This window comes from Bacillus sp. FSL R12-0074 (genome assembly GCF_038005725.1).
In the GTDB taxonomy this organism is placed as follows: Bacteria; Bacillota; Bacilli; order Bacillales; family Bacillaceae_G; genus Bacillus_A; species Bacillus_A mycoides.
On record NZ_JBBOTR010000001.1, the window covers coordinates 292501 to 753873 of the forward strand.

Here is a 461373-nt window from a genome sequence, read left to right on the forward strand (position 1 = left end):
TCCGTAGTCAAGAGGGAAACAGCCCAGATCGCCAGCTAAGGTCCCAAAGTGTGTATTAAGTGGAAAAGGATGTGGAGTTGCTTAGACAACTAGGATGTTGGCTCAGAAGCAGCCACCATTTAAAGAGTGCGTAATAGCTCACTAGTCGAGTGACTCTGCGCCGAAAATGTACCGGGGCTAAATACACCACCGAAGCTGCGAATTGATACCAATGGTATCAGTGGTAGGGGAGCGTTCTAAGTGCAGTGAAGTCAGACCGGAAGGACTGGTGGAGCGCTTAGAAGTGAGAATGCCGGTATGAGTAGCGAAAGACGGGTGAGAATCCCGTCCACCGAATGCCTAAGGTTTCCTGAGGAAGGCTCGTCCGCTCAGGGTTAGTCAGGACCTAAGCCGAGGCCGACAGGCGTAGGCGATGGACAACAGGTTGATATTCCTGTACCACCTCTTTATCGTTTGAGCAATGGAGGGACGCAGAAGGATAGAAGAAGCGTGCGATTGGTTGTGCACGTCCAAGCAGTTAGGCTGATAAGTAGGCAAATCCGCTTATCGTGAAGGCTGAGCTGTGATGGGGAAGCTCCTTATGGAGCGAAGTCTTTGATTCCCCGCTGCCAAGAAAAGCTTCTAGCGAGATAAAAGGTGCCTGTACCGCAAACCGACACAGGTAGGCGAGGAGAGAATCCTAAGGTGTGCGAGAGAACTCTGGTTAAGGAACTCGGCAAAATGACCCCGTAACTTCGGGAGAAGGGGTGCTTTCTTAACGGAAAGCCGCAGTGAATAGGCCCAAGCGACTGTTTAGCAAAAACACAGGTCTCTGCGAAGCCGTAAGGCGAAGTATAGGGGCTGACACCTGCCCGGTGCTGGAAGGTTAAGGAGAGGGGTTAGCGTAAGCGAAGCTCTGAACTGAAGCCCCAGTAAACGGCGGCCGTAACTATAACGGTCCTAAGGTAGCGAAATTCCTTGTCGGGTAAGTTCCGACCCGCACGAAAGGTGTAACGATTTGGGCACTGTCTCAACCAGAGACTCGGTGAAATTATAGTACCTGTGAAGATGCAGGTTACCCGCGACAGGACGGAAAGACCCCGTGGAGCTTTACTGTAGCCTGATATTGAATTTTGGTACAGTTTGTACAGGATAGGCGGGAGCCATTGAAACCGGAGCGCTAGCTTCGGTGGAGGCGCTGGTGGGATACCGCCCTGACTGTATTGAAATTCTAACCTACGGGTCTCATCGACCCGGGAGACAGTGTCAGGTGGGCAGTTTGACTGGGGCGGTCGCCTCCTAAAGTGTAACGGAGGCGCCCAAAGGTTCCCTCAGAATGGTTGGAAATCATTCGTAGAGTGCAAAGGCATAAGGGAGCTTGACTGCGAGACCTACAAGTCGAGCAGGGACGAAAGTCGGGCTTAGTGATCCGGTGGTTCCGCATGGAAGGGCCATCGCTCAACGGATAAAAGCTACCCCGGGGATAACAGGCTTATCTCCCCCAAGAGTCCACATCGACGGGGAGGTTTGGCACCTCGATGTCGGCTCATCGCATCCTGGGGCTGTAGTCGGTCCCAAGGGTTGGGCTGTTCGCCCATTAAAGCGGTACGCGAGCTGGGTTCAGAACGTCGTGAGACAGTTCGGTCCCTATCCGTCGTGGGCGCAGGAAATTTGAGAGGAGCTGTCCTTAGTACGAGAGGACCGGGATGGACGCACCGCTGGTGTACCAGTTGTTCTGCCAAGGGCATAGCTGGGTAGCTATGTGCGGAAGGGATAAGTGCTGAAAGCATCTAAGCATGAAGCCCCCCTCAAGATGAGATTTCCCATAGCGTAAGCTAGTAAGATCCCTGAAAGATGATCAGGTTGATAGGTTCGAGGTGGAAGCATGGTGACATGTGGAGCTGACGAATACTAATAGATCGAGGACTTAACCATATAATATGAAGCAAATGTTATCTAGTTTTGAAGGAATATACCTTCATAGTTTGGTGATGATGGCAGAGAGGTCACACCCGTTCCCATACCGAACACGGAAGTTAAGCTCTCTAGCGCCGATGGTAGTTGGGACCTTGTCCCTGTGAGAGTAGGACGTCGCCAAGCAAAAACCTAAGTCGTTTCGACTTAGGTTTTTTTGTGTTTATTTTTATTTACCGAAGGTTAAAATCCATAAATTTAATAACCCTAAAGACGAAAAAATAATGAAATAGAGGCAGTTTAAAATAATGGTAATGATTTTTTGTGCTCCGGATTTTTCGAACGCTCTTAAAATAATCCCTAAGAATAGGAAAGATTATTTCTATCATAATAATGAGAGTAGAAAAAATGGGATGATATAAATAACCATTCAATAATTACAGCAATTACTGCGATAGAGAAAAATAAATAGGATAATAGCACAGTTATTTTTTTTCATGGTTATTCCTCCTTAGAAATTAAATCGTTATAATATAAGTTCTATTGATGTATAGAATACAAGAGAGTATATATATTGATTAAAACATACTGAAGTATTATATAAATAGTTATACGTAAAATAGATCTCTAGAAATATATATTCTAATTCCCTTTCCTTCTTGCATATAGTTGCAATTCTTCTTTTGAATATAACTAAAACACGAACGTTATCGATGACTAATAAAAAAACATTCGATTATTTATTGACATTGTTTATGAAATATTGTTAATATAGCCATAGAAACAATAATATATAAGACCTCATATAATCGCGGGGATATGGCCTGCAAGTCTCTACCTAACGACCGTTATTCGTTAGACTATGAGGGAAAGTCACTCGGTATTTTTCTATTCACAAGGGATACGTATGCCTGAGTAGAGCACTTTCTCTCATAGTAAAAGAGAAACTGTTCTATTTCAGGCTTTTTTTATTTGAATCGGGGGGATTCTAATATGAAATCACTAGTTGGAGTCATAATGGGAAGCACGTCAGACTGGGAAACAATGAAATATGCTTGTGACATTTTAGATGAATTAAATATACCGTATGAGAAAAAAGTTGTATCCGCTCATCGGACTCCGGATTATATGTTTGAATATGCAGAAACAGCTCGTGAACGTGGAGTAAAAATTATTATTGCTGGAGCTGGTGGAGCAGCGCATTTACCAGGAATGGTTGCAGCCAAGACAAATCTTCCTGTAATCGGTGTCCCAGTTCAATCAAAAGCGTTAAACGGCCTAGATTCATTATTATCCATTGTCCAAATGCCAGGAGGGGTTCCAGTCGCAACTGTTGCAATTGGTAAGGCTGGTTCAACAAATGCTGGATTGCTTGCTGCACAAATACTTGGATCATTTCATGATGATATACATGATGCATTAGAGTTGAGACGAGAAGCTATTGAGAAAACTGTGCGTGAAGGTAGTGAGCTAGTATGACGAGAATCATTTTACCTGGAAAAACAATCGGCATTATTGGAGGCGGCCAGCTTGGAAGAATGATGGCGTTGGCAGCTAAGGAAATGGGTTATAAAATTGCTGTTTTAGATCCTACAAAGCATTCACCATGTGCACAAGTTGCTGATGTTGAAGTCGTTGCACAATATGACGATTTAAAAGCAATTCAGCATTTAGCAGAGATAAGCGACGTTGTCACATATGAATTTGAGAATATTGATTATAGATGTTTACAATGGCTTGAAAAACATGCTTACTTACCACAAGGTAGTCAGTTGTTAAATAAAACGCAAAATCGTTTTACAGAAAAGAATGCAATTGAAAAAGCTGGGTTACCAGTAGCATCGTATAGATTGGTTCAAAATCAAGATCAACTTACAGAAGCAATTAAAGAGTTATCTTTCCCTTCTGTCTTAAAAACAACGACAGGTGGATACGATGGTAAAGGGCAAGTGGTTTTAAAGAGTGAAGCTGATGTTGTGAGAGCAAAAGAACTTACTAATAAAGCAGAGTGCATTCTAGAAAAATGGGTGCCTTTTGAAAAAGAAGTATCAGTTATTGTAATTCGTAGTGTAAGTGGTGAAACGAAAGTATTTCCGGTAGCGGAAAATATTCATGTAAATAACATTTTGCATGAATCTATCGTTCCAGCCCGCATTACAGAAGAACTTTCTCAAAAAGCAATTGCTTACGCAAAGGTACTTGCGGATGAACTAGAACTTGTGGGAACACTAGCGGTAGAGATGTTTGCTACAGCTGACGGTGAGATTTACATTAATGAATTAGCACCAAGACCTCACAATTCAGGACACTATACACAGGATGCATGTGAAACGAGTCAATTTGGTCAACATATTCGAGCAATCTGTAATTTACCTCTTGGAGAAACAAATTTGTTAAAACCAGTTGTCATGGTTAACATTTTAGGCGAACATATAGAAGGGGTCCTAGGACAAGTGAATAGACTAACCGGGTGCTATTTACACTTGTATGGAAAAGAAGAAGCAAAAGCACAGCGAAAAATGGGGCATGTTAATATTTTAAATGATAATATTGAAGTCGCTCTAGAAAAAGCGAAGAGTTTGCATATTTGGGACCATCAAGAACAACTGTTGGAGGGAAAAAGATGATTAATCGTTATACACGCCCTGAAATGGGTGCGATTTGGACGGAAGAGAACAAATTTAAAGCGTGGTTAGAAGTTGAGATTTTAGCGTGTGAAGCATGGGCTGAGCTTGGCGATATTCCAAAAGAAGATGTGAAAAAAATTCGTGAACATGCATCATTTGATATTGATCGTATTTATGAAATTGAAAAAGAAACACGTCATGACGTAGTTGCTTTCACTCGTGCTGTATCAGAAACACCAACATTAGGCGAGGAACGTAAATGGGTTCATTACGGTTTAACATCTACAGACGTAGTAGATACAGCGTTATCTTATATCTTAAAACAAGCAAATGAAATCTTGTTAAAAGACTTAGAAAACTTTGTTAGTATTTTAGCTAATAAAGCGAAAGAGCATAAATACACGATCATGATGGGAAGAACACACGGTGTACATGCAGAGCCAACAACATTTGGTTTAAAACTTGGTCTTTGGTATGAAGAAATGAAACGTAACGTAGAGCGTTTCAAACAAGCTGCTGATACAGTTCGCGTTGGTAAATTATCTGGTGCGGTTGGTACATATGCAAATATTGATCCATTCGTAGAAAAGTATGTTTGTGAAAACTTAGGATTAGAAGCAGCACCAATTTCAACACAAACATTGCAACGTGATCGTCATGCACATTACATGTCAACACTTGCACTAATCGCAACATCTGTTGAAAAGATGGCAGTTGAGATTCGTGGTTTACAAAAGAGTGAAACACGTGAAGTTGAAGAGGCTTTCGCAAAAGGTCAAAAAGGTTCTTCTGCAATGCCGCATAAACGTAATCCAATTGGATCTGAAAATATGACTGGTTTAGCTCGTGTTATCCGCGGTTATATGATGACAGCTTACGAGAATGTTCCGTTATGGCATGAGCGTGATATCTCTCACTCTTCTGCAGAACGCGTAATTTTACCAGATGCTACAATCGCGTTAAATTACATGTTAAATCGCTTTGGTAATATCGTTAAAAACTTAACTGTATTCCCAGAGAATATGAAACGCAATATGACAAGAACATACGGCTTAATTTACTCTCAGCGCGTAATGCTTACACTAATTGACAAAGGTCTGGTACGTGAAGAAGCTTATGATATCGTACAGCCTAAAGCAATGGAAGCTTGGGAAACACAAGTACAATTTAAAGAGCTTGTAGAATCTGATGAGCGTATTACAAGTAAGTTAACGCAAGAAGAAATTAACGAATGTTTCAATTATGAACATCATATGCAACACGTTGATACAATCTTTGAACGCCTTGGATTAAACGAAGCGTAAAATTTCATATGGCACAGAATAGAGTCATTCTGTGCCATTCTTTATAAAAATATTATTCACATTTTTCAAACTACAGGGGGCTTGCGAAATGCAAAAGCTAGAATTGCTGTATGAAGGTAAGGCAAAAAGAATTTATCGTACAGAAGCAGCAGATATGGTTTGGGTAGAGTACAAAGATAGTGCGACTGCTTTCAATGGGGAGAAAAAAGCGACAATTACAGGAAAAGGTCGTTTGAACAATGAGATTACAACTTTATTGTTCAGAAAGTTACAAGAAGTTGGAATTAAAACACACTTTGTGGAGAAGTTATCTGATACAGAACAACTTGTCAAAAAGGTGAGTATTATTCCATTAGAAGTTGTCACAAGAAACGTAATTGCAGGTAGTCTTTCAAAAAGACTAGGAATGGAAGAAGGAACTGCTCTTACAACACCAATCGTAGAATTTTACTACAAAGATGATGATTTAGGAGATCCACTTGTAACGGAAGATCATATTCGTTTGTTAAATGTTGCAACACCAGAGCAAGTAAGCGTATTACGAGATGCAGCTCTACAAATCAATCAAGTGATGATTGAGCATTTCGCAAGCTGTCGTGTAAGATTAGTAGATTTTAAATTAGAGTTTGGCGTAACAGAAGAAGGGGAAATCATATTAGCAGATGAAATTTCACCAGATACTTGCCGTTTATGGGATGAAACGAGCAATGAAAAATTTGATAAAGATGTATTCCGTCGTGATCTTGGGAATTTAACAGAAGCATATGAAGAAATTTTAAAACGTTTAGGGGGAGCTTCACATGTATAAAGTTAAGGTATATGTAACGTTAAGAGAAAGTGTATTAGATCCACAAGGAACTGCGGTAAAGGGAGCGCTTCATAGTCTTTCATTTACAGAAGTACAAGACGTTCGAATCGGAAAATATATGGAATTAACAATTGATAAATCAGTATCTGATCTGGATAGCAAGGTAAAAGAAATGTGTGAAAAATTATTAGCAAACGTTGTAATGGAAGACTTCCGTTATGAAGTTGAGGAGGTTGTCGCACAGTGAAATTTGCAGTCATAGTATTCCCAGGTTCGAACTGTGATGTCGATATGTTCCATGCAATTAAAGATGAGCTTGGTGAAGAAGTAGATTACGTTTGGCACGATAGAGAGAATTTAGATGAATATGATGCAATTTTACTACCAGGTGGATTCTCTTACGGTGACTATTTACGTTGTGGTGCTATTTCTCGCTTTGCTAACGCAATGAAAGCAGTGCAAAAAGCTGCTGAGCAAGGAAAGCCAATTTTAGGAGTGTGTAATGGATTCCAGATTCTTGTTGAATCAGGATTACTACCAGGAGCATTAATGAGAAACGAAAACTTAAAGTTTATGTGCCGTACGGTTCAGTTACGTGTTGAAAATAATGAAACTATGTTTACATCACAATATGAAAAAAATGAAGTAATCAATATTCCAATTGCACATGGTGAGGGGAATTACTATTGTGATGAAGCAACTCTTAAACAATTAGAAGAGAATAATCAAATCGCATTCCGTTACGTAGAAAATCCGAATGGAAGCGTTTCAGATATTGCAGGTATTGTAAATGAAAAAGGAAATGTTCTTGGTATGATGCCACACCCAGAGCGTGCTGTAGATGAATTACTTGGCGGTGCTGAAGGGTTAAAAGTCTTTCAATCTATCTTAAAACAGTGGAGGGAAACATATGTCGTTAATGCTTGAGCCAAATCCAACACAAATTAAAGAAGAGCGTATATACGCGGAAATGGGGCTAACAGACGAAGAGTTTGCCATGGTTGAAAAGATTTTAGGCCGTTTGCCGAATTATACAGAAACGGGACTATTTTCTGTTATGTGGTCTGAACATTGTAGTTATAAAAATTCAAAGCCAGTTCTTCGTAAGTTTCCAACGACAGGTGAGCGTGTCTTACAAGGACCTGGAGAAGGCGCTGGAATTGTAGATATCGGTGATAATCAAGCGGTTGTATTTAAAATGGAAAGTCATAACCATCCTTCTGCAATTGAGCCATATCAAGGGGCAGCGACAGGTGTCGGTGGTATTATTCGCGATGTATTCTCTATGGGAGCACGCCCGGTAGCTCTATTAAACTCACTTCGCTTCGGTGAATTACAATCACCACGCGTGAAATATTTATTTGAAGAAGTAGTAGCAGGAATCGCAGGATACGGTAACTGCATTGGTATTCCTACTGTTGGCGGCGAAGTACAGTTTGATCCATGTTATGAAGGAAATCCACTTGTAAATGCAATGTGTGTAGGCCTAATTAATCATGAAGATATTAAAAAAGGGCAAGCACATGGTGCTGGTAATACAGTAATGTACGTAGGAGCATCAACTGGTCGTGATGGTATTCACGGTGCAACATTCGCATCTGAAGAGTTATCTGAAAGCTCAGAAGCGAAGCGTCCGGCAGTTCAAGTAGGGGATCCATTTATGGAGAAACTTCTTATTGAAGCATGTTTAGAACTTATTCAGTCTGATGCACTTGTTGGAATTCAAGATATGGGAGCTGCTGGTTTAACATCATCTTCTGCAGAAATGGCAAGTAAAGCAGGTATGGGTATTGAAATGTACTTAGATGATGTACCGCAGCGTGAAACAGGAATGACTCCATATGAAATGATGTTATCTGAATCACAAGAGCGTATGTTAATCGTTGTGAAAAAAGGTAGAGAGCAAGAAATAGTAGATTTATTTGAGAAGTATGGTCTTGCAGCAGTTACGATGGGGAAAGTAACTGAAGATAAAATGCTTCGCCTATTCCATAAAGACGAAATGGTAGCTGAAGTACCGGCGGATGCTCTTGCAGAAGAAGCACCAATTTATCATAAACCGTCAAAAGAAGCAGCATACTTTGCTGAGTTCCAGCAGATGAAAATGGAAACACCAAAAGTAGAAGATTATAAAGAAACGTTATTATCTTTATTACAACAACCAACGATTGCAAGTAAAGAGTGGGTATATGATCAATATGATTATCAAGTGCGCACTAGCACAATCGTTACACCAGGTTCAGATGCAGCGGTTATACGTGTACGCGGCACAGAAAAAGGATTAGCAATGACGACAGATTGTAACTCTCGCTACATTTATTTAGATCCAGAAGTGGGCGGTAAAATTGCAGTAGCAGAGGCAGCACGTAATATCGTATGTTCTGGCGGGGAGCCACTTGCAATTACAGATTGCTTAAACTTCGGTAACCCAGAAAAACCAGAGATCTTCTGGCAAATTGAGAAATCAGTAGACGGTATGAGTGAAGCTTGCCGCAAGTTACAAACGCCAGTTATCGGCGGGAATGTATCAATGTATAACGAGCGTAGTGGTGAAGCTGTATATCCAACACCAACTGTTGGGATGGTTGGACTTGTACACGATTTAAAACACGTAACAACACAAGAATTTAAACAAGCTGGCGATTTAGTTTATGTAATTGGAGAGACGAAAGCTGAGTTTGGTGGAAGTGAATTACAGAAAATGATCTACGGAAAAATTTTCGGTCAATCACCAAGCATCGATCTAGATGTAGAATTAAAACGCCAAAAGCAAGTACTAGCAGCAATTCAAGCTGGCCTTGTTCAATCTGCACATGATGTTGCAGAAGGTGGTTTAGCAGTTGCAATTACTGAAAGTGCAATTGGTGCTAACGGTTTAGGTGCTACTGTGAAATTAGACGGAGAAGCAACAGCAGTATTATTTGCAGAATCACAATCTCGCTTCGTTATAACTGTAAAACGTGAAAATAAAGAAGCATTTGAGAAAGCGGTTGAAGCAATTCAAGTTGGAGAAGTGACAAATACAAATGAAGTAACAATTCATAATGAAGAAAATGAAGTATTACTTACAGCAAATGTAGATGAAATGAGAAAGGCTTGGAAAGGGGCAATCCCATGCTTGCTGAAATAAAGGGGTTAAATGAAGAATGTGGCGTTTTTGGAATTTGGGGGCATGAAAATGCAGCACAAGTTTCGTACTACGGATTGCACAGTTTGCAGCACCGTGGGCAAGAGGGCGCAGGCATTGTTGTAAATAATGGGGAAAAAATCATCGGTCACAAGGGGTTAGGTTTAATATCAGAAGTGTTTTCAAGAGGTGAGCTAGAGGGATTAAACGGGAAATCAGCAATTGGACACGTACGATATGCAACAGCTGGTGGAAGTGAAGTTGCTAACGTTCAACCATTATTATTCCGTTTTTCCGATCATAGCATGGCGTTAGCTCATAACGGAAATTTAATTAATGCAAAAATGCTTCGTCGTGAATTAGAGGCAGAGGGAAGTATTTTTCAAACAAGTTCAGATACAGAAGTACTTTTACACCTCATTAAGCGTAGTACAAAAGATTCTTTAATTGATAGTGTAAAAGAGGCTCTAAATAAAGTGAAAGGTGCGTTTGCATATCTTTTACTAACTGGAAATGAAATGATCGTTGCGCTAGATCCAAATGGATTCCGTCCTCTTTCAATTGGAAAGATGGGGGATGCTTACGTTGTAGCATCGGAAACATGTGCTTTCGATGTAGTTGGTGCAACTTACATTCGTGATGTAGAACCTGGTGAATTGCTTATTATCAATGATGAAGGAATTCACGTAGATCGTTTTACAAATGAAGTAGACCATGCGATTTGCAGTATGGAATACATTTACTTTGCACGTCCAGATTCTAATATCGCTGGTATTAATGTTCATGCAGCACGTAAAAACATGGGGAAACGTTTAGCGGCGGAAGCTCCTATTGAAGCTGATGTTGTTACTGGTGTACCAGACTCTAGTATTTCAGCAGCAATTGGTTATGCGGAGGCGACAGGAATTCCGTATGAGTTAGGGTTAATTAAAAATCGTTACGTTGGACGTACGTTTATTCAACCTTCTCAAGAACTGCGTGAGCAAGGGGTTAAGATGAAGCTTTCAGCAGTAAGAGGCGTAGTTGAAGGAAAACGAGTTGTTATGATTGACGATTCTATCGTAAGAGGAACGACAAGTAAACGAATTGTTCGTATGCTTCGCGAGGCTGGAGCGACAGAAGTCCATGTAAGAATTGCTTCACCACCTCTTAAGTATCCATGCTTCTATGGCATTGATATTCAAACGAGAAAAGAATTAATCGCAGCAAATAATTCAATAGAAGAAATCCGTCAAATCATCGGAGCAGATTCACTAACATTTTTAAGTGAAGATGGATTAGTAGATGCAATTGGACGCCCATATGAAGGGAAATACGGTGGTCTATGTATGGCTTACTTCAATGGAGACTATCCAACAGCTCTTTATGATTATGAGCAAGAGCTTTTAGAAAGTATGAAATAAGAAGAAAAAAGCTTCTACTTCTTTTGATGTAGAAGCTAGCTTCTTTCTTAAAACGGCCGCCCTGGATGGGGAGAAATTAAAAGACGAGGTGTAAATAACGATGGCGAATGCATATAAGCAAGCAGGAGTAGATATTGAAGCTGGATATGAAGCGGTATCTCGCATGAAAAAACACGTACAAACAACAATGAGAAAAGAAGTGCTAGGCGGTTTAGGCGGTTTTGGAGGTATGTTTGATCTATCAAAATTTGCATTAGAAGAACCTGTATTAGTATCTGGAACAGATGGCGTGGGAACGAAATTGATGCTCGCTTTTATGGCAGATAAACATGACACAATTGGTATTGATGCAGTAGCAATGTGTGTAAATGATATTGTTGTCCAAGGAGCAGAGCCGCTTTTCTTCCTTGATTATATTGCTTGTGGTAAAGCTGAACCTAGTAAAATTGAAAACATCGTCAAAGGTATATCAGAGGGCTGTCGCCAAGCTGGTTGTGCATTAATTGGTGGAGAAACAGCTGAAATGCCAGGAATGTATTCTACGGAAGAATACGATTTAGCTGGTTTTACAGTTGGAATTGTTGATAAAAAGAAAATTGTAACAGGTGAAAAAATTGAAGCTGGTCACGTATTAATTGGCTTAGCATCTAGCGGTATTCATAGTAACGGTTATTCTTTAGTAAGAAAAGTGCTACTAGAAGATGGAGAACTATCTTTAAATCGTATTTACGGACGCTTAGAACTACCTCTTGGTGAAGAATTATTAAAACCAACGAAAATTTATGTCAAACCTATTTTAGAACTATTGAAGAAACATGAAGTATACGGTATGGCACATATTACAGGTGGTGGATTCATTGAAAATATTCCACGTATGTTGCCAGAAGGAATCGGTGCGGAAATTGAATTAGGATCTTGGCAAGTTCAACCGATTTTTAGTTTACTTCAAGAGGTTGGAAAACTAGAAGAGAAAGAAATGTTCAATATTTTTAACATGGGTATTGGTATGGTAGTAGCGGTGAAGGAAGAAGATGCAAAAGATGTTGTTCGTCTTCTTGAAGAGCAAGGAGAAACAGCGCGTATTATTGGACGTACTGTACAAGGTGCTGGCGTTACTTTCAATGGGGGCACAGCACTATGAGTAGATTAGCAGTTTTTGCTTCTGGAAGTGGATCTAACTTTCAATCTCTCGTTAATGCGGTAGAAGAAAAAAGATTGGATGCAGATATTAGTTTATTAGTATGTGATAAACCAGAGGCACGCGCTATTGGACGGGCACATTATCACCATATTCCGTGTTTTTCCTTTTCAGCGAAAGCATATGAGTCAAAAGAAGCATTTGAAAAAGAGATATTAAAAAAGCTAGAAGAGTATGAAATTGATTATGTTATTTTAGCTGGATATATGCGTTTAATTGGGCCGACTTTACTAGGAGCGTACGGTGGGAAGATTATTAATATTCATCCATCACTATTACCGAGTTTTCCGGGTAAAGATGCTGTCGGTCAAGCGTTAGAAGCAGGTGTGAAAGTAACCGGAGTAACGATTCACTATGTAGATGCAGGTATGGATACAGGTCCAATTATTGCACAAGAAGCAGTAGTTGTTTCTGAAGGGGATACGAGAGAAAGCTTACAAAAGAAAATTCAACAAGTTGAACATAAATTATACGTAAATACAGTGAATCAAATTGTTCAGTCTGTGAAAAAACCAACTGTTAACTAACATACAACCAGGGGTGAAGGATAAATGAAAAAGCGTGCATTAGTAAGTGTTTCAGATAAAACAGGAGTAGTAGAATTTGTTAAAGGTTTACTTGAACAAGGGATTGAAGTTATTTCAACAGGTGGTACGAAAAAATTATTAGAAGAAAACGGCTTGCAAGTAATTGGTATTTCTGAAGTAACTGGTTTCCCAGAAATTATGGATGGTCGTGTAAAAACATTACATCCAAATATTCATGGTGGTCTATTAGCAGTTCGTGATAATGAAATGCATGTAGCGCAAATGAATGAATTAGGTATTCAACCAATTGACTTTGTTGTTGTTAACTTATACCCATTTAAAGAAACAATCGCTAAGCCTGATGTAACATTTGCTGATGCAATTGAAAATATTGATATCGGTGGCCCAACAATGATTCGCTCTGCTGCGAAAAATCATAAATTTGTATCGGTAGTTGTAGATCCAGTAGATTATGATGTTGTATTAGCAGAACTGAAAGAGAACGGTGAAGTAACAGAGGAAACGAAACGTAAATTAGCAGCGAAAGTATTCCGTCATACAGCGGCATATGATGCGTTAATTTCTAACTACTTAACAAAGCAAATGGGCGAAGAAAGCCCAGAAACGTTAACGGTGACATTTGAGAAAAAACAAGATTTACGCTATGGCGAAAATCCGCATCAAAAAGCGACATTCTATAAAGCACCATTTGCTGCAACTTCTTCTGTTGCATATGCAGAACAATTACACGGTAAAGAATTATCTTATAACAATATTAACGATGCAGATGCAGCGCTTAGTATCGTAAAAGAATTTACAGAACCAGCAGTAGTAGCGGTAAAACATATGAATCCATGTGGTGTTGGAGTGGGTACGGATATTCATGAAGCATACACACGCGCTTATGAAGCAGATCCAGTATCAATCTTCGGAGGCATTATTGCAGCGAATCGTGAAATTGATAAAGCTACAGCAGAAAAGTTACACGAAATTTTCTTAGAAATTGTTATCGCACCTTCTTTCTCACAAGAAGCTTTAGAAGTATTGCAAAGTAAGAAAAATTTACGTTTACTAACTGTAAATATTGAAAAAGCAACAAGCGCAAGTAAAAAGCTAACTTCTGTACAAGGTGGACTTCTTGTTCAAGAGGAAGATACGTTATCATTAGATGAAAGTACAATTTCAATTCCAACGAAACGTGAACCATCAGAGCAAGAGTGGAAAGATTTAAAACTAGCTTGGAAAGTTGTAAAACATGTGAAATCAAATGCAATTGTTTTAGCGAATGATAACATGACAGTTGGTGTAGGTGCGGGACAGATGAACCGTGTAGGTTCTGCAAAAATCGCAATTACACAAGCTGGCGAAAAAGCACAAGGTAGCGCACTTGCATCTGATGCTTTCTTCCCAATGCCAGATACAGTAGAAGAAGCAGCAAAAGCTGGTATTACAGCAATTATCCAACCAGGTGGATCAATTCGTGATGAGGATTCTATTAAAGTGGCAGATATGTATGGGATTACGATGGTGTTCACTGGCGTACGTCATTTCAAACACTAATAGAGTAATTGTAGAAAAACCAAACTAGGAGCATAGCTTCTAGTTTGTACTTATTTAATTATTGGGGGATGAAATATGAATGTTTTAGTAATTGGCCGCGGTGGGCGTGAGCATGCTTTAGCTTGGAAATTTGCACAATCTGAAAAGGTAGAAAAAGTATATGTAGCGCCAGGTAATGAAGGTATGCGAGATGTTGCAACACCAGTTGATATTGATGAGAATGATTTCGATGCATTAGTCTTATTTGCAAAAGAGAAGAATGTTGAATTAACTTTCGTTGGACCAGAGATTCCACTTATGAACGGAATCGTGGATCGTTTTAAGGAAGAGGGCCTTCGTGTATTTGGTCCTAATAAAGCAGCTGCTGTTATTGAAGGTAGTAAAGCTTTTACAAAAGAGCTTATGGAAAAGTATGATATTCCAACTGCGGCATATGAAACTTTTACAGACTATGAAGAAGCAGTAAAGTATATTCAAAAAGTTGGTGCACCGATTGTAATTAAGGCAGATGGTTTAGCTGCTGGTAAAGGTGTAACAGTAGCAATGACGCTTGAAGATGCATTACAAGCTGTGAAAGAAATGCTGCAAGATGTGAAATTCGGTGAAGCAAGCAAGAAGGTCGTTATTGAGGAGTTTCTAGATGGACAAGAATTTTCATTAATGGCATTCGTAAATGGAACAACCGTACATCCGATGGTAATTGCTCAAGATCATAAACGCGCTTTTGATGGGGATAAAGGTCCAAATACAGGTGGAATGGGTGCATATTCTCCAGTACCACAAATTCCAGAATCAGCAGTTCAAGAAGCGATTCAAACAGTATTATACCCAACTGCCAAGGCGATGATTGCAGAAAACCGTTCGTTTACAGGTATTTTATACGCAGGTCTTATTTTAACGAATGATGGTCCAAAGGTAATTGAATTTAATGCACGCTTTGGTGATCCTGAAACAGAAGTTGTATTACCTCGCTTAGAAAATGATTTAGTTGATGTATGCAACTCTGTGTTAGATGAAAGTGAACTAACTTTACAATGGTCAGAAGATGCTGTTATCGGTGTTGTACTTGCTTCTAAAGGATATCCAGAAGCGTATAAAAAAGGTGAAATTATTAACGGATTAGATGCACTGCAAGATGTGATTGTTTTCCATGCGGGGACAGTAATGAAACACGGTGATTTTGTAACAAACGGTGGCCGTGTATTATTTGTTGCTTGCAAGGCGAATAGTTTACAAGAAGCGAAAGATAAAGTATATAAAGAAATCGGTAAAATTGAGAGTGATGGTCTATTTTACCGAAGTGATATAGGATATCGTGCAATTGGGCATGAGATGATGAAAAGCTAATGTATAAAAAATCCCGCTGATTTCTCAGCGGGATTTTTATGCATCTTTATCTTTTTTTAATTTCCCTTTTTGCTTTGCCATTTCTCGAAGTAAATACTCGATGTGTGCATTGACGCTACGAAACTCATCATTCGCCCATTTTTCGATGACTGCGTGTAATTCAGGATCAATACGTAATGGAAAGCTTTTCTTTTTGGCCATAATCACTTACAACCTTTAGTATAGGCTTCCTGTATTAATAACTGGTTGCGCACCTTTATCTGAAACGATGGCAACTAATAAATTGTTCACCATATTTGCTTTACGCTCGTCATCGAGTTCCAGTACGCCTTCTTCATCTAACATATGGATTGAATCTTTCGCCATCTTCACAGCACCTTCAACAATCTCTTTTCTAGCAGCTAATACTGCTTTTGCTTGTTGACGCTGGAGCATTGCATGGGCAATTTCTGTTGCGTAAGCTAAATGTGTTAAACGAGTTTCTAATACTTCTACGCCAGCGATTTCAAGTCGTGCTTCTAACTCACGCTTTAATTCTTCAGAGATCTCTTCAGTATTTCCTCGTAACGTGATGCAAGATTCATCTTGGAAATTATCATAAGGATATTTTGTAGCAACGTGGCGGATTGCTGTTTCACTTTGAATTTCTACGAATCGATCGTAATGCTCAACACCAAACATTGCTTTTGCGGAATCAACAACTTTATATACGATAACGGCTGCAATTTCAATTGGATTGCCCTCAACATCGTTTACTTTTAATTTCTTACTGTTAAAGTTTTCAACACGTAAAGATACAGTTTGACGAAAAGCGAATGGAATTGTTAAAAATAAACCATTTTGACGAATTGTTCCTAAATAACTACCGAAGAACGTAATAACTTTCGCTTGATTCGGTTGAACGATACCGATACCTGTAGCTAAAACAGATGCTAATATGAGAGCTAAAATAGCTATTACAAACATTTCTTGTACAAGGCAAAATACACCGATAGCGGCTAAAACTAAAATTCCAATAACGCCGAGAAATCCATTAACATAAAATACTTGTTTTTCTTTCATATGATCGCCTCCTTGATATAAAAATGATATCATTTTTATATCATTACATGCAAGAGGGTTACACCTAATTTTCTGAATTTTATTGTTTGATATCTTTTATGTACGTTTTAAGGGTGAAAAACGAGAATGTACGTTCTGTTTCGTGGTAAAATAAAGAAGACTTAGCTGCCCACTGCAGCAGCTAAGTCCCTTTGAGAGCATCTTGCATCGTGACAAATGATTCAAAGCGGTTTTGCCAGGATTAATTCTTCAATCGCTGACTCAATCTCTTTGTCAGAAGTGTCATAACTTCCATCTGACTTTGGCTTGTCATGACTGGAAGCTGAATTAACTTCTTCTTTATTATGTCCTTTTTCAGTGAAATTCATGCTAGGCATTTTAAATGCGCTCATATTCATATATTTTCCAAACTTACAGGCTTCAACAATAGGGCAGAAACGAACGATTCCCTCCGCAATTTTCATGGCACCAATCCATAGCAAAACTTTAGACCAAGTGCACCAAGGTTTACGTACGAGTTTAGCTGTACTACAACCGAAGAGGATGAGTCCGAGTGTAATTCGAATTAGAGCACTAATTGTGCCGATGTTTTGCTTCATTAGAAAAACACTCCTTTTTAATTAACTTCGAAATAGAAAATACTATTTCATTTGTTAGTATTCCGTATAAGTTTTTTGATATGTAATCCAACATTTGACGTTGAAAAAGATGTTGGATTGGGCGTGTGTGTAGGTAGTTTTTTTTGTTATAATGAAAGAATGCGTAAAAGGAAGTTCAAAAAGTCCGGTAAAGATAGCTGTCGCATTTCATCGTTGCATACGCCAGTCCGGTAAAGATATAGCAAGGAATGTAAAAAATCTTGATAAAAATTAACTGTTATTTTGAACAGAAATTATATAACTAGAGAAAAGAAAGGGTGTTTTCATGTACGATATTTCCAAATGGAAACATGTATTTAAGCTTGATCCAAATAAGGAGTTAAGTGACGAACATTTAGAAATGATTTGTGAATCTGGAACGGATGCTGTTATTGTAGGCGGAAGTGATGGAGTGACAATTGATAACGTATTACACATGCTAGTTAGCATTCGTAGATATGCAGTGCCTTGTGTGTTAGAGGTTTCTGATGTGGAGGCAATTACACCAGGATTTGATTTTTATTACATCCCAAGTGTTTTAAATAGCCGAAAAGTAGAATGGGTAACAGGTGTTCATCATGAGGCATTGAAAGAATTTGGGGATATTATGGACTGGGACGAAATTTACATGGAAGGGTATTGTGTTTTAAACCCAGAAGCGAAAGTAGCCCAGCTTACAGATGCAAAATGTGATTTAACAGAAGATGATGTTATTGCATATGCGCGTTTAGCAGACAAGCTATTACATTTACCGATATTCTATTTAGAATATAGCGGGACGTATGGAGACATTGAGCTTGTTAAAAATGTAAAAGCAGAATTGAAACAAGCTAAGCTATATTATGGCGGTGGTATTTCTAATGCAGAACAAGCGAAAGAAATGGCACAGTATGCTGATACAGTAGTTGTTGGAAATATTATTTATGATGATATAAAATCGGCATTAAAAACAGTTAAAGCAGTAAAAGGAGAGTAGGTGCAGGCACATATGAGTACGACAGATAAGTTATTAAATGGTTTAAATCCGCAGCAACAAAAAGCAGTACAAACAACAAATGGAGCACTTCTATTAATGGCAGGCGCAGGTAGTGGGAAAACACGTGTGTTAACACACCGTATTGCATATTTACTTGGTGAAAAAGGTGTGGCGCCATGGAATGTACTAGCAATTACCTTTACAAATAAAGCTGCTCGTGAAATGCGTGAGCGTATTGATAAACTTGTTGGACCAGAAGCAGAAGATATTTGGATTTCTACGTTCCACTCTATGTGCGTACGTATTTTACGACGTGATATTGACCGCATTGGTATTAATCGTAACTTTACAATCTTAGATTCAGGTGATCAGTTAACTGTAGTAAAAAAAATTATGAAGGAGCGCAATATTGACCCGAAGAAGTTTGAGCCGCGCTCTATTTTAGCGGGTATTAGCAATGCGAAAAATGAACTGTTATCTGCAGATAAATATGCAAAAAAAATTACAACCGCTGATCCATATGAAAAATTAACGAGCGATGTATATACAGAATATCAAAAACGTCTTTTGAAAAATAACTCATTAGACTTTGATGATTTAATTATGACGACGATTCAGCTATTTGAACGTGTTCCAGAAGTACTAGAGTTTTATCAGCGTAAATTCCAATATATTCACGTTGATGAGTATCAAGATACGAACAAAGCTCAGTACCTTCTTGTTAAACATTTGGCATCACGTTTTAAAAACCTTTGTGTTGTTGGTGATTCGGATCAGTCTATTTACCGCTGGCGCGGGGCTGACATTTCTAACATTTTGTCATTCGAAAAAGACTATGAGAATGCACAAGTTATTCTGTTAGAACAAAACTATCGTTCATCACAAAATATTTTAAATGCAGCTAATGCTGTAATTGAAAAAAATTCAAACCGTAAACCGAAGAAATTATGGACAGAAAATCAAATTGGAAGCAAAATCTCGTATTATCGTGCTGCAACCGAAAAGGACGAAGCGTATTTTGTTGCGAAAAAAATTCGTGACGATATTCAAATGGGGAACCGAAAATATACTGATTTTGCAGTGTTATATCGTACAAATGCCCAGTCTCGTATGATTGAGGAGATTTTCCTAAAATCTAATATCCCTTACAAAATTGTCGGCGGTACTAAGTTCTATGATCGTAAAGAGATTAAAGACATTTTGGCGTACTTACGTTTAATTGGGAATCCAGATGATGAGATTAGTTTTGCACGTATTATTAACATGCCAAAGCGCGGGATTGGTGCGACTTCTATCGATAAAATTATTAATTATGGTGTGCAAAACGGAATCTCATTAACTGCTGTATTTGATGAGATTGAGCATGTTGGTGTAAGTGCAAAAATAACAAAAGCAGTAAAAGAATTCGCAAGTTTATTACACAACTGGGTAAATATGCAAGAGTATTTATCTGTTACAGAATTAGTAGAAGAAGTTATTGAAAAGACAGGCTATCGCGATATGCTGAAAAATGAGCGATCTTTAGAAGCAGAAGGTCGTTTAGAAAACTTAGACGAGTTTTTATCTGTTACACAAACATTTGAATCCCAAAGCGAAGATAAGAGCCTTGTTGCATTCTTAACAGACTTAGCTCTTGTTGCTGATATTGATCGTGTAGATGAAGATCCAACTGCTGGTGAAGAAGTTATTTTAATGACGATGCACTCAGCAAAAGGATTAGAGTTCCCAGTTGTCTTTATTGTTGGCTTAGAGGAAGGGATATTCCCGCATACTCGTTCTCTTATGGAAGAGGATGAAATGCAAGAAGAGCGTCGTCTTGCCTATGTAGGTATTACTCGTGCAGAAGAAGAGCTATACTTATCCAATGCTCAAATGCGTACTTTATTTGGTAGAACAAGTATGAATGCAGCATCTCGATTTATTACAGAAATTCCGGCAGAATTAGTAGAACCATTAAACGAAACAGCACCGAAGCGTGAAACTTCGTTTGGTGCAAAGGGAAGAACGACAAGCGCAACTACAACACGTTCTCGTTCAGCTTTCGCGCGTCCGGCTGTTAAGACGACAGGTGGCGAGCAAATTGGCTGGGGAATAGGCGATAAAGCAGCTCACCAGAAGTGGGGAGTCGGTACAGTTGTAAGTGTAAAGGGTGAAGGTGATTCAAAAGAATTAGATATTGCATTCCCAAGCCCAATTGGTATTAAACGTTTATTAGCAAAATTTGCACCTGTGACGAAACAATAGGAAAGGACTGAGGATATGTCAAAAGAGATAGCCAAAAAACGTATAGAAGAACTGCGTGATTTGTTAAATACATTTAACTATCAATATCACGTATTAGACAATCCTTCTGTTTCTGATGCGGAATATGACCGTGATATGCAGGAGCTTATAAAATTAGAAGCAGAGAACCCAGAGTTTATGAGTGAAGACTCTCCCTCCATTCGCGTTGGGGGGACTGTTCTTGATATATTTGAAAAGGTAACGCATAAATCACCAATGTTAAGTTTAGGAAACGCGTTTAATGAAGGAGATTTGCGTGATTTTGATCGAAGAGTACATCAGGGAATTGATGATGCGAATGTAAGATATATATGCGAATTAAAAATTGACGGACTTGCTGTTTCACTTCATTATGAAAAAGGGCGCTTCATTCAAGGAGCAACACGTGGTGATGGTATAACGGGTGAAGATATTACCCAAAACTTAAAAACGATTAAAGCTATCCCGCTGCGTTTAAATGAAGAAGTAACGTTAGAAGCACGAGGCGAGGCTTATATGCCGAAGCGTTCATTCGTTAAATTAAATGAAGAAAAAGAGCAAAATGGTGAAGATGTATTTGCGAATCCACGTAATGCGGCAGCAGGATCGATACGCCAACTTGATCCGAAAATTGCAGCGAAGCGTAACTTATCTATGTTTGTGTATGGTCTTGCTAATGTAGAAGAAAAAACAATTCCATCCCACAGTGAATCACTGGATTTCTTAGGTGAGCTTGGATTTAAGACGAATCCAAATCGTCGTACATGTGAAACAATTGAAGACGTAATAGCCTATGTAGAAGAGTGGCAAGAAAAACGCCCGCATCTTGATTATGAGATTGACGGAATCGTTATAAAAGTAGACGATGTTGCTATTCAAGAAAGCTTAGGAACTACAGCAAAGAGTCCAAGATGGGCAATAGCTTATAAATTCCCAGCTGAAGAAGTTGTGACGAGATTAACAGGGATTGAATTAAGTGTCGGCCGCACAGGAGTTGTAACACCAACTGCAGAGCTCGAGCCAGTTAGAGTGGCTGGTACTATCGTTCGTCGTGCTTCTTTACATAACGAAGATTTAATTCGTGAAAAGGATATTCGAATTGGTGACTACGTTGTTGTGAAAAAGGCTGGAGATATTATTCCTGAAGTTGTGAACGTTATTTTTGATAAGCGTACTGGTGAGGAAGAAGAATATCATATGCCAACGCATTGTCCAGCATGTGAGAGTGAACTTGTTCGTTTAGAAGAAGAAGTAGCACTTCGATGTATAAATCCGACTTGCCCAGCTCAAATTCGTGAAGGATTAATCCATTTCGTTTCAAGAAATGCAATGAATATTGATGGACTTGGAGAACGTGTAATTACACAACTCTTTGATGCGGATTATATTCGTACGTTTGCTGATTTATATTCATTGACGAAAGAGCAATTATTAGAACTAGAACGTTTCGGTGAAAAATCAGCAACAAATTTAGTCCAAGCAATTGAGAATTCTAAGGAAAACTCATTAGAGCGATTATTATTCGGTCTTGGTATTCGTCATGTCGGTGCGAAAGCGGCACGTACATTTGCTGAGCATTTCGAAACGATGGATGAGCTTGTGAAAGCGACGGAAGAAGAATTAAAAACAATTAATGAGATTGGTGAAAAAATGGCTCAATCCGTTGTAACGTATTTCGATAATGAAGACGTATTAGAGCTATTACAACAATTTAAAGAGTATGGCGTGAACATGGCATACAAAGGTATAAAAATTGCTGATTTACAAAATGTTGAATCGTACTTCGCAGGAAAAACTGTCGTCTTAACAGGGAAATTAGAAGTTATGGGCCGCAGTGAAGCGAAGAAGAAAATTGAGGCATTAGGTGGAAAAGTAACAGGAAGTGTTAGTAAAAGTACGGATTTACTTGTTGCTGGTGAAGCTGCAGGCTCGAAATTAGCGCAAGCAGAGAAGCACAATGTTGAAGTTTGGAATGAAGAGAGGTTCTTACAAGAGCTGAATAAGTAAGAGGTGCAAACTTACGATGAAAAAAATAGCGTTAGCGGTATTAAGTCTTAGCCTACTTGTAAGTGGGTGTAGTATGGGTTCCAATAAAGATGAAAAAGCAGTTGAGAAATCGGGGAAAGCGAAAGAACAGGCAGTTATCCCGAAATACTCCATTTCGGATGAATATTATAAGACAACGGTTCAATTTGATCCAGGTAAGGCACGTGGTTTAGTTGTACAAGGTTTAAATAGTCGTCTAGATGTAGATGAATTTGAAACAGGATTAATGCGCATTGCCAAAGAATCGTTTAGTACGAAAGATTATTTCTTTAAAGGCGGAAAGTTTCTAGAGGCTCAAGATATACAAATGCTTGTAAAAAGAAAGCGTACAGATGCTGAACAAAAAGAGCTAGAGGATAAGTTGAAAAAAGATGCAGTTAAATTTCCGAATGTAGGGTTGAATCCAGCCTTAAGTGAAGGATCAGAATCGCTAGAAGTAAAGAATAAAAAAAGTCCAATGTATATCTCAAATATTTTAGAACATGACTACTACGTACAAAAAGGTGGGAACGATGCTGAACCTGATGGCATTGTAATTGGATTAGCGATGAATTCTGTTCAATATTATGAGGAAGAGCATGGTTATCCGCGTGAGGCTAAAATCGAGCAAGAAAAAATGTTAGCTGAAGGGAAAAAAATGGCCCAAGAAATCTTGAAAGTAATACAGCAAAAAAAGCCTGAAATAAAAAATATTCCGGTTACATTTGCGATTTATCGTCAAGGTCCAAAGTCTTCGCTTGTACCAGGGAATTTTGTTTCTTATGCTAAGGTAGAAAAAGGTAGTGAAACGGTTGAGGATTGGAAACCAATCAATGAGAAATATTATTTGTTCCCGTCTGAACAAGCAAAAGCGGATAATAAACGTGAAGACCTTGCAAGGGTGTCAAACTTTAAAGCGAAGTTAAGTGAGTATTTCCAAGGCGATTATACAGCTGTTATCGGTACTGGAATGTATAGAGATGATGAATTAAAAGAAATGAAGCTCGATATTCCTGTCCAATTCAATGGGAAAGCTGAAGTGATTGGTTTTACACAATATGTAGCTGGACTTGTTATGGAATACTTCCCGAACTATATGAAAGTACAAGTAACAATTAAATCTGTAGAACGTCCAGAAGCAATTATTATACGTGAAGCGAAGCAAGATGAACCATTTGTGAAAATTTTAGATTAAAGATGAGAGCTGTTCCATAAAGGAACAGCTTTTTTTCTTGAAAAATTTTGTTATAATTTTAAATGTTACAAATAAAGGGGTAAGGGGCAAAGTCATGGAAGAACTAAGCTTTCAAGTCATTATTTTATTAATTGCATTCGGGTTTTTAGCTGCTTTTATTGATTCGGTTGTTGGAGGAGGAGGGTTAATTTCGCTTCCTGCACTTATGTTTGTTGGTTTATCACCAGCTTCGGCAATCGCAACGAATAAATTAGCTGCAACGATGGGGACGCTTACGAGTACAATTTATTTTATTCGATCAGGCAAGGTGGATTTTCGGATTGTAGGAAAGTTAATCCCGTTAACTATTATTGGAGCAGTCGCAGGGGCTTTAGTAGTAAAGTTTATTCCGCCTGATATTTTGCGTCCACTAGTGCTCGTAATGTTGGTTTTTATTGCCATTTATATTATTGCGAAAAAAGATTGGGGAAGTGCATCTACCTATAAAAAGATGACAAAAGGAAAAACATTAATGTTTTTCTTTGTTATTTTAATGATAGGATTTTATGATGGATTTTTTGGACCAGGGACAGGATCCTTTTTAATTTTTGCATTTTTATTAATTGGTTTGGATTTTATTCAAGCGGCAGCATCTGGAAAACTTTTGAACTTCGTTAGTAATATCGTATCTTTAATTACTTTTTTATTTTTAGATGTGATTCATTTTGAATACGGTATAATTATGGGCTTATCAATGATTTTAGGTGCTTATTTTGGATCGAAGTTTGCGGTTCAAAAAGGTGTTGGATATGTAAGGACTTTATTTTTATTAGTTACTATTTTATTAATCGGGAAAAATGTTTTGGAATATACTCATATTTTGTAGATTCATACGTATGTATGAATCTCTTTTTTTTATTATATTTTAAAAATTTATTAATTTTTAAAATATAAGTCTAGGAATATTTGAATAAATCTAAATTATCGTGTAGAATAATGTTGTAAAATGTAAACGTTTTTCTAAGGGGAGGCTAAAAAGATGGTAGTAGCATACAAACATGAGCCATTTACAGATTTTTCAGTAGAGGCTAACAAATTAGCGTTTGAAGAGGGTTTAAAGAAAGTAGAATCTTATCTTGGACAAGACTATCCATTAATTATCGGGGGAGAAAAAATCACTACAGAAGACAAAATTGTTTCTGTAAACCCTGCAAATAAAGAGGAACTTGTTGGTCGTGTTTCAAAAGCAAGCCGTGAATTAGCTGAAAAAGCAATGCAAGTAGCGGATGCAACATTCCAAACTTGGAGAAAGTCAAAACCAGAAATGCGTGCAGATATTTTATTCCGTGCTGCAGCAATCGTTCGTCGTAGAAAACATGAGTTCTCTGCTATTCTTGTAAAAGAAGCAGGTAAACCATGGAATGAGGCAGATGCTGATACAGCAGAAGCAATCGATTTTATGGAATATTATGCTCGTCAAATGTTGAAATTAAAAGACGGTATTCCAGTAGAAAGCCGTCCAATTGAATATAATCGTTTCTCTTACATTCCATTAGGAGTAGGTGTTATCATTTCTCCTTGGAATTTCCCATTCGCAATTATGGCAGGTATGACAACAGCTGCTGTAGTTTCTGGTAACACAGTATTACTAAAACCAGCTAGTACAACTCCTGTAGTAGCAGCGAAATTTATGGAAGTATTAGAAGAAGCTGGTTTACCAGCTGGCGTAGTAAACTTCGTTCCAGGTAATGGTTCTGAAGTTGGTGACTATTTAGTAGATCACCCTCGTACACGTTTCGTTAGCTTCACTGGATCTCGCGATGTAGGTATTCGTATTTACGAACGTGCAGCAAAAGTAAACCCGGGACAAATTTGGTTAAAACGTGTTATCGCTGAAATGGGCGGTAAAGATACAATCGTTGTTGATAAAGAGGCAGATCTTGAATTAGCAGCTAAATCTATCGTTGCATCAGCATTCGGATTCTCAGGACAAAAATGTTCTGCATGTTCTCGTGCAGTAATCCATGAAGATGTATACGATCATGTATTAAATCGTGCTGTTGAATTAACAAAAGAATTAACAGTAGGTAACCCAGATGCAAAAGATATTAACATGGGACCTGTTAATGACCAAGCTGCATTCGATAAAGTAATGAGCTATGTTGCAATTGGTAAGGAAGAAGGTAAAATCGTATCAGGTGGCGAAGGAGACGATTCTAAAGGCTGGTTCATCCAACCAACAATCGTTGCTGACGTTGCAGAAGATGCTCGCTTAATGAAAGAAGAAATCTTCGGACCAGTAGTAGCATTCTGTAAAGCAAAAGACTTTGATCATGCACTTGCAATTGCAAACAATACAGAATACGGTTTAACAGGAGCAGTTCTTTCTAACAACCGTGACCATATTGAAAAAGCACGCGAAGACTTCCACGTTGGTAATTTATACTTCAACCGTGGATGTACTGGTGCAATCGTAGGTTACCAACCATTCGGTGGCTTTAACATGTCTGGTACAGACTCTAAAGCTGGTGGCCCTGACTACTTAGCACTTCACATGCAAGCAAAAACTACTTCTGAAACTTTATAAGAAATAGTAGAAAAGATCTTCACAGACTGTGAAGATCTTTTCTTTTTGAGAAATTCTCTATAATAGAAGCTAGTTAATTTCAATCAAGAAAAGATTTCCAAATATTACTATTTGTTCTTTTGGATTAGTTAAACCCTATTAATATCGGGATAAACATGAAAATAGAAACAAAACAGCGAGAAAAATTGACTTATTAGTCATATTTTTTAGTATTCATTTTGAAGATTTCCTGTATAATACAATTTGAAAGAAAATCTATGGTTAGACAAGAGAACACTCCTTTCGGCTTTGCTAACTGAAAGGAGTGTTTTTTTAGGTCGCTAAAAACTCTTCTGTACTCATTATATTTGCGTATACTCCATTTAAACTCGCCAAAATTGTATTATGAATATAAACAGCTGGTATAGTAGCATTCTTAAATGAAAGATCTTTTGTAGCACAAGCATCGTGTATTACGGTACAGTGAAGGCCAAAATCAAAAGCAGCTCTTACTGTAGCATCAATACACATATGGGTCATCATCCCGCATATTACGACGTGCTCAATTCCTGAACGTTGTAATTGTTCTAGAAGATCAGTTTCTCGGAAGCTATTTGGATAATGTTTAAGGATAACGGTTTCCTCTCTAAGTGGACGGACATTTTCGTGAATATGGACACCTTCTGTATTGGGTAGGAAAAAAGTAGCGCTATCTTTTATAGCTACATGTTGGATATGAAAAATAGGTTCGTTTCTTATTCTAAAATGTTGTAGTAGCTGACTAGCATATTCACTTGCTGCTACTGGATTACGTAATTCCATCATTCCGCTTGGAAAATAATCATTTTGAATGTCGACGAGCAAAAGAGCTGTTTTCATATATCTATCTTCCTCCGATTTCATATTCAAATAATGTTATTCAATGAGTAGAGAAGATTCTCCTTTTTAAAAGTATGAGTGAGAAGGATTTTACATAACTTTAAAAATCACTATTGTATTGTTACTTCTTATTTTAAAATTCAAATAGAGAAATAATTAATATTTTTCCGAAAAATGTATTGACTCTCATTATTCTGAGTTCTATAATAAGACTTAATTAAACGACAATTAAATCGATACACTCTTATCCAGAGAGGTGGAGGGACTGGCCCTACGATACCTCAGCAACGGGTTTTTTAATACCGTGCTAACTCCAGCAAGCCTATAAAGGCTTGGAAGATGAGAAGATGTGAATGAGTACATATAAAAGTGCTCTCCTTCTTATCTTTTATTACTGATAAGGAGGAGAGCACTTTTTATTTTACCTCGAAAGCTCTACTTCAAGTTTTTACAGCATATAGGAGGGAAGAAAATGATTTCTTTTAACAATGTAAGTAAAGTATATGAATCAGGTGGGCAATCTGTTCATGCGGTTGAGGATGTAACGCTGTCAGTTGAAAAGGGCGAAATTTTTGGCATTATCGGATTTAGTGGTGCTGGAAAGAGTACGCTATTACGTTTAGTAAATATGTTAGAAAGACCAACTGCAGGAACAATTTCAATAGATGATAAAGATATTACATCATTATCGGCGAAAGAATTACGGACACTAAGACAAAGGATTGGGATGATTTTCCAAAGTTTCAATCTATTTAATTCAAGAACGGTGTTTGGGAACATTGCTTATCCATTAAGGTTAGCGAAATTGCCGAAGAATGAGATAAAAGAAAGAGTGAATGAACTACTAAAATTTGTTGGTTTAGAAGATAAAGCGAACTATTATCCAGAACAGTTATCAGGTGGGCAAAAGCAGCGTGTTGGGATTGCAAGAGCACTTGCGACATCACCCGATATTCTCATATGTGATGAGGCAACATCAGCTTTAGATCCGGAAACAACAACAGAAATCTTAAATTTATTAAAGAAAGTAAATAGAGAGTACAATTTAACGATTCTACTTATTACACATGAAATGCACGTTGTGAAAGAAATTTGTCACCGTGTAGCCGTTATGGAAAAAGGAAAAGTAATTGAAGAAGGAAAACTGTTTGACGTTTTCACACAACCAAAAACAAAGACAACTCAAAATTTTGTACGCTCTGTTATTAATGATCACTTACCAGAAAGTGTTCTAGCGAAAATTCAAAACGGAGGTCAGATTTATCGCCTGACTTTTACTGGGGAAGAGACAGGGCAGCCTGTACTATCATATATTGCGAAAAACTATAACGTCGATGTAAATGTTCTTTATGGAAATATTATTGAACTCCAAAATGTGCTATTTGGAAATCTTCTTGTAGAACTACAAGGTGAACAGAAAGAAATTCAAAAAGCATTACAACATCTAAGACTGCAAGTGCAGCTGAAGGAGGTAGAAGCTCATGCGAGTTGATTGGAGTATATTTTGGCCTCGCATATTAGATGCGACGGGGGATACCCTCTTAATGGTAATTGTAACCCTTATATTCGCTACAATTCTCGGTATACCTCTAGGTTTACTGTTGTATGTAACGAGAAAAGGAAATTTTTTAGAAAATAAATGGGTCTTTTCTATTCTTAATATCATAATTAATACAATTCGTCCGGTTCCATTCATTATCTTTTTAGTAGCTTTAAGCCCACTAACAAGAAGTGTTATTGGAACGACGATTGGAACGGCTGCAGCAATCTTCCCAATGACGTTAGTTGCATCAATTGGTATTGCTAGAATGGTTGAAACCAATCTTGTTTCTGTTCCGAAAGGAGTAATTGAAGCAGCACAAGCAATGGGCGCTTCACCACTTAGAATTGTTTTTGAAATCCTCGTACCAGAAGCTTTAGCACCATTGATCCTAGGTGTCACGTTTATGACGGTCGGTTTAATTGAATTTTCTGCAGTCGCAGGACTTGTCGGTGGTGGCGGTCTTGGTGACTTAGCAATGACATATGGTTATCAACGCTTTGATACGTCAGTTATGTTTGTAACGGTCGTTTTACTTATTATTCTTGTACAGGTGGCTCAAAATTTAGGGAACTACTTTGCGAAAGTCTTTTTACGCAGATCATAAAAAGGAAGAGGGGAAAAGAAAATGAAGAAAATTTTAGCATTTGCATTATCAGCGATCGTAGGAATTACAGCATTAAGCGGCTGCTCAGGTGGAGACACAGGTGCAGGAGCGAAAGAGAAAGTAGTTCGCGTCGGTGTAACTGGAACAGATGGAGACGTTTGGGAAATTTTAAAGAAAAAAGCTGAAAAAGAAGGGATTAAAATTAAACTGGTTGAGTTCTCTGATTACACAACACCCAACAAAGCGTTAGCTGATGGAGATATTGAACTAAACTCATTCCAGCACATTGCTTTCTTAGAGCAATTTAAAAAGGAGCATAAGTTAGATATTACAGCTGTTGGTACAACGCAAATTGCACCGATGGGCTTATACTCTGAAAAATATAAGAAAGCAAATGAAATCCCAGATGGTTCGGAAATTGCTATTCCGAATGATCCAACGAACCAAGCACGTGCATTAAAACTTCTTGATGCAGCTGGATTATTAAAGCTTAAGAAAGATTTTGGTCTATTTGGGGATCCAAGCGGTATCGCTGAAAATCCAAAGAAGCTAAAAGTTACACCGGTTATCGCACAGCAAACACCTCGTGTGTTAAAAGATGTAGCGGCTTCAGTTATTAATAACGGTGTTGCTGGTCAAGCTGGATTAGACCCAGCGAAGGATCCAATTTTCTTAGAAGATCCAAATAATGAAAATGCAAAGGCCTATATTAATATTTTCGCAGCTCGTACGAAAGATAAAAATGATCCAACACTGAAAAAAGTAATTGAGTTATACCATTCAAAAGAAGTAACAGATGCAATTAAGAAAGAAACAAATGATGGTTCAATTTCAGTAGATCTTTCACTTGATGAGCTTGAAAAAATCGTAAAGTAATTATTGAGTTTAACGACTAACAGTAGGAACCCCTCCGCTGTTAGCTCGTTCAACATATAATCTACTTAACAAACAAAACCCTAATTCTGTACCTTCTAATTTTGTATAACATAGAATCCAATGTTTGTTAAGTAGAGTGATGGACCAGGAGTTTTCCTGGTCTTTTTTTAATTAAAGCAGCTGGCTAATAATAAGGAAATCCAAATTATGATTGGGTAAGAGATTAAACTAAAAATGAGTGTACTTGCTAATTTCTTTTTAGGGATTAATAGTTTCTTTGATGAAAATAAGAAAAGAGAAAATAGGATAATGATAGATGCTGAGATTACTCCTGGATTATAAGAACGATAAATGAAATACAAGATAATATGCTGAACGGCGTTAAAGAAGATACAGCCCTGTATAAAAATGATCAAATAAATAGAAGATATGATGCTTAATTGATATAGAATGACTATGAGTAAGACGAGGGTTGTTAATATGGAAATTGCAATGAAAAATTGTTTGTTAGTTATAAAATGGATCGAAAATCGATTAGCGATATATTGTGGCATTTGGAAAGCTTCTTCAAGGTTATGAAAAAAGAATAGAAGGGGGATTAGCCAGATTGTATTAGTGGTGAAATGTCTTGTTGAAGGTGTTTTAATCAACTTATATCAGCTCCAATAAAGGGATAGAAAGCCTATAAGAAAAGGCTTTCTACAAGGGTATGGTTATTCAATTATGATGCTTTTTAAATTACTCTCAGGTTGCGGTTGTTCTTCAGCATAAGAGGAGAGCTCCTCTTGCAAAATATTTAGTGCGTGCTTAGCTGATTGCTGAATCGGATTCGGTAGCTCTTCTAATATACGCATACCGATTTTTATTTTTGTACGAATTACCTTTCTTAGTAATTCATCATGCATGTACTACACCTCCAAACCGAATGTTTAGTACATCATCTTCAAACTTAGCTCCTTGAATAGAAAGGTGTGTTAATGTTTTTGGTAAGGTGATATTTCGCTTCATAGAGCCGGCTCGAATAATAAGTTCATCACCTTTTTGATTTAATGAAAGTTCACTTTTGTTTGAGAAGGGAATGGACAGAACGAAAATATACTCATCGCCATCTTTTTTTACATATTGTGTGCGGCCATTAAATTTCACTTCAGTAGGGGAAGGGTCTGATTTAAATAAAGCATTTCCTACACGCTCTAACATAGGTAAACCAACAACTTCTTGTTCAAACATGGGAGCATCGTAAATAGGAAGTGGCTGAAAACTATCTTTAATTAACGCCTTATATTTCTTTTGTGTATCTTTCCATGCCTGAAAGTAAGGGTCGGTAACAGTGTTAGGGATGACGCGGTTAATCATAATGGCATCTACGTTATAATCGTATAAGTTTAAATAAGTAAAACTACGCTGAGCTTCTTTAATGACCATTTTTTCAGGATTTACAACAACGCGAATACTCGTTACTTCTCGGTTTGATAAAATATCTCTCATTTCTCCAAGTTGTTCAAGCGTATTCGTTAATTCGTCCATAATATCATCAGTTGGAAGGGGGACACCAAGAAGTGGTTGAGCTACAGGACGAACAACTTTTAAAATCTTCCTTTTAATAGGAAAGAGTTTTTCCATCCACCAGCCGAGCATGTCTGGAAAGCTAAGCATTGCTAAAGTTTCTCCAGTCGGTGCGCAATCAATAATGATGACGTCGTAAGTGTTGTGTTTATAGTAATCGAGTACTCGAAGTAAGCTAATTAAATCTTCCATACCAGGGAACATCGTTAATTCTTCTGTTGTAATATCATCAGCTGCTTTGGAAGTGAAGAGTAGTGTAATATATTTCTGCAATTTCCCCCAGCCTTTTTCCATTTCATAAATAGTGTTAATTTCTTGTGCCCACAAGTTTTCGCGAATTTCTAGTGGCTCAGAAGATAGTTTTATGCCAAATGAATCCCCTAAACTATGAGCAGGATCTGTACTCATTACTAATGTTTTTAATCCTTGTTTTGCACTTTGGATTGCTGTTGCTGCTGAAATGCTAGTTTTTCCAACGCCGCCTTTACCTGTATACAGAATAATTCTCATCATTAATATCCCCTTTGTTTCGAATGTCGAATATTACGAGTGTCGAAATATTTAATTGAATAAAAACCCAACTAGGGTCTTATTCAATCGGAATGTTTTTCATTTTAGGTGTAGAAACCTTTTCTTCTGTTTTTTGCTGTGACGTAGCAATGTGATTCATGATCTTTTGGAATATTTGTAGTAAGAATGCTTTTTCTTCTTCTGACAATGCATCTGTCACTAGGCTAAAGTAATGGGCCGCATTTTGTTTTACTTCTTGAACGAGCATTACGCCGTTTTCTGTTAAACGAATTAATACAATGCGTCGATCGCTTTCATTCCGGTAGCGTTCAATATATCCCTTTTTTACAAGGCGATTTACAACGCCCGTTGTTGTACTCATCGGTATATCAAGAAGATCAGCGATTTTTGTCATTGTAATATCCGTATTTCGCTCCATCCAAAGTAAACAAAATACTTCTGTCTTGGAAAGTGTTAAATCAAGGCTTACCCATTCTTCAGGATAGAAAAGTTTCTTGGCGTTATCTAGCAGTAAGTCTAAAAAATGTTCATATTGCAACAATTATTTCCACTCCCGTATATTTCGAGGTTCGTAATATTTGTTTTTATTTTATGTGGAATTGAAATAAATGTCAATGTTTTTAACTGTTTTTTCAGATTAGAAAGAAAATTATCTTCAAAATAGAAATTTTTTGTGATAGATTAATAAATAGAAAAATGATTTTACATAAAAACCCATTGTGATAAATATATTTATCTATAATAGGTGTACAGCTAACGAGGGGGAGAACGATGAGAAGACGAAATACGCAAGCGTTCACGTTTTTAGCATGGACTTCATTTGTTTGTGCGCTTTCAGGAATGCTAATTGGGATTTACACGTTAGATGAAACGCTTAGTGTAAAAGGGTACTATTTAATCGGAACATTATTTTTAACGATGTCTTGTTTTGTATTACAAAAAACAATTCGTGATAATGAGGAAGATAATGAAAGATTTCCGAAAAATAAATCGTTAGATAAAGAGTAAATTGTAAAGAAAGGCACTTGCCTTTCTTTTTTTATGTAAAAATGCCGTAAGTGCCGTGTGTTGACTTGCTTGAAGTACTGAAAATTTGGTATCATCAATAGTATTGTAGATTGAACGATATATTATGGAGGTGGCCTAGCCGTGTCAAGAATTTCCGTTGAGAATGTAAAGCACGTAGCACATTTAGCACGTCTTGCAATTACTGATCAAGAAGCAGAAAAATTTCAAAAACAACTAGATGCAATTGTTACATTTGCAGAACAGTTAAATGAATTAGATACAACTGATGTAAAACCAACAACTCATGTATTAACTATGAAAAATGTTATGCGTGAAGATGTGCCAGAAAAAGGTTTACCAGTAGAAGAAGTATTAAAAAATGCACCGGATCACAAAGATAATCAAATCCGTGTTCCAGCAGTATTAGAATAGAGGAGGGAATTTCGATGTCATTATTTGATCATTCTGTATCAGAGTTACATAAGAAGTTAAACAACAAAGAAATTTCCGTTACGGATTTAGTAGAAGAATCTTACAAACGTATTTCGGATGTTGAAGATAACGTAAAAGCTTTTCTTACATTAGATGAAGAAAATGCACGCGCGAAAGCGAAAGAATTAGATGCAAAGATTGGTGCTGAGGATAATGGTTTATTATTCGGTATGCCAATTGGTGTAAAAGATAACATTGTAACTAACGGTCTTCGTACAACTTGTGCGAGCAAAATATTAGCAAACTTCGATCCAATTTACGATGCGACAGTTGTACAAAAGCTAAAAGCTGCTGACACAGTTACAATCGGTAAATTAAATATGGACGAGTTCGCAATGGGTTCTTCAAATGAAAACTCAGGCTTCTACGCTACAAAAAATCCATGGAACTTAGATTACGTTCCAGGCGGATCTAGTGGTGGTTCTGCAGCAGCAGTAGCAGCAGGAGAAGTATTATTCTCTCTAGGTTCTGATACGGGTGGTTCTATCCGTCAGCCAGCTGCATATTGTGGCGTTGTAGGTTTAAAACCAACTTACGGACGCGTATCTCGTTACGGATTAGTAGCATTCGCATCTTCACTTGACCAAATCGGACCGATTACACGTACAGTAGAAGACAATGCATACTTATTACAAGCTATTTCAGGTATTGACCGTATGGATGCAACTTCTGCAAACGTTGAAGTAGGAAACTACTTAGCTGGTTTAACAGGTGATGTTAAAGGTTTACGTATTGCTGTACCAAAAGAATACTTAGGCGAAGGTGTTGGCGAAGAAGCTCGTGAGTCAGTACTAGCTGCTTTAAAAGTATTAGAAGGTATGGGCGCAACTTGGGAGGAAGTATCTCTTCCGCACTCTAAATACGCTCTAGCAACGTATTACTTATTATCTTCTTCTGAAGCATCTGCGAACCTTTCACGCTTTGATGGCGTACGTTACGGTGTTCGTTCTGATAATGTAAATAACTTATTAGATCTTTACAAAAACACACGTAGCGAAGGTTTCGGTGATGAAGTAAAACGTCGTATTATGCTTGGTACATTTGCTCTTAGCTCTGGTTACTATGATGCATATTACAAAAAAGCACAACAAGTACGTACATTAATTAAAAATGACTTTGAAAATGTATTTGCTAACTACGATGTTATTATTGGACCAACAACGCCAACTCCAGCATTTAAAGTGGGCGAAAAAGTGGACGATCCAATGACAATGTATGCAAATGACATTTTAACAATTCCAGTAAACTTAGCGGGTGTTCCAGCGATTTCTGTTCCATGTGGATTCGGTGCTAACAACATGCCACTTGGTCTACAAATCATTGGTAAACACTTCGATGAAACGACGATTTACCGCGTTGCACATGCGTTTGAGCAAGCAACAGACTATCATACAAAAAAAGCAAGTCTGTAAGGAGGCGAGCATAGATGAATTTAGAAACAATTATTGGTTTAGAGGTTCACGTTGAGTTAAAAACAAATTCGAAAATTTTCTCTGCGAGTCCAACAGAATTCGGAGCGGAGCCAAATACACAAACAAGTGTAATTGACTTAGGATACCCAGGGGTACTTCCTACTTTAAATAAGGAAGCAGTTAACTTTGCAATGAAAGCCGCAATGGCATTAAACTGTGAAATCGCAACGGAAACGAAGTTCGACCGTAAAAACTATTTCTACCCAGATAATCCGAAAGCTTACCAAATCTCTCAATTTGATAAGCCAATTGGTGAAAATGGTTGGATTGAAATCGAAGTAGACGGTAAAAAGAAACGTATCGGTATTACACGTCTTCATTTAGAAGAAGATGCTGGTAAATCAACGCATGCAGCTGACGGTTCATTAGTAGACTACAACCGTCAAGGTATGCCTTTAATCGAGATCGTATCTGAGCCAGATATGCGTACTCCAGAAGAAGCATATGCGTACTTAGAGAAGTTAAAATCAATCATTCAATATACAGGTGTATCTGATTGTAAGATGGAAGAAGGTTCTCTTCGTTGTGATGCGAATATTTCACTTCGTCCAGTTGGACAAGAGAAGTTCGGTACAAAAGCAGAACTGAAAAACTTAAACTCTTTCACTTACGTGCAAAAAGGTCTTGAGCATGAGCAAGTGCGCCAAGAAAAAGAATTATTATCTGGTGGTATCATCCAACAAGAAACACGTCGTTATGATGAAGCAACGAAGAAAACAATCTTAATGCGTATAAAAGAAGGATCTGACGATTACCGTTACTTCCCAGAGCCAGACTTAGTTGAACTTTACATCGACGATGAGTGGAAAGAAGAAATTCGTGCTTCTATTCCAGAACTTCCAGATGCACGTAAAGCTCGCTATGTTGAAGAAGTTGGCTTACCAGCTTATGATGCGCATGTATTGACATTAACGAAAGAGATGTCTGATTTCTTTGAAGCAACAGTTGCAGACGGTGCTGATGCGAAATTAACATCAAACTGGTTAATGGGTGAAGTACTTGCATACTTAAACAAACAACAAAAAGAATTAAAAGACGTTGCATTAACGCCAGCTGGCTTAGCTAAAATGGTTCAATTAATTGAAAAAGGTACAATTTCTTCTAAAATCGCGAAGAAAGTATTTAATGAATTAATTGAAAAAGGTGGAGACCCAGAAGAAATCGTTAAAGCGAAAGGTCTGGTTCAAATTTCTGACGAAGGAACACTTCGTAAGGTTGTAACAGAAATTCTTGATAATAATGAGCAATCTATTGAAGACTTTAAAAACGGTAAAGACCGTGCAATTGGCTTCTTAGTTGGTCAAATTATGAAAGCTACAAAAGGACAAGCAAATCCACCGCTTGTTAATAAAATCTTACTTGAAGAGATTAATAAGCGCTAAAAAAAGAGAAGAATTCTTATTTTTGAACGCTAAAATAGTATAGATTCTTAAAGATTAAACAGAAAAAACACCCGTATTTGGGTGTTTTTTCTGAGTTAATCAAACGTTTGTTTAAATGGTGAAAAATAATTTAAACAAACGTTTGATTAACTGTCAAAAGTGAAAAAATGTTTGTATAGCAACTATGGTATGATAGTTGCAAAAAGGTGGGAATAATGATAAATCTAGACATAGAGAGTTTTTTCATCTCATGAAATAATAGATAATTATTATTCATTATATGTAAATTGATGTGAGAGAATGGATAGACATAAAGTGAAACTTTAATCAGTGGGAGTTTTACTGCCTGTTAATGCGGGATAAATTTCTTGGTTAAATAAAGCAAAACTATCAGGAGTGAATAGTTACTTTTGATGGGCTACACGAATCGGGTTCTTACTGCCTGTTTGAGCGGAATTAAAGAAGGATAGGAAGATGAGAGGAGGTAAGCATAGGGATACTGAATAAGGGTTCGGTGTATTCGTTTTTCAATGAATAAGGAATTTCCTGTGCTAATAAATGATGAAGCGAGCAAGAATTATTTATAATCCTACTTCTGGGCGCGAGCTATTTAAGAAGAGCTTACCAGAAGTATTACAAAAATTAGAACAAGCTGGATATGAAGCGTCTTGTCATGCGACAACTGGTCCTGGAGATGCGACTGTGGCAGCGAGGCAAGCTGCGGATCGTAAGTTTGATGTTGTTATCGCAGCTGGTGGTGATGGTACATTAAATGAAGTAGTGAACGGTTTAGTAGGACATGAGCATCGTCCAAAGTTTGGAATTATTCCAGTTGGAACGACAAATGATTTTGCGCGTGCGATCGGTGTACCTCGTGTTATTGAAGAGGCTGCGGATATTATTTGTGAAGGAACAACGGTACCGTTAGATCTTGGTAGAGCGAATGATACATATTTCATTAATATCGCAGGTGGCGGCCGTATTACAGAATTAACATATGAAGTACCAAGCAAGCTAAAAACGGTATTAGGCCAACTTGCTTACTATTTAAAAGGAATCGAAATGTTACCATCATTACATCCAACATATGTTGAAATTGAGTATGATGGGAAGTTGCTACAAGAAGAAATTACGATGTTTTTAATTACGAATACTCGTTCAGTTGGTGGATTCGAAAAAGTAGCACCATATGCATCGATTAATGATGGCTTATTTGATTTATTAGTACTGAAAAAAGGTTCTATCGCTGACTTAATTAAAGCAGCAACACAAGCGCAGCGTGGGGAACATATTAACAATCCGAAAGTACTATATACACAAGCGAATCGTATTAAAGTGCATTCACCTGATAAATTAATGATCAACTTAGATGGTGAATATGGCGGAGATGCACCGATGGAATTCGAAAATATATATCATTGTCTGGAACTATTTGTTCCTGAACATCAAGAGGATGCCCTGTAAAGGCATCCTTTTTATTATATAGAGGAATTGTAAATTGGAAGTTAGTTTGATTTTTATGGTATTTTTACAATTCGTTTATGTTATATCCATACTTTATTGATACACTGGAGGAGATAAGAAACGAGAGGTAGGGTAACTAACTGTTACGATTTATTTAACCAATTATAACTAAAGTTAATTAAATATATCAGTAAGCCCTGCTAGTCAAGTGATTGGCTAGTAGTGAGGGTTAACTGCGGGCAATCCCTAAAGCTGATTGAACTACAACGTGGCTAGAAATGGTGAGCGTGAATGTTGCGAAAGCAGAAAAAATCAATCAGATCGTGCAAGGTTAAAACCTAAACACTAGAACAATGGGTCTTCCGCCTCGAATCATCTAAGTCAAAATTGATAAGATGAACGTTCAACGACTATCTCGTATAACTGACGAGAGTACACCACAAGCCTATGGTGGTGGAAAAATCCTCTATCTCTAAGTAGATAAACATATAGTCTGCGCTCATGTGAAAACATGAGAAGTTCATAAGAGAACTGGCTAAGGAATTGCGCCCTTAGTTGAACGAGATAAATTTAATTAAATCTATCAAGTCTCATTGAATCTACCGAATCTATGCATTATGGTAAATGCAATGAGGTGAGAATAATAATGAAATTTTTACGAGTTAGTCAAGTATCGGAATTAACAGGTTTGTATCCTAGTAGTCTTAGGAGAATGCTGATGGAACACGCTACTATTCAGAAGAACAAATCTTTCATTATCTGAAAGGTGAGTGCCGAATAATCGCACAGTAAAGGAGTTAAATTCTGATGATATTGGCGAAGAAAGTCAGACTGATTCCAACGCCTGAACAAGAAAAAGTGCTTAGAAACCATGCTGGTGCTTCAAGATTTGCTTATAACTATTGTAAAAGAATGAGTGATAGATACTATAAGCTATTTGGAAAATCTGTTTCACAGTTAGCTTTACAGAAACGATTTACAAAGATCAAGAAGCGAAAGCGATATGAGTGGTTAAATGACATCAACGCACAAGTTCCCAAACAGGCTTCAAAAGATTTTGATACGGCGAGGAAACATTCGTTCAAAAAGTACAAAAATGGTTATCACACTTCTTATAAATCTAAAAAAGATTTAATCCAAGGATTTTATGCCAATTATGAAAGACTGATTATAGGAAAGAAAGTAGTTGATATTCAGTCCATTGGAGAAGTAAAAACAAGCCAACAACTACCAAGAAACAAAAAACCATCCAATCCAAGAGTTACATTTGATGGTCGTCACTGGTGGATTAGTGTAGGGTTCCAAGAAGACTTTGAATCACAAGAACTAACAAATGAGTCGATTGGTGTGGATGTTGGTTTAAAAGAGCTGTTTGTAGCTTCTAATGGTACGAAAGAACGAAATATAAACAAAGATGCCAAGGTGAAAAAACTTTTGAAAAGGAAAAAGTCAGCGCAAAGAGATATGTCTAGGAGATTTAAAAAAGGTGTAAAAATTCAATCCGCAGGATATGAAAAAGCAAAAACCGAACACCTTCGGTTATCTAGGAAAATTATGAATATCCGAAATAACCATATCCATCAAGCAACAGCTAAATTGGTGAAAACCAAACCAATGAGGATTGTTGTGGAAGACTTACTTATCTCAAACCTGTTAAAAAACAAAAACTATCGAAAGCATTTTCATTTCAAAAATTAAACTTCTTCTTTCAATGTTTATCATACAAGTGCGAGAAGTATGGCATTGAGTATGTAAAAGCTGATAAATGGTTCGCCTCAAGCAAGATTTGCTCATGTTGCGGAGTAAAATACGACCATTCAGTTCAACCAGAAGGACAGTGGAGTTTAAAGATTCGTGAATGGTGTTGTGTTGGGTGCAATAGCCATCACGATAGGGATGTAAATGCTTCGATAAATTTATCAAGATGGGTAAAATAAAAGCTTGATAATATGAGGTAACGATACTGCCTCGTGTGGAGTGTTATACCCCTCGTCCCTTCGGGGTTGCGAGAACACGATGAAGCACTAACTTGTGTAAATTTGATTGAATTGTATAGATTTAGTTAAGTTTATCGTATCGGTGCTATGGAGAAGGTAAAAGCAATACTATTTGATAAAGATGGGACATTAATGGATTTTCATTCAATTTGGATAAAAGTAGCTGAAGAGCTTGTTGCAGAATGTATAAATTTATATCAATTACCAGAATCAATGCAGCAGACTTTATTAAAAGAGATTGGCGTAGATGGAGCATTTGTTCATCCGCGTAGTGCGCTCGCTGCTGGAACGAGTCTTGATGTGGCCAAGGGGCTTTGTAAGCATATTGCATCATCTAGAGAAGAAGAGATGCATCAATGGGTGAGTGAAAAGTTGTTTGCTCTTATGTACGAGCATCGTTCACATATGAGAATGACGGCAGATTTACCGAAAGTTTTACAAGCGTTAAAGGATAGAGGGTTTATTCTAGGTGTCGTTACAGCTGATGATTTCGCGCCGACAGAATTATTTTTAAAGCAATATCAATTGGAAGCTTTTTTTGATTGTGTTATAGCTTCAGATACATTTCCAGCACAGAAGCCAGATAAAAAAATTGTAGAATCATTTTGTGAGAGATTTAATTTAGAGACATGTGAAGTAGCAGTCATTGGGGATACACCGACGGATTTACATTTAGCGAAAAATGGTGGCGACTGTTATGCGATTGGCGTACTATCTGGTACGGGTGATCGTCAAACGTTAGAACCACTTGCAGATTTAGTATTACAATCTGTTGAAGATTTAATTTCTCATTCAGGTGAGTTTATTTGGGAACAAGGAAAGTCTAATGTATAAATGAATAAGTCTATAAGGACTCTATATGAGTCTTTATAGACTTATTTTTTTATGCCGAGATAGTAAGAGAATGGGATGAATACTAGAAAGAAGAAGTTGGCATACATCTTGCAATATAAAGAGAAAACATTGTATAGAAAAGGATGGGGTACACGATGAACACAAAAAAATTTGCTAAAGTAAATGAACAAATTCCAGGACCGAAAGCAGCGTCTTTATTAGAACGCCGCCAAAATATAGTACCAAAAGGAGTAAGTAATGGTATTCCAACATTTGTACAGTCTGCAAATGGTGCACTCGTAACAGATGTGGATGGAAATCAGTACATTGATTTCGCAGGAGCAATTGGGACAATTAATGTAGGACACTGTCATCCAGCTGTTAAAGAAGCGCTTCATAAACAAGTAGATCAATATATTCATACTGGATTTAATGTGATGATGTATGAGCCATATATTGAATTGGCAGAAAAGCTGGCCGCATTAGCGCCAGGTAATTTCGATAAACATGTGCTGTTTTTAAATAGTGGGGCAGAAGCGGTTGAAAATGCAGTGAAGATTGCTCGTAAATATACGAAGAGACCTGGAATTATCGCATTTTCTAAAGGATTTCATGGGCGTACATTAATGACAATGACGATGACAAGTAAAGTAAAACCATATAAATTTGGATTTGGCCCATTTGCTCCAGAAGTATATAAAGCGCCATTCCCATATGAATACCGTCGCCCAGAAGGTTTAACAGAAGAGCAGTATGATGACTTTATCATTGAAGAGTTCAAGAACTTCTTCATATCAGAAGTAGCACCAGAAACAATTGCAGCAGTTGTAATGGAACCTGTTCAAGGGGAAGGCGGATTTATCGTTCCAAGTAAGAAATTCGTTCAAGAAGTACGCAGCATTTGTTCAGAGCACGGTATTTTATTTGTAGCTGATGAAATTCAAACAGGCTTTAGTCGTACTGGAAAATACTTTGCAATTGATCATTATGATGTCGTTCCAGACTTAATTACGGTATCTAAATCATTAGGTGCTGGTGTACCGATAAGCGGCGTGATTGGGCGTAAAGAAATTATGAATGAGTCTGCACCGGGAGAACTGGGCGGAACATATGCAGGAAGCCCACTAGGATGTGCGGCTGCATTAGCTGTGCTTGATATAATAGAAAAAGAGAAATTAAATGATAGAGCGATAGAAGTAGGGAAAGTCGTAATGAACCGATTCCAAGAGATGAAAAATAAATATAATTGCATCGGTGATGTGCGCGGCTTAGGGGCAATGTGTGCATTCGAGCTCGTTCAAGATCGCAAGACGAAAGCGCCTGATAAAACATTAGCGTCTAATTTATGTGCAGAGGCAAATAAGCATGGATTACTTCTACTATCAGCAGGAACATATGGAAATGTTATTCGTGTTTTAATGCCATTAGTGATTACAGATGAGCAACTTGAGGAAGGTTTAACAATAATTGAAGAATCATTGCAAGCTTGTTATGAGCAAGCAAATATCGCTCGTGTATAAAGAATTGGGATAACTTAAAAAAGGGCATAAAGCTTTTCTTTTTAGGCGAAAGAGAGCATCTGGCCATGCATAGAATCGGTCAGCCCCTTTTCCTGCCCCATGCCAAGCTAAAACAAAGTGAGGGTGTGGTTGCGATGGCATTCTGTATTTTTCAATGCAGCGAATTATGTGTTGAAAAATATAAATAGATTTGTATAAATAACAAATTGAAAACATTCTAGCTTACTCTATATAAAATGCAGAAAATTCACTTTATAATAAAGGTAGTGAAGTGAATCGATGGATTTAAAGTAAGGGGTGGCTAGGATGGTTGCAGAAAAGGAACGAATGTTGATGGATTTACAAGATGTATTTGAATATGCATTTGACGAAATTTTTGTTACGGATGATAAAGGAATCGTTGTACGTGTAAATAGCATGTGTGAAAGGCATTACCAGCTCTCTGCTAAGGAATTAGTAGGAAAGCATGTAAAAGAACTACAAAAAGAAGGGATTTTTTATCCGTCTGCAACGTTAGAAGTAATTGAAAAGAAAAGGCCAGTTGAACTTGTTCAAACAACGAAATCAGGAGAGTATTTGCATGTTCGTACAAGGCCTGTTTTTGATGATGAGGGAAATTTAAGAAGAGTGATTAGTTATTCTCGTGATCTTACAGAACTCTATCAATTACGTCAAAAGGTAGAGGAAATGGATAATCAGTTAAAAACATATAAAAAAGAATTAAGAGAAACATATGAACACGAAGGACTTATTTTTAAAAGTATCGCTATGCAAAGAATAATCGAAACAATAAAAAAAATATCTGTAGTAGATAGTACTGTTCTCGTATTAGGTGAGACTGGAGTGGGGAAAAGCCGATTAGTACGCCATTTGCATGAAGTGAGTCACCGAAAGAATGAAAGTTTCTATGAAATTAATTGTGCGGCATTGCCGACGAATTTAATCGAATCTGAGCTTTTTGGATATTCAGGTGGGTCTTTTACAGGTGCAAATCGTGAAGGGAAAAAGGGGCTATTAGAATCAGCGCATAAAGGAACTCTTTTCTTAGATGAAATTGGTGAAATGCCGCTTGAAATTCAAGCGAAGCTTTTGCAAGTATTGCAAGAAAAAACGTTTCGTCCTATAGGCGGAAGAGAATTAAAAAAGGTGGACGTTAGAATTGTAGCGGCAACAAATAGAGATTTAAGTACGATGGTGAAACAAGGAACATTCCGGAAAGATTTATACTATCGTCTGAATGTCATTCCAATTTCAATTCCGCCACTTCGGGAGAGAACAGAAGATATATTGCCGCTCATCTATCATTATTTACAGCATTTTAATAAAAAGTACGGACGTGATGTAAAGTTAGCTCCTAGTACGTTACAAATGTTTGTAGGGTACCCTTGGGAAGGAAATAATAGAGAGATTGAAAATGTAATTGAACGAATTGTTATCACTGCAGATGATTTTGTAACGGTAGAAGATTTGCCACTATCTATGCAAGAGGCCACAGTTGAACAATCCGGACAAAGTCTTTATAGAATGCTGGAAGAGGTAGAGAGAAATATTATTCTTAAAGCGTATAAAACGTATAGATCAAGTTATAAAGTGGCTGAGTTTTTGCAAATAAGTCAATCTGCTGCTACTAGGAAAATTAAGAAGTTTATAGAGGAGGAAGAAAACATTGGATAAAAAAGCGACGTTCGTAAACTTAGAGAAAAAAGCGATGTATATAAATGGTGAGTGGATTACACTGCAAGAACAAATCGAAGTGAATAATCCAGCGACAAAGGAAGTATTTGCAACTGTACCAAAGGGCGGGATTACAGAGGCAAAGCAAGCAGTTGATGCTGCACATGAGGCTTTTAAATTATGGTCAAAATTAACGGCAGCGGATCGCGCAGTAAAGTTAAAAAAATGGTTCACGCTCATTGATGAAAATAAAGAAGAAATTGCAGCAATCATGACGAGAGAGCAAGGGAAGCCGTTTGCAGAAGCACTTGGTGAAGTGAATTATGCAAATAGTTTTGTTGAATGGTACGCAGAAGAAGGAAAGAGAATATACGGTGAAATGATTCCTGCTTCTCATCCGAATAAGCGTATTTTAGTTATGAAGCAACCAGTTGGGGTTATGGCAGCTATTACGCCTTGGAATTTCCCGGCTGCTATGATTACGAGAAAGGTAGCTCCAGCACTTGCAGCAGGCTGTACGGCAGTTGTGAAACCAGCGAGTCAAACGCCATTAACTGCATTGAAGTTAGTTGAATTAGCACATGAAGCAGATATTCCAAAAGGTGTAATAAATATTGTAACAGGTAGTGCAAAAGCAATTGCTGATACGTGGATGGAAGATGAGCGCGTTCGAAAAGTTTCCTTTACAGGATCAACTGAAATTGGAAAAGAATTAATGGCTAGCGCTGCGCAAACGATGAAAAAGGTTTCGCTTGAATTAGGTGGTCACGCTCCATTTATTGTTATGAATGATGCTGATTTAGATAAGGCGGTAGAAGCGGTAATTGGTTCGAAATTCCGTAACGCAGGACAAACGTGTATATGTACAAACCGCATCTTTGTTCAAGAAGAAGTGTATGAAGAATTTGCAGGGAAGTTCACAACAGCTGTAGAGCAGCTGAAAGTCGGAGATGGATTTGGCGAAGGAACAACTGTAGGTCCACTTATTGATGCGAATGCAGTTTCGAAAGTACAAGAACATATTGAAGATGCAATTCAAAAGGGCGGAGAAGTTTTATACGGTGGCCATAAATTTGTAGAGTTAGATGGTTATTTCATTCAGCCAACAGTAATTGGATTGGCAAATGACACGATGCTTTGTATGAATGAAGAAACATTTGGACCGGTTGCACCAGTTGCTAAATTTAAAACAGTTGAAGAAGTAATCGAACGAGCAAATAATACACCATATGGCTTGGCTGCTTATATTTTCACAAAAGATATTAGTCAAGCATTCCAAATTAGTGAAGCGTTAGAGTACGGAATTATCGGCTTAAACGATGGCCTTCCATCAGTTGCACAAGCACCATTTGGAGGCTTTAAAGAAAGTGGTATCGGCCGTGAAGGAGGCCATTTCGGTATCGAGGAATATTTAGAAATTAAATATATTTCGTTAGGACTATAAGTAGTATACTAGAATCTCTATAAGGTAACAGAGAAGGAGATTCTAGTATGGTATATTGGCTATTATTACTCGTAACAATTATTTTTGAAGTAGCTGGAACGATTGCGATGAAGTTATCGAACGGTTTAACAAAGCTTGTTCCAAGTGTACTTATTTTCGTATTCTATGGAATTTGTTTCAGCGTGTTTGCTATCGTTGTTAAAAAGATTCATTTAAGCATTGCTTATGCAATTTGGTCTGGTGTGGGAACGCTACTTATTACAATCATTAGTGTGTACTTTTTTAAAGAGCATATTAATTTATTCCAAGCATTTTGTATTCTCTTTATTGTTTTAGGAGTAATTGGACTGAAAGTGTCATCAGCATCATAAAAGGCTATCTTCCAGCGTGGAAGATAGCCTTTTATTTTTATTAAAACGCCCAGTTACCTTTACGGAAGATCGGCTCATGTCTTCCATCAGCTGTAATGCCGTCGATATCAAGCTCAGCTGATCCAATCATGAAGTCTTCGTGTGTAATACTAGCGTTTGCGCCATTTTCAGCAAGTTCTTCTTTAGACATTGTTTTTCCGCCAACTAAGTTAAATGCATAAGCATTTCCGATTGCAAGGTGGCAAGATGCATTTTCATCAAATAGCGTATTGTAGAATAAAATATTTGTGTTTGAAATTGGTGAATCATGAGGTACTAAAGCTACTTCGCCTAAGAAGTGAGAACCTTCATCTGTTTCTACTAAATGTTTTAAAGCCTCTTCACCAGATTCAGCTTTATAGTCTACGATACGTCCGTTTTCGAATGTTAATGTAAAGTTATCGATAATATTACCTGCAAATGCTAACGGTTTTGTGCTAGATACTTGGCCGTTCACACCTGTTTTAAGAGGCATTGTAAATACCTCTTCAGTTGGAATGTTAGCCATAAATGCTACGTTCTTTTCATTTAAGCTACCAGCACCAGCCCATACATGTTTCTCTGGAAGTTCGATTGTTAAGTCTGTTCCAGGGCCTGTATAGTGAAGAGCTTTATAATGTTTTTCGTTTAAGTAATCTACTTTTGTATGTAGTGTTTCATCATGTTCTTTCCATGCTTCCACAGGATTTTCTAAATCAGCACGAGTAGCTTTGAAGATAGCATCCCATAGTTTTGTTTCTTGTTCTTCTGGCGCTACGTCAGGGAATACTTTTGCAGCCCATTCTTTCGTAGGAACAGAAATTACGCACCAGCTTACTTTATCTGCTTGTACATAATCACGGTATACTTTCATCGCTTCTCCAGCTACTTTATGAGCTGTTGCAATTTTCTTTGGTTCTACACCTTTTAATAGATCAGGATTCTCTGCATAGATGGACATAAATGCAGCGCCTTCTTTTGCTAATTCTTCACGAGCATTTGCTTTCCAAGAAGGGAATTCAGAGAAAGCTTCTTCAGGAGCTAGATCGAACTTTAAGCGTGTTAACGTCTCATCATTCCAATCAACATATACGTGTTTTGCACCAGATTTATATGCTTTTTCTGTAACTAGGCGTACAAACTGTACAGCCTCAAGAGGTGCACTGATTGATAAAGTTTGTCCGGGTTGAATATTAACACCAACATTGACTGCAAGGGCAGCATATTTCTCTAACGTTTGTTCAAATGACATATGTATAATCTCCTTTAGTTTGAAAGATTTCTTACTATATATAATACAAGAAAATTCTAAAAATATATATAAATATAACGTAAAAAGAGAGCTCAAAATGTATTGAGCTCTAATAGTTATTTAATCGAAGAAGCAAATTGTTCTACAGTCGTTGTATGGTGTATGCGAACACGCTTCATTTTTAACAACTCATCAGGTTCACCCTTCGTAATGAATTGTCCTGGCTTCGTTGTTGTTGCAAATTGATAGTGTTTCTTTGTTTCTGCGACAACTTTATCATCTACATGACCGAAAGGATAAGCAATTGCGATAACAGGCTTACCTGTTATTTTCTCTAGCTTTTCTTTTGATCCTTTTAACTCTTCATCATAGTTTGTAATTTTCGGCAAGTCTGCGTGTGTTGCTGTGTGAGATTGTACAGAAAAAATACCTGAATCAACCATTTCTTTTATTTCAGATGTAGAAAGAGCTCCTTCTACATCAACGTTATCAACAATCATATATTCTGTTGCCGCTGGTTTAAATGTATCGTCTTTTAGTTTTTGTAAAACATGAAATGCATTCATATTATTTTTCATACCGTCATCAAATGTAACGAAAATCGGCTTGTTTACTTTATTTATATCGCCCCAGCGTTCAAACGTTAACAAAGTATAACCATTTTCTTTTAAATACTTCATTTGTGCTTCAAAGTTAGCAGGCGATACGAATAAATCTTTAATACCTTGTCCATGATAATCATCAATTGCGTGGTACATAAGAACAGGAACTTTTTGCTCGAAAGTAATAGTAGATTTCGTAAGTGGAATAGTTTTTCCGCCCTCTGTTGTTCCTGTAGCTTCAATTTGATATTCACCGCGTTTTCCTTCAAATTCTTTTATATCAAAGGGAAGTGTAAATTGTTGATTTTTCTCTTTAGAAGAAAAGGATTTAGCACTTTCCTTTCCATCAGCAGTGCGCCAAATTTTATATTGTACTTCGGTTAAAGAATCTTTTATGTCTGTAATATGAATATTTGCGTTTGTAGATTCGTGCGTAATTGGATTATAAGAAATTTTACCTTGTTCCGGCACCGTCTCTTCTTTTTTCTTAACCTCTTGAACCTTTTTTTCTTTTTTAGGCTCTACATTGCTAGTATTACATCCTGCTAGAATGGCAGATGTACATAAAGCAATCGCTGCGTATTTTCTCATAAAATCACCTTCTATTGTGTATTATGTTGCATGCTTACATTAAAATCCCCACCGCTATAAGAGAGGTGGGGATATACCCTTGTTTATCATATCATTTTTAGGTGAATGGTAGGTTAGTGACTTTGAATAGAGGTATTCTTGCGTTTCTTATTTGATTTGATAATGATATAACCTACTACAAAAATAAGAGGGATAATGAATACATAGATTGGCATTCCCCATACATAATAGCTTTTCATGCTTAAAACTAGTAAGTGTAAGAAGTCGAAAAGGGCGTGAGCTTTCATAATATCCTCCAATATATTTTTTACAAATTATAACATTGTTCATTTGTAATTTGTATATTTTGGTAAATGATTTAAGTTAATTTTAAAGTAAGAGAAAGGTTTATTAATATGCAATTTTGCATATGTAGAGTAGTTTCTATTAAAATATCAGGATCTTGGACTATAATAAGAACCGCTATAAATGTAAGTAAGAATGATGTACGGAGTGGAGAACAGAAATGAAATATAAAAAACTAGTATATATCCTTTTCATATCGCTATTCATAGTCGGTTGTCAAAGTGAAGTGAGTAAAGCGAATAGTGTGGAGGAGTATATTCCATCACGCCTTATGAATGCGGAAGTTACGGCGGATATTATGACGCTAGAATTTCCTTATGGGATAAAAGAGAAATTAGATAAAATTGGAAATAAGATGAGCGCTAGCATTACAAATAATTTAGATTGGTATTTGAAGTATGCAGAAGAAGAAATTATCCCGAAAAAAACTTTTCCTTATCATCAAAACTTGGGTATTACAAAAGAAGAATATGATTTTATGATAGATGAAATGAATAATGCAGAATATATAAATACAAAAGACGGAAAACTCTTTTTTAAAAAGAAAGACCATGAAATTCAAATTCTCTCTGATGAGAATTTGAAACTAATTAAAAATATTCGAATTGATACAGAGAAGAATACAATTAAAACTCCTTTTGGAGAGTGTGAATATGAAGGTGAAATAAAGGCATCGGATGAACAAAAAGCTACTGGGCCATGGAGTGGGAAGATGTGGACCTTAAAAAGCGATGGATTACTTTATCATTTTTCATTAGGAAAGTTAAAAAACATAAACAAATCTATCATTTATATTTCAATAAAAGGTATATATAAAGATAGGATTATCAATACAGAAGAAGCGGTCGAATTTCACTCGGTTTCATAAAGAATCAAAAAATCACCTTACTTAAACAAGTAAGGTGATTTTTTTATTAAATAAACAATCCAGCGATTGTTGCAGATAAAATAGAAGCAAGTGTTGATGCAAATAGCATTTTCCAACCGAATTTTGATACGATGCTTCCTTGTTTTTCAGAAAGGGCACGGATTGTACCAACAATCGCACCAATTTGGCTAATACTTGCGAAGCTAATTAAGAATACTGTAACGATTCCAACTGTACGTGGAGCTAATGTTGCAGTAGCGCCTTTTAAATCAAGGATTGCTACAAACTCGTTTAATACAATCTTCGTACCCATAATACCACCAGCTGGGATAATATCTTGAGTTGGAATACCCATTAAGAATGCGAATGGAGAAAGTATATAACCGAAGATTTGTTGTAAAGTAACAGCATATCCCATTGCACCTGAAGCAGCGCTAATTACGTAGTTTACAACTTCCATAACACCAATGAAGGCAATCATTAACGCAGCAACGATACCAGCTACTTTTAAACCATCAAGCGCACCGTTAATCATAGCGCCGATAAGGCTATCTCCGAATAGGTTTCTATCAAATTTTTGAACCACTTCGTCTTCTTTTTTCGTATCAACTGGTGTTAATAATGAACAAACGATTAAGCTTGAGAATAAGTTTAGCGGAAGAGCCGCTAATACATATTTCGCATCTAACATCATAATGTATGATGCTGTTACAGAGGCAGAAACTGAGCTCATTGCAGAACAACAAATGATAAACATACGGTTTTTATTAAAATGTTGTAAATCATTTTTAATAACGATTAACGCTTCACTTGAACCAAAGAATACAGAATTTACTGCGTGGAATGATTCAACGCGTGGTAAACCAGTAATTTTTGAAAGTGCACCGCCGACAATACGAACGATGAATGGTAAAACACCTAAATAACTAAAGATAGAAAGTAGTGCTGAGAAAAATACGATAATTAGTAATACGTTTAAGAAAAAGACAAAATCTCTTTGAATTCCATTAAAGAGAAAATCGACACCTGTCGTACCAAGTTTAATTAGTTTGTTGAAAACTTTACTAATGAAGATGATAATTTGCTGTCCGATCTTTGTGCCAAACATAAACCAACCGATTAAAATTTGGAAACTAATCATAATAGCAATTGCACGGAAGTTGATTTTACTTCTATTGTTTGACAAAGCAAAGCATAAACCTAAAACGACAAGAATACCGATAATGCTCATTACATATTGCATGTAGTTGCCCCTTTCAGAAGTTCGTATAAAGTTTTTACATAAAACGCTCGTTATATTACTAAAAATAAAGTAATGGAAGTTTCATGTCATACGTAAGATGTCTGACCTTTTTGAAAAATAAAAAAAAGACTCCTATGGATTCACTTTCATCTATGAGAGAAAGCTAATCAATAGGAGTCTTTTTTATACATAGGCTAATATTCATTAGTTTTCCCCATAGTCCAGCAATTTAAGGTTGCCGGGTAGAAACTCTCGATCCATATTATCGACTATATATGAGGTAACATCGTCCGTATTAAATTAGTAGTAGCGTAACATTACTAGAGAACTATCGTCAATAGCTTTTTTTCTTCCAATAGAAATAGACCATATAAGTATGATAAAATGTAACGCAGTGTTATGAAAAAGAGAGGTCGGAAAATGAGTATAAAAATGACGCCACCAGTTGAAAAAAACGAGTTTATAGATGTAGTGTTTGAAGATTTAACACATGATGGTGCCGGTGTTGCGAAAGTGAAGGGATATCCTATTTTCGTAAAAAACGGATTACCAGGTGAGGAAGCGCAAATTAAAATTATTAAAGTGAAGAAAAACTTCGCGTTTGGTCGTTTAATGAAGCTTCATCAAGAAAGTCCATATCGCAAAGATGCAGAATGCCCCGTGTACAACGAGTGCGGAGGTTGTCAACTTCAGCACTTAACATATGAAGGACAATTAAAAGCGAAAGAAAAACAAGTACGTGACGTTATGCAGCGCATCGGTGGATTAAGTGATGTTCCTGTTCATCCTGTACTTGGCATGAAAAAACCGTGGGTATACCGCAATAAAGCACAAGTGCCAATTGGAGAACGTGAAGGTGGACTTGTAGCTGGTTTCTACCGTCAAGGAACGCATGACATCATTAATATGGAATCATGCTTAATTCAGGCGGAAGAAAACGATACATTAATTCAAGAAGTAAAACGTATTTGTGAAAAGCACGGTATTTCGGCTTACAATGAAGAACGTAACAAAGGAACACTTCGCCACGTAATGGCTCGCTACGGACAAGTAACAGGGGAAATTATGCTTGTCTTCATTACACGTACAGCTGAATTGCCAAATAAAGAAGCAATCATTGAAGAAATCGCAGCGAAATTCCCAGAAGTAAAATCAATCGTTCAAAACGTAAACACGAAACGTACAAACGTTATTTTCGGAGACAAAACGACAGTACTGTACGGATCAGAATATATTTATGACTTTATCGGTGACATTAAATTTGCGATTTCAGCACGTTCATTCTATCAAGTAAACCCAGAACAGACGAAAGTGCTATACGATAAAACGTTAGAATACGCAAAATTAAATGGTAACGAAACAGTAATTGATGCCTATTGCGGAATTGGATCAATCTCCTTATTCCTAGCACAAAAAGCGAAAAAAGTGTACGGTGTTGAAATCGTCCCAGAAGCAATCGAAGACGCAAACCGAAACGCAGCACTAAACAACATGACAAACGCTGAATTTGGCGTAGGAGAAGCAGAAGTAGTCATTCCAAAATGGTACAAAGAAGGCGTAATCGCCGACACAATGGTCGTAGACCCACCGCGTAAAGGCTGTGATGAAGCATTACTAAACACAATCATCGACATGAAGCCAAAGCGCGTCGTATACGTATCGTGTAACCCAGCAACATTAGCACGCGACTTAAAAGTACTAGAAGAAGGCGGATATAAAACACAGGAAGTACAACCTGTTGATATGTTCCCGCATACGACTCATGTGGAGTGTGTGGCTTGGCTTAAGTTGGTATAATAAAAAAGCAGTTGATATAGAAAAATCTATACCATCTGCTTTTTGGTTTATAAAAATACCATTCAGCAACGATTTTAGTTAAAATGAATATTGCTGATTTTCACAAAATATAAATGTCCAAATGTACTTTTGCTATTTGGCTTTATATTTTTAAATTGAGAGTTTGAAATTGTATTCATATTGAGAGGATTTGAATTTGAAATGATAGATAATTTTTGGAATGATTTACCACGACCATTTTTCGTACTTGCACCAATGGAAGATGTGACAGATGTTGTTTTTCGTCACGTAGTAAGTGAAGCTGGTTGCCCAGATGTATTTTTCACAGAGTTTACAAACTCGGATAGCTATTGTCATCCAGAAGGTATGAAAAGTGTACGTGGCCGTTTAATTTTTACAGAAGATGAACAGCCGATAGTCGCGCATATTTGGGGAGATACTCCTGAATATTTCCGCCAAATGAGTATTGGTATGGCAGAGCTAGGATTTAAAGGTATCGATATTAATATGGGCTGCCCTGTACCGAATGTAGCATCAAGAGGAAAAGGTAGTGGTCTTATTCTACGTCCAGACGTTGCGGCAGAACTTATTCAAGCAGCAAAAGCGGGCGGACTACCTGTCAGCGTAAAAACACGACTTGGCTTTAAAGAGTTAAGCGAATGGGAAGATTGGTTAACGCACATTTTTAAACAAGATATTGCGAACCTTTCTATTCACTTACGTACAAGAGAAGAAATGAGCCAAGTAGATGCGCACTGGGAACTAATTCCGGAAATTAAAAAATTACGTGACCGTATCGCACCAAATACGCTAATAACAATCAATGGAGACATTCCTGACCGTCAAACTGGAATGGAACTTGCTGAAAAATACGGTATTGATGGCGTTATGATCGGACGAGGTATCTTTAAAAATCCATTTGCCTTTGAAAAAGAACCGAGAGAGCATAGCAGTCAAGAACACCTTGACCTTTTAAGACTGCAGCTTGACCTTCAAGATCAATATGCAGAAGTACTACCACGTTCAATCACAGGGCTTCATCGCTTCTTCAAAATTTATGTAAAAGGATTCCCTGGAGCTGCTGAACTAAGAAATCAATTGATGAACACGAAATCAACTGATGAAGTGCGTGCGTTGCTTGATAAGTTTGAGGCGAGTGTTGATAAGGATGGAGATAGTGAAACAGTGTAACTTTTGAAAGTTAGAGGGGATAGGGTGTAGCGATTTTATGAGTGTTTGTTTCATTTTAATTAAGGTGAACCATATCATAAGTAAGTGAGATATTCTATGTAAAACAAGGGTAAGAAAAGAATACAGGAGAAAATTGAAAATGGCAGGTTGGTCTTGATTTTCACTGATATTATCATGTTTATTTTATTATGCCTATAACTTGGAGGCTATGTGAATGGTAAGTGATCAGACGAGATATTCTAGGCTCGCGAATATAACAAAAATAATAAATACAAAATTAGAACTACGTGAAGTATTACAGCGTGTAACAATGGCGATATCAGAGGAGATTGTTAGGTGCAACGCTGTTGGAATTTATTTACCCCAGGAAGATGGAACATTTAGAGGGTTTGCAGGGAAACCAGAGACCATAAATGGCGTAACGCTCGATACTCAGGTAGTTGATCCTGAAATAGACTTACTGGCAAAAGAAGTTATTGAAACCAAAAAAACCATCTATATCCCTGATACCTCAAAGGATCATCGGCCGGATCCGAGACCAGTTGATGCGTTCAAAATTAAGTCCTTATTAGCCCTGCCTATCTCATTTGGGCAAGAGTTATTTGGTCTGGTTTTTTTATTTGATTATGGAGCTCCAATGAACTTAACAGATTCAGAAATTCAAAGTGTTGAAGCTTATGTAAATATGGCTGCGGTCGCAATTCAAAACGCAAATAATTTAACACAAAAGGAAAACCTTATTGCCGAGAAGCAGCTGTTACTAGATGTTACCCGTGATTTATCAATGTGTTCCTCGATACAGGAGAGTTTTGATAAATGTTTTTTTTACTTAGGACAGATTTTAGAGAGTAAAAACATGGCTGCCCACCTTTTAGACCCGATAGACAAAACAACGATTAAAACAACGAAGTTAAGCAAGGACTGTGATTGGACAGAAGCGGATTGGATGGAGAAAAGCTATGAAGCCAAGATCCAGGAGGTTATTCAAGCAAAAAATATAGATAGTAAGGGTCTACTGATGATTCCATTGGTTTCAATGGGAGAAGTATTAGGGGTAATCGTCGTGGGCAAAGAGGGAAAAGCCCACAATTACGATAATTCCCAAATTCAACTGGCAAAATCTATCGTTGATGCCACAGCTCCTACGTTTTCAAACTTGTTATATACGGATCAACTTGAAAGCATGGTGGAAGAGCGAACGAGAGAACTAGCTGCTGCTAATGAAAAAGTTACAAGTGTGATTGAAATTATTACGGATGGATTCTTTACTTTGAATAATAAATGGGAATTCACGTACGTAAATAAGCATCAATATTTTCCACAAAGAAAAACAGCAAAAGATGTATTAGGTAAGAATATATGGGAGGTCTTCCCGAGTAGCGTCGACGCAGTTATGTATAAGGAATTTCATCGTGCAATGTCAGAGCGAATTACAGTTCATTTCGAATTTTTTTCTATCTCTGATGAATATTGGCACGAAGTTATTGCATATCCGTATGATGATGGTATTTGTTGTATTTTTAAAAACATAACGGAAAAAAAGCAATATGAGCAGGAATTGAAAAGGTTATCCAACATAGATTTAATAGGGCAAATGGCAGCAGGTATCAGCCATGAGATTAGAAATCCAATGACAACAGTAAGAGGATTTTTGCAGTTATTAAAAGAAGAGCGCACCTATGAGAAACATAATAAGTACTTTAATTTAATGATTGAAGAACTTGATCGTGCCAATTCTATTATTACTGAATTTCTCTCAATCGGTAATACAAGGAAATCGGATTTGCAGATGTTAGATTTAAATTCAATTATCCACGATATTATTCCTTTAATAAAGATTGATACGTATAATCAAAATAAATCTATTCAAGTCGATACAAATGACATTCCAGAATTATTTTTAAATCGTAATGAGATACGACAATTATTAATAAACCTATACCGTAATGGCTTAGAAGCGATGAGCACAGGGAAAGTTCTAACCATTAGCACCTACAAGGAATGTCAAAATTGTGTGGTGCTTGCAGTGCGGGATCAAGGAAAAGGTATCAGGCCTGAAGTATTAGAGAAACTGGGTACTCCATTTTACACGACCAAAGATAATGGAACTGGATTGGGATTAGGCATATGTTATGCCATTGCTGCCCGGCATAATGCGAAAATAGAAATTCAAACAGGCTCGGAAGGCACTACCTTTTTTGTTAAATTTAATTATGAAAATAATGAACAATAACCTCATTTAGATTAGTTACGGTGAACCGTACCACAAATAAAAAGGAAAACCTAAGTAAACACAATCAATATATTTCACCTGAATTTTGCGTAACATTCATGTTTGAGTTGCCCACTAAATTAGAGTTGCATAAAAAGAAATGGACTAACCTATATCAGGTTAGTCCATTTTTAAGTGTGTTCATTAATAGTAAATCCCCATCCGTAATTTTGCGCGATTATCTCATCCTTTTTTGCTGTTTTAAAATCATCCCCAAAAGCATTAATCCACCTAAGACTACAAAACCTACCTCTAAAATGTTAAAGTAGTAACTTAACGACATTAATTTACACATGCTAAAAGCATTACTATAATCAACATTTCAGGAGGAAATACAATGGCAATGAGCAACAACGATATATTAAAAAGAGTAAGGTACGCTTTAGATATAAGAGATATAGATATGGTAGAAATCTTTGAACTTGGCGGGATGGAAGTAACGAAAGAGGACGTACTTGATATGCTTACAAAAGTAAAGAGAAGTCCACAACATGAAGCTGAAAATGATGATGTAATCGAAGATGAGTACGTATTAACATGCGACATGATGATGCTAGAGGCATTTTTAAATGGATTTATTACTTTAAAAAGAGGGAAGCAAGATCCGAAACCAGGGCAACCGGCACCTGTACAGAGCAAGGAGAGTGCTAATAACCTTCTTTTAAAGAAAATGAAAATAGCACTATCTTTAACGAGTGAAGATGTGCTTGATATATTAGACAGCGTAGGAGTTATCGTAACAAAAGGAGAGTTAGGCGCTTTATTAAGAAAGAAAGGCCATAAGCATTACAAAGAGTGCGGCGATAGATACGCAAGGAATTTCATTAAGGGATTAGGTGTAAAGTACAGAGGATAATAAGTTCGGTGAAACAGTAAATGATATAATAGATAGAGTAGGGCGTTTGTGTCCTATTCTTTTTTATTTGTAAAATAATACACTAGGTGATGAAATGGTACATACATATTTAGGTGAGACAATTAATTTTCATATAACTTATAAGAAGAAAAAGTCGGTGCGTCTTTTTGTAGATTCGTACGGAAATGTGGAAGTGCAAGCTCCAAAAGGAACGCCTGTTGAATACTTAGTCCAATTGTTAGAGGAGAAATGGGATTGGATTCAGAAAACACGTAAGGAAATGCAGGAGCGAGCGCTTGGACCACAGGAAAAGGGTTATGATCAAGGCGAGGGCTTTCTGTATTTAGGGAATACGTATCCGATACAGATTTCTCAAGATGCAAGTATTGAACAAGATAATGCAGTATTTGAAGGGAATAAGCTAAATATTTACGTGAATGAGCTTAAGGATGAGAAAATCCAGCAGGCTTTAAAACGATTTTACTATAAGCAGTGTAAGTCATTAGTAGAGAAGAGTATTAAAGTGCATCAAAGTAATTTTAAAACAAAACCACGTTCTATTCGTATTACAGATAGTAGTCGTACGTGGGGAACTTGTGATTCAAATCTACAGTTAACGTTTAATTGGAAGCTAGCAATGGCACCTCAGAGGGTAATTGATTATGTAGTTGTTCATGAAATGTGTCATATGGTTCATTTAAATCATGATCGATCTTTTTGGCGTCTTGTCGGGAAGATAATGCCTGATTATAAGGAAATGGAAAACTGGTTAGCGTTATCTAGTTGGAAGATGACGGTTTAGTTATTACTTTAGATTGTGGAATGAAATAAAGTAGAACCCTAATGAATTAGGGTTCTCTTTGTACATAGATTATCGTCCAAACTTCACAGTGAAAGTATCGTCTATTCTCTCCATCGCATACCCACGATACCCCTCCGAAAGCAACACCTGCTGTCCACCAGCATCACTCATCGGAACGCTCTTAACATCGGACCAATCTCTTTCCTTATCCCCACGCAACTCCTTCACAAAAACATACCGCAGACTCCCACCATACTTCTCCTTCAGCGCAGCAATTTCCATACCTTGCGCGAACTTATCCTTTAAACTAGGAATGTTGAAAGGTGCAACGGTGCAGCAAACGTAATCGTACTGGCTGTCTTCTTTTTGTAATTCATCCATGATGACTGTGGCTAATATTTTTTGCATGCCATTTCCTCGGCAGTTTGGATGAACGTTTGAGATTTCTTGATAGATGACGCGGTGTAGCTGACTTTCTGGTAGACCAATATCAAGCCCTAAATGTTCATCGTCGATAGGAGGGACTAGTAGGGCACGAAATGCGATGAGCTCGTTTTGTATAAACGCACCGATCATCATGCCATTTCCTTCTAGAATGTATTGAAATTCTTCTAGCGAGAGTGGTTGTAAACGACCTTTATCTTCTAGCGCTTCAACTATAACGTTTTGTAATGATAAAATTTGTTCGATGTGCTCTAGTGATAGTAATGTAACGTGAAATGAATCGTTGTTTTGTTTTAATTTTCCTTCGTAAAGAATCGTCATGCGTTAGTCCTCCTTTAGCGTACAACGTCTTGAAAGACGGTTAGTTCTTGTAATATATTTTCGTTTATTTCAATGCCAAGTCCCGGCTTTTCGTTTAAGCGAATAAATGGTACGTCGTAATGTAAGTTTCCGATGTCTTTCGTGAATTTTAATGGTCCTGTTAGCTCGACGCTAGTAATGATTTTTTTTGAGAAAGCGACATGGAATCCTGCGGAAGAGGCAACAGATGATTCGACCATGGATCCAACTTGGCATTCAATGCCTGCCATTTCAGCTTGATGAGCGAGTTTTACAGCTGGATATATGCCGCCGCATTTCATTAGTTTTATATTCACTTTATCAGCTGCGTCTAATTTAATAATTTGGCGCATTTCACGAGAGCCTTTTAGTCCTTCATCAATCATAAGCGGAAGATCTGTTTTCGAACGAATATGAGCCATTGCATCAATATCATCCGCTACAACAGGTTGTTCAATCCAGTCGATGTTTAAATGACCTAATGAACGAAGTGCTGTTAATGTGTTTGCGCTATTTTTCCATCCTTGGTTTACATCAACACGAATCGCGATATCATTTCCTACACGTTCACGTACAGCTTCAATTCGTTTTACATCTTCTTTTACATTTGTACCGACTTTCATTTTGAAAGATTGGTAACCTTTTAGAATCATAGAGGCAGCTTCTTCAGCCATGTCTTCTGGATCTGCAATACTTAAGACGTGAGTGACAGGAAACTCTTCATGATAGCGTCCGCCAATTAATTGATATACAGGTTGATTTAATTTTTTGCCCATTATATCAAAACAAGCGATATCAATCGCAGCTTTCGCTGTAGGAACACTGTAAATCGTATTGTCCATCATATCGTGTATTTTCTCGATATTCATTGGATTTTTCCCAATTAGAGCAGGAGCTAGTGTATGTTTTAAAACATGGAAAGTACTTTCCCATGATTCACCTGTAACGTGATCATCAGCAACGCCTTCACCGTAACCGGTAATGCCTTCATCTGTTTCCATTTTGACGATAATAGAAGGCATATCAGAATAAGAACCATAACTAATAACAAACGGATCGCGAAGTGGTAAACGAATTGCGTAAAGATGAATAGCTGTAATTTTCATTGAATAAAGACCCCTTCCTGTTTACAATGGTTTTGTACATTTGATATAGTTGACGTTAAATAGTCGTTAATTAATGATAAGGAGTTAGAGAAAATGATGATAAAAATTGCAGTTGTCGGTTCAAAAGAGTTTATGGAGAATCTTTTACCTATTGCTCATAAACTAGAAGAAATAGAGATTGATCCATATATTTACCTTCATCCGGCAGAATCTTCTGAACTATTAAAGCGTTTAAAACCTTGTGATGCTATCTTTTTCTCGGGTGCCCTACCTTATTATATGGCAAAAGAAATAAGAGAACAATTACCAATTCCAAGTGTATATTTGCAGCAAGACGAGACAACTGTCGCATCTTCACTCCTTTCTATAATATACCATCAAAGTATACAACCTCATAAAATTTCAATTGATTTAGTAGATCGTTCGTTTATTACAAATGTGTTCCATGACATCGGTCTAAAAGAAACGCCGCAAGTGATGGATTATGAAAATATGTTATGGAGTAATGATGAAATTAAGAGAATCATTGATTTTCATTTAGCTAAATATCAATCTGGAGAGGTTGATTTAGCTTTAACTAGTATTCACGCTGTCTACGATGAACTTCAAAAAATAGGGATTCCTTCAGAGCGTATGATAGATCCAACGCAATCAATTATACATGGGTTAAAAGATGCAAAAATAAAAGCTGAGTTAGCAAAAAGCCATTCAGCTACTGTTGGTGCTTGTATTATATCCTTTATAGAGTTACAAGAAAGCTCGCTTGAACAATTAAATGTAATTTCAAAAGAATTACGTGGTTCATTTAAACAAGTTGATGAAATGACTTTTATTTTGTATACAACTCGTGGTGATATTGAATTGAGTATAAAAACAAATACGATAGATCGTTTATTTATGAATATAGAAGGCGCAGTATCTATTGGATTTGGTTACGGAAAAACAGTAAATGAAGCGGAACAAAATGCAAAAATCGCTCGAGGTTTCGCAAAGAATAATCCGATAGAAAGCTGCTTTTATATACTAACAAGTGATAAAGAATTATTTGGTCCGTTCCCGAAAGAACAGAGAGTACAAAGTTTAAAAAACGATAATCCTGAATTAATGAAAATAGCGAAGGAAACGAAGCTTAGTCCTGCAAACTTGTCAAAAATCATTCAATTTAGTCAATCGCATCCATCATTGAAATTTACAGCGGCGGATCTTTCTGAGTACTTACAAGTGACTCGGCGATCGACGGAAAGGCTGTTAAAGAAATTAGTTGATTACAGGTATGCAAATATTTGCGGCGAGGAAATGCCCTATCAACAAGGGCGCCCTCGTGCAATATATGAGCTAAATTTACCGTTGTATTCGTTTCAAAAATTTTAAGCTTCTAGTTGTGCTTTTTGTTTTTTCAGTAGGTCTGCTTTTTCAATATCAGATAGCTTCGTAATTGTGAAGCCAGTTATACCATAAATGATTGAGATAATAGGTACGATGAAATTCAATATAGCATAAGGAGCATATTCGAATGCACCGACTCCAAGTGTTGCGAGTATAAATACACCACATGTATTCCAAGGTACGAAAACAGAAGTTAATGTTCCACCATCTTCTAATGCTCTGGATAAATTTTTAGAATGTAGTCCTTTTTCTGTGTACGCATTTGCATACATTCTTGAAGGAACAACAATCGAAATATATTGTTCAGAGCAAGTAAGATTCGTTGCAAAGCAAGATGCGATGGTAGAAGCGATAAGTCCTTTTGATGATGTCGCTAATTTTAAAATTTGATTTACAATTGAGCGAAGAATGCCAGTATGTTCTAGTACTCCGCCGAAAGTCATAGCGACAATTGTCATAGAAACTGTATTCATCATAGAGCTTAAGCCACCACGGTTAAATAGTTCATCTACTAGCTTGTTTCCAGTGTCTATGACAAATCCACTTTGGAGTGCACCGACAGCTGATGAGACAGAGCCACCTTGAATAAAGACTTGTGATAAGAATCCTAAAATAACACCTACGAGAATAGCTGGTATAGCAGGGACTTTTTTAGCGACCAATACCATAACGACTACGGGTATAATTAATAGGAAAGGCGAAATAACAAAGTTTTGTTGCAATACTTGTAACGTTTGATCGATGCTTTTTGCATCGATATTGTTATCGCCGAAGCTTCTTCCTAAGAAAGCATAGACGATAAGAGTAATAATTAAACCTGGAATTGTAGTAAATAACATATGACGAATATGTGTGAATAAATCTGTATTTGTTAATCCCGCTGCTAAGTTTGTCGTGTCTGAAAGCGGTGACATTTTATCGCCAAAATAAGAACCGGAAATTATAGCGCCAGCAACCATTGGAGCTGGGATTCCCATACTTAGGCCAATTCCCATTCCAGCAACACCGATTGTTCCCATTGTAGACCAAGAGCTACCGATTGCTAATGCAACGATAGAACAAATAATTGTAATTGAAACTAAAAATAGTGATGGAGTTAAAAGTTTTAAGCCGTAATAAATCATAGTAGCGACGATTCCGCCGCCAATCCAAGCACCGATCGTTAAACCTACAAGAATAATGATAACGATAGCGGGTAATGCAAGGCGAATTCCTTTATACATCGATTCTTCAATGTCATTCCATTTGTAACCGTATCGCCAAGCGACGATCGAAGCAACGGTTGTACCGATAATAAGTGGGACGTGAGGGCTTTGTTCTAATACAACAATTGTAACCATCATAACTGCAACTGTAATGATAATAGGGATTATTGCTATGCCAAAAGGTATTTCTCTTTTCATAAACTGCCTCCTCATTATGTATGTTTGTATTTTTAGAATTGTCGCAAAATAGACGTTATTAAGTTATAATAACTAAAGATAGATGTAAGCGTCAATATAAAAACAGAAAATATCGAATCTTCTATTTGTATGGATATCTTTATAAGATGAGTTGAAATCGGGTATTAACGGTATTAAAAAATAAACAATTGACTTTTTTCTTAAAATTCAATATGTTCATAAAAACATCTGTTTTTCATAAGTATAATTAATCTGAATGGTTTGTAATTAGGGGAAGGAGAATGAAGCTTTGAAAACATTAGAACTACAAGAGCGTTTAACTGAAATTTTTCAGCATTTACATGAAAACCCTGAAGTAAGCTGGAAGGAATATGAAACGACAGCTTATATTACTAACTTTCTAAAAGAAGAAGGAATTTCATATAAAATATTTGATGATTGCCCTGGCGTGATTGCTGAAATCGGAAGAGGGAATCCAGTTATCGCGATTCGTGCTGATATGGATGCACTATGGCAAGAAGTAGACGGAGAATTTAAAGCGAATCACTCGTGCGGCCACGATGCTCATATGACAATTGTGATGGGCCTTATTTTACAATTGAAAAATATGAGATGGGATAGTGGTACTGTTAGATTTATTTTTCAGCCGGCAGAGGAAAAAGGAAATGGTTCCTTAAAGATGGTAGAGAAGGGCGCCGTGGATGATGCTGATTTCTTATTTGGTGTTCATTTAAGGCCGATTGAAGAACTGCCTTTGAAACAAGCAGCCCCATCTATTCGTCACGGAGCTGCAGCATTTTTAGAAGGTATGATTCACGGAGATGATGCACACGGGGCACGCCCACATCAAGGTATAAATGCAATTGATGTCATTTCGATGATCAATATTGGATTGAAAAATATATGGTTACCGCCGCAGACGTCTTATTCTGTTAAGATGACGAGATGCCAAGCTGGTGGTGATAATCTAAATATTATTCCAGGTAACGGGCACTTTAGTTTAGATGTAAGAGCAGAAAATAACATATTACTAGATGAATTGAAGCGAAAAATAGAGCAAGTAATTCAGTCAGCTGAATCAATGGGATCTAAACTTTCTTATGAGTGGATTGATCTCGCACCAGGAGCTGAAGTGTCAGAAGAAGCTGAGCGTTTCATGCGGAAAGGCATTCTTGAAGTGTACGGGGAAGAGGGATGTACTGGACCACTGTATACGACAGGAAGCGATGATTTCCATTACTATACAGTGAAAAGACCCCATTTAAAAGCTGTCATGCTTGGACTAGGGGCGAACTTACAACCTGGATTACACCATCCGTATATGAAGTTTGATCATAGCTGTATAATGGATGGAGTAGAAATATTGAAACAAACTGTATTGAAAGTATTAGAAGACAGGGGCTAGAAAGCTCCTGTTTTTTTGGTAGGAATTTGTTGTTAAGTCGATATATTCGATTTCGCGATAATATAATTTCACGTACCAATTAATTTGATAAAAATGAGCATTCAGTACGTGGTGTATAATAATAGTAATATTTCTTAATAGGAGCAAACGAATGAACGAACAATATTACGATGCTGTATTAAATATAAAAACTGTCGGTGAGCAAAAAGGATTTAATAAGTCTATGCATTATCACCGTTATGAACCGACGCCATATAGCGGATTAGATGAGTTATTAAATCAATATGAAATAACAAGTAGCGATCGAATTGTAGACTTTGGGTGCGGAAAAGGGAGATTGAATTTTTACATGCACCATAAGTGTGGTGCTTCGGCCGTTGGGATTGAAATGAATGAAGAGTTTTATAAAGAAGCAATGGATAATCGTGATCGTTATGCGCGAAAAGTGAGAAACAGTAAAGATAAAATTCGGTTTGAATGTTGTTTAGCGCAGGAATATGAGATTGATTCGCGTGATAACCGGTTTTATTTCTTCAATCCATTTTCTGTCCAAGTGTTTATGAATGTAGTAAATAACATTTTGCTTTCAGTAGAAGCGGTGGAGAGAGAAATTGATATTATTTTATACTACCCTTCTGAAGATTATATTTTCTTCTTGGAGAATCAGACTGCATTTGAATTGAAGAAGGAAATAAGATTACCGGGTGCTTATGAGAAGAATGGGAATGAGAGGTTTTTAGTGTATAGATTGGAGCGTTAATGTATGGGGGCTTGGGGAGTAGCGATATTGTCAGATGATATTGCTAAAGATATTCAGTTAATTTATAAGGATTTGTTAGGAAATGAATATTCAAATGAAGAAGCAAGTAGGATTGTAATTGAGGAATACCAGACTGAACTAGATGATGAAGAGATTATTGTTTTTTGGCTAGCATTTGCTTGCATACAATGGAAGTTAGGAAGACTTCAAGAGAATGTTAAACTTGAGGCATTGCAAATAATAGAGAGTGGTGCAGATTTATCCCGCTGGGAGGATGAACCTAAATTACAGAGAAAGCGTGAAGTAGTGTTAAATAAACTTAGAGAACAGTTACATTCTCCGCAGCCACAAGCTAAAAAAGTACCGAAGAGATTTATAGCGAATACTTCTTTAAAAGCAGGCGATGCTGTTAGTTACGAATTAGTATCGGGGAATTATATTATTCTTAAAGTCATTGAGATTATTGAGGAATGGTACGGGGATCGATATCCTCTATTTGAAATGTGTGATTGGGAAGGGAAAGAGATTCCTTCAAAAGAACAAATTGACCAATTAGACTTAAAGAAAAGGATTTATGAAGATGGAAAGCAGGAAATAATTAAGCTTGCTATTTATTCTTCAGGAAAAAGAGATACCCCGGCCAAAAGAATACAAGTAGTAGCAGAAGATATAAATGTAGTATTAGATATAGAACCACCGTATGATTTAATATGTTGGAAGGCATTTGACGACCATTTACATACAATGTAATAAAAAAGACGCGTTACCAATAGGTAGCGCGTCTTTTACTCACGTCTATATAATTAGTTACGGATTAAGTAATCAAATGCACCTAAAGCTGCATTCGCACCTGAACCCATAGAGATGATGATTTGTTTGTACGGATTATTTGTACAGTCACCTGCACCAAACACTCCTGGTACGTTTGTAGCGCCGTGCTTGTCTGTTACGATTTCACCGCGAACGCGTTCAACTGTTTCGCCTAACCAGTCTGTGTTTGGCACAAGACCGATTTGAACGAATACACCTTGTAATTCAACATGGTGTACTTCTTCAGTTTCACGATTGATGTAAGAAATACCGTTTACTTTATCAGTACCAGTGATTTCTTTCGTTTGAACGTTTTTCAGAACAGTTACGTTTGGTAAGCTGTTAAGACGTTCTTGTAATACAGCATCAGCTTTTAATTCTGGCATGAATTCAAGAACAGTTACGTGCTTAACAATACCTGCTAAGTCGATAGCTGCTTCAATACCAGAGTTACCACCGCCGATAACCGCTACATCTTTTCCGATGAATAATGGACCGTCACAGTGTGGGCAGTATGCTACACCTTTGTTTTTGAACTCAGCTTCACCCGGTACGCCAACATTACGCCAGCGAGCACCTGTTGAAACGATTACGCTCTTACTTTTCAGAATAGCGCCGTTTTCAAGTTCCACTTCAATAAGTTCTTTTTTCTCTAAACGTTTCGCACGTTGTAGATTCATTACATCGATGTCGTATTCTTTTACGTGCTCTTCAAGGCTTGCTACTAGCTTAGGACCTTCAGTGCGTTTTACGCTGATGAAGTTCTCAATACCCATAGTATCCATTACTTGACCACCGAAGCGCTCAGCAACGATACCAGTGCGGATGCCTTTACGTGCTGCATAAATTGCTGCACTTGCACCAGCTGGGCCGCCACCAACAACAAGAACATCGTATGGATCTTTATCAGAAAGCTCTGATGCATCTGGACCGTTACCCATTTTAGCTAAAATTTCTTCAAGTGTCATACGACCGCTTCCGAAAGATTCGCCGTTTAGGTAAACAGTTGGTACTGCCATGATGTCTTTACTTTCTACTTCCTCTTTAAATGCAGCGCCATCAATCATAGTATGTGTAATACTAGAGTTTAGAACGCTCATCACGTTAAGAGCTTGTACAACATCAGGACAGTTATGACAACTTAGGCTGATATAAGATTCAAAATGATATTCGCCTTGAATGTTTTTGATTTGATCGATTAATTTTTGTTCAACTTTTGGAGCACGTCCACTCACTTGTAGTAAAGCTAACACTAATGAAGTAAATTCGTGTCCTAATGGAATACCAGCGAATACGACACCAGTGTCTTCACCAGGGCGATTTACGCTAAAGCTTGGTGTTCTCTCTAGTTCAACTTTTTCTACTGTAATCTTAGATGACATAGTAGCTAATTCATCTACTAGAGATAACATATCTTTAGATACGTTATCGTCTCCTGCGCTTACTTTAAGTAAAATATCGTTCTCCATTAACTGAAGGTATTGGGATAGTTGTGTCTTTATATCTGCATCTAGTATCATTTTGATCGAACTCCTTAGATTTTGCCTACAAGGTCAAGGCTTGGTTTAAGTGTTGCAGAACCCTCTTGCCATTTAGCTGGGCAAACTTCACCTGGGTTGTTACGTACGTATTGAGCTGCTTTAATTTTGTTAACAAGAATGCTTGCGTCACGGCCGATACCGTCAGCATTGATTTCCATAGATTGGATAACGCCGTCTGGATCGATGATGAATGTACCACGAGCAGCAAGACCTTCTTCTTCCATTAAAACGTTGAAGTTTGTAGTGATTGTGCGAGTTGGGTCACCAATCATAATGTATTCGATTTTGCCGATAGTTTCTGAGCTATCATGCCATGCTTTGTGAGTGAAGTGAGTGTCTGTAGATACAGAGTATACTTCAACGCCTAAGTCTTTTAGAGTTGCGTATTGGTTTTGTAAGTCTTCAAGTTCAGTTGGACAAACGAATGTGAAGTCTGCTGGGTAGAAACAAACTACGCTCCATTTTCCTTTTAAACTTTCGTCAGTAACTTGGATAAATTCTCCATTATGGTAAGCGTTAGCTTTAAACGGTTTTACTTCTGTGCCGATTAATAACATATTAAAATTCCTCCTAAAGGTTGGTTTTGAGCATCAAAAAATAGTTTGCTCATAAAATATATTTTTTAATTAACTATAATAATTCTAATTCGATATTAATTATCATATAGAAGTGGTTATTTTGTCAAGAGAATAAACCAACTTTATACCAATTTAATTAATATTTATTCTCAATTAAGGCTGCTAGGGAATTAAAAGGTAATTTTCAAGTCATAAATTTTCAATGAGTGTTTGAAAGAGTAGTGAGTATGTTAGAGACATGGTGTAAGTATAAATTCTTAGGAAGGGAATATTTCTTAGAAGTTGTAGATTTGAAAAGGAACTGCTTACTTCTATTTTACAAAGAATTGTGCAATAAATAAAACAAAATGTATCGGAATCTTTGTGAACAATTATTGTCATCATAAATATATATAATAAGAAGTATATTGCAATGAGAAATAGAAACATTGACGCTCATTTCTAACAAGATATAATAAAAGCGAGATATGTATTGCAATAGAGAAGATATAGTATAGATTGAAAAAATTTCAGTCTATTATTTTTTACGGCTTTTAGAAAACGTTTACATTTAGTGTGGAGGGGAAACCATGTCTAAGTTCACGAAGTATTTTTTAATGGAAGCTAAAGATGTGATTGCATATGTGCAAGAGAAATTACCTAAGTTCGAGCATGCAAAGGGGCTAAAGTGTAAAGAAATAGGTGATGGTAATTTAAATTATGTGTTCCGCGTTTGGGATGAACAGAAGAACCTTTCTGTCATTGTAAAGCAAGCTGGGGATACAGCGCGTATTTCAGATGAGTTTAAGTTGTCGACGAATCGAATCCGTATAGAATCAGATGTTTTGCGATTAGAAGGAGAGTTAGCATCTGGACTCGTGCCAAATGTATATTTGTTTGATAGTGTGATGAATTGTTGCGTGATGGAAGATTTATCAAATCACACAATATTGCGTACAGCACTCATAAATCATCAAATGTTTCCGAGGCTTGCTGATGATTTAACTACTTTTATGGTAAATACTCTTCTATTAACATCAGATGTTGTAATGAATCATAAAGAGAAGAAGGAACTCGTGAAGAATTATATAAATCCTGAGTTATGTGAGATTACAGAGGACCTCGTATATTCAGAGCCATTCACAAACCATAATAAACGCAACGAATTGTTTCAATTAAATGAAGGATGGATTAGGGAGCATATTTATAGTGATAAAGAGCTTCGTATGGAAGTAGCAAAACTTAAGTTTTCGTTTATGACGAATGCACAAGCGCTACTTCACGGTGATTTACATACTGGTTCTGTTTTTGTAAAAAGTGATTCTACAAAGGTTATTGATCCTGAATTTGCTTTTTATGGACCTATGGGATATGACGTTGGGAATATAATGGCGAATTTAATGTTTGCTTGGGTGAATGCAGATGCAGTGATGCAATCTGGTATTGAGAAAGATACATATATGAACTGGATAGAATCTACCATGATAGATGTAATTGATTTATTTAAGAAGAAGTTTTTAGATGCTTGGGATATTCATGTGACAGAGATTATGGCGAAGGAAGAAGGCTTTAACCGAGTTTATTTACAATCTGTATTAGAGGATACATCTGCAGTGACGGGTCTTGAGCTAATTCGTCGTATTGTTGGTCTAGCGAAGGTACAGGATATTACTTGTATTGAGAATGATGCAGCGCGTGCTAGAGCGGAGCGAATTTGTCTTCAGGCAGCGAAGAAGTTTATTTTACAAGCGAATCAATATGAAACAGGTAGTAGCTTTGTAGAAACGTTAAAAAAACAGTCAATGCATAGTGCGAAATAAGGGGAGAAGATGATGGCAGAGCAATTAATACCAATTCAGTGGAAAGATTATGCTTTAGTGTTATTGGATCAAACGGTATTACCGAACGAAGTAGTCTATGAATCTTTTAAAACGGCTGAGGGTGTGTGGGATGCGATTCAAGTAATGAAAGTACGAGGAGCGCCGGCAATAGGTGTTTCAGCAGCCTACGGTGTGTATTTAGGAGTAAAGGAAGTTGCGGAAAGTTCGGCGGAAGAATTCATAGCGGAAGTAAAAAAGGTATGTGCATACTTAGCGACATCAAGACCGACGGCAGTAAATTTATTTTGGGCGCTTGAAAGAATGGAAAGTGTCGCGAAAGAGAATGCTCACTTATCAATTGCGCAGTTGAAAGATAGATTATTAGAAGAAGCAAAAGAGATTCATAGAGAAGATGAAGAAATTAACCGTCAAATTGGAGAACATGCATTAACATTATTCCATGATGGCATGGGGGTATTAACGCATTGTAATGCAGGTGCGTTAGCAACGACTAAGTATGGCACTGCGACAGCTCCAATGTACTTAGCGAAAGAAAAAGGATGGGACTTAAAAATCTATTCCGATGAAACACGCCCTAGATTACAAGGTTCAACGTTAACGGCATTAGAACTGCAGCGAGCGGGAATTGATGTAACGGTCATTACAGATAATATGGCGGCAATGGTCATGTCACAAGGGAAAATCGATGCAGTAATCGTTGGATGTGATCGTGTAGCTGCAAACGGGGATGTAGCAAATAAAATTGGAACATTAGGTGTTTCGATTTTGGCTAAATATTATAACATTCCGTTTTATGTAGCAGCACCAACGCCGACAATTGATTTGAAAACACCGACAGGAAAAGAAATTCCAATTGAAGAAAGAGATGCTTCTGAAGTGATCAATCGTTTTGGACAATATTCTGCTCCGAAAGAAAGTAAAGTATATAATCCGGCATTTGATGTTACGCCATATGAAAATATAACAGCGATTATTACGGAAAAAGGGATTGTGAGAGCACCGTTTATGGAGAATTTAAAAAAGCTATTTCAATAAGTAGATAGTTTTTAGAAAAATAGTCATCATAAGTTTCTTACTAGGGGGATGTATATGTTACTGCAAAAAGAAAGAGAAGAAGTTGTAGCGTACGGAAAGAAAATGATTTCTAGTGGTTTAACAAAGGGGACTGGCGGTAATATTAGTATTTTCAATCGTGAACAAGGTCTTGTTGCAATTAGCCCAAGTGGCCTAGATTATTATGAAACGACGCCTGAAGATGTAGTTATATTGAATTTAGATGGTGAAGTGATAGAAGGAGAGAGAAAACCATCAAGCGAATTAGATATGCACCTTATCTATTATAGAAATCGTGAAGATATAAATGCGCTTGTACATACACATTCTCCTTATGCGAAGACAATCGCATCATTAGGATGGGAACTTCCTGCTGTATCATATTTAATTGCTTTTGCAGGTCCGAATGTTCGCTGTGCACCATATGAAACATTTGGTACGAAGCAATTAGCAGAGGCTGCCTTTGAAGGAATGATTGATCGTCGTGCAGTTTTACTTGCGAATCATGGTTTAATGGCTGGTGCAAATAATATAAAAATGGCGTTTACTATTGCAGAAGAAATAGAGTTTTGTGCTCAAATTTATTATCAAACGAAAAGTGTCGGAGAACCGAAATTACTGCCAGAAGACGAGATGGAGAATTTGTCGAAGAAGTTTGAAGGGTATGGACAGCAGTAGAATGAAATGAAAACACCCTCAAGAAAAAATCTTGAGGGTGTTTCTTACACTTTCTTAAGCAACAAATACATAAAGTAAGGTGCACCAATTAAAGCAACGACAATACCGGCTGGAATACCGCTAGGTTCGACGATATTTCGTCCAATTGTATCCGCTAGTAGTAATAACCATCCGCCGATTAAAACGGCGATAGGGATGAATATTTGATGCCTTGGACCTACTAAAGATTTGGCGATGTGAGGAGCCATAAGTCCGATAAAGCTAATGCCTCCTGTTACGGAAACAGCAGCGGCAGCAAGTGCAACGGCTGCGATTAATAAGTATCTTCGTTCTTTTTCAATTTCAATTCCAACACCGATTGCTACTGGCTCGTTTAATGCTAGTATATTTAATCGATTTGCTTTATAGAAGACAAATGGGATTAATACGATTAGCCATGGAAGCATTGCTAAAACAAATGTCCAGTCATCTCCCCAAATGTTTCCGGCAATCCATTTGGCAATAAAGTCCACTTTCATACGATCAGCGGATGAGATAAGGACAATCATTATTCCAGATAGTGCAAATGAAAAACCGATGCCGGTTAATGTTAATCGTATTGGCTGAAGTCCTGTTGATTTACTATATGAAAATACGTAAATTAGAACAGCTGTTAGAAACGCACCGATAAATCCAACGACCGGTAGTAGGTAAAGGAATGAACCTACGTCTATTGGGAAGTATAGAAAGAAAAAAGCAACTGCAACACCAGCACCAGAGTTAATCCCGAGAATACCAGGTTCAGCTAAATCGTTTCGGGTAATACCTTGTAATACAGCACCTGATAAAGCGAGTGCCATACCAGCTAATAATGTAATGACGATTCTAGGTAGCCTTAAAGAATATAAAACGAATTCTTCTTTAAATGTACCTTGTCCCATAAGTGTTGGGATTAATCTGTCATAGGAGAGAGCGGCAGAACCGAGTCCCATTCCAATTACAATTGTTGTGATGGTAAGTATGAGTAATGCAAGTATGATAAGGCGTTGTTTCTTTAGAATAGATTGCATCATGAGAAAGTTCTTCCTCCTTTACGTACAATAAATAGGAAGAATGGTAATCCTACAATTGCGACGATTGCAGCAACTGGTGTTTCATACGGAGCGTTAATTGTACGTCCGATTGTATCTGCGAGCAGCATAAAGGAAGCACCAGCGATCGCTGACATCGGTATAACAAAACGGTAATCTGGTCCAACGATTGGACGAACCATATGAGGTATCATTAAGCCGATAAATGCCATGTTTCCGACAAGCGCTACAGAAGCACCTGCAAGCAAGATAATAATGATAAATAAAATCGTTTTAATGACGATAATTTTTTGACCGAGTCCAACGGCAACTTCTTCACTGAAACTAAGAACTGTTAATTTCTTTGCAAGTAAGATAGCGATAAATATACTTATTGAAATAACCGGAATAATAATTTTTAATTGGCTCCAACTCGTTCCAATTACGCCCCCAGCCGTCCACATTGATACATCTTGTGAAATTTTAAAGTAAATGCCAACACCTTCTGAGATTGCAAGTAGAAATGCTGAAACAGCAGCACCAGCTAATACAATTCGAAGAGGGGAAAGTCCGCCCTTTTTCACCATGCCAATTCCAAATACCATAATAGCGCCAATTGCAGCACCGATAAAGCAAGCTAGTGTTAAGTAAAGGTAGCTTATAGAAGGATTGAAGGCAAGTGTTAGTGCAAGTGCAGCATTTGCGCCACCAGTTAGGCCAAGTAATCCAGGATCGGCAAGTGGGTTTCGCGTTAATCCTTGCATAATTGCACCAGAAACAGCGAGTCCAGCTCCTACAAAAATAGCAGCAACTTCACGTGGTAAACGTATTTCACGAAGGATGGATAGCTTATCTCCTTTAGCAGAGGAAGTAAGTGCTAACCATACGTCTTTTATAGAAGTATCTGCAGCGCCTAACACCATTGCAAACATAAAAATAAGAAAAAATGCAATGATACTCAAAATTAATTTGTATGTAAAAGCGTTGGAATGTAGGTTGTCTTGCTCTTTTTTCATTCGTTTCACATCTTTTCTTTTCATAGAATAAAGGAAGAGGAATTCTTAAATTAAGAATTCCTCATGTTTGTATTATTGACCAAGAAAGCTCTTCTTGAAGAAGTCTAGTTGGAAATCTAATGTAAGTGGATCATTGAAATAGAATTCCATCATGTTTGCTTCATATACACGATTATTTTTTACTGCTGGAATGTTTTTATATGATTCTGTCTCTTGGAATGAGTTATCAGTATCTTTGTTTTTACTTACGATTAAGTAATCACCAGCAAACTCAGGTAATACCTCAGTAGATAATGCGTAGTATCCTTCTTTTAAAGCTTTTTCTTTTACTTTTTCAGGCATTTTTAATTTCATTTCTTGGTAAAGAATTTCTGTTCCACGGCCCCAGTTTTCGCCGTATACGTAAAGCTGTTTGTTGAAGTTTTCAACAACAGAAACTGTTGCATCTTCACCAATCTTCGCTTTAATGTCTTTTCCAGCTGTTTGTGCGCGTTTCTTGAAATCATCAACCCAAGTTTTTGCTTCTTTTTCTTTATTTAATAATTTACCGATTTCTAAGTGTTGTGTTAAGTAATCAACTTTTCCGTAAGTGTATGTTACAGTAGGAGCGATTTTCTTTAACTTATCAACATTTTTAATATTTGATAAACCAATGATTAAATCTGGATTTAATTCTGCAATCTTTTCAACATTTTCATCTGATACTTCAGCGACATTTTTCAGTTTGCTATCGAAACGTGGGTTTTGTTTAGACCATGAATCTACCCCAACAAGATTTACACCTAATGACATTACGTTACCAGCGAATGATGATAGGACAACAACACGTTGTGGATTTGCTGGAACTTCTACTTTACCATTTTCAGATTGGTATGTAATTGTTTCTGATTTCTTACCTTTTGCGTCGTTCTTCTTGTCTGTTGAACCGTTGCTACAAGCACTCATAACAAGGACGAACAGAACTGTTAGTGAAATAAATAATTTTTTCATCGTCTTTCTCCTTTTGATAGATGATATGTGATATACAATAAATTGTTTAGCTTTGATCTTTTGAAAAGTTAGTGGTAATACAAAAGTCTTATTAACAATCTTGAACTTGAGATTTTACCATGTAGTATTCACCATAGTAATAGAAGAAGATGTAATCTCGCAGTTGCTAATAATTAACAAATTGATAATGATTATCACTATTGATTCTTTAAATACTATAATTTTATATAGGTGTATTGTCAATAGTGATTTTGATTGTAAAATTTATAAAAACAAGTTATATTTTATTGAGAATGATAATCAATTATTGGTAGCTGAGGAGTGACACGAATGAATCAAGAAGAATTGTTTGATGTAACTGTGATAGGCGGAGGACCTGCAGGGCTTTATTCAGCTTTTTATAGTGGACTAAGAGAGATGAAAACGAAAATAATAGAATTTCAACCACAGTTAGGTGGAAAAATACATGTTTATCCGGAAAAAATGATTTGGGATATTGGCGGATTATTACCGGTTACTGGTGAGAAATTAATTGAGCAACTTGTACAACAAGGATTAACATTTCAGCCTGAAGTTGTATTGAATACAAAAATAGAATCAATTATTCGTAATGAAGAGGGTATTTTTACGTTGAAAACAAGCTCTGGGGAAGAACATTTTTCAAAAACAGTGATCGTCGCAACTGGGAGTGGTATATTGAATCCACAAAAGTTATCAATTGAAGGTGCTGAGAGATTCGAAGTCTCAAATTTAAATTATACAGTTAAATCGTTAAAACGTTTCAAAGATAAAACGGTAATTATTTCAGGCGGAGGGAACTCTGCAATTGATTGGGCAAATGAATTAGAACCGATTGCGAAAAAAGTTTATTTAACATATAGAAAAGAAGAATTATCTGGTCATGAAGCACAAGTAAAACAACTTATGAACAGTTCGGCAGAATGTTTCTTTAATACATCGATTACAAAATTAATTGCTGGTGATAACCATGAAGCGATTGAATATGTAGAATTAACAAATCATGAAACAGGAGAGATTTCTCATTTATCTATCGATGAAGTTATTATTAATCATGGATATGAACGTGATATTACATTATTGGAAAATAGTGAGTTAGATGTTGCAATTATAGATAATTTTTATATTGCAGGTAATGCAAATAGTGAGTCGTCTGTAGATGGATTATATGCTGCTGGAGATATTTTAAAGCATGACGGGAAATTACATTTAATTGCAGGGGCATTCCAAGATGCTGGAAACGCTGTGAATAAAGCGAAACAATTTATTCAACCTGATGCAAGTGAGTACGGAATGGTTTCTTCTCATAATGAAGTATTTAAGAAGAGAAATCGAGAATTGATTAAGCAGATGATGAAATAATAAAGTGAAACTTTAATCAGTGGGGGGGTCCATCCCCCCACTGATTATTAGCCTTCACCAATCGGGCTTTTACGGGCAGGTGATCTCCCACCTAACTCCCTCGCACTCGCTGAATTTTGAGGTGGGGGTCTTACTGCCCACAAATAGCGGGATAAAGGAACAAGTATACCCCCATTTACTTCTCTATTCGTATGGATGAGAGAGGTAAATGGGGGTTTTCCTGTTTATTATATCTTCAATCATTATCATGACACCGGTTTCATTAGTTCTTGTCATATGAATGTATTTCTTTAACAAGGGAATACAAAGACTTGAACGTTTTATTTGTAAATCTGTCTAGAAAATAATGAATCTACATTTGGTTCGCGCTGTCCATTATAAAATTATGCGGTCCCTTTTGCCTGTTCATTAGGAAATGGCATATTTAGTATAGACGTAATGTATTGTTTTCCGTGTTTTCGAGCTAATGATTCTAATATTTGGCGAACGCGTTTTGTAAGATGACCTTGTTTTTTTATAGCCTCACAATATGCGTCATAGAAAACGTATTTAGCCCAAAGGAAATCATCTTGTTGGAATAAGAAATGATTTTTGTACCATTCGCCAATTGTATGATAGCAATTGTTTTCATGTACTGCTGCACTTTGTGAAAGAATACGATCGGATAAAGAATTAGATAGATGAGAAATTGTGTTTTCTGTTTCAACTTGTAATGTTTTTTCTAACATTGTAATGATGTGACGAGTAGCCATATGTTAACTCTCCTTTGTGTAATACCATTCTATATTTAAAAAAATACTTACTATACTATTATACAATATATGGAATGCATCTACCTGCTTTTTAATTTGTATTTACAAAATCTTTTTTATTTGTTTACAAAAATAAAGTAAGATACATTATATATATGAAAAAATAATAAAGGAATGAACACATTGTATATAACGATAGAAGAGGCTGCGGAGTATTTGAAATTACCAAAATCGTATGTTGAAGACTTAATTCAGCAAAAGAAAATTCGTGCACTGTTTGATGGAGAGCAATATTTAATAAACAAGGAACAGTTTAATACACATTTAGAACAAATGGAGAAATATAAGCAGTTAGTGGAAGAAATATTAAACGAACCAATTCCAGAAGATATGGATGTTAAAGACGAAGATTAAATTTATAAAAATCCCCCGTATTAAGATATGCAGAAATGTATCTTAATACGGGGGATTTTTATATTAAGGGATGAAAAAGTCATCCGAAATCCTAGAGTTACTTTAAGGGAAAGAAGATTTTATAGGGATTAGTACTATTAGTTAAAAGCATATTTTTTCATAGCGGGGACAAACATAGCGAACATAACCTGTACAGATACATATACTATCAGTGCAAAAGCTTATAAATTAATGGAAGGGGTTTTCTCGTGAGTTTATTTCATTGGGATTTTTTGAAAGAATTAATTGGATCTTATGTAAGAGTAAACAGAGGTGGACCGGAATCTCAAAAAGGAATAATAGTGTCAGTATGTACGGACTACGTCGTATTACAGAATGAAAAAGGAGAGTACCATTACTACCAGCTTCGCCATCTGAAAAGCATTACAAAAAATACGAAAGATGGTGGGATAGGTGATTCTGTATGGTCGGAAGAAGACAGTGCAGAAGACTTTGAAACGCTACTTCAAGGCTTCAAATACCGCTGGGTGAAAATTAATCGTGGTGGTCCAGAGAAAGTTGAAGGTATTTTACAAGACGTTTCTTGCGATTATGTAACGTTAATTATAAAAGAAGAAGTGGTATTAATTGCACTATCTCATATTAAGAGTGTTAATTATAATGCACCAGTAAGTGGAGAGAATAGTGATGAGAGTAGCGATGAGAAAAGTAATGAAAATAGTAATAATTCAAGTCGCGCTCGTGCACAAAGACAATCAAGTAGAGGAAGATAATAAGAAAGGAGGGTACAAAATTGGAGAGTGTATTATGCTGTGATCAAATTAAAGGTTTAGTCGGTGAAAATGTAAAAGTAAATCTTCGCGGACCAGAAAGTAGAGTAGGTGTACTCGTATCATTAGGAAAAGATTACCTTACACTACAATTGCCTCTTGGAGAATTAGTATATTACCAGTTGAAACATGTGAAGAGTCTAGTTAGGAAAGTGAAAGAAGCACCGGGAGAATATGGTTCATATTTCTATGCTGATGAAGATACTTTTTTAGATGTATTAAATGACTTGAAGTATAAATGGATAAAGATTAATCGTGGTGGACCAGAGTGTGTGGAAGGTTTATTAAGTGATATACATGATGGAAGTATTACACTAGTAAACGGTGATGAGGTCATTTATATAATTAATTCTCATATTAAGAGTGTGAGTCAAATAGTTAAAAACAAAAAGAATGAAGAAGAATAATGTTTAATAAATAAAAGGGGCATTATGATTGAAAGTGAAGAACGATTTCATATTTTGCTGCAATAATTTCGCGGTATATGAAAAAGAATTCTTACTATTAAAAGACAGAACATTGCCCCTGATTATTTTTTTGAAATGGAAGACAGAAAAGCGCAATTTCATAGAAAGGAGGATATAGATGAATGAGTTAAACAAGAACATTGGGGAAAATATATACGTTAAATTAATCGGTGAAAGAAGGTTTAGAGGTATATTAATTGATGTAGGGAATGATATTGTTGTTCTTTACAATGGACAAGACTATGTATATATATCTTTATACCATATCCAGTATTATAAATTTTTAAGAGAGCATGAAGAAGAAATATTAAAGCCTGGTGTGGACTCTGTAATTAAGAGGGAATCACCTTCAATTTCTTTGAGAAAAGTATTAATCACATCTAAAGGGATTTTTACAGAAATTTATGTGGCAGGAAATGTTCCGATACACGGTTATGTTACAAGTGTAATGAACGATTATATTGTTTTTTATAGTCCAGTTTATAAAACAGTATATATATCTTTAAAGCATTTGAAATGGCTAATTCCTTATAAAGAGAACCAAGTCCCTTATTCCCTCAATAAAAATGAACTCCCCGTAAATCCATTAAATATTACTTTAGCGAGAACGTTCGAAGAACAGCTTATTAAAATGTCTGGGAAAATTATGGTGTTTGATTTAGGTGAAGAATCTAATAAAATCGGAAAGATGGCGAAAATTGATGAAGGGCATATTGAAATATTAAAAGCACGTGATGCAAAAATGTATGTAAATATTCAACATGTAAAATCTGTCCATTGTCCGTAGACTAGTTGAAAGGGCTGGCTTTTTCTTTTATATATAGGGAAGAAAAGGTCGAGCCTATTTGTTTAATTCGATTTGGATATGAGGGGGAAATGAATTGAATATCATATAGGTATGTTAGTGTGATCTTTGAAGGGGCAATCTTGTACTAAAGGTGTACGAGCTACCTTTTTGTGTATTCAACTCACTTTTGAGGAAGTGCTGCTCAACTACTTTATTAAAGGGGTTTTGTTTGTGGAGCAGTTTCCAGATTCGTTTTCGATTACATTACTTGGCAGTGCTGGTGGAGCAGCAAAAGCAGTGTTAGCAATTTTGAATCAAGCGGTAGTAAATGAAAAAGATCCAATTTATGAAGTGATAAAGAATGTGAACTTCCATTTAGTGGATATAAAACAAAAAGATAAAAGTTATTATGATGAGTTGTTTCCAAATTTGAAAGAGCAATTTTTTTTATATGAAATAAACCTTCAAGATGTAGTCAAATTTAAACATCATTTAAAGGAAAAAAGAACGAAGGTTGTTATTGATGTTTCAGGTGCAGATACAATTAGGGTACTGAGTTGTTGTAATGACCTTGGCATTTGTTATATTAATTCGGCTTTGGAAAATGAGGCAGTAGATCAAGACGATAGTTTACTTGGTTTTCAGCTTACGGAAAGGTATACGAGGTTTGAGAAGGAGAAAGAAACATTTACAAATACAAGAGCGATTATAGGCTCAGGTATGAATCCTGGTGTTGTTCAATGGATGGTTGTTGAGCTTATGAAAGAACGTCCAAATGAAAAGCCGCGAGCATGCTATATTGTAGAACATGATAATTCATTTTTGAATGATAAAGAGCTTATAAAACCTCATACACTTTATGCATCATGGGCAGTTGAGCGTTTTCTTGATGAAGCGATATGGAGTTATCCTATGTATATGAGTCATCATCGTCCACTTTACTTTTATGAGGATGTATATGCTTCAGAGTATAAAGTAAAGTTAGGTGAAAAAGAATTTTATGGTTGCTTAATGCCACATGAAGAAGTTTTAATTTTAGGGAAATCTTTTAATATGGAAGTGGGTTTTCTTTATCGGATCAATGAGTATACAACAAACTTAATTAGACAGAACTTAGATAAAGTGGAAGATTTATGGAATTGGAATCGTAAAGTATTTAATCCAGCAGAAGATGATATTATAGGAGAAGATTTAGTCGGTGTGTTACTCGTTTATGAACATAATGAGACATACATGTATAATGTAATGAATAGTAGCCAAGTTTTTCAAAAATATAAAACAAATGCGACGTACTTCCAAGTAGGGTGTGGAATTTATGCTGGCTTATGTAGTTTACTGTTAGATACTTTTGGACAAGGGGCTTATTATGTAGAAGAATTATTATTAAATACTGAAAGTAAGTATGGGGAATATTTAAATTTATATATGAAGGATTTTGTAGTAGGACATAATAATTTTACAGATGGATTGCTAAATGATAGGGTAAGATGGATATAAATTGTAACTGAAAAGGAAGGAGCTGTATCTCCTTCCTTTTAGTATTAGAAGGTTACATGTTGCCCTGAAAGCAATTTCATAATTATAATTTAAAGAGATAACACTTGAAATGTTTTTTTGTATTGATCAAGAGGAGTTTTTATATGAACAAATACAAGAGCTTGATTTATGAAGAAAGAGAAGCTTTAAAAGTATTTATATTATTATTCTATATTATATTCTTTTTATATGACGTTATCTATTATTTTGTTTATCCCGCTATGAATATTAATGAAGCAAGGGTAGGGTGGCCAGAAGGTGGTATGGGAATAGGTGTATATATATTAGTAATATCTTTATTTCCTATTTCAATATATCTTCAAAAACAAGGTTATGTATATTTTGTGAAATACTTATTTTTAATTGGGTACATGCTTATTGATCTTATTAATAACTTAATGATTTATTTACACAGTGATCGTGTTTTTGAAAATGGAAATATGGTTGAAATATTTTTAATTCTATTTGCACCGATTTTCGTGAACAGAAAATATTTTTATTTCGTTTCCTGTAGTGTAATTGGAAAATATGTATTTTTTACTTTGATATTACAAGATGTAAAAGTTGTGATTCCGCTTGTATTATGTATATTCTTTTTCATCATTTCGCATTCTTTATTAAAGAGATTTCAATCTTATGTAAGGACAGTTGTTGAGATGATGAACAGTATGAAAGAGACAGAAAATTTAGCGGTTATTGGGACTATGTCTACAACAATCGCTCATGAAATTCGAAATCCATTAACAGCTTTAAAAGGATTTACACAAATTCAAAAAGAAAGAAATCCTGAAGATACGATGAGCTATGAGATTATGCTGCAAGAAATTGAGAGAATTAATGGGTTTGTTAGTGAATTGATGTTATTAGGAAAACCGAAACCAACAAATTATGAATGGTGTAATATAGGGGAAATCCTTTTATATGTTGTACAGTTAATGGAAAGCTATGCGACTCAATATAAAGTGAAATTTAATTTGCAAGTAGATGGAAATTTACCCGTTATAAATGGTGATGATAAGCAATTAAAACAAGTGTTGTTAAACATCATCAAAAATGGAATTGAATCGATGCCAGGAGGCGGGGATATTCGGATTCTGGCATATGAAAAAGCTGGAGAGAACTTGTGTATTTCTGTTGAAGATCAAGGTCTTGGGATAGAAAATGAGAAAATAGAAAAGATCGGAAAAGCTTTTTATACAACAAAAGAGAATGGTACAGGTCTTGGATTAATGATTACATATAAAATTATTGAAGAACATCAAGGGAGTATCGCGATTGAAAGTAGTATGGGGATAGGAACGAAAGTGGAAATTTATTTACCAACAGTGTAGTGCATGAGGCGAAATTACTTTTCAGAAAAGTGTTCTTGTTGTGTAAATATAAACATTTTATAAAATGTTTCAAGAAGGGTTTTTTTTATAAAAAACTTCGTTTATAATGGAGGAAAATATCGACATAGGGCTTTTAGCTCATGTAACGGTTCAGTAGTGTTATGAAAAGAAAAGAAGGGGTGCACGCGCATCCTTTTTTCTATGCAGATATGATGAAAGGGGTGGTATGATGGAATTAACATTAAATTCGACTGTATGTTTACACACGATTCAATTTCGAAAAGAGCAAAAGAACTATATTGTAAAAGATACGATTACAGGAGAGACATATGAAATGCCGCCACTTTGGATTGATGCACTAGCAATGATGCGTGACGGTTTTTTATTGGGAGAAATTGAGGAGAAATTAAAAGAAGAATATCCAGCAGAAGAAGTAAATATGGTAGCATTTACGAGGCAACTGTTAGAGCTAGAACTTGTCGAAATGGTAGATGGAGAAGAGATAGCTTGTACAAAGAAGAAAGATAAAGATTATTTAGCTTGGATACGCCCAAGGGTGGAGCAATTCTTTTTTAACTTAAATAAAAAATATAAAAGCAAAGGTCAAAAGTGATCTTTGCTTTTTTTGTAGACCATGTTTAAAAAATAACAGCGAATGCCCTTGCGAAAGCACCGTCACTATTTTTAATTTTTAAAGGTGCTGCTGAGAAAAAGAATCGTTTCGCTTTAATGGCATCTAAGTTTGTTAAGTTTTCAATTAAGTAAATATTATTTCCTAACAGTATGTGATGAATCGGTGATGTTTCTGTCGTTACCTCATCAGGAGAAATAAAATCTAAACCGACAGATTTTACTTTTAATTGAACTAGTTCTTCAGCTAATTCTTCGGAAAGATAAAACGCTTCTTTCTCATAAGCTTCGGTATTCCATTTATTAGATAGATTGGAATGGAAAATGACAATATCGCCTTCTTTTATGTCGACAGTATGTAATACTTCCTTAGTTAATTTTCGCTCTTGAACATGAGTCACATCGATAAGAACAGCTTCGCCTACAAATTGATTTAGGGGTAATTGATCAATAGTGGTTGCGCCTGAAATGAAATGAGCAGGCGCATCACAATGCGTACCAACATGAACGACAGAATGAAAATTCGTAACTTGATAACCTGTTTCTTCAACGCTTGTAATGGCTTCTAGTTGGATTTTTGGTGTTCCAGGAAATTGAGACATATTATTTTCAAACGTTTGTGATAGATCAATTACTTTCATTTTACATACCTCCAATATATTTTTTCAAATAATAAAAAGCCCATCCTTCATAATCAAGAAAGATGAGCTTTACATACTAGTTGAGTTTTATCTTCCAAAATGCAATGCATTTTGCAGGAATTAGCACCTATTCAGTTTGCATAAACTGAGGTTGCTGGGCTTCAAAGGACCGGTCCCTCTGCCTCTCTTGATAAAGGTTTATTCGGTTTTAAATTCGGAATATTTTTGATATTTAAATTGTAATTCATTTCCTTTTTTCGTGCAATACAAATTAGGTGTTCACCCAAATAAAGTTGCTCGCATATTGTAGCTTATGTAAGTAGACTGTTGCGAAGGAGTGAGTGCAGTGACAGGGAATGTATTAAATTATTATGCCGGTGGAAATACAGCTAGAGGATTTCACAGCTTATACGAAGAGAATTTGAAGGGGCTAGACAGGTTGTTTATTTTAAAGGGAGGCCCAGGAACGGGAAAATCTTCTTTAATAAAGGCAATAGGGCGTGAATGGGTTGAAAAAGGATATGATATTGAACTTTTGCATTGTTCTTCTGATAATAAGTCAGTTGATGGGGTGATTATTCCGAAATTAAAAGTAGGAATTGTTGATGGAACATCACCGCATGTTATTGAGCCGAAAATGCCAGGAGTTATTGAAGAGTATATAAATTTAGGAGTTGCTTGGGACTCAGATAAATTAAGAAAGCAGAAGTTAGAAATTGAACGGTTTGTATCAGAAGCGGGAAAGGCTTTCAAATCTGCTTACGGATGTTTTAAAGAGGCATTAGTTATACATGATGAGTGGGAGAAAATATATATTAATAACATTGATTTTAATAAAGCAAATGAACTAACAGATCGGCTAATTCAGAAATTATTTGCAGATAAAAAGGGAAAACAATCGATTGTGAAACATCGTTTTTTAGGAGCTGCTACACCGAAAGGAGCAGTTGATTTTGTTCCTAATTTAACAGAAGGATTACCACATCGTTATTTTATAAAAGGACGCCCGGGTTCTGGAAAATCAACAATGCTTAAAAAGTTATCGAAGGCAGCAGAAGAAAAAGGTTTTGACGTTGAAGTATATCATTGCGGATTTGACCCGAATAGTCTTGATATGGTTATCGTAAGAGAATTAGGATTTGCAATTTTTGATAGTACCGCACCACATGAATATTTTCCAAGTCGCGAAGGTGATGAGATTATAGATATGTATGCTCTTATTGTTAAACCAGGGACGGATGAGAAGTATGCTACAGAAATTCGTGACGTTTCCATCCAATATAAAGCAAAAATGAATGAGGCAATGTCTTTCTTAGCAAAAGCAAAATCAGTTCGTGATAAATTAGAACGAATTTATATTGCTGCTATGGATTTTTCAAAAGTGGATGCATATAAAGAGGAGATTCAAAATGAGTTTGAACGCATTGCGGCTACTGTAATGGAAAAGAAAAAATAGGTGCTTTATTGAGCTGTCAGAAATTTTCTGACAGCTGTTTTGGTATATAGTAAAATTAGTCGTATATTTGTCGAATTACCAGGGAAATAATCAAAAAATGGAGATGGTATGAAATGAGAGAGAAAATTGAATTAGAACTAGAACGAATTGAAAAAGAGAATGATGTGAAAATTTTATTTGCAGTGGAATCAGGGAGTCGTGCTTGGGGATTCCCATCGAAAGATAGCGATTATGATGTTAGGTTTGTTTATATACATCCAGTAGAATGGTATTTATCAATTCATGATAAGCGTGATGTAATCGAATATCCAATTAGTGATGATTTAGACATAAGTGGTTGGGATATTAAAAAGGCATTGCAACTGTTTGCAAAGTCAAATCCAGCGTTACTCGAATGGATTCGATCGCCGATTTTTTATTCGAAAAACCCGAACCTTCCAGAACAGCTTCAGCAAATGAGTGAAAAGGATTTTAATCCGAAATCAACGATATATCATTACTTACATATGGCTTCAAAAAACTATCGTGAATTTTTACAAGGTGAAAATGTAAAGTTGAAAAAGTACTTTTACGTATTACGTCCTATTTTAGCTTGTAAATGGTTAGAAGAGAAAGGGACATTGCCCCCAGTAGAATTTGACCGGTTAATTATGGAACTATCAGTAGAGCCTAGTGTATTAGATGAAATTGAAAAGTTGTTAATAAAGAAAAAAGCAGGTACGGAATTAGATGTTGGATTGAAAATTGAGGTGTTAAATCAATTTTTAGAAGAACAAATTGATTATTATGAGCAATACGTGAAAGGGATTGAAAAGGGATTAGGGATTGATATTGAGAGTTTGAATACATTATTTCGAAATATGTTGTTTGAAGTATATGAAAAAGAGCACAAGTGAGTTTGTGCTCTTTTTTGTGTTTCAGGAATAAAGAAAACGGTGCTAGTTACGATTAGTCTTACAAAAGGGAGTAAATGAAAATTCACGCTGAATCTGTAATTATTCGTTATCAACTCGCTTTAATGGCTGATCTGCTGGACCTTCCATAACATCCCCATCAATTGAAAAACGGGAACCGTGACAAGGGCAATCCCAAGTACAATCACCGTTATTCCATTCAACTTCACAGCCGAGGTGTGTGCAAGTTGTATCGACGATATGTAATTTTCCTTCTTTATCTTTATAAGCACCTGCTCGTTTACCGTTGACATGTACAACAGATCCTTCGCCAACTTCAAGATCTTCTGGCTTACGTAATTCGGTTTCAATTTTTCCTTCAATTAAGTGTTTAGCAACATCAATGTTCTGAGAGAGGAAAGTTTTTATATCCGGATTTGCATGAAAGCGTGATGGTGCAAACAGTTCTTTATATGGACTGTGGACTTTTAGAATGGAGTCCTTCAGTAAATGAGCTGCTGCAGTTCCAGTCGTCATTCCCCATTTACGATATCCAGTTGCCACAAATATATTTGGATTCCTTTCGTTAATATGTCCGATATAAGGAAGCTTATCTAGCGTGATTAAATCTTGTGCTGACCATCTATAGGGAACTTCATTTACTCCAAAAGTTGCTTCAGCAAAAGAATAGAGTGCTTCGTAATGAAGCATCGTATTTATTCCTTGTCCTGTTTTATGACTCTCTCCGCCAATCAATATCAACTTTTCTCCATTGCTTGTCGTATAACGTATGGAGCGTTTTGGATCATCGATACTTAAATACATGCCCCCTGGATAATCCGTTTTTGCTTTTATTGCGAGGGCATAGGAGCGTTCTGCGTACATTCGCGTAAAGAAAAAGCTATTAGCATCATAAAAAGGAAAATGTGAACAAGAGACAATATATTTACAAGTGATGCGATGGTCACCCTTTGTAATAACTTGTGGATAATCTCCTTTTTCCACATCAATAGCTGTTGTTTGCTCATAAACTTTTCCACCCATTTCCACAAACTTTTCTAAAAGTGTTTTTAAATAAAGGAGGGGATGGAATTGCGCTTGATTTTTCATCACAAGTGCAGATTGTACGGGAATAGGAATCGACAGGGATTGAACATAGTCACAAGGAATATTTAATTTTTGATAGGCTTCATATTCTTTCGTTAAATTTCGCAGGCCATTATTGGTAGTTGTATATAAATACGAATCTTCATTTGTGAAATTACAGTCGATTTTATATGTTTGTACAGTCTCGTTTATGAATTGTAGAGCTTTACTATTTGATTCGTAGTAAAGCCTGGCTTTTTCAACACCAAAATTGTTTATTAATTCATCATAAATAAGATCATGTTGAGCTGTTACTTTTGCGGTTGTATGCCCAGTTGTTCCATTTAAAACAGAACCAGAATCAATTAAAACGACTTTCATTCCTTCTTTAGCGAGTAAATAGGCGGTGGTAATGCCTGTAATACCAGCTCCGATAACAGCAACTTCTGTCTTTATATTTTCGGATAAATGAGGAAAAGTAGGAAATTGAGTAGATTCAATCCAATAGGATGATGGTAACTGCGGAAATGTGTCATCTGTCATTTTGAAAACCTCCAAATTAGAACAATTTTCCTTTTAATATTTCCATATTATATGGAATTCATGTATGTTGTTTTCGTAGCGTTCTATTCTTACTAAACGAAAGAAAAAATATTTTAATATAATTATTTTATTGGGGCAGTATGAAGAAGTAGGATTTATATAAAGCTAAATTCAAGTGATTCCATTTGTTGATTACATAGAGAGTTCTTGAATAAGATAGAGTCTATGTTGTTTAAGTGGATATGTATATATACCTGATAAAGCCTTATGAAATCTATGCTTTTTCTTTAGTGAAATAAAGTATAATTATAAAAATATAACCAACTTTTATTACTAGGTCATAAAAGTTGTTGACAATATAGAAATTCTATTGTTATGATTCATCATGTGGAAAGGTTGATAGAGAGTAAAAAGAGAAATGTTTTTCATTGATAATAAAAGCGAAAATTAAGTGACGATAGAGTGAGTATATTTTCCTTATGATAAATGCTTTTTGGATCACGTAGTAAAATCAATCTGGAAGCAAGAATTGATATATGCAAGTTGCGCGGGGCGCGGCATAAGAAAGGGGCAAAAGGATGAAGGAGCTTCATACGTTTGGGTGGTATGCAGCACGTGTAGCACCACATTTGCCGAAAAAAGCATTTAAACCAGTTCCTAATCGATTATTTGGTGGACTGGCTTATTTACTTGTGGCATTGGCTGGTTTAATAACGATCGGTGTATTTGAATTGAATGTGTGGGAAAATCTAGGAATTGCAATTGTTCTTGGATTATGTTTTGCTTCACTTGGATTTTTAGGACATGAAATTTTACATGGAACAGTTGTAAGAAAGGCATGGCTTCGTGATTTTTTAGGTGCGATAGCATTTATGCCATTATCAACTGGCCCAAAACTTTGGAGAAAGTGGCATAATGCAACGCATCATGTTCACACACAGCATGAAGAGAATGATCCAGATGCATGGCCGACATTTGAGAAACTGAAAAAGAGTAAGTTTTTGAGTTGGGTATATCGCATGCCTCTTCATGTACGTTCATTCTTTAGTTTCCTGTCACTAACAATTCAATTTACGTTACATTCGACTCGAATGTTCTTTCATTTTATAAAAGAATTTAAGTCATCCAATCAAAAATCTGTATGGCTTCAACTTCTTTTGCCCTGGACAGTTTGGATTAGTTTATTGTTTATTATGGGACCTACAAAGTGGTTCTTTGCATACGTGATTCCGTTGTTAATTGCTAACTTTATTGTAATGGCGTATATCGCAACAAATCACCGCTTAAATCCTATTGTTCCAGTAAATGATCCTTTAGCAAACTGTTTATCAGTAACAGTACCGCGCTGGGTAGACGTTTTACATTTCAATTTCTCATACCATACAGAACATCATCTGTTTCCTGCTATGAGTTCTAAATACTATCCATTAGTAAAAGATAAAATTAAAGAAATGTGGCCGGAACGCTATCACGAAATGCCGATGACAAAAGCTTTGGCAGCACTTTGGAATACACCACGTGTGTATTATCACGGAAGTGAATTAGTTGATCCGCATAGGGAGCATTTCTATGGTTCTTTAGGAAATGGATTGGATCCTCATAATATTTCATATCGTGAGGAACATATAGAGGAAAAAGAGACTATAAAAAAAGTAAATCAATAATAGATATATCTTACGATGAAAAAGCAAGCTCTCTTAGAGCTTGCTTTTTGTTATAAAGAGACTTCTTTCTTGTTCTTCGTCTTGACCTGGACAGAGTTATTTTCTTTTCGTTGTAGTCGTTTTTCTAGAAGACTAACAAGATAAGTAAATAGAAGAACTAGTGCGAGATAGTATACACCAACAATGATATATGTATCTAATTGCTGGAAGTTACCTGCGGCAATTGATAAACCGGATCCCCATAATTCGGACATTCCTACATAAGCGACAAGTGAAGAATCTTTTAATCCAATAATAAATTGGTTCCCTAGAGGGGGAAGAGATAGACGAAATGCTTGTGGTAATATAATCCGGCGCATCGCTAAAGGGTAAGGCATCCCTAAAGAGCGAGCAGCTTCCAATTGTCCACGGTCAACGGACTGAATGGATCCGCGGAAAATTTCAGTAATATATGCACCGTTATGGATTGCTAAAGCAATTGCTCCTGCCCAAAAAGGAGTGAAGACAATAATCGATGTAATACCGAAATAGAGAATGGCAATTTGAACAATTAAAGGTGTACCACGAATAATGGCGATGTATACATGAGCAATACTATTTAAAACCTTATTGTTAGAGATTCGAAAGAAAGCGACTAGTAATCCAATTAGTGAACCGAGTAATAGGGATGTTAATGTTAATTGTAATGTGACAATAGTAGCCTTTAAGAGTGTGGGATAGGTAGAGATAAAAATTTCAAACATATGTGTCACCTCATATTGTATGGATTTTAGTAGTGAATGAAGTGCCCCACATACAAAGTGGGGCATGATTTATGAAATCTCTAAATGGCTAACTTACTTTGTTTTTGCCTCGTCTCCAAGAATATTACGCCCAAACCATTTTTTACTGATCTTTTCATACGTACCATCTTTAATGATTTCATCTAAAGCTTTATTTACTTTCTCAACCATTTCTTTATCATCTTTACGAATAGCAATTCCCATTTCATCAAGATTTAATGGTTTTCCAGCTTCTTTTATATTTGATTTACCTTCTTTGATCATACGTAAACCGACCATTTGATCAGTGATTACTGCATCAATACGTCCAGGCTCTAAGTCCATAAGTGCAGTAATATCGCTATCATATTCTGTGATTTGATCTGTATGTTTTGCAACAAGGTCTTTAAAGGTACTAGCTTTTACAACACCAATTTTCTTACCTTTCAAATCTTCTGGAGAAGAGATAGATGTATTCTTTTTAGCCACAAAAATTTGGGCACCAGAGCGATAATAAGGATTGGAGAAACTAACAGCTTTTAAGCGTTCTTCTGTAATTGCCATACTGCCCAATATAGCATCATATTTTTTCGATTGTAGACCTTGAATTAGCGTTTCCCATGGATTTGTAATAGGAGTGGGTTTCATATTCATTTTTTTCGCAAGTGCCTCACCAATTTCCACATCAAAACCGGCAAGCTTTCCGTCATTTTCTTTATAGTTAAAAGGTTTATATAAGCCACTCATCGCATAACGAAATTCTTTTTCACCATTTGAAGAAGTAGTAGCACTTTCCTTACTACAGGCTCCTAGTATGAAGGATGTACATAATGTAATACTCGCAACAATGGTTAATAGTTTTCTTTTCATAAAACCCCTCCTATATATTGATCATACGGATGGTTTTAAGTATGTTACTGAGATATTTTATTTGGACAATTAGTTGTGCACCGTATGGATGTATTTCTTTTCATTTGAAACAGAAGTTACATTATAAAACGTTGCGTAAAAATTGTTTTGCTCGTTCATGTGATGGAGCTGAAAAGAATTGTGCTGGCGGAGCGTCCTCTACAATCTTTCCGTCATCCATAAATATGACGCGATCAGCTACATCTCTTGCGAAATTCATTTCATGAGTAACAATAATCATGGTCATTCCTTCTTCAGCAAGTTCTTTCATAACTTGCAATACTTCTCCAACAAGTTCAGGATCTAAGGCTGAGGTAGGTTCATCAAATAGCATAATTTTAGGATTCATAGCAAGAGCTCGTGCAATCGCAATTCGTTGTTTTTGACCACCGGAAAGGAGGTGGGGAGTTACATCTGCTTTATCTTGTAGGCCGACTTTTTGTAGGAGTTGATTTCCAATCTCCTTTGCATTTGCTGTCTCCAATTTTTTTACGTGAATAGGTGCTTCTATGATGTTTTCTAGTGAGGTCATATGAGGAAAGAGGTTAAAGTGCTGAAAAACCATACCAACATTTTCACGGACTTTGTTTAAATTTGAATGCTTTGGATCAATTCGCTCACCTTGTAAGTGAATTTCACCTTCATCGTACATTTCTAAAAAGTTAAGACAGCGAAGTAATGTACTTTTGCCGGAACCACTGGCGCCGATTAAAACAACAACTTCTTTTTCTTTTACTTCTAAATCAATTCCTTTTAAAACATCAAGTGATCCGAATGATTTTACTAGATTTCGAACTTGAATCATACAAAACCCCCAGTCAAAAATATATTTACAAATATTGCCCCGTATTTCTGTTATTAGTCATAAATTGTCAGAATCCTTTATTTTTTTCGTATAATTTGATATTCAAAGAAATAATGGTTTTTAAAATCCCTATATCTTTCTATAACGAAAATATGGATAATAATATATAGGTAGTACTTATATTGCTTATAAGAAGGGGGAAAGAAGAGATGGGAAAAGAAAGAAAAACATTTTCTTTTGGCTTACGTACACAACTTATGCTATTCACTACAGTTTTAGCTTTAATTACATATTCAACAAGTTTAATTTTCATTTACGTTATATATGATTATTTTCAAAGTTATGTAAGTCAAACTGTTTATAATATTATCGTTATGTTATTAGGTATAGTATGGTCTGGAATTTTAGCGTATGGGGCAGCGATATTTTTAATTAAACCACTTCGAAAGTTGGAAGAAGCAGCAAGGAAAGCGGCTGAAGGTGATATTCGTGAAGATGTCCCATTGCCAAAGACCGATGATGAGATTAAATCTTTAAGTGTTGCATTTAATATGATGCTAGGGAACTTAAGGGGCATGGTAAAAAATATCGATACTACATTTTCGTATACAAATAATCAAGTTCAGCAAATTAGAAGACAAACATGGGAAGCGACAAAGCAAGCACGCGGTGTGTCTGAAACTCTTGCAGAGATTTCTTCTGGCGCCGAGCAATCAGCAGCTTCCATTCAGGCGATTGTTTCAACTGTCGATACAACAACCTCTATTGCGAGTGAAGTAGAAGAAAAAGCAAAACAGTCCGACGAGTTGTCTTTAGAAATGGTTCAAGCTTTAGGACAAAGTACACGTGTCTTTACTTCTTTAATTCAAGGCATTCAAACATTGGCAAAAGAGAATGAAGATTCGATGCAAAATGTACAGAAGTTAGAAGAACGAATGAAACAAGTAGAACATATTGTTTCTGTTGTGAGTGAGATTGCTAGCCAAACAAATTTATTAGCACTCAACGCTTCTATTGAGGCAGCTCGTGCAGGAGAGCATGGAAGGGGCTTTGCGGTTGTAGCAGAAGAAGTACGTAAACTTGCTGATGAAAGTGATCATTCCGCAAGAAACATATCGCAGTTATTACGTAATATGCAAGATGAAGTACAGCAAGTCGCATTGAAAATGACAGAGCAGGTGAAGACAGCTAAAGAAGAGGCGAAACGCGGAGAAGCTACAGAATTAATTTTAAAAGAAATGTCATCAAGTGTTATGGAAGTAGCCGATACAACTAAGCAAATTAGTAGTTATATGAATGAACAAGTGAGTCATATTCATCAAACAGGAGCACAAACAAAGGCTGTAGCAGCAATTGCGGAAGAAACGTCAGCTGGTTCACAAGAAGTGGCACGTGTGACATTGCAACAGTCTAAAAATATGATAGCAATCGATCAATTATTAAAAGACTTAGAGAAGCAATCAGCGGATTTGAAACAAACGATTGAACGATTTTCAATGTAAAAGAGAAGAACAGAATGCTGTTCTTCTCTTTTTTTAGCTAGATTTAATATCTACAGTTAAAAAGTATAAACTATGAACGTTTCCGCAACATTCTTTTCTGTCCCTTTCGGATGAAAATTATAGCGAGCTATAATATTAAAAGGGGTGTCTTTTATGAAAAAAGAAAAAAGACAACGATTAATTAAACAATTTGTAAAGGAGTATGAAATAGAGAAGCAAGAAAGATTAGTAGAATTGTTAGCAAAAAAAGATGTATTAGTAACACAAGCTACAGTTTCTCGAGATATTCGTGAGTTAAACTTAACGAAGGTACCTTCTCAAGAAGGATTAATGATATATAAATTTTTCTCAGAAGAGCATTTACAAACTGATATAAAGTTAAAGAAAAAATTACGAGAGGTTGTTGTAAAAATTGATTGTGTAGATCAATTAATGGTTATTAAAACATTACCCGGTAATGCACATGTTATTGGTGCTTTGTTTGATGAGTTAGATTGGAAAGAAAAAATAGGATGTATATGTGGAAATGATACATGCCTTATAATTTCTCAGTCGAAATCAGATAGGGAGATTTTAGAAGAAAGGTTAAATTTAATTATTTAGATGCAAAATCCTGTTTTTAATAAAAATTAAAAACAGGATTTTTTTAAAAATACGGAAGTTAAATATTCAGCATATATGCGTAATATATGTATTTTTTTATTGAAAAAGCGGGATGGAATGTTATAAAAATACAAATTTATATGATTTTAAAAAAATAACTTGTTTAATATTTCACAATGATAATGTGGATGTTTTCACAAAGATGAAAGCGCGTAGCATTTATTATGTACTTGTAAGACATCAAACATATTTAAAAGGAGGTACAACAAATGAAGCATCCGATACATGTTACTTCAGAAATTGGGGAATTACAAACAGTTTTATTAAAACGACCTGGTAAAGAAGTGGAAAACTTAACGCCAGATTATTTGCAACAATTATTATTTGACGATATTCCATACTTACCAATTATTCAAAAAGAGCATGATTATTTTGCACAAACATTACGCAATCGGGGTGTTGAAGTTCTTTATTTAGAAAAACTAGCTGCTGAGGCATTAGTAGATAAAAAACTTCGAGAAGAATTTGTTGATCGTATTTTAGAAGAAGGACAGGCTGACGTAAATGTTGCACATCAAACTTTAAAAGAATATTTACTTTCCTTTTCAAATGAAGAATTAGTTCAAAAAATTATGGGTGGTGTACGGAAAAACGAAATTGAAACAAGTAAGAAGACACATTTATACGAATTAATGGAAGATCATTATCCGTTTTACTTAGACCCAATGCCTAATTTATATTTTACTCGTGATCCAGCAGCTAGCGTGGGTGATGGTTTAACGATAAATAAGATGAGAGAACCGGCGCGTAGACGTGAATCATTATTCATGGAGTACATCATTAAATATCATCCAAGATTTGCAAATCACAATGTGCCAATTTGGCTAGATCGTGATTATAAGTTTCCGATTGAAGGTGGCGATGAGCTAATTTTAAATGAAGAAACAATTGCAATTGGAGTATCTGCCCGTACGTCAGCTAAAGCAATTGAACGTTTAGCTAAAAATCTTTTTAGCCGACAAAATAAAATTAAGAAAGTGTTAGCAATAGAAATTCCAAAATGCCGAGCATTTATGCATTTAGATACAGTGTTTACAATGGTTGATTATGACAAGTTTACAATTCACCCAGCCATTCAAGGGCCAAAAGGAAATATGAATATTTATATTTTAGAAAAAGGTCCAGATGCGGAAAATCTTAAAATTACACATCGTACTTCTTTAATGGAAGCATTAAAAGGGGTATTAGGTTTAAGTGAATTAGTTCTTATTCCTTGTGGAGGAGGAGATGCAATTGCTTCCGCCCGTGAACAATGGAATGACGGTTCTAATACATTAGCAATTGCGCCAGGTGTAGTTGTTACATATGATCGCAACTATGTATCCAATACTTTATTAAGGGAGCATGGTATAGAAGTCATTGAGGTGCTAAGTTCGGAATTATCTCGTGGTCGTGGGGGTCCACGTTGCATGAGTATGCCAATTGTTCGTAAAGATATTTAGTATAAATAACGGAGAAAGTAGGGATGAAGTATGTTAATGACTAGACCAAATTTAAAAGGAAGAAGTTTTCTAGCTGAAAAAGATTTTACACAAGAAGAATTATTATATTTTCTAGATTTAGCAGCAGAATTAAAAGAGAAAAAGAAAAACGGTGTCCCACATCATTATTTAGAAGGTAAAAATGTAGCGCTATTATTTGAAAAAACCTCTACTCGTACGCGATGTGCATTTACAGTAGCGTGTACGGATTTGGGGGCGAACCCTGAATATTTAGGGAAAGGTGATATTCAGCTTGGGAAAAAAGAATCCGTAGAGGATACAGCAAAAGTGTTAGGACGCATGTTTGACGGAATTGAGTTTCGTGGATTTAATCATGAAACTGTAGAATCTTTAGCACAAAATTCTGGTGTGCCGGTTTGGAATGGATTAACAGATATGTGGCATCCAACACAAACACTTGCAGATTTATTAACAATTAGAGAACATGTAGGGAAATTAGAAAATGTGAAGCTCGTTTACGTTGGAGATGGACGAAATAATGTTGCTAATAGCTTACTAGTTGGTGGAGCGATCGTTGGAATGGATGTACGTATTTGTACACCGGAATCTTTATGGCCAGAGCAAGAAGTAATTGATTTAGCAAAAAAATATAATGAACAGGTAATGATAACAAGTAATGTGGAAGAAGCTGTTGCGAATGCAGATGTAATTTATACAGATGTATGGGTGTCTATGGGTGAGGAAGAAAAATTTGCTGAACGTGTCGAGTTATTGAAACCTTATCAAGTAAGTATGAAAATGATTAAAGAAACAGGAAATGAAAATGTGATTTTCTTACATTGTTTACCCGCATTCCATGATGTTGAAACGATGTATGGTGAGGAAGTTTATGAGAAATATGGGTTGAGGGAAATGGAGGTAACTGACGAAGTATTCCGCAGTAAACATTCAAAAGTATTTGATCAGGCTGAAAATAGAATGCATACAATTAAAGCGGTTATGGCAGCTACTTTAGGAAATATGGAGTAAAGAAGAAAGGGAGTCTTCCTTTCTTCTTTCTCCTCCTTTAGACACTATCATTCACTATGGCTTTCGTATTGTTATTGCAATTAAAGAGAGGTGAGTGGAATGGATGAAGATAAGAAATTAGGGTTGTTTACATTAACGGCGCTTGTAGTGGGGTCTATGATTGGCGGTGGAGCATTTAATTTAGCAAGTGATATGGCAAAAGGTGCTGGTGCTGGAGCCATTATTATTGGTTGGGTTATAACAGGAATTGGGATGATTGCGCTTGGATTATCTTTTCAAAATCTAACTGTAAAACGGCCAGATTTAGATGGCGGTATTTTTAGCTATGCAAAAGCAGGATTTGGTAATTTCATGGGATTTAATAGTGCGTGGGGATATTGGCTATCTGCCTGGCTTGGTAATGTAGCTTACGGTACATTATTGTTTTCTTCATTAGGGTATTTCTTCCCAATCTTTGAAGGCGGTCAAAATGTAGCATCCATTATTGGTGCAAGCGTATTATTATGGTGTGTTCACATGTTAATTTTACGTGGAGTTCAATCAGCAGCACTTGTGAATTTAGTAACTACAATCGCAAAATTAGTACCTGTATTTGTATTTATTGTTATAGGAATCTTCGCGTTTCATATTGATACGTTTCTAGATGGATTTTGGGGACAAACTGGTTCTTTTTCATGGGGAGCGGTTGGCAGCCAAGTTAAAAGTACAATGCTTGTAACTTTATGGGTGTTTATTGGGGTAGAAGGGGCTGTTGTTTTATCTAGTCGAGCAAAAAATAGAAGTGATGTAGGGAAAGCAACGGTTATTGGCTTAATTGGTACACTCATCATTTACATTTTAATTACATTACTGTCTCTTGGACTTATGCAGCAAGCAGATATTGCTAATTTGAAAAATCCGTCTATGGCTTATTTATTTGAAAGTGTTGTTGGAAAATGGGGGGCTATCTTTATTAATTTAGGTTTAGTCATCTCTGTATTAGGTGCTTGGTTAGGCTGGACTTTACTCGCATCTGAAATTCCATATTTGGCGGCTAAAGACGGAGTATTTCCAAAATGGTTTGCAAAAGAAAATAAAAATAAGGCTCCAATAAATTCATTATGGATAACAAATGGCTTAATTCAAATGTTCTTATTAACATTCGTCGTTTCCGATCAGGCGTATAACTTTGCATTCTCTTTAGCATCTTCAGCTATTTTAATCCCATATGCTTTTTCAGCATTTTATCAACTGAAGCATAGCTTAAAGTCTGAAGAAGTGGATCGAAATAAAAATATAATAATTGGTTTGATAGCAAGTATTTATGGTGTGTGGTTAGTTTATGCAGCTGGTTTAGAGTATTTATTATTAACAATGACCTTATATGCGCCAGGTATTTTTATTTTTTACAATGTTCAAAAGCAAAAGAGTTCGAAGCAAATATTTACTCGAGTGGAATTAGCATCATCGGTAGCAATTGGTGCTTTAGCATTCTTTGCGATTTATGGATTAATTACAGGCAGTATTACTTTATAAAGCGCTGTGAAAGCGAAATTAACTGGAGGGCTGAAATATGGCACGAAGAAAAATTGTAGTTGCACTAGGGGGAAATGCGATACAGTCTGGAAAAGCTACTGCAGGGGCACAGCAAGAAGCATTAGAAAAAACAGCGGAACAACTTGTGAAAATAATGGAAAATGATGTAGATATAGTAATTGCGCACGGAAATGGCCCGCAAGTGGGGAATATTTTATTACAGCAAAAAGCTGCAGAAACGGAAAAGACACCTGCAATGCCATTAGATACTTGTGGTGCAATGAGCCAAGGGATGATTGGATATTGGATGGAAAATGCGATTGAAAAGGCATTGAAAAAACGGAATATAAAAAAAGACGTAGCAACGGTTATAACACGCGTTGTCGTGGATGAAAAAGATGAGGCATTTAAAAATCCAACTAAACCAATTGGTCCTTTTTATACGGAAGAAGAAGCAAGAAGATTAATGGAAGAAACAAAAGCAGTGTTTAAAGAGGATGCTGGCAGAGGGTGGAGACGTGTTGTTCCATCACCGAAGCCTGTAAGTATTCATGAGCATAAAGTAATTAATTCTTTAGTTGAGGATGGAAATATAGTGATAGCTGTTGGTGGTGGTGGAATTCCAGTAATTGATTCCGAAGAAGGGTTAAAAGGAACTGAAGCGGTTATCGATAAAGATTTCGCTGCGCAGAAATTAGCTGAATTAGTAGATGCTGATACGCTCGTAATTTTAACTGCAGTTGATCATGTGTATGTAAATTATAATCAACTGAATCAAAAGAAATTAGAGCATGTCACAGTGAATCAATTAGAAGAATACATTGAGGAAAAACAATTTGCTGCGGGAAGTATGCTTCCAAAAATTGAAGCTGCTATTAATTTTGTTAATACAAATCCAAAAAGAAAAACAATTATTACGTCTTTAGAAAAAGTATATGAAGCACTAGAAGAAAAAGCTGGTACTATTATTTCTAAACAGAATGTATGCATGTATGTTTAAATAATTGTGTGCGCTATTTATTAGTAAAAAAAGAATGAAGTTAGTAACTTCATTCTTTTTATTTATTAATATTTTTTGTACTCATTGTTCATAAAGTTTTCATGATGAAATCTTAACATATAAGTTAATTATGATAAAATTTAATTTGAATACGCTTTCTTGATTTTTCGCTCCAACATACAGCAAGAGAGAGGGAATTTTATGAATAGACGGAACGTAGTTAAAGACTTAAAACAATTTGAATTATTTGCTCATTTAACAGAAAAGAAATTGAAAGGTTTGGCGGAGTTTGTCTATTGGCGAACTTATAAAAAGGGTCAATTTTTATTTTTAGAAGGGGATTCAAGAGAAAGAATTTACTTCATGTTAGATGGTTTTGTAAAGTTAGAGCGGGTAAATCAAAGTGGAAATTTATTATATGATGACTATGTAAAGAGGTATTCTATTTTTCCTTATGGTGGTATGTTTACAGACAGAGGATATAACTATACGGCAGAAGCGATGACAGATGTAGAGGTATATTATATTCCGACAGTAATTTTCGAAGATATGGTGAAATCTAGTAGGACGCAATTAATGTACGTTGTTCAGCAATTATCATCAATATTAAAACTAAACGAAAATCGAGTGCAAAATATTACAATTCCTAATGCACAAGATCGAGTCATTCAAACATTAAATTATTTAATGCAAGATTTAGGAGAACAGAGTGGCGAAACGATTGTAATTTCATGCCCACTTACAACAATTGAAATATCAAAAATATCTGGGACGTCCCGAGAGACGGTTAGCGGCGTATTAAAACAATTAAAAAACGATAGTATTGTTACAATTCTGGATAAAAAAATTACAATACATAATCCAACATATTTTGAGGAGATCTCTATGTGAAAATTGCATATTGATTTTCTAATTCATATTGTATATTAATAAGGTTCTTTATATATTTATAAGGAACTTTTTTACGTTATCCTCTATAAAATGATTGTATATTATGGTAATAATAGCTAAAATCGATAATAAAAAAGCAAAAGGAAGGGGAGAAGGAATGGTTCGAATTGAGTATGATCGATTAGTAGCTATTTGTTACAGTATAGGGGTTTTGTTATTATTAAAAATTCCAAACGATAATGAATTAATTGGGGAAAAACTATTCAATTTCTATAAGGTTCCGGTATATACATATATTTATATGGGTTATAAAGTTTCAAATATATTAATTGTTTCTTTCGTACTACATATAATCGCATTTATATTATTTGTAAAATGGCTAGTAAAAAAGAAATCTAGTACATTTAGAACAATGAATAAGATAAAAGTAGTAGGCATTAGTATTTTGATTTTAATGATGCCGTTTATTTTAAATAACATTCTCCATACATTGAATAAAACATGGTACTACGCAGGAAAAACAGGGGTAGAGGCGATAGAATATAAAAAAGAAGATAGCCAGTGTAGAATGGAGAAAAATGGAGAGGGTATCGAACAAAAATGCATTGTGACTTTAAAAAATTATCGTAATCATTCACAGGCATTAAAAGTTGTTTTATATGATAATGCAAACGAGAATTCAAAAGGTTATCCAGTACCGAAACCAGTCTATTTACAAAAACATGAGACAAAACAATTCGAATTTCAAATTCCTGTTGCTTATAATAGCGGTATTGAAAAAGATAAAGTACCAAATATTAAATTACATTCATTGCATAAAAATGATGAGAAATACAATTAATCCGTAATTGAAAGTTTATGAGTAGGAGCAATAATTTGAAAAGATATAGAAAATCAACTTGAATCATCCAACATGCTGTGAGGTAACGGCATATTGGATGGTTTTTTATTTTATCCCCTTTTTTACGTATGAAAGGGTGGGATACTTTGTTGAAAACGAAAAACATTACAAGGGTCATACGCTGTCTTCACTTTATGCAACCTTTGAAAATTAGAGCCATAATAACTAGTTTGCCAATTTTTTATGTCGATATCGGGCCAATTGACATAGTCTCCTAGTGTGTAAGAATCTAAGCTTTCTCTTAAATCTTTAACCCAGCGTATATTTCGATTTTCTTCATCGTTGCATTTCCAAGAAGTAATATATTCTTGAGCAATAATTGCCTTGCGGTGGAAATAAGCTGTTTCATTAGGCGAAATGTTTTCTACAGCACCTACGAGTGATTGGTGCCAAATACTCGCATCTTTATTTGGTGCATGAGAAAGAAAATATTGTAAGATTTGAATACCTTTAAGAGGGATAGGTTTATATACGTAGGAACCAGAACGTTTGAATTTTTCAGGAATATTGCCGCTATTAAAGAATTGAACAGCCTTTATATACGGGACTTCATCTATAAAGAGAGAAGGATTACCAGTTTCAAGAAGAGGAGATAATAGAGGATAGAGTTCAGAAGGAGAGCCGACAAATTCACCTTTCACCTCGATTTTATTTCGTTGTTTAGAGAATAATTCAATTGATGAAGTGAGATGTTCATCTATATAAGGTGCCCAGTTTTGCCAAGCTTGAAATGCAGCAATAAAGTCTTTCCATTCCCATGTAAGTGAGAAAATTGATACGTTTTTAATAGGGTGGACTCGAAAGGTTAAGGAAGTAATAATCCCGAAATTTCCACCGCCACCGCCACGGCATGCCCAAAATAGGTTAGGGTTTTCTTGTTCATTTGCACGAATGATTTTTGCACCAAATTTCCCGCACGCTTGTACCATTTCGACTTCTACTAATTGATCACATGTTAGTCCAAATAAGCGTGAAAGCATGCCAATGCCACCGCCGAGTGTTAACCCCACAATTCCGACACTTGCACTTGTGCCAGCTGGTATTGTAACACCATATTTCCAAAGTTCTTTATACACAGCGCCAAGATTTGCACCCGCTTCAATTGTTGCTGTTAATTTTCCTGTACTAACCGTAATTTGCTTCATTTCACTCACATCAATAATAAGCCCGCCATTTAAAAGAGAGAAATTTTCGTAGCTATGTCGTCCACTTCTTAAGCGAAATGGTATATGACGCTCACGTGCCCATTTTAAGGCGTTACACACATCATTTTTATTTCGACAAAAAACAATAATACAAGGAAATTTTGGAATGCTTAAATTTAAATTTATTCGGGCTATGTCATACCCAGGATCCGAGGGAACGACGATACGACCAGTTAATTTTGTTTGTTTCAATTTATATCTCCTTTCTGAAATAATATGAGCTTGTATTAGTATATGAAGAGTGTATTTAACACGCATGGACGAGAAGAAGAGAAGGGTTAGATTTATCCCGTTATTTGCGAGCAGTAAGACAATCCGGCTGAAACAAAGAAGATAGGGCTGCTCGTAAAAGCTCGATTGGTAAGGGCTAATAATCAGCGGGGAATGGACATCTCCTTAACGATTAAAGTTTCACTTTATCTTTGTGAGAAATAAATAAGGCATAAGAATAAGGAAACTACATAGAGTTCAATGAAAACAGTTGCAAACTATTCATATTTTGTTATGATAGTGTTACGAAAACGTTTGCATAAAAAATCCGATGGGATGCAAAAGGAGAGAATTAGTATGAATAAGACATGGTGGAAAGAAGCTGTCGCTTATCAAATTTATCCACGTAGCTTTATGGATTCAAATGGTGATGGTATTGGAGATTTACAGGGGATTATTGCAAAGCTGGATTATTTAAAAGATTTAGGTATAGATGTAATTTGGATTTGTCCAATGTATAAATCACCTAATGACGATAATGGTTATGATATTAGTGACTATCAAGATATTATGGATGAATTTGGTACGATGGAAGATTTTGATATGCTACTAGATGAAGTTCATAAGCGTGACATGAAGCTTATTATTGATTTAGTTATTAATCATACAAGTGATGAACATCCATGGTTTATTGAATCAAGTTCTTCTAAAGACAATCCGAAGCGTGATTGGTATATTTGGCAGGATGGTAAAGACGGCGCGGAACCAAACAATTGGGAAAGTATCTTTAATGGTTCTGCATGGGAATATGATGACGTGACAGAGCAATATTATTTACATTTATTCTCGCGTAAACAACCAGATTTGAACTGGGAGAATAAAGAAGTTCGTGAAGTTTTATATGATACTGTTAATTGGTGGCTTGATAAAGGTATTGATGGTTTCCGCGTCGATGCGATTAGTCATATAAAAAAAGAAGATGGCCTGAAGGATATGCCAAACCCAAAAGGGTTAAAGTATGTGCCTTCTTTTGACAAACATATGAATGTAAATGGTATTCAGCCATTACTAGAAGAATTAAAAGAAAACACATTTGCTAAATACGATATTATGACTGTTGGAGAAGCAAATGGTGTGAAAGTTGAAGATGCTGATCTTTGGGTTGGAGAAGAGAATGGTAAATTCAATATGGTATTCCAATTTGAGCATTTAAGCTTATGGGATGCAGAAAAGAAGAAAGATCTTGATGTTGTTGAGTTGAAAAAAGTATTAACAAAGTGGCAAAAAGGTTTAGAAAATAAGGGATGGAATGCTTTATATATTGAAAATCATGATAAGCCACGTATTGTGTCTACTTGGGGAAATGATAAAGAATATTGGCGTGAAAGTGCAACGGCTTTAGGAGCGATGTATTTCTTTATGCACGGCACACCGTTTATTTATCAAGGACAAGAAATTGGTATGACAAATGTTCAGTTCCCAAATATTGAAGATTACGATGATGTAGCAATTAAAAATTTATATCGTGAGAAAATTGCAGAGGGCGTATCACATCAAGATATGATGGAAATTATATGGGCTTCTTGCCGCGATAATTCACGTACACCTATGCAGTGGAATGATGAAATGAATGCTGGCTTCACAACAAGTACACCTTGGTTTAGCATGAATCCAAATTACAAAGAAATTAATGTTGAAAAGCAAAAAAATGAAGAAAAGTCTATTTTCAATTTCTATAAGAAAATGATTGCCTTGAAAAAAGAGCACGATGTACTGAACTACGGTACGTACGATTTACTTTTAGAAGACGATCCACAAATTTATGCATATACACGTACGCTACAGGATGAAAAAGTCATTGTAATTAGTAATATCTCAAAAGAGGAAGCTGTGTATAATGAGAGTTTATTCGCATTAGAACGCAAACGTTTGCTTTTAAATAACTATGAAGTTGCGGAACATGAACAAATAATTACAATCACGTTGAAACCTTATGAAACAAGGGTTTATCGCATTTCATAATGAAAAAGGATGCTCCTTGAGCATCTTTTTTTATGAAAAAAAATAAATTTCTATTGCAATGTGAAAACGCTTTTATTAAAATAGATTTATGAAAACGGTTGCGTAAAGGAGAAAAAGAAACATAAGGAATCGTTTTCATAAGAGAAACAGAAATTATAATTTAAATCATTATGTTGTTATAAATAAAGGGGAGGAAAAACAGATGAAAATTACGTCTTTTGATTTTTGGCAAAAGTTCGGGAAAGCGTTACTAGTTGTTGTAGCTGTAATGCCAGCAGCTGGTTTAATGATTTCCATCGGTAAGTTAATTGGGATGTCTGCTGGGGATGTTAACGCAGTTCATACCATTGCTCGAGTAATGGAAGACATCGGTTGGGCAATTATTACAAATCTACACATCTTATTCGCAGTAGCAATTGGGGGATCTTGGGCGAAGGATCGAGCAGGTGGTGCATTTGCAGCACTATTAGCATTCGTCTTAACAAACAGAATTACAGGAGCTATATTTGGTGTAAACGCTCAAATGTTAACGGATTCAAAAGCGACAGTTTCTTCGTTTTTAGCAGGAGATTTACTTGTAAAAGATTACTTTACTTCTGTACTTGGTGCACCAGCATTAAACATGGGAGTTTTCGTAGGGATTATCACAGGTTTCTTAGGAGCTACTTTATATAACAAATACTACAATTATAATAAACTGCCACAGGCATTAGCATTCTTTAATGGAAAACGATTCGTACCATTCGTTGTAATTGTTTGGTCTACAGTCACTGCGATTGTATTATCACTTGTATGGCCATTTATCCAAAGTGGATTAAATGAATTTGGTCGCTGGATTGCAGCATCTAAAGATAGTGCACCAGTTATTGCACCGTTTGTATATGGAACGTTAGAACGTTTATTATTACCATTTGGATTACATCATATGTTAACGATTCCGATGAACTACACAGAGCTAGGCGGAACATATACGATGTTAACAGGCTCAAAGGTTGGACAAATTGTAGCGGGACAAGATCCGTTATGGCTTGCATGGATTACAGATTTAAATAACTTATTAGCAAATGGAGATACGAAAGCATATAACGATTTATTAAATAACGTTGTACCAGCTCGTTTCAAAGCTGGACAAGTTATCGGCTCAACGGCAGCGTTAATGGGGATTGCGTTTGCGATGTTCCGTAATGTTGATAAAGAAAAACGTGCAAAATATAAACCAATGTTCTTATCAGCTGCATTAGCAGTATTCTTAACAGGTGTAACAGAACCAATTGAATTCATGTTCATGTTTATTGCACCGGTATTATATGTTGTGTATGCAATTACAACAGGACTTGCATTCGCATTAGCGGATTTAATTAATTTACGTGTTCATGCATTTGGATTTATTGAGTTAATTACACGTACACCAATGATGATCAATGCAGGTTTAACGAGAGATTTAATCAACTTTGTCATTGTTTCATTAGTGTTCTTCGGCCTTAACTTTACGTTATTCAACTTCTTAATTAAAAAATTCAATTTACCAACGCCAGGGCGTGCAGGTAACTATATTGATAATGAAGATGAGTCAACAGAAGGAACAGGAAATGTACAAGATGGTTCATTAGCAACAAAAGTTATTGATTTATTGGGCGGAAAAGATAATATTGCTGACGTAGATGCTTGTATGACACGTTTACGTGTAACAGTAAAAGATTTAGATGCCGTTGCACCAGAAGTACAATGGAAACAAAATGGTGCTTTAGGACTTATTGTAAAAGATAAAGGTGTACAAGCAGTATATGGCCCGAAAGCTGACGTATTAAAGTCAGATATTCAAGATATGTTAGGTGCGTAATAATATGAAATTGCTAACTTTAAATTGTCACTCTTGGCAAGAAGAGAATCAAATTGAAAAAATAAAGTATCTTGCTAAAGCAATTCAAGAAGAAGATTATGATGTGATCGCATTGCAAGAAGTAAGTCAGTCTATACAAGCTGAAAATGTATGCGGTAACAAGAAAAAAGATAATTTTGGACTTTTACTGCTAGAAGAGTTAAGAGCATTAAATGTAAAAGAATACAATATTATTTGGGATTTCTCTCATATTGGATATGATGTGTACGAAGAAGGATTAGCAATTATAACAAAGCACAACATTGTAAAGGAAGATACGTTCTTTGTCTCAGAAAATAAGGATACAACGTATTGGAAAACACGCAAAATTGTAAGTGCAACAATTGCTTATAATGATAAGAATATAACGTTTTATTCTTGCCATCTCGGTTGGTGGAATGATGAAGAAGAATCATTCAAAGACCAAGTTGATCGTTTAATGGAGCGTGTAAATAGCAATGAACTTTCCTTCTTAATGGGTGATTTTAATAACAATGCTCGTTTGGAAGGAGAGGGTTATGAGTATATGATGCAAAAAGGTTTATATGACACATATGAACTAGCGATAGAGAAGGATGAAGGAACAACTGTCCAAGGAGAGATTGCTGGTTGGGATGAAAATAAACAAAACTTACGAATCGACCTAATATTAAGCAATCAAAGTAAAACAGTTAATTCTTCAAAAGTCATTTTTAATGGAGCAAATCGAAATGTAATTTCTGACCATTTCGGTGTAGAAGTACAATTAGATATATAATAGAAGAAATCCTCACAGATAATGAAAAGCTGTGAGGTTTTTTTGATAAATACAAGTATTCCCAAGAGAAAATACTTGTATTTTTTATGACATTTCCTATATATTTGTTATTATTGAATGTAAAACTAATTTGGTCATTTTGTATGCATACTTTTTTTACTTCGTTATATAATGAAGTAAGTGAAATATTTAATGGGAAAAATAGTATGTTTTCGTTTAATCCACGATGTAGAAAGTGATATAATTACAAAATGTATGTATCATTTTCTAAAGAAGGAAAAATATATAATTAGGTGATAACTTTTATGAAACAAATTTGGCGTATTTATAAGACAGATTTACGGAATGTAGCCAAACATTGGGCTGCAATTGTTATTGTTTTAGGGTTAATGATTTTACCATCGTTATATGCATGGTTTAACATTAAAGCTTCTTGGGATCCTTACGGAAATACGAAAGGAATCCAAATTGCAGTTTCTAACCAAGATGTTGGATCAAATTTAAGAGGGAAAGATATTAACATCGGGGAAGAAATTGTAGATTCACTTAAGAAGGACAAAAATTTCGGGTGGAAGTTTGTTGATGAAAAGCAAGCAATTTATGGAGTAGAGCGTGGAGATTATTCCGCAAGTATTACTATTCCAAAAGATTTTTCTGAAAAGATTGCAACGGTCTTGAATGAAAATCCACAGAAACCAGAACTTGATTACTATGTAAATGAAAAAGTAAATGCGATTGCACCGAAAATTACAGCTAAAGGTGCATCGGGTCTTACAGAAGAGGTTAGTAAAAACTTTGTTAAAACAGCAAACGGTGAGATTTTTAAAATCTTCAATGACCTTGGAATCGATTTAGAAACTAACTTACCGAGCATCGAAAAAGTAAAAGATCTTGTATTTAAATTAGAAGCGCAGTTCCCAGAAATGAATACACTTATGGATAAGGCGTTAGATGATGCGACTCGAGCGGAAGATATCGTGAAAGTAGCACAAAAAGATCTACCTGTTGTAGAGAGTGTAATAAATGATGGGCAAGAAGCGTTGGCAAATTTAGATAAGTTCTTTGCAAGACAAGATCAAACATTAAAGAATGCTCCAGGAGCGATAAGAAATGATTTAGTAGCAGCCAAAGGTGTTATGGATAGCGCAGCTGCATTTACTGACTTTTTAATGAATCCGGGTGTAGATTTAAATATCCCTGATTTTTCTGGAATGAATGGATTACCTGAATTCCCGGCGAGACCGGATCTTTCTAAGTTGAACAATGATGGTTACAAAAGTATAGCGCAAAATATTAATCAAACAGTAAATAATGTTTTAAGTTCATCCCGTGCAGGAACGGCTTATGGGAAAAGTGTTGTAAATGGATTGCAAAATGGAAAATTTGATCCGGAACAAGCAAAGAAAGATTTAAATGCGGTATCAGATCAATTACAATCTCGTACAGAGGGTATTTCGTATCTTATTAATGTATTTACCGAACTTCAGAAATCAGTAACGACTGATTTTGGTAAAAGCTTTTTCCAAGGACGAGTGGATCGCCTGACGAAGCTTAAAGGCGGTATGGAAAATGCAAATAACGGTATTAAAGATATTGTAAATGCTATTGGTACAGGACAAGAAGTAAAGAAAGATGTAACAGATGTAGCTAATCAAAAATTAGATGCAGCAAATGCGTTAATTGATCAAGCTGAAAAAGATTATAATGAAACATTTGTAGCAGATTATAAAAAAGCAGTTAGCACAGTAGATCAAGCTAAAGCTGATGCAAATGCAGCATATGATAATGCAAAATCAGATTACGATAAAGTAAAAAATGGCATTGAAGGTGCAAAAGCTGATTTGCAAAAGGCGAAAGAAGATGTAAAAAATAGAGGTATTAACGATTTAGATTCAACGAAAGTAGCTTTAAATAGTTTAAATGGTCAATTCCAATCTGGAATCGGTTTAATTGATGATATGATTCCAGTTCTAGAAAGCACAAATAAGGTTTTAGCAGATGTAAATAGTGATAAAAACCTTAATAATGGAATTGCAAAATTAAATAAAGCGAAAAGCAGTTTGCAAAAAGGTGTAGAGGCAACGAATAAGGGGATTACACTTCTTAACAATGGCCAGAAACCTACAAAAGATGTAATTGAAAGTATTAACAATGCAGCAAAAGGTGGAGCAGCTCAATTAGCAGATGTATTGTCCACGTATGATTCAGAAATTGTCCCGAACTTTAATACAGCAATTGCTCGTACAAAAGAGATGTCGAAAAATACAACTCAAATTTTAAATGATGCAGACAAAAAGCTTCCAGATGTTAAAAAATTACTAGAAGATTCATCCAAAGGCTTAGTAGACGGTAGAAAGAAATTAGCAGACATTAAAGCTGAAATGCCGGAGACTGAGAAAAAGATTAAAGAATTAGCAGATAAAATTCGTGATTTTGAATCTGAAGAGGATATAAAAGACATCATACGCTTATTAAAGAATGATGTTGAAAAGCAAAGTGACTACTTTGCAAATCCAGTAAATTTAAAAGAGAATAAATTATTTGCAATGCCGAACTACGGTTCAGCAATGTCACCATTCTATACAGTGCTTGCATTATGGGTAGGCGCATTATTAATGGTTTCATTATTAACGGTAGAAGTACACGAAGAGGGCGCGAATTATAAGAGCCATGAAGTTTACTTCGGACGTTTATTAACATTCTTAACGATAGGTCTTTCACAAGCGTTTATCGTATCAATGGGAGATATATTCTTACTCGGTACGTACGTAGTCGATAAGTTCTGGTTTGTGTTATTTAGTTTATTTATTGGGGGAGTATTTGTTTGTATCGTGTACTCACTCGTTTCTATTTTCGGAAACGTTGGGAAATCGATGGCGATTATTTTACTTGTACTACAAGTAGCAGGATCGGGCGGTACGTTCCCAATTCAAATGACACCACCATTCTTCCAAGCGATTTATCCGTTCTTGCCATTCACATATGCTATTAGTGCAATTCGTGAAACAGTAGGTGGAATGCTTTGGGATATAGTAACTAGAGATTTACTTGTGTTAAGTGCTTTCGTAGTAATCATGGTTGTGGCTGCATTATTACTGAAAACACCAATTAACAAATCAAGTGAAAAGTTTGTTGAGAACGCAAAAGGAAGTAAAATTATTCATTAAAAATAAAAGGTTCCTACCGATAGTGGTAGGAACCTTTTTGTTTAATCAAATTTTAATTTCTTTAATGCTTCTGCGAATGGATTGTTTAATGGTTCTTCTTCTTTGTTCTGCTGTTTCATATATTTTTGAACGTCGCGTTTATCAGCTTTGCTGCCGGATTCTTTTTTACGTCTCTCTTGGAATGTAGAAAGTTTCTCACGATAGCCACATTTACATGCGAAAATTTGGCCTGCTCCTTCACCACGAAGTTCTAGTTTCTTTTTACACTGAGGACAGCGTGCATTTGTAGTGCGGGATACATTTTTACGGTGACCACATTCGCGATCTTGGCATACAAGCATTTTACCTTTTTTACCGTTTACTTCTAACATTGGTTTACCACAGTCTGGACAAGACTTCGTTGAAATGTTGTCGTGTTTATATTTCTTATCACTCGATTTAATTTCAGCAACAATTTCTTTCGTATAGTTCTTCATTTCTGAAATGAATACTTCTTTCTTTAATTTTCCTTTAGCGATAGCTTCTAACTTTTGCTCCCATTCACCAGTTAGTGTAGGAGATTTCAGTTCTTCTGGCACTAAATCAAGTAACTGACGGCCTTTTGAAGTAATGTGAATATCTTTACCACGTTTTTCAAGCAAGAACGAATTGAATAACTTGTCGATAATATCAGCTCGTGTAGCTACAGTACCTAATCCACCAGTTGACTTTAACGTGTCAGCAAGTTGTTTGTTTTGCGTATCCATGTATTTTGTTGGGTTTTCCATCGCTGAAAGTAATGTTGCTTCATTAAAACGTGCAGGTGCTTTCGTTTGACCTGATGTTTGGACAATTAGTTTTATGTTTAATGTAGCGCCTTTTTCGATGCGAGGTAAGATTTGTTCTTTTACATCATCGCTTGCATCATCATCTTCAAATCGATTTTCATAAACCTCTTTCCAACCAGCATGTAAAATCGTTTTTCCGCGTGCGATGAACGTTTCGTCACCAATTTTCGTGCGCAATGTTAGTTGTTCATATTCAAAGGCCGGGAATAAAACAGCTAAGAAACGTTTTACAACTAAGTCATAAATTTTACGTTCTTTATCTGTGAAAGCTGAGAAGTTTACATAGCTCTCTGTTGGAATAATGGCGTGATGATCACTTACTTTACTATCATCAACAAATGATTTATTAGATTTTACAGGTTTCTGCAATACTTTATGTGCTAAAGGACGGTATTCTCCAACTCCGCAAGCCTTCAGACGCTCTGGAAGTGTTCCGACAATATCAGATGAAATATAGCGTGAATCTGTACGAGGGTACGTTAAAACTTTATGCTGTTCATATAATTTTTGCATAATGTTTAATGTTTCTTTCGCAGAGTAACCAAATATTTTATTCGCATCACGTTGTAGCTCAGTTAAATCGTAAAGACCAGGAGCGAACGATTTCTTTTGTTTTTTATCAATGTCTACAACAGTAGCATTTTGTTTACTAATTTTGTTCACGATTGCATCAGTTTTTTCTTTATTAAAGCTACGGCTATTTCCTTTTGTATCTTGCCAAGTTAGCTTTAATCTCTCAGCTGTTTGAGCTTCGATACCATAGTAAGTTTGAGCTTTGAAATGTTTGATTTCATCTTCACGGCTTGCAATCATGGCTACAGTAGGTGTTTGAACACGACCACAATTTAGTTGGGCATTAAAGCGAGTAGTTAATGCTCGAGTCGCATTAAGTCCGATATACCAGTCAGCCTCTGAACGTGCGACAGCTGAAGCGTATAGATTGTCATATGCTTTTCCTGGTTTTAAATTTGCGAAGCCATCTTTAATTGCTTTATCGGTAACAGATGAAATCCATAGACGTTTAATCGGTTTCTGCATTTTAACTTTATCGATAATCCAGCGTGCGACCAACTCGCCCTCACGACCGGCGTCAGTAGCTATAATGATTTCATTTACATCTTTTCTAAGAAGCTGACTTTTTACAGCGTTAAACTGTTTCCCTGTTTGTTTAATAACGGTTAGTTTTAAACGCTCCGGTAGCATTGGTAAATCTTCTAAATTCCACTGTTTATATTTCACATCATAGCTTTCTGGATCAGCTAATGTAACGAGATGACCTAAAGCCCAAGTAACAATATATTTACTACCTTCAAGATAGCCGTTCCCTTTTTTATCACATTTCAGTACACGTGCGATATCACGTGCAACAGAAGGTTTTTCAGCAATTACAATACTTTTTGCCATATTTAAAAACATCCTTTCAAATTTCCATACGTTAAATATAGCATACATCTTTGTTCTATTCAGTCTTGCTGACGGTTTGAGTTATTTGTGGTGAAATATACGTGTGAGAGTTTTACTTATATAAAGGCGAAGAATGGTTGAACCAGGAGAGTTCTGATCTCTATCATTCTATAAAAGTAAAGAACTTGTTATTTTACTAGAATAAGAGTAGACTTTGAAGTAGATGAATAATAAACACATGGGAGTTTGTGGATGCAAACTGAGAGTATGACTAGTCCGTCATTGACCATTTGAACCTGTTGGATAATGCCAGCGTAGGGAGAGTGTAAAAGCACATGTTCAGGCACTTTGCGTACGCGCAAAGTGCCTTTTTGTGTATCTCCCATTACTATAGTTAGGAGATGAAAAGGATGAATATGAAAGAAATTAGTAAAGTAGTGGATTTGGTGAGAGAGTCTAATCCACTCGTGCATAATATTACAAATGTTGTTGTAACAAATTTTACAGCAAACGGTTTGTTAGCATTAGGAGCATCACCTGTAATGGCGTATGCAAAAGAAGAAGTAGCAGAAATGGCTAGCATTGCGGGGGCCCTTGTTTTAAATATGGGTACACTTCGTCCTGAAGAGGTAGAAGCGATGTTACTTGCTGGTAAATCAGCAAATAAGAATGATGTACCAGTATTGTTTGATCCAGTTGGGGCAGGAGCAACTTCTTATCGAACAGAAGTTGCGAGATATATTCCAGCTGAAATCGATTTAGCTGTTATCCGCGGAAATGCGGCTGAAATAGCTAACGTTATTAATGAGAAATGGGAAATTAAAGGTGTAGATGCTGGTACTGGAAACGGTAATGTTGTAAATATTGCAAAACAGGCAGCGGATGAATTAAATACAGTTGCGATAATTACTGGACAAGAAGATGTTGTTACAGATGGAGAGCGAACTATTCTTATTCGAAATGGCCATCCTATTTTAACGAAAGTTACTGGAACAGGTTGTTTACTAACTTCTGTAATAGGAGCATTTGTAGCGGTAGAAAAGGATTATGTAAAGGCAGCAGTAGCCGCATTAACATTCTATGGAGTAGCAGCAGAAGTAGCGGCTTCGAAAACAGTAGAGAATGGACCAGGAAGCTTTCAAATTGAATTTTTAAATCAGTTAGCGAATACAACTTCAGATGATATTGAGAAGTATGGAAAGATTGAGGTTATACAGTAGGGAGAGGAACTAGATGTCGCGCATTACAATGGATGAAATGTCTAGGTTATTACCAGTATATTTTATTATGGGAAGTAACAATTGTACGAAGGAGCCACTACAAGTATTGAGAGATGCACTAGAAGGTGGTATAACAATTTTTCAACTTCGTGAAAAGGGAGAAGGGGCTTTAACGGGAGAGAAACGTATTGATTTTGCGAAAGAACTACAAGCGCTTTGCAAGGAGTACGGTGTACCATTCATTGTAAATGATGATGTGGAACTAGCCCTCGAGTTAGATGCAGATGGCGTGCATGTTGGACAAGATGATGAAGGAATTACATCTGTTCGTGAAAAGATGGGAGATAAAATTATCGGTGTATCTGCCCATACAATTGAAGAAGCACGCTTTGCAATTGAAAACGGGGCTGATTATTTAGGAGTTGGCCCTATTTTCCCAACGAGTACAAAAAAAGATACGAAAGCTGTGCAAGGAACGAAAGGTTTAGCCCACTTTAGAGAACAAGGAATTACAATGCCGATTGTTGGTATTGGTGGGATTACAATTGAAAATACTGCTTCCGTTATAGAAGCGGGTGCGGACGGTGTTTCAGTTATTTCAGCAATTAGTTTAGCGGAATCTGCTTATGAAAGTACGAGGGAATTAGCTGAAGAAGTAAATAAAAGTTTGTAGAAAAAGGCCATGTAATATTTTAAATGCTATATGGAGGAATAGACTGCCAAAAAGTTTAAACAAACGTTTGATTAAAAAAGCACAAACCTTTTTAAATAAAGGTTTGTGCTTTTTCTTTAAAACATAATGGAAATTAAGAGCATCCCAATTCCGATAGAAGTGAATGTTGCAATCAGGCCCGGAATCATAAAGCTATGATTTAAAACATATTTACCAATTCCTGTTGTACCAGTACGGTCAAAGTTAATTGCAGCAACGATTGTCCCGTAGTTTGGAATGAAGAAATATCCATTTACTGCAGGGAACATCGCAATAAGTAATGCTGGCGGAATACCAAGTGATAGTCCGAGTGGCACTAAAGCACGAACTGTTGCTGCTTGGCTATACAGTAAAATAGATAGAATGAATAGTGCAATAGCAAATAGCCATGGTGCACTTGTCACTAAGTGTTGAATTGATCCTTGAATTATATTTAAGTTTCCGTTGAAGAAAGTATCTCCCATCCAAGCGATACCAAAAATAGCAACAACTGCTGTTGCGCCTGCTTTAAAGACGTTACCAGTTACAATGCTTTCCACATTTGGTTTACAGAAAATAATAATAAGAGCAGCAATGGTTAACATGACCATTTCAATTGTGTTTGGCATGGAAAGACGAGCTAACTTCCCGTCAACCATCCATCCCGGACGAAGGGCTTCAAATGAACCAAGAAGTACGACAAGGAAAGTTCCTACTAGGAAAAGAATAACTGATAATTTAGCGCCTTTTACACCCGCAAATTCTTTTTTCTCTTCAAGTTTAGGGATCATTCCCTCTTTTAATCGCTTCAAGTATTCAGGGTCTTCATTTAATTCTTTTCCCATTTTACTAGCAACGAATGCAGCTACCATACAAGCAATGAAAGTAGAAGGGATACTGACTTTTAAAATATCTAACAAGGTGATTTTATAGTCGGCTAACATTGCTAAAAGTGCAACTGTTGCAGCCGATATTGGACTAGCTGTAATTGCCTGCTGGGAAGCGATAACGGCAATTGACATTGGTCGTTCAGGTCTAATTCCTGATTCGCGAGATACTTCGGCGATAACGGGAAGTACAGAATAAGCGACATGACCAGTTCCCGCGCATAGCGTGAATAAATAAGTAACAATAGGAGCAAAAAATGTAATACGCTTTGGATTTTTTCGTAATGCTTTCTCAGCAAGGTAGACAAGGTAATCCATTCCTCCAGCAGCTTGCAAAGCACCGGCAGCTGTAATTACTGCTAAAATCATAAGCATTACATCAATAGGAGGGGCTGTAGGTTGTAAGTGGAAGACGAAAACAAGTATTGCCATACCAACGCCACCCATTACTCCTAGACCAACTCCGCCTAGGCGTGCGCCAATAAAAATGCAGAGTAGTAACGTAATAAATTGTAGCCAAAACATGATAAACTACCTCCGAAATTCGTAAGTTAAGATATATTCGAATAATTTAATTTGAATGAAAATTAAATAAACATCCGTAATAATCCTTATTTTATATACATTTTTTATTATATAACACAAGAAATGTAACATTCACGTACTTTGTTAAATTATTTCGAAAAAATAATACATTAAAACTTTATATTTGCATCTTTAAATGGATGGACATTTTAATTTTTATGTTGTAATATTTGGAAGAGAATATTTTAATTCTCATAGAACTCCCATATCGTTCAACTCGTTCAGCGAGAAAGGCAAACTTATGGAAACATGAGGACGCAAAACTACAGGGGCTAAGGTCGAAGGGCTAAGCTAGCCAGTTGCCGGACGGATAGGGTTGGTTTTGGCCAATGCTTTTTCATTGGTCTTTTTTTTTTGGTTTTTATTTGAGAATTGTTATCAATTAAAGTTGTGTTTTGAAATTATTATTTTGTATTAACTGAATTAAGGAAGGTAATGTGCATGAAAACATATTGGCATAAGCTATCGTTTCTTCAAAAGAATGTATTGTTAACTGTATTAGTTATTTTGACGCTTGTTGGTACTATGGGAGCGTTAAGTTTTAACATGTTTCAAAATAGTATGATGTCTATATTCGAAAGGCATTCTTTTGAAACTGGAGATACGGTATTACATAAATTAGACGCAGAAATATTGAGGGATGTTGCAAAAGACCCAACGGCAGAAAGAGAAAAGAGAGAGAAGTTAACAGAGAAATTAGATGAATCAACGAAAGAATTGAACAGTGTTGGACAAACGTATATTGTTGGAGCGAAAAAAAATGAAAAAGGTGAGTTACAAATCGTCGATTTGTCTACAGGTTTAGCAAATGTTGTTGAAGTAAAGCCGGGAGACTATTACAAACAACCAGATCGTTGGATGAAAGCATATGATAAAGTAATGAGCACGAAAAAAGCAAACATAACAGAAGTATATGAAGACGCATTAGGATCATGGGTAACGATATTAGAGCCAATTAAAGATGGAGAAGATAATATTGTGGCAATTGTTGCAGCCGATCTAGATGCCTCTATTGTTCCTATTACAAAGGAAAACTTCATTATACAAGGTTTAATGTTTATTTGTATTTCGGTTTTAATTGCAACTGTTATTCAATTCTTAATTGTGCGTAACGCACTTGCTCCATTGCGAGATTTACGTGAAGGATTGCGCAAAGTCGGTGAAGGTGATTTAAGTATTAAATTAGAGGAAAGACCAGATGATATTGGTATTATTAATGCGTATTTTAATAATACCATCGAGAAGTTTAAAGGAATTATAGATAAAGTGAAGCAGACAGCAGAACAGGTTTCCTCATCTTCACAAGAATTGTCAGTGAGTACGAAAGAGAATAGCATGGCAGTTCAAGAAATCGTAAGTTCTATGGTTGGGTTAAGAGCTGGCGCTCAATCACAAGAAACTTCAGTACCACAGTATTTAGGCATTGTATATGAAATGGAAGATAAGATGGAAGAGATAAAGAATGCTGCAGAACAAATGTCGAAAGAGTCTGAAGGTATGGAGCGTCATTCAGTAAAAGGAAATGGTGTTATTGAACAGGCGATTAATCAAATGAACATAATACAAAATGCAGTACAAGATTTATCTTCTATCATTTATTCTTTGGAAACAAGATCAAAAGAAATTAGTGATATTGTAAATGTAATTACAGGCATTTCAAATCAAACTAATTCGCTAGTTTTAAATGCTTCTATTGAAGCTTCGCGTGCTGAGGCAACCGGAAAGGGGTTTGCCGTTGTTGCTGATGAAGTGCGTAAATTAGCAGAGCAGACGGAAGCATCAGCAAAGGATATAGCAAAATTAATAGGGGAAACACAAGCTGAAACGGAAGAAGCTGTTGTTTCAATGCAAAAAGCTTCAAAAGAAGTAGAATCTGGAATTAAACTTGTTGAAAGTAGTGGTGCTTTCTTTGAAAAAATTTCAAAATCAGCACAATCTGTTACAAATCAAGTTAGAGCTGTTTCTAGCAATTCAAGTGATATTTTGCAAAATAGCCAAAATATTGTTCGTGTTGTAAATGAACTATCACATATCGCAAATATGTATGCGAATAGTAGTAGTAATATTGAAGAGAGTATGAAAGAACAGGAAATGTCTGTACAAGATATTGCTGAATTAGCTAGTTCTTTAAGTTGGCTTTCACAGGAGTTACAAGAGTTAATTGGGGAATTTAAAAGTTAAATGAAATGATTATACATGCTTTTGTTTGTTCAATAAAATAAATCATGCTACAATGAAAACGAATTAAGAACCGGGGAGCCAATTGGCTGAGAGGATGTAAGTATACATCGACCCTCAACCTGATCTGGATAATGCCAGCGTAGGGAGTTACTTTAAAGTGATGTAGCATAAGTTATTATAGAATAACTTGTATACAAGGCTTTCCTACATGGTAGGAAAGCCTTTTCTTTTTTTGAAACCATATTTTGTAAGGGGGATTTTATTATGTCACAACAAGTTACAATTTCATTTTCAGTAGTACCACAAGCGAAGAACAAAGATGTGTATTCCGTTGTTGATAAAGCAATTGAAGTTGTACAACAGTCGGGAGTTCGTTATGAAGTAGGGGCAATGGAAACAACGTTGGAAGGAGAATTAGATGTACTTCTTGACGTCATTAAACGCGCGCAACAAGCTTGCGTCGATGCTGGAGCAGAAGAAGTAATCACTTCTATTAAAATTCACTATCGTCCAAGTACAGGCGTAACGATTGACGAAAAAGTTTGGAAGTACCGTGATGAATATGCAAAACCAGAAGCGATCTAAAATAATCACAACAATTTGGCTTATCCTTCTCATTGCTATATGGGAAGGATCTGTTTCATTATTTAAAATTGAGCCGTGGATTTTACCGAAGCCGTCTGCAATTGTGCAAGAGTTAATTGGAATGAAAGATTTACTATTACCGAATACAGTGCAAACGTTACAGGAAGTAATAATTGGGTTGTTTTTTGCAATTTTACTTGGGACGAGTATTGCTATCATTATGGATGTCATCCCTTTATTTCGGATTTTAATGAATCCATTGCTCGTTATTTCGCAAACAATTCCAATCGTTGTGCTCGCACCATTATTTATTATTTGGTTTGGATACGGAATGTTGCCAAAAGTAATGGTTGTTATTCTTGTTTGTTTCTTCCCAATTGCGCTTAGCATTTTAGAAGGTTTCCAAACGGTAGATAAAAATATGCTGAAACTGTTACAAACAATGAAGGCAACGAAATGGCAAGTTTACCAGAAAGTAAAGTTTCCAGCAGTACTCCCATACTTTTTCTCAGGTTTAAAAATTGCTGTTACATATAGTGTGATGGGGGCGATTATTGGGGAATGGCTTGGTGCCAGCGAAGGATTAGGAGTTATGCTTACAAGAGCAACAAAATCCTTTTTAACGGCTCGAGTATTTGGTGTTGCAGCGATTATCGTCATGGTGACATTATGTCTGTACTTTATTGTTGAATTTATGGCAAGAATAACAGCACCATGGATATACAGAAAGGGCGGCAGAAAATGAAAAAAGGTTTAAAAATTATGTTAGCTGCATTATTAGCAGTAACTGTTGCTGGATGTAATCCGGCGAAGAAAGAAGAAAGTTCAAGTAAAGATAAAAAAGTAAAAGTCGTTTTAGATTGGTTTCCAAATACGAATCATACTGGCTTATATGTAGCGCAAACGAAAGATTATTACAAAAAGCAAGGGCTTGATGTAGAAATTATCCAGCCTGGTGATAATGTAACGGCAGAGCAGATGATTGCTTCTGGGAAAGCAGACTTTGCGATAAGCGCACAAGAAAATGTAACATTAGCTCGTGTTGAAGGAATCCCAGTTGTTTCTGTTGGTGCAATTATTCAGCATAATACCTCTGCTTTTGCATCTCTAAAAAAAGATAATATGACGTCACCGAAAGATTTTGAAGGTAAACGTTATGGCGGCTGGGGGGGACCAGCAGAAGAAGCGACGTTAAAGACGATTATGGAGAAACATCAAGCTGATTTTAATAAAGTTGAAAAAATTATTCTTGGACAAACAGATTTCTTTAAATCAATCGGTCGTGATGCAGACTTTGAATGGATTTATTATGGATGGGATGGAATTGAAGCGAAGCGTCAAGGAAAAGAGTTAAATACAATTATGGTAAAAGACTTAGATCCAGCGCTTGATTTCTATAGTCCTGTTATTATTACAAGTGAAAAACATACGAAGCAAGATAAAGATTTTGTGAAAAAATTTATGACGGCAACGACAGAAGGTTATGATTTTGCAATTAAAGAACCGAAAGAAGCTGCGGATATTTTAATTAAAGCTGTTCCAGATGTGAATAAAGAATTAGTACAAGAAAGCCAAAAGTGGTTAAGTACAAAGTATCAAGATGATGCAAAAGCGTGGGGAGTACAGAAGGAAGAGATTTGGACAAATTACATGAATTTCTTATATGACAACAAAGTTATTAAAAAGAAAATCGATGTAAAAGATGCCTTTACAAATGAATTCCTTCCAAGTGAAAAATGAGTGGATTACAAATAAAAGATGTTGTAAAAGCTTTCGATGGAAAGAATGTATTAGCAAATATTAGTGCTTCTATACAAGAGGGAGAGTTTGTCTCTTTTGTAGGTCCGAGTGGTTGTGGAAAAAGTACATTATTAAATATGATTGCAAGTGTTGAAGAGCCAACGAGCGGAGAAGTGTTTTATAACGAGGAGTATGTAAAAAAACAAGATGTTGTTAGTTATATGCCGCAACAAGATTTATTACTACCGTGGCGATCGGCTTTGCAAAATATCGTTCTTCCATTGGAAATCGAAGGGAAGCCTAAAAAACAAAGGCTGACAGAAGGAATGGAAGCATTAAAGCAATTTGAGCTAGATGAATACGCAGATCATTATCCAGATGAGTTATCAGGTGGAATGCGTCAAAGAATTAGTTTCCTTCGTACGTATTTATGTGAAAAGCCAATTATGCTGCTGGATGAGCCTTTTGGAAAATTAGATGCATTTACAAAAATGGAAGTACACAGTTGGCTTTTAAATTCTTGGCATCAAGAAAAGCAAACAATTGTTATGGTTACACATGACTTAGATGAGGCAATTTTACTTTCTGATCGCATATTTATTTTATCTCAAAGACCAGCATCAATAGTTGGCGAGGTCCAAGTGGAATTACCTAGGCCGCGAACGATGGATATGTTAACATCTCTTGAGTTAAAGAAGGATAAGGAAGAAATTTTAAGAGTATTGGCTCCTTACATGAAAAAATAGAAAAAAGTCTTTTAACAGTTTTTTGTATAATTGCTGTTAAGAGGCTTTTTTCTATTGAAGGAGAAAGATGAAATCTATAGGGGAAATAGTGGGTTCATTAACATCGGATAAATTGGAAGAAGGAACAAAAGAAAAAGTAGAGAATAGAATATAACAGAGTGGTTTATACTCTTAATATAACAAACGTTAAAGGAGTGAAAGGATAAAATGACTTTATCAACTGTTCTTCAAATGGTTTTAGCTTGATACGGGAGAAGTCTGCCCATTTTTAAAGATGAAGCTAAATTGAAGACAGCAGGTAAAGAACCTTAATCCTTTTTTACGATAATATGTAATGGGTAAGGTGTATTCACCTTACCCATTTTTATATGTATAACTAAATAAGGCTTTATACTGTTGTTCTCTCTATTTAGCTTATGGATCATAAGAAAAGGAGAGAGAAAAGATGAGTATATTAACAGTAGAAAATGTAAGTCATTCATATGGTGAGAAAACCATTTTATATAATACGTGCTTTCGATTATTAAAGGGCGAACATGTTGGGCTAGTAGGGAAAAATGGAATTGGAAAATCAACATTATTACGCTTGTTAACGGGAGAACTTATACATGATGATGGAAAAATTGAATGGTTTCCACATGTGAAGATTGGCTTTTTACAACAGCGTATAGATTTACAAGAAGGCATAACAATTGAAGAATACTTGCAAAGTGCGTTTTCTAACCTGTATGAGTTGGAACGTGACATGTTAAAACTTACAGAAGAGATGGCTGGAGCAGGAGAAGTAGCGAAATTGTTAGTAAGGTATGGAGAGTTACAAACTATATTGGAGAATTCTAATTTTTATCAAATTCATACAGAAATTGAGGAAGTAGCAACAGGCTTAGGCTTGTTTGAAATAGGATTGGAAAAGGATGTTTCAAAGTTAAGTGGTGGTCAGCGGACAAAGTTGTTACTTGGGAAACTCCTTTTAGAAAAAGCGGATGTTTTATTATTAGATGAGCCAACTAACTATTTAGATACAGCACATATAGAATGGTTGCAATCATATTTACAAATGTATGAAAAAGCTTATATTATCATTTCGCATGATGAAATATTTTTGAACAATATTACGAATGTTATTTATCATCTAGAAGAACGAAAGGTTAAGCGCTATGCGGGAGATTATGAAACCTTTTTGCAAAGTTATCAATTACAAAGGAAACAATTACAAGCGGCGTATGCGAAACAACAAAAAGAAATTGCACATTTAGAGGGTTTTATTCAAAAAAATAAAATTCGTAAAGCGAAACAAGCGAAAAGTCGTGAAAAAGTATTAGAGAAAATGAAAAAGGTTGAAAAGGTTAACGATGTACCTCGCGTCCGTTTTGATTTTAATGTTTATACTGAGCCAGTGAGTCGTATATTACAGGTAGAGAAACTGAAAATTGGTTATGGTGAACCGTTATTTCGGGAATTGGATTTTCAAGTGAAAAAAGGGGAAAAGATTGCGATTATTGGTCAAAATGGGATTGGAAAAACAACAATGTTAAAAACATTACTAGGACAAATAAAACCGTTAGGCGGCTCAGTTTCTGTTGGGGAACGAGTAAAACCCGCTTATTTTGCACAAGAGGAATTTTCCTCAGAAATAACTGCACTAGAAAGAGTATGGGCAGGGAGACCAGATATGACAAGAAAAGAAATCCGACAAGCATTAGCAAAGTGCGGATTGAAAGAAGAACATGTATTAAAACCTATCCAGTTATTAAGTGGAGGAGAACAAACAAAAGTACGATTATGCGAACTTATCGTAACTAAAAGCAATGTTTTAATTTTAGATGAACCAACTAACCATTTGGATACAGAGACTAAGACGGATTTACAGGAAGCGTTAAAACAATATAAAGGTACAGTTTTAATTGTTTCACATGAGCCCTCTTTCTATGAAGCATGGATAACGAAAATATGGAATATCGAAAAATGGAACGTTTAACAATAATCACAAAGAAAAGGCATTAGCTTTTATGAGCTAATGCCTTTTCTTTGTGATTAACATGATTTTCAAGAACTCTCAAATGAGAATTGTATGAAAAAGAACTCTTATGGTGCGCTTATAAGCGCACCATAAGAGTTCTTTTTCTTTGGTTATATTTATAATAATACTAGATGCCTTTCCCTAATAGGCTACTATCTTTTTTTATATATATAGATAGTTTGAAATAGAATGGAAATGATTCCTATATGTAAAGGATAATGTGATTAGTATGGGAAGACAATAGAACTTAAAGGAAATTCATGTAAAATTCAGATGAACTTCACGCGAACTTCATAATGGAAACTAAATATAACTATAATAGGTTATTATAATATAAAATGTGATTTTTCATAAAATTAAAAGTTTGAATTTAGGATAGAGCACTCAAACCTAAATTCAAACTTTAGTGAAATAATTAATGGAGGTTACGTTTAGTTTTCGTTAATGGATGCATTTACAAGTTCGGCGGGATTGCCTGTTCCTGCCCCTCCGATTGTAACTGATCCACCAGGAGGAATTTCACCATTCCATCCTGCATTCGTAATTACGTAATGATTATTTATTTTACTACTAATTTTAGAATCCCAAACTTGTGTTAAATTGCCGTTATAATCAAATTCTAATTTCCAGTTTTTAATAGGGGTCGTTCCGCTATTTTTAATTATAATTGAGAAGTTGTAACCACTTCCCCAATTTGAAGTGACTGAAAAGGTAGCATTGCCATTTCCACCAGGAGGTGTTGTGTTAGCATCATCTGTTTTTATAAGAATAGAAGTAGGTTGTGATTTGTTACCAGCAGCATCTTTTGCTAATATTGAAAATGTGTATTCTGTATTAGGTTTCAAGTTTTTAATTGTAATGCTACTTGTTGTTGTACTCCATTTCTCTTCTCCGGCAGTAATTTCATATTCAGTAACGCCTACGTTATCAGTAGATGCAGTCCAGTTTAATTGAACTGAGTTTGAATTTTTATTTGTAACAGCAATATTTTTTACGTTTGTTGGTGGTTCAGTATCTTTTTGAGTAATAAGTCCACCAAGTAATTCTTTTACTAGCGTATCAAGTAATTTTGGTCCACTGCAACTATATTTTGGACTTGTACGGCAATCCCCGCTTAGTTCCCAAAACATTGCGCCACTTAAACCCTTTGTCTTTATATAGTCTGTTTTATATTTCATAGATTCATTGTCATCATAGCTAATAAAGGTTCCTGTAGTCGCATTATATAAATAAGGTACTTTCGCTACATCGTTCCATCCGCGAACAAAACCATTTTTATTCACATAATTAGATGCTAAATCACCATAATCGTACACACCTGTGTCACCGGTAGAATAATCATCCCAAGTACCTTTAGAAGCGAGCTTTCCGTCACTACCTGGTTTACAAGGTTGGTATTGCCCATTATTTTCTTTTCCGCAACTTTTCCATCCACGTCCGTAAAAAGGTACACCTAATACGAGTTTATCCGCTGGAACCCCTTCATTTGTATAAATGTCTATCGCACCATCTACGTAAAATTTCGTATCCGCTGCGGGGTCATTTGGATCTTTGTATAGTGCAGCATTATGGTTAGAAGTAGCTTCCCATCCACCGTGGAAATCGTATGTCATAATATTAATCCAATCCAGTATTTGAGAAATCTTCTTTAGCTCTGTATGATCCGCATAACGTTGGCTTGCACCTGACGCGATTGTTAGTAAATATTGTTTACCATCTTCTGCACCAGCTTTCGTTAATGCATTTCGAACATCTTGAAGCAGAAGGGTGAAGTTTTGTTTATCTTCAGGACGATAACTACCACCAGGAATCGTTTCAACACCCGGGTATTCCCAGTCTAAATCAACGCCATCAAATCCATATTCGCGAAGAAAAGCTACTGTAGATTCAGCGAATACTTTTCTTGTTTTTTCATCAGCGGCCATATCAGAAAAGCGGTTAGACCAAGTCCAGCCACCAACTGAAATAATTGTTTTTAAGTGAGGATACTTAGCTTTTAATCGTTTCAGTTCTCCGAGATTTCCACAGCGGGCATATTTATCACAATCTTCCCAAGTTGTACCCGATCCCGGATAAGATTTTGTGACATCAGCCCATGGTTCACCGAGTACGAGAGTGCCATTAGGGACCTCTTTATTTTGCAGTGGTACACCAAATTCTTTACAGTTCCACGTTTGTTTATTTGGATTATCGGGGTGAGTAGAAGGGTTTCCATGTTTTCCATTCCAGCAAATATCAGCGAAAGCATAGTTTAAATGAGTTAGCTTTGATGCATCAATGTCTGCAACTTGATAATTACGTCCGTAAACGCCCCATGAAGGAAAATACCCAACAATTTTTTGACCTTGCTTTGGTGAATCTGCTAATGCGAAATTTGGAGTAATAAAGTTTGTGAGAAAAAGAGGTAAGAAAAGTAGTAGGGATAGTAATAGCAGCGTGAATTTTTTTGATCTCATAGTCATTTCTCCTTTCAAAATAAAAGATATATTTAAAGGCATGCGCCAATAAACCAAAGTGAATCTAGACGTATGAAACGTCTAGAGAAAAATGATCAGACATCACGAGGTCTATACAAGGGAGCTGGGGGTGATTAAATCGTAGCAAATACAAGATTTGGTGTAAACGCTTTATTTGATTCGCAAAGATTTTCTCAATATTAAATGGCTCTAATACAGACTACACATGAAAATAAAATATTGATTAGGGAGGAAAAGGCTCCTTGTAATTAAATTTGAGAAAAAATTGTATAAAGTCAATTTGTAATAGCGTAGCAAGATGAGAAAATATCATGTAAAATAATAGTAAAAATATGTAAAGGAGCGAATGGTGTGGATGTCTTTTTGAGCATTGCTGAAGAAAAAATTCGACAAGCAATACGGAATGGTGATCTCGATCATATTCCGGGGAAAGGAAAACCACTACAATTAGAAGACCTTTCAATGGTACCTCCAGAACTTAGAATGAGTTATAAAATCTTGAAAAATGCAGGTATGATTCCACCAGAAATGGAACTACAAAAAGATATATTAAAAATAGAAGACTTAATTGCGTGCTGTTATGATGAAGTAGAGAGAAAAGAATTACAAGAAGAGTTAACAGCAAAAACGCTGCGTTTTCAGCAGGTAATGGAAAAGAGAAAGATTAAAGAGAGTTCAGCTTTTCGTATGTATCAGGGTAAAGTATTTCGTAAATTACGCTAAGAGGGATAAGATGAATACATTTGAAACGATAGAAGAATTAGCGACATATATTGAAGGACAACAATTAGTACTGCTGTTTATTAAAACGGAAAATTGTGGTGTTTGTGATGTTATGTTAAGAAAAGTAAATTGCGTATTAGAGAATTATGATTACGTAGAGAAAGTAGAAATATTACTACAAGACATGCAAGAGATTGCGGGGCGATATGCAGTATTTACAGGGCCAACAGTTTTATTATTTTATAATGGAAAAGAGATCCTTCGTGAATCGCGCTTCATTTCACTTGAAAATTTAGAGAGAACCATTCAATTATTCGAAGATTAAGGGAGGCTTTTATATGGAATTTATTATTGTCATACTATTATTTGTTGTAGTTGGAACGATCGTAACAGCAGTTCGATCAAACAAAAAGAAGGTAAATCTTACAAAACAAAATAACATTCATAATTCATCCAACAGCTCATCACCATTATTTTTCTTTGCTGGATCGGATAATGATAGCTCGCACGATGGCGGTTCACATGATTGCGGAGGTTCTTTTGGTGGAGATAGTGGAGGTAGCTGCGGTGGTGGAGGCGGCGGTGATTGATGAGAATACGCCTTATAGGGGGGCGTATTTCTTTTTAAACAAACGTTTGATTAGTTGGCTTACATATGCATAAAAACAGTTAAACAAACGTTTGATTAAATATTTTTAACATGCTAGGAGAAATGAAAAGGGAACCGTATTTCTTACTAAATGAGGATTTAAATTTGGAATAATACATATGATTCGAATGTGGTTTGAAAGTACGTTTTCTTAAATAAGGAGTATAGCCTCTTGCGATAGAGGTTTTTTATTTGTTATTATTAGACTGAACGGTCGGTTTAAAGAGGTGTGAATATGAGAAGAAGCGCAGAAGAGATAAAGAAAGAAATTGCCTATAAAGCAGAAAGTCTGTTTTCACAGAAGGGCTATGCAGCTACATCTATGGAAGAGATTTGTGAAATTACAGAGAGAAGTAAAGGAAGCATTTATTATCACTTTAAAAGTAAAGAAGAATTATTTTTATTTGTAGTGAAACAGCATACGTATGATTGGCTTGAAAAATGGAATGAAAAAGAGAAGTTGTATAGTACTAGTACTGAAAAACTATATGGTCTCGCGGAATATTATGTAGAGGACATACAGCAACCCATTTCAAATGCAATAGAGGAATTCTCTATGAGCCAAGTTGTAAGTAAAGAAATTCTGGATGAACTGTTAGCTTTAACTAGAGAATCATATGTTATGGTTGAGAAATTAATTGAAGCAGGTATACAGTCTGGAGAGTTTCAAGAAGATGATACGCGTGATCTTATGTATATTGTGAATGGATTATTATCGGGGCTTGGAGTACTTTACTACGAGTTAGATTATAAAGAGCTGAAACGTATTTATAAAAAGGCAATAGATGTATTGTTAAAAGGAATGGCAGCTGAATAATAGGTCAGTTGCTTTTCTTACAAAATAAATTAGACCGAACGGTCGGTTTATGAAAGGGGAATGAAAATGAACGCTTTATTTAAAAACCGAGCATTTATGCTCGTTATGGCATCTGATATTTTACAACAATTTGCAATTTGAATCAGAAATATGGCTCTTTTGTATTTCATAATGGAGCGAACGAATAATGATCCAGTTTCAGTTTCTTTGTTATCGGTTATGGAATATGCACCTATTTTTATTTTCTCGTTTATCGGTGGGGCGCTAGCTGATCGCTGGAATCCGAAAAGAACGATGGTTGCTGGGGATGTATTAAGCGTACTATCTATTATAGGAATTGTCTTGTTGCTAAAGCTGGATTATTGGCAGGCTATATTTTTTGCAACACTCATTTCCGCGATTGTAGGTCAGTTTTCTCAGCCATCATCTTCGCGTATATTTAAACGCTATGTAAAAGAAGAACAGGTAGCAAATGCGATTGCATTTAATCAAACATTACAGTCGCTATTTATGATTTTTGGACCAGTGGTAGGATCGCTTGTGTACACACAACTTGGTTTATTTACGTCACTATATAGCTTAATTATTTTATTTTTGTTATCTGCTATCGCTCTTTCATTTTTACCAAAATGGGTGGAACAAGAGCAAGTGGCGAGAGGTTCATTAAAAAATGATATAAAAGAAGGTTGGAAATACGTTCTTTATACGAAAAATTTACGTATGATTACGATCACTTTCACCATTATGGGGTTAGCTGTTGGACTAACGAATCCATTAGAAGTGTTTCTTGTAATAGAACGGCTTGGAATGGAAAAAGAAGCCGTTCAATATTTAGCTGCAGCTGATGGAATCGGTATGTTAATTGGTGGTATTGTTGCTGCAGTTTTCGCTTCAAAAGTGAATCCGAAAAAGATGTTTGTATTCGGTATGAGCATATTAGCGATGTCATTTTTAGTAGAAGGGTTATCTACATCATTTTGGATTACTAGTTTCATGAGATTGGGAACAGGTATTTGTTTAGCCTGTGTCAATATCGTTGTCGGTACGCTTATGATTCAACTTGTACCAGAAAATATGATTGGAAGGGTAAATGGGACAATTTTACCACTGTTTATGGGTGCAATGCTAATTGGAACCTCACTAGCTGGAGGATTGAAGGAAATGACGTCACTAGTTATTGTGTTTTGTATAGCGATGTCACTTATTTTATTAGCAATAGGTCCGGTTTTACGTATGCAAATAAAGAAAGAAGATGTTGTTAATCGAGAGGAAATGACGAATTCATTGGTTTCGAAATAGCTATTGTAAGGGGGCAGAACTGTCCCCTTTTTCTGTGGCAATCTTTTGACAATGAAATGTACCAACTATATACTGATGTTGTAAAAATAATTTTACAGGTTAGGAGAAACGGTGTGAAAAATCAAATCTATGAATTGCGCACTGCAAATAATATTTCACAAGGTGCATTAGCGGATAAGTGTAACGTATCAAGACAGACGATAAATGCAATTGAGAATAATAAATATGATCCAAGCTTAGCACTAGCATTCCGGTTAGCAGAAGTATTAGGAACAACTGTCGATAAACTATTTTTGTACAAGCTTTAGAGTTTTTAATTGTGGGGCGTTATCGTTAAAAATATAAGAAAAAGATCCCCTTCTTGTGTGAAGGGGATCTTTTTCTTATATTGTTTTAGTTTTCGGATTAGGTGGTGTAACGGACGTATCATTTTCGGGTACTCTAGTTAATAAGAATCCACCGATAATAAATAAGACAATAATACTAAGGACACCAGCGTTTGTTTTTCCTGTTAATTGTGTTGTGACACCAACTAATACCGGACCCATAATTGCCGCGAATTTACCAAAGATATTATAAAATCCGAAGAATTCATTTGCAGATTCTTTCGGTACTAGTTTTGCGAAATAAGAACGGCTAAGTGCTTGAATCCCGCCCTGAGAAGTAGCAACTAACATTGCTAAAATCCAGAAATCAAACGTCGTTTTTAAGAAATAAGCATATGTGCAAATAATGATATAAATGATAATGCCGACATATAGCATTTTTTTACCGGTAAATGTTTCCGATAGTTTTCCATATAATAAAGCAAATGGACAAGCGACAATTTGTGTTACAAATAAGATGATTAATAGATTGGTTGCACTAATACCGAGATCTGTTCCGTAAGCAGTAGACATAGTGATAATTGTATCTACCCCATCAATGTAGAAAAAGTAAGCTATTAGGAACATAAATACAGTTTTATATTCTTTAATATTTTTAAACGTATTAGCAAGGCGCTTGAAGCTCATTGCAATTGGTCTTGGATGACGTTCAATATAGTGTGTTTGCTCTACATTTTTTAGCATTGGTATCGTAAATAGTCCCCACCAAAGAGCTGTTATTGCAAAGGAAATTTGACTAGCAATTCCGACTGATAAGGGGATAGTTCCTTTTTGAGCAAGAATAATAAGAGCAATACAACCGATAAAAGGAATTGTGCTCCCAATGTAACCTAATGCAAAACCTCGCGTAGAAATTCGGTCCATTCTATCTCCAGAGGTAACATCTACTAGAAATGCATCATAAAAAATATTTGCTCCAGCAAAGCCAACTAATGCGAGCATATAGCATCCTAGTAATAAGTACCACTGAGATGTTGGAACAATTGCTAGCATACTTGTAAATACGATACCGAGTCCAAAGAAGAATGTGAAAAATCGTTTTTTAAATCCCTTATAATCAGCAACTGTGCCGAGAATAGGAGCGAGTATAGAAATTAAAAGTGTAGCGAACGAGTTTGCATATCCCCAATTGGCTGTTGAAGTTGCGCCAGATAGTCCAGCTTCTTTTGCAGCTGCTTTAAAGTAAATTGGAAATAATGCAGTTGTAATGACGAGCGAATATACCGAGTTCGCCCAATCGTACAATATCCAGCTTTTTTCTTGTCTGGACATTTTTTTCATATAATGTTCCCCCTTAAATTTGTTCTACTAACAGTGTACAAAAATAAAAATTATAAAAAGAGAAACAGTGATGATTTTTACATAACTTTTACATATATACACAGTTCTTTACAATTGAAGTAAATCCTCTACAATTGCGCCGTCTGTTTCACCTAAGTGCAAACCGAGTAACCTAGCGATAGTCGGACCTTCATCAATCAGTCTCATATACGGAATTGTAACGCCGCTTTGAATGCCTTTCCCAGCAGCCATAAAAATTGTTTCATAGTTAGGTTTTGTTGGAGAGTATCCATGCGTACCAAATGTATATTTTTTACTAGGCGTAACATCTTTTTCAGTAATTTCTTTTATAAAATCTCCTGTATAGTTTTCAGTGAAATAATATCCCTCTTGTGCTTCTAACATAAATAAACAGTTACCATCTGCACCGCAGTCTTTTGCAGCTTCATCATGAAGTATAAATTCAATTCCGTTTTGTTTATTTTGAAGTAGTTCTTCAAGTAGTAGTTGTATTTTTCGAATTGTATCCGTATCATTCTTGTCCTTCACATATACATAGGCAGAGCCGTCGCAACTTTGGCAATAGACCTTCCAATCTACTAATTTTCCTTTTGAATTTATAGATATAAGCCCTTTTTGATGAAATAGTACATTTAATTGAATGGCTTTGTTTTCACTTAAAGCGCTATGGTCGCCAAGTGCAATAATTGTACTTTCTTCGTATATCCCGCTTTCTTTTAATGCGTGAATAATTTTTCCAAGGCGTTCGTCGTGTCTATGGATTGCAGCTACTGTTTCCTCGGACTCGAAGCCATGGTAATGTCTTTGAGTATCTAAATCAGTAAAATGTACAAACATAACATTAGGCTTTTTCGTATGGATTGTATGTACGGCAGAAGCAAGGACGAAATCATCAAGCTCAGGCTGTGACAATCCATTTCGTATATGGCCGAAACGACGATTTAAATCTAATTGATATAGCGGGCTACCGCTAAACAATGAAACTAAAATTTGATTTTGCCACGGTCTATTTGGAAAAATTTCTGGTAAATTGTAATCGATATTTGCTCTTCCAGTAACAGGCCATAGAAGGGCTGCTGTCGTTAAATTTGCTTTGCGTGCTTCATCATATAAAGTTGTCCCGTTAATGGACTTTCGGTACCAATGCCAATCTGGTGACTCACGTCCTGGTTGAAGTAATGTATTGCTGACAACGCCATGCTTATTAGGATAATTACCGGTTACGATTGTTGAGTGGCTTGGATATGTTACAGAAGGATAAATTGGCTCCACTTTTTTCGCAATCGCGCCCCTTTTTATTAAAGTTTGGAAATTAGGTAGTTTTTGTAATATAGGAAAATCTAAAGCTGATAAGCAGTCAAAAGATAAAATAATGACGCGATTTGTTAATGCTTTATCCATAAAGTTTCCCTCCTGATTATATAAAACCTATTCTTATATATTACTATTAATACCTGGTAATAAAAATATATTTTTGAATAAAATTTTGTTATTTATTTTCAGAAAAATTAAACATATAATAAGTATAAGGGAATGAATGGAAGGAGGGAATACTATGGATTGGCTAGATGGATTTGGTATCTTTTACATCATTGGTGGAGTCACCGTTCTCCTTGTATTTTTTATGTCATATTTACTAAAGAAACGTTTTCCAGACAAACAGTTTGATATTATATTTGCACTTAGTTTAGTACTTCTTTGTTTAGCTTTCTTTCCTGTAACAATGATCGCTATTGGTGGTTGGGAAGGAATGGGATACGGATTTATTTGTTTCTTCGTTTTAATTGGTACACTAATTGGTATGGTTGCTCATCAACTTGTAAAAATAGTTCGGAAAAGTTACGTATAAAACAGTGATAATTGAAAATAATGTATAAAAATAAGAAAATTGGCTCTTGTTTTGAAATAAAATTTATATTATGATATTCAACAAATTTATTTTGTTATAACGATGAAAAAGGAATAGTACATGTCTTACCTTTTTGCAGAGAGAGAATCCTTTTGGCTGGAAGATTCTTAAAAGGCGATATGGAACCTACCTTTGAGTTCTGCATATGCAGCGGGAAATTCCCGTTATCAAAAAGAGAGCATACTCAATTTTTTTGTGTATGAATCAGGGTGGTAACGCCGACAAAGCTCGGTCCCTATTTGGGGACGCGGGCTTTTTCTATTTTCTAAAGGAGGAAGAATGAATATGGTAAAAGAACAAGTACAAGCCATTACGAAGATGGAAGAAGACTTTGCTCAGTGGTATACCGATATTGTAAAAAAAGCGGAGCTTGTTGATTATTCAAGTGTGAAAGGTTGTATGATTTTACGTCCATACGGTTATGCATTATGGGAAAATATGCAGAAAGTGATGGATGAAAAATTAAAAGAATCTGGTCATGAAAATGTGTACATGCCAATGTTTATTCCAGAGAGTTTATTACAAAAAGAGAAAGATCATGTTGAAGGATTTGCTCCTGAAGTAGCATGGGTTACTCATGGCGGAGATGAGAAATTGGCGGAAAGGCTTTGTATACGCCCTACATCTGAAACTCTATTCTGTGAGCATTTTTCAAAAATTGTTCACTCATATAATGATTTACCAAAGTTATATAACCAGTGGTGTTCAGTAGTTCGTTGGGAAAAAACGACGAGACCATTCCTTCGTACAACTGAATTTTTATGGCAAGAAGGTCATACGATTCATGAAACGGCAGAAGAATCTCAAATTGAAACATTAAATATTTTAAATTTATATGCTGCTTTTTGTGAAGAGTATTTAGCGATTCCGGTTATTAAAGGGCAAAAAACAGAAAAAGAAAAGTTTGCAGGAGCGAAGGCGACTTATACGATTGAAAGTTTAATGCATGACGGAAAAGCGCTTCAAACAGGAACATCTCATAATTTTGGAACGAATTTCTCTGAAGCATTTGATATTAAGTTTTTAGACCGTAACGGTAAATGGCAATACGTACATCAAACATCTTGGGGTGTATCAACAAGAATGATAGGTGGACTTATTATGGTTCATAGCGATAATAATGGACTTGTAATGCCACCGAAAGTCGCTCCAGTACAAGTTGTTATCGTTCCTATTGCTCAGCACAAAGAAGGTGTGTTAGAAAAAGCAACAGAGTTGCAAGGACGTATTCAGAAGGTTGCACGTGTAAAAATAGATGCTAGCAATAAAACACCTGGCTGGAAATTTAATGAGTATGAAATGAAGGGGATTCCAATACGATTGGAAGTTGGTCCAAAGGATATTGAAAAGAATCAAGTCGTACTTGTAAGAAGAGATACGAAAGAAAAAGAGTTTATAACAATGGATCAATTAGAAGAACGCATTCCAGCACTACTTGAGGAGATTCATCATTCTTTATTTAATAAAGCAAAAGTATTTAGAGATGAGAGTACTTATAATGTGACGAATTTCGAAGAGATGAAAAAAGCGGCTGATGAAAAGCAAGGTTTTATTAAAGCGATGTGGTGCGGAGAACTAGCTTGTGAAGAAAAACTAAAAGAAGCAGTTGGAGTATCTTCACGTTGTATTCCGTTCGAACAAGAAAGTTTAGCTGACGAATGTATTTGCTGTAGTAAAAAAGCGAAGCAGATGGTGTATTGGGGAAAAGCGTATTAATACTCTTTCTGCTAGATGACAAAAAGGACCTTTGATTGCATAATAAAATGCAATCCAAGGTCCTTTTTAGTTTTATCCCGCTATTTGCGGTCAGTAAAACTCCCACCCAAAAATTCGGCTGGAGCAAAGAAGTTAGGTGGGAGCCCTGCTGCCCGTAAAAGCCCGATTGGTGAAGGCTAATAATCAGTGGGGGATGAACAAAACCTCCACTGATTAAAGTTTCACTTTATAATTTGTTTCATGTATTTTTTAGATGGAAGGATGATGTTTTTATTTTGCGTTTTTACGACGAATAAATAGTAACACACCGATTAGGAATGTTGAAAGCCCAATTAAAATAGATGCAGGATAATGCGTTGCAGTATTAGGCAATTTATTGCCTTGTTTTGTTGCATTATCTTTTGCGTTACCGCTTTGAGAGCCGCTATCGCCTTTAACACGGTTGCCGCCCTGAGAGCCATTACCACCTTGAGAACTGCTGTCGCCTTTAACACGGTTGCCGCCCTGAGAGCCACTGCCACCAGAACCATTGCCACCAGAACCATTGCCACCAGAACCATTGCCACCAGAACCATTGCCACCAGAACCGTTGCCACCAGAACCATTGCCACCGGAGCCACTGCCACCAGAACCATTGCCACCAGAACCATTGCCACCAGAACCGTTGCCACCAGAGCCATTGCCACCAGAACCATTGCCACCAGAACCGCTGCCACCAGAGCCATTGTCACCAGAACCATTGCCACCAGAACCATTGCCACCGGAGCCACTGCCACCAGAACCATTGCCGCCAGAACCATTGCCACCAGAACCGTTGCCACCAGAGCCATTGCCACCAGAACCATTGCCGCCAGAACCATTGCCACCAGAACCGTTGCCACCAGAGCCATTGTCACCAGAACCACTGCCACCAGAACCGTTGCCACCAGAGCCGTTACCGCCAGAACCACTGCCACCAGAACCGTTGCCACCAGAGCCACTGCCACCAGAACCATTGCCACCAGAGCCACTGCCACCAGAACCATTGCCGTCAGAACCACTGCCGCCAGAACCACTGCCGCCAGAACCACTGCCACCAGAACCGTTGCCGTCAGAACCACTGCCACCAGAACCATTGCCGCCAGAGCCACTGCCACCAGAACCATTGCCGCCAGAACCACTGCCGCCAGAACCATTGCCGCCAGAACCGTTGCCACCAGAACCGTTGCCGTCAGAACCACTATCGTCCTGAGAACCATTGTTTCCTGGAGGTTTATTATTATCTTTTGAATTACCTTCTGCTAAAGTATCGTTATTTTGTACAATAGCGTTTGTTATTGGATGGAAGTTTTCAGTTGCAGCATTACCAATATTTAAGCCGCTAAAAAAGGATAAAGAAAGTGTTGATGCTAAAATGAAGATTTTTGTCATTGTTTTCCTCCTGAAGAAAAAATTATTGTTCCATCTAAAATACACCCCTTTGTAATATTTCATAGGAAAAAGAGTTTTATGCAAAAAAAACTATATATAGAAAAAGGTGGTATATTTCTAAAGGGAGAAAAGAGTTAATGTAAATTCCTTGCAAATAGTAGAGTGATGGAGAATTTACACTCATAACAGTAGAGGAAGTGGCAACGGATGAAAGAATATATTGCATTTGATATTGGTGGTACGCAAATTAAATATGGAATTGTTTCAGAAATAGGGGTAGTACTAATACATAAAAAGGTCCCAACAGAAATTCACTTGGGCGGGGAACAAATTGTTCAAAAACTTATATGTTTATCAAAAAAGTTAATGACTGAACATACTATTTCCGGAATTGGTATTAGTACAGCGGGAATTGTTGATATTGATAAAGGAGTTATAACGGGAGGTGTGGATCATATTCCGCGTTATGCTAATATTTCTATTGTTGAGAGATTACAAGAAGTATTAAAAGTTCCTGTATCTATTGAAAATGATGTTAATTGTGCAGCCTTAGGCGAGAAATGGAAAGGTACAGGGAGGGGAGAAAGCGATTTTATTATGCTTACGCTTGGAACGGGCATTGGTGGAGCAATTGTTATAAATGGAGAGTTATACCGTGGACATTCGTTTGGCGCTGGGGAATGGGGGAACATGTTAATAGAAGGGAAAACTTTTGAGGAGGTTGCCTCAATTTCTGGATTAATTCATCTTGTACGAAGATATAAAGGTAAAAAGGAGTGGGATGGTAAAATAATTTTCGAATTATATGATAAGGGTGATAGCGGTGTTACTCAAGCCGTGAAGATTTTCTTTAAATATTTGGCGATTGGTATTAGCAATCTTGCTTATATTTTTAATCCGAAAATGATTATTATTGGTGGGGGAATTACTGAAAGAGGAGATGATTTCTTAAATGAAGTGAAGGAAGAGATAGGAACATACTTAAATCAAGAGATTTATAGTAATTGTGAGATTAAACTTGCGCAAAGCGGTAATTGTGCAGGAATGATTGGCTCTATTTACCACTTATTACATCAGTATAAATAAATATAGTATCTGTTTTCATATAATTGAGAATTTATCCTTTTTCTCATTAGATAAATAATGCTACAATATAAGAGAAGAATACAATGTTTTCCGAGTTGGAAAATGCTTTGTAGAAAGGAAGAAACTTCATGCCTATTATTTTAGAAAAAGGACAAAAGATTGATTTAACGAAAGGACAACCGAGAGTAGCGAAACTACAGGTTGGCTTAGGCTGGGATCCAATTGGGCAATCAGGTGGGTTTCTGTCTTCTTTATTTGGAAGTAAACCAAGTGTAGATTGTGATGCATCTGTCGTTATGTTAGAAGGGGATCGTTTTTTAAACAAAAATGATCTAGTTTACTTCGGCAACAAACTTTCTACTTGTGGTAGTATTATTCATTCAGGAGATAATTTAACAGGTGAAGGCGCTGGTGACGACGAAACAATTTTCGTAGAATTACATAAAGTTCCGAGCCGTATTAATCGTTTAGTATTCGTTGTAAATATTTATGACTGTGTAAATCGTCGTCAAGACTTTGGGATGATTCGCAATGCATATATTCGTATTCAAAACCCACAAACAGGTGAAGAATTAGCGCGTTATAACTTGTCAGATAATTATGCTGGCAAAATGACTTTAATTGCAGGTGAAATGTACCGACACGGAAACGAATGGAAGTTTTCAGCAGTGGGAGAAGGAACACAAGATAAAAACTTAAGTGAGATTGTATCACGTTACCAATAAAATAAACCAAGGAGGAATAGTATAATATGGCATCTATTTCATTGAAAAAAGGACAAAAGGTAGACTTAACAAAAACAAATCCAGGTCTTTCGAAAGTTCTTGTAGGACTTGGTTGGGATACGAATCGTTATGACGGACAAAATGATTTCGATTTAGATGTTAGTATCTTCTTAGTAGGTGCTAACGGTAAAGTTTCAGGTGCAGAGGATTTCGTCTTCTATAATAATCCAAAAGGTGCGAATGGTGCTGTAGAGCATTTAGGAGATAACCGTACAGGTGAAGGTGAAGGCGACGATGAAACAATTAAAATAGACTTAAAAAATGTTCCTGCTAACATTGAGCGTATTTGTTTCACAATTACAATTTATGATGGAGAAGGCCGCAGCCAAAACTTCGGACAAGTTTCTAATTCTTTCGTACGTATTATGGATGAAGAAAAGAATGCAGAATTAATTCGTTACGATTTAGGAGAAGATTTCTCTATTGAAACAGCTGTAGTAGTAAGCGAATTATACCGTCACGCAGGTGAATGGAAATTCAATGCAATCGGAAGTGGATTCCAAGGTGGATTAGGTTCTCTATGTAATAACTTTGGTTTAGATGTAGAGTAATAGATTTATATATCCATCAGTGAAACGCGTATTTACTGATGGATATATTTTTAAAAATTAAAATATAGAGGTGAATATATATGGTTATTCAATTGCAAAAAGGACAGAAAATTGATTTAGCTAAAACAAGCCCAGGTTTATCAAGAGCAGTAATTGGTCTTGGATGGGATATTAAATCTTATGATGGTGGATCTGATTTCGATTTAGATGCATCTGCCTTTTTATTAGATGCGAACGGGAAATGTACGAAGGAAACTGATTTTATTTTCTATAATAATTTACAGTCCCCTTGTGAATCAGTTTTACATACAGGAGATAACCGTACAGGTGAAGGTGACGGTGATGATGAGCAACTTGTTGTCGATTTGAAAAAGGTTCCAGCAGATGTTCATAAAATTGCTATTACAGTTACAATTTATGATGGTGAAGGCCGTAATCAAAACTTTGGACAGGTTGCAAATGCATTCGTTCGTTTAGCAAATGAAGAAACAAACGAAGAAGTTCTTCGTTTTGATTTAGGGGAAGATTTCTCCATTGAAACAGCAGTTGTCTTTTGTGAATTATATCGTCATAATGGACAGTGGAAGTTTAGTGCAGTAGGAAGCGGATTCCAAGGTGGATTAGGTGCGCTTGTAAAAGCGTATGGCTTGGATGCATAAGAAGGGAAACGGTATTCGTTTCCTTTTTTTGACCTTTCTATAAATCTAGCAAAGAATAGGGGATAAAGGTAAGATGAGTATTTTGCAAGGAATCCTTGATACGTATGCTCAGTTTTTCGACTTGGACATGTGGATTAAAGTGTTACAAGATCCAGTATCTTGGGGGTTAATAGGTACACTTGTTGTACTTGAAGGGTTATTATCTGCTGACAATGCACTTGTGTTAGCGGTAATGGTAAAACATCTTCCAGAAGAAAAACGAAAAAAAGCATTATTCTATGGACTTATTGGAGCTTATGTATTCCGTTTTATTGCAATTGGAATCGGAATGTTCTTAATTAAATTGGCATGGGTAAAAGTGTTAGGTGCGCTTTACTTAGCTTGGCTGTCAATTAAATATTTCATTGATAAAAGAAAAGGCACTTCAGAAGAAGAAGAAGCCCATGGTATGAACCAAAATAGTATTATCTTCAGAATGTTCGGTGTTTTCTGGGGGACGGTTGCGATGGTTGAATTAATGGATATCGCATTCTCTGTAGATAGTGTACTTGCTGCATTTGGTGTATCGAATGAAGTTTGGATTTTACTATTAGGTGGAATGCTCGGTATTTTAATGATGCGCGGTATTGCTGGCGTATTCTTAAAATTGTTAGAGCGTATTCCAGAACTTGAAACGACAGCATATATTTTAATCTTAATTATTGCAGCAAAAATGCTACTGTCTGTCATTCATATTGAAGTAAGTCATACGCTGTTCTTTATTATTTTAGTTATAGCGTTTGGAGCAACATTTATACTTCACTACATGAAGAATTCTGGACAAGCTAAAGAAGAAGTTGCAGCTACTAAAAATGAACATAAATAATTGAAATGGGTTTGCTCGTTATGCGAGCGCCCATTTTTTATAACTAAAAATAGTTTATAATAGAAGAGAGACTTTATAAAAAACGTAAATGTTTTTGGAGGTGAACTGTTGTGTTTTCACGTTTTACACTTCAACCATGTGCATTAAAAGATGAATCAGATTTAAAGCAATTTGAAGCGCTTTTAGAAAAACGCCCACAATATGAACTGACAGAGAATGAGATGAAATTTAGTTATATAGCAAGTCGCATTCTTGGTGTTCCGAATGATGTAGATGAATATTTCAATGAACTATTTGATTATAGTGAAGCAAAAGGGATCGAGGTTTTGCATGAACAAAATTTAAATAAGGTGATTGATCCCGAAAAACTGCGCCATATTCAAGAAGTTTTTGCATTACATCAAGAAGCGCCGAATGGACTTACAGTAAATAGGCTTGTAGCACATTTGTCTGGAAAACAACTATTACCGCAAGTAGACAATCCTGATTTACAGCATTATATACATACGACGTTTATTTCTGTATTGAAATTGTATGAGAAACAACATAATCAATCTTTAAAAACAGAAGGATTCCGGCGTTTCTTAATCGATATGATTAAATTAAGTGAAAATTACGTAGCGAAGTGGTTCTCTACGATTAATTATAAGAAACAAATGCCACGTATCGTTTGGTACGGTGATGCGACGGAGAGTCGTATATATTTCTTATACTTTCTTATTATGCTCGGCTGTGATGTGCTTTATTATCACCCAGAAGGAAAAGATGGATTTGAGAGTGTAGATGAGGAAGGAAAGACCTTTGTCGTATCTCATTCAGGCCGTATTTCATTGGAACCATTTCCTGATCGGCGTCGTGAACGCGTCGCAACAGTAGCTTATCAAGCTTCAAAAGAAATCGAGCAAGTACTTCACCACGATAATTCATTATTATACAAACCGTGGCAATTCCGTTCGTATACACCTGTAGCCCGTACGCTCAAAACAACGTACGATGAACTCTTTTTAATTACGAAAGAAAAGGCATTTGTACGCCCAACATTCTTTGTTGAAAATAAGCATATTTATATTCCTTCTTTATTTGCAAAAATATCAGGTGTTTCAAAGAATGATAAAGAATATTTTCAGCGACTAAAGGCTGTTACATCATTTGATAACAGTTTATTAATTAATACATTCCCGTTTACGAAAGAACAAAAAGCGAATTTCCAATATCATTATCGAGATGCATTGGACCGCGGGGGAAAGTTACATCCGGATTTAATTATGAACAGCCATTGGTGGCCGCATAAGCGTTTACCAGAAGGGTTACAACATGGTATTGCAGAAGCAATCATCCATACGTGCGAAAGTGAAATGTGTAAACCAATTGCGAAAGAGACAAAACAAGATGTAGCACTGTATGTTTTCGCACAACTCTCTCAAATACCACCGAACATTTTAGAGCAGCTTGAGAAATTTGATTATTCGCAAGAAGTACCGAAAATTGTTATATTTAATAATGAGAAGAGCGGAGAATTAAGTCGTTCTGATGCTGTGTTATTACTATTTTTAAATCAAATTGGAGTAGATGTATTCCACTTTAATCCAACGGGGAGAAACGATATTGAACCGTATATTCAATCAGGAGCATTTGATTCACATTGGCTTGAAGAAGTTAATTTCGATCTTGAATTTCATGGTTCATCAGCCTATAAAAATTTATCACAAACAATAAAAGGACTATTTCGTCCATTTTTATAAGGAAAGGGAGAATACCATATGAATAACCCAGTCGTACTAGATTCGAAAACAGAATTGAATGAGCAAACCGCACAAGATGTTCGCTTGCAACTTAGACAAGATGCAGAAGTGCAACGTATTTATAACGCAGTAGACATTAAAGATCAATTAGAATTAATTGAACTCGGAAAAGAACCTTCTATGGAAATTTCACGTTTCGCTGATCAAATTTTACATACAATGTCTTTATCGAAAGTAGAAGACTCTGGTGAATTATTAAAACAGCTTGGTAAAATTATGGACAGATTTGATAGTAAAGACTTTGCGGAAGAGAAAAGTGGTTTCTTCTCACGTATGTTCAAAAAAGCAGATAAAATGATTGAACAAATCTTTAGTAAGTATCAGACGATGGGTCGCGAAATGGATAAAGTATACGTAGAAATTACGAAGTATCAAGATGAAATGAAAAAATCAATTGGTACGTTAGATGGTTTATATGAGCAAAACTTAAAGTATTATTTAGACTTAGAAAAATACGTAGTAGCAGGGGAAATGTTATTAGAGCGTTTAAATACAGAGTTAGTTCCGATGTACGAAGAGCGCATACGTAATAATGATCAGTTAGCGGGTATTGAATTAGAATCGCTTAAAAACTCTGTTGAAATTTTAGAACAGCGTATTGATGATTTAGAAAAAGCACGTATGGTTGCTCTATTAACAGCACCACAAATTCGTATGATTCAACGCGGTAACAATAAATTAATCGGTAAAATCAATACGGCATTTATTACAACGATTCCTATCTTTAAAAATGGTATCATTCAAGCGGTAAATGCGAAACGTCAAAAGCTTGTTGCGGACTCTATGGCTGAACTTGATCGCCGTACAAATGAATTACTTAAGAAAAATGCACAAAATATCGCAACTCAAAGTGTGGAAGTAGCGAGATTATCAGGTTCTTCTAGTATTAAGATGGAAACACTTGAGGAAACTTGGAACATTATTTCAAGAGGTATGCAAGAAACACAACAAATTGAAGAGCAAAATAAACGTGAGCGTGAAGAAAGTCGTAAGCGTATGGCTACATTAACAGAGAATATCAAAAAAGAATTACAAGGATAAAGTGAAACTTTAATCAGTGGGAGATGTTCATCTCCCGCCTAACTTCTTTGCTCTAGCCGAATTTTGAGGTGGGAGTCTTACTGCACGGCAAATAGCGGGATAAACAAAAAGGCAATGAGGAATATTCCTCATTGCCTTTTATTTTCTCTTAAATAATTTAATGATTTCATTCACAACAAGCGGAATGATACTTAACAAGAGAACAAATCCCCAATCTCGCATTGTTAATGCGTGCACACCAAATATATTGGCAAGAGGTGGGATGGAGATGATACACACTTGCATAAGAACACCGATTAGAAGTGAGAAGACTAAATATTTATTTGTAAATATCCCAATTGAAAAAATTGATTTCGTTCTTGAACGTAAGTTAAATGAATGAACGAGTTGAGAAAAACTAAGAACGACAAATGCCATCGTTTGAGCGTGTAATAGAGCGTCTTCATCAATTTGATCTGGGAAGAGAGGAAATAAATTTGTATCTCCTGTATAGAGCTTTGCCCCAACGATAAAGGCTGTTAAAGTAAGAAGTCCAATTACAACCCCATTGAAAATAAGAAAAGGAACGCTGCCGCTAAATAAGCTTTCTTTCGCATGTCGTGGTTTTTCCTTCATCACATCTGGATCTTCAGGATCAACACCGAGTGATAATGCAGGTAGTGTATCTGTAATTAAATTTACCCATAAAATGTGAATAGGGCGTAGTGGTGTTGCCCAGCCGAGTAAAATAGCTAAAAAGAGAGCTATAATTTCGCCGAAGTTACAAGAGAGTAGGAAGAGAATAGACTTTTTAATATTACGATAAATATTTCTTCCTTCTTCAACAGCTTTCACAATAGATGAGAAGTTATCATCTGTTAAAACTACATCTGCTGCGCCTTTTGCGACATCTGTTCCTGTAATTCCCATTGCTACTCCAACATCTGCTTGTTTTAAAGATGGAGCATCATTTACACCGTCACCAGTCATGGAAACGATATTTCCTTTAGCACGTAATGCTTTTATAATCTTCACTTTATGTTCTGGAGAGACCCTAGCGAATACATTTAAGTGATTAATTTTACTTGCTAGTTCTGTATCTGAAATGGTATCTAATTCAGTTCCAATCATAATTTCAGATATTTCTTCAGCAATGCCAAGTTCTTTGGCAATTGCAAAGGCGGTATCCTTATGATCACCCGTAATCATAACTGTGCGAATACCAGCCTTTTTACATTCTATAATTGAATCTTTTACTTCTGTACGTGGTGGATCAATCATACCGACAAGACCGATAAAGATGAGATTTTCTTCGAGATGATTTATATCCATATCGTTTAAATCGTATCGTTTATATGCGAATGAGAGTACTCTTAAGGCTTCTTGCGATATTGATCCGGCAGCTTCTAATATTTGATTTTTATCAGAATCTTTTAGGACCTCAAGTTTATTATTTATAAAGATATGGGTACAGTGAGGTAAAAGTTTATCAATAGCACCTTTCGTCATGCTATAGTAGCCTTCATCGTACGTATGTACAGTTGACATCATTTTACGATCAGAATCGAAAGGCAATTCGTTAACACGTTCATGTTTATTTTCTAAATGATCTTTTTGAATGTTAAAAGAGCTTCCGGCAACAAGAAGGGCAATTTCTGTAGGATCCCCTGTTTGTGAGTCGGCACCGTAAGAGGCATCGTTGCATAAAACCATATTTTCTAATAATAGACGGTGTGCATCATTATTTACATTCAAATTTTCTAGCTGGTCGTATGTGCGATCACTATAAAAATGAGTAACGGTCATTTTATTTTGAGTTAATGTACCTGTTTTATCTGAACAAATAATTGTGACAGAACCGAGAGCTTCAACAGCTGGTAGTTTACGAATGATAACGTTTTGTTTAATCATACGCTGAACACCAATTGCAAGAACGATGGAAACGATAGCTGGTAAGCCTTCTGGAATGGCTGCAACAGCTAAACTAATTGCGGTCATAAACATTTCTAACGTATCCCGGCCCTGTAAAAAACCGATGAGAAACATAGTAGTGCAAATAGCTACAGCGACAAATCCTAAATATTTTCCTACTTGTGCTAAGCTTTTTTGAAGTGGTGTCGTATCATCGTCTGCTTCATGTAAAAGGGTAGCGATCTTGCCAATTTGTGAATGCATCCCAGTTTCAACAGCAACACCGATGCCACGTCCGTATGTTACTAACGTCGACATAAAGGCCATGTTTTTTTGATCACCTAATGGTACTTGCTCATCATTTTGCATGGAAGGGTGGTAGACTGCATCTTTATCGACAGGGACAGATTCACCAGTTAGAGCAGATTCTTCAATTTTTAAATTCGCAGTTTCGATAAGTCGTAAATCGCAGGGGATATACCGCCCGGCATCAAGCATGACGATATCACCTGGAACGACGTGCTCAGATGGAATCTCTTTTAGTTCACCATCTCGCTTTACGATAGCTTTAGGTGTTGCCATCTTTTTCAATGCTTCTAAAGCCTGTTCCGCTTTCGATTCTTGGATTACACCGATAACAGCATTTAAAACTACAACGAGCGCGATAATACTTGCATCGGCCCATTCACCTACAAAGGCGGAAATAAGGGACGCGATAATAAGGACATATACGAGGACATCATTAATTTGGGCGAAAACGCGCTGCCATAAAGTACGTTTTTGTTTGGTAGCTAATTCATTATAACCATATTGCTTTAAACGTTCATTTACGATTTTATCTGTTAAACCGTGTTGTTCATTTGTTTCTAGGTCGATTAATGTTTGATTTTTCGTCTTACTGTACCAATTGCTCATAAGTAAGCACCTCCAGTAAAAACAGTTAGCAATGGTAGTGTGGCAATTTTTTGAGAGTAGTATGTATGGAGAAAAAATCTAAGGTGAGGTTCTACTTTCATTGTACAGTAATTTAGAATGTGAGGAGGAAAAGAGAAGAGTTGTCATGAATTTGTTGAAATTAAAAGAGCCTCGAATACGTGAGGCTCTTTGTCATTTTTTAATTAATGTACCTAATTCCTCAGTAATAGCTTGCATTTCACTAATACTGAATGTTTCACGTTTCATAACGTGCTCATAAATGTCACGTAAGTCCTCGTACATTTCTTCGTTAAAACTAGCAGCTCTCATTGCTCCAGCATTAACCATGCGTAATTTTTCTTTAATAGCTTCTACCATATATTCAACGTTTGCTTCTGATTTTACGGATAAATCCACCGAAGTGTCCCCCTTTAAAATAACATAAGGTTATCTTAACATTTTTTTATCATTTTCGTTAATGAAACTTTTCAATCCTATTAAATTAGTAGGGATTTCCTTTATAATTAATAATTGGTTGTTTATACTATATAAGTATATAGTAAGAAATGCACCAAGAAGGGAAGATACAAAAATATGGTCCGAGTATTGTTTGTTTGTCTTGGGAACATTTGTCGTTCTCCAATGGCAGAAGCAATTTTTCGGGATCTTGTCGTAAAAGAGGGACTCGAAGAGAAAATTGTCATTGATTCTGCAGGAACTGGAGATTGGCATATTGGTCATCCACCACATAAAGGAACAAAAAAAATTTTAAAAGAAAATGAAGTCTCTTTTGAAGGAATTAAAGCACGCCAAGTAGAAAAAGAAGACTTAACAAAGTTTGATTATATTATTGCCATGGACAACAAGAATATAGCGGATTTAAAAAGTTTTGGTAAAACTGAAGGCTATATTGGTAGACTGTCCGATTTTGTTCCAGACGGTGGCTGGACAGACGTTCCTGACCCTTACTTTACAGGGAACTTCCAAGAAGTGTATGACCTTGTAACAGAAGGGTGTGCAAAGCTAGTAGCTTTCATTCGAAATGAACAAGGAATATGAGGAAGCTTAGAAAGTAATACTTTCTAATATAAGAAATGAAAGGGTGAAGGAATATGGCAAAGAAAAATAATATTGCTCGAAACATTGCGATTGGTGTAGCTGCAGGTGTAGCTGTATCTATGTTAAAGAAAGAAAACCGTGAAAAAGTAAAAAACACGGCAGAAAAAGCAAAAACAAAGATGATTGAAATTGGTGAAAATTCGAAGATAAAAGAAAAAGTGCAAACTGTTACAGATAAAGGACGCGAACTTGCTGATTTCAATGTAGTAAAAGCGAAAGTAGCAGAAATCAAAAAATTGACGCCGTCTGTTGTAGAAACGTTAAAAGAGACGAAAGAAATTTTTAGTAAGAGAAAAGTTGTGCCAGTAGAAAAGCCGGAAACGATTGAAATTCAAGCTGTATCTCCAAAGGTAGATGAGCTTAAAGCAGAAGAAGAGCCAGTAGTAGCTGAAGATGGTGGTATGAAAGAAGCGCGTGAATTATTTATGAAGGACTCAAATGCAGAGGAAAAAAAAACTGAAGCATACATTGAGCTAAAGCAAAATAAAGAAGAGAAGAAAAGCGTCTAAAAAATATGAGGAAATTTCTAGAAAAAGCAAAAAGAAATCGCACTTTTTCGTTTGGGAAAGATTTATATGACCGGACGATGCGCGATGATGTAGCGGGCTTAGCAGCACAGCTCGCTTATTTCTTCTTGCTTGCGATTTTCCCTGGGCTTGTTTTCTTAATTACGCTTCTTGGCTTTATTGACCTTCAAACAGAAAGTGTGCTCAATTTATTAGAACCGTACGTACCAGAAGATGCGATGAACTTAATTGAAGTAAACGTAGATAAAGTTGTAAACGAACAAAATGGTGGTTTATTATCATTCGGTTTACTATCGATGCTATGGTTTGCTTCAAACGGGGTGAATGCGGTTATGAACGCTTTTAACCGTGCTTATGATGTAGCAGAAACCCGTTCCTTTATTAAAACAAGAGCTTTATCTATCGTGTTTACGTTAGCAATAATTTTTATGATTGTGTTTGCACTAATCGTTCCGGTATTTGGACAAGTGATTGGGGCAGCTGTGTTTAAAGCAATTGGTTTATCGGATAGTTTTTCTTACGTTTGGAGTATTACGCGTTTAGTAGCGAGTTTCTTCGTTTTGTTCGCTTTATTTAGCTTTTTATATACGTTTGCGCCTGATCGGAAATTAAAGCGAAGAGAAGTCATATCGGGGGCTTTATTTGCTACTGTAGGATGGATTGTGGTATCGTACTCATTTGCCTATTATGTAGATAAATTTGCAAATTACGCTAATACATATGGTGGTCTCGGTGGTATCATTATTTTAATGTTATGGTTTTACTTAACTGGGTGGGTAATTTTACTTGGCGGTGAAATTAATGGTTTACTCCATCATTATAGAACGGGTGACAATAATTCCCGTAATGAAAAATGAGCTCTTGTTCCATAATAAAAGGGAACAGGGGGGATATTTCATGAGTAATAATAAAAAGAACCACAATAATAAAAGTAACAATAAACAAAAGAGCAGTTCGCATCCAAAGCATAAAACGAGCAGCAGTGCGAACGGTCATAATAGCTACCATTAAAAAAAGCGGGTCCTTTATCAGGGACCCGTTACTTATTTCCTTTTAATAATCGTAAGCCATTCAAGATTACAAGAATGGTACTTCCTTCATGTCCAATAACACCGAATGGAAGAGCTAAAAACTGCAAGAAATTAGAACAAATCAGCATTGCAATTACAGCTAGCGAAAAGATTACATTTTGCTTTACAATACGGTTCATTCGTTTTGATAAACGGATTGCTTGAGAGAGACGAGATAATTCGTTCTTCATGAGAACAACGTCTGCAGTCTCTAATGCTACATCTGTTCCTTCACCCATTGCCACACCAATACTAGAAGTAGCGAGCGCAGGTGCATCATTTATACCGTCTCCGACCATTGCTACTGTACCGTACTTTTCTTTTAACTGCTTTATCGTTTCAACTTTTGTTTCCGGTAAACATGATGCGTAATATTCTTTTATATTACTTTCATTGGCAATTGCTTTTGCTGTTTCTTCATTATCACCAGTAATCATGATTGCTTCGACACCAATGCTTTGCAAATCACGAATAGCCGCTATCGTTTCTTGGCGAAGGGTATCTTTTAAAGCGATCAGTCCAAGAATACCATCCTCATCACTAATATAAACGACAGTTTTCCCCTCTTTTTCAAGTGAAGCAGAAATGCCATTATGAAATGTCTTTGTTTCTTCTCCAATAAAATCAGCTTTACCAATTTTATAAGATTTGTTTTCTAATATTCCTTTTAATCCAAAACCAGTTACATCTTCAACGTTTTCTGGTTTTTTTATCGTAATGTCGTAAGCATGTTTTGCATATTTAACAATCGCTTCTGCTAAAGGATGTGTAGAGTGACTTTCAATCGCTGCTGTAATAGAAAGTACTTCACTTTCTGTTATGCCTTCTCGAACATATACATCTGTTACAGTAGGTTTTCCTTGTGTTAATGTTCCTGTTTTATCAAAGGCAATCGCCTTTACTGAAGCTAGACGTTCTAAATGAATACCACCTTTAAAGAGAATACCGTTTCTCGCTCCGTTTGAAATTGCTGATAAAGTTGCCGGTGTAATGGCTGCAACTAGCGCACAAGGAGAAGCGACTACAAGTAAGATCATCGCGCGATAAAACGTTTCATTCCAACTCCAATCAAGTAAGAAATGAGGAACAAACATCATAAGCGCAACAACAAGTAGTACACCTTTTACGTATGTTCCTTCAAATTTTTCGATGAATAGTTGTGATGGGGATTTTTCGCTTTGTGCACTTTGAACGAGACGAATAATCTTTTGGAATAATGTTTGATCGCTCGGCTTCGTAATTTTAACTTCAATAGCACCACGTAAATTTACAGTGCCGGCAAATACTTCATCGCCGAATTTTTTCTCATTCGGAATGGGTTCTCCTGTAATAGCAGCTTCATCAATATTTGTTTCACCAGTATGAATTGTGCCATCAGCAGGAACACGCTCACCTGGCTTAATTAAAATAATATCGTTAATTTGTAATTGTTCAACTGGAACACGTTCCTCAATTCCGTTTGAAATACGTAATGCTTCTTCAGGTTGTAGATTAAGAAGCGCTGAAATTTCTTTTTGGCTTTTACTTAATGTATAAGATTCCATTGCTCCGCTTAATGCAAAGATGAAGATTAAAATAGCACCCTCTGCCCAGTAACCAATAACTGCGGCACCGATAGCTGCAAAAATCATGAGCATTTCAACATTTAGCTCTTTCTCTTCAATTGTGTCTTCAATACCTTCTTTCGCTTTTGCAAATCCTCCAATTACATAAGCAAGGATATATAAAGTAATACCTGCACTTATTGCATTATTTTTTGTGAATAACCAACCAGCTAAAATAAAAATACCAGATGCGATTGCAAATATAAGTTCATAATGTTTCTTTAATGTATCCCATAAAGAGGGATTAGAAATATCTTTTTGTGCTTGTAATGTTTTTACTTCTGCGTTCATTAATACTCGCTCCTTCCGAATTCTTATTGAGAAAAAGAATCAAAATCGAAACCCCTATAAAACGACGAAAGCTGCCATCCATAATGGATAGCAGCATTTCTGTTGAATCTGATTTTAATAGTTATTATGTTGTAATTATTCTATAGTATAGCATATGTTTTTCTTAGATGATATGTTTTTGTTTTAGTATAAAGTGAAACTTTAATTAGTGGGGGTTTTGTTCATCCCACGCTGATTATTAGCCCTCGCCAATCGGGCTTTTACTGCCCGGCGAATAGCGGGATAAACTGAAAACTTGTGTTTTCGCATTTCCTTTGGTATATATGAATATTGTTCATAAAAAGGTCGGAAAGGAAGACATCAAGTTGAAGACAGAGAAATTTTTTACCCATCCGATTGGCGTGTTTATTGCTGCAATAGTAGCAACATTTTTATGGGGAAGCGCATTTCCCTTTATTAAATTAAGCTATGCTGAACTTGGAATTCAGCCACAAGAAGTCGGGGAACAAATATTATTTGCTGGCTATCGCTTTTTCTTATCTGGTGTAATGCTCTTATTATTTTTTAAAGCGTTAGGAAAAGATATGAAGTTCAAAAAAGGAACAGGAAAGCAGTTAGTTCAAATTGGCTTGTTTCAAACTTTTCTTCAATATATATGTTTTTATATTGGAATGAGTTACAGCTCAGGAATTGAAGGAGCGATTATTTCAGGAACATCATCATTCTTTCAAATTTTACTCGCACACTTTTTATATAAAGATGATGCTCTAAATAGGCGAAAAGTAATTGGAGTAGCTATCGGTTTTTGCGGTGTGATTTTAGTGAATGTACCGAGTGATGGAAGTTTATCATTTCATTTTGGAATAGGTAGCTTATTACTTCTTGGGGCAGCCATGATGTATTCGTATGGAAACATATTAGCGAAAGAAGGTAGTAAAACATTAGATATTGGGTATATGACAGCATATCAGATGATTTTCGGATCAATTGGGTTGCTATGTATAGGTGCATTTCAAGTTGGAATGATGCCATTCACATTTAATCTACATGCGATACTTATGCTCATATATTTATCGTTCTTATCAGCAGCCGGATTCTGTATATGGAATACAATTATGAAGTATAACAAAGTAGGGAAAGTCTCGATGTATATGTTCTTTATACCAGTGTTTGGTGTGCTACTATCAAGTCTAATTTTAGGGGAAGCAATCCATTCCTTTGTACTATTTGGTTTAGCATGTGTCGCAGCGGGAATTATTGTAGTAAATCGTAACCCGGTTAAAAAGAAAGTTGAGCAAGAAAAACAAGTAGCATAGAGAACAGAAAAACGATTAAAATGGAAGAACAGTATTGTTCTTCTTTTTTTACATAGAAAAAGGAGAACGTGATATATGTAACGAAAAAAGATAGAATAAAGCATTTATTGAGGAGAACATATTATGAATGTACTTTACATTGTGTTAGTCGGGCAAATTATTCTTTTTTTAATGGGAGCAATTTATGCAATAGGACAGACGAAGAGAACGAGAAATAATATGCCGTTACCTTTAGCAGTTCGTCTTATTCTTAGTTTTTCTTTAACAGGAAGTGCAATTTGGATATGGTTACAAGATCCATCGGCTGAGTACAGTACGTGGGTTGCACTCGGTATGACTTTATCAACTGTAGGGGATTTATTTATGGCAGGATTAATTCCAATTGGTCATCGATTAATTGGAGGAATGGTTACTTTCGCTCTTGCACATTGTTTCTATGTGAAAGCATTTTTACAAACAGGTATTTCATGGAATGGTTTTTGGATCGGTTTATTCGTATACGGACTCTTTCTAATTATAGGGTGGTTTTTCTTTATTCGAAATGAAAAACAAGACAAACTTTTTACAATAGGCGCTCTAATTTACGGTTTGTGGGTTGGAGGAATGGCATGTTTTGCATTCGCCTTATATTACGAGAATATAGGAATATGGTGGATACCAGCACTTGGTGGTTTACTGTTTGTGATTTCTGATTTTATTATCGGCGTGACAGATATCGGAGGGCGCAAACTGAAGTATGAACCGCTTTGGATTTGGTTTACATATGTCGCAGCGCAGATGTGTATTGTATATGTAGGATTATAAAAAGATACTCTCAAAAATAGTTGATAGACTATTTTGAGAGTATCTTTTTTATTGCTATGCTATTATATTTGTTTGTTTAATTTGTGCAGTATCTTATACTTTCTAAGCATAAATTTCATAGGAAAAGTCCTGTTTGATAGATGGAAAACATAGTATATAAAAATAGTGAATTTATAGGGATTATTATTTTTATATTTGTAATATTCTAATGTTATAATTCAGAATTTTGTGGAAATTAACCAGCCGGAGTACTTATAATAAAAATAAAAAGATGATGAGATGGTGGAATGATGCAAAAGAAAAAATGTTTGCGTGAATTCTTTGGAATAATTGCAATTGCATGTTTATTAGTGTTTTTGGCAAAAATCTTTTTGTTTTTCCCTACGACTGTAAAAGGAGCATCGATGAGGCCGACGTTACAAGATGGAGATAAAGTAATTATTAATAAACTTGCAAAGAGATTTGAAAGTTATGAGAGAGAGGATATTATTGTCGTGAAGACAGATAATTTCTATGTGAAGAGAGTTATTGGATTACCAGGAGATGTAATTGAGATGAAGAATGATCAATTATATGTTAATCATCAAGTGAAAAATGAAGAGTATTTAAAGAATAATAAAAAACAGGCAGAAAAATTACTTATCAATTTAACTGAAGATTTTGGACCGATTACAATTCCTAAAAATAAAATTTTTGTGATGGGAGATAATCGTTTAGTTAGTAGGGATAGTAGGAACGGCTTAGGGCTCATTGATAGAACAGAAGTATTAGGAAAGTTCATGGCGATATATTATCCATTTGAACATGTGAAAATTGTAGATTAAAAATAAGAAAAACCAAGCGAATTAGTTGCTTGGTTTTTCTTATTTAAACAGTTGGTGTTTTATTTATTGTTTCTTGTGAAGTAATATGTTCATTATTTTGGTCGATATTTAACATGAATTTTCGTTGTAACAATTGCAATTTAAAGAGTGTTAAAGGATCATGATAAGTTTCTGGGTTTGTTCTTAGCTTTGTTAATGTTTGCTCATCTTCTTGTATTTCAAGTTGGGCCGCTTCTACGGTTTGTTTCAATATGCTAAGAGGGTCTTTAAAGAACATCATGATATCCCGTTCTAGCGCACCTTCAAATACTTCAAATTGAAGGAAGAATTGTTTTGAAATCATCTGAGCAACTTCTGTATAATCTTCTGTTTCAATATATTGTTTATATTTATTTGATAGCATAGATTGATTTTTTTGCATATTACCGAATAATTTCCCTGCACTCTTTAAGAAAAATTGTGTCGGTGTAAAGCGTAATAAAATATTGATGTTAGCTACTGTAATTCTATTCGTCATTCTTGCAACATCTCTATCCCAGTCATCTAGTAATTTGAAATCACAAGGAAGTTTAATACGCTCTTCCTCATAGAGCTTATTAAAGGTATCGCTCATTTCATCTAAATAAGCTTGAGCTTGAATGAATTCATTATGAGCAGTTTCAATCCATTCTTGAATAGACCCAGTAAATTTAGGAAGAAGCACTTGCTGTACATGTTTTTGAATTCTTTCATTCATTGCTACATTGAGTTCTTCATGGACCAGTTTGAAATCACTATCTTCTTGAACGAGGTCAGAGCAACTCTGCAACAATTCAGGAATTTGAGAATGTATATCCTGCGTAATCTCTTCTTTCGTTAAGAGATAAGATTCTGTAATAGAACGAATTTTATCTTTTTGAATGGCAGTAAGATTATTAATAAAACCATCAAGTTTTACTAAAATATGTTTATTCCAGCGAACGGATTTCACTAACGTATTTTCTAATTCCACACGTTCATTTACAAGGTATGCAATTGTTTTTTGGATAAACCATAATAATTTTTCAATGCGTTCTTTTTCCACGTTACGCTTAGTAAGGTTAGAAAGAATAGAGTCTGTTACGTTACCTAGCTGTTCACTACTCTCTTGTGAAGGAGAGTAAGGGAAAAAGTGTGCTTCTGGGAAATGTACGAGTATTTTCTTTTTAATGCTGTTCGTGATATTTTCACTAGTATTCGTATCAATTGTTTGTAAGACGAATTTAATTTGTAAATTTGGTACTTGCTCACGAATATATAATAATGTATCGAGCTCTTCATCATGTAATGGTGAAGCTGAATTTAGGACATAGATGAGACTATCTGCTGCCTGTAAGTATTCAAAGTAAGAGCTGTTTTTGTCAAGTTGTCCATGCACAGTAGGTGTGACAAGGAATGAAAACTTATTTTTTCGTAAAAATCTACTTGGTAATTTAACTTCAATACATTTTCTTTCTAGTTTTGACTGAGAAGGTACCGCTAGTATGTTATGAAGTTCGTCAAAGTTTGGTATATTTCGTATATCTAGTTCTGTAAGCTCAGTTATTTTAGTTTGACTATCATCTTTAAATGTAATTGAAGTTGTTATAGCCTCATTTAATATATTTTCTCCTAGTATAGAGTTAATAAAGGCTGATTTATCATAATCGCTAGCTCCTGCTACTAGAAGTTGTGTAACAGTTAAATCGTATAACTCACGAACAAGTAGTGTGAATTGATGACCTAAATCTACATCATTCTTCTCAGCCCATACAGCAATCGTTTCAAATAATGCTGATACGTCTGCCATATCAACATTTGCATGAGCTGATGCATTTGAAAGTAAGGCACCTGCGCTTTTTACGAGTAATGATTCTAGAGTTGTCGGTGAAACTTCATTCCATGCTAATACTGCTGCGGATACAAGTAAAGAATCTTCCGCTCTCATTAAACTAAACCAATTTGTTAATAAATCTGGTACAAGTCCTTGTAATTCGTGCATGAAATGTTGTCCAGTAATCAATTCGAAGTACGTCTCTTGATAGCGAGTAGAAATTTCATTCCAATCGTCATGAGCATCTACTTCAACATGTAAGAATAGGTGATTTATTGTTTGAATCCAAGGGAGATGGAATGATTCATTTTCATAGCTGTTCCAAAGTGAGATAACAAGCTCTTTAAATTGAACTTGATCAATTGTATATAAGGCTTTTAAAGATTCATAGAAATACTCAGGTTTAATTTTTTTAGTAAAGCCTCTGTTCACATAATTGATTAAAGTATCGAACCAGTGTAATGATTTTGTTCGAATTCCTTCTTGAACAGCGAGTTCAATAGCATTATTCCAATCTTCTTGTTTTTCATAGAACGATCGAGCGATTGCAGTAATATTTGGATAGTCTGGTTGAAATGCAACAGCCTCGCTAATCGTCTTAAATGCTAGTCCTAAACGATTTTGCTCTATATAAAGGGAAAGAAGTTGTAGGGAAACTTCCATTGTAAGAGTTGTATCTTCTGTTTGGATAGATGTATAAATTTCTTCTGCTTTTGGCAAGAAATCTAATTCGAAATAAGCATCTGCAATATTCTTCATAGCCCAGAGAGCAAGTTCATTATTTACTTTCTCCCATTTGAATATAGCGGCTTCAAAGTCGTTAGTTTGAAAATAAACTTCACCTTGTGCAAAGCGAATATTAGATATATTGGAGAATTCATTTTTTGATTCATTTATATATGCTTCACCGAGTACTTCCGCTACCGGAATGGAAGAGTCTTCTGTTAAAAATGTTTTATAGTAAATCTTTTGGATAAATTGTTTTTCAATGGTCATGTTCGTTCCCCCTGTATAATTTAGAAAAATGATGTTGTATGTAAAAGGGTGCATGTTACTCTAATAGGTAGAAGTTGCATTATATAGACCAAACTATGTTTTTGCTAGATATATCATTTTTCTTGAGAGTTAAACCGTTGCAAAAAGTAACTTCCCTTTATTGTAACAAAAAAATAAGCCTATGAATTTTTATTTTTTTATCTCGCTATTTATAGGCAGTAGGACTCCTACTCCAAAATTGAGCGAATGCAAGGAAGTTAAGTGGGAGACCTGCTGCCCGTAAAATCCCGATTGGTTCAGGCCAATAATCAGTAGGGATGGATAAAAAACCACCGATTAAATCTCTATTTAAGGAATGGAATAGAAGTAGAGTTCATTATAAAAACAATGTATAGTGAATATGTATACCATGTTTGTCTTAAAGATAGAATGGGCACAATATGGGATAACGATCGTGTATAGGATGTGTCTTCCGAATGGAACAACATATTGGCGAGTTAATCGCACATTATGGATATTTTGGAATTATTATAGCTTTAGCTGGCGGGATTGTTGGATTACCTATACCGGATGAGTTTTTATTGACTTTTATTGGATATAACATTTCAAAAGGAGTTATGTCAGGAACAGCTGCTTTTTTAAGTGGAATGGCAGGTGCAATGCTTGGCATTACATTAAGTTACATATTAGGTTTAAAACTTGGACTCCCTGTTTTAAAAAAATATGGTCCGAAAGTTAGAATTAAGGAACATCATATTGAAAAAACACATATTTTATTTGAAAAATACGGTCCATTTCTTTTAATGATTGGCTACTTTATACCGGGAGTACGTCATTTAACAGCATATTTTGCTGGAGTTTCAAATTTAACATTGTGGCGATTTTGTTTGTATGCTTACGGTGGTGCACTAATTTGGATAAGTGTTTTTATTGGCTTAGGTTGGAAACTGGGAGAGAAGTGGCGCTTTGTTGAATATAGTTTACATCATTATGGAATATGGATTTTATTAGTTTCGGCAATTGTAATATTGATTGTGTGGATTTACATAAGGAAAAGAAAAAACCGCTAATAATAGCGGTTTTTTTAGCTGAAAGCAATAAATAATACACCAGCTGTAATAAAGACTACACCAATACCGGTCATAAAGTTTAACTTTTCACCTAATATAATCATCGCGAGAATAATGGAAAATACTACACTTAATTTATCGATAGGTGCTACTTGTGAAACTTTTCCTGTTTTTAACGCAAGAAAATAAAATAGCCATGACGAAGCACCAGCGATTCCACTTAATGTGATAAATAGCAGTGCTTTTTTATTTAGGAGGACATCACCGATATTTTGAAATTTACCTTGTATAATAATAACTCCTACCATAAATAATGCCATAATAATAGAGCGAACCGTTGTTGCGACGTTGGCATCGATTCCATCTAAGCCAATCTTTCCGAAAATAGATACGAGGGCAGCAGCAATTGCTGATAATAGTGCGAATAATAGCCATGAACTCATAGTGAAACTCCTCCAATCTTACATTATTATACATGAAAATCATTCTCATGTATAAAAACGAAATAAACCCCCGCCCTATATTTTTAATAAGGTGGGGGTTTATTATACTACTCTGCTATTTCTTCATATAAAAAGTACGTTACATTATAAATATGCTCTACTTCATCATCCGTCATAAATAATAATTCGTCACGTTCAATCCCTTTTTTCTTTTCAATAAACTCAATCATGTTTTTTCGTTCTTCTCTTTTCATCAATTTTAATTTCTCCCCTCAATCTGTTTTAATACAGTTTATTTAAGTTACTGCTATTATATAACAGAATCTTTAGAAAGTTCCACCTATTTTATTGTTTTTTCAGAAGAACCTTTCGACAAAACAAGCCCACCTAAGGGGGGCTTGTTTTTATTTTATAGTCGTAAAAACTCGGGCTCGGTCGTACCAGCACTATCGATGTAATAAATTGTATCGGGATTGATTTTTATTAGTACGTAATTAGGGTCTTCCGCACCGAGTAACCAGCGTTTTAAGCTATTAGTCCAAAATTTGTTTTTTAATGTTTGATCTTCTTCGATGGAAGCTATACCTTCAACTTCAATGTAATCCTCATCTAATTTCTTTCCTTCACGTCCAAGTAGTACATGTACATTGGGATTTTTTTCAATATCTGTTATCTTTTTTGAATTTCGATCTGTTGCAACATATAGTACAAAATCTTCGTGGAAAAACATCATAAAGGCGCTATGTGGCTTATCGTTACGTACAGTAGATAATACACCAGTGCGTTGACCTTGAATAATAGTTGCGATTTTTTCTTTTAAGTGCATATTTTTAGCCTCTTTTCATAATTCATAATTTTTTCTGTCTGGACAAGATAATTTAAATATCTTTCATACTGTTTTCTTCAATCCGATTTTTTAAACGTAATTGTGATGAAATCGGACAAGTTAGGAGATGAATAATAATAATATCGAGGAGAAATACATACGATGGAAGGATGAAAAGCATGTTTAATAAAATATTTCTCATAGTAGCGCTTATAGGTGTACCACTTTCTGTAATCGGAAAAACACTTCATTGGCCACAAACTATTATGTTTGCTGTATACTGCATTACTATTATTGCATTAGCTGGTTTTATGGGGAGGGCGACAGAAAGTTTAGCAATTGTTTCTGGGCCTCGGATAGGTGGTTTATTAAATGCAACTTTCGGTAATGCCGTGGAACTTATCATTTCAATTTTTGCACTCCAGGCAGGATTAACAGAAGTTGTTTTAGCTTCCTTAACTGGTTCTGTACTTGGAAACTTATTACTGGTAGGAGGGTTATCCTTCTTTATAGGTGGCCTTAAGTATAAAAGACAAAGTTTCAATGTTTATGATGCAAGACATAATTCAGCTTTATTAATATTTGCTGTTGTCGTAGCCTTTGTTATTCCAGAGATTTTTTCAATGAAGATGGATGCTGGAAAGACGTATCAATTAAGTATTGGTGTTTCTATTATCATGATCATTATGTACCTTGCTGCATTGCTATTTAAGTTAGTTACGCACCGCGGTGTATATCAACATAAGAGCGATGAAGAAGTACATGAGGAGGAGCCTGAGTGGTCGAAAGGTAAAGCGCTACTCGTTTTAGCGATAGCAACAATTGCGGTAGCTTATGTTTCAGAGGCACTCGTACATACTTTTGAAACGGTTGCAAAGTCATTTGGCTGGTCAGAGTTATTTATAGGGGTTATCATCGTTGCGATTGTTGGTAATGCAGCAGAACATGCATCTGCGATTATTATGGCATATAAAAATAAAGTAAATATCGCAGTAGAAATTGCAGTAGGTTCTACATTACAAATCGCCATGTTTGTTGCTCCTGTGTTAGTACTTCTTTCGATGCTTTTTGCACAAAAGATGCCTCTAGTATTTACAATACCAGAACTTGTTTCTATGATTACAGCTGTTTTCTTAACTATCGCCATTTCAAATGATGGGGATACAAACTGGTTTGAAGGAGGCACTTTATTAGCTGCGTATGTCATTATGGGAATTGGTTTTTATTTATTATGAAAAATAGGGATAACAATGCTTCAGAGGGAAAACACTAAATACAGTAATTTATATACCTTTACGTAGGAAGGAGCCAGACAGGTGAAACGAGTATACAGCATATGTCTTTCAACCATGGTCTCGTTTATTTTATTATTTCCTAACAGTAGTTTTGCAAAGACAACGGTAGAAGTAAAAATGCCTTCATCTGTTTTAAATATTTCAAAGGATAATACATTTCCAAATGACGCACAAGATTTACCGCGTTTACAGCCAAGTAAGTTTGCGCAAGAACTATTGAAAACAGCAAATATTAAAATTGAAAACCCAGATTTAATTCGAATGTTTAATGAAACGACAATTTCGAATGCACCGCTTGCAGTAGGGTACCGAGCGAAAATTTATTTAGGACAATGGGCATTAAATTATGAGTCAATAGACACATCGATTAATTGGGAATATAAGCAAGTAAATCGAAATGTATATGATAATCGCGGAGGGGATCGCTTATACCCACTTCGCTATAAGCAAGAAACCCAAAAGACAATCGAAGGTGATTTAACAGCAGATATGAAAGATACTACAGATGTGAAAAAAATGATGCTTCTAAAAGCGCTTGAAAAAGTACAATTGCCACTTTCATTTAAAACAACCATTGGTTATGGTACCGGACATGAGCGTGTTTATAATATTAGTCCAAGTCAACTTGGATATTTATATGCGTATACACCAGCAGTAAATGAAAAAGGAAAAGTAACATTTGGAGAAGTCTACCTTGTGTTAAAAGGGAATCAAAAAAAGCTTGTCGTGAAAAATATTACATCTCAAGGAATCGGAGCCGCTATTCCAATTCATGATCATTTATTTTTTAAATTTGTTTCTTCATCGCATGCACAATGAAATAAAAAACGTCAGCCTATAAGCTGACGTTTTTTATTTATCCCGCTATTTGCGGGCAGTAAAACTCCCACCTCAAAATTCGGCTGGAGCAAAGAAGTTAGGTGGGAGGCCCTGCTGCCCGTAAACTCCCGATTGGTGTGGGCTAATAATCAGTGGGGGATGAACAAAACAACCACTGATTAAAGTTTCACTTTATAACATAATGTTTGATGTTTTTGATAAGAAATCTTCTTTTGGATAGTAGCTATTTTTTACAAGAACGTTTGGTCCAAGGCATTTCACGGCAGGACAATGGCAACTTAATGATTTTGCTGTTTTTGAGTCACACCATTTGTCGTAAGCTTCTTGTAGTGTATTTGTTTGTACATTACCTAGAAGCGGGACATCACCGAAGTCGGTCACGATAATATTTCCATCGAAAATATTTACGTTCAAACGAGAACGACCATCTGGATCATTGCGGACAGTTACATTTTTACTTTCATGTAATTTCTTTAGTGTAGCTAAATCGTGTTCATTATCACTACATGCATAGAAAGGTAATGTTCCGAATAACATCCACACATTTTCATCACGGATCTCTAATAAATGTTCAACTGCATTTCGAATTTCTTCTTTTGTTAAAATTTCAAGTGTGCTAGCGAAGTCACTCGGATACATCGGGTGAACTTCATGACGTTTACAGCCCATTTCTTCAACGATTTGACGGTGAATATGTTCAATATGTGGTAGAGTTCGTTTGTTTAACATAGTTTCGGCTGATACGAGTACACCTGCCTCTGATAGAGCTTTACTATTTGTAATCATTCTTTCAAATAATTTAGCGCGCTGTTCATAAGTAGGCTTACGCTCCATCATTGCAAATCCGCCTTCAACGAAGTCATCGATTGTTCCCCAGTTATGTGAAATGTGCAATACATCTAAGTAGGGAATAATTTGTTCGTAACGTGCTAAATCTATAGTTAAGTTTGAGTTAATTTGAGTGCGAACGCCTCGTTCATGGGCGTATTTTAAGAGTGGTGTTACATAGTTGTCGACGGATTTTTTTGAAAGCATAGGTTCTCCGCCTGTAATACTTAAAGAACGTAAATGAGGAATCTCATCTAATCGTTTTAATAAAAGCTCCATCGGAAGCGGGTTTGGATCTTTCGGCTGTAATGTGTAACCAACAGCGCAATGCTCGCAACGCATATTGCATAACGTCGTCGTTGTAAACTCAACGTTTGTTAATAGTAGTTTGCCGTACTCTTCAAGGTCCATATACGCTTCCCATGGATCGTAAGAAGGAGTAATCGGCTTCATTATTTGTGATATCGTCATATGAAATACTCCTTTGACTATTGAAATAACAATTTGTCCATTCTCTATAATAGAAGAATATGAGCTTTTTATAAAGTGAAACTTTTTTGTGAAAAAAGAGAGAGGGCTTACATTATAATGAATTACTGTGACGAAATTGATGAAATTACATGCCCATAGCAATCATTTTTGCGGTATAATAAAAGCAACTCGAATTAAAAGGAGAGTGCCTTCATGGGAAAAGCAATTCAAGGTAAAGATTCACAACTAGTATATTTGAAAGAACGTTTAAATATGTTCATTGAAGTAATTGATACGATTGAACCAGAAGAGGTAGAATTAGAAGATGTAGATCGTCTTCTTGCAATGTTAGATGAATTAGAACTGAAATGTGAGCAATTTAAAAAAGACGAATAATATATTAAAAAGGCTGCCACTACAAAATTGGCAGCCTTTTTCTGTACGGATAATAGAAGGAATATAGAAAAAAAGGTATAATCAAGTTGTGAAAAATTTCATTTAACCTTTAATGGCGTGAAATAAATAAACAGCTGAAGAGTATAACAATGGAATTTTCATTTCATAACGTTTTGGTAGCGTTCACAATTGAGGGGGAAGTAACAATGGAAAAGCTTCAAGAAAGCATGTATCAACTAATTGTTGAAACGTCAACGAACTTACCGAAAGATGTTCGTCGCGCAATTCAACAAGCGAAAGAACGAGAAAATGCAGGAACTCGTTCGGCGATGGCACTTGGCACAATTACGAATAACATTAAAATGGCAGATGATAATATCTCGCCAATTTGCCAAGATACAGGGATGCCAACGTTTAAAATTTATACACCAGTTGGTGTGAATCAATTAAAACTGAAGGAAGCTATCTATAGTGCGCTTGAGCGGGCGACAAAAGATGGTAAACTTCGTCCAAACTCTGTTGATTCTCTTTTTGGAGACAATAGCGGAAACAATTTAGGACCAGGTACACCTGTTATTAAGTTTGAACAATGGGAAAAAGATTACATTGATGCACGTTTAATTTTAAAGGGCGGCGGTTGTGAGAATAAAAATATTCAATATAGCCTGCCTTGTGAAATAGAAGGACTTGGACGAGCTGGGCGTGATTTAGAAGGAATTCGTAAATGCCTTCTTCATGCAGTATATCAAGCGCAAGGTCAAGGGTGTAGCGCAGGAGTAATCGGCGTCGGTATCGGGGGAGACCGCACATCAGGTTACGAATTAGCAAAAAATCAATTATTCCGTACATTAGATGATGTAAATCCAGTTCCAGAATTACACAAGCTTGAAGAGTATGTATTAGAGAATGCGAATAAGCTTGGCATTGGTACGATGGGATTTGGCGGAGAAACAACTTTATTAGGTTGCAAAATTGGAGTATATAATCGTTTGCCAGCGAGCTTCTACGTATCTGTTGCGTATAATTGTTGGGCATATCGTCGTCTTGGCGTAACAATTCATCCTGAAACAGGTGAAATTATGGATTGGTTATACCAAGAAGGTGAAGATACACTTCAACAAGACGCTGCGCAAGAACAAACAGAGCAGCGTGAAATCGTATTACAAGCTCCAATTACAGAAGAGCAAATTCGTGAACTTCGTGTTGGTGACGTTGTTACAATTAACGGCATGATGTATACAGGACGTGATGCGATTCATAAACATTTAATGGATAACGATTGTCCAGTAGATTTAAAGGGACAAATTATTTATCACTGTGGTCCAGTTGTAGTGAAAGATGAAAATGACAATTGGCAAATTAAAGCGGCAGGCCCAACGACAAGCATTCGTGAAGAGCCATATCAAGGCGATATTATGAAAAAGTTCGGTATTCGTGCTGTAATTGGTAAAGGCGGTATGGGTGCTAAAACATTAGCAGCTTTAGAAGAACACGGTGGTGTGTACTTAAATGCAATTGGTGGTGCAGCGCAATATTATGCTGAATGTATTAAAGAAGTGAAAGATGTTGATTTCTTACAATTCGGTATCCCAGAGGCAATGTGGCATTTACGTATCGATGGTTTTAAAGCAGTTGTAACGATGGATTCTCATGGTAAAAGTCTACATGCTGATGTTGATAAAACATCACTTGAAAAATTGGCGAGCTTTAAAGAACCTGTATTTAAGTAAAGAGAAGTGCATCTCGAATTATTCGAGGTGCATTTTTTTGGTATATATAGAAAAACATGTTCAGCATGAAAGAAAGCAGGGAAACAGAAACTACAGGTACGATTATATATGGAAAGGAGACTATTTATGAAATATAAATGGTTATATATAGGTCTCATTTTTTCAATTATGATGGCACTTGTTCCAGTTTCAGCATTTGCTTATACGAATACACCACATAACTGGGGAATCCCACGTCCTAAAAATGAAACGGTGCCAGATGCAGGGAAACTATATACAGAATTACTACAAAAAAATGGTGGGTTTTATTTAGGAGATACGAAGAAAAAAGATATTTATTTAACATTTGATAATGGATACGAAAATGGATATACAGGAAAGATTTTAGATGTACTGAAGGAGAAAAAAGTACCAGCAACTTTCTTTGTGACGGGACATTATATAAAAACACAAAAAGATTTATTATTAAGAATGAAAAATGAAGGACATATTATTGGTAATCATTCTTGGAGTCATCCAGATTTTACAACAGTAAATGATGCAAAACTTCGTGAAGAATTAACGAGCGTAACGGAAGAGATTAAAAAAGTTACTGGGCAAAAAGAAGTGAAATATGTACGCCCTCCGCGAGGCGTGTTTAGTGAAAGAACGCTAGCGCTTACGAAAGACATGGGATATTATAACGTGTTTTGGTCGCTTGCATTTCTTGATTGGAAAGTAGATCAGCAAAGAGGATGGCAATACGCTCATAATAATGTAATGACTATGATTCATCCAGGATCTGTTTTGTTACTTCATGCAATATCAAAAGATAATGCAGAAGCACTTGCGAAAATCATTGATGATTTGCGCGAGAAAGGGTATCATTTTAAAAGCCTAGATGATTTAGTAAAAAGCAATCAACCGTAAGCATGTATGCTTGCGGTTTTCTCATGCTATAATGATGTGTAAAAAGGATGGGGAAACGTATGTGGAGCGAACATGTTACGTTAGAATATCCGTACCATTTTGAGGAAGTACTAAAGCGTTTATCTTTCGACCCGTTAAACGTTATTCAATTAGACGAGAAAGTAATTTATGTCCCGCTTTTTATAGACGAAGAACAGATTGTTGTTCGTTTGCAAGGGATTGGTACTGTTCAAAATCCACAGTTTTGGATCTCTAGTCAGGCAGGAGATCAAGAGAAAGTAATGAAACGAATGAGATCCATTTTTCACTGGAATGAACCGTTTCAAAATATACAAAATCATTTTTTAAACACATCATTACGTCCACTATTTGAAACATATGCTTATACTCCAATTATTTTAGAATTTGATTATTTCGCTTGTCTTCTTCGCTGTATTATTCATCAACAAATAAATTTGAAATTTGCTACTGTGCTAACAGATCAATTTGTAAAACGATATGGGACAGAGAAGAACGGCGTTTTCTTTTTCCCAACACCAGAAAGAGTAGCAAACATTTCAATAGAAGAATTGAGAGAGCAGAAGTTTAGTCAGCGAAAAGCCGAATATATAGTAGGATTAGCAAAACATATTGTAGGCGGTAAATTAGATTTAGCAAGGATACAAAACGAAACAGAAGAAGAAGTATCGGCACAATTGTTACCAATAAGGGGTATTGGAGCATGGACAGTGCAAAACTTTTTAATGTTTGGGCTTGGTCGGAAAAATATGTTTCCAAAAGCAGACATTGGAATTCAGCGCGCAGTGCAAGGTGTATTTCAATTAGATAATAAGCCTGATGATGCATTTTTAGAAAAAGTGAAACAAGAGTGTGAACCATATTGCAGTTATGCAGCGTTATATTTATGGAAAAGTATAGAGTAGAGGTGTAATAATGATACAAAAGCAACAAGAGAGTAAGTTGGAAGTTGGTCAAACGTTTCCTGTGACAATTAAACGTCTTGGGATTAACGGAGAAGGCGTTGGTTATTTTAAGAGACAAGTTGTTTTCATTCCAGGGGCATTACCAGGAGAAGAAGTTGTTGCTGAAGCAACGAAAATTCAGCGTGGCTTCGCTGAAGCGAAAGTGAAAAAAGTTCGTAAATCCTCACCACATCGTGTGAAAGCACCATGTTCAGTATATGAGGAGTGTGGTGGCTGTCAATTGCAGCATTTGGATTATAAAGAACAATTAAATCAAAAGCGTGATATCGTTGTACAAGCATTTGAGAAGTACATGAATAACAGTCTGGAAGAGAAAATTCGTCCGACGCTTGGTATGGAAAATCCATGGCATTATCGTAATAAAAGTCAATTGCAAGTGGGGCGTAAAGACGAAAAGGTTATTACAGGGTTATATAAGCAAAACTCACATCAGTTAATTGATATTTCTCATTGCATGATTCAACATAAAGCAACGAATGAAGCGACAAAAGTTGTAAGACGTATATTAGAAAAATTAAATGTTTCTATTTACAATGAGAAAAAACAAAAAGGTTTAGTACGCACAATTGTGACACGTACTGCAGTTCAAACAGGGGAAGTGCAAGTCACACTTATTACAACAAAAGAAGAATTACCAAATAAAGATCAATTTATCGCAGAAGTGCAAAAACAAATGCCAAGTGTTAAATCAATTATGCAAAACGTAAACTGGCGTAAAACATCTGTTATTTTCGGTGATAAAACATTTAAATTAGCTGGAAAAGAAGTAATTCAAGAAACACTAGGTGATTTATCATTTGAATTATCAGCACGCGCATTCTTCCAATTAAATCCAGAACAAACAGTTGTTTTATACGATGAAGCAAAAAAAGCAGCTGCTTTAACAGGAAACGAGAAGATTGTGGATGCGTATTGTGGTGTCGGTACGATTGGACTTTGGCTTGCGAATGATGCAGCGGAAGTACGTGGTATGGATGTAATTCCAGAAGCGATTGAAGATGCAAAGAAAAATGCAAAACGCCACGGATTCACAAATGCAAAGTATGAAGCTGGTAAAGCGGAACAATGGTTACCAAAGTGGGTAAAAGAAGGCTGGCGTCCAGATGTCATTGTTGTCGACCCACCGCGTACAGGTTGTGATGATAAATTACTTGAAACGATTTTAAAAGTGAAACCGAAACAAGTTGTTTACGTGTCTTGTAATCCTTCCTCATTAGCACGTGATGTGGAAACATTAATGGAGAGCTATGAAGTGGAGTATGTACAACCAGTTGATATGTTCCCGCATACAGCTCATGTAGAAAATGTGGTGAAACTTGTTAGAAAGTAACATTCAATAAGGATATGTCCCTCACAAAGCAAGAGCTATGTGAGGGTATATTTTATTTAGCGAATGGAAGTAAGGAGAATATAATGAACAATTATAAATTGACGATTCAATATGATGGTGCGCGTTATAAAGGGTGGCAACGTCTTGGTAATAATGACAATACGATTCAGGGGAAAATCGAAAGTATAATATCTGAAATGGTCGGAAAAGAAATTGAAATTATCGGCTGTAGTAGAACGGATGCTGGTGTACACGCTTTGAATCAAGTAGCTAACTTTCAAAGTGATGAGAAGTTAGTAGAACATAAAGTGAAAAAGTATTTAAATCAATATTTACCAAATGATATTAGTATTACGAGTGTAGAAGAAGTACCAGATCGTTTCCATGCTCGTTACAATTCTAAAGCAAAAACATATCTTTATAAAATTTGGAATGAAGAGCATACGAACCCATTTATGCGTAAATACAGCATGCACGTGAATAAACAATTAAATGTGAAAAGCATGAAAGAAGCTGCGAAACATTTAGTTGGTTCACATGACTTCACTGCCTTTTCAAATGCAAAGTCTAAGAAAAAATCTATGGTTCGAGAAGTGTATACACTTGATGTTTCCGAAGAATCAGGATTTGTACAAATTAGAGTAAGTGGTAACGGATTCCTTCATAACATGGTGCGGAAAATTGTTGGAGCATTAATTGAAGTTGGATTAGGGCAATTAGAGGCGGACGCAATTCCAAACATTTTAGAGGAAAAACAACGTAATCAAATTAATTGTCTTGCTGAGGCGAGTGGATTGTATTTGGAGAATGTTGAATTTTAATAATAAGTAAAAAAATCGAGCTGATAAGGCTCGATTTTTTTGCACTCTGAAATTAAGAAGATTTCTCTTTCTTCATACGTAGCTTCAAATTCCAAAAAGCAGCAAGCATAATAGCTGCAAAGGAGCCGCTAATTGTGCCTAAGAGCTTTGCATGAGGAAAGCTGCTCATATCAATGAATAGCATTATACATAGAATGGTAGGGAAAAGACCTAAGTAGTGTAATAAATTCAACTTTTTATCATTACTCATATACATTGCCCCTTTCTAGCATATTATACGTTTATTATAACATATTTTACCAGTTTTTTTACACTTGGAGAAAGATTCATTTCATATGTGTAAGTGCAATTTTTTAATTCGATATTGTAAGTTTTGTCTACTCAATCCTAAAAATTTTGCGGCTTGTGAGATATTACCTTTATTTTCTTTAAGAATTTGATGGATATATTTCTTTTCCATTTCTTCGATTATACGTTTTAAAGTTTGTGGCGTATCAGTATTGTGACTAGTTAGCGGAGTCTGCATATTCAGTTCCTTTTTTGCTAGTTCGCGAAAGTGCGTTGGCATATGGAACGCTGTAATGATATCTTCATCTTCTATTAAGTTCATGGAGCCTTCAATTATATGTTCTAGTTCTCTCACATTACCAGGCCAATCGTATTTATAGAAGAAGTTATTTACGTTTAAATCTACATCTTTTACGCTAAGATCAAATTGGATATTGTATTTTTCAATAAAGTGTTGAACAAGATATGCAATATCTTCTTTTCGTTCCCGTAAAGGTGGAAGACATAAAGTAACAACGCTTAATCGGTAATATAAGTCTTGTCTTAATCGATTGTGTGCTATGGCTTCAAGAGGATCTTCATTAATAGTTGCTATAATACGAACATCAATTTCTTTTTCTTGCGCCCCCCCAATTCTTCGTATTGTTTTCTCTTGTATAGCACGCAATAATTTAGCTTGAAGTGCTGGGCTTAATGAGTTGATTTCATCTAATAACAAAGTTCCCCCATTTGCCTCTTCAAATAAACCAGGTTTATCTATTGCTCCTGTAAAAGCACCTCGATTTGTACCAAATAGTAAACTTTCCATTAAGGTTTCTGGTATAGCGGCACAGTTTTGCGAAATAAATGGTTTTGTTGAACGCTTGCTTTCATTATGGATGCTTTGCGCAAATAGCTCTTTACCGGTCCCTGTTTCCCCGATGATAAGTATGGAGGATGGCGTACGTATTACTCTCTTTGCTTCTGTAATGACCGATTGAATAGCTCTAGAATCACCAATTATGTGATCAAAGGTAAACTTAGTATTTTGTTTTCGAGAAAGGTTCGTTTTCATTGTTTGCTTTAAATGACTAATCTCTTTTGAAATTTCAATAGCGCCTTTAATTTTTCCATTTTCTATTATAGGAAAAGTATCGTTAATCGTCGTAATCTCTTGTCCTTTATTGTTAAAATACGTTTGTTTTATATTTTTGTTTGTTTTTCCAAGTTTTAAAGCCTCTATAAGAGTACTATTTTTATTTTCTTCAAATGCAAATACTTCTAAAGGATTTTTATCTAGCACATCTAAGCGATCCATTGATTCAATTTCCATCATTTTACGGTTATAGATAATCGTTTTACTTTCCTCATTAATAATATGGATCCCAATATCTAGTTCATTGAGTAAAGTTTCGTATAGCACATTCATTTCAATAATCTTTTTAAAATTGATTTCTTCTGTATGCATGTATTATCTTCTCCTCGTTATACCCTATGAAGACTGACTTTTTATAATTTTATTAAAATTCTTATAAAATCGCAAAATTTTTTTGCTATTTTCTCTTAAAAATTTTCAAATGATAGAAAATTTTTGCGGTTATGCAGATTTTTTTCGTAAGAAATCCTAATTTTACATAGGTATTGAGGTTGGTACGTATTTTGCATGAATAGTAGTTAAGATCTCTAAATTTAAAGAGTAGGGGGATTATGAATCTTCATAGTGTATGCAACGTTTCAGTTTCAATTAATAAGAGGGAGGAATTTATAAAGTGAAGACGGTTATAGAAGGCGTGTATAGTCCTTGTTACGGGAAAGTAGAGAAATTATTTGTTACTGAAAGTTCTTACGTATATGAGTGGGAAAAATTAGCGTTAATTGAAACAATAGATAAGCAGCAGGTGGAAATTAAAGTGGGAATCAGTGGTTATATCGAATCATTAGAAGTGGTAGAAGGACAAGCTATCGCTGATCAAAAACTATTAATAACATTGAGGGATGACCTTTTAATAACAGGTAGTGATTAATATAAGTAGTATGTATTTTTGCTCTTTTAAATAATTATTTTTACTATGAAGAATTTTAAAAACGCTTACATTAAATGGGTTTGCAAAGTGAAAAGGGGGGATTTATATGATGGATCAAAACCAGGGATTAAAAAGAGAATTGAAAAGTCGGCACATATTTATGATTGCACTCGGAGGGGTTATTGGTACTGGGCTTTTTTTAGGATCCAGTTATACAATTCATGAAGCTGGACCTGGAGGAGCGATTGTAGCGTATCTTGTCGGTGGATTTGTTATGTATTTAACGATGCTCTGTCTTGGAGAGTTAGCGGTTGCGATGCCTGATGCAGGGTCGTATCAAACATATGCTACAAAACATATTTCACCTGCAGCGGGTTATGTAGTGGGATGGATGTCGTGGCTAAACTGGACGGCTACGATAGGCATTGAATTAATTGCAGTTAGTATATTAATGAAACGTTGGTTTCCAGATGTATCATCATGGATTTGGTGCGTAGTGTTTGCCGTATTGCTCTTTGCTATTAATGCGTTATCTTCAAGAAGTTTTGCGGAAGTTGAATTCTGGTTTGCAAGTATTAAAGTAATTACAATCATTGCATTTATTATTTTGGGCGGGGCAGCAATGTTTGGTTTTCTAGATATGAAAGGAAATGAACCAGCGCCGATGTTTTCTAGCTTTACTGATTATGGTGGATTGTTCCCAAATGGATTATCAGCCATTTTAGTTACGATGATTGCAGTTAATTTTTCCTTCCAAGGAACAGAACTAGTTGGTATTGCAGCTGGTGAGAGTGAAAATCCAGAGAAAACTATCCCGAAGGCAATTAATAATACAGTTTGGCGCATACTTATTTTCTTTGTACTATCTATTTTTATTCTTGCGGGACTATTTCCTTGGCAGCAAGCAGGCGTGATAGAAAGTCCATTCGTAGTTGTATTTGATAAAATTGGTATCCCTTATGCGGCTGATATTATAAATTTCGTTATTATTACAGCTGTACTATCAGTTGCGAATTCAGGATTATATGCAACTTCCCGTATGCTATGGTCGATGTCTAATCAAGGAATGATTAGCCCGATTTTTGGTAAATTATCTAAAAACGGTGTTCCTATTTATGCATTGATTGTAAGTACGTTTGTAGGGTGTCTCTCATTACTATCAGGTATTTATGCGGAAGATACAGTTTATTTATGGCTTCTTTCTATTGCTGGGTTTGGAGCGATATTAGTTTGGGCATCTATTGCTTTATCTAACCTATTAGCTAGAAGGACATACGTGAAGCAAGGGGGAGATATTAAGGATTTGAAATTTAAAACACCACTGTATCCATTTGTTCCAATTCTTGCTTTAGTATTAAATTTAACAGTAATTGTAGCTATGGCTTTTATTCCAGAACAAAGAATGGCATTATATTGTGGTATTCCATTTATGATCGTTTGTTTACTGTTTTACCGTGCTACAAGAAGTAAGAAAAGTAAAATAGAACATATCGAAAAGATGAATACAACAGAATTAGAAAGTTTATAGTTGAAATTGAATTTATAATAACAAGGAATTTAGAGACTGTAGAATTGTAAACAGTCTCTTTTTTTGTAAAAATAAAGCTGGAAACATACTACGTATGCAAAGGGGAATTAGCAATGAATCAAGAAGTTTCACAGCTATTAGAACAGATTGATTTACGAAAAGAGGAGCTACTAGAACTTACAAAAACTTTAATTCGTTTTGAAACACCAGCACCACCAGCAAGAAATACAAATGAGGCGCAAGAATTTGTTGCAGAGTTTCTAAAAAAACGAAATTTTAGTATTGATAAGTGGGATGTATATCCGAATGATCCGAATGTTGTTGGAGTGAAAAAAGGGACAGCAAGTGAGTCACATAAAAGTCTCATTATTAATGGACATATAGATGTTGCAGAAGTATCAAAGGACGAACCGTGGGAAACAAATCCGTTTGAGCCGTTTATAAAAGATGGTTGGTTAGTTGGGAGAGGTGCGGCAGATATGAAAGGTGGACTAGCTGGAGCCTTATTTGCTATTCAACTTTTAGAAGAAGCGGGGATTGAATTACCTGGGGATTTAATTTTTCAATCGGTAATTGGCGAAGAAGTAGGAGAAGCAGGGACACTTCAATGCTGTAAACGTGGTTACGATGCTGATTTTGCAGTAGTAGTTGATACAAGTAATTTACATATGCAAGGGCAGGGCGGCGTAATTACTGGATGGATTACAGTGAAAAGCCCACAAACGTTTCATGATGCAACACGTAGACAAATGATCCATGCTGGAGGACGTCTATTTGGAGCGAGTGCGATTGAGAAAATGATGAAGATTGTCCAAAGCTTACAAGAATTAGAGCGTCATTGGGCAGTCATGAAAACATATGAAGGCTATCCATCTGGAACAACAACAATTAATCCAGCTGTTATTGAAGGAGGACGTCATGCGGCATTTATTGCGGATGAGTGCCGATTGTGGATAACCGTACATTTTTATCCAAATGAAACGCATGAACAAATAATAGAAGAAATAGAAGAGTATTTAGGAAAAGTGGCAGCAGCAGATCCATGGTTAAGAGAGAACCCACCACAATTTAAGTGGGGCGGAGAATCAATGATTGTGGATCGTGGCGAAATTTTTCCATCTTTAGAAGTAGATAGCGAACATGTTGCTGTAAAAACGCTAAGTTCAGTACATGAATCTATTTTATCTAAAAATGCAATTTTAAATATGTCAGCAACGGTAACTGATGGCGGATGGTTTAGTGAGTTTAACATTCCAGCTGTTATTTACGGACCAGGTACATTAGAAGAAGCTCATTCAATAAATGAGAAAGTTGAAGTTGAGCAGTTAATTGAATTTACAAAAGTAATAACAGCGTTCATATATGAATGGTGTCATACAAAAAAATAGATTAGTATATTGAAATTGTACAGGTATGTACTTGTACGCTTTTTTAGTGAACTATTTCAGAGTTGAACATAAACAACTGAAATAGTTCTTTATTTTTCTATGTTTTTCGTTTTATTTCAATTAATTTCTCTTTAGCTAATTCAACGGCAATCGCATCATCTAAATAGCCGATTGGAAAAAGATAATCGGGGATAATGTCTGTTGATAAAATGAAATATAGTAAGGCACCCCCAATAATTGCACGCTCTTCGGTTGAAATGGTTTCTGTACAAAATTGTTGGTACATATTTGTTAATTGCTCAATGAAAGGACCAGCACTATCAATTTGTTCTATTTTACTTTTGAAACTCTCGTGAATACGCTTTTCGCCTTCAGTAGTTTGAGCATAGCGCTCGTAATTTTCAAGTTCTTGTTTTACACGAGTTGTTGTGTATTCGAAGTCGAATAGGTTAGAGGATTGTAATGTTTGTTGAATTGTATCGAGAGATGTGTACATATCTGCTTTTTCCTTATTTATGTGTGGAGAGTCAGGGTACATTTCATCAAGTAATAATTGCGGTGGAACTTGTAGACAGTTTGCGAATTTTTGTAAATGGTTTTGCTTCGGTTGTTGTTTGCCATTAATTATTCTTGAAATTGTTGCAGGATCAATATTTGTAAGTGTTCCTAGTTGGCGCATAGATAGAGCACGCTCCTTTAACAGTTTCTTTATTAATTTACCGAGCCGCTCATTTGGATTTTCATTGGGCATAATGTAGGCACTCCTTTTCTATTGTCTATCGTTGAAAAAATGTTGAGCATTTATTACAAGTATATGAAACAGACAGGCACAGTTGCTCAACATTTTCATAATATGCAATGAAAAGTGAGAAAAGGGGTGACTGTACGATGAGTACGGCAGGTTTATTTTCAATTTTTTTAATCGGGATTGCGTCTAATTTAGATAATGCAGGTGTTGGGATTGCATATGGCATTCGTAAAATTCGAATTTCGTGGCTTAACAATTTTATCATCGCATTTTTTGGATTTTTATTTACTTTACTAGCTGGATTCTTTGGGAATTGGATCGCATTATTTATTTCAGAGTTCACAGCAAACATTATTGGAGCAATCGTTTTAGGAATAATCGGGGTGTTTATTTTATGTCAGCCTTTCTTGAGTCAAAAAGATACCGTAGAATCTAAAGATAGTAGTGTACTTATGGGGGTTTTACGTAATCCAGAAAAAGCAGATTTTGATGGTTCTAAAACAATTAGTTTTTCTGAAGCAATTGTTTTAGGAGTTGCATTGTCCATAAACAATATTGCAGGTGGATTTGATGCTGGAGTAACAAATTTAAATCTTTGGCTTACGGCATGTATTTCTGGAGTTTTTAGTTTTATTTGTATTAGTGGTTTTACGTATGTTGGTAAAAGATTTTTAGCTGAATACTTAGGGAAATGGGCAACTATAATTGCAGGTGTGTTATTAATTCTTATTGGAATTGATCAATTGTTGTAAGAAGAATAGAATACAATGTTCGAGTATTTCCTTGGAAATTTGGTAAGGGATTGCATATATCGACATACTTTTCTTCATACTAATACTGATTTCTTTTAAAGAAAGGGGGATCCGTATGGGACGTGGGAAAGCATTTGATCATAAGAAAAAAGGGCATGATCATCAACCGCCTAAAGGTGCTCATATTCATAAAGATGTAAATGAGCATACATTAGAAGAGGAAGAATTACCTGTTAATATTGAAACGTATAAAAATAGTTTAAAAAAACATTAAAAGCACCTACATAGGTGCTTTTTTAACGTATATCTTCAATTAATTGTTCCGATTCTTCATGCATACTGTACTCACTTAATACTTGGATACAAAGCCACTTTAATTCTTCGATAGTATGCTCAAGTTCTTCAGGAAGCACATGATGAATGTCTTCAAGTCCCATTCCGAAATGAATAAGCTCTAGTACTTGATCATCGATGTTCCGATCCATTAATAATTCAAGCACCTCTAAATTGAATATGTATCGGTGAGCTTCATCGAGTGAAACAACTTTTAACTTCAAGCTTTCTACAATACTCAATATAAAAAGAAGAATTGTTTTTTCAAGAACAGGTTGTTTTTCCATTTGAAATATCAGTTTCATCTTTTACACCTCCACATATAGCGTTAGGTTGTACTATATTATTCAGGAGGGGGGAGCAAATATGCATAATAAAGAGAACTTTTATTACTGTTTTTTTGAATTGTGTTGATGCCTAGTAGAACGGATTTTTTGTGAAATAAAAAATCCTGCCAATATAGCAGGATAACTTCTAAATTAAAACATACTCCAACCTTCTTGGGCAGAAAGTAATTCAAGAATTTTAAAACCAGCGATACTATTTCCGTTTGCATCTAAAGCTGGTCCGAAAATACCGATTCCCATTTCGCCTTTTACGCAGCCGAAAATGCCGCCCGCTACACCACTTTTTGCAGGGATTCCAACACGAATTGCAAATTCACCAGATTCATTATACATCCCGCAAGTAACCATAAATGTTTTACAAATTTTCGTAATATGTTTAGGGATGATCTGTTTCTTTTTATAAGGATCATATCCATCCATTGCAAAGATTAAACCAATACGTGCTAGGTCGATACAGTTAACCTCAATTGCACATTGACGCGTATATAAATCCATAAGTTCTTCAATATCGTTATCGATGATGCCATTTTGTTTCATATAGTAACAAAGTGAACGGTTTAAGTAAGCTGTTTCTAATTCAGAAGTGGCAACTTTAGAAGAATAACTAATAGTAGGATTGTCTGTTATATCACGCACAAATTGAAGAATGCGTTCCATCTTCTCCTCGTTATCATTACCAGCTAGCATACTTGTAATAGCTAATGCACCCGCATTAATCATTGGATTAAGAGGCTTGGAAGAACTTGTCGTTTCAAGCTTAATAATAGAATTAAATGGGTCACCAGTTGGTTCCATTCCAACCTTAGAAAATACATATTCTTCACCACGGTCTAAAAGGGAAAGAGCAAGTGTAATTACTTTAGAAATACTTTGAAGAGTAAATAGTGTTTGTGAGTTACCAGCATGGATATATTCTGTTTCTTTATGGAAAATGGCAATCCCTAGATCATTTGGATTTGCATTTCCTAGTTCGGGGATATAAGTAGCAAGTTTTCCTTTTTTCGTATATGGTTTTACTTGTTCTAACAACTGCTGTAAGTTGTTTGTTTCAATGCACTGCATAGTACCAACGCTCCTATTTCGAATTAACTAAGTTTACTTTTCCCGATATGCTCGGAAATAAATAATAACATGAAAAAGTGGAATGATAAAACGAAAGTTGAATGTCCTATAGTGAGTCTTCAGTTTCGATTATTCCATGTTATAAAAGGAAAATTTTCCTTTTATATAACAGTTTGGAAATAGGAGATTTATCCATAAAAAGTTCGGAAATAAAAACTACACATCTATACAACTATATGTTATTATGGTTATGTAAATAGAAAGCGTTTTCTAAGGCGTACTTATAATGATAACGATTTCATAAATTTGATAGGGGGAATTAAAATGTTGCAGTTTTTACAACGTATTGGTAAAGCGTTAATGCTTCCAATCGCAGTGCTACCAGCAGCAGGATTATTGCTTCGTTTAGGGCAACCAGATGTATTTGATATTCCTGTTATGGCACAGGCCGGTGCAGCTGTTTTTGATAATTTAGCACTTATTTTTGCAATCGGTATTGCAATCGGTCTTTCAGTTGATGGTAGTGGTGCCGCAGGTCTTGCAGGTGCAATTGGTTATCTGGTTATGAAAAACAGTATTGATGCACTTAGTAAGGGATATTCTGCTGCAGAATTACAAGATAAATTAGGTAAAGTTCAAGATTTAATAGGTAATAGCGCAAATGTAGATCCATCTAAGCTTGCAGATACAATGACACAAGTATCTAAAGCAGCCGAATTATCGACTAAAGTGGATATGAAAGTTTTAGGTGGTATTATTGTCGGTGTTATAGCAGGATTCCTTTATAATAAATTCCATAAAATTAAACTTCCAGAATGGTTAGGTTTCTTTGCTGGAAAACGTTTCGTTCCGATTGTTACATCGGTTGTAATGCTAATATTAGGAATTCTATTCGCACAAATTTGGCCAGCAATTCAAAATGGTATCGATGCATTAGCTCATGGAATTGTTAATTTAGGTGCAGTTGGTTCAGGTCTATTCGGTCTATTAAACCGTCTATTAATCCCAATTGGTTTACACCACGTAATGAACACATACTTCTGGTTCGTATTTGGTGACTTTACAAATGCAGCAGGTAATGTTGTAAATGGTGATATCGCTCGTTTCCTTGCAGGGGACAAAACAGCAGGTATGTTTATGACTGGTTTCTTCCCAGTTATGATGTTCGGTTTACCAGCAGCATGTTTCGCAATGATTGCAGCTGCTAAACCAGAAAAACGTAAAATGGTTACAGGTATGTTAGGTGGCCTAGCATTAACTTCATTCTTAACTGGTATTACAGAACCTATTGAATTCTCATTCATGTTCTTATCACCATTATTATATGGTATTCATGCCGTGTTAACAGGTATATCTTTATTCGTAACAACATCACTTGGCATTCACGATGGTTTCACATTTAGTGCCGGTGCAATTGATTACTTCTTAAACTTTGGTATTGCAACAAAACCAGTGTTACTAGCAGGAATCGGTTTAATTTACGCAGCAATTTACTTCGTAGTATTCTACTTCTTAATTAAGAAGTTCGACTTGAAAACTCCTGGTCGTGAAGATGAAGATGAAGATGAGTTAGCTGAAGAGGGTGATGCACCAGTTGCAGGTTCAATTGGTGAAACTTACGTAGCAGCTTTAGGCGGAAAAGAAAACTTAACAGTTATTGATAACTGTGCAACGCGTTTACGCTTACAAGTGAAAGATGCAGGTTTAGTAAATGAACCAGCATTAAAACGCGCAGGTGCAAAAGGCGTTATGAAATTAAGTAACACAAGTGTACAAGTTATCGTAGGTACAAATGTTGAATCTGTTGCCGATGATATGAAAAAACACGTGTAAATAGTTAGATAAGAGGATATCCAAAAAGATTGATAACAACAGTCTTTTACAGGATATCCTCTTTTTTTGTTAATTTTTTAAAGGGAATCTTACTTTTATAAATTTTCTTTTTCTTTTTTGAACATATAGGTTGGTAATATGTTCGGTGCGTGATACAGTAGTGATGACATAAAATGGAGTGTCCATAATCTGCGGAAATGATTTGAAATAAGTCTTGTGTAGATGAATTAAATTATCGGTAAATAAGGGGAAAAAGGTAATCATGGATCAGGAAAAAAATACTGTTAATGGGAAAGCAAATCGGTCGATTGTATACATAAAAAGAACAATCATTCTAGCCCTACTACTGTCACTTGTATATTTCATGTATACAAAAATTGTTGCGCATAATAAAAAAGAGGAAACTTTAAAAGCAGCAGCAGAAATGAAGAAGCAAGAAGAGATAAAAAAGATAGAAGAAGTGAAAAGGCAAGAAGCTGAGAAACAAAGAAAACAAAAAGAACAGGAAGAACAGATAAAACAGGCGCAAGTTATAGAGAAACCTGCTGAGGGACCGCCTCAAGAAATTAATGAAAACGCTCAATTGGATCAATATTTACAGAGCATGGGATTTAGTGGGACAGCTGTTATTGTGAAGAATGGGAAAGTTCTTGTGAATAAAGGATACGGCATGGCTAATAAAGAGAAGCAAGTGCCGAATAATTCAGAGACGACCTTTTATATTGGTTCTATTTCAAAAGCATTTGTGGCGACTGCTATTATGCAACTCAAAGATCAAAATAAGTTACAAGTAGAGGATACAGTTGCAAAGTATATTCCAGACTTTCCTCAAGGTAATAGCATTCAGTTAAAACATCTATTAACACATACATCAGGCATTCCGGAATATGAGCAGGGAAAAGAGGATATTTCTCGTGAAGAACTGATAAAGCGGATAGGAAATCAAAAGCGTATCGGGATTCCAGGAGAGAAATGGAAGTATTCCGATTCGAACTACTCTATACTTGCTTACATTGCTGAGAAGGTAAGTGGACAGTCGCTCGAAGAATATATAAAACAACATATTTTTGCGACTGCGGGTATGAAACAATCTGGTTTCGGTACAGCGTTGGAACAAACAAGATTCCCATCAACGGGTTATAAAATAGTGAATAACAATATGACAACACCTAATATTCCGAGCATGTCACAACTATATGGTTGTGGTGATATATATACGAGCGCGCATGATTTATATTTATTTAATGAAGCACTCTTTTCTGGAAAATTAATTTCAAAAGAGAGTTATAATCAAATGTTTACAGCCGTGAAAAAGGATTATGGATTTGGCTGGTATGTAGATCCAGGAAGCTATTCAAATCACGGTGTAATGCCAGGTTGGAATTGCTTAAATGGTTTTAGTAAAAATGGTAGTGTATATGTGGTTTTATTATCTAACATTCAAAATAACATTAAATCATTTGGTAAAGTGAATAACGACATTTATACGATGTTGCGGAATATTGAAGTGTAAGAGGCTATCCTTTTGGATAGTCTTTTTTCATGCTCAGGAAATATATCTACAATTATTACTTAATATAATACAAAAATAATGAATATGTTCTATAAAATGTATGTCTTACCTATCACAAAAAAAGCCGTTTTGTATACATTAAGATGTATGGATGTAAATTTTTATACTTTAAAAATAATAGGAGGAGAAGCATATGTGTCTGTTCAGAAAATATTGGCATAAATTATCCAGACTGTTTAATAGACAATTAGGCTATTTTTTAGATGACAAGTTACTGCCTGCTGTGGAACGACTTTTATTTTCACAAAACTTTGCGAGATTTATTCAAAGAAATTCTAAGCAAGCTACGGAAGAGTTTATAGAATCAAGTCAATTTCAATCTATTATTTGTAACATTTTAAAAGAATGCAATACATCACCTTTTAAGGAAATTGCAAAGCAATATTTAGGTAAAAACGTAGAAATTACTGTGACAGTTGGACAGTTAATAGGTGTTATTGTAGCAGTTGGTGACGATTTTTTAACGCTGCAAGAAGGAATAGGAACTGAAGTTTTATTACCATTTACAAGTATTATATCAATGAAAGAAGTGTAAGAAAGGAGACTTATATATGTTATTTACTGATGAATTGCGTAACCATGTTGGTGAATTAGTGCAAGTTGTGACAGCTGTTGAAATTGTTGCAGGTATTCTTTTATCTGTTACGGACGGGGCAGTAAGTGTTCGTACATCTCCTTCTTATGGACCACCTGAAGATGTACTTGTGCGTATTCCTATTATTGCTTATGTTCGCTTGGAAGGGTAAGAGTGATACAAGTATGAGAATATCAGTTGTTATTCCAGCGCATAATGAAGCAAGTACTTTATCACAAGTTTTAGTAGAAGTGGAGAAGCTGAAGCCGTATGAAATTATTGTAGTAGATAATGGATCGACAGATGGAACGAATGAAGTCGCATTACAGCATAGTTGCCATGTAATTTATTATAAACATTCTCTTGGTAATGATGTAGGAAGGGCAATTGGAGCTAGAGAAGCAAAAGGTGAAATTGTATTGTTTTTAGATGGTGACATCGTTATTGAGAGTAAAGAGCTACAACGTTTCGTGAAAGGAGTTCAGCAAGGGCATCAAATTGTTGTGAATAATTTAACATGGTCTGTTTATTTAAAGATGAGACCTCACTATACGACAGTTGGAAAATTCATGTTGAATCGTTATTTGAATAAAAAAGAGCTTGTTGTTGGTTCTTTAATCGCAATTCCACATGCGATGAATCGGGATGTTATTGAGAATCTTGGGTGGTGGAATTTAGCAGATCCAGCACTATTTCAAGCGATGGCGATGTCTAGAGGAGTAGATATTGCCGATATGGCTTCGGTCGATGTAATTCACACGAATAAGGTTCGTCCTGTGCATATGGGTACATCACCTGGTTCTCCTTATCCGAAGGCGACTAGTCGTATTATGGGTGATCATTTGTGTGCTTTGCAATACGTAATCGAAACATATGGTAAACGTGGCGGTTTTTCGGAGGGAAACAGGGATAGAGAGTTTATAGGGAAGTATAAACCAGTTTTATTACAAAAGGAAAAAGCGAAATACAGTGCTATTATACCCGTATCAGAAGAAAAAATGACTATAAGATCTGTCATACAGGAAGTGAAAAAGGCAGGTGTAGATGAAATTATAGTTGTTGCGAATGGAGCAGATGCCGAGACAATTAAACAAGCAAAGCTAGAGAATGTTATTGTAGTTGAATTCGAGAAGGCACTTGGACATAATGTAGCACGAGCGATAGGGGCTATGCATGCTACGGCAGATATTTGTTTATTTGTTGATGGTGATTTTGCTATTCCGGCAAAAAAGCTAATTCCATTTTTGCATGCTATTGAAGACGGAAATGATGTGGCGTTAAATGATTTGCAATGTTTGTTAGATATGTTTCACCCGGCAGATCCAATTAGTATGGGGAAATATTTCGTGAATTTGGTAGCGAAACGACCAGATTTATGGAACAACTCATTAACGGCAGTGCCACATGCTATGCATAAAAAGGTAATAGAGAAAATTGGATATGATTCCCTTATCATTCCGCCATTAGCTCAAATGAAAGCTATTTTAGAAGAATGCTCTATTACAGCAGTGGAATTTGTAGATGTTATAAAAACAAATCGAGTACGTCCAGAGCAACATGGGTTTGTAAATGGAAGAATTCCTGCATTTGATCGTATTTTCGGTGATCAGCTTGAGGCGATTGCTTATTTATTACAACATACGAATGGGCGCGGGAGTTTTACAGACGGAGAAAGGGATAGAGATATAATACTAAAATTGAGAAGGGAAGAAGAGAATATAGATGAATGCTAGTAGTAAAGTAACCATTATTGGATTAGGATATGTTGGCCTTCCTTTAGCGGTCCTTTTTGCAGAAAGAGGACATGCTGTACTTGGATTAGATAAAGATACTAGGAAGATAGAATCAATAATTAAAGGAGAAAGTTATATTCCTGATGTTTCTTCTAACGTATTACAAAATTTATTGAACGAGAGAAAATTAATAGTAAATACACCAGATAAAGGTGTTGCGGAGTTCCAAAATAGTGAGTATGTTATTGTGACTGTGCCAACGCCAATTAATGAGAATAAAGAACCCGATTTAAGTGCACTCGTTTCAGCCTCCCATTATATACAACAACACCTTCAAGAAGGACAAACCTTCATTTTTGAAAGCTCCACATATCCAGGTACACTGGAGGAAGTTATCATTCCGATTATTTCTCAAACAGGCAAAAAGGTAGGAGAAGATTATTATATTGGGTATTCTCCAGAGCGAATTGATCCAGCGAATAGCCAGTATTCAGTTGAAACAATTCCAAAAGTTATTAGTGGACAAACCGAGCAGTGTAAACAAAAAGTACAGGATTTGTATAGCACTATATTTGATGTAGTCGTTCCAGTTAGCTCTCCGAAAGTGGCCGAGATGTGTAAGCTATTTGAAAATATTCAGCGCTTAGTTAATATTTCATTAGTAAATGAGTTAAATATACTTTGTGAAAGTTTGAATATTAATTTTTATGAGGTGCTTGAAGCGGCATCTACAAAACCGTTTGGATTTACTCCGTATTGGCCAGGACCAGGAATAGGAGGACACTGTATTCCGGTAGATCCTTTATATTTTCAATGGAGAATAAGAAAGGCTGGAGCAATTAGTCAATTAATTGAGGCAGCACATGTAATTAATGAAGAAATGCCAGCGAAAATAATCGGGAAAGTAAAAGGTGTGGTGCAATCACCCGCAACGGTTTTAATAGTAGGGATTGCATATAAGAAAGATGTAAATGATTTGAGAGAATCACCGGCGTTGCCAATTATTCAATTATTAATAAAAGAAGGATACAAGATAGAATATCATGATCCGTATATTTCTACAGCGAAAATTGGAGATACACTATATCAATCTGTTCCATTAGATGAACAAAGAATTAAACAAGCAGATTGTATTTTAATTGTAACGGATCACTCTAGCATCGATTGGAATCTTTTTAAAGGGATTGAGCGATTAATAGATACACGTGGAATCGTAAAGAAGGTGAGTGTATGAGTGAAAAATGTTTAATTACAGGTGGAGCAGGATTTATTGGTTCGCATTTAGCTGAAGAGTTGGTGAAAAGAGGTTATGAAGTTACTATTGTGGATAACTTCTATAAAGGAAAAAATAAATATCATAATGAGTTAATGAAAGAGCTCCGGGTTATTCCAATAAGCGTTTTAGATAAAAATTCAATTTATGAATTAGTGAATCAACATGATGTGGTGTTTCATTTAGCTGCAATTTTGGGAGTCAAAACTACAATGGAAAAAAGTGTAGAGCTTATTGAAACAAATTTCGATGGAACGAGAAATATTTTACAAGCAGCGTTAAAAGGGAAGAAGAAAGTAGTATTTGCATCTACTTCTGAAGTATATGGAAAGGGAGAGCCGCCATTCTCTGAAGAAGGAGATCGTTTATACGGTGCAACTTCCAAAATACGTTGGAGTTATGCAATTTGTAAAACGTTAGAGGAAACATTATGTTTAGGGTACGCATTAGAAGGTTTACCTGTAACGATTGTTCGTTATTTTAATATTTATGGTCCAAGAGCGAAAGATGGTCCGTACGCAGGAGTAATTCCACGATTTATTCGTGCGGCTTTGCAAGGTGACGATATTCTCGTGTATGGAGATGGAAAGCAGACACGCTGCTTTACGTATGTAAGTGATGCGGTCGAGGCAACAATTCGTGCAATGGATGAGAAGGTAAATGGTGAAATTATTAATATAGGTTCTGAGAATGAAAAAAATATAAGGGTAGTAGCGGAAGATATAAAAAAATTAACGAAGTCTATTTCCAAAATTGTGCACGTTCCATTTGAGGAAGTATATCCACATGGATTTGAAGAGATTCCAAATAGAAGACCAGACGTAACGAAATTAAGAGAACTCGTTCAGTTTCAAGCGAAAGTAACGTGGGAACAAGGATTGAAAGAAACTATTAAATGGTTTCGTGAAGAAAACAATGGCTAAGTCGTTATCAGTTATTATTCCCGTATGTAATGAAGTGGATACGATTTCAGATGTGGTTCAATCGGTAAAACCATTGAATCCAGTAGAGATTATTGTAGTAGCAAATGGTTGTAATGATGGTACAGAAGCGACTGCTGAGAGCTTAGGATGTACAGTAATCCAGCATAAAGAGTCACTTGGTAACGACGTTGGACGCGCAGTTGGTGCAAAACATGCGATAGGTGATGTATTACTGTTTGTAGATGGAGATTTTGCTATTCAAACTTCAAAATTACAATTATTCCTTAATCCGATTTTACATGATCAGGCGGACATCGTTTTAAATAATTTGGACGCATTATTTTTAAAGAAACAAAAACCGCACTCCGTGACAGTATGGCGCCAAATATTAAATGCAATGTTAGAGCGTGAAGAATTAAAAATTGATTCTTTATTATCTGTACCTCATGCGCTGACGAAGGAAGTTGTGCAAAGTATTGGAGACGAATGTTTTGTTAATCCTATTGTGGCTCATCTACGCCTAGCACAAAGTAAATGGAGAATTAGTCGTCATTGTGCAATTGACGTTATTACGCCAAATAAATTTCGTCCATTCGAGCATGCTGCATATGGCACGGATCTTTCTCAATCTGAAAAACGAATGATAGGTGATCATATAGAAGCTGTAGCAGAGCGGATATTAGGCAGCGATGGGCGCGGAGGATATTATGATGGAAATAGGAAAAGAGAGTGTGTCTATCATACTCTAAATTTTGAAGATTTTTATCAAGGATGGGGCGTTACATCTAATTTGTATAAAGGAGAGCAATTATCGGTAATTATTCCTGTGCAAAATGAAGAGAAAACAATTGGAAACGTTATAGAAGAGCTTCGCAAAATTGAACCTTTTGAAATCATCGTTGTTGTAAATGGTTCGTCCGATAAAACGGCAACAATTGCAAAAGACAAGGGAGCAACAACAATTGTGTATAAAGAAGCACTTGGAAACGATGTGGGGCGTTCGCTTGGAACTTATTTTGCAAAAGGAGAAATTGTTTTATTTATAGACGGTGATTTTGTTATTCCAGCTAGTGAGCTATATCCTTTTGCAAAAGCTATTGCAGATGGAACGGATGTCGCATTAAATGATTTAAATCATTATTTAGATTTGAGAGTACCACTTCATCTTGTAACAGCATTTAAATATGCATTAAATTTAGCTTGTGATAGAAAAGATTTAGGAGTAGGCTCTCTTATTGCTGTACCTAATGCGTTTAGTCGTACTTGTTTGAAGGAAATAGGGTATAAATCATTATTGTCACCTTGTGTAGCACAAGTGAAAGCTGTACTTTCAGGTTTTGAAATCGCTTGTGTAAGTCGTATCGATGTTGATAAGATGAACCGTATTCGTCCCAGTGAACATTTCGCAAAAATAGGTCATCCTCCAGCTGTCCTTCGAATTATTGGTGATCATATAGAAGGATTAGAGCAATTAATTGCATTAACAAACAGTCGTGGTGGATTTTACGATGGAAATAGAAAAAGGGATGTTTTATAGTGGTAACAAAAAAAGTGTACAACGTATGTACACTTTTTTGCTCTGTTATAAAAACTATAACAGATTAGGAGATAAGAGTATTACAGCTCTACAATGGGTATCGTTCTTATATTACAAAATAGGACTCGTATATAAGAATACCAAAAAAATACAATTAAAGAAAGGGTTAATTATAAAGAGTTTTATATGAGGTTAACACTATGTATGTAGTAGTTTGCTCAATATTTCACAAACATGTCACAACTATTTCATCCACTTCCGAAAAAAAGTAGTATTCTAAGTGTGTAAGCTGTTATATAAAAAATCGTAGTCCTGTACTAATCAAAAATGGAGGAGATTAGGATGACTCAAGTATTAGAAAATGTAAAAAGCGCGTGGGAAAACTTTAAAGGTGAAAAATGGAAAGCAGAGATTGATGTTCGCGATTTCATTTTAAATAATGTAAACGTTTACGAGGGAGAAGACTCTTTCTTAGCGGAAGCAACTGAAGCAACGAAACAACTTTGGGATCAAGTAATGGATTTAACAACAAAGGAACGTGAAAACGGTGGCGTTCTTGATATGGATACAAAAATTGTTTCTTCTATTACATCACATGAACCAGGATATTTAAATAAAGATATTGAAAAAGTGGTCGGTTTCCAAACTGATAAACCATTTAAACGTTCTTTACAACCATATGGTGGTATTCGTATGGCAGAACAAGCTTGTGAAGCGTATGGATATGAAATGGATAAAGAACTTAGCAAGATTTTCAGAGACTGGCGTAAAACTCATAATCAAGGTGTATTTGATGCATACACACCAGAAATGAAAGCGGCTCGTAAATCAGGTGTTATTACTGGTCTTCCAGATGCATATGGACGTGGACGTATTATCGGTGACTATCGCCGCGTAGCGCTATATGGTATAGATCATTTAATTGAAGCGAAAAAAGCTGATTATAATTTAACTGGCGGTGTAATGAGCGAAGATACAATGCGTTTACGTGAAGAATTATCTGAGCAAATGCGTGCACTTCAAGAGTTAAAACAGATGGCTGCTTCTCATGGATTCGATATTTCTAAGCCAGCTACAAATGCACAAGAGGCCTTCCAATGGTTATACTTTGCTTATCTTGCAGCAATTAAAGAGCAAAACGGGGCAGCAATGAGCCTTGGACGTACCTCTACATTCTTAGATGTTTACATTGAAAGAGATTTAGCAAATGGTACTTTAACAGAAGAAAAAGCACAAGAAATTGTTGACCATTTCATTATGAAATTACGTCTTGTGAAATTTGCAAGAACACCTGATTATAATGAACTATTCTCTGGAGATCCAACTTGGGTAACTGAATCTATCGGTGGTATGGCGTTAGACGGTCGTCCGTTAGTAACAAAAAACTCATTCCGTTTCTTGCATACATTAGATAATTTAGGACCAGCACCAGAACCAAACTTAACAGTTCTTTGGTCTAAACAATTACCAGAGAACTTTAAAAACTACTGTGCAAAAATGTCTATTAAAACATCAGCAATTCAATACGAAAATGATGACATTATGCGTGCTGACTACGGTGATGACTACGGTATTGCTTGTTGTGTATCAGCAATGAGAATCGGTAAACAAATGCAGTTCTTCGGAGCACGTGCAAACTTAGCGAAAGCATTACTATATGCGGTTAACGGTGGTAAAGATGAAAAGTCAAAAGCACAAGTTGGTCCTGAATACGCACCAATTACTTCTGAAGTATTAGATTATGAAGAAGTTATGCGTAAATTCGATATGACAATGGAATGGTTAGCTGGTCTATACTTAAATACATTAAATGTAATTCACTATATGCACGATAAATATAGCTATGAACGTATTGAAATGGCACTTCATGATACAAATGTTCTTCGTACAATGGCAACAGGTATCGCTGGATTATCTGTAGTAGCAGATTCTTTAAGTGCAATTAAATATGCACAAGTAAAACCAATTCGTGATGAAAATGGTATTGCAGTTGATTTCGAAATTGAGGGAGATTTCCCTAAATACGGTAACAATGATGATCGTGTAGATGAAATTGCAGTAAATCTTGTGAAAACATTTATGAACAAGCTTCGCAAACATAAAACATACCGTAATTCTGTTCATACAATGTCAATCTTAACAATCACATCTAACGTTGTATACGGTAAGAAAACTGGTAACACTCCAGATGGACGTCGTACTGGAGAACCATTTGCACCGGGCGCAAACCCAATGCATGGCCGTGATACAAAAGGTGCATTAGCATCATTATTATCTGTAGCTAAATTACCATATGAAGATGCACAAGATGGTATTTCAAATACATTCTCTATTATTCCAAAAGCACTTGGTAAAGAAGATGATGTACAAGTACGCAACTTAGTATCTATGCTTGATGGATATGCAATAAAAGAAGGACACCACTTAAATATTAACGTATTTAACCGTGAAACATTAATGGATGCAATGGAGCATCCTGAAAAATATCCACAATTAACAATTCGTGTATCTGGTTACGCTGTTAACTTTATTAAATTAACTCGTGAACAACAAATTGATGTAATAAACCGTACAATGCATGAAAGCATGTAAGTGAAAAAAGTATCCCTCCGCTTTTAATATATAGCGGAGGGAGGCTGTTTCAATAAAGGAGGAAGTAACATGGTAAAAGGAAGAATACATTCTGTAGAGTCTTGTGGTACTGTTGATGGCCCAGGGATTCGTTATGTCATATTTACACAAGGGTGTTTATTACGTTGTCAATATTGTCATAATGCTGATACATGGGAAATCGGTAAAGGTAAAGAAATAACAGTTGAAGAAGTGATGCAGGATGTGACATGTTACCTTCCATTTATTGAAGCTTCTGGAGGCGGTATAACAGTTAGCGGTGGAGAGCCACTATTACAGCTAGACTTCTTAACCCAGTTGTTTAAAAAGTGCAAAGAAGCTGGTATCCATACAACAATCGATTCTTCTGGCGGTTGTTATTCTGAAGAACCAGAATTCCAAAATAAGCTAGATATTTTAATGGAGTATACAGATTTAGTTTTATTGGATTTGAAGCATATTGATTCAAAGAAACATCGTAAATTAACAGGGAAACCAAATGAACACATTTTACAATTTGCTCGTTATTTATCGGATAGAAAGAAACCAATTTGGGTAAGACATGTATTGGTTCCCGGTGTTACCGATGGTGAAGAGGATTTGCAAAAATTATCAAACTTTATTCAAAGTCTATCTAATGTTAAGAAAGTGGAAGTGCTGCCATATCATAAGCTCGGTGTTTATAAATGGGAGGCACTTGGACATAAGTATCCACTTGCGGATGTGAATCCACCGACAGAAGAAAATGTTGAACATGCAAAACATATTTTACAAGCAGTCTAACCTAAACATTTGGTTAGGCTTTTTGTTTCTTCATAATAAAATCTAGAGTATATATTTAGAAAAGAGTATACTGAAAAGGGAATATCCATATTTTTGTAAAGAATAAGCGGAGAAATTTACATAATTGTAAAGGGAAATCAAAATAGTAAAAAGAATTAAGAAGTAAAAGAGTGAGTATTATGGAATATAGAACATTTGTAAGTTATTGCGAAAGCTCTTATAGGAAAGTATAATGTAAAGATATGAGCACAGATAGGATTAAGGGGTCAATCTTATATGCTTTGCATATCCACGACAGATACATAGCTAACAGGAAAGTATTAGAATCCGAGTATGTAGTTTTTAAGGAAAATGTTTTTCCTATTGTCGTATATGCAATATGGAGAAACAAAAAGCTAGGAGTGGATTTGTTTGATAAAAAACCCCAAGGTTTTAATATTAACTGCACATTACGGTAACGGTCATGTGCAAGTGGCAAAAACATTAGAACAAACATTTCGCCAAAAAGGAATCGAAGATGTAATTGTATGCGACTTGTTTGGAGAATCACATCCAGTTATAACCGATATTACAAAATATTTATATTTAAAAAGCTATACGGTAGGAAAAGAATTATATCGTTTGTTTTATTATGGTGTAGAGAAAATTTATGATAAAAAAATAGCATCTTGGTATGCGAATTTTGGGAGAAAGCGTTTGAAGACGCTATTACAGGTGGAGAAACCGGATATTGTTATTAATACCTTTCCAATCATCGCTGTACCAGAATTGAAAAAGCAAATAGGTATTTCTATTCCTGTTTATAACGTATTAACGGATTTTTGCGTGCATAAAATATGGATCCATCGAGAAGTAGATCGTTATTTTGTAGCAACCGATCATGTGAAAAAAGTGATGGTTGATATCGGTGTACCTGCAGAACAAATTGTTGAAACAGGGATTCCGATTCGTAGCAGTTTTGAGCTAAAGATAAATCCAGCAATTATATATAATAAATATCAGTTATGTAAGGATAAAAAGATGTTACTAATTGTAGCAGGTGCTCATGGTGTGCTAGGGAGTGTAAAAGAGCTATGCCAGTCATTTATGTCAGTACCAAACTTACAAGTAGTTGTCGTTTGTGGGAAAAACGAAGCTTTAAAGCAGGATTTAATGGAACTACAGGAACAAAGTTCTGATGCTTTAAAAGTATTTGGTTATGTTGAAAACATTGATGAATTGTTCCGTGTTACTTCTTGTATGATTACGAAGCCAGGTGGTATTACATTAAGCGAAGCAGCAGCATTACAAGTACCTGTCATTTTATATAAACCTGTCCCAGGACAAGAGAATGAAAATGCGTTGTATTTTGAAAAAAAAGGGGCTGCAGTTGTAATTCGTGATGATAGTGAAGTTTTTGCAAAAACAGAGGCGTTATTACAAGATGATATGAAGCTTCTTCAGATGAAAGAAGCAATGAAAAGTATTTATCGTCCTGAGCCAGCTGGTCATATTGTGGATACAATTTTGGCAGAAAATCATGCAGAGCCGAATCATATACCTATTAAATCACCAGTTCTTGCCGAATCTTTTACTTAATATGAAACCCTCTTTTAAGCATTTAAAGAGGGTTTTTTTTATTGTTGTAAAAAAATAAACGTGAATTATTAACTTATCCCGCAAAAGCCCGATTGGTGAGGGCTAATAATCAGTGGGGATAAACAAAACTCCCACTGATTAAAGTTTCACTTTATCCACAAGGGATTACGCTTTCATTAGACAGTAAAATCGGAATATTAACAGCTATATCCACATAATCCACAATTTTTAGAAAATTATCCACAATTCTCACGTTTAGAATTCATTTAAATAAATGAATTCGTAAAATACTTTTGTAATTTATGCACAATTCTACGGTTTTTGTGGATAAGGTTGTCCACAAAAAAGGTTCCTTATAAATAAGGAACCTTTTTTGCTAATTCATTGGAAAATCTTATGTAATGAAACTGAATAATTAGGGGGGAAACCTTCTAATTATTCAGTTTCACTTTAAATACTTTTTGAGCGATAGCCCGCTGCACGATCTGCTTTTCGAAATTCTCGCTGATAGAGAACTTCTTGTGTACTAGATAATGTGTTTTTTGCTTTATCACGTTTCTTTTTATCCATTACAAATCACCTCGTGTCCTAAAGTCACTATCTATCGTTTCCAAAGACATAGGGTGATATACATATATGTCAAACTAGTAATGATTAATTATCATTTCTGAATTTTTAGATTACGCTTCTTTTAATTGGTGTGCTTCTTGGAATGTTGTATCTCGCATTGTTGCAAGTGTATACTGATCTTTTGGAATTTCATATAAATTATATACTTCTTCATGCGCGTTAATTTCATCATAAACGGCTTTTCTTGTTTCGTTTGCTAGATTTACATATTGTAGTTTTTCGGCAGCTTTAATAGACCGAATATTTATTTTACGAATACGCATAAAAATCGTTTCAATATCTAATTCATAGAAAAGTTCGCTAAAAAATGAATCTTTCGCCAATTTATTATATCCTTTACCATGATATGGTTTGCCAAGCCAAGTTCCGAGGAATCCAGCTTTTTCTTGCACATCAAATAAAGTAATTGTGCCGATGGGGTTACCCCATTCATCTAAAATTGTGCGTGAGATTAATTCTCCACGTTCTTCGGCTTCGATTGTTTGTTTCGTTAAAAATAAATATTCTTCATAAGAATAGGCCTTTTGACGCACAAAAGGGAAGACAGCAGGATCCACCATTAATTCGTATAGAACGTGGCTGTCGTGTAAGTCGCGTTTTTTCAACACACTAACTCCTCCTCACACGAGGGTAGCATGACGAAAAAGCACCCACCCTCGAAATTTTTATATCAATCTTTAAAAAATTTCGGGGTGGGAATCGAACCCACTAGAACCAGTTTCTAACGCTGGTGGCGCACCATTTGCCTTCCCCATTCATCAATTTGAAAATGATAATCACGACACAAATTGATTATGGTTTCATTCAGTTTATAATCGTATAATACTGTATCTAGTCAAAAAAATAAACTAGTTTTTTTTATTTTTTTTGTAAATTATTTTTCCGTCAATCATAGTGAGTACAGGCTTGGCTAAATAATGGAAAGGATGATGTGTCCATAACACGAGGTCAGCATCTTTTCCAACATCAATGCTTCCAATTCTATCCTCCAAACGTAAATTTCGAGCTGGGAAAATAGTGATTCCTTCCAACGCTGTTTTCTCATCTAATCCTTCTCTTACTGCAATGGCAGCGCAAACATTTAAATATTGAATTGGTGTATAAGGGTGGTCGGTTGTAATAGAAACTTCTACTCCATTTTTCGATAAAATATGATAAGTATCCCACGTTTTGTTTTTTAATTCAATTTTTGAACGTCGCGTAAGAGTAGGTCCAACTGAAACTTTTAAATTGTGTTTCGAAAGCTCTTCAACAATAAAGTGTCCTTCTGTACAATGTTCAATACGTAAATCAAGATTGAATTCTGTCGCAAAGCGTAAAGCTGAAGTGATATCATCTGCGCGGTGAGCGTGGATACGTACCGGTATTTCTCGGCGGAGTGCTTTTAAAATAGGTAGCATTCGAAAATCAGCTTCATGCCCGTAGTGTTGTGCGTCATAGAATGATTCACGAAGTAACCCCATAATTCCCATACGTGTTATTGATTCTTTTGTGCCGTTGCTATGGAACTTTTTAGGGTTTTCTCCAAAGGCAATTTTTAAACCAGCAGGTTCCTGAATAATCATATGATCAATACAAGTTCCAGCAGTTTTTATTACGCAAGTAGTACCGCCGATAATGTTTTGGCTTCCGGGCATCACGTGAACAGTCGTAACACCATTTTGTACAGCGTCTTGAAATGCAATATCAAAAGGATGAATCCCGTCTAAAGAACGGATATGTGGTGTTGAAACTTCGGATGTTTCATTTGCATCATTACCAGCCCAACCAGTACCTTCATCGTAGAGGCCAAGGTGAGTATGAACATCAATAAATCCAGGCAAGAGATGAAGAGCTCGTGCATCTATAACGGTCATATCCTGAGTAGTATCAATATGAGGTTTGACCGCGGCAATGCGTTCTCCTATAACGAGTACATCTCCTTGAAACTTTTGGGATGTAATAGGATATACAATGGCTTGTTTGAGCAATATTTTCATAGAGACCTCATTTCCGTCACCTTGTAATGTGTAGAATAGGTTTAGACAAAGTAACTGAAAGGTTTTTCGTGTAGTAATGCTCCGGTGTTTAAAAAGTAAGAAGTCTTGGAGGAGATAGACTACCCGTAAAACTGTATTTTAAAAGTACTACATTGTATGCAAGAGGATATTTTGTAATGCATGGTTAACTGTTGGAAATGTGTATTGATATCCATGTTTAATAGCTTTATTGGGTAATACATGTTGCCCTTCTAATACAAGTATACTCATCTCACCGAGTAAAGCGCGAAGTACAAATGAAGGAACAGGTAGCCAATGAGGTCGCCCAGTTATAGTGGCAATAATTTCACCGAACTCTTTCATCCGTATTGGCGTTGGCGCTGTAATATTAAAAGGTCCGTCAATTTCTTTTTTGTGAATGATGAAATCAATCATGCGAACGACATCGTCTATATGAATCCATGATAACCATTGGTTTCCAGATCCAAGTGTACCGCCGATATATAATTGATAGGGAAGTAGCATTTTTGGAAGAGCTCCTCCATCTGCGCCCAATACGACTCCAAATCTTGTGTAGACAGTTCTTATTCCAATGGAGCGGGCTTTAGATGCTTCTTGCTCCCACAAATATACTGTGTTTGCTAAAAAGTCATCTCCTGGAGTCTCTTGCTGTTCTGTAAAAGATTCGGTTTCAGATGTCCCATAGTATCCAATGGCACTTGCATTAATAAATGTGTGTGGCTTTGTTTCAAGGGTTTGTAATTGTTTAATGAGTCCTTTTGTTGTTTGAATTCTACTGTTTAAAATTGATTCTTTTTGTTTTTTTGTCCATCTACTATTAATAGATTCTCCAGCTAGATTAATAACTACATCGATAGAGGAGAGAGGGAAGGTCTGTAAATCCGGTGTCCACTGTACGTATTGAAGGTTAGTTTGTGAAGTTTCAGCAATTTTTTTTCGAGTAAGAATGTAAACAGTAAATCCCTTTTGAATAAAAAAACTAGAAAGGGATTTGCCTATAAAGCCAGAGCCACCAGAAATTGCGATTTTCACAATTATTTCCTCCTCATTATATATATTCTTGAAAAGCAAAAACGTTCCTTGACTATGTTAAAATAATAGAGAGGTGAGAGTATGACTGTCATTACAAAAATAGAAGTGCAAAAACGATCGAAAGAACGATTTAATATTTATATTGATAAAGGTCAAGGTGAAGAGTACGGGTTTAGTGTGAATCAATCAATCTTAATGAAACATGGGTTACAAAAAGGCTTAGAAATTGATGAAGTAGCGTTAGGGAATATTTTGTACAATGAAGAGGTACAAAAAGCATATTTACAAGCGATTTCCTATTTATCCTATCAAATGAGAACAAAACAAGAAATAGAAGATTTCTTACGAAAAAAAGAAGTGGGACAGGCCATCATCTCTGAAGTCGTTTCGAAATTATTACATGATCGATACATTAATGATAAAGAGTACGCTATTTCATACGTGCGAACGCAAAGTAATGTGAATCAAAAAGGTCCAACTGTTATTAGGAGAGGGCTATTAAGTAAAGGTGTTCAGGATTTAATCATTACACATAGTTTACAAGAGTATCCAAAGGAGAAGCAAATGGAGAATGCTTTGTTTCTTATAGAAAAGAAGAAAAAATCTTATCAAAAGCATTCATTTTTACAAATGAAGCTAAAGTTAGATGAAATGCTTGTTCGTAAAGGATATTCTAGAGATGTGATTCAAATTTGCTTGGAAGAATTGAAAGACGAAAAAGATGACGAACAGCAAGAAGAAGCGTTACACTATCATGGGAATAAATATTATGAGAAATATAAGAAGTATGATGGTTGGACATTCGAAAATAAGGTGAAGCAAGCGTTATATCGAAAAGGATTCTCTATTGATGAGATAGATATATTTTTACAAATGAAACGTGAAGAGGGATGAGGAAATAAGATGGGTACGCCAAAACGCTACAGTGAAATGACGCCACATGAGCTAAGGGAAGAAATTGGGGTTTTGAAGGAGCAAGCAGTAAAGGCTGAGCAACTTGGAATTGTAAATGAATTCGATGTATTAATGAGAAAAATGGCTATGGCTCGTGCTTATATGATAGATATAAATAAATTCCATATTGGTGAGACATATGAATTAGTAGAAGAACCTGGTGTGGTATTTAAAATTACGTATTTCAATGGGGTATTTGCTTGGGGATATAAGCAACATGATAATGAAGAGATTGGAATACCAATTTCCTTGCTACAAGAAAAATAAAAACCAGAGAGCGAATCTCTCTGGTTTTCATCTTTGGTAGGCGTTAAAGGAGATAGGAGATTCTAAAATTGGCGTTTTTTACATTCGTTTGCCAGTATAATGAGAGACTGGGTTTGTTGCGTCTGTCCGTTAACTTGCGCTTTCGCATGTTTTGGGCGAGTCCACGTATGGTTAAATAATTCAGAACGACGATCTAAATGGTCACGGTAGCTCATCTTTATCACCTCGTGTAGGAATTTAATTTGTACTACTCTTCCTGCTGATTTGCAGCACGCATACGCTCTTGTGGGTGCGTGTTAATTGTGCCGTTAGGTCGTTTCGAAGCGAAGCGTGATTTCGCTTTCGGTTGACCGTCGATTTTGCTGTTGTTTTTTGACTCAGACCAAAATTCGGCTTGTCTACCCATTAAGAACGCCCCCTCATTATCAGTCGATACCCCTTTAAGAAGTATCACTTATAGAATGTGCAAAATAGAAGAAACTATCCTTTAGAAATTAAGGGAATAAATAGGTAAAAGGAGAATAGAACATGAATGATATTTATGAAACATTAACGAAAGAATTATTAGATAAAAATGACAACCTTTCTTACGCACAAGCTCGTGCATGGGTTGAATTACTGTGGGAAGACTTCCGAACAACTTATGCTAAATCAGGTCGTTACCAAGGTGAGGAAATGACTGAACAAGTGGTACGAACATGGGTTAATAATCATGGAGGGCGCCTTCATGAAATGCGTACAAATAATCCGAAGTATAGTCATTTAATCAATCAAGAAGATCATTTGAAACATTAAAAAAAGCGACGTAGGTCGCTTTTTTTAATGTGGAAGCAATTCCAGTTTCTTTCGAAGTTTCTCTTCGCTGAAAATCCATCCTGTATATGAACTAATAATATTTAAATTTTGATCGAGCTGAACGATTGCGACGAATGGATAATAATCTTTACTTCGATACCGCAAATCAATAAATCGAACTTCATAATAGTTATCATAATCGAAAATATCCCAGCGATATACAGGCGAGAAAGATAAGAAAGCAGATATATTTTCATCTCGCACAGCGGCTTGCATAATGGCGGTATTCGGGAACGGTACGCGATTAAATTTATCGTATACAAGGATGTTACCGCGGTGCCATCTTGCTACGTAGTAATGTTCAGTTGTAACGACGGCTAAATGATAATGATAAAATTTGTAAGAAGGAGAAATAATTACTTTCTCTACATTTTTGAAACGTTTGTATACTACACTTTTAATATTTCGATGCATCATAATGCGGCCGATATAGTAAACAAACATTAATATATACGCTGCTAAAGCAGTATAGCCTTTATGTGCTCCGACAAGCATACAGGCGATAGCAAGTATATGGATAAAGAAAATGACAGTATCAAACGTATTAATTATGCCGAGCGCTACCCATTTTTTTGTGAAGGGCCTTAATGCCTGTGTACCATAGGCATTGAAAATATCCACAAAGACATGAAGAAAGACGGCAATAAATGACCAAAGTAGTAGATGCAGATAGGGAGCGTCTGAAAAGAAGGCGAAAGAGATGCCACTTATAAGGAGTGACCAAAGGATCACTGCAGGGATGGAATGAGTAATCCCGCGATGATTTCTTATATATTTAGCGTTATTACGCAATTTTAAAACTGTATCGATGTCAGGAATATTGGAACCGGCAATTGTTGCAAGCATCACTGCTTGTGGCCCAATATCACTTTGTGCTATAGCTGGATCTAATGTTGCCAAACTGCCTAGAGTAACGCCCATAACAAGGTGAGTGGCTGTGTCCATAGAAATCCACCTCCGTTTTTTATTAATGTAACTCTTTTTATTCGATACCTCAAGTCCTTTGCCTTCTATTTCCTATGTCATCTTACTTAAATTTTTTCCTAAAATCTTTATAATAGTACGTATATGCAAAAAAATGAGGGGGATCAAGTTTGACACTTGAAATATTAAATGAGTTTAACATAGAACAGTTTCAAAATGATTTAATTGGTTGGTTTGAAAAAGAACAACGTGATTTACCGTGGCGAAAAAATAAAGATCCATACCGTGTTTGGGTTTCAGAAATTATGTTACAGCAAACAAGGGTAGAGGCTGTAAAACCATATTACGCAAATTTTATGGGGAAGTTTCCTACGCTTGAAGCGCTAGCAACTGCCGATGATGAAGAAGTATTAAAAGCATGGGAAGGCTTAGGTTATTATTCTAGAGCACGAAATTTACATGCTGCAGTAAAAGAGGTAAAAGAAGTATACGGCGGGACAGTACCGAGCGATGTAAAGAAAATTGAAAAATTAAAAGGAGTGGGACCATATACAAAAGGTGCCATTTTAAGTATTGCATATGGCATACCAGAGCCAGCGGTTGATGGAAATGTTATGCGCGTATTATCTCGTATTTTATCAGTGTGGGATGATATTGCAAAACCGAAAACGAGAAAAGTTTTTGAAGAGATTGTGCGTGAAATTATTTCTATAGAAAATCCATCTTATTTTAACCAAGGTTTGATGGAATTAGGGGCATTAATTTGTATACCGAAAAATCCATCTTGTTTACTTTGTCCTGTACGTGAACATTGCAGAGGGTATGCTGAAGGTGTTCAAAAAGAACTACCAGTGAAGAGTAAAGCGAAAGCACCTACAATGGTACCGCTCGTTGCGGGAGTACTTCAAACTGAAGATGGCCGTTACGTAATTAATAAACGCCCAAGTACGGGATTACTGGCTAATATGTGGGAGTTCCCGAATATTGAACTAAGTGAAGGTATTCGTAATCAAAAACAACAGCTTACGGATTATATGAAGGAGAGCTTTGATCTCTCTGTTTCTATTGATGAATACGCGATGAATGTACAACATACTTTTACACATCGTACTTGGGATATCTTCATATTCTACGGAAAAGTAACAGGTAATATTGTCGAAACGGATACATTAAAGTTTGTATCGAAAGAAGCGTTTGAACAGTTACCTTTCTCGAAATCACATCGTACAATTTACGAAAAGTGTGTTGAGAAAATTACAATGCAGTAAAGTGAAACTTTAATCAGTGGGGGTTTTCTTCATCCCCCACTGATTATTAGCCCTCACCAATCGGGCTTTTATGGGCAGCCCGACCCCAACCTAACTTCTTTGCTTTCGCTGCATTTTGAGGTGGGGTCTTACTGCCCGGCAAATAGCGGGATAAATAATAAAAACGTGTTCCAGAACTTTGGAACACGTTTTTTTATATTGAAAATAAATTTGTATTTTGAGGTTGAAAATCCACGCGTTTATAATCCGCCCCGTGACTCGATTTCTTTAACAACTTCTTTATAAATCGTTTGTCCCTCTACATTTAGATAAGGCATAATTTGCTGAAATGAATGATGAAAATAAGCTAATTCATCCTCTTTCCATTCATTTTTGGAAATCATAGTTAGCTCAGTCATATCACGTCCAGTATACATATTCCCACCTCCATCATATGTAGTTTGAATGAGTAATAAGAGATATATACGTGAATTTTTAAAAAGAAAATTAGGGATAACTTCTAAGTGAATTGGTTACATTATTGATTGTGGAGGTGAGAAAGATGAGTAAAAAACAACAAGGTTATAATAAGGCAACTTCTGGTGCTAGCATTCAAAGTACAAATGCTAGCTATGGTACAGAGTTTGCAACTGAAACGAATGTACAAGCAGTAAAACAAGCGAACGCACAATCAGAGGCACAGAAAGCACAAGCTTCTGCTGCTCAAAGTGCAAATGCTAGTTATGGTACAGAGTTTGCAACTGAAACAGATGTGCATGCAGTGAAAAAACAAAATGCACAATCAGCTGCAAAACAATCACAATCTTCTAGTTCAAACGAGTAATGAAAGAAAAACACTTCTCCAATTCGAGAGAAGTGTTTTCTTTGTGTGCGTGTCACTGTAATGAAAATAAAGGGAACGACATAACTTCTAATAAGTCAACAAATATAGTCAAAGGAGAAAGAAGTTCACGATTAGAAAATATGTAATAGGAATTATAAATGGCGAATGAATTAAAAAGGGGGTAAGTGATGAACGATTTTGATAAGTTGGTAGGAGAGCAGTTGGAAACGATGGATGAGCTTTTAAAGTTACAATCACATTTAGAGAAGTATCAGCAAATTGAAATGAGTGGAAGGGATACGTGCGATAAAAAAGAATTGCATTTTATCCGTCAAGAAATATACAGAACAGAAATAGCATTAAAACTTTTGCATGAAAAATTTGAACAGCAAACGAATAATGTGATTCAATCTTTTGAAACCGAAAAAATAATTTCAAATTAAGGGTGAGATATGTTGTTGATTTTAGGTGAAAAGTCCTTTCTTAAACAGAGGTGAGGGGGCTTTTCTTTTTGTTATATCTTCGTTTAATCTTCTAAAATACGTATTGCTAATTCATAGGAAATGTTCCTTCGTTAAAAGGGTTAGTGATGGGGTATTCAATAATACAAACTTCATTATATTCCTCATGAAAACAAGTGTCCTATCGCTTTAGTTTTAAAATTTTGACAAAAAAGTTATAATAGAAAAAAAGTGAATGCAGTTCAAGGGGTAGTTAAGACAACTTAAGAAAAGCATTTGCGGTTGAAAGAAGGGAGCATATATGGGATTTCCCAAAGAAGGAGAAAAGGTACAAATACATAGTTATAAACATAATGGCTCCATTCATAGAATGTGGGAAGAGACAACAATTTTAAAAGGGACGCAGAGCCTTGTGATCGGAGCAAATGATCGTACAGTAGTTACGGAATCAGATGGTCGAACATGGGTTACTCGCGAACCTGCGATTTGTTACTTCCATGCTAATTATTGGTTTAATGTAATTGGAATGCTGAGAGAAGAAGGAGTATATTATTATTGTAATTTAAGTTCTCCTTTTGCATATGACTCTGAAGCATTAAAGTATATTGATTACGACTTAGACATTAAAGTGTACCCAGATATGACATATACACTTTTGGATGAAGATGAGTATGAAAAGCATAGTCAAATCATGCAGTATCCACCTGTTATTGATACAATTTTAAAACGAAATGTAGCACATTTAACACAGTGGATTCATCAAAGAAAAGGTCCATTCGCACCGGATTTCGTAGATATGTGGTACGAAAGATATTTAATGTACAGAAATTAAAACAAACCTGCAGGGAATTTCCCGGCAGGTTTGTCCTATTAGAGGGGGGATTATGTGCAAGGTATAAAAAGATATTTACAATTTGTTAAACCATATCGATGGCTTATTGCTATTACAATTATTATTGGTCTTGTGAAGTTTGGTATCCCGCTTATTATGCCATGGTTATTAAAGTATATTATTGATGATGTTATTCAAGGCACGGGATCGCTTCAAGAAAAAACGTCTCAATTAATAACCGCAATTGGGATTGCTTTTTTTATTTTTGCAGTAGTAAGACCGCCGATAGAATATTATCGTCAATATTTCGCGCAGCGCATTGCCAATACAATACTATACGATTTACGAAAATACATTTTTGGGCACTTGCAAAAATTGAGCTTACGTTATTATTCGAACACAAAAACAGGGGAGCTTATTTCACGTGTAATCCATGATGTAGAACAAACGAAGGACTTTGTAATTACTGGTCTTATGAATGTCTGGTTAGATACTGCAACAATTGTTATTGCCATTATCGTTATGTTTTCTATGAATATAAAATTAACCTTTGTTGCTTTATTAATCTTACCTATTTATGTAGTTGCAGTGAAATATTTTTTCGGGCGCCTTCGAAAATTGACGAAAGAGCGCTCGCAAGCGTTAGCAACTATGCAAGGGTATTTACATGAACGTATTCAAGGGATGCAAGTGACACGTAGTTTTGCATTAGAAGAGTATGAAAGAGGACAGTTTGAAAAGAGAAATAATGAATTTTTAACGAAAGCACTAACTCATACGAGTTGGACGGCGAGAACGTTTTCGGTAGTGAATACGTTAACGGATTTAGGGCCGTTACTTGTTATTGGTTTTGCGGCATATGAGGTAATTCAAGGGTCGTTAACACTGGGTACGATGGTTGCTTTTGTTGGATATATGGATAGTTTATATAGTCCGCTTCGTCGCCTTGTTAATTCATCTACAACATTAACACAGTCTTTCGCCTCGATGGATCGAGTGTTTGAATTGTTGGATGAAAAATACGATATTGTTAATGTGCCAAATGCGGTGCAAACGAAAAGGCTAGATGGGGAAGTTATATTTGATAATGTTTCTTTTCGTTATAATGCGGATGAAAAAGAAATATTGCATAATCTGTCATTAACTATGCGCCCGGGAGAGAAGGTTGCGCTTGTAGGGGCAAGCGGAGGAGGAAAGTCATCTCTTGCTAGTTTAATTCCGCGTTTTTACGATGTTTCTGAAGGTGCAGTTTATATAGACGGGATAGATGTAAGAAAGTATAATATGAGAAATTTACGTAGTCATATTGGAATTGTGCTACAAGATAATTTATTATTTAGCGATACAATCGGGGCTAATATTTTATATGGCAATCCGAAAGCTACAGAGGCGGAAGTGATTTCAGCTGCCAAAGCTGCACAAATTCATAATTTTATTACAGAGTTGCCAGAGGGCTATGATACTGTCGTTGGGGAACGTGGTGTGAAATTATCTGGTGGACAAAGACAGCGTGTAGCAATCGCACGGGTTTTTCTAAAGAATCCGTCTTTACTTATATTAGATGAAGCAACTTCCGCTTTAGATTTAGAAAATGAACGATATATTCAAGAGGCACTGCAAACGTTAGCTGCAGATCGGACAACAATTATTATTGCACATCGATTAGCGACGATTACGCATGTTGATACAATTATTTATGTTGAAGATGGTGAAATAAAAGAAAAGGGTTCTCATGAAGAGTTAATGAAAAAGAGGGGGTTTTATTACAATCTATATCAACTTCAGCATATAACAGAAACAGCTCCTTTAGCGTAAAAGGAGCTGTTTTTTTATTCGTCTTCTTTTTTATCTTCGATTTGGAGTTCGCTTTCTGGTTTATGGTATGTGTAGAAGCTATCCACAAGTAAATCTAAATGCTCTACTTCCTCACTGTAGTTAATAATTGAAGAAATAAGAGGGAAGAGGTGTAACCATATTTTATATGCTTCCTCATCGTCTTTATTTTGATAATCCATAAAGATATCAATCAATTCTTGTTTACCGGTTTCAACTTCATCAAGCATCTCAACGGATTGTTGTTTCTTTGCTTTACCAATAAATTTTAATAACACTTGTTCGTGATAATGCGTTAATGAATCAAGTTCGTTTTGAATAGATTCCTGAAACTCTTCTGGCATATAGCGCAGTTCATTTTCGGTGCGATGTAATGATTTTAACGTGCTTAAAGCGCGGCTTGTTGTCGCTAACATTTGTCTGAATAAAACGAGCTTACGAATTTTCGCGAATTGTATTTTTTTCGTATAGCTTCTTTCTTCTTTATACAGCAAATAGTAATGATTTAGTTTAATCATTTTTTCTTTCATGCGATCGATATCGGTTTTTAGCGTTGTAAAATCAGAAGCTTGCCTACTGTTCATACGAATCCATTTAACAATTTCCTCTGTATTATCAACGATGCGATGGTAAAGTTTTGTTTCATATTTTGGCGGCATAAATACTAAATTTACAAGCGAAGCCGCAATAATTCCAATCATAATCGTCGCGAATCGAAGTAAGGCAAAATTAAAGAAATCTTCGCCTTGATACTCCATAATGGCGATAACTGTTACTAAAGCGAGTGATATTGTTTTTTCTAAGCGTAATTGTAAAGTAAGAGCAATTACTAATATACACGTTAATCCAATAATAAAAGGATTATGTCCAAAAGCAGTAGCAAATACGATAGCGAATACAGCACCAATTACGTTTGCTTGAATTTGCTCAAGAGCAGTTAAATACGAGCGGTATACAGACGGTTGAACAGCAAAGATAGCTGAGATTCCCGCAAATACAGGACTCGGTAATTGAAGTAAAATACAAGCAAATAAAGCTAATGTAATGGCAATACCCGTTTTTAAAATGCGAGCACCAAGTTTCATACCCTTATTGATATCCTTTCTCTTGTCATAATGAATGTACAACATGATACTATACATTCATTACAATATGTTAGCAAGTGATATTTTAGTGACGTTAAAAAGTTTAATAAATAAATTACAATCAATTTATAATTTCTCCAAATTCTCTTTAAACATCTATTCTTTAATAAAAAAACCTGCTGAATTTCAGCAGGTTTCAAATTGTTATTCTAGATTACTATGCGATGCTCGCTTCGTCAATTTTTTTATGAAAATAAATATTGTACATGTCATTCGGTTGAAATAGATGGATCCGCCTGTTCTTTTTTCGGGATAATTTCATAGAAGTGAAGCTGGATATCATCTAATAATGGTGTTAACAAAGCGACTTCTTCATATTGTTCGTGCTCATTTAATACACGAATGTAGTCTAATAATAATTCATTCACATCTTGCAAACCATTTTTACTAATTGGCTGCAATGTTACATTTGCACCTTTAGCAATTCTTCTTTTTAAAGCGTGTTCTGTTAAACCTAAGTTTGGCTCATGATGTAAATAAACAACACCACCAGTCATGCCGGCACAAATCCATGGACCAGGATCTCCTAAAACAAGAGCGCGACCATTTGTCATATATTCAAAAGCAAATCCTTTTATATTAGAATATACTCCGATATTTCCTTGTTCTTTTTCGCGGAGTGGTTTTGTAATTCTGCCTCCAATTATCATATCTGCTCCAGAAAGGCGAATGCCAGCACGAGCATCAGCGTTACCTTGCACGTATAATGCACCTTTTTGAGCACCGTATCCAAATCCTTTTCCGACAGAACCGTTATAATATGTTCCATCTGTTCCTTTTGCTTTCGTTATATAAATGCCACCGCCAAATGAAGTTTTTCCAATTCCATCTTGCGCGCCACCATTTACGTGTATAAATAAGTTCTCGCTATTGTACGCGCCTAATCCGTTTCCAGGAACAGATCCGTTTGTATACTTTAATGTAAGTGGTTCAAGATGAGTGTTTTCATATAATTTGCTACGAATACGATAACAGGATTCTAGACCGCCCATTACGCGTTGCTCTACGCCGACGCTTACTAATTCTTTTGACTGGAGAGAATTTGTTGTTTCAAATTGTTTTTCTTGTACAGATGCCGTTATTTTCACAGATGAATCTTCTATCGTTTGTATTAAATTACGTAAGTCTAATAAGTCCTTGCCTCGAGTTTGTTCTAATAAATCCGATCGTCCGATAATATCTTGTAAGTTTGTGTAACCGAGCTGCCCTGTTAAACGTTTCAATTCTGTACCGAAAGTAGTGAATAGGCTTAATAGCCCTGTAACTGCGCTTTCTAATTCACGTGGAACGAAACGGCGCAGTCCATGTTCTTTCGCTTGAGCTTCAGATTCAATTTGTGTTGCAATTCCGACGTGGCACGTATCAAGATGACAACCACGGCAAGTTGTACAGCCAATTGCAATCATTGATAATGTGCCAAATCCGATCCGGTTTGCTCCGAGGAGCATGATTTTTAAGGCGTCATTTACACTTCGAATACCGCCATCTGCCCAAATCTCTACTTTATGTCTCATATTTGCTTCTAGTAACGCATTGTGAGCAGCTTTAACACCAATCTCTACAGGAAGACCAACATGTTGCAATGCGTGAATACGCGCAGCACCTGTTCCGCCATCAAATCCGCTAATGTTAATAAAGTCAGCGCCAGCTTTTGCGATACCGACAGCAATTGTTCCGATGTTAGGAACGACAGGAACTTTTACAGCTACTTTTGCAAGATGATTAGCCGTTTTAATTTCTGTAATCATTTGAGCCAAGTCTTCAATTGAATAAATATCATGGTTGTTAGAAGGTGAAATTAAATCCGAACCAATTGTAGCATTACGTGCTTCCGCAATTTTGGCAGTCACTTTTGAACCAGGCAAATGTCCACCTTCACCAGGCTTTGCTCCTTGACCTATTTTAATTTCAATTAAATTTGATGAATTTAGTAGTTCAGCGTTTACTCCAAATCGGCCAGATGCAACTTGTTGTCCGCGTGTATGTGGGTACTTACCAATCATATCTTTAATTTCGCCGCCTTCACCGTTCAAACTAATCATATTTAGCTGATCGGCAGCTTCTGCATACGCGCGAAAGGCAATTTCATTTTGAGAACCAAATGACATAGAACTAATAATAAATGGTAAATCATGATTGTGAATGCCGATGGACACTTCTTCAGTCGGAACTACATGCTGTGCTTGTTTTGTTTGAACAAGGTGCCTGATTGCGATGGGAGTGTTTTCTTCTAATTCACTTAACTTGTCGCGATAATCATCATAAGAGTTTCCTTTTGCAACATCACCAATTGCTTTCCAAATCCGCGGGAATATATGAAATGATTTTCGCATTCTAACTTTTGGATTGTTAAAATCCTCAGCTCGAATTTTTGCATCTTCAGCAAGTGATTCAAGTGAAAAAGCTAAATTATTTGAACCGCAGAAGTTTGTAATTTGTAATATATTTGCGATTTCCTCATGTAATCCAATAGAGGAGAAGAGGCGACCGTAACCGCGTAATTCATGAATTCCAATCGTTGAAATTACTTTCTCTAGTCCTTTATTAAGTGCGGTATACAAATTAGTAATTGGTACTTTTGTTTCATCATTTACCGTTGCGAACAATAAATATGGATTAATACCATCTGCCCCTAATCCGTATAGCGTGACGATATCGTGTAAGGAGCGAAGGGCACCGGAACGTATAACGAGAGAGCATTTCCGGCGTAATTTATTTTCAGTTAATGCTTGATGTACTTTAGCAGTAACTAGATGTGGGTCAATCCATAACAGTTCATTTTGATGAGATTTAGCGTCATCTAATAATAGTAGGGAAGCACCATTTTTAACGGCTGCTATCGCTTCGGAACTAATTCGATTTAATGCGATTTGTAGAGTTTCTGATGGACTAAATGTAACAGAAATTGTAGAGACAGAGCTATGAGTAATGAATAGCTGTATAAGTTGTTCGTACGTAATCGTGTGTAAGTCTGCCGCGATAGATTGAGCTAAATTCCCTTCTAAAATAATGGGTGAAAGCATCTCGATTACAAATGGTTGTTTAGAGTTATCTAATAAACCCGGACGCTCTCCGAGTACAGTACGTGTGGAGAAGTGTTCAACTTCTCGATCGCGATCGATTGCTGGATTTGTAACAACGGCTACACTTTCCTTAATGAAATCAGCAATATTTCGTCTATCTGTATCAAGTGCGGCAAGTGGTGAGTCATGCCCAAGTGACCGAATTGGTTCGACGCCTTTTGTCGCCATTTGTTCAAGGAGCTGAATATGTTCTCGATCCCAGCCAAAAGCGACGTATTGATTCGTTTCAACTTGAACCGAAGCACATAATCCCTCAGTTTCTTTCGTTTCAGGGATAGATAAGTTTACATGATAATTGGTAACATCGATTCGTTTCTTAAAACGGTTATATACTTCAATTTGATAATTGTCGTATTCATAGAGAACGAGCTCATCTTGTTGATTCCATTTTAATCCAACTTTTTCTCCAGGAGCGAGTGGTTTCGGCTCTGCTACATATTCAGTTGGTGATACAACTCCAGGTTCAGAAGAGAAAATATAGGAGCTCTCTGTCTCTACTTTCCAAACTGGGCGTAATCCAAGGGAATCGACACTGAAAACAGCTTCATCTTTATAACGTGAAATAATACCAGCTGGACCTTGTGCGAAATGCCCCCAAGCCTCACGTATATAAGTGTATAAGTTTTGTAAGTTTGTTTCGTAAAGTTTTATTTCATTAATAATTGGTGGAAATAATATATCCATTGCTTCAAATAAACTGTAGTTATACTGAACGAGAAGGGTTTCTAAGGTGCGGTTTAAATCTTGGGAATCACTGCCCCCGGCAGTAAGTGGTACATTAATCATTTCAGCTTGATCGCGTAATTTTGCAATCGTGTTAATTTCGCCATTATGCCCGAGAATGCTAAATGGTTGTACACGAAAAAAATTAGATAACGTATTAGTAGAATAGCGATTATGTCCTAGTGTCATAGTTGAAGCGATAAGTGGGTGTTGTAAATCATTGTAATAAGCAACGAGTGTATCGCCAGCACCGAGAACTTTATATACAACATGTTCATGACTTAATGAGGCAACATGAATTGCTTCATTTTCTTCGATTTTTATTGTTACAGAAAATAATGTTTGTTCAATATTTTTAACTTCACTTTCGGCGATAAGGGCAATTTGCCAAAATAAAGGTTCTTCTTGTTTACCAAGAGGACCGAGTGCATCTGAGTTTATTACATCATCATTTTCGAGAACAATTGTAAAGCTTTCATTGTTTAGTTGCGTACGAATGTAACCTTTTAACTCAGCAATGTTTTCTTTTTTGTTTAGAAAAAAATGTCCAACGATAAAGTGGGGATGATCCACAAGCGTTGGATTATATCCGCTACTTTTCAGTTTTTCATTCCAAAGTGCTTTTGGCATGTCGATATGAATTCCGATACCATCTCCTTCGCCATTAATGAAACCAGCTCTATGATTCATTTTGACTAGCGATTGTATACAAAGATCGATGTTTTCTTTTGTAGGAATTCTTCGTTTTTCCATAACGGAAACGATTCCACACGCATCGTGTTCTGCATTTTTATAATTCCGAAATAAAGACGGTGTCCATTTATTTTTTTTGTTGAGCATCCGTCAAGCCCCCCTCTGGAAAATGAATTTTGAATAATCTTACTATTTAAGGCGTGAACTGCCTTGTATACATGGATAGTAAGGATATAAAAGAATATAAAACAGATAATTATGAATAATTATACTATTAATGAGGGATTTATGAAATAGAAAAAAGGAAAAAAGAAAGATGGGCTTTCTTTTTTCCTTTTGTAATGAAGAGATTATTTATTGTTCGCTAGGGTAGAAAATGCTCTGCCAACAGCTTCAATTGTATATTCAATATCTTCTTTTGTATGTTCTGTCGTTAAGAACCATGCTTCATATTTAGAAGGTGCTAAATTAATACCTTCTTGAAGCATCAGCTTGAAGAATCTACCGAACATTTCACCATCTGTATTTTTGGCTGCATCGTAATCTTCAATTGTATTTGTTGTGAAGTATACAGTTAATGCACCCTTTAGACGGTTTACTGTAATATCGATGTTATGTTTTGTAGCTTGATCTAAAATTCCTTTTTCAAGCATTGCGCCAAGTGCATCTAATTTCTCGTATACGCCTTCTTGTTGAAGTACTTCTAGGCAGGCAATCCCTGATGCCATAGAAGCAGGGTTCCCAGCCATTGTACCAGCTTGGTATGCAGGGCCGAGCGGTGCAACTTGTTCCATAATTTCTTTCTTACCACCGTAAGCACCAATTGGAAGTCCACCGCCGATAACTTTACCAAGTGCTGTTAAATCTGGGGTTACGCCAAGTAAGTCTTGAGCGCCGCCATACATAAAGCGGAAAGCAGTAATAACTTCATCATAAATTACTAGTGCACCAGCTTCGTGAACAAGTTCATTAACTTTTTCAAGGAAGCCAGGTTTTGGCTCAACAATACCGAAGTTTCCAACGATTGGCTCTACAAGGATAGCTGCTACTTCATGTCCCCATTTATCTAACGCTTCTTTTAAAGTTTCTACATTATTAAATGGAACAGTAATAACTTCTTGAGCGATACTTTGTGGCACACCCGCTGAATCAGGAATTCCAAGAGTAGAAGGACCCGAGCCAGCTGCTACAAGTACTAAATCGGAATGACCGTGGTAACAACCAGCGAATTTCATAATTTTTGTGCGGCCAGTGTAAGCACGAGCAACACGAATGGTTGTCATAACGGATTCTGTACCAGAGTTCACGAAGCGGACTTTATCTAAAGCGGGCATTGCTTCTTTTAACATTTTTGCGAATTTTACTTCTAATGCTGTTGGAGTACCGTATAGTACGCCGTTTTCAGCCGCTGTTTTAATTGCTTCTGTTACGTGTGGGTGAGCATGTCCAGTAATAATAGGGCCATACGCTGCTAAATAATCGATATATTTATTTCCATCTACATCCCAGAAATAAGCACCTTTTCCACGTTCCATTGCAACAGGAGAACCGCCTCCAACTGCTTTAAAAGAACGGGAAGGACTATTAACACCACCAACGATATGTTCTAAAGCTTCTTTATGTAACGCTTCTGATTTTGTGAAATTCACTACAATTCATCTCCTTACAAAAATCTATGTATTATTCTAACATGTTTTTTGAAAAGACGTATTGTTTGTGATAGAAGGAGCAGTTGGGTAAACTATTCGTTGTGACATTTAGGAAGGGGGTCCGATTATGAAATCGGTAATTGAGGTACAAGGGTTACGTAAAGAGTTTACAGCTTATTCAAGTCGTCCGGGATTAAAGGGTGCATTTCGCGATTTATTAAATCGTAATTATAAAATAGTACCAGCAGTAAATGATGTTTCTTTTACTGTAAAGCAAGGTGAAATGGTTGGTTATATTGGTGAGAATGGTGCTGGTAAATCAACGACGATTAAAATGCTTACAGGGATTTTGACTCCGACATCAGGACAAATTACAGTGAATGGAATGAATCCACACAAACAGAGAGAAGAATTTGTAAGAACAATCGGCGTTGTGTTTGGTCAGCGTTCCCAGCTTTGGTGGGATATTGCTGTACAAGAATCATTTCGTTTATTGAAGAAAGTGTACGGTGTATCAGACGCTCAGTATAAGGAACATATGGAACATGTTATTGAAACGTTAGATATCGGTCCTTTGTTAGATAAACCGGTACGGAAATTATCTCTTGGTCAAAGAATGCGTTGTGAATTGGCAGCGGCGTTAATTCATAATCCGCCGTTATTATTTTTAGATGAGCCAACAATTGGACTAGATGTTCTTGTGAAATTGAAAATACGAGAATTCTTAAAAGAGATGAATGAACGTTATAAAACAACAATTTTATTAACGACACATGATATTACTGATATTGAAGCTTTATGTGAACGCGTCATCATGCTTGATGAAGGGAATATTATGTATGACGGATCTTTAGATAATCTTCGTACGCAGTGGGGAGTAGAGAAGGAAATACATTTTCAGTTTGTTGCCCCAGTTTCATACCAGGAGTTATCAATGGTTATGCCAGATAGCCATGTTGTTTGGTTAAAAGCGAAAGAAGAAAACGCATGGGTTGCAAAAATACCGAATGAAGAAGTTATCATTTCTATGTTGATTTCTAAAGTAGTACAAGCCTTTCAAATTAAAGATTTGAAAATTAACGAAGTGTCTACAGAGGAAATTATTCGTAACATTTATGAAGAAGGTATTATGCATGGGTAAGTATATTGAAATGATTCGGATTCGCTTTTTAATGATGCTTGCTTATCGTACAAATTATTACAGCGGGATTTTAATTTATACGATTAACATTGGTGCGTATTATTTTTTATGGCAAGCAATTTATAGCGGGAAAGAGAATATTGAAAGTTTATCTATTTCACAAATGACTACGTATATTGCGATCGCATGGATGGCACGCGCTTTTTATTTCAATAATATAGATAGAGAAATTGCGATGGAAATTCAAGAAGGACGTGTGGCGGTAGAGCTAATTCGTCCGTACAACTATTTAGGTATGAAAGTTATGCAAGGGCTTGGAGAAGGGATATTTCGTTTTGCTTTCTTTTCGATTCCGGGCATGGTTATTGTTACGTTATTATTTTCATTACAAATTACAACGAATTTTCAAACGTGGTTATATTTCTTCTTATCTTTAATATTTAGTTTTATCATTAATACACAAATAAATTTAATGACAGGAATGCTTACATTCTTCTTATTTAATAATAGTGGAATTATGTATGCGAAACGTGTTGTTATCGATTTATTTTCTGGTTTATTATTACCGATTAGTTTTTATCCGTTATGGGCCCAAAAAGCAATGGTGTTTTTACCGTTTCAAGCAATTAGTTATATTCCAAGTATGATTTTCTCTGAAGGTATACAAGGAAGTAAGTTATATGAAGCTTTATTATTTCAAGTGATTTGGGCAATTATACTTATTATTCCAATTGTACTGATGTGGAAAACGGCGAGAAAACGTCTAATCGTACAAGGGGGATGATGAGATGATATATATAAAATTATTTTTGCAATATGCAAGTCAATATATAAAAACAAAATTGGAGTATCGTGGCGATTTTATCGTCGGATTACTTTCAGATTTATCACTACAAGCTGTTAATTTAATCTTCATTCTCGTTGTGTTTGGGCATACCCAAGCACTAAAAGGGTGGAGCCGAGAAGAAGTAATCTTTATTTATGGGTTCTTTTTAGTACCGTTTGCCATTTTTTCAGCTTTCTTTAATATATGGGACTTTAATGATCGTTACATTATTAAAGGAGAAATGGACCGTATATTAACGAGACCGATTCATAGTTTATTTCAAATTATATTAGAAAGAATGGAACTTGAATCTTTAATTGGAGCTATTACGGGGATTATTGTGATGGGTTATGCAGCAATGGAGCTGCAATTATCTTTTTACTGGTATGATTTCTTCTTATTCCTACTCATGGTAGGGGGAGGGGCACTTGTGTACGGCGGGATATTTGTTACGCTTGCAAGTTTTGGCTTTTGGTCGGATGCGAAAAGTTCCATTATGCCGCTTATGTATAACATAGGGAATTATGGACGCTACCCTGTTGATATTTATAACCGTGTTATTCGCTTTGTTTTAACGTTTGTTTTACCGTTTGCATTTGTTGGGGTATATCCAGCAGCATACTTTTTAAGAAAAACAGAGTGGAATAGCTATGCTTTCGCAACTCCAATTGTTGGTGTTATCTGTTTTACTATTGCAATTACCCTCTGGAATCAAGGGGTTAAACGATATCGTGGTGCAGGAAATTAATTATAGAAGCTTGTTCGTTTCTAAGGGATAAATCAGCTACAGTCCTCATACATATAAAACGAGGTGGAGGACATGTTATGGGGATTTATTCTATTAATTGCAGCAATCGCTATTTTGAGAAGTGTCCAATTATTATGGAGTTCATATTCAAATTCCAATCGTTTCTTTTCGCTGTACAATTTAGCTACGTTGTTTTTGATTTATACAACGGTACTGATTGCGTTTGGATTAAGTTATGTTGTGCTAGAGGAAATGGGTTTTGCAGTTTTAAAAGAAGATGGGGATAGGTTAAGTGCTCATTCCTTTCAGCTCGTTGAAATATGTTTATATTTTAGCGCGGTTACTTTATTGTCCGTTGGATATGGTGATATAGCTCCGATTGGAATCGGAAGATGGATTGCAATTGGAGAAGCGCTAATTGGATATACATTACCGTTTGCCTTTGTGATGAGATCTGTAATAGACAATGAAAAATAAGGTCGCATTTGATATAGTAAAAGAAAAGAGAAGGAGTGATAACAATGATTACAGTAGGAGAAATGGCACCAGAATTTACATTAGAAGGAAGTAACGGAGAACAAATTCGCTTAGCTGACTTTCGCGGTAAAAATGTAGTCCTATATTTTTATCCGAAAGATATGACTCCGGGATGTACAACTGAAGCATGTGATTTTCGTGATGCATATGGATTATTTCAAGAGAAGGATACGGTTATACTTGGTGTAAGTCCAGATTCAGCAAATAGACATATGAAATTCATTGAGAAGCATGAGCTTCCATTTGTACTTTTAGTAGACGAAGATCATAAAGTAGCAGAATTGTACGATGTTTGGAAGTTGAAAAAGAACTTCGGAAAAGAGTACATGGGAATTGAGCGTTCTACATTCCTTATTAATAAAGACGGTGAGCTTGTAAATGAGTGGCGTAAAGTGAAAGTGAAAGGGCATATTGAGGATGTTCTTTCTTATATAAAATAAATCTATATTAATGAGGAGAAAAAATACATATGTAAGGCATGCGTCTATACATATTTTCTTGCGATACATAAAGTGAAAGTGTAGGGCATACCTCCTCAGATGATAGTATTCCAAGTGCGATTATGTCGCACTTTTTTCTATGTAAATGTATAGGGAATGGGGGAAGATACATAAGAATAAGGCTATATACGAAAATAAACCACATACTTATAGTAGAAATATTGACGATTTATAAGAAAAAGAGTACACTCTTTATAAGAATTATAAAATAATAATCCGTATAGAATCGGGGTGCATGACGGTGGTCAAAGAAGAATTAAAAGAAGCGCTAGAAATGCTGAAAAATACGGGTGTACGCATTACTCCACAGCGTCATGCTATTTTAGAGTACCTTGTGGAATCTATGACGCACCCAACAGCGGATGACATTTATAAAGCATTAGAAGGTAAGTTTCCAAATATGAGTGTTGCAACTGTCTATAATAACTTACGTGTGTTTAAAGAAGTTGGACTTGTAAAGGAATTAACTTATGGGGATGCTTCAAGTAGATTTGATTATGTTACAAGTCAACATTATCATGTGATTTGCGAAAAATGTGGTAAGATTGTTGATTTTCCTTATGGAGGATTGGAACAGCTTGAAGAGGAAGCTGCAAAAACGACAGGCTTCGTTATTAATAGTCATCGCTTAGAAATTTATGGCGTTTGTCCAGAGTGTCATAAGGCGTAATATATAATAAAGAAAGAGGCTGACGGCTATACGTCGACCTCTTTCTTTATTATATATGGGAATCGTGTTAGACTCATGAGGATTTAAAATGTTAAGTGAAGAATCAAATTTAATAAGAACAAATACAAGAGGTGATTTCTTAGTTAAGAAATCACCTTTTTAATGAGATGAAACTTCTTTAGTTTTGTAAGCTCCATATACCTATGATTTATAACTCTTCTTATTATATTTCTCATCAAATTCTTTTCCTTCTAGATTTCGATCAAGTGTTAAAGGTTGATTGCAATGCATACATGCGTCGACACGACCGAGCATTTTTGTTGGTTTATCGCAGCTTGGACAAATAATTTGTATCGTTTTTGTAGATAACATACCAATCCAAAAGTAAACAACAGTGCTAGCGATGACAGCTAAAAAACCAACCATCATAAAGGTTGTCATAATAATGATGTTTTCGCGAAAAAAGACACCTAAGTATGCAATGAAGAGGCCGATAAATACTAAACTTAATGCAAAGGTCCGAATTTTATTGATTTTGTTCGAATATTTAATGCTCATTCTTAGCACCTCCTATAATAATAATATAACATAAAATTTAGAATTTTCACTCGTTCAGAAACGTGATAAAGCGATAAGATATGAAATGTGGAGTATGATGAAGAATGAAGGGAGGCTATAATGATTTTTGAAACGAGTTTTTTAACATTTAACGGGATGTGAAATTTTTTTATAAAAAGTATTGACCCTATATATACTGCGTGATATATTAATAAACGTCGCTGATGCGGAAACGCAGTAAACGACAAAAAAGAAATTTGAAAAACTTAGTTGACATCGAAAAACGAAGATGTTAACATAAGGAAGTCGCAATTGAGCGGCGAAGTAGTTCTTTGAAAACTGAACGAAACAAACAACGTGAACGTCAATTTTTATTTTTAGATGCTAGACAAACTAACTTTATTGGAGAGTTTGATCCTGGCTCAGGATGAACGCTGGCGGCGTGCCTAATACATGCAAGTCGAGCGAATGGATTAAGAGCTTGCTCTTATGAAGTTAGCGGCGGACGGGTGAGTAACACGTGGGTAACCTACCCATAAGACTGGGATAACTCCGGGAAACCGGGGCTAATACCGGATAATATTTTGAACTGCATAGTTCGAAATTGAAAGGCGGCTTCGGCTGTCACTTATGGATGGACCCGCGTCGCATTAGCTAGTTGGTGAGGTAACGGCTCACCAAGGCGACGATGCGTAGCCGACCTGAGAGGGTGATCGGCCACACTGGGACTGAGACACGGCCCAGACTCCTACGGGAGGCAGCAGTAGGGAATCTTCCGCAATGGACGAAAGTCTGACGGAGCAACGCCGCGTGAGTGATGAAGGCTTTCGGGTCGTAAAACTCTGTTGTTAGGGAAGAACAAGTGCTAGTTGAATAAGCTGGCACCTTGACGGTACCTAACCAGAAAGCCACGGCTAACTACGTGCCAGCAGCCGCGGTAATACGTAGGTGGCAAGCGTTATCCGGAATTATTGGGCGTAAAGCGCGCGCAGGTGGTTTCTTAAGTCTGATGTGAAAGCCCACGGCTCAACCGTGGAGGGTCATTGGAAACTGGGAGACTTGAGTGCAGAAGAGGAAAGTGGAATTCCATGTGTAGCGGTGAAATGCGTAGAGATATGGAGGAACACCAGTGGCGAAGGCGACTTTCTGGTCTGTAACTGACACTGAGGCGCGAAAGCGTGGGGAGCAAACAGGATTAGATACCCTGGTAGTCCACGCCGTAAACGATGAGTGCTAAGTGTTAGAGGGTTTCCGCCCTTTAGTGCTGAAGTTAACGCATTAAGCACTCCGCCTGGGGAGTACGGCCGCAAGGCTGAAACTCAAAGGAATTGACGGGGGCCCGCACAAGCGGTGGAGCATGTGGTTTAATTCGAAGCAACGCGAAGAACCTTACCAGGTCTTGACATCCTCTGAAAACTCTAGAGATAGAGCTTCTCCTTCGGGAGCAGAGTGACAGGTGGTGCATGGTTGTCGTCAGCTCGTGTCGTGAGATGTTGGGTTAAGTCCCGCAACGAGCGCAACCCTTGATCTTAGTTGCCATCATTAAGTTGGGCACTCTAAGGTGACTGCCGGTGACAAACCGGAGGAAGGTGGGGATGACGTCAAATCATCATGCCCCTTATGACCTGGGCTACACACGTGCTACAATGGACGGTACAAAGAGCTGCAAGACCGCGAGGTGGAGCTAATCTCATAAAACCGTTCTCAGTTCGGATTGTAGGCTGCAACTCGCCTACATGAAGCTGGAATCGCTAGTAATCGCGGATCAGCATGCCGCGGTGAATACGTTCCCGGGCCTTGTACACACCGCCCGTCACACCACGAGAGTTTGTAACACCCGAAGTCGGTGGGGTAACCTTTATGGAGCCAGCCGCCTAAGGTGGGACAGATGATTGGGGTGAAGTCGTAACAAGGTAGCCGTATCGGAAGGTGCGGCTGGATCACCTCCTTTCTATGGAGAATTGATGAACGCAGTTCATCAATAAACGTTGACTTGTTTTGTTTCGTTCAGTTTTGAGAGAACTATCTCTCAAGTTTAAATGTATGTTCTTTGAAAACTAGATAACAGTGTAGCTCATATTTTTTTAATTTTAGTTTGGTTAAGTTAGAAAGGGCGCACGGTGGATGCCTTGACACTAGGAGTCGATGAAGGACGGGACTAACGCCGATATGCTTCGGGGAGCTGTAAGTAAGCTTTGATCCGAAGATTTCCGAATGGGGAAACCCACTATACGTAATGGTATGGTATCCTTACCTGAATACATAGGGTATGGAAGACAGACCCAGGGAACTGAAACATCTAAGTACCTGGAGGAAGAGAAAGCAAATGCGATTTCCTGAGTAGCGGCGAGCGAAACGGAATCTAGCCCAAACCAAGAGGCTTGCCTCTTGGGGTTGTAGGACATTCTATACGGAGTTACAAAGGAACGAGGTAGACGAAGCGACCTGGAAAGGTCCGTCACAGAGGGTAATAACCCCGTAGTCGAAACTTCGTTCTCTCTTGAATGTATCCTGAGTACGGCGGAACACGTGAAATTCCGTCGGAATCTGGGAGGACCATCTCCCAAGGCTAAATACTCCCTAGTGATCGATAGTGAACCAGTACCGTGAGGGAAAGGTGAAAAGCACCCCGGAAGGGGAGTGAAAGAGATCCTGAAACCGTGTGCCTACAAATAGTCAGAGCCCGTTAATGGGTGATGGCGTGCCTTTTGTAGAATGAACCGGCGAGTTACGATCCCGTGCAAGGTTAAGCTGAAGAGGCGGAGCCGCAGCGAAAGCGAGTCTGAATAGGGCGTTTAGTACGTGGTCGTAGACCCGAAACCAGGTGATCTACCCATGTCCAGGGTGAAGTTCAGGTAACACTGAATGGAGGCCCGAACCCACGCACGTTGAAAAGTGCGGGGATGAGGTGTGGGTAGCGGAGAAATTCCAATCGAACCTGGAGATAGCTGGTTCTCCCCGAAATAGCTTTAGGGCTAGCCTTAAGTGTAAGAGTCTTGGAGGTAGAGCACTGATTGAACTAGGGGTCCTCATCGGATTACCGAATTCAGTCAAACTCCGAATGCCAATGACTTATCCTTAGGAGTCAGACTGCGAGTGATAAGATCCGTAGTCAAGAGGGAAACAGCCCAGATCGCCAGCTAAGGTCCCAAAGTGTGTATTAAGTGGAAAAGGATGTGGAGTTGCTTAGACAACTAGGATGTTGGCTCAGAAGCAGCCACCATTTAAAGAGTGCGTAATAGCTCACTAGTCGAGTGACTCTGCGCCGAAAATGTACCGGGGCTAAATACACCACCGAAGCTGCGAATTGATACCAATGGTATCAGTGGTAGGGGAGCGTTCTAAGTGCAGTGAAGTCAGACCGGAAGGACTGGTGGAGCGCTTAGAAGTGAGAATGCCGGTATGAGTAGCGAAAGACGGGTGAGAATCCCGTCCACCGAATGCCTAAGGTTTCCTGAGGAAGGCTCGTCCGCTCAGGGTTAGTCAGGACCTAAGCCGAGGCCGACAGGCGTAGGCGATGGACAACAGGTTGATATTCCTGTACCACCTCTTTATCGTTTGAGCAATGGAGGGACGCAGAAGGATAGAAGAAGCGTGCGATTGGTTGTGCACGTCCAAGCAGTTAGGCTGATAAGTAGGCAAATCCGCTTATCGTGAAGGCTGAGCTGTGATGGGGAAGCTCCTTATGGAGCGAAGTCTTTGATTCCCCGCTGCCAAGAAAAGCTTCTAGCGAGATAAAAGGTGCCTGTACCGCAAACCGACACAGGTAGGCGAGGAGAGAATCCTAAGGTGTGCGAGAGAACTCTGGTTAAGGAACTCGGCAAAATGACCCCGTAACTTCGGGAGAAGGGGTGCTTTCTTAACGGAAAGCCGCAGTGAATAGGCCCAAGCGACTGTTTAGCAAAAACACAGGTCTCTGCGAAGCCGTAAGGCGAAGTATAGGGGCTGACACCTGCCCGGTGCTGGAAGGTTAAGGAGAGGGGTTAGCGTAAGCGAAGCTCTGAACTGAAGCCCCAGTAAACGGCGGCCGTAACTATAACGGTCCTAAGGTAGCGAAATTCCTTGTCGGGTAAGTTCCGACCCGCACGAAAGGTGTAACGATTTGGGCACTGTCTCAACCAGAGACTCGGTGAAATTATAGTACCTGTGAAGATGCAGGTTACCCGCGACAGGACGGAAAGACCCCGTGGAGCTTTACTGTAGCCTGATATTGAATTTTGGTACAGTTTGTACAGGATAGGCGGGAGCCATTGAAACCGGAGCGCTAGCTTCGGTGGAGGCGCTGGTGGGATACCGCCCTGACTGTATTGAAATTCTAACCTACGGGTCTTATCGACCCGGGAGACAGTGTCAGGTGGGCAGTTTGACTGGGGCGGTCGCCTCCTAAAGTGTAACGGAGGCGCCCAAAGGTTCCCTCAGAATGGTTGGAAATCATTCGTAGAGTGCAAAGGCATAAGGGAGCTTGACTGCGAGACCTACAAGTCGAGCAGGGACGAAAGTCGGGCTTAGTGATCCGGTGGTTCCGCATGGAAGGGCCATCGCTCAACGGATAAAAGCTACCCCGGGGATAACAGGCTTATCTCCCCCAAGAGTCCACATCGACGGGGAGGTTTGGCACCTCGATGTCGGCTCATCGCATCCTGGGGCTGTAGTCGGTCCCAAGGGTTGGGCTGTTCGCCCATTAAAGCGGTACGCGAGCTGGGTTCAGAACGTCGTGAGACAGTTCGGTCCCTATCCGTCGTGGGCGCAGGAAATTTGAGAGGAGCTGTCCTTAGTACGAGAGGACCGGGATGGACGCACCGCTGGTGTACCAGTTGTTCTGCCAAGGGCATAGCTGGGTAGCTATGTGCGGAAGGGATAAGTGCTGAAAGCATCTAAGCATGAAGCCCCCCTCAAGATGAGATTTCCCATAGCGTAAGCTAGTAAGATCCCTGAAAGATGATCAGGTTGATAGGTTCGAGGTGGAAGCATGGTGACATGTGGAGCTGACGAATACTAATAGATCGAGGACTTAACCATATAATATGAAGCAACGTTATCTAGTTTTGAGAGAATATAAAAAACTTATTGACTTTCAGGGTGAATAAGTTATAATAATGATTGTCTCAAAAGAATAATGTCTGGTAATGATGGCAGAGAGGTCACACCCGTTCCCATACCGAACACGGAAGTTAAGCTCTCTAGCGCCGATGGTAGTTGGGACCTTGTCCCTGTGAGAGTAGGACGTTGCCAGGCAATATTATTCCGCAGTAGCTCAGCGGTAGAGCTATCGGCTGTTAACCGATCGGTCGTAGGTTCGATTCCTACCTGCGGAGCCATTGGAGAGCTGTCCGAGTTGGCCGAAGGAGCACGATTGGAAATCGTGTATACGTCACAAGCGTATCAAGGGTTCGAATCCCTTGCTCTCCGCCATAAGGAATTTATAATATTTGGCCCGTTGGTCAAGTGGTTAAGACACCGCCCTTTCACGGCGGTAACACGGGTTCGAATCCCGTACGGGTCACCACTTTTGGAGGATTAGCTCAGCTGGGAGAGCACCTGCCTTACAAGCAGGGGGTCGGCGGTTCGATCCCGTCATCCTCCACCATATAAATTATATGAATAATATTGTCGCGGGGTGGAGCAGTACGGTAGCTCGTCGGGCTCATAACCCGAAGGTCGCAGGTTCAAATCCTGTCCCCGCAACCAAACATTCTCGTAATGTGGTTGCTAATACTTATCATATAATTATTTAAATAATATTATCGCGGGGTGGAGCAGTACGGTAGCTCGTCGGGCTCATAACCCGAAGGTCGCAGGTTCAAATCCTGTCCCCGCAACCAAATGGTCCCGTGGTGTAGTGGTTAACATGCCTGCCTGTCACGCAGGAGATCGCCGGTTCGACCCCGGTCGGGACCGCCATTTTAATAAGGCTCGGTAGCTCAGTCGGTAGAGCAGAGGACTGAAAATCCTCGTGTCGGCGGTTCGATTCCGTCCCGAGCCACCATTTTAATAAAATATGCCGGCTTAGCTCAATTGGTAGAGCAACTGACTTGTAATCAGTAGGTTGGGGGTTCAAGTCCTCTAGCCGGCACCATGTAAGTTTCGGAGGGGTAGCGAAGTGGCTAAACGCGGCGGACTGTAAATCCGCTCCTTCGGGTTCGGCAGTTCGAATCTGCCCCCCTCCACCATTTTACATAGGGGCATAGTTTAAAGGTAGAACTGAGGTCTCCAAAACCTCCAGTGTGGGTTCAATTCCTACTGCCCCTGCCAAATATATAAACACAACATGGCGGTTGTGGCGAAGTGGTTAACGCACCGGATTGTGGCTCCGGCATTCGTGGGTTCAATTCCCATCAGTCGCCCCATTTTTATTTTTTAAAAATTACAAATAAATTAATGGATACTTACATATAATTAAGTAAAACTTCGGTGGGCTATAGCCAAGCGGTAAGGCAACGGACTTTGACTCCGTCATGCGCTGGTTCGAATCCAGCTAGCCCAGCCATTTTTGCGGAAGTAGTTCAGTGGTAGAATACAACCTTGCCAAGGTTGGGGTCGCGGGTTCGAATCCCGTCTTCCGCTCCATTTTAACTTCATATGGCGGCATAGCCAAGTGGTAAGGCAGAGGTCTGCAAAACCTTTACCACCGGTTCAAATCCGGTTGCCGCCTTTCTTTTATGCCGATGTGGCGGAATTGGCAGACGCGCACGACTCAAAATCGTGTTCCTTCGGGAGTGTCGGTTCGACCCCGACCATCGGTATCACGAACGGCGTAACATCAAGGCTCTACACTAATTGTGTAGAGTTTTTTTGTATTTTCTTCACACTACAAAATAAGCACTAATAGTGCGTTGGGGTAGTGTGCGGTGAGTAAGTGACGAACTTTAGATACAGTTGGAAGAAACTATGAAGTATTAAAAGGATAAAATTTCAGTAGAATATTACATATACAAGAATTTTTTCGAGCACTCTAGAGAGAATCTCTCCACCCTGGTGACATGAAGTTAAATCCGATACCACCAGTTGAAATTACCACATTATCAGCTGGTAATTTCGTAATTTCGAAAAACTTCTTTTCAAACTCTTCTCTGTTGTACTTGTACATAGTTGAGTGACACGACGATATTTGCGTTGAAGTACTCAACCAGTCCCCTAATTCCTTTAATTTAGGGAACGACTCAAATTGAATTGGACCATCCAATTTCATGAATCTCACTTGATAGATAGTTGGGTTTAACTTCTCTCCTATTCCTTTAAAACCATGTGATTTTTTTTCATTTGAATGTGTCATAATTCTCTCCCATCTTTTCTTCAAATTTTTCCCTATTTTAATTATACAGCAATAGAAAGTAATTAAGGAAATATTATGGGATTAGTAGAGGAATGAAAAGGAATAACTTTAGTTTGATAATGAATAGTTCATAACATACTACATAACAAATCTTTAAAAGGACATGGCAGCTTTGCCCTGTTTCTTATTGTTTAGCGAGAAATAATAAAATAAATTATCACAGTAATAAATGAAATATGATAAATTTAATCAAGGGAGAGAAATGAAAGTAAAAGGTGTCAGTTATTTAATATGATTCCATTTTGGCTCCGTTTCATTTTAATTTATCATGTTTAAAGAAGCTCAAAATTTTTAAAATGCTTTAAAATAAAGGATTTTAAGGGTAGCACTCTATATAAATGTCACCTAAAAAGACCCTAACAGAAATGTTAGGGTTTTTATTGTTAAATTATGCTATGTGATTTTAAAATTCGTAATAAACTTAGGAATTCATGTATAATATAACTTGTCGAAAGAACAAAATGATAGTGATTTATATTATGTCTGTAATATGAATCAAAAATGAACTTTTTATATTTCTTTTAAAAATGTGTTGAATACACATTATATTTCATATTAATATTTTTATGTAGATTTAAAATGGGAAAGAGAGTGGAAAGTATGGGCCGTAAATGGAACAATATTAAAGAAAAAAAAGCATCAAAAGATGCAAATACAAGCCGTATATACGCGAAATTTGGACGTGAAATTTATGTGGCAGCAAAACAAGGCGAGCCAGATCCAGAATCAAACCAAACGTTAAGAGTTGTATTAGAACGTGCGAAAACATACAACGTGCCAAGAACAATTATTGACCGTGCGATTGAAAAGGCAAAAGGCGGTTCAGAAGAAAACTATGACGAGCTTCGTTATGAAGGCTTTGGACCAAACGGATCTATGGTAATTGTAGATACACTGACAAATAACGTAAACCGTACTGCAGCAGATGTACGAGCTGCATTTAGCAAAAACAGTGGTAACATGGGTGTAAACGGTTCTGTCGCTTACATGTTTGATGCGACAGCTGTTATCGGTCTTGAAGGTAAAACATCAGATGAAGTTCTTGAAATCTTAATGGAAGCAGATGTAGATGCACGTGACATTCTAGAAGAAGAAGATTCTGTTATCGTTTATGCTGAACCTGATCAGTTCCATTCAGTACAATCTGCACTTAAAGGTGCTGGTGTTGAAGAATTTACAGTTGCAGAATTAACAATGCTTGCACAAAGTGATGTAGAACTTCCTGAAGATGCTCAAGTACAATTTGAAAAAATGGTTGATGCATTAGAAGATTTAGAAGATGTACAGCAAGTTTACCACAACGTAGACTTAGGGGAATAATATAAGACAGAAGACCCTTTCCTTTAACGGATAGGGTCTTTTTTTATGGAGTTAATTAAGGTGGTAAAGTATTAAAGGTATTTTGTAGCTGCTAGGGAATATGGTTATAGGTTTGTATTTTAAATAATCATATTTCTAGGAGGTATTTCTGTGGAGCATAAAATACCAAAGCATATTGTTGCCGTAGCAGGTTATTTAACAAATGAAAAGAATGAGGTGCTTTTAACGAAAGTGCACTGGCGAGCAGATACGTGGGAAATGCCTGGAGGACAGGTAGAAGAAGGGGAAGCGCTCGATCAAGCTGTTTGCAGAGAAATAATGGAGGAAACAGGATTAACTGTGAAGCCTATCGGAGTTACAGGGATTTATTATAATGCTTCTATGCATATTGTAGCTGTTGTTTTTAAAGTAGCATATGTTAGTGGTGAAATAAAAATTCAATCTGAAGAAATACAAGAGGCTAAATTTGTTGCTTTAAACGAAGAGAACATTGATGAGTATATAACGCGTCCTCATATGAAATCAAGGACACTTGATGCGATGAAAGCAATGCATTTTATTCCATACGAAACATGGGAAGTTCAGCCATATAATCTTATAGGAAGGTTGTAAAGAAAAGGTTAGTTATTTGAGGACAGCTCAAATTGCTAACCTTTTCTTTATGTATACTGTTTCAGAAAAAGGTCACAATAATAAAGTGTAGGCTAATAATTGGTGGAGGAAGCAGGACTACCACCTAATTTCCTAGCTTTAGCCAAGTTTTGAGGGAGAATTCTTACTGCACACAAATAGCGAGATAATCCGAAAGCTGGTATTGATTTATAGAACGTTCGTTCTGTATAATGGTGATATATCGTATATAATTAGATTGCTAGATGTTTAAAAGTATAAATGTATAAACTGATATAATAAAAGAATAAAGTGAAATTAAGGAGAGTCCTACTTCCTATAAATAGTGTGATAAATAAATGTATATTCAACATTTCATATGAATAGTAGATAAAAAGGGACTGTGATACAATACATTTTTACACCTTACAATGTTGTAAGGTAGGTGTAAGAGAAATCGATGGGATATTCTTTTATAACAAGGTATTCTTAAATTAAGAGTTATATGCTGTGTGGAAAAGAGGTGTTCGAGATGAAAGAACGAGTATTATCTAGAGTGAATTATCATCAAAAAGTTGCATTAAATCCATTAACTAAATTTCTTTATAAAGCCATTATATTATTATTATTGTTAAGTTTTGCATTATTATTCGTTGGAAATGTAATGATTGAGCGAAGTGATATTAGTAAATTACATGTACCCGCTAAGTTAGAGGTGCCAGAATCATTAACACACGCATTTATTGCGACGGAAGATAAAAGGTTTTATCATCATAACGGTTTAGACTATATAGCGATTATCAGGGCGTCTATTGAAAATATAAAAGCTGGTGGTGTTGTGCAAGGAGGAAGCACGATTACACAGCAGTTATCTAAAAATGCTTTCTTATCTAATGAACGTACATTTTCCCGTAAGTGGAAAGAAATTTTTTATACGAAAAAGATTGAACGTACATTCACAAAGGATGAGATATTAAAATTGTATGTAAGTAATATTTACTACGGAGAAGGCGCATGGGGGATTGAAAAAGCAGCAAACCTTTACTTCGGTAAAAAAGTGGATCAATTAACACTGGCTGAAAGTGCAATGATGGCTGCTATAGTAAAAGCACCGGCTTATTACTCACCTGCACAAAATTATGATAAAGCAGTTGAGAGACGGAATGTAGTTTTAAGGCTAATGGAGAAAGAAGGGTATATAAATCATGATGAATATGTGCAAGCAGTTAGTGAGAAATTAGTAATTCGCCATGATATAAAAACAGAGCAATCCATGTTAAAAAATGCCCGTGAAAAAGCAGTAAGTTAAAAGAAGTTCCTACATAGGAGCTTCTTTTTTTAATAATTTGTGACAAAAGGCGACACAATATTGTCACAAACGTTGTATTTTTGTAATTTATGTGAGCGTGTTCATTGCGTGACCTATGTAAGTATTGATATTATGTGTATTGTGTACAATGATGTATACAGAATATGAAATTAAAGAGGAATGTATATGAAATCATCAAACAAACTCATGGCTCTTGGTATAGTTTTTTCTATCGCAGTATTGATTGTAATCGGGACGATTGTGTATAGCATCATAAATGACAAGAAAGATAAAGGGAATGAGATGTTTGCTTATTCTACGCAACAATCTTTAGGGAAAGATGATGCTCCAGTTAAGGTAGTTGAATTTGGAGACTTTAAATGTCCAGCTTGTCGTACTTGGGATGTAACAGTATTACCACGATTAAAAGAAGAGTATATTGATAAAGGTAAAGTGCAGTTATATTTTATTAACTTCCCGTTTATCGGAAAAGACTCTGATTTAGGTGCAGCTGCCGGTGAAGCAATTTATAAACAAGATCAAGATTCATTCTGGATTTTCTATGATGAGATTTATCAAAATCAAAAGAAAGATACGGAAGAATGGATTACAGAAGAATTACTTCTTAATATTGTGAAAGAAAAGCTTCCGAAAATTAATGTAGAACAGTTTAAAAAAGATTTACACAGTAAAGAAATGAAAGATAAAGTACGTAAAGATTCAGATCGTGCTCAAAAATTAAAAGTTCAAGGTGCTCCTTCAGTATATATAAATGGGAATCTTGCAAACCCTGATTTCGATAGTATGAAGAAGGCGATTGATAAAGAATTGAAAAAGTGATGAGGTATCTCATCACTTTTTCGACTTTTTTCGATAAATTTCTTGCTTCGATTTTTTTTACATGCTATACTACTTTACATAAGTTATTTCAATATCTTATATTTTTTTCATATTTGCGGGTGTAGTTTAGTGGTAAAACAAGAGCCTTCCAAGCTCTGGTCGAGAGTTCGATTCTCTTCACCCGCTCCAAATTTTATTTAATGTTTTTCTAATAAATTGTGATCAACGCAGTGTTTCGTTTCTAAGATAAACGAAGCATTGCGTTTTTTAATGTTTGAAAATCATAATTGTATGCGAAAATAGAAGTGAAGAATATTATTCCAAAAGTGAATTGATAACCAGTATAGTCGTTACATAAGGGATGGATTCATCGGTGGAGGCGATTGAAAATGGACTTTGAACAATTAAAGCAAGATGTAATTGCGTATAGTAAAACGATTGGTATAGATAAAATAGGTTTTGCCAGTGCTTCACCATTTGAGGAATTAAAGCAGCGCCTAATCCAGCAACAACAATTGAATTATCAGTCTGGATTCGAAGAGCCTGATATAGAGAAGAGAACGAATCCACAGCTATTGTTACCTGGTGCGAAATCAATTATTGCGATTGCTTTAGCATACCCTTCAAAATTAAAAAATGCACCATTAAGTAAACGAGGGGAACGACGTGGGATTTTTTGCCGTGCTTCTTGGGGCCAAGATTATCACCTTGTTCTACGAGATCGTTTGCAAAAGTTAGAGGCATATTTAATCGAAAAGCTGCCGGATATAGAAGTGAAATCAATGGTTGATACAGGGGAGCTAAGTGATCGAGCTGTTTCAGAGCGTGCCGGTATTGGATGGAGTGGTAAGAACTGCGCTATTATTACGCCGGAATTTGGTTCGTATGTATACTTAGGAGAAATGATTACGAATGTTCCATTCCCTCCTGATCGGCCAATAGAAGATCAATGTGGAAGTTGTACGAAATGTATTGATATTTGTCCTACAGGTGCTTTAGTACAAGGCGGGCAGTTGGACTCGAAGAAATGTATTGCATTTTTAACACAGACAAAAGGGTTTCTGCCTGAAGAATATCGCGATAAAATAGGAAACCGTATATATGGATGTGATACGTGTCAGACTGTTTGTCCGAAAAATAAAGGAATGGATTTTCATAACCATCCTGAAATGGAGCCTGACCCTGAGTTAGTTAAACCGTTATTAACACCACTTTTAACAATTAGTAATCGTGATTTTAAAGAGAAGTATGGAATTATGTCTGGTTCATGGAGAGGTAAAAAACCATTGCAACGAAATGCTATTTTAGCACTTGCGCATTTTAAAGAAACAGCAGCAATTCCTGATTTAATCGGTGTTATGAAAGATGATCCAAGACCAGTCCTTCGTGGAACAGCAGCATGGGCACTTGGGAAAATTGGTGGAGATGGAGTAGGAGAAGCGATTGAAAAAGCGATGGAACGTGAGAAAGATGAAGAGGTTCTTCATGAAATGAATCGTGGACTTGAATTGTTAGCACAGAAAAAAGAGTAGATAATATCTCCCTTTTTCATATTGTAATATGGGAGGGAGACGAAATGGTTGTAAAAGCGAATATTGAAAAGCAAGTGCAACAGTTTTTAGCATATATAACAGAGAAACGAACAGATGTAGACGGTATTGCAGTAGATTTGTTACAAATGGTACAGAGAAAGAAACAATTGTTTCAAAAGCGTAGTGCACATATAGTGAAAGCAACTGCAGATATTTCTTTCGTTAGACAATTAAATAGTAATGAGCATCAAGAAATTGATTATCAAATACACTTGAAATATTTAATTAAGCATAAAGAATTATTTTATATCGAAGAGGAACAATTAAAACGACGAGTTTGTTTAAAAAATAGTTGTATAATAGATGATTATGCTCTTGAAGTGTCAGAAGAAATAGGAATAGGTGAAACGTTAGAACGGGAAGTCACGAAAGAAAAATACGGTTCATATCAATATAATCGTTTAGAGGCAGTGAAATATGCAGAGCGTTGGTGGGATGATCGCAATTCTGCATACCGTAATTTTCCGGATAATTGTACAAATTTTATTTCACAATGTCTGCACACTGGAGAAGTACCGATGAATGGACATCCTAACATTCGTAAAGGGTGGTGGCAAAGGGGAAACCAGTGGAGTTGGAGCTGGGCTGTAGCACACTCTTTTTATTGGTATTTGTCAGGTGCTACAACAGGGCTTCGAGCAGAAGCAGTAGAAAGGCCAGAAGACCTTATTCTTGGCGATGTAATTGCGTATGATTTTGAGGATGATGGTAGGTGGAATCATACGACAATTGTAGTAGCAAAAGACGCAGATGGTATGCCGCTTGTAAATGCACATTCAGCGAATAGCCGCAGGCGTTATTGGAACTATGAAGATTCTAGTAAATATACACCACAAATGAAATATAAATTCTTTCATATTATTAATGGGTAGAGATTTTTCGTTCAAGTGGTATAATACGTAGTAGATAAAAAATAGAGGTGAATATCGCGTGGGAGTACATGTTGTTTTATATCAACCAGAAATTCCAGCAAATACAGGAAATATTGCACGTACTTGTGCAGCAACTGGAACAGAATTACATTTGATTAGACCGCTTGGATTTTCAACGGATGACAAAATGTTAAAGCGTGCAGGATTAGATTATTGGCAGCACGTAAAAGTTACGTATTATGATTCAATCGAAGAATTTTATGAAAAAAATAAAGATGGTGAATTCTTTTATTTAACAAAGTATGGCGAGAAAGCTCATACAGCATTTGATTATAGCAAACGTGAGAAGGATTACTATTTCGTATTTGGAAGAGAAACAAATGGATTACCAGCTAATGTAATTGAAGAAAACTTCGATCATTGTTTACGTATTCCAATGACGGATAAAGTACGTTCATTAAATTTATCTAATACAGCAGCAATTTTAATTTATGAAGCGTTCCGTCAACAAAATTATCCAGGATTAGATTTAGAAATCGTGTATTAAAAGTCGCCATTTGGCGGCTTTTTTATTTTTTAAAAAAATATGTAATCATACATTTTAAAAAAGGTACATATTCATATAGAATGAGATATATGAATAAAAATAGATAAGACGGGTTGAGATAAATATGAAGGAACAATATAATAATCAAAATACCTTTTTAAGTATGATAGATATGGATTTAGTAAGACAGGGATTGTTACATGCTATTCAAGATTTAGTTTTTATTGTGAAAGTTATTGATGATGAAACTTTTAAATATATTTATGTGAATAAAATAGGAATGAATCACGCCAGGATAGGGAAAGAATGTTATGGGAAAACTTTCGCAGAAGTATTACCAGAAGATACGGCAAGGTTATTGCAAGGACACTATGCAAAAGTAATGAGAGAAGCGAGAGCAATTACATTTTGTGATGTAATTAGTTTGCCAACTGGTGATATACATTATGAATCTTCACTTAATCCAGTATGCGATGTAAATGGAACATGTCAGTTTATTATTTGTATTACTAGAGATATTACAGCACAGGTTAAGAAAAAAGTGGAAATAGAAGAAAAACAAATGTTATTTAAGTCATTACTAGAATATAATAATGATTCCATTATATCTGTAGATTCTATTGGAAGAATTACATATGCAAATCCAGCGACTTATGAAATTTTTGGGTATCGATATGAAGAGTTAAAGGACCAATTTATTTGTCAGTTTATAAATAAAGAATATGAAAAAACTTTTCAAATTATATTTAAAAATGCTTTACAGGGAAGAGCAAAACAAATTGTTGCAAAGAAATATATTCATAAAGAAGGATATGAACTTTATATTTCCGTGAGGACAATCCCCATTATTGTGAATAGTGAAATCGTCGGGGTGTACATTGTTACGAGGGATGTTACGAGGCAAGTATTAAATGAGATGAAAACAGAATATTTAGCTTACTTTGATCAGTTAACGGGGTTAATGAATAGAATATCATGTACAAATAAGCTAAATGAATTTTTAGCTGAGAATAAAGAATTCGCATTGGTTTTTATAGATTTGGATGAATTTCACCTTATTAATGATACATTTGGTCATAAAGAAGGGGATCAAGTCTTAAAAAAAGTTACTGAATGCTTACGAGACCTAAAAATAGAAGATATGCATTTATTTAGAGAACATGATGATCAATTTGTTATGTTAATAGAAAATATAACGAGAGAATACGTAGAGGAAGTTGCACAAACAATATTAAAAAAAATTAGTGGGCATTTTGTAATAGAAGAAGAGGATGTTTATTTGAGTGCATCAATTGGGATTGTAATGGCCCCAGAAGATGGAATGGATGAAAAAATGCTTTTCCAAAGAGTCGACGCAGCTTTGGAAAAAGCAAAGGAAAAAGGAAAAGGGTATTATCATTTTTATTGTAGTGGATTAGATTGTGAACGTGAACAAAGGTTTATAATAGAAAATCAGTTACATCGTGCTATAGAGAAAAACGAATTTTCCCTCTATTATCAACCTCAAATTAATATTGAAACGGAAAAGATAGCCAGTATGGAAGCCTTAATAAGGTGGGAGAATAAGGAGCTAGATTTTGTCTCGCCCAATCAATTTATCCCACTTGCTGAAAGAACAGGGTTTATTATTAAACTTGATGAATGGGTAGTACATCAAGTTTGTGAACAGATACGTGAATGGTTAAATAAAGGATATGAGGTTGTACCAATCGCAGTTAATATTTCAGCTAGACATTTTCGTTCTATTACATTAATAGAGATGATTACACGTGCTTTAAATAAGTACAACGTTCCCCCTCATTTATTAGCAATAGAAGTTACAGAAGGGGCTCTTATACATAAAGATGTATCAAAAAGAGTGTTACTGCAGTTAAAAGAACAAAATTTAAAGATTCATTTAGATGACTTTGGAACGGGATATTCATCTTTAAGTTATTTAAAAACATATCCGATTGATACGTTAAAAATTGATCGTTCTTTTATGGAAGGTATATATATAGATGAAAGAGATACGAATATTACGGCTGCAATTATTCATTTAGCACATACTCTAGGGTTAAATGTAATTGCAGAAGGAGTAGAAAAGGCGGAACAAATACAGTTCTTAAAGGAAAAGAATGTGAAAATCGTACAAGGTTATTTTTATAATCGCCCTTTATCGATATACGATGTGGAAAATATTTATTTTAAATAGTGTATAAAAAACAAGAAAAAAAGTGATGTGCTGAAAAGCACATCACTTTTTTTGTGTACCTGGTTTATCGTTATAACCAGATGTAAAAATAGCTGTAAGAAATGTGATTGATACACCTAAAATTAATAATAACTTCATACTAATTTCCCCCTTACTTTTTCGGTTTACGAATCCTATTTGTGAATCGAAATGTATGTAAGGTTCCCAGAAGAAAAGAATTTATTTACAATGAATAGCAGCGTGAAAACTTTAATACCTTTATTATACAGAATTTTCTTTGAATTTTGGAGAGAATTTTATAGCGCTATTATATATTTCGTTTTGATTTAAAGAATGTTTAAGGACATCCTAGCATACCTTTTATAATAATCCGATTGAACAAGGAGATGGGGGAGGAGCTATAATGGATATTCTAAAGAAAATTGAACAATATCGGGAAGCAGAAGAACGTTTACAATGGGAAGGTACGTTTGCGGAGTATTTGGAGCTTGTGAAAGAAAGACCATGGGTGGCTCAAACAGCACACTCTCGCATTTACAATATGATAAAAGATGCTGGAATTGAAGAAGTTGATGGTAGAAGAAAATATAACTTCTTTAGTAATCAGCTATTTGGATTAGAGGATGCTTTAGAACGCCTTGTGGAAGAATATTTTCATCCATCTGCAAAACGATTAGATGTTAGGAAACGTATTTTGTTATTAATGGGTCCTGTTAGTGGGGGGAAATCAACATTAGTTACGATGTTGAAACGAGGATTAGAAACATATTCACGAACAGATCGTGGAGCGATTTTTGCAATAAAAGGATGCCCAATGCATGAAGATCCACTTCATTTAATTCCGCAACATTTACGGAATGATTTCTTTGATGAATATGGAGTAAGGATTGAAGGGAATTTATCACCATTAAATGTTATGCGTCTAGAGCAAGAATATGGGGCAAGAATTGAGGATGTAGTTGTAGAGCGTATTTTCTTCTCTGAAGATCGCCGTACAGGAATTGGTACATTTAGTCCTTCTGATCCAAAATCACAAGATATTGCCGATTTAACAGGTAGTCTAGACTTTTCTACAATTGCAGAATACGGTTCGGAATCAGATCCTCGTGCATATCGATTTGATGGAGAATTAAATAAGGCGAACCGCGGCATGATGGAATTCCAAGAGATGTTAAAATGTGATGAGAAATTTTTATGGCATTTACTATCGCTTACACAAGAAGGGAATTTTAAAGCAGGAAGATTTGCGCTTATTTCAGCAGATGAATTAATTGTAGCGCATACAAATGAAACAGAGTATCGTTCCTTCATAGCAAATAAGAAAAATGAAGCATTGCATTCACGAATTATTGTAATGCCAGTTCCATATAATTTACGGGTTAGTGAAGAAGAACATATTTATGAAAAAATGATTCGTGAAAGTGATGTGTCCAATGTTCATATTGCACCGCATACACTTCGCGTTGCAGCAATGTTCACTATTTTAACTCGTTTAAAAGACCCGAAGCGTCCAGATATTGATTTAATTAAAAAGATGCGTTTATATGATGGAGAAACGGTAGAAGGATATAATACGATTGATGTAGAGGAACTGCAACGCGAATATCAAGATGAAGGTATGAAGGGGATTGACCCTCGTTATGTCATTAACCGAATTTCTTCTACAATTATTCGAAAAGAGGTACCATCTATTAATGCACTAGATGTACTGAGATCGTTAAAAGACGGATTGGATCAGCACCCATCAATTAGTAGTGAGGACCGAGAGCGCTATATGAATTTCATCTCATTAGCGAGAAAAGAATACGATGAAATTGCTAAGAAAGAAGTACAAAAAGCATTTGTTTATTCATACGAAGAATCAGCTAAGACACTTATGGATAATTACTTAGATAACGTCGAAGCATACTGCAATAAATCAAAATTACGTGATCCGTTAACTGGTGAAGAAATGAGCCCAGATGAAAAACTTATGCGTTCGATTGAAGAGCAAATTGGAATTTCAGAAAATGCTAAAAAGGCATTCCGTGAAGAAATTTTAATTCGCATTTCTGCTTACGCACGTAAAGGGAAACGCTTTGATTATAATTCACACGAACGTCTTCGTGAAGCGATTCAGAAAAAATTATTTGCCGATTTAAAAGATATAGTGAAAATTACAACATCAACGAAAACACCAGACGAAAATCAGCTTAAGAAAATCAATGATGTTGTTGCACGCTTAATTGATGAGCATGGCTATAATTCTTCATCTGCGAATGAATTGTTACGATATGTAGGTAGTTTGTTAAATCGATAGTTTGATAACAAAACGCTGTCTCTTATTCTTGGGGCGGCGTTTTGTTATCTATTGATATTTGTAAAAAATGTCATAGCTTGTCCGAATATAATAAATTAAGATGCGATTTTATGAATTTCTTGTCAATTATTTTTACAATATGCATATGATAGAGTAACCAACCATTCATACAAAAAAGCCAACACAATACAATATGTTGCAAAACGAAAATGTGTGCAACAATGCATTGTGTTTCTTTCTTATCAACGGCTGAATGTTTCTTTCTTATTATGTGAGTGGCAAAATTTTGTTTAGGATGCTCGGAGTATTGTATGAAAAACGCTATATATGTTTATGGGATGATTTTCGATGAACAGTTATTTTTCAAATATTCTAGTTACGCACACTAGAAAACAAAATTATAGATTGCTGTTCATAGGGGAAGACAATTACAGTAAGGAGGGAAAGGAATGAGCGAAGAAAACCAACCAAATTACACGATTTCACAGGAAAACTGGTCCCTCCATCGCAAAGGATATGACGACCAACAACGCCATCAAGAAAAAGTGCAGGAGGCAATCAAAAATAATTTACCAGACCTTGTAACAGAAGAAAGTATAGTTATGTCTAATGGCAAGGATGTTGTGAAAATACCGATTCGTTCTTTAGATGAATATAAGATTAGATACAATTATGATAAAAACAAACACGTTGGGCAAGGAAACGGTGACAGCAAAGTTGGTGATGTTGTTGCAAGAGATGGATCAGGTGGTCAAAAGCAGAAGGGACCAGGAAAAGGGCAAGGGGCAGGAGATGCAGCTGGAGAAGATTATTATGAAGCAGAAGTCTCAATTTTAGAATTGGAGCAAGCGTTTTTCAAAGAGTTAGAGCTGCCTAATTTAAAGAGAAAAGAAATGGATGAAAACCGGATTGAACATATTGAATTTAATGATATTAGAAAAACAGGATTATGGGGAAATATTGATAAGAAACGGACGATGATATCTGCATATAAACGAAATGCAATGCGTGGTAAAGCATCTTTCCATCCAATTCACCAAGAAGATTTAAAGTTCCGTACTTGGAATGAAGTGTTAAAGCCAGATTCAAAAGCTGTTGTATTAGCGATGATGGATACGAGTGGATCGATGGGGATATGGGAGAAGTATATGGCACGTAGCTTCTTTTTCTGGATGACAAGATTTTTACGCACAAAGTATGAAACCGTAGACATTGAGTTTATTGCTCACCATACGGAAGCGAAGGTCGTCACAGAAGAAGAGTTTTTCTCAAAAGGGGAAAGTGGCGGAACGATCTGTTCTTCCGTATACAAAAAAGCACTTGAGTTAATCGATAATAAATATTCACCAGACCGTTATAATATTTATCCATTCCATTTTTCAGACGGTGATAATTTAACTTCGGATAATGCTAGATGCGTAAAGCTTGTGGAAGAGTTGATGAAGAAGTGTAATATGTTTGGGTATGGGGAAGTGAATCAGTATAATCGTTCATCATCTACCCTTTTTTCTGCTTATAAAAACATTGAAGATGAGAAGTTTAAGTATTATATATTGCAAAATAAGAAGGATGTTTTTAAGTGCCTTAAAAAGTTCCTTAAGAAATAAATTTAGACATAAATATTACTAACTATATTGGATGGAGGTCTTGCCGCATACCAAATAACCCCTAATAGACTTTATTTTTAAAAATTAAGCTATACGGATTATGAGATATTTAATAATTGTATATGACGCCCAAGATATCAAAAACGCTATTCTTTCTGTGCATTTTCACAAAAGAATAGCGCTTTTTTCATAAATTAAAAGGTTATTTAAGTGTCTTTTTTACAAACAAAATAAAAAGTAACAAACTTATAAACCCAGAGACCGCACAAACAATAAATAACATTTGATATCCCATGAGTTGTGAAACAAATCCTAGAAGAATAGATCCTAAACCAATCCCTAAATCAAAAGCAGTAAAAAATGTAGCGTTCGCTACTCCTCTTTTCTCTGGTGGAGCTAATCGTATAGTTGCTACTTGGAGAGCAGGTTGTGCCGATCCAAATCCAATTCCGTATAAAATAGCAGTAATAACGAGTCCAACAAGCCCTTTTGTCATTGCTAGAACGAATAGTGCAATTATCATTATAAAAAGCGCAGGAACAATAATGATCCCTTCTCCACGCTTATCGGATATTTTCCCTGCAATCGGTCTAATTACTATAAGTGTGGCAGCATAAACTAAGAAAAAAGTACCAGCATTAGCTTGAATTTGTGCTGCAAACAGTGGTAAAAATGTTGTAATGCCGCCAAAAGTAAGGGATAGGAAAAATGTCACAATAGCGATTGGTAAAACCGTTTTTTCAAAAAATGATATTGGTTGTTTTGATGCACTTTGAACTGCTGGTATTTTTGTACCAAGCGCAAGTATGAATGCTATAATTGCTAACGCTGTGCATAGAAGGAATAGATAATGAAATGAAAATGATTTTGCGACCCAAAGACCTAATATTGGTCCTAAAGCCATGCCCAAAGTCATTGCAAGTCCATACCATCCCATTCCTTCTCCGCGACGAGATGGTGGAATCACATCAGTCACAGCCGTTCCGATCGAAGTTGTAGCAATCGCCCAGCCGATTCCATGGAGGATACGTAATACCACTAAAAATATAATTCCTGTTACCCAATCATAAAAATACATTGTAATTGCAAAAAATAGTAGTCCGCTTATTATAAATACGCGCCTGCCATATCGATCCATTAATCCGCCAACAATAGGACGTAAAATGACTGCCGATATTGTAAACACTCCAATAATAAATCCAACTTGAGATTCACTCCCACCTAATTGTTTAATAAAGATCGGTAGTGTTGGCATGAGTAAATAAAAACCACTAAATAGTAATAATGCTGTAATTGTCAGCATTATATAGTTTTTTGTCCATAAACGTTCCATTGTAATGTAAATCCTTCTTTCTATCGTTTAATAAGTTGAGAATGAAAAGCTCGCATCAATTAGGTTCTTACTGCTCCAAAGTAGAGGATAAGCGAATAAAAAAGCAGTACCACCGCTATAGAAGTGTTGGTACTGCCATGCCATAATGAGTGACAAGTATTTTGTTAATTAGAACGTACTTGCTACTTTAATCGCTTTTTCAAGCCCTGCAGCAATAATTTCTTCTGCTTTATCTGGGAATTGGTTGTGACCTTCAATTACTATTTTTTCTATATCTTTTGCACCGAAGAAGCCCATCATACTTGCTACATATTTAACAGCCATTTCCATTTCAGCTTTTGGTCCTTTAGAATATACACCGCCACTTGCGTTTAATAATGCAATTTTCTTATTTCCAATAAGACCTACTGGACCTTCTGGCATATACTTAAATGTTTTGCCCGCGCGGTTTAAGTAATCAATATATGTGTGTAGTACAGCTGGGATTGTTAAATTCCATAACGGGAAACCAAATACAACTTTATCAGCTGCAAGGAATTGATCTAAATATTTATCAGCAACAGCTACTGCCTTTGCTTCTTCTGCTGTTAAATCAAATCCTCTACCAGACTTAAATGTACCGTTAATCATATCTACTCCTACATATGGCAATTCCTCATTGTATAAGTCAAGCTCTACCACTGTATCATCTGGATGTGATTCTTTATAACTTGCTAAAAAAGCATAATATAATTTCACACTAACTGATTCAGCTGCTGGACGATTGTTTGCCTTTACAAATAAAACTGTTGTCATTCTCTTTTCCTCCTGTTACTCACTTTTACGTTGTTCTATATTTACCCATTAAAAATGGGTATTTCTTTTATAATAAAAACAGTGTAGTCAATTTAGTTGACTATTTTTGAATTTTATATATGAATTATCAAGTATTTATAGCATTAACATTAACATTAACAATCTCCGTATACATTACATTGCAGTCCATCTAACTCATTCTCTTTACCCTTTTCTAATTCTTGATCAATCACCTTTGCTAATCTTTCTTTGCTAGCAAATCCTTGAATGACTTCGTCACCAATAATGAACGTTGGAACAGCCATAATTTGTACTTCTTGATGGGCATGTCTTATAGCTCTTTGATGCATTTCTCGGTACTTTCGTGATATTAATGCTTCTTTAAATACATCTTGAGAAAGTCCCACTTCCTCCGCCAATTTTGTTAACACTTCAATGTCTTCAATATTTTGTTCCTCTTGGAAATGTGCAATAAACACTCTATGGTGAAACTCATTTCCTTTTCCATGTTCCTTTGCAAATTGATAACCTTCAAACGCAAGGTGCGTATATGAACGAAAATGTGGTAACTTTATTTCTAATCCTAATTTTTCAGCAGTAGGATAAATAAATGAATTCCAAGCTTCCATTACACGAGGTTGTGTACGTGGATCAATTTTCGGAGATGGACTAGGACGCAATTCAAATGGCATCCATTCTACTTCTACATCTTTTTCCTTTATAACCTCATCCAAAGGGCCTGTTGCCAAAAAACAAAATGCGCATACAAAATCAGAATACACTTTAATTTTTACAGTCATATATACGTTTCCTCACTTTTCTTTTTATCGCACCATTTGTAACTATATAAGTTATAAGTAGCGTAAAAAAATATACACTTTATACGAAGAATTTATTTTATTTACTAATAATATAACGAGTTGTTCCATTGCCATATTCTCTAATACTTGATCCATCGCTTCTTGTGTAGGGGCTAAAATAAACCTAAAATAATTTGTATATTTGCTCCCGTAGGATAAGTGAAATTTAGTTTTTTATCGAAATAAAACAACTTTTCCTGTTCTTTTATTAACTGAACCATCTAGTGTTGTGACTTTTTCTGTTGTTATACCCGTATTTGCATATGAGAAAATTTCTTTTTTATAAAAATCTACAACTACTTTCTGTTCAACTCTTGAACGCATAGTGTTTACAATATAAGGGGTAAATTCACTTGAATCACCTTCGAATTGAATTGTATTATCCGTTTGAGTATCCTTCATGGGTTCAGTCCAAGAACTTGCTTTAATTTCAGAAACAGCATAGTCAGTTTGATTGACTATATTGTTTATAGTACAATGAGATTTAAATAAAGTCAACTAAATTGACTTTATTCGAGGAGGTTTTATGTATGAATCATCAAGTGTTTAGTGAATTAGATCTTACATCACTTTTGTCATTATCCTTTAGTACATCGATTAATGAACTACATGACAGATTGAGTGAATTGGGATTCGGAGATATTAGACCTGTACATGGTTTTATGTTTAAATACATCACTACTAATGGAGCAACAGGTATAGAACTGGCTGAATATTTAGGGATTACAAAGCAAGCTGTAAGTAAAATGGTGGATTTTCTTGAGAAAAGTGGTTATGTAATGCGTAAAACTCATCCCACTGATAAGAGAGGGAAAATTATTGTTTTGACTGAACGAGGTTGGTTAGTAGTGCAAGCAAAAGAGAAGATACTAACTGAGATTGAGCAACGTTGGATTGAAAACATAGGTGCTGAACGAATGCAAATGCTCAAGGAAGATTTAACAAAATTAGTTTATGAAGCAAATGAAGGTAATTTACCATTGAAGTTTAGACCTGTCTGGTAAATATAGATTGCCTCAAGATCTTAACTTGATGCATGCCCATCAAGTTAAGATCTTATAATACCCCTATAACAAAAAAATTGTGCAGTTTGCTTGTTTTATTGTTTGGGGGTAACTCGTTCTTTTTAGCCTAATGGCAATGGTGCAGGATTCCAAAATGAAAATTCTATCTCTCCACAGGTGTCTATGAAAATTTAATTCATTTTTTGGTTGAAGGAACAATGATGAATAGGTAATAAAAACGAGGTCAATATAAATCGAGAAAAGAAGATAACTGTATGTAATAGGTAGTTATCTTCTTTCTCTATTAATGGGCATTTTGGATGGATACTGTTATATAGAGGTGATTTTTATGCTTATATTCTAGTATATAATTCCACTACAAATTCATCTTTTCTTTGCCAGCTTTTTTTTCTCAAATATGTTGTCTTTTCAAGCACTGACTTAAGAAGGCGGTTTTTCTTTTCTATATCTTCAGTCGCATGGTATGCTTCTAATACATTTTTAATTTTGGGAACAAACTCATGTATATGTTTTTCTCTTTCTAATACATGCTTAAATTCATGCTCGAGTTGTTCAATTTCTTCCTGGGTAGTTTTTAAACGTATTACAATAGATTTTTGTCGTTCTAAAAAAGTCTCAATATCGTATACACCCTTTTCCAATAAATCATGGAGTCTATTTTTTTGCTTTTGTAAATCGTTAACTTGTTGTTCTTTCTTTTCCAAAGCTTTTTGCTGCAACTGAATATTATTTTCTTTTTTCTTTTTTTGTACCATATTTTCTTGTATCTCAAAGCTTTCAATGATTTGTTTTAATCCATCAAGGATACGCTGTTCAACAAGTGTTAAAGAGGCACCTTTTTGAACTCCTTTACACGATGGTTGTACGCAACGTACTTGAGGATTAGGACGATCTTTTCGAGGTTGATAAAGCATGGAATGACCACATAGTTCGCATAATAAGATGCCCGCCAATGGATTGGAAAGTTTTTTTGTTTTGATTGTGGGAGGTCTCCACCGTTTACTGTGGGCCATATTGCCCTTTTGAAATAACTCTTCTGATACAAGTGGAGGATGAGCATTATCGTGTCGTTGCCATCTTTCTTTCGGTACTTTTTTTCGAATATATTTCCCATTTTGTTTGGTATAACGTATTTTCCCCCAAATAATATGACCAAGATATACTTCATTTTTTGTAATGGATGAGATAGTTGAAGGATTCCAATACTCACCTTCAGGGGGAGAAATTCCTAGTCTATCTAATTCTTGGGCGATTGCCTGTCTTCCCATTCCATTTGCCATTAATTCGAAAATTTTTGGTATCACCCAACTCTTTTCAGGATCAGGATAAAGTTTTAAGTTATTATCTCGTAAGTATCCATAGGCTGGAACTCGAGAGATGGATTTTCCTTCTTTTGCAGATGCTCTTCTACCACGTTGCATACGTTTAACAATTGTTTTTAATTCTTCTCGGGCAATTAAAGATTTGATACTGAAGGTTAATTCTTGATTTTCATCATTTGGATCAATAATTTCTGTGGGTGTAATAATGAATGTTTCTGAGTAGCGAAACACACGATAAATAGTTCCCTGATCTACCATATCCCCACGGCCAAGACGGTCTAAATCCATTACTAATACAGCATCAGCGATACCTGATTCTACTTCGCGAAGAAGTTTTTGCATCATAGGTCTTTCAGATATATATTCACCAGAAACAACTTCTTCAAAAATATCAATGATATTATGATGCTCTTTGTGAGCGAGTTCTAATAACTGGGTACGATGACGTTCAAGTGTATCATAATGTTGTCCATGTTCTATCGCCTTTTTTTCTTCTTCAAGGTCTTTTCGACTTTTACGTAAATAGATGAATACATCAAGTTCTTGTGGACGGTACATTCGTTTCACCTACCAGCTTGTCTATTATTATTGTTGTTGTTATGAATATGTATGACTAGCTTGTCCTATGAAAATGATAGTTCGTCTTTTTTCTTGTCCTGCATACATATAGTGCAAGGGGGGATATGATGAAAGAATTTCAATTTGGTAATACAAAGGTCATTATCCATTCACCACTTGCATCAATGGAAAAAGAAGAACAAAAAGAATGGTTCCAAAAAGAATGGGAAAAGAAAAATCCGATTTTAAAGTCTATAGTTGAAGCAGCGGTGAGTTGCCAGGAAGACGAAAAATAAAAAGAGCATCCTCTTTCCTTAAGAGGTATGCTCTTCTTTTTTTGATTAAATTATTCACTAACATAAATAATTGTTTTTTATTGTGAATAGTCTTTTTAGTTTTGTAAATAATAATTCCAATCATTGTTATCGGAAGGAGGCGATACCTGAGATAGATTAATACCCTTTTCTAAGGTTTCTAATAAGTAGTATCCAAATGCTTCATTCTGTTGTATCAAGCTATGTAAGAGAGTGCTTGCCCGAGCAATTCTATATTTTGTTTCATCTTGTATTAATGAAAAGTTATCTATTGTAATGAGGTGAAGTTCGTCTTGTAGTTTTTGTAGTAGTGAAAGTTGAATGGTATCTGTCTTTCCTGTTTCAAGATTACTTAAGTAAGCTGGTGACACACCAAGCTGTTTTGCAAAGGTGTTCAATCCAATACCTTTTTGATTACGAAGTGTACGAATGTGTTTACCAAGTTCATTTAACATAAAACTAACCTCCGACAATTTATTGAAAGGGACAAAAATAATGAAAAAGCAAAAAGAAATTACAATTAAAGCAGTTAGTTATATTCACGATCCAGAGTCAGCTCAAAAATGGTTTGAAGCTTATATAGAAATTGTTAAGAAAGAATTAACAAAAGCAGTTGAAAAGGACTAGCAAACATTTTTTATACATACAGTGTAAATAGAACACCATGAGAGGAGGTCCTGAATTGAAGACCGTTGCATATTACCGAAGTTCAATTGATTTACAAGAAAATTCTATTGAAATGCAACAAAATTCAGTTCTTACTTGCTCCATCGATAGGGCATTGATTATTGATGAAGAGTATATTGACGAAGCGATATCAGCTCGAAAAGTGAACTTGAAAAAAAGACCAGCTTTACAAAAATTATTGCAAGATATCAAGAATAAAAAGGTGGGAACTTTATTTTTATTTAAACGAGATCGATTAGCTCGAAATGTAATGGAGTATTATGAAATTTATCAAATACTAAGAGATAACAATATAAATGTTGTTTTAACTGCACCAAATGAACCACCGATGTACTATACACCGATTGGTGAATATATCGAGTTAATTATGGCGGGCATGGCTCAACGTGAAGGTGAACAAATTATTGAACGTTTAAAACAAACATTAAAAACAAATTTTCAAAGTGGGAAAAATCCTGGACGTCTTCCATATGGTTACAAATGGAATAAAGAAACAAAAGAAATTGAACTAGTAGATGAACAAATACAAATAGTAAAAATGATTTTTCAAGAACTTATAGCAGAAAAGTATGAATCTCTAAAAGAACTTTGTAATGTGTTGGGTTTAAAGGAAAATGGAAAGACTTGGACCTCTATGGATATTAGGAAAATTGTATTGAATCCAACATATGTTGGATTACGCACAATGACTATTTTTGGTGAAAATGTCACTAGTAAATATGAAAAACTGTCTATTATCGATCAAGATACATGGGAGAAAGCATGTAATATCGTTTCTATTTTATCTCCTCCAAAAGTTACTCAAGATTATGTATTTGAACAAGTGTTTTTTCCGTTACAAGGATTGTTAATTTGTTCGGAATGTAATGGATTCTTACAAAAAGTTAAGGCTAGAAAAAAAGAAAACTTAAAATACAAATGCTTAAATCATTCTGCTGTTTATGTTCTGAGAAGTGTAATTGAACCGCTAGTTTTTGAACGGTGTAAGAAATATTTTCATAGCCTACTTACTTCCCATTTTCATGAGCTATTTGAGCAATATGAACAGAATACTAAGGAGCAAGTGAATCGAAAAATACAAACTGTTGAAAAGAAAATCCAGTTTATTAATGAAAAATTGATTGCTAAAGTAGATACGTGGTATCACGAAGTAGAAATACAATGTAAGGAACAGAGTGAAATTGAAATTATGGCGTTGTATGACGAACTTGCAAAACACAAGCAACAAAAAGAACAGATCATTCAGGAATTAAGTGATTTAGAACAATTACGTGAAAAGATAAGCAAGTATCAATGCTCTATGTCATTATCTTATGACGAGATAATGGATAATCAGCAATTAGGCTTCTTTTTTCAAGATTTAATACAACAAGTAAATATTGATGGGAAACAATGTGAAATTGTTTTTAAACACCCATTTTTACGAACTCAAGAGGTGCTGGCACCATGAAGCTATCTCATATATTACAACCAAATATGAAAGCTGCTTTTTACGGGCGACATTCTACTGATAAACAAGACATGGATATGCAATTGAATTCTGTTATGGAAGTTATTCGGAAATATGATTGCATTCATACTCATTCCTTTCTTGATAAGGCGGTTTCAGCTCGTAAAAATAAACTCACTAGTAGAAAAGAACTTGAAAACATGTTTGAAGCGGCGAAACGACAAGAGTTTGATTTTGTGATTGTTTATAAAAGCGATCGTCTTGCTAGAGATCCTCTTGAACATCAAACTATTCGTATTGTCATGAAGACACTTGGTATTCCGATTATTATTAGTTCGACTGAAAGTGAGTACAATACTGATAATGATTTGATTGTGCAACTCATGGAGGATGGTTTTACTAAATATGAAGTAGACACCATCATTGCAAGAACACGATCGGGACTGGAAAACAAAGCAAAACAGGGAAAATGGCTTGGTGGAAAACCGCCATTTGGTTACACATATGATAAGAATAGTGGGCATTTTATCGAATACCCCGAAGAGCTTGGTTATGTAAAAGAAACTTTCAACTTATATTTAAAAGGTCACGGTTTTCAGTACATTGCTAATACATTTCCTAAGGGTTCCCGCCGTGGAAAAGATTGGGATAAAGAAAATATAAAGGCGATTGTGCTAAATCCATTTTATTGTGGTTTGATATCATGGCGAAGACAAACAGATGGAAAACTAAATGCGCGAGATATTTGGATTGAAGCACCTAATCATTATGTAAAACCAATCATTCCACGAAATACATGGGAAGCATGTTGGCGTATATATTCAGAGAAACGCAATGGAAATACGGTACCTAAACATTACAAAACGAGTTTTTTACTTCAGGGATTGCTGTCTTGTGAAAAATGTCATGTATTAATGAGAACAAAGAATCAACAGACAGTGAGTTCTACAAATAAAAAATATGGAGGGAAAATTTATTTCTGTTCTAACTGTAAAGTAAGAGTAGATGCAGACCTCCTTCATGATAAAGTAGTAAATCAAACCCTTACTGATGTGAAAGTAAGTGGTTTTCATAATGTGTATCGTGCTATAGAAAAGAAAATTCAGCATGAAATAAAGGAATTAAACCACAACATTCAAAAGCATCAACAACTGTATGAAAACTACACCATCAAACTTCAAAATATTACAGAAGAACTGAAACAACGTATGAAAAATAATGATGATAAACGTTTCTTAAAGTCTTTGGCTATTTATCGCTTAAATGTACAACGAAAATTAGATGAAATAATACAACAAATAAATGAGTTTAAGAAGCAAATTACTCTCAAAGAAAAAGTTGAGAAAAGCAAAGAAACATGGCTGCATACTTTGAATGAAGTATTTCAAGATGATGTAAAACTTCAAGAAATAAGCGATATGGACAAAAGAAGATTTTTACTACCTTTAGTTCAATCTGTATCCGTTAAAGAAAATAAAAAGCGTGATGAATATGATATTTCATTACAATTACGAACAGATTTTTCGAAACGTGATGTAAAGAATCAAATCAGCTTGATTTTGTAAGGCAGCTATCGACATTGGTAGCTGTTTTTTGTTATTAGAGATATCGGTATTTAGGTTGAACTGTAGATTGAAATTCTTCTTTTACTCGGTGATTGGGGGGCTGTGGTATACCACTCCCTCCTAATCACCGAGTTTGATACCATTGAGAAAGCGTCTATATCTTAAGGATAAAGGGTTTGTCTTTGTTTATTATTATGGACAGTAATTTGGAGAAATAAACGTACTCGGTGATTAGGGGATAAGAAACTATTTAAAACATTTGAGACTTCGGTAATTGAGTAAATAAAAAATACGTTGTTATTCTCGTTGTAAGGAGAGAGGAGAATTTAGTGATTATTGGGATCCCACCCCATGCCCATCAACCCAATATTTTGGAGTACCTCCAAAAAAATTCACCTCAGATACAACAAAAGAGCCTTACCTCTGTAGGTAAGGCTTCACTAGTATAGTTGTATATATTTACATAACAAATAAGAAACATAAAACATATAATACCAAGTAGAAGAACCCTAATATTCCGCCTATAGCTAGTACCTGTTTAACCCAGCTCTTGAATTTCAGATTACTGTCAATAATCGCTTGCACTCTTTCCATATCCGTTTCCTCCTATTAAGGAGAACCCTTAAAGACTCTCACCTCGCTATGGTACCATTAAAGAATGACTAATAGATGTCTAATTTTTGTCTAAATGTATAATATTGCCCTATATGCAATATTGCATATAAGAATGTATTGATAAAAATGTAAGCGCTTACTATAATGAAAGCATAAAGATAAATCACATCTTAGCATCAACAACAGAGGAGGAAATAATATGACAATCGCAATGGCAGTTTTAAAATTTGTAGGTGGAATCATTCCATTTGTACAAGAACTTTTAAAAGCAGTAATGTAAATTCATTATTCCGCAATTATTTATAAAAATTATCATACCTTAATACGAAAAAAAGGAGGAAATAATATGGCAATCGCAATGGCAGTTTTATCATTCTTAGGTGGAATCATCCCATTAGTAGGAGAACTTTTAAAAGCAGTAATGTAAGTTCATTATTCCGCAATTATTTATAAAAATTATCATATCTTAATACGAAAAAAGAGGAGGAAATAATATGGCAATCGCAACGGCAGTTTTAGCATTCTTAGGTGGAGTACTTCCATTAGTAACAACACTTATAAAAGCATTCATGTAATATAATTCTCTGCACTTATTTTTTAAAATTATCATACAAATGATCTGTATATCAAAGATGAATTGATGTGCAGATCATTTGTGTGAGCAAAGTCCCTTTAACATTATGAAGGGGCTTTTTTAAATTTCTACATACTGAGGTTCCGTCACATCAACATCAAGTTAAAGCACTTTTAAAACATTAAAAAGTGCTTTTTATTTATTATAAATACGAATGTAAACTTTTACATATTAGTTTACATTCAAACCTTTGGTTTTATTAACTTCATTACAACTTACTCATTTTTCCCAAAACCACTGGCAAAAGTATACATTCAAAACACGATAAAACAAGGAATAAATAACCAACTAATAAATATATTTTTTCTGAAAACTTATGCTATAATTAATCTGTACAAAGGTTGGTATCCTTTTACTTCTAATATTGTATTGATTTATATGTAGTACCCTACTACTTAAATATGGATCTACAAACAAAAAGAACTAGTATGATACTAGTTCTTTTTGTTTGTTTAGAATAAATAAAATTTAAAAAACACATAAATATCCATGTTACCATATATTATGACACTCAATTTTGTTTACACCATACAACAAAATTAAACTAATCCCTTATCTATTATAGATAAGGGATTAGTTTGTATAAATAATTTTTATTTAACAATTTTAATCCTGTCCAAAGATTAAAAACCATATTAAAAGTTTACATAACCCCACTTATCAGCAGTCACTGTATCTAAAAACCTAGAAAAAGTCCCTTCGAATCTTCTAAAGGGACTTTTCGTTCACATAATCAATTGTTATTGGAATTTCTTTATTTATAAGTTAAACTCATGGAAATCTGCCGATCTACAAAACCAAATTCTTTATATAGTTCTCTTGCAAAGTTCATTGCATGAACATTTAATCGTATTTCTTTATGTCCTTTTAAAGACAACTCATCTAATCCTGCTTTCATCAATTTCTTTGAAAGCTTTTGACCACGATACTCTGGTAAAACGTATAATTCGTAAATGAATCCTACACTCTCTTGTGAAAAATAATCTTTACCACTGCCAATTAGAATCCATCCCTTTAAGTCATCATTTAGATTGTCATCGTCTTTGAGTACTAAGTAGTATGCTCCTTGTTCTAATGTTGTTTGTATAATTTCTTTTACTCGTTTTTGTGTAGGTTTAAAAGTCTTGACTGTTCCTTCGTATAGAGCATTATCTGATTTTGCTAGAATTTCATTCAGATCATTTTCACTAGCTTGTTTAATCATATTTTTCCCCTTTGTTTACATAATTTTCGTTATTGGCACTCGACAAATGTTACTTTAATACAATTAAAGCTATTTAGAGTTTAGTTTTTTTCGAGAAGATATATAGAAAGCTGTTCCTCCTATGAATAGCCCTGTACAAAGCCACAATGCAAATCCATTCCACTCCCCATTAAACAAGGTAATATTTATCAATGTGACCAATTGCATCAAACAAATAATTACATACAATCCCGCAATATTTTTCAACTTGGATACCCCCTTTTTCTAACTAGCTCATACGGAAATAAATCCAAATCACCTTATATAACATTATTCTCTTTTTAATTCATAAAGTCCTTTTCTTATTGAACTATCTTATTTTCGGGTGAATATTGTATACATATGTAGTTAATATAACGTCTCATTATTAGCAATCGTATATTCGTTAAAGCTTTTTGGGATAGTTATGATCCTATTGGGAACATTAATTTTTATGGAGGTGATTGTAATGAATAATAACAAACAACCAAACAAAACTTCTGCAGGAACAAACGCTGCATCTGCATCTAACAAATTTGGAACGGAATTTGCTAGTGAAACAGATGTACAAGCAGTAAAACAACAAAACGCTCAAGCGGAAGCTAAAAAGAACCAACAATCTAGCCAACAATAAAGAGTTAACAAACAAAGAATATTTTCTATAATTGTGGAAAATACCCTTTGAGCAAAAACTATTCAAGATGCGATAAAGCATCATTTATGGAACCCAATTACGTAATAGAAAAAGACTACTTCTTTTAACTGGGAAAAGGTAGTCTTTTTCTGTTTTTAAGATGTATATTCTATTCATGTGAGGTTAACATAACGTCCCATTATCGGTAGCAAGGACAAGGAGGAATCTTACCCTTACAAGGGAACCTCCTTTCTTTGTTCTATCGACCTATGCATTTTTTATACATTCCTATCCTGGCATGGTTTTAGGGTTCTTCTTTGTTATTGGATTAGCCGAAAAACTGTATAAAATCTTGCATGCTCTTATCGTAGTTTTTTTCCGAAATGTTAGCGGTATCCCTAATAACATTTACTATCCGTCAATCCGAAGAACAAAAAGAACTTGTAGGAATCCTACAAGTTCTTTTTAGTTTCAGGTGAATATACGGGACAAACAAACTATCATCATAGAAACTACAGGGGTAATGCTATGATAAGTTTATTATATAACAAATATTAACATCCAGAGATTTTATTTTTGAAAATTATGCGAATTAAGAAAACAGAGTGGTATATCGTTTTCTCTTCCTAAAAAATGCACTTAGTTATTTTGTATAAATAACTTTAAATTAACATCTACATCATAATAAATTAAACAAAATATAAATATAGGTAAATAGAGAAGAATATAGTATTCTTATAGAAAGACATATATTTATATTTAGGATTAATTAACTATAAGAAAATGAATTTCATGTTATTAAGAACTATAATTCTTGGATATACGTAAAGAACTGACGTACAAAAGAAGACCCCTTACTGTTGCTTTGAAATAAAGTTTGATTAAAATGCATGGGTTGATTTTTTTGAGCTATTTATTTTTGTTATTAAGTTTGATAATTTTGATAAGCAAATAGTGGAGATTAGCTCCCTGTTCAGTATTATCTACATTTACTACATAAAATTTCGTTTGCTATCTTAGCTAATACTTTATCTAATTGTCCAACAGGCATATTTTTTTCTTTGGATAATACTAAAGAAACTGCAAATCGTTCACCACGTTCGATTGTTTTACCACATTGTGAACATACTAAATTTACATCTTTAAAATGATTTATTAATGTATCTAACATATTATTTATTCCTCCCGCTTAATTGTTTAATATAAAAATATATAAATATCATTATTTTCATTATACAAAATTAAAAAGAAAAGATGGAGTGAAATTCCAATTCACACCATCTTTAACAAGGGATCCCGCCAACAAAATGACATAAAACTCACGTTAAGGAATTTCGGTTCTTATGTTTCATAGTATATTTACAGCATCATTTTTCAAAAAAATAGAAAGACCTCATTCAAGGATACTTATCATGAATGAGGTCTTTCTATTTTAAAAGTTGTTTAATTTCCCCCTTAAAAATGCTGTACATTCATTGGCTTTAAACAATTAGATCAAATTAACTCTGTTGCATTAAAATCGCATTTATACCTTTTTAACAAATTCAGATTTTAATTTCATGGCTCCAAAATCATCAATTTTGCAATCAATATCATGATCTCCATCAACTAAACGGATACTTTTTACTTTTGTACCTATTTTTACGACTGATGAAGTTCCTTTTACTTTGAGGTCTTTAATTACTGTTACAGAATCACCATCGTTTAAAACATTTCCATTTGCATCTTTGATTACCTTTGTATCTTCACTATTTTCAGTTTCTGATTCTAAAGTCCACTCATGAGCACATTCTGGACAAACAAAAAGATTCCCATCCTCGTAAGTGTATTCTGAATTACATTTTGGGCAATTTGGTAAATTAGACATATTTTTATTTCCTCCACTCGTTATCATTCATTCTAATATATAAGCATTATTTTCAATTTCCTTTTTACAACTTCGTAAGAAAAACAATTACTAAGTTGTAATTGTTTTTCTTATTTGTTTCTCAAACATCTATTTTATTGCATATCTTTCAATTTTTTAATAATCATGTTTGGTGTCGCCCATTCATCACGATCGAAATCAGAAATAGAGACTTCAATGTCTAAACGTTCTTGAAATTCTACTAATAAGGATACTGTACCAAAAGAATCTAGAATCCCTTCTTCAAATAATTGCACATCTGGGTTATCTTTTACGATATCATTTTCACATACTTCTTCTAAAATATTTAATACTTGATCTTTAAATTCAGACATTGTTCATTCTCCTTTATATTCATGATTTATAATGAATTTCTTCTTAGAAATCAAACAAACTTTGTATGTTGAGTAAATTTTTTAAAAATCTAATGCGTTTGCTTTATTATTTATTGTATTCCCTTCCTGGGATTGCTGAGAAAGCCCGGTACATTCATGAAAAGCGAAATGCTTACACCCTATACATTTTTTTGTATTCAAATGTTCTAAAGCACAGTTAATTGCTTCCCCGGTATGGTCAAAAAAGTTTTCTTCCCCAATCTCAGCGTACAATCCATTCTTATCTAGAGTTGCTTTTAGCTCTGATTGAATTCCTGAAATGAGAAGTACGCCACCTTGTTTTTTAAAATGCTGAACAATATTCCTAAAGTAAGACTCTCCTGTTGTATCGATAAAAGGAACTTTTCCCATACGTAAAATTAAAACTCTGGGTTTATAATGAATGGTTGCTAAAATATTTTGTTCAAATGTTTGGGCAGCCCCAAAGAATAATGGACCTTCTATTGTGTAAATACTAATTTGTGGGCAATCATGAGCTTTATTTACCACATGTGGTAGCAATTTTTCATTCTTTTTTGTATGATCAGGAAGCACTTTAGATATGACAAGCATATTACTCATACGTTTTGTAAATAAAATAATAGCTAAAATAAGACCGATTTCCACAGCTGTTGTCAAACTAGTAAATACAGTGAGCAAAAATGTTACCAGTAATACAAGAGAGTCTCCTGTCTTCATTTTAAGTATGTGAACAAAATGTTTTTGCTCACTCATGTTCCAAGCTACTACCATTAAAATAGGAGCCATGCTAGCAAGCGGAATATGTGAAGCATATGGAGCTAATAGTAGAAGTGTAAATAACACAAATCCTCCATGAATAACACCCGATATCGGAGATACAGCTCCACTCTTAATATTTGTTGCAGTGCGGGCAATCGCTCCAGTTGCCGGAATTCCTCCAAATAACGGGGTAACAATATTGGCAATTCCCTGACCAATCAGCTCTTTATTACTGTTGTGTTTACTATTTGTCATACCATCTGCTACGACAGCGGATAAAAGAGATTCAATACCACCCAACATGGCAATAACAAATGCAGGGCCAATTAACTGTTTTATACGCTCTAATGTGATTTCTGGTATACCAAACTGAGGAAGTGTATTTGGAATCGTACCATATGCTGTACCAATAGTAGGCACATGACCTGAGAAAAATAAAGTTGCAATTAAAGTTGAAATAACAACACCTACTAATGAACCTGGTACTTTGGGAAAAATTTTTGGTGTTATGAGTATAACAAAAAAGCAAATCAAAGCAATTATGACACTGTAAGAATTGGTAGTACCGATATGAGTAAAAATTTCCTTCAGATTCGCTATAAATTCCTCATGCTTTTTTATACCTGTTAAACCTAAAAAACTAGCAATTTGTCCCGTAAAGATACTGACGGCAATACCTGACGTAAAGCCAATTGTTACAGGACGTGGAATAAATTTAATTAAAGATCCTAGTTTAAAAATTCCCATAAGGCATAAGATAATTCCAGCTAATAAACCAGCAAGTAGTAAATTTTCATATCCATAGGTAATTACAATCCCTAAAAGAATAGGAACAAAAGCACCTGTAGGCCCTCCAATTTGGTACTTTGAACCACCAAATAGCGAAATAAGTATCCCGGCAATACATGTTGTATAAATCCCATACTCTGGCTTAACACCAGAGGCTATAGCAAAAGACATAGCAAGCGGAATCGCAACAACTCCAACAATCATTCCTGAAAGAAGATCTTTTTGAAAATGTCCCAATGAATATCCTTCAAATCTTCCCGTAAATAACCCTTTCATTACAAAACCTTCTTTTCTATTTTTAATAAATCTTACTTCTTCTGAAAGAATATTTTCTTTTGATAAATTTGAGTTACAAATGCATTTCTCATACTCTTATACAGACGCTTTTTATCTCTTTATAAGAGAGCATCAATCTAATATTAGTTATACGTTTTGCTTAAATGACGTTCTAATTTACCTATATCTCCTCCTTCTTGTATGTAGGAATTTAACCTTTCTACTAGAAGTAATCCACCTCGACTATCTAGCTTTTTCATATCTATAAACGATTTAATTCTTACGTTATCTGGGGTACTATCTCTACGAAACATTTGTCCTGGAATTTCACTCCAGAAACTATTCCATTCGTCCAGTACCCCTATTTGATCAAATAAAAAACTTTGAATTCCACATAACCAAGCTGTACAAGCTGTATTTCTCTTTTGACATCCAACTCCATCCTGTAAATGCTCGCATGAAAAACAACAAGAATTTCCACTTTTAATACAAACATTACAAACGTGATGAGCTCCTATTGAGCGAAATATTTCCATTCCATGTTGAATGATATCTTTTTTCTTAACTTCAATGCTCAACTTAACCCTCCTTAACTGTCGTTTCACGTTCTGTTTCATCTAGTTCTTCTAACATTGAAATCGTGTCGATTAAATGGTTGTTAAAAATTTTCCGTGCAACTACCAGTAAATCCACAATCATAGGGTCTCGTAGAGAATATAAAACTCGTTTTCCATCTTTAGTACCAACAACAATGTTTTTTGAACGTAGTACACTTAATTGTTGAGAAACAGCTGAACCTTCCTTGTTAAGGATGGTTTGAATTTCATTTACACTTCTTTCACCCTCTGACAATAGTTCTAGAATACCTATTCGCAGAGGATGTGATAGGGCTTTAAAAAAATCAGCTTTAAATTGTTGCATTTCATTTCCCATTAAAACACCTCTAGTACTTATTTTTAATTTAAAACCCAAAATCATCATATACATCTTCAAATGTTTGAATATGTATATGATACTTCTATAACTTACTATTTTCAATACAAATTTTGAAACGTTGAAAAAGAACCAGAAACGACCGTTTTTGGTCATTGAGAGGTACATCCCCTATAATTTGTCACTTTAGGAGTTATTTTGTGTTGATTTTAAAAGATAAAATGCATATTATGTATTTACTATGATATAAGAAGCTACGAATATAAATTTAATAATTTATCGGTTCTGTTGCAAAGTTTCTTAAGAGATAAAAAGATGAAGTTGAGTATATCTGAATCTTATGCAATTGTGAGTAATTGCTGTAATTCATTGTAGGGGTACGACAACGATTCGTTCTTTTCCGGGCCACTCGTAAAAAACTTTAAAATGTATGATAAAACGATGATTTTAAGGCAATTAGATTTGAAGTCTTCAAGAACATTTTCTTTAAATATGTTCCGTAAACTTATTTTCATCAATGTTTACAGGTGTTCTGTAAACAAATCTTGTCAAATTCATCTCAAAAAGTTAACGGAATTCTAGTTCTGTTAACTTAAAATGGCGAGTGGCCCCAAAAAGCAGTAATCGTTGCCGTGCCCCTGAAGAGATTCCTAACGGAATCCGCTTTTATACTGGAATACCGAATAGTTGATGAATGAGGTTCACTTGATTTTGGACAGACTTCCCTCCTTGAGAGGTTTGTCCTTTTTTCATCATATGTATGGCTTCAACACCTCTCAATATAGAAGTTGCCGTTTTAAATGACTTGAATCCCAACATAGAACGCACGCGTTTCTTAATAAAACGATGATCTTGTTCCACTATATTATTGAGATATCTAACTTGCCTTAGTTGTATGCCTTCTTTTAACTCTTGAATCGCTACAGGGTAGGCAGGGTTCTTATCTACTGTTATCACACGGGGTTTAGACACGTACGAAAAAGCCAAGGCTTTCTTGAAAAAGCGCTTGGCTGCTTGTTTATCTCTTGATTTACTTAGATAAAAATCAATGGTGTTCCCTTCGGAATCTACAGCACGATATAAATACATCCATTGACCTTTTACTTTGATATAGGTTTCATCAACTCTCCATGAGTCATTTGTTGATTTAAGATGATATCGTACTTTCTCTTCTAATTGGGGCCCATATTGATGAACCCAACGCATAATGGTTGTGTGAGCGATTGATACTCCTCGTTCTTCCATCATTTCCACCAGGTTACGAAAGCTCAAATTGTACCGCAGGTACCATCTTACTGTTAATAAGATCAGTTCAGGCTGATAATGTTTCCACTTGAATAGATTTTGCTTTTCCATACCAATCGCATCCTTTTTTAAAGTACTAGTATCAGTATGTCCAAGTTTGATAGACCTTTTTCATATACTTCAAAGTTTTTGCACCAGAACCCAAATTTTGTTGCATGAGCAAAGAAATTGAGTTAGATATATAAAAATGAGATACTCCCATTTTTTTCGGTTTGGGGGTATCTCATTTTAGTTAGCTTGATGGCGATGTGGTACGGCAACATCGCCATCAAGCTAATATTTTAGATTATCCCCGAAACGAAAGTTTTATCTCTTCATATTTGTCCATGAAAATTCAGTTCATTTTTTTTATTTAGGGGAACAATTAATTTCTTATAAGTTGATGGGCATGTATGGTGACCCCATATAGATGATTTCGTTCTGTACAGTTCTGACAACTTAGTGCAGGCTATAAATCTTTACATGCTTGAAGATATGTACATATTCATTATTGAATTTCTTAATATTAAAATGTATTATAAAATAGCGCAACTTCTAATGCATGTAAATAGGACTATGAATTTTGAATAAATAAAATATTTTGAAGTAATATAGTTGCCGAAAAATGAGGTGGAATTAATCGAAACAGTACATATTAAATGGTATGGATCGTATAGTTTTAATGATTTTTATAATAGAGAAGAAGCTTTTAAGAAAGGAATATTTGCAATCTTTAGAGTATGTGCTGGAAAAGAAACATTTCTCTATATAGGAAAAGCCCAAGGACACTTTATACAAAAGATAAGGGAACTTCATAAGGAGTGGCTGTTTGATGCAAGCGAAATAAAGATTAGATTAGGAATAATAGAATTCCCTAATGGTGAAAGTTATTCTGAAAAGAAGATAGAAGAGGTTAAATCCCTTTTGATTTTACGGCATACCCCATCAGAAAATACCAAACCTTCAGTATACTATAGAGGACGGTTTAATTTAAAAATTATAAATAAGGGAAGAAGGGGCTTAATTGTTAAAAAGCTTTCCCCAGAAGATCTAGTATGGATATAAGTTGAATGGTTCTGGTGCAAATACTTAGGAAAGATATAAAGAGGCGAAAAGTTTCCTAGTGGAATCTAGCCTTAAGCAGCAATTCCAAATAGTTGATGGATGAACTTCACTTGATTTTGGACAGACTTGTCCAGTAAAACAAGTTGCTCTTTTTTTACCATATGCATAGCTTCTATTCCAGAAATAATGGATGTAGCTGTGCCAAAAGACTTGAATCCTAACATAGAACGCACACGTTTCTTAATAAAACGATGATCTTGTTCCACTATGTTATTGAGATATCTAACTTGTCTTAGCTCTATGCCTTCAGGCATATGCTTTTCTTCTTTCAACGCTCGAATTGCTACAGGATAAGCGGGGTTCTTATCTAATGTTATCACACGAGGTTTAGAAACATACGAAAAAGCGCTTGGCTGCTTGTTTATCTCTTGATTTACTAAGAAAAAAATCAATGGTGTTCCCTTCGGAATCTACAGCACGATATAAATACATCCATTGACCTTTTACTTTGATATAGGTTTCATCAACTCTCCATGAGTCATTTGTTGATTTAAGATGATATCGTACTTTCTCTTCTGATTGAGGCCCATATTGATGAACCCAACGCATAATGGTTGTGTGAGCGATTGATACTCCTCGTTCTTCCATCATTTCCACCAGGTTACGAAAGCTTAAATTGTACCGCAGGTACCATCTTACTATTAATAAGATGAGTTCAGGCTGATAGTGTTTCCACTTGAATAAGTTTTGCTTTTCCATACTAATCACGTCCTTTTTTAAAGTACTAGTATCAGTATGTCCAAGTTTCGAAGATTCGTCACATGAGCCTTATAGTTTTTGCACCAGAACCGTTATAAACTTATAGGCAAAGTCGAAATCATAGCTACAAGTTTATAAAAATAGATTATACTTTATTTAATTTTTTATAAATGAAAAGGAGTGATATTTATGCAATTAAAAAATGTAACACCTATGGGATTAAATGATGAAGTGTTCAAAACAATTATTAATAAAACTGAAAATACATTTCCAACATTTTTTTTTATTAACCCATCAGGTAGTGTTGTCATACCAAAACAGTTGAACAAGGATATATGTATGTATGCAGTTTTTGGTGAAATAATGGCTATAATTGATAATGAAATCGAGATATTAAGGAATCAACAAATATTGTATCTCAATGCTAATGTATACATTGAATTGAGAAATAATACAACTGACAATGTAATTGTATACATTGATTGTGTAAATAAGTAATTGTTGATTAGAATTATTGTATTCTTTGTGAAATGTTTCACAAAGAATACACAAAAAAAATTAGTTATTTCATGTATAGTAAGAGTAGTTAAAAACTTCACATTATTATTTGTGAAATACTTCACATTCTTTAAGCTTTTACTTAATATGCAAGAGGAAAATAATAAGTTCCAACATTTTAAATCTATTTTTATAGTGATCTGGAGGCTTTAATATGACAAACAAGACAGATGAAAAAGAAGTACAGGAAATTGTTAATACTTTAGTTGGAAATGGAAAAGAAGCACTAAAAGCGCTGGAATCTTATACTCAAGAGCACGTAGATCATATTGTTCATGAAATGGCACTATCTGGATTAGATCAACATATGCCATTGGCAAAAATGGCGGTTGAGGAAACTGGCCGAGGTGTGTATGAGGATAAATGTACAAAAAATATATTTGCGACTGAATATATTTGGCATAGCATAAAAAAAGATAAGACTGTAGGGATTATCCATGAAGATCCACATGAAGAAGTTATTGAAATTGCCGAACCAGTGGGTGTAGTTGCTGGTGTGACACCAGTAACTAATCCTACCTCAACTACTATGTTTAAAGCAATAATTGCAATGAAAACAAGAAACCCAATCATTTTTGCTTTCCATCCATCTGCGCAGCAATGCTCTGTTGCAGCGGCTAAAGTTTTACGTGATGCAGCAATTAAGGCAGGGGCACCAGAAAATTGCATTCAATGGATCGAAAAACCTTCTGTTGAGGCAACAAAAAGATTAATGAACCATGAGGGGGTTGCACTTGTTCTTGCAACCGGAGGTGCTGGAATGGTGAAATCAGCATATTCTACTGGGAAACCGGCTTTAGGAGTAGGGCCTGGGAATGTACCTTGTTATTTAGAGAAATCGGCACATGTAAAACGCGCTGTAAATGATTTAATCTTATCAAAAACATTTGATAATGGTATGATTTGTGCTTCTGAGCAAGCGATTATTGTAGATAAAGAAATCTATAATGGTGTAAAGAAAGAAATGCAAGACAACAATTGTTATTTTGTTACAGAAGAAGAGAGAAAAAAATTAGAGAAGCTTGTCATTAATGAAGATACTTGTGCAGTAAATAGTGATATCGTTGGGAAATCAGCACATTATATTGCATCATTAGTAGGCATTAAGGTACCAGAAGATACAAAAATACTTGTAGCTGAAATTAAGGGAGTGGGTGCAGAATATCCACTATCGCGTGAAAAATTAAGCCCAGTATTAGCTTGTATCAAATCAAATTCACGAGAAGAAGGATTTAAATACTGTGAGGAAATGTTAAATATGGGTGGCTTAGGGCATTCAGCGGTTATCCATTCCACAAATAAAGAAGTACAGAAACAATTTGGTTTACGAATGAAAGCTTGTCGTCTTATTGTAAATTCACCGTCATCACAAGGTGGAATTGGTGATATATATAACGCATTTATTCCATCTTTAACATTAGGGTGTGGATCATACGGTAAGAATTCTGTTTCACAAAACGTAACAGCTACACATTTAATAAATGTAAAGCGTTTGGCGAATAGAAAAAATAATATGCAATGGTTCAAATTACCGCCTAAGGTTTTTTTTGAAAAACATGCGACACAATATTTAGCTAAGATGCCAAACATTTCACGAGCATTCATTGTAACGGATCCAGGAATGGTAGAACTAGGATATGTAGATACAGTTACACATTACTTACAACAACATTTAAATGATGTAAAAGTAGGTGTTTTCTCAGAGGTAGAACCAGACCCATCAGATGAAACAGTTTTCAAGGGCGCTGAGATGATGAGAAGTTTCAAACCTGATGTAATTATTGCATTGGGCGGAGGTTCAGCGATGGATGCAGCAAAAGGAATGTGGCTATTCTATGAATATCCAGAAACAAAATTCTTTGGAATAAAACAAAAGTTTTTAGATATTAGAAAACGTACATGTAAATTTCCAACACTAGGGCAAAAAGCACAATTTGTTGCGATTCCAACAACGTCGGGAACAGGGTCAGAAGTGACACCATTTGCAGTTATTACAGATAAAAAAAATAATATAAAATATCCACTTGCTGATTATGAATTAACACCAGATGTAGCGATTATCGATCCACAGTTTGTCATGACAGTGCCACCTCATGTAACAGCGGACACTGGAATGGATGTGCTAACACATGCGATTGAAGCATACGTGTCTATTTTGGCAAATGACTATACAGATGGGTTGGCTTTAAAAGCAATTGATCTCGTATTTAAATATTTACCGAGAGCATATAAAGTTGGAAATGATGAAAAGGCACGTGAGAAAATGCATAATGCTTCTGCAATTGCAGGTATGGCGTTTGCAAATGCATTTCTTGGTATTAATCATAGTTTGGCACATAAACTTGGACCAGAATTTCACATTCCGCATGGACGCGCTAACGCGATCTTAATGCCGCATGTAATTCGATATAATGCTATTAAACCGAGAAAACATGCATTGTTCCCAAAATATGAGCACTTTGTAGCAGATGAACGTTATGCAGATATTGCAAGAGCACTGGGATTGCCAGCGAGTACCGTAGAAGAGGGCGTGGAATCACTTGTACAAGCAATTATCAGTCTTGGGAAAGAATTAAATATTAATATGAGCATTGCAGGACAAGGGGTAAAACAAGAAGCATTTGAAAATGTTGTGGATGTTTTATCAGAAAGAGCATTTGAAGATCAATGTACACCAGCAAATCCAAAACTGCCATTGATTTCAGAATTAAGAGAAGTATATAAACAAGCATATCAAGGTGTGTAATAAATTCAGTGTGTATATCTTTTTTAGTTCATAGATTTTGTATTTGATGTGTGAAGAAATTCCGCCTTGATGACCTTTATTTAAGTAATATGGGAGTGTATAAAAAATATGTCTAATTGTAAGAAGTTAGATCAGGTGATTGAAAAAAAAAAGAATTGATATCGCTTGTTAAACAGTATGGATTCACTCATGAAAAGGTACTTTTTTTTAGTAGGGAATTAGATTCTTTACTAAATGATTTGATAAAATCTAATAAACAAACAAAATAAATCAGATTTATATAAAAAAGAAATAAAATATAAATAATTAAGATATATAATAAATCAAAAAATACTCTCCTAAAAGTAGGAGAGTATTTTTTGATTTTAACGGATTACCCGAAAGAATTCTCCTTCCTCAAGCGTGCGCAGGACGTAGCCCAACGATAGGTGGGAGATGAATTTCGGTTTGGCGTAGCCAAAAAGCACGTAACTGTGCTTTTTATTTTGGGTGTTTTTGCCCAAATCCCCGAAAAGGGGGAATTAGCTAAATTTATACACTATGTCAAAAAGTACACTTTATGACATAGCTAAAAAACCAGAATTTTCCGTTTCAAAAATACAACTTAATAACATTTGAAACACGTTAATGCAATTGTATACATTTTGAAATATATATTTTTTAAAAGTAACCCAAAACCCTTATTTATACGGATTTTTCACGATATGTTTTTGCCCATCCCCTCTTCGAGGGGATGGGCAAAAACACCCAATGTACTTCTGATTTTACTCAAATGTTCTCGACGAGTTGCATCACGCCCACGTGCATAGTTCTGTATAGCTGAAGGTAGAATCCTTAATTGTTTAGCGATTGTATGTACAATAAAATCTGGAACTTTTTCATTCGCAGATAAAGGCCGTCCAGGAAAGCGTAAGTAAGCGATTTGTATGGCAAAACCTAATCGATTGGCAGCACCGCGTTGTTTATTTATAATTTGCAATTCTTCATCAGATATAGTGTAATAGCGCAGAATTTCTCTCTCGTCCATATGATCAGGAACTTCATAAAAGTATTCCCTTTGTTCTGCAGTAAGAAGCTCTCTCGTTTTCAACTTCCCATTTCCCTTCGTATAGTATTTATTATAGAATGCAACGATTTCCTTATAATTTAAATTTTTAAAAATTTCACTTACTTCTATAATAATAATCAAATTTAGCAATTAATACAAAAAATACAAAATCGTTTACAAAGGTATACCTTTACAAACAGTTTATTTCTTTGAGTAAAAGCAAGCATGTATCGAAAGGTATTAATATTTTAAGGACGTTCCTAAAATGGATTTTTGATGTTTTGGAATGCTATGTTTGCATTCCTTTGCGTAATAACAAAAAGTGTACTTTTCGGCACATTTTTTTAAAGGGATTTTTTTAGAATTTTAAATAAACTTAAAATTCTGTTTTATATTTATAAATTTCTTAATATTTACATAATTAGGTAAATACTGTATTGTTTTAGATAATTGAAAAATATTAAAGATATTGAAAGGGGAAAATTCACATGTTAAGTAAAAAAGTTTCTTGTTTAAGTCTAGCTACTGTAGTTCTTATGAGTGGAACAGCTAATGTAGCATCTGCAATGGAGCAAAGTTCAACTCTCAATTACCCTATTTCTTCTATTGAATCTACAAAAAAAACAGATACATTTTCAGATAAACTAATAGATTTTAAAGACAAAGAAAAAGAAGCAAAAAATTATGGGAAAAACCTTCCTAATCACAGAAATAAAATTGTAGTAACACCGAAAGCGAAAGAAGCTTTTGATAACTATGAGATGAATGGAACAAGAATGAATCAAGCATTAAGAGAAGGGAAAGTAGATGGATATCCTAAAAAGTATGTAGAAATATCAAAAGAATACGCTAATGAAATGGATAAAGTATTTAAGCAAAATACTGCTAGTGTACCAGATACAATTATGGTGTATAGATATACAGATGAAAAACAGTTTGGAATTAAACCGGGTACATTTTTTCCAAAAGATCCAAAAAATCCAAAAGAAACAATAGTTAATAAAGAATCAATTGAAAAATTCAAGAAAAAATATGAAGGAAAAGCTGTTAAAGACAAAGGTTTTACAAGTACTTCACTAGCTATTCTTGATAAATACCTAGGAGGACAGCCAAAAACAATTCGTATGGACATTGAAGTTCCAAAAGGAACACATGCTGTATATATGGGAAATGAATATGCAGAATTAATATTACCAAGAAATGCTTCTTTAAAAATAAAAAAAGTTTCAGGAATTGTTGAAAAAGGAAAATTGATTGTAAAAGTTGACGCGAGTGTGGTAAATAAATAGTTTAATAAAGCTTGGAGATAAAGAATTAAGAAAAAAATCAACTAGGATGTTTGCGCTCTCACATTAATTGCTCCTAGTCCGTATATGTGATAATTTCAATAAAATAAGAAAAAATACCTTCCAACGGATAACAAAAATAACCAAACGTTTTTATAAAATTTGTATATACTTAGCAAGCGAAGAATCTATTTTAATCAATCTATTTTCAAAATGGATTCTTGTTATTTGTTGTTAAATAAGGATTAGATATGCATTTAAAAAAATTTAAAAGGAGCCGAAATAATGAGCCGAAAAAGAAAGATATTTACTGTTATATGCGCATTTGGAATAGGGTTAGCAAGTTATACTAATTGTACTGCTGCCGAGGTTTTAGATAACACTTCATTAAGAAATACTGGAGACATAATAAATTCTTCTACTACACCAAACAATTCTCAAGTAGCAGCTGTTGCTAAAGAGATGAAGCCCTTTCCACAGCAAGTCAACTACTCTGGTATTATCAAACCGAATCATGTTTCACAAGAAAATTTGAATGCTTCAGTTAAAAATTATTATAATAATTGGAAAAATAAATATCTAAAGAATGATCTTTCTTCACTTCCTGGTGGCTACTACGTCAAAGGAGAAATCACAGGAAATGCAGATGGATTTAAACCGTTAGGAACTTCAGAAGGACAAGGTTATGGTATGATTATCACGGTCTTAATGGCAGGTTATGATGCAAACGCCCAAACTATTTATAATGGCTTATTTAAGACAGCGAGAGCTTTTAAAAGTTCCGAAAATCCTAATTTAATGGGTTGGGTTGTAGCCGATAGTAAGAAAGCGCAGGGGCATTTTGATTCTGCGACAGATGGGGATTTAGACATTGCTTACTCACTTCTTCTTGCTCATAAGCAATGGGGATCAAATGGTACAATCAACTATTTGAAAGAGGCTCAAAATATGATTACAAAAGGTATTAAGACTAGTAATGTGACCAAAAATAATAGTTTGAATTTGGGTGATTGGGGCTCAAAAAGTACATTTGATACTAGACCTTCCGATTGGATGATGTCTCATTTAAGAGCGTTCCACGAATTTACTGGGGATAAAACTTGGCTTAATGTTATTGACAATCTCTACAATACTTATACACAGTTTACAAATAAATACTCGCCAACTACAGGATTGATTTCTGATTTTGTTGTAAAAAATCCCCCACAGCCTGCACCTAAAAACTTTTTAGACGAATCAAAACATACCGATGCATATTACTATAATGCGAGTCGTGTACCACTCCGAATTGTTATGGACTATGCAATGTATGGAGAAAAGAGAAGTAAGGTGATTTCTGATAAGGTTACTAAGTGGATAAAAAATAAAACTAATGGTAATCCATCTAAAATTGTAGACGGTTATAAACTAGATGGATCAAATATTGGTGATTATCCAACAGCCGTATTCGTTTCACCCTTTATTGCCGCTGGTACAACCAACAGTAATAATCAAGATTGGGTAAATAGTGGATGGGATTGGATGAAGAATAAGAATGAAAGTTATTTCAGTGATAGTTATAATCTATTGACCATGTTATTCTTAACTGGGAACTGGTGGAAACCGATTCCTGATGAAAAAAATATACAAAGCCCAATACATTCAGAAGTTCAGTCTGAATTTAAGGAATAGAATTCAGATTTCTATGAATATCAAAGTTGAAATTTCTCATCTCTCAAAAAATATAGAGATAGGCGTTTGATGGCAACGCTTATAGTAAAAAACGTAGGAATACATATTCCTACGTTTTTTGTTCACACATTTTATTGTTTATATGAGGGGTAGTACTATATCACCATCAACTAAGAAGTTGGTTGTTCCCCAAACGGAAAAATGAGCTGAATTCTCATAAATAACTGTAAAATAATAAAATTTTTGTTTTGGGGACAATTCAAAATACTATCTTGATGACGATGGGATGAACCCTAGCTGTTTTTATTTTCAAATTTCACAACTGGATGTTTCTCCTTATAGAGTGATGAAAGGAATTTCTTGTCCACATCAAGGGTTTCAAGAACTAGCTGTGGAGGTGTAAGTGCCAGCCACTGGTTTAATGAAATATCAGCATAATTATCACTTTTAAATATTTCAAGAAAGAATAATGATTCATCACCAATATTTTCTACATAATGTCCCATTGCAAATGGAACATAGCCAACCCACCACTGTTTGATTGTGGGGACCGATGAATTTTTATAAGCACCCCTTATAGGGGTACGACAACGATTCTTTCTTTTTCGGGCCACTTGTAAAAAACTTTGAAATGTATGATAAAACGATGATTTCTAGGTAATTAGATTTGAAGTCTTCGAGAACGTTTTCTTGAAATATGTTCCGTAAACTTATTTTCATCACTGTTTACAGGTGTTCTGTAAACAAACCTTGTCAAGTTCATCTAAAAAAGTTAACGGAATTCTAGTTCTGTTAACTTAAAATGGCGAGTGGCCCCAAAAAGCAGTAATCGTTGCCGTGCCCCAATAACATCTAAAATACCCAAATTACTCTTCGTTTATTTCACTTTCATTAAGATATTAATAATTGGATGTATCTGTTCATGACATACCTGATATGTTTTAAATGTCCCTTGGTTAATACTTCTCACAATACGAGCTCTTTTCAATTTTGCAAGGTGTTGAGAAGTAGTAGATTGAGGGATTTTTAATATATGACATAGTTCGGTCACATTACAACCACCTCTTCGTATCAGTTCCTGAAGTAATTGAAGTCGGACAGGGTGTGCAATATGTCTAAGTACATCCGCTTGTTCTTCATATATATGAAAATCATTCATTTTGGTTTATCCTCCATATATTTTCTCTTTCCTCTATTATACCTAATATATTTATATAGGAGCATTGGATGTATGAATTTTCAGAAATAAAAACTGTTATCAATCAAACGTTTGTTTAAAATATTTTGGTATGATACGTGTGAATCGGGAAGATCATACATACGTTCAGCTAACTTCCAAATTTGATATACTAAAAGAAAAAATAGGATGATAAGGCTATGTTAACAAAGGAATTCCAAGACACAGTACAGCATTTTTCTTTATTCTTACTAGATAAAGGAAGAAAACCATCTACAATTAAACGATATGTTTATGATATTGAAGATTTTGGCCAGTGGTTGCAAAAATCTAAAAAACTCCCTACATGCAATATATGGACGACACTTGATACAAAGGATTATGAAGCGTATTTTTACAATTTAAAGAGCCAACGACAGTACTCTGACAAAACAATGCATCGTGTTTATATTGTCTTAAATAGACTGTATCAATATTTAAAACTGCCAAATCCGTTAGAAAGCATGCAACTTAGCATTCAACCTAATCGCGCGTTACGTGATGAAGATTTTATTTCAAAAGAGGAAGAGAAAAGATTAAAGTACATTTTAACTTCATTAGAAGGATTAACAGAAAAACAACGTTCCGTTCGTCCAGTACTTATGGATCGTAACATTTCTATTGTGCATTTGCTCATTTATAATGGATTATCCTTACAAGAACTTGTAGGTTTACAGATGAAGCACGTCCATTTTGAAAACAATACGATCTCAGTACCAGGAATAGTGGGTATAGAAAGAACGATTCTTTTAGCTGAAGACGATAAAAAGCACTTATTTAACTATTACAAAACCATTCCTGAACCTGTTCGTCCAAGGTACCATAGCAATGATCCATTGTTCGTAGCCTTTGATTTTACTCGGAAAACTTATCATTGGTCATATGAAAATGATGCGCCCAAATCTCTAACAGAAATTGCCGTTCAAAAGATGATTCGACTAGAAGTTTCAAGGGCAAATTTACGAAAAGGAATTTCAGCACAACATTTGCGGAATACCTTCATTTTAAGGCTAATAAAACATCAAATTTCAGAGGATGAAATAATAAAACGGGTAGGATTTAAATCTAAACTTTCGCTAAAAAGATATTATGATTATTCTAATCAAAGAAGATAAGATGAAGGTTTTTCATTTATCCTGGAGAATGTTACAAGGTTAGAATAAACATAACTAAAGATATTGGCGATTATAAAATAAAGAAATGATTAAGGAGAGGATCAAGATGAAAAAGGGAAAAGAGTTATTTGTACTTCTATTTTCACTCGCTTTATTATGTTCCTGTCAGAGCGATAAAGAAGAAGCCAAAAGTGAAGAAGCAAAAGTTATGGACACTATTATGGAAACGGTAGATGAAAAGGACTTCCTTAGTGCCTCGATGAGCGATACACCAAGAACCGTAGACTTAGAGATAGCTGATACTGTAAATACAAGTAAGTTAAAAAAAGTGATTAACTTTCAACTGAAAAATCAAGATATTAAACCCTACACAATTAATGTGAGTGAGAGAAATATGGACATTGTAAAGAAAGAGAGGCAATGGAGCAAAGTTTACAGTTCTATTTTTAATGAAGTGTTTACCAAAAATGGATACAAAGGTTTTGGAATTCAGCCAGTTAATTTCGAATCGAATCAACCATTTCCTCTTGCTATACATACTACAATAAACAATTCAGATCCAGGAGCCAAAGACCTTGGAAAGAAAATAGAAAAAGAGGTTGATGATTTACTAAAAACAACGAAAGTAAACAAATGGATTGAAAATGATTCATATACTGTTGAAATTTATACCACTCTACCCTAATCACCGAGTCTGGTGCTCTTGAGAAAGAGCACGTATCTTTAGGATAAAGGGTTTGTCTTTGTTTATTATTATGGACAGTGATTTGGAGAAATAAACATGCTCGGTGATTGGGGAGGACTTACAAAAAGAATAGTATAAAATCTCGGCTTTTAAGAGGGAGTAATATGACAATTAATCAGGCCGCTTGTTTAACAACAGCGAGCCTTTTTACGTATGTAAACTTTAGTTGGTTAGTTTATGTTAGCTTCTGTTTTCGAATCTTATGTCATCAACGCTTATGATAAAATAACTAAATGGAGTCACCATATCAAAAAAGAAAATTGTACGTTCAGACACATTTTAGATGCATTTTACTTTCTGTAAGTTAAGGAATTAGTTTATATTAATTGAGAGATGTGAACAGCTACTGAGAAATTGATCACAGATTAAACAAAAGACGAAATAAAAAAAGAATCCAAAATTATATGGATTCTTTTTTTACCAAATTCAAATTTAAAAACTTTTCAGATGAGGCGAGTTATTCTTTGAATCGCTGATTTACGCCAAATAGGCTATAAATGATACCTTTGGGAACGCATTTGAAATGCTTTTTCTCCACCCTCCATGATAGCACAGATATCATTTTTCACTTCATTATTTTCAACCGTACCTTCCCTTAATACTTTAATTAACTTTGATTCAGAATTCATTACAATAATATATTCTGAATCACCATTAACAGGGATATTAGCGTTATGCGTTGCTATTATAATTTGTCGTTTGTTCTTTGTATCAGAAAGTTTCTTTACTATCAACTCATAGATAACATAGTTATCCATATCGTCTTCAGGTTGATCTAAAATTAAGGGAACTGAACCATGGGATAGTATAAAAGCCAAAATAGCTGAAGTTTTTTGACCAGCTGAAGCATTAGATAATGGTTTCCATTGTGTGGAATTATTTTGTTTGTAAGAAACTTTTATTTCATCCTCTGGCATTAAAATTTCTAATCTATCTATCTGATCATCGCTTAATTTACGAACCATATTCCGAAATCTTAAGCCATAGTTTCCATCCTCTATAGAATGATTAATATCGTGAATCTCTTTTATTATCTGGGGTAATTGGACTTCCACTTTACCGTTGTGAAAAATCTTTTCAAGTATCATTTCAATCTCATTTACAAAGTTATCATCTCTATTTATAATATTCCTAAATTCTAATTCATAATGTTGTGAATCTCTAAATGGTACAACCTCAATTTTCACAAAATCAACATCAATAACGTTGTGTAAAAATCCCCTTCTTTTTTGAGTTATTTCTTTTCGAAGGTTTAAAAATTCTTTTTTAAAATTATCTTTTTTTATTTTTAACTCTTCTAACATGTTTTCCTGATCAGTAATTTTCTTTAATTCTTTTAGTATTTCCTCTCTTTTTCGGGTCAATTTTTCGATATTTTCTAAATCCAGAATACCCATTACTTTCAATTCATTCTTCTTTTCTTCAAACTCCATATTAACTGCTCTAAAATCCTTAGTCCAAGCTGATGCTCCAAACTTATCCCTACTATCTTTATGTAGATTAGTCATCCTGGTTTTAGTTCTTTCCAAATCATCCTTTATATCAACTAACTCTGAATATATATGTGATATGGTATTGTTGATTTCTTCTTGATATAAATCATCAAGTTCCTCTGTATGATATTGATTTATTAGAAATTCGCTGGTAACTTTCTGTAATAATTCTTCTTTTTCTTTAAGACTTTCTGTAACAACTTTGAATACATTTTCTATATCTGAATTGAATTTTTCCTTTCTTTTTATTAACTCAGTTACACCACTTTTTTGATATGATGATATTTGTTCAACAATGTCTTCTAAGGAAATTTCAAATTTCCCTTTTTCTTTTATTAAGGTCTGTAGTCGGCGAATAGTCGCGGAAGCTTCACAATATTTTGAGCATGCTTCTTCACATTTCTTTTTCAATTTATCTAAGCCAGTTATAGCTCCATCTATCATATCCCTTAGAGCATTGGGTGTTTGAGCTACTTCAAAAATTTGCCGTTGAGAAAATATATCAAAATCAAGAAAACCAATAAAATCTTCTGCATTTGGCATTCTTAGATATTTTTTTGTCTCTTCATCCCATTTTTCAACATTGAAATTATGTCGTTTAGTCAGGATCACATTTTTAGTATCCTCATTAAATTCTGATGCAATCACTTTATAACGAATTCCATTACGAATAAATACTGCCTCAATTTTAGTGTCAGCTTTCAAAATACCACTTTTATTTCTATTATTTTTCAATTGAAAAAAGTCATAATGCTCTGTTAGCAAAGAATTAAATTGTTTTAAATCATTATCTTTTCCGAAGATTCCTCGTAATAATTTTATAACATTTGATTTTCCAGTACCTCGTCCCCCTATAATAGTCGTCATCTGGGGGCTAAAATTGTATTGTACTTTTTCTTTACCAGTAATTTCTGAATTGTAAATCGAAACACTTTCTAACCAAATTTCCGGAAAATTATAGGGAGCGCTAGGAGAAATAAAATCGGTTTTAACTCTTAAATCTTGTAAGAGTAAAGCTTGTCTCAAACTTTCTAGATTAGGTCTTTGTTCCATTTTAATCCATGTATACCTGGAACCTATCCCAAAAATTCCATGTTTTGAATCACCAGGAGCATGGGGATTATCAGAAAAGGTTAAGATGGCTTTTCCACTTTTTAAAGCTTGCTGTACAGTACTTGAATATTTTTTTATATCTGCTTCACTTATATCCGTCCCATAATATAACATTAATTTATCTTTTAAGGCTTGCTTTTCTTCAGCAGATGGAGAAGGATTTAAAAATTCAGGATGGACTACTTGCACCGCATTAATATCGTTGGTATTAAATATATTTTCTCTAATTTGGTAGTGTGCATTTGAAATACCATTAAATTCATCAATATGAGCTGGAATAACAAGTGCCCCACATGACTTAGCTAAATTAGTTATGTCAGACAAATTTTTTGAAGTATGGGCAGTTTCCTTCCCAAAGTCATTGCGTGGTATACCAGACTGGATTAAGAAATCTTCAATATCTGTAGATTTCTTATTAGTATCAAAGAGAATTAACATATGTATTTTAGCGTCACTACAAGTAATTTCTACACCTGGAAAAACGGTCAAACTTGTTCCGTTAGAAGCTGCAATAATTTTATTGATCCATTCACCACTATTATGATCGGTAACTGCAACACAACTTAATCCTTCATCAATTGCTTTTTGAACCCATTCTTGGGCAGAGATATTTTTATCCGTGAAACACCTACTAGCAGGTGTATGTAGATGTAAATCACATTTATGCCATATAGTTCCATTAATGATATCCACGTTTTGTCCCCCTATAATTGAATATATAATATTATTATAGAGGTCGTTTCACACATCCAGCAACTTTAGCTATATTTTTATACAAAATGAGCATTAATAATTGATTGTTTATCATGCTCATTTTAAGTTTGACTTGGTTTCTCTAAGGATATGTTAGTGTATCTAGCCATATCGCATATTTTTAGTTCAGAAAAAGCAAATTATTGATTTTAAAAGATTTAAAGATTATCAAACAGGGTTACGGAAACAATTAACAGAAATTATACAAAAAAGAAGAAGCTAACATGGATCTGTTTTTTCTTTTCTGTTCATGGTTTGAATGTATATTTTTGTTAGTGTTTTTGAAGAAAAGGAGATAATTATAATGCATTCAATAAAATTAAGGAAATGAAAGTAAACTAATATTCAAAGGTTTACTTTAGAATTTGATAAAATAACTAATTATATAAATATTCTTGGGGAGAGGTAATAAAAAGAATAAAATTTAAAAATGGAGAATTATAAAGAAGTTTACTATAATATGGATTTTAATTTAAGTATAATAACTTTATCATTACATATTGAAAGAGGGGATAATTGTGAATGATTTGATTGAACGTTTTAGATCGGCATTAGAAGATGATTCTTTAAATGAAAATGATATACAAAGGTTTCTTGAAGAAAATTCTGAACTTATTTCTACCCCATTTTTACTTAATCACCATCTACACTTTAATGTTTTAATATCAAAATTCAAAATAAGTGATGGTCTCATCTCAGATTTTGCATATCTTACTAAGTCTTCTGATTTTTGGGATTTAGTCCTAGTTGAGATAGAAGATCCTAAAAAAAGAATATTCACATCCAACAGCGAACAAGTGAATTTTCATTCTAACTTTAATCATGCAATGGACCAAATATTTGAATGGAAAGGATATATTGAACAAAACTCGGAGGAAATAAAAAGAAGAATAGATCCTCTTAAAATTCCTTTAAAGGATAGACCGATTAGGTTTAAATATGTGTTAATTTATGGAAGGAACGCTGAAAAAGAAAATAATCTTAGAAAAACTAGAATGTTTGGACAAAAGACGATTGGTGACGTAAGAGTTTTGACCTTTGATTCGTTAATTTCAGAATTCATGTGTTCAAAATACAAGTATGGAAAAATGATATTATCCCATTGGCGGGAAGGATATAAAGTTAAATCGGTTCCTTCTAATATAGAAACGAGTATATTTGCATATCTAAACAGCTCGATGCTGAAATTAGACGCAGAGCAAAAAAGGATGTTAATTCAACAAGGTTACGATATAGAAAAATGGGAAGATGGTCATTCCTTAAGTTATAATAGCAAATATGCATCTCTTACAGATTTTATGGAATCAGGGACATTTCTTTGATATTTAAACCTTCAAAAATTATTGTTTTGGAGGTATTTCTTTTCACCAGCTTGATGGGCATGCGGCAGGCCCACAATTGGAGCTGTTTATTTTGTGTTAATTATTATAAAAAGCTTTTAAATAAGTATTAAAGGGTACATCCCAGCTAACTAAACCAGTACAACCGCCACAGTACGCTTATGTCAGCATATAAAAATATTAAAGACGAGAATTTCAGATATTATATTTTAAAGCAAAAAGCAGATGTATTTCATGCGATGAAGAGCTTTTTTAAAGAAGAATCAGGAGAAAAAATGGCATAATCCCTTTTAAAGGGATTATTTTTTTGTAAACTTTTTATTTTTTTAGTTGACAATGATAATGAAAATCATTATCATTTATTCGAGAAATGATTACATTTTGATTTATATATTTTGGAGGAGATGTAAAGTTGGAAAGAAATAAAAGAAAACATATAAATGCGATGATTATCGCTGCGGCGTTATCGCTTCCATTTGCTACGTATTCAACGCCTGCTTTAGCAGCTGTAGCAATTGAGGCGAACAAAACTGGACATGCTTTAGAAGATGGTACATATGATGCTGTTATTAAAGCGTATAAAGATAAAATGAATGAAGAGTCTATGGCAGCTGTTTATATAAAAGATCCTAAATTAAACATTGAGAATGGGAAGAAAATTGTAACGGCAACGTTAAGTGATAGTGATTTCTTCGAATACTTGAAAACAGAGGATATTGATACTTCTGGTGTATTCCATGATGTAAAAGTCATATCAGAGGATAAAAAGAAAAATGGGACGAAGGTTATTCAATTTGAAGTTGGAGAATTAGGAAAAAGATATAATATGCAAATGCATATTTATATTCCGACAATGGCCTATGATAATAAGTACCAGGTGCAGTTTGAAGTAAATGCGTTAAATCTAGAAAACAATGTTCCAAAAGATCAAAAGGAAAATAAAGAGGATAAAGTGGATTAACAAGATGGAAATGTAATAGTAGATAAGCAATTGCAAATGCATATTAATAAATATAACTTGAATAGAGAGAATCTAAATACGCCAATAACTAAGGAAGATTTATTAAAAGTTAAATCTTTAATAGTTGTTGAGGCAAAAAGTAAAGGAATAAAAGACGTAAGCGGTCTAGAATATATGACAAACTTAGAAAACTTAACGTTGGAAGAAGTTAAGTTAGAAAATATACAGTTTATCTCGAAGTTGAGACAATTAAAATCATTAAGTATAACTTATGGTGAACTCGAAGATATTGGACCTTTGGCTGAGTTAGAGCATGTTGAGATTTTAAGTTTGAGAAACAATAAAATTTCAGATTTAAGCCCATTGAGTCAAATGAAGAAGATTAAAATGTTAGATTTAAATAGCAATTATATAAAAGATATTAAACCATTATTTACAGTAACGACTTTAAGGACTTTGACTGTAGCAAATAATCAAATTAGTAATGCTAATCTTGCTGGGATTGAGCAATTGAAAAATGTGAAAAATTTATCTTTAAGTAATAATGGACTTACTAATATCGAGCATATTACCTCAATGAAAAAGTTAGTGGAGTTAGACCTTTCTAAAAATGAATTAAAAAACATCGAACCTTTATTAAGATTATCTACTGTACAATCACTTAATTTAGAGGAAAACTATATTTCAGATATAACACCACTTAGTCAATTAACAGGTTTATATGATTTAAAGCTGGGTTCAAATGAAATTCGTGATGTTAGACCTGTCCAAGAATTAGGAAAAAGAATGTATATCGATATTCAAAGACAAAAAATCTTTTTAAATGATTCACAAGTAAACGATGAAGTTAAAATACCTGTATACGATTTAAAGGGGGAAACTATCGAGACTGTTAGAATGAAGAGTGAGGGTGGAACAGTTAGTAACGGTACAATAAAATGGAGTACGCCAGGTGAGAAAATGTCTGAGTTTATGCTAGACATAAACTCAGATGAAAACCGTATAAAATTTAATGGGACAGTAATCCAAAATATAGTTAAAAAAACAGAAGAAGTTAAAGAACAAGATGAAAGCAAAAATGTGATTCTTGATAAGAGTTTACAACAACATATTAACAAATATAATTTAGGCAGAGAGAATCCCGATGCCGCTATAACAAAAGAAGATTTATTGCAGATTAAAACATTAAAGGTACTTGAAGGAAAGGGTAAAGGGATAAAAGATGTAACTGGTTTAGAGTACATGACGAATTTAGAAAGCTTAACTTTAGAAGGAGTTGGCTTAAAAAATATAGAATTTATCTCGGAATTGAAACAATTGAAAGCTATGAATTTATCTCATAATCAAATTGAAGCTATTGGACCAATTTCTAATTTGAAACAGATTGAGAAGTTGGATTTAACCGATAATAATATAAAAAATATTAAGCCATTATTTACAGTATCCTCATTAAAAAATTTAGCATTATCAAATAATCAAATTAGTAATGTTGATCTTCAAGGGATAAATCAACTAAATCATTTGGAGGCACTATTCGTAAATAATAATACAATTAGTAATCTAGAAGCGATTAGTGAGATAAGTAATTTGAATGAACTTGAAATTGCGGGTAATGAATTAACTGATATAACGCCATTATCAAAACTAGTAAACTTACAGTGGTTAAACATGTCAGATAATCGTATTTCTGATATATCAGTTCTTAGTCCAATGACAGGGTTATTTAGTTTAAAACTTGCGGGGAATGAGATTCGTGATGTAAGACCAGTACAACAGTTAGGACAATGGATGACTATTGATATTAAGAGACAGAAGATAGTTTTAAATGATGCAAAAGTTGATGAAGAAACTCAAGTCCCTATATACGACTTAGAGGGAGAAATTCTTGAGAATATTAAACTGACAAGTGATGGTGGAACGCTTAGTAACGGAGTAATAAAATGGAGTACCCCAGGTGAAAAGGTGTATGAATTTGATTTAGATACCGATGAAAATGGTATAAGATTTAGCGGAACAGTTATCCAGAATATAGTTGAAAAAGTAGAAGAGAAAGAGCCGATAAAAGAAATTGAAGAGCCGAAAGAAGAAGTAAAAGAACCAATGAAAGCAGTCGTTGAAGAGCCGAAAGAAGAAATAAAAGAGCCAACGAAAGAAGTCGTTGAAGAGCCGAAAGAAGAAATAAAAGAGCCAACAAAAGAAGTCGTTGAAGAGCCGAAAGAAGAAGTAAAAGAACCAATGAAAGCAGTCGTTGAAGAGCCGAAAGAAGAAATAAAAGAGCCAACGAAAGAAGTCGTTGAAGAGCCGAAAGAAGAAATAAAAGAGCCAACAAAAGAAGTCGTTGAAGAGCCGAAAGAAGAAATAAAAGAGCCAACAAAAGAAGTCGTTGAAGAGCCGAAAGAAGAAATAAAAGAGCCAACAAAAGAAGTCGTTGAAGAGCCGAAAGAAGAAATAAAAGAGCCAGCAAAAGAAGTGGAAGAACCAAAAGAAGAAATAAAAGAATCAGCAAAAGAAGTGGAAGAACCAAAAGAAGAAATAAAAGAATCAGCAAAAGAAGTGGAAGAACCAAAAGAAGAAATAAAAGAATCAGCAAAAGAAGTGGAAGAACCAAAAGAAGAAATAAAAGAATCAGCAAAAGAAGTGGAAGAACCAAAAGAAGAAATAAAAGAACCAGTAAAAGAAGTGGAAGAACCAAAAGAAGAAATAAAAGAACCAGTAAAAGAAGTGGAAGAATTAGAAAAAGTAACAAAACCAGTTGAAGCAACAAAAGAGGACTTAGTAGGGAATCGAAGTGTAAAGGAAAACACGGTGGAAAACCAAAATGAGAATAAACAAGAAGTGAATAAGAAGTCTTTAGCTGCAACAGGTGGCAAACAAAATACATTATATATGCTTTCTGGACTAGCATTCGTTCTGCCATCATTAAGTATGTTTGTATTTAGAAAGAAATTGTTTAAGAAATGATTATAAATTATAGTAGAGATTTTCTTCGATAAGGCATTATCATAGCAATTTCACTTCGAAATACGCTTACGATAATGTCTTTTTTGAATGAAAGAGAGTCAGAAAAGACATTATGTAAGAAGGATATTGATAGAGGTAATGTAAATGCATTAGGGAGGAGGACTGAACTATGTTTGAGTACGAATAATGAGAATGCCATGAGATTATATAAAAAATTAGGGTTTCACGAAAAGGCTTGTTTGCAGTGCTATACAGTAGATTAAATAATAGCAAAGCACCTCTTTAATTAAGAAGAGGTGCTAATTATTACATAACTTTTTTGATTTTTTGTGGTACTTGTTTCGTTTGGATAATGATATCTTCTTTACGTAATTCTTTAAAGAGCGACGTGACCATAAGAACGACTACAATAGAGAATGGTAAAGCTGCTATGATCGCTGCGATTTGCAGTGCATTTAACCCACCAGCTTGCAAGAGAATAGCTGCAATAGCTGCTATCGTTAATCCCCAAATAAGCTTTAAGCTGTTTTTCGGCGATAAATTACCATTACTCGTTTGCATAGCAACAACAAATGTTGCAGAATCAGCAGAAGTAACGAAAAATGTCGCAGCTAAAATTAAGCCGATAATGGTTAAAAAAGTTGAGAATGGTAAGTGTGAAATGACAGCGAATAGCCCAATTTCAGTACCATTTTTCGCGATTTCATCAGCGATTCCAAGTGATTGGAACATTTCCATATGAATAGCTGTACCGCCAAAGACAGCGAACCAAAATGTACAAATGAATGTTGGGATTAATACCACGCCGATAATAAATTCACGAATTGTACGTCCGCGAGACACACGAGCAATGAAAGTACCGACGAATGGAGACCAAGAGATCCACCAACCCCAGTAGAAAATAGTCCAATTTTCAATCCAAGAAGAAGATTCTTTACTAAAAGCACCTAAATTTAATCCCATGCTTGGTAGTGCTCCAATATAAGAACCTAGTGTAGAAGTAAAATACTTCATGATAAAGACAGTTGGTCCTAAAATTAAAAAGGAAACGAGTAATATTCCGGCGAGGGAGAAGTTTAAGTTACTCAAATATTTAATCCCACGATCTAAGCCAGTTTGTGCACTTGTTAAATAGAGTACAGTGAAAATGGCAATAAGTACGAGTTGTGTACCAATTGTATTATTGATAGAAGGGAATAAATAGCTTAATCCTCCAGCGATTTGTTGTGCACCGATTCCGACAGAAGGTACAATCCCAAATACAGTTGCTAAAACAGCTAAAATATCGACTGTTTTTCCGATAGGAGAATTTTTCGATCGATTAAATAATGGAGTAACTGTAGCACCAATTGTACTACCTTTTTGTTTTCGGAATGTAAAATATGCAATTGTTAGAGCGACCATTGCATAAAGTGACCAAGGGAAGAGACCCCAGTGAAAAAATGAGTATTGCATAGCAAGTTTAGCACTTTCCTCAGTTCCAGGTTCGCCAGTAAGCGGTGCCCCAAAGTGTGAAATGGGTTCAGTAATTCCATAAAAGAGAAGTCCGATTCCCATTCCTGCTCCAAATAACATGGAAAGCCAAGAGAGGTAACTATATTTCGGTTTTTCATCATCTTTACCAAGACGAATGGATCCATATTTTGAAAATGCTAAATAACCAGCTAAAAAAATCATTGTGGTCATAAGTAGAGAGTAAAACCAACCAAACTTATTGAGGATAAATGAGTTTAAGGAAGAAGTAACGCTTTGTAAATCATAGCCTTGTATCCAACTTGCTGGGGTAATTCCCCATATGATGAATAATGTTGTTAGCAAGATGGAGATATAGAATACACTGTTCTCTTTTTTTATCATAGAATCCCACCTTTATTTAATAAAGTTAACAATTATATTAATCATAACAATTAAAGGTTTAATTGTCAAAAAATTCGTTTTTTTATCGTGTGTAAAAGGACAGTTTAATCGCTATAGATTCATAATCATTGGAGGTTAGATAAAGGCAAGGGTGTTCACGATATGTACAAAATGTAGGAAGAAATAATATGAAATATTGCATTTTATATCTCTGTATCTAGATTTTATGTTAAATTCTTGGATGGAATATTTAAATAGGGGGACAAGGATATGAACAAGAAATCAAAGATTAATAAAGTTATGCTTAGTATTAGTACAATGGCTCTATCGTTAGGGGCACTTCAAACTCATGCATCAGCGGAAGAAAAAGTACCGTATAATGTGTTGAAAACGAAGCCGGTTGGAATTGAAAAACCAGTAGATGAAGTTGGGCATATTTCGAAAGTTGATGAAACATTATCGTTTCAAGAACGTTTAAAAGTAGGAGATTTTTCACAGCGACCAGCATCTATTACGAAGAACTCGGCAGTAAAGCAAGCTAAAGAAAGCTATTCAATGGCTGATTTAAACAAAATGAATGATCAAGAATTAATTGAAACGTTAGGCAGTATTAAGTGGCACCAAATTACAGACTTATTCCAGTTCAATGAAGATGCAAAGGCTTTTTATAAAGACAAAGGGAAAATGCAAGTAATTATAGACGAATTAGCTCATAGAGGTAGTACATTTACGAAAGATGATTCAAAAGGAATTCAAACGTTTACTGAAGTGTTACGTTCAGCTTTTTATCTTGCATTTTATAATAATGAATTAAGTGAATTAAATGGAAGGAGCTTCCAGGACGAATGTTTACCAGCGTTAAAAGCTATTGCGAAAAATCCCAACTTTAAGCTTGGAACAAATGAGCAAGATACAGTCGTATCTGCATACGGAAAATTAATTAGTAATGCATCAAGTGATGTTGAAACGGTGCAATACGCATCGAATATTTTAAAACAATATAATGATAATTTTAATGCATATGTAGACGATCGTATGAAAGGACAAGCTGTATACGATATGATGCAAGGCATTGATTATGATATACAGTCTTACTTAAATGAGGCTCGTAAAGAAGCGAATGAAACGATGTGGTATGGAAAAGTAGATGGGTTTATTAATGAAATAAATCGTATTGCTCTTTTAAATCAAGTAACACCAGAAAATAAGTGGCTCGTTAATAATGGAATTTATTTTGCTAGTCGTTTAGGTAAGTTTCATAGTAATCCAAATAAAGGATTAGAGGTTGTTACACAAGCAATGCATATGTACCCGCGTTTAAGTGAGCCGTATTTTGTTGCAGTAGAACAAATTACAACAAACTATAACGGGAAAGATTATAGCGGGAATACGGTAGATTTAGAAAAGATACGTAAAGAAGGAAAAGAGCAATACTTACCAAAAACGTATACATTCGATGGTGGATCTATTGTATTTAAAACTGGGGATAAAGTGTCAGAAGAAAAAATTAAGAGATTATATTGGGCTGCGAAGGAAGTAAAAGCACAATATCATCGTGTGATCGGAAATGACAAAGCTTTAGAACAAGGTAATGCAGACGACGTATTAACGATAGTAATCTATAATACTCCAGACGAATACCAGTTAAATAGACAATTGTATGGATATGAAACAAACAACGGTGGAATTTATATTGAAGAGACAGGGACATTCTTTACATATGAGCGTACGCCAGAGCAAAGTATTTATAGTTTAGAAGAGTTATTCCGTCATGAGTTTACTCATTATCTTCAAGGGAGATATGAAGTTCCCGGTTTATTTGGAAGAGGAGATATGTATCAAAATGAAAGATTAACTTGGTTCCAAGAAGGGAATGCAGAATTTTTCGCAGGATCTACTCGTACAAATAACGTTGTACCAAGAAAGAGCATAATTAGTGGATTATCATCTGATCCTGCAAACCGTTATACAGCAGAGCGTACACTATTTGCTAAATATGGTTCTTGGGATTTCTATAACTACTCGTTCGCATTGCAGTCTTACTTATATACTCATCAATTTGAAACGTTTGATAAAATTCAAGATTTAATTCGTGCGAATGATGTGGGAAATTATGATACGTATCGTGAGACTTTAAGTAAAGATTCTAAGTTAAATAAAGAGTATCAAGAGTATATGCAGCAGCTAATTGATAATCAAGATAAGTACAATGTGCCGGAAGTAGCAGATGATTATTTAGCTGAACATGCACCAAAAGCACTAACAGAAGTGAAGAAAGAAATTAGTGAAACGTTGTCTATGAAAGATACAAAAATGACAAAGCATACATCTCAATTCTTTAATACATTTACATTAGAAGGCACGTTTACAGGTAGTGTAACAAAAGGTGAGTCAGAAGACTGGAAAGCAATGAGTAAAAGAGTAAATGAGGCTTTAGAACAATTGACGCAAAAAGAATGGAGTGGCTACAAAACGGTTACAGCATACTTCGTTAATTATCGTGTGAATAGTTCAAATGAATTTGAATATGATGTAGTCTTCCATGGTATCGCAAAAGATGACGGAGAAAATAAAGCTCCGACGGTTAATGTAAACGGACCTTATAATGGGTTTGTAAAAGAAGGAATTCAATTCAAAAGTGATGGATCAAAAGACGAAGATGGAAAAATCGTTTCTTATTTATGGGATTTTGGAGACGGCAGAACAAGTAAAGAAGTTAATCCAGTACATGCATATGAAAGAGAAGGAACTTATAAAGTAGCGTTAAGAGTAAAAGATGATAAAGGAAAAGAGAGTAGAAGCGAAACAACTGTTACGATTAAAGATGGAAGTTTAACAGAATCTGAACCAAATAATCGTCCAGAGGAAGCGAATCATATCGGGCTAAACACTACTATAAAAGGTAGCCTTATCGGCGGGGATTACACCGATGCTTATACATTTAATGTAGCATCAGCGAAAGATATCGATATTTCTGTTTTAAATGAGTATGGAATCGGGATGACATGGGTGCTTCACCATGAATCAGATATGCAAAATTACGCAGCTTACGGTCAAGCTAATGGAAATCATATAGAAGCAAAATTTAATGCAAAACCAGGTAAGTATTACTTGTATGTATATAAATATGATAATGGCGATGGAGCGTACGCATTATCAGTAAAATAAGTGCTTTTCCAATGTATGTTTAACTTTACTTTTTGTGGAAAATAGTATATTATATAGATATACAATATATCGGTTATTTACTAGGAGGAGCCTGTCACAATAGGTTTCTCCTGTTCTTTTTTAGAGGCCTGTCTTACAGGCTTTTCTTTAAAGGATAAATAACTGAAAATTAAGAACGGAAATCTTTGAAAGAGGTGGGGCATACATATAACAAAAAAAGGGATTGTTTAAGAAAGGGGGATAAGAAATGGTCTTGTTTGGTTATCCACTTGAAACAATTTATTTATATGGATTTATTATTGCAACTATACTTACTGTCATTTATATCTTCTTTGGAGATATATTTGAATCAATATTTAGTTTTGGGGGCGGATCTGTATCCGTTGTTACTTTACTACTTAGTTTCTTCGCCATGTTATGTGGACTTAGTTATATAGGAGAATATTTATTTTCCTATAATAGTACTATTATTTTTGCTGGTTCATTTGCTATATCTTTTATCGGTGTTTTCATAATGAAAATATTAATTTTAAAACCGATTGCAGAAGCGGAACAAAATACTGTGCAACGTATGGATGAATTCATTGGTTGCAAGGGGGAAGTCATTACGACAATTCCTACAGAAGGATTTGGTGAAGTATTAATCTCATCCCAATTTGGAAGTAATGCAATACCAGCGAAAACAATTGGAAAAAAAGATATTTCACAAGGAACCGAGGTCATTATTGAGGGCGTTCAAGATGGTGTTTTGCTTGTACAAAATATCGCTTATTCTTTAAAAAAACCAAAATTATAAGGGGGAATTTACATGACGATTCCATTAATTATCGGTGGAGTTTTACTCGCAATTTTACTTCTACTCATTTTAGTATTTATTACGAAGTATCGTACAGTTGGCCCAGACGAAGCATTAATTGTAACAGGGAACTGGCTTGGTGGTGGAAAGAATGTCGTTACCACTGATGATGGAAAGAAGATTAAGATTATCCGCGGTGGTGGTACTTTCGTTGTGCCAATTATGCAACGAGCAGAACTTCTTAGCTTATTAAACTACAAATTAGAAGTTGGAACACGTGATACGTATACGAAACAAGGTGTACCGATTACAGTAAACGGTGTTTCTATTATTAAAGTAGGATCGACAATTGAAGAAGTTTCTACAGCAGCTGAACAATATTTAGGAAAAGAAACGGAAGAGTTAAAAGTGGAAGCAAAAGAAGTTTTAGAAGGGCATCTACGTGCTATTTTATCTTCTATGACAGTAGAAGATGCTTATAGTAATAGAGAGCAATTCGCACAAAAGGTGCATGAAGTGGCTTCTACTGATTTGAAGAAGATGGGACTTCGCATCGTTTCCTTTACAATTAAAGAAATAATGGATAAAAACGGTTACTTAGATGCACTTGGTCAGCCGCAAATTGCAATGGTTAAGCGTGATGCAACAGTTGCAAATGCAGAGCGTGAAAAAGAAGCGCGAATTGAAAAAGCTCGTGCTGAGAAAGAAGCAAAAGAAGCAGAATATCAACGTGATGCACAAATTGCTGAAGCTGAAAAGCATAAGGAATTAAAAGTACAATCTTATAAGAGAGACCAAGAACAAGCTCGCGCAGATGCAGATCTTTCTTATGAATTACAACAAGCGAAAGCGCAACAAGGTGTTACAGAAGAGCAAATGCGAGTTAAAATCATTGAGCGTGAAAAGCAAATTGAGTTAGAAGAAAAAGAGATTGCGCGTCGTGAAAAGCAATACGATGCAGAAGTAAAGAAAAAGGCAGATGCAGATCGCTATGCTGTTGAACAATCAGCTGAAGCGGAAAAAGTAAAACAAATGAAAAAAGCAGATGCGGATCAATATAAAATTGAAGCAGAAGCAAGAGCACGTGCAGAAGAAGTTCGTGTAGAAGGTTTAGCAAAAGCAGAAATTGAAAAAGCACAAGGTCAGGCAAAGGCAGAAGTACAAAAAGCACAAGGTACAGCAGAAGCAGATGTTATTAGATTAAAAGGTTTAGCAGAAGCGGAAGCGAAACAAAAAATTGCAGAAGCATTTGAATTATATGGGCAAGCGGCAATTATGGATATGGTTCTAAAAATGCTTCCGAGTTATGCGAAAGAAATTGCAAGTCCACTTAGCAATATTGATAAAATTACAGTTGTCGATACAGGCGGCGGTGGTAAAAATAGCGGCGCCGGAAAAGTTGCAGGTTATGCGACTGATTTAATGGCAACGATGCAAGAAACGTTAAAAGCTTCTTCTGGTATTGATTTAAAAGAATTACTAGAAGGATTCGCTGGAAAAGGTGCCGTGCAACAACTATCAAATGATAAACCTGTAGTATCAGTAGTAGAAGATGAGAAGAAAGAAATAAACAAAGATAAAGAATAGCAAGATGAAAAGAACCTCTAGTAAATGGGATACTAGAGGTTCTTTCGTGAAATGTAATATTTCAAATAATGTACATTTTTATATATTGTTTTAATTATTTAAATTCTATAGAATGAAAAAGGTATGTAACAATACTTTAAATGTAGAGAAAGATGAGGGAAAAGAGAAAGAGGGTCTCATCAATACATTTAAATCGTATGATTTGTATAAAAAGATTAAGTGTAAAACAATTGCATTTAAAACGGTATGGAGGGGTAGGAATATGTTTCAAGGAAAATTAAGGAGTAGAAGCTTAAAAACAAAGTTACTTGTATCATTTATTATTATTTTAATTCTTCCAAGTATTGTAATTGGTTGGACGTCTTATCAGCAGGCGAAGACAAATTTTAATGAAACAATTTTGCATTCAGCAAAAGATAACGTGAAGGTTTTAAATAATGTAATTAATAAAGAGTTAGATAGTAAGAAAGTAGACGCAGCATATTTTACAAAATTATTCACTGGAGCGAGCTATCAAGCAGATCAGCTTCAAAACGTGCAAAATAAATTAGAAGAATATAATAAATTACATCCAGAAATGGAAGCAATCTATACTGGATCTAGTAATGGACAATTTATTCAATCACCGGTACTTCAAATGCCAGAAGGGTATAATCCTACAGAAAGAGATTGGTATAAAGAGGCAGTGAAAAAAAGTGGTGAAGTAATTATCACAGCTCCATATAAATCAAAAACGACAGGAAATATTGTTGTTACAATAGCAAAACAAAATGAAGATAAAAGTGGCGTTCTCGGTATTGATTTAATTATTAATGATATTGTAAATACTTCAAAAATGGTTAATATCGGTAAAGAAGGGTATGTTGCAATTTTTGATCAAGATAAAAATGTAGTAGCACATCCAGCGTTAAAGCCGGGGGAGAAGGTAGAAGAGAAACTTGAAAAAGAGCTGTACAAGCAGGAAATAGGTGATTTTAAATTCTCATTAGATGGTGAGGATCGTAATATTACCTTTAAAACAAATAAGCAAACTGGATGGAAAATAGCAGGAATTATGCCTTCAAAAGAAATAATTGAAGCGGCTGAACCTATTTTCTATAAAACATTAACTGTTATTGGTATCTCGTTAATAATTGGTGGAATTATAATTTACTTCATAATCGCTTCTATTATTAAACCGTTAAAGCAACTTGTTATATCAGCGAGGAAAATTAGCGAAGGTGACTTAACGGAATCAATTGCTGTTCGTTCGAGGGATGAAATTGGACAGTTAGGTGAAAGTTTTAATGAGATGGCGGCATCATTACATGATGTAATTTCAAATATTAATACTTCAGCTGGTCATGTAGCAGCTTCTTCGGAAGAATTAACGGCTAGTATGAAGCAAGTGAAGCAACAGAACAAATTACAAGGGCGATGGAACAAGTATCGAGTGGGGCAGAAATACAAACGCGGGAAGTTGAAGAAGGAGCGACTCTGTTAGAAGAAGTTACAGAAGGAATTCAGCGTGTTGCGGATAGCTCTTCATTAGTATCCACAGCCTCTATGTATACGAAGCAAAAAGCTGAAGATGGTGGAAAGTTAGTTGAACAAACTGTGAATCAAATGCAATTAATTCATGAGTCTGTGTCACAGTCAGACGAAGTCATTTCTTTATTAGATGATAAGTCGAAGCAAATTGGAGCTATTCTAGAAGTGATTCAACATATTGCACAGCAGACAAACTTATTAGCATTAAATGCTGCAATTGAGGCTGCAAGAGCTGGAGAGCAAGGAAGAGGTTTTGCAATTGTAGCAGATGAAGTACGTAAACTAGCGGAACAATCGGGACAGTCTTCTACGGAAATTGGAAAGTTAGTGAAAGAGATACAATTTGATATAAAAGAAACTGTAAGTTCTATGAATCAAGTTGGTACAGAGGTACAATCAGGGCTTGTAGTTGCAAATGAGGCGAAGCAAAGCTTTGTAGAAATATTGAAATCTACAAATGATACAGTTGTACAAATTGATAGTATGGTAGATGTAGCGAAGCGAATGACGATAGATACAAAACAAGTAAGTGCATCTATTAATGAAATTGCAGCAACGATTGAAGAAAATGCAGCAAGCGTTCAAAATATTGCTGGCTCCTCTGAAGAACAAGTAGCTTCAGTAGAAGAAATAAATTCAGCAGCAGTTCACTTATCGCGAATGGCTGAAGAATTACAAGAGATGATTGGTAAATTTAAAGTGTAATAACAAGCATTAAGAAACGAGGTAGTAATTTTACTTCGTTTCTTTTTTTATCCCGCTATTTGTGGGCAGTAAAACTCCCACCTCATAATTCGGCTGGAGCAAAGAAGTTAGGTGGGAGTCGGGCGGCCCGTAGATGCCCGATTGGTGAAGGCTAATAATCAGTGGGGGATGAACAAAACCCCCACTGATTAAAGTTTCACTTTATGAAGATAAAGATAAAGAAATATATAGTAACCGTGTTATGATAAAAGGTGATAATTAAAAAAACTGTATTTTCTTTAAATTCTATCTTCAGTAATGTTAGGGGAATGATTTTGAAATTGAAGAAATTGAAACTGCAACCGAGAATTACATTAACTATTAGTACACTTATTCTTGTTGTACTGCTGTTAACGAGTTATTTATTTTACTACATATTATCTGAAACAGTAGAAGACCAAATCGGAAAAAGAGCGCTGTATGTTGCGAAAACAGTTGCTGCTATACCGGAAATCGGGGAAGCTTTTCAAAAAGAAAATCCAGCTTCTATTATTCAGCCAATTGCAGAAAAAATTCGAATCGAAACAGATGCTGATTTTATTGTAGTTGGAAATAAAGATGGTATTCGTTATGCGCATCCTAAGCGAGATAAAATAGGAGAGAGAATGGTTGGCGGAGATAATGAAGGGGTTCTATTAGAAGGGGAATCTTACGTTTCGAAAGCAACGGGATCATTAGGGCCTTCACTACGCGGAAAAGTCCCGATTCGTAATCAGGATAATGAAATTATTGGTGTAGTATCTGTTGGTTTTTCAATGGATGATATTCATGGAGCGATAGAAGTGTATGGAAAGCGTGTGTTTTGGGTTACAATAACAGGTCTGTTAATTGGGATAATAGGCTCTGTATATTTAGCAAAAAGTATTAAGCGGATGATGTTTGGAATGGAGCCAGAAGAAATTTCATCTTTATACGAGGAGCATAGTACAGTTATTCAATCTGTACGTGAAGGGATTGTAGTAATCGATAAAAATGGAATGGTTAGTTTAGTAAATCAAGCGGCATACGATATCCTTTCTTTAGATAAACAACAAAATATAATGGGAGAATTTATTTTAGATGTTATTCCTAATTCATCGATACTGGATGTACTTCAAACCGGAGAAGAACAATTTGATCGCCAATTAAATATAAAGGGACAGGATGTTATTGCCAATCGCCTACCTATTAAAGTTAATCATAAAGTAACTGGTGTAGTATCCAGCTTGCGCTTGAAATCTGAGATGGATCAATTAACAGCGGAATTATCTCAAACACGGCAGTATACAGAGGCATTGCGGGCGCAAACGCACGAATATAACAACTTATTGTATACGCTTTCAGGTCTTATTCAATTAGAGTCTTATGAAGATGCTTTAGAGCTTATTCATAAGGAAACGGCAGTATATCAAGAGTTCGTTCAATTTATTATGAAACGAATTCAAAATCCATGGTTAGGTGGGATTTTAATTGGATTTTATAATAGGGCGCGAGAGTTGAAGATTGATTTTATGTTAGATCGGGAAAGTAGTTTAGAAGAGTTAAGTCCGCATATTGAGAGTAATTACGTTGTTTCTATTTTAGGGAATTTGATCACGAATGCATTTGAAGCAATTGAAAGAAATCAAGATCATGATAAGAAAGTAAGAATGTTTGTAACAGATATTGGGGAAGAAATATTAATTGAAGTAGAAGATTCAGGACAAGGTGTTCATGATGAAATAATTACAAGTATATTCTATAAAGGTTTTTCGACGAAAGTGGGCGAAAAACGTGGATATGGATTAGCGAAAGTGAAAGAGTTAGTGGAAGATTTAAATGGAAGTATTGCGATTGAAAAAGGGGATTTAGGTGGTGCTTTATTTATCATTGCATTACCGAAAGAGAGAGGCGAATTGTAATGAATGAGGGGATTGAAGTATTGATTGTAGAAGATGATATTCGGATTGCGGAAATTCATCGTCGTTTTACTGAAAAAATTGAGGGGTTTAAAGTAATTGGAACAGCAACGACTGGGGAACAGGCGAAAGAATGGTTAGAGTTTGTAAAGCCACAACTCGTTTTATTAGATGTATATTTACCTGACATGCAAGGGACTGAACTCGTCACATATATTAGGCATAATTTGCATGATACAGATATTATTATGATTACAGCCGCATCAGAGACGGATGTAGTGCGACATGCTTTAAGAGGCGGAGTAACAGATTATATTGTAAAGCCACTTACATTTGATCGGTTTAAAACAAGTTTAGAAAGTTATCAAAAGAAGATTACGAAGTTAAAGAAAAATGCTCAATTATCTTCAGAACAGATTGAACATCTATGGTCCCAAAGAGGGGTGCAGGCAAATCCAATAGAATATGCGCCAAAAGGAATCGATCCTTTAACGTTAGCAAAAATAAAAAAGCATATGCTAACTATTAATGAAGAGGGAATTACTGCAGAGATACTAAGTTCAATGGTAGGTGTAAGCCGATCAACTGCTAGGCGCTATTTAGAGTATTTGATCGCTGGAAAGAAAGTGCATGCGGAGCTCATATATGGAAGTGTGGGAAGGCCAGAAAGAAGGTATTTCCGCGTTTCTTCATAGGGGATTTTTACAACAATAAAAACAGTAGAGAATTATTACATTTCCTCTACTGTTTTTTCTAGTTTCATCTTATATTGGAATAATTCCAATTACAATTCCAGTAATCAACATAACCATTGTCGTTCCAACAGCCCAAAGTAAAGTGAATCGTTGGTGTTCACCAAAATCAACCTTGGCCATTCCGACTAATAAATAAGTGGAAGCCACGAGGGGACTCAGTAAGTGAACAGGTTGACCGAGTAACGAAGCACGTCCCATTTCTGCTGCACTAATTCCGTAAGCGGCAGCAGCTTTCGTTAAAATAGGTAATACACCGAAGTAAAAGGCATCATTAGACATGAAAAATGTGAACGGCATACTTAGTAAAGCTGTAATAATTGGAAGTTGGGGGCCAAGTGCATCTGGTATAAGAGTAACAACACTTTGAGCCATTGCATCTACCATTTTTGTTCCAGATAGAATACCTGTGAAAATTCCAGCAGCAAAGACGAGAGAAACAACCGCTAATACGTTTCCAGCGTGAGACGCAATACGCTCTTTTTGCTGTTCTAAGTTAGGATAGTTAATCATAACAGCAATAGCAAAAGCGACTGTAAATAGAACAGGTAGCGGCATAACTTCTAGTATGAGACAGACAAGTAATGTAGCGGTCAATAAAAAGTTAATCCATAGAAGTTTAGGGCGTTTATGCACGGTAGCTTCAACTGTCGCAGCTTGCTCATCCATTGTTTGCATTTGTTTTAAATATTGTACATCCATAATTCCTAAACGTTTTCTTTCTTTTTTTCCAAGATAATAGGCAACGAAAACTACCCAAATTGCACCAGCAATCATTCCTGGTATAAGTGGTGTGAAGAGCTCTGATGCATCAAGTCCAAGAGCACTCATAACCCGAGCAGTTGGTCCACCCCAAGGTGTAAGATTTGTAACACCTGCTCCTAACATAACAACCCCAGCTAATATAAGTGGATTCATTCCAAGACGTTTATATAGTGGATACATTGCGGAAACTGTAATCATATATGTTGTTGTTCCGTCCCCATCTAATGAAACGATAATAGTAAGAATAGCTGTACCAACAACAATTTTTAAAGGATCACCTTTTACAAATTTTAAAATTTTACTAATAACAGGATCAAATAAACCGCTATCAATCATAATTCCGAAATATAAAATGGCGAACATAAGCATAATACCAGTAGGTGCTAGCTTTTGAATTCCTTCTAACATCATCGGGCCCATATTGGCATAAAAGCCACCAATTAATGCGAAAATAATTGGAACTAATATTAATGCTACTAGTGCAGACATACGTTTCGTCATAATCAAAAACATAAAGACAAATACCATTGTAAATCCGAGTAATGCTACCATGTAATCTCCCCCTCAAAAAATGATTACGCTTTCAAAATAAAATAAAAATTCAGATAAAAGGTTTTTTGTTTATAATAAAAGGTTCAATTGGAATGGTAAATAATTTGAAAAATAACATCATTAGAAGCATAATCTTTATTTTGATCATTTTGTTCACAGGGTAATTTTGAATTTTTAAAAAGATAAATGCCTTCGTACAAGAATGATAGAATAAGATGGAAATAGCGAAGCGTGAAGTAGGGAGTAGGTTTTGAATGGAAACAAGAATAGAAGAAATTTATAGTTCGTGTAAAGGAAAAGTAGAGGAGATTTTTATTAATGAATCCTCTTACGTATATGAATGGGAAAAGTTAATGATGATCCGAAAGTACGATGGTGAGCTTGAGAAAATCGGGGTAGGGATCAGTGGAAATATAAGATTAGTAAATGTAGAAGTTGGACAGGAAATTGATACGGATACATTATTAGTTAAGTTAGAAGATGATTTATTAATTACTGGTTGTGAATGATGAGAGATGTGTAGAAGTAACTGCACATCTCTTTTTTGTTCCATATATTACAAAAAGAACATTGTTTTTTCACAAATCTCACACAACCTTTTGGTATTCTTTTCGTGGAGTATACGGTTTCTAGGGAGGAATATTGATGAAAGTAAAATATGTCGTACTTGCTATATGTTTATGTTTCATATTTACGATAGTAGGATGTGGGAAAAAAGAACTAACAGCTGTTGCGATTAATGAGAAAAATGATAAGTGTGACATTTGCCAAATTGGGGTAATCGATAATCAATTCGCAACCGAAATTATTTTAGAAAATGGAAAAGCATTAAAGTTTGATGATATTGGTTGCATGTATAAATGGATGGAGATCAATTCAGGTGAAAAGACGAAAGAAAAATTTGTTCGAGATTATGATTCGAAAGATTGGGTTTCGTTGGAAGATGCTACTTACGTATATGATAAAACAATAACGACACCGATGGCTTATAATGTCATTTCATTTAAAAATAAAAAAGATGCAGAGAGTTTTGTATCTAACTATAAGGGGAAAGTTCTTTCGTATAAAGAGCTATCAGAGCATAAATGGGAAATGAATAAAGAGACGATGGGAAAATCGAAAACAGGGAATCACGGTGGGCATCATTAATAATAGAAAAAGACAACTATATAGTTGTCTTTTTCTATTATTACTCAGGTGCAAATATAGAAAAGGTGTAAAAATTTTAGAAGAACGGTTACAATGGAATATAGTAACCTAAAGCAATCATTTATGTACTTTTTAGAAATGTATACAAATGCGGTAAAAACGTGCTAAACTAATTGCTTCATAATGTTAATGATGAGGCCATCAGGCGTATCATTCCAATAGGTTGAGAAACATAGTATAAGTTTAAGATAATCCGATTAAAGAAGGAATCTAAAGGGCTTATGGATAAATGTACTCAAGAAGAGTTATTGTATGTGATGGAGGAATGGTTAAGAAAACATTATCTTTCATAGGAGCTGTAGTTGTGAGAAAACAAAAAATTTTATTATGTATGTTATTAGGACTTTTAATGACGGTAGTGGCTTGCGATAAGCAAGAGGAGCCAGAATCAAAACCGGTTCATGTGAAAAACGAAAAGAAAAAAGAAAAGCATAAAGAACAGGAAGAATCTAAAGAAGAAAAAAGTATAAATTTAATGGACAAACAGTTGCTACTTTCTGCGACGCTTGGAGACACAGAAACAGCTATGAAGCTGATCCAAGATGGAGCGAATATCAATGTAGAAGGTGACAACGGAGAAACGCCTGTCCTTGCAGCGACGTATCAAAATCATGTAGAGACAGTTAAAGCATTAATTGATGCGGGTGCTGATATTGAAATTCAAGACGAAAAGCAAAGCAATCCATTTCTTTATGCAAGTAGAGAAGGATATACGGATATTGTAAAAGTATTAATTAATGCAGGAGTTAATACGAAGGAAACGACTAAGTCAGGTGGAACAGCACTTATTTCTGCATCTGAGCGTGGCCATGTAGAGGTTGTTAAAGAATTATTAGAGCATACAGATATTGATGTGAATTATAAGAATGAACGTGGTGGAACAGCTTTATTAGAAGCAATTGTATTAGGAAATGGTAGTGAAAGTCATAAGAAAGTAATTCAAATGCTTATTGACCACGGGGCAGATGTAAATATGGCCAATAAGGAAAATATTACGCCGCTGCAATATGCTGAAAAAAGAGGTTTTAAAGATATTGCGAATATGTTGAGGATAGCTGGAGCGAATGAAGTAGTACAGCCGCAACCACAACTGGCGGAATAACAAGCTGAAGAAATAAAAAGCACGAAATAATCCCATTTAGATAGACAGAATGAAGAAGTCATTTTAGTATGATGGATTCAGTAATGTGTATTTAAATGGGATTTTTGTTTTGAAAAAATGGATGGATGCTATATCGAGAAGGCTACAAATAGTAATTAAGGAGGGTATAAATGCGATTTTCAGAACTTGAGTTAATAGCAATTCAGGCAGAAGTTTTATTTGTTCATAATCAAGTAGGAAGAATAAAGTGTTTAAATGAAAATGGAAATCTGAAAGCACCACGTTTTTTTCTTAGCAGAACTCGTGAAGGGAATATAACGAGGTATCATTATAAACTGAATGGTGAAATGATAAGTAAGATTGAGAAATTAATTCGAGAATGCTCAAATCACATTGAGATAGCAAAGATCATTAAAGTATTAAATGAAGAGAGAACGGTGGAGAATATTTGGGTGGGTCCTGCTTTCATGTTCCCTAATAATTTACATAAGCCAACTAGAACAATACAAATAACAGAGAAGAATAAAGAGCTTTTGCGAGAAAATTTTTCTAATCTAATAGAACAGATGGAATGGAGGCGACCTTATTTTGCAATTGTAAATAATGAAAAGGTAGTTTCTATATGTTGCAGTGCCAGAAGTACGCCCGTAGCTGCTGAGGCAAGTGTGGAAACTTTAGTGGAGTTTCAAGGGAATGGATATGGTGCTGATGTCGTTACAGCCTGGGCACTATCAATACAAGAGGAAAAGCGCATTCCGCTTTATAGTACTTCTTGGGATAACTTTGCTTCGCAAGCAGTGGCAAGAAAACTAGAATTGATTAATTATGGAATGAATTTGCATATCACTTAAATTTTAAACACAGTTGTTTGCTGTTGGAGTTTATTCGTATATCTAGATTATTGTAAAAGTGATATGGTGAATATTAACATTCGATTAACATCTAATTAACAATTTATCAAAACTGACTTAATAAATGCGTAATATAGTAAAGGTAACAAAATAACTAGGGTAGAGAACATTTGAGAACACCCGCTTACATATAACGTGCCGCTTTCTTAAGTGTGCTCTATTCCCTAGAGTTCAAATAAGGAGAAAGGTGTTCTATGTAAGTAGGTGTTTTTAGTTTGGATAAAAATAGAAAAGCTAGGTGGAATAAATGTTTAAAGAACCTTATATTGCGATGATAAAGGATTGGAAAGGGTACAAAACATACAAAAAATTACCGAAAACAGTTTTTCTTATGACTGGTTCAATGCTGGAGTTACCAGAGCGTGTATATGAACTACAGAGACATGGACACGATGTATTTCTTCATTGTGATTTTATACAAGGCTTAAATACGAACACAGAGGAAGCACTTTTATATATTCAAGATGTTATCGGAGCACAAGGTATTATTTCGACAAAGGGATCGACAATTCGAAATGCCAATAAAATTGGATTGAAAACGATTCAACGCATTTTTATTGTTGATACTTTATCTCTTACAAAATCAATTGAAAATTGTAAAACGACTAAACCGAATGCAGTAGAGATTATGCCTGGCATTATGCCTTCTATTATTAAACAGCTAGCGGAGGAAATAAAATTCCCTATTATTGCAGGTGGGCTGATTCAAACGCGAGAGGATGCAGAAATCGCAATTCGTGCAGGAGCAAGTGCAATTTCAACGAGTCATTATGAAGTGTGGATACAAGAAGAAAAAAGGAGTGCAACCTTGTGATTGAATTGGAAAATGTTTCAAAGGTATATAAAAATGCGGAAGAGACAGCAGTTAAAGACGTATCAGTTCATATTAAAAGAGGAGAATTTTTTGTTTTAGTTGGACCTTCTGGATGTGGAAAAAGTACATTATTACGAATGCTGGCTGGTTTAGAAGAAATTTCTTCGGGAGATTTAATTATTAATGAACATGTTGCAAATGATTTAGAGCCAAAAGATCGTAATCTATCAATGGTATTTCAAAATTATGCGCTATACCCACATTTATCTGTAGAAGAAAATATTTTATTTGGACTTAAGGTAAGAAAAGTACAGAAAGAAGAACGACAAAAACGATTGATGGAAGCTGTTGAGATGGTAGGGTTGAAGGAATATGTCAAAATGAAGCCTGGGCAACTATCAGGTGGACAAAGACAGCGTGTTGCACTTGCTAGGGCCATCGTCAGTCAAGCACCGATTTGTTTAATGGATGAACCACTTTCGAATTTAGATGCGAAATTACGTGCCCAGATGAGGATTGAAATTAGAGAAATTCAGCAACGATTAGGAATTACGATGATTTACGTTACTCACGATCAAATAGAAGCAATGACTATGGGAGATCGTATTATGGTTTTAAATAAAGGAAGTATACAACAAGTGGGAACACCGCTTGATATATATAACGAACCAGCAAACGAATTTGTTGCAAGTTTTATAGGTTCTCCTTCTATGAATATAAATGATGGGGAAGTGGATAAAGAAAAAGGCATATTACATATAGGGCAATTGCAAATTCCATTATCTATTGGACAGTTAAAGCAATTACCAGAAGGAATAATTCGAATCGGCATGCGTCCTGAGCATATTGCATTGTCTGCGGAAGGACAAGAAGTTACGCTGCAATCTGTAGAAGTATTAGGGAATGAATCTATATTAAACTTTGCGGTAAATGGAGCAACTTGGAGTGCGAAAGTCATCGGACAGTTACTCCTGAACAAAGGTGACAAAGTAAAATTATTATTCTCGCAAGAAAAACTATGCTTCTTTCACCAAAATACGAATGAACGATTAAAAGTGGTGGCTGAAGAAGAGTTGAAAGTGGTGGCGAAATAATGATTGAAGTAGGTAAGTTACCAGTTCAAACAACAGTGTCAAAAAAGAAGAGTTTATGGGGCAGAACGAAAGATTTAAGAATAGGATTATTGTTTTTGGCGCCATCTATTTTGTTATTTTCAATTTTTCTTTTCTATCCATTGTTTAGGACGATCTACTATAGCTTTTATTTAACAGATATACACGGAGAAGCTAATCTTTTCGTGGGCTTAGAAAATTATCAATATTTATTTTCGGATCCTGCTTTCTATAAAAGTATAAAGTCAACTTTATTATTTGTTTTATATACAGTGCCTACTAGTATTGTATTCGCCTTATTTCTTGCATTACTTGCAAATGAAAAAGTAAGAGGGATCGGATTATTCCGAGTTCTCTTTTCTTCAACGATGGGAATATCAGTAGCTGCTAGTGCAGTGATTTGGCTATTTTTATTTCATCCAAGTGTAGGGTTATTTAATAATATATTAGCCTCTATGAATCTTCCTGCAATCGCATGGTTAACGAGTCCAGAATGGGCACTGTTTTCTGTATCGGTTACAACGGTTTGGGTGAATACAGGATTTGCATTTTTAGTTATATTAGGTGGTTTACAAAATATTGATACGTCTTTATATGAGAGTGCATCTATAGATGGTGCCAGTTATTTGTATAAGCTTCGCCGCGTTACATTACCGATGCTGTCACCAACTTTATTTTTTATCGTGACAGTAACGTTAATTAGTGCGTTCCAAAGCTTTGGACAAATTGATATTTTAACGCACGGTGGACCAAATGATGCAACGAATTTAATTGTGTACTCGATTTATAAAGAAGCATTTGTGAATCATCAATTTGGAACAGCAAGTGCACAAGCAATGGTATTATTCGTTTTCATTTTTATTGCTACATTGATTCAATTCAAGTTTGCTGAGAGAAAGGTGCATTATAAATGATCGTTAAACAGTGGAAACAAAATTTCCTATTATACATGCTGCTCATTATTAGTGCAGTAATGGTGTTTTTTCCTGTACTCTATGCGTTTTTAATAAGCTTTATGACACCAGATGATATTCAAATGAGAAGGTTATTTCCAACTCAATTTACTTTCGATAATTTTATTAATATCTTTCAAAAAGTACCGCTTTTTACATACTTGTATAACAGTTTAATTGTATCGACGATTGTTATGGTTGGACAACTTATCGTATCCAGTTTAGCAGCTTATGCTTTTGTTTTTCTTCAATTTAAAGGGAGAAACGTAATTTTCTTCCTGTTTATTTCAACGATGCTTATTCCGTGGGAAGCAACGATGGTACCGAATTTTTTAACGATTCAAAACTTTGGTTGGATCAATAGCTTTGCTGGGATGACAGTGCCATTCTTTGCAACAGCTTTCGGTATTTTCTTACTACGTCAACATTTTATGACACTTCCGAATGAACTGAAAGAAGCTGCTTTTATTGAAGGGATTGGAAATGTAAGGTTTTTATTCAGTGTTGTAATTCCGTATTGTAAAACGAGTTTTATTACGCTTGGAGTATATAGCTTTTTAACAACGTGGAATATGTATTTGTGGCCGCTCTTAGTAACCACTGATGAAAAAGTAAGAACGGTTCAAATTGGTGTAAAGCAGCTTCAATCTCAAGAAGTTGCAACTGATTGGGGCAGTGTAATGGCCGGTGTTACGGTTATCGTCATTCCAACGTTGATTTTACTATTTTTAGGGCAAAAGCAATTACAAAAAGGATTAACAAAAGGTGCAATTAAATAAGCATACATAGGAAAAGGTGGGATTGAGATGAGTTTATTGAAAAAAAGTGCTGCTCTTTTAATGGCAGCCACAATGGCATTAACCGGCGCAGCTTGTTCAAATAGTAAAACAGAGGGGAAACCTGAAGCACAGGCAAAAGTAGCTCCAGTTGAAAAGAATGGTGATAAAACTGTAATTCGTTTCTGGCATGCAATGGGTGGAAAAACACAAGGTGTACTAGATGGGCTTGTTGCAGACTATAATAAGTCGCAGAATAAATACGAGATAAAGGCAGAGTTCCAAGGAACATACGAAGAGTCTTTAACGAAATTTAAAACGATGTCTGCAACGAAAGAAGCGCCAGCTCTTGTTCAATCGAGTGAAATTACAACGAAGTATATGATTGATAGCAAAAAGATTACGCCTATCGATAGCTGGATTAAAAAAGATAAGTACGATACATCAAAATTAGAAAAAGCAATTACGAACTATTATTCAGTTGATGAAAAAATGTATTCTATGCCGTTTAATTCATCTACACCAGTATTAATTTATAATAAGGATGCTTTCGCGAAGGCTGGATTAGATCCAGAGAAAGCTCCGCAAACATATGATGAGTTAAAAGAAGCGGCGAAAAAGTTAACGATTAAAGAAGGCGGAAATGTAAAGCAGTATGGATTTTCAATGCTGAATTATGGTTGGTTCTTTGAAGAGTTGTTAGCGACACAAGGTGCTTTATATGTAGACAACGAAAACGGACGTAAAGATGCTGCAAAGAAAGCGGTATTTAACGGAAAAGAAGGTCAAAAAGTATTTGGGATGTTAGATGAATTAAATAAAGCTGGTGCACTTGGAAAGTATGGAGCAAGTTGGGATGATATTCGTGCTGCGTTCCAGTCTGGACAAGTTGCTATGTATTTAGATTCTTCAGCTGGTGTTCGTGATTTAATTGATGCATCTAAGTTTAATGTAGGCGTTTCGTATATTCCGTATCCAGAAGATTCGAAACAAAATGGTGTTGTTATTGGCGGTGCATCATTATGGATGACGAATATGGTTTCAGAAGAAACGCAGCAAGGTGCTTGGGACTTTATGAAATATTTAACGAAGCCAGATGTACAAGCAAAATGGCATACTGCAACAGGATATTTCTCAATTAATCCAGATGCATATAATGAGCCGTTAGTAAAAGAGCAGTATGAAAAGTATCCGCAGTTAAAAGTAACGGTAGAGCAATTACAAGCAACGAAGCAATCTCCAGCAACTCAAGGTGCATTAATTAGTGTATTCCCAGAATCAAGAGATGCAGTCGTAAAAGCATTAGAAGCAATGTATGACGGGAAAAATAGTAAAGAAGCGTTGGATGAAGCTGCAAAAGCAACAGATAGAGCAATTAGTATTTCAGCTCGTACGAATCAAAAATAAGAGAAAGCCGTATCCTTATGAGGGATACGGCTTTCTTTATAAGGAGATAAGGGATCAAAGAAATGATGAATTCTTATCTATTTTATATGAGTAAAGGGTCCAGGAAGAGTATTGTTCTTTTCATTATTTGTTTAACTCCATTGCAACTTGTTTACCATTTACGAAAACCTCTGCCACTGCTACTACAACTTCCATCACTTTTTTCATATCTCATCTCTCCTTGTTTTTTGTTTCATTTCTTACTTTTAGTATAAAGAAATATAGTAATTGCAACTATCGAATTGGATGACAAGAGACTTACAGTGTTGTAAGGATAATAGTTTTATTTGTAATAAATGCTATTTTGGATTATGATTCAGAAATTTCTGTCGTTTTAATCTATAATTAGAAAGAGAATGGTTTAGAAAGAAGGGGAAGAAATGAAGAGAATACTTGTTATTAGTGATATTCATGGAGAAATAGAAAAGTTCGAACAGTTATTGGAAGAAGCTCAATACGATGCAAGACAGGATCAATTGATTTTATTAGGGGATTATGTAGATCGTGGTCCAAATGCGTGTGCAGTAATTGAAAAGGTAAAAGAGTTAAAAGAAGCGGGAGCCCTCGTTCTAAAGGGCAATCATGAAGATATGATGATTAAGGCGTTAACGACAGATGAGGAACGTTCATGGAACCATTGGGTAAAAAGGAATGGTGGGGATAAAACGTTATATAGCTATGGATTTGTAGAAGAAGACATTGCGGTTAATGAGGAAAACTTCCAAAAACCGATTTTACAATCTCATATATTAGAGGAACATGTAACGTTTATTCAAGAATTAGATCATTACATTGAAACAGAAGAGTATATCTTTGTACATGCTGGTGTTGAGCCGATGAACCGAGTTTCTGAATCTGAACCATATACATTAATGTGGATCCGTAATGAATTTCATAATGGATATAGCGGCGAAAAGGTTGTTGTATTTGGTCATACGGAAACAAAAACGCTTCATGGTAGTGAGAATTGCGGAGTGTATTTTGGTAGTAATCGTATTATTGGAATTGATGGCGGGGCTGTGTATGGTGGTCAGTTAAATTGTTTGGAGTTGCCAAGTAAAAAGGTATATGTAGTAAAAAATTGAAAGAGATAAGAGGAATCTTATTTCTTTCAATTTTTTATTAAGCAAAATTTAAGAAAGAGCCTTTATAATAAAGGTTCAAAATTTTATATCGAGCAAAACTTTAGAAGGAAATAGTTGAAAATGAAATTACATAATATGATTACATTATTTCGTTATGAAGAGAAGAGATGCAATAATAAAGAGAGTTGAAATAGATTGTGGAAGGTGAAAATATGCGCTTACTTGTAGTAGAAGATAATGCCTCGTTATTAGAGTCTATCGTACAAATTTTACGTGATGAATTTGAAGTGGATACGGCAATGAATGGGGAAGACGGCTTGTTTTTAGCGCTGCAAAACATTTATGATGCAATTTTGCTTGATGTGATGATGCCAGAAATGGACGGATTTGAAGTGATTCAAAAAATACGTGATGAAAAGATTGAAACGCCAGTCCTGTTTTTGACAGCGAGGGATTCTTTAGAAGATCGAGTGAAAGGATTGGACTTTGGTGGAGATGACTATATTGTTAAGCCGTTTCAGGCCCCTGAATTAAAAGCGAGAATGCGTGCATTACTACGCAGAAGTGGTAGTTTAACAACACAGCAGACCATTCGCTATAAAGGAATTGAATTGTTCGGAAAAGATAAAGACATTCAAGTAGATGGACAAGGTATTAAGCTGACATTAAAACAATACGAGCTACTAGAGTATCTCATTCAAAATAGCGGGAAGATTTTAATGCGTGAACAAATTTTTGATCGTGTTTGGGGATTTGATTCAGATACGACAGTAGCAATTGTAGAAGTGTATGTACATCATTTACGTAAAAAATTAGAACCATTCGGTTATCAGAAAGATATTCAAACAGTTCGAGGTATTGGATATATATTAAAAGAACAATGAGAAAGGGAAGCATGTTTCAAAAGACACGTATTCGTTTGACTATAGTAAATTCATTAGTTTTCATCGTATTAATTGGGGTATTAGGCAGTATAATTTATTTATACACATATAATCGAATTTATGGTGCAGTAGATAAATCATTTGAAAAAATAATTGAATATAAAGATGGGGTTAAATCTAAGAATCCTCCAAAGGGAGGCATGAAAAATATTCAAATTGGGGATCCAAGAGTCATGAAGTTGTTCTGGAAGGGAAATACAATCTCAATGGATGAGAAAAACCCTAGATTTTTCTCTATTTTTACAGAGAATATTCCAGCTTTTGCGCCAAAGAAATTAGGAGTTCTTCAGGATATAGAAGTAAAGGGGCATTATTTCAGAACATTAGCGTTTCAGGATGACGGACAAATTGTGCAAATCGTACGCGATACAACAGCCGAAAAAGAAATGATAAATACTTTATTTTTAATTCTCGTTATAGGTTGCAGCATAGGAAGTCTATGTGCAATAGGAATCGGCTTTTTCCTAGCGGGTAGAGCACTCATACCGATTCAAAATTCATGGGAGAAACAGCAGCAGTTCGTTTCGGACGCATCGCATGAATTAAGAACACCACTTGCGGTTATTCAATCAAAAACAGATGTATTATTCCAGTCACCATCTGCGACGATAGAAGAAAAGGCGATGGATATTTCTACAATTTCAAAGGAATGTAGACGGCTATCAAAACTAGTTAGCAATTTATTATTGTTAGCACGTTCGGATTCTAATCAAATCGAGATGGATAAGAAAACATTTGAAGTGGATAAATTGTTAGAAGAAATAGTAGATCCATATAAAGAGATTGCTTCTTATCAAGAAAAAGAGATGATATTAAAAGTAGAACGTGACATATCGTTTATTGGCGATAGAGAGAGAATTCATCAATTGATGGTCATATTGCTAGATAATGCAATGAAGTATACGAATGAAGGTGGACATATTCAAATTACTTGTATGCAAACGAGTAGTTCGATTCGCATACAAGTGAAGGATAACGGGATAGGAGTTAAAGAAGTGGATATTCCAAAGTTATTTGATCGTTTTTATCAAGGAGATAAAGCAAGAAGTCCATCAGAAGGAGCGGGGTTAGGTCTTTCAATCGCTAATTGGATTGTAGAAAAGCATTATGGAAAAATATCGGTAGAGAGCAAATGGGGAGAAGGAACTTGTTTTGAAGTGATTTTCCCTAAAAACCAAAGAATATAAGTGAGAAGACGATCTTGTTTTTACAAGGTCGTCTTTTTTTAAGGGAAAGTTAAGAAACAACTTGTACCATGTATTACATCATGGAAACTTGTAATAGAAAGAGATGTTGGAGTAGATATTTTTGGATGAATTAGATGAATCATACTGTTATTTTTAACGGTGATGAAGTTGATGTATAGTATTAAAAAAATTATGGGAAAGATGGAAACAGAAAGCGTGAGAAGGAGGAAGAAGTATTGAAAAAGAAGATGATGACGGTATGTACTATTGGATTTATGAGTTTAAGTATATTAGGGGGCGCCTCTCCTTCTGGAGCGCCAAAAGGAAAGACAGATTACGCGCAACGTAGTAAAGAACAATTAAACGATGGGAAAATACATGCAATGCATACAGAAGAAAAAGCGGAAAAATTAGGCATTGAAACGGATGGGAAAGAACAAATTACGTTAGAAAAGGAAATTCATGAAACGGAAGTAGGAAGAGAAGCGGAAAAATTAGGTATCTCGGTAGAAGGAAAAGATGTTGGAATTCTTTCAGAAGAAATTTATGAAACAAAAGTGAGGCAAGAAGCGTTAAAATTAGGAATATCTATAGAGAATACGTCGATTGTAAGTTTAATTGATCAAATTAATAAGATTAAAATTAATAATGAAGCAGAAAAGCTTGGTGTTTCAACTGAAGGAAAAGAAATAGAAGAAATTGAGGAAGAAATCTATGGAACAAAAGTTAGAGAAGAGGCAGAAAAGCTAGGTATCGCTCAACAAGGAAAAGAGATAGAAGAGTTAGTACAAGGAGTGTACGAACAAAAAGTGCAGGAAGAAGCAAAAAAATATCATATTGATTTATATGGCAAAGATATATATCAAGTATTAAGAGAAATCAATGAACAAAAAGTGATACAAATGGCGGATGAGCTTGGTATGGATAGAGCGAATTTGAATATTCAAGATTTGGCGGAGAAGATAAATCTTGAACAACCTGAAAAGGGAAAAGAGCTTAAGTTTGTTCCTATGGTTCAAACAGATGCTGATGCGTTTTATTCGTATTTAACGAATTAAAAAGGGCGTGAGGGTGATACGAAAATGGAAGTGGTATATATGTATGGCCTTACTATGTATAGGAGTATGGGGTGCATATACAAATGGAATTACAAAGTATGTGAAGAAAGTAAAGGGGTTACTATTTTCAAGTGTACAAAGTCAAAAACGAATAGAGTTTAGTAATAACGATGAAAAAGTCATGTTATCAAATGTGCCTTTAATTCAGCAATTACCAGAGTTAGATAGAGGCTGCGAAGTAACAAGTTTAGCGATGATGTTACAATATGCGGGTGTTTCTATAGATAAGATGAAATTAGCGAGTGACATCAAAAAGGTAGATTTTTTAGACGATGGTGTAAGAGGAAATCCGAATGAAGGATTTGTGGGGAACATTTATACGTTTTCTGAATCGGGATATGGTGTATATCATGGACCACTTTTTCAATTAGCGAAAAAATATTTACCGAATAAAGCTGTGGACTTAACAGGGAAGAGTATAGAAGAAATTTATAAGAGTGTAAAAGCAGGGCACCCGGTAGTCATGATTACGAATGCAACATATGCTCCTTTAGATGAAGATGAATTTACTACATGGGAAACAAATAGTGGGGATGTTTCTATTACGTATAATGAACATTGTGTTGTACTTGTTGGGTACGATAAGGAATCTGTATATATTCGAGATCCCCTCGATGATAGCTTAGATGTAAAAGTGCCAAGAGGAAAATTTGAACAGGCATGGGTGCAGATGGGGAGTCAGGCAATTAGCTATGTAAATAACTCCAAATAAATTAGGAAGAAGAGCATGAACTATATAACTATAAGGTGAAGGATAAAGATTTAAGGAATTGTAAGAGAAGTTTTGCAGATTTTTTTGAAGAGAAGCTGTTAAAAAACAAGAGAACTTTAGCTTATTATATATGCTAAAGTTCTCTTGTTTTTTAGGATTAAAATGTTTAGGAGAAGTGGATATGTAAAAATGCATAATTGACGAAAAAATTACATGTTATCATTATATATTGTTTTATATATGTTGATTGTATAAAATTACACAAGTGTTCTATTACATAAAGGAGGCTTATTATGCAAAATATATTTAACTGGGTTAAAAGTATGAGTATCAAGAAAAAATTAATCATTTCATTTTTTATTATTTTAACTATACCAGGACTTATTATCGGTGGTGTTTCATATCAAACTGCCAAAACAAATTTTGAACATCAAATGACCGATAAAGCAAAGGAGAATATTTCAGTTTTAAATACTGTTATTTCTCAAAATATAGAAGAGAAATTTGTTGATGCGACGTACTTTGCAGACATCTTAACAGAGGATACATATCCAAATGGACAAGAAGAAATAGTAAGAACGAAGTTAGCACAATATATAAAGCTTCATCCAGAAGTAGAAGGTATTTATATTGGAACGCAGACGGGGAAGTTTATAAGAGAACCATTTATTCAAATGTCTGATGGCTATAACCCAATAGATAGATCATGGTATAAAGAAGCGCATGAAAATAAAGGAAAGGTAATTGTTACTGCACCGTATCAATCAGCATCTACAAAAAATATGGTAGTGACAATTGCTAAAGAAGTAAAAGATGGTAAAGGTGTTATAGGTATTAACTTGAATTTGGATAATATCCTAAAGGTTTCAAAAATGATTAATATTGGTGAAAAAGGCTATGCAGTTATTTTAGATCAAAATAAGCAAATTGTTAGTCATCCGTCTAGAAATCCAGGTTCAAAGGTTACTGATCCTTGGATTAAACCAATTTATGAAGACAAACAAGGAAATGTATCTTATACAGAACAAGATGATAAAAAGAATTTAATCTTTGCAACAAATGAGAAAACAGGATGGAAAATAGTTGGAGTTATGTTTGACGAAGAAATTATGCAAGCTGCCAGTCCAGTGTTTTATAAGACTTTGATTGTCATAGCCATCGCTATTGCATTTGGTAGTGTATTAATTTATTTCATTACAAATTCTATTACAAGGCCATTACGAAAAATAGCTGAATCGGCACATAAAATTAGTAAGGGAGATTTAACAGAGAAAATTACAATCCATTCCAAGGATGATATAGGGAAACTAGGGAATTCATTTAATGAAATGTCTACGTCTTTACAAGATGTGATTACCCAAATTAGCTTTTCAGCAGAACATGTTGCAGCATCGGCAGAAGAGTTAACAGCGAGCGTACAGCAAGCGAATGATGCGACAGATCAAATTACAATTGCAATGGAACAAGTATCAGGTGGGGCTGAATCACAAAGCCAAGGTGTTGAAGAAGGCGCGGCTACATTACAACAAGTAAATACAGCAATTCAAGATGTAACTGGAAGCGCAGAGTCAATTTCTATTTCCTCATTACATGCGCGAGGAAGAGCTGAAGAGGGAGAAGATTTAGTTGAACAAACCGCAAAACAAATGCAGTCTATTTCTAGGTCGGTATCCAAGTCAGATGCTATTATTAAACTTCTTGATGAGAAATCAAAGCAGGTAGGAACTATTTCTGAAGCAATTCAAAACATTGCTACTCAAACGAACTTATTAGCTTTAAATGCAGCTATTGAAGCGGCAAGAGCAGGGGAACAGGGCCGAGGCTTTGCTATTGTAGCAGATGAAGTAAGAAAGTTAGCAGAGCAATCAGGAGAATCATCTGGAGAGATTGCAAATTTAATTGCAGAAATTAAGGCTGATATTGAACATACTGTTAAGGCAATGGATAATGTGAGTGGGGAAGTTCAACAAGGCTTAGATGTTGTAACAAAAACGAAAGTAAGTTTTACAGAAATTTTAAGTTCTACTACTCATATTGTTTCTCAAGTTAATCAAATGGTAGAAACAACGAAGAGAATCGCTGGAGATGCAAATGAAGTGACAAACGCTATTGATGAAATTGCAGCGGCTGCAGAAGAAAATACAGCTAGTATGCAAAGTGTTGCAGCTTCAACAGAAGAACAAGTAAATTCGATGGAAGAAATTAGTTCGGCTTCGCAAAACTTAGCTGAGATGGCCGAAGAACTACAAGCAATGACTAGTAAATTTAAAGTATAATAACAGCAAATAAGTAAGGTGAAAATAATATCACCTTACTTATTTTTCTATTCAGTAATTAGGGGAGTCATTAACGGGATGAAAAAAAGAAAAAGACTATGGAATTTATGGAAAACGATTACATTGTTAGTTTGTACAGTTGTAATTTTTTCTTTACTTGTGACAGATATATTAATTAGTCATAATGTAGAACGGACAACGGAGGAAAGCCAAGCAGAGAAAGCGAAAACAATTGCACACATTGTGGCGAATGATTCAGTTGTAATCAATGGTTTGATTGGGAAAGCAGATACTTTAGCAATCCAAACGTATACAAATAGAATATTAAAAAATACAGGTGTTCAATTTATTGTAGTTATGGATATGGATGGAATAAGAAAATCTCATCCAAATCCTCAAAAAATAGGTCATCATTTTATTGGGGGAGATGAAGGACCTGCATTGAAAGGGAAGGAACATGTATCGCTAGCAGAAGGAACTTTAGGTATTTCAATGCGAGTGTTTGTACCAATATTTTCTGAAACAGGTGAACAGCTTGGAGCAGTAGCTGTCGGTATTTCAGCAGATAATGTAAAAGAAAGAGTTAAGCAAAGTAGACATATTATTTATATTGGTGTCGGAGTTGGAGTATTAGTTGGGATTATAGGAGCAATATTGCTAGCTAGACATATAAAGAAAAGTTTATTTGGTCTTGAGCCGCATAGGATAGCAAAAATTCTTGAAGAAAGAAATACGATGTTGCTTTCGGTGAAAGAAGGTATTATTGCTGTAGATAAAGAGGCGAATGTAACTTTAATAAATAATGAGGCAAAACGATTATTTAAGAAAAGTGGACTTGAAGAAGACTTTATTGGTAAAGATGTTGAATTGTATATGCCAAATTCACGTATAAAAGAAGTGTTGCAAACAGGCGAGGTACAATTAAACGAAGAACAAAATATTTACGGAATTACGATTGTCACAAATCGTGTTCCTTTATATGTAAAAGGAGAAATAGTTGGCGCGATCGCAACATTTCGTGATAAAACAGAAATTAGAAAATTAGCAGAAGAACTAACTGGTATTAGGCTATATGCGGAAGCGTTACGGGCACAATCTCATGAATTTATGAATAAAATGCATGTTGTATTAGGGCTAACACATATGAAGCAGTATGAAGAATTGCAGAAATATGTAAGTAGTATGGTATCAGAGCATCAATATGAAATTGGCGGGATTATGAAAAAAATTCAAAGCCCAGTATTTGCTGGATTTTTACTAGGTAAACTTAGTTATGCTAGAGAGAAAAATATAAAGTTAGTTATAAAAGAGGATTCTTACTTACCAGAAATATATGATGAACGTATCATTCATGAACTGATTACCATTGTCGGAAATTTAATTAATAATGCATTAGACGCAGTGACGAATTGTGAGAAGAAGCAGGTTGAAGTTGGAATACAATATGGGGATACATTAATAATTACAGTACAAGATACGGGGAAAGGCATACAAGAAGATAAAATTGATGCATTATTTATAAAAGGTTATTCTACAAAGGGTGATAATCGGGGGTATGGTTTGCATCTTGTAAAGGAAAGCATACAGCGAATAAATGGGGAAATTTATGTTCATTCATTGTTAGGAACCGGAACGACAATAACGATTGAAATACCTAAAAGTAGGGATGAGAGATAAGATGATCAAAGTTTTGATTGTAGAAGATGATCCGATGGTTGCGATGTTAAATAAGCATTACTTAGAGCAAGTGGGAGGATTTGAACTTGTTCATGCAGCTAAATCAGTAAAAGAGGCGATAGAAGTATTAGAGAAATCACGAGTAGATTTAGTATTACTTGATATTTTTATGCCTGAAGAGACTGGATTTGAGCTGTTAATGTATATTCGGAATCAAGAAAAAGAAATTGATATTATGATGATTTCAGCTGTACATGATATGGTGAGTATTAAAAAGGCATTACAATATGGCGTAGTAGATTATTTAATTAAACCATTTACATTTGAACGATTTAAAGAGGCATTAACTGTATATCGAGAAAAACTTACTTTTATGAAAGAACAACAAAAAATTAGTCAATCGGAATTAGATTCATTAATTTTGCAAAAAGAAAAAAGAGAATCTTTTGTTAATAAAGAACTTCCAAAGGGATTAACGAAGCAAACATTGCAATTAATTTGGAAGAAAATCGAATCACTTAATGGACAAGCATTTACAACTGATGAAATGGCGCAATTAGTAGGGGTTTCGAGAGTTTCTATTCGAAAGTATGTAATGTTTTTGACTGAAATCGGAGTATTAGAGAATGAAATGGTGTATCAAAATGTGGGAAGACCGGTGAGTAAATTAAGGTGTATTGACCGGAATAAAATAGACTTTTACGTATAAGCGGCTTATTATAAGTCGCTTATACTTTTTTTAATTACAAAACCAATTACAAAACTTACAAAAACTATTTTTACTATTGAAAGCGTTTTAATATTGTTATTAAGAAAACAAGGGGGTGCCATATGGGAATTCAAAAAAATGTGGAAGCGGTATCATTTTCTGAAGGCAATGAATTGAAAAGTGAATCTTTCGCTTCTAAAATTATGAACGTTAAAATCGGTGTTATACCTTTACCGTTATATGTAGTATTGGCTGCTATTATTTATGGAGCATCTGTATATAATAAATTACCAGCAGATATGATTGGTGGTTTTGCAGTTATTATGATCATGGGTATTTTCTTAGGTGATATTGGAATGAGAATTCCAATATTAAAAAATATCGGTGGTCCAGCAATTCTCTCATTATTTATTCCATCGTTACTTGTATTTTTTAACTGGATGAATCCAGCTTCAATGGAAGCTGCGACTATGTTAATGAAAAAATCGAACTTTTTATATTTATATATTTCTTGTTTAGTAGTTGGAAGTATTTTGGGAATGAACCGTAAAGTGTTAGTGCAGGGGTTCGTTCGTATGTTTATTCCTTTAGTAGTAGGAACGTTAGCTTCTGTAGCAGTGGGCTTATTAGTCGGTTCACTATTTGGATTTGAAATGAAGCAGACATTTTTCTTTATCATCGTACCAATTGTGAGTGGTGGTATCGGAGAAGGGATTTTACCATTGTCGCTAGCTTATAGTGATATTTTAAATGAATCATCAGCAACGTTTGTATCACAGCTTATTCCGGCAGCTATTATTGGGAATATGTTTGCAATCGTGAGTGCAGGGTATATGAAGCGTTTAGGTGAGAAGAGACCTGAGCTTAGTGGTAATGGTGTATTAGTAAAAACAGACAATCAAGCAGATTTATTAAAGGAGCAAAATACAGAAAAACCAATTGATTTCTCATTAATGGGAGCAGGATTATTGATTGCATGTACATTCTTTATTTTCGGAGGATTCGCTTCTAAGTTTATCGGTATTCCAGGAGCAATCATTATGATTTTTTCAGCGGCAATTGTGAAGTACTTTAATCTAATGCCAGCAAAAATGGAGCAAGGAGCATTCCATTTATATAAATTCATTTCAAAGAATTTAACATGGCCATTAATGGTCGGTTTAGGATTGCTATATATTCCGTTAAAAGACGTAGCAGCAGTTCTTTCGGTAGGATATGTTGTTGTGTGCGCATCGGTTGTTCTTACAATGGTAGCGTCAGGTTTTCTTGTAGGGAAAGTGATGAAAATGTATCCAGTTGAATCAGCGATTGTAACTGGATGTCATAGTGGTTTAGGTGGAACTGGAGATGTTGCTATTTTATCAGCTTCAAATCGTATGGAATTAATGCCGTTCGCACAAATTTCAACGCGTTTAGGTGGGGCTGCAATGGTCGTAACAGCGACAATTTTATTAAAAATGTTTTCATGATCAAACAAGCTAGCTATATTCATATAGCTAGCTTGTCAAATTAAGGGGAGATTATAAGTATGTTAGAAAAACAAATTAATGAAAGATCATTGTTATTGCATAAAGAATTAGTAGGGAAAATTGAAATTACAAGTAAAGTAGAAGTGAATACAGCGGACGATTTAAGTTTGACTTATACACCGGGGGTAGCAGAGTCTTGCAAAGCAATTGCGGCAGATGAAGAAACAGCGTATGACTATACAGCAAGAGGGAATATGGTTGCAGTTGTTTCAGATGGAACAGCAGTACTTGGTTTAGGGAATATTGGGCCGAAAGCGGCTATGCCTGTTATGGAAGGGAAAAGTATTTTATTTAAAAAGTTTGCGAATATAGATGCTTTCCCGTTATGTTTAGGGACGACGGATGTGGATGAAATCGTTACCCTTGTGAAAAATTTAGAGCCTACATTTGCAGGTATTAATTTAGAGGATATTGCAGCACCACGCTGTTTTGAAATTGAAAAACGATTAAAAGAAGAAACGAATATTCCTGTATTTCATGATGATCAGCATGGGACAGCTATTGTTGTTTTAGCAGCTGTTATTAATGCATTAAAAGTTGTAAGTAAACAAATGGACGATGTGAAAATTGTTATTAACGGTGCGGGTTCGGCAGGAATTGCAATTGGGAAATTATTATTAAAAGCTGGCGCAAAACACATTACGTTAGTTAGTTTAGAAGGTATTGTTTGTGAAGGTGAAACATGGATGAACGAAGCGCAAATCGAAGTTTCAAAGAAGACAAATCGAGAATATGTACGTGGAACATTAAAGGAAGCGATTCATCAAGCTGATATTTTCATCGGTGTATCTGCTCCAAACGTATTAACGAAAGAACTTATACAGACGATGAACGAGAAACAAATTGTGTTTGCAATGGCGAATCCAATCCCAGAAATATTCCCAGAGGACGCATTAGCAGCTGGGGCAGCTGTAGTAGGAACTGGGCGTTCTGATTATTCGAATCAAGTAAATAATGTATTGGCGTTCCCTGGAATATTCCGTGGTGCGTTAGATGTTCGTGCGACTGATATTACAGAAGAGATGAAATTAGCGGCAGCATATGGGATCGCTAACATAATTACGGACGAAGAGCGTAATGCGAATTATGTAATTCCAAATCCATTAGATAAAAGAGTTGTTCCAAGTGTTGCAGAAGTAGTAGCGAAAGCAGCCATTGATTCAGGTGTGGCACAGATTACGAAAATGCCAAGTTATAAATAGTCAAAAGCAGCGCCTTAAAAAGGCACTGCTTTTTTTGAGATAAGAAATCAAAATAATGAAGAAGTGTAAATGTATTCAAGCCCCGTTCATTATTTATTTAACTCCATTGCAACTTGTTTACCATTTATTAAAACCTCAGTTACTGCTACGATCACTTCTATCATTTTTTTCATCTCTCATCTCTCCTCGCGTCATTTCTTACTTTAAGTATAAGAGAAGAGAGATAATCCACCTATCGAAGTACGTGACGTAGAAATTACATTGTTGTAAGGAAGTGTTTCAGTTTTGTCACTTTATTCGGCATTGATTACAAATTGATCATAATATCTTTCATTCACATATATGTTTAATACCCATAATCCAGATGAAGGTAGTGACATTACGAGAGGGAGTTCCTTTACGGTTGTATCGACTGTATTTGAAGTAGTCCAAGTTTGTTTGGAGGTTTCTTTTTGAAAGAGTACTGGTGTTGGAGTTGTAGTTCCTTGTTTTAACGCGATAATAGATAGTTTTCCAGTTGGCATTTCAGGATCCAGGAAGAACCACATTATTTCATTTTGCTCATTTGCGATAATAGAGCTATCAGCCATTGCAATTTTTCTTTCAATGCCTTTTAACGGTATTTTTCCTTCTACGAATGATGGTGCTTCTTCCCAATTTACATCTTTTAAGACACTAAGGTGAAAAAAGGAAGGTGCGTTAATTTGAGAGGATGACGTTTCTATTACTTCTTTTTTAGGTGCTGTTGAATCGGGTTGCGATTGCGCGCAGCCAGTAATGAGGAAGGAGAAAAGTAGCATAGTTCCGATTTTTTTCATGGTGCCACACTCCTAAATTTTATTGTTAGTGTAATTGTATTTGCTAGAAGACGAGACAATTCCTTTAAATCATAAAAAGAGGTCGTAAGTTTTGTACGACCTCTTTTGACATTTTCTATTCCAATTGTTGAGGGCTAATAATCAGTGGGGGATGGAACCCCCCACTGATTAAAGTTTCACTTTATATTTGCTCAGTTGAAAAGGTTGGTTCTCTCTCTTTTTGAGGCATTGTTAAGAAAATAACAGAAAGAACGATACATACTCCGCCTAATAATTGATATGCTCCAAAAGACTCATTAAGCCAAGCGATTGAAACGATGGCAGCTACAAGTGGTTCAATGCTAGATAAAATACTTGTTTCTGTTGCTGCTAAATATTTAAGACTACCGATATAAAGAAGGAAAGAAAGAGTGCCGCTTATAATGATAAGAATAAGCATAGAAAAAGTTTGAAGTGTGAAAGTTTGCGAAATCTGATTCCATCCAAAAGAACGATTACAAATAAGCAGTGCAATCCCTCCAATTAACATCCCCCAGCCAATTACTATAGTTGTTCCGCATTCTTTAATAAGGGAAGCCGGATGAAGGGTATAAAACGCAAAACCAATCGCTGTTAATAGGCCGAAAGTAATAGCTGCTTTAGATAAAACAATATTTTCAATTGAACCGTTTGTAATAATAAAGTATGTCCCTGTTAGAGCAGTTATAATTGCGAGTATTTGCATAGAAGCAGGGAATTTCTTTTGCTCAAACGCAACGTAAATGGTAATAAGAACAGGGCCTAGAAATTGAAATAGCGTTGCCGTTACGGCATTACTAATATGAACTGTTTCGATAAAAGCGTACTGCGCACCAAGCATGCCAAGAATAGAGAAAATAATAAGCTGTATAGAATGTCTAGGGTGTCTCCAAATTTGAAATATGTTTTGTTTCTTTATTAGTAAGAAAGACAAAATAAATACTCCTGCAAGCAACAAGCGAATTGTTAAAAAATCAAGTGATGATACGTTAGTATGTTGAAATAGCCATTGAATCATCGGTCCAGATAATCCCCATAATGTGGCTCCTGTAATAATCATAATGAGTCCAATACGTCTACTTTTGTTCATTATCATGCATCTCCTCTCTAGTATTTGATTATTAATGCGTTACATGATAAAAGGAATTATATAGAACTTCTGGTACTGTAAAAAGTATCAGTTATGTGTTTTTGAAAGGGGTCAGTTATTGTGTTAGAATTAACGCCTAATTTGAATGCAAATAGTAAGACGGCATTGTATGTGCAGTTGTATGAGTATATAAAAAAAGAAATTAAAGATGGAACGATTCCGGCTTTTATGAAATTACCGGCTAAGAGGAAGCTAGCAACACATTTACAAGTAAGTAAAAATACAGTAGAGGCGGCTTATGAGCAACTTCTTGCTGAAGGATATATTGAGTCGATTTCTAGAAAAGGTTATTTTGTATGCGAAATCGAGCAAATGATTCATGCGGAAGGTAGCGAAGAGGTAATAGGGGAAGTACCTTTTCAAGAGCAGGTGTATAAATTTGACTTCACTCAAACGGGTGTGGATACTAGCACTTTTCCGTTTCATGTATATCGAAAAATTACGAACGAGGTATGGCAATTTGAAAATAAAGATTTACTTTTTATTGGACATCCGCAAGGGGAGGTAAGTTTACGAGAAGCAATCGCGAGCTATTTGTATGAATCTAGAGGTGTGCGATGTTCGGCTAGTCAAATTGTAATCGGAGCTGGTACGCAAATATTAGTGAAGTTGTTATTTCAATTGTTAAAAGGAAGTGGTTATGCAGTTGAAAATCCAGGCTACCACCGAAAGATGGTTGTTTTCGAGCAGGGTGAACAAAATGTTCAAATGTTATCTTTAGATAAAGATGGTATTTGTATTTCAGAGTTAGAAAATAGTTCAGCTAATATTGTGTTTGTTACACCTTCTCATCAGTTTCCATATGGGATGATTATGCCTATCACGAGAAGGATGCAGCTTTTACAATGGGCGAAGAAAGAAGAAGGTAGGTATATTGTTGAAGATGATTACGATAGTGAATTTCGTTATTCGGGAAAACCTATACCGGCACTGCAAGGGTTAGATACAGACGGGAAAGTTATTTATATGGGGACGCTATCTAAAGCATTGTTGCCATCATTACGGATGAGCTATATGGTGTTACCAAAGAAATTGATTAAAAAGTATCAACAACAATATTTATTTTACACACAAAGCGTTTCAAGAATGGATCAAGAGATCATTAGGAAATTTTTAAATGACGGGCATTGGGAAAAACATATTCATAAAATGCGTGTTGTGTACCGAAAGAAGAGAGACCGTCTTGTTTCGGTATTAGAAAAATATTTTTCTAATCGCATTGAAGTAATAGGGGAAGATTCCGGCCTACATATTTTATTAAAAGTGCATAATGGGATGGAAGAGAAAGAATTAATGGAAGCTGCAGCTGAAAGGAGTATTAAAGTGTATCCTGCTTCGATATATTATAAGGAAGGGACTTCTCCCAAAAGTACAGTATTGCTTGGATTTGCGACTTTATTAGAGGAAGAAATTGAAGAGGCCATTCAATTATTATATACAGCATGGGTTACAAGAAAGTAAAAAAACATCCTCATAAATGGAGGATGTTTTTTTATTACTTTTCTTCATCTAGGAAAAGAACCATATGCTCTTCATCCCAATATTGTCCGTTATATTTTAATGAACGTTCTTGCACGCCAAACGTTTTAAAGCCTAATGACTCATAAAGTTTTTTTGCACCATCGTTTCCGACAACAACATCAAGCATAACTTGCTCTACTTCTAAAGATTTAGCAAGCTCAAGACATTCTTTAATAAGTGCTTTTCCCGCTCCAAGTCCGCGTGCTTTTGGAGACACGTATACTGAACCGATTTTTGCTTTATGTTCTTGTTTTACATATGGTTTCGTTTCCAGTGTTGCAACTCCGATTAAAGTGCCATCTTTAAATGCACCTAGTGTATAGTTCTCATCTTGTGCTAATTTTTGGGCTTTATATTCAATAGCACACTCTTTATTAATAATATCTTCATAAGAAGAGCTGAAAGCTTCCGGATTTTGTTTTAATCCTTCTACTCGAAGTTCTAAGTAAATTTCTGCTTCGTCTTTTGTTAATACATGGATATCCAATTGTATCACCCTCCAAATCTTTGACAGTTATACCTATATTTTATATTGAAATAAGAATAATTTCAAAAGCTTAGCTTATAATAGTTGGTTTTATAAATAAAATAGCACCAGTAGTGTTGACTACTACTGGTGATTTCACGCATATATTATACAAATGGTAATTCAATTATAAATTCTGTTCCGACTTCTAATTCGCTTTTAACTTCAATAGAACCATTATGAAGTTCTACAATTTCTTTTGCAACAGCCAGTCCGATACCTTTTCCACCTGTAGCTCGTGTTCTGGATTTATCGACACGGTAAAAGCGATCAAAAACATGTGGGATATCTTCTTTTGGAATACCTTCACCTTCATCTTGTACACTTATTGTAAAAGTATTCGCACTGGTTAGTACACGTATTATTATAGAAGTGTTTTCTGGTGAATGTTGATAGGCATTGTGTAATAAATTTAACATAACTTGTTCCATACGTCTTTCGTCTATGCAAACTTCTAAATCATCTTTGCAATGTACATGGAGCTGCATTTGTTTGTTTGTTAATGTTGTTTTTGTTTTTTCAACCATTCGTTCTAAAAATGGTTTAAGAATCACTTTTTGTTTTTTTATAACAAACTGGTGTTGCTCTAATTGTACAAGCATAAATAAATCTTGTACGAGATCGGTTACACTATCCGTTTCGTCTTCAATGATTTGTAAGTATTCTTCACGTTCTTCTTTCGTTAGAGAATCTCTTTTTGCTACCTTTGCATAACCTTTCATATACGTTAATGGAGTTAGTAATTCATGCGCTACACTAGCGAGAAATTCGCTTCGTTCTTTTTTCATATACGTAAGTTCACTAGATAAATCTTCAATCGTTTTTGCTAAGCTTCCAAGTTCATCATTTCGTTTAATTCCTAATTGAATCGGCTTATTTAATTTTGACATTTTTTCTGTCGCCCGCTTCATTTTTATAAGCGGTTCTGTAATAACACGAGAAAAAACAAAGACAGAAATAGTAGTTAAAATAATTGTCAAAACACTAATGATAAGAAATTGATTCATGAGTTTAAGTAACATATTTTCTAAGAAAGATGTCTTTAATAACATATATAACTTACCTTGAAATCCTTGAATTTCCAGCGGGCTTACTGTTGAGATGAATTTTGATTTTTTCCAGTTTTTTTCAACGATTAATCCACCTTCTGGGATAGTCTCTGTTTTACAAGTAAGTTGTTTTTGCATTTCTTTCGTTACGGGTTCTGAGGTAGAAATAATTTTGCCGTTATTGTCTGTTATAATGATAGCTATATCAGAGTTAGCAATTAATTCTGATTCAACTAAGTGTTCAGCCTCAGTGTTGATATCAAACTCGGGGTACACAGCACGTTTAGGCCGTTTACTGTGTTCAGCGCTTTCTGTGAGTTGCCTTTCTTTAGAATATGCACCCCACTTCGCGCGGTTTTTAATCATTTTACTATAGCGATTTCCTTTCTCTAAAAGAGCAAGAGTTTCCTCTTCAATGCGTATGTTTGAAAGGTTCTTATAAAAAGATACGAAGGCAATTGTTTCAATACATAAAGCTAATATTAAAAAGTATGTCCCAACTTTAAGGGAAAGTTTGCTCATTTTCTCACCATACCTTATTTCATATAGAGTGAAACTTTAATCAGTGGGGTTTTATCCATCCCCACTGATTAAAGTAATTATTCACTTTTCCATTTATATCCGACTTTATAGACGGTTTCTAAGTAATCTTCAACTGGAAATTCTTTTTTGCGTAATTTATCACGGATATTACGAATGTGTGAATCGATAGTTCTGTATTCGATGTCTGTTTGATATCCCCAAATTTTTTCAATTAAATCATCACGGCTGTAAGCACGGTTTGTATTTTGTAAAAAGAGTCCAAGTAACGAGAATTCAATAGGAGTTAGTGAGATTCTTTCACCATAAACTGTAACAGTATGTTTCGTTTTATCCCACTCAATACCATTGAAGCTAACAAAGCCATCTTTCTTCGTACGGCGTAATATAGCCTCGATTCGCGCGACTAATACATGCTCATCGAATGGTTTTGTAATGTAGTCATCTGCTCCCATAGTCAGACCTTTGACCATATCATAATTTTGGTTGCGAGCTGTTAGCATAATAATTGGAACGTTGGAAATTTGACGGATTTGATAGCAAGTATCCCACCCATCCATATTCGGCATCATAACATCTAATAAAATAATATCGAAGTCCTTTTGTTCGATTAATTCTAGCGCTTCAAGGCCAGAAGTAGCTTTCATACAAAAATAGCCACGAGGGCTTAAGAACAGATCTAACAATCGTAACATACGTTCTTCATCGTCTACTAATAAAATTTTCACCATAATCTTGTGCACCCCAAACTATTCATTCTACTTGTATAGTTTACATGAAAATAATAAAAAACTCTTTTTATGTGATTGAATGGATGGCTGATTTTTTCAATCAGGGCAATTGACATAAAAAATGCACTAGTTTTGCACAACTATTTTTTATAATAGAAAACGTAGCGACACAAATACCCTATGTTGCGACATAACGTCATGTCATTTTATTTATAAAATGACAATTCCATTCTATTGTGTATGTGAGATAGAGAGGGTTTTCGTATTCACCTCGCATCGGATAAGAAAAATTTCCTATCTCACACTTTTTTTAAAAGGGGATTGTACACATGAGTAAAAAAGTAGAGCATTTACAAAAAGAAAAGCAAGAGCGTAATGCGGTTGTAATGTGTGTTGCGGTATCTATGCTTATTATGATAAGTTGTGTAAATAAATTTTTCGGGATTTTATAATAGAAAAAAAGCTTATTGCTTCTTAAGGAGCAATAAGCTTTTTTAATGTGTTCTATATAATAAACCAAGGTAGAATTGCCAGTCCAGAAGTTACAATTGCTGTAGCAAATATTAAAAAGATAGCTTGTTTGTTTTGTTTCATGTTACATTCTCCTCTACATATCAATTGCATGCTATACGTTCATTTAATAATTAGCGGGAGACGGATCCTACTCGCTGAGTGAAGTTTCACTTTATATTTTTAGTATAACGAATGGAAAGGATTGGAACGATCGATAAAGGTGACATGAAGATTACATTGTTGTAATGAAAAAAGCATCTTAATTAATAAGAAGATGCTTTTGAAAAATTATATTAAAATGTTAATTATTTAAGAATAAAACCATATGCTCTTCGTCCCAATACTGGCCATTATGTTTTAAGGACCGTTCTTGTACACCGTAAGTTTGGAAGCCGAGGGACTCATATAATTTTTTTGCAGCAGTGTTATCAGCGACAACATCAAGCATAAGCTGTTCTACATGTAATTTATCGGCATTTTCAATAATCGCTTTAATTAAAGCTCGTCCTGCACCGAGGCCACGCGCTTTTGGAGAAACAAAAACTGAGCCGATTTTTGCCTTATGCTCCTGCTTAATAAATGGCTTTGTTTCTAGAGTAGCAATACCGATTAAATCATTATCTTTGAAGACACCTAGAGTATACTTATCCGGATTGCTTAATCGCTTTGCCATAGCAGCGACAGGGTTTTCCTGTTTAAGAACATCTTCATAAGAAGAGCTAAAAGCCTCAGGGTTTTTCATTAAACCTTCCATACACACTTTCAAATAAATTTCTGCATCCTCTGTTGTTAATAAGCGAATTTCCATAGTTGTAACCTCCTAGATTGATTCAAATTTAATTCATTAACTTTGTAAGATTAAGTTTAGTTAAATGTATTCTGTGACTATTCTTTCTTAATTTGTAAAAGAATGAAAAGATTATGCTACTATGTTTTCATTTTATTTATCCCGCTATTTGTGGGCAGTAAAACTCCTACCTCAAAATTCGGCTGGAGCAAAGAAGTTAGGTGGGAGTCGGGCTGCCCGTAAAAGCCCGATTGGTGAAGGCTAATAATCAGTGGGGGATGAACACCCCCACTGATTATAGTTTCACTTTATGTAATGAAATTATATATTAACTTTATTAACTATTCAAGGTTTTAATATGTTACATTTTTATAACTAAAATTTCCGCTTTGTAAAGGAGTCATTTTTATCCAACTATTCGTGGGAGTCGGATTGCCCGTAAAAGCCCGATTGGTTGGGCTAATAATCAGTGAGGAGGGAAAAACCCTCCACTGATTAAATTTTCACTTTCTTTTACGTATTCAATCGTTTATTTTGTAGCCATCGATTCGTTCCGGATGTGTATAAATATTGCAAGATCCATTTCGAATAAATCCTACTACGGTAATACCTAAATCGTGGGCGAGTTGCAGAGCTAGTTTAGTTGGAGCTGATTTAGATAGAACAATTTCGCAACCTATTTTTGAAACCTTTAACAAAATTTCAGATGAGATGCGTCCGCTAAACGCAATGATTTTCCCTTGAACAGAGATATTGTTTCGTAAACAATGACCGTATATTTTATCTAGCGCATTATGTCTTCCGATATCCATTCTTGATAAAAGAATGTTATTTCGATCACATAAAGCGGTATTATGCACACCACCCGTTTGGCGAAATGTAGTTGAAGATTGTTGTAAGGAAGTCATTAGGTGAAAACATTCTTCCGGAGTAATAGTTATATGTATATCATGTAACTTTTTTGCTTTTGCTGCATCGTTGACAAAAACAAAACCTTGTCTACTTTTCCCACAACAAGAAGTTACGTACCGTTTATTATATAAAGTTTGATAGAGCGGATTAATTTTTGATGATTTTACATGGACAATTCCGTTTTCTTTTTGGATCCATATTTCTTCAATATCTTTATAAGAAGAAATAATTCCTTCAGAAATTAAAAAACCGGTTACCATATCTTCAATGTAATTAGGAGTGCATACAACTGTTACGTATTCTTCGCTATTTAATTTAATTGTAATAGGAGATTCCGTAACAACCTCATCGGTTTGTTTTGAAAATGTACCAGATTGATAACGTACAATTGTATATGTTTCTTGAATAGGTCCCATATTAAATTCCCCTTTATATGTATTTTTCTCCATATTTATCATAAAACATCGAAAAAACAAAAGCATCTACTAACAAGAAGATGGCAGATTATTTTGGTTATTATTGTATATGTACGATATAATAGATTTGTAGAATAGCGACATTTTCAAGCTTTCGTAGTTATACCTTATAACATCTAGAATCGACTTCCAAAGGAAAGTATTTCAACAGGGCGCTTCAAAAATATGTACAACACAATTATGAAAACGGATTCATAATTGTGTTGTACAGTTAGTTGTAAGGAGAGGGGAAACTATGACAGAACAGACAGTCCGTGTAACCGTTGATGGTAAAGAATTTTTCGTATCAGGTGAAAAGACGATACTCCAATTGTTTAACGAAAGTAATTTAGAACATCCTCAAATTTGTCATGTACCAGAGGTAGATCCTATTCAAACTTGTGATACATGTATTGTAGAAGTGAATGGAAGTTTACTACGTGCCTGTTCGACGAAGTTGGAAGATGGTATGCATATTGAGAGGCAATCGGAACGTGCAAAGGAAGCACAAACTGAAGCGATGGATCGAATATTAGAGAATCATTTATTGTATTGTACAGTATGTGATAACAATAATGGTAACTGTAAAGTCCATAATACAGTACATATGATGGAGATTGAAGAACAGAAATATCCATATGAGCCGAAAGTAAGTGCATGCGAAGTGGATACGTCGCATCCATTCTATCGATACGATCCAAATCAATGTATTGCTTGTGGGCAGTGTGTAGAAGTATGCCAAAATTTACAAGTAAATGAAACTTTATCGATTGATTGGAGTTTAGACCGTCCACGTGTTATTTGGGACAATGGTGTGAGTATAAATGACTCGTCTTGTGTTAGTTGTGGGCAATGTGTAACAGTTTGTCCTTGTAATGCATTAATGGAAAAAACGATGCTAGGAGAAGCTGGATTTATGACTGGTTTAAAACCAGATGTGCTAAATCCAATGATTGATTTTGTAAAAGATGTAGAGCCTGGATATAGCAGTATTTTAGCAGTTTCAGAAGTAGAGTCCGCGATGCGTAAGACGAAAATTAATAAGACAAAAACAGTTTGTACATTTTGTGGGGTAGGTTGTTCATTTGAAGTATGGACGAAAGATCGTCAAATTTTAAAAGTGCAACCTGTTTCAGATGCACCGGTTAATGGTATTTCCACATGTGTAAAAGGAAAATTCGGATGGGACTTTGTGAACAGTGAAGAGCGTATTACAAAGCCGTTAATTCGCCAAGGAGATATGTTTGTTGAGGCTTCATGGGAAGAGGCTCTTGAAGTTGTTGCATCTAATATGCAACATATTAAATCAGAGTATGGTAGCGATGCGTTTGGGTTTATTTCTTCTTCGAAAGTAACAAATGAAGAAAACTATCTTATGCAAAAACTAGCTCGTCAAATATATGGAACAAATAATGTAGATAACTGTTCCCGTTATTGCCAATCTCCAGCAACAGACGGTTTATTTAAAACTGTCGGTATGGGCGGAGATGCTGGAACAGTGAAAGATATTGCTGAGGCAGGTCTTGTTATTATTGTTGGGGCAAATCCAACAGAAGGACATCCTGTACTTGCAACTAGAGTGAAGCGTGCTCATAAATTACATGAACAAAAACTAATTGTCGCAGACCTTCGTAAACATGAAATGGCGGAGCGTGCTGATATATTTGTTCACCCGAGTCAAGGGACGGATTATGTATGGCTTGCTGGGATAACGAAATACATTATTGATCAAGATTGGCACGATAAAAAGTTCATAGCTGAAAATGTAAAGAATTTTGATGAATATAGCAAAATGCTAGAAAAATATACGCTTGATTATACTGAGGGAATTACAGGGATTTCTAAAGCTCAGTTAAAAGAAATGGCTCGTATGGTATATGAAGCAGATGGTACTTGTGTACTTTGGGGAATGGGTGTAACTCAAAATACAGGAGGAAGTACAACGTCAGCAGCAATTTCAAATTTACTTCTCGTTACAGGTAACTACCGTCGTCCTGGTGCCGGTGCGTATCCGTTACGCGGGCATAATAACGTACAAGGTGCTTGTGATATGGCGACATTACCGAACTGGCTTCCGGGTTACCAAGCTGTTTCAGATGATGTGCATCGTGCGAAATTTGAAAAAGCATACGGTACTACCATTCCGAAAGAACCGGGATTAAATAATATCGCAATGTTACTTGCGGCCGAAGAAGGAAAACTACGTGGTATGTATGTTATGGGAGAAGAAATGGCTTTAGTAGATTCAAATGCCAACCATGTACAACATATTTTAGCGAATTTAGACTTCCTTGTTGTTCAAGATATGTTCTTATCGAAAACAGCTCGTTTCGCCGATGTTATTTTACCAGCGGCACCAAGCTTAGAAAAAGAAGGAACGTTTACGAATACAGAGCGCCGTATTCAAAGATTATACGAAGTATTGAAACCGCTTGGTGATTCAAAACCAGATTGGTGGATTTTACAAAAAGTAGCTCGTGCACTGGGCGGAGACTGGAATTATGGAAGTCCAAGTGAAATTATGGACGAAATTGCATCGCTTACACCGTTATACTCTCAAGCGACGTACGACCGTCTAGAAGGCTGGAATAGTTTATGTTGGGGTAGCCATGATGGTAGTGATACACCATTATTATATGTAGATGGATTTAACTTCCCAGACAAACTAGCACGTTTATCACTAGATGAATGGGTTCCGCCAGTTATAGCACCAGATGAGTATGATTTACTATTAAATAATGGCCGTATGCTAGAGCATTTCCATGAAGGGAATATGACGAATAAGTCGGCTGGTATTTTATCTAAAGTGTCTGAAGTATTTGTTGAAATTTCACCTGAACTTGCTAAAGAACGCAATGTGAAAGATGGTGGTCTTGTAGAGTTAGCATCACCATTTGGAAAAATCAAAGTACAAGCGCTTGTTACAGATCGTGTAACTGGAAATGAGTTGTATTTGCCGATGCATGCGACAGTAAATGAAGAGGCAATCAATATTTTAACAGGAACAGCAACAGACATTTATACGTGTACACCAGCTTATAAACAAACAATGGTGAAACTGCGCGTATTACGTGAAAAAGGAAATCGTCCGTTACCATCTTCAAACCCGAGAGATAAAAAACGTCATCCGCAAAATGGTGTTGAAATCGAGCGAAAGTGGCAAAGAAAACAATACGTATCACTTGTGGACCAGAATTAGGGGGCGGAGATAATGGCAAAAGAGATTACTTTAATTAAAAAGAAGATTGTAACAGAAGAAGAAAAAAAACAGCAAGTAACAGATGAGTTGTTAAATGATCTAGCTGAGAATAGAGAAGCAGTAGAAGAGACGATGCAGCTATTAGCGCAGTTGCAAAAAGCAGGAATTTTAGATGCAGCAATTAGTTTACTTGCTGCAAAAGAAGATGTTTCCAAAATAGCTGTTGAACAATTGAATCGTGAACCAGTAAAAAATGCATTAAACAATATGATGGGGGCAGGAGAGGCATTATCTTCAGTGGACCCAGAAATAACGAAACAAATAACATCTAGTTTAGTCACTGGATTACAATTTGCAACAGAGGAATTAAATAGTGGTAAAAAAACAAAAGTGATGGATTTCTTTAAAGTGTTAAAAGATCCAGATATCAATAGAGCAATTACATTCGGTTTTAGCTTCTTGAAAGCATTTGGTCAAGGGTTAGAGAAAAAATAGAGTAAATGAAAAAGTGATGGCAAGTAGCCATCACTTTTTCATTGTATGTATAAGAGTGTTCATGTTAAGCGGAATATATTATTATTAAAAAGATGGGTTGGAAATGGAAATGTGGAATCCATCTCAAATATCGTTTTAGAATGTGGAGGAATATATGCAACACCGTAAAAGACTATCTATACCAGGGGTAATGGGACATTCCTTTCAAACAGTTAGATTTGCTTTTTGGAATGTATTAACCTTTCAACTTGCTTATAAATTATTAGCAGCGATTGTATTTGTCCCGCTATTTGGGATCATTTTTAATAAGTTATTGTATTTTGGTGGTTATGCAAATGCGACGAATGATGAATTATTAGCGTTTTTAAAGACACCATACGGCATTTTGGCAATCGTAATTTTATCATTGTTAGCACTGTTTCTTATCTTTACGGAATTTGCGGTGCTTATTATCATTTCGTACTTCGCTCATAAAAGACAAAAGGTGAAATTACGTCCGATTTTATATAAAACCGTAACGTATTTACCTACTCTTTTCACATATTGCTTACCAGGATTTATTTTATATGCTGTCGTATTGTTACCTCTTTTAAATCTTGGATATGAAACGGCATTAATTCCGCAAATTCAAATTCCTAACTTTATTACAGGAGAACTGTTTAAGACAACGATGGGACAAGTTGGTTATTACACGTTCTTTGCTGTAGTTGCGTATTTGAACCTTCGCTGGATTTTTGTTCTACCTATTGTTGTTTTAGAGCAAAAGCCGTTTCGCACAGCAGCACGTAAAAGTGCAACGTTAGTAAAAGAAAGTTTTTTTAAAGTACTATTCTTTTTAGTAGGATTTTTTATTTCAATAGGGATTGTGTACGGTGTATTTTTTGGAATGTATTTATTGTGTCTATGGGGCATGTATGAATTTACAAATCCACAGGGAACATTTGCATTATTAGCAGAATCAACAATGTCTGTATTTTTAACGAGTACATTGTATTTATTTAGTTTTATCGTGACGCCATTTTATATTATGGCAATAACACGATTGTATTTACAAAAGGTTCCGGTTGAAGATGTTTTATTAGAAGAAGGATTAGATTATTCGAAAACAAAAGCAGATAAATGTTTCTTCCAAAAACATCGTTGGAAATTTATGGGTGTATATATTGTAGGAATTATTACTGCCGGAATGGTCGTTGCCTTCATTGTAACGTTTATTTCAAATTCATATAAAGAACCAATTATTATGGCTCATCGTGGTTATATTTCAAAAGGTGTAGAGAATACGAAAGAAGCTCTGCAGGGGGCTATTGATGCCAAAGCAGACTACGCTGAAATTGATGTACTGCAAACAAAAGACGGTGAACTAGCAGTTATACATGATTTGAAGCTAAAACGTCTTGCGAATGCTAATGTTCACGTGTCAGATTTAACGATGGAGGAGTTAAGACAGCTTACCCTTAGTCAAGATGGGTTTTCAGGACAAATAAGTACACTTGATGAGATCATTAAGCTGGCAAAAGGAAAAATCAAACTTAATATTGAAGTGAAGCTCCATGGTGGCGAAAAAGATTTCGTAAACAAAGTATTAAAAGTGATTAAAGATAATGAATTTGAGAAGCAATGTGTCATTCAAACGTTACACTATCCGCTTATTAAAGAGTTTAAACGTGCAAATCCAAATATAAAAGTAGGATACATACTGTATGCGAGTAGAGCTAACTTAAAGAATGTGAAGGCTGATTTTTATGTAGCAGAAGAATACATGTTAAATAAGAAATTAGTAAAAGAAGCAAGGAAGCTAAACAAGCCAATTTACGTATGGACAGTAAATGATATGGAAAGTTTAAAGGCATATTATAAGTTAAACGTGGATGGTATCATTACCGATTATCCTGAAGACGCACGTGAAACAATTAAGATGTTAAAAGAGCAAGAAGATCGTGAAAGTGATATGTTTGATAAAATTACCGAGACGACAGAAGATCTATTTTCAAAGTTATTTATGATCTATCCAGCTGCTGGCTAAATGCTAGTAGCTGTTTTTTTATGGAAAGAATATATTTCTAAAGTATTGTACAAAGTAATAAGTGTATATGTATACGTAACTACTTAGTTTTTTGCATTGTTACATTATTGTCAAATAATAAATAATTACTATGCGTTTTGAATGGATATAATGTAAATAGAGTGATAGATAATGAGATGGTACAAATAACCCAATAGAATCAATGTTTCGTATATTTACACTATTCTAAATATATAAACTTTAAAAAAATGGTATGTTAGCGTTTTCATAATTTTTAAGTTATGCTAGAATAAGGACATAAGTTATTAATTATTACAAAAAGAAAAAAGAATTCCTTTTTTCTGTTAATTATAAGGGGGCATTTCATTATGCGTATTGGGGTACCAGCAGAAATTAAAAACAACGAAAACCGTGTGGCAATGACACCAGCAGGTGTTGTACATTTAGTTCGTAACAATCACGAAGTATTCATTCAAAGGGATGCAGGTGTAGGATCTGGTTTCACAGATGCTCAGTATGTTGAAGCGGGAGCAAAAATTGTTGATACAGCTGAAGAAGCTTGGAACATGGAAATGGTTATGAAAGTTAAGGAACCAGTTGAAAGCGAATACAAACACTTCAGCGAAGGTTTAATCTTATTCACATACTTACACTTAGCTCCAGAACCAGAATTAACAAAAGCGTTAATCGAGAAGAAAGTTGTTGCTATCGCATATGAAACAGTACAATTAGAAAACCGTTCATTACCATTACTTGCACCTATGAGTGAAGTAGCTGGTCGTATGGCTGCACAAATCGGTGCGCAATTCCTTGAGAAAAACAAAGGCGGTAAAGGTATCTTACTTGCAGGTGTTCCAGGAGTTAAACGTGGTAAAGTAACAATTATCGGTGGTGGACAAGCTGGTACAAATGCTGCTAAAATTGCAGTTGGACTAGGTGCGGATGTAACAATCATCGACTTAAGTGCAGAACGTCTTCGTCAATTAGATGACATTTTCGGAAACCAAGTAAAAACTTTAATGTCTAATCCTTACAATATTGCAGAAGCTGTAAAAGAGTCTGATCTTGTAATCGGTGCAGTATTAATCCCAGGTGCAAAAGCGCCAAAACTTGTAACAGAAGAAATGATTAAATCAATGGAACAAGGTTCTGTTGTTGTAGATATCGCGATTGACCAAGGTGGTATTTTCGAAACAACTGACCGTATTACAACTCATGATAACCCAACTTATGAAAAACACGGCGTTGTTCACTATGCAGTTGCAAACATGCCAGGTGCGGTTCCACGTACATCAACTCTTGCATTAACAAACGTAACAGTACCATATGCAGTACAAATTGCTAACAAAGGCTACAAAGAAGCTTGCCTAGGCAACACTGCATTATTAAAAGGTATTAATACATTAGAAGGCTATGTAACATTCGAAGCAGTTGCAGAAGCTCACGGTGTAGAGTACAAAGGTGCTAAAGAATTATTAGAAGCAGAAACAGTATCTTGCTAATAGAAGCATTATACAAAACAAAATCGAACAATATATAAAACAACATGATAAGAGCTAAGAGATAATACCTCTTAGCTCTTCTTGGTAAAAGGGGGCATTCATCGTGGCCAACCTATTTAAAAAGAAATCCGTTACGCAATTGTTAGGGGAAAGTAAAAGTAAAACTTTGACGAAAACGCTAGGGGCATTTGACCTAACAATGCTAGGGATTGGTGCGATAATTGGTACAGGAGTTCTAGTATTAACTGGATTAGTAGCAGCAAGAGATGCTGGTCCAGCAGTTATTTTTTCATTTATGATTGCAGCAATTGTTTGTGGATTTGCAGCTTTATGTTATGCAGAGGTTGCATCTGCACTTCCTGTTTCAGGTAGTGTGTACACATATTCATATGCAACAATTGGTGAGTTTGTTGCCCATTTAATGGGATGGACATTGCTATCCGTATATGTCGTAACGACTGCTGCAGTAGCTGGCGGATGGACAGGTTATTTCAATAATTTAGTGAGTGGATTGGGACTTGAAATTCCTAAAGCATTGTTAACGATTCCATCGCAAGGTGGTATGGTGAACTTACCCGCAGTTATCATTACGTTGGTGATAACTTGGTTATTATCACGAGGTACAAAAGAAAGTAAGCGTGTGAATAACATAATGGTATTAATTAAAATTGGTATTGTTGTTTTATTCATTGCAGTTGGTGTATTCTACGTGAAACCAGAAAACTGGATACCATTTGCACCGTACGGCTTAAGTGGAGTCTTTGCCGGAGGAGCAGCAGTATTCTTCGCTTTCTTAGGATTTGATGCATTAGCAACTTCTGCTGAAGAAGTAAAAAATCCGCAACGTGATCTACCGATTGGTATTATTGCTTCATTAGTCATTTGTACAATCATTTATGTTGTAGTTTGTCTCGTTATGACAGGTATGGTTTCTTACAAGGAATTAGATGTACCTGAAGCGATGGCCTATGTACTAGAAGTTGTAGGACAAGATAAAGTAGCTGGTGTAATTGCTATTGGAGCTGTAATTGGTATTATGGCTGTAATTTTCGCATACATCTACGCTACGACACGTGTATTCTTCGCGATGAGCCGTGATGGTTTATTGCCAAAATCTTTTGCGAAAATTAACAAGAAGACAGAAGCACCAACATTTTCAGTTTGGTTAACAGGAATTGGTAGTGCTTTAATTGCTGGATTTATCGATTTAAAAGAATTGTCAAATTTAGCGAATATTGGAGCGTTATTAACATTCGCGATGGTTGGTGTAACTGTCATCATTCTTCGTAAAACGCATCCGAAATTACAACGTGGATTTATGGTACCATTTGTACCAATCTTACCGATTATTTCAGTTGCATGCTGTCTATTCTTAATGGTAAATCTACCGTTAAAAACATGGATATACTTCGGTGTTTGGTTGGCAATAGGAGTAGTTGTATACTTTGTATATTCGAAAAAGCACAGTCATCTAAAAGAAGATGGAAGTTCGCAAGATAGTTTAGAAAAAGCTAATTAAAGGGATATAAGATAGTAAGCCTTGTGCGTCTAGGGAGCGCGCAAGGTTTTTTCTTTTGGGGAAATAAAGGGGGTCAATGTTACTTTGTCGAACTTTTTATGTCGGAATATGAAAAAGGGGTGGAAAGATGGAGACGAAAGTTGTCGTTGGAGCAGAGGGATATAATAATAATCCAGGTTGGTTACATACAAATGAGGATGAATTAAATTTATTAAAAAGAGAAACGTGGCTTAATAAATTTCAGCCTAATTCTTTATCGGTAATTTTAGCTGAACATGTATGGGAGCATTTATCGTATGAAGAAGGTATAGAAGCAGCTAAAATATGCTTTGAGTTTTTACAAGATGATGGTTATATTCGTTGTGCAGTGCCGGATGCATTTTTCCCCACAATGAAGAATATCAGCGTGGTGTGCAAGTGGGAGGACCCGGTCCGTTAGATCATCCAGCTGCAAGTCATAAAATTGTACATAACTACAAAACGATTATATCTATGTTTGAAGCAGTAGGTTTTCAAGTAAAGCTTTTAGAATACTGTGATGAGAATGGTGAGTTTCATTATAGTGATTGGAAAGAGAACGGTGGACTTATTTATCGTTCGAAACGTTTTGATCATAGAAATCAAGATGGTAAATTAGGATTTGCTTCGTTAATTGTGGATGCAGTGAAACTTTAATCAGTGGGGGGGCTTCATCCCCCACTGATTATTAGTCCTCGCCAATCGGGCTTTTACGGGCAGTTAATCTCCCACCTAACTTCTTTGTTCCAGCTGCATTTTGAGGTGGGAGTCTTACTGCCCGTTAATGCGGGATAAATAAGAAAAGGATGTACGATATTCGTGCATCCTTTTTGTATGAAGAGCATGATAGACGTGGAGAATATTTATATGTTTATTTTGAAATGTGAACGAAATGTTTTAAAAAATGTATGAGAATTCATTGACACATATGAATGGACGCTCATATAATAAAGGTATAAGACATATGAATAGTTGTTCATATGTTCAAATAAAGAGGTGAGCTGTGATGGCTGAAAATAAAGTAGAAACGCAACAGGAAGCATGTTCTCAAACGGTAATTCACGAGGAAATCGTGGATCAAGTAAAACAAACAATTCCGACTGATGAAAGTTTAAGTAAAGTAGCAGAATTATTTAAAGTATTAGGTGACCGTACACGTACGAGAATATTACATGCATTATTTGAAGCTGAAATGTGTGTTTGTGATTTAGCTTATTTATTAGGAATGACGCAATCTTCAATCTCACATCAGCTTCGTGTATTAAAGCAAGCAAAGCTTGTAAAGAACCGTAAAGAAGGAAAGGTAGTTTATTACTCATTAGCTGATCAACACGTAATTCATATCTTCGAGCAAGCGTTTGAACACGTAAACGAGGAAGAATAAAAAAGCGAGGAGGGAGAACGATGCCAGAAGCATTAGTGAAAAAGAAACTTATGCTAGAAGGTTTAGATTGTGCAAATTGTGCAATGAAAATTGAAAAAGGTGTTGGGAATATAGAAGGGGTAACATCTTGTTCCGTAAACTTTGCAACAAAAACGATGCTTTTAGAAACACCGCAAAATAAAGAAAATCAAGTTGTTACGGAAGCGAAGCAACTTGTTACAAAATTAGAGCCACATATTAAAGTGCAAGAAGAGCAAAAAACAAAATCAGTAAAAGAAGTATTTGTATTAGAAGGCTTAGACTGTGCAAATTGTGCAATGAAGATTGAAAATAAGGTAAAAGAAATGCCAACAGTTTCAGAAGCGACTGTTGATTTCGTATCAAAGAAATTAAGAGTAGAAGTTGCAAATAAAAGAGAACTTGAATCGACTGTGCAAAATATAAAAAATGTTGTTCAAAAGTTAGAGCCGGATGTAAAAGTTGTTCGTGAAGAGGAAAAAGGACACGACCACGGTCATGATCATGGTGATGGAAATGTGAAAAAGATGATAGGACGATTAGTAGTCGGTGGAATTTTGACAGGAATTGCTGCATTAGCCGGATTACCGCAAATGATAACAATTCCATTATTCGTCCTTGCTTATTTATTAATAGGTGGAGATATCGTTTGGAGAGCGGTAAGAAACATAACTCGCGGCCAAGTGTTCGATGAAAACTTTTTAATGGCAATTGCAACTTTAGGAGCTTTCGCGATTCAACAATATCCAGAAGCGGTAGCAGTTATGCTATTTTACCAAGTAGGGGAACTGTTCCAAAGTATTGCAGTAAATCGTTCTCGAAAATCAATTACGTCATTAATGGATATTCGTCCTGACTATGCGAATGTGAAAGTTGGAAACGAAACGAAACAAGTATCACCAGAAGATGTGCAAATTGGTGAGTATATTATCGTAAAACCAGGTGAAAAAGTACCGTTAGACGGGAAAGTAGTTGAGGGAACATCAATGATGGATACTTCAGCGTTAACAGGTGAGTCTGTACCGAGGGAAGTAGAAGTTGGTAATGACGTATTAAGTGGTTTTGTAAACCAAAATGGTGTATTAATTGTCGAAGTTACAAAAGAGTTCGGTGAATCCACTGTATCGAAAATTTTAGACTTAGTACAAAATGCAAGTAGCAAAAAAGCGCCAACAGAAAACTTTATTACAAAGTTTGCACGTTATTATACTCCTGTTGTAGTTATAACAGCGGCAATAATGGCATTTATTCCACCACTTATTTTAGAGGGTGCTACATTCTCCGATTGGATTTATAGAGCTTTAGTATTCTTAGTAATCTCTTGTCCATGTGCGCTCGTTGTATCGATTCCTCTTGGATTCTTTGGCGGTATTGGTGGGGCATCTAAAAGTGGTATTTTAGTAAAAGGAAGTAACTATTTAGAAGCATTGAATGATGTGAAATATATCGTTTTTGATAAAACAGGAACATTAACAAAAGGTGTCTTTAAAGTTACGAAGATGGAGCCTAGTGAAGGTATCACAGCTGAAGAGCTATTAGAATATGCGGCATTTGCAGAAGTATATTCAAATCATCCGATTGCACAATCTATTCGAAATGCATATGGAAAATCAATCGATGAAAATGCTATTGAAGACTATAGTGAAATTTCTGGTCATGGTACGGTTGTAAAAGTACAAGGAAAAGAAATTTTCGCAGGTAATGCTAAATTAATGAGCAAAGAAAACATTACATTTAAGCAACCAAATACAGTAGGTACACTAGTTCATGTTGCTGTAGATGGTAAACATGCAGGGTATATTGTTATCTCTGATGAGGTAAAAGAGGATTCAAAACAAGCAATTCAAAAGTTAAAAGAACTAGGTATTAAGAAGACAGTCATGTTAACTGGTGATGCAAAATCAGTCGGGGAAGCTGTTGGTAAAGAATTAGGTTTAGATGAAGTTCATGCCGAATTATTACCACACCAAAAAGTAGAAGAAATCGAAAAAATTGATGCAGCAAAACGCGGTAAAGAAAAGATTGCATTCGTCGGTGATGGTATTAATGATACGCCAGTACTAGCAAGGGCAGACGTTGGTATTGCGATGGGCGGCTTAGGGTCGGATGCAGCAATTGAAGCTGCTGACATCGTTATTATGACTGATGAGCCTTCAAAAATTGTGACAGCAGTAAAAATTGCAAAACGTACACGTAGCATCGTATGGCAAAATATTATATTTGCATTAGGGGTAAAAGGGTTAGTGTTATTACTCGGCGCCTTTGGTATTGCAACAATGTGGGAAGCAGTCTTCTCAGATGTTGGTGTGACGTTACTTGCAGTATTAAATGCAATGCGTGTACTACGAGTAAAAGATTTATAAAAAAGAGGACGCAATTGCGTCCTCTTTTTATTGGTTATTTTGTTGAAATTGACTCAAGAAAATAATATCAAATATTATTTTGTTTTTAAATAATTTAATATATAAATTTACAAAAATATAATATTCTTCTTATTATTTTAATATATTTTTTACAAATATCCATATAGTATTGAAAAATGGATAAGTGGGGGAGGGACAAAACCCCACTGATTAAAGCTTCACTTTATTTTTGTATGTTTTTTTCAACCTGTTCTCGAACAGTTTGAATATAATTCATTTTATGATCCCAACATTCTTGGCTTAAATCGACAGGGTACTCTTCTGGGTTTAAAGTTCGCATATACTCTTCCCAAAATAGTGAGAGGCTGCGTTCATTATACTTTTGAATATCTAATATATTAGGTAATTCATACGCTCTTTTACCGTTAATGAAAATATCTTGATGTAGTTCGCGTGCTTCAAAGCTTGTTACGAATTTACTTATATATGTATGAACTGGATGAAACATTTTTAAACGCTCTTCTTTTCCGGGTTCTTCTGACTCTAAAGCAATATAATCGCCCTCTGCATGATCGTTAACACGGTTAATAATACGATAAACTCGTTTAAGTCCTGGGGTTGTAATTTTTTCAGGATTAGATGAAATCTTAATCGTATCATTTAATTTTCCGTCAGTATCTTCAATAGCGACTAGTTTATAAACAGCCCCTAATGCTGGCTGCTCAAAGGATGTAATCAGCTTTGTACCAACACCCCATACATCAATTTTTGCCCCTTGAGATTTCAAGTGCATAATCGTATATTCATCTAAATCGCTAGAAGCGATAATTTTTGTATTTGTAAATCCAGCTGCATCAAGTTGTTTTCTGGCCTCCTTTGATAAATATGCCATATCACCACTATCAAGGCGAATGCCATAAAAATCGATACGATCCCCGAACTCTTTTGCAACACGAATCGCATTTGGAACACCAGATTTTAATGTGTCGTATGTATCGACAAGAAATACACATTTTTTATGTGTTTCAGCATATTTTTTAAATGCAACATATTCATCGCGATATGCTTGAACGAAAGAATGGGCATGTGTGCCAGCTACAGGGATGCCAAATCGTTTCCCTGCGCGAACGTTACTTGTAGATGAAAAACCACCAATAAAGGCAGCTCGTGTTCCCCAAAGGGCAGCATCAAACTCATGAGCTCGTCTTGTACCGAACTCTAAAAGCTCATCATTATTTGCAGCGTGCTTCATACGTGCAGCTTTTGTAGCAATTAATGTTTGGTAATTTACAATATTTAAGAGGGCGGTTTCAATTATTTGTGCCTCGCCAAGCGGTGCATCAACACGTAATAATGGTTCGTTATTAAAAACAACTTCGCCTTCTTGCATACTACGAATCGTGCCAGTAAATTTCATGTTTTGTAAATAATGAAGGAAGTCTTCTTCGAATTGCAGCTCTGCTAAATAAGCGATGTCACTTTCGGTAAAGCTGAAATTTTCTATGTACTCTACAATTTTTTCAAGACCAGCAAAAACAGCATAGCCGTTTTCGAATGGAAGCTTTCGAAAGTATAGATCAAAAACAGAACGGCGAGTATGAATACCATCTTTCCAATATGTATAAGCCATGTTGATTTGATATAAATCTGTATGTAAGGCGTAACTATCGTCTTTATAATGATTCATTGCGAAAACACCTCCGTAATTTGATTATAGTATACCAATTTTTCCCCTTTCGTAGCAAAGAAGTAATAGGGGATTGAAGTCAAGAGAGAAAAAAATGAAATAATGCATATTTTTTAGAAAATTTACATTTATCAATTTATATTTCTCTAGATTTTATGTATTATTAGAGTAGTGGGGGTAATGAGAATGGAGGAGGACAATGCAACAAACATTAGAAAAAATAGGCAAGCAAGTTTTTTATAAACGGCTACAGCAAAAAATGACACAAGAAGAATTATGTCAGGGCATTTGTTCTGTCTCATACTTAAGTAAGATCGAAAATGGAAAGATTGAAGCATCAGAAGAAATTCTACAATTGCTCTGCACAAGACTAGAAATTGCTGTGACGGATTTGAGAGATGTAGAAGAAGATGTGAAAGTGAAGTTGGACGAGTGGTTGAATGCATTAGTTCATTTGGACAAGCAACAAGTAGAGCGCATATACGAAGAGTTGCAAGGTGAAATGAAGCATGTGTTGGATTTTGAAATTATAAATTATTATAAACTGCTGTATACACGTTATTTAATGATGAAGCGGGATCTCCCTGCTGTTGAAGAAGAATTGGACGGATTGAAGAAAGTGTATAAGAAATACTCGCCTTTTCAGAAGATGTTATATACGTATAATAAGGCATTATTATATTCTGTGCAGTACAAATATACGCAGGCATTAGAATATCTGTTAAAGACGGAATCGATGGCGAAAGAGTTAGGATATTATGAAACAGGAATATATTATAATTTGGCATTGACATATAGTCAGATGGAAATAGACCATATGACATTATATTTTGCTAATGTGGCATTAGAAGGTTTTAAAAGTGAATATAAATTTAGAAATATAATTAATTGTAAGTTTTTAATTGCGTTTAGTTATACTAGAAAAAAACAATATAATGAAGCTATGGAAATCTATAATCATATCATAAGAGAAGCAACTTCTTTTGCTGATAAAGATAATATTCTTTCTATTGCTTTAAATAATATTGGTTATCTGTACTACCGACAAAAAAATTATGCCAAGGCGAAAGAGTATTATATAGAATGCTTAAAGTATAAAAAAGAAGAGGATATGAATTATATTGATGCCATGTATGAGCTCTCATTACAGTGTATTCAATTAGGAGAACTTGAGGAAGCAGCTGAATGGATTGAAAAAGGTATCATTGCTGCAAGGAAAGATGATAGATACAAAGGGATGTTATATTTATTGTTAAATTTAAGATATAAATATTTTGAAGAAAGAGACCTCTATAAAAAATTTCTAGAAACAGAAGTAGTTCCTTTCTTTAAAACAGAGGAAAATATAAAAGATTTAAAGAAAGTATACTTAGAACTAGCTGAATACTTAGAAGAGTGCTCAGATTTTAAAGAAAGTAATCGCTATTATAAATTAGCGATTACTTTATTAGAAGAGTAAAGAGGAGGGATAGTATGAAAAAGTTAATTGCAGGAACATTTGTGGTTATGGCAATTGCAGCTGTAGTATTGGATATTCAGTATGCTTGGAAGCCGGATACTCTAGGGCAAGAAGCTAAAACAGTTGAACAAATTAATTTATAAAAAAAACCCTTTCCCAACGGAAAGGGTTTTTTTTCAATATTTGTTCCTCAAAATTCTACAACACTTGAGAAAGAAATTAATTGAATTTTTAGTATATTAATAGTGGAAACATAATGATAATATGAAACTACTCTTTTTCAAAAATTTTTTATTAGGGGGAATGTTAGATGAAAAAGAAGAGTTTAGCGTTAGTGTTAGCGGCAGGAATGGCAGTTACTACGTTCGGAGGGACAGGCTCTGCATTTGCGGATTCTAAAAATGTACTCTCTACTAAGAAGTACAATGAGACGGTACAGTCACCTGAGTTTATTTCTGGTGATCTAACTGGAGCGACTGGTAAGAAAGCGGAATCTGTTGTGTTTGATTACTTAAATGCGGCAAAGGGTGATTATAAGCTAGGGGAAAAGAGTGCGCAAGATTCTTTCAAAGTAAAACAAGTGAAAAAAGATGCTGTAACTGATTCAACAGTAGTACGTATGCAACAAGTTTACGAAGGAGTACCTGTATGGGGTTCTACTCAAGTAGCTCACGTAAGTAAAGATGGTTCTTTAAAAGTGTTGTCTGGAACAGTTGCACCTGATTTAGACAAGAAGGAAAAATTGAAAAATAAAAATAAGATTGAAGGCGCAAAGGCAATTGAAATCGCGCAGCAAGATTTAGGAGTAACGCCGAAGTATGAAGTAGAACCAAAGGCGGACTTATATGTATATCAAAATGGTGAAGATACAACATACGCATACGTTGTGAATTTAAACTTCTTAGACCCGAGCCCAGGAAACTACTACTATTTCATTGAGGCAGAAAGCGGTAAAGTGTTAAATAAGTTTAATACAATCGATCATGTGACGAATGATGATAAGTCTCCAGTTAAACAAGAGGCTCCTAAGCAGGATGCAAAAGCAGTTGTAAAGCCTGTAACAGGAACAAATAAAGTAGGGACTGGTAAAGGTGTATTAGGAGATACGAAGTCGCTTAATACAACATTATCTGGATCATCTTACTATTTACAAGATAATACACGCGGGGCAACGATTTTCACATATGATGCGAAAAACCGTTCAACATTACCAGGAACATTATGGGCAGATGCAGATAATGTTTTCAATGCAGCGTATGATGCAGCAGCGGTAGATGCTCATTACTATGCAGGTAAAACATATGATTACTATAAAGCTACATTTAATAGAAATTCTATTAATGATGCAGGAGCGCCGTTAAAATCAACAGTTCATTACGGAAGTAATTATAATAATGCATTCTGGAACGGATCACAAATGGTATACGGAGATGGTGATGGTGTAACGTTTACTTCATTATCTGGTGGAATTGATGTAATTGGTCATGAATTAACGCATGCGGTTACGGAAAATAGCTCGAATTTAATTTATCAAAATGAATCAGGAGCATTAAATGAAGCAATTTCTGATATCTTTGGTACATTAGTAGAGTTCTATGATAACCGTAATCCAGATTGGGAGATTGGTGAAGATATTTACACGCCTGGTAAAGCAGGAGACGCGCTTCGCTCTATGAGTGATCCAACGAAATATGGTGATCCAGATCATTATTCTAAGCGTTACACTGGTTCAAGTGATAACGGTGGCGTTCATACAAACAGTGGTATCATTAACAAACAAGCTTATTTATTAGCAAATGGCGGTACGCATTCTGGTGTAACAGTAACTGGTATCGGTAAAGATAAGCTAGGTGCAATTTATTACCGTGCAAATACACAGTATTTCACGCAATCTACTACATTTAGTCAAGCTCGTGCTGGTGCAGTACAAGCTGCAGCTGATTTATATGGTGCTAGCTCTGCAGAAGTAGCAGCAGTTAAGCAATCATTTAGTGCTGTTGGTGTAAACTAAGGCTTTAAGGGATAGTTATTAATAAAATACTTCAAAAATAAAGAAGGAGCCTATGCTCCTTCTTTATTTTTTTCTCCATTTTTTCCACAAATAAAATAATCCAACACAACCTGCGATTGTAATAATCCATTTCGCTTCATTTGTTCCGTTTATGACATGATATGCAGAATATACTTCGATCAATAAGGCCGGTATTTTCCCTATTGTGCTAGCAATACTGAAAGAGAGTAATGACATTTTGCCTAGAGCTGCAAATAAAGTAACGATACTGGACGGAATGAAAGGAATAAAACGAAAAGATAGGACGAGTAGAAATGCCTCTCTGCCTTCTACGTAAAGAAGGCGTTCTACCTTTGGATACTTATTTACTTTATCGTGAGTGAACCTTTGAAGGCCTATACGATAAATATAAAACGAGATAATAGCCCCCAATGCCTCACCTGCGATCGAAATGATTGTACCATTTGTTACACCGAAGAGTTGTATATTAATAGCGGTCAAAAAAATACTAGGGATAAAACCTAAAAGACTGATGATGATGTTGATTAATATACTAAGTGGAATTGCGATTGAATAATAGTCTGTTAAGAAGTTTTGAATTGTTTCAGCCATTTTATAAAATCCTTTATCTTTTTTTGCATTACACCATATTTACATTGTATAGGCAAGTGCAAATTTACATAATGTAGAAAACAGTTGATAGAAAGGGATTTTTATACCTTATATAGGTATTGGGTATATGAAAGTAGGGGTATATTTAGTTTATTTAAAAAACACTCCATAAATCCTGTGTTTAAAGGGTTTATGGAGTGTTTCGATTGGTGTTTTCATCTGGGAAATAATTATAAAAACACGGGGGTATATTTTAAAAAGGGCAAAAAACAGTGATTTGATGAAAGGGGGGTGGAAAATATAGCAAAATGAATGAGGATTTTAAAACTGTATACATTTTTTCTTTGTGAAATTGACTTTTAGTGGAGTTACGATAATAATCATGGAAGAGGTGATACGATGAAACGATTAAGTAGTCTTTTCTTGAGTAGTTTATTGGCACTAATGCTGATTTTAAGTGGATGTGCAGGAAAAGAACAAAAAACAGAAAAACCAAAAGAGGATCATTCTACATCAGTAGAAAAAATTAGTGATAATATTTTAGATGAAATGGAAGGGCCACCTAAAAATGGTCATACGATTGAAAGGCATGTAGGCAAATCAGAAGAGGATTTGAAGAATCGTTTGAAGACAGATAAAGTTTCAGCGGCAAGTACATACTATGATAAGGAAACAGCGACAAAGGCTGTGAAAGATAGTTTAAAACAACATGATAAAGAAATTCAGGATTGGTTGAAAAACTCTAAAGAGGCTCGTCTTGTATTGAATACAACTCATTCATTCCCAGTTGGAAAAACAGTAATAAAGAAAAATATGATTGTAAAAGACAAACTAGTAAAGACTGTTACTGTTTTAGCGAGAGATAAATCAGGAAATCTAGGATTTAAGATTATTACTTCTTATCCATCAGATAAATAAAGGGGGGAGTATATATGTATCCAACATTACAATACTTTCTTAAATCATACTGTACGTTAAGTATTCATGAGGATGAAATAGTAAGCGTGATGGAAGAGTTTATAGAGCAAGAGGACGAAGAGATTGTTTTGAAATTACGCGATGAATTAGTAAATATGAAGAAAAAGAATGCGTGGGAAGAAGCGTGCGTATTAGCTGCGAAGCAAGGCAATCGTGTGTGGTCTTTAGAAGAAACGAAAGATCATTTGGGAATTTTTTTACTATTATTGCAAAAGAAAAAGGCGTGAGTAGATCACGCCTTTTTGTATACGCTTTTTGAAATTTGTCCGTTTGATATTATCTCATTGTTTTGGGGCACTTTTATATACGCTTTTTGAAATTTGTCCATTTGAGAGTACTTCACCGTTTTGTGTTACTTTTTTATACGTAACCGCTGTTATTCTATCACCAGTATTACTAATTACTTGAGAAGAAACTTCAACATTTTTACCAGTATTTGTACCGAAAATACGTGTAGTAATACTACCGCCATTTGAAAATGCTTGAATGTAAATATGCTTACCTGTATTGTTTTTAAATTTTAAATCCGGACCATAATCTGCCACTGCTGCATCCTGCCCAAGTGGTAAATAATTTACGGGCATAGAATGATTGCTTCGAGAAACAATTCCTAAATCTGCCCTTAAAGCTGCGCTGTATAAAGTACTACTTACTTGGCAAACGCCTCCGCCTGCACTTTGTATAACTTTACCTTGTGAATATACTGCTGCGGATTTATAACCATGTGCAGCATCAGTTACGCCAACACGGCCATTAAAACTAAACGTTTCATCAGGTGCTACAATAACTCCACTTAACGTATTAGCTGACTTATTTACGTTATAGGATTGATTTCCATTACGGCCAGCCATTGGGGTAGAATATTCAGCAATCACTTCTTTAATCCCCATTTGTTGTATATCTTCTGTAGAACGTTCAGGTTTTATTAGTGTAACTGGTAATACAACATCGGGTGTGCCAGAAGTAATAGCTGCGCTTGTTAAATCGGTTAATTTTCCTTTATCAATTTTTTCTCCATTTTGACTTTGGCTAATATTTACTGTAGAGCCTTCAACACTTAATTCGGCGTTGACAGGATTTTTTAATGTTTCATTATATTTATCCTTTATAAAGGTTTCATAAGTTGTTGTATTTAATTGTGGTGTTAATTTATAGTCACGTTTTACTTCACCGTTTTCAGCTTGCTTACGCATGTTGTAACGATTCATTACGTTCCCTTCTTGTTCTTTAAAGATATTGTCGACAATATCCTTCTCTTTATAATCTACTCCTAAATCTTTCCACGTGTAATTTTGCTTATCATTTTGGAATACGTAGTTAAGAGGTTTTTGATTTAATTCATTCACCTTTTGATTAACAAGGGCTTGAATATCTGCTTTATTTTTTCCATCAAGAGAAATACCTTCAAATGTAGTGTTTGGTAGTGCAGTTGTATTTAGTTGATTATTTAATTTGGATACATATTGATATCCACCAATACCACCAACACAAAGTAATATGCCACCAGCAATAGCGGAACCAATCAGTATTTTGCTTAGCTTCATTTATTTCCCCCCAGAAAAATTTGTATAAATATATGTATTACATTTTTTGTATAAAAATGATGAAAATAACATTATGTACGTCCTAGTATACTATTATTTTCACTACGTGTGTAATGTTTTCATAAAAAATGTTACACTGCTGTAATAATTGTCTCTTTTTGTCACAATATGCATGAGAAATATGTTGAAAATTATAATAAAAAGGCTGCTTAGAAAAATCTAGCAGCCTTTTTATTATAATTTTTTATGCTCATTTTTATTCGTAACACCGAGATGTTCTTGAAGTGTTGTCGATATATCATTAACACTCTTTTCGTTTGGAACGTAATAATAAATACCACCTATATATTTATCAGTACCTTCCACTTGCAATTTATCCATTTTTAAATTTGAATCCATTGAATTTTTTGCAATAGTCATCATATCATCAAAAGTTAAATTTGTTTTTAAGTCTGTATCGACAGCATCTAATAGGCTTCCGATTTTATTAATGGAATTGAGAGATAGGGCTTTTTCAGCAATAGCCTCTAAAACAAGTTGTTGTCGTTGACCACGCATATAATCACTATCAATATGACGCGTTCTAGCTAGTGCAAGTGCTTCTTCTCCATTTAAATGTTGACGCCCTTTTTTTAGGTGAATTGCATCTGCTTCGTCGCTACTATTTTGTTCTGTGAACTCAACTGGAACGTCGACAGTTATACCACCTAGAGAATCAACAATCTTGATAAAGGATTTGAAATTAAATTTTACATAGTAATCAACTGGTACATCTAAAAATTTTTCTACTGTATCAATTGTGCTGTCTACACCACCAAATACATGTGCATGTGTAATTTTATCATATTTATCACGTGATTTAATGAAGACGCGTGAATCACGTGGAATGCTGACTAGTTTAACAGATTTATCATTTTTATTAATTGTTGCAAGTAGTAATGCATCTGTACGAGTCGCTTTTCCGTAACCTTTTTCCCTGATATCACTTTCATCAACACCCATGATCAGGACAGAAATATTATCAGTCATAGGTTTAACAGCTTTTTCACGTTTGCTGGATTTATCTCCTCGGCCGAGTTCAGAATAAGCGTTGCTTAAGACGGATTTTGCTTTACTGTATATATGGAAGGAATAGCCTCCTGCTCCCATTGCTACAATAAGTAAGGGAATAAGAATGAACCAAAGTAGGCGCTTTTTCTTTGAGCGTCCTTTTTTGGCTCGAGTTTCGTTGTTAATGTCGGATTTCATCATTTTTTCTCCTTTAAAACAATCAAAGTGTATACATCTAGAAGCGTATTAAAACACATAAAAAATATTTTACGCTAAATAAAAGGTATTGTACATGTATAAAAAATAGATGTATTGATTATTTATAAGACATCTATTCGTTATTGTATACAAAAGACAGGGATAAGAAAATGATAAAATTTTACCTAATTAAAGCATAATACTTACAATAATCGCAGATAAAATACTAACAAGAGTAGCGCCGTATAGTAATTTTAGGCCGAAGCGGGCAACAACATTTCCTTGTTCTTCGTTTAACCCTTTTACCGCACCGGAAATAATTCCAATGGAAGAAAAGTTGGCAAAAGAAACGAGGAAGACAGAAATAATACCAACTGTACGGATAGAGAGAGTGCTGGAAATTTTACTAAGATCCATCATTGCTACAAATTCATTTGTTACAAGCTTTGTTGCCATAATGCTACCCGCTGTGACAATTTCAGAACTTGGTACGCCGATAAGAAATGCAATAGGGGCGAATACATAGCCTATTAATTGTTGGAAAGTAATGCCGAATATAATGAGGAATAGGTCATTAATGCAACTCATTAATGCGACGAATCCAATGAGCATAGCACCGACGACAATTGCTACACGAAAACCATCAAGAATGTATTCTCCAAGCATTTCAAAGAAACTTTGTTTTTCCCCTTTTATTACCAAAATGTCTTCATCATCGTTAACGTCGTAAGGGTTAATAATGAGTACGATAATAAAACCACTAAATAAATTGAGAACGAGTGCGGTTACTACATATTTTGGTTCAATCATTGTCATATAGGCACCGACAATGGACATAGATACTGTTGACATAGCAGAGGCGCAAAGTGTATATAGTCGATGTTTTGGAATTTGGGCTAATTGTTTTTTAACCGTAATAAAAACTTCTGATTGGCCGACAATAGCGGAAGCGATGGCGTTGTAAGATTCTAATTTCCCAAGACCGTTTATTTTACTAAGAAAGAAACCAATCCACCGAATAAAGAATGGTAGTATTTTGAAATGTTGTAATATACCAATTAAGACGGAGATAAAGACAATCGGTAATAATACGTTAAGGAAAAATGGCATTTCCCCTTTATTTGCAAGACCGCCAAATACAAAGTTTATACCACTGGCAGCATACTCAAGTAGCCTCGTAAACAGGCTAGAAATTACCGTAATAAGTATGAGACCAATTTCTGTATTTAATAATAAATAGGTTAAAATTAATTGTATAATAAGCATGATAAAAATTGGTTTAAATTTAATATGTTTCTTATTGTTGCTAGCAATATAAGCAAGGAAGAAAACAACGATAAGTCCCACGAAAAAAGTAATAAATTTCATAGTAAGCCCCCTAAAAGAGATATTCTGCTATATATGTTTTTCATTTCAAGGGAGAATATGCATCTTTGGTAAAGAAAGGAATAGAGAGAGCATGAATATATGTAGAGTGCACCACGTTGCAATTATTTGTTCGAATTATGAACTGTCAAAGGATTTTTATACTCGGATATTAGGTTTTAAAGCGATAAATGAAGTATATAGAAAAGAACGAGATTCTTATAAGTTAGATTTATGTGTAGGGGAAGAGTATCAAATTGAATTATTTTCATTTCCTAGTCCACCTGAGCGCCCAAGTTTTCCAGAAGCAGCTGGACTTAGACATTTAGCATTTGCTGTTACAAATATAGAAGAAGCTGTAAACCATTTAAAACAATGCGGTGTGGAGACTGAAGCGATACGTATGGATGAAATTACGGATAAAAAATTTGTCTTTTTCCAAGATCCAGATGGCTTGCCTTTAGAATTGTATGAGGCTTGAAATTGGTGAATTTTATATAGGGTTGCTTTCAAATAAATGAAGAAACTAAAGTGAAACTTCTTTTTTAAAGGAGGTGTAACTTTAGCTAAGAAAGCTAAAGGACATATGTGGATATTTTAAAATTACTGATGGTAGCCATCCTTATTGCGTTAACAGCATTTTTTGTGGCTGTTGAGTTTGCAATTATTAAGGTGCGTAGCAGTCGTATTGATCAACTCGTTAGTGAAAAACGACGAGGAGCATTGGCAGCTAAAAAAGTAACTTCGAATTTAGATGAGTATTTATCAGCATGTCAGTTAGGTATTACAATTACTGCTTTAGGGCTTGGGTGGTTAGGAGAGCCCACTATAAAACATATACTCGAGCCGTTGTTTTTAAAACTACACCTATCTCCTGCAATTGCAAGTACAGTTTCATTTATTATTGCCTTTGCAGTTATTACGTTTTTACATGTTGTCATTGGTGAACTTGCTCCGAAGACGCTCGCTATACAAAAGGCAGAGCAAGTTAGCTTATTATTATCGAAGCCAATTATTTACTTTTACCGAGTAATGTATCCGTTTATTTGGGCTTTAAATGGTTCTGCAAGGCTTGTAACAGGGTTATTCGGATTACATCCGGCTTCTGAACATGAAGTAGCTCATTCGGAGGAAGAATTACGATTAATCTTATCTGAGAGTTATGAGAGTGGAGAGATTAATCAAAGGGAATTTAAATATGTAAATAATATTTTTGAATTCGATAATAGAGTCGCAAAGGAAATTATGGTACCTCGTACGGAAGTTGTAGGTTTATATGAGGACGAACCATTTGAAACACATATTAAAATAATCGCACAAGAAAAGTACACGAGATATCCCGTATTTGGTGAAGATAAAGATGAAATTATTGGGATGGTTAATGTAAAGGATTTATTTATTCGTTATATGGATGGTAATCGAGACGAGGGGTGCTCGATTACGCCATATACAAGGCCAGTTATTGAAGTGTTAGAAAATATCCCTATTCATGATTTGCTATTACAAATGCAAAGAAAACGAATTCCATTAGCTGTATTATATGATGAATATGGTGGTACAGCGGGAATCGTTACGCTAGAAGATATTTTAGAAGAAATTGTTGGAGAAATCCGAGATGAATACGATGAAGATGAACACCCGCCTATAGAGCATATAAGTGAAGGGTGTAAAATTGTAGAGGGAAAAGTGCTTATTAGTGAAGTAAATGATTTATTTGGCATACACTTAATCGCTGATGATGTAGATACAATTGGTGGGTGGATTATGGTACAAAAGCAAATCGTTGCTGAGGGGGATATTATTGAGAAACACGGCTTTTCTTTTAAAGTTCTTGAAAAGGATATGCATCAAATTAAGCGAGTTGAAATAAAGAAAGTAGAAGAATGAATGGATTTTCTATTATATAAACTTTAATAAAAAGTATATATAGAAAAATAAATGTTTGCGCTTTCAAAAAGGGTGCTATATAGTGAAAGTGGATACTGAAGAATTCATTTAATGATACTCGTATTTTATAGGGCGAATTCTTTAGATAAGGATTTAGAATGAAAAGTATAGGTGATGAAAAATGGTAGCAACGAAGGATATACGTATAGAAAAAGATTTTTTAGGTGAAAAGGAAGTACCGAGTGTAGCTTATTATGGTGTACAAACATTACGTGCCGTAGAAAACTTTCCTATTACAGGATACCGCATTCATCCGTCACTCATTACGGCAATGGCAATTGTAAAAAAAGCGGCAGCGCTTGCGAATATAGATACAGGTTACTTAGCTAAAGATATCGGACAAGAAATTGCAGAAGCGGCACAAGAGATTGTTGATGGAAAGTTCCATGATCAATTTATCGTAGACCCGATTCAAGGCGGAGCAGGTACTTCAATTAATATGAATACTAATGAAGTAATTGCAAATAGAGCCTTGGAACGTATGGGATACGAAAAAGGTGAATATGCGAAAATTAGCCCAAACACTCATGTGAACATGGCCCAATCAACAAATGATGCGTTCCCAACTGGGATTCATATAGCAACTCTTATGATGCTGGAAGAACTTCTTGTTACAATGGAAGAACTTCACTCTGCTTTTCATGATAAAGCAAAAGAGTTTGATCACGTTATTAAAATGGGGCGTACGCATTTGCAAGATGCAGTTCCAATTCGCCTTGGGCAAGAATTTGAAGCATATAGCAGAGTGCTAGAGCGTGATATAAAAAGAATTAAACAGTCTCGTCAACATTTATACGAAGTTAATATGGGTGCGACAGCTGTTGGTACGGGATTAAATGCAAACCCTACTTATATAGAACAAGTTGTGAAGCATTTACGAACTTTTAGTGGTTTCCCTCTTGTTGGTGCAGAGCACTTAGTTGATGCGACGCAAAACACAGATGCATATACAGAAGTATCTGCAGCACTAAAAGTATGTATGATGAATATGTCTAAAATTGCAAATGACCTTCGTATTATGGCGTCTGGTCCACGTGTTGGGTTGGCGGAAATTCAATTACCAGCTCGTCAACCAGGTTCATCTATTATGCCGGGTAAAGTAAATCCAGTTATGGCAGAAGTAATTAACCAAGTTGCTTTCCAAGTAATTGGAAATGATCATACAATTTGCTTAGCGTCAGAAGCTGGACAATTAGAGTTAAATGTAATGGAGCCGGTATTAGTATTTAATTTAATTCAATCCATCAGTATTATGAATAACGGTTTCCGTGTATTCCGTGAATACTGTATAAAGGGAATTACAGCGAATGAAGAGTTGCTTAAGCAATATGTTGAAAAAAGTGTTGGAGTTATTACAGCAGTGAATCCTCATATTGGTTATGAAGCAGCTTCTCGTATTGCACGTGAAGCAATTGCGACAGGAAAATCTGTTAGGGAGCTATGTTTAGAACATGGTGTACTTACAGCAGAAGAGCTTGATATTATTTTGGATCCATACGAAATGACACATCCCGAAATTGCTGGTGCTTCTTTATTAAAGGATAAAGTGAAACTTTAATCAGTGGGGTGGGAATCCCCCACTGATTATTAGTTGAACCAATCGGGCTTTAACGGGCAGTTGATCTCCCACCTAACTCCCTCGCATTCGCCGAATTTTGGGGTGGGAGTTTTACTGCCCGTTAATGCGGGATAAAAAAATGTAATGTAAAAAGCACCGATCCATTTGGATCGGTGCTTTTTTTAGAAGATATTAAATACAGAGTTAAGTTGAAGTAAGCTAATAATAGCTAAGAAGATTAAACTATATTTCATTACTATTTTAAATAGAGCAGATTCTTGACCAACTAGTCCAACTGCTGCACAAGCAACTGCTATGGATTGTGGTGAAACCATTTTTGCGATTGTACCACCAACTACGTTTAATGAAACGAGAGTAGATGGAACGATGTTTAACTGATCGGCAGTTACTGCTTGAAGTGGTGCGAATAATGAACCACTTGATACTACTGATCCTGTAATGAATACGCCAATCCATCCTAAAATTGGAGAAAGAACTGGGAATGCATTTCCTGTAGAAGAGAATGCAAGTCCAAGTGTAGATGACATACCAGAGTAGTTCTCTACGTAAGCTAAAGCGATAACGCTACAAATTGTATATACTGGAACTTTTAGTTCTTTTATTGTTTCGATCATTAATTCTTTAATCATTTTGCCGTTTACACGGTAGACGATAAGTGAAACGATAATTGCTAATACAATCGCAGTAGTTGTAGAAGAGAATACATCTAGTTTGAAAATCGCTGCGAAAGGTGTATCAGCCTTTGTAATTGGTGCAGTTTTCATAACCGCATTATGAAGACCAGGGAATTGAATGTTAAATACTAAGTTTGCCAATGGACCATCCGGAGCAAATAAAGCTTTAATTGGTTTTAAATTAAAGATTGTTACAAATGCAGTTAAGAATACGAATGGAGACCAAGCATATAAAATTTGATTGAATGTATGAGATTCTTTTTCTTCTTGTTTTTCTTCTTTAGCAGAAGATTTTGGTTGCCAAACACGTAAGAATAATGCAAGAGAGACCATACTTACGACTGCTGCGAAAATATTAGTAAGTTCTGCACCTAAGAAGTAAGTTACAAGGAACTGAGTAATTGCGAAAGAAACACCACTTACAAGAATACCTTGCCAAGTTTCTTTAATGCCTTTAAATCCATCTACCATTGAAACAAGTAAGAACGGTAAAACAATGCTAATGAATGGCAAAATGTAAACAGCTTGACGACCGACAGTTAATGCATCTAGCCCAGTTAATTGTGCAGGTACTGTAACTGGAATACCCATAGCACCCATAGCACCACCAGCGATATTAGCTACTAAGCAAATACCTGCTGCTTTTAATGGATTAAAGCCCATACCTACAAGTAATGCAGCTGTAATAGCAACTGGAACACCGAAACCAGCTGCGCCTTCTAAGAAAGCACCGAAAGAATAAGCGATTAATAATACTTGTAAACGCTGATCATTTGTAATACTTGAAATGCTATCACGAATGACATTGAATTGTTCTGTTTTAACAGTTAATTTGTAAAGGAAGATAGCTGCGATAACGATAGTACAAATTGGATAAAATCCAGATAAAACACCGAATCCGGCAGATGCTACTGCTACAGTTGCAGGCATTTTATAAACAAATATTGCAAGGATAATAGCAACAATTACACTGTAAAGACCAGCCATGTAACCTTTCATTTTGAATCCCACTAAACAAATAATGAAGCAAAAAATTGGGAGTGCTGCGATTAGTGCAGATAACCAAATATTGTTTAATGGGTCATAAATTTGTGTCCAAGTACTCATAATAATGACAACTCCTATCTATTATATGTGAAGAAATTCACATTATTTGTGAAACTATTCACAATCAACTTACATGCTTAGTATATTCTCCTTCAACACTATTGTCAACGTGAAAAAGTATAATTATTCCATAATAGTATTAAAAGCAACATTTTGTTCATAAAGTAGACAAAAAACGTAATCAAATTGATTTGATTACGCTTCTATAAATTATTGACATATTCTTTCATTTTTTCATATGTCATTGGTCCTACATGCTTATATTGAATGACACCGTTTGTATCGATGACAAAAGATGTTGGGATGCTGATGATTTGATATGCGGCACTTGCCTGACCTTTCTGATCTAATAGGACGGGGAAGGTGTATTTGTTTTCTTCAAGAAATTGTTTTACGTTGTTCGGGTCTTTTTCAGTAGCTGTCGCATTTACAGCGACAATTTCAATCCCCATATCTTTAGTATCGTGATAAAACTTTTCCATATCAGGCATTTCTATTTTGCATGGACCACACCAGCTTGCCCAAAAGTTCAATATTACTTTTTTTCCTTTATAGTCTGTAAGACGAACTTCTTGACCAGTGGTTGTTTCCAGAAGGAAATCGAGGGCAACATTGCCAACTTCAGTTCCAATGGGGATGTTTGATTTTGAAGCTATATCTTCTTTTTTGTCTAATAGGAAGTGATTGATAATAGTCCAGCCAACCGCAATGCTAAGTAACACAATAATAAACCATTTTTTAATACTACATCCTCCTCCTTACTTAAATTTCCATTTCCATCGTAACAAATTGGTTAAATATGGTCAAATTACTTTACGATAGGTTATCAATTATGGACGGTATTTTACAATATCATTACTGTACATTTCAGTAAGGTGAAAATATAACAAAAAGGCTGATAAAACAACGTTTGTAAGCAAAGTATCACTAGCCCTTTGTTTTGCTTTTTTATTGTATCATATAGTATAATATTCAAAATCAGGAGGGATTTTTTCCTGAACTGTGTGCTGATAAAAGGAGGAAAAATTTTTCAGCATTATAGGTTGATAAAGTTATGTCGTAACAGGAAATATAAGAACAGATATATAAATAAATAATAAAGAAAATAAAAAACGAAAATGAGGGGAACTTTATGAACCAAAATCAATTTGACTGTCGTATTTCAGAAGAAGACGTACAGATGTTAAGAGCATTAGCTCATCCACTTCGTCTACGTTTAGTAATGGAACTAATGCAGCGTGGAACATGTAATGTAACACAATTACAAGAGGTATTAGAAATACCACAATCAACTGTTTCACAGCATTTAACGAAATTAAAGCAAAATAAAGTAGTACGCTTTGAGAGACGCGGGTTAGAAGTGTATTATCAAATTCATAACGATAAAGTAAGTGAAGTAGTAAAAACATTATTTTCTTAATTTTTGAATATTATGGAAAAAAAGACGTATGGAATATACGTCTTTTTTTATTTGGAAAGGATGTAATAATAGGAAGAATTGAGAACGTATATATTAGCGCGTGAGCAAGAAACAAACTATCGGTTGAAGTGCTAAATTGATGGAATATATTTTGAAGGGATATGAAAAGATAGAAAGGAGTGTAGTAAGAAAAAGGAGGGATAGTAGTATGGATGTGACACGTGTGAAACAAATCTTATCTTCTTCAAGTAGAATTGACGTTACATATGAAGGCGTACCAGTATGGATTGAGAGCTGTGACGAGCAGAGCGGAGTTGCTCAAGTGTATGACGTATCTAATCCTGATGAGAGCGTTCATGTGGACGTGACGGCTTTAGAGGAGAAATAATAAAAAAGACGCTTCTAAAATTAGAAGCGTCTTTTTTGTGTTATTCCATCATACTCGCAACTTTTTTAGAGAAGAGAAGGAGTACAAATCCTAAGACGATAACGATAATACCGATACTTGCAAATACTTCAAGGTATCCTAATGATTGTGTAAATGAAGCAAGTTTACCTGCTAACCAGTTAGCCATACCCGTACCAGCTAACCATACCCCCATTAGTAATGATGCTAATTTTACAGGAGCAATCGCACTTACCATTGATAGACCGATTGGTGATAAGAATAACTCACCAATTGTATGGAAGAGATAAGTGATAACGATGAATAATAAGTTCGCTTTTACAGTTATATCTGCTTCACTACTTCCAGTCTTTAGAACTGCTAATGTTAAAGCAAGGTAACCTATACCTAGTAAAATCATACCTAATGCCATTTTTGTTGGCACTTTTAAATCACCGCGTTTTGTTTTAGAAAGTTTTAACCATAACATAGATACGAATGGTGCAAGTAGTACGATGAATGCTGGGTTAACTGATTGGAACCAAGAGGTTGGAACTTCCCAACCGAAAATTGTACGATCAACAAATTTATCTGTATAAAGTGTTAGAGAACTACCAGCTTGTTCAAATCCTGCCCAGAAGAATACTACGAAACAAGTTAAAATTACAATTGCCCAAGTACGATTTTTCTCTTGCTTTGTTAAAGGTTTCTTTTCGATTACAGGTTGATTTTTTGATTTTTTACCGACAACTGTTGTTCCTGCTTTACCAAGGTAACGAGGAGCTAATAAGTTGAAAACAATTTGTCCAATAATCATACCGATACAAGCTGCTAAGAATCCGTATTTATATCCCATAACAATAACGCCATTAGCGCTTGTTTTAAAGAAATCTTCTGCTAAAAATCCACAAATAAGTGGAGCGAAGAAAGCACCTACGTTAATACCCATATAGAAGATAGTAAATGCACTGTCACGACGTGAATCATTTTCACCATACAATTCACCTAACAGTGTAGAAATATTTGGTTTGAAGAATCCATTACCAATAACTAATAGTATTAATCCAAGGAGTAGTCCTGTTTTTGTATTCATTGAGAATAGTACAAAGTTTCCGATTGCCATAATAATTCCGCCGAGAGTAATGGCATGACGTCTTGTAATATAATGATCCGTTAGCCATCCGCCTATAATTGGCATGAAATATACTGCCGCTGTAAAAGTACCGTATAATTGTACTGCGACTGCTTTATCAAATCCTAACCCGCCACTAACAGCAGCAGTTGTTAAATAAAGAACTAAAAGGCCGCGCATTCCATAGTAACTAAATCTTTCCCACATTTCTGTTAAGAACAACAAATACAACCCTGGTGGATGTTTTTTTGGTGATTGTTGCTCTCCAGCTTTGTCTAATTTTAAAGCTGCATCCATTTTTGTTTCCCCCTAATCCTGTATAACGGATATTTATGTAATCATTTTAATTTACAAAATATTTAGAAGTCAATAGAATTATATGGAAATAGAAAGAAAATTTCTAAAAAAGTTCTATTGTTCTTCAACCGTTATTGTATTTTTCCCTGAAAACAAGATAATAAGCGTTTTCAAATGTAGTAATTGAATTCTAAACGAATTCAAAATAGTGATTAATCAGAAAATTTAGATTAAAATATTTATTCTGATATAGAGAAAAAATATTTTATTTACTTTTATAATATAACATATTGGGAATAAAAATACAAAATGAAATAATGTGACACTTCAGTGAAATGAAAAAAAACAGCTCCATAAAAGAGGGAGCTGGTTAGAATGAAATTATTTAACAAAGCGTTTTTCAATGTCGTCTAGTAGTAAGTTAGCAGCCATTACACCGCCAGCTGTATTCCAAATAACGTCGTCAACTTTGTATGCTTTTCCGTTCTTTACTGCATTTAAGTTTTTAAAGAGAGGGTCGTTTATATATTCTTTTTCTAGTTCAGAACCTTTTTTCTCATTGCCTTTATCGAATGTGAAGTAGAATAATACATCGCCATCCATTGCCGAAATACGCTCTTTAGATACGTTACGTTCTGCGAAATCATCTTTGTTTTGATCTCCAGGACGTTTAAATCCAAGTTCTTTTAAAATAACACCAGAGAATGTATCGCCATGATAAATACGAACATCACCAGGCATAAAACGTACCATAGAAATTTCTTGATTTACTTTATCGCCAAGTTGGCCTTTCAAATCTTTCATACGTTTTTCGTAATCAGTTAAAACCTTTTGACCTTCTTTTTCTTTATTTAAAGCCTTTGCATAAAATGTGAAGTTATCTTTCCATTCACCGCGTAATGTTTCAGAGAACACAGTAGGTGCGATTGCTTTTAGTTGCTCGTACACTTTTTCGTGACGCATTTTGTTACCGATAATTAAGTCTGGTTTTAAAGAAGCAATCGTTTCAACGTTAACTTGTCCTTCGTCGCCAACAACTTTTACATCTTTCATTTTATCCTTAATATGTGGATACCACGGATCACGAGTCCAAGACTTTACAGCACCAACGGGTTTCACACCTAATTCAAGTAAAGCTTCAGTTCCTTCATTCGTTAAAATAACTACACGTTTTGGATTAGCAGGAACTTCTGTTTTACCCATTGCGTGTTCAACGGTAATCATTTCTTTTTTATTATCTTCTTTTGTTGATTCTTCTTTGTTATTTGATTTTCCACAAGCACTTAAAAGAAGTGAAAAAGCTAGTAGAAATACAAATACTGTAAACGATTTCTTTTGCATGAAATTCATTATGTACCCCCTACATGTTGAGAATATTTTTCAATAGCAAGCATGATATTAAGCCTTTATCTTTTGATTGTCAATATATATTACTGAAAATAGTTCTCATTATCGTTGACAATGAGAATTAAGTTGAAATACACTTACAACGTATCATTATACATTGAAGGGGAAACGCTGCATGTTATTAAAAACAAATCAAGCAAAATGGATTGGATTATTTGTTGGAATCGTTGCAGTCGTTATTTGTATTTGGGGAAGTATTATTTTCGGATATACAAATACGAGCTGGAAATTAGCTTTAGATGCTTTTTTCCATTTTAATGGTTCAAATGAGCATATTATTATTCAAAATGTGCGTCTACCAAGGGCGTTAATTGCAGCAAGTGTTGGTGCTAGTTTAGCCATTGCGGGTTGTTTAATGCAAACTTTAACAAAGAATCCGCTTGCTTCTCCAGATTTTATTGGATTAAATTCAGGCGCTGCGTTCTTTATAGTTGTAGCAATTGTACTCTTTTCCGTGACATCATTATCAGCTTTCACATGGATTGCCTTTTTAGGAGCGGCAGTTGCAGCAGTACTTGTATTTGCCTCTAGTTCTTTAGGAAAAGAAGGGACAACGCCTCTTAAGTTAACATTAGCAGGTGTAGCGATAAGCGCTTTATTTTCATCATTAACACAAGGGTTACTTGTATTAAATGAAAAAGCATTTGAAGAAGTGTTATTTTGGCTTGCCGGATCTGTGCAAGGAAGAAAGTTAGAGATTTTACAATCAGTATTCCCGTATTTATTAATAGGCTGGATTGCATCTTTTATGATGGCAGGGAAAGTAAATACATTAATGATGGGGGAAGATGTCGCAAAGGGGCTCGGACAACGAACGATTTTAATGAAATCATTCGTGTTACTTATTATTGTACTGTTGTCTGGTGGTTCAGTTGCGGTTGCTGGTCCAATTGGATTTATTGGCATCGTTACTCCTCATTTCGCAAGAGCTCTTGTTGGGGTAGATCACAGATGGAGAGTACCCTATAGCGGATTGTTAGGTGCAATACTATTAATCTTGGCTGATATAGCAGCAAGATATGTCATTATGCCACAAGAAGTACCAGTAGGGGTTATGACAGCATTTATCGGGGCCCCATTCTTTATTTATATTGCACGTAAGAGAGGGCTTAGCAAATGAAGAAGTATATTCCGTTTCGTATTGGAAAAGGCGAGCTCTCGTTTTTAATGTATAAACGAGCTTGTCTCGTCTTATTGAGTTTACTAGTTGTTTTAATAGGATTATTTTTTGCGAGTGCAGGTATGGGGGATATGAAAATTGCTCCTTATGACGTATGGCAAGCGATTACCGGAAGTGGTGATGCGATGTCAAATATGGTTGTAAATAAATTTCGTATGCCGCGTATTTTAATTGCTATCCTCGTAGGAATTGCGCTTGCGGTAGCGGGCTGTATTTTACAAGGGCTCGTTCGAAACCCGCTTGCTTCTCCTGATATCATCGGAATTACGGGCGGGGCAAGTGTTGCAGTTGTACTCTTTTTAGCTATATTTAGTGATAAAAACAATGCGTTAACAGTAAGCATTCATTATATGCCGCTAGCAGCTTTTGCTGGGGCAACAATTGTAGCGTTTTTTGTATATTTATTTGCCTGGAAAAATGATGGATTATCACCGATTAGTCTTGTTTTAATTGGTGTTGGATTTTGGGCATTAACGAAAGCAGCAACAACTTTATTTATGTTGTTAGCGCCAATTTATCAAGCAAGTCAAGCGAATGTATGGATCACAGGTACTGTTTACGGTTCTTCATGGCAAAATGTTATGGTACTTGCGCCGTGGGTTCTCATTTTAACGACAATATCATTTATCGCTGCGAGACATTTAAATGCACAAGAGCTAGGGGATGATATAGCAGTGGGACTTGGTGTTCCTTTAACGAAGTCGCGTGTATTTATGTTGTTACTTAGTACAGCTTTAATTGGCGGGGCAGTTGCCTTTGCAGGAGGAATTGGATTTGTTGGTTTAATGGCACCTCATATTTCGCGAAGATTAGTTGGCTCTTTCTACGGTGCATTGCTCCCAGTTGCGGCGATTATCGGTGCAATTCTAGTACTCGCTGCAGATTTAATGGGGCGTACAGTTTTCACACCACTCGAAATTCCAGCAGGGGTATTTACATCAGCAATTGGTGCACCTTATTTTATTTATTTACTTTATAAAAGTCGGAATTCATAAAGGGAGATGAATATGCAAAAAGCATTGGAGACGAAACGCTTGACGCTGTCGTATGGTGAAACGATTATTATTGATGAGCTGAATTTAGAAATTCCAAAAGGGGAAATTACAATCTTCATCGGTTCTAACGGTTGTGGGAAATCAACTTTATTACGTTCACTAGCTAGATTATTAAAGCCAACAACCGGTGACATTTTGTTAGATAATCAAGCAATTCAAAGTATGCAAACGAAGCAAATCGCTCGTCAAATGGCGATTTTACCGCAAGGGCCACAAGCACCGGAAGGACTTACGGTATTACAACTTGTAAAGCAAGGACGTTATCCATATCAAACATGGCTGAAGCAATGGTCCGAAAAAGATGAGGAAATGGTACAAAAAGCGCTTGCTGCAACGGGTATGACAGAATTTGCTGAGCGTGATGTTCATGCCCTTTCAGGTGGACAACGTCAACGTGCTTGGATTGCAATGACCCTTGCACAAGATACAGATATTATTTTGCTTGATGAGCCGACTACATATTTAGATATGACGCACCAAATTGAAGTGTTAGATTTATTATTCGAATTAAATGAAACAGAGCAAAGAACGATTGTTATGGTATTGCACGATTTAAATTTGGCATGTCGTTATGCAGACAACATTGTAGCTATTCAAGATAAACAAATATATGCGCAAGGTAAACCAGAAGAAGTTATTGACCAGAAGTTAGTTCGGGATGTATTCCGTATGGAGTGTCAAATAAGCGCTGATCCGTTATTTGGGACACCGCTCTGTATCCCGCATGGAAGAGGAAGACGTGTACTTAAAGAGGCTGTTCAGGCGATGAGATAACGAAAAAAGACGATGAGGATTCATCGTCTTTTTTACCCCGCTATTTGTGGGCAGTAAGATCCCCATCTCAAAATCCAGCGAAAGCAAAGAAGCTGGTTTGGGGATCAACTGCCCGTAAAAGCCCGATTGGTGAGGGCTAATAATCAGTGGGGGATGAACATCCCCCACTGATTAAAGTTTCAATTTATTTTCGGCAAGAAAATAATAGAAAAAGGGGAATACGTAAACGTCGTTCATATTCTTCTTCATCTTGAAAACAGTTTCGATTTGGTGTAGCTTCTTTTAAGCTTGTAATCGTAAATCCGGCTTGTTGTAATAATGTAAAATATTCTTCCGTAGTCCGGTGATATTTAATAACTTCTTGATCAATCCATGGCTCAACTCGTTTTCCTGTTTCGAAATAATCATCGACGAGCCAACTAGTTCTTTTACCACTCGTTTGCAAGCTTTCAAATGAAGAGGTAATAATGGAATGTTGAACGCTAAAGGTGAAGGTTCCGTTTGTTTTTAAAGTTTGAAACACATTTTGAAAAATGATATCAAGGTGTTCAATATAATGTAGGGCGAGTCTAGATGTTACTAAATCAAAAGTAGAAGGAGGGTATGTGTAGTCTTTGAGGTTTAAAAAATGAACGGTGCCATTTTTATTTTCTAGTTGTTTTTTAGCTTTTTCATACATAAGCTCGGAGCCTTCAATACCAGTGTAAGAGTGGCATCCATGTTCTAATAATTCTTCGCCAAATTTAGCATCACCACAACCTAAATCGAGGATTTGTTTTCCTGTTACATTGCCAATGAGCTGAAATAATGCTGGTTTTTCAAGGGATTCGTTTGGACTATTTTCTCGATATCTTCGCTGCATATATTGCTCTAAAAACGATTCGTTATTATATACATCAGATTCAGTAAATACCATTTTAAAAGCCTCCTAAATATTTTTTTAATTCTATCAAATATGAAAAGTAAATGATAGATTTCTTGTAATGAATCATATATAATCTAAAAATGTAAGCGGTTTCTTTAAACTATTTTTCTATAATAAATTCTGAAAACGTGTTAAGCTAGTAGAGGGATTATTAGAACTATTAAGATAATAATCCGCTTACATGAACGATGGGAGGCTTCACGATGTCTAGTAAAACACTTGCAAACTTTTTAGAAGAAAATTTAGAGGATTTAAAATCAAAGGGGCTTTATAACGTAATTGATCCGCTTGAAAGTCCAAATGGACCGATTATTACAATTGGCGGAAAAGAATATATTAACTTATCTTCAAACAACTATCTTGGATTAGCGACTGATAATCGCTTACAAGAAGCAGCAATTGGTGCAATTCATAAGTACGGCGTTGGAGCAGGAGCTGTTCGTACAATTAACGGTACTTTAGATTTGCATATTAAATTAGAAGAAACAATTGCAAAGTTTAAACATACAGAAGCAGCAATTGCTTATCAATCAGGATTTAACTGTAATATGGCAGCGATTTCAGCTGTTATGGATAAAAATGATGCGATTCTTTCAGATGAATTAAACCATGCATCTATTATTGATGGTAGTCGTCTATCAAGAGCGAAAATCATCGTTTATAAGCATTCTGATATGGAAGATTTACGCAAAAAAGCAATCGAGGCAAAAGAATCAGGTCTTTATAATAAATTAATGGTTATTACAGACGGTGTTTTCTCAATGGATGGAGATATTGCAAAATTACCAGAGATTGTTGAAATTGCAGAAGAGCTGGATTTAATGACATATGTAGATGATGCACACGGTTCAGGTGTACTTGGCAAAGGTGCAGGTACTGTAAAACATTTCGGCCTTTCTGATAAAGTTGATTTCCAAATCGGTACATTATCAAAAGCAATTGGGGTAATTGGTGGATATGTAGCTGGGAAACAAAACTTAATCGATTGGTTAAAAGTGCGTTCACGTCCATTCTTATTCTCAACAGCTTTAACACCAGCTGATGCAGCTGCTTGTATGAGATCAATTGAAATTCTAATGGAAAGCACAGAGTTACACGATCGTTTATGGGAAAATGGTCGCTATTTAAAACAAGGGTTAAAAGAACTTGGCTTTAACATTGGAGAAAGTGAAACACCAATTACACCTTGTATTATTGGTGATGAAGTATTAACACAAGAATTTAGTAAACGTCTAAATGAAGAAGGCGTTTACGCAAAATCTATCGTATTCCCAACCGTAGCAAAAGGAATGGGACGCGTTCGTAATATGCCTACAGCAGCTCATACGAAAGAAATGCTAGATGAAGCAATTCGTAAGTATGAAAAAGTAGGGAAAGAAATGGGTATCATTTAAGTAACGACATCTTTTGAATAGCTTGCAAATGGGGAGTGGGAAAAATGAAAAAAATTCTAGTAACCGGTTCTTTAGGGCAAATTGGTTCTGAACTAGTAATGAAACTTCGTGATGTATACGGCGCATCAAATGTTATTGCAACAGATATTCGTGAAACAGACAGTGAAGTAGTAACGTCTGGTCCATTTGAAACGTTAGATGTAACGGATGGACAAAAATTACATGATATTGCAAAGCGTAATGAAGTAGATACAATTATTCATTTAGCGGCTTTACTTTCAGCAACTGCAGAAAAAAATCCGTTATTTGCTTGGAATTTAAATATGGGCGGACTTGTAAATGCATTAGAAGCAGCACGTGAATTAAACTGTAAGTTTTTCACGCCAAGTTCTATCGGTGCATTTGGTCCATCAACGCCAAAAGATAATACACCACAAGATACAATTCAGCGTCCTACTACGATGTATGGGGTAAACAAAGTAGCAGGAGAATTACTATGTGATTATTATCATCAAAAGTTTGGCGTTGATACGCGCGGTGTACGTTTCCCAGGCTTAATTTCTTACGTAGCTCCTCCAGGAGGCGGAACAACTGACTATGCAGTTGAAATTTATTATGAGGCGATTAAAAAAGGTACATACACCTCATACATTGCAGAAGGAACATACATGGACATGATGTATATGCCAGATGCTTTACAAGCAATCATCTCATTAATGGAAGCTGATCCAAATAAACTAGTTCATAGAAATGCGTTTAACATTACAGCAATGAGCTTTGAACCAGAGCAAATTGCAGCATCAATCCGTAAACACATTCCGAACTTTACAATGGATTACGCAGTAGATCCAGCTCGTCAAACAATCGCTGATAGCTGGCCGAACTCTATTGATGCAACAGCAGCAATGAAAGAGTGGGGCTTTAAAGCAGAATATGATTTAGACAGAATGACAACTGATATGCTGGCTAAGTTAAAAAAAAAGCTCGCATCTGAGTTAGTAATGAATTAATAAGAAGAGCCGATTCTTAGGAATTGGCTCTTAATTATTTTAGGAAGGGAGAAAAGCAACATGCAAAGAGTTGATGTTGTATATGCATTAATACACGATAGCGAAAAAGATAAAATATTAATGGTACATAATATAGAACAAAACGTTTGGTCATTGCCAGGCGGGGCTGTTGAAAAAGGTGAAATATTAGAGGAAGCACTAGTAAGAGAAGTGAAAGAAGAGACAGGTTTAACTGCCGCACTCAGTGGACTTGTCGCATTAAATGAGAAGTTTTTTGAAGAGAAAGGACATCATGCATTATTTTTTACATTCCGAGCAAATGTAGTAACAGGTGAACTTCGTGCAGAAGATGAAGGAGAAATTTCCGCAATCGAGTGGGTAGATAGAAAAATCGCGAATGAGCGATTCCCATACTACGATGGAGGGTTCGAATTATTATTAGAAGTTTCCATTCCATACAAGTTTCAACCAGAAACAAAGTAAGTTAACGAAGAAAAACAGGAGCCTCGTGGCTCCTGTTTTTCTATTCAATCGTCTTCAGTAATAGTTTCTTCAACAATGGTTTAATCTTCAGGCGTAAATCTTCAGCATGATTTGCAACTAAGAAGTGATGGTTATAAATGTTTTTCATTAGTTGATAAGTCGCTTCTTTCGCTTCGCCTTCTTCGATAAAGATGCCGATTACTTCCATACCACTTTTGCGAGCAAGTTTGACTGCTTCGTGCGTATCTAAAATTCCGTCTTGTTGATAGTCTAGTGCAGAAGGTTCACCGTCTGTAAAGACAAGTAAGAATTTATGTTTTTCTGGTCTTTTCGCAAGCTTTTCGGAAACGATACGAATAATATACCCGTCGCGGTTATCTTCTTCTTCGCGAAGTTGCATAATTTCTGGACCGACGTTTGGTAACGTTGAGTTTTTATACGTAACAACTTCATGGATAACGTTCGGTTTATCTTCAGGTTTAGCACTAGAAGCATCTTCCCAAAATCCACTAATAGCGTGCGGGATTTTTAAAGATTTTAAAGCTTCATGGAATAGGACCACACTCTTCTTCGTTTCTTCCATTTTGTTATACATAGAACCAGAGCAGTCCACTAATAGTTGGAATGCAACGTCGAGCTCTTGTGATTCTTGTCCTTTTTTATAAAACATACGCGGCTGCTTTTCAGTATAAATACGAAGGAATTTCTTACGAAGCCTTCCATAATATTTATCACTGTTTGCATTCGTTTTGTTTTCAATTGTTTTTTCGATAATTTTCTTTAATTCTTTTACATCTTTATTAACGACTGATTTGATAGCTTGGTAATCTTTTTTCTCATCAGGATTCGATTTGCGAGCTTCTTTAAATGTATGAGAAGCTCCCACATTATACTTGCCGTATGCACCGTCGTTTTGGCTAGAAGCATGAGACGCTCTTGCTTCCTCTGTATCAGCACCATCAAAGTTAGATTGTGTACTTTTTTGGGAAGTACCTTGTACAGAACCAAGTGCTTGGTCACCATCTTCTGATTCACGAGCAGTATCACCCATCATATTTGTTTTTGTTCCGCTTTCTAAATCAAAGCGTAAAAAGTTCTCGTTTTCATTGTTTTTATTTTCACGGTGCCATGTCGAGAAGCTTTCATCCATTTTGTTTTTGTTATCATCGTCATCTAGGAGCTGCGTATCATCATTTGCTAATTTTTCAGCGCGACTGTCTTTCTCATCTGCAATCACAGATAAATAAAGCGGTGCATGTCCGAAATAATTATTAAGCATATCACTTTCAAGAAGTCCTTCTAAACGATAGCGAATTTTCTCAACAATATACATAATATCTTCCGTATTACGAGCTTGGAATGTTTCATGCAAAATTGATTCAATTTGCTCGAAATATTCATTATTAAACATTTCATATTTATCACTCGTTAATGAAAGATAGCATAGACAAAATAGACGATCACCGTGATAGTTACGAACACGATTTATTTCATTTTGTGAGCCAAAGTAATTGCGATACATTTCTTTTCGGCGTTTAAAAATATGTTTTGTGCCAGGACGTAAATTTTTGACGATTTCCTCAACACGTAAATCTTCTAATAGAACAAATAATTGTGTTAAAAACTTTTTTAGAGGTGATTCTTGTAACTCAATCGCATAAGAACGAATTAAAGTCATGTCCGAGTAATGTTTATTACCAAGTGCCTTTAAGAACACTTCGCTTTTTAATCCGATTACTGTATCCTCTTCTTTTCGATCATCCCAAAAGTGACTAATGACAACCTTTTTTTCAATTTCGTCGTAGTATGCTTTATAGCCATACTCAAGATAGGCATCGTCTTCTTTTAGAAGAGCATACATTAAATTTTCCATTTGTAGAAACAGCGACGCATCAATTTTTTTGTCACTAAAAATTTGTCTCATGAATTATCCCTCAAAGAAATAACTTTCTGCTAATTCACGGACAGTCATTTGTTCTGTTTCATCGTTTAATTTTGCGATAATACTACGTTCAATTGCACGCATAACAGGAATATATACACCTAAATCACATGCATCGATAATGCCACGAATACTAGCTGCTTCTTCACTTACGCGCCCATCACGAGCTAAAGGCATAAGATCGCTTGCGAATGCAACGAACTTTTCAATTGTTGCAACATCATTTAATTTTGATTCAGATAGTAATAGTTCTTTTAATGTATCACCTTGAATGTAAGGAACTTCAATAATAACGAAACGGTTTTTTAACGCTTCGTTTAGTTCACTTGTCCCAACATAACCTTCGTTAATCGCAGCAATTACGCGATATTCGTCATCACCGTATACAACTTCTTGTGTAAATGGGTTTGTAATCATTTTACGGTAATCTAACGCACCATGAAGAAGTGGTAACGTTTCAGGTTTTGCCATATTGATTTCATCAATATAAAGGAAATGACCGTTTTTCATTGCCTTCATAAGAGGACCGTTAACGAACGTAACTTCAGATGCGCCGTCCTTTGTTTGTAATGTGTTGTACCCTAAAATACCTTCTACATCTAAGTCGACAGAACAGTTAATGCTATGCATTGGTTTTTGGAATAAAGAAGAAAGAGTTTCCGCTAGTACTGTTTTACCACTACCAGTTGGTCCTTTTAATAGAATGTTTTTACCAAGTAAAAGTGCTGTAATGGCATCTTCAATAATGCTATTATCAGATGCTTTATATATTTTCTTGCCAATTAAATGTGCATTTTCACCAGCTTCTTGTTTATTCTTTTCATGAATTGTAGAAAGCTGCTGTTTTAAATCAGAATGTATATGAAATTGTTCTAACATGTATTTCCCACCTAACATTATTTTCATAAAGTAATACATCTTATGATAACTTGTTTTAATATGGTATGCAAAGAAAAGGAGAAGGGGGAAATATAAAAGAAAAAGCAATCAATATCACATTGATTGCTTATAGTAAAGGAGAAATGAGTCGCATAAAGGACTCTAATATTCTTTTTTTGATACTTCTTTTTTGGAACGAGTTCCATTTAATTTCAGTGGAGTGTTTAAAGTCTTCTTCAAAATCGCGTTTAATATCATGAACGGTTTCTGATTCATATAGTACGCTAATAATTTCATAATTCAATTCAAAACTACGTACATCCATATTTGCTGTTCCGATTGTTGCAATTTTATCGTCAACGAGTACAATCTTTGCGTGCATAAATCCATCTTTATAACTGTAAATAGAAGCACCAGCTTTTAAAAGTGGAGTGAAATAGGATTGAGATGCTTGATCGCTAATAATACTATCACTCTTACCAGGATATAAAATGCGTACATCTATGCCAGATATTGCACTTAAGCGTAATAATGTTAAAGTTTCTTGATCCGGAATAAAGTATGGTGTAGCGATCCAAATAGATTTTTTGGCTGAGCCCATAACAGCTAGTAATGTATTCCGAATACTTTTATCATCTGAGCTTGGTCCACTTGCTACAATTTGCACCGCACCTTCTGCATCCGGAATTTCTTTTCCTGGGAAGTAGTGTCTATTCATAAATTGATCCCAAGAATAAGTATTCAATCCACTAGACGCATAAAGCCAATCTTCTAGAAAGATGGCTTGTAATTTATACAATGCTTTTCCTTCTATTTTTAAATGACTATCACGCCAAACCGGGAATTTTTTTGAGCGACCAAGATATTCATCACCGACGTTGAGCCCTCCGGTAAAACCAATTTCTCCATCTACAATGACGATTTTACGGTGATTACGATAATTAACTGTCTCGAGTAACCAAGCTGAAAAAATAGGGTCAAATTCGACAATTTCAATTCCAGCTTTTTTCATAGGTTGTAAAAATCGTCGTCTTAACGTATTACTTCCGAGTCCATCATAAAGGAAGCGTACAATAACACCATCTTTTGCTTTTTGTATTAAAGCATCTCGTACTTTTGTACCAATCTCATCAGATTTATAAATATAGTATTGAATATGTATGTGATGTTTTGCATTCTCGATTGCGTTCAAAATTTCTGAGAATGTTTGATCTCCGTTTGTTAAAAGTTTTGTTGTCGTTCTATCTGCGGCAGGCCCGCCTCCGAATTTTTGTACGACTTCTGTTAAATGTATAGAACGTTCATGTAATGGGACTGTGAGTGATAATTCTAGTCGTCTTCCTTCTAATATTTCGCGGAATAACTTTCTTTGTTCTTCTGAACGGTGAAGATGTTTTTTTCTTCTCCAACGGCTACGCCCGAAAATAGAGTATAAAAGTACACCTACAACAGGAAGAAGTGCTAATACTAAAAACCACGCTAAGGTGCTTTGGGGTGATCTATTTTCGATAAAAATAACGAATGAAATTCCTACGATTGTGATGGACCATAGAGCACCAACAAACGTATATAACGAAATAACCGATGTATTTAATAGGAAAAGAACGATAGATACGATTGTAAATATTAATAATAATTGAACGATAGGTTTCTTCATTTCTATATAATTCCTCTAATCTTTCTTAAATATAGACTTCTTAAATAGAAGATATAATCTGACATCCTTATTATAAAGTGTTTTGTTTTTTTTACAAAATATAGACATTTGTCCTATACTTTCCGCATTTGTCCTACATACAGTATATTGTTACGTTGTTATCCCGCTATTTGCTGGTTAATGATCAGTGTAGGAGGGACAAAAACCTTGCCTCTTATATAGGAAAGGGAATGAGGCTTCTTTCCTGGATTTGTAGCAGGTGCATTATGAAGCCCAGGATATGGTTATCCATATTACGCGAATTCTTCTTATTAAGGTGAAGAAATGGAAAGGAAAGGAAAATAATGAATTATATAGAAAATAACGGATTGTATTATCGTCATAATCATGGAGGGCACCATCATAATGGCGGACATAATCACCATGGTGGGCACAATCATTATGATCATCATCATCATCATCATCACAGTGGTGGATGGGGCTGGGGTGGCGGCTCGTGGGGCGGAGGATTTTTCCCAGGAAGTTTTGCTGGAGGCATGTTAGGTGGGCTTACAGCTGGCGCATTAACGGGTGCAGCAGGTGGAGGCTACTATCCAGCGCCGTACCCAGTAACATATCCAGCACCATATCCAATGCCATACCCGGGTTATCAGCAAATACCATATCAGTATTAAACTAAAAAAGAGGATATCCTCTTTTTTAGTTTAATAATTTATTTATAAAATATTTCCAAAAACAAGGTGAAAATATGTTAATATTTTGTTATTATAATTCAATATGTTAAATGAAAATTTTGGCTTTATCCCGCTATTTGTGGGCAGTAAAACCCCCATTGATTAAAGTATCACTTTATATTATTATTCGTGAATCGTTGCATTTTGTATATTAATCTCTATTTCATTATGTATCGGCAGTTAGATTTATATCTTAACATTTAATGAAATAAAAGAGGTTAGGTGTGAGGTCGTATTAGTAGGGAGCAGAGGCTAATAGTGATGAAATTGTCACTTTACAAATTCAAAGAATGTAAGAGAATACTGTATAATAAGCTTAGATAAGTAGAGAGATGAGAAGCTTCTACTATAATTAAAACAGCACCATATTGCTTTTTTTTATAAATAATATTATGTTATTTTAATCGGCCTATTTAGAAAAAAATTGTGATTTATCCCGCATTAACGGGTAGTAAGACTCCCACCTCAAAATTCGGTGAATGTGAGGAAGTTAGGTGGGAGATAAAAGCCCGATTGGTGAAGGCTAATGATCAGTGGGGAATGGACAACCCCCCCCCACTGATTAAAGTTTCATTTTATGTAAAGGCGTATTGTTAGAACATGAAATATCTCTATTTCTATGAAGAGAAACGAGTTGTGTTTTAGTCAGATAGGAAGCAAGGAGAGGTGCGCATGCTAGAACAAAGAGGTCATGCATTATATGACTCTTCATTGCAAGATTTAAAATTAGCATTAGATGAGTCTTCAATTGTTGCTATTACAGACCGAAATGGTCTTATTACATATGTGAATGATAAATTTTGTAAAATCTCAAAATATAAAAGAGAAGAGTTAATAGGAAAAGATCACCGTATTTTAAATTCCGGATATCATCCGAAAGCATTTTTTCAAATCCTATGGAAGCGTATTTTGAGTGGAAAAGTCTGGACAGGGGAAATTCGAAATCAAGCAAAAGATGGTACGTATTATTGGGTTAAAACAACAATTGTTCCATTTTTAAATGAAAAGGGAGAACCTTATCAATTTATTGCAATTCGAAATGATATAAGTAGTAGGAAAGAAGCAGAACAAAGATTACGATTAAGCGAAAGTCGTTATAGGGAACTTGCTTATCATGATGCGTTAACAAGTTTACCGAACCGTTTACAGTTAATTACGACTGTAAATAAGATGATTGCAGAGAAAATAGAGTTTGGCATGATTTACTTTGATTTAGATCGTTTTAAATTAGTGAATGATACGTTAGGTCATATGATAGGAGATTTACTTTTAAGCGAAGTTGCTTCACGGTTGCATTATGTGCTAGGAGAGAAAGATGTTCTGGCTAGGCTTGGTGGCGACGAATTTGTGCTGTTAACAAAAACTCATACACATGATGAGATGAGGTAGTTAGCGACATCCGTGTTATCATGCTTTCAAGCGCCATTTATGCTTGAAGGTCATGAAGTATATATTTCAGCTAGTCTAGGACTTTGTTCCTATCCGCAAGATGGAAAAGACGTTGAAACGTTATTAAAAAATTCGGATTTAGCCATGTATAGTGCGAAAGAGCAAGGAAGAAATGCGGCGTGCTTCTTTACAGATGAATTACGTGCGAAAATAAACCGTAGAATGAAAATAGAATTTGCTTTGCAAAAAGCGATTCGTGACGAAGAATTAAAAGTGGCATTACAACCCATTATTGATTTGAAAACAAAGAAATGTACTGGTATTGAGGCTTTAGTACGCTGTAAGACAGAAGAAGGTCCTATTTCACCAAGTGAATTTATCCCTGTAGCTGAAGAGTGTGGACTTATTATAAAACTAGGAGACTGGGTACTAGAAAAGTCATGTCGACTGTTTAAAACTTTACCAGATTATCAAGAGGGACTGAAGTTATCTGTTAATTTATCAATACAACAATTGATGCAAAAGCGATTTATTTTATCTGTTCGTAGTATATTGAAGCGAACAGGGTTTCCGCCAAATCGTTTAATATTAGAAATAACAGAAAGTATAGCTGTACGTCATTTTGATTATATTATTGCTACATTACAAGAATTAAGAAGTATGGGAATTTTAATCGCTTTAGACGATTTCGGAACAGGGTATTCCTCATTATATTATTTAAAACAACTACCACTTGATATTGTGAAAATTGATCGTAATTTTATTCGTGAGTTTCATTATGATCATGCACAACCAGAGCGAACGATTGTAAAATCGGTTATTGAAATCGCCCATAGTTTAAATTTATTAGTGGTTGCTGAAGGGGTAGAAACGGTAGAACAAGAAAGTTTATTAAAATCAATGAGTTGCGACTTTGTACAAGGTTTTTATTATGCGAAACCGTTAGATATAGGGGAACTAAAAGAAAAGTTATTAACTGATTTTTAATAAAAAAAGAGAAGCAAAAAGCTTCTCTTTTTTTATTGTTTTTTTTGTGAATCTTTCATTAAAATTGGATAAAGAATAAGGCCTAATACAAACAACCCAATTCCTAAGAAGAACGTTTTTAAATCAGCAGTTCCTGTTTTAATAACCCAAATGGAATATAAAAATGCTAGTGCAGTAATGATTCCATCTTTTATTCGAGATCCCGGCATTATATCATACGTTTCCCCCGTAATAACTAATTTTAACTGATACAAGGTAGAAACAAGGTACGGGATTAAATATGCTAATGTCGCTACAACAATAGCGAAATTATATGCTTCTGAAACAGTACCAGAAATCGTTGAGAATAAGAAAATTTGCGTCATCACATTTGTAATAAATAATGATTTTGAAGGACTACCTTTTTTATTTGTTTTACTGAAAAACTTAGGGAAAAGTCCATTTTTAGCAGCCTGGTAAGGTACTTCTGAGCTAACAACGATCCATCCTACAGTAGAGCCGAATAAAGATACGAGTGCAAGTAAGGCCATTATATAAGCACCTTTAGTACCAATTGCTAAATTTAATGCATCTACTAATGGTTTTTGAGACTCTTTTAAAGCGTCTTGTGGAAGAGCGCCCATTGTTAGTAGAGTAATTGCCATGTAAATAAGAAGAGCGATGATTAATCCGAAAATCGTAGCTTTCTTAACATCGTGCTGAGATTTTGCACGGTTAGAGAGCATAACTGCTGACTCAATACCGATAAACGCCCAAAGTGTTGCAATAGCAGCGGAATTTATTTGTCCACCCAACGAAATAGGTTGTCCAGCTTCATTCATAAATGTTTGACCGTCCCCGAAATTAGAGGCATTGAAAATGAATAATGTGATTACAATAAACATTGTAAATCCGATGATTTTTGCGATTGTTGCAAGAAGGTTCATATTTCCGGCTCTATCAATATTTTGAGAAAGAATATATTGAATTCCCCATAGCATCATACTACATACTATGAAGGTTAAAGCTTTTCCAAGTTCTAATGAAAATCCGTTTGTTGAAAAGAGAATTTGCTTACTTTGTAAAACTGGGAAGAATGTTGATAAATATCCTGCAAAGGAAATAATTACAGATGCTGTAGCAGCCCAGTTAGCAGCCCAGTATCCCCAAGCCATACTATATCCTGCAACTTTACCTGTCTTTTGAGAAGTAAACATTGCTTGGGCGTAACTTTGTGGTCCTGCTTTTAATTCTGGTTTACGAATTGCTAAATTTCCAAATACGAGTGCAATCATAAATACACCAAGTCCTGTAATACTCCATGCCAGTGTAGATCCCATTGGACCTGATACGTGTGCTAAATTTGCTGGGAGCATAAATACGCCACCGCCAACCATATTCCCGATAACAAAAGCTGTTAAAATCCATAATCCCCATTTTTTCGTTTCCATTTTTGTTAACTCCTTTGTAGTAAGTTTTGCTTAAACATCATTTTTTACTAGCATTTTTGGCAATAAAAAAAGAGCCATGTAGATAAAAAATACCTACATGGCTCTTTGCCAAAGCGTAGGTACAATGGGAATAACCCTTGTACCTACGCGTAATTTTTCCGCTAGGTTTCAAGGGTTAAGTATGATGATGATGTTTTTGTGCAAATGTAACTACAGTTGTATAAGTAAGCATAGTTCTTTGCTCCCTTTCTCCTCTGATTTTGAAGTTAGTATACTACATGTTTTTTTGAATGAAAAGAAAAATTTATAAAAATACGTTTTAGAGACTAAATATTTACCTATAGTTTTCTTGTACTGGAAAATAAGTGAGAGATTGGCAGAAGAGTATAGCGTGGTATAATATATATAGAACTAGAAGGTGACAAGGGGCTATTGTAGATGATGAGTAAGTATGAACAAATTTATACAGAAATCAGCAAGTCTATTGATAATAAACAATTAAAAGAAGGATGTAAAATCCCATCAGAAACGGAATTAATGAAGCAGTATGAGGCAAGTAGGGGTACTGTAAGAAAAGCTGTAGATTTATTGCAAGAGCGTGGATATGTTCAAAAAATACACGGAAAAGGTGTTTTTGTATTAAAGCGCAAAAACATTGAATTTAACTTTGGTGGTATTGTAAGTTTTCAAGAAGAAAATGAACGTTTAGGACGTCATTGTATTACAGAAGTCGTGGAAATAGAGAAAATGAAAGCGACACAAGATGTAGCAAAGTTATTAAACGTGAAAGAAAAAACGGAAATAAATCATATTAAACGTGTACGAAATATTGATGGAGAAAAAGTAATTTTAGATATAAACCATTTTGTATCGGAATATATTCCAGGATTAACGAGAGAAATTGCAACTGCATCGATTTATAAATACATTGAGAAAGAATTAGGGCTACATATTAGCTATTCACAGCGGGTAATTGAAGTACAACCATGTACAGAGGATGACCGAAAGTATTTGGATTTAAATGGAACAGACTATGTTGTCGTTGTAAAAAACTTTACTCATTTATACGATGGGAGTCAGTTCGAATATACGGAATCACGTCACCGTTTAGATATTTTTCACTTTTCGGATGTGGCGCGAAGAAAATAAAGAGATGGAGCGAAATAATCGTTCCATCTCTTTATTTATAAAAAATCACCAACTTATATATATGAGTGTTGACTAACTTATATATACGAGTTAATATGTAAGTGTAAACGGTATCAAAAAAAGAAAAGAGGGACGGGAATATGGGGAAAGACTATCGTAAAACAGCAAAAGAAGTGTTGCAGTATATTGGTGGGAAAGACAATATTGAACAAGCTGCGCACTGTGTAACGAGGCTACGTATCGCTTTAAAAGATGAAAATAAAATAGATAATGATAAATTACAGTCTGTTTCATTAGTAAAGGGAGCGTTTCATAACGCTGGGGTATTTCAAATTGTAATTGGTCCAGGTGATGTCGATCGAGTATACGCTGAATTGATAACGCTTGCAGGTATGGAAGAATCGACAGTAGCTGACGTAAAAGGTTCAGGGGATAAAAAATTAAATCCAGTTCAAAAGTTTGTAAAAGTATTTTCAGATGTATTTATGCCGATTTTGCCAGCAATTATTACGGCAGGTTTACTAATGGGGATTAATAACCTGTTAGGGGCAAAGGACTTATTTTTTGATGGGAAAAATTTATTAGAAGTATATCCGAACTTAGGTGGGCTTTGGGATTTAATTAATATGATGGCCAATACAGCATTCGTATTCTTACCGGCACTTGTTGGTTGGTCAGCAACGAAGCGCTTTGGTGGTAGTCCAATACTAGGGATTGTTATGGGATTAATGCTTGTGCATCCGGCCTTATTAAACGCGTGGGATTATGGAAAAGCAGCGACTGGTTTAGAGGGACAAAAGATTGAGTACTTTGATATTTTAGGGCTATTCCAAATTGAAAAGGTAGGGTATCAAGGCCAAATTTTACCCATTTTAGTAGCAGCATTCGTATTAAGTAAAGTTGAAATCTTCTTAAAGAAACATGTGCCAAACGCAATTCAATTATTAGTTGTACCAATTACAACAATCGTTGTAACGGGTGTGTTAGCGTTAGGAATTATCGGTCCAGTTACACGTCATATTGGCGATTTATTAACGGCTGGATTAGTTGGCGTATATGAAACGGTACCAGTAGTTGGAGCAGTATTATTTGGAGCATTATATGCACCGCTCGTAATTACAGGAATGCATCATATGTTTATTGCAATTGATTTACAGCTAATTGCACAGCACGGCGGTACATTTATTTGGCCGATGATTGCTCTTTCTAACATTGCACAAGGTAGTGCGGCACTAGCGATGTTCTGGATTTCTAAAAATCAAAATGATAAAAGTATGGCATCAACATCAGCAATCTCAGCGTACTTCGGTATTACAGAGCCAGCGATGTTCGGTGTGAATTTAAGAAATAAATTCCCGTTCTATGCAGCGATTATTGGGTCTGCTATAGCGGCGATATTTATTACATTAAATGGTGTATTAGCACCAGCAATCGGAATTGGCGGATTGCCAGCATTTATTTCTATCATTCCGAAATCGATTCCAATGTTTATTGTAGGGATGATAATCGCAGTAGTAATTCCATTTACATTAACATGGTTATTTGCGAAACGAGTAAAACAGAAGTAGGAGGAAATTAAGCATGAAAGATTGGCATAAAAGTGTAGTCTATCAAATTTATCCGAAGAGCTTTAATAGTTACTATAATAAAGAAACCGGTGATATAAAGGGAGTTACAGAGAAATTAGATTATTTAAAGGAACTTGGAGTGGATTATATTTGGTTAACACCGATATACCGATCACCACAAAATGACAATGGATACGATGTAAGTGATTATTACAGCATTGATCCATCTTACGGGACGATGGAAGAGTTTGAAGAGCTTTTAAAAGAAGCGAAAGTACGTGACATTGAAATCATGCTTGATATCGTTGTAAATCATAGTTCAACGGAGCATAAGTGGTTTAAAGAATCAAAAGAAGATAAGAATAGTCCGTATCGAAATTATTATATTTGGCGTGATGAAAAGAATAATTGGCAGTCTAAATTTGGAGGATCTGCTTGGAAATATGATGAGAAAACAGGGCAATATTTTTTACATCTATTTGATGAGACGCAAGCTGATTTAAACTGGGAAAATGAAAAGCTTCGTGAAGAAGTGTACGATATGATGCGCTTTTGGTTGGAGAAAGGTGTAAAAGGATTCCGCCTTGATGTTATTAACTTAATTTCAAAAGATCAAAGATTTTTAAGTGATGAAGGCACCACGGCTACAAGTGATGGGCGTAAATATTACACAGATGGTCCACGCGTCCATGAATATTTACAAGAGATGAGCCAAAATGTTTTTGAAGGGAAAGATGTAATTACAGTTGGAGAAATGTCATCTACGACAATTGATAATTGTATTAAATATTCGAATCCTGAGCGCAATGAACTAAGCATGACGTTTAGTTTCCATCATTTAAAAGTAGATTATCCGAATGGTGATAAGTGGACGCAAGCTGATTTTGATTTCATTAAATTAAAAGAAATTATGTCTAATTGGCAAATTGAAATGCAAAAGGGCGGAGGATGGAATGCGTTATTCTGGTGTAATCATGACCAGCCTCGTATCGTTTCACGGTTTGGTGATGATGAGAAGTACCGGAATGAATCTGCGAAAATGTTAGCGACAGCTATGCATATGTTGCAAGGAACGCCTTACATTTACCAAGGTGAAGAAATCGGTATGACGAATCCTAAATTCGAGTCCATCGAGCAATATCGTGATGTAGAATCGTTAAATATATATGATATAAAGCTAGAAGAAGGATTATCAAAAAAAGAGATTATCGGGATTTTAAAACAAAAATCTCGTGACAATTCCCGTACTCCGATGCAGTGGAATGAAGAGGTGAATAGTGGTTTTACAACAAGTACACCTTGGATTTCTGTGGCTGAAAACTTTAAAGAAATAAACGTAGAGAAGGCATTAGAAGATAGAGAATCTGTATTTTATCATTATAAAAAGCTAATTGAACTTAGAAAAAAATACGATGTCCTTACAGAAGGGAAATATGCTATTTTAGATGGAAATCATCCTAGCATTTGGGCGTATACACGTACTGTAAATAATGAAGTATTACTTGTTATCAATAACTTCTACGGAGAAGAAATAACGTATTCTGTACCAGTTCATGTTCAATTGGATGGTATGAAACAAGAAGTAGTAGTATCAAATTATAAAGATCCAAGCAGAGATATTACAAATCTTAACTTAAGACCTTATGAATCAATTGTATATCTATATACAACCTTTTATTTTAAGACACCGCTATATAAAATATTTACTTCTAGTTCTGGTTTGAACTTCACTTTTGCATAATCTTTATTCCAATTTTTTTTCTTCCATAAATCAGGATGATAAGCGATAAGATGTCTGCCAATCCCTAAAGCATCACAATTTGCTTTTTGTAACTTTTTCGTTATCTTTTGAGCTTCTTTCGTAAGCTGTTTAGACAGTTCTTTATTTAGTTTTTTTCTTTCATCCATCTTGTAAAGATTATCTCTTGGAGCTTCAAGGGCGATTACTTGCAGTTTCAGTTTTAGATGGGCGTAAACATTTCCTTTTTTGTCAGTTGTTATTTTTAAGTCTCGTTTTAACTTTCGATTGCTGATTTCCATTGTTAAATAATCAGATGTCTTCTCAGACTCATCACTAGTAAGTTTTTGGGTTATACGGGCACTTGTTCCCATTTTTCCGGTTAATAACACGAATAGAACAGATTGTTTCAAAGGTAAATGCCCAGTTAATTTATCGTTGTTAAATAAAGCTAACCCGTTTGTAATTACTTCTTTTCCTTTTATTTTTATAGAAGGGAGGGTAAAGTCTTTACCGGGATCTAACATTTTTGTAGCGGCTGTTTCTAAAGTTTCTTTTGGAAATACACTCATATCTTCTAAGCTTTTCACTTTTTTCTTTAGAAAATCTCCAATTAGTAAATTTCCTACTTTCTTTTTTTCGAGTATCTCGGATGTTTCACCATCTACTGCAATAAGTTTTACTAAAGCAGTTGGGTTTGTTGGATCCCGAAAGCTAACATCTAAATAGGATAGTATACCTTTTTTTAGAATTTTGGTTCCTAGTAATTGAACACCATATTTGAAATAGCGAATATTACCGGTCACATTTTTTTTTAGGGCATCGCTTGTATCCCTTATGTTATGCCCGGTTGCTGAATGTATTTCATTCTCGAATGAAGATTGCTCTCCGCTTGAACTTTTTACGAGCTCGACTGTTTGCTGGAGTTTATTCTCTTCCGTAATATCAGATCCAATGCTATAAGCTAATCTGGCTTCTCTTAATGGTTCTTGATCCCAACAGCCAGAAAGGAATGAACTAGCACATAATATACAAAGTAGTTTAACTCTTTTTTTGAACATACTGTTCTCCTTTCTTATTTCTTATTACTGAATAAAGTAGAAATAAAAGAGGGAGAACAACTATGAAAATATAGGTGAACTTATCAGTGAAAGTTGAAATTACTTTTAATTCTTCAGGTGTATCTATAAATAAGGCTACACTAAAAGCAATAATACCAACGATTGGAACGGCCTTTTTATGATTAGCAAGGTTGAATATATGTCCAATTCCTATTGAGGCAGCACAGTAATAACTAGCAATAGAAGCGACAACTGTTATCATCCATATTGGTATGAATAGTAAATCAGTTCGGTCTATAATCCCGATATGCAAGGAGCGTAATAAGTAAGCAACTGGCTCTGGAATAAGTTCAACTTGTTTTGGACTAAATACGATAAAGCAAATCCAAACAGTAAAAGTATAAAAAAGCGTTACAAATCCATTAGCGATAGAAATGGCCTTCAGTTTTGCCACAGAACTGCCATTTACTTTTGGAAAAGCGATAAGAATAATTTCAAAACCATACATGGCTGTAATTGTTTCCTTGGATGCTTGAATTATATTCCACCATCCGGCTTCTGTAATGGGGAAAATATAAGAAAAATCAGCTCGGGAAAGCCCTAGGGCAATTAAAAGCGCCATAGGTAAAATGAGAATAGAGGCCATGACATAAAATCGTACAATCACTTTAAATGTATTATAGGCTACGTAGCAACAAGCTATTGTAAATAGTATGAGAATTGCAGACCAAGGGGTGGCTTGTAAGACCCATACTTTAATGACATTACAAGCATTTAACATAACCGTCATACCGATAAGGGTAAAATAAAAAACATAAGCAAAACCTAGTAGTTTTCCAAACTTATTACCAAATAGCATACAAACACTTTCATACATATCAGCATCAGGAAATCGTTTTAAGAAAAGCCAAATAAGTAAAATAATAAGTTGAATCGCAAGCCCAGCGATGAGAGCAGAAATCCACCCACCACCTTTCGCTATTGGGTGAAGACGGTTTGGTAGAGAAAGTATACCAACCCCGATTTGGCATTGAATAACGAAAAAGGTAAATTGAACAAGTGAAATTTTACTTTGCGTGTTTGTCACCGTTCTCATCCTCTCTCGTTACATGTTGTCGTTGCATTTTTTTCGGCTTTGGATCATGAGGTCGTTCCCAAAACGACCAAATTGGAAGTCTTACAAAAGAATCTTTCATATCTTTTATTCGCATCGGTGCAATAGGAGAAAGATATGGTGTATGAAATGAATGTAGCTGGCATAAATGAACGAAAGTTATAATTAGACCAAATGATATTCCTACGTACCCGAATATAGCAGCAAGAATCATTAATGGAAAACGAAGAATTCGAACTGCTGAACTCATATCGTTTGATGGAACGAGAAAAGATGAGATTGCAGTTAAAGCTACAACGATAATCATTGTGTAAGAAACGAGTCCGGCTTTTACAATTGCATCACCAATTACTAAACCACCTACAATACCGATTGTTTGTCCAACGCGGCTCGGCAGACGAATACCAGCTTCCCGTAATAATTCGAAAATTAACTCCATTAAGAGAGCTTCAAAAATAGGAGGAAGTGGCACTTTCTCTAATGAAGCTTTAATTGTATACACAAGTTCGAGCGGCAGCACATCAGGATGAAAAGCGACAGTTGCAATATATAAAGCTGGTAAGAGAAAGGCAATTAAAAAACTTACTAAACGAATCATTCGGACGAAAGAACCGACAATCCAGCGGTTATTATAATCATCTGGTGATTGATAGAAAGCGAATAACGTAACAGGTACGATGAGCGCTGTTGGATCTCCGTCAGATAAAATAGCAACTCGTCCTTCCATTAAATTTGCTGCGACTCTATCTGGACGCTCTGTATTTAATTGCTGCGGAAATGGTGAGAAAGATGTATCTTCTATAAATTCTTGTATATATCCTGGAGGCATAAGTGCATCTGTCTTAATCATTTCTAACCTTCTTTTTACTTCTACAACTAAATCGTCATTCGCTATGTTTTGCATATAAGCAATTGCCACTTTCGTGTGCATTTCTTCACCAAGTGTGAAATATTTAACGACGACATTTGGACTTTTTATGAGTTTACGAATAGAAGCTAAATTGGGTGCTAAATCTTCTACGAAACCAGTATGCGGCCCACGTACAATCCCTTCATTATCAGGTTCTGTTATATCTCTCTTTAAAGATAGAGCTGTTTCGAAAATACAAAAACTGTCGACTTGTTCATGAAAATATAATGATTTTCCTTGTAATAAAAGTTGCACACCATAATTTAAATTCGTTTCTTTTTTCATATTCAAAGTAGAAAAAGCTTTATCTAAAGACAACTCTGATCGAGTTAATAGAGGCTCAAGAGCTAATTGATGAATTAAATTTGGGTCTGCTAAAGATTCGATATATAAGATTGTTCCTTTTCCATTTTGGAAAGGGACATCTAATTTTTTTATATCATCTGAATGACAGAGCTTATTTTCAATGTAATTAATATTTTCCGGAAGTGATGGAAACATATGCTTTTGGTTCTTGCTTTCTTGCTGTTCTTCGTGTTGTGTCATAAATTCCACCTCTTTTAGAATAAAATTCCTTCTGTTAATTTTTGTTTTTTATAAGGAATTTATGCTTGGATTATTTGAAAAAGTAGCTTGAAAGTTCTGTTACGTTATCTTCTATACTTAAAGAAAATGAAAATTAGGGGAATCGAAAGAAAGCGTATAGTTAGATTGGCGATATTAATATATATCTTTTGTACTATAGGAGGGTAAGCCTAGCTGTATGCATAATTACATCATTCGATGAATAGGAAATTTAAGAAAAGCGATTTATACTACAAGTATTGTGTCTTGCCTTTTTAGGTGTAGTACACAGCCGGTGATTGGCTAGTGGAGGTTCTTCCATTTTGCCAGTGCCGGTTTTTTATTGGATAATAGAGAAAATGAAGTTTAATAAAGAAAGAAGGGGTTGTTTTGAAAGAAGTAAATTCTATCTTTATGAGAGAAAAGATTGCTAGTTTTTATCTTTATTTTATTTCTTTTCTTGGTTTGATTACTATAACTATATCTTTACTTGAAATTAAAATCCCTTCTCATCCAACAATACTAATATTGTTATTAATATTTATGGGGATTGCAGAGTATTTTCCTGTACGATTTTGGAGAGGAACTAGCTCGCTTACCTTTCCGATAATTTACGCTATGAGTTGGCAGTTTGGAATCCATATAACTATTATTGCTATTGTACTCGTAACGCTAATTATTCACCTGCATCGTCGTTCACCGATACAAAGAATGTTATTTAATAGTACTCAGCATGCGCTTAGTTTGATCTTGGCCGAATGGTTTTCAAATAAATGTATGTCTTTATTAATTAACAAGATAGATATGTCAGTTCTATATGAAAATTTAATATCTTTGTTGTTATTTTGCGTGTTTTTTGGTTTCTTCAACAACCGCTTTTACGATTTGTTAATGATAATTCTTCCGCAGCCATATTCAATCTATCAGTGGTATAAAAAAACTGTAACGGTATTTCTTTGCGAAACTTTTGGTTTCTCTTATGCGGCCCTGATGCATGTATTAATTAGTACATATAGTGTGGAAATAAACGAGATTACAGTACTGTTTTTCTTTTTTCCACTTGTAGCAATTTCAGTTATTAGTTCTTTTTCTGTACGGATAAGGATGGAGAAGGAACGATTATATGAGCTGTTTCTTATTACGACAGAAATTAGTCGTGGACTAACCGGAGGAAACTTGAAACATATTAAACAAGCACTTAAAGGCTTTTTTGGCATACAAGCATATGTAATATGGACAAAAGATGATGGGAACTGGAATCTTCTATTAAAAGATGGGAAAGTTCGTCTTGATATTTCTGATCATTCAGAAATATCAGAGGCGTTTGAGGGAATCTCTAAAAATCTTGTGTTTAATGATTGGAAAAATGGTACGGCTCCTGGAGATGAAATATTTGATAGCATCATACGCTCGCTTGTATATTTTCCTCTTATTGTAAATGATGAACTAGTCGGAATGTTTGTTGCAGGAAAAAGTAGAACTGCGGGTTTTTTTCCGGAAGATGTACAGTCGTTAGCTACGTTTTCAAACCAATTAGCTAACGTAGTTAAAACAAGGATATTGATTTCTGAACAGGAAAAAAGAATGATTTTAGAAGAAAGAAATAGAATCGCACGCGAAATTCACGATGGTATTGCACAAACATTGGCCGGGGTGATATACCAACTAGAATCCGCGCAAAAAAAATACCGTGATAAACCAATAGATATGCAGCAAATAGTAGAGAAAAGTATAAAAGATTTAAGAGGAAGCCTAGGAGAAGTTCGTTATTCTATTTATGCTTTAAAACCATATCCGACACAACAATTAGGGCTTAAGCAGGCGATAGCAAGTAAAATAAAATCTTTAAAACAAGAATATGAACTAGATATTACATATCATGAAAGAGGTCATGCACGTGCGCTTAGCTTTTCAAAAGAAAGAGTTATTTTTGATACATTACAAGAGAGTTTGCAAAACATTGTAAAACATGCACAAGCAGAAAAGACTGATGTTTTACTTAGCTATCAAAGTGAGCACGTGCTTTTAAGGGTTAAGGATAATGGAGTTGGCTTTTCACTATTTGAGTCTATGGTTAAAACGAAGAATGAGCCACATTATGGTATATTACATATGAATGAACAAGCTGAACAATTAGGGGCTACTTTACAGATTGATAGTTCTGTAGGGAAAGGGACAGAAATTACACTATTAATTCCAGATTCACAAACAAGGGGTGCGTAAAATGATTAAAATATTAGTAGTGGATGATCATGCTTTTTTACGAGACGCAATTCGGAACATACTAGAGGATGAATCTGATATGAAAGTGGTTGGAGAAGCTAGCTCTGGGGACGGAGTATTGGGAAAAGTAGAAGAATGCAGACCAGATTGTATTTTGATGGATATTAATCTTCCAGGGAAAAATGGGATTGAAGCCACAGAGTTAGTAAAAAAAAATTATCCAAATTGCCGAGTACTTGTGTTTACAATGTATGAGCATGATGAGTACTTAATGGATGCACTCCAAGCTGGTGCTGATGGTTATTTATTGAAGGATTCATCATCGGAGCAGGTAGTGGCAGCAATTCGAATGTTATATCAAGGCGATTCAGTTATTCATCCGCGTATGACTAAAAAATTAATTACATATCATCAGCAAAAAATGAAATTAGAATCAAATGAAAATGAACTGACGGAACGTGAAAAGGAAATTCTCTTTGAATTAGTAAAAGGACTTAGTAATAAAGAAATTGCTGAAGCTCTATATATTAGTGATAAAACAGTTAAAATTCACATCAATAAAATTTTTAAAAAACTAAATGTAAAAAGTCGATCGCAAGCGGTGATTTATGCTGTTCGAAATCAATTGGTTCCGTTGGATTAAATAAGAGATGTTTAAAAGAACTATCGTGTTTCTTTATTCTATATTACAAAGAATAAAGGGCAAGGTAGTTCTTTTGTACTATTTGGGCATAGAATCATTAGAAAAAAGATACTCCTTTTGATTAATTTTCAGAAAAATCAGAACGTGAAATAATAAATATGGAATTAGATTTTAATCCTATTAATAATTCATTTTGTGAAAATCTTTTAGTGAAAATAAATTATGGGGGGCTTCTATAGAAAGATTAAAGGGACTGATTAGCTATATGGGGATGGTAGTAGTGTTGGAAATTCTTAATGATACAAAATAAAAGTTTAAGATTAATAGAATTTTCAATGATAAATAGGAATTTAAGAATCAATTTGTTTAGAAAAATAATTTTAGTAATGGGGAGATGCAATATGAAACGAGGGAAATTTGGAAAGATTCTTATTGGAACGCTAACAGTTGGAATGTTATTGTCTCAAGGGATTCCATATAACGTATTGGCCGAAGAGGTAAATACAACTACTTTAACTGGGATTGATGATGCAAATGCTATATTGAAAGGTCTTACAAAGGAACAACGTAATGCCTTAAAAACGTTAGATACAAAACCAGGTTTTGTTATTTCACCGGGCATCAATACAGCAAGTCCTGATAATGTGAATGTGATTGTAGAGTTTAAGCAAGCACCTAGCAAAATCGAGATGTTAAAACAAGCAGCTAAGGGGAAAAAAATAGCTCTTTCAACTGCGGAGCAAAAGGTAGAAGCATCTCATAAAGAATTTAAATCAGAGTTTGAACAGCTTCAAAAGAATAAAGATAAAGGGACGAATTTTAAATCTGCCAAAATAACAAGAGAATATAAGAATGCTTTTAATGGTGTAGCGATTTCGTTACCTGCGAATACGATTGAAGACTTAGTTCGCACTGGTATTGTTAAGCGCGTATGGGAAGATAGTGAGGTCAAAATTGATTTGCCGAAAGAAACAGCTAAGACTGCTGCCGAGCCCAAAATGGCAGATAGTGTACCGCAAATTGGTGTGGACAAGCTGCATGATGAAAAAATAACAGGTAAAGGAATTAAGGTAGGTGTACTGGACACAGGTATTGATTACAACCACCCGGATTTGAAAGATGCATATAAAGGATATCGTGCAAATCAAGGTGAAGATCCAAGCAAAATAGATCCGAACTCAATAAAAGGATGGGACTTTGTTAATAATGATGCTGATCCAATGGAGACAACGTATAAGGATTGGCAAAATTCTGGAGGATATCCCGAGATTTATGATGGAAGTGCATATTATACATCCCATGGTACTCATGTAGCTGGGACAATTGCTGCAGACAAACAGAATAGTGTGGATTATGCAGTTAAGGGCGTTGCTCCAGATGTAGATTTATATTCATATCGTGTATTAGGTCCATATGGAAGTGGACAAACAAGCGGTATTCTTGCTGCGATTGATAAAGCAGTGAAAGACGATATGGATGTTATCAATTTATCACTAGGTGCGTCTATCAATGATCCTTTATATCCTACTTCTGTCGCAGTGAACAATGCGATGTTAGCTGGTGTTGTTACAGTAGTAGCAGCAGGTAATAGTGGTCCGGGAGAAGGTACCCTTGGATCACCTAGTGCAGCGGCACTTCCGATTACAGTTGGAGCAAGTGACGCTGCGATGACTATCCCAACGTTTTCCGCCAATGCAGGTGATTTACATGTGGATAAGATGATGCTACTTGGAAAAAGTTTTACTGATAAGATTGAAGATTTGAAAGGTCAGTCCTTATCGGTTGTATATGCAGGGCTTGGGAAATCAGATGATTTTACAGGGAAAGATGTTAAAGGGAAGTTAGCTCTTATCCAACGCGGTGAGATTACATTTGATGAAAAAATTAAAAATGCTAAGGAAGCAGGCGCAAAGGCGGTAATTGTATACAACAATGTAGATGGGGAAATTACAAGTTATCTTGGGGAAAGTACTGCATCTATTCCATCGTTTCGCTTAACAAAAGTAGATGGTGAGAAATTGCAAGCAAAAGCTGTACAAGGAGATGTGTCGTTAGCGTTTGGAGAACTTAGTAATATAAAAACAGAGGGAGATCACTTAGCTGATTTCAGCTCCCGTGGTCCTGCAACTAAAACAGATGATATTAAGCCAGATATTGTAGCACCAGGTGTGTCTATTTTCTCAACTGTTCCTGAATATATTAATGATCCAAAGGATGGAGAAAATTATCCGATAGCGTATGGACGTATGTCAGGTACATCTATGGCAACTCCTCATACTGCGGGGGTAGCGGCACTCATTTTACAAGAACATCCAAACTATAGTCCATTTGAAGTAAAAGAAGCACTTATGAATACCGCAGTTGACTTAAAAGAAGAGCGTTCTGTATTTGAGGTGGGCTCAGGACGAATTGATGCATATCGTGCAGTTCATGCAGATACATCTATTGAGGTTATCGATAAAACATCAAACGTTGTAGATGATGAAGAAGTAGAAATTGAAGAAAAAACAGGTTCTATTGCATTTGGGTATAAAAATCAACTTGAAAATGGACCTATTAAAGGTAGTCGAAAAGTCTTAATTAAGAACAGCAGTAAAACAGATGGGAAAGAGTTTAATTTAGAAGTAGAGTTTTCATCTACAAGTGTAGGTGTGCAAGATGCAGCGAAGAATGGTGTGAAGCTAAACGTACAAGATTCTATTAAAGTGGCTCCTGGTACATCAGGGGAAATTAGCCCTGAAATTATCATTCCAGAAAACGCTGAATTCGGTAGATATGAGGGATATATTCATATTTCAAATAAAAACAATGAAAAAGAAGTATATCAAGTGCCATTTGCAGTTAAATTCACAGAAAAAGGAATTGCTTCTGTAGATTTACTGAGAGATGCAATGGCAACAGATGCATCTAAATTCCATCCATTTATGGAAAGGCCAAGTTCGCCGTTGGCATTTAAATTAAATAGTCCTCTTGAAACCATTGATGCAGTTGTGAAGGATCGAAAGACAGGGAAGGCATTAGGAGTCGTTGGTACACTTAATGCAAGTAGTCTAACACCGAATGTTGAATATATGATGTTTTCTGGTATGGGAGGGTATGTACTTCCATTCACGGGAGATCCAGCTCATCCAATTGGGGATAAACCTGTTATGTTGCCTGATGGAGATTACGAATTGAACTTCGTTGGATATGACAAAGAAGGAAAATCTTATACAAAAGGCGATAGCATTATCATTGATAATGTAATACCTGAAATGAAATTTAAGGATGTACAACCTGGTATACACGAAGTCAATGATTCCATGTTTAAAGAAGAAGACGGTCAGCGAGCATTATGGGTGCATGGTAATATTTATGATTCTACAGTGGATGCATTAAAGGCAAAAGGCCTGCAGTATGATCAAAAAGCTAATCAAATTGTATATTATCAGAACTCGGCCTTTCCATCAGGTTGGCTGAATACAATTCAGGCCAATGGTGACTTTAAATTTGGAGTACTTCCAGAAGAAATAAATGAACCGTTAAATTTAAAATTATTTGGATATGACCTCGCAACTGCAGGGAATATGGCAACTGGATATAAAGATTACGTCTTTGTAAAAGAAGGGACAGAATACGTTGTTCCAAGTTATGACAAAGATAAAATAAAATTAGGAGAAAAAATTACGTTAACTTTAAATCTCAATAATGTAAAACAACTTACGGCAGGTACATTTGAAATCCCTTATGATAAGCAGCTATTTAAATTTGCAGATGTGAAACCAAATTCAGCGCTTACGGAATATGCAAAACAACATGGATTAAACTTGAAATTAGAAGATCCGGCTATAAATACAGAAGGAACTTGGGAAAACAAGGTGAAAGTTGGCGCATCATTGGAAGGAAAAGAATTTAAAGGATTAGATGGAGATACACCATTTTTAGATGTTACATTCGAAATGAAGAGCGATGAATATTTTAATGATTTAACTGCATTTGGAGCAGATAAGTTCTCTTATACAAAAGCTGGTGCATCAGAAGGTACTGAGATTCCTGTGTTTAAAGATAAATCTTTTGCTATTGTTTCGAAACATTCAACAGTTACAGGATATATTGGTCCGGAAGCTTTCTTGAATGAAGAGGGGTATTTAGGTAAGAATGATTACACAAAACTAGGAGCAAAAGTGTACGCAGTTGGCAAGGATGGAAAGAAATATACAGGAACGGTTAATGATAATGGGCGATTTGAAATTCATAGTGTTCCTGTAAGCGATAAAGAATATGATATTTTCGTAGAAATGCCGGGTCATTTAAATAGTAAATTAACTACAAAAATAGGGAAAATGCAAGATGGAGAATTAGTGGGACAAAACTTTAGAGCCGATATGGATGACAACCTTGCAGGTGATGTAAACGGAGATAAAATGGTGGATATTCAAGATGCTAGAATAGCAGCTCTTTCATATGAAAAAGGAAAAGTGGCTGTTAAAGATGGAGATGTCAATCAAGATGGTGTTGTAAATGAAACAGATATTCGTTTTATCGAGAAGAATTTCTTGAAAAAGGGTCGAGATGCTAAAGAAAATCAGAAGCCGAAAGAAAATGTAGGGCCAGTGACGTTAGATAAAATCTTACGCTCTATTGGTTTAGAACCAAAAAAATAAGTGGACAAACTTCTAGAGTAAATAAAGCAATAAGACAATGAATATAAAATTAAATGAGATCGGTTAACAAATAGCCGGTAATGATTTACGGTAACATTACCGGTTATTTTAAAAGTAATAGTCGTTTGGGTACATGAAGTAACTAGTTTAAAGTTAGTTCGCTTTCGTTGTGGGACAAGGTAGTTGCTTAATTATTATTGTTTGTGGGATGGAAATAAGGTTTGTAGTTTAAACTTTAAAAATAGGGGGACTTGTGAAATGAGTATTAAGAAAAAACTTGGTATGGGTGTTGTAACTGCAGCGCTTGGCCTATCTTTAATTAGCGGGGGAACATATGCGTATTTTAGTGATAAGGAAGTATCACAAAACACGTTTGCAGCGGGTACTTTAGATTTGAGTGTTAATCCTGAAGTTGTTATTAATGTCGACAATATTAAACCAGGTGATGAAATGGAGCGTGGTTTTCAATTAGTAAACAAAGGAACCTTAGCAATAGGAGATGTGAAACTTCTGACAGATTACAGTGTAATCGATGCTAAAGGAGATAATGGAAATGCTGATTTTGGTGATCATATCCGTGTTGATTTCTTGTGGAATTTGGATAAAAATGAGGTTCCAATTTGGTCTACTACATTATCTGAATTAAAGGTAGCTACGCAAAACGGAAGTATTCCTGATCTTGTACAAAAAGGTGTTGTAGACCGAGAAGGAAATGGACTTGCTCCTGGTGATGATGATACTTTCTACGTAATGTTCACATTTGTAGATATCGATGAAGAGCAAAATGTATTTCAAGGAGATTCATTGAAGTTAAATTGGACCTTCAACTCAATGCAGACAAAAGGTGAAGAGAAATAAAGATAAATGTTATATATGAGAATGAATTGATGAAGAATTGAGGAATAGAATTTTTAATAGTGTAAAGGTTGATTGAGTGAATCAACCTTTTTTTATTTTGTGAGAAAAATACGCTTGAATTATTTGAAAAAAGTAGCTTGAAAGTTACGTTACGTCATCTTTTATACTAAAGAAAATAGGATATAGGGGGATGGTGTAGATGACTTTAAAATGTATGTGGGGATGGAAAGAAATTTTATATTTATTTGTTTTCGTATTTCTGATTGTACCAGTAATGGTTGAATCTCTTTTTTATGATTATGCTTTAAAAATAATAGGGAATTCATTATATGCTGGAGTGTTAATGGGACTTATAATGGCATTGATATTTACATTTTTAGTTTATCTTTTTTGCATAAAAAGATATAAACTGTCGTGGAAAGATATTGGAATTCGGAAGCTTTCATGGAAAGATTTATTGTGGACATTTGTAGCGGTTATTTCTTTGATTGTAGTGAGTGTTGGAGTATTAATGATAATGGAGAAACTGGGGATTTCTTTCGAAAATAGTAAAACGGAGACGGTCCAAAATAATAAATCAATCTACGCATTTTGTATCGCGGTAATTGGAGCGGCGGTTATATCTCCAATCTACGAAGAGATTTTATATCGAGGTGCTTTTTATACGTTTTTTCGTGAGAGATATGGCATATGGGGCGGCATACTTATAAGTTCCATAATATTTACAGTTGTTCATATTCCAACATATAACACATTACCGGTGAATTTTTTAAGCGGAGTAGCATTTGCTTGGTTATATGAGAAAACAAATTCTATTTTATCGGCTATGATTGCCCACGCACTATTTAACTTCATAGCAGTACTTCTCACATTTATGTCGAATTAAGAAGAGATATAGGAGGGATACATATGGAAATAGCTGTAGAACGTGTTTTTACACAAGAGATTTTAGCAAGAGCAGCAAAGGCATATCATGTAACGGTGGAAGAAAAGCCACTTGGTGATTTTGAAAATTATATTTTTAAGGCGAAGGATAAAAATAATGAAGATTACGTATTACGCTTAACCCATTCTTCTCAGCGGTCTAAAAAAGAGGTAGAGGCCGAACTAGATTTTTTACGGTATGTTGCAGAGCATGGGGCAAAAGTGGCGGGACCTCGTAATTCAATATCTCAAAACCTTGTAGAAGAAATTGGAGCGGAAGATGGCACTTTCTTTTTCGCGTCTTTATTTACATATGCACAAGGTGAGCAAGTAAAAGGAGAAGAATCGCCTTATTGGGGAGATGCTTACTTTGAAGCGTGGGGAAAAGCGATTGGACAACTGCACCGCCTTACAATGGATTATCCTAAAACAGACTACCGTGATACGTGGGAAGAGGATGAAAGTAGCATTGTTAATGGATTAGAAGATGAGAAGGTGAAAGGGATTGCCACTGTATTAATGGATGAAATAAAGGCTCTTCCAATCGAAAGAGAAACGTTTGGCCTTATGCATGGCGATATTCATCCAGGTAATTTTCATTATGATGGAAAAGGGCTAACAATCTTTGATTTTGATGACGCAGCTTATAATTACTTTATACATGATTTAGCAATGGTTCTCTATTACTCTGTTCTATTTACAACGTGGACTGCGGAAGAGAAGACAAAATTTGCTTGTAAACAGTTACAAGTGTTAAGAAAGGGGTACGAATATGAGCACAGGCTGGCGGATAGTTGGTATGAATCGTTACCGTTATTTTTACGGTTACGTGATATAGGCCTATACGGTACGCTTCAAAAGAAATTTAAGGGGAAAGATATGCCAGAGGATTTTCAAAAGTTATCAGATGAGTTGTATGAAAGAATTATAAAGCAAGAGGCAATAGTGAATATATAATACAGAGATAAGGGAACAAAGTATATAAAATAAATATATACTTTGTTTTTTTATACAAAAATATGTTTACTTTATTAAAATAATATTGTTATAGATTCGGTATACACTTATAATTTTATATATATTCTGAATATTCTTTATAAAGGAGGAGGGGGAAAGTTGGAGGCTATCGTAAGTTGGATAAATAATATTGTTTGGAGTCCAGCACTTGTCTATTTATGTTTAGGAGTAGGTCTATATTTTTCCATTCGAACAAGGTTTTTACAAGTAAGACATGTAGGAGAAATGGTGAAACTTACATTTCAAGGGGAAAAATCGGATGCGGGTGTTTCTTCGTTCCAAGCTTTAGCACTTTCATTATCAGGGCGCGTTGGAACAGGAAATATTGCAGGTGTTGCAACGGCTGTTGCATTTGGTGGTCCAGGAGCTGTCTTTTGGATGTGGGCGGTAGCCTTTTTAGGAGCAGGATCGGCTTATGTAGAATCTACATTGGCACAAATATATAAGACGAAACATCAAGGACAATTCCGCGGTGGACCTGCTTATTACATTGAAAAAGGACTAGGTGTTAAATGGTACGCTTTAGTATTCGTCGCAGCGACAATTCTTGCAACAGGAATGCTGCTTCCAGGTGTTCAGGCGAATAGTATTGCTGTAAGTCTAGAAACAGCTTTTGGTATTAATACTTCTGTATCCGGGGCGGTATTAGTAGCGGCATTAGCACTTATTATTTTTGGAGGAGTTAAGCGAATTGTTAACGTAGCGCAAGTTGTAGTACCGTTTATGGCGCTTGGCTATATTTTAGTAGCTTGTGTAATTGTAGCTATGAATATTGAAAAATTACCAGACGCTTTCATGTTAATTTTAAAAAGTGCATTTGCATTAGAAGCAGCTTTTGGCGGGATTATTGGTTTAGCAATTTCTTGGGGTGTAAAACGTGGTATTTATTCAAATGAAGCAGGGCAAGGAACTGGGGCCCATGCAGCAGCAGCTGCTGAAGTATCGCATCCAGCTAAACAAGGGTTAGTACAAGCATTTTCCGTTTACATTGATACATTATTTGTTTGTTCAGCAACAGCATTTATGATGATTATTACAGGCATGTATAACGTATTTGATGCAAGCGGAAAAAACTTTATCGTCAATAAATTAAATGGTGCACAGCCAGGTCCTGGTTATACACAGGCAGCAGTAGAATCTGTTTTCCCTGGATTTGGAAACGGTTTCGTAGCAATCTCTTTACTATTCTTCGCATTTACAACAATTATGGCTTATTACTACATTGCAGAAACGAATATAGCTTACTTAAATCGTGATAAAGACCGTCCTTGGATGTCTATCGTACTAAAGTTTGTATTCTTAGGAGTTGTATTCTACGGTTGTGTAAAAACAGCAGAAACAGCATGGGCTTTAGGAGATATTGGTGTAGGAATTATGGCATGGGTTAACATTATTGCGATTCTATTATTACAAAAACCGGCATTGATCGCATTAAAGGATTATGAAAAGCAGAAAAAAGAAGGAAAAGATCCAGTATTCGATCCGCAGAAATTAGGAATTAAAAATGCTGATTTCTGGGAGCATGAATACGGGAAAGACAAGAAAGAAGAAGTATCTTAAGAGAATAGAAATGAAGGAGCAAAGGGAAATCCCTTTGCTCTTTTTTATGGACAAAATGAAGATGAAAGTTATTTTTTTGCCTATTTTTGAATATAAAAAGAATGTACATGCTTTGTTTAGGGGAGGGGGGAGTATGGTGATAGAGTTTCGTAATGTAAATAAATATTATGGTAACTTCCAAGTTTTGAAAAATATTAATATGCAAGTGAAAAAAGGTGAAGTGGTAGTAGTTGTTGGTCCTTCAGGATCAGGAAAAAGTACATTGCTTCGGTGTGTAAATCAGTTAGAGGCGATTACCGATGGAGAATTAATCGTACAAAATACAGACGTACACAATAAAAAAACAGATATGAATGAATTACGCCGAAATATTGGTATGGTCTTCCAGCATTTTTACTTATACCCACATAAAACAGTTCTGCAAAATATTACACTAGCACCAATTAAAGTAAATAAAACTTCAAAAGAAGAAGCAGAAAAAACAGCGATGGTTTATTTAGAGAAAGTAGGAATCCCGGAGAAGGCAGGTATATATCCTCATCAATTATCCGGAGGTCAACAGCAAAGGGTAGCTATTGCTAGGGGGCTGGCAATGCAGCCGGAAATTATGCTATTCGATGAGCCTACGTCTGCTCTTGATCCAGAGATGATCGGGGAAGTACTTGATGTTATGAAAACGCTAGCTAAAGAAGGGATGACGATGGTTGTTGTCACGCATGAGATGGGATTCGCGCGGGAGGTAGCCGATCGGATTTTATTTATGGATGATGGTCAGATTATCGAAGATACAACACCATCACAATTTTTTGCAAATCCTGAACAAGAAAGAGCACGTCTATTTTTAAGCCGGGTGTTAAACCATTAAAGGAGGAATTTCATGCTTAAAATGAAAAAGTTGTTTACGTTAATCGTATTTTCATGTTTATTCGTACTTGTCGTTGCCGGGTGCGGAAGTAAAAAAGATGAGGCGAAAGAAACGAATACGAAGCAAGGCGGGGCTGTGGAGCAAATTAAGAAGCGCGGGAAATTAGTAGTTGGAGTGAAGAATGATACGAACTTATTCGGATTGAAAAACCCTTCAACAGGGCAAGTAGAAGGATTCGATGTTGATGTTGCAAAGGCGCTTGCGAAAAAAATTCTCGGAGATGAAAAGAAACTAGAATTAAAAGAAGTAACATCTAAAACGCGTATTCCACTATTGAAAAACGGTGATATTGATGCAATTATCGCAACAATGACAATTACAGAAGAACGTAAAAAAGAAGTGGATTTTTCAGATGTATATTTTAAAGCGGGGCAATCGTTACTTGTGAAAAAAGGGAGCGATATTAAAAGTATTGATGATGTGAAAAAGGGTGTGAAAGTGTTAGCTGTAAAAGGTTCAACGTCTACAAATAATATTCGTCAAAAGTCACCAGAAGCGACTGTATTAGAGTTTGAGAATTATAGTGAGGCATTTACAGCGTTAAAAGCAGGTAAAGGCGATGTTTTAACTACAGATAATGCGATTCTTTACGGAATGGCAAAACAAGATTCTAATTATGAAGTTGTAGGGAAAATTTTTACGGATGAACCGTACGGAATTGCAGTACAAAAAGGTGCAGACGATTTAACGAAAGAGATTAATAGTTTATTAAAAGATATGAAAGCGAATGGAGAATACGATAAATTGTATGAAAAATGGATTGATCAAAAACAAGAGAAGTAAAATGAAACTTTATTTCTCGTGATAAATAGTAAGAGTGAGAGGATGAGAGTACTCATCCTCTTCTTGTAAAGAAAGAGGGGAGAATATGTGCCTGATTTTTCTATATTAACGAATAATATTGATATGTATGTAGAAGGATTTAAATATACAGTGATGTCTAGTGTAATTGCATTAATAGGAAGCTTTATCTTGGGAGTAATTTTGGCTGTAATGCGTATTGCACCGATTCGTATTTTAAATTGGATAGGATCAGCTTTTGTGGAGTTTGTAAGAAATATTCCACTCGTATTAATTGCATTTATATTTTATTTCGCTTTACCTGTAATAGGAATTACTTTAAATGGGTTTGTAGCAGGAACAGTTACGCTTACCGTATATACGGCAGCGTTTATTGCGGAAGTTATTCGCGCTGGTATTTTATCAGTCGCGAAAGGTCAGATGGAAGCAGCACGTTCCTCAGGATTGACGTATACGCAAGCAATGTACCATGTCGTTTTACCTCAAGCGATGAAAATCGTAATCCCTCCTCTAGGAAATCAATTTCTCAATTTAGTAAAAAACTCTTCCATACTCGGAATTATCGCTGGTACGGATTTAATGTATCAAGGAGACTTAATTTCAACGAAGACATTGGTTACGTTCGACGTCTATATATTTGTCGGGATGTTTTATTTAATATTAACAATTCCGCTCAGTATGCTAGTGCGTTATTTAGAAAAACGCTTAGCAAAGGAGGCGGTGTAAATGGATTTTAAGGGAGCAATTACAGGAGATCATATTCTGTTTTTATTAAAAGGATTACTTATAACGCTAGAGGTAGCGCTCGTAGCAATTGTACTTAGCTTTATTATTGGTAGTGTAATAGGGATATTGCGCTACATGAAAATACCTGTCGTCTCACAAATATTAGGAATTGTCGTTGAAGTAATTCGAAACTTACCACTACTATTAATTATATTTTTCACATATTTTGCACTTCCAGAAGCAGGCTTGAAATTAGAAATTATAACAGCTGTAATTGTTGCTTTAACAATATTTGAAGCAGCAATGATATCTGAAATTGTTCGAAGTGGTTTATTATCGATTGAAAAAGGACAGATTGAGGCTGCAAGATCTTCAGGATTAACGTATGTTCAAGCGCTTTGGCACATTATTTTACCACAAGCATTAAGAAGAATGGTCCCGCCGCTTGTTAGTCAGTTTATTTCATTGCTGAAAGATACATCATTAGCAGTTGTTATATCACTGCCAGAGCTTATGCATAATGCTCAAATTATTAGCGGACAGAATGTGAATTATATGATTCCAACGTTTATAGTAGTAGCTTGTATGTACTTTATCATAAATTATAGTTTATCAATTTTATCGAGAAGATTAGAAATCCGTTAACCTTTACAATATATGTAAAGGTTTTTCCTTGTTTATCCTTATTTTCCTTTAATTATAATCTAAATCTCGCGATAATTCGATTTTTTATATTGTTTTATCAGAAAAGTTTTAATTTTATATAGAAATTGTAATCGCTTTCGTGTATATTTTTATTATCAGAAAATTTTAAAAAGAGATAGGGGTACTTGTAGGGGGAGGATTAAGATGCAGCAAACAACGAATGAGCAATTACATCGTACGATGAAGAGTAGACATTTATTTATGATCGCACTAGGTGGTGTAATCGGAACTGGTTTTTTTCTAGGTTCAGGTTACACCATTAATCAGGCTGGACCAGGGGGAGCCATCCTTTCATATTTAGTGGGCGGATTTATTATGTATTTAACAATGCTTTGTCTTGGAGAGCTAACGGTAGCAATGCCAGTTTCAGGATCTTTCCAAAAGTATGCGACGAAGTTTATTGGACCAGGAACTGGATTTATGATCGGTTGGCTATACTGGATTGGATGGGCAGTAACAGTAGGATTAGAATTAACATCGATCGGTTTAATGATGAAAAGATGGTTTCCGAATGTTGATGTTTGGGTATGGTGTCTCGTATTCGGAGTTATTTTATATGCTTCAAATGCAATATCAGCGAAGAGTTATGCTGAATTAGAGTTTTGGTTCTCTAGTATTAAAGTAGTTACAATTATTGCATTCATTTTACTTGGTGGTAGCGCATTACTAGGATTCTTACCATACGATGGAAAAGAAGCAGCGCCTCTTTTCTCTAACTTTGTAAGTGATGGTGGGCTATTCCCAAATGGACTAGCTGCAGTGCTTCTTACGATGATTACAGTTAACTTTTCCTTCCAAGGAACAGAGTTAATCGGGATTGCAGCAGGAGAGAGTCAGAATCCTGAAAAAACAATTCCACGTGCGATTCGTAATACAGTATGGCGCATTATGTTATTCTTCATTTTAACAATGACAATTTTAGTAGGGTTAATTTCTTGGAAAGAAGCAGGGATAATTGAAAGCCCATTCGTAGTTGTATTTGATAAAATCGGTATTCCATATGCAGCTGATATTATGAACTTCGTTATTATTACAGCTCTTCTATCTGTAGCGAACTCAGGGTTATATGCAGCAACGCGTATACTATGGTCACTTGCAAATGAAGGAATGGCACCAACTTCTTTCAAGAAAGTAAATAAACGTGGTATTCCGATTACAGCGTTAGTCGTAACGATTGCTGTAGCGGCGTTATCTTTATTAACAAGTTTCCTTGCAGAAGATACAGTATATATGTATTTATTATCTATAGCTGGTTTATCGGCTGTTTCAAGTTGGATCATTATTGCTTTATCACAACTTCGCTTTAGAAGTCAGTATTTAAAAGGCGGAGGAAAATTAGAGGACTTAAAGTATAGAACACCACTATACCCGCTTGTTCCAATTTTAGCTTTAATTACAAATAGCATCGTTGTTATTAGTTTAGCGTTTATTCCAGAACAACGAATGGCGTTATATTGTGGTATTCCATTTATCATTTTCTGCTATATATATTATTATATGAGTAAGAAACGGAAGAAGCCGATGAAAGTGGAGATGGAAGCGAAGTATGAAAATAAAAATTAAGCATGATGATATAGAGGCAGATTTATCGTATGGTCCATTAGCGATTGGAAAAGAAAATGGGTATTCACCGTTACAATTACTCGTTTCTTCTATCGCAGGATGTAGTGCAATTGTTTTTCGAACGATTTTAGAAAAGAAACGTATTGCATACGATATGTTTACAATTGAAACTGAAATTGGTAGAAGTGAAGCTTTATCAAAACCAGTTGAAAGTGTTCATTTGCACTATAAAATTAAAGCGCAAAACATTACAGAAGAACAATTAGACAAGGCACTGCAACTTGCGGTGAAAAATTGCACGATTGTTCAATCGGTAAAAGATAGTATAAAAGTTACGGAAACAATTGAACTAATAAAGTGAAATATAAAAACGTGAGAATATAGCTCTCACGTTTTTATGTTTTAGAGAGAGGGGAAAGTGTGATGGAATGTTTAGGATGTAAATTAGCCAACGAAGAAGAAATTATATATAAAATATATGAAGATGACTATGTAACATGTTTTTTAGATCATGAACCTTTCTATACAGGGCATACTTTAATCGTTCCAAAGCAGCATGTTGTAGAAGTGGACGAATTAGATGATTGTGTAGCAAAAGCGATTATGGATGCTTCTAAGCTTATTTCAAAGGCTATTAAATTACTGTATAAACCAGATGGAATTACAATTTGCCCCGCATTAACGGGCAGTAAGATCCCCTACCTCAAAATTCAGTGAAAACAAAGAAGTTAGTTGGTAATCCAACTGCCCGTAAAAGCCCGATTGGTTCAACTAATAATCAGTGGGGGATGAACAAAACCCCCACTGATTAAAGTTTCACTTTATCAAAATGGTGGAATCTTTAACGAGTTAACTCATTATCACATGCATATTGTACCGAGGTATAAAGAGCGTTCGTTTGCTGAGTTTTATACGGTACAACCGGGGGAAAAGCAGAATCATAACTTTGAAGAGACAAAGCAGTTGTTAAAAGAAGTGATAGAGCAAATAATACATAGCGAAAAGGCGTAAGGGGGGTTTTCTTAAGGGGACAGTCAGGAAAATTCTAATATTAAAAAGCCCAATTTCTCAGTTAAAATAGAGAAATTGGGCTTTTATTTATTCTATTATTAAATTTTATCTATGAAAAGATTTTGCAGTGTCACAAAGTATATTGCTCATTCGTTATATAGAGTGAGAGGAGGAATTATATGAAAGGTACAAACAACGATTATGAAAAAATGGAAGAGCTGTACGAGTTGTATGAACAAAAAATTTATTATGTAGCTTATTCTATTTTAAATAATATTCAGCAGGCTGAAGATGCAGTTCAAGAGACGTTTATTACTCTTTGTGAGAATTTGGAAAAGGTGCATAGTTTGAACACTCAAGAGCTTAAACGGTATATTTTGAGGATTGCGAAAAACAAAGCGATTGATAGCTACCGGAAAAATAAACGACATGAAACATTTTTAGAAGAATATCAACGAGAATCAACAGAAGTAGTAGATGAAAATATTGATGAGTGGGAAAAACGTCTAATGTCTGAGGTTCAAATTGATACATTGCTAAAAGAGTTAAATGAATCTAACAGACAAGTTTTTAAGTACAAAGTTTTCTATAACTTAACGTATCAGGAAATTTCAAGTGTAATGGGGATAACAGAGGCTAATGTCCGCAAGCAATTTGAGCGCGCTCGAAAACGAGTACAAAGTATTATAGGAGGTATACAAAATGACGAATTCAAAGAACTCCAAAGAAATGTATGACCTTGCTGAAAATATTGCTTTAGATGATTTTGATACACTTGAAGAACAACATGAATTTTCACATACATATACACACAAAAAGAAATTGTTTATGGAGGAAATGAAGCTGAAAGGCGAGCAACCACAGACAAAGCGTAAAAGACATCGTATGTTAATCGCTGCGGCCTGTTTATTGATTGGTATGCCGACAACCGTTTTTGGTGCAGTAAAAGTCTATAATATGATTGTTCAAAAACAAAATTACGAAGTAAATGTTTCAGTAACGAATAAGGAATCGAAAAATATTGATAAGTGGTATAAGTTGAAAGTTGGTAAATTACCAGAAAATATGGAAGCAATTGATGACTCGGCTATGAAATATTCATTTAAAGATAACGACGCAATGGGTGGATTTTCATTCGCTCTTTGGAGAGTGGGGGGAAATGCGGACTTTCAAACTTTATATTCAAAAAGCTATGAAGAAAAAGAGATAAATGGCAGGAAAGCAGTAATTGTTCATAAAGAAACTGGAAACAACAATGTAATGTTTGATAGGAAGGTCTTTCTCTTTTTTGAGAAAGAAGGGATTATGTTAGAAAGTTTTATTGGATCAGATGTAAATGAAGAACAAATGATGGATGTGTTAGGGAACATTTCACTTGAGCCCACATCAAAAGAAAAGGCAGCACATATAACAGATTATGATAAAAAGTATTTTAGTGAAGCGGATGAACCTAAAAAAACTAAGGTGATTCCTTTGAAAAAAGATAGTAAACGACTATTTCACATAGGACAAAAGGTTCCAGTAACGATATCTATGGATAACAGCCAAATTGAATATGTGATAGAAAAGGTTGAAGTTTTTGATTCGATTAAAGATTTTAAACAAGAGAACTTTAATGAACTTGGCTTAGGGATATTAAGCAAGAAGAAGGCTTTAGATCAGACGGGAAAATTGCTATCGTACAGACGGGATGTATATAAATTAGGGAATGGTAAAGATTCAATTGATACATTAGTAGATTCGAAATTAGTTAATGTTAAATTTGTCTACCTGACAACAACAGTGAAAAATATAGGTAAACAGGTGACAGAAGAAATCTATATGACTCCATCCATAAAACAGCTTAAATTTGAAGGAAATGCATGGAACTACGCTAAAGAAGAGGGAATGGACGCAACGCGTATTATGACGGGCGAAGTCGATTATTTAGAACCTCATGGAGATGGAAAAAGCTTTTACAATATTGGCAGTATCCGACCTGGCCAAACGATGAAAGTTAACTTGGGTTATTTTGTGGATGAGGATAAACTAGATTCAATTTTCCTTGATGCTTTTCATTACAGAGGGAATGGAAGTACTGAAAATATGAATGCGTCATATCGTTGGTGGATTGATATTCGTCAACAGTCAAAACAATAGGAACAAATACACAAAAAGCTGCTTATATTTAGCAGCTTTTTTCGTCTTCATACATATGTAAAACTTCTTTCGCACGTATACGTAAACCATCTATTAATTCTTTCGGTTCTAAAACTCGTGCATCTTTTCCAAGTCTATAAAATAAAGGGGTAATAAAGTTAATTTCACCTTTATCAATTGTTGAATGTATATAACCTGTCCCGTCTTCGTTTACTACCACGAATTCTTCAAGGTAAGGAACGCTTTTACATTGGCGCACGCCTTCTGTCGTTAATAAAACATGTAATTGGATAGGAGTGTGTACTACGTTAGAGTTAGATTCGAACCATTCTTCTAAATTCATGAACGTATCTTTATTTTCTTCTGTTGATAATATAGAAAGAATACGATCAACGCGATACAGTAATACCTTTTTTTTACTAAAGTCATAGGATGGCAAATACCATAAACCGTCGTGAGCATATACACCGATAGGATGAACATGTTTTGTTTTAATCCCCGATTTAGACTCGTATTGAAAGTGTAAGTTTTTATTTTCAATAGCCGCTGTTAATACTTCGTTTAAAAAAGTTGTCTCAATTGTTCTCTTCGGATTCCAAAAAGCGATATAAGAACGTATTTTATCAACTTTAGCTTTCGCATCATTTTGTAGAGAGCTATACAGTTTATGAGTAACAGAATTGATTTCTGTATTAAAAGGCAAGTTACGATAGTAGCTTAAAGATTGGAAAGCAAAAAAGATGGAGACCGCTTCTTCTTCGGTAAATAAAATGGGGGGAAGCATGCTGTTTGTTAATACTTTATATCCCCCGTTGCGACCTTGTTCAGCGTAAATGGGTAACCCCATATCACTTAAATCTAAAATATATCTATGGACCGTACGAACGGAAATATTAAATTCATCAGCTATTTCTTGAGCTGTAAATGTTTTTTTCGTAGAAGCAAATATAAGAATGTCTAGTAAACGTTTTGCTTTTGACAAGGATATCACCTTTTTCTTTTTTAACATGACATAAGTTGTCATGTTTTATGGTTAGTATAGTGCTTATAAGATGATTTTATCAATAGAAGCTGTAAGGAGGAAAAGATATGTCACGTGAAATTGTTTTATTTATTGCAGCGAGCTTAGATGGATTTATCGCGAAAGAAGATGATGATTTAGAGTGGTTAATGGAAACAGAAGGTGAGGGAGACAACGGTTATACAGAAATGTACGAAACAATTGATACGATAATTATGGGAAAGAGAACGTACGATTATGTGGTAGAGCATACGGAAACATTCCCGTACCTAGATAAAAAATGTTATGTTTTTTCTAATTCAGAAAAAGGTTCAAACGAACATGTAGAGTTTGTAAATGAAGATGTATTAGAGTTTACAAAAAGGTTGAAAGAGCAGGGAGGATCCAAAATATGGATGGTCGGTGGAGGGAGTCTACTGAGAGAGTTCTTTAAGAATAATTTAATTGATGAATATGTTGTTACGATTACACCTCACATATTAGGTTCTGGAGTTCCGTTATTTAAAGAAAAGAACCCGGAAATTCATTTAACTTTAACGGATACGAAACGTTTTGGCCAATTCGTAAATTTATATTATAAAGTAAAGTCCTAAAGGATAAGAAAACACGACTATTGATGATAGTCGTGTTTCTATATAGATGGCAATGAAATTGTAAAGCAAGATCCGTGATTAATTTCACTTGTGACAGTAATATTCCCGCCGTGTAGTTCTACGATTTCTTTTACGATGGAGAGCCCTAAACCAGTGCCTCCTGTAGCTCTAGAGCGCGCTTTATCAACACGGTAAAAGCGATCGAAAATGTGAGGGAGGTCTTCAGGCGGAATACCTTCGCCTTCATCTTCAATTGTAATGGAAATACGTTTATGTTCTTCTGTAACAGAAATATTTATATGAGAATGTTCTTTTGAATGTCTATACGCGTTATTTAAAATGTTAGCCATAACTTGTTCAAAGCGTTGCTCATCTAGCTTTACTAAGAGTGAGGAAGGACATGTGAAAACAACTTTAATTTGTTTTTCTCCGTACATCACATTTATTTTTTCAGTGATGCGAGTAAGGAAGGTGTGTAAATGCACTTCCTGTACTTGAATGAAAAAGTTATGCTTTTCCATTTGAGCGAGTGAAAATAAATCTTGGACTAAGTTTGTAATATAATCAGACTCGTCTTTTATAATGGATAAGTATCGTAAACGTTGCTCTGGGGGTGTGTTTTCTTTTGATGCAATGTCAGCATAACCTCTTACGTACGTTAATGGTGTTCGTAATTCGTGAGCAACACTTGCTAGAAATTCACTTCGCTCTGTTTTCATATAATGTAAATCATTTGCGAGAGTTTGGATAGATTGTGCTAGTTCACCAATTTCGTCATTTCGAGTAGTTGTTAATGAAACGGATAAATCGCCCTTACTCATTTTTTCAGTCGCTTGTTTCATGTGTAACAATGGTTTTGTTAACAAACGTGATAATAGAAAAATGGTGATGGCTGTTAATAGAAAAGTAATGACTCCTGCGATAATGAATTGTCTTGTTAGCCCGTTAACCATTTCTTCGATTGATTCCGTTCCGAGAAACATATATACATAGCCTTCCGTTTTTCCTGCCACTACAATTGGGCTAACTGTACATATATAATTAGATGTTTTCCAATGATTCTCTATAATTGCTCCATCATGATCTGTTCGTGTTTGCATTCCTTCAATATGTTTTTTTATAGTAGTATTTATTTCGTTGGATTTAGCTAGTATTTCCTTATTTGCATTTGTAATAATAACAGTTGTTTCAGCTTCGGATTCCATTAAAGCAACATGGGAGATTGTTTGCCTGTCAAAATATTTTTCAAGGACATCTCGGTGACTATTTCCACGCTTTAATAAAGCAGTCATTTCTTCATTCACTCTATTGTTTACAAGGCTATAATAGAGCAAGACAAATAGAACACTTTCGATTAAAAGTGTAACAATTAGAAAATAAAATCCGAGTTGAATAGAAATTCGCTTCATCGTTTTGCTCCTTAGTTTTCAATATCAATCCATCGATATCCTACTCCGTAAACAGTTTTTAAATGGTGATCAATGGGGAAATTTACTTTTCGTAATTTATCACGTAAATTACGAATATGTGAATCGACTGTTCTATCTTCTGTATTTGTATTTAATCCCCAAATTCGTTCAATGAGCTGATCACGGCTTAATACGTAGTTCACATGGCGTAAAAATAATCCGAGTAAAGAGAATTCGATTGGGGTGAGAAGAAGTTCTTCATTATGGACAGAAATGAAATGCTTGGCCTCATCCCATAAAATGCCGTGATATTGGATTTGTGCATGTTGATTGGTTCGGCGTAAAACAGCTTCAATTCTTGCGAAGAGCTCCTCTTCGTGGAATGGTTTCGTCACGTAATCATCAGCTCCAAGTTTTAACCCTTGAACGACATCTACCGTCTGATCACGAGCAGTTACCATAATGATAGGAACGTTACTAAATGATCGAATTCTTTTGCAAGTTTCCCACCCGTCCATCTTTGGCATCATAATATCGAGTAAAACAAATTTGAAGTTTCGATTTTCTATATGTGAAATAGCTTCTTCTCCGGATGCTGCACATACGCAGTTATATCCGATTGGAGTAAGATAAAGCGTTAATAATTCAAGCATTCTCGGTTCATCATCTACGAGTAGTATATCGATCATAGAGTACCTCCGCATTTGTAGTTATTACTTAAATTGTAAGTCAAAATCATGAAGAAATGGTGCAGATTATCATGCATCTGCATAATTTCTTCAGAATTGCTTGTTATTGTAAAGTTGAAATTCTATTTTAGGTAATAATATTGGCTCGAAAACGAATAATACGGAGGCGATATAGTGAAAAAGATGATCCGAATTTTGGGGATAACAATAATTGCGGCGGTTGGTCTTGCGGCGTGTGGACAAACGAATACAGATCATAAAAATCATGAATCTAAAGAAGAGAAGAAAACAGAGCAAAAGGAAATGAAAATGAATCAGGAGGTAACTGCGCCGAAAGAAATGAACGAAGGTGCATCGAATGATTTATTAACGACAAGCTTAAAAAATGTAACGAGATTAAACACAAACGATCCTCTGCAAATGGCAGTATTAACTTCGCAAACGATATGGCCAGCAACGCATAAAGAGAATCAGCCAGGCGCTATTATTTTAGTACCAGTAAACGAGTGGCAATTAGGTATTGCGAGTGCGGATCTTATTCACCATCCGAATAACGGGCCGATTTTATTTATAGAAAAAGAAAAGGTACCCGAAGTGACGTTAAAAGAAATAAAACGATTAAATCCGCTCGGAACGAAAGATGGAACACAAATTATGGTGATGGGGGATGTAGGTGCATCTATCCTCGAGCAATTAAAAGAATATAAAGTAAAGCAAATAAAAGAAACGGACCCAGCTAAATTTGCTAAAGATATTGATAAAGAATATGCCGATATAACAGGAAATTATCCAAATAGCGTTATTATCGGTTCGTCTGAAGAAGAAGGACGTTTATATACAACACCAGCTGTAAATTGGATTTCTCATATGCCAGAACCTCTTCTATATACTGAAAAAAATAAAGTGCCAGAAGCGACAATAGAGGCATTAAAGACGAGAAAAGATAAAGCGAATATATATGTGTTAGGACCAGAAAAAATCGTTTCGAAAGAAGTAGAAAAAGAGTTAAGTAAATACGGGAAAGTAACGCGTATTAGTGGGGAGACTCCAACAGAAAATTCGGTTGCATTTGCGAAATTTAAAGATGAAAAAACGAAATTTGGCTGGGGATTCACAAAACCAGGTCACGGTTTGTCATTTGTTTCAAGCAAAACACCAGACTTAGCAATTGCGGGAGCACCGTTTTCACATATGGGTAAACATGCCCCTGTTGTTTTGCTTGAGGAAGGAAAAGCAAAACAACCAGTGTATGACTTCCTTGCTACTATTCAGCCGAAGTTTAAAGATGATCCAGCACTTGGACCGTATAATCATGGTTTCCTATTAGGAAGTACTAGTGATATTTCATTTGAAACACAAGGTATATTGGATGAGAGGTTAGAAATTGTTCAGGAAAGTGGTCAAGGTCACGGTGGACATTAATGAAATGAGAAAAGACGCTGCTAAGGTAGCGTCTTTTCTTTAGGAAACTTTTACATAGCACAACATCCTTTGCTCGTTATATAATAGCCTTCGTGCAGTCGGCCTAGATTTTCTTACGGAGAAAATCAAACTATAAAAAATGAATGGTTCTCAAATATGAGAGGGGACGTGCTATCGGGGGTTGTTGTTGCTTTAGCATTAATTCCTGAAGCGATAGCTTTTTCTGTTATTGCAGGTGTAGATCCGACGGTTGGATTGTACGCGGCCTTTTGTATTGCGGTTACAATTTCGTTTGTCGGCGGAAGACCAGGGATGATCTCGGCGGCAACGGGTGCGATGGCTTTATTAATGGTCACTCTTGTGAAGGATCACGGTTTACAATATTTATTTGCTGTGACAATAGTAACAGGTATTGTTCAAATTATTTTTGGAGTGTTCAAGCTGAGCGCATTTATGAAGTTTGTTCCTAAATCCGTTATGAGTGGTTTTTTAAATTCACTTGGAATTTTAGTTTTTACAGCACAATTGCCGCATTTTAAAAATGCAACTTGGCAAATGTATGCACTTGTCGCATTAGGACTTGCAATTATATATTTATTTCCACGTATTACGACGGCTGTTCCGTCTACACTTATTTCAATTATTATTGTGACAAGCATTGCACTTATGAGCGGATTACAGTTAAAAACAGTAGGGGATATGGGAAGCTTACCGAAAGAATTACCGTTCTTTAGTATTCCTGATGTTCCATTTACACTTGAGACATTAGCAATTATTTTACCGTATTCAGTTATGCTAGCGGTTATAGGTTTACTAGAGTCATTATTAACGGCGTCGGTTTTAGACGATATGACACATACGGAAAGTAATAAGCATAAAGAGGCACGTGGACAAGGGATTGCGAACGTTGTTGCTGGTTTCTTCGGAGGAATGGCAGGATGTGCAATGATTGGACAATCTGTTATTAACATTAAATCAGGTGGTCGCGGGAGATTATCGACGTTTGTAGCCGGTGGTTTTTTAATCGTATTGCTATTTGTTTTAGGTGATTACGTTGTTCATATTCCGATGGCAGCTTTAGTTGCAGTTATGATTATGGTTTCGATTGGGACGTTTGATTGGAACTCTGTAGCGACGATTCATAAAGTACCAAAAGGAAACGCATTTGTTATGATCGTAACAGTTGTGATTGTCCTAATTACACATAATTTAGGATTAGGTGTAATTATCGGAACGATAATTAGTGCAGTTTTATTTGCATTCAATATGGCAAAGATTCACGTGAAACATTTGTATATTGAAAATAAGAAAATATACGAAATTCACGGCCAACTATTCTTCGCATCTACGGCAGAGTATATAAATGCTTTTTCATACAATGAAGATGTGAAAGAAATTGAGATGAACTTTACTAACGCACACGTATGGGATGATTCAGCAGTAGCGGCAATTGATAAAGTTATAATGAAGTATGAACAGAACGGTGTGAAAGTAAGGATCACAGGGTTAAATGAACGTAGCTCGAAGCTCGTTGCGAATTTAGCTACTTATAATAAGAGAATTGCTAGTTAGAAGCCTCCTTTTTAGGGGGCTTTATTATATAATACGGATAGGATAACGAAAAGGGGATTCAGCATATGTACAAACAAATTTTATTAGCATGCGATGGTTCTGAACATGCACTTCGAGCAGCCGAGCATGCAACATATATTGCGAAATTTAACGAAGAAACACATGTTGAAGTTGTGTACGTAGTAGATAATAGAACGGCAAAGTCAGATATTATACAAGGACAAACGGATTTAGAAACAATATCAGCTAGTCGAAAAGATAAATTAAAAGAGATTGAGGGTTTATTAAAGAAAGAGAACATTCCCTACAAAATTACGATTCTACATGGCGATCCAGGAGATACGATTGTTCAATATGTAAATACAGGAGATATAGATCTTATTATTGCTGGGAGTAGAGGGCTAAATACACTGCAAGAGATGGTGCTTGGTAGTGTAAGTCATAAAATAGCAAAGCGTGTGAAATGCCCGGTGATGATTATAAAGTGAAACTTTAATCAGTGGGGGTTTTGTTCATCCCCACCTAACTTCTTTGCTTTCACTGAATTTTGAGGTGGGGGTCTTACTGCCCGGCGAATAGCGGGATAAAATAAGTTGAGTGAGATATTATGTAGTGTAAGCAGGACCTTGATATAATTCGAGGTCTTTTTTGATGTATTAAGAGGGAGAATGTGGACAGAATATATATAAGTTTAAAAAAATGTTAACTTACAAATTTGTAAGTTAGCTGTCAGCGAAATCGATGTTATGAAATTTTTCCCATTGATACAATAAGAATATCAAAGGGGATATGGGGAGGATGGAAGGTATGAAATCATTTCAAAATTTGTCTTATAGCCAAGGGGTAAGTTTAATTTGTTTAGGTGGATTTGCTGGATCTGTTATGTTAGCTGTTTTAATAAAGATGTTTCAGCAAATGTTTTAATCGTATGAATAGAAGGGAAATGATTAATATAAATAGCAAGAGAAGAACGATAAATAAAAAATAGCTCTTAGCATGTAAGTAAATGCTAAGAGCTATTTTTATGTTTATTTTTCTACACATTATATTTTGTTTAAACTTCTTTTGATTTAGCAGATCCTGTATTTAAAGTAAGAGCAAGGAAGAACATTGCAAGCACACAAGAAGCAAGGAGCAAAATGAATCCGCCGTCCCATCCGAATCCATCTACAATAAAGCCCATAGCTGCGCTAGCAAAAGTAGCTCCCCCTAGGTAACCGAAGAACCCAGTTAACCCAGCGGCAGTTCCAGCAGCTTTTTTGGGTGCTAAGTCAAGCGCGTGAAGACCAATTAGCATAACAGGTCCGTAAATTAAAAATCCAATGGAAACAAGTGCGATACTATCAATGATTGGATGCCCAGCAGGATTTAGCCAGTAAACAAGAACGGCAATGAATACACCGACCATAAATAGAATGCCAGCAGGTGCGCGGCGCCCTTTAAATAGTTTATCACTCATCCATCCGCAAAGAAGTGTACCTGGAATACCAGCCCATTCGTATAGAGCATAAGCTGTACGTGAGCTACTGTGAGTAAAGCTTTTTTCTTCTACTAAATAAGTAGGAGCCCAGTCTACAACGCCGTAACGAACGAAATAAACAAAGACATTAGCGATAGCGATGTACCATAAAAACTTATTGTTTAATACGTATGTAAATAAAATTTCCTTTACCGAAAGTTCGCGTTCACGGTCCGCTACTTTTTCATCTGATGGATATTCCCCAGTATGTTCTTCAATAGAAGGTAATCCGCAAGATTGAGGTGTATCTCTCATCGTAATTAATACATAAATCCCCACCAAAATTGAAAGAATACCTGGGAAGTAAAATATACTTTTCCAGTCATTTGCAAAGAAATATAAGCCTAATGTAACGAGAGAGGGCATAAGCGCGCCGCCGACATTATGAGCGACGTTCCAAATAGACATTTTTGTACCACGTTCACTAACGGAGAACCAGTGAACCATCGTACGACCACAAGGAGGCCATCCCATACCTTGTACCCATCCATTTAAAAACTGAAGTACAAACATAAGTATAATGCTCGTTGTAATGAAAGAAAATGAGCCGAAAATAATATTAATGATACCGGATAAAAATAGCCCAGCTGCTAAAAAGTAGCGAGGATTACAACGATCGGATACGATACCCATAAGAAATTTACTTAATCCGTAAGCGATAGATACTGCTGAAAGGATAACCCCAAGTTCCCCTTTACTAAAGCCTTGTTCGATTAAGTATGGCATTGCGAGTGAAAAGTTTTTTCGAACAAAGTAGTAACCCGCATAACCGATGAAGATGCCTAAGAATACTTGCAAACGCAATTTGCGGTATTCGCTATCAGTGCGATCAGCTGGTAAGCGTTCTGCGTGGGGCGCAGGTTTAAATAATTGTGTGAAAAACATAAAATGAAAATCCTCCCCTAATTAATTGGAAGCGTTTTAAGACAGAGAGAATACAAAAAGGCTATGAAATATAAAAAAGTTCCCTTTTTTATGATTCATAGCCATATACTCCGATTCTCCGTGACTGTCAATATTAACTTCGACGAAAATTATACAACTTTGTGACAAGAATGTAAACGTTTTTATAAAGAAAGTTGTTGACGTATTTTGTTTGTGGGATTAATATTTAAATACGTTAAATATTTTATTGCTTAAATAAGAGGTGGATAGCATGCCAAATGATATGACTCATATTGATAAGATTCAAGCTCTTACATTCGCTATAGGAAAGAAAATGCAAACAGAGCTATTAGAACAAATGCAAGCATCAGGACTTACACCACCGCAGTTTTATATTTTAAAGATTTTAGATCATTACGGAGCTTCAAGAGCGACACAATTGGCGGAGAAAATGTACGTGAAACCGAGTGCGATTACAGTAATGACTGATCGTTTAATTGATCATGGGTTAGTAGAGCGCTATCACGACGATAATGATCGCCGCGTTGTTGTCATTGAGCTAACGAAGAAGGGGAAAGCTACAGTAGAAGAAGCGATGGCGGCTCGTAATGAGCATATTGCAAAATACTTCTCACACTTAGAATTACAAGAGAGGGAAGATTTGTTGCGCCTCTTTGAAAAGCTAGAAACAATTATTTGCGGGAAACCAGAGAAAAAAGAGAAAAACTAAGAGGAATTGAGGAGATTACATGGAGCAACAAGAAAATCAGAATAGAAAGTTGTTGTTAATCGGTTTAGTAATCGCAATGCTATTTGCTGCATTGGACGGAACAATCGTTGGTACAGCAATGCCGCGTATCGTCGGTGAACTAGGTGGATTAAGTTTAATGACATGGTTAACAACAGCTTACATGTTAACATCAACAACGGTTGTACCGATTGCAGGTAAATTAGCGGATTTACTTGGGCGTCGTAACGTATATATAGCAGGATTAATTATCTTTATGGTTGGTTCAGCGTTATGTGGTATGGCAAACGGTATGACAGAATTAATTATTTTCCGTGGTATTCAAGGTCTTGGTGGCGGTATTATGATGCCAATGGCTATGATTATTATAGGAGATATGTTCACGGGAAAAGAACGTGCTAAATGGCAAGGTATTTTTGGAGCTCTATACGGTCTTGCCTCTGTGATTGGACCACAAGTTGGTGGTTGGATTGTAGACGCAGTGAACTGGAGATGGGTATTCTATATTAACTTACCAGTTGGTATTTTAGCGACAATCTTCATTGCAATGGGATTAAAAGCACATAAACAAACAGGACCAATTAAAATTGATATCGCTGGAATCTTCACGATGATTCTCGGTGTTGTAAGTTTATTACTTGCGTTAACGTTTGGCGGAAAAGATTATGCATGGGGTTCTTGGCAAATTATCGGGTTATTTGCACTAGCTGCCATTGGTATTGTTAGCTTTGTTATCGTTGAAACGAAGGCTGAAGAACCAATTTTACCGATGCACTTCTTTAAAAACCGCACATTTACACTACTGAATGCGATCGGTTTCTTTATGAGTATCGGAATGTTTGGAGCAATTATGTTCGTACCGTTCTTTATGCAAGGAATTGTAGGCGTAAGTGCTGCTGAATCAGGAACGATTATGACACCGATGATGATTACAATGATCGTTATGAGTATTATTGGTGGTCAGCTTGTATTAAAAATTGGTGTGAAACCACAAATTATTACAGGGATGCTTATTATGGCTAGTGGTTTTTGGTTATTAACAACGATGGATATGCACACAACTAAGCTTACCGCTACTTCTTATATGATGGTTATCGGTTTAGGAATGGGTCTTGTTATGCCGATATTAACATTAGCATTACAAGAAAGCTTCCCGAAAAAAGATCTTGGCGTTGTAACATCATCAAGTCAGTTCTTCCGTCAAATCGGTGGAACGTTTGGGATTACAATTTTAGGATCAATTATGAATAATACTTCAGGCACAACGTTAACAAATAAATTAGTACCTGTATTAGACACATTCCCAAAAGAAGCGGGACAAATGGTAACAAAATTTAAAGATATGATTCATACAGATCCACAAAGTTTATATTCTATGCTATTTAGTCCAGAGGCATTAAAACAAATGCCAGAAGCATTTTCTAATAGCATCGTACCAATTTTGAAAAGCTCTTTAGTGGACTCACTTCATACTGTATTCTTAACAGGATTGGTATTTATCGTAGTAGGTGCTATCTTTACGATTTTCTTACAGAAAATTAAACTGTCTGATCGTAAAAAAGATGCTGAAGAGCCTGCTGTAGAAGAAAAGGAAAAAACTGTATCATATTCGTAATAAAAAAGCATTGCCTTATGGCGATGCTTTTTTTGAGTATAACCTTAAAAGCTTTTTAGTTAGAAATGATTGACGTATTTTTATAAATGCGTTATATTATTTTCTGTAAACGGTTACATGAAATGAGGAGAAAAGAGAATGAGTACGATTAAAGACGTTGCAAAATTAGCAGGGGTATCTGTTGCGACCGTTTCCAGAGTGTTAAATAAAAATGGATATGTCCATGAGGATACATTAAAGAAAGTAGAGCGAGCAATTGAAATGCTAGATTATAAGCCTAGTACAGTAGCGCGTTCTTTATATAATAAAAAGTCTCGTTTAATTGGCTTAGTTGTTCCAAATATCGTGAATCCATTCTTTCCGGAAGTTGCACGTGCTGTAGAAGATGTAGCACATAAGCAAGGATACACAGTTGTACTTTGTAACTCTGATGAAAATTTAGAAAAAGAGAAGCAATACATTGATGTGCTTAGACAAAATAATGTGGACGGATTTATTGTAGCAACGAATCCACAAAATAGTGTTAATTACATGAATTTGTCTATTCCAGTTGTTGCGATTGACCGTATGTTTAATGAGCGCATTCCTACTGTATATGCAGATAACTATGCAGGGAGCCAGGCGGCGACAAAGTTATTAATAGACAAAGGGTGTAAACATATTGCACATATTCGTGGACCGCGTGATGTGAGCACAGCTAATGAACGTTTTGAAGGTTTTGTAGACGTTATTACGCAAAATAATCTTTCTTATATGATTGCAGAGAGTACATTCGATCCAGCTAATAGTGAACGGGTAGCGGTGGAATTATTAGAAGAATATCCGCATATTGATGGAATTGTTGCTGGGAATGATTTAATTGCAATTGGTATTGTAAAGGCTGCACTTCAAAAGGGAATTTCTATTCCAGACGATTTACAAATTATTGGATTCGATGGGATTTCTTTAACTGAAATGATGTATCCATCTATTACGACTGTTGCACAGCCAATTTATGAAATGGGGAAAATTGCAACAGAATTGTTGTTAGAGCAGATGGAAGGAAATCCATTAGAAGAGAAACACTATCGTTTACCGATTGAAATTATAGAACGAAATACAACGAAGTAAGGAGATGAGACAGATGCCAAATATTGCAGTAGTAGGTAGCATTTCAATGGACTTAGTGGCTGTTTCAAAAATACGGCCGAAAGCAGGAGAAACAGTAATTGGTGAAGCGTTTCATACGATACCAGGAGGAAAAGGGGCAAACCAAGCAGTTGCTGCAGCTAGATTAGGAGCAAATGTAGCGATGGTTGGTGCAGTAGGAAATGATGATTACGGAACAGTAGTTAGAAAAAACTTGGAGAACGAACGCATTTTTATCGACTATGTGGTACCGGTTACAGATAGGACGACAGGAATCGCTCATATCGTTTTAGCAGAAGAGGATAACAGTATTGTTGTCGTACAAGGAGCAAATGCTCTTGTAAATGAGTCGGTTGTAGATCGTTCAAAAGACCTTCTTGTAAAAGCAGATATGGTTGTTCTTCAACTAGAGATTCCGCTTGAAACAGTAAAATACGTTCTGGCTATTTGTGAGGAACATAAAATTCCAGTTATGTTGAATCCGGCTCCAGCACAATTTTTATCAGAAGATATTTTAGAAAAAGCGACTTATATTACGCCGAATGAACATGAATGTCGCATCGTATTAAATGATTTCACATCACCAATTGAAGAGTTACTGGCTAAATATCCAAATAAGCTATTGATGACAGAAGGGTCTAATGGTGTTCGTTTCCATAATGGAACGGAAGTTGTTCAAGTTCCAAGTATTGCTGTAGATGTAGTAGATACGACTGGAGCAGGTGATACATTTAACGGTGCGTTAGCAGTTGCGCTTTCTGAAGGAGCAACACTTCAAAAGGCAATTCGTTTTGCAAATATTGCTGGTGGTCTTTCTGTAACGAAACTTGGGGCACAGGGCGGTATGCCAACGAGAGATAGAGTACGTGAAGTGCAGGTGATTGTCGGATGAAAAAGCACGGTGTATTAAATAGCGAAATCGCGGCAGTCCTTGCTTCACTTGGACATACAGATACGATTGTAATTGCTGATTGTGGGTTACCTATTCCTGATGGAGTAAAACGAATTGATTTAGCAGTTGAAATCGGAAAGCCTAGCTTTTTAGACGTATTACAAGTAGTTGCTGATGATATGGCAATTGAAAAAGTGATGTTAGCAGAAGAAGTTATTATAAATAATGCAGAGGTAAATAAAGAAGTTGAGATGCGATTAATAGAGCCAGCATTTGAATATGTGTCTCATAAGGAATTTAAAGAGCATACAAAGAGAGCGAAGGCGATTATTCGTACAGGAGAAGCAACGCCTTATGCGAATGTTATTTTACATGCAGGCGTGATTTTTTAATAAAGGGATGTGATGAGAATGCATATTGAAATGAAGAACATTTCAAAAGCGTTCAGTGGTAATCCTGTTCTAAAAAACGCACAGTTTATGATTGAAACAGGAGAAGTCCATGCATTGATGGGGGAAAATGGAGCGGGGAAATCGACGCTCATGAAGATTTTAACAGGTGTATATAAAAAAGACAGTGGAACAGTCATGATTGATGGGAAAGAACGAACTTTTAAAAATGCGAAAGAAGCTGAAGAGTATGGTATTGCATTTATCCATCAAGAGTTGAACATATTACCGAATTTAACGGTAGCTGAAAATATGTTTCTTGGAAAAGAGTTAATGTATGGGAAAACGGGCATTTTACGTACGCGTCAAATGAATGCGATTGCCCATCAACAATTAGCAGATCTTGGTCTACATGTGAGAGGTGCTATGCAAGCAGGTGAATTATCAGTTGGACAACAGCAAATTATTGAAATTGCTAAAGCATTAATGACAAAGGCGAGCGTTATTATTATGGATGAACCTACAGCAGCATTAACAGATCGCGAAATTGAAACGCTGTTTATTGTTATTAATAAATTACGTAAAGAGGGCGTTTCATTCGTTTATATTTCACACCGGATGGAAGAAATTTTTTCAATATGTGATGCTATTACGATTTTGCGTGATGGAGAATATGTAGGGAAGAGATTAATTCCAGAAACATCATTTGATGAAGTAGTTAGCATGATGGTGGGCCGCAGTATTGGTGAACGTTATCCAGAACGAAATAGTCAAATTGGCGAAGTGATTTTTGAAATGCGAAACGGAACGAAAAAAGGAAAATTTGAAAATGTTTCGTTTCAAGTTAGAAAAGGTGAAATCCTTGGTGTTGCGGGCTTGATGGGAGCTGGTCGCACGGATATTATGAAAGCAATATTTGGATATGAACCGCTCGATTCAGGAAAAATTTTTATGAATGGACAAGAAATAAAAATTGATAGTCCAATTGATGCGATTAGACAACGAATTGCCTTTATTACAGAGGATAGAAAATCTGAAGGGCTTGTGTTAGATTTTTCGATTCGGGAAAATTTAGCTTTACCAAATTTAGAAAGTCTTTCAAAGGGAAGCGTTGTTAATAAAGGTTTAGAACGGCAATTTACAGAGGATATGATGAAGCTTCTTAATGTGAAAGCAGCAAACGGAGAGCAAGCTGTAAAATCTCTTTCTGGTGGAAATCAGCAAAAGATTGTAATTGCAAAATGGCTAGGTATTCATCCGCAGTTACTCATTTTAGATGAGCCAACAAGAGGTGTAGATGTTGGGGCTAAAAAAGAAATTTACTCTATTATGAATAAGCTTACTGAGCAGGGTGATGCCGTTATTATGGTATCGTCTGAGCTTCCAGAAGTTTTAGGAATGAGTGATCGTGTTCTCGTTATTCATGAAGGGAAAATCGGTGGTATTTTAGAGAAAGATCAGGCATCGCAAGAGTCTATTATGGCACTAGCTACAGGGGGAGAGTAAGATATGGCTAAGAAGGGGAATGTATTACAACAACTTGGTTCTTTAATTGGGTTAGTATTAATTATCGTAGTAATTACAGCTTTAAATCCAGCATTTATTGAAATTCCAAATTTATTTAATATACTGCGCCAAGTATCGATTAATGCACTCATTGCATTTGGAATGACCTTCGTTATTTTAACAGGGGGTATTGACTTATCGGTAGGTTCTATTTTAGCATTATCAAGTGCACTTGTTGCCGGAATGATGGCAAGTGGCATGGATCCGTTCCTTGCAATGGTAGTTGGATTATTAGCAGGTCTTGCAATGGGGATTGTAAACGGTATCATTATTGCGAAGGGAAAAGTAGCTCCGTTTATTGCAACTTTAGCAACAATGACTATTTTTCGCGGGTTGACGCTTGTTTATATGGACGGACGTCCGATCACTGGTCTTGGTGATCATTTAATGTTCCAAATGTTTGGCCGTGGTTATTTCCTTGGTATTCCTGTGCCAGCCGTTACAATGATGATCGCTTTTGCAGTACTGTACTTTATTTTAAAGAAAACAACGTTTGGTCGCCGTACGTTTGCGATTGGTGGAAATGAAGAAGCGGCAGCTTTATCAGGTATTAATGTTACGAGAATTAAAGTAATGATTTACGGTCTTTCCGGAATTTTGGCAGCGCTTGCAGGTATTGTCTTAACATCAAGGTTAGATTCTGCACAGCCGACTGCTGGTACTTCTTACGAATTAGATGCAATTGCTGCAGTTGTGTTAGGAGGAACGAGTCTTTCAGGTGGAAGAGGATGGATTGTTGGTACATTCATCGGTGTGCTTATTATTGGTGTACTAAATAACGGTTTAAATTTATTAGGTGTATCTTCTTTCTTCCAACAAGTTGTAAAAGGACTTGTAATCTTACTAGCTGTACTAATTGATCGTCGAAAAGAAGCGTAATGGAGGGGCAATTCATGAAAAAATGGTTACTGATACTCGTTGCATGCATCATGGTAGTTACTGCTGGTTGTTCAATGGAACCACCAGAATGGGCAAAGGATTCTAGCGATAAAGGTCGAAATAAAACTATTAAAGTTGGATTTTCTGTTTCAACTTTAAATAATCCATTTTTCGTCACGTTGAAAAAAGGTGCAGAAAAGAAAGCAAAAGATAGCGGCATTGAATTAATTGCTGTTGATGCACAAAATGATGCAGCGAAGCAAACAAACGATGTTGAAGATTTAATTCAAAAAGGTGTCGATGTAATTGTTATTAATCCAACGGACTCAGATGCTGTTGCTTCAGCGGTAAGTGCAGCCAATGCAGCCAATGTTCCTGTTATTACAGTAGACCGAGTTGCGAATTCAGGTAAAGTTGTTTCTCACATAGCTTCCAACAATGTAGAAGGTGGTCAAATGGCTAGTGATTACATTCGGGAGTTAGTTGGTGAAGGAACAAATGTCGCTGAGTTAGAAGGAATCCCTGGATCGTCTGCTGCTCGTGAGCGTGGGAAAGGATTCCATAACGTAGCTGATAAGTCTTTAAAAGTAGTAGCAAAACAAGCAGCTGATTTCGATCGTGCAAAAGGATTATCCGTTATGGAAAATATTTTGCAAGCAAATAGCGATATAAAAGCAGTGTTTGCTCATAACGATGAAATGGCATTAGGCGCAATTGAGGCATTGAAATCTGCTGGTAAAACAGATGTGGTTGTTGTTGGATTTGATGCAACAGATGATGCTGTAAAAGCGGTTAAAGATGGGCGTATGGCAGCAACAGTCGCTCAAAAACCGGAATTAATCGGAGAGAAGGCGATGGAAACAGCGAAAGAGATAACACAAGGTAAAAAAGTGGACAAATTTATTCCGATTGAATTAGAGCTTATTAAGAAAAAATAAATAAATATAAAATGAAAATTAGGAAGGAAGAATAACAAATGAAATTTTTTATTGATACAGCAAACATTAACGAAATTAAAGAGGCAAATGCATTAGGCGTAGTAGCTGGAGTAACGACAAACCCATCACTTGTAGCAAAAGAAGGCGTAGATTTCCATGAGCGTATTCGTGAAATTTGCAGCTTTATTGAAGGACCTGTAAGCGCAGAAGTAATTAGCTTAGAAGCTGATAAAATGATTGAAGAAGGAAAAGAGTTAGCAAAAATCGCTCCAAATGTTGTTGTAAAAGTTCCAATGACAACAGAAGGCTTAAAAGCAGTAAAAGCATTCTCAGATTTAGGAATTCGTACAAACGTTACATTAGTATTCTCAGCAGTGCAAGCATTACTTGCAGCTCGCGCTGGTGCGACATACGTTTCACCGTTCTTAGGTCGCCTAGATGATATCGGTCATAACGGTATGGACTTAATTCGTCAAATCGCAGAAATCTTTGCAATTCACGGCATTGAAACAGAAATCATTGCAGCATCTGTACGTCATAGTGTTCATGTAACAGAAGCAGCATTAAACGGTTCACATATTGCAACAATCCCAGCAAACGTAATTGCTTCATTAGTGAAGCACCCATTAACAGATCAAGGAATTGAGAAATTCTTAGCTGATTGGGAAAAAACACAAGAGAAATAATACGAAATGGAGAACCCAAGTTTAATTAACTTGGGTTCTTTTTTTGTTTGAAAGAATTTTCATGCAATTGTGCATATTGTCTTTTAAATTTTTAATATAAGCTATTTAATATATACAAATCACTCTTTATTTTTCACATTTCGACATAAAGTGAAACTTTAATTAGTGGGTGGTTTGTCCATCCCCCACTGATTATCAGCCCGCACCAATCGGGCTTTTACGGGCAGTTATCTCCCACCTAACTTCCGCACATTCGCCGAATCTTGAGGTGGGGGTCTTACTGCCCAGCGAATAGCGGGATAAAAAGATAGAGGGTCTGACCAGAAAACTGGAGGACATGATTCTATAACAGAAAGCTTATTGCTTATAGAATCATGTCTTTTATTATACAAGGGAGGATAGATTACGTATTTTTATCTGAAGTTTAAGATTGATACAAGGGGATGAGTAAAATGAGAAAAAAAGCGCCATTTAAAGTGTTGTCATCATTAACGATCGCGACACTCATCGGATGCTCAGCTGTAATGAGTGCTCCGTTAGCATACGCAGAAACGCCAGCAAAAGAAAGTGTGTCTACAACACCAATTGATTACAATTTAATTCAAGAAGATCGTTTAGCGGAAGCACTGAAGGAAAGAGGAACAATTAATCCAGCATCTTCTAAAGAAGAGACGAAAAAGGCTGTAGAGAAATATATTGAAAAGAAACAAGGGGATCAGGCAAATAAAGAAATTCTTCCAGCGGATACTGCTAAAGAGGCATCTGATTTTGTGAAAAAAGTAAAAGAGAAAAAAATGGAAGAAAAGGAGAAAGTAAAGAAACCTGAAAAAAATGTTAGCCCTGAGCAAAAACCGGAACCAAATAAAAATCAATTGAATGGGCAAGTTCCAACTTCTAAAGCAAAGCAAGCGCCATATAATGGACCGGTTCGAAATGATAAAGTATTAGTATTACTCGTTGAATTTAGTGATTATAAACATAATAATATTGATCAAACGCCAGGGTATATGTATTCGAAAGACTTTAGTAGAGAGCATTATCAAAAAATGTTATTTGGTAATGAGCCGTACAAACTATTTGATGGTTCGAAAGTAAAAACGTTTAAACAATATTATGAAGAGCAGTCTGGCGGTAGTTATACGACAGACGGATATGTAACCGAATGGCTAACTGTGCCAGGGAAAGCGTCTGACTACGGTGCTGATGGTAGTAGTGGTCACGATAATAAAGGACCAAAAGGCGCACGTGATTTAGTGAAAGAAGCTTTACATGCAGCTGCTGAGAAAGGGTTAGATTTATCTCAATTTGATCAATTTGATAGATATGATACAAATGGTGATGGAAATCCAAATGAACCTGATGGTGTAATTGATCATTTAATGGTAATCCATGCTGGTGTTGGTCAAGAAGCTGGTGGCGGTAAATTAGGTGATGATGCAATTTGGTCACATCGTTCAAAATTAGCAATAGATCCAGTAGCGATTGAAGGTACAAAATCAAATGTAGATTACTTTGGTGGAAAAGTAGCAGCGCATGATTACACAATTGAACCAGAAGATGGAGCAGTAGGTGTATTTGCACATGAATTTGGACATGACCTTGGCTTACCGGATGAATATGACACGAAATATACTGGAACTGGTTCACCTGTTGAAGCGTGGTCATTAATGAGTGGAGGTAGCTGGACAGGAAAAATCGCAGGAACAGAGCCAACTAGTTTCTCACCACAAAATAAAGATTTCTTACAAAAAAATATGGGTGGTAACTGGGCGAAAATTTTAGAAGTAGATTACGATAAAATTAAGCGTGGTGTAGGAGTTCCTACATATATTGATCAAAGTGTTACGAAATCCAATCGTCCAGGCGTTGTACGTGTTAACTTACCAGGTAAAAGTGTTGAAACAATTAAACCGGAGTTTGGAAAGCATGCATATTATAGTACAGGAGGAGATGATATGCATACGACATTAGAAACACCATTCTTTGATTTAACAAAAGGAACAAATGCAAAATTCGATTATAAAGCAAATTATGAGTTAGAAGCAGAGTGTGATTTCATCGAAGTACATGCTGTAACAGAAGATGGAACGAAGACGTTAATTGATAGAGTTGGAGAAAAAGTAGTACAAGGAGATAAAGACACGACAGATGGAAAATGGATTGATAAATCATACGATTTAAGTCAATTTAAAGGGAAGAAAGTGAAACTACAATTCGACTATATTACAGATCCAGCTGTAACATATAAAGGTTTCGCGATGGATAATGTAAATGTAACAGTTGATGGACAAGTAGTATTTTCTGATGATGCAGAAGGAACATCTAAAATGCAGTTAAATGGATTCGTTGTTTCTGATGGGACAGAGAAGAAACAACATTATTATTATTTAGAGTGGAGAAACTATGCTGGATCAGATAATGGATTAAAAGCAGGAAAAGGTCCGGTGTATAATACTGGTCTTGTCGTTTGGTATGCAGATGATAGTTTCAAAGATAACTGGGTTGGGGTACATCCAGGTGAAGGCTTCCTTGGTGTTGTAGACTCTCATCCAGAAGCGTTTGTTGGTAATTTAAACGGGAAACCAGCGTATGGTAATACAGGCATGCAAATTGCAGACGCTGCCTTTTCATTTGATCAAACACCCGCATGGAGTGCAAATTCATTAACACGTGGACAGTTTAACTATTCTGGATTACAAGGTGTTACAACTTTTGATGATTCAAAAGTATATAGTAACAAACAAATTGCAGACGCGGGAAGAAAAGTTCCAAACCTTGGACTTAAATTCCAAGTTGTTGGACAGGCAGAGGATAAATCGGCAGGCGCTGTTTGGATTAAACGTTAATAACATAAAAGCACATTCTTCATATGAAGAGTGTGCTTTTTAATTTGTACATTAAGTTATTATTTTAGCTTATGTAATACAATTGTCTGTTCATATGTAGTGTATCAAATTATGTGGGTAAAGGAAATATTTCCGAGGAAATTGTCGAAGTATCGTCGGTATTTATACACTTTCTTTGTAGAAGAAGAAATGTAGTATTGCCTTTACAGTTTAATTTATTTACATTGTTATTTGGCTATACACAAAAGTGATATATTCGGCAATCAAAGAGCTCTATTCGATAGGGCTCTTTTTTATGGATAGAAAGGAGTGAACTAAATGAAAGAAATAATTGAATGTCCACAGTGTGAAGGGAATATTACTGCACAACATATTATTGATCTCCCGCATCCTTTTTCATTCAGGTGTCCACACTGTAAGGTGAAATTAAAAGAAATGAGGATCACACCATGTTTAATATTAGCGGCAATTTGTATAATTCCACTGTTTATTATGATTGGAGAGAGTATTAAGGAATTACTAGTAAAATATTTTTCTATTATAGATGATGTACCAACTGTACTTATTTTCTTCTTATTTTGTTATCCGTTGTATTATCTTTATGAAAAATATAATGCCATATTGTTTATTAAATACGGCTTGTTGAAAGTCAAAAGTTGAATAGGAGCTTATCATTATGTTGTGGAAAGTTTATTTAGTAATTATAGCGATATTAACTATAACTTCGCTAGTAAGAGGCATGTTTCAAACACTAATTCAAAAGTTTGATTTTGTGGTGACTATAATCACGTGGATTGGGCTATTTGGTTTTGTCTTTGATGTAGAGATAGTAACCCCACTCGTTTGGAAATGCATCTTCCTGTTTAGTGTTATTTGGACTTTGAGTGCCGTTTTTGTTTTACGTTTATATGAAGAGAAGGATGACCCATTACCTTTTATATTCAAATTAATTGGTATTATCCCAACGCTGCCATTATATTACGGGTTATATCAATATGCATTTTAAAAAAGACAATGATGGAATTAACCCATCATTGTCTTTTTTACTTTGCTTCTTACAAAAATCATTCCAGCAAATGTTAACAAGAATGCAGTTCCGATAACGAAGCTAGCGCTAGGTGATGCTCCGATTGCTCCAACTGTAAAGGATCCAGCAACAACTCCTAACGAGAAGAATGCATAAAACAATCCGAATGCTTTCCCGCGATTATTATCTGTCGTATTTTCAACAAGTAAAGCATTAATTGCTGGGAAGAGGATAGCGAACCCAATTCCATAAATCATCATAACGATAAAGAGCATGCCTTTTGTTGCAAATAATCCGAGTAAAGATAATGCTAGTGCCATTACTGCAATCCCGATTAGCATTAGTTTTGAACGATTAAATCGATCGTAAATGCGATTTGTTGGCAGTAAGAAGAAGAGGATAGCGGTAATTCCGAATACACTTAACATCATGCCTGTTGTAGATGCTTTAAGTGCTAAAGCCTCAACTTTTACTGGTAACATATACGTGACAATTCCTTGTGAAAACATTAATGTGAAGGCACCAATATATGCTTGTAATAACGGTTCTGATTTCAATAGTTCAATCATATCTTCTTTGTTCATCATTTGAGTTCTTGATGTATCTTTTCTTGATACGTTATTTGGTAAGAAGAATAGAGATACGATTGTACCAAGGACCATTAAAATAGAAATAGTAATGAACACCCACTCTATACCAGCTGTTGCTTTCATAATACCGCTGAAAGCAGGTCCTACGATTGCAGCTGTTCCAACAGCAGCACCAGATAGAGCCATTGCCTTACCTTGCCTTGCTGAATTTGTTTGCTTTGATAAAAACGTAAAGGCAGCAGGAATTAAAAATCCGTCACTAAAACCGTGCATAAAGCGCACAACTAATAGTTGTTCACCACTTTGAACAACGGTGTATAACAAGACTATGAAACTCGTAATTCCCATGCTTATATAAAGGATTTTTTTTGCGCCAAATTTATCGACAGCGGCTCCAGCGATAATATTACCGATCATATTAGCGAATGAGTACATACCGATAACTAGTCCGATAACAAGAGGGGTTCCTCCAAGACTTTGAGCGAAAGTACTCATAATAGGTAATTGTGAAAATGTATCTAAAAACGCTACGATAACAATAAAGTAAATAAAATATTTCAAGCGATATTCACCTCTCCTATGCTATTATGGCATAATGCTAATTTCAACCGCAATGAAATTAGCATTAACAGATGTGGAAAAAAGTACAAAGTGACAAAATATTGAACGTTATTTGTTAAAATTTAGTGGAAATGAAATTGTTTTTTTGAAATATATGGATGAAAGTATTATAATAGATTTGTAAACTTCACCAGGTTAAGTATATACATAGAGAGGGATGTGTAAAATGAAAGCATTACTTTGGCATAATCAACGTGATGTACGAGTAGAAGAAGTACCAGAACCAACTGTAAGACCAGGAGCAGTTAAGATTAAAGTTAAATGGTGTGGTATCTGCGGGACAGACTTGCATGAATATTTAGCAGGACCTATTTTTATTCCAACAGAAGAACATCCATTAACACACGTAAAAGCACCGGTTATTTTAGGTCATGAGTTTAGTGGTGAGGTAGTAGAAATTGGTGAAGGAGTTACATCTCATAAAGTGGGACACCGCGTTGTTGTAGAACCAATTTATTCTTGTGGTAAATGTGAAGCTTGTAAACATGGACATTACAATGTTTGTGAACAGCTTGTTTTCCACGGTCTTGGTGGAGACGGCGGTGGTTTCTCTGAATATACAGTAGTACGAGAAGATATGGTTCATCATATTCCAGATGAAATGACGTATGAACAAGGGGCGCTTGTAGAACCAGCAGCAGTAGCAGTTCATGCAGTACGTCAAAGTAAATTAAAAGAGGGTGAAGCTGTAGCTGTATTTGGTTGTGGTCCGATTGGGCTTCTTGTAATCCAAGCAGCAAAAGCAGCAGGAGCAACTCCTGTTATCGCAGTGGAACTTTCTAAAGAACGTCAAGAGCTAGCTAAATTAGCAGGTGCTGATTACGTATTAAATCCAGCAACTCAAGATGTACTAGCAGAAATCCGCAACTTAACAAATGGTTTAGGTGTAAATGTGAGCTTTGAAGTAACAGGTGTTGAAGTAGTACTTCGTCAAGCGATTGAAAGTACAAGCTTTGAAGGCCAAACTGTAATTGTTAGTGTATGGGAAAAAGATGCGACAATTACTCCAAACAACCTTGTATTAAAAGAAAAAGAAGTTATCGGTATTCTTGGATACCGTCATATCTTCCCAGCTGTTATTAAATTAATTAGCTCTGGCCAAATTCAAGCAGAGAAGTTAATTACGAAAAAAATTACAGTGGATCAAGTTGTTGAAGAAGGATTTGAAGCACTTGTAAAAGATAAAACACAAGTGAAAATTCTTGTTTCACCTAAATAATAGAGAATAGTAAAAGTAGCTCTTTTCTAGAAATAGAAGAGGGCTACTTTTTTTCTATACAGAAAGGTGATAGACTTTCCTTTAACTAAAGGTATTTTGTTTGGAAGGGGAAGTCTAATGCTTTCATTTATGTTGACATTGAAACGGATGCTAAAAGCTTGTTTACGAGCGTGGAAAGATAAAGAATTTCAAGTATTATTCGTATTAACATTTTTAACATTAACATCTGGTACGATTTTTTATAGTACAGTTGAAGGATTACGTCCTCTTGACGCTCTATATTTTAGTGTGGTTACGTTGACGACTGTCGGTGATGGAAATTTTAGTCCGCAAACTGATTTCGGAAAGGTATTTACGATCTTATACATATTTATCGGGATTGGATTAGTGTTTGGATTTATTCATAAATTGGCAGTTAATGTGCAACTGCCAAGTGTATTATCGAAAAGAAAAAAAGAGTAAAGCGGTTAATCGCTTTACTCTTTTTTACATTAGTTTAGACAAATATTTGCAGTAGCTTAACAATATTTTATTACAATGTAAGTGCATTCAATTATTATATTCACTATGTATAAAGTTATAATGATATGAACATTTGCATATTTTAATTTAGTGATAGAAATTTCGTGAAAGGTGGGATATTCTAGTCATAGGTTAACCAGACGACATCATAGGATCCTAACAAAAAGTTTACAATAATTCAATTAAAAAATGGAGGATTTTATATGAAAAAGAAAGTACTTGCTTTAGCAGCAGCTATTACATTAGTAGCTCCGTTACAAAGTGTTGCATTTGCTCATGAAAATGATGGGGGAAGTAGAATAAATATAGTTCACCGCTGGTCTGCTGAAGATAAGCATAAAGAAGGCGTAAACTCTCATTTATGGATTGTAAACCGTGCAATGGATATTATGTCTCGTAATACAACACTTGTAAAACAAGATCAAGTTGCACTATTAAATGAATGGCGTACGGAGTTAGAGAACGGTATTTATGCTGCTGACTATGAAAATCCTTATTATGATAATAGCACATTTGCTTCACACTTCTATGACCCTGACAATGGAAAAACTTATATTCCATTTGCAAAGCAGGCAAAGGAAACTGGAGCTAAATATTTCAAATTAGCAGGTGAGTCATACAAAAATAAAGATATGAAACAAGCATTCTTCTATTTGGGGTTATCTCTTCATTATTTAGGGGATGTAAATCAACCGATGCATGCGGCAAACTTTACAAATCTTTCTTATCCACAAGGGTTCCATTCTAAATATGAAAACTTTGTAGATACGATAAAAGATAATTATAAAGTAACGGATGGAAATGGATATTGGAACTGGAAAGGTACAAATCCAGAAGATTGGATTCATGGAGCGGCAGTAGCTGCGAAACAAGATTACTCTGGCATTGTAAATGATAATACGAAAGATTGGTTCGTGAAAGCAGCTGTATCACAAGAATATGCAGATAAATGGCGCGCTGAAGTTACACCAATGACAGGTACGCGATTAATGGATGCACAACGTGTTACTGCTGGGTACATCCAGCTTTGGTTTGATACGTACGGAAATCGTTAAGTATTTGAAAAAGGTCAAATCTCAGAATAGAGTATTTGGCCTTTTTATCACTACACAGTACATGGAGGTATGAAACGTGAAAGGTAAATTGCTAAAAGGTGTACTTGGCTTTGGTATTGGTTTAGGAGCTTTATATAGTGGATCTTCAGCTCAAGCAGAAATGTCTATAAATCAAAATAATACATTAAAAGTGATGACGCATAATGTGTACATGCTATCAACAAACTTATATCCGAACTGGGGACAAAATGAGCGTGCTGATTTAATTGGAGCAGCAGATTATATAAAGAATCAGGATGTTGTTATATTAAATGAAGTGTTTGATAATAGTGCTTCAAATCGCTTATTAGGAAATTTGAAGAAAGAATATCCAAATCAAACGGCAGTATTAGGTCGTAGTAGTGGAAGCGAGTGGGATAAGACGTTAGGAAACTATTCATCTTCGACTCCTGAAGATGGAGGTGTGGCGATTGTGAGTAAATGGCCAATTGTTGAAAAGATTCAATATGTATTCGAAAAAGGCTGTGGACCAGATAACTTATCAAATAAAGGATTTGTATACACAAAAGTTAAGAAAAATGATCGTTTTGTACATGTGATTGGGACTCATTTACAAGCTGAAGATAGTATGTGTGGAAACACTTCGCCAGCATCTGTACGTACAAAACAGCTACAAGAAATTCAAGAGTTTATTAAAAATAAAAATATACCAAATAACGAGTATGTGTTAATTGGTGGTGATATGAATGTAAATAAAATAAATGCTGAGAATAATAGCAATTCAGAGTATGCATCGATGTTTAAAACATTACATGCGTCTGTTCCATCTTATACAGGACATACAGCAACTTGGGATGCAACGACAAATAGTATTGCGAAATATAATTTCCCTGATAGCCCGGCCGAGTATTTGGACTATATTATTGCAAGTAAGGATCATGCGAATCCATCATATATAGAGAATAACGTTTTACAACCGAAATCTCCAGAATGGTCTGTTACTTCATGGTTCCAAAAATATACGTATAATGATTACTCCGATCATTATCCAGTAGAGGCGACTGTTTCTATGAAATAGAGTAGTCTTAAAAAAGTTTCTTCGTGAAGAAGAAACTTTTTTTATTTGCAAACAGGAAAATCATTTTTTCTTTCCAATATGTATAAGACATATATAGAAGAGGAGAGAAAAATGTGGATAGAGGAATTTTTAAGGAAGTTCCATTACCGTGTGCATTTTTAGATGAAGTGGCTTTAGAGAGAAATATTCAATCGATTATAGAGTTAAGTGGAGATAAGAAGATTCGTATAGCGAGTAAATCATTACGCTCTGTCCCAATTATGAAAAAGATTTTGGCTGCAAATGATCGGTTTCAAGGTATTATGTGTTTTTCTCCTAGAGAAGCTTTGTTTTTAATTGAACAAGGATTTAATGATTTATTGCTCGGATATCCTGTTTATGATGAAAGAGCTTTACATGAAATTAGTTTGCTGACAAAGCAAGGGCACATTATAACTTGTATGGTGGATTGTGAAGACCATATTACTTATTTAGAAAAAATTGCTGAGAAGTCTAAAGGGTGTTTTCGCGTTTGTTTGGATATTGATATGAGTAGTCGTTTTTTAAAAATTCATTTTGGTGTAAAAAGATCCCCGGTAAAAGATGTGCAGAGCGCTTTGAAAATAGTAGAAAAGGTGAAGGGCTCATCATATTTAATACTAGATGGTGTAATGGGATATGAAGCTCAAATTGCCGGGGTAGGGGATCATATACCGAATCAATGGATGAAAAGTAAAGTGGTTTCGTATTTAAAGAAGAAATCGGTGTTAGAGGTTAAAGAAAGAAGAGGACGTATCGTAAAAGAAATACAAGGCCTGGGTAGTGAACTAAGATTTGTAAATGGGGGAGGAACGGGAAGTATAAAAACAACTGAGCAAGATAACGCAGTTACGGAGATGACTGTAGGATCCGCCTTTTACTCTCCTAAACTGTTTGATTATTATAAAGAAGTGAAATTTCAGCCAGCTGCCGGATTTGCTTTACCAGTTGTACGTAAACCGGATCCTTTTATTTATACTTGCCTAGGTGGCGGATATATTGCCTCAGGTGCAGTTGGTAAAGATAAAGAGCCTGAGGTTTGGATGCCGCATGGTGCAAAACTATTAGCTTTAGAAGGTGCTGGTGAAGTGCAAACGCCAATTTTTTATAACGGCGAGGAACGAGTGGATATAGGAGATTCTATCTTGTTTCGCCATAGTAAAGCTGGGGAGTTATGTGAGCGTTTTCCTATTTTGTATCGCATTAAACAAGGGGAAATTGTTGGAGAGTATTCAACATATCGGGGGGATGGACAATGCTTTCTATAAAGGGACAAAAATGGAGAAATTGGACAGGGAATGTAGAAGGAACGCCGCATTATACGATGTATCCAAAAAGTATACAAGATGTAGTAGAAGTTGTGGGGCTTGCACGAAAAAAAGGAAAGAAAATTCGTGTTGTCGGTTCAGGGCATTCGTTTACACCTCTTGTGCAAACGGAAGAAATTTTAGTTTCTTTAGATGAATTGAAGGGCATTGCAAATATCGATGCAGAGAAGAAGGTTGCCGAAGTATGGGCGGGAACAAAGCTACATGATTTAGGGAAGTTACTTCAGGAAAAAGGTTATGCGCAAGAAAATTTAGGGGATATTGATTCACAATCTATTGCAGGAGCGATTAGTACGGGGACTCATGGGACGGGTGTTACATTTGGGAGTTTATCAACACAAGTTATAGAGATCACGGCAGTTTTATCAACAGGTGAGAGTATAGTTTGTTCAGAAACCGAGAACGCCGAATATTGGAAAGCATTTCAGTTGTCGCTTGGAATGCTAGGTATCATTGTAAAGATAAAATTGAAGGTTATCCCAGCGTATTCGCTTGTTTATGAAAGTGAAAAACAATCATTGTCTACTGTAATGAACAAACTAGAAGAATATAAGAAGAATCGTCATTTTGAATTTTTCGTTTTTCCTTATTCAGATGAAGTACAAGTGAAATTTACAAACGAAACAACGAGTAAAGAAAGTGATTTGAAATGGCATAAACTAAAGGTGGAGTTACTTGAAAATAGGATGTTCTCTTTATTATCTAAAGGGTGTAAATGGTTTCCTTCTATAAGTAAAGGAGTAAGCCGATTATCAGCTAAGGCTGTACCGAACACGAAAATAATTGGACCAAGCTATGAAGTGTTCGCTACATCACGTACAGTTCCATTTTATGAAATGGAGTACAGTGTCCCTTCAAAGGATATGAGGGCTGTTGTAGAAGAAATTTCAAATCTTATTGAAAAGAAAAAGTATAAGGTGCACTTCCCGATTGAATGCCGCTACGTGAGATGTGATGATATATGGCTCAGTCCAGCATATGGAAGAGATTCAGCGTATATAGCTGTTCATATGTATAAAGGTATGAAGTATGCCGCTTATTTTGGTGAAGTGGAGAAAATTTTTCTAAAGTATGAAGGGCGCCCACATTGGGGGAAAATGCATACGTTAACGTACGAAAAATTGCAAAATATATATCCAGAATTGCATTCGTTTCTAAAAGTGAGGAAGTCACTAGATGAAACAGGAATATTTTTAAGCCCTTATACAGAAAAGTTATTTACGATTATGAAAAAAAGCTGACAAATTAGTATTTGTCAGCTTTTTTAAGTGTAATTGCATTTCTTGTATGACTAATACGCTCGTAAAATAGTAATTTATCACTGCTAAATACATGTAATAAAACATGAATAATAAATAGCCCGTTAATTACAAATTGGAATAACAGTATAACTAGTAATACTAAAGGCTCTGTATGGTTTAAAATAGAGCTACTAGAAAGAATGTAATTGATTCCACCTAAAATGAAATAGAATATACCGTAACGAATGAATAATTCTTTTAGTGTAATACGCTCTGCTTGTCCTTTAATGTAAATACGAAGCAACGCTTTCCCTATTGTTCTTCCATTTGTAAAATATGGGATGATAATAAAGTAAATTAAGATTGAACATGTAATGAAAAGGAGTTCGTATACATTTGTATAAGATTGGATGTTAGAAATAAATAGTGAGTTTCCTTTGTTTTTAATGAAAGGTACAACGATAGATAAGAAAATCCAATCAATTTGCATAGCGATGAGACGACGAACGAATCCGACTGGTTTCGTTTCCAAATCAATATGACTATCTAATTCGCTTGTTTTTGGCAGGAAGTACGTAAATATTGGTGCAATGATAAAACCGATTACGCCGCCTAGTGTGTTTAAAAACAGATCGTCGATATCGAATAAGCGATATGCACAATTATAAATACCATATAATCCAGTTACTTGTGTTAATTCAAAGAACAGTGAAAGGCAAAAAGAAATGCACACTGTTTGGAAGAAACTACGTCGGAAATAATAACGTAAATAAATACCGAATGGAACGGTTAGTAGAACGTTAAAAGCGACTTGTAAAAACGCAGATTCCTTTAATAAATAGAAATAGGTAGTTGGCTTCGTCAAAATTGCCGATGTATGATTACTAATCTCTTGTACGAAATAAAATGGCGAGAGTTGCATATGCTGTGTATTAGCCGGTTGTAGGCTACATGTGTCATATGTTTGTGGTAAAGGTAAAATAACAAGAAAATAGGCATTTAATAAATAGAGTAATAATGAATATAAAATAAATGAACGCCATTTATTTAAATAACCGTATTTTCGATAATTAAATATTAAAAAAGGGATTAAGAGAAACATTGCTAAAATAGGAAATAAAATAAAAGCTGTTTTTACTGGAAATAAATATGCAGTCAAAATGAAGCTCCTTTCAATGAAATTCCGTTTATCATTATAGCGCTTAAAAGAATGTAAAACAAAGTTGAAATAGCTCGAAATAGAAAAAATTACAAATTTAAAATAGATTAAGTTATAATAAGTTTAATATAAACATATTATGATTATACAAGTTGAAAGAGGGTACATGATATGCAATATGAGCTTTTTTCGGTAAGCGGGGATCATATTACAACTTTTGAAAGCACATGGCGTTTTCAAGAGGGGGAACAGATTTTTGTTCATGATGATAATACAAAACGAAATTTTATTATTATTCGCTTAACACATGATTTATTTCAAAAAAATACACATGTTATTCGCTTGTATTGTCAGGAAAAGAAAGTTTATGCATAAGGAAAAACCACTTACTGTATGAGGGCAGTAAGTGGTTTTTTATCCCGCTATTTGTGGGCAGTAAAACTCCCACCTCAAAATTTAGGTGGAGCAAAGAAGTTAGGTGGGAGCCCTGCTGCCCGTAAACGCCCGATTGGTGTGGGCTAATAATCAGTGGGGGATGAACAAAACCCCACTGATTAAAGTTTCACTTTATAAGAAAATGATAGTTAGCACACCTACGATAATACAGTAGAAAGAGAAATATTTTAAATTTCCTTTTGCCATAATGTTCATAAACCATTTTAATGAAATATATGTCATGACAAATGTTGCGATGAAAGCAACAATATAAGGTACAAATAATGTATCTAAATTTGGATCGTTTGCAATGTCTGTAATACTTAACAATAAACCACCTAAGCTAACAGGGATGTATAGTAAGAATGAGAAACGAAGAGCTGTTTCTTGCTTCATGCCAAGTAACATTGCTGCTACGATTGTAGCACCTGATCTGCTTATACCAGGAATTAGTGCGCAAGCTTGTGCTAGGCCAATAATGATTGCATCTTTCATAGAAAGGTCGCCATCATTTTTACGCCCACGCAAGTTTCGAATAATCCAAAGGCCGATAGCAGTAATAAGAAGGGAAATCCCAACCATTTTAACACCTTTTAAATAGTGGTCGATATAATCTTTAAATAAAACTCCAATTACACCTGCTGGAATGGTTGCAATAACAAGGTAAATAATAAAGAAGAAATCTGATTTTGCGTCTTCTGCTCTTGTAAATATATAAGATAGACCATTCTTCGTTAGACGAATTAAATCATTTCTATAAATAAGTAATACAGCTAATAATGAAGCTGAATTAACAAGTAGTTCGAAGCTAAACCCTTCTATTTTTAGTCCTAGCAAATGCTGTGCTAAAACGAGGTGACCGCTTGAAGAAATCGGAATTGGCTCTGTTAGCCCTTGGAACAGACCAAGAATTAAATATTTTAAAATGTAGTAAAATTGTTCCATAATAACCTCCTTGTTTATTAGTCGAAAGAAACAACTTTTCCATTATAGCAAAAGAGAGGATGAATATTGAGAAGAAATAAATATTCGAAATATAATAAAAATCCCTTATACTGGTATAAGGGATTTTTATTATTAATGAGAAGCTACTGTTTCTTGAAGACTTTTTGATAATTGAACATCGACTTTTTCAGCATCATGAATGTGATTCATAATAGTAGTATTTAATTTTTGGAACATTTGCTGTGTATTTGCAAATTCTCGTAATATATCATCATTACAAGATTTTTGGTTTTCGATAGCTTTAATAACATTTGTAGCGCCACTTTGTAATGTTTGAATCATTATTAAAATATTTTCAATTCTAGCGTTAGTATCGGCGCTTATTTCTACACCTTCATCAACTAAATGTAAATTATCTTTTGTATTTTCGTACGCTTTTTCAATTTCCTCTTGGATTTTTTTCGTTAAATTGCCAATGTTTTTTGTACTCTCCGCTGTGCTTTCTGCTAGTTTTCTTACTTCATTGGCAACAACAGCGAATCCTTTTCCATGCTCTCCAGCACGTGCAGCTTCAATACTTGCATTTAACGCTAATAAATTTGTTTGCGCTGCAATGTTTTGAATCACTTCTACAATTTGTTCAATTTCTTTAGAGCGTTCGCTTAAATGATTCATACTATTAGAAGTACGTTGAGATTGTTCACCTAATCTATTAATTACAATGAGTAAGCGATGAACGGATTCTTTTCCTTCATTAGAGCAATCGATAATTTCTTCAATAGACTGAATTAAGCTTTGTTCTTTTTGTAACATTTCACTATTTAATTCATTGGAATGTGTCGTACGTGTTGAAACATTTTCAAAACATGAGTTTAAATGTTGAATTAAATTTTGGAGTGTATGGTGCTGGTTATTTACAAGTTGATGCTCTTGAACAACGCTTTGTACACGGTCGTGGATAGAAGAAATAGTCTCTTGGCTTTCAATATCTTTTTGTTTTAATTCTGTTTCTAGCTCTTGTATACGATTTTCTAATTGATCAATTTTATGTTGGAGTGCTTTCTTTTGAGTAAACATGTATTTATCTCAACCGCCTTTAGAAGTTATATTTTCTCTATATTTGGATTTTAGCATCTTTTATAATTTTTGAATATAGGAATTGTTAAATATTTAAGAATCTATTACATTTTATTCATAATCCCCTTTTTTTGTCATGAAAAATAAACTGTATTTAATGGTCCTGTAAAGAAACTGTAAAATAAATCATGTATAACTGTATAAGAAGGGAGTCGGATTATGAACTATTTTAAGCGAATCAGTAGTCTAGTATTAGCAGGAATGATTGTTCTTTCTAGTACAGTCGCTGTAAAAGCAGAGTCAAACGACGAGAAACTTAACAACATGCAACAGCAATTGCAGCAAAACGATGCAGATATGCAGAAGAAAGAGCAAGAGAAGCAAGCTGTTAGTAAAGAAATTCAAGGTATCGAAAATGAACTACATAATTTAAATAATACAATTGCAAAAAATAAAGAGGATCAAGCTGCTATTCAACGTAAAATCGATGAAACACATAAGCAGATTGAACAAAAAAAAGCAGATATTATCGTTTTAGAAGATAAAGTCCTTGCTCGTAAGGATATTATGAAAAAACGTATGGTTTCTGTTCAAAATAGCTCAAATACGAGTTTAGTAGTAGAAGTTGTTGTAGAATCAAAAAACTTTGCAGATTTCATACAACGTATGAATGCAGTTACGACTATTCTAGAAGCAGATAAAGAAATTTTACGTCTACAAGAACAAGATCTTCGTCAAATTGAAGAAGATAAAAAAGCAATTGACGAAAAAGAAGCATCTTTAGTAGTAGATAAGCAAAAATTAGCAAAAGCACAAGCGGATTTGCAAGATAACTTGAAAAAACGTCAAGATAACTTACAAACGGTTCAGGCTAAATATAATCAGATTGCAAGCCAACTTAATTTAGCAGCGGAAGAGAAAGCAAAAGTTGAAGCAAATATGAAAGCAGTACAAGAAACAATTGCTCGTGAACAAGAAGCAGCAAGAATTGCAGCAGAAGAGCGCGCAAAAGCTGAAGCAGCTGCAAAGGCTGAGCAAGAAGAGTTGGCAAAAGCGAAGGCAGCAGCAGCTAAGCAAAAAGAAGAACAGGCAGCTAAGCCGGCAGAGCCTGTAGCTAAAGATACAACACCAGCTAAGCCGGATCCAAAACCAGCTCAAGGTGGAAAAGAATTTTATGTAACAGCAACTGCTTATACAGCTGATCCATCTGAAAATGGCTATAAACCGGGTGAAACTGTAAAGTCTAAGTTAGGACATAATTTGACTGCAAATCCAAACATGAAACTAATTGCTGTAGATCCAGCTGTGATTCCATTAGGTTCTACTGTATATGTGGAAAATTATGGTACGGCGATTGCTGGAGATACTGGTAGTGCGATTAAAGGTCATATAATTGATTTATTAATGCCAGATTCAGCTACAGCTAATAATTGGGGCAGAAGAAGTGTTAAAGTTACAATTTTAAACTAAAACGAAATCCAACTTTACAATACGTAGAGTTGGATTTTTTTGTAAAAATAATATTAAGTTGAGTTTACATTTTGTTAAGGACAGCATACAATGATGGTAAGAGGTGGTAAATTTGACCATTTACAATAAGGTGAAGGAATTAAGAGCTCGTTTTAATTTTACACAAAGTGTATTAGCGGAAAAAGTCGGAGTGACGAGACAAACAATTGCAGCAATTGAAAAGGGGGATTACGTTCCTTCATTGTTACTAGCATTGACGATTTGTGATGTATTCGAGTTAAAGATGGAAGATGTGTTTGTTTTAAATAAGGAGGGGGAAGAGGATGAATAGAATTGGGGTTTCTTATATCTTAAATGTGCTGAGATTTGTGATAGCTTTTTGGGTGTTTATTGAGCTCTATTATGCTTGGATAGAGCTGGCAAATATTATTGAAACTGAGAAATTACCGTTTGAAGTAACAATCAATATGATGCCATTAGGATTGTTAACAATTGTAGCTATTATAACGACGATTTTTTATAAAGTTCAAAAGAAGAAACATAAAGCTCTTTCTTATTGGATGTACCCGTTATTATTTCCACAAGAAGACGAGCGGGAAAAAGCAATTACACAAAAGGCATGTCGGACAACATTTATTTCATTCTGGTATGGAATAGTTATTGCTATTGGATTTTTAACACTTTCTCCTGTAGCTAATTTATATATTCCTGGATATCCATTATATATTTTATTTTTCATGCTTTTTATTCAAATGACAGTCTTTTACGTATCCCTGTACAGAAATAAATTAGTCTAAAAAAGAAACCTTCTTGCTGATGCAAGAAGGTTTCTTTTCAGCTTATACTTGTACATACAGCAATATTGTCTTATCATTTTATATAGAGTAAGATTTTGTAACGGAAAGGAATTGTATATGAATAAGCAAAGAATTTATAGTATAGTAGCAATCCTTCTATTTGTTGTAGGTGGTGTATTAATCGGAAAGCCATTTTATGATGGATATAAGGCAGAGAAGAAGCAGACAGCGAATGTACAAGCTGTTCAAAAGATGGAATATGAAAAGCATGATACAGAATTTGTAGATGCTTCAAAAATTAATCAACCAGACTTGGCAGAAGTAGCGAGTGCATCGTTAGATAAAAAACAAGTAATCGGTCGTATTTCAATTCCGAGCATCTCATTAGAACTTCCTGTTTTAAAAGCGTCGACTGAAAAGAATTTATTATCAGGTGCGGCAACTGTAAGAGAAAATCAAGTAATGGGACAAGGGAATTATGCACTTGCAGGGCATAATATGTCAAAAAAAGGTGTTTTATTTAGTGATGTATCAATTTTAAAGAAGAACGATAAAATTTATTTGTATGACAATGCAAATGAGTATGAGTATACTGTTACCAGTGTATCTGAAGTGACTCCTGATAAATGGGAAGTTGTAGAGGATCATGGGAAAGATGAGATAACACTTATTACATGTGTATCTGTTAAGGATAATTCTAAGCGTTTTGTTATTACGGGTGATTTAGTAGGAACAAAGGCTAAGAAATAAAGAAAAAAGAAGGTTCACTCTTTAAAGAGTGAACCTTCTTTTTTTATCCAATGTTGAGAAATAAAAGAATATTTTAGTTGGTATTTAAATATTTTTCTATTTTTATATAATAAAGTAATGATTCTAGATTGTGGGAGGAACAAAAGTGAAACAGCAAGTAAAAAAACTTCTTTTAACAACAAGTGTAGCGTTATTGGTAGCACCAATTTCTGCTTATGCACATCCAGGACGTACAGATGCTAATGGTGGACATACGTGTCGTACAAATTGTGAAAAATGGGGATTGCAGTACGGGGAATATCATTATCACAATAAACCAGCTTCTAGCGGCGGAACAACAAGCCCTGCGCCTAGTCAAAATAATAATGGTGCTGTAGAAGCGGAGAAACAAGCAGAAGCACAGCGTAAGGCGGAGGCAGAGAAGCAAAGAGCTGCAGAAGAACAACGTAAAGCTGAAGAAGAGAGACAACGTGTAGCCGAAGAGCAAAGAAAAGCAGAAGAGGCACGTAAGCAAGAGGAAGCCCAGCGCCAAGCTGACATGGAAAAAGGACAGCTTGAAGGTCAAAAAAGTGGAGAGACAGATTTTAAAGCAGGGAAAAATAATGCGAAAGGGTATTTGACTGGAAAATCTGATACATATAAACAAGCATTTACAACTGCGTATGCTGCGGCATGGTCTTTAGAAGAACAGAAAAAAGCACATTTTGAAAAAGGTAAAGAGCAAGGGTTAACACAAGAAGCAATGGACGATAGTCAAATTACTCCTGAGTTTAAGGTGAACTTTGCAGAAGGTTTCCAAGTAGGTAATAAAGAGAGAACCGAAAAGATTGAAACAGAACAAGCGGAACTTGGTGAAAAGGCTGGTAAAGAATTAGCTGAAAAGAAGCCTGGAAATACTGAAAAGGATACATATGTGAAAGTATATGAAACCGCGTATGAAAAGGGATATAAGTCTGCTAAAAAGGCAGCGGAAAAAGCTGGATATACATATGCATTTGAAAACTACGACTTAAAAGTTCCTGCTAAGTATGAAAAGAATGAAACATTAAAGAAATGGTTTACTGAAGGATTTAAATCAAATAAAAAGGCAGCGGAAATTCGAGAAGAAGGATATAAAAAAGGAGACAGCTGGCTTTCGTTCTTCTATAAGAGTTTCGTGCCAAGTGAATATAAAGAACATAAAGGCTTGTATGAACAAGCAATAGAAAAGGGAAAGAAAGCGTAAAAAAAGATGAGGAAAATTCCTCATCTTTTTTTAATCCATCCATTTCACTAATTTCTTAGAAATTGATAATAAAACACAACCTAAAACGATCGCCACAGCGCCAATAACTGTGAATACTTCAGCATATCCAAGTGAAGTTGTGAAGCTTGCAAGCTGTCCGCCTAAAATATTAGCAATACCTGAGCTTGCTAACCATACGCCCATTAATAAAGAGGCTAGTTTTACTGGAGCGAGAGCACTAACCATTGATAGCCCGACAGGTGATAAGAATAGCTCACCTAACGTATGGAAAAGATACGTAAAGACGATAAATAGTAAGTTTGCTTTTTCTGTAATGTTATGTTCGTCACTGCCTGTTTTTAATGTAGCGATAACAAGAACAATATAACCGATACCGAGTAAGATCATACCAAGTCCCATTTTTGTTGGGATTTTCATGTCACCATTTTTTCTAGTTGCCAGTTTCGCCCATAATGCTGAAATGGCTGGTGCAAGTAAAATAATAAATAACGGATTGACCGATTGGAACCAAGATGTTGGAACTTCCCATCCGAATACGGAGCGGTCAACGAATTTATTTGTATATAATGTTAACGAACTACCAGCTTGTTCAAATCCAGCCCAGAAGAAGACAACAAAGCATGTTAAAATGACGATAACTGTTGTACGTTGTTTTTCTTTTTTTGTTAACGGTGTATTTCCTATTGTTTGTTGTCCAGCATCCGTTTGCAAATCGCGAGTTGGTTTTTTACCGATATCACCAAGGAAGCGATTTGATAGTGTTGTAAATAAAATTTGTCCAATGATCATTCCGATTGAAGCGGCTAAGAAACCGTAACGGAATCCGAAATGAGCAACGCCATCTACTGTTGTTTTGAATAAATTTTCTGATAAAAACCCGCAAACGAGTGGAGCTAAAAATGAACCGACGTTAATACCCATATAGAAAATTGTAAATGCACTATCACGTTTTGGATCATTTTCTTCGTATAATTCTCCAACAAGTGTAGAGATATTCGGTTTGAAGAATCCATTACCGATAATAATAAGCGCTAATCCGAGGTATAGACCGACTTGGTTTTGCAAGGCAAATAGTGTAAGGTTACCGATTGCCATTGTTATACCACCAATTGTGATGGCTTTTCGTTTGCCTAGAAAACGGTCCGTTAAGTATCCACCGATCAATGGTGTGAAATAACAAGCACCAGTATAAAATCCGTAAATAGAGAGTGCCCAAGCGGGACTAAACCCAAGACCACCACTTACTAAAGCTGTTGTTAAATATAATGTTAATAATCCTCGTAATCCATAGTAACTAAATCTTTCCCACATTTCTGTAAAGAAGAGTAAGTATAAACCTGGAGGATGTTTCTTTTTTCTTTGTTGTTCTCTTTCTAGTTGTATCGCTGATTCCATAATATTTTCCTCCTGACACAAGCAAAAAACAAAGTTAATAGTATTGTATGATTAATATTTTACCTTATTAACTATTATAAGTCAATAAAGGTTGATTTTTCAGAAGAAATTTGAAAAGGGAAATAGCTATAGAATGGGTGTTTCTTTTGTGATAGACTATGGACTATGTTTTCTTTGTAAGGAAGCGGATTACCGCATTTTTTTATTTGTGGAATTGATTTCATGTAAGGTGAAATTGAAGAAGGAGAAAGAAATGAAATTGTTACAGAAAAAAGAAATTTTGCTTATTAGTCTTATGTTATTCTCTATGTTCTTTGGGGCCGGAAATCTTATATTTCCACCTTTCCTTGGATATGAAGCAGGAGAACATGTATGGATTGCATTGTTAGGTTTTATTATATCAGCAACAGGGCTTCCTATATTAGGTGTTATCGCTATTGCGAAAGCAGGGAGTTTTCAAACGTTAGCGGGCAGGGTTCATTCTTCATTTGCAATTATTTTTCCGTGTATTGTGTACTTATTTATTGGACCAGGTCTTGGTATACCACGTGCAGGAAGTTTAGCTTTTGAAATGGGGCCAGGTCAGTTGTTCCCAGAAGCGGGTAGCGTAGTTTTGTTATTGTACACGGCTATTTTCTTTAGTATTGTTTACTGGTTAAGTTTATCACCGTCTAAATTAATGGGCTTGTTTGGAAAGGTGTTAACGCCTTTATTATTATGTATGATTGCTATTATATTTATAAAAAGTATGTTTACATCAGTAGGCGGTGTGAAAGAGCCTGCAGGAAATTATGGACAAGCTCCTATGTTCCAAGGATTTTTAGATGGATATTTAACGATGGATGCGTTAGCAGCTTTAATATTTGGGATTGTTATTGCAAATGCTCTGCGTGCAAAAGGTGTAGCGGATGATAAAGGTTTAGCGAAATATATGAGTATTGCTGGTATTGGAGCAGGGCTTTTATTATCTATTATTTATGTCATTCTTGGATATGTTGGTTCAATTAGTGGTTCATTGGGTACATTTGATAACGGTGCGAAAGTTTTAGCACAAGTTATGACGACATTATTTGGACAAGGCGGAGTAGTATTATTAGGCCTTATTTTTACTATCGCATGTTTATGTGTTTCAATCGGGCTGGTTACGTCTTGTAGTCAGTTTTTTGCAAGTGTATTTCCGAAAGTATCTTATAAAGTTTGGGCATTTATATTAAGTTTTGTTAGTATGGTTTTAGCTAATTTAGGATTAACGCAAATTTTAAAAGTATCGGTACCGATTCTTGGATTTATTTATCCAGTTGCACTAACGCTTATTATTTTAGGGTTATTCCATAAGTATATTGGAAAGTATGTATACGTATATTCGGTAACGATTGGACTCGTAGCGGTATTTAGTGCGATTGATATTTTAAACAAAAGTGTACTGATGAATAAATGGACACCACTACTAAAAATGCTTCCGTTTTATTCAGAAGGTGTAGGTTGGATTGTTCCGGCATTTGTAGGTGTCTGCCTCGGTGTAATTGTTAGTATTGCTATAAATAAGAATAAATAAGTAAGAGGTGTTTTCCTATTTCGGAAAACACCTTTCTTTTTTTGGAAAAATAGTATTGAAAATGAATAGACTAAGAGTATGATAAAGGTAATTGGTAATATATAGGTTTTACATGAATGATGAGGGGGGAGCATATGAAGGAGGATTTGAATAAGAAAATAGAAGCACTCGAAACGGCAATTGAAACGATGCAAGAGGCACTTTATGAATTGAAAGCGAAACAAAGAAAAATAGAAGTAGATAAAGTTCAACAAAATGTTAATAAGGAAAAGAAAGAATATATTGAAGCGGTAAGTAATGAAAAGTTACAAGAAGATGTAGTTAAGACGAGGAAGTCCATGCAAGAGCCAGAGGTGAAACAAGTAGATATATCTGCATTTAAACCAGAACCATTTAATATTATAAAGTTTTGTCAAACGTGGTTACCACGCATATTTGTCGGTATTATGCTACTTGGCGTTATTTGGTTATTCAAAGCAGGGGTAGATGCCGGATTATTGACACCAGCGATACGAGTTGTGTTTGGTATAGTACTATCTGCCGGTTTGTATTACGTAGGAGATATACAAATTAAAAGAGAGCGGCAAGCGTTAGGGTTAGTATTAGCTGGAGGAAGTATTACGGGAATTGTTTTAACAACGTTTGCGGCACATTATTTATATGAGTTTATTCCTGCAAGTATTGCGTTTGTTTGCAACATTATATGGGTTGTTTTAGGGATTTATTTAGCGAAAAGATATAGATCGGAATATCTCGCTATTTTCGTGGCGGTGGGAGCATTTTTTGTTCCTTTCTTGTTAAATAGTACGACTCCTAATACGTATATTTTCTTTAGTTATGAGACGATATTAACAATTAGCCTATTATGGTATGCATTGAGAAACCTTTATAAGTACTTGTATATGATTTCTTATGTTGTTGCGGCAATTGTCCTATTTGTCTTCTTTGTTGTTATGTCAATATTAGTAGAGAATGTGCAAGTACAGTTAACAGTTGTATACGGTGCAATTCATTTACTATTATTTTGGCATATGTTTTCGGAGAGAAGTTTTATACAAGAAGCACGATTGGCGATATTTAGTGCGAATGCAGTTTTCTTTATTTTAGCCATTTCTCAAATTCCTGAATTTACAACGTGGGGATTAGTTATAAGTGCATTTGTGCATGCTGTTATGTTTGTACTTGAATATAGGAAGAATAAACATTCTGTATTTTCAAATCTAATATTTGGCTTTGCAATGGGATCATTTAGTTTAGCGATTTTATACGAGTATAGTTTGGTGAATGCAGCGATCGTATTATTGTTACAAGGTTTCCTCGGTATGGTTACTGCTATTAAAGTAAAGCAAAATATTAAGTTGTATGTAGGTGCAACGATTTATGCGATTGGAATGGTACAGACGATTTTTAGCCCGTTTGATGAGTTCATTTCAGCAGGGTTTGTCGCTCATATTATTTTAATAGGAACGTTCTATTATTGCATGATACAAGCAAAAGAAGTGTTAGCGAGTTTAGGTAAATATGTCTATTCTATAGCGCTCTACTCGTTAATGGTTATTGTATTTATTACAATTACTAGGATCGGTGAAGTTCTTTCTACAGATGGAAGTATAATTAGTGTATCTGTATCATTATTATGGATGGTATATGCTTTATTTGCAGTTTGGTTTGGCCGTTATAGACAGATGAACGAAATATTATATGCTGGATTAGTCGTATTAGTAGTAACAGTAGGGAAGTTATTCCTTCTCGACCTACCAGAGGTGTCGATGATGATTAGAGCGGTGTTATTCTTAATCGTAGGTAGTATAGGTATCGTTATTTCAAGAATGTTTTTCTCAAAAGAAGAGAAGTGAGAAGAAGGCAATCCCTTTATGGATTGCCTTTTCTTTTACTTTACTTCTTACCAATCGTTACAGCCTCATTATATTTAGCTGTTGTGCTTTGTCTTAGGCGAAGTGTTGCTTGTCCAGTTGTATTTGGATCAAGTTGTACGTTCACAATTTTTTCAGCAGATCCTTGGCTATTTGTTATGAAAGAGAATGTACTGCTATATCCGAAAGAAGATGGCCAAGTACCATTTGTATTTTGAACTTTTGCTACTTGTGTTCCACCAGTTGTGAAAATACCTAACGAATAATTATTGTACGTTGTATTTGGTAATAAGTTATTTACTTGAATCGTCATTTGGAACACTTCATTGTTTGGTAGAATGCTAGGGTGCGTAATTACGTAATCACTCGTTGTCACGGCGCCGTTATAGCCGTATGAACCAGATTTGAAAGTATTTGTATTGAACCACTGGTAACCTTGACTTGGTGCACTCCAAGGTTCTGGTTGTGGTTCTGTTGATAAACTTGGTTGTTCAAATGTTTGTAGAGCTGTAGGTGCATCAAGCTGTAAACCACTTACTTGATCTAAGCTTGTAAATGTTTCTTGCTTCGCTAACCAATTCACTATGTTTTCTAATAGAACAGCATCGTTTTCTTCTTTATAACCATCATAAGTTTTCTTTGATTGACCTGAATCTTCACGAACATATTTTGGCGAGGCATCTTCAACAGGAGAAGAATCACCAATAAAGGCTGCTTTTCCAAGGCCAACTTTCGAAATAGCAGCATAAGGACCCTCTGCAACGCCACCACCGTTATAAACGCCGCTATCAACAGCGTTATTCCATTTTGATGGATTTTCTGGAAGATATACAAGGCCTTTCGCTAGTTTTGGATTTGTAATCGCAAGAGTAGAGCCGGCATGCATTGCTACAGATGATACACCTTCTGTAATTCCGAATGATTGTTCAGGTGAAACAATATTTTTAGCTGAAACATCACCAAGTGCGTTATAGCGGAAGCGAATACCGAAATTATTGGATAGCCAATCAGAGCTTTCGACTCCTTGCATAGCTTGTGAATTTGCTTCCTCGTTTGACATTCCTTTTGCTGGATTATCCCAAGCACCGCGTCTATATCCATTGAATACTTCGGAAGAGTCCCAACGGTTTTTATTACGATCTGCATTATAATGATCGGCAATGAAGAAGATACTGCCGCCATTTTTCACGTATTGTAACATTGCATCTTGTTCAGATTTTTTGTAAGGAATATTAGCTTCTGGAACGATAAACACATTGTAGTTTTTTAAATCTTCGTATGTAATAGGTGCTGATTTACGAAGTTCTTTTACATGATATCCGTTTTGGGCAATGCCGTTTCCGAAATCAGAAAAACCGCCATCAATAACCCAATCAGCCGTCCCGGCAGTTTGACCGTGCGTATTATCGAATAATACTTTTTTCCCATTGTTTTGATTTACAATTTTTGCAGCAATTTCAGGAGATGGGTCTACAGAGCTTTCGGCATAAGTAGACGGTATGAACGAACTCCCCATACTAAGTGTAATTGCTGTTGCTAAAGAAAATGTGATCCATTTTTTATTCTTCATAGAAGAATCCCCCTAATAATAAATATATGTGCTTTAATAATGTAATTTATTTTTCTGAAAAAATAAAGACAGAAAACGTAAAAAATATTAAAAAATTGTAAAAATACCGTGAATTTTGTTGAGAAATATTTATATAGGCAATAAAAAATCCCCTCCAATTAATAAGGAAGGGATAGCTTGTTTAACTAATCTTTGAATTAGGTGTTTCATCGATCTTATGAAACCCTTTCATGTAATACACGATAGCTAAGCCAATAAGCCAAATTGGGCCAACGATTAATGCAATTCGTGTATCTTCTGAATACGCCATAATACCTAGTACAAGTGCAAGGAAGCCAAGTGAGAAGTAAGAGCTTAATGGATGTAAAGGCATTTTATACGTTAGCTTGTCTTTTTTCTCAGTTGGCAATCCTTTACGGAATTTAATTTGAGCGACTAATATTATACCCCAAGTCCAAATTGCCCCGAAAGTTGAAATACTAGTTAGCCATGTAAACACTTTTGCAGGAACGAGATAGTTTAATATAACGCCAACGAGTAAAACAATCGCAGTTGCTACAATACCTTGACTTGGAATGCCATTTTTATTTAAACGTCCAAATCGTTCAGGTGCTTTCTTTTGTTTTGCTAGTGTAAATAGCATACGGCCTGTACTAAACAAACCACCGTTACAAGATGAAAGAGCCGCTGTTAAAACGACAAAGTTAATAATACCTGCTGCCTTTGCAATACCGATTTGCTGGAACGTTAGTACGAAGGGACTTCCTTTCTCACCAAATTCGTTCCAAGGATAAATTGCCATCATAACGAATAATGCCCCGACGTAAAAGATTAGGATTCTCCAAAATACGTTATCGATAGCTTTTGCGAGTGTTTTCTTCGGGTTTTGAGCTTCACCAGCTGTAACACCAATTAGTTCAACGCCTAAATAAGCGAATAATACCATTTGTAAGGAAAGCAATAATCCAGAGAAGCCATTTGGGAACCAGCCCCCATGTTCCCAAAGATTTGAAATACCAGTTGCAACGCCGCCATTTCCAAATCCGAATAGAATAATACCAAAGCCAATTACTATCATACAGATAATTGTGACAATTTTAATGAGAGCAAACCAAAACTCAAGTTCTCCAAATACTTTTACTGATAAGAAGTTGAAAGCGCTCATTAATAATAGAGCGAGTAGTGCCCAAGTCCAGCGCGGGATATCTGGGAACCAGTACTGCATGTAAATTCCAGCCGCCGTAATTTCAGCCATACAAGTAACAACCCATAAGAACCAGTAGTTCCAACCAGTAATATAGCCAGCAAGTGGGCCGATATAATCATTAGCATATTTACTAAAAGAGCCGGCAACCGGTTGTTCAATTGCCATTTCTCCGAGCGCTCGCATAATGAAAAAAATAACGAGTCCAGCGATCATATAGCCTAGTAAGATGGAAGGACCAGCTAGTTTAATAGCAGAAGCAGATCCTAAAAATAGCCCAACGCCAATAGCCGAACCGAGTGACATTAAAGTAATATGTCGTTCTTTTAAACCTCGATTTAAAGTTCCAGATTTGTTTGTGTGCTGCATAAGAAGAATCCCCCTTGTAGAATGAGCTACCTAAATATTTAACTATTTCAAATTATAAAACATTTCTATCTGTTATGCTACAAAAATAATCAAAATGAACTGTACTACATCTGAACTTGTCAGACTTAAACTTAAAATTCTCACTATTAGAGAATATATTGACTCTTCTTTTTATTGATTGTTAAGATTAAGTATTATATTTTCTCACATACTAGTAAGAAAAGAATGTGTGATAATAATTCAGGTGTAGGAAGGGTACATAGCCATGTTTCAATTACAAAAATATAACACTTCTGTGAAGCAAGAGCTTTTAGCGGGCATCACAACTTTTTTTACATTTGCGTATATTCTTGTCATCAATCCGAAAATATTATCTGATGCAGGTGTACCATTTGATCAAGCGTTTACGGCAACTATTATTGCGACAGTTATTGGGACGCTATGTATGGCGTTTTTAGCTAACTATCCAATTGTTATTGCTCCAGCTATGGGGATGAATGCATATTTTGCTTATTCTGTCGTTCAACAGGCAGAGGGGATTACGTATGTCATTGCGTTTTCGGCAGTATTTGTAACAGGTATCATTTTTCTTTTATTATCTTTCACTTCATTTAGGCAAAAGCTAATTATCGCAATTCCTGACAGTTTAAAACATGCAATTGCAGGTGGAATTGGACTATTTATTGCTTTTATTGGATTACGTCTATCTGGAATTATCGTGGATCATCCATCTAACTTAGTTACGATTGGTGATTTTCATTCTCCAGCCGTTATTTTAACTTTAATTGGTTTAATTTTAGCGGCAGTATTAATGGTATTACGTGTGAGTGGTGCATTATTTATTAGTATGATTGTGACAGGAATTATCGCCTTCTTTACGGGGCAACTGAAGTTTGAGGATAAAATTGTAGCGATGCCTCATTTACCAGAGGGTATTATCGTTTCAAATCCAATCAATGCTTTTTCAGATGTAATTCAGTATGGATTATATGGTGTTGTATTTTCATTTTTACTTGTACTTTTATTTGATACGACAGGTGCATTACTCGGTTTAATTAAACAAGCTGGTTTAATTACAGATAATACAGAGAAACGTTTTGGCAAAGCGTTTATTGCAGATGCGATTGGCGGAACGACAGGTTCTATCTTCGGAACAAGCCCAACAGCAGCAACGATTGAATCGTCAGCTGGTATTGCTGCAGGTGGTAAAACTGGATTAACAGGTATTGTAGTTGTTGGTCTAACGATTATAACGGCATTTTTCAGCCCTGTTATCGCGTCTTTATCAAGTGTAGCTGCTATTACAGCTCCTTCATTAATTATTGTAGGTAGTTTAATGGCACAAAGCATTCGTGATATTAATTGGAATGAATTTGAAGATGCATTACCAGCATTTTTAATTTTCGTTGGTATTCCGTTAACGTCTAGTATTGCAAATGGAATTGCAATTGGATTTTTAGTGTATCCAGTATTAAAAATTGTGAAGGGGAAAGGGATGGAAGTACATCCGTTACTATATTTATTTACAATTTTATTTGGATGTCATTTATTCTTATAGTATAGAGATAGGAAAGGGGGCTTCTTATGAGAGGCTCCTTTTTTGTGTATAATAAAGTGAAAAAAACAAATCAATTACGTAAAATATAAATTGCTTAATGGAATATATATGTTACTATAAAGGTAGAGGAGGAACATGAATGGCTGTAAGTAAAATAAAAGTCGCACGTGTTCAGTTAGATTTAACACAACAACAATTAGCAGAAAAAGTAGGCGTCACAAGGCAAACAATTAGTTTAATTGAGAAGGGGAAATACAATCCATCTTTAGATTTATGTTTGAAAATTTGTTATGCAGTAGATAAAACATTGAATGATTTGTTTTGGGAGGAAAAGGAGTGATAGGGTGAAAATCGTGAAAGATGAACGTTTAATGATTGAGGGATTAAAACATATTAGATTGGCTTTCATCTTACAAAATGTCGTCATACTAGGCATTGTTTTTTACCGTTACGTCTTGCAAGGGGCAGGGTATGAAAGTGTTTCGGATTTATTAATGGTATTTATGGGCGGGATAATAGTTATTAACTTTTTAAACTTAAAAAATTCGGTGGAAGTGTATGAGCATACAGGTGGAGTATCGCGTAGTTATTTCATGAAACTATTATTAATTCCAGTAGGGATTGTTATTGGACTGTTAGCTATTTGTATTATTGTAACACCAGGTATTTCGATAAAGGAAATTAGTATAACAGGACTTATTATGTTTGTTTGCTTTTTAATTCCTAGTTTGTTTATATACATATATATGAAAAAAATAAAAAGTGAAAATGAAATATAAGAAAAGCTTTCTGCAATATGCAGAAAGCTTTTCTTATATTTCTTTATACATTACTTTATGTAGTCCTATTGGATCAATCTCGAAGATTTCACCATGCTCATGGAAGCCTAATCGTTTGTAATAATCCGCTACGGTAATTCGCGCATTACACCATAGAATATTTGCTTCGCGTTCTTGGAGGACTTGTTCAGCTTTACGGATTAAGGAGCTGCCAGCATGCTGGTTTCGGAAATTAGGTAATGTTGCCATTCCTCGTAGACGATAGTGGGTACCAGCTTGTAAATCAGGATGTATTTCTTTAGAGAAAGAGGCGATACTAACAAGTTCATCATATAAAAATGCACCTAAATGAAAGGCGTCTGTTTCGTAATCTGAATCGTATTTACAATCTTCTAATGATTGATTGGGGCGCAAAACCTTTTGACGTAATAAGTATGTTTCAGATGCATCAATATGTTTCACTGTAATCATAATATCATCCTTTCTTATAAGCCTTTTTCTATAAGTTGTAAGAAGAAATATGCGGGTGCAACGAGAAGTCCTAGTATGCTAGCTGTTCCGAGAAGGAGTGAAATTAAGAGACAAAAGTACTTAATTCTATTCGATTTTTTCCATCCGTAACTACAAATTTCAATGCTAATACCGATGAGAATAATAGCGACGAGTACTTCTGCTAATAATAAGAGAGCTAAAGTTGAAATAGACATAATGTGATTCATCCCCATAATATGTGATAGTAACATTTTACCATATGAAATTGAAAAAATGCCCCTCATTTATGTGAGGGGCATTTTCTATTCTAATATGCTTTTCATTGTATCAATATGTTCTTTTGAACCCGTTACAAGTAAAGTATCGCCATGCTGTAACTTCGTATCACCATGTGGTATTAATGCTTTATTACCACGGTAAATTTGAATGACAAGTACATCACCTAGAAACGGAAGGCGACGAAGTGCTAAGCCGTTATATTTATTACTTCGTAGTTCAACCTCACGCACCGTTTCATTTGCTGTTGTAATCAAGCGAACGAGACTCGGTTTATCAATAAGTGCACGTAATAAAATACGTGTAGAGTTAATAGTCGAGAATACAGCGATATGTTCTTGAGTCGCTTTTTCTTGTAGAAGGGGATCTTCTACACTTGCGATGACGTGTTCAACACCTAATTCTTTTGCGTGTTCTGCTAATAATAAGTTTTGTTCATCATCACTTGTCGCAACAACAACACGGTCTGCTTCGAAAGCTTGTTGCTCCATTAAAGATTGAATAGTAATCTCATCTAATTTTACAATAGGGAAGTCATGAGATTTCGCTTCCTCATCATTTATTTTATTTTGACGTATCATATATAGTGTTACGTCATAATCTTCACGTTTTAAATCAAGTGATAACGGAAGGGTAATTCTGCTTGCACCAATAATAGATACTTTCGGTTTTGGTGTTTCCACTTTTGGAAACATCTTTTTAAATAATATAGGTGCAAAAATACAAGTAATAACTGCACTTAAAATAAGAGATGCTGATAAACTTGGGCTAATGATGCCTAGCTTTTCACCGATTTGTGCAGCCGCAATAACTAAAGAAAGTGTTGATGTTAACAAAATAGCACTTCCGAGTACGATATTGCGTGGGTACCATTTTCGTAAGACGAGTGATGGCAACAGTTTTGAAATAAAGAGTCCCACAATTAGAATTGGGATCATTAGCATACTAGAAGGCTCGTTAAAAATAGACCATACTTCTAGATTTACACCAACCATTACGAAGAAAATAGGAATGAAGAAGCCATATCCGATGGAATCAAGTTTTTCAATCATATCTTCATTTGGTGATAATAAAGATACGAGTACACCTGCTAAAAAGGCTCCCAAAATATTTTCTGCCCCAACAGATTCAGATAATCCAACTAATATTAAGATGAGTGCAAAAACAGCTCGTGTATCAATTTGTACACTACCGGCTTTTAAGCTTTCTAGGTATGGAATATTTTTAAACCGTCTTGCGACAAAGTAAATTACAATACCAGCACCGAATAGAAGAAGTAGAAGCCACATGCTTTGGCCACTTTCGGAATTTAATCCGACGAATACAGCGAGTAAAATCATTGTAACTAAGTCTGCAATAACAGCGACTAATAAAATGATTTGCCCGATTGCGGTTTTTCCTAAGTTATTTTCTTTCAATGTTGGTACGACAACACCTAAAGAAATAGTTGAAATAATTAAAGTCATGAACATTGCATTGTCTACGAATCCTAGCCATACGAATAGTAATGATAGGGCATAAGATAAAATGAAAATAAACAAGAAGATAATGCTTGCTGCTTGGAATGTGTTCGGTTCGTTTGTCGTATTCTTTTTCCCTTTTTGTTTAAAGATCGAAAAGTCAATTTCTAAGCCACTTAAAAACATTAGGAAGATAAACCCTAGTGTTGATAAGACTTGAAGCCACATATCGGGCTCAATGATGTTAAATCCACTTTTACCTACAAAGATTCCTGCGATAATTTCTGCAACAACGACAGGAAGTGCTTTTAATTTAAAGCGCTGTAACAAAAGGGGAACGAAAAACGCGATTGCGACGACAACCATAAGTGATAGAACAGAAGAATGATGTTCCATTGCGTTCTCTCCCTTCAAATAAATATAGTAACTATTTAGCCATATAATAGGAAGAAAAGCAACGGATATGGTTTCGATTTCATAAAGAAAGAGTTTTCTTAACATTTGTCATAATAAGTATATTTTTCATGATTTTGTTGTTAATTCCGTAATGTGGATGTAATAGGGGGAGGGGATAAAGTGAAACTTTAATCAGTGGGGGTCTTACTGCTCGTTAATAGGGGATAAAAAAAGACTGCTGAGGAATCCCAGCAGTCTTTTCATGCAAATTACATTGAGAAGAAGATCCATACAGTAAGTCCAACTGTTGCAGTTGCAACGAAGAAACTGTATATCATTGTAAGAACTTGAATTCTTCCTTCTCCTTCTTTTAAGTGCATGAACATAATTAATTGTAATAACGCTTGCGCAACTGCCATTATGATGATAGTTGTTAATATCGTTGAAAGTGGCAGGTTTGTGTAAAGTGCCACGTATAACGCTAGAAACGTTAGTGCAAGCGATAAAATAAATCCGAAAACGTGTGACCATGGGAATCCGCTATGCCCATGCCCGTTTGCTTGGTTGTTATTTTGACCCATTTACGCCACCATCCCGTTCAAGTAAACTAGTGTGTAAATAAAGACCCAAACAAGATCAAGGAAATGCCAGTATAAGCTGATAATAAATACTTTACGAGCTGTAACTGGTGTTAAACCTCGTTTTAAAATTTGGATAATAACACAAGTTGCCCAGATGATACCACCTGTTACGTGGGCACCATGCGTTCCAAGAAGAACGAAGAATGCCGATAAGAAAGCACTTGTTTGAATCGTTGCACCTTCACCAACGTACAAAATGAATTCTTCAATTTCAAAGAATAGGAAGCCTGCACCTAAAAGTAAAGTCAGGATAAACCAAGCTAACATTCCTTTTTGATTGTGTTTACGCATTTCGTGAATTGCGATCCCACATGTAAAGCTACTTGTTAAAAGTAACAGTGTTTGAATTAAAAGTGTTTTAACTTCAAACAATTGCGCTGGTGTTGGGCCATCAGCCGTACGACCAGCAAGGACTAGATAAGAGGCGAAAAGTGTTGCGAACAGCATAATTTCAGCCCCAAGAAAAATCCAGAATCCTAGGATATTCAATCTGCTTTGCTCGGATTGATATTCCAAAGGTAAGCTTTTATCTAAAGCCGCCATGTCATTTCACCTCTCATGCTATATGTTCTGTTTCTTTAATTTCATCAACGCTTACGTAGTAGCCATCATCATAATCGAATGAACGATAGATTAAGCAACCTAAAATACCAATACCACCGATTGCTGCAATCCAGAACCAGCTAAATACTAATGCAAAACCTGCAAGACCGAAGAATAAAGACGCAATAATAGGCACACCAGAATTACTTGGCATGTGAATTGGTTTTAATTCATCTGCTGTTGGTGTAATTGTTTCTCCACGTTTTTTCATGAACCAGAAAGCATCAGCTTCTTTAATTTCAGGAAGTTTCGCGAAGTTGTAATGTTGTACAGGAGATTGAGTTGCCCATTCAAGTGTACGGCCGTCCCATGGATCTCCAGTTGTGTCACGCTCACCGTGACGTGCACTCCAAATTACGTTATAGCAAAGGATTAGGAAGCCAATAGCCATCATTACAGCACCAACAGATGCGATTTGGTTTAGCCAGCCCCATCCAAGACTTTCAGAGTAAGTGTACATACGACGAGTCATACCGTCTAAACCTAAGAAGTACATTGGGAAGAAACAGATGTTAAATCCGCTCATAAAGATCCAGAATGTCCATTTACCTAGGCGTTCATTTAACATATGACCGGTCATTTTTGGATACCAGTATGTGAATCCAGCAAGCATAGCGAATACTGTACCTGCGATTAATACGTAGTGGAAGTGAGCAATTAGGAAGTAGCTGTTATGGTATTGATAATCAGCTGCTGCCATTCCAAGCATAACCCCTGTAACTCCACCAACTACGAAGTTTGGAATAAATGCCAATGACCAAAGCATTGGAACTGTAAAACGAATACGTCCTTTATACAGTGTAAACAACCAGTTAAAGATCTTAACACCGGTTGGAATCGAAATCGCCATTGTCGAAATCGAGAAGAATGAGTTAACCGCTGGACCTGCACCCATAGTGAAGAAATGGTGAAGCCATACGACGAAACTTAGTAAAGAAATTGCAACCATCGAGTACACCATCGCACTGTAACCGAATAGACGTTTACGTGAGAATGTACTAATGATTTCAGAGAAAATACCGAATGCCGGTAAAATAACAATATATACTTCAGGGTGACCCCATACCCAGAATAGGTTGGCCCATAACATTGGCATACCGCCGCTCGCCATCGTAAAGAAGTGAGCATCGAATAGACGGTCAAATGTCATTAATGCAAGAGCAACTGTTAATACTGGGAAAGCGAAAATAATGATAATTGTTGTAATTAAGATTGACCAAGTAAACATTGGCATTCTCATTAATTTCATACCAGGTGTACGCATTTTTAAGATAGTAACAAGGAAGTTAATACCCGTCATCAGTGTACCGAGACCTGAAATCTGTAATGCAATTGCGTAGTAGTTATTTCCTACACCAGAAGTAAACTCTGTACCTGCCATTGGGAAGTAAGAAGTCCACCCAGCGTCTGGAGAACCACCGATTACGAAAGCGATGTTGAATAACATTGCTCCGACAAAGAATAACCAGAAACTTAAAGCATTTAAGAACGGATATGCAACGTCACGAGCACCAATTTGTAATGGTACTACAAGGTTCATTAATCCCATAACGAATGGCATTGCCATGAAAAGAATCATTACCGTACCATGTGTTGTAAAGATTCCGTTATAGTGTTCAGCGTTTAAATAAGTTGTTTCCGGGAATGTTAACTGGGCACGAATCATTAAACCATCCATACCACCACGGAATAACATTATAACGGCAGAGATAATATACATGGTCCCTATTTTTTTATGGTCAACAGTTGTCAACCACTCATCCCAAAGCCATCTCCATTTTTTGTACTTTGTTAGTACGAAAAGAATCGCTAATGTCACAAGAACGATAGAAGCGTCAGCTCCGTAAATAATCGGGTCACCTGTGACAAAAAATTCATCAAGCTTCACTGTGTTCACTCCAATCTGTTGGAATAATAGCTATTATTTTTTGTTTTTGTAGTAGTTGTAATCACAATATTCAAGTGATTTTGGATCTACATAACTTAAGTGGTGACTAGAGAACGTCATACGCCCCACTACACCAGGTTTAATAATTTCGTTATATTTCTTTTCTGATAATTTAGGGGCAGTTTCTTGTACTTCTTTTACCCACTTATCATATTTCTCTTTAGTTTTTGCTTCAACTTCGAATTCCATGTGAGTAAATCCTTCACCAGAGAAGTTCGAGCTACGACCTAGGTAAGAACCTGGTTTGTCAGCTTGTAAATATAAGTCCATGATCATGCCATCCATTGTATACTTCATACCACCAAGTTCTGGTACCCAGAAAGCATTCATTGGACCTACAGAAGTCAGTTTAAATTGAATTGGTACACCAGCTGGGATGTTTAAATAGTTAACGGTTTCAATTTTTTCCTCCGGGTAACTAAATAACCATTTCCAGTTTGCAGATGTAACATAAATTTCAACTGGTTTAATATGTTTGGACTCTTGCGGAACCTCTTCCGAAGCATAAGTTGCTTTAACTGTTGGAATCGATAATGCGATAACGATAATAACAGGAATAATTGTCCAAATGATTTCTAATAATGTGTTACCATGTTGATCAGGTGGCTCATAGTCCATATTCTCTGGTTTTTCACGATAACGAATCAAGATGACTGTAAACAAGATGAATACAATTGCGATAATTAATGACATAAGCAAGAATGACCAAACAATTAAATCATACTGTGCTTTTGCAACAGGTCCTTGCGGATTTAATACTGCGAGTTTTTTATCACAGCCACCGAGGAACAGAAGTAATGATAACGGAAGAAGCGAAGCCAACTTCCAAAATGCTTTCTTTAGTTGCACGATTGAAAATCTCCTTTCTCCTTGGATTGAAACTATGCCAATAAAACAATATAAACCTATTAATTTATAGATGGCAATAGTTTTTGTTATATTGTTAAAAAATAGACACAAATGCACGCTTTTTAAGGTGAATATCATTTGTAACTTGATAACATTGTAAACTATTTTCCAGATAAAAACGTGATTGTGGGAATTTTAAGATAAATAAAGTTATACCAACATACCCAATAAATAGAAAAAAATTATCTTATCATAAGGAAAAATACTGAATTTTTAATATATTCAGTTTGTTACCCAAGTTATATTTCTTTTTTGCTCAAATGTGACAACTTTCCGAAACTTTAACTCGGTATAAAATGTAACAAATGATCATAAATGGAACCCCGCAATAAAGAGCAATTCTCTGATCTGGAATGAAAGCTAAACTAACAAATGTAAGGAAATTGAGTGAGAAAGCTATGATTGGAACTATTGGATAAAGTGGTGTGCGGTATTTTAATTCTGCTTGTTCTACTTGTTGATTCATATGTTCCTCCCCCCATATTTTTTTGTATGTTTTAACTAGATTTTATTCGGTGCTTTTAATCATTAGTGGGGGTGAAAAACATACTTGGTTTATTTTGTTGTGAACTGAGTATGTAAAGGAAAAACTAACTATGACTAAATACCTTAGAATGTTTATTAACCTAGTGAAGGAAACGTGATTCTTTCACTAGGTTAATAATTTTGTTTTTTAGTAAAAAATTCTGAAAAATTATATTTTTTCTTTCTATTTCAAACAATCGGAATTTTAAAAAGGTATTTATGAATAATAATTCACAGAATCTTTCTAGCAAACTAGTAAGAAGAAAGGTACAATGATAGGAGTTGTGCCTTTAAAATAATTGATATAATGGAGTTTGGTTTATGATGAAAAAGTTAAAATATATTTTTATTTTCGGTATTATATTTGCTGTCGTGTTCTTTTTCGAGAAAGATAAAATTATGAAAAAGGCACAAGAATTTCGGTTAGACCTTTTCTCTGAGATGAAAGAAAGTGCAATGATTACAGAGGTTCCGTTTATTAGACAGTTACCTGAATTACCTAGAGGTTGTGAAGTGACAAGTTTAACTATGCTACTACAACATAAAGGTGTACAAGTAGATAAGATGCAACTTGCTAGTGAAATTCATCGCGTTCCATTTAAACAAGATGGTTTGCATGGAAATCCGTATGAGGGATTCGTTGGAAATATTTACACGAAAGCTGAGCCGGGATACGGTGTATATAATCAACCGATTTTTAATTTAGCAGAAAAGTATGTTCCTGAAAAAGTAATTAATTTAACGGGTAGAGACGTGCAAGATCTATATAAAGTAATTAGTTCTGGTTCTCCGGTATGGGTAATTATTAATACAACGTTTAAACCATTAGCCGAAAGTAGTTTTGAAACATGGAATACGAGTTCAGGTGAAGTGAAAATTACATATTATGAGCATAGTGTTGTAGTAATTGGATATGATCAAAACTTTGTATACGTAAATGATCCTCTTGCAAACAATCCACGAAAAGCTGTTCCTCGTGCTGAATTTGAAAAGGCATGGGAGCAAATGGGGAAACAAGCAATTACTATTTTATAAAATGAAAAGTCATCTTGAGATGGCTTTTTCTTTTTGAATATTCGTTATAGAAAATTCTGAAAATTCTTTCAGAAGTTAACAATTCACGCTATAATAACATTTAACTTGGTAAAGAAGGGGAGAAGAGAAATGGATGTCGCAAAGGAACTTGTTTTATCAAAGAATCAGTTGATTGAGTGGAGAAGGCATTTTCATAAGTATCCAGAGTTATCTTTTCAAGAGGAAAAAACATCTCAATTTGTATTCGACATACTTCGGGAAATCCCGTATTTAGAAGTCTCAAGGCCTACTAAATATAGTGTAATGGCAAGGTTAATTGGTAGGCAGCCTGGTAAAACTATCGCGGTTCGTGCTGATATGGATGCTCTTCCTATTCATGAAGAAAATAAGTTTGATTTTATTTCTATATATCCAGGTGTGATGCATGCGTGTGGTCACGATGGTCACATGGCAATATTGCTTGGTGTAGTACATAAGTTGGTAGAGGAAAGAGAGAAAGTTAAAGGAGAGATTCGCTTTTTATTTCAACATGCAGAAGAAAACTTTCCGGGCGGTGCAGAGGAAATGGTCGCAGCGGGAGTGATGACAGGTGTGGATTACATTATTGGTGCTCATCTTTGGGCGTCATTAGAGGTTGGAAAAGTAGGTGTAATTTATGGTCCTGCGATGGCGGCGCCGGACGTTTTTAAAATTACGATAGAGGGAAAAGGTGGGCATGCTGGAATTCCGCATGAAACAGTTGATAGTATCGCCATTGGTGCGCAAGTAGTTTCGCAAATTCAGCAAATTGTATCTCGCCTCACGAATCCGTTAGATTCTCTCGTAGTATCTGTTACGCAATTTCATTCTGGGACAACACATAATGTTATCCCGGAACAAGCGGAGATTGAAGGGACAGTGAGAAGTTTAAGGCATGAATTAAGAGAAGAAACAAAGAAGAAGCTTGAAAGGATTGTAAAACATATTACAGAATCCTACGGTGCTAAGTATACATTTTCTTATGAATATGGATATCGCCCAGTTGTGAACGATTATGAAGTTACAGAGCTTATTGAACATACAGCATTACAGCTGTATGGAAGAGAAAGAGTTGTTCGTTTACAGCCAACGATGGCAGGGGAAGATTTTTCAGCATTTTTACAAAAGGCACCAGGGACGTTCTTTTTTATAGGGGCAGGAAATGAAGAGAAGGGAATTATATATCCGCATCATCACCCTCGTTTTACAATTGACGAAGACGCATTACCAATTGGAGTGGAAGTCTTTGTATCATCCATTATGAATTTTATAAGTAAAGGAGAATGAGATGAAAAAAATACACGTGCTAGCACTTATTCCAGTTCTTTGTTTAGTAGTTGGACCAGTATTTGCAAATTCGGTCACTCCTTACGTATGGGGGATGCCATTTTTATTATTTTGGGTACTATTATCAGTGCTCATTACGTCTCTTTGTATGGGTCTTGTGTACGTATTCGATCCTGCTAATAAGGGGGACGTAAAATGACTGCATTATTTATCATTATTATATTTTTGTTTCTCGCACTATTTTTAGGAATTCGGGCACAACATGGAAAAGATATGAATTTAGAACAATGGTCAGTTGGAGGAAGAGGATTTGGAACTATTTTCGTTTTTCTCCTTATGGCAGGGGAAATTTATACGACGTTCACATTTTTAGGAGGAAGTGGCTGGGCTTATAGTAAAGGAGCTCCTACATTTTATATTTTAGGGTATGGTGCATTAGCTTATATTTTATCGTATTTCTTATTGCCTCCAATTTGGAAGTATGCAAAAGAACATAACCTCATTTCACAATCAGATTTCTTTGCGAAGAAATACAGGAGTAAGACGCTTGGGGTAATTGTTTCAATTATTGGTGTTATTTCGATTATCCCGTATCTTGTTTTGCAATTAAAGGGATTAGGAATTATCGTTTCGGAAGCTTCCTATGGAAGAGTGACACCTGTTATTGCGGTATGGATTGGTGCTATTGTTATAACTATTTATGTAATGGTTTCAGGTATACATGGATCGGCTTGGACAGCTGCTTTGAAGGACATTATGATACTATTTATCGTTATGTTTTTAGGTATATATTTACCGTATCACTATTACGGAGGATTTCAACCGATGTTTGAAGCTGTAGAAGCTGCAAAACCAGGTTTTTTATCTTTACCTGAAAAGGGAATGAGTATTTCTTGGTTTGTTTCTACTATTATATTAACGGCTCTCGGTTTTTATATGTGGCCTCATACATTTGCCTCAGCTTTCTCAGCGAAAAGTGAAAAAGTATTTAGGAAAAATGCAGCAATTATGCCTCTCTATTCTTTAGTTTTGCTTTTTGTGTTCTTTGCAGGTTTTGCTGCTATCTTGCAAGTTCCAGGGTTAAAGGGAGCGGATGTAGATCTTTCATTATTCCGTCTGGCTCTTCAAACGTTTGATCCATGGTTTATTGGTATTATTGGTAGTGCAGGAGTGTTAACGGCATTAGTTCCAGGTTCCATGCTTGTTATGGCGGCATCTACGTTGTTAGCAAAAAATATTTACCGAACAATGGTGCCATCTGCTTCAGATAGACAAGTTGCAAAAGTAGCTAAGTTATTTGTACCTGTTGTAACGCTTGTTGCAGTATTGTTTACATTTAAAGGGGGAGAAACGATAGGGGCTCTTCTTTTAATGGGGTACAGTATAGTTACGCAACTTTTCCCTGCACTTGTATGTAGTTTGTTTCCACGTCAAATTATTACGAAGCAAGGAGCGATTGCAGGAATGGGGATTGGGTTGTTAATTGTCGCATATATTACCTTATCTGGTTCAACTATAGCTACGATGTTTCCAAGTTTTCCGCAATATATAAAAGATTTAAATGTAGGTATAGTCGCATTGTTAATGAATATGATTGTGATGTTTATCGTTAGTGGATTCACAAGAAATGTATCTGTAAAGACCGACAATATAATAGTAGAAAAGTAATTCGTATGTTAGAGCTATCTTCGAAAAGAGATAGCTCTTTTTTGTATATATTTTCTTCTATTAGCGGAATCTAACTAAAAACTTGTTGAAAAGGAAGTTAGGTGGGGAAATTGTTAGAGCTAAAAGGTAACTTGTTTGAAGTTATGAAGGAAATTAGAGATGAGTTAGGTTCACCTAATGATTTAACAATTAGAGAAGTTGCTCTTGCTGGTAGTTTTACACGTTGTGCGGTTGTTTTCTTATGTGGATTGACAGATAAGGATAATGTTTATAAATATGTAGTTCGTACACTTCAATATGAAGAAATACCAAATGAAGCAGCTGTGGTTCAGATATTATTGGATCGTTTTATTTCTATTGCAGAAGTCGGTATGAAGACGACTTTTCCAGATATTATAAATGCGGTTTTAGCAGGAGATACAGTCATATTAATTGATAATATTCAAACGGCTATTGTTGTTAACAGTAGGGCTTGGGAGAAAAGAAGTCTAGAACCGCCAGTGACAGAAGATTTAATTCGTGGACCGAGGGTTGGGTTAAATGAAGATATTAATGTGAATAAAATGTTAATTCGCCGTGGTTTACGTGATCCGAAGTTACGGTTTCAATCTTATATTATGGGGAAGCGATCGCAGAAAGAAGTAACCCTAGTATATATAGAGGATATTATTAACCCTTACATCGTAAATGAGCTAGATCGGCGTCTTCAATCAATAGTGACAGATGTCATTTTTGAGACAGGAACGATTGAGCAATTAATTCAAGATAATAATTTATCGCCGTTTCCGCAGTTTTTAAATACAGAAAGACCAGATAATATAGTGGCTGCATTGGCGAAAGGGAAAGCGGCCATTTTAGTAGATGGGTCACCATTTGCTCTTATAGCTCCACTAGTGTTTGTTGATATTTTTCAATCTGTAGAAGATCATTATGAGCGTTGGGTAATTGGAACGTTATTAAGAATGTTACGTATGGGATCAGGTATCGCTGCTGTTTTATTACCTGCCATGTACGTAGCGCTTGTATCGTATCATCAAGGGCTTATTCCATCTAAACTAGCTTATTCCATTGCGGGAGCGAGAGAAGGGGTACCGTTTCCTGCTTATATAGAAACGCTAATGATGGCATTAACGATGGAATTAATACGAGAAGCCGGGATTAGGCTTCCGAAACCGATGGGACAAACAATTGGCATCGTAGGCGGTCTTGTAATTGGAGAAGCGGCAGTAAATGCGGGGATTGTAAATCCGTTTTTAGTAATTATTATCGCGGTTACCGCAATTGCTACATTTTCACTTCCTGTATATAGCATTACGATTACATTTCGAATTTTACTTTTCGTCTTCGTGTTAGCTGCAACTGCTTTTGGGTTGTACGGAATCATTTTAGCTCTTATTGCACTTGCGGTTCATATTACAAATTTAAAGAGTGTTGGGGTTCCGTATACAACACCTATTGCTCCTGCTTTTTATAAAGATTGGGAAGAAGAATTGGTTCGCTTACCAAAATCAATGTTAAAAGAGAGACCAGAATATTTACAAACGAAAGACTCTACATTAAGTCCAAAGGAGCGAGAGTAATTGAAACCATTTGAATATGGGGATGAGGAAATTGGATCTCGGGAAATTGGGTTTGCGGTATCGTCAACCATTATTGGTATAGGGGCATTGTCTATGCCGAGAGATATTGCTGATCAAACTTTATTTTCGGACGGTTGGATTATTTTACTTTTGGGTGGATTGATATGTGCGGTTTTAGGTTGGTTTGTAACGAGGGTAGCTATTTTATTCCCAAAACAAAACTTTGTTCAATATACGAGTGCACATTTGACGAAACCTGTTGCATACACAATTAGTAGCATTTTAGTATTAACATTTGCTGCTTTGACCGCATATGAATCGCGAATGATTGCAATTATTTCACAAACATATTTATTTAGTGATACACCAATACAGCTACTCTCTTTCTTCTTCTTATTAGTTGTTATTTATGGAGTAGCAGGATCGAGAGCGGCTTTATTAAGGTTAAATGTTCTATTCTTACCAATTGTTTTAATTGCGATAGTGCTTCTTTCTTTATTGAATGTGAACTTAATGGAAATAGATAATTTACTACCGGCTTTTCAAACGAATGTCAGTCGGTATGCTGTAGGAGTTAAAAATTCTATTTTTACATTCATCGGATTTGAGGTAGCTCTGTTTTATGCTGTGTTGTTGAATGATAAGACAGCGAAAAAAGCGCCAATGGCAGTTGCAAAAGCGGTGATCGTAAACGTGTTGTCATACATTTTAATTTATGTAACTTGTATTAGTGTTTTTACGTATATGACAACACGTGGATTGACATATCCAACAATCGAATTAGGGAAAGAAATTGAAATTGGTGGAGGTTTTTTAGAAAGATTTGATGCGATTTTTTTTACTACTTGGATTATTACTATTTATAACACTACAGCAATGTATTATGACGTCGCATCTTTATTATTTTGTGCTATGTTTCCAAAAGTGAAGAAACATATTTTTATTTTTGTAAGTGCCCCGATTATTTTTATGGTGAATATGATACCTAGTAATTTGAAAGAATTGTCAAGTTATGGGACTTATTTAGCTTGGATAGATATGGGGTTTGTCGTGTTAGCGCCTTTGTTAGTTTTTATTGTATATAAAATAAAAAGAAGGAATGGTAGAAATGAAACACCTTCTTAAAATAATAATGGTTATGGTTTTAGCTGGATCTATAAGTGGGTGCTCTGAGCTAGAAGAAATAGAAGAAAGAGGATTTGTAGTAGGTGCAGCTTACGATATTGTGAAGGCAAAGAAATCAAATCCAATTATGAAAGGGACGTATCAGATGGTACTTCCCAGTAAGTTAGCGCAACAAGGTGGCCAAGGCGGTGGAGATAGTGAAAATTATATTAATGTTAGTGCGAAAGCAGATAGTGTCTTTGAGCAAATACGAATTATTGCTAAAAAAATTAGTCGCTCATTATTCTTTCCGCATATACAAGTGATAATTTTTTCTAAAGATTTACTAGAGAATCCATATGTTTTACAAAATACGTTAGATGTATATATTCGTGATCACGAGATGAGAAGAAATATTCGTTTGTTCGTTTCTAAGAAAAATGCAGAAGCTATTTTAAAGCAGAGTGCCAAGCCTGAGAACTTACCGGCACAGTATATTGATATGTTAGCTGAGCATCCTCCGAAAAATGCTCAAATGATTGAAGCTGCAAGAATTGGTGAGGTACAGCAAAAAATGATTGCTAACCAAAGTTTCGTATTACCTATTCTCGAACTAACAAAGCAGGGGGTACAAATGAACGGGGCAGCGTTGTTTCGTGGAAAAGATAATAAGTGTGTAGGCAGTTTGAATGGAGAAGAAACATTAGGAATGAATTATGTAATAGGTAAAAAAATTGGAGGGTTCTATACTATCCGTAAACAAGGTCAGCTTGTTACATACGAAATTCATAAGATGCACCGAAAGATTAAAGTATCTACGGAAAATGCTACAAAACCGAAGTTTGATATCCATTTATCTTTGGAAGGGACCTTAGCAGAGTTGCATTTTAGTGATCATAAACAAATTATGAATGAAAAGCGATTAAAGAAAACCATTGCGGAGGAAATGGAGAAGCGTATCCAAAAATCGATTAAGCTTGTTCAAAAAAAATATAAGGTAGATGTATTAGCGTTAGGAGAAGTATATAAGCGGCATAATTATAAAGAATGGAAGAAGATAGATAAGAATTGGGATCAAGGTGAAAATTATTTTAGTAATGCTGAGGTTACTGTTCATGTTCATCCGACAATTGAGCATTCAGGTTCAGCTTTACCGAAGAGAGTGAAATAAGGTGATTTAAGTTGTTTACTGGACTAGGAATTAGTTGCACGATATTAATGGCGATTCTTCCGGGGACCATATATTTTATTCATAAAAAAATCACAACGTATGGAGCTCAGCCGCGGAAAGATAAAAAGAAACCTGAATGAGTTTCAGGTTTCTTTTATGCACAAAGCATATGGTGAAGGGGGATACCTTCTATGTATGCTTTGCTTTTATACAAGACCTAACCAATGTACCAATTGTGTAGAGAGGAATGTAACAACAATGGCAATAACAGTAGGGATTGCAAACGATAAAAATGTCCATTTTGCACTTTTTGTTTCTTTATATATGTTAACTAGTGTTGTTCCGCATGGGAAATGAAGAAGTGAGAACAACATTGTGTTTAACGCAGTTAACCAAGTCCAACCGTGTTCTAAGAATAGATTTTTAATTTGATTAAAATCATCTATTTCAGTTAAAGCACCAGTTGATAAGTAAGACATTAATAAAATCGGGATGACAATTTCATTAGCTGGTAGCCCAAGAATGAATGCAGCTAGAATAAAGCCGTCAAGTCCTAACATTTTAGCGAATGGATCTAGAAAGTTTACAAAATACATAAGTAAGCTCGTGTCATCGATGAAAATATTAGCAAGTAACCAAGTTAATGCAGCTGCAGGGGCAGCTACAACTACAGCTCGTTTTAAAACATATATTGATTTATCGAGTGTTGCACGTACAATTGTATTCCAAATTTTTGGTTTGCGATATGGCGGTAACTCTAGTGTGTAGTGAGTCGGAACACCTTTTAAAGCTGTTTTCGATAGTACCCAAGAAACAGTTAATGTCATAATAACACCAATTACAACCATTCCAACTACGACACCTGCAGTAACAAATGTTTGCATACTTCCTGTATAGCCGGCAGCCATAAATAGTGAAGCCATTAAAATTAACATAGGCCAGCGCCCATTACATGGAACGAAGTTGTTTGTTAAGATTGCAAGCATACGTTCACGTGGTGATTCAATAATACGTGTTGACATAATGGCAGCTGCATTACAACCGAATCCCATTGCCATTGTTAAAGATTGTTTGCCGTGTGCACCAGATCGTTTGAATAAGCGGTCCATGTTAAATGCGACACGTGGTAAATATCCGTAGTTTTCTAATAGTGCGAACATAGGGAAAAAGATTGCCATAGGTGGTAACATAACGCTTATAACAGCACTGGTACCACGGAATAAACCAAGTATTAAAATACCATGTAACCATTCAGGTGCATGCATTGCTTGGAACCAAGATGTTAAATATCCTTCTACCCAGCCAAAGAACTTAGCGATCATATCAGAAGGTACGTTAGCGCCTGCAATTGTGAGATAAAAAATAATAGATAAAATACCGAGCATAATTGGGAATCCCCAGATTGGAGATGTGAAAATTTTATCTAGTTTTTCGGAACGATACAATTTATCGGTATTTGTATATTGGACAGCTTCTTTACATATACTTGCGGAGGTTCGATAAATATCTCCGACAATATCATCTCGTATATCTTCTTTTGAAAGTGTTTGTGCATGTTGAACAATATAGTCCAGCGGAAGAGCTTTACTGGCTGAGTGAGATTCCATTTATTACGACCTCCCTTACAAGTGGTTCGTTATGATGTTTTTGAAGTGCAGTTAAGAAATTTTTATCTCCATCTAAAATACGTAACGCAATCCAACGTGCTGGATACGTATTGCCGAACACTTTATAAATTTGTGGTTCTAATTCTTGAATCATATTTTCGATTTTATCGTTATAAGTAATTTTAATTGGTGTTGGAATTAGTTTTTTATTTGCTACTTTAGCGATGACATTTAGCAAATGACCAATGCCTAATCGGTTGCGAGCAGAAATCTTCACTACAGGTACACCGAGTGATTTTGCTAATTTCTTTTCGTCAATAATGATTCCTTTTTTCTCCGCTTCATCAATTAAGTTAATACAAATGACCACATCGTTTGTCATTTCCATCACTTGGAGTGCTAAATTTAAATTTCTCTCCATTGCAGTTGCATCTATAACAACTACAGTTACTTCTGGTTTTTCAAATATAATATAATCTCGTGCTACTTCTTCATCTGCCGAATTTGAATACAGTGAGTAAGTTCCAGGTAAATCTATTATTGTATATATATTTCCGCCATGCTTATATTCCCCTTCAGCCTTTAAAACAGTTTTCCCCGTCCAGTTTCCAGTATGTTGTTTTAAGCCTGTTAAAGTATTAAATAATGTACTTTTCCCGGTATTCGGGTTACCAGCTAACGCAATGCGATGGTTACTCATCTGAAATCATCTCCTATTAATACCCCGAAAATAAGGGAGCTTTCTTCACTACGCAGTGCAATAGTTGTGTTGCTTACTTGATAAGCGACTGGGTCTCCAAGTGGACTGCGTTGTAATACTTTAATTGTCGCTCCAGGAAAAAAGCCTAAATCTAATAAACGTCGTTTCATAGTTCCTTCTAATTGTATCTTCTCAATTTGTACAAATTCCCCTGTTCTGAATTCGGAAAGGGGTTTAGTATTAGCCGATACCATAAAAGTTACCTCATCTCTATATTTTTAGTTTTAGTTTAAAAAGTTTCCTTAGGTAAACTTTTTGATACTAATATAGTAGACTACATTTAATGATGCTGTCAATTAGTACTTTAAAAATATTCAAATATTTTTAGAATTGTTCCAATTTATTGAGTTGTACCGAAAAATATTACTGAAATTCTTCTTAATGTAAATAAAGTAAGAGTGTAAAATTTAAAAAATATAGTGGATTTGTAAATATAGTTTTAACTTAAAGGGCAAAATAAAGAAAAATATTTACATTGGATTTACATTGTTAAGAATAAATTTACAATACTCCGTGTTTAGTGTGGGTTTTGTTGGCTTTTTCAACTGTAAATGTTGGAATGTCTAGCTTTTATGGGATGTTATCTCTATTTACTTAAACTTAAAAATTGCTTAACACTCACATAATATTGTTGTCCTACAATGAATTTGTGTTCGAAAGAAGATGAATTCGAAAAGTGATAATCCAAATGGGGGTACAAGACATGGTTATGAAAAAGGGTATTAAATTTTCTTTAGCGGCTTTAGTTGTTGCAGGTGCATTAGTTGGATGTGGAAAAGCAGAAAGTACGGATAATAAGGAAGCTGCTAAAGGTAGCGATGCAAAACAAGAATTATCAGGTACGATTGCAGCGGCTGGCTCTACAGCTCTTCAACCTCTTGCGGAGGAAGCTGGAAAGAAATTCATGGAGAAAAATTCAAAAGTTTCTATTCAAGTTCAAGGTGGCGGTAGTGGAACTGGGATTAACCAAGTAGCATCTGGTGCGGTACAAATTGGTAACTCAGATGTTCCAGCTGGAGATAAAATAAAAGATGCTGAAAAAGCAAAAGAATTAGTAGATAACAAAGTTGCGGGTATCGCATTCGCACTTGTCGTAAATAAAGATGTAAAAGTTGATAACTTAACAGTAAA

Annotated in this window: 394 protein-coding genes, 17 tRNA genes, 5 rRNA genes, 17 pseudogenes, 7 riboswitches and 1 other annotated feature (2 of these 441 cut by a window edge); of the genes and pseudogenes, 305 read left to right on the forward strand and 128 right to left on the reverse strand. The window is 35.5% G+C overall.

Annotated features, from left to right (window positions below; translation table 11 throughout):
- Together NSS97_RS01625 and rrf (NSS97_RS01630) are read left to right on the forward strand one after the other, a co-directional pair.
- Window positions 1-1914, forward strand: a 23S ribosomal RNA gene (locus NSS97_RS01625) (it extends 1008 nt beyond the left edge of the window).
- A gap of 49 nt (window positions 1915-1963) precedes the next feature.
- Window positions 1964-2079: ribosomal RNA gene (gene rrf / locus NSS97_RS01630) — 5S ribosomal RNA — on the forward strand.
- A 43-nt stretch (window positions 2080-2122) separates the two neighbouring features.
- Here rrf (NSS97_RS01630) and NSS97_RS01635 read toward each other — a convergent pair.
- A pseudogene (locus NSS97_RS01635) lies at window positions 2123-2376 on the reverse strand (hypothetical protein).
- A gap of 298 nt (window positions 2377-2674) precedes the next feature.
- A riboswitch (purine riboswitch) is annotated at window positions 2675-2776 on the forward strand.
- Window positions 2777-2886: 110 nt separating this feature from the next.
- On the opposite strand from NSS97_RS01635, the gene purE reads away from it, so the two are divergent.
- The 12 genes from purE to purD all read left to right on the forward strand — a co-directional run bounded on the left by purE (window position 2887) and on the right by purD (window position 15794).
- Window positions 2887-3372 (forward strand): 5-(carboxyamino)imidazole ribonucleotide mutase, encoded by a 486-nt coding sequence (purE, locus tag NSS97_RS01640; RefSeq protein ID WP_341111291.1) that lies wholly within the window; start codon window positions 2887-2889, stop codon window positions 3370-3372.
- A complete protein-coding gene (gene purK, locus NSS97_RS01645; RefSeq protein WP_044444265.1) occupies window positions 3369-4520 on the forward strand; it encodes a 5-(carboxyamino)imidazole ribonucleotide synthase in 1152 nt (383 codons plus the stop codon). Before purE ends, purK begins: the two co-directional genes overlap by 4 nt.
- Window positions 4517-5824, forward strand: coding sequence for an adenylosuccinate lyase (gene purB, locus NSS97_RS01650; RefSeq protein WP_002139387.1), 1308 nt, complete (start codon window positions 4517-4519; stop codon window positions 5822-5824). Before purK ends, purB begins: the two co-directional genes overlap by 4 nt.
- 88 nt (window positions 5825-5912) lie before the next feature.
- Window positions 5913-6632: a phosphoribosylaminoimidazolesuccinocarboxamide synthase gene (gene purC / locus NSS97_RS01655; RefSeq protein ID WP_002029482.1), complete on the forward strand. Its 720-nt coding sequence runs from the start codon at window positions 5913-5915 to the stop codon at window positions 6630-6632.
- Window positions 6625-6879, forward strand: a complete 255-nt coding sequence (gene purS / locus NSS97_RS01660; protein ID WP_000278823.1) for a phosphoribosylformylglycinamidine synthase subunit PurS — start codon at window positions 6625-6627, stop codon at window positions 6877-6879. The genes purC and purS overlap by 8 nt, the downstream gene beginning before the upstream one ends.
- A complete protein-coding gene (gene purQ / locus NSS97_RS01665) occupies window positions 6876-7559 on the forward strand; it encodes a phosphoribosylformylglycinamidine synthase subunit PurQ (protein ID WP_002140189.1) in 684 nt (227 codons plus the stop codon). The genes purS and purQ overlap by 4 nt, the downstream gene beginning before the upstream one ends.
- A complete protein-coding gene (gene purL / locus NSS97_RS01670) occupies window positions 7543-9762 on the forward strand; it encodes a phosphoribosylformylglycinamidine synthase II (RefSeq protein ID WP_016096971.1) in 2220 nt (739 codons plus the stop codon). The genes purQ and purL overlap by 17 nt, the downstream gene beginning before the upstream one ends.
- On the forward strand, window positions 9747-11162 hold the full coding sequence (purF, locus tag NSS97_RS01675) for an amidophosphoribosyltransferase (RefSeq protein ID WP_002124870.1): 1416 nt from the start codon (window positions 9747-9749) through the stop codon (window positions 11160-11162). Before purL ends, purF begins: the two co-directional genes overlap by 16 nt.
- A gap of 100 nt (window positions 11163-11262) precedes the next feature.
- Window positions 11263-12303: a phosphoribosylformylglycinamidine cyclo-ligase gene (gene purM / locus NSS97_RS01680; protein WP_341111296.1), complete on the forward strand. Its 1041-nt coding sequence runs from the start codon at window positions 11263-11265 to the stop codon at window positions 12301-12303.
- Window positions 12300-12887, forward strand: a complete 588-nt coding sequence (gene purN / locus NSS97_RS01685; RefSeq protein ID WP_044444267.1) for a phosphoribosylglycinamide formyltransferase — start codon at window positions 12300-12302, stop codon at window positions 12885-12887. The genes purM and purN overlap by 4 nt, the downstream gene beginning before the upstream one ends.
- Before the next feature lie 24 nt (window positions 12888-12911).
- The gene (purH, locus tag NSS97_RS01690; RefSeq protein ID WP_341111299.1) at window positions 12912-14447 is read left to right on the forward strand and encodes a bifunctional phosphoribosylaminoimidazolecarboxamide formyltransferase/IMP cyclohydrolase; all 1536 of its coding nucleotides are present in this window, start codon (window positions 12912-12914) and stop codon (window positions 14445-14447) included.
- A gap of 75 nt (window positions 14448-14522) precedes the next feature.
- On the forward strand, window positions 14523-15794 hold the full coding sequence (purD, locus tag NSS97_RS01695) for a phosphoribosylamine--glycine ligase (RefSeq protein ID WP_341111301.1): 1272 nt from the start codon (window positions 14523-14525) through the stop codon (window positions 15792-15794).
- 36 nt (window positions 15795-15830) lie between these two features.
- Here the strand turns inward: purD and NSS97_RS01700 are convergent, their stop codons facing one another.
- The 3 genes from NSS97_RS01700 to NSS97_RS01710 form a co-directional block, all read right to left on the reverse strand.
- Window positions 15831-15995 (reverse strand): toxin-antitoxin system HicB family antitoxin, encoded by a 165-nt coding sequence (locus tag NSS97_RS01700; protein WP_001085171.1) that lies wholly within the window; start codon window positions 15993-15995, stop codon window positions 15831-15833.
- Between the two features lie 15 nt (window positions 15996-16010).
- Complete coding sequence (locus NSS97_RS01705) at window positions 16011-16856, reverse strand: SPFH domain-containing protein (RefSeq protein WP_341111303.1); 846 nt, start codon at window positions 16854-16856, stop codon at window positions 16011-16013.
- Window positions 16857-17077: 221 nt separating this feature from the next.
- Window positions 17078-17455, reverse strand: a complete 378-nt coding sequence (locus tag NSS97_RS01710; protein WP_107887798.1) for a YgaP family membrane protein — start codon at window positions 17453-17455, stop codon at window positions 17078-17080.
- Between the two features lie 325 nt (window positions 17456-17780).
- On the opposite strand from NSS97_RS01710, the gene NSS97_RS01715 reads away from it, so the two are divergent.
- The 6 genes from NSS97_RS01715 (at window position 17781) to pruA (ending at window position 26518) form a co-directional block, all read left to right on the forward strand.
- Window positions 17781-18470, forward strand: a complete 690-nt coding sequence (locus NSS97_RS01715; RefSeq protein ID WP_002124878.1) for a heptaprenylglyceryl phosphate synthase — start codon at window positions 17781-17783, stop codon at window positions 18468-18470.
- A gap of 12 nt (window positions 18471-18482) precedes the next feature.
- Window positions 18483-20714: a DNA helicase PcrA gene (gene pcrA / locus NSS97_RS01720; RefSeq protein WP_060748969.1), complete on the forward strand. Its 2232-nt coding sequence runs from the start codon at window positions 18483-18485 to the stop codon at window positions 20712-20714.
- 15 nt (window positions 20715-20729) lie between these two features.
- Window positions 20730-22739, forward strand: a complete 2010-nt coding sequence (gene ligA / locus NSS97_RS01725) for an NAD-dependent DNA ligase LigA (protein WP_002010032.1) — start codon at window positions 20730-20732, stop codon at window positions 22737-22739.
- 16 nt (window positions 22740-22755) lie between these two features.
- Complete coding sequence (locus NSS97_RS01730; RefSeq protein ID WP_341111306.1) at window positions 22756-23952, forward strand: CamS family sex pheromone protein; 1197 nt, start codon at window positions 22756-22758, stop codon at window positions 23950-23952.
- A 94-nt stretch (window positions 23953-24046) separates the two neighbouring features.
- Window positions 24047-24817: a TSUP family transporter gene (locus NSS97_RS01735; RefSeq protein ID WP_016128243.1), complete on the forward strand. Its 771-nt coding sequence runs from the start codon at window positions 24047-24049 to the stop codon at window positions 24815-24817.
- 153 nt (window positions 24818-24970) lie between these two features.
- Complete coding sequence (gene pruA, locus NSS97_RS01740) at window positions 24971-26518, forward strand: L-glutamate gamma-semialdehyde dehydrogenase (protein ID WP_002029484.1); 1548 nt, start codon at window positions 24971-24973, stop codon at window positions 26516-26518.
- Between the two features lie 312 nt (window positions 26519-26830).
- Here the strand turns inward: pruA and NSS97_RS01745 are convergent, their stop codons facing one another.
- Window positions 26831-27376: a cysteine hydrolase family protein gene (locus NSS97_RS01745; protein WP_341111308.1), complete on the reverse strand. Its 546-nt coding sequence runs from the start codon at window positions 27374-27376 to the stop codon at window positions 26831-26833.
- Between the two features lie 241 nt (window positions 27377-27617).
- Window positions 27618-27722, forward strand: a riboswitch (SAM riboswitch).
- 126 nt (window positions 27723-27848) lie between these two features.
- Between NSS97_RS01745 and NSS97_RS01750 the strand changes: the two genes are divergently transcribed.
- The 3 genes from NSS97_RS01750 to NSS97_RS01760 are packed head-to-tail and all read left to right on the forward strand — an operon-like array spanning window position 27849 to window position 30399.
- Complete coding sequence (locus NSS97_RS01750) at window positions 27849-28868, forward strand: methionine ABC transporter ATP-binding protein (protein WP_002010037.1); 1020 nt, start codon at window positions 27849-27851, stop codon at window positions 28866-28868.
- Entirely contained in the window at window positions 28858-29523 is a 666-nt protein-coding gene (locus NSS97_RS01755; RefSeq protein ID WP_002091343.1) for a methionine ABC transporter permease, read from the forward strand. Before NSS97_RS01750 ends, NSS97_RS01755 begins: the two co-directional genes overlap by 11 nt.
- A gap of 21 nt (window positions 29524-29544) precedes the next feature.
- The gene (locus NSS97_RS01760; RefSeq protein ID WP_002029488.1) at window positions 29545-30399 is read left to right on the forward strand and encodes a MetQ/NlpA family ABC transporter substrate-binding protein; all 855 of its coding nucleotides are present in this window, start codon (window positions 29545-29547) and stop codon (window positions 30397-30399) included.
- 167 nt (window positions 30400-30566) lie between these two features.
- On the opposite strand, the gene NSS97_RS01765 is transcribed toward NSS97_RS01760, so the two are convergent.
- The 4 genes from NSS97_RS01765 to NSS97_RS01780 all read right to left on the reverse strand — a co-directional run bounded on the left by NSS97_RS01765 (window position 30567) and on the right by NSS97_RS01780 (window position 33037).
- The gene (locus NSS97_RS01765; RefSeq protein WP_341111311.1) at window positions 30567-31049 is read right to left on the reverse strand and encodes an HXXEE domain-containing protein; all 483 of its coding nucleotides are present in this window, start codon (window positions 31047-31049) and stop codon (window positions 30567-30569) included.
- 63 nt (window positions 31050-31112) lie between these two features.
- The gene (locus tag NSS97_RS01770) at window positions 31113-31304 is read right to left on the reverse strand and encodes a DUF3926 domain-containing protein (protein WP_002091335.1); all 192 of its coding nucleotides are present in this window, start codon (window positions 31302-31304) and stop codon (window positions 31113-31115) included.
- The gene (locus NSS97_RS01775) at window positions 31297-32478 is read right to left on the reverse strand and encodes an ArsA family ATPase (RefSeq protein ID WP_341111312.1); all 1182 of its coding nucleotides are present in this window, start codon (window positions 32476-32478) and stop codon (window positions 31297-31299) included. The genes NSS97_RS01770 and NSS97_RS01775 overlap by 8 nt, the downstream gene beginning before the upstream one ends.
- Window positions 32479-32554: 76 nt before the next feature.
- Window positions 32555-33037, reverse strand: a complete 483-nt coding sequence (locus NSS97_RS01780) for a MarR family winged helix-turn-helix transcriptional regulator (RefSeq protein WP_000942491.1) — start codon at window positions 33035-33037, stop codon at window positions 32555-32557.
- Between the two features lie 230 nt (window positions 33038-33267).
- Between NSS97_RS01780 and NSS97_RS01785 the strand changes: the two genes are divergently transcribed.
- The 11 genes and pseudogenes from NSS97_RS01785 (at window position 33268) to NSS97_RS01835 (ending at window position 46154) form a co-directional block, all read left to right on the forward strand.
- Window positions 33268-33504: a YiaA/YiaB family inner membrane protein gene (locus tag NSS97_RS01785; RefSeq protein WP_002029490.1), complete on the forward strand. Its 237-nt coding sequence runs from the start codon at window positions 33268-33270 to the stop codon at window positions 33502-33504.
- Between the two features lie 141 nt (window positions 33505-33645).
- Window positions 33646-33936, forward strand: coding sequence for an Asp-tRNA(Asn)/Glu-tRNA(Gln) amidotransferase subunit GatC (gene gatC / locus NSS97_RS01790; RefSeq protein ID WP_000086999.1), 291 nt, complete (start codon window positions 33646-33648; stop codon window positions 33934-33936).
- A gap of 14 nt (window positions 33937-33950) precedes the next feature.
- The gene (gatA, locus tag NSS97_RS01795) at window positions 33951-35408 is read left to right on the forward strand and encodes an Asp-tRNA(Asn)/Glu-tRNA(Gln) amidotransferase subunit GatA (RefSeq protein WP_002010048.1); all 1458 of its coding nucleotides are present in this window, start codon (window positions 33951-33953) and stop codon (window positions 35406-35408) included.
- 14 nt (window positions 35409-35422) lie between these two features.
- On the forward strand, window positions 35423-36850 hold the full coding sequence (gene gatB, locus NSS97_RS01800; protein WP_002010050.1) for an Asp-tRNA(Asn)/Glu-tRNA(Gln) amidotransferase subunit GatB: 1428 nt from the start codon (window positions 35423-35425) through the stop codon (window positions 36848-36850).
- A gap of 558 nt (window positions 36851-37408) precedes the next feature.
- Window positions 37409-38314: a diacylglycerol kinase gene (locus NSS97_RS01805; RefSeq protein WP_002010051.1), complete on the forward strand. Its 906-nt coding sequence runs from the start codon at window positions 37409-37411 to the stop codon at window positions 38312-38314.
- An 807-nt stretch (window positions 38315-39121) separates the two neighbouring features.
- Window positions 39122-40251: pseudogene (locus NSS97_RS01810) on the forward strand (RNA-guided endonuclease InsQ/TnpB family protein).
- Window positions 40252-40398: 147 nt separating this feature from the next.
- Window positions 40399-41145, forward strand: a complete 747-nt coding sequence (locus tag NSS97_RS01815) for an HAD family hydrolase (protein WP_341111314.1) — start codon at window positions 40399-40401, stop codon at window positions 41143-41145.
- A gap of 155 nt (window positions 41146-41300) precedes the next feature.
- Window positions 41301-42665 carry a 4-aminobutyrate--2-oxoglutarate transaminase gene (gabT, locus tag NSS97_RS01820; protein WP_341111317.1) on the forward strand — a complete coding sequence of 455 codons (1365 nt, stop codon included), beginning with the start codon at window positions 41301-41303 and terminating at the stop codon, window positions 42663-42665.
- 306 nt (window positions 42666-42971) lie between these two features.
- Entirely contained in the window at window positions 42972-44339 is a 1368-nt protein-coding gene (locus NSS97_RS01825; RefSeq protein ID WP_341111321.1) for a sigma-54 interaction domain-containing protein, read from the forward strand.
- Window positions 44332-45783, forward strand: coding sequence for an NADP-dependent succinate-semialdehyde dehydrogenase (gene gabD, locus NSS97_RS01830; protein WP_341111323.1), 1452 nt, complete (start codon window positions 44332-44334; stop codon window positions 45781-45783). The genes NSS97_RS01825 and gabD overlap by 8 nt, the downstream gene beginning before the upstream one ends.
- 47 nt (window positions 45784-45830) lie before the next feature.
- Window positions 45831-46154 (forward strand): DMT family transporter, encoded by a 324-nt coding sequence (locus NSS97_RS01835; RefSeq protein ID WP_000263259.1) that lies wholly within the window; start codon window positions 45831-45833, stop codon window positions 46152-46154.
- A 40-nt stretch (window positions 46155-46194) separates the two neighbouring features.
- On the opposite strand, the gene NSS97_RS01840 is transcribed toward NSS97_RS01835, so the two are convergent.
- Window positions 46195-47424 (reverse strand): aminopeptidase, encoded by a 1230-nt coding sequence (locus tag NSS97_RS01840; RefSeq protein ID WP_002029496.1) that lies wholly within the window; start codon window positions 47422-47424, stop codon window positions 46195-46197.
- Window positions 47425-47540: 116 nt separating this feature from the next.
- Window positions 47541-48617, reverse strand: a complete 1077-nt coding sequence (locus NSS97_RS01845) for a polysaccharide deacetylase family protein (RefSeq protein WP_088031358.1) — start codon at window positions 48615-48617, stop codon at window positions 47541-47543.
- Window positions 48618-49122: 505 nt separating this feature from the next.
- On the opposite strand from NSS97_RS01845, the gene NSS97_RS01850 reads away from it, so the two are divergent.
- Window positions 49123-49830, forward strand: a complete 708-nt coding sequence (locus tag NSS97_RS01850) for a hypothetical protein (protein WP_044444282.1) — start codon at window positions 49123-49125, stop codon at window positions 49828-49830.
- A gap of 46 nt (window positions 49831-49876) precedes the next feature.
- Here NSS97_RS01850 and NSS97_RS01855 read toward each other — a convergent pair whose 3' ends face one another.
- The gene (locus NSS97_RS01855) at window positions 49877-51073 is read right to left on the reverse strand and encodes a NupC/NupG family nucleoside CNT transporter (RefSeq protein ID WP_341111325.1); all 1197 of its coding nucleotides are present in this window, start codon (window positions 51071-51073) and stop codon (window positions 49877-49879) included.
- Between the two features lie 197 nt (window positions 51074-51270).
- A riboswitch (purine riboswitch) is annotated at window positions 51271-51372 on the reverse strand.
- A 121-nt stretch (window positions 51373-51493) separates the two neighbouring features.
- Here NSS97_RS01855 and rlmD (NSS97_RS01860) point away from each other — a divergent pair.
- The 5 genes from rlmD (NSS97_RS01860) to NSS97_RS01880 all read left to right on the forward strand — a co-directional run bounded on the left by rlmD (NSS97_RS01860) (window position 51494) and on the right by NSS97_RS01880 (window position 57991).
- Window positions 51494-52870 carry a 23S rRNA (uracil(1939)-C(5))-methyltransferase RlmD gene (rlmD, locus tag NSS97_RS01860; protein WP_061676136.1) on the forward strand — a complete coding sequence of 459 codons (1377 nt, stop codon included), beginning with the start codon at window positions 51494-51496 and terminating at the stop codon, window positions 52868-52870.
- 201 nt (window positions 52871-53071) lie between these two features.
- On the forward strand, window positions 53072-54061 hold the full coding sequence (locus NSS97_RS01865; RefSeq protein WP_002124914.1) for a tRNA dihydrouridine synthase: 990 nt from the start codon (window positions 53072-53074) through the stop codon (window positions 54059-54061).
- Window positions 54062-54275: 214 nt separating this feature from the next.
- A complete protein-coding gene (locus NSS97_RS01870; RefSeq protein ID WP_341111330.1) occupies window positions 54276-56294 on the forward strand; it encodes a GAF domain-containing sensor histidine kinase in 2019 nt (672 codons plus the stop codon).
- 376 nt (window positions 56295-56670) lie between these two features.
- Window positions 56671-57189 (forward strand): YehS family protein, encoded by a 519-nt coding sequence (locus tag NSS97_RS01875; RefSeq protein WP_002124916.1) that lies wholly within the window; start codon window positions 56671-56673, stop codon window positions 57187-57189.
- 94 nt (window positions 57190-57283) lie between these two features.
- A complete protein-coding gene (locus NSS97_RS01880) occupies window positions 57284-57991 on the forward strand; it encodes a M48 family metallopeptidase (RefSeq protein WP_044444286.1) in 708 nt (235 codons plus the stop codon).
- A gap of 69 nt (window positions 57992-58060) precedes the next feature.
- On the opposite strand, the gene NSS97_RS01885 is transcribed toward NSS97_RS01880, so the two are convergent.
- Window positions 58061-58756: a hypothetical protein gene (locus NSS97_RS01885; RefSeq protein WP_044444287.1), complete on the reverse strand. Its 696-nt coding sequence runs from the start codon at window positions 58754-58756 to the stop codon at window positions 58061-58063.
- Window positions 58757-58770: 14 nt separating this feature from the next.
- Window positions 58771-59880: a mandelate racemase/muconate lactonizing enzyme family protein gene (locus tag NSS97_RS01890; protein WP_341111335.1), complete on the reverse strand. Its 1110-nt coding sequence runs from the start codon at window positions 59878-59880 to the stop codon at window positions 58771-58773.
- A gap of 93 nt (window positions 59881-59973) precedes the next feature.
- Here NSS97_RS01890 and NSS97_RS01895 point away from each other — a divergent pair, with 93 nt between their 5' ends.
- Entirely contained in the window at window positions 59974-61251 is a 1278-nt protein-coding gene (locus tag NSS97_RS01895; protein ID WP_016126495.1) for a hypothetical protein, read from the forward strand.
- On the opposite strand, the gene nhaC is transcribed toward NSS97_RS01895, so the two are convergent.
- Window positions 61248-62669 carry a Na+/H+ antiporter NhaC gene (gene nhaC / locus NSS97_RS01900; RefSeq protein WP_002010164.1) on the reverse strand — a complete coding sequence of 474 codons (1422 nt, stop codon included), beginning with the start codon at window positions 62667-62669 and terminating at the stop codon, window positions 61248-61250. The two genes, NSS97_RS01895 and nhaC, sit on opposite strands and share 4 nt — an antisense overlap.
- 289 nt (window positions 62670-62958) lie before the next feature.
- On the opposite strand from nhaC, the gene NSS97_RS01905 reads away from it, so the two are divergent.
- The 3 genes from NSS97_RS01905 to NSS97_RS01915 all read left to right on the forward strand — a co-directional run bounded on the left by NSS97_RS01905 (window position 62959) and on the right by NSS97_RS01915 (window position 65584).
- Window positions 62959-64074 carry a M20 peptidase aminoacylase family protein gene (locus NSS97_RS01905; RefSeq protein ID WP_002124929.1) on the forward strand — a complete coding sequence of 372 codons (1116 nt, stop codon included), beginning with the start codon at window positions 62959-62961 and terminating at the stop codon, window positions 64072-64074.
- Window positions 64075-64225: 151 nt separating this feature from the next.
- On the forward strand, window positions 64226-64834 hold the full coding sequence (locus tag NSS97_RS01910) for an SAM-dependent methyltransferase (protein WP_341111339.1): 609 nt from the start codon (window positions 64226-64228) through the stop codon (window positions 64832-64834).
- Window positions 64835-64837: 3 nt separating this feature from the next.
- Complete coding sequence (locus NSS97_RS01915) at window positions 64838-65584, forward strand: hypothetical protein (protein WP_088004749.1); 747 nt, start codon at window positions 64838-64840, stop codon at window positions 65582-65584.
- 53 nt (window positions 65585-65637) lie between these two features.
- Here NSS97_RS01915 and ahpF read toward each other — a convergent pair whose 3' ends face one another.
- A complete protein-coding gene (gene ahpF / locus NSS97_RS01920; RefSeq protein ID WP_341111344.1) occupies window positions 65638-67164 on the reverse strand; it encodes an alkyl hydroperoxide reductase subunit F in 1527 nt (508 codons plus the stop codon).
- Window positions 67165-67178: 14 nt separating this feature from the next.
- Window positions 67179-67742 carry an alkyl hydroperoxide reductase subunit C gene (gene ahpC, locus NSS97_RS01925; protein WP_000924420.1) on the reverse strand — a complete coding sequence of 188 codons (564 nt, stop codon included), beginning with the start codon at window positions 67740-67742 and terminating at the stop codon, window positions 67179-67181.
- 590 nt (window positions 67743-68332) lie between these two features.
- Between ahpC and mtnK the strand changes: the two genes are divergently transcribed.
- Genes mtnK through NSS97_RS01940 form a run of 3 tightly spaced genes read left to right on the forward strand, consistent with a single transcriptional unit; the run spans window position 68333 to window position 71314 of the window.
- Window positions 68333-69562 carry an S-methyl-5-thioribose kinase gene (gene mtnK, locus NSS97_RS01930; RefSeq protein WP_341111346.1) on the forward strand — a complete coding sequence of 410 codons (1230 nt, stop codon included), beginning with the start codon at window positions 68333-68335 and terminating at the stop codon, window positions 69560-69562.
- 12 nt (window positions 69563-69574) lie between these two features.
- Window positions 69575-70618, forward strand: coding sequence for an S-methyl-5-thioribose-1-phosphate isomerase (mtnA, locus tag NSS97_RS01935; RefSeq protein WP_341111349.1), 1044 nt, complete (start codon window positions 69575-69577; stop codon window positions 70616-70618).
- Window positions 70619-70672: 54 nt separating this feature from the next.
- Complete coding sequence (locus NSS97_RS01940) at window positions 70673-71314, forward strand: L-fuculose-phosphate aldolase (protein ID WP_002010177.1); 642 nt, start codon at window positions 70673-70675, stop codon at window positions 71312-71314.
- A 44-nt stretch (window positions 71315-71358) separates the two neighbouring features.
- On the opposite strand, the gene NSS97_RS01945 is transcribed toward NSS97_RS01940, so the two are convergent.
- From NSS97_RS01945 to NSS97_RS01955, 3 genes are read right to left on the reverse strand one after another with little or no spacing between them, the layout of a single operon-like run.
- Window positions 71359-72366, reverse strand: a complete 1008-nt coding sequence (locus tag NSS97_RS01945; RefSeq protein ID WP_341111352.1) for a FecCD family ABC transporter permease — start codon at window positions 72364-72366, stop codon at window positions 71359-71361.
- Window positions 72363-73403, reverse strand: a complete 1041-nt coding sequence (locus NSS97_RS01950) for a FecCD family ABC transporter permease (protein WP_341111355.1) — start codon at window positions 73401-73403, stop codon at window positions 72363-72365. The genes NSS97_RS01945 and NSS97_RS01950 overlap by 4 nt, the downstream gene beginning before the upstream one ends.
- 48 nt (window positions 73404-73451) lie before the next feature.
- Entirely contained in the window at window positions 73452-74369 is a 918-nt protein-coding gene (locus NSS97_RS01955; RefSeq protein WP_000732562.1) for an iron-hydroxamate ABC transporter substrate-binding protein, read from the reverse strand.
- Window positions 74370-74699: 330 nt separating this feature from the next.
- Here NSS97_RS01955 and NSS97_RS01960 point away from each other — a divergent pair, with 330 nt between their 5' ends.
- Window positions 74700-75749, forward strand: a complete 1050-nt coding sequence (locus NSS97_RS01960) for an NAD(P)/FAD-dependent oxidoreductase (protein ID WP_002124939.1) — start codon at window positions 74700-74702, stop codon at window positions 75747-75749.
- Between the two features lie 383 nt (window positions 75750-76132).
- Here NSS97_RS01960 and NSS97_RS01965 read toward each other — a convergent pair whose 3' ends face one another.
- Window positions 76133-76501 carry a hypothetical protein gene (locus tag NSS97_RS01965; protein WP_060751286.1) on the reverse strand — a complete coding sequence of 123 codons (369 nt, stop codon included), beginning with the start codon at window positions 76499-76501 and terminating at the stop codon, window positions 76133-76135.
- A 174-nt stretch (window positions 76502-76675) separates the two neighbouring features.
- On the opposite strand from NSS97_RS01965, the gene NSS97_RS01970 reads away from it, so the two are divergent.
- The 7 genes from NSS97_RS01970 (at window position 76676) to NSS97_RS02000 (ending at window position 82479) form a co-directional block, all read left to right on the forward strand.
- On the forward strand, window positions 76676-76915 hold the full coding sequence (locus tag NSS97_RS01970; RefSeq protein WP_002029523.1) for a helix-turn-helix domain-containing protein: 240 nt from the start codon (window positions 76676-76678) through the stop codon (window positions 76913-76915).
- A gap of 248 nt (window positions 76916-77163) precedes the next feature.
- Entirely contained in the window at window positions 77164-77688 is a 525-nt protein-coding gene (locus NSS97_RS01975; protein ID WP_002029525.1) for a hypothetical protein, read from the forward strand.
- Between the two features lie 20 nt (window positions 77689-77708).
- Window positions 77709-78152 (forward strand): hypothetical protein, encoded by a 444-nt coding sequence (locus tag NSS97_RS01980; protein ID WP_002029527.1) that lies wholly within the window; start codon window positions 77709-77711, stop codon window positions 78150-78152.
- 178 nt (window positions 78153-78330) lie between these two features.
- Window positions 78331-78999 (forward strand): DUF2642 domain-containing protein, encoded by a 669-nt coding sequence (locus tag NSS97_RS01985; protein ID WP_215574329.1) that lies wholly within the window; start codon window positions 78331-78333, stop codon window positions 78997-78999.
- Window positions 79000-79230: 231 nt separating this feature from the next.
- Window positions 79231-80496 (forward strand): hypothetical protein, encoded by a 1266-nt coding sequence (locus NSS97_RS01990; protein ID WP_002016709.1) that lies wholly within the window; start codon window positions 79231-79233, stop codon window positions 80494-80496.
- Between the two features lie 143 nt (window positions 80497-80639).
- Complete coding sequence (locus NSS97_RS01995; protein ID WP_341111357.1) at window positions 80640-81866, forward strand: ATP-binding protein; 1227 nt, start codon at window positions 80640-80642, stop codon at window positions 81864-81866.
- A 229-nt stretch (window positions 81867-82095) separates the two neighbouring features.
- Window positions 82096-82479 carry a hypothetical protein gene (locus NSS97_RS02000; protein ID WP_033708170.1) on the forward strand — a complete coding sequence of 128 codons (384 nt, stop codon included), beginning with the start codon at window positions 82096-82098 and terminating at the stop codon, window positions 82477-82479.
- Between the two features lie 25 nt (window positions 82480-82504).
- On the opposite strand, the gene NSS97_RS02005 is transcribed toward NSS97_RS02000, so the two are convergent.
- The gene (locus NSS97_RS02005; protein ID WP_341111359.1) at window positions 82505-83137 is read right to left on the reverse strand and encodes a cyclase family protein; all 633 of its coding nucleotides are present in this window, start codon (window positions 83135-83137) and stop codon (window positions 82505-82507) included.
- Window positions 83138-83221: 84 nt separating this feature from the next.
- Window positions 83222-83334, reverse strand: a riboswitch (SAM riboswitch).
- Window positions 83335-83483: 149 nt separating this feature from the next.
- Between NSS97_RS02005 and NSS97_RS02010 the strand changes: the two genes are divergently transcribed.
- Both NSS97_RS02010 and NSS97_RS02015 read left to right on the forward strand, forming a co-directional pair.
- Complete coding sequence (locus tag NSS97_RS02010) at window positions 83484-84593, forward strand: PRK06851 family protein (protein ID WP_341111362.1); 1110 nt, start codon at window positions 83484-83486, stop codon at window positions 84591-84593.
- A 113-nt stretch (window positions 84594-84706) separates the two neighbouring features.
- On the forward strand, window positions 84707-85489 hold the full coding sequence (locus tag NSS97_RS02015) for a nucleotidyltransferase domain-containing protein (RefSeq protein WP_341111364.1): 783 nt from the start codon (window positions 84707-84709) through the stop codon (window positions 85487-85489).
- Window positions 85490-85588: 99 nt separating this feature from the next.
- On the opposite strand, the gene NSS97_RS02020 is transcribed toward NSS97_RS02015, so the two are convergent.
- Complete coding sequence (locus NSS97_RS02020) at window positions 85589-87115, reverse strand: FAD-dependent oxidoreductase (RefSeq protein WP_341111365.1); 1527 nt, start codon at window positions 87113-87115, stop codon at window positions 85589-85591.
- Between the two features lie 578 nt (window positions 87116-87693).
- Between NSS97_RS02020 and NSS97_RS02025 the strand changes: the two genes are divergently transcribed.
- Window positions 87694-88779, forward strand: a complete 1086-nt coding sequence (locus NSS97_RS02025; RefSeq protein ID WP_341111367.1) for a fatty acid desaturase family protein — start codon at window positions 87694-87696, stop codon at window positions 88777-88779.
- 50 nt (window positions 88780-88829) lie between these two features.
- On the opposite strand, the gene NSS97_RS02030 is transcribed toward NSS97_RS02025, so the two are convergent.
- From NSS97_RS02030 to NSS97_RS02040, 3 genes are all read right to left on the reverse strand, one after another.
- Entirely contained in the window at window positions 88830-89522 is a 693-nt protein-coding gene (locus NSS97_RS02030) for an amino acid ABC transporter permease (RefSeq protein ID WP_002169270.1), read from the reverse strand.
- A gap of 93 nt (window positions 89523-89615) precedes the next feature.
- On the reverse strand, window positions 89616-90410 hold the full coding sequence (locus NSS97_RS02035; RefSeq protein WP_002091263.1) for an ABC transporter substrate-binding protein: 795 nt from the start codon (window positions 90408-90410) through the stop codon (window positions 89616-89618).
- A 121-nt stretch (window positions 90411-90531) separates the two neighbouring features.
- The gene (locus tag NSS97_RS02040; protein ID WP_044444304.1) at window positions 90532-91254 is read right to left on the reverse strand and encodes an amino acid ABC transporter ATP-binding protein; all 723 of its coding nucleotides are present in this window, start codon (window positions 91252-91254) and stop codon (window positions 90532-90534) included.
- Window positions 91255-91628: 374 nt separating this feature from the next.
- Here NSS97_RS02040 and NSS97_RS30405 point away from each other — a divergent pair.
- From NSS97_RS30405 to NSS97_RS02080, 9 genes and pseudogenes are all read left to right on the forward strand, one after another.
- Window positions 91629-91814: pseudogene (locus NSS97_RS30405) on the forward strand (HAMP domain-containing protein); the annotation flags it as partial.
- Between the two features lie 15 nt (window positions 91815-91829).
- The gene (locus tag NSS97_RS02045; protein WP_427342668.1) at window positions 91830-92756 is read left to right on the forward strand and encodes a methyl-accepting chemotaxis protein; all 927 of its coding nucleotides are present in this window, start codon (window positions 91830-91832) and stop codon (window positions 92754-92756) included.
- A 153-nt stretch (window positions 92757-92909) separates the two neighbouring features.
- Window positions 92910-93359, forward strand: a complete 450-nt coding sequence (argR, locus tag NSS97_RS02050) for an arginine repressor (RefSeq protein WP_033708744.1) — start codon at window positions 92910-92912, stop codon at window positions 93357-93359.
- Between the two features lie 269 nt (window positions 93360-93628).
- A complete protein-coding gene (gene arcA, locus NSS97_RS02055; RefSeq protein WP_107887808.1) occupies window positions 93629-94861 on the forward strand; it encodes an arginine deiminase in 1233 nt (410 codons plus the stop codon).
- Window positions 94862-94891: 30 nt separating this feature from the next.
- Window positions 94892-95890 carry an ornithine carbamoyltransferase gene (gene argF / locus NSS97_RS02060; RefSeq protein WP_341111371.1) on the forward strand — a complete coding sequence of 333 codons (999 nt, stop codon included), beginning with the start codon at window positions 94892-94894 and terminating at the stop codon, window positions 95888-95890.
- Window positions 95891-95989: 99 nt separating this feature from the next.
- Window positions 95990-97405 carry an arginine-ornithine antiporter gene (gene arcD / locus NSS97_RS02065; RefSeq protein ID WP_000343045.1) on the forward strand — a complete coding sequence of 472 codons (1416 nt, stop codon included), beginning with the start codon at window positions 95990-95992 and terminating at the stop codon, window positions 97403-97405.
- A gap of 37 nt (window positions 97406-97442) precedes the next feature.
- Window positions 97443-98405 carry a carbamate kinase gene (gene arcC, locus NSS97_RS02070; RefSeq protein ID WP_002139469.1) on the forward strand — a complete coding sequence of 321 codons (963 nt, stop codon included), beginning with the start codon at window positions 97443-97445 and terminating at the stop codon, window positions 98403-98405.
- A gap of 201 nt (window positions 98406-98606) precedes the next feature.
- A complete protein-coding gene (locus tag NSS97_RS02075) occupies window positions 98607-99296 on the forward strand; it encodes a Crp/Fnr family transcriptional regulator (protein ID WP_001081901.1) in 690 nt (229 codons plus the stop codon).
- Window positions 99297-99453: 157 nt separating this feature from the next.
- Window positions 99454-100137 (forward strand): hypothetical protein, encoded by a 684-nt coding sequence (locus tag NSS97_RS02080; protein ID WP_060751225.1) that lies wholly within the window; start codon window positions 99454-99456, stop codon window positions 100135-100137.
- Window positions 100138-100259: 122 nt separating this feature from the next.
- On the opposite strand, the gene NSS97_RS02085 is transcribed toward NSS97_RS02080, so the two are convergent.
- Window positions 100260-101594, reverse strand: coding sequence for an FAD-binding oxidoreductase (locus NSS97_RS02085; protein ID WP_341111374.1), 1335 nt, complete (start codon window positions 101592-101594; stop codon window positions 100260-100262).
- A gap of 375 nt (window positions 101595-101969) precedes the next feature.
- On the opposite strand from NSS97_RS02085, the gene NSS97_RS02090 reads away from it, so the two are divergent.
- The 4 genes from NSS97_RS02090 to NSS97_RS02105 all read left to right on the forward strand — a co-directional run bounded on the left by NSS97_RS02090 (window position 101970) and on the right by NSS97_RS02105 (window position 109437).
- Complete coding sequence (locus NSS97_RS02090; protein WP_341111376.1) at window positions 101970-103634, forward strand: glycoside hydrolase family 13 protein; 1665 nt, start codon at window positions 101970-101972, stop codon at window positions 103632-103634.
- Window positions 103635-103836: 202 nt separating this feature from the next.
- Window positions 103837-105474: a PTS transporter subunit IIBC gene (locus tag NSS97_RS02095; protein ID WP_044444308.1), complete on the forward strand. Its 1638-nt coding sequence runs from the start codon at window positions 103837-103839 to the stop codon at window positions 105472-105474.
- 4 nt (window positions 105475-105478) lie between these two features.
- Window positions 105479-106270 carry an endonuclease/exonuclease/phosphatase family protein gene (locus tag NSS97_RS02100; protein ID WP_341111378.1) on the forward strand — a complete coding sequence of 264 codons (792 nt, stop codon included), beginning with the start codon at window positions 105479-105481 and terminating at the stop codon, window positions 106268-106270.
- 305 nt (window positions 106271-106575) lie between these two features.
- A complete protein-coding gene (locus tag NSS97_RS02105; RefSeq protein ID WP_341111381.1) occupies window positions 106576-109437 on the forward strand; it encodes a YhgE/Pip domain-containing protein in 2862 nt (953 codons plus the stop codon).
- 41 nt (window positions 109438-109478) lie between these two features.
- Here NSS97_RS02105 and topB read toward each other — a convergent pair whose 3' ends face one another.
- The gene (topB, locus tag NSS97_RS02110) at window positions 109479-111668 is read right to left on the reverse strand and encodes a DNA topoisomerase III (RefSeq protein WP_341111383.1); all 2190 of its coding nucleotides are present in this window, start codon (window positions 111666-111668) and stop codon (window positions 109479-109481) included.
- 228 nt (window positions 111669-111896) lie between these two features.
- Window positions 111897-112006: riboswitch (TPP riboswitch) on the forward strand.
- Window positions 112007-112078: 72 nt separating this feature from the next.
- On the opposite strand from topB, the gene thiM reads away from it, so the two are divergent.
- A complete protein-coding gene (gene thiM / locus NSS97_RS02115) occupies window positions 112079-112888 on the forward strand; it encodes a hydroxyethylthiazole kinase (protein ID WP_002091241.1) in 810 nt (269 codons plus the stop codon).
- A 13-nt stretch (window positions 112889-112901) separates the two neighbouring features.
- Entirely contained in the window at window positions 112902-113561 is a 660-nt protein-coding gene (thiE, locus tag NSS97_RS02120) for a thiamine phosphate synthase (RefSeq protein WP_044444310.1), read from the forward strand.
- 116 nt (window positions 113562-113677) lie between these two features.
- On the opposite strand, the gene NSS97_RS02125 is transcribed toward thiE, so the two are convergent.
- Window positions 113678-114991, reverse strand: a complete 1314-nt coding sequence (locus tag NSS97_RS02125; protein WP_341111384.1) for an anaerobic C4-dicarboxylate transporter — start codon at window positions 114989-114991, stop codon at window positions 113678-113680.
- A 282-nt stretch (window positions 114992-115273) separates the two neighbouring features.
- Window positions 115274-115358: riboswitch (cyclic di-GMP riboswitch) on the forward strand.
- Window positions 115359-115492: 134 nt separating this feature from the next.
- On the opposite strand from NSS97_RS02125, the gene NSS97_RS02130 reads away from it, so the two are divergent.
- From NSS97_RS02130 to NSS97_RS02155, 6 genes are all read left to right on the forward strand, one after another.
- The gene (locus NSS97_RS02130) at window positions 115493-117232 is read left to right on the forward strand and encodes a methyl-accepting chemotaxis protein (protein ID WP_061688646.1); all 1740 of its coding nucleotides are present in this window, start codon (window positions 115493-115495) and stop codon (window positions 117230-117232) included.
- A gap of 61 nt (window positions 117233-117293) precedes the next feature.
- A riboswitch (TPP riboswitch) is annotated at window positions 117294-117395 on the forward strand.
- Between the two features lie 101 nt (window positions 117396-117496).
- Window positions 117497-117817, forward strand: coding sequence for an MTH1187 family thiamine-binding protein (locus NSS97_RS02135; RefSeq protein ID WP_000082898.1), 321 nt, complete (start codon window positions 117497-117499; stop codon window positions 117815-117817).
- Window positions 117789-118562: an ABC transporter permease gene (locus tag NSS97_RS02140; RefSeq protein WP_002091231.1), complete on the forward strand. Its 774-nt coding sequence runs from the start codon at window positions 117789-117791 to the stop codon at window positions 118560-118562. The genes NSS97_RS02135 and NSS97_RS02140 overlap by 29 nt, the downstream gene beginning before the upstream one ends.
- Complete coding sequence (locus NSS97_RS02145) at window positions 118559-119557, forward strand: ABC transporter substrate-binding protein (protein ID WP_002124979.1); 999 nt, start codon at window positions 118559-118561, stop codon at window positions 119555-119557. Before NSS97_RS02140 ends, NSS97_RS02145 begins: the two co-directional genes overlap by 4 nt.
- Complete coding sequence (locus tag NSS97_RS02150) at window positions 119554-120303, forward strand: ABC transporter ATP-binding protein (RefSeq protein ID WP_341111386.1); 750 nt, start codon at window positions 119554-119556, stop codon at window positions 120301-120303. The genes NSS97_RS02145 and NSS97_RS02150 overlap by 4 nt, the downstream gene beginning before the upstream one ends.
- A 445-nt stretch (window positions 120304-120748) precedes the next feature.
- On the forward strand, window positions 120749-122281 hold the full coding sequence (locus tag NSS97_RS02155; protein ID WP_341111387.1) for an ABC-F family ATP-binding cassette domain-containing protein: 1533 nt from the start codon (window positions 120749-120751) through the stop codon (window positions 122279-122281).
- A gap of 473 nt (window positions 122282-122754) precedes the next feature.
- Here NSS97_RS02155 and NSS97_RS02160 read toward each other — a convergent pair whose 3' ends face one another.
- Window positions 122755-124779, reverse strand: coding sequence for a glycosyl hydrolase family 18 protein (locus NSS97_RS02160; protein WP_341111390.1), 2025 nt, complete (start codon window positions 124777-124779; stop codon window positions 122755-122757).
- A 372-nt stretch (window positions 124780-125151) separates the two neighbouring features.
- On the opposite strand from NSS97_RS02160, the gene NSS97_RS02165 reads away from it, so the two are divergent.
- The 6 genes and pseudogenes from NSS97_RS02165 to NSS97_RS02195 all read left to right on the forward strand — a co-directional run bounded on the left by NSS97_RS02165 (window position 125152) and on the right by NSS97_RS02195 (window position 128596).
- On the forward strand, window positions 125152-125523 hold the full coding sequence (locus NSS97_RS02165; RefSeq protein WP_044444313.1) for a DnaJ family domain-containing protein: 372 nt from the start codon (window positions 125152-125154) through the stop codon (window positions 125521-125523).
- A gap of 10 nt (window positions 125524-125533) precedes the next feature.
- The gene (locus NSS97_RS02170) at window positions 125534-125848 is read left to right on the forward strand and encodes a thioredoxin family protein (RefSeq protein ID WP_002063639.1); all 315 of its coding nucleotides are present in this window, start codon (window positions 125534-125536) and stop codon (window positions 125846-125848) included.
- A 13-nt stretch (window positions 125849-125861) separates the two neighbouring features.
- Window positions 125862-126113 (forward strand): hypothetical protein, encoded by a 252-nt coding sequence (locus NSS97_RS02175; protein ID WP_000394370.1) that lies wholly within the window; start codon window positions 125862-125864, stop codon window positions 126111-126113.
- A gap of 294 nt (window positions 126114-126407) precedes the next feature.
- A complete protein-coding gene (locus tag NSS97_RS02185; protein ID WP_002124986.1) occupies window positions 126408-126989 on the forward strand; it encodes a TetR/AcrR family transcriptional regulator in 582 nt (193 codons plus the stop codon).
- 66 nt (window positions 126990-127055) lie between these two features.
- Window positions 127056-128288, forward strand: a pseudogene (locus tag NSS97_RS02190) (MFS transporter).
- Between the two features lie 56 nt (window positions 128289-128344).
- Window positions 128345-128596 carry a helix-turn-helix transcriptional regulator gene (locus NSS97_RS02195; RefSeq protein ID WP_080221025.1) on the forward strand — a complete coding sequence of 84 codons (252 nt, stop codon included), beginning with the start codon at window positions 128345-128347 and terminating at the stop codon, window positions 128594-128596.
- Window positions 128597-128671: 75 nt separating this feature from the next.
- Here NSS97_RS02195 and NSS97_RS02200 read toward each other — a convergent pair whose 3' ends face one another.
- Together NSS97_RS02200 and NSS97_RS02205 are read right to left on the reverse strand one after the other, a co-directional pair.
- Window positions 128672-129955, reverse strand: a complete 1284-nt coding sequence (locus NSS97_RS02200) for an MFS transporter (protein ID WP_341111398.1) — start codon at window positions 129953-129955, stop codon at window positions 128672-128674.
- 108 nt (window positions 129956-130063) lie between these two features.
- Window positions 130064-131377: an alkaline phosphatase family protein gene (locus NSS97_RS02205; RefSeq protein ID WP_113770363.1), complete on the reverse strand. Its 1314-nt coding sequence runs from the start codon at window positions 131375-131377 to the stop codon at window positions 130064-130066.
- A gap of 154 nt (window positions 131378-131531) precedes the next feature.
- Between NSS97_RS02205 and NSS97_RS02210 the strand changes: the two genes are divergently transcribed.
- Together NSS97_RS02210 and proS are read left to right on the forward strand one after the other, a co-directional pair.
- Window positions 131532-131825, forward strand: coding sequence for a YesK-like family protein (locus NSS97_RS02210; protein ID WP_002124993.1), 294 nt, complete (start codon window positions 131532-131534; stop codon window positions 131823-131825).
- A 93-nt stretch (window positions 131826-131918) separates the two neighbouring features.
- Window positions 131919-132125 (forward strand) — a binding site (T-box leader).
- 45 nt (window positions 132126-132170) lie between these two features.
- Window positions 132171-133601 carry a proline--tRNA ligase gene (gene proS / locus NSS97_RS02215; RefSeq protein ID WP_341111401.1) on the forward strand — a complete coding sequence of 477 codons (1431 nt, stop codon included), beginning with the start codon at window positions 132171-132173 and terminating at the stop codon, window positions 133599-133601.
- Between the two features lie 270 nt (window positions 133602-133871).
- On the opposite strand, the gene NSS97_RS02220 is transcribed toward proS, so the two are convergent.
- Window positions 133872-135011 (reverse strand): cell wall anchor protein, encoded by a 1140-nt coding sequence (locus tag NSS97_RS02220; protein WP_341114596.1) that lies wholly within the window; start codon window positions 135009-135011, stop codon window positions 133872-133874.
- Window positions 135012-135218: 207 nt separating this feature from the next.
- Here NSS97_RS02220 and NSS97_RS02225 point away from each other — a divergent pair, with 207 nt between their 5' ends.
- The 7 genes from NSS97_RS02225 (at window position 135219) to NSS97_RS02255 (ending at window position 141800) form a co-directional block, all read left to right on the forward strand.
- Complete coding sequence (locus NSS97_RS02225) at window positions 135219-136097, forward strand: ROK family protein (protein ID WP_107887818.1); 879 nt, start codon at window positions 135219-135221, stop codon at window positions 136095-136097.
- 128 nt (window positions 136098-136225) lie between these two features.
- Entirely contained in the window at window positions 136226-136822 is a 597-nt protein-coding gene (locus NSS97_RS02230; RefSeq protein ID WP_002091200.1) for a TerD family protein, read from the forward strand.
- Window positions 136823-136848: 26 nt separating this feature from the next.
- Window positions 136849-137433 carry a TerD family protein gene (locus tag NSS97_RS02235; protein WP_002010225.1) on the forward strand — a complete coding sequence of 195 codons (585 nt, stop codon included), beginning with the start codon at window positions 136849-136851 and terminating at the stop codon, window positions 137431-137433.
- Between the two features lie 80 nt (window positions 137434-137513).
- Window positions 137514-138092 (forward strand): TerD family protein, encoded by a 579-nt coding sequence (locus NSS97_RS02240; RefSeq protein WP_044444321.1) that lies wholly within the window; start codon window positions 137514-137516, stop codon window positions 138090-138092.
- A gap of 73 nt (window positions 138093-138165) precedes the next feature.
- Complete coding sequence (locus NSS97_RS02245; RefSeq protein ID WP_044444322.1) at window positions 138166-138957, forward strand: TerC family protein; 792 nt, start codon at window positions 138166-138168, stop codon at window positions 138955-138957.
- A 110-nt stretch (window positions 138958-139067) separates the two neighbouring features.
- Window positions 139068-140699, forward strand: coding sequence for a YceG family protein (locus NSS97_RS02250; protein ID WP_107887819.1), 1632 nt, complete (start codon window positions 139068-139070; stop codon window positions 140697-140699).
- 18 nt (window positions 140700-140717) lie between these two features.
- Entirely contained in the window at window positions 140718-141800 is a 1083-nt protein-coding gene (locus tag NSS97_RS02255; protein ID WP_002029585.1) for a toxic anion resistance protein, read from the forward strand.
- A gap of 138 nt (window positions 141801-141938) precedes the next feature.
- On the opposite strand, the gene NSS97_RS02260 is transcribed toward NSS97_RS02255, so the two are convergent.
- Window positions 141939-144605, reverse strand: coding sequence for a cation-translocating P-type ATPase (locus NSS97_RS02260; protein WP_341111416.1), 2667 nt, complete (start codon window positions 144603-144605; stop codon window positions 141939-141941).
- 192 nt (window positions 144606-144797) lie between these two features.
- On the reverse strand, window positions 144798-145022 hold the full coding sequence (locus NSS97_RS02265) for a DUF1128 domain-containing protein (protein ID WP_002010236.1): 225 nt from the start codon (window positions 145020-145022) through the stop codon (window positions 144798-144800).
- Between the two features lie 177 nt (window positions 145023-145199).
- Here NSS97_RS02265 and NSS97_RS02270 point away from each other — a divergent pair, with 177 nt between their 5' ends.
- From NSS97_RS02270 to NSS97_RS02280, 3 genes are read left to right on the forward strand one after another with little or no spacing between them, the layout of a single operon-like run.
- Window positions 145200-145664, forward strand: a complete 465-nt coding sequence (locus tag NSS97_RS02270) for a low molecular weight protein-tyrosine-phosphatase (protein WP_002140258.1) — start codon at window positions 145200-145202, stop codon at window positions 145662-145664.
- A gap of 53 nt (window positions 145665-145717) precedes the next feature.
- Complete coding sequence (locus NSS97_RS02275; protein WP_002191833.1) at window positions 145718-146233, forward strand: DUF4075 domain-containing protein; 516 nt, start codon at window positions 145718-145720, stop codon at window positions 146231-146233.
- 5 nt (window positions 146234-146238) lie between these two features.
- Complete coding sequence (locus NSS97_RS02280) at window positions 146239-147108, forward strand: YihY/virulence factor BrkB family protein (RefSeq protein ID WP_044444325.1); 870 nt, start codon at window positions 146239-146241, stop codon at window positions 147106-147108.
- Window positions 147109-147290: 182 nt separating this feature from the next.
- Here the strand turns inward: NSS97_RS02280 and NSS97_RS02285 are convergent, their stop codons facing one another.
- Window positions 147291-149216 carry a heavy metal translocating P-type ATPase gene (locus NSS97_RS02285; RefSeq protein ID WP_341111418.1) on the reverse strand — a complete coding sequence of 642 codons (1926 nt, stop codon included), beginning with the start codon at window positions 149214-149216 and terminating at the stop codon, window positions 147291-147293.
- Window positions 149217-149581: 365 nt separating this feature from the next.
- Between NSS97_RS02285 and NSS97_RS02290 the strand changes: the two genes are divergently transcribed.
- The 3 genes from NSS97_RS02290 to lepB all read left to right on the forward strand — a co-directional run bounded on the left by NSS97_RS02290 (window position 149582) and on the right by lepB (window position 152160).
- Complete coding sequence (locus NSS97_RS02290; protein WP_002125011.1) at window positions 149582-150532, forward strand: DMT family transporter; 951 nt, start codon at window positions 149582-149584, stop codon at window positions 150530-150532.
- Window positions 150533-150655: 123 nt separating this feature from the next.
- The gene (locus NSS97_RS02295; protein WP_002029577.1) at window positions 150656-151336 is read left to right on the forward strand and encodes a lysoplasmalogenase; all 681 of its coding nucleotides are present in this window, start codon (window positions 150656-150658) and stop codon (window positions 151334-151336) included.
- Between the two features lie 287 nt (window positions 151337-151623).
- Window positions 151624-152160 carry a signal peptidase I gene (gene lepB / locus NSS97_RS02300; protein ID WP_107887823.1) on the forward strand — a complete coding sequence of 179 codons (537 nt, stop codon included), beginning with the start codon at window positions 151624-151626 and terminating at the stop codon, window positions 152158-152160.
- 43 nt (window positions 152161-152203) lie between these two features.
- Here the strand turns inward: lepB and NSS97_RS02305 are convergent, their stop codons facing one another.
- The gene (locus tag NSS97_RS02305; protein ID WP_341111420.1) at window positions 152204-154987 is read right to left on the reverse strand and encodes a tetratricopeptide repeat protein; all 2784 of its coding nucleotides are present in this window, start codon (window positions 154985-154987) and stop codon (window positions 152204-152206) included.
- A gap of 476 nt (window positions 154988-155463) precedes the next feature.
- Between NSS97_RS02305 and NSS97_RS02310 the strand changes: the two genes are divergently transcribed.
- Window positions 155464-156057: a DedA family protein gene (locus NSS97_RS02310; protein ID WP_002029574.1), complete on the forward strand. Its 594-nt coding sequence runs from the start codon at window positions 155464-155466 to the stop codon at window positions 156055-156057.
- 14 nt (window positions 156058-156071) lie between these two features.
- Here the strand turns inward: NSS97_RS02310 and NSS97_RS02315 are convergent, their stop codons facing one another.
- The 3 genes from NSS97_RS02315 to NSS97_RS02325 form a co-directional block, all read right to left on the reverse strand.
- Window positions 156072-156500 carry an EamA family transporter gene (locus NSS97_RS02315; protein WP_002029573.1) on the reverse strand — a complete coding sequence of 143 codons (429 nt, stop codon included), beginning with the start codon at window positions 156498-156500 and terminating at the stop codon, window positions 156072-156074.
- A 107-nt stretch (window positions 156501-156607) separates the two neighbouring features.
- Window positions 156608-156754 (reverse strand): BH0509 family protein, encoded by a 147-nt coding sequence (locus NSS97_RS02320; RefSeq protein ID WP_000817786.1) that lies wholly within the window; start codon window positions 156752-156754, stop codon window positions 156608-156610.
- 155 nt (window positions 156755-156909) lie between these two features.
- Complete coding sequence (locus tag NSS97_RS02325) at window positions 156910-157326, reverse strand: pyridoxamine 5'-phosphate oxidase family protein (RefSeq protein WP_002140268.1); 417 nt, start codon at window positions 157324-157326, stop codon at window positions 156910-156912.
- A 179-nt stretch (window positions 157327-157505) separates the two neighbouring features.
- Here NSS97_RS02325 and cax point away from each other — a divergent pair, with 179 nt between their 5' ends.
- Entirely contained in the window at window positions 157506-158561 is a 1056-nt protein-coding gene (cax, locus tag NSS97_RS02330) for a calcium/proton exchanger (RefSeq protein WP_016103262.1), read from the forward strand.
- Window positions 158562-158642: 81 nt separating this feature from the next.
- Window positions 158643-159440, forward strand: a complete 798-nt coding sequence (locus NSS97_RS02335) for a YfkD famly protein (protein WP_002125017.1) — start codon at window positions 158643-158645, stop codon at window positions 159438-159440.
- 192 nt (window positions 159441-159632) lie between these two features.
- On the opposite strand, the gene yfkAB is transcribed toward NSS97_RS02335, so the two are convergent.
- Window positions 159633-160760, reverse strand: a complete 1128-nt coding sequence (yfkAB, locus tag NSS97_RS02340) for a radical SAM/CxCxxxxC motif protein YfkAB (RefSeq protein WP_002125019.1) — start codon at window positions 160758-160760, stop codon at window positions 159633-159635.
- A gap of 213 nt (window positions 160761-160973) precedes the next feature.
- Here yfkAB and NSS97_RS02345 point away from each other — a divergent pair, with 213 nt between their 5' ends.
- From NSS97_RS02345 to truA, 6 genes are all read left to right on the forward strand, one after another.
- Window positions 160974-161156 carry an SE1561 family protein gene (locus tag NSS97_RS02345; RefSeq protein WP_002010264.1) on the forward strand — a complete coding sequence of 61 codons (183 nt, stop codon included), beginning with the start codon at window positions 160974-160976 and terminating at the stop codon, window positions 161154-161156.
- A 206-nt stretch (window positions 161157-161362) separates the two neighbouring features.
- Window positions 161363-162886, forward strand: a complete 1524-nt coding sequence (gene fumA, locus NSS97_RS02350) for a class I fumarate hydratase (RefSeq protein ID WP_088293327.1) — start codon at window positions 161363-161365, stop codon at window positions 162884-162886.
- 126 nt (window positions 162887-163012) lie between these two features.
- Window positions 163013-163795 (forward strand): delta-lactam-biosynthetic de-N-acetylase, encoded by a 783-nt coding sequence (gene pdaA / locus NSS97_RS02355; RefSeq protein ID WP_088031664.1) that lies wholly within the window; start codon window positions 163013-163015, stop codon window positions 163793-163795.
- Between the two features lie 59 nt (window positions 163796-163854).
- Window positions 163855-164718 (forward strand): DNA-3-methyladenine glycosylase family protein, encoded by an 864-nt coding sequence (locus NSS97_RS02360; protein WP_002125025.1) that lies wholly within the window; start codon window positions 163855-163857, stop codon window positions 164716-164718.
- A 10-nt stretch (window positions 164719-164728) separates the two neighbouring features.
- Complete coding sequence (gene rlmD / locus NSS97_RS02365; protein WP_002029595.1) at window positions 164729-166108, forward strand: 23S rRNA (uracil(1939)-C(5))-methyltransferase RlmD; 1380 nt, start codon at window positions 164729-164731, stop codon at window positions 166106-166108.
- Between the two features lie 83 nt (window positions 166109-166191).
- Window positions 166192-166929 carry a tRNA pseudouridine(38-40) synthase TruA gene (gene truA, locus NSS97_RS02370; protein ID WP_002125027.1) on the forward strand — a complete coding sequence of 246 codons (738 nt, stop codon included), beginning with the start codon at window positions 166192-166194 and terminating at the stop codon, window positions 166927-166929.
- Between the two features lie 52 nt (window positions 166930-166981).
- On the opposite strand, the gene NSS97_RS02375 is transcribed toward truA, so the two are convergent.
- Complete coding sequence (locus tag NSS97_RS02375) at window positions 166982-167179, reverse strand: hypothetical protein (RefSeq protein ID WP_107887826.1); 198 nt, start codon at window positions 167177-167179, stop codon at window positions 166982-166984.
- An 81-nt stretch (window positions 167180-167260) separates the two neighbouring features.
- Window positions 167261-168664 (reverse strand): sigma 54-interacting transcriptional regulator, encoded by a 1404-nt coding sequence (locus tag NSS97_RS02380; protein ID WP_107887827.1) that lies wholly within the window; start codon window positions 168662-168664, stop codon window positions 167261-167263.
- 301 nt (window positions 168665-168965) lie between these two features.
- On the opposite strand from NSS97_RS02380, the gene NSS97_RS02385 reads away from it, so the two are divergent.
- The 3 genes from NSS97_RS02385 (at window position 168966) to NSS97_RS02395 (ending at window position 172136) form a co-directional block, all read left to right on the forward strand.
- Window positions 168966-169220 (forward strand): biotin/lipoyl-containing protein, encoded by a 255-nt coding sequence (locus NSS97_RS02385; protein ID WP_044444334.1) that lies wholly within the window; start codon window positions 168966-168968, stop codon window positions 169218-169220.
- 106 nt (window positions 169221-169326) lie between these two features.
- Window positions 169327-170748 (forward strand): amino acid permease, encoded by a 1422-nt coding sequence (locus NSS97_RS02390; protein ID WP_107887828.1) that lies wholly within the window; start codon window positions 169327-169329, stop codon window positions 170746-170748.
- Between the two features lie 113 nt (window positions 170749-170861).
- The gene (locus NSS97_RS02395) at window positions 170862-172136 is read left to right on the forward strand and encodes an acetylornithine deacetylase (RefSeq protein ID WP_107887829.1); all 1275 of its coding nucleotides are present in this window, start codon (window positions 170862-170864) and stop codon (window positions 172134-172136) included.
- A gap of 97 nt (window positions 172137-172233) precedes the next feature.
- Here NSS97_RS02395 and NSS97_RS02400 read toward each other — a convergent pair whose 3' ends face one another.
- Window positions 172234-172887, reverse strand: a complete 654-nt coding sequence (locus tag NSS97_RS02400) for a helix-turn-helix domain-containing protein (RefSeq protein ID WP_002091151.1) — start codon at window positions 172885-172887, stop codon at window positions 172234-172236.
- A gap of 137 nt (window positions 172888-173024) precedes the next feature.
- On the opposite strand from NSS97_RS02400, the gene ytaF reads away from it, so the two are divergent.
- Together ytaF and NSS97_RS02410 are read left to right on the forward strand one after the other, a co-directional pair.
- Window positions 173025-173636: a sporulation membrane protein YtaF gene (gene ytaF / locus NSS97_RS02405; protein ID WP_341111427.1), complete on the forward strand. Its 612-nt coding sequence runs from the start codon at window positions 173025-173027 to the stop codon at window positions 173634-173636.
- Window positions 173637-173751: 115 nt separating this feature from the next.
- Window positions 173752-173910, forward strand: coding sequence for a hypothetical protein (locus tag NSS97_RS02410; protein ID WP_080743487.1), 159 nt, complete (start codon window positions 173752-173754; stop codon window positions 173908-173910).
- A gap of 22 nt (window positions 173911-173932) precedes the next feature.
- Here the strand turns inward: NSS97_RS02410 and NSS97_RS02415 are convergent, their stop codons facing one another.
- Together NSS97_RS02415 and glsA are read right to left on the reverse strand one after the other, a co-directional pair.
- Window positions 173933-174274, reverse strand: coding sequence for a DUF3969 family protein (locus tag NSS97_RS02415; protein ID WP_000766602.1), 342 nt, complete (start codon window positions 174272-174274; stop codon window positions 173933-173935).
- 174 nt (window positions 174275-174448) lie between these two features.
- Window positions 174449-175378 (reverse strand): glutaminase A, encoded by a 930-nt coding sequence (gene glsA, locus NSS97_RS02420; protein WP_060749412.1) that lies wholly within the window; start codon window positions 175376-175378, stop codon window positions 174449-174451.
- Window positions 175379-175702: 324 nt separating this feature from the next.
- On the opposite strand from glsA, the gene nagE reads away from it, so the two are divergent.
- From nagE to NSS97_RS02480, 12 genes are all read left to right on the forward strand, one after another.
- Window positions 175703-177211, forward strand: a complete 1509-nt coding sequence (gene nagE, locus NSS97_RS02425; RefSeq protein WP_044444338.1) for an N-acetylglucosamine-specific PTS transporter subunit IIBC — start codon at window positions 175703-175705, stop codon at window positions 177209-177211.
- 262 nt (window positions 177212-177473) lie between these two features.
- Window positions 177474-178724 carry a serine hydrolase domain-containing protein gene (locus NSS97_RS02430; RefSeq protein WP_044444339.1) on the forward strand — a complete coding sequence of 417 codons (1251 nt, stop codon included), beginning with the start codon at window positions 177474-177476 and terminating at the stop codon, window positions 178722-178724.
- 193 nt (window positions 178725-178917) lie between these two features.
- Window positions 178918-179319, forward strand: coding sequence for a hypothetical protein (locus NSS97_RS02435; RefSeq protein ID WP_002125041.1), 402 nt, complete (start codon window positions 178918-178920; stop codon window positions 179317-179319).
- A gap of 16 nt (window positions 179320-179335) precedes the next feature.
- Window positions 179336-179530 carry a hypothetical protein gene (locus NSS97_RS02440; protein ID WP_002029614.1) on the forward strand — a complete coding sequence of 65 codons (195 nt, stop codon included), beginning with the start codon at window positions 179336-179338 and terminating at the stop codon, window positions 179528-179530.
- 13 nt (window positions 179531-179543) lie between these two features.
- Window positions 179544-181091: a glycosyltransferase family 2 protein gene (locus tag NSS97_RS02445; RefSeq protein WP_341111434.1), complete on the forward strand. Its 1548-nt coding sequence runs from the start codon at window positions 179544-179546 to the stop codon at window positions 181089-181091.
- The gene (locus NSS97_RS02450; protein ID WP_012260272.1) at window positions 181081-182325 is read left to right on the forward strand and encodes a nucleotide sugar dehydrogenase; all 1245 of its coding nucleotides are present in this window, start codon (window positions 181081-181083) and stop codon (window positions 182323-182325) included. The genes NSS97_RS02445 and NSS97_RS02450 overlap by 11 nt, the downstream gene beginning before the upstream one ends.
- A complete protein-coding gene (locus NSS97_RS02455) occupies window positions 182322-183287 on the forward strand; it encodes an NAD-dependent epimerase/dehydratase family protein (RefSeq protein ID WP_002140285.1) in 966 nt (321 codons plus the stop codon). The genes NSS97_RS02450 and NSS97_RS02455 overlap by 4 nt, the downstream gene beginning before the upstream one ends.
- On the forward strand, window positions 183280-184824 hold the full coding sequence (locus NSS97_RS02460; protein ID WP_131929381.1) for a glycosyltransferase: 1545 nt from the start codon (window positions 183280-183282) through the stop codon (window positions 184822-184824). Before NSS97_RS02455 ends, NSS97_RS02460 begins: the two co-directional genes overlap by 8 nt.
- Complete coding sequence (locus tag NSS97_RS02465; protein ID WP_107887833.1) at window positions 184796-185014, forward strand: hypothetical protein; 219 nt, start codon at window positions 184796-184798, stop codon at window positions 185012-185014. Before NSS97_RS02460 ends, NSS97_RS02465 begins: the two co-directional genes overlap by 29 nt.
- Window positions 185015-185166: 152 nt before the next feature.
- Window positions 185167-187416, forward strand: a complete 2250-nt coding sequence (pflB, locus tag NSS97_RS02470) for a formate C-acetyltransferase (protein ID WP_078176012.1) — start codon at window positions 185167-185169, stop codon at window positions 187414-187416.
- Between the two features lie 69 nt (window positions 187417-187485).
- A complete protein-coding gene (pflA, locus tag NSS97_RS02475; RefSeq protein WP_002010313.1) occupies window positions 187486-188217 on the forward strand; it encodes a pyruvate formate-lyase-activating protein in 732 nt (243 codons plus the stop codon).
- Between the two features lie 411 nt (window positions 188218-188628).
- Window positions 188629-189795 carry a diglucosyl diacylglycerol synthase gene (locus NSS97_RS02480; protein ID WP_002139554.1) on the forward strand — a complete coding sequence of 389 codons (1167 nt, stop codon included), beginning with the start codon at window positions 188629-188631 and terminating at the stop codon, window positions 189793-189795.
- Between the two features lie 450 nt (window positions 189796-190245).
- On the opposite strand, the gene NSS97_RS02485 is transcribed toward NSS97_RS02480, so the two are convergent.
- The 4 genes from NSS97_RS02485 to NSS97_RS02500 all read right to left on the reverse strand — a co-directional run bounded on the left by NSS97_RS02485 (window position 190246) and on the right by NSS97_RS02500 (window position 193457).
- On the reverse strand, window positions 190246-190365 hold the full coding sequence (locus NSS97_RS02485; protein ID WP_000358484.1) for a YfhE family protein: 120 nt from the start codon (window positions 190363-190365) through the stop codon (window positions 190246-190248).
- A gap of 110 nt (window positions 190366-190475) precedes the next feature.
- The gene (locus NSS97_RS02490; RefSeq protein WP_002091129.1) at window positions 190476-191033 is read right to left on the reverse strand and encodes a GNAT family N-acetyltransferase; all 558 of its coding nucleotides are present in this window, start codon (window positions 191031-191033) and stop codon (window positions 190476-190478) included.
- 240 nt (window positions 191034-191273) lie between these two features.
- Window positions 191274-192404: an amidohydrolase gene (locus tag NSS97_RS02495; RefSeq protein WP_002010318.1), complete on the reverse strand. Its 1131-nt coding sequence runs from the start codon at window positions 192402-192404 to the stop codon at window positions 191274-191276.
- A 147-nt stretch (window positions 192405-192551) separates the two neighbouring features.
- Complete coding sequence (locus NSS97_RS02500) at window positions 192552-193457, reverse strand: TIGR01777 family oxidoreductase (RefSeq protein WP_341111439.1); 906 nt, start codon at window positions 193455-193457, stop codon at window positions 192552-192554.
- Between the two features lie 81 nt (window positions 193458-193538).
- Between NSS97_RS02500 and recX the strand changes: the two genes are divergently transcribed.
- Entirely contained in the window at window positions 193539-194351 is an 813-nt protein-coding gene (gene recX / locus NSS97_RS02505; RefSeq protein ID WP_002125056.1) for a recombination regulator RecX, read from the forward strand.
- Between the two features lie 9 nt (window positions 194352-194360).
- The gene (locus NSS97_RS02510) at window positions 194361-194678 is read left to right on the forward strand and encodes a YfhH family protein (protein ID WP_002010323.1); all 318 of its coding nucleotides are present in this window, start codon (window positions 194361-194363) and stop codon (window positions 194676-194678) included.
- A gap of 62 nt (window positions 194679-194740) precedes the next feature.
- On the opposite strand, the gene NSS97_RS02515 is transcribed toward NSS97_RS02510, so the two are convergent.
- Window positions 194741-194893: a YpzG family protein gene (locus NSS97_RS02515; RefSeq protein WP_002010325.1), complete on the reverse strand. Its 153-nt coding sequence runs from the start codon at window positions 194891-194893 to the stop codon at window positions 194741-194743.
- Between the two features lie 32 nt (window positions 194894-194925).
- On the reverse strand, window positions 194926-195084 hold the full coding sequence (locus NSS97_RS02520; RefSeq protein WP_002010326.1) for a small, acid-soluble spore protein K: 159 nt from the start codon (window positions 195082-195084) through the stop codon (window positions 194926-194928).
- Between the two features lie 122 nt (window positions 195085-195206).
- Here NSS97_RS02520 and NSS97_RS02525 point away from each other — a divergent pair, with 122 nt between their 5' ends.
- Entirely contained in the window at window positions 195207-195473 is a 267-nt protein-coding gene (locus tag NSS97_RS02525) for a YfhJ family protein (protein WP_002010328.1), read from the forward strand.
- Window positions 195474-195497: 24 nt separating this feature from the next.
- Here NSS97_RS02525 and NSS97_RS02530 read toward each other — a convergent pair whose 3' ends face one another.
- Window positions 195498-196478, reverse strand: a complete 981-nt coding sequence (locus tag NSS97_RS02530; RefSeq protein WP_002125060.1) for a metal-dependent hydrolase — start codon at window positions 196476-196478, stop codon at window positions 195498-195500.
- A 149-nt stretch (window positions 196479-196627) separates the two neighbouring features.
- Between NSS97_RS02530 and mutY the strand changes: the two genes are divergently transcribed.
- Window positions 196628-197725 carry an A/G-specific adenine glycosylase gene (gene mutY, locus NSS97_RS02535; protein WP_002091125.1) on the forward strand — a complete coding sequence of 366 codons (1098 nt, stop codon included), beginning with the start codon at window positions 196628-196630 and terminating at the stop codon, window positions 197723-197725.
- A gap of 239 nt (window positions 197726-197964) precedes the next feature.
- Here the strand turns inward: mutY and NSS97_RS02540 are convergent, their stop codons facing one another.
- On the reverse strand, window positions 197965-198141 hold the full coding sequence (locus NSS97_RS02540; RefSeq protein ID WP_002091123.1) for a hypothetical protein: 177 nt from the start codon (window positions 198139-198141) through the stop codon (window positions 197965-197967).
- Between the two features lie 125 nt (window positions 198142-198266).
- Between NSS97_RS02540 and NSS97_RS02545 the strand changes: the two genes are divergently transcribed.
- From NSS97_RS02545 to NSS97_RS02560, 4 genes are all read left to right on the forward strand, one after another.
- Complete coding sequence (locus NSS97_RS02545; protein ID WP_002125062.1) at window positions 198267-198548, forward strand: gamma-type small acid-soluble spore protein; 282 nt, start codon at window positions 198267-198269, stop codon at window positions 198546-198548.
- Between the two features lie 188 nt (window positions 198549-198736).
- Window positions 198737-198991, forward strand: a complete 255-nt coding sequence (locus NSS97_RS02550; protein ID WP_002010338.1) for a YgaB family protein — start codon at window positions 198737-198739, stop codon at window positions 198989-198991.
- A 319-nt stretch (window positions 198992-199310) separates the two neighbouring features.
- On the forward strand, window positions 199311-199841 hold the full coding sequence (ntdP, locus tag NSS97_RS02555; protein WP_000506630.1) for a nucleoside tri-diphosphate phosphatase: 531 nt from the start codon (window positions 199311-199313) through the stop codon (window positions 199839-199841).
- A 54-nt stretch (window positions 199842-199895) separates the two neighbouring features.
- Window positions 199896-201656 carry an ABC transporter ATP-binding protein gene (locus NSS97_RS02560; RefSeq protein ID WP_002091119.1) on the forward strand — a complete coding sequence of 587 codons (1761 nt, stop codon included), beginning with the start codon at window positions 199896-199898 and terminating at the stop codon, window positions 201654-201656.
- Between the two features lie 14 nt (window positions 201657-201670).
- On the opposite strand, the gene NSS97_RS02565 is transcribed toward NSS97_RS02560, so the two are convergent.
- The 3 genes from NSS97_RS02565 to hemL all read right to left on the reverse strand — a co-directional run bounded on the left by NSS97_RS02565 (window position 201671) and on the right by hemL (window position 208967).
- Window positions 201671-202759 (reverse strand): aromatic acid exporter family protein, encoded by a 1089-nt coding sequence (locus tag NSS97_RS02565; protein ID WP_002063696.1) that lies wholly within the window; start codon window positions 202757-202759, stop codon window positions 201671-201673.
- Between the two features lie 269 nt (window positions 202760-203028).
- The gene (locus NSS97_RS02570; protein ID WP_107888404.1) at window positions 203029-207465 is read right to left on the reverse strand and encodes a glutamate synthase-related protein; all 4437 of its coding nucleotides are present in this window, start codon (window positions 207463-207465) and stop codon (window positions 203029-203031) included.
- Between the two features lie 203 nt (window positions 207466-207668).
- Window positions 207669-208967: a glutamate-1-semialdehyde-2,1-aminomutase gene (gene hemL / locus NSS97_RS02575; protein ID WP_002010346.1), complete on the reverse strand. Its 1299-nt coding sequence runs from the start codon at window positions 208965-208967 to the stop codon at window positions 207669-207671.
- Window positions 208968-209094: 127 nt separating this feature from the next.
- Here hemL and NSS97_RS02580 point away from each other — a divergent pair, with 127 nt between their 5' ends.
- The 6 genes from NSS97_RS02580 (at window position 209095) to perR (ending at window position 213389) form a co-directional block, all read left to right on the forward strand.
- Window positions 209095-210108: an ABC transporter ATP-binding protein gene (locus NSS97_RS02580; protein ID WP_002010347.1), complete on the forward strand. Its 1014-nt coding sequence runs from the start codon at window positions 209095-209097 to the stop codon at window positions 210106-210108.
- On the forward strand, window positions 210101-210892 hold the full coding sequence (locus tag NSS97_RS02585; RefSeq protein ID WP_000521522.1) for an ABC transporter permease: 792 nt from the start codon (window positions 210101-210103) through the stop codon (window positions 210890-210892). Before NSS97_RS02580 ends, NSS97_RS02585 begins: the two co-directional genes overlap by 8 nt.
- Before the next feature lie 4 nt (window positions 210893-210896).
- Window positions 210897-211682 carry an ABC transporter permease gene (locus tag NSS97_RS02590; RefSeq protein WP_002125070.1) on the forward strand — a complete coding sequence of 262 codons (786 nt, stop codon included), beginning with the start codon at window positions 210897-210899 and terminating at the stop codon, window positions 211680-211682.
- Between the two features lie 72 nt (window positions 211683-211754).
- On the forward strand, window positions 211755-212159 hold the full coding sequence (locus tag NSS97_RS02595) for a potassium channel family protein (RefSeq protein ID WP_002125072.1): 405 nt from the start codon (window positions 211755-211757) through the stop codon (window positions 212157-212159).
- A gap of 44 nt (window positions 212160-212203) precedes the next feature.
- Window positions 212204-212659 (forward strand): thioredoxin-dependent thiol peroxidase, encoded by a 456-nt coding sequence (bcp, locus tag NSS97_RS02600; RefSeq protein WP_002029647.1) that lies wholly within the window; start codon window positions 212204-212206, stop codon window positions 212657-212659.
- 301 nt (window positions 212660-212960) lie between these two features.
- Complete coding sequence (perR, locus tag NSS97_RS02605) at window positions 212961-213389, forward strand: peroxide-responsive transcriptional repressor PerR (RefSeq protein ID WP_000237831.1); 429 nt, start codon at window positions 212961-212963, stop codon at window positions 213387-213389.
- A 201-nt stretch (window positions 213390-213590) separates the two neighbouring features.
- Here the strand turns inward: perR and NSS97_RS02610 are convergent, their stop codons facing one another.
- Window positions 213591-213947, reverse strand: a complete 357-nt coding sequence (locus NSS97_RS02610; RefSeq protein ID WP_044444349.1) for a YgzB family protein — start codon at window positions 213945-213947, stop codon at window positions 213591-213593.
- Window positions 213948-214346: 399 nt separating this feature from the next.
- On the opposite strand from NSS97_RS02610, the gene NSS97_RS02615 reads away from it, so the two are divergent.
- The 19 genes from NSS97_RS02615 to NSS97_RS02705 all read left to right on the forward strand — a co-directional run bounded on the left by NSS97_RS02615 (window position 214347) and on the right by NSS97_RS02705 (window position 220690).
- Window positions 214347-215898, forward strand: a 16S ribosomal RNA gene (locus NSS97_RS02615).
- A 146-nt stretch (window positions 215899-216044) separates the two neighbouring features.
- Window positions 216045-218966 (forward strand): 23S ribosomal RNA (locus tag NSS97_RS02620).
- 100 nt (window positions 218967-219066) lie between these two features.
- A 5S ribosomal RNA gene (rrf, locus tag NSS97_RS02625) occupies window positions 219067-219182 on the forward strand.
- Together the 16S, 23S and 5S rRNA genes with 16 tRNA genes alongside form the textbook arrangement of a ribosomal RNA operon.
- A gap of 8 nt (window positions 219183-219190) precedes the next feature.
- A tRNA-Asn gene (locus NSS97_RS02630) sits at window positions 219191-219265 on the forward strand.
- A 2-nt stretch (window positions 219266-219267) separates the two neighbouring features.
- A tRNA-Ser gene (locus tag NSS97_RS02635) sits at window positions 219268-219359 on the forward strand.
- A 19-nt stretch (window positions 219360-219378) separates the two neighbouring features.
- A tRNA-Glu gene (locus NSS97_RS02640) sits at window positions 219379-219453 on the forward strand.
- A 5-nt stretch (window positions 219454-219458) separates the two neighbouring features.
- Window positions 219459-219534 (forward strand) — tRNA-Val (locus NSS97_RS02645).
- Between the two features lie 24 nt (window positions 219535-219558).
- Window positions 219559-219635 (forward strand) — tRNA-Met (locus NSS97_RS02650).
- A 57-nt stretch (window positions 219636-219692) separates the two neighbouring features.
- A tRNA-Met gene (locus tag NSS97_RS02655) sits at window positions 219693-219769 on the forward strand.
- A gap of 3 nt (window positions 219770-219772) precedes the next feature.
- Window positions 219773-219848: transfer RNA gene (locus NSS97_RS02660), tRNA-Asp, on the forward strand.
- A gap of 9 nt (window positions 219849-219857) precedes the next feature.
- Window positions 219858-219933, forward strand: a tRNA-Phe gene (locus tag NSS97_RS02665).
- A gap of 14 nt (window positions 219934-219947) precedes the next feature.
- A tRNA-Thr gene (locus NSS97_RS02670) sits at window positions 219948-220023 on the forward strand.
- 10 nt (window positions 220024-220033) lie between these two features.
- Window positions 220034-220117 (forward strand) — tRNA-Tyr (locus NSS97_RS02675).
- Window positions 220118-220125: 8 nt separating this feature from the next.
- A tRNA-Trp gene (locus tag NSS97_RS02680) sits at window positions 220126-220199 on the forward strand.
- Window positions 220200-220218: 19 nt separating this feature from the next.
- Window positions 220219-220294, forward strand: a tRNA-His gene (locus tag NSS97_RS02685).
- A 65-nt stretch (window positions 220295-220359) separates the two neighbouring features.
- Window positions 220360-220434 (forward strand) — tRNA-Gln (locus NSS97_RS02690).
- 5 nt (window positions 220435-220439) lie between these two features.
- A tRNA-Gly gene (locus NSS97_RS02695) sits at window positions 220440-220514 on the forward strand.
- Window positions 220515-220528: 14 nt separating this feature from the next.
- A tRNA-Cys gene (locus NSS97_RS02700) sits at window positions 220529-220599 on the forward strand.
- Window positions 220600-220608: 9 nt separating this feature from the next.
- Window positions 220609-220690: transfer RNA gene (locus NSS97_RS02705), tRNA-Leu, on the forward strand.
- Window positions 220691-220899: 209 nt separating this feature from the next.
- Here the strand turns inward: NSS97_RS02705 and NSS97_RS02710 are convergent.
- Entirely contained in the window at window positions 220900-221220 is a 321-nt protein-coding gene (locus tag NSS97_RS02710; RefSeq protein ID WP_341111444.1) for a DUF3884 family protein, read from the reverse strand.
- A 660-nt stretch (window positions 221221-221880) separates the two neighbouring features.
- Here NSS97_RS02710 and NSS97_RS02715 point away from each other — a divergent pair.
- From NSS97_RS02715 to yhbH, 11 genes are all read left to right on the forward strand, one after another.
- Window positions 221881-222600 carry a YebC/PmpR family DNA-binding transcriptional regulator gene (locus tag NSS97_RS02715; protein ID WP_002113875.1) on the forward strand — a complete coding sequence of 240 codons (720 nt, stop codon included), beginning with the start codon at window positions 221881-221883 and terminating at the stop codon, window positions 222598-222600.
- 150 nt (window positions 222601-222750) lie between these two features.
- Window positions 222751-223212, forward strand: coding sequence for an NUDIX domain-containing protein (locus NSS97_RS02720; protein ID WP_107887653.1), 462 nt, complete (start codon window positions 222751-222753; stop codon window positions 223210-223212).
- Window positions 223213-223741: 529 nt separating this feature from the next.
- Entirely contained in the window at window positions 223742-224518 is a 777-nt protein-coding gene (locus NSS97_RS02725; RefSeq protein ID WP_002091102.1) for a transglycosylase domain-containing protein, read from the forward strand.
- 186 nt (window positions 224519-224704) lie between these two features.
- Complete coding sequence (locus NSS97_RS02730; RefSeq protein WP_002091101.1) at window positions 224705-225358, forward strand: DsbA family protein; 654 nt, start codon at window positions 224705-224707, stop codon at window positions 225356-225358.
- Window positions 225359-225473: 115 nt separating this feature from the next.
- A tRNA-Gly gene (locus NSS97_RS02735) sits at window positions 225474-225547 on the forward strand.
- A gap of 200 nt (window positions 225548-225747) precedes the next feature.
- Complete coding sequence (gene queG, locus NSS97_RS02740; protein WP_002115986.1) at window positions 225748-226890, forward strand: tRNA epoxyqueuosine(34) reductase QueG; 1143 nt, start codon at window positions 225748-225750, stop codon at window positions 226888-226890.
- 44 nt (window positions 226891-226934) lie between these two features.
- Window positions 226935-227822: an amidase domain-containing protein gene (locus NSS97_RS02745; protein ID WP_002029655.1), complete on the forward strand. Its 888-nt coding sequence runs from the start codon at window positions 226935-226937 to the stop codon at window positions 227820-227822.
- 58 nt (window positions 227823-227880) lie between these two features.
- Window positions 227881-228369, forward strand: a complete 489-nt coding sequence (trmL, locus tag NSS97_RS02750; RefSeq protein WP_000538149.1) for a tRNA (uridine(34)/cytosine(34)/5-carboxymethylaminomethyluridine(34)-2'-O)-methyltransferase TrmL — start codon at window positions 227881-227883, stop codon at window positions 228367-228369.
- Window positions 228370-228493: 124 nt separating this feature from the next.
- The gene (locus tag NSS97_RS02755) at window positions 228494-230563 is read left to right on the forward strand and encodes a sensor domain-containing protein (RefSeq protein ID WP_341111449.1); all 2070 of its coding nucleotides are present in this window, start codon (window positions 228494-228496) and stop codon (window positions 230561-230563) included.
- 403 nt (window positions 230564-230966) lie between these two features.
- Entirely contained in the window at window positions 230967-232862 is a 1896-nt protein-coding gene (locus NSS97_RS02760) for a PrkA family serine protein kinase (RefSeq protein ID WP_002125087.1), read from the forward strand.
- A 449-nt stretch (window positions 232863-233311) separates the two neighbouring features.
- Complete coding sequence (yhbH, locus tag NSS97_RS02765) at window positions 233312-234469, forward strand: sporulation protein YhbH (RefSeq protein ID WP_107887650.1); 1158 nt, start codon at window positions 233312-233314, stop codon at window positions 234467-234469.
- Between the two features lie 202 nt (window positions 234470-234671).
- Here the strand turns inward: yhbH and NSS97_RS02770 are convergent, their stop codons facing one another.
- The 4 genes and pseudogenes from NSS97_RS02770 to NSS97_RS02785 all read right to left on the reverse strand — a co-directional run.
- Window positions 234672-235802 carry an MFS transporter gene (locus tag NSS97_RS02770; RefSeq protein WP_107887649.1) on the reverse strand — a complete coding sequence of 377 codons (1131 nt, stop codon included), beginning with the start codon at window positions 235800-235802 and terminating at the stop codon, window positions 234672-234674.
- A 168-nt stretch (window positions 235803-235970) separates the two neighbouring features.
- A complete protein-coding gene (locus tag NSS97_RS02775; protein ID WP_107887648.1) occupies window positions 235971-236597 on the reverse strand; it encodes an FMN-dependent NADH-azoreductase in 627 nt (208 codons plus the stop codon).
- A gap of 155 nt (window positions 236598-236752) precedes the next feature.
- The gene (locus NSS97_RS02780; RefSeq protein WP_107887647.1) at window positions 236753-237397 is read right to left on the reverse strand and encodes a DsbA family protein; all 645 of its coding nucleotides are present in this window, start codon (window positions 237395-237397) and stop codon (window positions 236753-236755) included.
- A 252-nt stretch (window positions 237398-237649) separates the two neighbouring features.
- A pseudogene (locus tag NSS97_RS02785) lies at window positions 237650-237859 on the reverse strand (DUF3238 domain-containing protein); the annotation flags it as partial.
- A gap of 128 nt (window positions 237860-237987) precedes the next feature.
- Between NSS97_RS02785 and NSS97_RS02790 the strand changes: the two are divergent.
- Window positions 237988-238461 (forward strand): MarR family winged helix-turn-helix transcriptional regulator, encoded by a 474-nt coding sequence (locus NSS97_RS02790; protein WP_098643759.1) that lies wholly within the window; start codon window positions 237988-237990, stop codon window positions 238459-238461.
- 353 nt (window positions 238462-238814) lie between these two features.
- On the opposite strand, the gene NSS97_RS02795 is transcribed toward NSS97_RS02790, so the two are convergent.
- Window positions 238815-240362: a recombinase family protein gene (locus NSS97_RS02795; protein ID WP_107887646.1), complete on the reverse strand. Its 1548-nt coding sequence runs from the start codon at window positions 240360-240362 to the stop codon at window positions 238815-238817.
- A gap of 128 nt (window positions 240363-240490) precedes the next feature.
- On the opposite strand from NSS97_RS02795, the gene NSS97_RS02800 reads away from it, so the two are divergent.
- On the forward strand, window positions 240491-240658 hold the full coding sequence (locus NSS97_RS02800; RefSeq protein WP_165927694.1) for a hypothetical protein: 168 nt from the start codon (window positions 240491-240493) through the stop codon (window positions 240656-240658).
- A gap of 95 nt (window positions 240659-240753) precedes the next feature.
- Here the strand turns inward: NSS97_RS02800 and NSS97_RS02805 are convergent, their stop codons facing one another.
- On the reverse strand, window positions 240754-241131 hold the full coding sequence (locus tag NSS97_RS02805) for a helix-turn-helix domain-containing protein (RefSeq protein ID WP_107887645.1): 378 nt from the start codon (window positions 241129-241131) through the stop codon (window positions 240754-240756).
- 40 nt (window positions 241132-241171) lie between these two features.
- On the opposite strand from NSS97_RS02805, the gene NSS97_RS02810 reads away from it, so the two are divergent.
- The 3 genes from NSS97_RS02810 to NSS97_RS02820 are packed head-to-tail and all read left to right on the forward strand — an operon-like array spanning window position 241172 to window position 244378.
- Window positions 241172-241303 (forward strand): hypothetical protein, encoded by a 132-nt coding sequence (locus NSS97_RS02810; protein ID WP_341111461.1) that lies wholly within the window; start codon window positions 241172-241174, stop codon window positions 241301-241303.
- A gap of 55 nt (window positions 241304-241358) precedes the next feature.
- The gene (locus NSS97_RS02815) at window positions 241359-242813 is read left to right on the forward strand and encodes a recombinase family protein (protein WP_107887644.1); all 1455 of its coding nucleotides are present in this window, start codon (window positions 241359-241361) and stop codon (window positions 242811-242813) included.
- On the forward strand, window positions 242810-244378 hold the full coding sequence (locus NSS97_RS02820) for a recombinase family protein (RefSeq protein ID WP_107887643.1): 1569 nt from the start codon (window positions 242810-242812) through the stop codon (window positions 244376-244378). Before NSS97_RS02815 ends, NSS97_RS02820 begins: the two co-directional genes overlap by 4 nt.
- 459 nt (window positions 244379-244837) lie before the next feature.
- Here NSS97_RS02820 and NSS97_RS02825 read toward each other — a convergent pair whose 3' ends face one another.
- The 3 genes from NSS97_RS02825 to NSS97_RS02835 form a co-directional block, all read right to left on the reverse strand.
- Window positions 244838-244972, reverse strand: a complete 135-nt coding sequence (locus NSS97_RS02825) for a hypothetical protein (RefSeq protein WP_002192042.1) — start codon at window positions 244970-244972, stop codon at window positions 244838-244840.
- 1409 nt (window positions 244973-246381) lie between these two features.
- Window positions 246382-246831: a GNAT family N-acetyltransferase gene (locus NSS97_RS02830; RefSeq protein WP_098362219.1), complete on the reverse strand. Its 450-nt coding sequence runs from the start codon at window positions 246829-246831 to the stop codon at window positions 246382-246384.
- Between the two features lie 69 nt (window positions 246832-246900).
- Entirely contained in the window at window positions 246901-247077 is a 177-nt protein-coding gene (locus tag NSS97_RS02835; protein WP_165927690.1) for a hypothetical protein, read from the reverse strand.
- 241 nt (window positions 247078-247318) lie between these two features.
- Between NSS97_RS02835 and NSS97_RS02840 the strand changes: the two genes are divergently transcribed.
- Window positions 247319-247483, forward strand: a complete 165-nt coding sequence (locus NSS97_RS02840) for a gamma-type small acid-soluble spore protein (protein WP_165927691.1) — start codon at window positions 247319-247321, stop codon at window positions 247481-247483.
- Between the two features lie 979 nt (window positions 247484-248462).
- Here NSS97_RS02840 and NSS97_RS02845 read toward each other — a convergent pair.
- From NSS97_RS02845 to NSS97_RS02875, 7 genes are all read right to left on the reverse strand, one after another.
- Window positions 248463-248654, reverse strand: a complete 192-nt coding sequence (locus NSS97_RS02845) for a hypothetical protein (protein ID WP_107887642.1) — start codon at window positions 248652-248654, stop codon at window positions 248463-248465.
- 354 nt (window positions 248655-249008) lie between these two features.
- Complete coding sequence (locus tag NSS97_RS02850) at window positions 249009-249350, reverse strand: zinc ribbon domain-containing protein YjdM (protein ID WP_107887641.1); 342 nt, start codon at window positions 249348-249350, stop codon at window positions 249009-249011.
- A 134-nt stretch (window positions 249351-249484) separates the two neighbouring features.
- Entirely contained in the window at window positions 249485-249724 is a 240-nt protein-coding gene (dltC, locus tag NSS97_RS02855; RefSeq protein WP_107887640.1) for a D-alanine--poly(phosphoribitol) ligase subunit DltC, read from the reverse strand.
- Between the two features lie 81 nt (window positions 249725-249805).
- On the reverse strand, window positions 249806-251569 hold the full coding sequence (locus NSS97_RS02860; protein WP_107887639.1) for a sulfate permease: 1764 nt from the start codon (window positions 251567-251569) through the stop codon (window positions 249806-249808).
- A 143-nt stretch (window positions 251570-251712) separates the two neighbouring features.
- Entirely contained in the window at window positions 251713-252147 is a 435-nt protein-coding gene (locus NSS97_RS02865; protein ID WP_107887638.1) for a DNA mismatch repair protein, read from the reverse strand.
- A gap of 1 nt (window position 252148) precedes the next feature.
- Window positions 252149-252502: a metalloregulator ArsR/SmtB family transcription factor gene (locus NSS97_RS02870; protein WP_107887668.1), complete on the reverse strand. Its 354-nt coding sequence runs from the start codon at window positions 252500-252502 to the stop codon at window positions 252149-252151.
- Between the two features lie 666 nt (window positions 252503-253168).
- Entirely contained in the window at window positions 253169-253858 is a 690-nt protein-coding gene (locus NSS97_RS02875; protein ID WP_107887637.1) for an IS6 family transposase, read from the reverse strand.
- Between the two features lie 558 nt (window positions 253859-254416).
- Between NSS97_RS02875 and NSS97_RS02880 the strand changes: the two genes are divergently transcribed.
- Window positions 254417-254851 carry a sodium:proton symporter gene (locus NSS97_RS02880; RefSeq protein ID WP_107887667.1) on the forward strand — a complete coding sequence of 145 codons (435 nt, stop codon included), beginning with the start codon at window positions 254417-254419 and terminating at the stop codon, window positions 254849-254851.
- Window positions 254852-254922: 71 nt separating this feature from the next.
- On the opposite strand, the pseudogene NSS97_RS02885 reads toward NSS97_RS02880, so the two are convergent.
- Window positions 254923-255610: pseudogene (locus NSS97_RS02885) on the reverse strand (IS6 family transposase).
- A 189-nt stretch (window positions 255611-255799) separates the two neighbouring features.
- Between NSS97_RS02885 and NSS97_RS02890 the strand changes: the two are divergent.
- From NSS97_RS02890 to NSS97_RS02900, 3 genes are all read left to right on the forward strand, one after another.
- Window positions 255800-256108, forward strand: a complete 309-nt coding sequence (locus NSS97_RS02890; protein WP_107887635.1) for a hypothetical protein — start codon at window positions 255800-255802, stop codon at window positions 256106-256108.
- A 214-nt stretch (window positions 256109-256322) separates the two neighbouring features.
- Window positions 256323-258914 (forward strand): bifunctional acetaldehyde-CoA/alcohol dehydrogenase, encoded by a 2592-nt coding sequence (adhE, locus tag NSS97_RS02895; RefSeq protein WP_341111479.1) that lies wholly within the window; start codon window positions 256323-256325, stop codon window positions 258912-258914.
- Window positions 258915-259069: 155 nt separating this feature from the next.
- The gene (locus NSS97_RS02900) at window positions 259070-259183 is read left to right on the forward strand and encodes a Spo0E family sporulation regulatory protein-aspartic acid phosphatase (protein ID WP_445285983.1); all 114 of its coding nucleotides are present in this window, start codon (window positions 259070-259072) and stop codon (window positions 259181-259183) included.
- A 452-nt stretch (window positions 259184-259635) separates the two neighbouring features.
- Here the strand turns inward: NSS97_RS02900 and NSS97_RS02905 are convergent.
- Window positions 259636-260004: pseudogene (locus NSS97_RS02905) on the reverse strand (DUF4158 domain-containing protein); the annotation flags it as partial.
- Between the two features lie 446 nt (window positions 260005-260450).
- Between NSS97_RS02905 and NSS97_RS02910 the strand changes: the two are divergent.
- Together NSS97_RS02910 and NSS97_RS02915 are read left to right on the forward strand one after the other, a co-directional pair.
- On the forward strand, window positions 260451-261251 hold the full coding sequence (locus NSS97_RS02910) for an ADP-ribosyltransferase (protein WP_107887633.1): 801 nt from the start codon (window positions 260451-260453) through the stop codon (window positions 261249-261251).
- A 282-nt stretch (window positions 261252-261533) separates the two neighbouring features.
- Window positions 261534-262919 (forward strand): glycosyl hydrolase family 8, encoded by a 1386-nt coding sequence (locus NSS97_RS02915; protein ID WP_107887632.1) that lies wholly within the window; start codon window positions 261534-261536, stop codon window positions 262917-262919.
- 293 nt (window positions 262920-263212) lie between these two features.
- Here the strand turns inward: NSS97_RS02915 and NSS97_RS02920 are convergent.
- Window positions 263213-263446 (reverse strand): annotated as a pseudogene (locus NSS97_RS02920) (cupin domain-containing protein); the annotation flags it as partial.
- Between the two features lie 350 nt (window positions 263447-263796).
- Window positions 263797-264078, reverse strand: a complete 282-nt coding sequence (locus tag NSS97_RS02925) for a metalloregulator ArsR/SmtB family transcription factor (protein WP_107887630.1) — start codon at window positions 264076-264078, stop codon at window positions 263797-263799.
- A gap of 218 nt (window positions 264079-264296) precedes the next feature.
- On the opposite strand from NSS97_RS02925, the gene NSS97_RS02930 reads away from it, so the two are divergent.
- Window positions 264297-265250: a tyrosine-type recombinase/integrase gene (locus NSS97_RS02930; RefSeq protein WP_107887629.1), complete on the forward strand. Its 954-nt coding sequence runs from the start codon at window positions 264297-264299 to the stop codon at window positions 265248-265250.
- A 106-nt stretch (window positions 265251-265356) separates the two neighbouring features.
- Entirely contained in the window at window positions 265357-265935 is a 579-nt protein-coding gene (locus NSS97_RS02935) for a DUF4030 domain-containing protein (protein ID WP_107887628.1), read from the forward strand.
- Between the two features lie 551 nt (window positions 265936-266486).
- Here NSS97_RS02935 and NSS97_RS02940 read toward each other — a convergent pair.
- Window positions 266487-269294, reverse strand: coding sequence for a TrlF family AAA-like ATPase (locus tag NSS97_RS02940; RefSeq protein WP_181295513.1), 2808 nt, complete (start codon window positions 269292-269294; stop codon window positions 266487-266489).
- Between the two features lie 578 nt (window positions 269295-269872).
- Between NSS97_RS02940 and NSS97_RS02945 the strand changes: the two genes are divergently transcribed.
- From NSS97_RS02945 to NSS97_RS02955, 4 genes and pseudogenes are all read left to right on the forward strand, one after another.
- Window positions 269873-270676: a Shedu anti-phage system protein SduA domain-containing protein gene (locus NSS97_RS02945; RefSeq protein ID WP_165927693.1), complete on the forward strand. Its 804-nt coding sequence runs from the start codon at window positions 269873-269875 to the stop codon at window positions 270674-270676.
- Between the two features lie 149 nt (window positions 270677-270825).
- A pseudogene (locus NSS97_RS02950) lies at window positions 270826-270978 on the forward strand (sporulation protein YhbH); the annotation flags it as partial.
- 128 nt (window positions 270979-271106) lie between these two features.
- A complete protein-coding gene (locus tag NSS97_RS30410) occupies window positions 271107-271655 on the forward strand; it encodes an NEAT domain-containing protein (RefSeq protein WP_440162397.1) in 549 nt (182 codons plus the stop codon).
- 30 nt (window positions 271656-271685) lie between these two features.
- Window positions 271686-274616 (forward strand): leucine-rich repeat domain-containing protein, encoded by a 2931-nt coding sequence (locus tag NSS97_RS02955; RefSeq protein ID WP_445285984.1) that lies wholly within the window; start codon window positions 271686-271688, stop codon window positions 274614-274616.
- Window positions 274617-274922: 306 nt separating this feature from the next.
- On the opposite strand, the gene opuD is transcribed toward NSS97_RS02955, so the two are convergent.
- Window positions 274923-276473, reverse strand: coding sequence for a glycine betaine transporter OpuD (opuD, locus tag NSS97_RS02965; RefSeq protein ID WP_341111495.1), 1551 nt, complete (start codon window positions 276471-276473; stop codon window positions 274923-274925).
- A 270-nt stretch (window positions 276474-276743) separates the two neighbouring features.
- Here opuD and colA point away from each other — a divergent pair, with 270 nt between their 5' ends.
- From colA to NSS97_RS02995, 7 genes are all read left to right on the forward strand, one after another.
- On the forward strand, window positions 276744-279641 hold the full coding sequence (gene colA, locus NSS97_RS02970) for a collagenase ColA (RefSeq protein WP_341111498.1): 2898 nt from the start codon (window positions 276744-276746) through the stop codon (window positions 279639-279641).
- Between the two features lie 247 nt (window positions 279642-279888).
- Window positions 279889-280437, forward strand: a complete 549-nt coding sequence (locus NSS97_RS02975) for an NfeD family protein (protein WP_107887623.1) — start codon at window positions 279889-279891, stop codon at window positions 280435-280437.
- A gap of 12 nt (window positions 280438-280449) precedes the next feature.
- Window positions 280450-282024 carry a flotillin family protein gene (locus NSS97_RS02980; RefSeq protein ID WP_044444436.1) on the forward strand — a complete coding sequence of 525 codons (1575 nt, stop codon included), beginning with the start codon at window positions 280450-280452 and terminating at the stop codon, window positions 282022-282024.
- A 262-nt stretch (window positions 282025-282286) separates the two neighbouring features.
- Window positions 282287-283507, forward strand: a complete 1221-nt coding sequence (locus tag NSS97_RS30415; protein WP_445285985.1) for a cache domain-containing protein — start codon at window positions 282287-282289, stop codon at window positions 283505-283507.
- 62 nt (window positions 283508-283569) lie between these two features.
- A complete protein-coding gene (locus NSS97_RS30420; RefSeq protein WP_445285995.1) occupies window positions 283570-284259 on the forward strand; it encodes a methyl-accepting chemotaxis protein in 690 nt (229 codons plus the stop codon).
- A 308-nt stretch (window positions 284260-284567) separates the two neighbouring features.
- Complete coding sequence (locus tag NSS97_RS02990; protein ID WP_107887621.1) at window positions 284568-286178, forward strand: ATP-binding protein; 1611 nt, start codon at window positions 284568-284570, stop codon at window positions 286176-286178.
- Window positions 286178-286870, forward strand: coding sequence for a response regulator (locus NSS97_RS02995; RefSeq protein ID WP_341111503.1), 693 nt, complete (start codon window positions 286178-286180; stop codon window positions 286868-286870). Before NSS97_RS02990 ends, NSS97_RS02995 begins: the two co-directional genes overlap by 1 nt.
- Before the next feature lie 69 nt (window positions 286871-286939).
- Here the strand turns inward: NSS97_RS02995 and NSS97_RS03000 are convergent, their stop codons facing one another.
- Window positions 286940-288244 carry a citrate:proton symporter gene (locus NSS97_RS03000; RefSeq protein WP_107887620.1) on the reverse strand — a complete coding sequence of 435 codons (1305 nt, stop codon included), beginning with the start codon at window positions 288242-288244 and terminating at the stop codon, window positions 286940-286942.
- Window positions 288245-288498: 254 nt separating this feature from the next.
- On the opposite strand from NSS97_RS03000, the gene NSS97_RS03005 reads away from it, so the two are divergent.
- From NSS97_RS03005 to NSS97_RS03095, 20 genes and pseudogenes are all read left to right on the forward strand, one after another.
- Window positions 288499-288753 carry a hypothetical protein gene (locus NSS97_RS03005; protein WP_060750498.1) on the forward strand — a complete coding sequence of 85 codons (255 nt, stop codon included), beginning with the start codon at window positions 288499-288501 and terminating at the stop codon, window positions 288751-288753.
- 136 nt (window positions 288754-288889) lie between these two features.
- On the forward strand, window positions 288890-289393 hold the full coding sequence (locus NSS97_RS03010; protein ID WP_341111507.1) for a nitrous oxide reductase accessory protein NosL: 504 nt from the start codon (window positions 288890-288892) through the stop codon (window positions 289391-289393).
- A 289-nt stretch (window positions 289394-289682) separates the two neighbouring features.
- The gene (locus NSS97_RS03015) at window positions 289683-290555 is read left to right on the forward strand and encodes an ankyrin repeat domain-containing protein (RefSeq protein ID WP_002029673.1); all 873 of its coding nucleotides are present in this window, start codon (window positions 289683-289685) and stop codon (window positions 290553-290555) included.
- Window positions 290556-290725: 170 nt separating this feature from the next.
- The gene (locus NSS97_RS03020; protein ID WP_107887617.1) at window positions 290726-291406 is read left to right on the forward strand and encodes a GNAT family N-acetyltransferase; all 681 of its coding nucleotides are present in this window, start codon (window positions 290726-290728) and stop codon (window positions 291404-291406) included.
- A 307-nt stretch (window positions 291407-291713) separates the two neighbouring features.
- Window positions 291714-292280, forward strand: coding sequence for a glycerol-3-phosphate responsive antiterminator (locus NSS97_RS03025; RefSeq protein ID WP_044444444.1), 567 nt, complete (start codon window positions 291714-291716; stop codon window positions 292278-292280).
- Window positions 292277-293374 carry a sn-glycerol-3-phosphate ABC transporter ATP-binding protein UgpC gene (locus NSS97_RS03030; protein ID WP_131929359.1) on the forward strand — a complete coding sequence of 366 codons (1098 nt, stop codon included), beginning with the start codon at window positions 292277-292279 and terminating at the stop codon, window positions 293372-293374. The genes NSS97_RS03025 and NSS97_RS03030 overlap by 4 nt, the downstream gene beginning before the upstream one ends.
- Window positions 293374-294306, forward strand: coding sequence for a carbohydrate ABC transporter permease (locus NSS97_RS03035; RefSeq protein WP_044444445.1), 933 nt, complete (start codon window positions 293374-293376; stop codon window positions 294304-294306). Before NSS97_RS03030 ends, NSS97_RS03035 begins: the two co-directional genes overlap by 1 nt.
- Window positions 294303-295124, forward strand: coding sequence for a carbohydrate ABC transporter permease (locus NSS97_RS03040; protein ID WP_044444446.1), 822 nt, complete (start codon window positions 294303-294305; stop codon window positions 295122-295124). The genes NSS97_RS03035 and NSS97_RS03040 overlap by 4 nt, the downstream gene beginning before the upstream one ends.
- 27 nt (window positions 295125-295151) lie before the next feature.
- Window positions 295152-296528: an ABC transporter substrate-binding protein gene (locus tag NSS97_RS03045; protein WP_107887615.1), complete on the forward strand. Its 1377-nt coding sequence runs from the start codon at window positions 295152-295154 to the stop codon at window positions 296526-296528.
- Between the two features lie 419 nt (window positions 296529-296947).
- Window positions 296948-297652 carry a metallophosphoesterase family protein gene (locus NSS97_RS03050; protein WP_289403015.1) on the forward strand — a complete coding sequence of 235 codons (705 nt, stop codon included), beginning with the start codon at window positions 296948-296950 and terminating at the stop codon, window positions 297650-297652.
- 212 nt (window positions 297653-297864) lie between these two features.
- A complete protein-coding gene (locus NSS97_RS03055) occupies window positions 297865-298536 on the forward strand; it encodes a response regulator transcription factor (RefSeq protein ID WP_341111520.1) in 672 nt (223 codons plus the stop codon).
- Window positions 298537-298547: 11 nt separating this feature from the next.
- Window positions 298548-299783: a sensor histidine kinase gene (locus NSS97_RS03060; RefSeq protein WP_002091063.1), complete on the forward strand. Its 1236-nt coding sequence runs from the start codon at window positions 298548-298550 to the stop codon at window positions 299781-299783.
- A gap of 236 nt (window positions 299784-300019) precedes the next feature.
- Window positions 300020-300841 (forward strand): transporter, encoded by an 822-nt coding sequence (locus NSS97_RS03065; RefSeq protein WP_341111524.1) that lies wholly within the window; start codon window positions 300020-300022, stop codon window positions 300839-300841.
- 43 nt (window positions 300842-300884) lie between these two features.
- Window positions 300885-301613: a C39 family peptidase gene (locus tag NSS97_RS03070; protein ID WP_107887611.1), complete on the forward strand. Its 729-nt coding sequence runs from the start codon at window positions 300885-300887 to the stop codon at window positions 301611-301613.
- 434 nt (window positions 301614-302047) lie between these two features.
- Window positions 302048-302950: pseudogene (locus NSS97_RS30425) on the forward strand (HAMP domain-containing protein); the annotation flags it as partial.
- 120 nt (window positions 302951-303070) lie between these two features.
- Window positions 303071-303889 (forward strand): methyl-accepting chemotaxis protein, encoded by an 819-nt coding sequence (locus NSS97_RS30430; protein ID WP_440162419.1) that lies wholly within the window; start codon window positions 303071-303073, stop codon window positions 303887-303889.
- A gap of 78 nt (window positions 303890-303967) precedes the next feature.
- Complete coding sequence (locus NSS97_RS03080; RefSeq protein ID WP_107887609.1) at window positions 303968-305566, forward strand: DcuS/MalK family sensor histidine kinase; 1599 nt, start codon at window positions 303968-303970, stop codon at window positions 305564-305566.
- 1 nt (window position 305567) lies between these two features.
- Complete coding sequence (locus tag NSS97_RS03085; protein WP_159146244.1) at window positions 305568-306275, forward strand: response regulator; 708 nt, start codon at window positions 305568-305570, stop codon at window positions 306273-306275.
- Window positions 306276-306397: 122 nt separating this feature from the next.
- Window positions 306398-307744, forward strand: a complete 1347-nt coding sequence (locus NSS97_RS03090) for a 2-hydroxycarboxylate transporter family protein (RefSeq protein WP_002125134.1) — start codon at window positions 306398-306400, stop codon at window positions 307742-307744.
- A 59-nt stretch (window positions 307745-307803) separates the two neighbouring features.
- Window positions 307804-309006: a malic enzyme-like NAD(P)-binding protein gene (locus NSS97_RS03095; RefSeq protein WP_107887607.1), complete on the forward strand. Its 1203-nt coding sequence runs from the start codon at window positions 307804-307806 to the stop codon at window positions 309004-309006.
- A 293-nt stretch (window positions 309007-309299) separates the two neighbouring features.
- Here NSS97_RS03095 and NSS97_RS03100 read toward each other — a convergent pair whose 3' ends face one another.
- Both NSS97_RS03100 and NSS97_RS03105 read right to left on the reverse strand, forming a co-directional pair.
- Complete coding sequence (locus NSS97_RS03100; RefSeq protein ID WP_002029695.1) at window positions 309300-309824, reverse strand: DUF4871 domain-containing protein; 525 nt, start codon at window positions 309822-309824, stop codon at window positions 309300-309302.
- 181 nt (window positions 309825-310005) lie between these two features.
- A complete protein-coding gene (locus NSS97_RS03105) occupies window positions 310006-310932 on the reverse strand; it encodes a DMT family transporter (RefSeq protein WP_002188247.1) in 927 nt (308 codons plus the stop codon).
- Window positions 310933-311052: 120 nt separating this feature from the next.
- On the opposite strand from NSS97_RS03105, the gene pdxR reads away from it, so the two are divergent.
- Entirely contained in the window at window positions 311053-312453 is a 1401-nt protein-coding gene (gene pdxR / locus NSS97_RS03110) for a MocR-like pyridoxine biosynthesis transcription factor PdxR (RefSeq protein WP_341111534.1), read from the forward strand.
- Window positions 312454-312487: 34 nt separating this feature from the next.
- Here pdxR and NSS97_RS03115 read toward each other — a convergent pair whose 3' ends face one another.
- From NSS97_RS03115 to NSS97_RS03125, 3 genes are all read right to left on the reverse strand, one after another.
- Window positions 312488-313000, reverse strand: coding sequence for a GNAT family N-acetyltransferase (locus NSS97_RS03115; RefSeq protein ID WP_002029700.1), 513 nt, complete (start codon window positions 312998-313000; stop codon window positions 312488-312490).
- A gap of 146 nt (window positions 313001-313146) precedes the next feature.
- Complete coding sequence (locus NSS97_RS03120) at window positions 313147-314610, reverse strand: sensor histidine kinase (RefSeq protein ID WP_003187240.1); 1464 nt, start codon at window positions 314608-314610, stop codon at window positions 313147-313149.
- Between the two features lie 77 nt (window positions 314611-314687).
- Window positions 314688-315359, reverse strand: coding sequence for a response regulator transcription factor (locus tag NSS97_RS03125; protein WP_002010439.1), 672 nt, complete (start codon window positions 315357-315359; stop codon window positions 314688-314690).
- Window positions 315360-315688: 329 nt separating this feature from the next.
- On the opposite strand from NSS97_RS03125, the gene NSS97_RS03130 reads away from it, so the two are divergent.
- Window positions 315689-315811, forward strand: a complete 123-nt coding sequence (locus NSS97_RS03130; RefSeq protein ID WP_341111538.1) for a hypothetical protein — start codon at window positions 315689-315691, stop codon at window positions 315809-315811.
- A 362-nt stretch (window positions 315812-316173) separates the two neighbouring features.
- Here NSS97_RS03130 and NSS97_RS03135 read toward each other — a convergent pair whose 3' ends face one another.
- Together NSS97_RS03135 and fdhD are read right to left on the reverse strand one after the other, a co-directional pair.
- Complete coding sequence (locus NSS97_RS03135; protein ID WP_002010444.1) at window positions 316174-316680, reverse strand: GNAT family N-acetyltransferase; 507 nt, start codon at window positions 316678-316680, stop codon at window positions 316174-316176.
- A 500-nt stretch (window positions 316681-317180) separates the two neighbouring features.
- Window positions 317181-317987, reverse strand: a complete 807-nt coding sequence (gene fdhD / locus NSS97_RS03140) for a formate dehydrogenase accessory sulfurtransferase FdhD (RefSeq protein WP_107887605.1) — start codon at window positions 317985-317987, stop codon at window positions 317181-317183.
- A gap of 295 nt (window positions 317988-318282) precedes the next feature.
- On the opposite strand from fdhD, the gene fdhF reads away from it, so the two are divergent.
- The 8 genes and pseudogenes from fdhF (at window position 318283) to NSS97_RS03180 (ending at window position 330550) form a co-directional block, all read left to right on the forward strand.
- Window positions 318283-321225, forward strand: a complete 2943-nt coding sequence (gene fdhF, locus NSS97_RS03145; RefSeq protein ID WP_107887604.1) for a formate dehydrogenase subunit alpha — start codon at window positions 318283-318285, stop codon at window positions 321223-321225.
- A 12-nt stretch (window positions 321226-321237) separates the two neighbouring features.
- Window positions 321238-321720 carry a DUF1641 domain-containing protein gene (locus NSS97_RS03150; protein ID WP_002140332.1) on the forward strand — a complete coding sequence of 161 codons (483 nt, stop codon included), beginning with the start codon at window positions 321238-321240 and terminating at the stop codon, window positions 321718-321720.
- A 154-nt stretch (window positions 321721-321874) separates the two neighbouring features.
- Window positions 321875-323746 carry a glycerophosphoryl diester phosphodiesterase membrane domain-containing protein gene (locus tag NSS97_RS03155; RefSeq protein WP_107887603.1) on the forward strand — a complete coding sequence of 624 codons (1872 nt, stop codon included), beginning with the start codon at window positions 321875-321877 and terminating at the stop codon, window positions 323744-323746.
- A gap of 368 nt (window positions 323747-324114) precedes the next feature.
- Window positions 324115-325248, forward strand: coding sequence for an alanine dehydrogenase (ald, locus tag NSS97_RS03160; RefSeq protein WP_341111546.1), 1134 nt, complete (start codon window positions 324115-324117; stop codon window positions 325246-325248).
- 103 nt (window positions 325249-325351) lie between these two features.
- On the forward strand, window positions 325352-326767 hold the full coding sequence (locus NSS97_RS03165) for an amino acid permease (RefSeq protein WP_002029712.1): 1416 nt from the start codon (window positions 325352-325354) through the stop codon (window positions 326765-326767).
- Window positions 326768-326894: 127 nt separating this feature from the next.
- Window positions 326895-327442: pseudogene (locus NSS97_RS03170) on the forward strand (class I SAM-dependent methyltransferase).
- Window positions 327443-327791: 349 nt separating this feature from the next.
- Complete coding sequence (locus NSS97_RS03175; RefSeq protein WP_002010461.1) at window positions 327792-328169, forward strand: ArsR/SmtB family transcription factor; 378 nt, start codon at window positions 327792-327794, stop codon at window positions 328167-328169.
- Window positions 328170-328189: 20 nt separating this feature from the next.
- Window positions 328190-330550 carry a heavy metal translocating P-type ATPase gene (locus tag NSS97_RS03180; protein ID WP_341111551.1) on the forward strand — a complete coding sequence of 787 codons (2361 nt, stop codon included), beginning with the start codon at window positions 328190-328192 and terminating at the stop codon, window positions 330548-330550.
- 223 nt (window positions 330551-330773) lie between these two features.
- Here NSS97_RS03180 and NSS97_RS03185 read toward each other — a convergent pair whose 3' ends face one another.
- Complete coding sequence (locus NSS97_RS03185) at window positions 330774-332237, reverse strand: nicotinate phosphoribosyltransferase (RefSeq protein ID WP_002169184.1); 1464 nt, start codon at window positions 332235-332237, stop codon at window positions 330774-330776.
- Window positions 332238-332436: 199 nt separating this feature from the next.
- Here NSS97_RS03185 and NSS97_RS03190 point away from each other — a divergent pair, with 199 nt between their 5' ends.
- From NSS97_RS03190 to NSS97_RS03200, 3 genes are all read left to right on the forward strand, one after another.
- On the forward strand, window positions 332437-333696 hold the full coding sequence (locus NSS97_RS03190; RefSeq protein WP_044444463.1) for a tetratricopeptide repeat protein: 1260 nt from the start codon (window positions 332437-332439) through the stop codon (window positions 333694-333696).
- 14 nt (window positions 333697-333710) lie between these two features.
- A complete protein-coding gene (locus NSS97_RS03195) occupies window positions 333711-333839 on the forward strand; it encodes an NprX family peptide pheromone (RefSeq protein WP_000733136.1) in 129 nt (42 codons plus the stop codon).
- A gap of 167 nt (window positions 333840-334006) precedes the next feature.
- Window positions 334007-335707 carry a M4 family metallopeptidase gene (locus NSS97_RS03200; RefSeq protein WP_044444464.1) on the forward strand — a complete coding sequence of 567 codons (1701 nt, stop codon included), beginning with the start codon at window positions 334007-334009 and terminating at the stop codon, window positions 335705-335707.
- A 63-nt stretch (window positions 335708-335770) separates the two neighbouring features.
- Here the strand turns inward: NSS97_RS03200 and NSS97_RS03205 are convergent, their stop codons facing one another.
- Window positions 335771-336319, reverse strand: coding sequence for a TVP38/TMEM64 family protein (locus tag NSS97_RS03205; protein WP_044444465.1), 549 nt, complete (start codon window positions 336317-336319; stop codon window positions 335771-335773).
- A 399-nt stretch (window positions 336320-336718) separates the two neighbouring features.
- Between NSS97_RS03205 and NSS97_RS03210 the strand changes: the two genes are divergently transcribed.
- Window positions 336719-337237: an RNase A-like domain-containing lipoprotein gene (locus NSS97_RS03210; RefSeq protein WP_002091018.1), complete on the forward strand. Its 519-nt coding sequence runs from the start codon at window positions 336719-336721 to the stop codon at window positions 337235-337237.
- Window positions 337238-337251: 14 nt separating this feature from the next.
- The gene (locus NSS97_RS03215) at window positions 337252-337524 is read left to right on the forward strand and encodes a hypothetical protein (RefSeq protein ID WP_016101844.1); all 273 of its coding nucleotides are present in this window, start codon (window positions 337252-337254) and stop codon (window positions 337522-337524) included.
- Between the two features lie 54 nt (window positions 337525-337578).
- On the opposite strand, the gene NSS97_RS03220 is transcribed toward NSS97_RS03215, so the two are convergent.
- The 3 genes from NSS97_RS03220 to NSS97_RS03230 form a co-directional block, all read right to left on the reverse strand.
- Entirely contained in the window at window positions 337579-338841 is a 1263-nt protein-coding gene (locus tag NSS97_RS03220) for a VanW family protein (protein WP_107887601.1), read from the reverse strand.
- Window positions 338842-339075: 234 nt separating this feature from the next.
- Window positions 339076-340092, reverse strand: coding sequence for an LCP family glycopolymer transferase (locus NSS97_RS03225; RefSeq protein ID WP_002029713.1), 1017 nt, complete (start codon window positions 340090-340092; stop codon window positions 339076-339078).
- Between the two features lie 186 nt (window positions 340093-340278).
- The gene (locus tag NSS97_RS03230; RefSeq protein WP_000668860.1) at window positions 340279-341457 is read right to left on the reverse strand and encodes a NupC/NupG family nucleoside CNT transporter; all 1179 of its coding nucleotides are present in this window, start codon (window positions 341455-341457) and stop codon (window positions 340279-340281) included.
- A 91-nt stretch (window positions 341458-341548) separates the two neighbouring features.
- Between NSS97_RS03230 and gloA2 the strand changes: the two genes are divergently transcribed.
- The 3 genes from gloA2 to aspA all read left to right on the forward strand — a co-directional run bounded on the left by gloA2 (window position 341549) and on the right by aspA (window position 344959).
- Window positions 341549-341935: an SMU1112c/YaeR family gloxylase I-like metalloprotein gene (gene gloA2, locus NSS97_RS03235; protein WP_001017670.1), complete on the forward strand. Its 387-nt coding sequence runs from the start codon at window positions 341549-341551 to the stop codon at window positions 341933-341935.
- 107 nt (window positions 341936-342042) lie between these two features.
- Window positions 342043-343341 (forward strand): hemolysin family protein, encoded by a 1299-nt coding sequence (locus NSS97_RS03240; RefSeq protein ID WP_044444467.1) that lies wholly within the window; start codon window positions 342043-342045, stop codon window positions 343339-343341.
- Window positions 343342-343522: 181 nt separating this feature from the next.
- Window positions 343523-344959 carry an aspartate ammonia-lyase gene (gene aspA / locus NSS97_RS03245; RefSeq protein WP_107887600.1) on the forward strand — a complete coding sequence of 479 codons (1437 nt, stop codon included), beginning with the start codon at window positions 343523-343525 and terminating at the stop codon, window positions 344957-344959.
- Between the two features lie 182 nt (window positions 344960-345141).
- On the opposite strand, the gene NSS97_RS03250 is transcribed toward aspA, so the two are convergent.
- Together NSS97_RS03250 and NSS97_RS03255 are read right to left on the reverse strand one after the other, a co-directional pair.
- Window positions 345142-346761, reverse strand: coding sequence for a lactate permease LctP family transporter (locus NSS97_RS03250; RefSeq protein WP_131929363.1), 1620 nt, complete (start codon window positions 346759-346761; stop codon window positions 345142-345144).
- 203 nt (window positions 346762-346964) lie between these two features.
- Window positions 346965-347354, reverse strand: coding sequence for a TlpA disulfide reductase family protein (locus tag NSS97_RS03255; protein ID WP_206771859.1), 390 nt, complete (start codon window positions 347352-347354; stop codon window positions 346965-346967).
- Window positions 347355-347893: 539 nt separating this feature from the next.
- Between NSS97_RS03255 and NSS97_RS03260 the strand changes: the two genes are divergently transcribed.
- A complete protein-coding gene (locus NSS97_RS03260) occupies window positions 347894-348181 on the forward strand; it encodes an ArsR/SmtB family transcription factor (protein ID WP_001075217.1) in 288 nt (95 codons plus the stop codon).
- Between the two features lie 208 nt (window positions 348182-348389).
- Window positions 348390-348569 (forward strand): acid-soluble spore protein H, encoded by a 180-nt coding sequence (locus NSS97_RS03265; RefSeq protein WP_002091002.1) that lies wholly within the window; start codon window positions 348390-348392, stop codon window positions 348567-348569.
- Window positions 348570-348609: 40 nt separating this feature from the next.
- On the opposite strand, the gene NSS97_RS03270 is transcribed toward NSS97_RS03265, so the two are convergent.
- Together NSS97_RS03270 and NSS97_RS03275 are read right to left on the reverse strand one after the other, a co-directional pair.
- A complete protein-coding gene (locus NSS97_RS03270) occupies window positions 348610-349995 on the reverse strand; it encodes a peptide MFS transporter (RefSeq protein WP_016093355.1) in 1386 nt (461 codons plus the stop codon).
- Between the two features lie 381 nt (window positions 349996-350376).
- Window positions 350377-351345, reverse strand: a complete 969-nt coding sequence (locus NSS97_RS03275) for an ABC transporter substrate-binding protein (protein ID WP_341111561.1) — start codon at window positions 351343-351345, stop codon at window positions 350377-350379.
- Window positions 351346-351517: 172 nt separating this feature from the next.
- On the opposite strand from NSS97_RS03275, the gene NSS97_RS03280 reads away from it, so the two are divergent.
- Genes NSS97_RS03280 through NSS97_RS03290 form a run of 3 tightly spaced genes read left to right on the forward strand, consistent with a single transcriptional unit; the run spans window position 351518 to window position 354411 of the window.
- Entirely contained in the window at window positions 351518-352522 is a 1005-nt protein-coding gene (locus tag NSS97_RS03280) for a FecCD family ABC transporter permease (protein WP_002010489.1), read from the forward strand.
- Window positions 352519-353577 (forward strand): iron chelate uptake ABC transporter family permease subunit, encoded by a 1059-nt coding sequence (locus tag NSS97_RS03285; protein WP_107887597.1) that lies wholly within the window; start codon window positions 352519-352521, stop codon window positions 353575-353577. The genes NSS97_RS03280 and NSS97_RS03285 overlap by 4 nt, the downstream gene beginning before the upstream one ends.
- A 12-nt stretch (window positions 353578-353589) precedes the next feature.
- A complete protein-coding gene (locus tag NSS97_RS03290) occupies window positions 353590-354411 on the forward strand; it encodes an ABC transporter ATP-binding protein (RefSeq protein ID WP_002167083.1) in 822 nt (273 codons plus the stop codon).
- Window positions 354412-354595: 184 nt separating this feature from the next.
- Here NSS97_RS03290 and NSS97_RS03295 read toward each other — a convergent pair whose 3' ends face one another.
- Window positions 354596-355327 (reverse strand): methyltransferase domain-containing protein, encoded by a 732-nt coding sequence (locus tag NSS97_RS03295; protein WP_107887596.1) that lies wholly within the window; start codon window positions 355325-355327, stop codon window positions 354596-354598.
- A gap of 212 nt (window positions 355328-355539) precedes the next feature.
- On the opposite strand from NSS97_RS03295, the gene NSS97_RS03300 reads away from it, so the two are divergent.
- Genes NSS97_RS03300 through NSS97_RS03310 form a run of 3 tightly spaced genes read left to right on the forward strand, consistent with a single transcriptional unit; the run spans window position 355540 to window position 358223 of the window.
- The gene (locus NSS97_RS03300) at window positions 355540-356730 is read left to right on the forward strand and encodes a glycine C-acetyltransferase (RefSeq protein WP_000095918.1); all 1191 of its coding nucleotides are present in this window, start codon (window positions 355540-355542) and stop codon (window positions 356728-356730) included.
- Window positions 356731-356774: 44 nt separating this feature from the next.
- Entirely contained in the window at window positions 356775-357740 is a 966-nt protein-coding gene (locus tag NSS97_RS03305; RefSeq protein ID WP_002125175.1) for an L-threonine 3-dehydrogenase, read from the forward strand.
- 60 nt (window positions 357741-357800) lie between these two features.
- Complete coding sequence (locus NSS97_RS03310) at window positions 357801-358223, forward strand: NUDIX hydrolase (RefSeq protein ID WP_002090992.1); 423 nt, start codon at window positions 357801-357803, stop codon at window positions 358221-358223.
- A gap of 40 nt (window positions 358224-358263) precedes the next feature.
- Here NSS97_RS03310 and NSS97_RS03315 read toward each other — a convergent pair whose 3' ends face one another.
- The 3 genes from NSS97_RS03315 to NSS97_RS03325 all read right to left on the reverse strand — a co-directional run bounded on the left by NSS97_RS03315 (window position 358264) and on the right by NSS97_RS03325 (window position 362701).
- Window positions 358264-360147 carry a vWA domain-containing protein gene (locus NSS97_RS03315; RefSeq protein ID WP_002029726.1) on the reverse strand — a complete coding sequence of 628 codons (1884 nt, stop codon included), beginning with the start codon at window positions 360145-360147 and terminating at the stop codon, window positions 358264-358266.
- A gap of 3 nt (window positions 360148-360150) precedes the next feature.
- A complete protein-coding gene (locus NSS97_RS03320) occupies window positions 360151-361044 on the reverse strand; it encodes an ATP-binding protein (RefSeq protein WP_000892986.1) in 894 nt (297 codons plus the stop codon).
- Between the two features lie 127 nt (window positions 361045-361171).
- Window positions 361172-362701, reverse strand: a complete 1530-nt coding sequence (locus NSS97_RS03325) for a cardiolipin synthase (protein ID WP_002010479.1) — start codon at window positions 362699-362701, stop codon at window positions 361172-361174.
- A gap of 344 nt (window positions 362702-363045) precedes the next feature.
- Here NSS97_RS03325 and NSS97_RS03330 point away from each other — a divergent pair, with 344 nt between their 5' ends.
- Complete coding sequence (locus tag NSS97_RS03330) at window positions 363046-363375, forward strand: cobalt transporter (RefSeq protein WP_341111564.1); 330 nt, start codon at window positions 363046-363048, stop codon at window positions 363373-363375.
- A gap of 732 nt (window positions 363376-364107) precedes the next feature.
- Window positions 364108-365811 (forward strand): annotated as a pseudogene (locus NSS97_RS03335) (putative bifunctional diguanylate cyclase/phosphodiesterase).
- A 32-nt stretch (window positions 365812-365843) separates the two neighbouring features.
- Here the strand turns inward: NSS97_RS03335 and NSS97_RS03340 are convergent.
- The gene (locus tag NSS97_RS03340; RefSeq protein WP_044444474.1) at window positions 365844-367241 is read right to left on the reverse strand and encodes an amino acid permease; all 1398 of its coding nucleotides are present in this window, start codon (window positions 367239-367241) and stop codon (window positions 365844-365846) included.
- Window positions 367242-367679: 438 nt separating this feature from the next.
- Between NSS97_RS03340 and treR the strand changes: the two genes are divergently transcribed.
- From treR to treC, 3 genes and pseudogenes are all read left to right on the forward strand, one after another.
- Window positions 367680-368390, forward strand: a complete 711-nt coding sequence (treR, locus tag NSS97_RS03345) for a trehalose operon repressor (protein WP_002010502.1) — start codon at window positions 367680-367682, stop codon at window positions 368388-368390.
- 140 nt (window positions 368391-368530) lie between these two features.
- Window positions 368531-369958, forward strand: a complete 1428-nt coding sequence (treP, locus tag NSS97_RS03350; RefSeq protein ID WP_088294037.1) for a PTS system trehalose-specific EIIBC component — start codon at window positions 368531-368533, stop codon at window positions 369956-369958.
- A gap of 13 nt (window positions 369959-369971) precedes the next feature.
- A pseudogene (gene treC / locus NSS97_RS03355) lies at window positions 369972-371627 on the forward strand (alpha,alpha-phosphotrehalase); the annotation flags it as partial.
- Between the two features lie 5 nt (window positions 371628-371632).
- Here the strand turns inward: treC and gerKC are convergent.
- Genes gerKC through gerKA form a run of 3 tightly spaced genes read right to left on the reverse strand, consistent with a single transcriptional unit; the run spans window position 371633 to window position 375327 of the window.
- Window positions 371633-372757 carry a spore germination protein GerKC gene (gerKC, locus tag NSS97_RS03360; protein ID WP_107887594.1) on the reverse strand — a complete coding sequence of 375 codons (1125 nt, stop codon included), beginning with the start codon at window positions 372755-372757 and terminating at the stop codon, window positions 371633-371635.
- A complete protein-coding gene (locus NSS97_RS03365) occupies window positions 372738-373844 on the reverse strand; it encodes a GerAB/ArcD/ProY family transporter (RefSeq protein WP_107887593.1) in 1107 nt (368 codons plus the stop codon). The genes gerKC and NSS97_RS03365 overlap by 20 nt, the downstream gene beginning before the upstream one ends.
- Window positions 373825-375327 (reverse strand): spore germination protein GerKA, encoded by a 1503-nt coding sequence (gene gerKA / locus NSS97_RS03370; RefSeq protein ID WP_107887592.1) that lies wholly within the window; start codon window positions 375325-375327, stop codon window positions 373825-373827. The genes NSS97_RS03365 and gerKA overlap by 20 nt, the downstream gene beginning before the upstream one ends.
- Window positions 375328-375735: 408 nt before the next feature.
- Here gerKA and NSS97_RS03375 point away from each other — a divergent pair, with 408 nt between their 5' ends.
- The 17 genes and pseudogenes from NSS97_RS03375 (at window position 375736) to NSS97_RS03455 (ending at window position 395083) form a co-directional block, all read left to right on the forward strand.
- On the forward strand, window positions 375736-377568 hold the full coding sequence (locus NSS97_RS03375) for a GAF domain-containing sensor histidine kinase (RefSeq protein ID WP_107887591.1): 1833 nt from the start codon (window positions 375736-375738) through the stop codon (window positions 377566-377568).
- Window position 377569: 1 nt separating this feature from the next.
- Window positions 377570-378211, forward strand: a complete 642-nt coding sequence (locus NSS97_RS03380; RefSeq protein ID WP_044444480.1) for a response regulator — start codon at window positions 377570-377572, stop codon at window positions 378209-378211.
- Between the two features lie 401 nt (window positions 378212-378612).
- Window positions 378613-382854, forward strand: coding sequence for a S8 family serine peptidase (locus tag NSS97_RS03385; RefSeq protein ID WP_107887590.1), 4242 nt, complete (start codon window positions 378613-378615; stop codon window positions 382852-382854).
- A gap of 258 nt (window positions 382855-383112) precedes the next feature.
- The gene (locus NSS97_RS03390; protein WP_107887589.1) at window positions 383113-383712 is read left to right on the forward strand and encodes a TasA family protein; all 600 of its coding nucleotides are present in this window, start codon (window positions 383113-383115) and stop codon (window positions 383710-383712) included.
- A gap of 199 nt (window positions 383713-383911) precedes the next feature.
- On the forward strand, window positions 383912-384598 hold the full coding sequence (locus tag NSS97_RS03395; protein ID WP_044444482.1) for a CPBP family intramembrane glutamic endopeptidase: 687 nt from the start codon (window positions 383912-383914) through the stop codon (window positions 384596-384598).
- Window positions 384599-384621: 23 nt separating this feature from the next.
- Window positions 384622-385593: a phosphotransferase enzyme family protein gene (locus NSS97_RS03400; protein ID WP_341111579.1), complete on the forward strand. Its 972-nt coding sequence runs from the start codon at window positions 384622-384624 to the stop codon at window positions 385591-385593.
- A gap of 159 nt (window positions 385594-385752) precedes the next feature.
- Complete coding sequence (locus tag NSS97_RS03405) at window positions 385753-387213, forward strand: alanine/glycine:cation symporter family protein (protein ID WP_002010512.1); 1461 nt, start codon at window positions 385753-385755, stop codon at window positions 387211-387213.
- Between the two features lie 10 nt (window positions 387214-387223).
- Entirely contained in the window at window positions 387224-388078 is an 855-nt protein-coding gene (locus tag NSS97_RS03410; protein ID WP_341111581.1) for an amino acid ABC transporter ATP-binding protein, read from the forward strand.
- A gap of 12 nt (window positions 388079-388090) precedes the next feature.
- Window positions 388091-388921, forward strand: a complete 831-nt coding sequence (gene glnH, locus NSS97_RS03415) for a glutamine ABC transporter substrate-binding protein GlnH (protein WP_341111583.1) — start codon at window positions 388091-388093, stop codon at window positions 388919-388921.
- A gap of 87 nt (window positions 388922-389008) precedes the next feature.
- A complete protein-coding gene (locus tag NSS97_RS03420) occupies window positions 389009-389665 on the forward strand; it encodes an amino acid ABC transporter permease (protein WP_002188304.1) in 657 nt (218 codons plus the stop codon).
- Entirely contained in the window at window positions 389666-390310 is a 645-nt protein-coding gene (locus tag NSS97_RS03425) for an amino acid ABC transporter permease (protein WP_002188305.1), read from the forward strand.
- Between the two features lie 204 nt (window positions 390311-390514).
- Entirely contained in the window at window positions 390515-391933 is a 1419-nt protein-coding gene (locus NSS97_RS03430; RefSeq protein ID WP_002029755.1) for an amino acid permease, read from the forward strand.
- The gene (locus tag NSS97_RS03435) at window positions 391917-392294 is read left to right on the forward strand and encodes an OsmC family protein (RefSeq protein ID WP_107887585.1); all 378 of its coding nucleotides are present in this window, start codon (window positions 391917-391919) and stop codon (window positions 392292-392294) included. The genes NSS97_RS03430 and NSS97_RS03435 overlap by 17 nt, the downstream gene beginning before the upstream one ends.
- 62 nt (window positions 392295-392356) lie before the next feature.
- Window positions 392357-392605, forward strand: a pseudogene (locus NSS97_RS03440) (HIT family protein); the annotation flags it as partial.
- A 153-nt stretch (window positions 392606-392758) separates the two neighbouring features.
- Window positions 392759-392944 (forward strand): annotated as a pseudogene (locus NSS97_RS03445) (HIT family protein); the annotation flags it as partial.
- Between the two features lie 179 nt (window positions 392945-393123).
- On the forward strand, window positions 393124-393681 hold the full coding sequence (locus NSS97_RS03450; protein WP_341111587.1) for an RNA polymerase sigma factor: 558 nt from the start codon (window positions 393124-393126) through the stop codon (window positions 393679-393681).
- Complete coding sequence (locus NSS97_RS03455; protein WP_107887582.1) at window positions 393647-395083, forward strand: DUF4367 domain-containing protein; 1437 nt, start codon at window positions 393647-393649, stop codon at window positions 395081-395083. Before NSS97_RS03450 ends, NSS97_RS03455 begins: the two co-directional genes overlap by 35 nt.
- Before the next feature lie 28 nt (window positions 395084-395111).
- On the opposite strand, the gene NSS97_RS03460 is transcribed toward NSS97_RS03455, so the two are convergent.
- Window positions 395112-396107, reverse strand: a complete 996-nt coding sequence (locus NSS97_RS03460; RefSeq protein ID WP_181295511.1) for an HTH domain-containing protein — start codon at window positions 396105-396107, stop codon at window positions 395112-395114.
- Window positions 396108-396172: 65 nt separating this feature from the next.
- On the opposite strand from NSS97_RS03460, the gene NSS97_RS03465 reads away from it, so the two are divergent.
- Window positions 396173-396697, forward strand: a complete 525-nt coding sequence (locus NSS97_RS03465) for a dihydrofolate reductase family protein (RefSeq protein ID WP_107887580.1) — start codon at window positions 396173-396175, stop codon at window positions 396695-396697.
- Between the two features lie 38 nt (window positions 396698-396735).
- Here NSS97_RS03465 and NSS97_RS03470 read toward each other — a convergent pair whose 3' ends face one another.
- Both NSS97_RS03470 and NSS97_RS03475 read right to left on the reverse strand, forming a co-directional pair.
- Window positions 396736-398106: a sensor histidine kinase gene (locus NSS97_RS03470; RefSeq protein ID WP_107887579.1), complete on the reverse strand. Its 1371-nt coding sequence runs from the start codon at window positions 398104-398106 to the stop codon at window positions 396736-396738.
- Between the two features lie 11 nt (window positions 398107-398117).
- The gene (locus NSS97_RS03475; protein WP_044444490.1) at window positions 398118-398795 is read right to left on the reverse strand and encodes a response regulator transcription factor; all 678 of its coding nucleotides are present in this window, start codon (window positions 398793-398795) and stop codon (window positions 398118-398120) included.
- A gap of 174 nt (window positions 398796-398969) precedes the next feature.
- Here NSS97_RS03475 and NSS97_RS03480 point away from each other — a divergent pair, with 174 nt between their 5' ends.
- The 4 genes from NSS97_RS03480 to NSS97_RS03495 all read left to right on the forward strand — a co-directional run bounded on the left by NSS97_RS03480 (window position 398970) and on the right by NSS97_RS03495 (window position 402713).
- Complete coding sequence (locus NSS97_RS03480) at window positions 398970-400217, forward strand: cell wall-binding repeat-containing protein (protein WP_341111593.1); 1248 nt, start codon at window positions 398970-398972, stop codon at window positions 400215-400217.
- 156 nt (window positions 400218-400373) lie between these two features.
- Complete coding sequence (locus tag NSS97_RS03485) at window positions 400374-401789, forward strand: SulP family inorganic anion transporter (RefSeq protein WP_341111595.1); 1416 nt, start codon at window positions 400374-400376, stop codon at window positions 401787-401789.
- A 65-nt stretch (window positions 401790-401854) separates the two neighbouring features.
- Window positions 401855-402277 carry a universal stress protein gene (locus NSS97_RS03490; protein ID WP_044444492.1) on the forward strand — a complete coding sequence of 141 codons (423 nt, stop codon included), beginning with the start codon at window positions 401855-401857 and terminating at the stop codon, window positions 402275-402277.
- A gap of 319 nt (window positions 402278-402596) precedes the next feature.
- Entirely contained in the window at window positions 402597-402713 is a 117-nt protein-coding gene (locus tag NSS97_RS03495) for a DUF4027 family protein (RefSeq protein ID WP_002125236.1), read from the forward strand.
- A gap of 130 nt (window positions 402714-402843) precedes the next feature.
- On the opposite strand, the gene glpT is transcribed toward NSS97_RS03495, so the two are convergent.
- Window positions 402844-404193, reverse strand: a complete 1350-nt coding sequence (glpT, locus tag NSS97_RS03500) for a glycerol-3-phosphate transporter (protein ID WP_044444493.1) — start codon at window positions 404191-404193, stop codon at window positions 402844-402846.
- A gap of 271 nt (window positions 404194-404464) precedes the next feature.
- Between glpT and NSS97_RS03505 the strand changes: the two genes are divergently transcribed.
- The 12 genes from NSS97_RS03505 (at window position 404465) to NSS97_RS03560 (ending at window position 416886) form a co-directional block, all read left to right on the forward strand.
- Window positions 404465-404923 carry a MarR family winged helix-turn-helix transcriptional regulator gene (locus NSS97_RS03505; protein WP_002125240.1) on the forward strand — a complete coding sequence of 153 codons (459 nt, stop codon included), beginning with the start codon at window positions 404465-404467 and terminating at the stop codon, window positions 404921-404923.
- A gap of 19 nt (window positions 404924-404942) precedes the next feature.
- The gene (locus NSS97_RS03510) at window positions 404943-406556 is read left to right on the forward strand and encodes an MDR family MFS transporter (RefSeq protein WP_044444494.1); all 1614 of its coding nucleotides are present in this window, start codon (window positions 404943-404945) and stop codon (window positions 406554-406556) included.
- A 138-nt stretch (window positions 406557-406694) separates the two neighbouring features.
- Window positions 406695-407666, forward strand: coding sequence for a ribose operon transcriptional repressor RbsR (gene rbsR, locus NSS97_RS03515; protein WP_060751629.1), 972 nt, complete (start codon window positions 406695-406697; stop codon window positions 407664-407666).
- Window positions 407667-407679: 13 nt separating this feature from the next.
- Entirely contained in the window at window positions 407680-408576 is an 897-nt protein-coding gene (rbsK, locus tag NSS97_RS03520; protein ID WP_044444496.1) for a ribokinase, read from the forward strand.
- Window positions 408573-408968: a D-ribose pyranase gene (gene rbsD, locus NSS97_RS03525; RefSeq protein ID WP_002125248.1), complete on the forward strand. Its 396-nt coding sequence runs from the start codon at window positions 408573-408575 to the stop codon at window positions 408966-408968. Before rbsK ends, rbsD begins: the two co-directional genes overlap by 4 nt.
- An 18-nt stretch (window positions 408969-408986) precedes the next feature.
- Window positions 408987-410471: an ATP-binding cassette domain-containing protein gene (locus NSS97_RS03530; RefSeq protein ID WP_107887576.1), complete on the forward strand. Its 1485-nt coding sequence runs from the start codon at window positions 408987-408989 to the stop codon at window positions 410469-410471.
- A 3-nt stretch (window positions 410472-410474) separates the two neighbouring features.
- Entirely contained in the window at window positions 410475-411410 is a 936-nt protein-coding gene (locus tag NSS97_RS03535; protein ID WP_002029798.1) for an ABC transporter permease subunit, read from the forward strand.
- A 14-nt stretch (window positions 411411-411424) separates the two neighbouring features.
- Window positions 411425-412348, forward strand: a complete 924-nt coding sequence (rbsB, locus tag NSS97_RS03540) for a ribose ABC transporter substrate-binding protein RbsB (RefSeq protein WP_107887575.1) — start codon at window positions 411425-411427, stop codon at window positions 412346-412348.
- Window positions 412349-412386: 38 nt separating this feature from the next.
- Complete coding sequence (gene fsa / locus NSS97_RS03545) at window positions 412387-413034, forward strand: fructose-6-phosphate aldolase (protein ID WP_000667669.1); 648 nt, start codon at window positions 412387-412389, stop codon at window positions 413032-413034.
- A gap of 452 nt (window positions 413035-413486) precedes the next feature.
- The gene (gene inhA2 / locus NSS97_RS03550; protein ID WP_341111604.1) at window positions 413487-415880 is read left to right on the forward strand and encodes a M6 family metalloprotease immune inhibitor InhA2; all 2394 of its coding nucleotides are present in this window, start codon (window positions 413487-413489) and stop codon (window positions 415878-415880) included.
- Between the two features lie 318 nt (window positions 415881-416198).
- Window positions 416199-416540, forward strand: coding sequence for a hypothetical protein (locus NSS97_RS03555; protein ID WP_002125258.1), 342 nt, complete (start codon window positions 416199-416201; stop codon window positions 416538-416540).
- A 16-nt stretch (window positions 416541-416556) separates the two neighbouring features.
- Window positions 416557-416886 (forward strand): hypothetical protein, encoded by a 330-nt coding sequence (locus tag NSS97_RS03560; protein WP_002125259.1) that lies wholly within the window; start codon window positions 416557-416559, stop codon window positions 416884-416886.
- A 17-nt stretch (window positions 416887-416903) separates the two neighbouring features.
- On the opposite strand, the gene NSS97_RS03565 is transcribed toward NSS97_RS03560, so the two are convergent.
- Entirely contained in the window at window positions 416904-418058 is a 1155-nt protein-coding gene (locus tag NSS97_RS03565) for an MFS transporter (RefSeq protein WP_044444498.1), read from the reverse strand.
- A gap of 226 nt (window positions 418059-418284) precedes the next feature.
- Here NSS97_RS03565 and bdhA point away from each other — a divergent pair, with 226 nt between their 5' ends.
- The 6 genes from bdhA to NSS97_RS03595 all read left to right on the forward strand — a co-directional run bounded on the left by bdhA (window position 418285) and on the right by NSS97_RS03595 (window position 424579).
- Window positions 418285-419337: a (R,R)-butanediol dehydrogenase gene (gene bdhA, locus NSS97_RS03570; protein WP_341111606.1), complete on the forward strand. Its 1053-nt coding sequence runs from the start codon at window positions 418285-418287 to the stop codon at window positions 419335-419337.
- Between the two features lie 117 nt (window positions 419338-419454).
- Window positions 419455-419799 carry a potassium channel family protein gene (locus NSS97_RS03575; protein ID WP_002090921.1) on the forward strand — a complete coding sequence of 115 codons (345 nt, stop codon included), beginning with the start codon at window positions 419455-419457 and terminating at the stop codon, window positions 419797-419799.
- A 263-nt stretch (window positions 419800-420062) separates the two neighbouring features.
- Window positions 420063-420914, forward strand: coding sequence for a phospholipase CerA (gene cerA / locus NSS97_RS03580; RefSeq protein WP_002029789.1), 852 nt, complete (start codon window positions 420063-420065; stop codon window positions 420912-420914).
- A gap of 76 nt (window positions 420915-420990) precedes the next feature.
- Window positions 420991-421992: a sphingomyelinase C gene (gene sph, locus NSS97_RS03585; protein ID WP_044444500.1), complete on the forward strand. Its 1002-nt coding sequence runs from the start codon at window positions 420991-420993 to the stop codon at window positions 421990-421992.
- Between the two features lie 113 nt (window positions 421993-422105).
- Window positions 422106-423278: an alanine racemase gene (locus NSS97_RS03590; protein WP_107887572.1), complete on the forward strand. Its 1173-nt coding sequence runs from the start codon at window positions 422106-422108 to the stop codon at window positions 423276-423278.
- The gene (locus NSS97_RS03595; RefSeq protein ID WP_044444502.1) at window positions 423266-424579 is read left to right on the forward strand and encodes a D-arabinono-1,4-lactone oxidase; all 1314 of its coding nucleotides are present in this window, start codon (window positions 423266-423268) and stop codon (window positions 424577-424579) included. Before NSS97_RS03590 ends, NSS97_RS03595 begins: the two co-directional genes overlap by 13 nt.
- Before the next feature lie 4 nt (window positions 424580-424583).
- On the opposite strand, the gene NSS97_RS03600 is transcribed toward NSS97_RS03595, so the two are convergent.
- Window positions 424584-425738 carry a VanZ family protein gene (locus NSS97_RS03600; RefSeq protein WP_107887571.1) on the reverse strand — a complete coding sequence of 385 codons (1155 nt, stop codon included), beginning with the start codon at window positions 425736-425738 and terminating at the stop codon, window positions 424584-424586.
- A 171-nt stretch (window positions 425739-425909) separates the two neighbouring features.
- Between NSS97_RS03600 and NSS97_RS03605 the strand changes: the two genes are divergently transcribed.
- Window positions 425910-426113 (forward strand): hypothetical protein, encoded by a 204-nt coding sequence (locus NSS97_RS03605; RefSeq protein WP_002010557.1) that lies wholly within the window; start codon window positions 425910-425912, stop codon window positions 426111-426113.
- Window positions 426114-426305: 192 nt separating this feature from the next.
- Here NSS97_RS03605 and NSS97_RS03610 read toward each other — a convergent pair whose 3' ends face one another.
- Window positions 426306-427118, reverse strand: coding sequence for an undecaprenyl-diphosphate phosphatase (locus NSS97_RS03610; protein WP_002010553.1), 813 nt, complete (start codon window positions 427116-427118; stop codon window positions 426306-426308).
- A gap of 132 nt (window positions 427119-427250) precedes the next feature.
- Window positions 427251-427769: pseudogene (locus NSS97_RS30435) on the reverse strand (methyl-accepting chemotaxis protein); the annotation flags it as partial.
- A 645-nt stretch (window positions 427770-428414) separates the two neighbouring features.
- Here NSS97_RS30435 and NSS97_RS03620 point away from each other — a divergent pair.
- From NSS97_RS03620 to NSS97_RS03640, 5 genes are all read left to right on the forward strand, one after another.
- A complete protein-coding gene (locus tag NSS97_RS03620) occupies window positions 428415-429665 on the forward strand; it encodes a 3D domain-containing protein (protein ID WP_002140404.1) in 1251 nt (416 codons plus the stop codon).
- A gap of 103 nt (window positions 429666-429768) precedes the next feature.
- Window positions 429769-429996, forward strand: coding sequence for a helix-turn-helix domain-containing protein (locus NSS97_RS03625; RefSeq protein ID WP_107887570.1), 228 nt, complete (start codon window positions 429769-429771; stop codon window positions 429994-429996).
- A complete protein-coding gene (locus tag NSS97_RS03630) occupies window positions 429989-430462 on the forward strand; it encodes a DUF2178 domain-containing protein (protein WP_107887569.1) in 474 nt (157 codons plus the stop codon). The genes NSS97_RS03625 and NSS97_RS03630 overlap by 8 nt, the downstream gene beginning before the upstream one ends.
- A gap of 117 nt (window positions 430463-430579) precedes the next feature.
- A complete protein-coding gene (locus tag NSS97_RS03635) occupies window positions 430580-431212 on the forward strand; it encodes a class A sortase (protein ID WP_341111616.1) in 633 nt (210 codons plus the stop codon).
- A gap of 145 nt (window positions 431213-431357) precedes the next feature.
- Entirely contained in the window at window positions 431358-432437 is a 1080-nt protein-coding gene (locus tag NSS97_RS03640) for a YHYH domain-containing protein (protein ID WP_107887567.1), read from the forward strand.
- A 30-nt stretch (window positions 432438-432467) separates the two neighbouring features.
- Here the strand turns inward: NSS97_RS03640 and NSS97_RS03645 are convergent, their stop codons facing one another.
- Window positions 432468-433853: a peptide MFS transporter gene (locus NSS97_RS03645; protein ID WP_002090906.1), complete on the reverse strand. Its 1386-nt coding sequence runs from the start codon at window positions 433851-433853 to the stop codon at window positions 432468-432470.
- Window positions 433854-434106: 253 nt separating this feature from the next.
- Between NSS97_RS03645 and brnQ1 the strand changes: the two genes are divergently transcribed.
- Both brnQ1 and NSS97_RS03655 read left to right on the forward strand, forming a co-directional pair.
- The gene (gene brnQ1 / locus NSS97_RS03650) at window positions 434107-435408 is read left to right on the forward strand and encodes a branched-chain amino acid transport system II carrier protein BrnQ1 (protein ID WP_394818271.1); all 1302 of its coding nucleotides are present in this window, start codon (window positions 434107-434109) and stop codon (window positions 435406-435408) included.
- Window positions 435409-435542: 134 nt separating this feature from the next.
- Entirely contained in the window at window positions 435543-437264 is a 1722-nt protein-coding gene (locus tag NSS97_RS03655) for a DUF2339 domain-containing protein (protein ID WP_016126570.1), read from the forward strand.
- Window positions 437265-437304: 40 nt separating this feature from the next.
- Here NSS97_RS03655 and NSS97_RS03660 read toward each other — a convergent pair whose 3' ends face one another.
- Entirely contained in the window at window positions 437305-438852 is a 1548-nt protein-coding gene (locus tag NSS97_RS03660; RefSeq protein WP_131929367.1) for a DNA-binding protein, read from the reverse strand.
- 181 nt (window positions 438853-439033) lie between these two features.
- Window positions 439034-440425 (reverse strand): amino acid permease, encoded by a 1392-nt coding sequence (locus NSS97_RS03665; protein ID WP_044444512.1) that lies wholly within the window; start codon window positions 440423-440425, stop codon window positions 439034-439036.
- A 265-nt stretch (window positions 440426-440690) separates the two neighbouring features.
- On the opposite strand from NSS97_RS03665, the gene NSS97_RS03670 reads away from it, so the two are divergent.
- From NSS97_RS03670 to NSS97_RS03680, 3 genes are all read left to right on the forward strand, one after another.
- A complete protein-coding gene (locus tag NSS97_RS03670; protein WP_002029772.1) occupies window positions 440691-441983 on the forward strand; it encodes an NCS2 family permease in 1293 nt (430 codons plus the stop codon).
- 139 nt (window positions 441984-442122) lie between these two features.
- Window positions 442123-442323, forward strand: a complete 201-nt coding sequence (locus NSS97_RS03675) for a helix-turn-helix transcriptional regulator (protein WP_000301182.1) — start codon at window positions 442123-442125, stop codon at window positions 442321-442323.
- 4 nt (window positions 442324-442327) lie between these two features.
- Window positions 442328-442762, forward strand: coding sequence for a hypothetical protein (locus NSS97_RS03680; protein WP_016101797.1), 435 nt, complete (start codon window positions 442328-442330; stop codon window positions 442760-442762).
- Between the two features lie 33 nt (window positions 442763-442795).
- On the opposite strand, the gene NSS97_RS03685 is transcribed toward NSS97_RS03680, so the two are convergent.
- The 8 genes and pseudogenes from NSS97_RS03685 to NSS97_RS03720 all read right to left on the reverse strand — a co-directional run.
- Window positions 442796-443233 (reverse strand): GNAT family N-acetyltransferase, encoded by a 438-nt coding sequence (locus tag NSS97_RS03685; protein WP_002029848.1) that lies wholly within the window; start codon window positions 443231-443233, stop codon window positions 442796-442798.
- 14 nt (window positions 443234-443247) lie between these two features.
- A complete protein-coding gene (locus NSS97_RS03690; RefSeq protein ID WP_081085998.1) occupies window positions 443248-443538 on the reverse strand; it encodes a DUF4022 family protein in 291 nt (96 codons plus the stop codon).
- Between the two features lie 18 nt (window positions 443539-443556).
- A complete protein-coding gene (locus tag NSS97_RS03695; RefSeq protein ID WP_107887565.1) occupies window positions 443557-445386 on the reverse strand; it encodes a cation:proton antiporter domain-containing protein in 1830 nt (609 codons plus the stop codon).
- A gap of 269 nt (window positions 445387-445655) precedes the next feature.
- Window positions 445656-445967: a cytochrome aa3 quinol oxidase subunit IV gene (gene qoxD / locus NSS97_RS03700; RefSeq protein WP_002029843.1), complete on the reverse strand. Its 312-nt coding sequence runs from the start codon at window positions 445965-445967 to the stop codon at window positions 445656-445658.
- Window positions 445968-446570 carry a cytochrome aa3 quinol oxidase subunit III gene (gene qoxC, locus NSS97_RS03705; protein ID WP_002029841.1) on the reverse strand — a complete coding sequence of 201 codons (603 nt, stop codon included), beginning with the start codon at window positions 446568-446570 and terminating at the stop codon, window positions 445968-445970.
- Between the two features lie 13 nt (window positions 446571-446583).
- Window positions 446584-448518 (reverse strand): cytochrome aa3 quinol oxidase subunit I, encoded by a 1935-nt coding sequence (gene qoxB / locus NSS97_RS03710; protein ID WP_002063826.1) that lies wholly within the window; start codon window positions 448516-448518, stop codon window positions 446584-446586.
- 33 nt (window positions 448519-448551) lie between these two features.
- Window positions 448552-449427: a cytochrome aa3 quinol oxidase subunit II gene (locus tag NSS97_RS03715; protein WP_002010605.1), complete on the reverse strand. Its 876-nt coding sequence runs from the start codon at window positions 449425-449427 to the stop codon at window positions 448552-448554.
- Window positions 449428-449709: 282 nt separating this feature from the next.
- A pseudogene (locus tag NSS97_RS03720) lies at window positions 449710-449929 on the reverse strand (amino acid permease); the annotation flags it as partial.
- 407 nt (window positions 449930-450336) lie between these two features.
- On the opposite strand from NSS97_RS03720, the gene NSS97_RS03725 reads away from it, so the two are divergent.
- The 7 genes from NSS97_RS03725 (at window position 450337) to NSS97_RS03755 (ending at window position 457875) form a co-directional block, all read left to right on the forward strand.
- A complete protein-coding gene (locus tag NSS97_RS03725) occupies window positions 450337-451047 on the forward strand; it encodes a C39 family peptidase (RefSeq protein ID WP_033708611.1) in 711 nt (236 codons plus the stop codon).
- 129 nt (window positions 451048-451176) lie between these two features.
- A complete protein-coding gene (locus NSS97_RS03730) occupies window positions 451177-452352 on the forward strand; it encodes an amidohydrolase (protein WP_002167120.1) in 1176 nt (391 codons plus the stop codon).
- A 1-nt stretch (window position 452353) separates the two neighbouring features.
- Entirely contained in the window at window positions 452354-452551 is a 198-nt protein-coding gene (locus NSS97_RS03735) for a DUF3311 domain-containing protein (protein ID WP_002029838.1), read from the forward strand.
- Window positions 452548-454020 (forward strand): sodium:solute symporter family protein, encoded by a 1473-nt coding sequence (locus tag NSS97_RS03740; RefSeq protein ID WP_002125303.1) that lies wholly within the window; start codon window positions 452548-452550, stop codon window positions 454018-454020. Before NSS97_RS03735 ends, NSS97_RS03740 begins: the two co-directional genes overlap by 4 nt.
- A 101-nt stretch (window positions 454021-454121) precedes the next feature.
- Window positions 454122-455600: a spore germination protein GerLA gene (gene gerLA / locus NSS97_RS03745; protein WP_107887563.1), complete on the forward strand. Its 1479-nt coding sequence runs from the start codon at window positions 454122-454124 to the stop codon at window positions 455598-455600.
- Window positions 455601-456725, forward strand: coding sequence for a spore germination protein GerLB (gerLB, locus tag NSS97_RS03750; protein ID WP_107887562.1), 1125 nt, complete (start codon window positions 455601-455603; stop codon window positions 456723-456725). It abuts the gene before it with no gap.
- Complete coding sequence (locus NSS97_RS03755; RefSeq protein ID WP_107887561.1) at window positions 456709-457875, forward strand: Ger(x)C family spore germination protein; 1167 nt, start codon at window positions 456709-456711, stop codon at window positions 457873-457875. Before gerLB ends, NSS97_RS03755 begins: the two co-directional genes overlap by 17 nt.
- A 206-nt stretch (window positions 457876-458081) precedes the next feature.
- Here the strand turns inward: NSS97_RS03755 and NSS97_RS03760 are convergent, their stop codons facing one another.
- From NSS97_RS03760 to NSS97_RS03770, 3 genes are read right to left on the reverse strand one after another with little or no spacing between them, the layout of a single operon-like run.
- Entirely contained in the window at window positions 458082-459482 is a 1401-nt protein-coding gene (locus NSS97_RS03760) for a nucleoside recognition domain-containing protein (protein ID WP_341111628.1), read from the reverse strand.
- Window positions 459460-460182 (reverse strand): FeoB small GTPase domain-containing protein, encoded by a 723-nt coding sequence (locus NSS97_RS03765; protein WP_107887559.1) that lies wholly within the window; start codon window positions 460180-460182, stop codon window positions 459460-459462. The genes NSS97_RS03760 and NSS97_RS03765 overlap by 23 nt, the downstream gene beginning before the upstream one ends.
- Window positions 460179-460436 (reverse strand): FeoA family protein, encoded by a 258-nt coding sequence (locus NSS97_RS03770; RefSeq protein WP_002090873.1) that lies wholly within the window; start codon window positions 460434-460436, stop codon window positions 460179-460181. The genes NSS97_RS03765 and NSS97_RS03770 overlap by 4 nt, the downstream gene beginning before the upstream one ends.
- Window positions 460437-460945: 509 nt before the next feature.
- Here NSS97_RS03770 and NSS97_RS03775 point away from each other — a divergent pair.
- Window positions 460946-461373 carry the 5' portion of a phosphate ABC transporter substrate-binding protein PstS family protein gene (locus tag NSS97_RS03775; protein WP_000245113.1) on the forward strand. Its footprint extends 472 nt past the window's final position, so 428 of the gene's 900 nt are visible here — the first part of the coding sequence; its start codon is at window positions 460946-460948; its stop codon lies beyond the right edge, outside the window.

Coding starts and splice junctions, on each gene's coding strand:
- purE (WP_341111291.1), top strand. CDS start 2,887: ATGAAATCACTAGTTGGAGTCATAATGGGAAGCACGTCAGACTGGGAA.
- purK (WP_044444265.1), top strand. CDS start 3,369: ATGACGAGAATCATTTTACCTGGAAAAACAATCGGCATTATTGGAGGC.
- purB (WP_002139387.1), top strand. CDS start 4,517: ATGATTAATCGTTATACACGCCCTGAAATGGGTGCGATTTGGACGGAA.
- purC (WP_002029482.1), top strand. CDS start 5,913: ATGCAAAAGCTAGAATTGCTGTATGAAGGTAAGGCAAAAAGAATTTAT.
- purS (WP_000278823.1), top strand. CDS start 6,625: ATGTATAAAGTTAAGGTATATGTAACGTTAAGAGAAAGTGTATTAGAT.
- purL (WP_016096971.1), top strand. CDS start 7,543: ATGTCGTTAATGCTTGAGCCAAATCCAACACAAATTAAAGAAGAGCGT.
- purF (WP_002124870.1), top strand. CDS start 9,747: ATGCTTGCTGAAATAAAGGGGTTAAATGAAGAATGTGGCGTTTTTGGA.
- purM (WP_341111296.1), top strand. CDS start 11,263: ATGGCGAATGCATATAAGCAAGCAGGAGTAGATATTGAAGCTGGATAT.
- purN (WP_044444267.1), top strand. CDS start 12,300: ATGAGTAGATTAGCAGTTTTTGCTTCTGGAAGTGGATCTAACTTTCAA.
- purH (WP_341111299.1), top strand. CDS start 12,912: ATGAAAAAGCGTGCATTAGTAAGTGTTTCAGATAAAACAGGAGTAGTA.
- purD (WP_341111301.1), top strand. CDS start 14,523: ATGAATGTTTTAGTAATTGGCCGCGGTGGGCGTGAGCATGCTTTAGCT.
- NSS97_RS01700 (WP_001085171.1), bottom strand. CDS start 15,995: ATGGCCAAAAAGAAAAGCTTTCCATTACGTATTGATCCTGAATTACAC.
- NSS97_RS01705 (WP_341111303.1), bottom strand. CDS start 16,856: ATGAAAGAAAAACAAGTATTTTATGTTAATGGATTTCTCGGCGTTATT.
- NSS97_RS01710 (WP_107887798.1), bottom strand. CDS start 17,455: ATGAAGCAAAACATCGGCACAATTAGTGCTCTAATTCGAATTACACTC.
- NSS97_RS01715 (WP_002124878.1), top strand. CDS start 17,781: ATGTACGATATTTCCAAATGGAAACATGTATTTAAGCTTGATCCAAAT.
- pcrA (WP_060748969.1), top strand. CDS start 18,483: ATGAGTACGACAGATAAGTTATTAAATGGTTTAAATCCGCAGCAACAA.
- ligA (WP_002010032.1), top strand. CDS start 20,730: ATGTCAAAAGAGATAGCCAAAAAACGTATAGAAGAACTGCGTGATTTG.
- NSS97_RS01730 (WP_341111306.1), top strand. CDS start 22,756: ATGAAAAAAATAGCGTTAGCGGTATTAAGTCTTAGCCTACTTGTAAGT.
- NSS97_RS01735 (WP_016128243.1), top strand. CDS start 24,047: ATGGAAGAACTAAGCTTTCAAGTCATTATTTTATTAATTGCATTCGGG.
- pruA (WP_002029484.1), top strand. CDS start 24,971: ATGGTAGTAGCATACAAACATGAGCCATTTACAGATTTTTCAGTAGAG.
- NSS97_RS01745 (WP_341111308.1), bottom strand. CDS start 27,376: ATGAAAACAGCTCTTTTGCTCGTCGACATTCAAAATGATTATTTTCCA.
- NSS97_RS01750 (WP_002010037.1), top strand. CDS start 27,849: ATGATTTCTTTTAACAATGTAAGTAAAGTATATGAATCAGGTGGGCAA.
- NSS97_RS01755 (WP_002091343.1), top strand. CDS start 28,858: ATGCGAGTTGATTGGAGTATATTTTGGCCTCGCATATTAGATGCGACG.
- NSS97_RS01760 (WP_002029488.1), top strand. CDS start 29,545: ATGAAGAAAATTTTAGCATTTGCATTATCAGCGATCGTAGGAATTACA.
- NSS97_RS01770 (WP_002091335.1), bottom strand. CDS start 31,304: ATGCATGATGAATTACTAAGAAAGGTAATTCGTACAAAAATAAAAATC.
- NSS97_RS01775 (WP_341111312.1), bottom strand. CDS start 32,478: ATGATGAGAATTATTCTGTATACAGGTAAAGGCGGCGTTGGAAAAACT.
- NSS97_RS01785 (WP_002029490.1), top strand. CDS start 33,268: ATGAGAAGACGAAATACGCAAGCGTTCACGTTTTTAGCATGGACTTCA.
- gatA (WP_002010048.1), top strand. CDS start 33,951: ATGTCATTATTTGATCATTCTGTATCAGAGTTACATAAGAAGTTAAAC.
- gatB (WP_002010050.1), top strand. CDS start 35,423: ATGAATTTAGAAACAATTATTGGTTTAGAGGTTCACGTTGAGTTAAAA.
- NSS97_RS01805 (WP_002010051.1), top strand. CDS start 37,409: ATGATGAAGCGAGCAAGAATTATTTATAATCCTACTTCTGGGCGCGAG.
- NSS97_RS01815 (WP_341111314.1), top strand. CDS start 40,399: ATGGAGAAGGTAAAAGCAATACTATTTGATAAAGATGGGACATTAATG.
- gabT (WP_341111317.1), top strand. CDS start 41,301: ATGAACACAAAAAAATTTGCTAAAGTAAATGAACAAATTCCAGGACCG.
- NSS97_RS01825 (WP_341111321.1), top strand. CDS start 42,972: ATGGTTGCAGAAAAGGAACGAATGTTGATGGATTTACAAGATGTATTT.
- NSS97_RS01835 (WP_000263259.1), top strand. CDS start 45,831: ATGGTATATTGGCTATTATTACTCGTAACAATTATTTTTGAAGTAGCT.
- NSS97_RS01840 (WP_002029496.1), bottom strand. CDS start 47,424: ATGTCATTTGAACAAACGTTAGAGAAATATGCTGCCCTTGCAGTCAAT.
- NSS97_RS01845 (WP_088031358.1), bottom strand. CDS start 48,617: ATGAGAAAATACGCAGCGATTGCTTTATGTACATCTGCCATTCTAGCA.
- NSS97_RS01850 (WP_044444282.1), top strand. CDS start 49,123: ATGAAATATAAAAAACTAGTATATATCCTTTTCATATCGCTATTCATA.
- NSS97_RS01855 (WP_341111325.1), bottom strand. CDS start 51,073: ATGCAATATGTAATGAGCATTATCGGTATTCTTGTCGTTTTAGGTTTA.
- rlmD (WP_061676136.1), top strand. CDS start 51,494: ATGAGTATAAAAATGACGCCACCAGTTGAAAAAAACGAGTTTATAGAT.
- NSS97_RS01865 (WP_002124914.1), top strand. CDS start 53,072: ATGATAGATAATTTTTGGAATGATTTACCACGACCATTTTTCGTACTT.
- NSS97_RS01870 (WP_341111330.1), top strand. CDS start 54,276: ATGGTAAGTGATCAGACGAGATATTCTAGGCTCGCGAATATAACAAAA.
- NSS97_RS01875 (WP_002124916.1), top strand. CDS start 56,671: ATGGCAATGAGCAACAACGATATATTAAAAAGAGTAAGGTACGCTTTA.
- NSS97_RS01880 (WP_044444286.1), top strand. CDS start 57,284: ATGGTACATACATATTTAGGTGAGACAATTAATTTTCATATAACTTAT.
- NSS97_RS01885 (WP_044444287.1), bottom strand. CDS start 58,756: ATGACGATTCTTTACGAAGGAAAATTAAAACAAAACAACGATTCATTT.
- NSS97_RS01890 (WP_341111335.1), bottom strand. CDS start 59,880: ATGAAAATTACAGCTATTCATCTTTACGCAATTCGTTTACCACTTCGC.
- NSS97_RS01895 (WP_016126495.1), top strand. CDS start 59,974: ATGATGATAAAAATTGCAGTTGTCGGTTCAAAAGAGTTTATGGAGAAT.
- nhaC (WP_002010164.1), bottom strand. CDS start 62,669: ATGAAAAGAGAAATACCTTTTGGCATAGCAATAATCCCTATTATCATT.
- NSS97_RS01910 (WP_341111339.1), top strand. CDS start 64,226: ATGAACGAACAATATTACGATGCTGTATTAAATATAAAAACTGTCGGT.
- NSS97_RS01915 (WP_088004749.1), top strand. CDS start 64,838: ATGGGGGCTTGGGGAGTAGCGATATTGTCAGATGATATTGCTAAAGAT.
- ahpF (WP_341111344.1), bottom strand. CDS start 67,164: ATGATACTAGATGCAGATATAAAGACACAACTATCCCAATACCTTCAG.
- ahpC (WP_000924420.1), bottom strand. CDS start 67,742: ATGTTATTAATCGGCACAGAAGTAAAACCGTTTAAAGCTAACGCTTAC.
- mtnK (WP_341111346.1), top strand. CDS start 68,333: ATGTCTAAGTTCACGAAGTATTTTTTAATGGAAGCTAAAGATGTGATT.
- mtnA (WP_341111349.1), top strand. CDS start 69,575: ATGGCAGAGCAATTAATACCAATTCAGTGGAAAGATTATGCTTTAGTG.
- NSS97_RS01940 (WP_002010177.1), top strand. CDS start 70,673: ATGTTACTGCAAAAAGAAAGAGAAGAAGTTGTAGCGTACGGAAAGAAA.
- NSS97_RS01945 (WP_341111352.1), bottom strand. CDS start 72,366: ATGATGCAATCTATTCTAAAGAAACAACGCCTTATCATACTTGCATTA.
- NSS97_RS01950 (WP_341111355.1), bottom strand. CDS start 73,403: ATGAAAAGAAAAGATGTGAAACGAATGAAAAAAGAGCAAGACAACCTA.
- NSS97_RS01955 (WP_000732562.1), bottom strand. CDS start 74,369: ATGAAAAAATTATTTATTTCACTAACAGTTCTGTTCGTCCTTGTTATG.
- NSS97_RS01960 (WP_002124939.1), top strand. CDS start 74,700: ATGAATCAAGAAGAATTGTTTGATGTAACTGTGATAGGCGGAGGACCT.
- NSS97_RS01965 (WP_060751286.1), bottom strand. CDS start 76,501: ATGGCTACTCGTCACATCATTACAATGTTAGAAAAAACATTACAAGTT.
- NSS97_RS01970 (WP_002029523.1), top strand. CDS start 76,676: ATGAACACATTGTATATAACGATAGAAGAGGCTGCGGAGTATTTGAAA.
- NSS97_RS01985 (WP_215574329.1), top strand. CDS start 78,331: ATGAATGAGTTAAACAAGAACATTGGGGAAAATATATACGTTAAATTA.
- NSS97_RS01995 (WP_341111357.1), top strand. CDS start 80,640: ATGAACAAATACAAGAGCTTGATTTATGAAGAAAGAGAAGCTTTAAAA.
- NSS97_RS02000 (WP_033708170.1), top strand. CDS start 82,096: ATGGAATTAACATTAAATTCGACTGTATGTTTACACACGATTCAATTT.
- NSS97_RS02005 (WP_341111359.1), bottom strand. CDS start 83,137: ATGAAAGTAATTGATCTATCACAAACGTTTGAAAATAATATGTCTCAA.
- NSS97_RS02015 (WP_341111364.1), top strand. CDS start 84,707: ATGAGAGAGAAAATTGAATTAGAACTAGAACGAATTGAAAAAGAGAAT.
- NSS97_RS02020 (WP_341111365.1), bottom strand. CDS start 87,115: ATGACAGATGACACATTTCCGCAGTTACCATCATCCTATTGGATTGAA.
- NSS97_RS02025 (WP_341111367.1), top strand. CDS start 87,694: ATGAAGGAGCTTCATACGTTTGGGTGGTATGCAGCACGTGTAGCACCA.
- NSS97_RS02030 (WP_002169270.1), bottom strand. CDS start 89,522: ATGTTTGAAATTTTTATCTCTACCTATCCCACACTCTTAAAGGCTACT.
- NSS97_RS02035 (WP_002091263.1), bottom strand. CDS start 90,410: ATGAAAAGAAAACTATTAACCATTGTTGCGAGTATTACATTATGTACA.
- NSS97_RS02040 (WP_044444304.1), bottom strand. CDS start 91,254: ATGATTCAAGTTCGAAATCTAGTAAAATCATTCGGATCACTTGATGTT.
- NSS97_RS02045 (WP_427342668.1), top strand. CDS start 91,830: ATGGTAAAAAATATCGATACTACATTTTCGTATACAAATAATCAAGTT.
- argR (WP_033708744.1), top strand. CDS start 92,910: ATGAAAAAAGAAAAAAGACAACGATTAATTAAACAATTTGTAAAGGAG.
- arcA (WP_107887808.1), top strand. CDS start 93,629: ATGAAGCATCCGATACATGTTACTTCAGAAATTGGGGAATTACAAACA.
- argF (WP_341111371.1), top strand. CDS start 94,892: ATGTTAATGACTAGACCAAATTTAAAAGGAAGAAGTTTTCTAGCTGAA.
- arcD (WP_000343045.1), top strand. CDS start 95,990: ATGGATGAAGATAAGAAATTAGGGTTGTTTACATTAACGGCGCTTGTA.
- arcC (WP_002139469.1), top strand. CDS start 97,443: ATGGCACGAAGAAAAATTGTAGTTGCACTAGGGGGAAATGCGATACAG.
- NSS97_RS02075 (WP_001081901.1), top strand. CDS start 98,607: ATGAATAGACGGAACGTAGTTAAAGACTTAAAACAATTTGAATTATTT.
- NSS97_RS02080 (WP_060751225.1), top strand. CDS start 99,454: ATGGTTCGAATTGAGTATGATCGATTAGTAGCTATTTGTTACAGTATA.
- NSS97_RS02090 (WP_341111376.1), top strand. CDS start 101,970: ATGAATAAGACATGGTGGAAAGAAGCTGTCGCTTATCAAATTTATCCA.
- NSS97_RS02095 (WP_044444308.1), top strand. CDS start 103,837: ATGAAAATTACGTCTTTTGATTTTTGGCAAAAGTTCGGGAAAGCGTTA.
- NSS97_RS02100 (WP_341111378.1), top strand. CDS start 105,479: ATGAAATTGCTAACTTTAAATTGTCACTCTTGGCAAGAAGAGAATCAA.
- NSS97_RS02105 (WP_341111381.1), top strand. CDS start 106,576: ATGAAACAAATTTGGCGTATTTATAAGACAGATTTACGGAATGTAGCC.
- topB (WP_341111383.1), bottom strand. CDS start 111,668: ATGGCAAAAAGTATTGTAATTGCTGAAAAACCTTCTGTTGCACGTGAT.
- thiM (WP_002091241.1), top strand. CDS start 112,079: ATGAATATGAAAGAAATTAGTAAAGTAGTGGATTTGGTGAGAGAGTCT.
- thiE (WP_044444310.1), top strand. CDS start 112,902: ATGTCGCGCATTACAATGGATGAAATGTCTAGGTTATTACCAGTATAT.
- NSS97_RS02125 (WP_341111384.1), bottom strand. CDS start 114,991: ATGTTTTGGCTACAATTTATTACGTTACTACTCTGCATTTTTATTGGC.
- NSS97_RS02130 (WP_061688646.1), top strand. CDS start 115,493: ATGAAAACATATTGGCATAAGCTATCGTTTCTTCAAAAGAATGTATTG.
- NSS97_RS02135 (WP_000082898.1), top strand. CDS start 117,497: ATGTCACAACAAGTTACAATTTCATTTTCAGTAGTACCACAAGCGAAG.
- NSS97_RS02140 (WP_002091231.1), top strand. CDS start 117,789: ATGAATATGCAAAACCAGAAGCGATCTAAAATAATCACAACAATTTGG.
- NSS97_RS02145 (WP_002124979.1), top strand. CDS start 118,559: ATGAAAAAAGGTTTAAAAATTATGTTAGCTGCATTATTAGCAGTAACT.
- NSS97_RS02150 (WP_341111386.1), top strand. CDS start 119,554: ATGAGTGGATTACAAATAAAAGATGTTGTAAAAGCTTTCGATGGAAAG.
- NSS97_RS02155 (WP_341111387.1), top strand. CDS start 120,749: ATGAGTATATTAACAGTAGAAAATGTAAGTCATTCATATGGTGAGAAA.
- NSS97_RS02160 (WP_341111390.1), bottom strand. CDS start 124,779: ATGAGATCAAAAAAATTCACGCTGCTATTACTATCCCTACTACTTTTC.
- NSS97_RS02170 (WP_002063639.1), top strand. CDS start 125,534: ATGAATACATTTGAAACGATAGAAGAATTAGCGACATATATTGAAGGA.
- NSS97_RS02175 (WP_000394370.1), top strand. CDS start 125,862: ATGGAATTTATTATTGTCATACTATTATTTGTTGTAGTTGGAACGATC.
- NSS97_RS02185 (WP_002124986.1), top strand. CDS start 126,408: ATGAGAAGAAGCGCAGAAGAGATAAAGAAAGAAATTGCCTATAAAGCA.
- NSS97_RS02195 (WP_080221025.1), top strand. CDS start 128,345: ATGTACCAACTATATACTGATGTTGTAAAAATAATTTTACAGGTTAGG.
- NSS97_RS02200 (WP_341111398.1), bottom strand. CDS start 129,955: ATGAAAAAAATGTCCAGACAAGAAAAAAGCTGGATATTGTACGATTGG.
- NSS97_RS02205 (WP_113770363.1), bottom strand. CDS start 131,377: ATGGATAAAGCATTAACAAATCGCGTCATTATTTTATCTTTTGACTGC.
- NSS97_RS02210 (WP_002124993.1), top strand. CDS start 131,532: ATGGATTGGCTAGATGGATTTGGTATCTTTTACATCATTGGTGGAGTC.
- proS (WP_341111401.1), top strand. CDS start 132,171: ATGGTAAAAGAACAAGTACAAGCCATTACGAAGATGGAAGAAGACTTT.
- NSS97_RS02220 (WP_341114596.1), bottom strand. CDS start 135,011: ATGACAAAAATCTTCATTTTAGCATCAACACTTTCTTTATCCTTTTTT.
- NSS97_RS02225 (WP_107887818.1), top strand. CDS start 135,219: ATGAAAGAATATATTGCATTTGATATTGGTGGTACGCAAATTAAATAT.
- NSS97_RS02230 (WP_002091200.1), top strand. CDS start 136,226: ATGCCTATTATTTTAGAAAAAGGACAAAAGATTGATTTAACGAAAGGA.
- NSS97_RS02235 (WP_002010225.1), top strand. CDS start 136,849: ATGGCATCTATTTCATTGAAAAAAGGACAAAAGGTAGACTTAACAAAA.
- NSS97_RS02240 (WP_044444321.1), top strand. CDS start 137,514: ATGGTTATTCAATTGCAAAAAGGACAGAAAATTGATTTAGCTAAAACA.
- NSS97_RS02245 (WP_044444322.1), top strand. CDS start 138,166: ATGAGTATTTTGCAAGGAATCCTTGATACGTATGCTCAGTTTTTCGAC.
- NSS97_RS02255 (WP_002029585.1), top strand. CDS start 140,718: ATGAATAACCCAGTCGTACTAGATTCGAAAACAGAATTGAATGAGCAA.
- NSS97_RS02260 (WP_341111416.1), bottom strand. CDS start 144,605: ATGAGCAATTGGTACAGTAAGACGAAAAATCAAACATTAATCGACCTA.
- NSS97_RS02270 (WP_002140258.1), top strand. CDS start 145,200: ATGGTCCGAGTATTGTTTGTTTGTCTTGGGAACATTTGTCGTTCTCCA.
- NSS97_RS02275 (WP_002191833.1), top strand. CDS start 145,718: ATGGCAAAGAAAAATAATATTGCTCGAAACATTGCGATTGGTGTAGCT.
- NSS97_RS02280 (WP_044444325.1), top strand. CDS start 146,239: ATGAGGAAATTTCTAGAAAAAGCAAAAAGAAATCGCACTTTTTCGTTT.
- NSS97_RS02285 (WP_341111418.1), bottom strand. CDS start 149,216: ATGAACGCAGAAGTAAAAACATTACAAGCACAAAAAGATATTTCTAAT.
- NSS97_RS02295 (WP_002029577.1), top strand. CDS start 150,656: ATGAATGTACTTTACATTGTGTTAGTCGGGCAAATTATTCTTTTTTTA.
- lepB (WP_107887823.1), top strand. CDS start 151,624: ATGATGCAAAAGAAAAAATGTTTGCGTGAATTCTTTGGAATAATTGCA.
- NSS97_RS02305 (WP_341111420.1), bottom strand. CDS start 154,987: ATGACCATTGAAAAACAATTTATCCAAAAGATTTACTATAAAACATTT.
- NSS97_RS02310 (WP_002029574.1), top strand. CDS start 155,464: ATGGAACAACATATTGGCGAGTTAATCGCACATTATGGATATTTTGGA.
- NSS97_RS02315 (WP_002029573.1), bottom strand. CDS start 156,500: ATGAGTTCATGGCTATTATTCGCACTATTATCAGCAATTGCTGCTGCC.
- NSS97_RS02320 (WP_000817786.1), bottom strand. CDS start 156,754: ATGAAAAGAGAAGAACGAAAAAACATGATTGAGTTTATTGAAAAGAAA.
- NSS97_RS02325 (WP_002140268.1), bottom strand. CDS start 157,326: ATGCACTTAAAAGAAAAAATCGCAACTATTATTCAAGGTCAACGCACT.
- cax (WP_016103262.1), top strand. CDS start 157,506: ATGTTTAATAAAATATTTCTCATAGTAGCGCTTATAGGTGTACCACTT.
- yfkAB (WP_002125019.1), bottom strand. CDS start 160,760: ATGACGATATCACAAATAATGAAGCCGATTACTCCTTCTTACGATCCA.
- NSS97_RS02345 (WP_002010264.1), top strand. CDS start 160,974: ATGGGAAAAGCAATTCAAGGTAAAGATTCACAACTAGTATATTTGAAA.
- fumA (WP_088293327.1), top strand. CDS start 161,363: ATGGAAAAGCTTCAAGAAAGCATGTATCAACTAATTGTTGAAACGTCA.
- pdaA (WP_088031664.1), top strand. CDS start 163,013: ATGAAATATAAATGGTTATATATAGGTCTCATTTTTTCAATTATGATG.
- NSS97_RS02360 (WP_002125025.1), top strand. CDS start 163,855: ATGTGGAGCGAACATGTTACGTTAGAATATCCGTACCATTTTGAGGAA.
- rlmD (WP_002029595.1), top strand. CDS start 164,729: ATGATACAAAAGCAACAAGAGAGTAAGTTGGAAGTTGGTCAAACGTTT.
- truA (WP_002125027.1), top strand. CDS start 166,192: ATGAACAATTATAAATTGACGATTCAATATGATGGTGCGCGTTATAAA.
- NSS97_RS02375 (WP_107887826.1), bottom strand. CDS start 167,179: ATGAGTAATGATAAAAAGTTGAATTTATTACACTACTTAGGTCTTTTC.
- NSS97_RS02380 (WP_107887827.1), bottom strand. CDS start 168,664: ATGCATACAGAAGAAATCAATTTTAAAAAGATTATTGAAATGAATGTG.
- NSS97_RS02390 (WP_107887828.1), top strand. CDS start 169,327: ATGATGGATCAAAACCAGGGATTAAAAAGAGAATTGAAAAGTCGGCAC.
- NSS97_RS02395 (WP_107887829.1), top strand. CDS start 170,862: ATGAATCAAGAAGTTTCACAGCTATTAGAACAGATTGATTTACGAAAA.
- NSS97_RS02400 (WP_002091151.1), bottom strand. CDS start 172,887: ATGCCCAATGAAAATCCAAATGAGCGGCTCGGTAAATTAATAAAGAAA.
- ytaF (WP_341111427.1), top strand. CDS start 173,025: ATGAGTACGGCAGGTTTATTTTCAATTTTTTTAATCGGGATTGCGTCT.
- NSS97_RS02410 (WP_080743487.1), top strand. CDS start 173,752: ATGGGACGTGGGAAAGCATTTGATCATAAGAAAAAAGGGCATGATCAT.
- NSS97_RS02415 (WP_000766602.1), bottom strand. CDS start 174,274: ATGAAACTGATATTTCAAATGGAAAAACAACCTGTTCTTGAAAAAACA.
- glsA (WP_060749412.1), bottom strand. CDS start 175,378: ATGCAGTGCATTGAAACAAACAACTTACAGCAGTTGTTAGAACAAGTA.
- nagE (WP_044444338.1), top strand. CDS start 175,703: ATGTTGCAGTTTTTACAACGTATTGGTAAAGCGTTAATGCTTCCAATC.
- NSS97_RS02430 (WP_044444339.1), top strand. CDS start 177,474: ATGGATCAGGAAAAAAATACTGTTAATGGGAAAGCAAATCGGTCGATT.
- NSS97_RS02435 (WP_002125041.1), top strand. CDS start 178,918: ATGTGTCTGTTCAGAAAATATTGGCATAAATTATCCAGACTGTTTAAT.
- NSS97_RS02440 (WP_002029614.1), top strand. CDS start 179,336: ATGTTATTTACTGATGAATTGCGTAACCATGTTGGTGAATTAGTGCAA.
- NSS97_RS02445 (WP_341111434.1), top strand. CDS start 179,544: ATGAGAATATCAGTTGTTATTCCAGCGCATAATGAAGCAAGTACTTTA.
- NSS97_RS02450 (WP_012260272.1), top strand. CDS start 181,081: ATGAATGCTAGTAGTAAAGTAACCATTATTGGATTAGGATATGTTGGC.
- NSS97_RS02455 (WP_002140285.1), top strand. CDS start 182,322: ATGAGTGAAAAATGTTTAATTACAGGTGGAGCAGGATTTATTGGTTCG.
- NSS97_RS02460 (WP_131929381.1), top strand. CDS start 183,280: ATGGCTAAGTCGTTATCAGTTATTATTCCCGTATGTAATGAAGTGGAT.
- NSS97_RS02465 (WP_107887833.1), top strand. CDS start 184,796: ATGGAAATAGAAAAAGGGATGTTTTATAGTGGTAACAAAAAAAGTGTA.
- pflB (WP_078176012.1), top strand. CDS start 185,167: ATGACTCAAGTATTAGAAAATGTAAAAAGCGCGTGGGAAAACTTTAAA.
- pflA (WP_002010313.1), top strand. CDS start 187,486: ATGGTAAAAGGAAGAATACATTCTGTAGAGTCTTGTGGTACTGTTGAT.
- NSS97_RS02485 (WP_000358484.1), bottom strand. CDS start 190,365: ATGGATAAAAAGAAACGTGATAAAGCAAAAAACACATTATCTAGTACA.
- NSS97_RS02495 (WP_002010318.1), bottom strand. CDS start 192,404: ATGAAAATATTGCTCAAACAAGCCATTGTATATCCTATTACATCCCAA.
- recX (WP_002125056.1), top strand. CDS start 193,539: ATGACTGTCATTACAAAAATAGAAGTGCAAAAACGATCGAAAGAACGA.
- NSS97_RS02510 (WP_002010323.1), top strand. CDS start 194,361: ATGGGTACGCCAAAACGCTACAGTGAAATGACGCCACATGAGCTAAGG.
- NSS97_RS02515 (WP_002010325.1), bottom strand. CDS start 194,893: ATGAGCTACCGTGACCATTTAGATCGTCGTTCTGAATTATTTAACCAT.
- NSS97_RS02520 (WP_002010326.1), bottom strand. CDS start 195,084: ATGGGTAGACAAGCCGAATTTTGGTCTGAGTCAAAAAACAACAGCAAA.
- NSS97_RS02525 (WP_002010328.1), top strand. CDS start 195,207: ATGAATGATATTTATGAAACATTAACGAAAGAATTATTAGATAAAAAT.
- NSS97_RS02530 (WP_002125060.1), bottom strand. CDS start 196,478: ATGGACACAGCCACTCACCTTGTTATGGGCGTTACTCTAGGCAGTTTG.
- NSS97_RS02540 (WP_002091123.1), bottom strand. CDS start 198,141: ATGTATACTGGACGTGATATGACTGAGCTAACTATGATTTCCAAAAAT.
- NSS97_RS02545 (WP_002125062.1), top strand. CDS start 198,267: ATGAGTAAAAAACAACAAGGTTATAATAAGGCAACTTCTGGTGCTAGC.
- NSS97_RS02550 (WP_002010338.1), top strand. CDS start 198,737: ATGAACGATTTTGATAAGTTGGTAGGAGAGCAGTTGGAAACGATGGAT.
- ntdP (WP_000506630.1), top strand. CDS start 199,311: ATGGGATTTCCCAAAGAAGGAGAAAAGGTACAAATACATAGTTATAAA.
- NSS97_RS02565 (WP_002063696.1), bottom strand. CDS start 202,759: ATGAAACTTGGTGCTCGCATTTTAAAAACGGGTATTGCCATTACATTA.
- NSS97_RS02570 (WP_107888404.1), bottom strand. CDS start 207,465: ATGCTCAACAAAAAAAATAAATGGACACCGTCTTTATTTCGGAATTAT.
- NSS97_RS02580 (WP_002010347.1), top strand. CDS start 209,095: ATGAAATCGGTAATTGAGGTACAAGGGTTACGTAAAGAGTTTACAGCT.
- NSS97_RS02585 (WP_000521522.1), top strand. CDS start 210,101: ATGGGTAAGTATATTGAAATGATTCGGATTCGCTTTTTAATGATGCTT.
- NSS97_RS02590 (WP_002125070.1), top strand. CDS start 210,897: ATGATATATATAAAATTATTTTTGCAATATGCAAGTCAATATATAAAA.
- NSS97_RS02595 (WP_002125072.1), top strand. CDS start 211,755: ATGTTATGGGGATTTATTCTATTAATTGCAGCAATCGCTATTTTGAGA.
- bcp (WP_002029647.1), top strand. CDS start 212,204: ATGATTACAGTAGGAGAAATGGCACCAGAATTTACATTAGAAGGAAGT.
- NSS97_RS02610 (WP_044444349.1), bottom strand. CDS start 213,947: ATGAGCATTAAATATTCGAACAAAATCAATAAAATTCGGACCTTTGCA.
- NSS97_RS02710 (WP_341111444.1), bottom strand. CDS start 221,220: ATGACACATTCAAATGAAAAAAAATCACATGGTTTTAAAGGAATAGGA.
- NSS97_RS02715 (WP_002113875.1), top strand. CDS start 221,881: ATGGGCCGTAAATGGAACAATATTAAAGAAAAAAAAGCATCAAAAGAT.
- NSS97_RS02725 (WP_002091102.1), top strand. CDS start 223,742: ATGAAAGAACGAGTATTATCTAGAGTGAATTATCATCAAAAAGTTGCA.
- NSS97_RS02730 (WP_002091101.1), top strand. CDS start 224,705: ATGAAATCATCAAACAAACTCATGGCTCTTGGTATAGTTTTTTCTATC.
- queG (WP_002115986.1), top strand. CDS start 225,748: ATGGACTTTGAACAATTAAAGCAAGATGTAATTGCGTATAGTAAAACG.
- NSS97_RS02745 (WP_002029655.1), top strand. CDS start 226,935: ATGGTTGTAAAAGCGAATATTGAAAAGCAAGTGCAACAGTTTTTAGCA.
- NSS97_RS02755 (WP_341111449.1), top strand. CDS start 228,494: ATGAAGGAACAATATAATAATCAAAATACCTTTTTAAGTATGATAGAT.
- NSS97_RS02760 (WP_002125087.1), top strand. CDS start 230,967: ATGGATATTCTAAAGAAAATTGAACAATATCGGGAAGCAGAAGAACGT.
- yhbH (WP_107887650.1), top strand. CDS start 233,312: ATGAGCGAAGAAAACCAACCAAATTACACGATTTCACAGGAAAACTGG.
- NSS97_RS02770 (WP_107887649.1), bottom strand. CDS start 235,802: ATGGAACGTTTATGGACAAAAAACTATATAATGCTGACAATTACAGCA.
- NSS97_RS02775 (WP_107887648.1), bottom strand. CDS start 236,597: ATGACAACAGTTTTATTTGTAAAGGCAAACAATCGTCCAGCAGCTGAA.
- NSS97_RS02780 (WP_107887647.1), bottom strand. CDS start 237,397: ATGACTGTAAAAATTAAAGTGTATTCTGATTTTGTATGCGCATTTTGT.
- NSS97_RS02790 (WP_098643759.1), top strand. CDS start 237,988: ATGAATCATCAAGTGTTTAGTGAATTAGATCTTACATCACTTTTGTCA.
- NSS97_RS02795 (WP_107887646.1), bottom strand. CDS start 240,362: ATGTACCGTCCACAAGAACTTGATGTATTCATCTATTTACGTAAAAGT.
- NSS97_RS02800 (WP_165927694.1), top strand. CDS start 240,491: ATGAAAGAATTTCAATTTGGTAATACAAAGGTCATTATCCATTCACCA.
- NSS97_RS02805 (WP_107887645.1), bottom strand. CDS start 241,131: ATGTTAAATGAACTTGGTAAACACATTCGTACACTTCGTAATCAAAAA.
- NSS97_RS02810 (WP_341111461.1), top strand. CDS start 241,172: ATGAAAAAGCAAAAAGAAATTACAATTAAAGCAGTTAGTTATATTCAC.
- NSS97_RS02820 (WP_107887643.1), top strand. CDS start 242,810: ATGAAGCTATCTCATATATTACAACCAAATATGAAAGCTGCTTTTTAC.
- NSS97_RS02825 (WP_002192042.1), bottom strand. CDS start 244,972: ATGGAAAGAGTGCAAGCGATTATTGACAGTAATCTGAAATTCAAGAGC.
- NSS97_RS02830 (WP_098362219.1), bottom strand. CDS start 246,831: ATGATTAAACAAGCTAGTGAAAATGATCTGAATGAAATTCTAGCAAAA.
- NSS97_RS02840 (WP_165927691.1), top strand. CDS start 247,319: ATGAATAATAACAAACAACCAAACAAAACTTCTGCAGGAACAAACGCT.
- NSS97_RS02845 (WP_107887642.1), bottom strand. CDS start 248,654: ATGTTAGATACATTAATAAATCATTTTAAAGATGTAAATTTAGTATGT.
- NSS97_RS02850 (WP_107887641.1), bottom strand. CDS start 249,350: ATGTCTAATTTACCAAATTGCCCAAAATGTAATTCAGAATACACTTAC.
- dltC (WP_107887640.1), bottom strand. CDS start 249,724: ATGTCTGAATTTAAAGATCAAGTATTAAATATTTTAGAAGAAGTATGT.
- NSS97_RS02860 (WP_107887639.1), bottom strand. CDS start 251,569: ATGAAAGGGTTATTTACGGGAAGATTTGAAGGATATTCATTGGGACAT.
- NSS97_RS02870 (WP_107887668.1), bottom strand. CDS start 252,502: ATGGGAAATGAAATGCAACAATTTAAAGCTGATTTTTTTAAAGCCCTA.
- NSS97_RS02875 (WP_107887637.1), bottom strand. CDS start 253,858: ATGGAAAAGCAAAATCTATTCAAGTGGAAACATTATCAGCCTGAACTG.
- NSS97_RS02890 (WP_107887635.1), top strand. CDS start 255,800: ATGCAATTAAAAAATGTAACACCTATGGGATTAAATGATGAAGTGTTC.
- adhE (WP_341111479.1), top strand. CDS start 256,323: ATGACAAACAAGACAGATGAAAAAGAAGTACAGGAAATTGTTAATACT.
- NSS97_RS02910 (WP_107887633.1), top strand. CDS start 260,451: ATGTTAAGTAAAAAAGTTTCTTGTTTAAGTCTAGCTACTGTAGTTCTT.
- NSS97_RS02915 (WP_107887632.1), top strand. CDS start 261,534: ATGAGCCGAAAAAGAAAGATATTTACTGTTATATGCGCATTTGGAATA.
- NSS97_RS02925 (WP_107887630.1), bottom strand. CDS start 264,078: ATGAATGATTTTCATATATATGAAGAACAAGCGGATGTACTTAGACAT.
- NSS97_RS02930 (WP_107887629.1), top strand. CDS start 264,297: ATGTTAACAAAGGAATTCCAAGACACAGTACAGCATTTTTCTTTATTC.
- NSS97_RS02935 (WP_107887628.1), top strand. CDS start 265,357: ATGAAAAAGGGAAAAGAGTTATTTGTACTTCTATTTTCACTCGCTTTA.
- opuD (WP_341111495.1), bottom strand. CDS start 276,473: ATGATAAAAAAAGAGAACAGTGTATTCTATATCTCCATCTTGCTAACA.
- colA (WP_341111498.1), top strand. CDS start 276,744: ATGAACAAGAAATCAAAGATTAATAAAGTTATGCTTAGTATTAGTACA.
- NSS97_RS02975 (WP_107887623.1), top strand. CDS start 279,889: ATGGTCTTGTTTGGTTATCCACTTGAAACAATTTATTTATATGGATTT.
- NSS97_RS02980 (WP_044444436.1), top strand. CDS start 280,450: ATGACGATTCCATTAATTATCGGTGGAGTTTTACTCGCAATTTTACTT.
- NSS97_RS30415 (WP_445285985.1), top strand. CDS start 282,287: ATGTTTCAAGGAAAATTAAGGAGTAGAAGCTTAAAAACAAAGTTACTT.
- NSS97_RS30420 (WP_445285995.1), top strand. CDS start 283,570: ATGTATACGAAGCAAAAAGCTGAAGATGGTGGAAAGTTAGTTGAACAA.
- NSS97_RS02990 (WP_107887621.1), top strand. CDS start 284,568: ATGATTTTGAAATTGAAGAAATTGAAACTGCAACCGAGAATTACATTA.
- NSS97_RS02995 (WP_341111503.1), top strand. CDS start 286,178: ATGAATGAGGGGATTGAAGTATTGATTGTAGAAGATGATATTCGGATT.
- NSS97_RS03000 (WP_107887620.1), bottom strand. CDS start 288,244: ATGGTAGCATTACTCGGATTTACAATGGTATTTGTCTTTATGTTTTTG.
- NSS97_RS03005 (WP_060750498.1), top strand. CDS start 288,499: ATGGAAACAAGAATAGAAGAAATTTATAGTTCGTGTAAAGGAAAAGTA.
- NSS97_RS03010 (WP_341111507.1), top strand. CDS start 288,890: ATGAAAGTAAAATATGTCGTACTTGCTATATGTTTATGTTTCATATTT.
- NSS97_RS03015 (WP_002029673.1), top strand. CDS start 289,683: ATGTACTCAAGAAGAGTTATTGTATGTGATGGAGGAATGGTTAAGAAA.
- NSS97_RS03020 (WP_107887617.1), top strand. CDS start 290,726: ATGCGATTTTCAGAACTTGAGTTAATAGCAATTCAGGCAGAAGTTTTA.
- NSS97_RS03025 (WP_044444444.1), top strand. CDS start 291,714: ATGTTTAAAGAACCTTATATTGCGATGATAAAGGATTGGAAAGGGTAC.
- NSS97_RS03035 (WP_044444445.1), top strand. CDS start 293,374: ATGATTGAAGTAGGTAAGTTACCAGTTCAAACAACAGTGTCAAAAAAG.
- NSS97_RS03040 (WP_044444446.1), top strand. CDS start 294,303: ATGATCGTTAAACAGTGGAAACAAAATTTCCTATTATACATGCTGCTC.
- NSS97_RS03045 (WP_107887615.1), top strand. CDS start 295,152: ATGAGTTTATTGAAAAAAAGTGCTGCTCTTTTAATGGCAGCCACAATG.
- NSS97_RS03050 (WP_289403015.1), top strand. CDS start 296,948: ATGAAGAGAATACTTGTTATTAGTGATATTCATGGAGAAATAGAAAAG.
- NSS97_RS03055 (WP_341111520.1), top strand. CDS start 297,865: ATGCGCTTACTTGTAGTAGAAGATAATGCCTCGTTATTAGAGTCTATC.
- NSS97_RS03060 (WP_002091063.1), top strand. CDS start 298,548: ATGTTTCAAAAGACACGTATTCGTTTGACTATAGTAAATTCATTAGTT.
- NSS97_RS03070 (WP_107887611.1), top strand. CDS start 300,885: ATGGCCTTACTATGTATAGGAGTATGGGGTGCATATACAAATGGAATT.
- NSS97_RS30430 (WP_440162419.1), top strand. CDS start 303,071: ATGGAACAAGTATCAGGTGGGGCTGAATCACAAAGCCAAGGTGTTGAA.
- NSS97_RS03080 (WP_107887609.1), top strand. CDS start 303,968: ATGAAAAAAAGAAAAAGACTATGGAATTTATGGAAAACGATTACATTG.
- NSS97_RS03085 (WP_159146244.1), top strand. CDS start 305,568: ATGATCAAAGTTTTGATTGTAGAAGATGATCCGATGGTTGCGATGTTA.
- NSS97_RS03090 (WP_002125134.1), top strand. CDS start 306,398: ATGGGAATTCAAAAAAATGTGGAAGCGGTATCATTTTCTGAAGGCAAT.
- NSS97_RS03095 (WP_107887607.1), top strand. CDS start 307,804: ATGTTAGAAAAACAAATTAATGAAAGATCATTGTTATTGCATAAAGAA.
- NSS97_RS03100 (WP_002029695.1), bottom strand. CDS start 309,824: ATGAAAAAAATCGGAACTATGCTACTTTTCTCCTTCCTCATTACTGGC.
- NSS97_RS03105 (WP_002188247.1), bottom strand. CDS start 310,932: ATGAACAAAAGTAGACGTATTGGACTCATTATGATTATTACAGGAGCC.
- NSS97_RS03120 (WP_003187240.1), bottom strand. CDS start 314,610: ATGAGCAAACTTTCCCTTAAAGTTGGGACATACTTTTTAATATTAGCT.
- NSS97_RS03125 (WP_002010439.1), bottom strand. CDS start 315,359: ATGGTGAAAATTTTATTAGTAGACGATGAAGAACGTATGTTACGATTG.
- NSS97_RS03130 (WP_341111538.1), top strand. CDS start 315,689: ATGAGTAAAAAAGTAGAGCATTTACAAAAAGAAAAGCAAGAGCGTAAT.
- NSS97_RS03135 (WP_002010444.1), bottom strand. CDS start 316,680: ATGGAAATTCGCTTATTAACAACAGAGGATGCAGAAATTTATTTGAAA.
- fdhD (WP_107887605.1), bottom strand. CDS start 317,987: ATGGGACCTATTCAAGAAACATATACAATTGTACGTTATCAATCTGGT.
- fdhF (WP_107887604.1), top strand. CDS start 318,283: ATGACAGAACAGACAGTCCGTGTAACCGTTGATGGTAAAGAATTTTTC.
- NSS97_RS03150 (WP_002140332.1), top strand. CDS start 321,238: ATGGCAAAAGAGATTACTTTAATTAAAAAGAAGATTGTAACAGAAGAA.
- NSS97_RS03155 (WP_107887603.1), top strand. CDS start 321,875: ATGCAACACCGTAAAAGACTATCTATACCAGGGGTAATGGGACATTCC.
- ald (WP_341111546.1), top strand. CDS start 324,115: ATGCGTATTGGGGTACCAGCAGAAATTAAAAACAACGAAAACCGTGTG.
- NSS97_RS03175 (WP_002010461.1), top strand. CDS start 327,792: ATGGCTGAAAATAAAGTAGAAACGCAACAGGAAGCATGTTCTCAAACG.
- NSS97_RS03180 (WP_341111551.1), top strand. CDS start 328,190: ATGCCAGAAGCATTAGTGAAAAAGAAACTTATGCTAGAAGGTTTAGAT.
- NSS97_RS03185 (WP_002169184.1), bottom strand. CDS start 332,237: ATGAATCATTATAAAGACGATAGTTACGCCTTACATACAGATTTATAT.
- NSS97_RS03190 (WP_044444463.1), top strand. CDS start 332,437: ATGCAACAAACATTAGAAAAAATAGGCAAGCAAGTTTTTTATAAACGG.
- NSS97_RS03195 (WP_000733136.1), top strand. CDS start 333,711: ATGAAAAAGTTAATTGCAGGAACATTTGTGGTTATGGCAATTGCAGCT.
- NSS97_RS03200 (WP_044444464.1), top strand. CDS start 334,007: ATGAAAAAGAAGAGTTTAGCGTTAGTGTTAGCGGCAGGAATGGCAGTT.
- NSS97_RS03205 (WP_044444465.1), bottom strand. CDS start 336,319: ATGGCTGAAACAATTCAAAACTTCTTAACAGACTATTATTCAATCGCA.
- NSS97_RS03210 (WP_002091018.1), top strand. CDS start 336,719: ATGAAACGATTAAGTAGTCTTTTCTTGAGTAGTTTATTGGCACTAATG.
- NSS97_RS03215 (WP_016101844.1), top strand. CDS start 337,252: ATGTATCCAACATTACAATACTTTCTTAAATCATACTGTACGTTAAGT.
- NSS97_RS03220 (WP_107887601.1), bottom strand. CDS start 338,841: ATGAAGCTAAGCAAAATACTGATTGGTTCCGCTATTGCTGGTGGCATA.
- NSS97_RS03225 (WP_002029713.1), bottom strand. CDS start 340,092: ATGATGAAATCCGACATTAACAACGAAACTCGAGCCAAAAAAGGACGC.
- NSS97_RS03230 (WP_000668860.1), bottom strand. CDS start 341,457: ATGAAATTTATTACTTTTTTCGTGGGACTTATCGTTGTTTTCTTCCTT.
- gloA2 (WP_001017670.1), top strand. CDS start 341,549: ATGAATATATGTAGAGTGCACCACGTTGCAATTATTTGTTCGAATTAT.
- aspA (WP_107887600.1), top strand. CDS start 343,523: ATGGTAGCAACGAAGGATATACGTATAGAAAAAGATTTTTTAGGTGAA.
- NSS97_RS03250 (WP_131929363.1), bottom strand. CDS start 346,761: ATGAGTACTTGGACACAAATTTATGACCCATTAAACAATATTTGGTTA.
- NSS97_RS03260 (WP_001075217.1), top strand. CDS start 347,894: ATGAACCAAAATCAATTTGACTGTCGTATTTCAGAAGAAGACGTACAG.
- NSS97_RS03265 (WP_002091002.1), top strand. CDS start 348,390: ATGGATGTGACACGTGTGAAACAAATCTTATCTTCTTCAAGTAGAATT.
- NSS97_RS03270 (WP_016093355.1), bottom strand. CDS start 349,995: ATGGATGCAGCTTTAAAATTAGACAAAGCTGGAGAGCAACAATCACCA.
- NSS97_RS03275 (WP_341111561.1), bottom strand. CDS start 351,345: ATGAATTTCATGCAAAAGAAATCGTTTACAGTATTTGTATTTCTACTA.
- NSS97_RS03280 (WP_002010489.1), top strand. CDS start 351,518: ATGTTATTAAAAACAAATCAAGCAAAATGGATTGGATTATTTGTTGGA.
- NSS97_RS03285 (WP_107887597.1), top strand. CDS start 352,519: ATGAAGAAGTATATTCCGTTTCGTATTGGAAAAGGCGAGCTCTCGTTT.
- NSS97_RS03290 (WP_002167083.1), top strand. CDS start 353,590: ATGCAAAAAGCATTGGAGACGAAACGCTTGACGCTGTCGTATGGTGAA.
- NSS97_RS03295 (WP_107887596.1), bottom strand. CDS start 355,327: ATGGTATTTACTGAATCTGATGTATATAATAACGAATCGTTTTTAGAG.
- NSS97_RS03300 (WP_000095918.1), top strand. CDS start 355,540: ATGTCTAGTAAAACACTTGCAAACTTTTTAGAAGAAAATTTAGAGGAT.
- NSS97_RS03305 (WP_002125175.1), top strand. CDS start 356,775: ATGAAAAAAATTCTAGTAACCGGTTCTTTAGGGCAAATTGGTTCTGAA.
- NSS97_RS03310 (WP_002090992.1), top strand. CDS start 357,801: ATGCAAAGAGTTGATGTTGTATATGCATTAATACACGATAGCGAAAAA.
- NSS97_RS03315 (WP_002029726.1), bottom strand. CDS start 360,147: ATGAGACAAATTTTTAGTGACAAAAAAATTGATGCGTCGCTGTTTCTA.
- NSS97_RS03320 (WP_000892986.1), bottom strand. CDS start 361,044: ATGTTAGAACAATTTCATATACATTCTGATTTAAAACAGCAGCTTTCT.
- NSS97_RS03325 (WP_002010479.1), bottom strand. CDS start 362,701: ATGAAGAAACCTATCGTTCAATTATTATTAATATTTACAATCGTATCT.
- NSS97_RS03330 (WP_341111564.1), top strand. CDS start 363,046: ATGAATTATATAGAAAATAACGGATTGTATTATCGTCATAATCATGGA.
- NSS97_RS03340 (WP_044444474.1), bottom strand. CDS start 367,241: ATGGAAACGAAAAAATGGGGATTATGGATTTTAACAGCTTTTGTTATC.
- treR (WP_002010502.1), top strand. CDS start 367,680: ATGATGAGTAAGTATGAACAAATTTATACAGAAATCAGCAAGTCTATT.
- treP (WP_088294037.1), top strand. CDS start 368,531: ATGGGGAAAGACTATCGTAAAACAGCAAAAGAAGTGTTGCAGTATATT.
- gerKC (WP_107887594.1), bottom strand. CDS start 372,757: ATGTTCAAAAAAAGAGTTAAACTACTTTGTATATTATGTGCTAGTTCA.
- gerKA (WP_107887592.1), bottom strand. CDS start 375,327: ATGACACAACACGAAGAACAGCAAGAAAGCAAGAACCAAAAGCATATG.
- NSS97_RS03380 (WP_044444480.1), top strand. CDS start 377,570: ATGATTAAAATATTAGTAGTGGATGATCATGCTTTTTTACGAGACGCA.
- NSS97_RS03385 (WP_107887590.1), top strand. CDS start 378,613: ATGAAACGAGGGAAATTTGGAAAGATTCTTATTGGAACGCTAACAGTT.
- NSS97_RS03390 (WP_107887589.1), top strand. CDS start 383,113: ATGAGTATTAAGAAAAAACTTGGTATGGGTGTTGTAACTGCAGCGCTT.
- NSS97_RS03395 (WP_044444482.1), top strand. CDS start 383,912: ATGACTTTAAAATGTATGTGGGGATGGAAAGAAATTTTATATTTATTT.
- NSS97_RS03400 (WP_341111579.1), top strand. CDS start 384,622: ATGGAAATAGCTGTAGAACGTGTTTTTACACAAGAGATTTTAGCAAGA.
- NSS97_RS03410 (WP_341111581.1), top strand. CDS start 387,224: ATGAAGGAGCAAAGGGAAATCCCTTTGCTCTTTTTTATGGACAAAATG.
- glnH (WP_341111583.1), top strand. CDS start 388,091: ATGCTTAAAATGAAAAAGTTGTTTACGTTAATCGTATTTTCATGTTTA.
- NSS97_RS03425 (WP_002188305.1), top strand. CDS start 389,666: ATGGATTTTAAGGGAGCAATTACAGGAGATCATATTCTGTTTTTATTA.
- NSS97_RS03430 (WP_002029755.1), top strand. CDS start 390,515: ATGCAGCAAACAACGAATGAGCAATTACATCGTACGATGAAGAGTAGA.
- NSS97_RS03435 (WP_107887585.1), top strand. CDS start 391,917: ATGAAAATAAAAATTAAGCATGATGATATAGAGGCAGATTTATCGTAT.
- NSS97_RS03450 (WP_341111587.1), top strand. CDS start 393,124: ATGAAAGGTACAAACAACGATTATGAAAAAATGGAAGAGCTGTACGAG.
- NSS97_RS03455 (WP_107887582.1), top strand. CDS start 393,647: ATGACGAATTCAAAGAACTCCAAAGAAATGTATGACCTTGCTGAAAAT.
- NSS97_RS03460 (WP_181295511.1), bottom strand. CDS start 396,107: ATGACAACTTATGTCATGTTAAAAAAGAAAAAGGTGATATCCTTGTCA.
- NSS97_RS03465 (WP_107887580.1), top strand. CDS start 396,173: ATGTCACGTGAAATTGTTTTATTTATTGCAGCGAGCTTAGATGGATTT.
- NSS97_RS03470 (WP_107887579.1), bottom strand. CDS start 398,106: ATGAAGCGAATTTCTATTCAACTCGGATTTTATTTTCTAATTGTTACA.
- NSS97_RS03475 (WP_044444490.1), bottom strand. CDS start 398,795: ATGATCGATATACTACTCGTAGATGATGAACCGAGAATGCTTGAATTA.
- NSS97_RS03485 (WP_341111595.1), top strand. CDS start 400,374: ATGAGAGGGGACGTGCTATCGGGGGTTGTTGTTGCTTTAGCATTAATT.
- NSS97_RS03490 (WP_044444492.1), top strand. CDS start 401,855: ATGTACAAACAAATTTTATTAGCATGCGATGGTTCTGAACATGCACTT.
- NSS97_RS03495 (WP_002125236.1), top strand. CDS start 402,597: ATGAAATCATTTCAAAATTTGTCTTATAGCCAAGGGGTAAGTTTAATT.
- glpT (WP_044444493.1), bottom strand. CDS start 404,193: ATGTTTTTCACACAATTATTTAAACCTGCGCCCCACGCAGAACGCTTA.
- NSS97_RS03505 (WP_002125240.1), top strand. CDS start 404,465: ATGCCAAATGATATGACTCATATTGATAAGATTCAAGCTCTTACATTC.
- NSS97_RS03510 (WP_044444494.1), top strand. CDS start 404,943: ATGGAGCAACAAGAAAATCAGAATAGAAAGTTGTTGTTAATCGGTTTA.
- rbsR (WP_060751629.1), top strand. CDS start 406,695: ATGAGTACGATTAAAGACGTTGCAAAATTAGCAGGGGTATCTGTTGCG.
- rbsK (WP_044444496.1), top strand. CDS start 407,680: ATGCCAAATATTGCAGTAGTAGGTAGCATTTCAATGGACTTAGTGGCT.
- rbsD (WP_002125248.1), top strand. CDS start 408,573: ATGAAAAAGCACGGTGTATTAAATAGCGAAATCGCGGCAGTCCTTGCT.
- NSS97_RS03530 (WP_107887576.1), top strand. CDS start 408,987: ATGCATATTGAAATGAAGAACATTTCAAAAGCGTTCAGTGGTAATCCT.
- NSS97_RS03535 (WP_002029798.1), top strand. CDS start 410,475: ATGGCTAAGAAGGGGAATGTATTACAACAACTTGGTTCTTTAATTGGG.
- rbsB (WP_107887575.1), top strand. CDS start 411,425: ATGAAAAAATGGTTACTGATACTCGTTGCATGCATCATGGTAGTTACT.
- fsa (WP_000667669.1), top strand. CDS start 412,387: ATGAAATTTTTTATTGATACAGCAAACATTAACGAAATTAAAGAGGCA.
- inhA2 (WP_341111604.1), top strand. CDS start 413,487: ATGAGAAAAAAAGCGCCATTTAAAGTGTTGTCATCATTAACGATCGCG.
- NSS97_RS03555 (WP_002125258.1), top strand. CDS start 416,199: ATGAAAGAAATAATTGAATGTCCACAGTGTGAAGGGAATATTACTGCA.
- NSS97_RS03560 (WP_002125259.1), top strand. CDS start 416,557: ATGTTGTGGAAAGTTTATTTAGTAATTATAGCGATATTAACTATAACT.
- bdhA (WP_341111606.1), top strand. CDS start 418,285: ATGAAAGCATTACTTTGGCATAATCAACGTGATGTACGAGTAGAAGAA.
- NSS97_RS03575 (WP_002090921.1), top strand. CDS start 419,455: ATGCTTTCATTTATGTTGACATTGAAACGGATGCTAAAAGCTTGTTTA.
- cerA (WP_002029789.1), top strand. CDS start 420,063: ATGAAAAAGAAAGTACTTGCTTTAGCAGCAGCTATTACATTAGTAGCT.
- NSS97_RS03595 (WP_044444502.1), top strand. CDS start 423,266: ATGCTTTCTATAAAGGGACAAAAATGGAGAAATTGGACAGGGAATGTA.
- NSS97_RS03605 (WP_002010557.1), top strand. CDS start 425,910: ATGCAATATGAGCTTTTTTCGGTAAGCGGGGATCATATTACAACTTTT.
- NSS97_RS03610 (WP_002010553.1), bottom strand. CDS start 427,118: ATGGAACAATTTTACTACATTTTAAAATATTTAATTCTTGGTCTGTTC.
- NSS97_RS03620 (WP_002140404.1), top strand. CDS start 428,415: ATGAACTATTTTAAGCGAATCAGTAGTCTAGTATTAGCAGGAATGATT.
- NSS97_RS03630 (WP_107887569.1), top strand. CDS start 429,989: ATGAATAGAATTGGGGTTTCTTATATCTTAAATGTGCTGAGATTTGTG.
- NSS97_RS03635 (WP_341111616.1), top strand. CDS start 430,580: ATGAATAAGCAAAGAATTTATAGTATAGTAGCAATCCTTCTATTTGTT.
- NSS97_RS03645 (WP_002090906.1), bottom strand. CDS start 433,853: ATGGAATCAGCGATACAACTAGAAAGAGAACAACAAAGAAAAAAGAAA.
- brnQ1 (WP_394818271.1), top strand. CDS start 434,107: ATGAAATTGTTACAGAAAAAAGAAATTTTGCTTATTAGTCTTATGTTA.
- NSS97_RS03655 (WP_016126570.1), top strand. CDS start 435,543: ATGAAGGAGGATTTGAATAAGAAAATAGAAGCACTCGAAACGGCAATT.
- NSS97_RS03660 (WP_131929367.1), bottom strand. CDS start 438,852: ATGAAGAATAAAAAATGGATCACATTTTCTTTAGCAACAGCAATTACA.
- NSS97_RS03665 (WP_044444512.1), bottom strand. CDS start 440,425: ATGCAGCACACAAACAAATCTGGAACTTTAAATCGAGGTTTAAAAGAA.
- NSS97_RS03670 (WP_002029772.1), top strand. CDS start 440,691: ATGTTTCAATTACAAAAATATAACACTTCTGTGAAGCAAGAGCTTTTA.
- NSS97_RS03675 (WP_000301182.1), top strand. CDS start 442,123: ATGGCTGTAAGTAAAATAAAAGTCGCACGTGTTCAGTTAGATTTAACA.
- NSS97_RS03685 (WP_002029848.1), bottom strand. CDS start 443,233: ATGATTACAGTGAAACATATTGATGCATCTGAAACATACTTATTACGT.
- NSS97_RS03690 (WP_081085998.1), bottom strand. CDS start 443,538: ATGAGGGGCATTTTTTCAATTTCATATGGTAAAATGTTACTATCACAT.
- NSS97_RS03695 (WP_107887565.1), bottom strand. CDS start 445,386: ATGGAACATCATTCTTCTGTTCTATCACTTATGGTTGTCGTCGCAATC.
- qoxD (WP_002029843.1), bottom strand. CDS start 445,967: ATGGGTCAAAATAACAACCAAGCAAACGGGCATGGGCATAGCGGATTC.
- qoxC (WP_002029841.1), bottom strand. CDS start 446,570: ATGGCGGCTTTAGATAAAAGCTTACCTTTGGAATATCAATCCGAGCAA.
- NSS97_RS03725 (WP_033708611.1), top strand. CDS start 450,337: ATGAAAAAGTTAAAATATATTTTTATTTTCGGTATTATATTTGCTGTC.
- NSS97_RS03730 (WP_002167120.1), top strand. CDS start 451,177: ATGGATGTCGCAAAGGAACTTGTTTTATCAAAGAATCAGTTGATTGAG.
- NSS97_RS03735 (WP_002029838.1), top strand. CDS start 452,354: ATGAAAAAAATACACGTGCTAGCACTTATTCCAGTTCTTTGTTTAGTA.
- NSS97_RS03740 (WP_002125303.1), top strand. CDS start 452,548: ATGACTGCATTATTTATCATTATTATATTTTTGTTTCTCGCACTATTT.
- NSS97_RS03755 (WP_107887561.1), top strand. CDS start 456,709: ATGAAACACCTTCTTAAAATAATAATGGTTATGGTTTTAGCTGGATCT.
- NSS97_RS03760 (WP_341111628.1), bottom strand. CDS start 459,482: ATGGAATCTCACTCAGCCAGTAAAGCTCTTCCGCTGGACTATATTGTT.
- NSS97_RS03765 (WP_107887559.1), bottom strand. CDS start 460,182: ATGAGTAACCATCGCATTGCGTTAGCTGGTAACCCGAATACCGGGAAA.
- NSS97_RS03770 (WP_002090873.1), bottom strand. CDS start 460,436: ATGGTATCGGCTAATACTAAACCCCTTTCCGAATTCAGAACAGGGGAA.